We start from the raw sequence: 452,059 nt of genomic DNA on the forward strand, positions 1-452,059 counted from the left end.
AGACCCGTTTCGACTCGCTCCGCTCGCTCAACGAACGAAAGGAAAACCACCCGCACCACCGAGCCCTCCCTCCCGTTCGTTGAGCGCGGACGGCGCAGCCGACCAAGTCGAAACGCAGCCCGTCACAAAGACCCGTTTCGACTCGCTCCGCTCGCTCAACGAACGAAAGGAAAACCACCCGCACCACCGAGCCCTCCCTCCCGTTCGTTGAGCGCGGACGGCGCAGCCGACCAAGTCGAAACGCAGCCCGTCACAAGACCCGTTTCGACTCGCTCCGCTCGCTCAACGAACGGAAGGGGGCTCCGCAAGCCGGACGAACGCGAGGGGCTCCGCTCGGCGCCCGATCCGGCGGGGTCAGATGACGGAGGCGCTCCAGGGATCCGGATGACCGAAACGATGCGCGGTGATCGAGATGGACTGCTCGTGCACGAAGGGCAGCAGCTCGATACGGCCCGCCGAGGTCACCTCGCCGTCGTGGATCGCGACGTCCGGATCGCCGCCCAGAGCCTCAGCGAGGGCGCGGTGCGCGGATCCGACCGCATCGCGTGATCCGACGAGACGGACACGCGACGGCCTGGCCGGCGCATCGAGAGCATCCTCGGCGGGACTGAACCGCTCGAGCCATTCGTCATCGCTCTCCACCGCCACCGGCACCCCGAGCTCGCCCAGCGTCCGACGAACATCCGCCGGCAGACCGGCGGCCGTGCTCAGGAACAGGTCCGATCCGGCGCGGAGAGCGGCGACGACGACGCGCAGCATCTCGTGCACGCCGGCGTCATCGGTCGCGCGGATCGACACCGGGACCGGCCGATACCGGAACAGGTTCCGCTCCACCTCGAGACGAGACACGTCCCGCACCTGGCCGAACTCGCGATCCCAGGCGATCGCGTCCGAGAGGGCCGCGCGGCGGAGCCACTCGAACCGCTCGTAGTCGAGCGAGGGCTGCGCGGACTCGATGAGGTCGGTGATCCGCGAGTCGAGACCGCGCAGATGCAGAGTGCTCGACATCGGTCCCCCGCCGCTCGCGCGCCACGTCCCCAGGCCGATGAGATGATTCGGACCGCCCGCCTTCGTCCCCGTTCCGACCGAGGATCGCTTCCAGCCGCCGAACGGCTGCCGCTGGACGATCGCGCCGGTGATGCCGCGGTTCACATACAGGTTGCCCGCCTCGACCCTGTCGAGCCAGTACGCGAGCTCATCCGGATCCTGCGTGTGCAGACCGGCGGTGAGGCCGTACGGGACGCCGTTCTGCAGCTCGATCGCTCGCGCGAGGGTCGGCGCGTGCATGACGCCGAGCACGGGACCGAAGAACTCCTCGGTATGGAACCGGGATCCGGGCAGGACGCCGACGCGGATGCCGGGGGTCCACAGCCGGCCCGTCTCATCGCCCTCGACCGCCGCGGGCTCGACGAGCCATTCCTCGTCCGCGTCCAGCTCGCCGAGGGCCCAGGCGAGCTTTCCCTGCGGCCGCTCGATCAGCGGCCCGACGTCGACGCGAGGATCAGAGGGCCATCCGACCCTGAGCGACCTGGTCGCATCGACGAGCTGCCTCGCGAAGCGCTTCGATCGTCCGACCGGACCGACGAGGATCGCCAGGGAGGCGGCCGAGCACTTCTGCCCTGCATGTGAGAACGCGCTGCGGACCAGGTCCGCGACGGCCTGGTCGAGATCGGCGGACGACGTGACGACGATCGCGTTCTTCCCGCTCGTCTCGGCCTGCAGGGGCAGATCGGGGCGCCAGGAGCGGAACAGGGCAGCGGTGTCCCAGGATCCGGTGAGGATCACCCTGTCGACATCGGGGTGCGCGATGAGCGCACGTCCGAGCTCGCCCTCGTCCAGGCCGACGAGGGACAGCACGTCTCGGGGGATCCCCGCCTGCCACAGCGTCTCCGCGATGACGGCCGCCGTGCGCCTCGCCTGCGGAGCAGGCTTCAGGATGACGCCCGACCCTGCGGCGAGCGCGGCCAGCGCACCTCCCGTCGGGATCGCGAGCGGGAAGTTCCACGGGGGAGCGACGACCGTGACGCGGGAGGGGACGAACGCGGCTCCGCCGACCGCATCCAGCTCTCGCGCCTTCGCGCTGTAGTAGCGCGCGAAGTCGACCGCCTCGCTGACCTCGACGTCGCCCTCGGCGAGCACCTTGCCGGTCTCCGCCGCGGCGACCTCGATGAGCTCCGCGCGACGCGACTCCAGCGCGACGGCGACGCGCAGCAGGATGTCGGCGCGCTCCGCGGCGGGGCGCGATCCCCACCCCGGCGCCGCGGCGCGGACGCGCGCGACGACGCTCTCCACCCCGTCGGCATCCGTGATCCGTGCAGCGCGCGCCTCCTCGACCCCGAGCGACGACGTCGCGATCCCGGAGCGGATGTCATGCGCCCACGCCCTGTTCGCCGGCAGGGACAGATCGGTGTCCGGCGTGTTCTCGAAGCCGGGGGCTCCGCCGCTCTCCGGCTCGGATTCCAGGCGGGAGTACACGGCGGTCTCGACGAACGGCTCGTCCTCCGAACCTCGCGAGATCCCCAGCACGATGCTCGTCAGATCCGTGTCCGCCGCAGGCACGGTCACCGCAGGGCGAACGGACTCGTGCACCGGGGCCCGACGGTCCTGAGTGCGCAGCGGGAAGGCGTCAGGGTCCCGTTCCCCCGCGCGGTCCAGGGCGTCGAGGAAGCGATCCTGCTCGCGGTGGAAGAGGCGCTCGTCCTCGGCGAGGTGGAATGCGGCGGAAAGGAAGTTCGCCGGCGACGCGTTCTCCTCGAGACGGCGGGCGAGGTAGCCGATCGCGACGTCGAACTCCCCGGGCTCGACGACCGGCACGTACAGCCGGATCGGACCGACGTCCTCGGACACCCGCCGCATCTGCGCCTCGGCCATGCCGAGCAGCATCTCGAACTCGACGCCCTCCGTCACCTGCCGATCCTCCGCGAGCAGCCAGGCGTAGGCGATGTCGAACAGGTTGTGCCCCGCGACGCCGATCCGGACGGCGGCGACGCGCTCGGGGCGCAGTGCCTCGTCGAGCAGCCTCAGATGGTTCGCATCCGTGTCGAGCTTGGTCGCATAGGTCGCCGCGGGCCATCCGTGCATCACGGCGTCCACCCGCTCCATCGCGAGGTTCGCGCCCTTGACGATGCGCACCTTGATCCTCGCGCCGCCGTGCTGCACGCGCTCGGTCGCCCAGGCCGTGAGCTCACGCAGCGCGGCGAGCGCATCCGGCAGGTACGCCTGCAGGACGATGCCGGCTTCGAGTCCCGCGAGCCTCGGATCCTCCAGGATGCGCGTGAACACCGCGATCGTGAGGTCCAGGTCGCGATACTCCTCCATGTCGAGATTGATGAAGGTCGCGTCGCCGGCCGCGGTGACGTACAGCGGGAGCAGGCGCTCGACCACGGCATCGACGACCTCGTCGAAGGACCAGGGGTCCGGATGGCTGATGATCGAGGAGACCTTCACCGACACGTCGTCGACATCGGATCGCCGGATCAGTTCATGGATGCCGTCGAGTCTCCGCTTCGCCTCGGCCTCGCCCAGCACCGCCTCGCCCAGCAGGTTCAGGTTGATCTTCGCGCCGGTGTCGCGGATGCGGGCGATCTCGGCCCCCAGCCTCGCCGGTCGCGCGTCGACGACGAGGTGGCCCACCATCTCGCGCAGCACGCGCCGCGCGATCGGCACGGTGGGGGCGGGGAGAGCGGGCGCGATGCCCCCTCCGAGGCGGACGGCCCCGCGGAGGTACCACGGGAGGAAGTCCGGCACCAGCGGTGCGATGCGCTGCAGGCGGGAGGCGGCGGCCGTGAGACTCTCCGGGCGCATCACCCCGTCGACGAAGCCCAGGGCGAACGGCAGACCGTTCTCATCGCGCAGCAGGTCGGCGAGCCGCTGGGCAGCGGGATCGACCTCGACGATCGCGGCCTCGGCGACCCAGCGCCGCACCCGCTCGATCGCTCGATCGGCGATCGGGTTCGTCGGCGTCGTGACCTGCTCGGGCATGCCCTCAGCCTAGGTATGCCTCGCCCCGGATCCGTTGAGGCGCAACGAGGGCGCGGCGTACTGCTGCTCGGGGATCACCGCCATTGCCAGGTGTCGAGCACCTGCTGGATGAGCTCGTCGCCGTTCTCGTAGGGGGTGACGATCGAGATGATGAACAGCTGCACCTGCTCGCCCTCCACGTCGTAAGGGGCGGGAGCGTAGGCGGTGATGAACGCCTTGGTCTCGGTGAGCTCCGCGTCGCTGTCGATGCGGGTGACGTCCGCCGGCACACCGCCGAGGGTCGCCTCCTCGTGCAGGCTCTCGATCTCGCCCTGCGGCGCGAAGTACGACTCCTCCAGGGCGTCGACCACGGCGACCGGGTCGGTGCCGGGGGCGTAGCCCTCCGCGGTGCTCACCCGGATCGGCTCGACGCCGATCTGCCCGAAGATCGCCCCGACGCCGGTCGGGGTCACGTTGCCCTCGGCGTCCGACTCGCCCCACAGCTCGAGCTTGCCGTTGCACGCGGCGACGGCGTCGGCGGAGATGTTGTCCGTGAAGTGCTGCGGGCCGTCGTACGACCAGCACGGGGTCTCGATCAGCTGACCGGAGACGACCGAGAACTCCGTCTCGTCGAAGGCCGCGTCGCCGGCGTCCTCGTCGACCGGAGCGCTGGACTCGATCTCGTCGCTCCACTGCTCGATCTGCTCGGCCGTGCTCTGCGCCGCGAAGGGGAGGACGAGGAACCAGAAGACCGCGACGACGATGCCCGTGAGCAGGGCGATCCCCGAGAGCACCAGCCCCGTGATCGACAGCCCGCGGCCGCGAGCGCGACGGACGGCGAGAATGCCGACGACGATGCCCGCCACGGCGAGCACGAGCCCGAGCACCGGGATGAGGGAGGTGAGGAACGCCGCGATCCCGACGATGAGCGCGGCGATCGCGAGCCCGCCGGCTCCGGTGGAGGGGGTGGGCGGGCCGGCGAACGCCGATGGCGCGCCGTAGCCCGCGTACTGCTGCGCATGGGCGACCGCCTGCTGCTCGCCGGGCACGGGAGAGGAGGGATAGGCCGCCGCCAGGCTCGGGTCGGGGAAGCCGCCCGGCTGCCCGTGCCCCGTCGCGCCGTAGAGATCGCCGGGATTCGGGTTCTGCGGCGTGCCGTCGCCGTTGCCATCGGACATGTGCGTTCCTCCGTGTCGTCCGGTCGTCGCTTCTCCCCCGCGACCGTATGCTCAGAGCCTAATCCGTGCGCGAAGGAGGCTCCACCGGATGCGCGCGGGTCACGCCCAGGTGCTGGGCGCCGCGTCCCTCGTCGACGGCAGCGCGGACGCCGTCGCCCATTCGTGCATCCACGGCTCGACGTCCGGAACGCCCTCCGGGCGCCCGACGGCGGCGAAGAGCTCCTCGTGGGAGAGCGTGCCGCCGGAGCGCTTCAGCATCCTGGCCCGCACGATGACACGGGTGTAGATCTCGCCGCGGACGACCGCGCGGTGCTCCAGGTAGATCGCCTTGTCGTCGTGGCCGAGCAGCCGGGACTCGACGTCGAAGCGCTGCCACAGCTGCAGCGACTTGCGGAAGGTCACCGTCTCGCTGGCGACGACCGCGTACCAGCCGTTGCGCCTCATCGCCTCGAGCATGCCTGTGCGCACCAACAGATCCCATCGCCCGAGGTCGAAGAGCGACAGGTAGCGGCCGTTGTTCATGTGGCCGAGGACGTCGATGTCGGTGGGCAGCGTCGTCAGCCGGATGCGGCCGACGGCTGCCGGATCGAGCGGTCCCTCCCTGCGCAGGAGGCGGCGCGCGCGGCGCATGACCAGGAGGGTTCGCCAGATCACGTTCACGAGGAGAAACGGTATCCAAGGACGCACGATCCGCGAATTCCTTTGTGCGAAGACGACAAGCATCAGCGCACGCCTTCGATGTCCCGTCCTTCTACACGAGGTAGATTTCCGGTTCCGGATGCCCACGCGTAGAGTCACGGCATGAGCGCCGAAGCCCAGCCAGAAGTCATTGTCCGTCCGGTCCGTGATGTGGACGCGGAGGCTCTGGGTCGTGTGCACGCGCAGTGCTGGCACGAGACCTACGACCACCTGATCAGCAAGGCCGCTCTCGAGAAGATCTCCCCTCGCCGCATGGCGGAGCTGTGGACGCACTGGGCGGCTCAGGGCCCCGAGTTCCGGATGAGCGCCGCCCTCGTCGACGGAGAGATCGTCGGCTTCGTGGGCTCCGGCCCCGCCCGCGACCGGGATGCTCCTTCGCTCCGCGAGCTGTACTTCATCTACCTGCTCGACGCCTGGCACGGCACCGGCATCGGGCAGCGCCTCTTCGACGCCGCCGTCGAGAAGGACGAGCCGCTGTACCTGTGGGTCGCCGAGGACAACCCGCGCGCGCACCGCTTCTACACGCGCAACGGCTTCGCCCTCGACGGCGCGGCGCACACCGAGCCGTTCCTCGGCGAGACGCTGACCGAGGTCCGCTTCGTCCGCTGAGTCGTCCGACTTCAAGACGCCGAGACCCCTCCCAGAGCGACCTCGTCGCATCACCGTCGCTGCGACGAGGTCCCACTGTCGTGGAGGGGTCTCGGTGATGGTCAGCGCCCGGAGACGTTCCCGAAGATCTTCGCCATCGGGGCGATGATCAGAGGGCGGACGGCCAGCCACGCCGCACCGACCACGGCGAGCGAGGCGAGGAACACCCAGAATCCGGTCCAGCTCACGAGGTCCTGACCGGCGTACATGTGGTTGAGGTTGCGCAGCGCGCCCGTCGCCATCACGAGGATCACGTGCACGACGATGAACACCACGAAGTACAGCATCACGGGGAAGTGCACGGCACGCGCCCACTCGACCGGATACAGCCTGTTCAGCCTCGCGGCGCCCTTGGGCCAGAAGCCGGACATCCGCACCCCGGTGATCGTGGCCAGGGGAGCGGCGATGAAGATGGTCGTGAAGTAGGCGAGCTGCTGGAGGCTGTTGTAGTTCGACCAGCCGTTCTCGTCGGTGGGCCAGTCCAGGGAGACGTACTGCAGCGCGGCCGAGAGGGCGTTGGGGAACACCTCCCAGCTCGTCGGGACGACGCGCACCCAGTGCCCTGTGCTGAACAGGAGCACGACGAAGACCGCGCCGTTGACGAGCCAGAGCACATCGAGGGCCTGATGCAGCCAGAGGGTGAGGCTGATCTTGTGCTTGCGATTGCGCCGGGACGTCCAGAACGCGGTCGGACGCTTCTCCCGGCGCACGGTGAGTCCGGTGCGGATGATCAGCACCATGAGGAACATGTTGAAGAAGTGCTGCCAGCCGACCCAGCCGGGGATGCCGGGCTTCGTCCCCTCTGGCAGCTCGTACTGCCCGGGGAACGCCGCGAGGAAGTCCTGGACGAACGGGGTGGGCATGATCGTGCGCACGAGCGCGACCGCCGCCACGGCCAGGATGCCCAGGCCCGCGAGTCCGAACAGGCCGGCGACCGTCTGCAGGCCGGTGGGGCGCTTCCGCCTCTGCTCCGCCGGGGCGGCGATCCGGCGCGGCGCCGTGCCGTGCCAGACCGTGCGGGCGGAGGGCAGCGGTCCGCTCGGAACGGCGACGGTCGCGGCGGAGCCTGCGGAGGATCCCGTCTCGACTCGCTCCGCTCGCTCGAGGACCGGGGAAGACGCGACCGGGACGGATCCCGCCCCCTCTTCCTGCTCGGCGAGTGAGGACGGCGCAGCCTCCTCCTCCCGCTCGTTGAGCGAGGACGACACAGCACTTTCCCCCCGCTCGTTGGGCGAGGACGGCGCAGCACTTTCCCCCCGCTCGTTGGGCGAGGACGACACAGCCCCTTCCCTCCGCTCGTTGAGCGAGGACGACACAGCCGACCGAGTCGAAACGGAGCTCCTGACCACGACAGTGGACGCCGGCGGCCACGCCTCACCACCCACCACACGCGGAAGACCACGACGAACACCGGAGCCCGCGGGGAACCCCGTTTCGACTCGCTCCGCTCGCTCAACGACCGGAGTGGGAGCCGCACCCTCAACGACCGGAGTGAGTCCCGCGCCCTCAACGACCGGGGAGAACCCCTCCGCCGCAGCGGTCGGAGCCGCCCCTTCCCCCCGCTCGTTGAGCGAGGACGGCGCAGCCGACCGAGTCGAAACGGAGCTCCTGACCACAACAGTGGACGCCGGCGGCCACGCCTCCCCACCCACCACACGCGGCAGACCACGACGCACACCCGAGCCCACGGCGAACCCCGTTTCGACTCGCTCCGCTCGCTCAACGACCGGGATCGGTGCTGCGACCGGGGTGGATGCTGATCCCTCAACGACCGGGGTGGATGCTGCGACCGGGGTCGGCGCCGCCGGCGCAGAGGTCGGCGCCGCCCCTTCCCCCCGCTCGTTGAGCGAGGACGACGCAGGCGACCGAGTCGAAACGGAGTCACCCGCAAGGACGGCCGACGCCGGTGGCCACGCCTCCCCACCCGCCACACGCGGAAGACCACGACGCAGCATCCGACTACTTCTTCCGAGCTTCGAGGGCCTCGATCACCTGCGGGACCACCGTGAACAGATCGCCGACGATGCCGAAGTCCGCGATGTCGAAGATCGGCGCCTCGCCGTCCTTGTTGATCGCGACGATCGTCTTCGCCGTCTGCATGCCTGCACGGTGCTGGATCGCGCCGGAGATGCCGAGCGCGACATACAGCTGCGGCGACACAGAGACGCCGGTCTGGCCGACCTGATGCGCATAGGGGATGTAACCGGCATCCACCGCCGCTCGGGAGGCGCCGATCGCTGCGCCGAGGGCATCCGCGAGCTTCTCCACGAGGGCGAACTGCTCCTTCGATCCGAGGCCGCGTCCGCCGGAGACGACCTTGGCGGCTCCGCGAAGCTCAGGGCGCGAGGACGCCTGCTCGACGATCTCGACCGGGCCGGCCGTCGCCGCGGGAGCCCCGGATGGCGTCACCGCCAGCTCCTCGACGACCGGAGCGGCGACGGCTTCGGCCCGCACTTCCACCGCGCCCTGCCGGACGGTGATGATCGGCGTGCCGAAGGTGGGCGCGGAGTCGACGAGATAGGCGCCGCCGTACACCGAGTGATGCGCGACGACTCCCTCCTCGTCTCGCGAGACGCCGATCGCGTCGACGGACAGCGCGGCCCTGATCCGCACGGCGAGCCGGCCTGCGACGTCCCGGCCGATGATCGAGTTCGACACCAGCACGGCGTCCGGCCGCACCTGGGCGTATGCCGCCTGCAGCGCATCGACGACCGGCACGACGAGCATCGCGTCGTCGGCCGGCGCGGTCAGGACGACCGATGCGCCGGCAGCGGCCGCCGCGTCGACCGCGATCTGAGAACCGCCGGGGACGAGCGCGATCGGCGCGCCGATCGTCGACGCCGCCCCGATGAGCGCGGCCGTGCTGCTGGCCGCCTCTCCCTCCGGCGTGACGTCCACGAGGACGAGGACGGGGTTCTCCGGGTACGCCATGTCACACCAGCCTGTTCTGCACGAGGTACTCCGCCAGCTGCGTGCCGGCATCCCCCTCATCGACGATCTTGACGCCCGCGGCGCGCGGCGGCTTCGCCGCGACGGCGGTCATGATGGTCTGCGGCGCGGCGCCGGGGTCGGCCGAGACGCCGAGGTCGGCGAGCGAGAGCACCTCGAGGGGCTTCCGCTTGGCGGCCATGATGCCTTTGAAGTTCGGGAACCTCGCGTCCGGCAGCGCTTCAGTGATCGAGATGACCGCGGGCAGCGGCGCCGAGACGGCCTGCGCTCCGGCATCCGCCGCACGAACGCCGGAGACGCCGTCGGCCGTGATCTCGACGGCGCTCAGGGCGGTGGCCTGGGCGTAGCCGAGATGTTCGGCGAGCATCGCGGGGATCACCCCGGCCGAGCCGTCGGTGGAGAGGTTCCCGGTGATGACGAGATCGGGCGAGGCCCGGCGGATGGCCGCGGCCAGCGCCTCGGCGGTGAGGCCCAGATCGGCCCCGGCGAGCTGCTCGTCCACGATGTGGACGGCGGACTCCGCGCCGATCGCCAGAGCGCGGCGGACGGACGCGGTCGCTCCCTCCGGAGCCATCGCAAGAGCGACGACCTCGGTGCCGTCGTTCTTGTCCGCGTAGGAGAGCGCGACCTCGAGGGCGCGTTCCGTGATCTCGTCCAGGACCACATCACCGGCTCCGCGATCGGCCAGGCCGGTCTCCGGATCCAGCTTCCGATCGCCGTAGGTGTCCGGAACCTCTTTCACCAGGACGAAGATCTTCATCGACTGCTCCTCACGCCAGTTTCGAGCTTATCCGCATCACCGTCAATGTAGCCACAGTGGAGGTGCGACAGCGTTCACGGACGACTCTGGCCCGGCTTTTGTATACATTGTCAGCCTCTTCCGCCGAGCTGGACGTCCTCGCGACGCCGACGCGGACGAGACGGCCGGGGCGGGGCGTCGCGCGCCGTCCCCGTCCGACCGGCCCCGCCGCTACCGTAGAACCGTGCCGGCTCATCGACCCCTGCCGATCGATCCGCTCGCCGAGGCGAAGCGGCAGTGGATCGCGCACGGGTGGACGGATGCCGCGGACGGCATGACGCTCGTCATCTCGGTCATGCGGGCGCAGCAGCTCCTCCTCGCGAAGGTGGAGGGCGCACTCAAGCCGTTCGGCCTCTCCTTCGCCCGCTACGAGGTCCTCCGGCTGCTCGCCTTCAGCCGCGGCGGACGGCTGCCCCTGTCGAGCGTCGTCTCGCGTCTCCAGGTGCACGCGACGACGCTCACGAGCACCGCGGAGCGCCTGGTCCGCGACGGGCTCGTCGTGCGCGAACCGCATCCGCACGATGGCCGCGCCGCCCTGCTCGCGCTGACGGACGCCGGCCGCGCCCTGGCGGACCAGACCACAGCGGCGCTGAACGAAGGGGTCTTCTCCGCCCCGGGTCTCGACGCCGCGGACACCGCGGATCTCGTCGCGATCGTCGCGCGGCTCCGCAAGGACGCCGGCGACTTCACCGACCCTCGGCCGCAGCCGGATCCGCTCTGATGGCGCGTTTCGTGCTCGAGCGGGTGATCCGCGCGTCGCCGGAGCGGACGTATGCGGCATCCCTCGACCCCGGACTGCACGTCCGGTCGATGGCGCGGCACGGCGAGACGATGGTCGAGAGCCCGGAGGGCGGCGTCTTCGCAGAGGGATCGACGGTGACCTGGCGCGCCTGGCACTTCGGCATCCCGTTCCGGCTCCGATCGGTGGTCTTCGATCTCGATCCCCCGCACGGCTTCCGCGATCGGCAGATCGCAGGACCCTTCGCCTCCTTCCTGCACGAGCACGTCTTCGAGCAGCATCCGGACGGCACCCTGATGCGCGACACCGTGACGTTCCGCTCGCCCTTCGGCCGCCTCGGCGCCCTCGTCGACCGCGTGTTCCTGGCTCGCTACATGCAACGCCTCATCGCGACCCGCAACATCGTGCTGGCCGCCGAGGTCGAGTAACCTCTCGGTTCGAGTCGCGCAAATGGTCCCATCGGAACAGGAAATGCGACCATCTGCGCGATTCGAACGGGGCCGCTCAGCGGTTCCGGAACTCCGGCGCGCGCTTCTCGCGGAAGGCGGCCATGCCCTCCTTCTGGTCGGCGGTGTCGAACAGGGCGGCGAAGGCCTGCTTCTCGTGCGCGAGCCCCTCGGCGAGCGTGGTCTCCATGGCGGCGTCCAGCGCTGCTTTGGCCGCATGGACGCTGGGCAGGCTCTTCGCCGCGATCCTCTCAGCGAGAGCCGAGGCCTCGGCCAGGAGCTCGGATGCCGGCACGACGCGCGACACGAGCCCGGCCCGCTCCGCCTCCTCGGCACCCATCATCCGACCGCTGAGGATCAGCTCCGCCGCCTTGTAGTACCCCACCGCTCGGAGGAGCCGCTGCGTGCCGCCCATGCCCGGGATGACCCCGAGATTGATCTCGGGCTGCCCGAACCTCGCGGTGTCGGCCGCCAGGATGATGTCGCACATCATCGCCAGCTCGCATCCCCCGCCGAGGGCGAAGCCGCTCACCGCCGCGATCACAGGCGTCCGGACGGCGGCGAAGCGGTTCCACGCGCTGAAGTGGTCGGTGGCGAGCATCTCGGATGCCGTCATCGACTCCATCTCCTTGATGTCCGCCCCTGCCGCGAACGCGTTCTCGGAGCCGGTGACGACGATCGCGCCGATGCCCTCGTCCTCGTCGAAGGCGGCGGCCGCCGCCGTGACCTCCTCCGACACCTGCGCGTTCAGGGCGTTCATCGCCTGAGGCCGGTTCAGGGTGATCCATCCGACGCGTCCGCGCTGCTCGACGAGGATGGTCTCGTACTCGGTCATGCCTGTCCTCTCCGTCGGGAATGCCTCCAGTCTGCCCCTTGTGCGCTCGTCGGGCGCCGTTTTCGCCCCGGCCGCCTGCAGCCTGCTCGCTCGACGGGCAGAAGGCGCGACCGCGCCCTCGCTCGACGGGCAGTGGCGCGAGTGCGGCCGACCTCGTCGCACCCGGGCGCTCCCGCTCCGCTCGTCGACCGAGCGGAGCGGATCGAGGCGTCGTGACCGCCTACCGCTCCCGGATGTCGGTGATGATGCCGGAGAAATCGCGCCCTGCGCCATCGCCGGCGGCGAAGGCCGCATAGATCTGCTGGGCGAGGCGCCCCATCCGCGCATCCGTCGCCGTCTGCTCCATCGCCTGCACCGCGAGGCCCAGGTCCTTCGCCATCAGGGCGCCCGCAAAGCCCGGCCGATAGTCGCGGTTCGCCGGACTCGTCGGCACCGGTCCCGGCACGGGGCAGTTCGTCGTGATCGACCAGCACTGCCCCGACGCCTGCGATACGACGTCGAACAGGGCCTGGTGCTCGAGTCCGAGGCGCTCGCCGAGCACGAACGCCTCGGCGACGGCGATCTGCGACGCCGCGAGGATCATGTTGTTGCAGACCTTCGCGGCCTGTCCGAGCCCCGGCCCTCCGCAGTGCACGATGCGCCTTCCCATGACCTCCAGCAGCGGGAGGGCCGCGGCGAAGTCCTCGTCGGATCCGCCGACCATGAACGCGAGCGACGCACTCTCCGCCCCGACCACGCCTCCGGACACCGGGGCATCGATGCTGCGATGTCCCGCGGCGAGCGCCAGCGCATGCGCCGCGCGAGCCTCGTCGACCGCGATCGTCGACGACTCGATGAACAGGGCGCCCGACCGCGCGGAGGCCAGGAGCTCCGCACGGTAGGCCGCCAGCACGTGCGCTCCGGTCGGGAACATCGTGATGACGACCTCCGCGTCGGCCACCGCATCCGCCCCGCTTCCCGCGAGAGGGATGCCTGCCGCCGCGGCGGCCTCGCGAGCCGCCGGGACCACGTCGAAGCAGCGCACCTCGTGACCGGCCTTCACGAGATTGCCCGCCATCGGCATGCCCATGTGGCCGAGTCCGAGGAACGCCACCACGGTCATGACGCCGCCCTCCGCTCGTCCACGACGTTCCGCGGATGCTCGCCCACGATATTCCGCGGATGCTCGCCCACGATATTCCGCGGATGCTCGTCCACGACGTTCCGCGGATGCTCGTCCACCGCGCCCCGCGCTTGCGCGCCCGCTGCGCTCCGCATCGACGCGGACCCCGCGGGACGCAGCATCTCCCTGCCGACGATGAGACGCATGATCTCGTTCGTGCCCTCCAGGATCTGATGCACGCGGAGATCGCGTACGACCTTCTCGATGCCGTAGTCCTGCAGATACCCGTATCCGCCGTGCAGCTGCAGCGCCCGGTTGGCGACGTCGAATCCGGCATCCGTCGCGAAGCGCTTGGCCATCGCGCAGCGCATCGTGGCATCCGGTGCGCGCTCGTCCACCGCCTGCGCGCCGTCGCGCACCATGAGCCGCGCGGCCTGGAGCTCGGTGCGCATGTCGGCGACGGCGAACAGGATCGACTGCTTCTCGGCGAGCGGCTCGCCGAAGGCCTCCCGTTCGTGCACATATCGCACGGCACGGTCGAGCGCCCACTGCGCGCCGCCGAGGGAGCACGCAGCGATGTTCAGCCGGCCGCCGTTGAGCGCGGACATCGCGATCGCGAAGCCCTGCCCCTCCGCGCCGAGCAGCGCTGACGCCGGCACGCGCACGCCATCGAGGACCACCTGCCTCGTGGGCTGCGCGTGCCAGCCCATCTTCTTCTCCGGCGCCCCGAAGCTCAGGCCGGCGGCCTCGCCGGGAACGAGGAAGGCGCTGATGCCGCGTGCGCCCGGCGCACCCGTGCGCGCCATCACGATGTACACCGCGGCCTCGCCCGCGCCGGAGATGAACTGCTTCACGCCCGTCAGCACGTAGTCCCCGCCGTCGCGCACGGCGCTCGTCGAGATGTTCGCGGCATCCGATCCCGCACCGGGTTCAGTCAGGCAGTAGCTGCCGAGATCGTCCATGGCGGTGAGCCGCGGCATCCACTCCGCACGCTGGGCGGGGTCGCCGTAGGCGTCGATCATCCCCGTGACCATGTTGTGAATGGAGATGTAGGCGGCGACGGCCGGATCGCCCTTGGCGAGCTCCTCGAAGATGGCCACGGTGTCCTCGCGGCTGAGCCCCGTGCCGCCGAACTCCTCGCGCACGGAGATGCCGCCGAGGCCCAGGGCGCCGGCGCGGCGCAGCGACTCCCGGGGGAACAGGTGCATCTCGTCCCGTTCAGCGGAGTACGGGGCGAGCTCCGTCTCGGCGAACTCGCGCACCGCCGAGAGGATCGCGGATCGCTCCTCGGCGGTCGTGGTGGTCAGGGTCATATCTCTCTGCTCCTGCATTCGTATCGGTCGGGGGCGGTGATCAATGCATGGTGGGGATGACGAAGCTGGCGCCCGCGTCGGCCGGCGCCGAGGCGTTGCGCAGCCCGCTCGAGGGCCATCGGCTCGTCACGGTCTTGGTCCTGGTGTAGAAGCGGAAGGCGTCGGCGCCGTGCTGGTTGAGGTCGCCGAAGCCCGATCTCTTCCAACCGCCGAACGTGTAGTACGCCAGGGGCACGGGGATCGGCACGTTCACGCCGACCATGCCGACCTCGACGCGGGCGGCGAAGTCCCTGGCGACGTCCCCGTCGCGGGTGAAGATCGCGACGCCGTTGCCGTACTCGTGATCGGAGGCCATCCGGAGCGCCTCCTCGTAGTCCGTCGCCCGCACGATCACGAGCACCGGGCCGAAGACCTCCTCCCGATAGATCGCCATCTCGACGGTGACATGATCGAAGAGGGTGGGACCGAGGTAAAATCCGCCCTCGTAGCCGTCCACGGTGAACCCGCGCCCGTCGGCGAGCAGCGTCGCCCCCTCGTCGACGCCCTGCTGGATGCGCCTCTCGACGCGCTCCACAGCAGCCCGGGTGATGAGCGGGCCGTAGTCCGCATCGGATGCGCGGGACGGGCCGACCCTCAGTCGCGCCACGCGCTCGGTGAGCTTCGCCGCCAGCGCATCCGCGGTCGCCTCTCCGACGGGGACGGCGACCGAGATCGCCATGCAGCGCTCTCCGGCGGATCCGTAGCCGGCGCCGACAAGCGCATCGACGGCCTGATCGAGATCGGCATCCGGCATGACGATCATGTGGTTCTTCGCCCCGCCGAAGCACTGCGCGCGCATGCCGTTGGCGGCCGCCGTGGCGTAGACGTGCTCGGCGACCGGCGTCGATCCGACGAATCCGACGGCCTTGATCCGCTCGTCGGAGAGCAGGGCGTCAACGGCCTCCTCGTCGCCGTGCACGACGTTGAGGATGCCGGCGGGCAGTCCCGCCTCGAGGAAGAGCTCTGCGATGCGCACGGGTACGGAGGGGTCGCGCTCGCTGGGCTTGAGGACGACGGCGTTCCCCGCCGCGAGCGCGGGACCCGCCTTCCACAGCGGGATCATGGCGGGGAAGTTGAAGGGGGTGATGGCGGCGACGACGCCGAGGGGCTGACGCATCGAGTACACGTCGGCGCCGGCGCCGGCGCCGGTGGAGTACTCGCCCTTCAGCAGGTGCGGTGCGCCTGCGGCGAACTCGATGACTTCGAGACCGCGCTGGACGTCCCCCCTCGCATCATCGACGGTCTTGCCGTGCTCGCTCGCGAGGAGCTCGGCGAGCGGGGTCGTCTCGCGCTGCGCGAGCTCGAGGAAGCGCAGCAGCACGCGTGCGCGCTTCTGAGGGTTGGTCGCCGCCCACTCGGGCTGGGCTGCCTGCGCGTTCGCGACCACGTCACGGACCTCGTCCGCAGATGCCAGCGGCACCTGCGCCTGCACAGAGCCGGTGCTGGGGTCGAAGACGTCACCGAAACGGCCGCCGCGCGGCATCAGGAGCGATCCGCCTACGAAATGAGGGACGATACGGGTCATTATGTCGTGCTCCTTCGTGTCTTCATTGGCACAAAAGCAGTCTACTTTGCTCTCCTGATATTTACTAGGTCATCCTAGTATCTGGAGTCGATGAGTGAATCACTCCCACTTCGGACTGCGCGACGGCGATGATGGAGGGATCGTCTGGCACGGCATGGATGCCGGCCGCAGACAGGAGCACACGATGACGGACGCATACATCTTCGACGCCGTGCGCACGCCGCGCGGGCGGAACAAAGGCGGAGCCCTGCACGGGATCAAGCCCGTGGATCTCGTCGTCACGGTGATCGACGCCCTCCTCGAGCGCAATCCCGGCGTCGACGCGAGGAGGATCGACGATCTCGTGCTCGGCGTCGTCTCGCCGGTCGGCGAGCAGGGCGGCGACATCGCCAGAGTCGCGGCCCTCGTCTCCGGCCTTCCGGAGAGCGTTCCCGGCGTGCAGATCAACCGGTTCTGCGCCTCGGGACTGGAAGCGGTGAACCTCGCGGCGCAGAAGGTCGCCTCGGGCTTCGAGGAGCTGGTACTCGCCGGCGGCGTCGAGTCGATGTCCCGGGTGCCGATCGGCTCTGATGGCGGTGCATACGCACAGGATCCGACCACGGCATACGACAGCTACTTCGTGCCGCAGGGCATCGGCGCCGACCTCATCGCCACGCTCGAGGGCTTCAGCCGGCAGGACGTGGACGCCTTCGCTGCCCGCTCCCAGCAGCGTGCCGACACCGCGTGGCGAGAGGGCCGGTTCGCCCGGTCGATCGTGCCGGTGCACGACCTCAACGGGGTGCTCGTGCTCGACACCGACGAGCACCGCCGGCCGGGATCGACAGTGGAATCCCTCGGCCTGCTGCCGGCCAGCTTCGCCACGATCGGGGAGGAGAGCGGATTCGACGCCGTCGCGCTGCAGAAGTACCACAGGGTCGAGCGCATCGCGCATGTGCACGGTCCTGGCAACTCCTCCGGCATCGTCGACGGCGCAGCCCTGCTGATGATCGGCTCGGCCGCTGCGGGGGCGACCGCCGGTCTCACGCCGCGTGCGCGCATCGTCTCCACGGCCGTGGTGGGATCCGAGCCGACCATCATGCTCACCGGCCCCGCCCCGGCGACCAGGAAGGCCCTCGATCGCGCCGGTCTGGGTGTGGCCGATATCGACCTGTTCGAGCTGAACGAGGCGTTCGCCGCCGTGGTGCTGAAGTGGCAGCGGGATCTCGGCATCCCGGATGACAAGGTCAACGTCAACGGCGGTGCGATCGCGCTCGGGCATCCGCTCGGCGCCACCGGCGCGATGATCCTCGGGACTCTGCTCGACGAGCTGGAGCGCCGAGAGCTCAGGCGCGGCCTCGCGACGCTGTGCGTCGGCGGCGGCATGGGCATCGCGACCATTATCGAACGGGTGTGAGGGGGACCATGAGCGCGACGGAGTACACGGGATACGCCTGGACGAAGGACGCCGACGGCGTCGTCACGGTGACGATGGACGATCCGACCTCTGCCGTCAACACCATGAACGCGCACTTCGAGCACGCGTTCGAGGCCACGATCGACCGTCTCGAGGCCGAGCGCGAGGAGATCGCGGGAGTGATCCTGACCTCCGCGAAGAGGAGCTGGTTCGCCGGCGGCGACCTCGCCCTGCTGCGAGCGGCCGATCCCGCGAAGGCTGCAGCCGAGACCGCCCACATCGAGCACGGCAAGTCCGTGCTGCGCCGCCTGGAACGGCTCGGGAGACCCGTGGTCGCGACCCTCAACGGCACGGCTCTGGGCGGAGGGCTCGAGATCGCCCTCACCGCCCACCACCGCATCGCCGCCGGCGATGCGGTGGACGCCCGTTTCGGGCTGCCGGAGGTGTCGCTGGGACTGCTGCCCGGAGGCGGAGGCGTCACCCGGACCGTGCGGATGCTGGGGCTCCAGAAGGCGCTGCAGGAGGTCATCCTGCCGGCGAGGCGCTTCGACGCCGCCGATGCGCTGGCTGTGGGAATCATCGACGAGATCGTGCCCTTCGCCGAGCTCGATGCCGCCGCACGCGCCTGGATCGCTGCGAACCCGCATCCGGTCAAACCCTGGGATGAGAAGGGATTCCGCCTGCCGGGCGGCTCGCCCTCGTCCCCCGCGATCGCCGGGATGCTTCCGATGCTGCCCGCCCTGCTGCGCAAGCAGCTCAGAGGCGCCCCGATGCCCGCTCCCCGCGCCGCGCTGGCCGCCGCCGTCGAGGGCGCATACCTCGACTTCGACTCGGCCTCCACCGTGGAGACGCGGTACTTCGTGAGTCTGACCCACACGCAGGTGGCGAAGAACATGATCAAGGCGTTCTTCTTCGATCCCCAAGAGCTGGGCCATACGGCCGCGCGCGCCGTTGAACCCGCGATCGGGGCATACGTCGCCGAGGCGATCACCGCCGTGGGCGAAGGCGTCGAACCGGCGTCCGTCGAGCAGGCCGCCCTGCAGGCGGGCTTCGCGACGAGCGCCCTGAGACTGCTCGACGACCGCGGCCTGTCGGCGCTGGGCGCCACCGGGCATCCGGCCGAGGCGGTCGTCCGCTGGATGATCGCCTCGGCCGGGCGTCACGGCCGCGCCGCGGGCGGCGGCTTCTACGAATACGAGGACGGCGAGAGGATCAGGATCTGGCCCGGCCTGCGCGAGAGGTTCGGCTCCGGGCGAACGGTGCTGCCGCTGATCCAGCTGCAGGAGCGGATGCTGTTCGCGGATGCGCTCGCGGCGATCAGACGCCGGGAGAGCGGCACGCCCTCCTCGGTCGCCGAGGCGAACCTCGACTCGATCCGCGGCATCGGCTTCCCTCCGTGGACCGGCGGAGCGCTCCAGTATGCGAACCAGTACACGGGCGGCCTGGCGGGTTTCACGGCACGTGCCCAGGAGCTGACCGCCGCCTACGGGGAGCGATTCCAGCCGTCGCCCGCGCTCATCGCCCGAGCCGCGAGCGGCGAGGAGTATCGGTGAGCGGGAGCGCGACAGCGTCAGCTCAGAGGAAGTCATCGGGGTGCAGCTGACGCACGCCGCGGTTGTGCACGATGAACTGCGCGCGCACAGGGACGGCGAGCATGCCGGACTCCTCCATGACCGCTCGCGCCCACTTGCGGTCCTCCGCGCTCACCGCGCTGGAGCCGAGGCGCTCCCAGGCGAGCACGATGGCCTGATTGCCCGTCGCCTCCCGGAGCAGCTCGGCACGGTGCACGAGCACGCGAGCATGACGGGCTTCGCCGAGGCCCTCGACGTCGAGGACCTCGTCCGGGTCCTCCGGGAAATCGGCCATCGGCATGAGGGGCTGGCCGAGGCATCCGCGCTCGTCGATGAACAGGAACCAGAGCTGTCGCCTGTTCGCACGTTCCAGCAGCAGCTCCAGCACGTCGCGCAGGTCGTCGTCGCGATCGAGAACACGGTCTTTCAGGGCGGGGGTCGTATCTGTCATGCCCCCGATGATGCCCCTGTCCGCGAAGTCGCTCCCGCGGAATTCCGCGGGCTGTGCACAAGTGGCTCGCACCGCCGAGCCTGTGCAGGGGGAGTCTCTCCGTCCGGCATCCGGATATCCCCCCGCGAGATTCTCCCGCCGTTCACCATCCGGTCACCTTCGCGGGTTACAACTGCTCTTGCGCGGAAGAACTCAGACCGGATCGGGTAGTCAGAAGTTTCCGCGCCCCGTGAGCCGCTCAGGCTCCGATCGCGGTTCCCACACCGCGAGACCCCCGCCGAATCGGGTCGGCGGGGGTCTTCTCGTTTCGAATCGCGCATTTGGTTGCATCCGGCGGCCGGATGCAACCAAATGCGCGATCTCAGCGCCTGGGCTGTGGACAAGTCGCTCTCAGCACGAGCGGAATCTGCCAACCTGTGCCGATGGGAAGAAGAGAAGAGCTGCCCGCGGACCTGGGAGACGAAGGATTCGCCGTGCGCCTCGCGCGGCTGCACGGTGTCGGACGCATGCGCCTGCGCGGCCGGGATCTGTCGAGGCCGTTCCACGGCCTGCGGCAGAGAGCACAGGCCGATCCCATCCCCACCAGCGACGATCCCTACGAGCAGCAGCGCCTGTCCAGAGTCGCGAGGGCCCGTGAGTACGCGCCGATCCTCCACACCGGTCACGTCTTCAGTCATGAGACCGCCGCGTCGATCTGGGGAGCTCCTCTCCCGCTCGCCTTCACACCGGAAGGTGCCATCGCGGACGCTTCGCAGCTTGACCTGCATGTGTGCGCCATCGGGCACATCCCCTTCCCCCGTGCGGCGGGAGTCCTCGGTCACCGCACCCTCCTGAGCATGACCGCGACGACCGAGCACGACGGACTGCGCGTCACCTCCCCGGCCGCAACCTGGGTGTCGCTGGGCGCGCTGCCGCTGACCGACCTCATCGTGCTGGGCGATTTCTTCTGCCGTCGCTGGCGGTCCGGCTATGGACGACGGGACATCGGTCGGCCGCCGCTCACGACGGTCGACGAGCTCCGAGCCCTGCTGGAGACAGGGCGCCGGCGCGGGGCCGCCCGATTGCGGACCGCGCTGAGCGCCATCCGCGAGGACTCCTGGTCACCGCGGGAGACCGCAGTGAGACTCGTCCTGGTCTCCGCCGGCCTGCCCGAACCGGAGCTCAACGTGGACGTCTTCGACGACCACGGCCGATTCCTGGGATGCGTCGACATGGCCTATCCCGACCGTCGGGTGATCGTCGAGTACCACGGGATGCTGCACGGCGAGCGCTGGGCGGCGGACGTCGAGAGGATCGCCGCGCTCCGGGCCGCCGGCTGGACGGTGATCGAGGTGACAGCTCCGCTGCTGAGACGCCCCGACGAGCTCGTCGCACGGGTGTCGGCAGCGCTCGGGCTGTGAATCGAATCGCGCATCTGGCTGCTTCTGGGGACCAGATGCAACCAGATGCGCGATTCGAACGGGAGAGGTCAGTGCCCGCTCAGGGTCCAGAGCCGGGCATAGGCGCCGCCGGCGGAGAGCAGCTCGGCGTGCGTGCCCTGCTCGACGATGCGCCCGGCATCCATCACGATGATCCGATCGGCGCTGCGGGCCTGTTCGAGACGGTGCGCGATCGTCACCGCGGTCCGACCGCGGGCGAGGGACAGCGCCGCACGATCGAGCAGATCGCCGTCGAGGCTCCCCGCCTCCGATGCCGCCTCGTCCAGCACGAGCACCCTCGGGTCGAACAGCGCGACCCTCGCGAGCGCGAGCTGCTGGCGCTGGACGTCCGTCAGCGCCACCCCTCCTGCGCCGATCGTCGCAGCGATTCCGTCCTCCAGTCGCGACACCCACCCCTCGGCCCCCACCCCGGCGAGCGCCGCCCGCAGCTGCTCGTCCGTCGCCGCGGGGTCGGCGAGCCGGAGGTCCTCGGCGAGGGTCCCCGCGAAGACATGGTTCTCCTGCGTGACGAGGGCGACGCGCGGATCGGCCGACCCGCGCAGCTCGACGTTCCCCTCCTGGACGGCCAACCGCCCGCACAGCAGCGACGCGAGCGTCGACTTGCCCGCTCCGCTGGCTCCGACGACGGCGAGATGCTCCCCCGGCGCCACGCGAAGGGTCACATCCGCCAGGACCGGGACGTCTCCGTACGCATAGGAGACGCCCTCGACCACGATCTCGACGGGAGCCTCGTCCTCCACACCGACCGGATCCGCAGCAGGATCGGCGGCCTCGGCCGGCTCGTCGAGCACACCGACGAGCCGGGACAGGCTCGCCGAGGCGCGCTGCAGATCGTCGAAGCCGTCCAGCACCTGCCCCATCGGCCCGAACAGATTGAGGAACATCAGCGCCGCGGCGGTGGCGGCGCCGACGGTGGCCTCGCCGCCACCCACGAGCAGGAACCCGACGACGAGCACCGCGGCGACGCCGACGAGCTCTGCGGTGTTCAGCCACCGGGAGAACCGGGTCCCGAGACCCACCGCCTTCATCCCAAGGCTGGCGGCCTCCTTCGCCGCGGCATCCACCTGCACCTCGACCCGCCCGGTGATGCCGAAGGCGGTGAGCGTCTCCTGCGCGTCGAGGCCCTCGAGCATCCGCTGCGACCGCTCGCCGGCGGCGGCACGGGAGGCGCGGTACACCGGCATGGAGCGACGCAGATGACTCCGCAGCGCGAGCCATTGCACGGGAACGGCGAGACATGCCGCGAGCGTCAGCCGGAGATCGATCGCACCGAGCCCGACGGCCGCCGCGGCGATCGCGAAGGACGCGCCGGCGACGCGCGGCACGACGGCCGACACCGTCTCGCCGACCACGGCGACGTCGCCGGAGACGCGGGCGACGAGCTCGCCGCGCCCCGCGGCCTCGACCCTGCGCTCCGGCAGGCGCAGGACATGGGCGACGATCTGCTCGCGCAGCGCCGCAAGGATCCGTTCGCCGACCCGCGCGACGGCGACATGCGAAGCGGCCGCCAGCGCCGCCTGCACCACGACCGCCGCGAGCAGGAGGACCAGGAGCATCCGGACCCCGGCTCCGTCCCTCGCGACCGCGGCGTCGATCATGCCGCCCAGGACGAGCGGCGAAGCGACCCCGGCCGCGGCCCCCAGGGCGAGGACGAGCACGGCGAGCGCAAAGCCGCCGCGATGCCTGCCGATCAGGCTGCCCAGCATCCGGACCGTGCGGCGGCCGTCCGCCGTCTGCAGAGGAGTCGTCATGCGATCACCGCCTCGACGTCATCGAGGGAGGGGTCCAGGACGATCACCCGATCGCAGGCCGCGAGCAGCGTCCTGCTCCGCGTCAGCAGGATCGTCGTCCTGCCGCGGCGGCGCTCCCGGATGCCGGCCGCGACCCGCACCTCCGTCGCCGCGTCGATCGCCGTGGTCGGCTCCCGCAGCACGAGCACCCTCGCGTCGGAGGCGAGCGCACGGGCGAGAGCCACGCGCTGGCGCTGCCCTCCGGACAGCAGTCGCCCCCGCTCGCCGACGGGACGGTCCCATCCGCCGACGGCGAGCACGTCGACGAGGGCCGCCGCCGTGGCGATGTCCTCCCGATCGCGCACGCCGACGTTGTCGGCGACGGAGCCGGTGAGCAGGGTCGCCTGGTGCGGAGCGGAGATCACCCCGGCCCCACCGGCGAGCGGCGGCCGGACGAGAGGCTCCCCGTCGATGAGCACCGTGACGGCATCCGGCGTCCTCGAACCCGCGAACAGCTCGCTCAGCGCGATCGCCCGCTCCTCGCTCGCTGCGATGCCGACGAGCTCGCCCGGTTCGATCTCCAGCACCGCTCCGGCTGTTCCTCCGACGGGCAGTCCTTCGATCCGCACGCGTCCATGCGGCGCCGCCACCGGATCGCGCGGCCCGTCCGCCACGGGCCCCGCGAGCTCCAGGATGCGTCGCCGCGAGGCGCGCACCTTCGCCAGCTCGGGTCCGACGAAGGCCAGCGAGGCGAGCGGCCACTGCAGGAACTGCGCGAGGCCCACCACGGTCACGAGCTGTCCGGGGGTGATCATGCCGTCCAGGGCCGCCTGCGACGACATCCCGGCGAGCACGACGAGGAAGAGGCCGGACAGCAGCGCGGTCGCTCCCGCGAACACTCCCTCGGCGCGGGCCGTGCGCAGCGCCGCCCGCAGCGTCTCCGCGTTCGCCCGCCGGAAGCGCCGACCCGCCTCCTCCTCAGCGCTCAGGCCCTTCACGGTGCGCAGCCCGCTCAGCAGATCCTCGGCGATCGCGGAGGAGTCCGCGAGCGCGGCCTGCTCGACGCCGGCGCGCCGCTCGAGCGGTCCCGTGACGAAGTGCACCACGATGACGAGCACCGGAGCGATGACGAGCACGGCGACGCCCAGCGACACGGAGATCAGCAGGAGCCCCGCTGCCGCGACGAGGATCGCCACGGCGAAGGCCACCCCTCGCCCGAGGATCCATGCCACGGAGGCGACCTCTCCCACATCGCTCGTGAGGATCGACAGCACCTGCCCGCCGCGCCTCCTGGCATGACCGAGCGGATCGAGCACGCGCGAGAGCAGATCCCGGCGCAGCGAGTAGTCCATCTCGGTGTAGAGGCCCATCGCCGCCATCTCCCCGGCGCGCCAGGCGTTCATGAGCACGAGGAAGACGACGAGCAGCAGGCCGAGCCCCAGGACGAGACCCAGGACGTCCGACCCGACGATCGCGATGTCGATGACGATCCCCACCGTGATGGGGACCGCGGCCTCGCACGCCTGATGCAGCGAGAAGCCCAGGGAGGCGAGCGCGAGGCGGCCACGACGACCGCGGATCCAGGGGGAGACGGGGAGAGACACGAGATGGTAGCTTAGGGTCACCTAACATTGACCGCAAGACGATAGGCAGACACATCATGTCGCTCATCGGACAGGATGAGGAGCCGGACTGGCGCATCGGCACCCAGACCTTCGAGCTCGAGGACCATGTCGAGTGGGAGGCGCACGCGCACCCAGAGCTCCACGAGCTGCTGTGGGGGACCCGCGGCGCGCTCACGGCCGAGACCGACGACGGCTACTTCGCGATCCCCGGGACCCTGGGGCTCTGGATCCCGGCGGGGACGACGCACCGGGTGGTCGCCGCCGCGGGCACGTCGTTCCGCTGCACGTACGTCGACATCACGGCGACGACGACAGGACGCACCACCGCGGTCGCCATGCCGGAGGTCCTCCGAGCCGTGCTCGACCGGCTCGAGGCCCCGCCCTACCTGCGCCCTGAGCCCCGGATGCACGCCGAGGAGCTCGCCCTCAGTCTGCTGGAGCCCGTCGAATCGGCCACCGTAGACCTGCCCCTCCCCCAGGACGGCCGCACACGCCGGATCGCGGAGGCGCTCCTCGCCGACCCCGCCGACGACAGCTCGATCGAGGAGTGGGGGCGCCGCGTCGGCGCGAGCGGGCGCAATCTCTCCCGCCTCTTCACCGCCGAGACGGGGATGAGCTTCTCCACCTGGCGGACGAGGGCGAGGATGCGGCGCGCCATCGAGTGGCTGGCCGCCGATCACACCGTCTCGAGCGTGAGCCGCCGGTCCGGATACGCGACGCCCAGCGCCTTCGTGCAGGCCTTCCGCCGCGAGCTGGGCAGGACTCCCGGCGAGTTCGCCTCCACGCACAGCCGGATGGAGCGGGATTCGGCCTGAGCGCGACATGGTTCGTCCGGATCGCGATATCCGGACGTCTCATAATAGGTAAGCCATGCCTAATCTCGGCTCTCGGCACCTCCCGACCCCCTTCCCGGAAGGCATCCCCTTGCGCTCCACACCCGTCGCCCTCGCGGCCCTCCTCGCGTCCGTCGTCCTCCTCACCTCCTGCGCCGGCTCCCCGGACGCGGACGCCGGGACGGCATCCGACACCATCGCGATGACCACCCCGGCAGGCGCCGACATCGAGATCCCCGCCGAGCCGAAGGCGGCCCTGGGCTTCTACACGACCGATCTCGACATCCTCATCACCCTCGGCTTCGACCTCGCAGGCTCGCAGCCGATCCGCGACGACTTCACCGCCTTCCCGGACTTCTTCCCCCAGGAGGAGCTCGAGGGGCTGGAGACCTTCGGCAACTACCCGGAGTTCAACCTCGAGGCCGTCCTCGACGCGGAACCGGACTTCATCCTCAACGGCCTCGGATACGAGAAGGACCTCGACGGGCAGCTGCAGAAGATCGCACCGACCTACACCTACAACGCCTTCGACGGCGGGGACTGGCGCGACGTCGTCGCCCAGGCCGCGAAGGATCTCGGCCGCGAGGAGCAGTGGCAGGCCTGGGTCGACCAGTACGAGGCCCGCATCGCCGACATCCGCGCGCGTCTGGACGCGGCGGACGTCCACCCTGTCGTCGCGGACATCGGCTACTGGGACGGCCAGGTGCAGACCTCCTGCTACGGCGTGCCCTGCCTGGTCTTCGCCGACCTCGGCCTGGAGATCGCCCCGCAGATGAACGCCACCGAGGAAGGTCTGCCGGCCAGCGAGGAGTACACCTCGCTGAGCCCGGAGCAGGTCGGCCAGCTGGAGGGCATCGACGTCGTCTTCACGAGCGCGGAGGAGGACGGCACGGTGTGGGTCGAGGAGGACGAGGCGCTGCAGCAGAACGAGCTCTGGCAGGGCCTCTCGTTCGTCCAGAACGGCGAGTACTACGGATACAACTACGAGATGTCCTACGGCTCGCCCAGCGGCCAGGACGCCTTCCTCACTGTCGTCGAGAAGGCGCTGCTCGGATGACCGTCAACCTCGTCCACCGCGTCGTCGCCCAGCGCGTCGAGCGCCTCAGCCCCGGCATGGTCCGCGTCATCTTCGGCGGCGAGGGGCTGGCGGGCTTCGTCTCGACCGGCGTCGGCGACGAGTACTTCCGGGTCTTCTTCCCACAGGAAGGGCAGACCGAGCCGAACCTGCCGTTCCCGACCGAGGACGGCTACTGGGACTATCCGGAGGACGTCGAGCCCGCGCCGATGCGCACCTACACGGTGCGCGGTTGGGATGCCGCAGCACAGGAGCTGTCGATCGACTTCGTCGTGCACGACGGAGGCGTCGCGGCGGCCTGGGCACTGCGCGCGCAGCCGGGCGACGTGGTCGGCGTCAACACCCCGAAAGGGCTGTACGCCCCGGAGGACGGCATCGAGTGGCAGCTCCTGATCGCGGACGCGACCGGACTGCCGGCCGCCGCCCGCCTCGCCGAGACCGCCCCCGCCGGGGTGCGGACCCGGGTGGTCGTCGAGGTGGCCTCGCCGGACGACGAGCTGGAGATCTCCCCCGCCCCCGGCGTCGAACTGCACTGGGTGCACGGCGGCAACGGTCACGGCCCGACCCGCATCGAGGAGATCCTGCGCGCCTCCGAGCTGCCGTCCGGGCCCGGCTACGTCTGGGTCGCCGGGGAGACGAAGGCCACCCGCGGCGTGCGCAAGCACCTCCGCCACGAGCTCAAGCTGCCCGCAAGCGGCTACAAGGTGGTCGGCTACTGGACCGAGAACGCCGAGGCCTGGCGGGAGAGGTACGACTCTCTCGACGAGGACACCCGTGCCCGCCTGATCGCGATGTGGGACGACGGCTCCCGCGCCGAGGAGGACATCGAGGACGAGTACGAGGCGGAGCTGGAGAAGCTCGGTCTGTGACCGGCATCCCCGCATGACCGCCGTTCTCATGGAGGAGCCCGCCGTCCGGGACACGGCCGCGCGCCGCGGCCTGATCGTCGTCGCCCTCGCCGCAGCCCTCGTCATCGCGTGCGTCGCGAGCCTCGTGTTCGGCTCGCAGCGGATCACCCCCGCCGAGGTGTGGCAGGGGCTCGTGACCGGGGTGGGTGAACCCGGCTCGATCGTGCGGGGGATGCGCATCCCCCGCACGATCGTCGGCCTCGCCGTCGGCGCGGCCCTGGGCATCGCCGGCGCCCTCATCCAGGGCTTCACCCGCAACCCCCTGGCCGACCCGGGCATCCTGGGCGTCAACGCCGGAGCCAGCCTCGGCGTCGTCATCGGCGTCGCCTTCCTCGGCGTGCAGGCGGCCAGCGGCTACATCTGGTTCTCCTTCGCCGGCGCGATCACCGCGACCGTGCTGGTCTACCTGATCGGATCCGCAGGCCGCACGGCGCCGGATCCGATGCGGATGACCCTGTCCGGAGTCGCCCTCGGCGCCGTGATGGGCGGTGTCGTCGCCGCGATCGGATTGCTCAACCCGAGGATCTTCGACGCGATGCGGACGTGGAACGCGGGCTCGCTGACCTCTCTCACCCCGGACGTCTACACCGTCCTGCCGTTCCTCATCGCCGGTCTCCTGCTCGCCTTCGCCCTCGCACCGTCCCTGAACGCGCTCGCGCTCGGCGACGACCTGGCGACCGCGCTCGGGTCGCGCGTCGTCCTGACCCGCGTCCTCTCCATCGTGGCCGTCACGCTGCTGTGCGGAGCGGCGACCGCAGCCGCAGGCCCGATCGCCTTCGTCGGGCTCATGGTGCCGCACGCGGTGCGCTGGTTCGTCGGGCCCCACCAGGGCTGGATCCTCCTCGGAACGCTGTTCGCCGCACCTCTGCTGCTGCTCACCTCGGATGTCGTCGGACGTCTCGTGCTGCGCAGCGGCGAGCTGCCGGTGTCGATCGTCACCGCGCTGGTCGGCGCCCCCGTGCTCATCCTGCTCGTGCGCCGGCGGAAGGCGAGCGGACTGTGACGGCCCTGCTGCCCGAGGTCGACGCCGGACGCCGGATCCTCGCTCCCCGGCATGCGCTGTTCTCCCGCCGCATCGGCGTCCGCGCGACGATCGTGACGCTGGCCGCCGCCGTCCTCGCGGCGTCGATCGGCGTCATCGCGCTCACGCTCGGAGACGCGTACTTCTCGCCGGGCGAGGTCGTGATGGCCCTCCTCGGCCTCGGCGAGCCGAAGGCGCAGCTGGTCATCCTGGACTGGCGCCTTCCGCGCGTGCTCGCCGCGCTCGTGTTCGGCGCGGCCCTGGGCATGGGGGGAGCGGTCTTCCAGTCCCTCACCCGCAACCCGCTCGGCAGCCCCGACGTGATCGGCTTCGACGCCGGCGCGTACACCGGGGCGCTCCTGGTCATCACGACGTTCGGGGCCAGCACGGCGTCCACGGCGCTCGCGGCGCTCGCGGGCGGCGCGGCCACGGCCGTGCTCGTGTACCTCCTCGCATTCCGGAAGGGCTTCCAGGGATTCCGGCTCATCATCGTCGGCATCGGCGTGGCCTCGATGCTGGCGTCGGTGAACACCTGGATCATTCTGAACGCCGACCTCAACATCGCGCTCCTCGCGAGCGCGTGGGGCGCGGGCTCCCTCAACCTCATCACCATCGAGCAGGTCGCCGTCGCCGGCGCGATCATCCTGCCGCTGAGCGTCGCGATCGCCGCGCTCGCGGACCGGATGCACCTGCTCGAGCTCGGCGACGACACCGCATCCGCCCTCGGGGTCCGCACGGGAGGCGTGCGCCTGACGCTCGTCGTCCTCGGCGTCGGGCTGACCGCCGCGGTCACCGCGATGGCGGGGCCGATCGCGTTCATCGCACTCGCCGCCCCGCAGATCGCCCGGCGGCTGACGGGATCGGCGGGCGTCACGATCACCGCCTCCGCCGCCATGGGCGCCCTGCTGCTCGTCTCCAGCGACCTGGTCGCCCAGCGACTGTTCGCCCCCACCCAGATCCCGGTCGGCATCGTCACGGTCTGCCTCGGCGGCGTGTACCTGGTCTGGCTGCTCATCCAGGAAGCGAGAAGGCGTTGACCTCTTCCGACCCCACGACCGCACGGCCGTCTCCTCCACGGCTGCATGCCGAGGACGTCACGATCGGCTACGACGGGCGCGTCGTGTCCGAGCATCTGGACGTCGAGATCCCCGCCGGCTCCTTCACCGTGATCGTCGGGCCCAACGCGTGCGGCAAGTCCACGCTGCTGCGGGCCTTCGCACGCCTGCTCCGGCCGAAGGAGGGGCGGATGCTGCTCGACGGCCGCGCGATCACCGAAATGCCGACCAAGAGGCTCGCGCAGGAGCTCGGCCTGCTGCCGCAGACCTCGATCGCGCCCGACGGCATCCGGGTCTCCGATCTCGTCGCCCGCGGACGGCATCCGCACCAGACGATCCTGCGGCAGTGGTCGCGCGACGACCAGCTCGCCGTGGCGCACGCGCTCGAGTCCACCGGCACCACGGAGCTGGCCGGACGCCTCGTCGACGAGCTGTCCGGCGGGCAGCGCCAGCGGGTGTGGGTGGCGATGCTGCTCGCGCAGGAGTCTCCGACGATGCTCCTGGACGAGCCGACGACCTTCCTCGACATCGCGCACCAGTACGACCTGCTGAAGCTGTTCCGCCGGCTGCACGGCGAAGGCAGGACGATCGTCGCCGTGCTGCACGATCTGAACCAGGCCGCGCGCTTCGCCGATCACATGGTGATGATGCGCGGCGGACGGATCGTGGCGACCGGCAGTCCCTCGGAGATCGTCACGGCCGAACGGGTCGAGGAGGTCTTCGGCCTGCCGTGCTCGGTGATCCCCGACCCGCACACCGGAACGCCGCTCGTCGTTCCGGTGTAAGCCCTCGTTCGAATCGCGCAAATGGTTGCATCTCCGGCTCCGATGGAACCAATTGCGCGATTCGAACCCGGCGAACCTACACTCGGAGACGCCACAAGCATCCGAGAATCCGAGGACCCACCATGTCCGGCCAGCCCATCACCGTCTCCATCCGCCGCGAAGTCGATCCCGCGCGCATCCCCGAGGCGACCGCCTGGGTGCAGACCGGCGTGAACCTGGCGAACAGGTATCCGGGATTCCTCGGCTCGGGCTGGATCCGCGCCGGGGAGAGCTCGCACGTGTGGCACATGCTCTACCGGTTCGCGAGCGCCGAGACCCTGGACGCCTGGGAGAACTCGTCGGAGCGCGGGTGGTGGCTGTCGATGGGCGAGGGCTTCGTCCGCAGCGAGCGCTCCCATCGCCGCACCGGCATCGAGGGGTGGTTCGGCGAGCCGGCCACGGGCGCGGTCCCGGTCGTCGCGGAAGACGCTCCCCCGCCGACGCCCGCCCGCTGGAAGCAGGCCGTGACGATCTAGCTGGGCTTCTTCCCCGTCAACCTCGTCTTCACCTGGCTCATGACGCCCGTTCCGGGCTGGGGCGAGCTTCCCGTCTGGCTGCGCGTGCTCGCCACGACGCTCGTGCTCACCCCGGTGATGACCTACTGGGTGCTGCCGTGGGTCACGCGGATGCTGCGCCGCTGGCTCGCGCGCTGACCGCACGCACCTCGGCTGTCATTCCGGCCTCCGGCCCCGGGTCTTCAGGTCGCACCTTCCGCGCCTCCGCTGCGGCATCCGAGTTCCGGATGCCGCAGGCGGTTCACTCCCAGGTGAGGGTCGGGGTCTCGGTCCCGAAGTCCACGACCGGGGAGCCGAGGTATCCGCCCCACCAGACCTCGTAGGTGCCGCGCTTGCCACCGGACTCGCCTTCCAGAGTCATGTCGACGTCCACGGAGTCGTAGGTGGTGACCGTGGTCCCGCTGTAGTACTCGGGGGTCAGGTTCTCCAGGGCCGACTTGCCGTCGGCGGTGAGCGTGCGGGTCACCGTCCCCTCGATGGGCGTGGCGCCGGACAGGTCGATGTCAGAGATGTCCCACCCGCAGGGGGTGCTCAGGGTCTTCATGGCGACGCACTCGTTGATCGCGTCCTTCACGAGGGTCTGGAACGTCGTGATGCCGCTCTCGCTGAGAACCGGGGTGAGCTCCCAGAGCTCCTCGGTGTCCTCGTCGTCGGCGATCGTGAACACCGAGGCGCCGCCCTCGAAGGCGAACGCCTCGTTGTCGACCGCGAACTCGTAGGTGCCGGGGAACACGTAGGCACTCTCCGGAGCCTCGACGCCGTTGATCGTCAGTCCGAGGCCCTCGAACCCGCTGGGGAGATAGACGGACGTAACGCCGTCCGAGATCTGCCAGTCGTCGTCGTAGTTGTAGACGTCGAACTCCCGCTCGACCGTCGTCTCGCCGATCGAGAAGGTGACCGGCACAGTGGAGTCGTACCGGTCCTCGTCGTACTCGCCGATCTCGATGCCGGAGATCGGCGCGAGCTCGAGGGACGCCTTCAGCACCTCGTCGGTGAGCAGGTCCTCATCGCCGTAGGGATCGATGTACTCCATCGCGGCCTCGGCGTCGCCCTCGGAGATCGCGGTGAGGTAGTTCTCCACGACGTCCCCGGCGGTGAGCTGCGGACCGCGGAGCGCGATCGGGACGATGATCGCCGCCGCGATGATGAGCACGAGCGCCACGCCGCCGCCGACGAGGCCCCAGAGCAGCCCCTTGGACATCGGCTTCTTCGGCGCGGGCGCCGGAAGGGGGTAGGCGGCGGTGGCGTACTGCGGCGCGTTCGGGTCGTAGCCGCCGGCCGGGTAGGCCGCTGTGGCCGCCCCGGGATACGCCTGGGTCTGGTCGGGAGCCGGATAGGCCTGGGTCGGGTAGGCCTGGCCCTGGTCCGGGGCGGGATATGCCGGAGCTGCCGCACCGGGGTACGGCTGCGGCTCACCGGGCGCGGTCTGCCCGGGATCCTGCGCGGCGGCGTACGGCGGAGCCTGCTCGGCGCCGGGCACGGGGAAGGAGGCCGGAACGCCCGGAGCGGGGAACGCAGTCGCGGCATCGGGGGCGGGCGGAGTCGCCTCTGCCGCCGGCGGAATCACCTCGGGCGCGGGCGGGACGACGATCTCGGGAGCCGCGACCTCCGGCTGGGACGGGGCCGGTGCGACCGGATCCGCCGCCGACCCGACGACGGGCTCGGCCGGAACGTCCGCAGCGGCAGGCGCTGCCGGTTCGGCTGGCGCCGAGGAGGTGAACGCGTCGAAGCCGTGCTGGCCTCCCGACGCGGGGGACTGGTTCTCCGGTGTCTCGTTCGTCACGCTCTCATCGTAGAGGGGACCGACGCCCGCGCGGAGGACGGATACCCGGATCCGCACGGGGAGTTCTCCCCATCGGCGACGTCCCGGGCCGTCGCCGACTACAGTGCGCGGATCCGCCACGCCGCGGCGTGCTCGGCGCCGGGCTCCAGGACGATCAGGTCGGTGCCGGAGTTGAAGGCGTCGGGCGGGCAGGTCATCGGCTCGACCGCCAGCCCGATCCGATCCGATCCTTCCTGCCCGGGGGTGTCGGCGGTGTGCACCTGCACCCAGGGGCAGCGCTCGTCCCACGTCATCGCGACGCCGGTTCCGGCATCCGTCGTGAGCCGGACCTCCGCGATCCCGTCCGCGCGGGAGAGCCCGGTGAAGGCGTGATCGATGAAGACACCGCCGATCCTGCGCGCGGTGCGGAAGTCCCATTCGCCGTGGTTCTCGATCGGCTCCACGGCGACCGGGCTGAGCCGGTCCTCTGTGACGGTGAGGACCTCGGATGCCGGGAGCCGGAGCGTCCAGTCGTCCACTCGTCCCGCGCCGGCGACGAGATAGGGATGCGGACCGGTGCCCCAGGGCGCGGCATCCGCTCCGAGGTTGCGAGCGGTGACGGTCTGCCGGAGACCCTCGGCATCGAGCCGGTACTCGGTCTCCACCTCCACGCGGAACGGATAGCCGGACTGCGGCTCGACGACGGCCGCGAGCACGATCCTGTCGGATGCGACGACGCGGTCCGCGAACTCCAGCCAGGACACCAGGCCGTGCAGCGCGTGTCCGCGTGCGGGCTCGCTCAGCGCGAGCTGATGCTCCAGCCCGCCGAAGGAGTACCGTCCGTCGACGACGCGGTTCGGCCAGGGCGCGAGCGTGGCGCCACGGTAGCCGGGGCGCACCTCGTCGGCGTCGAAGGGGACGACGAGGTCGCGCCCGGCGTGCTGCAGCACGCGCAGCGACGCTCCGACGCTCGCGATGACGGCGCGGTAGCCGTGCGACTCGATCGTCAGCTGGCGTCCGGATTCCCTGCCGTTTGAATCGCGCAAATGGTTCATGTTTCCCCTCGTATGCGACCATTCACGCGATTCGAACGCGGGGCGATCGACGCTCACAGTCCCTGCGCCAAACGATAGTAGGCCTGGTTCCAGCGGACCTGCCTCTGGAACTCCGGGAGGGTCGTCGCCCCGTCGATGACCAGCAGCTCGACGCCGGCCATCTCCGCGAAGTCGCGGAACGCCTCGACGCCCAGGGCGGTCGACATGACCGTGTGATGCGCGGCGCCGGCGGTCAGCCAGGCGGCGGCGCTCGTGGTGAAGTCGGGGGCGGGCTTCCAGACGGCCCGTCCGACCGGGAGCTTGGGGAGCGCCGCGCGCGGCGCGACGTTCTCGACGACGTTCGCGGTCAGGCGGAACCGGTCGCGCATGTCGCTCAGGGCCACGACGACGGCGGGGCCGGGATCGGCGGTGAAGACCAGGCGCACGGGGTCGTCCTTGCCGCCGATGCCGAGCGGGTGGATCTCCAGCGTCGGCTTCGCCGTCGTCAGCGAGGGCGAGACCTCCAGCATGTGCGCACCGAGGATGAGCTCCGCCCCGGGGGTCATGTCGTAGGTGTAGTCCTCCATGAGGCTCGCCCCGCCGGGGAGACCGGCGCCCATCACGTGGGCGATGCGCACGAGGACGGCGGTCTTCCAGTCGCCCTCCGCGCCGAAGCCGTAGCCCTCGGCCATGAGGCGCTGCACGGCGAGGCCGGGGAGCTGCTTCAGAGCGCCGAGATCCTCGAAGCTGGTCGTGAAGGCGCCGAAGCCGGCCTCCTCGAGGAACGATCGGAGCCCGAGCTCGATCGCCGCGCCGTCGCGCAGCGAACCGTGCCGTTCCCCTCCTCTGCGCAGCTCGGGCGCGACGTCGTAGAGCTCCTCGTACTCGGCCACCAACGCGTCCACCTCCGACGACGATGCCGCGGCGACCGCGGCGGCCAGCTCGTTGACGCCCCAGGTGTTGACCTGCACGCCGAAGCGCAGCTCTGCCTCGGTCTTGTCCCCCTCGGTCACGGCGACGAAGCGCATGTTGTCGCCGAAGCGCGCGAGCTTGAGGTCGCGGGATGCGGCCAGCCCCGCGGCCGCACGCTGCCAGACGCCGAGCTCGCGTTGCACGCGCGGGTCCGAGGCGTGCCCGACGATCGTCTTGCGCGGCACGCCGAGCCTGGTCTGGATGTACCCGAACTCGCGGTCGCCGTGCGCGGCCTGGTTGAGGTTCATGAAGTCGAAGTCGATGTCCGCCCACGGCAGCGCGACGTTCGCCTGCGTGTGCAGGTGGGCGAGCGGCTTCTGCAGCGCGTCGAGCCCGGCGATCCACATCTTCGCCGGGCTGAAGGTGTGCATCCAGGCGATGAGGCCGATGACCCGGTCGTCGGCGTTCGCCTCGAGCGCGGTGCGCTTGATGCTGGCCGCGTCCGTGAGCACCGGCTTCCAGACGATCCGCACCGGGACGTCGCCGGCCTCGTCGAGCAGTCGCGCGATCTCCTGGGACTGCGCGGCGACCTGTGCGAGGGTCTCCGGCCCGTACAGGTGCTGGCTGCCGGTGAGGAACCAGACCTCGTAAGCGTCGAGGGAGGTGGTGAGTTTCGGCATGGAGTGATCCTTTCGTGCCCCCTGAGACTGCGACACCACGCCGAGACCACGACGGCTCGCCGCGGTCTCGGCGTGGTGTCGCAGTCTCAGGGGGCTGAGGGGAGGGCGGTGACCGCGGCGGCCTCGATGGCGAGGCCTGCGCGGTAGCGGGCGAGGTAGGAGGCGAAGCCGGCGACGTCCGCCGGATCGGGGTCGGCGGTGGAGAGGGATGCCGCGGCGAAGACCTGCTCTGTGAGGTAGTCGCCGAGCGGCTCTGCCCGCCCGAGGTAGGACGCGAGCACGGCGATGCCCCAGGCGCCGCCCTCGCTCGCGAGCTCTCCGACGGCGACCGGCGCGTTCAGGGCTCCCGCGAGGAAGCGCTGCGCGACGCCGGCGGTGCGGAACATCCCGCCGTGCGCGAACATGCGGTCGAGCTCCACGCCCTCGGCGGCGAGCACCTGCATCCCGAGCGCGAGCGTGCCGAACACGCCATAGAGCTGCGCGCGCATGAAGTTCGCGAGCGTGAAAGAGCTGTCGGGAGTGCGGACGAACAGCGGCCGCCCCTCGTCGAGTCCCGCGACCGGCTCTCCGGCGAGGTGGTTGTATGCGAGCAGGCCGCCGGCATCCGCCTCACCGGCGAGGGCTTCACGGAACAGCACCTCGAAGACCTCATCGTCGCCCAGCGGCCGCCCCGCAGCCGCTGAGAAGCGCGCGAAGAGCCCGGCCCAGGCGGCGAGCTCCGACGCGCCGTTGTTGGAGTGCACCATGGCGACGGCGTCCCCCGCAGGGGTCGTGATCAGATCGAGCTCATGGTGCACCCCGGTGAGCGGGCGCTCCAGCACGACCATCGCGAAGATGCTCGTCCCCGCGCTCACGTTGCCGGTGCGCGGTGCCACGGAGTTCGTGGCGACCATGCCCGTTCCGGCGTCTCCTTCGGGAGGGCAGAACGGGATGCCTGCGGAGATCGCACCGGTCGGGTCCAGCAGCGCCGCCCCCTCGGCGGTCAGGGCGCCCGCCGCGGCGCCGGCCGGCAGCACCGCGGGGAGCAGCTGCACGAGCGGCGCCGGCAGCCGGTCCCCTACGAGGGCGTCATAGGCCGCGAGCATCCGCTCGTCGTATCCGCCGGTGGCGGAGTCGATCGGGAAGATGCCGGAGGCGTCGCCGACCCCGACCACTCGCTCACCGGTGAGCCGCCCGTGCACGTAGCCGGCGAGACTCGTGACGACGTCGATCCGGGGGACGTGCTCCTCGGCCTCGACGACCGCCTGGTGCAGGTGCGCGATCGACCAGCGCAACGGGATGTTCACGCCGAAGAGCCTGGTGAGCTCGGCGGCTGCCGCGCCCGTGTTCGTGTTGCGCCACGTACGGAACGGAACGAGCAGCTCGCCCTCCGCGTCGAAGGCGAGGTAGCCGTGCATCATCGCCGAGACGCCGATCGCGCCGAAGGTCGTCGGCCGCGCGCCGTGCCGCTTCTCGGCATCCTCGACGAGCGCGGCGAACGCCGCCTGAAGGCCTTCCCAGACCGCGTCGAGACCGTAGGTCCAGAGGCCTCCCTCGAGCCGGTTCTCCCAGGAGGACGATCCGGTGGCGAGCACATCGGCGGGATCCGGGCCGATCAGGCACGCCTTGATGCGCGTCGATCCGAGCTCGATGCCGAGGCTCGTGGCGCCGACGAGGATGTCCTCACGGGCGCTCACCGGCGGGCGTCCGAACTCTGGCCGTACACGTTCTGGTACCGGTGGTAGAGGCTGTCGATCGCCTCCTGCGGGATCGGGATGACCGGTCCCGCCTGCCGGGCGATGTGCACGGTCCTGGCGACGTCCTCGACCATGACGGCGGCCTTCACGGCGTCCGCGGCGTCGACGCCGATCGTGAACGGACCGTGGTTCTGCATCAGCACGGCGCGGCTGCGGTGCCCGCGCAGGGTCTCGACGATGCCGCGGCCGATCGAGTCGTCTCCGATGATCGCGAAGGGGCCGACCGGGATCGGGCCGCCGAACTCGTCCGCCATCGCCGTGATGACGCAGGGGATCTCCTCGCCGCGCGCCGCCCACGCCACCGCGTAGTCGGAGTGGGTGTGCACGACGCCGCCGACCTCGGGCATGTGACGGTACACGTATGCGTGCGCCGCGGTGTCGCTGGAGGGCGAGCGCTCGCTGCCCGCGGTGCCAGGCACGGCGTTGCCGTCCAGATCGCAGAGGATCATGTCGGCGGCGGTCAGATCGTCATAGCTCACGCCGGACGGCTTGATGACGAAGAGGTCGGCGCCCGGAACGCGGCCGGAGACGTTGCCCCCGGTCCAGACGACCAGGTTGTAGCGGACCAGCTCGCCGTGCAGGCGCGCGACGTCCTCGCGCACGGCCTGGACGGCGACCTCCAGATCAGGGGGGAAGACAGGGGCTTCTTTGCTCACGGATACCTACTCGACGAAGACTGTGACCGGTCACATCAGTGTAGAAGGGTCGCGCGACATCGTCAACAACGCCTCCCGCCCGCTCATGCCGGCCGCGAGTGCTGAAAATGCCGATGATCAGCCGTTTCCCCCCTGCCTCTGTCGGTGGCCCTCGGCAGAATGGGAGCATGGACAGCCCAGCCGACCTCCTCGAGCGGGTCACTTCCGACCTTCGGGAGCTGCTGCGCGACGACACCCTCGCCGGACTGTCCGATGCCGACCGGATGGCCGTGCTCCGGGCGGCCGGCGAGGCATCCCGGCTCACGGATGCCGTGGTCGTCGAGACCGTCGCCGGCGCAGACCTCGGCTTCGTGCACGATGCGGGATGCCGGATGCGGGATGCCGGATGCCGGATGCCGGATGCCGGATGCCGGATGCCGGATGCCGGAGCATGAACGAGCTGCTGCAGCGGATGCTGCTCACCGACGCGCGCACCGCCGTGGCGCTCGACCGCGGTTCAGAGGGTGCTGTTCGACGAAGGTCGGATCGTGGGGATCACGATCGTCTGCCGCCCGGGCGTAGTCCGACCGTGCGGGCGTCCGGGCATCCGGGCGTCCGGGCACCGTGCGGGCGTGCGGCGGACGATCGGCGCGCAGCGCAGCGCCCGGAAGACTACGCCCGTGGCGGCGCGACGGATGCGCGCGGCACCAGCACGGGTGCGACGGGCGCAAGAACCGAGGCCTCGGCATCGCCCACCACCGCGCGCACGGCGCGGCGGGCCAGTTCGTCGAAGTCCTGCCGCACGGTCGTCAGACGCGGCCAGTAGTACGCGGCATCCGGGACGTCGTCGAAGCCGACGACGCTGATCTCGCCCGGCACCGCCACCCCTGCCTCGTGGAGGCCGCCGAGCAGTCCGAGCGCCATCTGATCGTTGGCGGCGAACACCGCAGTCACGCCTGCCGCACGGACCTCCTCGACGGCGGCGTAGCCGGAGCCGGCCGACCAGTCCCCCGCGATCACCGGGCCGGGCGTCAGCCCCCTGGCGGCGAGCTCGGCGGCGAAGCCGTCGGCACGGGACTCGGCTTCGAGCCAATCCGCGGGGCCGGCCAGATGCGCGATGCGGACATGCCCGGCATCCGCCAGCGCTGCGACGGCGAGCCGCGCCCCGGCGACCTGGTCGACCGAGAAACCGCGCCGGCCGCGACCGGCGGAGTGCAGCGTCGCGACGGGGATGCCGGCCTTCACGGCATCCAGCGCCTCGAGCGTGCGCGCATGCGGGGCCACCACCACGATGCCCTCGACCCCCTGGGCGACGAGATGGTCCACGGCGGAGACGACGGCGGCGGCGTCCCCGGCATCGGCGAACGCCGCGCTCACCCAGTAGCCGGCATCGCGTGCCGATGCCTCGATCGCGGCGATCGACCGCGACGGCCCGTACTGCAGCGCATCGGAGGCCAGCACGCCGATCGTGCGCGAACGGCGTGTCCCGAGAGCGCGGGCGGCGTTGTTCATCCGGTAGCCGAGCTCGTCCATCGCCCGCAGGACGCGCTCGCGCGTCTCCGGCGCGACATCGGGATGATCGTTCAGCACCCGTGACACCGTCTGGCGGGAGACGGCCGCGAGCGAGGCGACATCGCGCACGCCGATGGCGCGTCGCGGTGCGGGACTCGTCTGACTCACGCGGTCGAGTGTACGACCACCGTGCGGGATCCGTGCCAGTCTGGAATCATGCGCATCGCTCTGACAGGTTCTTCGGGAAAGCTCGGCCGGGTCGTCGCACGGGAACTCCGGGCGAACGGGTACGAGGTCGTCGGTCTGGACATCTCGGGCCAGCGCGGGCCCGGCTTCGTCCAGGTCGATCTCACCGACTACGGGCAGGTCGTGGACGCCCTCGGCGGCGTGGACCGCAGCGCCCCCTTCGATGCGGTCGTGCACCTGGGGGCCATCCCCGCACCCGGCATCCGCACCGACGTGGCGACCTTCCACAACAACATGCCCGCCACGTTCAACGTGTTCTGGGCCGCCGTGCGCCTCGGCATCCAGCGCATCGTCTACGCGTCGAGCGAGACGGTGCTCGGGCTTCCCTTCGATGTGCCGCCGCCCTACATCCCGGTCGACGAGGACTATCCCGCCCGCCCGGAATCCGTGTACTCCATCGTCAAGACGCTCGAGGAGCAGCTCGCCGGCGAACTCGTCCGCTGGCACCCCGAGGTGTCCATCACCGCGCTGCGCTTCTCGAACGTGATGGTGCCGGAGGACTACGCGGCCTTCCCGTCCTTCGACGCGGATGCCCTGCGCCGCAAGTGGAATCTCTGGGGATACATCGACGCCCGCGACGGAGCGCAGGCCGTCCAGCGCGCGCTCGAAGTTGCCGAGCCGGGATTCGATCGCTTCATCATCGCCGCGGCCGACACCGTGATGTCCCGGCCCAACGCCGAGCTGATCGCCGAGGTGTTCCCCGACGTGACGGTCACGCGCGAGGTCGGACCGAACGAGACGCTGCTGTCGATCGACAAGGCGCGGCGCGTCCTCGGATACGATCCGCAGCATTCCTGGCGCGACGAGGTCTGAGTCGTGGGGAGCGTGGTGCCGCGCTCGTAGCGCGAGAGGGGGCGGGAGGACGCCACGGCTATCCTGATCGGATGACTGCGACCCTGAGGCCGACGATGAAGGACGTCGCCGCCCTCGCCGGCGTCTCGCCGAAGACGGTCTCGAACGTCGTCACCGGCACGGCTGCGGTGCGGGAGGAGACCAGGGCGCGGGTCGAAGCGGCGATGGCCGAGCTCGACTTCGTCCCCAACCTCAGCGCACGCGGGCTGCGGCAGGGGCGCAGCGGGATCATCGCGCTCGCGCTCCCCGACCTCGGCACCGCCTACTCCGCCGAGCTGGTGCAGCGCATCGTGGAGTCCGCCCACGCGCGCGGGCTGGCCGTGCAGATCGAGGAGACCGCCGCGGAGCCTGCCCGCGAGCATGCCCTGCTGTCGCGCGCCAGGGCGAACCTCGTCGACGGGCTCATCCTCAACCCCATCCGGCTGGAGGACAGCGTCGTCCGAGATGCAGGCCGGCTCCCGCCGATCGTCGTGCTCGGCGAGGTCGAGCAGGATCGCGCCGATCAGGTGCGCATCGACAGCCGCAGGGCGGGTGCGGATGCCGCGCGGCACGTCATCGCGCGCGGGGCGCGGCGGATCGCCGTCCTCGGCGGGGACGACGATCCCACCGCCACCGCCACGAGCCGCCTGCGCCTGGCGGGTGTGCACGACGCGCTGGGCGAGGCGGAGATGCCGCGCGACCCGGCGAGGGAGGTCAATCGTCGGCCATGGTCGATGGCGGCCGGCGCCGACGGCATCCGCGAGCTGCTCGACCGCCGCGTCCCCTTCGACGCCGTCGTCGCCTTCACCGACTCGCTCGCGGCCGGTGCGCTGCACGCGCTGCACGCGTACGGCATCGTCGTCCCCGATCAGGTGATCGTGACCGGTTTCGACGACGTGGAGTTCTCGCAGTTCACCTCGCCTTCCCTGACGACGGTGGGCTTCGACCGCCACGCCCTCGCCGAGGCCGTGCTCGATCTGCTGCAGTCCCGGATGGACGACCGCTCCATCGCGCCGCGCGCGCTCACCGTCGCGCACCGGATCCTGGAACGCGGGAGCACGTCCAGGGCGCCGGCCCATCGTCCCTGACCGTGCCGTGCGGTCGTGCGGGTCCGTGCGGGTCCGTGCGGCCCGTGCGGGTCCGTGCGGCCCGTGCGGCCCGTGCGGGACGGATGGCGGGGGAAAGGACGGATGTCGGTCGGATCCGCGGCATCCCGCCCGACATCCGTCCTTTCGCCCTGCCGCTGTACCGCCTGACCGGCGACCGAGGATGAGCGAGACTTGCCACAACCGATTACAACGATGTAAAACTGTGGGGAACCGATCATATGAGGAGCGCCATGTCCCAGGCCCGCATCACTGTCGACCGCGACTTCACGATCGCCGACGTCCCCCGGCGGCTCTTCGGATCGTTCGTCGAGCACATGGGACGCTGCGTCTACACCGGCATCTACGAGCCGGGGCATCCGCAGGCCGACGAACGCGGATTCCGGCAGGACGTCCTGGCGCTCGTGCGGGAGATGGGACCGACCGTGATCCGCTACCCCGGCGGCAACTTCGTGTCCGGATACCGCTGGGAGGACGGCGTCGGCCCCGTGGCCGATCGCCCCGTCCGCATCGACGGCGCCTGGCACACGATCGAGACGAACGCCTTCGGCCTGCACGAGTTCGTGGATTGGGCGCGCGAGGCCGACGTCGAGATCATGCAGGCGATCAACCTCGGCACGCGGGGGGTGGAGGAGGCCCGCGCGCTGGTCGAGTACGCCAACCATCCCAGCGGCACGTACTGGTCGGATCTTCGCCGCCGCAACGGCGCCGCGGAGCCCTTCGACATCAAGCTCTGGTGCCTGGGCAACGAGCTCGACGGACCCTGGCAGATCGGCGGCAAGACGGCGCACGAGTACGGCCGTCTCGCGCAGGAGGCGGCCAAGGCGATGAAGCTCGTCGACGACTCGATCGAGCTCGTGGCGGTCGGCTCGTCGAACCGCCAGATGCCCACGTTCGGCACCTGGGAGCACACGGTGCTCACGCACGCCTATGACGAGGTCGACTACATCTCGATGCACGCCTACTACCGGGAGCACGACGGCGACACGGCGTCGTTCCTCGCGGATGCCGTCGACATGGACGCCTTCATCGAGGGGGTCATCGCCACGATCGACGCGGTCAAGGCATCGGGCAAGCACACCAAGCAGGTCGACATCTCCTTCGACGAGTGGAACGTCTGGGACCAGCAGAGGTACAACGACGAGGAGGCGCCCGCGATCGCGGCGGCCGGCTGGCGCGAGCATCCCCGGCTCATCGAGGACACCTACTCGGTGACGGATGCCGTCGTCGTCGGCACCCTGCTGAACAGCCTGCTTCGCCATGGGGATCGCGTGCGGATCGCCAACCAGGCCCAGCTCGTGAACGTGATCGCGCCGATCCGTTCGGAAGAGGGCGGCCCCGCCTGGCGGCAGACGAGCTTCTGGCCCTTCGAGCGGGTCGCGCGCTTGGCGAGGGGACGCATCCTCCGCCTCGCCGTGTCGGCCCCGCAGATCAGTACGAAGCGCTACGGCGACGTGGATGCCGTGGACGCCGCCGCGACCTGGGACGAGGAGACCGGACGCGTCGTCCTCTTCGTCGCGAACCGCTCGCTCGAGGAGGACAGCGACCTCACCGTCGACCTCCGCGGCTTCGACGCCGGCCTGCGCGTGGTGAGCGCCGAGACGCTGACGATCCCGGAGGGAGGCGACCGGCGGACCGCGAACCTCGAGGCGACCCCGGATGCCGTGCACATGGTGCCGCTGACGGCGGAGGTCGTCGACGGCCAGGTTCGTGCGACCCTGCCGGCCGTCTCGTGGTCGGTGATCGAGCTCGCCTGAGTGCTTCGAATCGCGCGAATGGCTGCATCCGTGGTCGATCTGCAGCCATTCGCGCGACTCGAACCCGACCCTAGACGGCGACGTGCCGCTCGGGGACGCCGTTGTACGACGACAGCGGACGGATCAGGGCGTTCGAGGACTGCTGCTCCATCACGTGCGCGGTCCAGCCCGTCACCCGCGCCGCGACGAAGAGCGGCGTGAAGGTCAGCGTGTCGAAGCCGATCAGGTTGTACGCCGGACCCGAGGGGTAGTCCAGGTTCGGGTGGATGCCCTTGCGCGCGACGAACTCGCTCTCCAGCGCCGCATACAGCTCTGCGACATCGGCGCGCCCGTAGTGCTCGACGAGCGTGTCGAGCGCGCTCTTCATCGTGGGCACGCGAGAGTCGCCGTTCTTGTAGACGCGGTGCCCGAAGCCCATGATCTTGCGCTTCTCCGCGAGGGCCCGATCCAGCCAGGGCTTCACGTTCGCGGCATCCCCGATCTCGTCGAAGATGTGCAGCACCGCCTCGTTCGCCCCGCCGTGCAGCGGCCCCTTGAGCGCGCCGATCGCGCCGACGACGGCCGAGTACAGGTCGCTGAGCGTCGAGGTGATGACGCGCGCGGTGAAGGTCGAGGCATTGAACGAATGCTCCGCGTACAGGATCATCGAACGGTTGAACGCGTCGACGACCACCGGATCGGGGAGCTCCCCGAAGGTCATCCACAGGAAGTTCGCCGCATAGTCCAGGTCATCGCGCGGCGCGACGGGCTCCTGCCCTCGGCGGCGACGCTGCCCGTAGGCGACGATCGCCGGGAGCGCGGCGAAGAGACGGATGCTCCGGGCGAGGTTGTCCTCCGCGCTTCCGCCCGCGTCGAGCACCGATCCACCGGCTCCCGGATCCGAAGCTCCGATGACGCTGACCGCCGTGCGCACCTCGTCCATCGGATGCGCCGCGAGGGGGATCAGGTCGATCGCCGCCTTGACGCGGTCTTCGAGCGCGCGGTGCGCACGCTCGGTCTCACGGAGCGCGGCCAGCTGCGCGGCGTCGGGCAGCTCGCCGTTCCAGAGCAGGTGCGCCACGGCCTCGAAGGGCTGCGTCGCCGCCAGCTCCTGCACGGGATAGCCGCGGTACAGCAGGCTGTTCGTCTCGGGATTGACTTTGGAGATCGCCGTCGTGTCGACGACCACGCCCACGAGGCCCTTCTTGATGTCTGGGTCGGACATGCCTGCTCCTTCGCATTCGCCGGCCCGCGCATGTGCCGCGCGGGCCTTCACGCAGGATGCTCGCACACCCCGGGCCCCGGCGCCAATCCCGTCCGCGCCTGCTCGACATACAACTCGGCATCCCACTCGGCGGGACGGTCCGCGCAGGCCGGTCCGCCTCACCCCGCCGCGAACTCGCGCGCGCCCACCTCCGCCAGAACGCCGTCCGCCCATTCCCGAGCCGCGTCGACCGCGTCGATCGGGCCGCCGGCATCGTGCCTGCCGTACTCGCCGACGCGGGTCGCGCCCGCGGCGACCAAGGCCTCGTCGAGCACCTCGCTCCCCCGCGAGTACGTCTTGGCGTAGCTCCGGTCGCCGAGTCCGAAGATCGCGAACCCGAGGCCGGACAGATCGACGCCCTCCCGCCTGAGCCGTTCCGGCAGGGGACGGATCGACGTCGGAAGCTCCCCGTCGCCGTAGGTCGAGCAGACGACGAGGTGCAGCCGGGAGCGATCGAGCGCAGCCGGATCCAGCTCCCGGAGATCGACCACGCGGACGTCCGCCTGCGTCGCGAGGTGCACGGCGAGATCCTCCGCCACCAGCTCGGCGTTGCCGGACTCGGTTCCGTAGAGGATCGTCAGCGGGAGGCCGCCGTGCTCGCCTCCGGCGACCGCCCTCTCCGGCGGCGGCAGGGCGATGCTGCGATCACGGGCGGCGGCGAGCAGCTCGGACATCGTGCGCAGCTTCGCCCGCACCCGGCCGGGGGCCGCGGCGATCGTCTCCCGCCTGTCGATGCGGCGCCAGCCGTCGAAGTCGGTCTCGTCGCCGAGCCCCGCGAGCCCCGACGCGCCCGGGGCTCCGCTGCGAACGGCTCCGGTGGCGAGATCGTCGACGATCGCATGGGCCAGCGCTCTGGCGTCCGCACGCTGATCGGGGATCGCGCCACGCGGTCCCCGACGCAGCCACCCCGCCGCATAGAGCCCCGGCTCGACGCGGCCGTCGGGATGCGCACCGGGCCGGACGGGCAGGGAGTCCTCGCCCTGGACGAACCCCACCGCGGTCACCACGGCGTCGACCTCGAGCGTCAGGAGGGCCGCGGCGTCGTCCTGCGGATGCGCGGCGAGCCGGCGGAACACCGCGGTGCGGACGCGGTCCTCTCCGTCGAGACGCGAAGGCGACCATCCGAACCACCAGTGCACCTCCACGCGGGCGCCGGGACGGTCGGACACGGCGAGCAGGCGCACGGCATCCGCCCGCGCGTCCTTGCCCGGCGCGATGGAAGAGAGATCCGCGCCGTGCACGAAGTGGGAGACCCCGTCGAGGCCTGCGAGCTCGCGCACCATGACGGGATCGAACTTCGCCCCGGTCGGCTGCGAGCGGCCGACGACGTGGACGACCCGCACCTCGCCCGCGAGATCGGAGCGCACGACGTCATCGATGTCGCTGCCGTGGAAGTCGTCCTGTGCGCGGGCGATCAGCCGCACGACGTCGAGGGCGACGTTGCCGTGGCCGATCACGGCCACCCGGCTTCCCAGCGCGGGGACGGCATCCTGCTCCGGATGCGCGTTGAGATGCCGGATGACCGCACCGGCTCCGACGACGCCCGGCAGATCCGCCCCCGGCACGACGAGACGTGCGTCGACGGCAAGCCCGGTCGCGAGCACGACGACATCGAAACGCTCGCGGAGCGCGACGAGGGGGATGTCCCCTCCGATCTCGACCCCGCCGTGGAAGCGCACGCCGTCCTGCAGGAAGAGCTTGTCGAACTGACGCGCCACGGACTTCGTCCCCTGGTGGTCGGCGGCGACCCCGTACCGGACGAGCCCGTAGGGGACCGGCATCCGATCGAAGACGTCGATCTCCGCCAACGGGAGCGTTCGGCGCAGCGCCTGCGCGGTGAAGCAGCCGGCCGGACCGGAGCCGACGATCGCGACCCGCGGCACGATCCCGCCCCGCACCTGGACCGGGGACGCCGTGGCGGCCTCCGGATCGGCCGCATCCTGCGCCGCCGCGGCGCCGTCCCATCGGACCGGCAGCCCGAGCATGCCCCGGAACACCCATCCGCCGATCGTGGCAGGCCGCCCGGGATCGAGGTCGAGGCTCTTCAGCCGGTCGAACAGCATCGGCAGCCCGACGGTGGCGACCTCCGCGCGCGCGACCCAGCTGCCGAGGCAGACGTGCACGCCCTTGCTGAAGGCGAGATGCGGCTTGGCCTCCCGGCGGATGTCGAAGGAGTCGGGATCCTCCCAGACGGCTTCGTCCCGGTTGGCCGACAGGACGCAGATGCCCAGTCGCGCACCGGCGGGGAGCGCGACTCCGGCGAGATCCGTGTCCCTCGTCACCTGCCGGGAGTACAGGCCGATCGGGGCGATCCAGCGGAGGCTCTCGTCGAAGACGGTCTGCCACAGCGCCGGGTCCGCCTCCACAGCGCGCCTCTGCTCGGGGTGGGTCAGCAGCGCCCATGCCGCGACGCCGAGCGCGTCTCGCGGCTCGTTCAGCCCGCCGCCGATCGTCATCTTGATGTTGGCGCGGATCTTCTCCAACGGCATCTCGTAGTCGGGGATGCGCAGGAGCATGGAGAGGAGCGACTCATCCGGATGCGCCGCATGCCACCGCAGCATCTCGTCCAGGGCGTCGTCGACCTCGTCGAAGGACCTCTTGCCCTTCGCCCAGACCTCCGGGTCGTCGGCATAGTTCCCGGTGGCGTCGATCAGCGTCTGGGACCAGCGCTGCAGGTCCTCCTGCCGCACGTTGTGCATGCCAAGGATCTGGCGGAGGTTCTCGGCCGCGTAGGGAGCGGCGAAATCCCAGATCACATCGGCTTCGGAGCCCTTCTCGATCATCTCGTCGAGGTAGCGCGCGGCGTTGCGCTCGAACATCCCGGTCCAGGTGCGCTTGACCACGCCCGGCCGCAGCACGGGCTGCCACGCCTTCCGCTCCAGGTAGTGCTCCGGATCGTCCCTGCGGAGCATGGAATGCCCCATCGCGCGGATCTGCAGAGAGCCCTGCTCGTCGGCGGAGAAGGTCTCCTGGTCGAACTCCGTGGCGTGCACGGCGTCATAGCTGGTGATCAGGTAGCGGCCCACACTCGGCACCCAGTGGACGCCGCCCTCGGCCCTGAGACGGTCGTAGATCGGGAACGGATCACGGTAGAGATCGGAGATGGCGACCCAGTCCGCCGTCGGCGCCGGTCTGCTCATGCGGGCACATCCTTCGGTCTTCGGCCCCTCAGCCGTTGAGAGGGCTGGTCCCAGTGTGCGCGTTCCCATACAATGACAAAAGCGGTTTTATCAGTTGATCTAATTCGGAAGAATCTGAGTATGCTCGCTCCCATCCCCGAGTTCACGCTGCGGCAGCTCGCCTATCTCGTCGCCGTGGCGGATGCCGGGACGATCGCCGCGGCCGCCGACCTCCTGCACATCTCGGCATCCGCGCTGTCCGACGCGCTCACCGAGCTGGACCGCGCCTTCGGAGAGCCCCTCACCGTCCGCCGCCGCGCCAGGGGCGCGACGCTCACCTCCGCCGGCGCGACCGTCGTGCAGCACGCCCGCCCGCTGCTGGCCGACGGGCGCGCCCTCGCCGGCATCCTGGACGGCGAGCCCGGCGAGCTCGTCGGACCGATCACGATCGGGTGCTATCCGACGCTCGCGCCGACGATCCTGCCTCCGCTGCTCCACGAGTTCGGCGAGGCCCATCCGCGGATCGACCTCCACTTCATGGAGTCGACGCACGACCAGCTCGGCGACCGCATCGACTCCGGCGAGGTCGACGTGGCCTTCGTCTACGACACGCTCGTGCCCGGCCAGCCCCGTCGCGAACGCCTCCACGCCCTCGCCGCACACGTCCTCGTCGCCGCCGACGATCCGCTCGCCGGACGGGATGCCGTGACCCTGGAGGAGGTCGTGGACCGGGATCTCATCCTCCTCGATGCGCCTCCGTCGAGCGCGCACACCCTGTCGCTCTTCGCGGCGCGCGGGCTCACGCCCCGCATCCGTCACCGCACCAGCAGCTACGAGGCGGTGCGCACCCTGGTCGGCCGCGGGCTCGGCTACGGCATCCTCGTGCAGCGACCGGCGAATCCGGCGACCTATGAGGGCTACCCCGTCGTCATGAAGGAGATCGCACCGGCCGTGGAGCCCGTCGGGATCGACGTGATCTGGTCCTCGACCATCGAGCCGCCTCAGCGCGTGCAGGCGCTCATCGCCTTCGCGCATTCCATCGCCTGGGCGGGGGCGCGTTCGTGAGCACGCTCGTCTGGGGCGTCAAGGAATCCCTCCTCTCCTACGTGCGCCGGATGCCGGACGGCGCGATCACGGCGGACGACGGCGCGCGGATCGACGGGAACGCGGTGTCCTTCCCCGGCGACGGCCTGCGGTTCTCCGGGTCGGTCACGCTCACCGGGCACGGCGGGATGATGCACGTCGTCCTCTCCGCGCCACAGCTCGTCCGCGAGGAGGAGACCTGGTCGCTGTCGATCGAGGATCCGGACGCGCCGGAAGGCCGGCTCCGGTTCGCGACCGTCGGCTCCTTCGACGGCGCCCGCGGGAGCGACGTGCGTCTGACCGAGGACGGCGCCGACCTGTTCTTCGGCCCGTACACCCGCGGCACCCCGCTCGACGATCTCCGCGTGGTCGAGTAGAGGCTCCCGGTGTCCGCTCGAACGGGAGGACTTCGTCCGAACGGGAGGATCGCGCGATCCGGAGGAGAACGCACGCTCCGTAGGACGCTTCAGCGGGATGTCTCTCCGAAACGGGCGTTCTCCTCCCGAACGGCTCCATGCCCGATGCCCGGCACGGCTCCAGGCCCGGAGGGCGTCCCGAAGCCGGGCTCAGGCGCGCACAGCCGGCGCGGGCATCCGGGCGAGCACGCCGACGACGAGGGCGAACGACGTCGCACCCGGGTCGGGCGTGCCGACCGAGCGCTCCCCGTGGGTCCGCGAGCGGCCGCGGCGCGAGGAGAGCTGCGCCGTCGCGACGGCGGCACGGCTCGACGAGACGGCGGCGGATCGCCAGGCCGTCTGCAGGGTGACGCCCGCATGGACGTGCTCGCTCAGCGCGGAGGCGAACGGCACGATGGCATCCACCATCGTCTTGTCGCCGACCTCCGCCGCACCGCGCGCCATGACGGCCTCGGCGAACGCCTCGACCGCCGCGCAGACGATCTCGCCCTCCACCGCGCGCTCGTCGCCGATCACCGCGCCCGCCGCCTTGAGCCCTGCGCCCCAGAGGGCGCCGGACGTACCGCCGGCCGTCGCGGACCAGAGCTCTCCCGCGACGCGGAGGACCGTGCCCGCACCGGCGCCGAGGGCGTGCGCCTCCCGCGCAGCGACCCGCGCGGCTCGCGCTCCGACGACCATCCCGGCGCCATGGTCTCCGTCGCCGGCCACGGCGTCGAGTCGGCCGAGCTCGTCCTGCTCCGCCTCCAGACCGGCGATGACGGCATCCAGCGCCCGGACGAGCCGGCCGGCGGCCGCCTGCGACTCCTCCGATCCGGGCAGCACCGCCCGCTGCGGGGTCTCCTCCGGCCGTGCGGGAGCGCCGGTCCCGGCCTCGGCCGGTGCAGGATGGATCCGCGGCCGCGTGAGCGCCGCCGACTCGACGGGATCGCACCACAGCGCCTCGAGCTCGTCGTCGAGAGGGCAGATGCTCACGGAGAGCCCCGCCATGTCCAGGCTCGTCATGTACTCGCCGACGAGCGGCGCGACGACGGGCATCCCCTCCGCCGCGAGGCGCTCGGTGACGCGCGCGTGCACGAGGTGGAGCTCGTCGTACTTCGTCGCGCCCAGACCGTTGACCACGAGGGCGACGCGCTGTCCCGCCCGCGCCGGCCGCTCCTCGAGCAGCCCGTCCACGAGCACGTCCGCCATCTCCCGCGCGGTGCCGAAGGCGATCTCCGAGATCCCCGGCTCGCCGTGGATGCCCATGCCGACGGCCGCGCGGCCCTCCGGCACCTCGAAGAGCGGATGCTCCGCGCCGGGCAGCGTGCAGCCCGAGAACGCGACCCCGAAGGAGCGCGTCGCCTCGTTGGCCGCGACCGCGATGCGCTCGACCTCGTCGAGCGGCCATCCCCGGGCGGCGGCGGCGCCGGCGACCTTCATGACGATGAGGCTCCCGGCGATCCCTCGCCTGTCCTGCGACGACGCCGGAGTCCCCGAGGCGATGTCGTCGGTGACCGCGACGAGCCGGGCGTCCTTGCCCTCGCCGCGCAGCACCTGCATCGCCGCGCCGAAGTGCAGGATGTCGCCGGAGTAGTTGATCGGGACGAAGAGGATCCCCCCGCCCTGATCCGCCGCGCGGGCGACGCCGAGGATCTGATGCTCGGACGGGGAGGAGAAGACGTTGCCGCACACCGCGGCGTCGCCGAGACCCTGGCCGACCCAGCCCGCGAAGGCGGGGTGATGCCCTGAACCTCCTCCCATCACGACGGTGACCCTGCCGGGCGCGGAGCCGCGCCGGACGGCGCCGCCGGGGACGTGCGCGACCAGGTGCGCGTTCGCCTCGCAGAACGCGGCGAGCGACTCCGCGGCGAAGTCCTCTGGGGTGTTGACGAGTGTCGTCATGGGGTTCCTTCCCTGACCGGCCGCGCCCCGGAGCGCGGCCGCGACGGATTCAGATGGCGGGGATGTCCGTCGGGGCTTCCCGGCGCTGGAAGCGCCAGACGCCGCGCTCACGGACGTACCGATCGACGTAGTGCCCGATCTTCTCCAGTCGCGGAGAGCCGTCGGCGGCGACGGTGAAGTAGAGCCAGGTCAGGCTCCCGTCCGCCGTGTCGCCGTCGAGATCGATCAGATGGTTCGCGATCGCGTGGAAGTCGGTGCCGACGACCTCGGTGAGCAGGCCGCCGCTCATGGAGTCGACGAGCGCCCTGATCCCCGGCCGGCCGGTGGCCTGGAGCTCGGGCGTGCACCACAGCGTGCCGTCCTCGGCGAACAGCTCCGCATAGGCGGCCGTGTCCTTGCCGTCCAGCGCCTCCTTGTAGGCGATCGCCAGCCTCTTGATCTCCTCGAGGTCCTCGAGGCGTGCGAGACGCTCGTCCAGCGGACCCTCCTCTGCGCTCATGGCCGCGCTCCTCCTCTCCTCAGGCGGGGACGTCGACATGGGCGATCCTGCTGGCGAACTTCCAGACGCCGTCCTCGCGGACGTAGGAGTCCTCGTAATGACCGAGGAGGACGATCTCGGGCACGTCGCCGTCTCCCCGCCCGAGCAGCGACCACAGGCAGGATCCCGTCGCGGTGTCCCCATCGACGACGATCGACGGCTCCGTGACGAAGTGCCTCGTCGTGGGCCCCGGCGCGGGCGGATTGGGCGCGAGCCTCTCCTCGAGCATCGACTGGATGCCGGCGGGCGTCCGAGCCGTGCCGGTGCGACCCGACCACTGGCCGTCCGCGGCGAACAGGCTCGCGTAGGCCGCCAGGTCGCGGCGGTCGAGGTGCTCGCGGTACCGGTAGACGAGCGCCCGGATCTCCTGGATGTCCTCCAGCACCTGGACCCGGAGGGCGAGATCGTCCGTGCCGCTCATGCGTTCCCCCGATCCGTGCGATGGTACGGCAGCGGGCAGGACCGCACCTTGGTCTCGATGCGGACGAGCTTGGTCGTCATGGTGATGAAGAGCGTGCGCAGCTCCGGCCCGCCCCACACGATGTTGCCCGACACCTCCGGAGTGGGGACGATCCCGAGCAGCTCGCCCTCCGGGGCGAAGACCCAGATGCCGTCCCGCGCCGTGCACCAGACGTTGCCGAGCTCGTCGGTCTTCATGCCGTCGGGGTTGCCCGTCCCGGGGATCTCGGTGCTGCCCATGTCCTCCCGGATCAGACGTCCGTTCACGAGCGAGCCGTCCTCCGCGACGTCGAAGGCCTTCAGGTTCGTACGGTCGTTGATGTACATGACCTTCTCGTCCGGCGAGAAGCACAGGCCGTTCGGCTGCTCGAACTCGCCCTTCTCGACGACGAGCTGCACGGGCCCGCCGCCCGGCGGCACCCGGAACACGCCCTGGAAGTCCAGCTCGCAGTCCCGGCCGACGCCGACCGCGACCGGCCAGCGACCGTAGTTGGGGTCGGTGAAGTAGATGCTGCCGTCCGAATGGGTGACGACGTCGTTCGGGCTGTTGAGGTACTTGCCCTCGTAGTGGAACGCCGGGATCTCACGAGCGCCGTCCGGGCGGATCCGCACGAGCGAGCTGGTGACCTGCTCGCAGACGAGGAGGCTCCCGTCGGGCTCGAACACCGCGCCGTTGCCCTTGAAGTCCGGGGACTCGACGAGCTGCGCGCCGTCCTGCTCCGTCCAGCGCCATCGCGCGTCGCCGGGGATGTCGTGGAAGATCAGCTCCTGCGTGGCCGCGTTCCACGCGGGCCCCTCGGTGAAGAGGAATCCGGAGGCCAGCTCCTCGAGCTCGGCCGCGGGATCGATCAGGTGGTGCAGGCTCTCTGGCAGCGGCAATGCGGTCATTCTTCTCTGTGTCCTTCGCTGGGATGTCTGGATGGGGTGCGGCGGGGCCGCGGGGGCTCCGGTGTGGGATGTCATCCCAGACCGGAGCCCCCGTCGCGCTACTCGACGAGGTCGGCCCCCGGCCCGCCGGGCGTGGTGAAGAACTGGTCGAGGTACGACTGCGGCGCGAAGTCGTTCGGCGAGCCGAGCGGGTCGCCGAGGTCGTTGAGCGTCGCGCCCTCCGGTACGAGCGATTTGACGTTGTCCTTCGTGACCACGGGAACCTGGATCGGGATGTCCGTCACCTTCGGCCCGTTGCCGGCGAGCGTGTTCAGGAGGATGCGCATCGCGGACCACGCCTGCTGGTTGCCGTTGTAGGCGCTGCCGCCGGTGACGTACCCCTCGTCGACATGCTCGGCGAAGTACCCCAGGTCGCCGGCCTGGCCGCCGACCATGCTCACCGTCGGGACGTCGCGCCCGACCTGCTCGAACGCCTGGATGACGCCCTGCGCCATGATGCCGTTCTGCAGCACGCCGTCGATCTGACCGGGGTGGGAGACGAGGAACTGCTGCATCGCCGTCTTCGTGGTCGCGTTGTTCCAGTTGCCGTTGATCTCGCCGACGACGTTCAGGTCGGGGCAGGCTTCGACCATCGTCATGATCTGGTCATAGCCGTAGGTCTCCGCCGCCGCGCCCTGCATGCCGCGGACGATGACGATGTTGCCCTTGCCGCCGAGCGCCTTGATCGTCTCGGCCGTGCCGCCGGCGATGTTGAGCGGGTTCGCGGAGATCGCGTACTCGGACGGGCTGGTGTTGCCCATGATGACGGTCGGCACGCCCGCCTCGCCCGCCTCGGTCTGCGCCGGAGCCAGCGGGTCGGCCGCGATCGGGAGCATGATGACGCCGTCGACGCCGTCCCGCACGAGCGACTGGAAGCCCGCGATCTGATCCGCGGGGGTCTGCGTCGACGCGTCAGGAAGGATGTTCGTCTCCAGCTCGCCCGTCACGAGTCCGAGCTCCTTCGCCTTGGCGAAGGCGTCCTCCATGCCCTGGAAGAGGTTCGTGACCCAGGCGGAATTCGGTGCGAAGGAGCTGAAGCCGATGCGCCAGGGCCCCGGCTTCGCCTCCATGTCGGCATACGCGCTCGGCCGCACGGGGCCGGGGTACCCGCTGAACAGCTCCTTGGTCTCGTCGGAGAGTCCCTCGTCCGCGCCGTCGACGAAGTCCGCGGGGATGTAGGGCAGCTCGCCGCAGACCGCGCTCGCCTCCCCGTCCGAGGATCCGCCGGTGTTCGTCCCGCCGTTGCCGACGGTGGCCCCGCCCGACCCGCAGGCGGCGAGGAGGGCGGCGACGCCCACCATCGCTGCGACGGCGGCAGGACGCTTCGCGCGCAGGAGTCTGCGCGAGCTGACATTCAGATTCGACAACGTTGTCTCACTTTCTCGTGTGGTGCTGTGGGTGCGCGACGGCCGCGGCTCGCAGCCGTCGCCTGGTGAAGGGATCGTCGAGCGGGTTCATACGAGATCCCGGATCCTTCGCTGGCGGCCGTAGAGGGTCACCGCGAGGAGGATGATGACGCCGTAGAGAAGCTGCTGGTCCGCGGTGTCGGCCCCGTGACCGATCAGCACGATCATGAGGACCGAGAGGAACAGCGTGCCGATGACGGTCCGCGTGTAGTCGCCAGGGCCGCCGAAGACGGTGCCGCCGACAACGACGGTCGCGACGGACTGGAACAGGTAGGGGTTGCCGAGGGTCGAGTCCACGCTCCCCGAGAACCCGGCGAGCAGGACGCCGACGAGCACGGACATGACGGCGCTGAACGCGAAGACGAGCGTCCACACCGTCCTGGTCCTCACGAGGGAGTTCTCCGCCGCCGTCGGGTTGGCGCCGGTCGCGAGGATGTGCCGGCCCCAGACGGTCCGGTGCAGGAAGAGGGCGGCGGCGATGATGACGACGACCCAGATCACGACCACGGGCGGGAACGGGATGCCGAACGTCGACTGGATCGGCGAGGACAGCATCGAGAGCCACGCGGGGGCGCTGCCGGCGAGGGCGCCGCCGGTCTGGATCTGCATCGCGCCGAGCGCGATCGCGCCGGTGCCGAGCGTCACCACGAGCGGCGGGATGTCGAGCCGGTGGCAGATCTGCCCCGCCGCACCGCCGAGGAGGGCCGCGGCGATCACGGTGATGCCGAGCGCCACGCCCACATCCACGTTGTAGATCGACGTGAGGCTCGTGACGGCGAGGGCGCCGGCGACGATGAACCCGGAGACGGACATGTCGAAGCCGCCCATGATGATGAGCATCGTCTGCCCGAGGGAGGCGAGACCGGCGAGCGCGGCGAGGACGAGGATCGACTGCAGCGCCGGGAAGCTGAAGAATCCGGGAAGGGTGAGAGCGCCGAACGCGTAGATGACCACGACGGCGGCGACCTGCAGGACCGGGAACCGGCGCTGCGCCTCCGCCGCCCTCCGGAGGATCGCGGAGAATCCGGCCGAGCCGTCCCGGTCGGGAGCAGCGGGCGCGGGAGCGGGTGCGGTGGTGGTGCTCATGCGGATTCCTTCTTCTTGCGGGTGAGTTGGGCACCGACGACGACGGCGAGGACGAGGACGACGCCGTTGATCAGCTGCAGCCAGGTCGGGTTCACATCGAGCCCGCGCAGCAGGCTCTGCAGCAGGTAGATGACCGCCGCGCCGAGCATGGAGCCGAGCAGGCCGCCCCTGCCGCCGACGAGCGAGGTGCCGCCCAGCGCCAGCGCGGCGACCGCCACGAGGGTGTACGACGACGACTGCCCGGCATCCGCCGAGCTCACCAGGCCCACCAGGGCGAAGGAGCCGACCGCCGCGAAGAGGCCGCCGAGCACGTAGGCCATGGTCCGGACGAAGGCGACGTTCACGCCGCTGGAGAACGCGGCCGCGTCATCGCTGCCGACCGCGTACAGCAGCCGCTTGTAGGGGATGAGGCCGATCAGGCCCCAGATGATCAGGGGCGCGGCGATCGTGATCAGGCCGCCGGGGATCGGGCCGACCATCCCCGCCAGGCTCGAGACCCAGCTGCCGGTCATGCTCACCGGGTTCGGGATGAACTTGAGATTGATCCCGATGAGCACGAAGTACATCGCGAGCGTCACGACCATCGCCGGCACGCGCAGCAGCACGATCAGCAGGCCGTTGATCGCCCCCATCGCCGCGCCCACGAGCAGGACGATGGGGACCGCCTCGATGCCGCCGAGACCGCTCGGGACGAGGACGATGATGAACACCGCGGAGCAGAAGGTCATGAGGGGCGAGATCGAGAGGTCGAAACCGCCCCGGCCGCTGATGATCGAAGGCGTGCTCGCCATCGCGGCGATCGCCAGCGGCGCGAAGGTCGCCAGCTGCTGCGTCCAGCCGAAGTTGGGCTGCGTGAGGAGGTTCGCGACGAGGAGGATCGCCGCGAGGAGCGCGGCGATGGCATAGCTGTTGCGGCGGAGGAAGTCGCGGACGCCGATCCGGCGGCGGACGGCGGGCGCCGCGGCGATGATCGTGCCGGTCATGGTCGTGCTCCTCGCTGCGGGTCCTGCGGATCGGCGAAGTACGCCGAGACGAGCGCCGTCCTGGAGAGCTCGTCGGCGGGCATCTCCCGGGAGAGCTCGCCCTCGCGGAACACGAGCACCCGGTCCATCAGGCCGATGTGCTCGTCGACCTCGGTCGACAGCATGACGATCGCCATGCCGTCGTCGGCGAGCTCCTTGAGCACTGCGTAGAGGTCGCGCTTCGCATTGACGTCGATGCCGCGTGTCGGATCGTTGAGCAGCAGCACCTTCGGATGGGAGGCGAGCCAGCGCGCGATGACCACCTTCTGCGCGTTGCCGCCGCTCAGCGTGGTGATCCTGTCCTCCGGGCTGCCGAGCACGATGCCCAGTCGCTTCACGTACTCCGTCAGACGGCGGGCGGTCGCCGCGGGTCGCAGCCATCCGCCCCTCGCATCCTCGGCGAGGGTGGGCATCCCGAAGTTCTCCCTGATCGACATCCAGCCGAACATCGACTCGCGACCGCGTTCCCTCGGCACGTAGGCGATGTCGTTCTTCGCCGCGTCGGTGAAGCTGCGGATCGCCGCCGTGCCGCCGTCGGTCACCCGCTCGACCACGCCCACCGCGGGGCCGGAGCCGCGCAGCGCCTCCAGGAAGTCGTGCTGGCCATGACCCTCCAGCCCGGCGAGCCCGATGAGCTCCCCCGATCGGATCTCGACGTCCAGGGGCCGGCCCTGCGCGTGCAGCCTCAGGTCGCGTGCACGCAGCACGACGGGCCCGGGCTGGACAGACTCGCGTCTCCGGTGCTCGCCGGCGTCCTCGCGCTCGTCGGTCCCCGACATCAGCGCGACGACCTGGCTGGGCCGCCACTCCCCCTTCGCCAGCGTCGCTACCGTCCGGCCGGAGCGCATCACCGTGATGCGGTCGCCGATGGCCTCGACCTCGTCCATGCGGTGCGTGATCAACGCCACGCCCGCGCCCTTGCTGCCGAGCTCCGCGACGACGTCGAAGAGACGGTCCCTGGTCTCCACGTCCAGCGCGGAGGTGGCCTCGTCGAGGATCAGCACGCGGGGATCGCGGATGAGCGCCCTGGCGATGCAGCAGGCCTGACGGTCGCTGAGCGACAGATCCTCCATCGGAGTCGACAGGTCGAGGGAGGAGCCGAGCAGGCGCTCCAGCCACATCGACGCCGTGGCCTTCTTCTCCTTGACCGAGGCCGAACGCCGGAGCGCGGTCTCGCCGCCGAGCCAGACGTTGTCGAGCACCGAGCGCGCCGGGGCGACCAGGATCTCCTGGAAGACCGTGACGACGCCGTTCTCCTGCGCGATCCTCGGGGTGGCGAAGCCTCGCACCGTCCGCCCGCCGATCCGGATCCCGCCGGTGTCCGGCACGTGCACGCCGCTGAGGATCTTCACCAGCGTGCTCTTGCCGGATCCGTTCTCCCCCGCTATCGCGTGCACCTCGCCGGGGAGCAGCTCGAAGCTGCAGTCGGACAGCGCCTGCGTCTGCCCGAAAGCCTTCCGGAGCGAGGTCGTGCGCACCAGCGCGTCGTCCTCCAGCGCCGGAGGCGCCGGCATGACCGCATCGGCGCTCAGCATGCTGCTGCGCCCGTGCGGACGATCGGGTCAGGCTCGGGTTGCCGTGACGTTCTCATGGTCATTCCACGCATTCCGCGACCGTGGGGCTCCCTCGGGGGAGTCGGGATCGCCGTTGATTCCAGAGAGCCCGGCGCGGGGCGTTCCCGCGGAGCTCGTGTGCAATACCTCGAAGTCAACAACAGGGAGGCGTCTGGGCATATGAGGTAATGCTCAAGTTCCACATCAGGTTTCCCTATCGCGGACGGACCGCCGTCAGCCGTCGGCGAGCTCGTCGGCCTTGCGGCGCTCGCGGATCTCCTCCGACACGAACTCGATGAACCGCAGCGCGCGGGGGGACAGGCGCGAGCCCTTCACGTATGCCAGCACGATCGTCGTCGTCGGCATCCGCTCCCTGATCCTCTTCGCGACGACCCTGGTCCCCTCGTAGGTCACATCCGACACCGGGCGCTGCATCAGGAAGCTGTATCCGAGACCTCGCCCGACGAGACAGCGCACGAACTCGAAGTTGCGGGACGCGTGGCCGATCCGCGGCTCGATCCCCAGCGCCGCCATCGTCTGCGCCCAGTTCTCGCGGCTCGGGGAGTTGTCGACGAGGATCATCGGCTCACTGGCGAGATCGGCCAGGCTGACGTCCGCCGCCTCCGCGAAGCGATGCCCTGCGGGCAGGAGCACATACGGGGTGACGACGTCGATCACGACACCGGTGAGCCCCGGCGAGAGGTGGTCGTCGTACACGAGGGCGAGCTCGGTGGTGCCATCCCGCAGACCCTGCTCGAGCTCGGGCTGAGGACCCTCCTGGAACTCGACGGCGACATTCGGACTGTCCTTGTGGAAGCCGGCGAGCAACGGAGAGAGCATGACCGGTTCGAGCGCCGGATTGCATCCGATGGAGAGCCGCCCGCTGAGGCTGCCGCGCTCGGAGTCCATGTGCGCCTGCAGCGTCTCCGCGGTGGTGAGGAGCCCTCGGGCGTGCTCCAGGAACTCCTTCCCGGCGCGGGTGAGGGTCACCCCCTTGGCGCGCTGACGGATGAGCAGCTTCACGCCGATGCCGCGTTCGAGCTCCGAGATCGAGAGGGATATCCCGGGCTGCGAGGTGTAGGTGCGCTCGACAGCGCGGCTGATCGATCCCGTCTCCGCGACGGCGACGAAGTGCTGCAACTGCCGTATGGTGTAGTGGATTTCTTGCATGAGGCCAGTCTGGCGGGTCCGCAGACCGGGGGTCTGCACGCGAAGGAGGAGCAGCGCATGCCGAAGATCACCGAGGCCGGCCGGCCGCTCCCCGTCCCGGAGTGGGTGCGCAGGGCGGCGGAGGACCGCCATCACGCCGCCGATCTCCGCGGCACGCTCAACCGCATCGATGAGGCGGCGGCGGCCAGAGCCGCCGCCGAGATCCGGCTCGGCCGCTCGGTGAGCCTGTCCCGCCCGCTCAGCGACGACGACTTCACCGCCGCCGAGAGCGCCGTCGTCCTCCGGCACGAACGGGAGCTCCTCGACGGCGGGGACGGCATCGGCTGGAGCCTCTCGCACCTCCGGCTCGATCCGCATGGACTGCAGAACACGCATCTCGACGCTCTGAACCACGTCGCCGTGGGCGGGACCTACTACGGCGGGAGATCCGTCGACGACCCCCGGCAGGGTTCGATCGACGTGCTCGCGGGATCGGGCGTGATCACGCGAGCCGTCTACGTCGACATCCCGGCTCTGCGCGAGACGGAATGGGCCGACCGCCCGGTCGAGGGCGACGACATCCAGGCGGCTCTGCAGGCGTCCGGCGTGGAGTTCCTGCCCGGCGACGCGCTGTGCCTGGACATGGGCAGGGATCGCTTCGAGGCCTCAGCGGGGCGGATGCTGGGCGGCCCGGAATCTCCCGAGGACGCCGGCGGCGGACTCGCGGAGTCCGGGGCGCGGTGGGTCGCCGACAACGGCGTCTCGGTGCTGGCCTGGGACATGCTCGACTCCCGGGAGGCGAAGGCCGCGCACGCCACCGCGCACATCCTCGGATGGGCGATCGGCCTGCCCCTCGTCGACAACTGCGACTCGCGGCCCTGCGCGCCGAGATCGGCCGGGGCACCAGGGTCGCCGGGGCGCTCGTGCTCGCCCCTCTCGCGGTGCCGGGGGCGGATGGGATGAACCTCAATCCGCTGATCCTGCGCTGACCCGCGGGACGGCGCGACGCCGGCCGCCTACATAGGCACGGCAAACGAAGCACCACAGTTTTTCCGCGTTGCCCGCCGGGAACGCCCGTACCACTCTTGCCAGAGACGGCGGCCCTGAGCCGCGAACGCCCGCTGTGCGTGTGCGACGTCGGAGATGACGCCGCCGGATGCGGCGCCGGCCGACCCCGCAGAGAGGAACACGCATGATCCACGACCGGCTGTACGAGGAGGGCCTGGAGCTGCGCCGCCGCATGTTCGGCAGTGCGGGAGCCGAGGGCCAGACCGAGAGCACGACGGAGCTCGACGACAAGCTCCAGGAGATCGTGACCCGCTGGTGCTTCGGCGACCTCTGGCAGCGCGAGGATCTCGGCACCCGCGACCGGAGCCTCATCACCGTCGCGATGCTGCTCGCACTCGGGCGGTCCCCCGAGGCCAACACCCACATGCGGGGCGCCCTCGCCAACGGCGTCACCCCCGCCGAGCTGCGCGAGGTGTGCCTGCACGCGCTGCTCTACGCCGGCATCCCCGCCGCGGTGGACGGCCTGCGCATCCTGCAGCCGATCCTCGCGGAACGCGGCGAGACCGACCTGCTGACCCCGATCGCCGACCCGTCCTGAACGACGGCATCACCCATCCGAATCGAAGGAGATCTGATGACGAGTACGACCAATCCGCTGCGCGCGGTGTTCTCCCTGCCGCCGGCGGACCTGGACCGCGCCGAGTTCGAGACCTGGTACCCGGGCCACATCCGTGACATCCTCGGCCTGCCGGGAGTGCTCTCGGCGCGGCTCTATCGCACGAAGGCCGGCGTCGGGAAGGGCTCGCCGACCGCCTACGACTACGTGGCGTTCTACGAGGTCGAGTCCGAGGGCGCCGCCGAGACCCTTGCGGGGATCGACACCGCGCTCGGGACCGACCGGGTCCCGCTCCCGGAGTTCTTCGGCCGCTCGCGCTGGGCGGTGTACGACCTCGCCGCCATCGACGAGATCCGTCCCGCCCATACTCTCGACGCCGAGAGCCTCTACCTCGTCTTCAGCGCCCCGCCCGCGGGCAGGACCACGACGGAGTACGAGGACTGGTATCACCGGCACGTCCGCGAGAACGTGGAGATCGGGCAGCTCGCCGCCGCGCACCGCTGGAACGTCGCGGCGACCCTCGTCGACCCCGAGCTGCCCCCGCACGCCACGCATCTCGCCTCCTACGAGCTCACCGCAGGACCCGCGGAGATGAACCGGCTGCTCGACGGCGCCATCGCCGAGGGGCGGATCGTGCTCCCGGACTGGTTCCCCGGCATCGACTTCGCCTCCACGACCGCGACCGCGGTCACCGACCGCATCGCCTCGGCCTGAACCCGGAATCCGGAGGACACACCATGTCTGAGAACACACTCCTCGCCGCCGTCTCCGTCTCCGCGGACGAAGGCCGCCCGATCCCCGACGCGGCCACCGGAGAGACCATCGGCCACGCTCCGATCCACACCGTGACCGACCTCGACGCGGCGGTCGCGCGAGCCCGCGCGGCGCAGCCGGCCTGGGCGGCGCTCGGCCACGCCGAGCGGGCCAGGATCCTCAACGAGATCGCCGACGACATCGAGGCGAACGCCGAGGAGCTGGCCGTGCTCCTGTCCCGCGAGCAGGGCAAGCCCCTCGACGGCCCGAACGCCCGCTTCGAGGTGGGGGCGGCGGCCGTGTGGACCCGCAACGCGGCCGACACCGTCCTCGGGCCGGAGGTCGTCTTCGAGGACGGCCCCGCACGCGCCGAGCTGCACTACGACCCGCTCGGCGTCGTCGGAGCGATCGGTCCCTGGAACTGGCCGGTCATGATCGCGATCTGGCAGGTCGCCCCCGCGCTGCGGATGGGCAACACCGTGGTGGTCAAGCCGTCCGAGTTCACCCCGCTGTCCGTCCTCGCGCTCGTGGAGATCTTCAACCGCCGGCTTCCGGACGGCGTGATGACGGCCGTCTCCGGCGACCGCGAGGTCGGCGCGGCGATCGCGGCGCACCCCGACCTGGACAAGATCACCTTCACCGGGTCGACCGCGACCGGACGCAAGATCGTGGCGGCCTCCGCGGCGAACCTCGCACGCCTCACGCTCGAGCTCGGCGGCAACGACCCGGGGATCATCCTCCCCGGCGCCGACATCGCCGCCATCGCGCAGGATCTGTTCTGGGGCATCTTCATCAACACCGGCCAGACGTGCGCAGCGCTCAAGCGCCTGTACGTGCACGAGTCGCAGTACGACGAGGTGGTCGACGCCCTCGCCGAGCTCGCCAGGGTCATGCCGATGGGCAACGGCCTCGAAGAGGGGAACGTGCTCGGCCCGCTGCAGAACAGGAAGCAGTTCGACATCGTCGCAGGACTCGTCGAGGACGCCAGGGCGCACGGCGCCCGCATCGTGGTCGGCGGCGAGCCGGCCCCCGAGCTGGGTCCGCTGTTCTACCGCACCACGATCGTCGCGGACATCGAGGACGGCATCGCCCTCGTCGATGAGGAGCAGTTCGGACCCGCCGTGCCGGTGATCCGCTACAGCGACGTCGACGACGCGATCGCGCGCGCCAACGACTCCACACAGGGGCTCGGGGCGTCGGTCTGGGGTGATCCGGAGCAGGCGCACGAGGTCGCGCTGCGGATCCAGGCGGGGAGCGTGTGGATCAACCAGCACGGCGCGCTGAACCCGCTCGTGCCGTTCGGCGGGATGAAGGGCTCCGGGTACGGGCTGGAGTTCGGGGCGGAGGGGCTCAAGGAGTTCGCCGCCCCCAAGATCATCAGCCGCTGATCAGGTTCTCCGGTCGACGAGGGGGCTCACGGCATGCCGTGAGCCCCCTCGTCCGATCCTGTCCGCGATCAGGCCGTCAGCACGGCTCGGGAGCGCAGCCCGCCGTCCGCGAGCCGTCCGAGCACGGCGGGCGCATCGGCCAGCGCGAAGGCATCCACCACGGTGCGGATCCTGCCCTCCGCGGCGAGCGAGAGCACCTGCTCCATGTCCGCGCGCGAGCCGAGGATCGATTCCTTGATCGTCTTGCCCTCGGCGAAGGTGATCGTGCCGAAGGAGGCGATCACGCCGAGCACCACGGTGCCGCCGCGCTTGACCGAGCCGAGGGCCCGCCGAGCGACGGCGTCCGACGGGGCGAACACGATCGCGGCGTCCATCGTGCCCTCCAGCGCCTGCACGGCCTCGGGATCGGTGGCGTCGACGGTCTGCGCGGCGCCGAGCTCGCGAGCGACGTCGAGGTGGTCGCGGCCGCGCGCGACCGCGGTGACCTCGGCACCGGTCAGCCGGGCGAACTGCACCGCCATGTGGCCGACGCCGCCGAGGCCGAAGACCGCGACCCTGCTGCCCTCGCCGAGGTCGAGCTTGGCCACGGCGCCGAAGGCGGTGATCCCCGGGCAGAACAACGGCGCCGACGCCACGAGATCCAGTCCGTCGGGGATCCGATAGGTGTGCGCGGCGACGGAGATCATGTACTCGGCGTATCCTCCGTCGACCATCTCGCCGGTGATGAGGCGCTCCTGGCAGAGCTGCTCGCGGCCGCTGAGACAGTGCTCGCAGCGCTCGCAGGTGGACCACAGCGGCTGCACGCCGACCCGGTCGCCCGGGTGGAAGCCGGACACGCCATCGCCGATCGACTCGACGATGCCGGTGACCTCATGACCGGGGACGATCGGCGAGATCGCGGGCAGGCCGCCGCCGAGCCAGTCGCCCTCGATCATGTGGAGGTTGGAACGGCACACCCCGCATGCCACGACCTTGATGAGCAGCTGTCCCGGACCGGGCCGCGGAGTGTCGACCTCCCGCCAGGCGAGCGGATCCTCGGCGAGGGGAGCAGGGGCGTCCAGCTGGATTGCGTGATGCACGGAGAGTCCTTCCCACGTCGGGCCCGGCGGGCGCGACGCATGCGTGGTGACGACGGTGTCGGATCGCGCACGACGACGCGCGCGTCGCGCGATCTGTCATGAACCTACGTTCCTCGCACGGGTCGGCAAAGAAGCGATTGCGCATGTTCCTTATAGGCGGTCCCAATGTCGGAACGCTTGCGCCGGAGTCGCCGAATCACTCGAATGAGAGAGGGCCGAATTCCTGGTGCCCGCAGCGCGGCGGCGATGTCATCCTCCTCGACGCCCGCTGCTTTTTCTGAGAGAGCGAGACAGGCGTGAGCGACAACGGCATGGTGGGATTCATCGGACTCGGACGGATGGGCTGGCCGATGGCCGCCAACCTCGCCGCGGCCGGATTCGACCTCATCGTCCACGACGCGGACGGGGCGCTCGCCCGGCGCTTCGCCGTCGAGCACGGGGCGACCGCCGCGACCGGTCCCGCCGACTTCGCACCGGCCGGCGTGCTGATCACGATGCTGCCCAACGGCGCGATCGTGCAGGACAGCCTGCTGGGCTGGGGCGACGGCATCGCCCCCGCGATCCGCGACGGCGCGGTGGTCGTCGACATGAGCTCCTCGAGCCCCGAGGACACGCTCGCCCTGGCCGCGCTCCTCGAGCCGCACGGGCTGCGTCTCGTCGACGCACCGGTGTCCGGCGGCGTGCCCCGCGCGGTGAGCGGGGAGCTCTCGCTGATGGTGGGCGGCGAGGACGAGGACGTCGCGGCCGTCATCCCCGTGCTCGACGTCCTCGGCGACCCGCAGCGCCGCTTCCGCACCGGACGCCTGGGCACGGGACACGCCATGAAGGCGATGAACAACTATGTCGCCGCGGCGACGTACGTGGCCACGGCGGAGGCCCTCGTGGTCGGCAAGGAGTACGGGCTGGCCCCCGCCACGGCGATCGACGTGATCAACACCTCCACCGGGCGCAGCTTCGTCAGCGAGGTCGTCTTCGGCGAGGTCGTCTCCGGCCGCTACTCGACCGGCTTCCTCCTCGGGCTCCTCGCCAAGGACGTGCGGATCGCGCGCGAGCTGGCGGTCTCGGCGGCCGTCGACGCACCGATGAGCGCGCTCGTCGACGCACGGTGGAGCCAGGCGCTGGACGCCGTCGGCGGCGGGCAGGACCACTCCGCTGCACACCGGGCATGGTGGAGCGAGACCCTCAGCGAATGACCCCGTCCGGAGCGGGTCTCAGCGCTCCACCCGGAAGTCGAAGACGCCGGAGTCGAAGCGGCTGTACGACTCGTAGTCGATGAGGTCGTAGAGGTCCGCGCGGTGCTGCATCTCCCCCAGCCTGCCCGTGAGATGCCCCTCGTCGGACAGCGTGTCCAGCGCGCGGTCCGCCGCGCCCATCGCGAGGCGCAGCAGGGAGACCGGCCAGATGACGATGCGCACGCCGGCATCCTGCAGCTGCGCGGTCGAGAACAGCTCCGACTTCCCGAACTCGGTCATGTTGGCGAGGATCGGCACGTCCAGCGCCTTCGCCATCGTCTCGAACTCGGCGAGGTCGCGCATCGCCTCGGGGAAGATCGCGTCGGCGCCGGCATCCACCAGCGCCTTCGCGCGATCGACCGCGGCGTCCAGACCCTCGATCGCGCGGATGTCGGTGCGGGCCATGATGAGGAAGTTCTCGTCCCGGCGCGCGTCGACCGCGGCGCGGATGCGCTTGACCGCGGTGTCCTCGTCCACGACGCTCTTGCCGTCGAGGTGGCCGCAGCGCTTCGGGTTCACCTGATCCTCGATGTGCGCGCCGGCGAGGCCGGCGTCCTCGAGCGTCTGGATCGTGCGCGCGACGTTCATGGGCTCGCCGAAGCCGGTGTCCGCATCGATGATCGCGGGGAGCTCCGTCATCCGCGCGATCTGCTGACCACGACCGGCGACCTCGGTGAGCGTCGTCAATCCGATGTCCGGCAGGCCGAGATCCGCGGACAGCACGGCGCCGGAGATGTACACGCCCTCGAAGCCCTTCCGCTCGATGAGACGGGCGCTGAGCGGGTTGAACGCGCCGGGGAAGCGCAGCAGCTCCCCCGAGGCGAGGCGTTCGCGGAGCAGCCGCCGCTTCTCGGCCGGTGTCGTCGTGGAGTACAGCATCAGCGGTTCCCTCCCTCTATGGAGATGCTCTCTATGGGGATGCTCCCCGAGCGGGCCCTGTCGTCCTCGGGGACGACGGCGAGCACGGCCCGTCCGGGTTGTTGCGGGTGTCGTCCGCCCGCATTCGCATCTTCCCGGACATCCCTGCGGAGCGCGTCCGGGAAGCTGCGGGATGCCCCCTCCCGCACCCGCGTCTTCCCGGACACGGCCGGCAGGGGGCCGACCTGGAGTCGACGGGTGGACGCCCGAGCACGGCTGATGGGTCGGGCAGACGACAGGGTGAGCCGGATGGAGCGGGTGGTCTGAGCCCGGCGGCTGGACGACAGCATGGGCATCAGAACAGCCCCCTCGGCGCCGAGACGGACTCGAGGACGCCCGGCTTCGCCACGATGGACAGCTCGCCGACCTCGGCGGCGGTCAGCTCGGGCAGGCGCTGGACGAGCCCCAGGAACCGCTCGATCTCGACCGGCTCGAGCACGGGCCCGGCCAGCAGCCGGAACTTCGCGATGTAGTCCGCACGGACGAAGGGACGCGCGCCGAGCGGGTGGGCGTCGGCCACGGCGATCTCCGCCACGACGGTCGAGCCGTCGGCGAGAGTGATCTCCGCGCGCCCTCCGAAGGCCTTCTCGTCCGGATCCTCCGAGTGATAGCGGCGGGTCCACTCGGCATCCTCCGCCGTGGTCACCTTGCGCCAGAGCTCGACGGTGTCGGGACGTGCGGCGCGCTCCGGCGCGTAGGAGTCGACGTGGTGCCAGCCGCCGTCCTGCAGCGCGACGGCGAAGATGTACGGGATGGAGTGGTCGAGCGTCTCGCGGGAGGCGGTCGGATCGTACTTCTGCGGATCGTTGGCACCCGAGCCGATCACATAGTGCGTGTGGTGGCTGGTGTGCAGCACGATCGATGCGATCCTCGCCGGGTCCCGCAGCTCCGGGCGCTCGTTGTGCAGCCGGCGGGCGAGGTCGATCCACGCCTGCGCCTGATACTCCGCCGAGTGCTCCTTCGTGTAGGAGTCCAGGATCGCCCGCTTGGGCTCGCCGGGTGCGGGCAGCGGAACCTCGTACGAGGCATTCTTGCCGTCCAGCATCCAGGCGATGACGCCGTCCTCGCCCTCGTAGATCGGCGCTGGACTGGTCTGTCCGCGCATCGCCCTGTCCACCGCCTCGACGGCCATCTTGCCCGCGAAGGCGGGGGCGTGCGCCTTCCAGGTGGAGATCTCGCCCTTGCGGCTCTGCCGCGTGGCGGTCGTGGTGTGCAGCGCCTGTCCGACCGCCTGGTGGATCGTCGCGATGTCGAGACCGAGAAGCGTGCCGATGCCCGCGGCCGCCGACGGGCCGAGGTGCGCGACGTGGTCGATCTTGTGCCTGTGCAGGCTGATGGCGCGGACGAGATCCATCTGGATCTCGTACCCCGTCGCGATGCCGCGCACGAGCGCGCGCCCGTCGCAGCCGGCGTGCTGGGCGACGGCGAGGATCGGCGGGATGTTGTCCCCGGGGTGGGAGTACTCCGCCGCCAGGAAGGTGTCGTGGTAGTCGAGCTCGCGCACGGCGACGCCGTTGGCCCACGCCGCCCACTCGGGGCTGGTGCGCTCGTCGAGCGGCGCGCCGAACAGGTTCGCGCCCGCACCGCCGCGGGAGACGGGGTGGCTGAGCGCCTGCGCCCGCGCCGCCGCGATCGGGGCGCGAGTGAGGGATGCCGCCGCCACTGCCGCGTTGTCGATGATGCGGTTCACGATCATGTCGACGACGGCAGGCTCGACCTCGACCTCGTCGGCCGCGACCTCGGCGATCTTCCACGCCAGCTGTTCCTCGCGGGGCAGCTGCTCTTCGCTGCGGTGGACGCGGACGTGGTGGATGACGGTCATCTCTCTCCTTCGCTTGCTTCATCGGTGGGACGGGAGCGGTCCGTCATTGCGCCGGTCGTCGCGCGCGGCCCGTCGGTCCGCCTCGGAACGCCGCCTTCGAGCGACTCGAGGATGCCAGTGAGCGCGTTGCGCAGATGCACGTGGGTCGCGTGCGCCGCGAGATCGCCGTCGCCCTCGGCGAGCGCCTCGGCGATCAGGCGATGCTCCGCCACGGAGGCCGCCAGACGCTCCGGCCGGTCCCTCGCCATCCTCCGCACACGGACCAGATGAGTGCGGACCGTGCGCAGGGCGGAGGCGATGTAGTCGTTCGCGACCGCGTCATCGATCGCGCGGTCGAAGCGTGCGATGAGCGCATCATAGGCATCCCTGCCGCCGCGGACCGAGAGGTCGACCTCGGCGAACTCCGCGGCGAGCGCGGCGAACAGCGCGGTGTCGCCCCGCCCGGCGGCCAGGCGCGCCGCGGACTCCTCGAGGGCACGGCGGATCTCGAACAGCGCGCGGATGTCGTCGGCGTCCACGTCGGAGACGACCGTGACCCTGGGCGACTGCTGCACGACGAGACCGTCCGCGGCGAGGAGCTGGAGCGCTTCGCGCAGGGGCGTGCGGCTCACACCGAGACGGGCGGCCTGCTCGACCTCGGCGAGCACGGTTCCCGGCGCGAGCACGCCCCCCTGGATCTCCTCGAGCAGGATCGCATAGGCGCGATCGCTGGCACGGGGCGCGACGATGCTCATGCCATTAGTGTATGCACAAAACGCCTCTCACGCGTAGCTATCCCCCCAACTGCCCTCATTGGTATACAAACGCACCGGTGCGGGATGGAAAGGGGACCCCCACGCGCCTCGGGAAGCACCTTTTCCATCCCGCACCGCACCGGGGGTCGGGGTCAGCCTCCGATGACGCCCTCGAAGAGCCCGATGCGATTGCCGTCGGGATCGATGATCACGGCCCAGGCGCTCGTCTCCGTGATCGGCTGCCTCGGCGCGGCGACGCGTCCGCCCGCCGCCTCGGCCGCGGCGATCGTGTCGTCGATCGAGTCGACCTCGACATAGGAGCGCGGCTGCGTGAATCCGTCGTCCCGTGGCGCCAGCCCTCCACCGGAGATGCCGTTCGGCGCCTGCCACATCGGGTACCCCTCGAAGCCGGGCATCTCCGCGATGCTCCAGCCGAACAGTCCCGAGTAGAACGCCGTCGCCCGCGCCATGTCCGCGACCGGGATGTCGATGTGCGTGATGTCTCCGTGTGCCACGTCGCCGCCTTCCGCCGAGTCCCCCGACGCCAGTCTCGCCCTCCTGCCCCGTCGAGACAAGAGGCGTTCGCGGCCGAGGCGAGAGGGATCCGCAGGACGGCGTTGTCCCCCACCTGTCATTACAGGTAGACTGCTTGTTATTACAGGCAGGGGCGCGCGGAGGCGTCCTCTGCCCTTCATCGCCGAGGAGACCCGATGCCCGAGTTCCACATCCCGCCGATCTCCCCGATGGCGATCGCCTTCGACGCCGAGCGGCTGACGCTCTCCCCCGAAGGGCCGACGCTCACGCGTCGCATGTCGGATCTGGAGGGCCTGTTCCTGGACGCGGACGCCTGGTCCGCAGCCTCGACGGGCGACGACCCCGTCGTCTACACCGTGACCAGCTCGCCGGTTCCCGAGATCGAGCGCGAGCTCCCCCAGTCGATCACCACGATCATGCCCGGCGACACCGGCGGCGAGCTGTGGATGACCAAGGGGCATCAGCATCCGAACCATCAGGGCGAGATCTACCTGGCGCTGAAGGGCGCGGGCGGGCTGCTCCTGTTCGACGGCGAGCGCACCGAGTGGCTCGACATGCTCCCCGGCACGATCGGCTACATCCCGCCCGGGTGGGCGCACCGGTCCGTGAACGCCGGCGACGAGCCCTATGCCTTCCTCGCCGTCTACCCCGGCGGCGCAGGGCACGACTACGGCTGGGTGCTCGAGCACGGCATGGGCTCGCGCGCCTACCGCGCCGCAGAAGGCGTCGAGCTGCGCCCCTACTCGGCCTAGGCTTCGCCCGTGATCATCGCGCACGACCTCGGCACGACCGGGAACAAGGCCTCCCTCCATCACGACGACGGGCGCCTCGTCGCCGCGGTGACCGTCGGATACCCCGCGCACTTCGCCGCCGGCGGCGTCGCGGAGCAGGATCCGCAGGACTGGTGGGATGCCGTGGTCGCGGCCACCCGCGGACTCCTGGCCCGCACGGGCACGGCGGCGTCCGCCGTCACCGGGCTCGTGGTCAGCGGGCAGATGATGGGCGCGGTGCTGCTGGACGGTGACGGCATCCCCGTGCGGCCGGCGATCATCTGGGCCGACACGCGTTCCGGAGCGCAGCAGCGCGAGCTCGAGTCTGCGCTCGGCGCCGAGCACGCCTACGGGCTGCTCGGGCATCGGCTGAACTCGACCTATTCGATCGAGAAGGTCATGTGGGTCCGAGACAACGAGCCGGATGCGTGGTCGCGCGTCCGCCGGTTCTGCGTCGCCAAGGACTACATCGTGCTCGGTCTGACCGGCCGGCTCGCGACGGACCGCTCCGACGCCTCCGGCACGAACGCCTACGACCAGCGGACGGGAGACTGGTCGGACGAGGTGCTGCAGGCGGCGCGCCTCGACCGCGCGCTGTTCCCCGAGATCCTCGACGCGACCGCGATCGCGGGAGGGCTGACGGATGCCGCGGCGTCCGCGCTCGGCCTGCATACCGGGGTCCGCGTGGTGATGGGCGGCGGCGACGGGCCGATGGCGGCTGTCGGATCGGGTGTCGTCGCGCCCGAGGACGGCGCCTATGTGAGCCTCGGCACCTCGTCCTGGATCTCCTTCGCGAGCCCCGCCCCGCTGCGCGACCCTGGACTGCGGACCTTCACCTTCGATCACGTCGTGCCCCAGACCTATGTGCCGACGGCGACGATGCAGGCCGGCGGCGCCTCGATCCAGTGGATCTCCGAGGCGCTCTCCCCGGATCCGGAGCATCCGGAGACCGCGCGCCTGACAGCCGAGGCCGGCGGCGACCTCGACAACGAGGACCTCTTCTTCCTGCCCTATCTCCTCGGCGAGCGCTCGCCCCTCTGGGACCCGGACGCGCGCGGCGCCTTCCTCGGCATCGGACGCCACCACACCCGTGCGCATCTGGTGCGCGCCGTCCTGGAGGGGATCGGCTACAACCTGCTGACCAGCATCCGCGCCTTCCGGGAGTCCGGCGCCGCGATCGATCGCATCGACGCCGTCGGCGGAGGCGCCCAGAGCGACGCGCTGCTGCAGATCCTCGCGGATGCCTGGGGCATTCCCGTACGCCGGCGCACGATCGTCGAGGAGGCGAACAGCCTGGGCGCGGCCGTGACGGGCGCCGTCGGCCTCGGGCTCGCGGACTTCTCCGCAGCACGGGCGCTGAGCGAGGTGACCGCCGAGTTCGCCCCTGACGCGGGCCGGCACGCGGTGTACGCCCAACGGCACGGCCGCTTCACCGCCGCCTACGACGCTCTGGCGCCCTGGTTCGCGGCGGCGCCCGGCGCCGCCGGCGGCGGGCCGTCCGGGCGCGGACAGTCCGGGGGCCGTTCGGACGAACGCCGGCGGGATTCGCCGGAGGCGTCCGGCATCCGTGCATCCGGCCCCCGAAGCGTCACGGGTCCCGACGAGGAAGGAGCGCACTGATGGGCACCATCCTCGTCACCAGCCGGTCCTTCTCGGACGGCGACCTCGACCTCGTCGCCCGCGCGGAAGAGGCAGGGCACACGATCGTCCGCGGACCGGCGCATCACGCCCTGGACGCGCTCGCGCCTCTTCTCGCGACGGCGGATGCCTGGATCGCCGGCACCGGCCCCGTGACGGCCGCGCATCTCTCCGCGGCTCCCCGCCTCAGGATCGTCGCCCGCTACGGCGTCGGCACGGAGGCCGTGGATCTCGATGCCGCCGCGGCGCGCGGCATCCCCGTCGCCAACACCCCCGGTGCGAACGCCGATGCCGTTGCGGATCATGCGGTCGGGCTCATGCTCGCGGCCCTCCGCTTCACCGCCGACGGCGACCGGCGCGTTCGCCAGGGCGACTGGAGCGTCCGGCGCGGCAGGGAGCTGGGCGCGACGACCGTCGGGATCGTCGGCTTCGGACGGATCGGCCAGGGCGTCGCCCGGCGTCTGAGCGGGTTCGGCGCACGCATCCTGGCAGCAGATCCCTACCTCCCCGCCGAGCGGGTCTCCGAGCTCGGCGCCGAACCCGCAGCGCTCGACGAGCTGCTCACGACCGCGGACATCCTCACCCTGCACGCCCCCGGCGGCCAGCGACTCATCGACGCGGCGAGACTCCGCTCGATCCGGCCGGGCGCCGTCATCGTGAACACGGCGCGCCCCGATCTCGTCGACGAGGAGGCCGTCGCCACCGCCCTGCGGGAGGGACGGCTCGCCGGATACGCCGCCGACACCCTGGACGGCGACACCGCGGCGTCAGTCGGCCCGCTGCTGGCCGCCGACCTCGCGGACCGCGTCGTCATCACCCCGCATCTGGGCGCGCAGACCACGCAGGCGGTCGACAACATGGGCGCGTCCTCCCTCGCCGACGTCCTCGCCGTGCTCGCCGGCACCCCGGTTCGAGTGGCGCACCTGGTTGCAAATCGGCCGGTTTAGCGACCATTCACGCGATTCGAACGAAACTCCCGAAAGGCAGCGCAATGACCGACTCCGACTACATGGGCTTCGTCGGCGTGAGCACCGGATCGTCGTCGATCATGACCGTGTTCCCGCTGTGGGCAGACATCCTCGGACTCCCCACCCGCACGCTCGTCGGCCACGACCTCCCGCTGGATGCGACGCCGGCGCAGTACCGGGAGCTCGTCGAGCGGATCCGAGACGATCCGCACCACCGCGGCGCGCTCGTGACGACCCACAAGATGAACGTGTACGCCGCAGCCTCGGACCTGTTCGACGAGCTCGACCCCTTTGCGGTCTCCTGCGCGGAGATCTCCAGCATCGCCAAGCGCGGCGCACGCCTTTCGGGCCGGGCGAAGGACCCGATCACCGTCGACCTCGCCCTGAACGACTTCCTGCCCGCCGACCACTTCTCGCGGACGGGTGCGGAGGTCGTCATCCTCGGCGCCGGCGGATCGGGCACGGCGTTGAGCTGGGCGCTGTCCGAGCGCGCCGACGCCCCGGCGAGGATCACCGTCACCGCGCGCGACGACGACAAGCTCGAGCACCTGCGCGAGGTGCACAGGGCGCACGGCACCCGCGAGGGGCTGATCGCATACGCGCGGACCGACGCGGTCGAGGATGCCGCGGAACTCGTCGCCGCCGCCGCGCCTGGATCTCTCATCGTGAACGCCACCGGTCTCGGCAAGGACGCACCGGGCTCCCCCCTGCCGGACGACGTCGTGTTCCCGCGCGACGCCTACGCCTGGGAGTTCAACTACCGCGGCTCCCTGGAATTCCTGCATCAGGCGGAGGCGCGAAGGACAGAGCGCGGGCTGCACGTCGTCGACGGCTGGCGCTACTTCATCCACGGCTGGTCGCAGGTGGTCGCGGACGTCTTCGAGATCGATCTGACGGCGGAGGCGGTCGAGCGGCTCGCCGAGGCGGCCGAGGTCGCACGCCGATGATCCGGACGGTCCTCGGCGACATCGCCCCCGAGCTTCTGGGGGCGACGGACTATCACGAGCACCTCTTCCAGGTCTCACCGCTCCTGCCGGGGGACGAGCTGGACGACGAGGCCGCCTCCGGAGCGGAGGCTCGCTTCCTCGGCAGGAGCGGCTTCGCCGCCATGGTCGACGCCACCCCCTCCGACCTCGGACGCGATCCCGAGGCGGTCGCGCGCATCAGCGCTTCGACCGGGCTGCGGATCGTCGCCACGGCGGGCCGGCACCGCGAGGAGCACTACGCCGTCGACCATCCGACCCGCCGCCGGGGGACGAACGAGCTGGCGGGGCTGTTCACGGCGGAGATCCTCGAGGGGATGCCGCGCTCCGACGCCGATCCCCTCGGGGCGCGCGCGGCGGATCCGGCGGGAGAGCACGTGCGCGCCGGCATCCTCAAGGGCGGGATCGGCTACTGGCGGATCAGCCCCTTCGAGCGGATCACCCTGGACGCCCTGGCCGCGGCCCACGCGGCGACCGGCGCGGCGATCATGGTGCACCTGGAGTTCTGCACGGCCGCGCACGAGGTGCTCGACGTGCTCCGCTCCCAGGGCGTGGCCGAGGAAAGGGTCGTGCTGGCGCACGCCGACCGCGACCCCGATCCGGGGCTGCACGCGTCGCTGGCGGAGCGCGGCGCCTATCTCGGATACGACGGCTTCGCCCGTCCGCGCACCCGCAGCGACGCCGAGCTGCTGGCCCTGACGACCGCAGTCGTCGAACGGGGCGGCGGCGAGCGCATCCTGCTCGGCGGCGATGTCGCCCGGCGCGCCCGGTACATCGCCTACGGCGGGATGCCGGGACTCGCCTACCTCGGCGACCGCTATCTGCCCCGGCTGCGCGCGGAGGTCGACGGTGCGGCGGTGGAACGGATGCTCGTCGACAACCCCGCGCGCCTGCTCGACCTTCCCTGATCGCCCGTCCCCGGAGGAACCATGTCCGATCCCACCATCCTGCACGCCGTCTTCACCGCACGCCCCGGCAACGGGGACCGGGTCGCCGCTCTCCTGCGCGACTTCGCCGAGGAGGTCGGCGCCGAGGAGGGGAACATCGTCTTCGACGCGACCCGCCTGGTCGAGGATCCCGACCGCTTCTTCGTCTACGAGGTGTACCGCGATGAGGAGGCGTTCCAGGCGCATCTCGCCGCCCCCGCCGGCATCCCGTTCAACGCCGCTCTCCGGGAGCTGATCGTCGAGCCGTCCTCGCAGCTCACCTTCCTCCGCCGGATCTGATCCCCGCCGCTCTGGCGCCGGAGCCTCCGGATCCGGGGACCGGAAGCCGGACATGAGGATGCCCCTGCGCCGAAGCGCAGGGGCATCCTCATGATCCGTCTTTACTCGTAGAGGACCGCGGCGATGTCCGGGTCGTCGATGTTCGTGGCGTCGTACCAGTACGAGCCGGTGTCGTAGAACTCGTCGATGGACTCGCCGTTGGCGGCGGCCACGGCCGACTCCACGGTGCGGGCGCCGATGCCGATCGGGTCCTGCGTGATGGCACCGGCCATGGTGCCGTCCTTGATCGCGTTGATCTGGGCGGCGCCGGAGTCGAAGCCGATGATGGTGATCTTGCCCTTCTCCAGGTTGAGCTCGTTCACCGCGTTCACGACGCCGATGGCCGAGCCCTCGTTGGTGCCGTAGATGCCGCTGAGATCGGGGTGCGCGGCGATCATCGCCTTGGCGATGTCGGCGGACTTCAGGTGGTCACCGTCGCCGTACTGGATGTCGACGATCTCGATGTCCGGGTACTCGGCCTCGATCTGGTTGACGAAGCCGTCACGGCGCTCGACGCCGGTCGAGTTGATCTGGGAGTGACCGACGATGGCCACCTTGCCCGATCCGCCGATCAGCTCGGCCATGTGGTCGGCTGCCAGGGCTCCGGCGACCTCGCTGTCGGTCGCGGCGAGGCTCAGGCCCACGTCGCCGTTGCAGGGGGCGTCGAAGTAGACGACGGGGATGTCCTTGGACTTCGCCTGCTCGAGCGGGGCGACGCACGCCTCGGGGTCGAGCGCGGCGTAGCCGATCGCGTCGGGGTTGCGGTCGATCGCCGTGGTGAGCATCTCGAGCTGCTGGGCGATCTCGGTCTCGGCGGCTGGGCCCTCGAACGTGATGTCCACGCCGAGCTCGTCCGCTTTGTCCTTCGCGCCCTTCTGGACGGCCTGCCAGAACTGGTGCTGGAAGCCCTTCGAGACGAGAGCGATGCTCAGCCTGCCGTCGCCGGTGCCGTCGTCGGTGCCTGCGCCCTCGTCGATGACGTCGCCGCCGCCCGCGCAGCCCGCGAAGACGAGCGCGGAGGCGGCGACGAGTGCCGCGAATGCGGTCTTCTTGCCAAATCGCATGGAAACTCCATTGTTCTGTGATGCCGGTCTCGCGGCCGGCGAGGTGGACATTCCTCTGGGATGTGCCGGTGCGGATCGCTCCGCGGGTTTCGGCCGGGGCCGATCGGGATGGCGGCGGGCACGGGTATCGCCGCCACCCGAGGACTCAGGTTCGCTGCCGGTTGCGCAGCGAATCGAAGAAGACGGCCAGGAGCACGACGACGCCGACGACGATGTTGCGCCACTCCGGCTGGATCGACAGGATGCCCAGGCCGTTGACGAGCACGCTCATGATGAGCGCGCCGATCACGGTGCCGAGGATCGATCCGCGTCCGCCGAGCAGCGAGGTGCCGCCGATGATGACGGCGGCGATCGCCTGCAGCTCGTAGCCGGTGCCGATCTGCGGCTGGGCCGAGTCGAGGCGCGAGGCGATGATGATCCCGGCCGCACCGGTGAAGGCCCCGGCGAACATGTAGATGAAGATCGTCCAGCGGCGGGTGTTCACGCCGGAGAGGCGGGTGGCCTCCTCGTTCGATCCGATCGCGAAGGTGTAGCGGCCGAGCAGCGTCTTCGACAGCACGAGGAAGGCGATGACCGCGAGCACGGCGGTGATGAGGACCGCGTTCGGGATGCCGGGGATGAGCGTGCCGAGCGCGATCCGCTTGAAGTCCGGCGCCGAGGTCGAGAAATAGATCGGCGCGACGTTGGAGACGACCAGCGCGAGACCGCCGGCGATCATCATCATCGCGAGGGTCGCGATGAAGGGGGGCAGGTGCAGGAACGTCACGTTCAGGCCGTTGACGAGCCCCATCAGGACGCCGGTCGCGATGCCGCCGAGGACGCCGACCCAGACCGGCAGCCCCCAGTTCGTGATGAAGACGCCCGTCATCACGGCGCACAGCGCCATCCCGGTGCCGATGGACAGATCGATGCCCCCGGTGATGATGACGAAGGTCGTACCCAGGGCGAGGATGCCGATGACCGCCGTGGACAGCAGCACCGAGGCGATGTTGCTGAACGTGAAGAAGTTCGGGCTCGCGATCGAGAAGAAGATCAGCAGCACGACGAGCGTGCCGAAGGCGAGCGACTGCTGGACCTGTCGTTTGAGGAAGCCGACGACGTCGCGCCTGTCCGTGTTCTCGTTCACGGCCTGCTGGATCACGGTCGTCGTCGATCCGGGCTGTTCCGGGGTGCTCATCGTTCTTCCTCCCCATGGGCTGCGAGGTGCATGATCTTCTCCTGAGTGGCTTCCTCGTTGCGGAGCGTGCCGGTGATCCGCCCGTTCGCGAACACGGCGATGCGGTTCGCGACGCGCAGGATCTCCGGCAGCTCGGACGAGATGACGATGATGGACTTGCCCGATGCGGCGAGCTGCTGCATGAGGCGGTAGATCTCCTCCTTCGCGCCGACGTCGATGCCTCGGGTCGGCTCGTCGAAGATGAGGATGTCGCAGTCGCGCATGAGCCAGCGGGCGATGACGACCTTCTGCTGGTTGCCTCCGGAGAGGAGCTTGACGATCTGCCCCACGGACGGGGTCTTCACGCGCAGCTGCTGCACGTACTGCTTGGTCTGGTTCTTGGCCTTGCCGTCGCCCATCCAGCCGAGCGCGCCGGCGTAGCTGCCGAGGGAGGCGAGGACGGTGTTGAAGGTGACGTCCTGCTCGAGCATGAGACCGAGGAGCTTGCGATCCTCGGAGAGATAGCCGACGCCGTGCTTCACGGCATCCGCTGGCTGGCGGATCCTGATCTCGCGGCCGCCGACGACGACGCGTCCGGCGTCCTTCCGGTCCGCGCCGATGATCGCCCTGGCGGTCTCGGTGCGCCCCGCGCCCATGAGGCCGGCGAAGCCGAGGATCTCACCTTTGTGGAGCTGGAAGGAGACGTCCTTCAGGAGGCTCCTGGTCGAGAGCCCCTGCACGTCGAGGACGACCGGTTCGCCCTGGTGCTCACGCGCCGTCGGACGCGTCCCCTCGTCGATCGCACGGCCGACCATCATCTCGATGATCCTCGGGACGTCGATCTCACTCTTCTCCAGTGATCCGATGTATGTGCCGTCACGGAGGACGGTGACCCGGTCCGCGAGACGCCTCAGCTCGTCCATCCGATGCGAGATGTAGACGATGCCCGTGCCCCGCGCCTTGAGCTGCTCGATCAGCGTGAAGAGCGTCTCGACCTCGCTGTCCGTCAGCGCCGAGGTCGGCTCGTCCATGATGAGGACCTTCGCGTTGAATGAGAGCGCCTTGGCGATCTCGACCATCTGCTGCTTGGCGACGGTGAGCTCGCCCACGTTCTGGCGGGGGTCCAGGTCGATCTCGAGCCGGCTCAGCAGCTCCGCAGTCCTGCGGTTAAGCGCCCGTTCGGAGAGGAAGCCGCCCGTCGTCGGCTCCCGCCCGATGTAGATGTTCTGCGCGACGGTGAGGTCGGGCATGAGGTTCATCTCCTGGTGGATGATGGTGATGCCCAGCTGCTGCGCCTGGAGGGGGCCGGTCAGCTCCACGGGCTCGCCCTCGAAGAGGATGGTCCCCTCGTCGCGGGTGTAGATCCCGGAGAGGATCTTCATGAGCGTCGACTTGCCCGCGCCGTTCTCTCCGACGAGCACGAGCACCTGGCCCGCGTGCACCTCGAGGTGCACGTCCTTGAGCGCCTGCACCCCGGGGAACCCCTTGCTGATGCCTTCCACCCTGAGGATGGGATCGCCCATGCTCCACCTGCTCCCTTGAAGGTCTGTCACCGCTGTCGTCCGGCATCCGCTGCCGCCTTAAACATCGGATCAATTGTCACCCGACATCGTCTCCGATGCAAGTTGTACCTAAATGTATCTAACGATGTCCCGAAGCGGAAGACCTGTAATAACATCTTCATCACGAGGCGCACGAGGGACGTGCGCGGAGAAGAGAGATCATGCTCATCGGCGCGCATGCCCTGGTGTTCAGCGGCACCTTCGACGAGGCGGGGCTCCGCCGTTCGATCGAGGGGACCGCGAAGGCCGGCTTCGACCTCATCGAGATCCCCCTGATGGACGTCGACGGCTTCGATCCGGTGCTCGCCGCGAGGATGCTGGCCGACAACGGCCTGGCCGTCACCGCATCCCTCGGCCTCACCGCCGCCACCGATCTCAGCAGCGAGGATCCCGCCGTCGTCCGCGCCGGCGAGGACCTGCTGGAACGCTGCCTCGACCACGTCGCCGCGATGGGCGGAGGCGTCCTGTGCGGCGTCATCTACTCCGCGATGCGCAAGTACCTGCAGCCGGCCACCGAGCGCGGCATCGCGCACAGCCAGGCCGCGATCTCGCGGCTCGCCGAGAAGGCCGCGGCGCGCGGCATCCGACTCTCCCTCGAGGTCGTGAACCGCTACGAGTCCAACATCTTCAACACCGGCCGCGGCGGCCTGCGATTCATCGACGGGATCGGCTCGGGCGAGGTGTCCCTGCATCTGGACACCTATCACATGAACATCGAGGAGTCGGACCTGTTCCAGCCCGTGCTGGATGCCGCCGACCGGCTGGGCTATGTCCACATCGGCGAGAGCCATCGCGGGTATCTCGGAACGGGCAGCGTGGACTTCCCGGCGTTCTTCCGGGCGCTCGAGCGGATCGGCTACGACGGCCCCGTCGTCTTCGAGTCGTTCTCCTCCGCCGTGGTCAGCGCGGAGCTGAGCAACACCCTCGGCATCTGGCGGAACCTCTGGCAGGACTCCGACGACCTCGCCGCCCACGCGAATCGCTTCATCCGCGACGGCCTGCACGCGGTGCGCACGATCGCGCTGCACTGAGCGGGCCACACCGGCTCGCGGGCTTCCTCCGCTCGTCGAGCGGCTTCCCCTCGGTTGGTCGAGCGGGTTCCGTGCCCCCGTTCGTCGAGCGAGGCTCCTCCGTTCGTTGCGCGAATTCCCCGGCTCGTCGAGCGAGGTTCCCCGTTCATTGCGCGAGGCTCCTCCGTTCGTTGAGCGAGGTTCCCCGTTCATTGCGCGAGGCTCCTCTCGTTGCGCGAATTCCCCGGCTCGTCGAGCGAGGCTCCCGGCTCGTCGAGCGTTCCCCCCGTTCGTTGAGCGAGCGCAGCGAGTCGAAACGCGTCCGCTGAAGCCCCGTTTCGACTCGTCGCTGCGCTCCTCGCTCAACGAGCGGGGGAACGCTCAACGAACGGAGGAGGAACAGAAGGGAGGATCGCAGTCTCAGACCGCGGTCACCACTCCCTTGCGCAGCAGCGCATTGCCATAGGCACGGGTCTCCCCGGTGCGCACGATCAGATACGCGTCCCGCGCGACGTCGTAGTACGCGAACCGCTCGACGAACCTCGTCGTCCCCGGCTCGGTCCCGGCGGCGACCATGAGCTCGCGCTGCACGGCCAGGACCTCGGCGTCCGCGGACTCCATGAGATCGAGCGCCGGCGCGTCGTCCAGCGGCAGAACCGTGCGGATCGCCGAGACGACCGCCGGCGTCGTCGTCCCGGGGAGGTCGACGACCCGCTCGCCCAGCGCCCACGCCGGGAAGTGCGCGTCGGCGATCACGATGGCGTCGGAATGGCCCATCCTGTCCAGATGGAGCAGCAGCTCGCCGGTCAGCAGCGGGTGGATCCCCTCGAGCATCCGATCCTCCTTCTCTCCCCCTCAGGCGGGGATGAGCCCCTCGGCTGCGAGCTCGTCCCACAGCCCGTCCGGGATCGGCAGCGCCGCGTACTCGGCGTTCTGCCGCAGCTGCGCCGGCCGGCTGCCGCCGACGACGACGGCGCGGACCGCGTCCGCACGCAGCGGGAACCGGATCGCCGCGGCCGGCAGCGGCACGTCATGCGCACGGCACACGTCGGCGATCCGCACCAGACGGTCCCAGAGCTCGTCCGGAAGCTGCCCGTACTCGTACCGGCCGTCGCGCCGCGGCTCGCTCTGCGCGAGCAGTCCGGAGTTGAAGACGGATGCGGCGACGATCCGCGTCCCGGTCTCCGCGCATGCCGGCAGCACGTCGGCCGCGGCAGGCTGCTCGAGCAGCGTGTAGCGGCCCGCCACCATGATCGTGTCGAGGTCGGCCGCGCGGACGGCCCGGGCGAGAGCATCCGACGTCATCGAGCCGATCCCGATCTGCGCCACCTCGCCCTCGGAACGCAGCCGCTCGAGCGCGGGGAACGCCTCCGCGAGAGCGAGGTCGAGGTCGTGCCGCTCCGGATCGTGCAGGTAGAGGAGGTCGATCCGCTCGATGCCGAGCCGTTCGCGCGACTCGTCGAGGCTCGTGCGGATCCCGGCATCCGAGAAGTCCCACACCCGGCGGAGGTCGTCAGGCACGTGGAAGTCGTTCGCGGTGTCGAGTCCGCCGTCGTAGTCGGGGTTGGGTCGCAGGAGCCGTCCCGCCTTGGTGGAGAGCACGTACTCGTCGCGCGGCTTGGTCCGAAGGAACGCGCCGAGCCGGCGCTCGCTGAGCCCGAGACCATAGTGCGGGGCGGTGTCGTAGGAGCGGATGCCGGCGTCCCAGGCCGCCTCGAGCACCGCCCATGCCTCGTCGTCGGTGAGCGCGCGGAAAAGGTTGCCGACGTTCGCGGCGCCGTAGCCGAGCGCGGGGAGCGGCACTTCGGGGGCCGAGGCTCCGGATGCCGGATCGAGGGCCGGGTTTCGTCCGGCATCTGGCGTGTCGGCCCCCGTTCCGACCCCGGCTGCAGCGTCAGGCGACGACATGCGCGCCGGTCCAGGTGTAGGCGGCGATGCTGTCCGCCTTCATCTCCATGCTCGTGCCGGGAGCGGTCGGCGCCACATAGGAGCCGCTCCGGATCTCTGTGGGCACGACGAAGTGCTCGTGCAGATGGTCGACGTACTCGATGAGCCGCCCCTCGCGCGAGGCGCTGACGGCGACGAAATCGAACATCGACAGGTGCTGCACCGCCTCGCACAGGCCCACGCCGCCCGCGTGCGGGCAGACCGGCACCCCGAACTTCGCCGCCAGCAGCAGGTTGGCGATGTTCTCGTTGACGCCGGCGACGCGCACGGCGTCGATCTGCATCACGCTGATCGCGTCGGCCTGGAGGAGCTGCTTGAAGATCATGCGGTTCTGCGCGTGCTCCCCGGTGGCGACCCTGATGGGCGCGACGCCCCGGGCGATCTCGGCGTGACCGAGGATGTCGTCCGGACTCGTGGGCTCCTCGATCCAGGCCGGATGGAACTCGGCGAGCGCGTTCACCCAGGCGATCGCCTCGGACACCTCCCAGCGCTGGTTGGCGTCGATCGCGATGGGGAAGTCCGCCCCGACGACCTCGCGGGCCTTGCGGAACCGGCGGATGTCGTCGTCGAGATCGGCGCCGACCTTGAGCTTGATCTGCGTGAAGCCGTCGGCGAGCGCCTCACGGGCGAGGCGCTCGAGCTTCTCGTCGGAGTAGCCGAGCCAGCCCGGACTCGTGGTGTAGCCGGGATATCCGGTGGCGAGCAGCTCCTGCTCGCGCTCGGCGCGCCCCGGCACGGCCGCGCGGAGGATCTCCAGGGCGTCCTCCGGCGTGAGCGCGTTGGTGAGGTAGCGGAAGTCGACGAGGGCGACGATCTCCTCGGGCGTCATCCGGGCGAGCAGCTGCCAGAGGGGAAGACCCGCGCGCTTCGCCTTGATGTCCCACAGGGCGTTGACGACGGCGCCGATCGCCATGTGCATGACGCCCTTCTCCGGGCCCAGCCAGCGCAGCTGAGAGTCCGAGACGAGCTCGCGGAATGTCCCGCCCATGTCCTCGAGCAGCGGCTCCAGCTCCCGTCCGACGAGGTGCCCGGCGAGCGCGTCGATCCCCGCGACCTGGACGTCGTTCCCCCGGCCGATCGTGAACACGAAGGCATGGCCGTCGATGCCGTCCTCGGCATCCGTGCGAACGATGACGTAGGCGGCCGAGTAGTCGGGGTCCGGGTTCATGGCGTCCGAGCCGTCCAGGCTCAACGACGTCGGGAAACGGATGTCGGTGGTGTCGAGTGCGGTGATGCGGCTCACGGATTCCTCTCCTCGTGCAGCGCGGAACGATCTGCACGGATCTCTTGGAGTGTAAACATCCGATGTCTATACTGTCAATGACACCTGCCGCCCAGCGGCGGCTCCCCAAGGAAGCAGGAGAATCATGAAGTTCGCGCGACTTGGCGCCCCCGGGGCCGAGATCCCCGTCCTCATCGAGGGCGACCGTCATCTCGACCTCCGCCCCGTGACATCCGATGTCGACGGGGATTTCCTCTCCGGAGACTTCCGTGCGCGCGTGGCCGCCGCACGCGACGCCGGCGAGCTGCCCGAACTCGCCGGGGCAGCGGACCTGCGCATCGGAGCGCCCATCGCCCGCCCGAGCGCGGTGATCTGCATCGGCCAGAACTACGCCGCCCACGCCCGCGAATCCGGAGCGGAGCCGCCCACGATCCCGATCATGTTCCTGAAGACCCCGAACACCGTGATCGGCCCCGACGACGCCGTCACGATCCCGCGCGGCAGCGAGAAGACCGACTGGGAGGTCGAGCTCGGCGTCGTCATCGGCCGTCGCGCCGCCTACCTGGACTCCCCGGAGGAGGCCGACGCCCACATCGCCGGCTTCGTCACGGCGAACGACGTCTCCGAGCGCGCCTTCCAGATGGAGGTGTCCGGCGGGCAGTGGTCCAAGGGCAAGATCGCGTTCGGCTTCAATCCGACCGGGCCGTGGCTCGTGACTCCCGACGAGGTCGACCCCGGCGCCCTCCGCCTGCGCAGCTGGGTCAACGGCGAGCCGCGGCAGGACTCGAACACGGACGACATGATCTTCGACGTGCGCGCCATCGTGCATCACCTGTCGCAGTACGTCACCCTCGAGCCGGGCGACCTCATCCTCACCGGCACTCCGCAGGGCGTCGCGTTCGGCGGCAGGTTCCCCTATCTGAGGCCGGGCGACGTCGTCGAGATCGAGATCGACGGCCTGGGGCATCAGCGCCAGGAGTTCGTGGCATGGGAGGCGACGAAGTGAGCGGGGCGACGGATGCCGGCCTGCTGGGGGGACTCGTGGCCATCGTCACCGGTGGCGCCTCCGGCATCGGCGCGGCGATCGCACGGCGGCTGCACGCCGACGGTGCGCGGATCGCGGTGCTCGACCGCGATCCCGCCGGCGCCGATCCCGCCTTCGCGGCGTTCACCGCCGACGTCTCCGACCGCGCGAGCGTCGATGCGGCGGTCGCGGCGGTCGCGGAGCGCTTCGGCCGCATCGACATCGTGGTGAACAACGCCGGCATCGGCGCGGTGGGGGACATCGCGGCGAACGACGACGCCGAATGGGCGCGCGTGCTGTCCATCAACGTCACGGGCATCGCCCGCGTGACGGGCGCGGCGCTGCCCTGGCTACGGAAGTCGCCCTCGGCGGCGGTCTGCAACACGGCATCCATCGCGTCCACGACGGGTCTTCCCCAGCGCGCCCTGTACAGCGCGTCGAAGGGCGCCGTCTCGGCGCTCACGCGCGCGATGGCGGCGGATCACCTCCGCGAGGGCATCCGCGTCAACGCCGTCAACCCCGGCACCGCCGACACGCCCTGGGTGGGCCGCCTGCTCGATCAGGCGGACGATCCGGCCGCGGAGCGCGCGGCGCTCGAGGCGCGGCAGCCGCACGGACGACTGGTCTCCCCGGACGAGGTCGCCGCCGCGGTGGCCTATCTCGTCGGCCCCGACGCGGGTTCCACCACCGGCACGTTCATCGAGGTCGACGGCGGGATGGCGCAGCTGCGCCTCCGCCCCGAGTGAGGCGCAGCCAGCCGACGCCGGCATCCGGGAGATGCCTCCGTCCCTCATGAGGTGCCTCCTATGGTCGCCTCGACGCATCCAAGGCGACCACACGGGACCCCCGCGCGAAGGCCAACCACCGGAGGTTCGCCAACTTGCCGCCTCCTTCGCACCGAGGCGACCACACGGAGCACCCGCCCGGGGCACCACTCAAGAGAGGGTTCCCGGGAAGTCGGTTCAGGCCTTCCCCAGCGGCCACACGAGACACCTCGCCAGAGAGGCGCGCACGGCGCGGAGGACTCGCGCGGACCGTCACGGACGCCGGTAGAACCGCTCGGCGTTGCGCCACAGGATCGCATCGACATCGTGACCGCGCCGGCCGGCCCACTCCGCCACCGCCGTCGCCCAGCGGGTGCGCCCCGAGTACTGGTAGGTCGGCGAGCCGTCGGACGGGGCATGCGGATCGTCCGCCTCCGCCGGACCGATGACCGAGACCGGCCAGTCGCTGCCCCACATCAGCCGATCCGATCCGAACGCATCCGCCGCCGCATCCAGGAAGGGCTCGATCTGCGCCGCCGTCCAGTCCCCGCCCGCCTCGGCGGGGAGACCGGACAGCTTGCAGTGCACCTGCGGCGAGCGCGCGAGCACCGCGATCGCGGACACCCACTCCTCCGCGGGCAGGAGCGGCTCGGACGCCGTGCCGATCGCGGGTTTGCCGAGGTGGTCGAGCACGATCCGCAGCTCGGGGACCGCGGCGGCGAGACCGGCCACGTCCGCGAGCTGGCGAGCGCCGCGCACGCAGGCGTCGAAGCTCCAGCCCCGGGCGGCGAGCTCGCGCGCGCCGGAGAGGAAGGCCGGTGAGACGGCCAGGCCGTCCGGCTCGCTCTGCAGGAGATGCCTGACGCCCACCACCAGCTCGTGCTCGCCGAGCGACTCCAGCTGCGCCGAGGTCGCGCCGCCGCGATCGAGTCGCGCCCCGGCCACGATCGCGCCGACGCCCGTCCTCGGCGCGAGCGCCGTGACCCAGCGGACCTCGTCGAGGTACTGGTCCTCCGCGCAGTCGGCCTGGACGAAGACGGCGCGCTCCTCGTCCGCGCCCTCGATCCGGGCGTGATCCAGCTCGAGGTCCGCGAAGGCGTACGCGAGCGGCCCTTCGAGCCAGGAGTAGTCGAGGATCTCGGGATCCCACAGGTGCAGATGTGAATCGAGAACGCGCATCCTCACATCCTGCCCCAGACATCCGATCATTGGCTATACGATGTCGCCATGGCTGTCACGGATGAGGCGATCGAGAAGATCAAGGCGATGATCGTTTCCGGCGAGCTCTCGCCCGGCGACCGCCTGCCGCCCGAGAAGGAGCTCGCCGAACGCCTCGGTCTCTCCCGCAACTCGATGCGCGAGGCCGTGAAGGCGCTCGAGGTCATCCGGGTGCTCGACGTCCGGCGCGGCGACGGCACCTACGTCACGAGCCTGGAACCCCACCTGCTGCTCGAGGCGATCTCATTCGTCGTCGACATGCACGACGACGACTCGATGCTGGAGATCTTCGCGGTGCGCCGGATGCTGGAGTCGCAGGCGACCGGGCTCGCGGCGACGCTCGGCGACGACGACGCGGTCCAGGCGCTGCAGGACGAGCTCGACGGCATCGATGCCACGGTCTCGATCGACGACCTCGTCGATCACGACATCCGGTTCCACCGCGACATCGTCCACATGGCGGGCAACGCCTACCTCGCCAGCCTCATCGAGAGCCTGAGCAGCCAGACCGTCCGCGCCCGCATCTGGCGAGGGCTCACCGAGCAGGGCGCCGTCGAGCGCACGCTGTCCGAGCATCGGGCCATCGCGGATGCGATCGGCCAGCACGACCCGCAGCTGGCCGTCTCGCTCGCGACCGCGCACATCGCCGGCGTCGAGCGCTGGCTGCGTCAAGCGGCGCGGGGCTGATCGCCCGCGCGGATCGCGAAGAAGCGACGCCATCGCCTCGGACAGCGACACCTTCCACGCCGGGAACAGACCCTTCCGCGACCGGGAGGGGCGAGATCTGATCAGGATGCGCCGAGGCGCACCATCGCGGCGTCGAACTCCGCGGCGGAGGAATCGCTCACCTCGTGGAACAGCGCCTCGTCGAGCACGTCGGGGGCTGCCGTGAAGTACGGCACCCCGGCCAGGCGGAGCGAGACGATGTCGGATGCCGAGCGCAGGCTCGCCGCCAGGACGTTCGTCGGACCGCCCGCGCAGACCGCCTGCATCTCGGGGATGAGCGCGTCGCCATCGACGCCGGCGTCCCTGAGCCTTCCCAGGTACGGGGCGATGTAGTCCACGCCGATGCTCGCGGCGGCGATCGCCTGGGCGACGGAATAGACGGCGGTCACGAGGACGGACGCGCCGTCGCGCACGAGCGCGGAGGCCGCGGCGAACCCCGCCGCCGTCGCCGGCACCTTCACCGCGACCCTGTCTCCGAGCGCCCTGATGCCGTCGGCGTTGCGCAGCAGGGCGGCGGCGTCGCCGCCCCAGGTCTGGAAGAAGATCTCCGCCGCCCCCTCCTGCGCCCAGCGGGCGTAGAGATCGGGGATCTCCTCGGCGCGTCGGCCGCCGCGTTCGAGGATGGTCGGATTCGTCGTCACGCCGCGCACGACACCGGCGGCGAGAAGTCGGGAGACCCGGTCGACGTCGGCGCTGTCCACATAGAGACGAGGGGCGACAGGGGCGGACGACGGCATCGGATCTCCTCGCTCTCAACCTGTCGTTACAGGTTTGGATTCGGCTAATGTTAGGGCAGCAGACGACGAAGTCCAAGACGAACAGGAGCCCCATGACAGCCGCACCTCCCGCAGGACGCGACGGCGTCGCGATCGTCGGAAGCGTCACCGCGGACGTGACGACCTTCTCCCAGCGGCTCCCCGCGAGGGGCGAGACGATCCTCGGCGATCAGTTCACGCTGTTCCTCGGCGGCAAGGGGGCGAACCAGGCGGTCGCCGCGGGCCTGGCCGGCGCCAGGGCGAGCTTCATCGGATGCGTCGGCGACGACCTGTTCCACGACCTCGTCGTCGGCGGACTGCGCGATGCGGGCGTCGATCTCACGCATCTGCGCACCGTGCCGGGCCCGACCGGGATCGCCCACATCCGCGTGGACGCCTCCGCGCAGAACGACATCGTCATGGTCCCGCTCGCCAACGCGCAGCTGAGCACCGCGCAGATCGACGCCGCGCTCGAGGCCCTCGCGCCGACCGCCTCCGTGCTGCTCACCCAGCTGGAGACGCCCTCGGCGCTGACGGCGCACATCACCGCGCGCGGACGCGAGCTCGGCTTCACGGTCATCCTCGATCCCGCGCCCGCGGCCGCGCTGCCTCCCGAGGTCTGGCGGAGCATCGACATCGTCACGCCGAACGAGACCGAGGCGTCGCTGCTCAGTGGCATCACGGTGCAGGATGCCGCGACCGCCGAGCAGGCGGGGCGCTGGTTCCTCGCACAGGGCGTCGGCGCCGCGGTCATCACGCTCGCGGACCAGGGATCCTGCGTCGTCACGGCCGAAGGGGCGTCGTTCGTCCCGCCCCTGCCCGTCGAGGCCGTGGACACGACCGCCGCCGGCGACGCCTACGCCGGCTATCTCGGCGCCTCGCTCGCCTCCGGGGCGTCGCTGACGGATGCGGTCCGTCTCGCCACGGCGGCCGGCGCCCTCACCGTCACGAAGCAGGGCGCGTCCCCCAGCCTCCCCCGCCGTGCGGACGTGGACGCCCTCCTCGCATCGCGCACGGCGGACCGAGCGGTCTGATCCAGGAGCACCCATGCGCAGGACAGCGACCACCATCAACCCGGCTCTCTCCCGGGTCATCAGCGAGACGGGGCACACCGACCTCATCGTCGTCACCGATGCCGGACTCCCCATCCCGCCCGGAGCCGAGCGCATCGACCTCGCCTACCGGCCGGGGGCGCCGGCCTTCTTCGACGTGCTGGACACCGTCCTCGCCGAGATGATCGTGGAAGGGGCGACGGTCTCATCCGAGGTGGCGGAGCGGAGTCCGGAGGTGCTCGCGGGCCTGCGGGACCGCCTTCCGGGCATCGACATCGAACTCGTCCCCCATGTGGAGTTCAAGCGGCGCACGCACGCGGCCCGCGCCTTCGTCCGCTCCGGGGAGTTCACCCCCTATGCGAACGTCATCCTGCATGCCGGAGTGGCGTACTGAGATGACGAAGGCCTCACCGGTCGATGCGATCGACCGCCACTCCGCCGCTCCGATGTACGACCAGCTGCGCCAGCTGATCATCGACGGCATCGCCCGCGACGGACTCCAGCCCGGCGACCCGCTGCCGGGCGAGCACCGGCTCTGCGAGCGGTACGGGATCTCCAGGACGGTCGTGCGGCAGGCGCTCGCCCAGCTGGAGCACGAGGGCCTGGTCGAGCGGGTGAAGGGGAAGGGGACGTTCGTCTCGCGCCCGCGGACGAGCGAGAGTCTCGTGCACACCCTGGTCGGCCTCTACGACGATGTCGCCCGGCGCGGCGGCCACGTCCACAGCGACGTCCTCCGGCATGAGCGCGAGGAGGCCGACGAGGAGGCCGCAGCGGCGCTGGAGATCCCGGCCGGCTCCTCCGTCGTCGTCCTCGAGCGCCTGCGCCACGTCGACGGCGAGCCGTGGTCGCTGTCGACGACCTGGATGCCGGAGGAGGTCGGCGCGGTCACCCTGGATGCCGACCTGTCCGAGGCGTCCCTCTACCGCCTGCTCGCCGAGCACGGCATCCGCGCCGCCGACGGCGTCCGCTCCGCGGAGGCCACGGTCGCCACGCACGAGCAGGCGCAGCTGCTCGGAGTGAGCGCAGGATCCGCCCTGCTGCGGCTGCGCAGCATCAGCCGCGCGGAGGACGGCCGCCCCATCGAGTACTTCGTCGCCCACCACCGCGGGGATCGTTCGAGGTTCGAGTTCCAGCTGCGGCAGGAGCAGTCGCAGGCGGCCCTGCTGCACATCGATGGCAACGGCGGCACGTCGCCCGCCGGTTCGGTGTCGATCTGAGGGTCCCTCCGTCGAGCGGCCCGCCCTCCCGTTCGTTGAGCGAGCGTCCCACCCCCGTTCGTTGAGCGAGCGTCCCACCCCCGTTCGTTGAGCGAGCGGAGCGAGTCGAAACGGAGCTCGACGGAAATGCGTTTCGACTCGGTCGCCTCCAGCATCCTCACTCAACGAACGGAGAAACCCGCCTCCAGCATCCTCGTCCGACGAACGGACGAACGGACGAACCGCCTCCAGCGTCCTCGCTCAACGAACGGAGAAGCCACGCGCGAGGCGGGCGTGACGGACGGCGCGGCAGTCAGACCAGGCGTGTCTTCGGCGACACCGAGTACGTCGCCTCGGGGTCGCCGTTGACGACGTCTCCGAGAGCGGCGTCGATCGCGGCGAGCGTGTCGGCGTCGAGCGTCACGCCCGAGGCCTTGACCGTGTCCGCCAGCTGCTCCGGACGCGAAGCGCCGACCAGCGCGGCCGCGACGTTCCTGTTCTGCAGCACCCACGCGATCGCGAGCTGCGGCATCGTGAGTCCCGCCTCCTCCGCGATGGGCTTCAGACGCTGGACGGCCTCGAGGATGTCGTCCTGGAGCAGGCGCTTGATGAAGTCGGCGCCCGAGTGCGGGTCGGTCGCGCGCGAGCCGTCCGGCACGGGCTGACCGGGCAGGTACTTGCCGCTGAGCACGCCCTGCGCCATCGGCGACCAGACGATCTGGGAGATCCCCAGCTCCTCGGATGCCGGGACGACCTTGCCCTCGATGACGCGGTGCAGCATCGAGTACTGCGGCTGGTTGGAGATGAGCTGCACGCCCACCTGCTTCGCCAGCGCGTGGCCCTCGCGCAGCTGCTCCGCCGTCCACTCGCTGACGCCGATGTACAGCGCTTTGCCCTGCCGGACGACATCGGCGAACGCCTGGAAGGTCTCCTCCAGCGGCGTCTCGTGGTCGAAGCGGTGCGCCTGATAGAGATCGACGTAGTCCGTGCCCAGACGCTTCAGCGAGCCGTTGATGGATTCGAGGATGTGCTTGCGGCTGAGGCCGGTGTCGTTCGGGCCCTTCGGGCCGGTGGGGAAGTAGACCTTCGTGAAGATCTCCAGTCCTTCGCGGCGCTGGCCCTCCAGCGCCTTGCCGAGGATCGCCTCTGCAGCTGTGTTGGCGTACGTGTCCGCGGTGTCGAAGGTCGTGATCCCCACGTCGAGGGCGGCGTGCACCGTCTTCACCGCCGCGTCGTCACCGACCTGCGAGGCGTGGGTGACCCAGTTGCCGTAGGTGATCTCCGAGACCTTGAGACCGCTGTTGCCGAGGAAGCGATAGTTGACCATGGGTTAACGCTAGAGCCTCCGCGGGCCCGCGAGGACCGGGACGCCGGGATCGCAGCAGCCCCGCCGCCTCTCAGAGCAGCTCCCGATACTCCCGCCATGCCTCCCCGAGACGACGCACGCCCTCCCGCAGGGCATCCGTTCCCGCCGTGTAGGGGATCCGGATGTGATCGTCCGGCGAGGAGGAGGCCGCGAACTCGGTGCTGCCCGCCACGGCCACGCCGTGCATCGCCGCGGTGCGGATGAACACGTCCGCCGAGCCGCCGGGCAGCTCCAGCCAGAGCGACAGCCCTCCGCGCGGCGCGATGAACCGCCACTGCGGGAGGTGCTCGGCGATCATCGCCTGCAGCCGGTCGAGGGCGACCGCGTGCACCGCGCTCTGCTCCTTGCGCAGCGCCGGCGCATGGTCGAGGAGCTCGAGCGCGAGCAGCTGCGCGGGAACGCTGGTGGACTGGTCGACGAGCTGACGCGTGCCTCGCAGGCGCCGGACGAGCACGGGATCGGCGCGCATCCAGCCGATCCGGAGCCCTGCCCACGCCCACTTCGACACCGACTCGACGACGATGATCGGGGCGTCGGGACGGATCCCCGCGAGCGAGGGCGGCACGACGCCGTCGAAGGCGACCGGCGCGAGGACGCGGTCCTCCAGCACCGGCACGCCGTACTGCGCCGCGAGCTCGGCGACGCGCAGGCGGGAAGCTGGAGGCATCCGCGTCCCGGTCGGGTTGTGGTGGTGGGGATTCACGCCGATCAGCACGGGCCGCATCCGCACGATGGCCGCTTCGAGAGCCGTGACGTCGAGGCCGTCCTGCCCCATCGGCAGTCCGTAGACGATGCCCCCGCGCCGGCGGACCGTGTCGCTGAACCCCGGCCAGGTGACCTCCTCGGTGAGCACGACGTCACCCGGTCCGACGAGCTCGCTCACCACGAGGTTGATGGCCTGCTGAGCGCCGTGCGTGACGAGGATCTGCTCGGGCGTGGTCGGTGTGCCCTCCCCCGACAGCAGGTCGGCGATGCGGGCTCTGAGGTCGCTGAGGCCGGCCGGATCCGTCTCCGTCAGCAGCAGCGGGTCGAGCGGGGAGGAGTGCTCGCGGATGATGCGAGCGGCGACGGGAGGGATCTCCGGCACACTGCGCAGCAGGTCGATCGCCGAGGGCAGCGCCGAGAACAGCGCCTCTCCCCTTCCGGCGCGGGCGGTGGGCGCCGGCACGGCGGTTCCGGCGACACGCGTTCCGCTGCCCTGGCGGCGCTCCACGACGCCGCGCTCGGCGAGATCGGCGTAGGCGGCGACCACGGTGCCGCGGGACACGGTTGCCGCGGACGCCAGCGCACGCTCGGCGGGGAGGCGATCTCCCGGCCGGAGCTCGCCGCTGGAGGCGAGCGCCGCGATCGCGACGGCGAGCCGTCCGGAGAGCGTGCCGTCGCCGTGCGCCCATCGTCCGAGGCGTGCGACGAGCCGGTCCGAGGCCACCGTGGCCGATCGCTGATCCACCAGCGGGAGATTGGCCCTGTCATCCCTGGTCATATCATCCGATTCTGGTCCAATGACGGACATCTTCACGACTCGAAGCGAGATTCTTGGTCCAATATCATCGGATTGGACCCTGGAGGAACTTCTCGACTGGATCGCGGCGGACGACGCCCTGCTGAGCGATCCGCTCCTGCGGCGCCCGCTGCGGGCCGTGGAGGAGGCGTTGACCGGCACCCGCTGGACCGTCGAGCTCGATGCCTCCCTGCACGGCACGCGCGCGGTCAGAGAACCCGCGATCGTCTCCCTGGTCCGCTCGATCGCGCTGCGCACGAACCGCCGGCCCGCGCTGCGCGCCAGGACGGTCGCCGAGGTCCTGACGGGGCATCCCTCGGCTCCGAGTCGCGAATCCGGTCCCTCCGGGGCCATCAGAGCCGCAGATCTCGCGACCTAGACGATCGCCGCAGGCCGACCTACTCCGTCACGACCGCGGCACGATCGCGGAAGCCCTCCGCCGTCACACGATCCAGGGCGACCTGCTTGCGGATCGCCGCCGCCTTCTCGTAGAGACTCGGATCGCCGTAGCTCGTCAGCACCTTCACGAGCACCGGCAGCAGCTCGATCATGAAGAACAGCGCGGCGATCAGCCAGTGCGCCCAGAAGATCGTCGGCTCCTTCTCGGCGAGGCGGTTGAGCCCGCTGATCTGACTGAGCAGTCCGATCGCGCCGGCGTTGCCCTGCGCCACGGCCTCGGCGCGCGCGTTGTAGGCGGCGAGCGCCGAGTCGTAGGTCGTCTGCGCCGCGGGGAGCTGCGCCTCGGCCGAGGACCGGTTCTGGGCCTCGGATGCCGCGGTGCTCTCCTTCGCCGCAGTGCCGGCCGTCGCCAGCTCCCCGTTGGCGACACGGAGCTGCTCGGCGAGTCCGTCGTAGGTCTGCTGAGCCTGCGCGAGCTGCGCCCTCGCGGCGTCGGAGCTCGCACCGGAGCCGGACACGCCCGTGCACCCCGGCACCTCGCCCGCTCCCTCCCCGGTCAGCTCGCACTGGTACAGAGCTCGCGCCGAATCGATCACGGCCTGCTGCTCGGCCATCTTCGCGGTCAGGTCGTCCACGGTCGCCTGGGCGGCGGACTCGCTGGCGGACGTCGCGTCGGTCCCCGCGACGATCCCGGTCGCCGCCTGGTTCTCGAGCTCGGCAAGACGCGCGGACGCCTCGTCCAGCGCCTGCTTCTCGGGACCGCTGTCGAGCGCCTCCTGGTCGGACTGCGCCTGGACGATGTTCGTCGCGGCCACCTCGCGCGCGATGTCGTTGTGGAAGATCTGCAGCACGAGCGGCTCCGCCACGACGAAGCCGATGATCGCCGCCATGATCACGCGCGGGATCGCCAGGGCGATCAGCTTCAGCACGTTGCGCGTCGACGACATGGTCGAGGTCAGGAACCGGTCGAGATTGAAGATGATGAGCGCCCACACGAGGGCGAGGGGGACGGCGAGCCAGATCGCCGCCTGCACGCCGGTGGTCAGCGCCAACAGCATCGAGATCGCCGAGACCAGCGCGGTGCCCGCCAGCACGAAGAACATCTGGACGAAGCGCGGCGTCTCGCCGGGAACGCGATCGAGCACCTCGCCGTCCGCCCCGCCGAGGATCGCCAGCGTGCGCAGCCGCGAGCCGGGGGTGCGAGGCCTGCGCACCCGGGGCGCGCGGGGCGGCTTCGTGGTGCGCACGCGCGCCTGATCGCCGGGGACGTCGGCCGCCGGCCCGTCGACGGCCGCGGGCTCCTCGACGGCGGCGGGCTCGTCGACGCCGTCGGGCGCGAACTCGCGCAGGAGGTCGAGCTCTTCGGTCTCGGCATCCGTGTCGCCGTCGAGGACGATCCGCCCCTGCGAATCGAGACGGCCGGGCCGGTGAGCGGAATAGGGCATCCCGACAATCTACGAAACGCCGCCTGTGCGTCCCGTGGATGAACCCTGTGCGCCGGCCCGATGCCCTGACGCCCCCGACGCGGCCGCGGGCGGGCGCACCCTCTCCGGAGGACTCATGTGGTCTATAGCAAGGTCTTAGAGGTATTGTTCTCTGGAAGCAACCGATCCGAGGAGAGCCCCGTGAGCCACCCCCTGCCCGAATACACCGTCGATGCGCTCGCCGCGGAGCCCCGCGCGCAGTTCGACGCGTTCACCCGCGATGACGCGGCCTCCCTCGGCGAGGAGGCCGCGCGCATCATCCGCGAGTGGGGGCTGAACCTGATGGCCGACGTCCATATCGGCGAAGAGCTCGCCTTCCGCGTGCAGTTCGGGCGCACGGGCGAGGACAGCCTGTTCTGGGTTGCGGGCAAGCGCCGCGTGGTGGAGAGGTTCGCGCAGAGCTCGCTGCTCGTGCGCTTCCGGTCGGCACAGGATCCGGAGCTGGTCGCAGACCTCGGCGAGGAGTACGCGGTCTGGGGAGGATGCGTGCCGATCTTCGTCGGCGATCGGCTCGTCGCGACCCTCACGACCTCGGGCGAGGAGGACGTCGTCGACCACGAGGTCGCCGTCGAGGCGCTGCGCCGGTTCGCCGCACGCGCCTGACCGCACGCCGGCGACCGCAGGGGGTCCGCGTCAGACGACGGCTGCTGCGGCGGCGGCGTCCTCCGTCGTCGCGACGAGCTGACCGCAGGCGCCGTCGATCTCCTTGCCGCGGGTGTCGCGGAGGGTCGTCGGGATGCCCGCGTCGTTGAGCCTGCGGACGAACTCGTCCTGGACCGCGGGCTCCGACGAGGTCCAGACGGAGCCGGGCGTCGGGTTCAGGGGGATGGGGTTCACGTGCACCCAGCCGCGGCCTCGGGCGTTGAGCTTCTCCGCGAGGAGGTCGGCGCGCCAGGCGTGGTCGTTCATGTCCTTGATGAGCGCGTACTCGATGGAGACGCGGCGCCCGGTCCTGTCGAAGTACTCCCGCGCGGCGTCGAGCGCCTCGTCGACCTTCCAGCGCGAGTTCACCGGGATCAGCTCGTCGCGCAGCTGGTCGTCGGGAGCGTGCAGCGACAGCGCGAAGGTGACCGGGATCTCCTCGGTTGCCAGCTTCTTGATCGCCGGCACCAGCCCGACGGTCGAGACCGTGATGCCGCGGGCGCTCATGCCCAGGCCCTCCGGCTGCGGCGCGACCATCGTGCGCACCGCGTGCATGACGCGGCTGTAGTTGGCCATCGGCTCGCCCATCCCCATGAAGACGATGTTGCTGACGCGCTCCAGGGAGTGATCGTCCTTCTTCTTTCCGCCGAGCCGGCCCTCGGCGATGACGCGGTTGGCCCTGACGACCTGCTCGATGATCTCCGCCGCGGACATGTTGCGGGTGAGCCCGGCCTGGCCCGTGGCGCAGAACGGGCAGTTCATGCCGCAGCCCGCCTGGCTCGACACGCACAGCGTGATCCGGCCCGGGTAGCGCATGAGCACCGACTCGACGAGAGCGCCGTCGTGCAGGCGCCAGAGGAACTTGATCGTGTCCCCGCGATCGGTCTCCAGGCGCCTGACCTCGGTCAGCAGCGGGGGCAGGAGCCCCCCGGCCAGCTCGTCGCGGAGGGACGCCGGCAGATCCGTCATCTCGGCGGGGTTGGAGGTGTAGTGGGTGAAGTAGTGCGTGGCCAGCTGCGTGGCCCGGAACCCTGGCAGCCCCAGCTCCTTCACCTTCGCGATGCGCTCCTCGACGGTGAGGTCGGCCAGGTGCACGGGGGGCTTGCCCCGCTTGGGGCTCGCGAACTGCAGGAGCGGACGCCCCTCGGCGTCCTTCTGCTGGGTCCATCCTTCGGTCTTCGGCCGCACCTGGGGCGCGCCGATGGTGACGGCCTTGCGGGGCGCGCGGGAGGTCTCGGTCATGCTTCCAGGGTACGGGGTGCCCGCTGGGAGGAGGCAGGGCCGCGGATCCACCCGCCCGGAGCATCCGCGCCGCCGTAGGCTGGCCCCATGGAATGGATATGGATCGCGCTCGGAGTCGTCGCCGCCATCGGGCTGTTCGCAGCGCTGGGCCGTTCCATGCGTCCGCAGGTGCCGAAGGCGCCGCAGCCGATGCCGGCGGCGTCCCCGGCATCGGCACGCCCCGCCGGGCCCGCCGCCCTGCCGGCGCACGCCACCGCCGAGATCGACCGCCTGGTGCGAGAGGGGCAGAAGATCGCTGCGATCAAGGTGTACAAGGACACGACCGGTGTCGGACTGAAGGAGGCCAAGGACCGCATCGACCGCTGGCAGCTGGGTGCTGTCCCTAGCGCTGCCACTCATGCCGCGCCCACGACCAACCACTCGCTGTCCGACCCCGCTCGGAGAGAGCTCGACCGCCTGGTCGCCGGGAATCAGAGAATCGCCGCGATCAAGGTCCTCCGCGAGCAGACCGGTCTGGGGCTTAAGGAGTCCAAGGACATCATCGACCGGTGGGTCCCCGGTCAGAGCCGCCTCTGAGGCGCACGACTCCGCGGGCGAGGCCCCGGGTGAGAGAATCGAAGCATCCGTGCGTCCGAAGGAGCCCCCATGACAGACCGTCTCGATCGCGCCCGCGCCACCGGCGTCCTCGCCGTGCTGCGCGCCCCGTCCCCTGAGCTGGCGCTGGAGGCCTCCGAGGCGATCATCCGCGGCGGCGTGACGGGCATCGAGGTGACGTATTCCACGCCGGACGCTCCGGCCGTGATCCGCGAGCTCATCGCCAGGCACGGCGATGCCGCCTACATCGGCGCCGGCACCGTCACCACCGAGGCGCAGGCGAGCGCGGCCGCCGAAGCCGGCGCCGCGTTCCTGGTCAGCCCCGGAACCCTCCCCGACCTCACCCGCGCGATGCTCGATACCGGCGCCGTGGTCATGACCGGAGCGATGACGCCGACCGAGGTCATGGGGGCTCTGCGCCTCGGCGTCGACGTGGTCAAGATCTTCCCCGCCTCCCTCGGCGGACCCTCCTACCTCGGCGCGCTGCGCGGGCCGTTCCCCGATGCCCCGCTCATGCCCACCGGCGGTGTGACCCCCGACAACCTGAGCGACTGGCTCGCAGCCGGCGCGGTGGCCGTCGGGGCGGGCGGGGACCTCGCGAACGGCGCATCGATCAAGGCGTCGGACTGGACGGACCTCACCGCCCGCGCGGAGCGCTTCACCGCAGCGCTCGCGACCGCGCGCCGGTGATCGCCGCGCACGGCTCCAGGCCGCAAGGGATGCTGCGCCGTCGAGCGTCGCCGCCCCGCCGTGCGCGCGTCCGGACGGGGGAATCCCGGGATGCCTGAGCTGATGCCCCTGGCCTGGGCGCTCCTCGGCATCGCCGCCGTCACGATCGGCATCTCGAAGACGGCCCTCCCCGGCGGCAGCACCCTCGCCATCGTGCTGTTCACCAGCATCCTGCCCGCGCGCACCTCGACCGCGGCGATGCTCCTCCTGCTCATCGTCGGCGACGTCTTCGCGCTCGTCGCGTACCGCAGGCACGCCCACTGGCCGACGCTGCTGCGGCTCGCGCCGGCCGTGATCGCCGGCCTCCTCGTCGGATTCCTCTTCCTCGCCGTCGCGGGGGACGGCATCGTCCGTCGCGTCATCGGCGTCATCCTGCTGCTCATGATCGCGGTCACCCTGTGGCGGCGCGCGCGGCAGTCGAAGGCGGACGCCTCCGGCATCCTGCTGGCATCCGCCTACGGGAGCCTCGGAGGATTCACGACGATGGTGGCGAACGCCGGCGGACCGGTGATGTCGATGTACTTCCTCGCCACCCGCACCCCGGTGCAGGTGTTCCTCGGCACCTCGGCATGGTTCTTCGCGATCATCAACCTCGTCAAGGTGCCGTTCCTCGCGGGGATCGGGCTCATCGACGCGCACGTGCTGCTGATGGACGCGGCGCTCGCTCCGCTCGTCGTCGTGGGCGCGCTCATCGGGCTGCGCCTCGCGAAGCGTCTGGATCAGCGCCTGTTCGATCGCATCGTCATCACCCTCACCGTCCTCGGTGCGGTGTACCTGCTGTTCTGAGGCTCGCTGCTCTCTTCCCTCCCCTCACCGCTCGCCCGCTCACCCGCTCACCCGCAGGCATCGCCTCGGAAAGAGGGGGGCAGCGCCCCGAGGAGGGCCGGGCGCGCCGAACTCCTGCACATGAGTGACCTCAGATATCGGATAGGCCGAATAGTGCGATTCGTGGCGACCACGGGTCTCGATCCGCAGGAGTTCCGAACACCACCGCCCGGTAACACCGGAAGCCAGGCCTTTGTCCTGTCGACTCTGCGAGTCAGTCCAGGAAGATGTCCGGGAAGAGCGCGCTGTCCGGCGTCCCCGGAACGGCCGCGTACCCGGAGAGGTCGGTGATGCCCTCGGCCTCCAGCACGTCCTCGACGATGAGCGTCTGCCCGGTGAGCTCCCGCGCCGGCTTCGTGAGCACGGCGTAGGCCGCGTCGGCGTAGATGTCCGCCGTGCGGCTGGCGGCCATGATCCGGTCGCCGCCGAGGATGTTCTGCACTGCGGCGGTCGCGATCGTCGTCCGCGGCCAGAGCGTGTTGGCGGCGATGCCGTCCTCGGCGAACTCCGCGGCGATGCCGAGCGTCGCCATGGTCATGCCGAACTTCGCGAGCGAGTATCCGGTGTGAGCGCCCAGCCACCTCGGCGTCGGGTTCAGCGGCGGCGAGAGCGAGAGGATGTGCGGGTTCTCGGCGTCCTTCAGCTGCGGGATCGCCGCACGAGAGAGCATGAACGTCCCGCGGACGTTGACGTCCTGCATCAGGTCGTACTTCTTGGCCGCGAGATCGAGGGAGCCGGACAGGTCGATGACGCTGGCGTTGTTGACGACGATGTCGATGCCGCCGAACTCGCCGACCGTCGTGATCACCGCCTCCGTGATGTCGTCGTCCTCGCGCACGTCGCCGACGATCGCAAGAGCCCGGCCGCCTGCGGCGCGGATCTGATCCGCCGCGGTGTGGATCGTGCCCTCGAGCTTCGGATGCGGGGTGGCGGTCTTCGCCAGCATCGCGATGTTCGCCCCGTCCGCCGCCGCGCGCAGGGCGATCGCGAGGCCGATGCCGCGGCTGCCGCCGGACATCAGGATGGTCTTGCCTGCCAGAGTCACGTGGTCTCCTTCGAATCGCGCGAATGGTTCGATCTCGGCCGAGGATCGAACCATTCGCGCGATTCGAACCCCAGCTGCGTTTACCTCGGTGCCATGCGGATGGCGCCGTCGAGACGGATCGTCTCGCCGTTGAGGTAGCCGTTCTCGACGATGTGCTGGACGAGAGCGGCATACTCCCCCGGCGTCCCGAGGCGCGCGGGGTACGGCACCTGCTCGCCGAGAGAGGCCTGCGCCGCCGCCGGAAGGCCTGCGAGCATCGGCGTCTCCATGATGCCCGGCGCGATCGTGCAGACGCGGATGCCGTAACGGGCGAGCTCGCGGGCGACCGGCAGCGTCAGCGCGTGCACGCCGCCCTTCGACGCCGCATACGCCGGCTGACCGATCTGCCCGTCGAACGCCGCGACGCTGGCCGTGTTCACGATGACGCCGCGGTCGCCGGATGCCGTGGGCTCCTGCCGCGCGATGACGGCGGCCGCCTGCGAGAGCACGTTGTAGGTCCCGATGAGGTTGATGCGGATGAGCCGCTCGAAGTCGGCGAGCGAGCTGGGTTCGCCGTCCCGGTCGAGGACCTTGGCCGGAGGGGCGATGCCCGCGCAGTTCACGACGATGCGCAATGGCGCCTCGGTGTTCGCCACGACGACCGCGTCCGCGGCATCCGCAGGGCTCGTGACGTCACCGGGCGCGAAGGACCCGCCGAGCTCCGCGGCCAGCGCCGCACCCGCGGAACCGGGGAGGTCGAGCAGTGTGACGTGGGCTCCTGCCGCGACGAGTGCGCGTGCCGTGGCGAGCCCGAGTCCGGAGGCGCCGCCGGTGATGAGGGCGCCCGCTCCCTGGATCCGCATGCTGTTCTCCCTCGAACGTTCGTGCAACTCAGTCCCAGCTTACGCGGTTCCCAGTTCCACCCTGGCGTCCTGCGGCGGCACGGTGTTGGGTGGAGGGATGGAACTGCGTCGCAAGCGAGCCTACGACACCGCCTCCGTCGACGACGGCTTCCGGATCCTCGTGGACCGCCTCTGGCCGCGCGGCGTCTCGAAGGAGCGGGCCGCGATCGACCTCTGGTCCGAGGACACCGCCCCGAGCGCGGAGCTGCGCAAGGCCTGGCACGCCGCTCCCGATGCCGAATGGGGCGAGTTCGCGGACAGGTACCGCGCCGAGCTCGACCACGAGAGCGCGCCCGCGCTGCGCGCGCTCGCCGACGCCGTGCGCCGGCATCCGATCGTCACCCTCGTCTACGCCGCGCGCGATCCGGAGCACAATCACGCCCTCGTGCTGGAGGACGCGCTGCGGGAACTGCTGTGAGCATTCCCGGCGCGGATCTGACGGTTCCGGGACGCGTCCGCGACCTCGCCCGCGGCGCCGCGCTGAAGCCGGTCTGGGAGAACGGGATCGGCGGTCTCACGTTCCGCACGGACGACGGACGCTTCATCAAATGGGGCCCGCACGACCCCGAGGCGAACATGCGCGACGAGGCCGAGCGGATGCGGTGGGCGGGTCGCTGGATCTGCGTGCCCGAGGTGATCGAACAGGGCGAGGACGCCGGGCACGAATGGCTCGTCACCGTGGCCATCGATGCGATGAGCGCCGTGGACCCGCGCTGGCGGGAGGATCCGGCGACGGCCGTCCGCGGCGTCGGCGAAGGGCTGCGGATGCTGCACGACGCTCTTCCGGTCGCGGACTGCCCATGGGAGTGGGGAGTGGAGACCAGGCTCGCCGGCGCCCGTGAGCGCGGAGCCGACGTGCCGGCGCATCTCGAGCATCCGCCGCCCGTCGATCGCCTCGTCGTCTGTCACGGCGACCCCTGCATGCCGAACACCCTGCTCTCCGCCTCCGGGGCCGTGGCCGGGCACGTCGATCTCGCCGCCCTCGGCGTCGCCGACCGCTGGGCGGACATCGCGGTCGCGGCGATGAGCACGGGGTGGAACGCCGGCCCCGGCTGGGAGGATGCGCTCATCGCGGCCTACGGCGTCGAGCCGGATCGTGAGCGGCTCGCCTACTACCGGGAGCTGTGGAACGCCGGCTGACCTCAGCTCCAGATGAAGCGGAACGTCCCGGCCACGACGGCCGCGGCGAGCGCCAGTGCCATGATGAGGACTCCGCCGGCCACGGCGATCGCGTCTCTCCCGCTCAGCCGGGAGGGACGAGCCCAGGTGCGCGGGATGCCGGAGCCGAAGCCGCGCGCCTCCATCGCCATCGCCAGCTTCGTCCCGCGGCGCACCGCGAACACGAGCAGGACGAACGCCATCGAGAAGAACCGCCGGATGGTCCCGCGATCGCCGACGCCGCGGGCGCGGCGGGCGAGCCCCATGGTCCGCCAGTCGTCCAGGAACAGCCCCAGCATCCTGGCTCCTGCGAGGGTGCCGAGCACGAACCGGCTGGGCAGCTTCGCGACCTGCGCCAGGCCGTCGGCCAGCTCGGTCGGGTCCGTCCTCGCGAACAGGAGGATCGTGGGCAGGGCGAGGGCGAGCACGCGCAGCCCGACCGCGATGGCGAGGCCCACCGAGTCCTCGCTGATCGTCGCGAACCCGAGGCTCCAGTAGATCTCGCCGCCCGGCTCGGCGTAGAGCAGCATGCTGACGCCGGCGATCGGGGCGAAGAACAGCACGGGGAGCATCCGCATCAGCACGGTTCCGAGTCGCAGCCCCGTGAGCGGGACGCACAGCAGCTCGAGCCCGATCGCGACGACCGCGCTCGTGACGTCGATCGACGCGAACAGGGGGATCGAGAGCACCAGGGCGAGCAGCACCTTCGTGACGGGGTTCACGCCGTCCAGCCACCGCCCGTTCGAATCGCGCAACTGTACGCTTTTCGGGCCCGGATCCGCATAGTTGCGCGATTCGAACGCACTGCCCTCGCGCCTCACGAAGCGGCCGCCAGCTCGAGACGGCGCCCGCCGAGATGCCGGACAACGCCCTCGTCGTGGGTGACCGCGACCACCGTGCGCCCCCGGGCGATCTCCTCCTGGAGCAGGGCGACGAGGGAGATCCAGCCGCGCCGGTCCTGCCCGAAGGTGGGCTCGTCCAGCACGATCACCTCCGGGGAGGCCGCGAGCACGGTCGCGACCGACAGCCGTCGCTTCTGACCGCCGGAGAGGGTGAAGGGATTGGCGAGGGCGAGCGGTGCGAGCCCCAGTCGTTCCAGCAGGGCGTCGACGACCTCGTCCACTCGGGCGGACGGCCATCCCAGTGCGCGCGGGCCGACGGCGAGCTCATCCCTCAGCGTCCTGGCGAGGAACTGATGCTCCGGCTCCTGGAAGACCATCCCGACGCGCGTGAGCAGCTCCTGGGATGTCCACCGGAACGGCCGGCGGCCGGAACGTCCCGCGAGATCGGGAGCGGCCTCGAGCTCGCCGACGAGCTCGGGGACGAGTCCGGCCAGCGTCAGGGCGAGGGTCGACTTGCCCGCGCCGTTGGGGCCGGTGACGACCGTCGCCGCGCCCCGCGGCAGGCGTACGTCGAGCCCGGTCCGCACCTCGGTCCGCCCGCGGCCGATCGACAGTCCCTCCGCCGACAGCACGCCTTCGCCGTCCGCGGATGCCGGGGGCAGCACGGCCAGGTCGATCCGCTGCTCCGGCACCCATACCCCGGCATCGGCCAGGGCGTCGCCGTGCTCGGCGAACACCTGCGCCGGCGGGCCGTCCGCGAGCAGCCCGCCGTCCGCGGCGAGCACGATCACGCGGGTCATGAGCTCCACCCAGACCGGCGTCCGATGCTCGACGACGATCAGGGTCGCGCCGGTGGCCTCCACGACGCGCTCGACGCTCGCCCGCACCTCGCGGACGCCTTCCGGATCGAGGTTCGCCGTCGGCTCGTCCAACAGGAGCAGACCGGGGCGCATCGCGAGGACGCCGGCCAGCACGAGCCGCTGCTTCTGCCCGCCGGAGAGCTCCTTCGTCGGGCGGCGCAACGGCACGTCGAGGCCCACGTCCTCGAGCGCCTCGGCGACCCGCGAGGGAATCTCGGATGCCGGGACGCCGAGGTTCTCGCAGCCGAACGCGACGTCGTCGCCGACCTTGGACAGCACGATCCCGGCATCCGGGTCCTGCAGCACCAGGCCGACCTGGCCACGACGGGATTCGGGAGCCGCGCCGTCGACGAGCAGACTGCCGGTGCGCTCGCCCTCCTCCGCATCGCCGAGGACCCCTGCGAGACCCGCCAGCAGCGTAGACTTCCCCGCCCCGGAGGCGCCGAGCAGAAGAACGCGCTCGCCCGGCTCGATCGTGAAGCTCACCTCGCTGACCGCCGGCAGGCGCCGCCCTGCGTAGCGCCAGCCCCAGCCCGCGCACTGCACGCGGGCCGGGGCGGCACCGGGCACGCTCAGACCTCGCGGACGAGCTCGCGACCGGCGGCGAAGCGGCTCAGCGCGCCGGTCGCGGCGAGAGCGCGCACCAGCAGCCAGCCGACGACACCGGCGAGGATCGCCCCGGAGACGATGAGGCTCACGAGGTAGATGGTGTTGAACTCGAGCGACTTCAGGATGTTCGGGGAGCTGCCGTAGAACAGCTCGAAGACCCAGGCGGCGACGCCCGCTCCGATGCCGGAGAGCGCGGCGGCGACGACGCCGAAGCGGCGGTAGAGGAACAGGGCGAAGACGATCTCCGCGCCCAGTCCCTGGACGATGCCGCTGAAGACGGTGGAGATGCCCCACTGGTTGCCGATCAGCGCGGAGACGATCGCGGCGACGAGCTCGACGACGAGCGCCGCACCCGGCTTGCGGATGATCAGCCCGCCGACGACGCCGCCGAGCAGCCAGATGCCGACGGCGATCCCGCCGAGGCCGGGGGTGACGGCGTCGGCCAGGCCGAACCAGGTGCCGCCGACGGTGTTCCAGCCCCAGAAGACGAGGCCGATCGCGACGCCGAGCACGGCGGCGACGACGATGTCGACGACGCGCCAGCGCCAGGGGTTCGCGGCGGTGGTGGCCTGGGTGGATGCGGACGTGGACGTACTCATCTGATCTCCTCCCTGCGCCGGCATGATCCGGATCAGGTTCGACGGTCGAAGCGCGGTTCGCTTCCTCTCAGCCCGGCTCGCCGGACTCCCGTGGTTGTGCTGACGATCATACTCCGGGGCGGGATACCGGCCTGCCATGCCCGGATTCGGTAGCGTATGCGGGGTGACCCCCCATCAGAGCGACGACGCGAGCGCCCTCACGCGCCGGGAACGCCGTCGGCTCAGGGCGCCGGCGCCGTCGTTCGGCGAGGTGGCCGGCGGGGGGCGCGGATCGGGCAGGACCGCGGATGCCGGCGACGGGAGCTCCCCTGCCGAACCCGCCGGGACGGATGCGATCCCGGCCGACGCCGACAGGACCGCGTCCGGCGTGCCGGCCGCGAGCGAGACCACGTCCGTCGCGACCGCCGTCGAGGACGCCGCCGACGACGCGACGGCCGGTTCGCCGATCCCCGAGACGGCCGCGGACGACTCCGCCGACGCGGGGAGCGCGGGAGCGGCTGTCGCCCTCGCGCCCGCTCTCGCGGCACCCGTGACCATCGGGACCGCATCGCCCGTCGTCCGGACGGAGACCCCGACCGGTGGACTCGCCGAGACCGAGGTTTCCGACGACGACGGAGTCGTCGCCCCCGAGCCCCTCGAGGTCCTTCGCACGGAGGCCGCTCCGGCCGAGTGGGCCGACGAGGACTCGCCGGCCACTGCCCTTCTCTGGGTGGATCCGGGATCCGTCGCGGAGACCGCTTCGCCGAACGACGACTCCGATGCCGCGACGACGGTCGACATCCTCGCGGACGCCGCGACGCGCGGGCCCCGCGCCGGCTGGCTGGTGCCGCTCGGAACCCTGGTCGCCCTGGGCATCGCCTACTCCGCCACGGCCCTGCTGTGGCCGCTGCACGAGCTTCCCGCCTCGGTGGACGGCGTCGAGGTCACCGTCGCACCGGCGGATCCGGCCGTCCTGACCTGGCCCGCGCAGGGCAGTGCGGCGGTCGGCGTCGGAGGCGTGGACGCCGTCGCATCCGCGAGCTCGGCCGTCCCTCTCGCGAGCGTCACGAAGGTCGTCTCGGTCATGCTCGTGCTCGACCGGATGCCGCTGCAGGTCGGCGAGCAGGGGCCGGAGTTCTCGTTCAGCTGGTCCGACTCCAGCGAGTACTGGAGCTATCTGAGCGACAACCAGTCCGCGCTGGACGTGCCCGTGGGCGGCACGCTGACCGAGCACCAGATGCTGCAGGGCATCCTGCTGGGATCCGCGAACAACTACATCGACCGGCTCGCGGACGAGATCTGGGGCTCCGAGGACTCGTTCGTCGCGGCAGCGCAGGCGTGGCTGGACTCCCGCGGGCTCAGCGACATCACGATCGTCACTCCGGCCGGCCGCGACGCCGGCAACGTGGCGACGCCGGAGGCTCTGATCCGCCTGGCCGAGATCGCCATGGCCAATCCGGTGTTCGCGGAGATCGTCGGAACGGCATCCGTCGATCTCCCCGGCGCGGGAACGGTGAAGAACTCCAACGGACTGCTCGGCGATCCGGGCATCGTCGGGATCAAGACCGGCACGCTCGACGGCGCATACAACCTGCTCAGCGCCAAGGACGTCGTCATCGGCGACACGACCGTTCACCTGTACGCCGCCGTGCTCGGCCAGAAGGACGACGACGCACGCCTGGCGGCCAGTCGGGCGCTGTACGCCGAGGCCGAGGCCGCCCTGCTCGCTCAGGGGCCGGCCGTCGAGGCCGGCACCGTCGTCGGCGAGGTGAGCACCCCCTGGGGAACCCGCGTGGACGTGGTCACGGATGCCGACGCCACGGTGGTCCTCTGGAACGCAGGGACCGCGACGACGGGTGCGACCTTCGATCTGGGCGACAGCACCGCGGAAGGCGACGAGGTGGGCACGCTCACGGTGACGGGGCCGATCGACGGCGTGGAGGTGCCCGTCTCACTGGCCGAGGAGCTCCAGGGGCCGACAGCATGGTGGCGGCTCACTCACCCTCTCGAGCTCTTCGGCATCGTCGACTGATCCTCGAGGGCTGCACCTCCCTCGATCCGGACTCCCCCGCGGGAGGGGGCCGGTCTGGCCGCCTCGGCATGCGGGACGTGCCTCGTCTGGCCGCCTCAGGCAGCATGAGGCGACCAGACGGGAGACCTCAGCTCGCGAGCGACGAGAAACCTCGCCCCGAGCACGAGCAGCCCGCGCTGCGCATGTGAGACGAGGACGCCCCGGCACCCGAGAGGGTGGCGGGGCGTCCTCGTCTCACGCGGGCGATCAGGCGGTGCCGGACTCCGGTGCGGACTCGGCCGTCACCGACTCGTCCGGACCGTTCTCCGAGGCCTCGCCCGTGACGATGACCGGGGTCGAAGCGGTGAGCGCCTCCTCGGCGTCGATGTCCGCAGCGGCCTGCTCGAACTGGGACTGGTACAGCCGCCAGTACGCTCCCTGCGCGGCGATGAGCTCGTCGTGCGTGCCCTTCTCCACGATGTCGCCGTGCTCCATCACGAGGATGAGGTCGGCGTCGCGGATCGTCGAGAGACGGTGCGCGATCACGAAGGAGGTGCGTCCCTCGCGCAGGGCGGCCATCGCGTGCTGCAGCAACAGCTCCGTGCGGGTGTCGACGGCGCTCGTGGCCTCGTCGAGGATCAGGATCGACGGCTGGGCCACGAAGGCGCGGGCGATCGTGATCAGCTGGCGCTCGCCGGCCGACACGTTCGCCGCGTCCTCCTCCAGAACCGTCTCGTAGCCCTCGGGCAGCGCATGCACGAAACGCTCCACGTACGTCGCCCTCGCCGCCGCGAGAACCTCCTCATCGGTCGCGCTCGCGCGTCCGTAGCGGATGTTCTCGAGGATGGATCCCGCGAACAGCCACGGATCCTGCAGCACCATGCCGGTGCGCGAACGCAGATCGGCACGGGTCAGCTCCGCGATGTCCTGACCGTCCAGCAGGATGCGTCCGGAGCTCAGCTCGTAGAAGCGCATGATCAGGTTGACCAGGGTCGTCTTGCCCGCGCCGGTCGGTCCGACGATCGCCACCGTCTGGCCCGGCTCCACGCGGAACGAGAGATCCTCGATGAGCGGGCGCTCCGGCGTGTACGAGAACGAGACGTGCTCGAACTCGATGACGCCGTCGCCGTCGCCGACGGACGGCGCGTCCGCGGCATCCGCGCCCTGCTCCTCGGCGTCCAGGAGGTCGAACACGCGCTCCGCCGATGCGGTGCCCGACTGCACGACAGCCGCCATGCCGCCCAGCTCGCTCAGCGGCTGGGTGAACTGCTGCGAGTACTGGATGAACGCCTGCACGTCGCCCAGCCGCAGCTGACCGCTGGCGACCATCAGTCCGCCGAGGACGGCGATGCCCACATAGGTGAGGCTCCCGACGAAGGTCATGGCCGGCATGATGATGCCGGACAGGAACTGCGCCTTGAAGCTCGCGCGGTACAGCTCCTCGTTCTCGGCCTGGAAGCGGTCGAGCGCATCCTGCTCCCGACCGAAGACCTTGACCAGCGCGTGCCCGGAGAAGGCCTCCTCGACGCGGGCGTTCAGGCGGCCGACCTTGCGCCACTGCGTTCCGAACGCCTTCTGGGAGCGGGGGCCGATGACGCCGAAGATGACGCCCATCAACGGCAGGGCGACCAGGGCGACGAGCGCCAGCTGCCAGGAGATCGAGAACATCATGAACAGCACGCCGATCACGGTCAGCACCGATGTCAGCGCACCGGACAGCGACTGCTGCATGGTCTGCGTGATGTTGTCGATGTCGTTCGTGACCCGCGAGATCAGCTCGCCGCGCTGGACCTTGTCGAAGTACGACAGGGGCAGCCGGTTGATCTTCGCCTCGACGTCCTCGCGCAGCCGCCACATCGTGCGGACCATGATGACGTTGATGACGTACCCCTGGACCCAGCTGAGCAGGGCGGAGCCGACGTAGATCGACAGCACGGCGATGATGATCCACCGCAGCGCCGAGAAGTCCAGTCCATCGCCGACGGTGAAGGCGCCCAGCGCTGCGACCTGGTTGGCGAAGTCGTCCTGGCCGAACCCGCGCAGCGCCTCCACGACGTCGGCCTGCGGGGTGCCGGCCGGGAAGCCGGGGAAGTCCCCGTTCGGCTGCGCCAGCTGCTGGGAGATGAAACCCTTGTAGATGAGATCGGTCGCACCGGCCAGCACCTTCGGCGCCGCGACCGCGAGGATGACGCCGACCGCACCGAGGACCGAGACGAACACGAACCACAGCGCCGAGGGCTTGAGCAGGCCGATCATACGACCGAAGCTCTTGCCGAAGTTGTCGGCCTTGCCGGGGGCTACGGCGTCCCAGTCGCCGGAGTTCTGACGCGCCTGCTCGGCGAGCTCCGCCTCGTACTTCTCGTCGGCGGTCAGCTCGGGCTCGGCGGTCTCACGCGGGCTCATGCGTCCACCCCCAGCTGCGACTCGACGATCTCGCGGTAGGTGTCGTTGGACGCGAGCAGCTCCTCGTGCGTCCCGACGCCGACCATCGTGCCCCCTTCGAGGACGACGATGCGGTCTGCGTCCGTGATGGTGGACACGCGCTGCGCGACGACGATCTTCGTCACCTCCGGCAGCTCTCGCCACAGGGCCTGTCTCAGCCGCGCGTCCGTCGTGAGGTCCAGGGCCGAGAAGGAGTCGTCGAAGACGAGGATCTGCGGCCGGTGCACGATGGCACGGGCGATCGCGAGACGCTGACGCTGACCGCCGGATACGTTCGTCCCGCCCTGCGCGATGCGCGCGTCGAGCCCTTCGGGCATCTCCTCGACGAAGTCACGGCCCTGCGCGATCTCGAGCGCGTGCCAGAGATCCTCGTCCGTGGCGTCCTCACGTCCGTAGCGGAGGTTGGAGGCGATCGTCCCGGTGAAGAGGAACGGTCGCTGCGGGACGAGCCCGATGCCCTTCCAGAGCGCGTCGACGTCCGCCTCGCGCACGTCGACGCCGCCGACGCTGACCGCGCCGCCCGTCACGTCGAACAGACGCGGGATCAGGTTGATCAGCGTAGTCTTGCCTGCGCCGGTGGATCCGACGATGGCGACCGTCTCGCCCGGCTCCGCGTGGAAGCCGATGCCGCTGAGCACCGGAGACTCCGCACCGGGGTAGGTGAACTCGACGTCCTCGAAGCGCACCGAGCCCGGGCTCGGGAAGACGGCGGCGCCGTCCGCCGGGCGCGACATGGACGACTCCGCGTCCAGCACCTCGGCCACGCGCTCCGCCGAGACGGCGGCGCGCGGGATCATCATGGCCATGAAGCTCGACATGATGACGCCCATCATGATCTGGCCGATGTACTGCATGAACGCGAAGAGAGTGCCGACCTCGACGTTCCCCGCGTCGATCTCGATCCCGCCGAACCAGATGACCGCGACCACGGTGACGTTGAGGATCAGCATGAACAGCGGGAACAGCGTGACGAACAGGGTGCCGATCTTGCGCCCGAGGACCATGATGTCCGTGTTCGCCCCGCGGAAGCGCTCCTCCTCGATCCGCTCGCGGACGAAGGCGCGCACCACGCGGACGCCGGTGAGCTGCTCGCGCATGATGCGGTTCACGGCGTCCAGCTTCTGCTGATTGCGCCGGAAGAGGGGAACCATCCGGCCGATGACCACGACCGCGACGAGGAGCAGGACCGGCACGGAGACGGCGATGATCCAGCTGAGGCCGACATCCTGTCGGACGGCCTGGATGATGCCGCCGATGGCGAGCAGCGGGGCGGTGACGAACATCGTCGCGCCCATCATCGCGAGCATCTGCACCTGCTGCACGTCGTTCGTGTTGCGTGTGATGAGGGAGCCGGCGCCGAACTGCGACACCTCCCGCTCGGAGAAGCCGCTCACCCTGGCGAAGACATCGGCGCGGATGTCGCGGCCGAGGCTCATCGCCGCACGCGCGGCGAAGTAGGTGGCGACGACAGAGGCGACGATCTGGCCGAGCGACACGACGAGCATGAACGCCCCCGTGCTCCAGATGTAGCCGGTGTCGGCCTGGGCGACGCCCTTGTTGATGATGTCGGCGTTGAGCGAGGGCAGGTACAGCGTCGCCATGGCGCTCGCGAACTGGAAGACGAGGACGGCGACGAGATACGGCCAGTACTTCTTGAGGTAGCGGACGAGGAGTTTACCGAGCATGGGCATCCTTTTGGGCTCAGGCCTGGTTCAGGCCAAGAGCTAGCGTGCCATGACCCGCCGACATTGCCCATAGCCGGAGGGCGATATCCGCTCAGGGCGAACGATCCGCAGATCGCAGCGGATTTCTGGACCCGACCCAGCTAAGGGTGCCCTCACCCGAAGAGCGGATGCCACGGCGCGTACGCGCGGGCGTCGGCGGAGGCGTCGGGCGAAAGCTCTGCGATGGTCGCCGGCGTCCATCGCGGGCTCCTGTCCTTGTCCACCAGCTGCGCGCGGATGCCCTCGACGAGATCGGGGTGATGATGCGCGAACCAGAGCACGCGGCGGTACTCCCCCGCCAGCGCTTCGCGCAGGTTCCCCTCGCGCGCCTCGCGGACGGCGTCCAGCGTCACGGCGAGCCCCGTCGGCGCGAGCTGCGAGAGCGTCGCCAGCGTCTCGGTCGCCGCGGGCTCGGCCCGCGCCTCGAGGCACCGGACGATCTCGCCGAGCGTGCCGGCGGCGAAGACCTCGTCGATCCAGGCGCGCTCCTCGACGAGCGCCGACGGCTCCGGCGTCTCGTCGAAGAGCAGCACGATCTCCGCCGGGGTACCCGGATCCGCCCGGTTGGCCAGCGCCTCGCGCAGCGAGTCGAGGCGGTCGGACGGCACGAGATGGTCGGCGAATCCGGAGTACAGCGCGTCCGAGGCGCTCATCGTGCCGCCGGTCAGCCCCAGATACTCGCCGAGCCGTCCCGGCGCCCTGCCCAGCAGATAGGTCCCTCCCACGTCGGGGGTGAAGCCGATCCGGGTCTCGGGCATGGCGAGCCGGGAGCGCTCGGTCACGATCCGGATCGCCGCGTGGCCGGCGAGGCCGATGCCCCCGCCCATCGTGATGCCGTCTGCGAAGGCGACGACCGGTTTCGGGTATTCCGCGATCAGCGCGTTCAGCGCGTACTCGGCCCGGAAGAAGACGCCCGTCTCGTCGGCACGGCCCGCGACGATGAGGTCGTAGAGGACGCGCACGTCGCCACCGGCGCACAGCCCCCTGCCCTCGCCGTCCAGCAGCACCGTCTGGATGTCGGTGTCCTCCCTCCAGGCCAGAAGCGCTGCGGTGATGTCCTCGATCATGTCCAGGTCGAGGGCGTTGATGGCCTCCGGACGGTTCAGCGTGATTCGGCCGAGCGACCCCTCTGCACGGACGAGGACACGGGATGCTGCGGCGGAGTCGGTCACGCCTCACACGTTACCGCTGGCGGTTTCCACCCAGGTAACGCGCGATTTCCTCCGTTTTCCGACAAGATAGAGAGAACCGCCGCCGTAAGAGAGGTCCCGGATGCCCGAAGGACAGGTGCTCGAGTTCGATCGAGTCACGAAGAGGTTCGGCGACGTCACCGCCGTCGCAGACTTCTCCGGACGCGTCGAGCCCGGCGTCGTCACGGGGTTCCTCGGCCCCAACGGAGCGGGCAAGACCACGACGCTGCGGATGCTGCTCGGAATGCTCAGGCCCTCATCCGGCTCGGCGACCATCGGCGGAGCGCACTACGCCGAGCTCAAGCACGCCGCCCGCGTCATCGGCGCGATGCCGGAGGACCCCGGCTTCCGCCCTCGTCGTTCGGTCGAACGGCATCTCATCACGACGGCGAAGGCGAACGGCATCCCGCTCGCCCGCGTCGGCGAGGTGATCCGCTTCGTCGGACTGGACTCCGAGGCCGAGTCGCGCATCGCCACCCTGTCGCTCGGCATGCGCCAGCGTCTGAGCGCCGCGACGGCCCTGCTCGGCGATCCCGGCGCGCTCGTGCTCGACGAGCCGGCCAACGGTCTGGACCCGGAGGGCATCCGCTGGATGAGGCTGCTGATCCGCGGCCTCGCCGACGAGGGTCGCACTGTGCTGGTCTCCTCGCACGTGCTGTCCGAGGTCGAGCAGGTCGCCGACGAGATCCTCGTCATCGCGCGGGGGCAGCGCAAGTTCGCCGGTTCTCTCGCGACCCTCGCCGATCCGACGGCCGGTCCCGTCGTCGTCGACGCGCTCGACCGCGATGCGCTCGAGGCGGCCCTCACCGCCGCCGGATTCGATTTCGAGGTGCTCCGCTCCGGACTCACCGTCCGCGGCAGCGATGCGGCGACGATCGGCTCGCTCGCCGCGAGCGCAGGAGTCGCGCTCACCACGCTCCAGCAGCGCGGTCCGACGCTCGAGGACGTCTTCCTCGATCTCGTCAACGACCGCCCTGTGCAGTTCCGCAGGCCCGACCCGGTTCCCGACGCGACCGTCGCGCTGCCTGTCGTGCCGGAGGCCGAGCCCTCCGCAGAGGAGCCGGCGACCGAGGAGGCGACGGAGGAGGACGCGCCGATCGCCGATGCGCCGATCGAGGCGACGGAGGAGGACGCGTCCCCCGCAGAGGAACCGGCCGAAGGCCCCGCAGAGGCGGCTGCCGAGGCGTCGGCGCCCCTGCGGACCTCTGTGATCGAGATCCCCTCGCTCGTCGAGGACGCCGCGGAGGATGCCGCGGACGAGACGTTCGTGGTCGACGAGATCCCTGCGGCGTTCGCGCCCGTGTCCGTCTCCGGTTCCACGTCCGTCGCAGCGGATGCGGAACCGCCCGCCGACGTCGTCGTCGAGGCCGCCACGGAAGAGGCCGCTGCTCCCGTCCACGACGGCGAGGCGGACCGGGCTCCCGGGGAGTCGCAGGGCGCGGCCCCCGCGGAGCGCTCGCTTCCCGGACTCGCCGGTCTCGCCGCGGCTGCGGCCGGGATCACGGCCCCCGCGTCCGCGGATGGATCCACGACCCCGCACGGGACGGCGGCGGACAGCGAGGAAGGCGACCTCGAGAATCCGATCGTCGAAGAGGAGACCTCCGAGCCCGTCGCCGAAGCCGGTCGGAGCGACGAGCCCGCCACCGGCGAGGGCGAGAGCCTCGCGGTGGACGCCCCCGCCGAGCAGGCCGTCCCCTCCTGGTCGCCCGTCCCCGACTGGATGCCGGCGGCGCGGCAGGCCGGCGAGGGGCCTTCCGATGAGAGCCCTTCGGCAGAGGATTCCTCCGAAGAGCCCTCGGCCGTCGAAGCATCCGACGACCAGGGGTCAGAGAGCGCTGAGCCGGTGACGGACGAGGAGTCGGCGGAGGCGCCGTCCGAAGACGAGTCGGGGATCGAGTCGTCGGAGGCATCCGACGAGAACCCGGCGGACGAGGCCGATGCGTTCTTCTCGACGTTCCAGGAGAACGGCGAGCAGGCCCGGCCGCACGGCGGGCAGGAGTGACCGGAGTCAGACCGGTCGCGGCCGGATCACCGGCCGAGAGGCGCCCTTCACCACAGGGGTCGGTGCGGTGGCGACGATCTCCGCGACATCGGCCGGCTCCTCGGAGACGTCCAGTCTCAGCGCCTGGGTGAGGGCGAGGCCGTGCCTGGTCGTGAAGATCAGTCGCTGGAAGGGTCCGTCGCCCTCGAGATCGATGACCACGCTCGGACGCCGACGGCGGATCAGGACGAAGTCCGTCGTCCCCGCCGCCTTCCAGGTCCCGGCGGCCAGCACGCCGGGGATGTGGGTCCCAGGGCCCGGCACGCCGCGCAGCCAGGTCCAGGCGTCGTCGGTGAGCTGCACCTTGGTGATGGCCTCGCGCGCGATCCGCAGGTTCTCGCGATGGAACGTCGCCGCACGCTCGATCGGCGACAGCACGACTTCGAGCTGCGTCTGATCCAGCAGCAACGTCACCATGCCACCAGTCTGCCAGCGTCGCCCTGCAAGATGCCTGCGACTTGTTCACAGGACGACAACGATCCGCTTGTGGGTTCCGTCCAGCTGCGGCGCTGTGCGCCTGTCCGCCTCCGCGCTCACGAGTCGCCGTCCGCGTTCGGGAGCAGGTGTCTCCCGCGGCCGCCTCCCCCTTCGAGAGGTGCCCCGGATCGCCGCCTCATCCGCCCGAAGACGACCACACGAGGCCCCCGCCGCGCGCGGGGGGGGGGCAGGGGCGAGGGCTCAGGACGAAAGTGAGAGCGGACGGGCGGATGCGGCCGCGGCCGCAGCGGACGGCAGCGCCTGCTCGATCGCGGCGAGCTCGGCGTCGCCGTGCGCCGCCGTGAGGAACCACGCCTCGAACACGCTCGGCGGAAGGGCGACGCCCTGCTCGCGCATGCTGTGGAAGAACGGCGCGTACCGGAAGGCCTCCTGCGCCTGCGCCTGCGCGTAGTCCTTCGGCGCGACGGGCGCGAACACGAGGCCGAAGAGGCTTCCCGCACGCGGCACGGCGTGCACGACCCCGGCATCGGTGAGCGCGGCCGCGAGCGCATCCGCCAGCCGGACCGCGGCGGCGTCCACGACGCGGTACACCTCCGGCGTCGCCAGCTGGAGCGTGCGGATGCCGGCGGCGACCGACAGCGGGTTCCCGGACAGGGTGCCCGCCTGATAGACGGGCCCGACCGGAGCAAGCTGATCCATGACCTCGGCACGTCCGCCGAGAGCGGCGAGCGGCATCCCGCCCCCGACGACCTTGCCGAATGTGATGATGTCGGGGAGATACCGCTCGCCGGCGGCCGCCTGCAGCCCCCAGTAGCCGGCGGGATGCACGCGGAATCCGGTCAGGACCTCGTCGAGGATGAGCAGCGCGCCATGCGCGTGCGCGGTGTCGGCGAGGAACGCGTTGAACCCGGGCTCGGGTGCGACGACCCCCATGTTGGCCGCCGCGGCCTCGACGATGATCGCGGCGATCCGGTCGCCGTGCTCGGCGAGCACGGCCTCGATCGCCGCACGGTCGTTGTAGGGGACGACGAGCGTCTGCGCGGCGATCGGTGCAGGCACCCCGGCGGAGCCGGGCAGGGCCAGCGTCGCGACGCCGGAGCCGGCGGCGGCCAGCAGCCCGTCGGAATGACCATGGTAGTGACCGGCGAACTTCACGAGCAGGTCGCGGCCCGTCACCCCGCGGGCGAGGCGGATGGCCGTCATCGTGGCCTCGGTGCCGGTGGAGACCAGGCGCACGCGCTCCACGGGCGCCAGCTCGCCCGCGCGCACGCGCTCGACGATGAGCTGCGCGAGCTCGACCTCTCCCGCGGTCGGCGCGCCGAAGGAGAGCCCCCGGGCGGCGGCCTCCTGGACGGCGGCGACGACCTCGGGGTGCGCGTGACCGAGCAGGGCGGGCCCCCAGGAGGCCACCAGATCCAGATAGGCGCCGCCCGCGGCATCCGTCACCGTCGCGCCCTGCGCGGAGGCGAGGAAGCGCGGCGTCCCGCCGACGGAGCCGTAGGCGCGCACGGGGGAGTTCACCCCGCCGGGGGTCACCGCTCGCGCGGCGTCGAAGAGCTCGTCGTTGCGGTCGGTCATGATGATGCCTTTCGTCCCTGTCCCGGTCTGCTGACGTCGTTCCGATCCGCCGGCTCTCCGACCGGATCCGCCCGCTGATCGGGACGGGACCGGCGGATCGGATCAGCCGATCCAGGCACCGGCCGTCCGGTCAGCGTCCGCCGTCCAGCCATCCGGCGGCCTCGGTCGCCCAGTAGGTCAGGACGGCGTCGGCACCGGCGCGGCGGATCGAGAGAAGCGATTCCAGGACGGAGGCTCGACGGTCGATCCAGCCGTTCGCGGCGGCCGCCTCGATCATCGCGTATTCGCCGGAGATCTGATATGCCCAAATCGGAATATGCACGGAATCGCGCACCTCGCGGAGGACGTCGAGGAAGGACATCGCCGGCTTCACCATGACGATGTCCGCGCCCTCCGCCTCGTCGATGAGCGCCTCGCGCAGCCCTTCGCGACGATTGCCCGGATCGAGCTGATAGGTGCGGCGGTCTCCCCTGAGCTGCGAATCGACCGCTTCGCGGAACGGACCGTAGAACGCGCTCGCGTACTTCGCGGCGTATCCCAGGAGCAGGACGCCGGTGAACCCCTCCGCATCCAGAGCGCGCCGGATCGCCGCGACCTGGCCGTCCATCATGCCGCTGAGACCGAGCAGCTGCGATCCCGCGCGGGCCTGCGCCAGGGCCATAGCGGTGTAGCGCTCGAGCGTGGCGTCGTTGTCGACGGATCCGTCTGCGGCGAGCACGCCGCAGTGGCCGTGATCCGTGAACTCGTCCAGGCAGAGATCCGTCTGCACGACCAGGGCGTCGCCGACCTCGTCGGCGACAGCCGTCGTCGCGAGGTTCAGGATGCCGTTCTCATCGTCCGCCCCTGAGCCGATCGCATCCCGCACGGCTGGAACTCCGAACAGCATCACTCCGCCCACTCCGGCCTCCGCGGCTTCGACGGCGGCGCGACGGAGGGTGTCGAGCGAGTGCTGGACGACACCGGGCATCGATCCGATCGGCACGGCCTCGTCGATGCCCTCGCGGACGAACATCGGCAGCACGAGCTGGCGCGGTCGGACGTCCGTCTCGCGGACGAGATCGCGGACGGCCGCCGACTGCCGGAGCCGGCGAGGGCGGATGTCGGGAAAGCTCACGGTGCGAGCTCGTCCGCCGCATGCGGGAGTGTGTAGTGCGAGACGGCGTCGATGAGCGCCTCTACGGTCTGCTTGTCGGCGATCACCTGAATGGGAAGGCCCGCCTTGCGGGCGTCCGTCGCCGTGCGGGGGCCGATCGCGGCGAGGAGCGTCTCGTCGGGTATCTCGGGGAACTGCTCCCGCACCTGCTGCGCGACGGAGCCGCTCGTGATGAGGATCGCGTTGATGCGCCCGCTGTCGACGTCGCGGCGGATGCGCTCGGTCACCGGCACCCCGACCGTTCGGTAGGCGACGACGCTGTGCACGTCGTGCCCCGCCCCGGTGAGCAGCTTCGAGAGCACGGGCTTGGCGATCTCGCTGCGCAGCGCGAGGATGCGTCGCGCCTCCGGCTCGAGCGCGATCAGCTGCGCGGCCATGCCCTCGGCGGAGTTGTCCTCCTCAGGGACCAGGGCAACCTCGTAGCCGGCGGCCTGGAGAGCAGCCGCCGTCGTCTCGCCGACCGCCGCGATCCTCGTCTTCCTGGGCACGACGGCGCGGTGTGCGAACAGCACGTCCACGGTCGTGGCGCTGGTGATGGTCAGCCAGTCGAAGTAGCCGTCCGCGAGCCGCTCGAGAGCGGCGTCGAGAGTCGCCTGATCGTTCGTCGGGCCGAAGTTGATCAGGGGCGCGACGACGGGGACGGCGCCCTGTGCGCGCAGAGACGCGGCGACGCCGTCGCCCCAGGGGCCGCCGCGCGGTACGAGGACGCGCCAGCCGGCCAACGGCTTCTCATGCTTTTCGGGTGTGCTCATCAGGATGATTGCTCTCGGGAGACGAGTTCAGCCGCCCCTTGCTCGAGCAGCCGACGGGCGACAGACAACCCGAGCTGAAGTGCTGCGTGCTTCGGGTCCGCACCATCGGCAGCATCCGCTCCGTTGCCACTGCCGTTCACACGAATATACCCCCCGCTCAGGACTTCCGTGACGTCGGCTCCGATGCGAGCGCTCCCATCGGAGGCGTAGACGACCGCGCGCACGCGCGCTTCGCCGCCGGTCACGACGGCGTGCGCGGCCATCGGCGCCTGGCATCCGGCGTCCAGTCCCGCGAGGACGCCGCGCTCGATCGTGACGGCCAGGCGGGTCGGCTCGTCGTCGAGCTCGCCGAGGGCAGCGAGCAGCTCCGCCGGGGCGTCCGCGCGGGTCTCGACGGCGAGCGAGCCCTGACCCGGGGCGGTCGGCCACTCGGCGAGACCGAGCTCCTCGCGGCGCAGCTCGGTCTCGCTGCCCAGCCGGGAGAGCCCGGCGGCCGCGAGGATCACGGCGTCCAGCTCCCCCGAGGCGACGCGGGCGAGGCGCGAGTCGACGTTGCCCCGCAGATCGACGACCGACGCCTTCGGCGCGCGCCTGCGCACCTGGGCTATCCGACGGGGCGAGCCGGTGCCGATCGAGCTTCCGGACGGCAGCTCGTGGAGCAGCCGTCCATCGCGGGTGATCGCCACGTCGCGCGCATCCTCTCGCGCGGGTGTCGCGGCGATGACGAGCCCATCGGGGATCACCGTCGGCAGATCCTTGAGGGAATGGACGAGGATGTCGCACTCGCCGGCGAACAGCGCCTCGCGCAGGCGGGTGGCGAAGACGCCCTGGCCGCCGATCACGGAGAGGGATGCGCGGTTCGTGTCGCCCTCGGAGACGATCGGCACCAGCTCGACGCGGCGTCCGGAGATCTTCTCCAGCGCGGCGGCGACCTGACCGGACTGCGCCTGCGCGAGGGCGCTGCGGCGGGTGCCGAGGCGGATGGGGGTGCTCATGCCGGCCTACTGCAGGACGTCCGCGATCTCATCGAAGCGCAGACGGCGCCCCGTGTAGAAGGGCACCTCCTCCTTCACATAGCGACGGGCCTCGGTGTAGCGGAGGTCGCGCATCAGGTCGACGAGGTCGGTGAGCTCGTCCGCCTCGAGCGGCAGGATCCACTCGTAGTCGCCCAGGGCGAAGGCGGCGACGGTGTTCGCGATGACGCCCGTGAACGCGGCGCCCTTGCGGCCGTGATCCGCCAGCATCGCGCGGCGATCCTCCTCCGGGGCGAGGTACCACTCCGGGGTCCGGACGAACGGGTACAGGCACAGCCAGTCCTTCGCGTCGACGCCGCGCAGGAATCCCGGAACATGGGAGCGGTTGAACTCGGCATCCCGATGCACGCCCAGCACGTTCCAGACCGGGAGCAGGGTGCGAAGCAGCTCGGTGCGACGCAGGCGCCGCAGGGCCTTCTGCAGCTCCTCCGCGGTGTCGCCGTGCAGCCAGACCATGAGGTCTGCGTCCGCCTTCAGGCCCGAGACGTCGTAGAAGCCGCGGATCGTGACGCCGGAATCCTCGACGTAGCCGGCGATCGTCTCGAGCTCGGTGGAATCGCTCTCGACGACCGGAGCATCCGGGTTGCGTCGCCACACCGCCCAGAGGGTGTAGCCGGAAGGGTTCTCTGCGCTCGTGTCGGACATGCCCCCAGTCTGCCCCTTTCCGCGAGCCGCCGCGAATGCGTGACGGCCGAGGGGCCGGCCGCCGAGCAGGGGGTCTCCCGGCCCGGAAGCGGGATCAGCGCGAGGCGGCGCGGGCGATGACCCACACGAGGGAGCCGGCGACCGCCGCCGCGCCCACGACGATCGCGATCGCGCCGACGGGATTGCGGTCCGCGTAACGGCGCACCTTCTTCGCCGCGCGGTCTGACGCTCTCCCGATTCTGCGGGGCAGGTTCCCCTTGACCTCGATCGCGAGGAGCGCGGCCTTCAGCTCCGCGCGGGCGGATTGCACCGGATCGCTGATCCCCGCGGGGACCGCGGTCCTGGGCAGCTGGTCAGAGTTCGTCATCGGCGTCTTCCTTCCCGAGGCGGAGGTCCTTCGCGACGGCCTGTCCCGGATTCTCCCGGCGCATCACGGTGCGGAACTTCAGGATGCCGAGCAGCGCGAACGCCAGGACGGCGAGCAGCAGGATGCCGATCACGGCCAGCGCCGAGAGCCACACCGGCCACCAGGACGAGAGTCCTGCGACGGCGAAGACGAGGATCATCGGCACGAGCCAGAACAGGAAGAACAGCGCGACCAGGAACCAGACGCTCCCGATGCCGGCGTCCTTGGCGGTGCGCGACACCCAGGCCTTGGCGGCGTCGACCTCGGCCTTGACGAGGTTGGTGACGAGCTCCGGCAGATCGCCGATGAGCGTCAGCAGGCTGTCGTCCGCGCGGTCACGATATCCGCGAGCCATGTCACTTCCCGTTCTGTGCGGTCTTCTTCGCGGTGGACGTCTTCGCGGTCGCCTTCTTCTCGACGTCGTCCGCGGCCTCCTCGGCCGCATCGGCGACATCCTCGACGGCCTCCTTGCCCGCGGCGATGGTGGCGTCGAGCTTCTCGCCGGGAGTTCCGCCGCTCGTGGCGGACTTCGCGACCTTCACCACGCCCGTCCAGACGGCGCCGGGAATCGCAGCGGCCTTGTCCCCGACGAAGCCCTTCACCTTGGCGACCTGCTCCTGCACGGGATCGAGGTTCCAGACCTTCAGCCACTGCGTCTTGATCTGCTCGTAGCGCTCGCGCCCGGCTCGCGTGCCGAGAACGTACCCCACGCCGAGTCCGACGACGAGTCCGATCTTCCCCTTCATGGGGTCTCCTCACCTTGTTCCGGTCGAGCCGCAGGCTTCGATCCCCGTCGGCCAGGTTCCCAGCGTAGCCCCATATTCCGATTTCGGCATCTAAACCTCAGGGGGTTGACAGGAACGCGGGGACCAGTCTGGCAGACGGGTGTTTCCGGACGATTTCAGATCGGAGGAGCATCTCGGCGACGGCTCAGGCCCAGAGGAGCTCGTGCCGCAGCCGATCCGCCTCGGCGGCTGCATCGGGCACGACCTGGGCGAGCCCCGTGCCGGCCAGCCAGGCTCCGACCACGGCGAGACCGGGCACAGTGCGCGCGGCGGCGCGCGCACGGACACGTCGCTCGGCCGCGCCGATCAGGGACGCCGGCTGCGACTGCGCGAAGCGAGCACGGTGCGCGCCGAGCAGCTGCGCGGGCGCCAGGGGGATGCCCAGCAGCGCGGACGCCTCGGCGAGCGCGAGCCGCGCTGCGGCCTCGTCGTCGAGGGACGCCGTCGCCGGCTCCTCGTCCTGAGCGCCGAAGGAGACGCGCACCACGTGCCGCCCTCCGGCGGATTCGCGCAGCCACGACCACTTGGCCGTGGCGTGGGTCAGAGCTTTGGCCGTGTGGCTGTGCGGAACGGTGAGCACGCCGGTCCCCCGCGGCGCCGCGTCGAGCTCCGGCGCATCCAGGAGCAGGGTGACGATCTCGATGCGCGGCGAGGCGCCCGCAGAGCCGAGATCCGGGAGGCGTCCGGCGAGCAGCGCGCGCGCCGCATCCTCCGTGGTCGCGACGATCACGGCATCGGCCGACACGCTCTCCGCCTCCTCTCCGTCACGTTCCATCTGGTCCGGATCGAGGACGGCGGACCAGCGCCCATCCGCGTCGTCGAGCGCCTGCACCCGAGCGCCCGTGCGCACGACGCCGCCGAGCTTCTCCAGGTCGGCGGCGAGGGCCTCGACGAGCGTGCTCATGCCGCCGGCGAGTCCCTCGACGGCCGAGCCGGGCGCCTTGCCCGCCCTGGCGGACGCCTGCTCGCCGAGGAGCGCTTGGACCGCTCCGCTCAGCGACCCGACGCGGGTGAGCGCCGCGCTGAGCCCCGGAGCGGCGATCTCGACGTCCACGTCGTCGGGATGCGCCGAGTAGACCCCCGAGGTGACGGGGGCGACGAGCCGCTCGAGCACGCGCGTCCCCATCCGCGAGGCGACCAGGCGTCCGAGGCTCTGCTCGTGCCCGATCGTCAGCGGCGGGCGCAGCCGGTCCAGATAGGCGCGCCAGGACCCGCGCCAGCCGATGATCCGGCGCACGCCGTCGTCGAAGGGGCTGCCCGGGATCCCGAGCAGCCCGCCCTTCGGAAGCGGGGCCGGCTGCTGGCCGGGGACTCCGGCGAGCCATGCGCCGCCCGCCGCGGGCGTCTGCACGCCGGCGCCGAGACCGAGCTCGTCCACGAGCGCGCGGACGTGGCCGCCGCGGGTGGCGTAGCTCTCGGCCCCGGCGTCCACGGTCACGCCGTCGATCTCCGCCGCCTGCAGCGCGCCGCCGAGGCGACCCTCCGCCTCCAGCACGGTGACCCGCATCCCGACCTTGGCGCACTCGCGCGCCGCGACGAGTCCTGCGACGCCGCCGCCGATCACGACCACGTGGAGTTCGGCTGCGCGATCGGCGAGCTCGGACGGGTGCTCTGTCATGCCTCCATCTTTTCAGGGCTTCGCGCTGGGCCGCGCCTGCGGATCTCGCGCAGCACGATCTGCTCGGGGCAGACCGTGGAGAGGAAGTCCCCGACGGACAGCGCCAGCCGCTCGCCGACCAGCGAGTAGAGGATGCGGTTCGCATCGCGGCGCTCGGTGACGAGCCCGGCCTGCCGGAGGACGCCGAGGTGGCGGGAGATGGTCGGACCGCTCGCCGAGAAGCGGGAGGCGATCTCGCCTGCCGCGAGCTCGCCGTCCTTGAGGTCCTGGAGGATCTGCCGGCGGGTCGGATGAGCCAACGCCGCGAAGATGTCGGATGCGCTGTCTGCCATATTTGCAATATAGCACCCTTGCTAGATACTATTTCGCCAGATAGCTCACAAGCGAAGGAGCGGAAGATGAGAGTCGCCATCACCGGAGGCACGGGGTTCGTCGGGCGGCACCTGGCCGAGCGGCTGGACGACGCCATGCCGGTGTCTCGCCGCAGCGGCGTCGACCTCGACGACGTGGACGCGCTCATCGCGGCCTTCGCCGGCTGCGACGCCGTCGCCCACTGCGCCGGCATCAATCGCGAGATCGGCGAGCAGACCTTCCAGCGCGTGCACGTCGAGGGGACGAGGAACGTCGTCGAGGCGGCCAGGCGTGCAGGGGTGAAGCGCATCGTCATGGTGAGCTTCCTCCGCGCGAGGCCCGACTGCGGCTCGGGCTACCACGAGTCGAAATGGCAGGCCGAGGAGATCGTCCGGGCGTCGGGGCTGGAGCACACCGTCCTGAAGTCGGGGATGATCTACGGGGCCGGAGACCACATGGTCGACCACGTGACAAAGGCGGTGCGCACCCTGCCCGTCTTCGGTACCGTCGGGTTCCGCGAGCGCACGGCCAGGCCCGTACCTGTCGAGGACGCCGTCGACGTGCTCGTCGCCGCCCTCGAGGGGCGCATCCCCGACCCGACGATCGCCGTCATGGGCGTCGACGAGATCACCCTCGGCGAGGCGATCCGGCGCATCGCCCGGGTCGCCGGCCGCCGCCCCGCCTTCCTCCCGCTGCCGGTCTGGGCGATCAAGGCGCTCGGCCACATCACGGAATGGACGATGGTCGTGCCGCTGGTCGCCAAGGCGCAGGCCCGGATGCTCGCGGAGGGCGTCAGCGAGCCGCTCCCTCCGGCACCGGAGGCGCCGGAGGGCATCCGGCCGGCGAGGCCGTTCACCGACGAGCGCATCCGCGCCGCGCTGCCCGCAGGACGCTTCGGGCCCGACGACCTGCGGATCGTGCGCTGGTGGCGCAGGCGCCGGGCGTCCTGAGCGTCAGCCGGCGTGGGCCAGCTCGACGATGCGGGTGAGCTGGTCCGGATCCGTCTCCGGCGGGACGCCGTGGCCGAGGTTGAGGATGTGCGCGCGGGCGGCGCGCCCCCTCGCCAGGACGTCTCGTACGTGCGCCTCGAGCACCGCCCACGGTGCGCTCAGGAGCGCAGGGTCGATGTTGCCCTGGACCGTGACATCCGGGCCGAGGACGCTCGCTGCCTCGTCGAGCGGCTGCCGCCAGTCGACGCCCACGGCCGAAGCCGCTCCGTCCAGCCGCATGTCGGACAGGAACGGCCCCGTGCCCACGCCGAAGTGGATGACGGGGACGCCGAGATCCGCCACCGCCGCGCGGGAGTGCCGAGCGACGAAGGCCCGATAGTCGGCGGGGCTCAGTGACCCGGCCCAGGAGTCGAACAGCTGGACGGTCGCCGCGCCCGCGTCGCGCTGCGCCTCGAGGAAGCGGCGGGAGATCCGGGAGAGCCAGTCCGCGAGGCGGTTCCACGCGGCGGGGTCCGTGTGCATGAGGGCGCGGGCGCGGAGGTGCTCCTTCGAAGGGCCGCCCTCGACGAGGTACGCGGCGAGCGTGAAGGGCGCACCGGCGAAGCCGATCAGCGGGGTGTCGCCGAGCTCGGCGGTGACGATCCGCACGGCCTCCGCGATCGCGGTCGTGTCGAGGTCCTGCGGATCGATGGCCGTGACACGATCGACGTCCTGCGCGGTGCGGACGGGCTCGGCGAACACCGGCCCCCGCCCCGGCTCGATGACGACGTCCACACCCGCGAGCCGCAGTGGGATCACGATGTCGCTGAAGAAGACGGCGGCATCGACCCCATGCCTGCGCACCGGCTGCAGGGTGATCTCGGCGGCGAGGTCCGGAGTGAGGCAGGCATCCAGCATCCGGGTGCCGACGCGCAGCTCCCGGTACTCGGGCAGGGAGCGTCCCGCCTGGCGCATGAACCAGACGGGAGCCTGCTCTGGTCGGTCTCCGGCGAGCGCGCGCAGCAGAGGTGCGGTGGGGGAAGGCATGCGCTCATCCTGCCATCCGGATGCTCTGGGGACGCTGGGACGACCACCTTTCGACACGGCGTAGAATGAACGGGTGCTGCTGTGTGTGACGGCGAGTCACAAGACCGCCTCTTTCGACATGCTCGAACGTCTGAGCCGCACGCCCGATGAGATCGCGCCGAATCTTCTGCGCCTCGCGCCGTGCGTGCAGGGTGCCGTCGTCCTCTCGACGTGCAACCGCTTCGAGGCGTACGTCGAGATCGATGAGCCCGTGACCGCCGCCGGGGCCGTGGGCGTCGAGGCCGTGCTGGAGGCCATCGAGCAGTCGGCCGGCATCCCGGCGTCCGAGCTCGAAGGGTCCTACGCGGTGCACTCCGGTCGTCGCGTCCCCGAGCACCTGTTCGCCGTGGCGTCCGGGCTCGAGTCCGTCGTCCCCGGCGAGGGAGAGATCGCCGGTCAGGTCCGTCGCGCGCTGAAGAACGCTCGCAAGGAGGGCACGACCTCCCCCGAGCTCGAGCGCCTGTTCCAGCGCGCCAGCCAGGCGCAGCGCAAGGTCAAGAACGTCACCGCCCTCGGACGCGCAGGACGCTCGCTCGTCCGTCTCGCACTGGAGCTCGCCGACAGCCGCATCGCGGACTGGTCGGCCGAGCGCGTGCTGCTCGTCGGCACCGGCGCCTACGCGGCCGTCACCCTCGCAACCCTCCGCGAGCGCGGCGCCACCGACATCTCCGTGCACTCCCCGTCCGGCAGGGCCGCGCAGTTCGCGAAGAAGCACGGCATCACCGCGATCGACGCGGACGACTACGCCCGCGTCGCGTCGCGCTCGAGCCTGCTCATCACCTGCACCAGCGCGGCAGAGCCCGTTCTCGGACCCGCTCAGCTGCAGGCGCCCACCGGTCCCGCACCGATCGGCTGCCCGGCAGGGCCCCATTCGCAGCTCGTGATCGACCTGGGGATGCCGCGAAACGTCGACCCCGAGGTCGCCCGCCTCGAGGGGGTCGCACTGCTCGACCTCGAGACGATCCGCCTGCACGCCCCGCTCGAGGAGCTGCAGGCCACAGATGCCGCCCGCAGCGTCGTCCGGGAGGCGGCGGACACCTTCCACGTCGTCGGGCGCCGGCAGAGCGTCGCCCCGTCGGTCGTGGCCATGCGCTCGCACGTCTTCGGCCTGATGGAGGCGGAGATCGACCGTGCCCGCGCCCGCGGTGATGAGGACGGCCGCGTCGAGCAGGCGCTGCGGCACCTTGCCGGCGTCCTGCTGCACGCGCCCACCACCCGTGCGCACCAGCTGGCCGACGAGGGCAGAGCTGCCGAGTTCGCCGGCGCCCTGGAGACCCTCTACGGCATCCCGGCGCCCGCATCCGACGCCGCGACGGCCTGACCGGCTGCCGGTCGTCACGGCCGTCGTCCGGTCGTCACGGCGGCTGTTCGGTCGTCGCGGCGGCTGTTCTGCAGGAGCACCGTGCCGTTCTGCAGGATCCTCAGTCAGGAGCGCCTGTCCTCTGTCCGGAACGACGGGGCTTGCAGCCGGCCTCTCCCGATCTCATCCTGCAGAACGGACAGCCCGTCCTGCAGAACGGACGCGAACCGCGTCAGTCCTCGAAGATCTGCCCCACCGGCTCGCGCTTCTCGGCCTGGAAGCGATCCTCCGTCCGGCCGAGCGCCCAGTAGGCCGACAGCGACAGCGCGCGGCGGTCGATGCCCCACTCACCGTGCAGGATGCCGCGCAGCGCCTTCATCGCACCGCGCTCGCCGTGCGCGAAGACGTCGACCTCCCCGCCCGGACAGGACAGCGCGCTGACCGCGTCCACGAGCGGCGCACCGTATCCGGCTCCGCCGCGATGCAGCCAGCGCAGCTCCACACCGGAGGGGACCGGCAGGGCGATCTCGTCGCCGCTGCCGCCCACCTCGATGATCACGAGCCCGCGGGCGGAGGCTTCCAGAGCGTCGACGGCCGCCGCGATCGCGGGGATCGCGGACTCGTCGCCGAGCAGCAGGTGGAAAGCGTCGCCTCCCGCCGGAGCGTACTGCCCGCCGGGCCCGGAGAGCGTGAGGAGGTCTCCGGGCACCGCGTTCGCGGCCCAGGGGCCGGCGATCCCCTCGTCGCCGTGCACGACGAAGTCGATCGCCAGCGTCTGCGCGGACTCGTCGATCGAGCGGATCGTATATGTGCGCATGACCGGCAGATCCTCGGGTCGGAGCGTCTCGCGCAGCGTCACCAGATCGTAGGGCTGCTCAAGCCCGAGCTCCGGTCTGGCGAACAGCAGCTTCGCGTAGGTGTCGGTCTTCTCCAGCCGCTCGGGGTCGGCGTTCGCGACCCACGAGTCGAAGGAGTCGCCGCCCAGGTGCACGCGCACGAGGTGCTCGGCGATCCGCTCCGTGCGGACGACCTCCAGTGCCTGGGGTGCCGGGCCCCGCCTGGCTGCGGGAGGCTGCGGAGGGACGCTCTGTGAAGTCATGTCCTCCATCCTGTCCGAGATCGGCCGACGCCGGAGCGCCTCGGCGATGCAGAATGGGAATCATGGCATTGCACATCACCGGTGAGACCGCCGCCGACGCGCTGCTCACGGACAATCCGCTCGCCCTCCTGGTCGGGATGCTCCTGGACCAGCAGAGGCGCTAACCATGGGGCTGACCAAGATCCGGTTCCGCCTCGAGGCGGATGAAGACGGCTGGCCGCCCGCAGAATCTGAAGGCATGTGGGCAGAACCACTGGGTGATGACCGCTTCCGTGTGGACAACACACCCTGGTTCGTGCGAGGCACCTCAGCCGACGACATCGTCAAAGCTGTGCCCGACGCCAGCGGCGTGCTCTGGTACTCGGGGACCATCGCGCGCAGCGGACACCAGACGGTCAGAATCATCCCGCGCACCGACGGGCCTCTCAACGGCGACCAGCAACTCGTCATCGATGCATTCGCGCCGCTGGGCGTCACGGGCGAGGGTTTCAACAGGAACCTTCTCATCGTCGCTCTCGATATCGGTCCCGGCGCGAACTTGGCGATGGTGAAGAACCTGTGCGTCGATGGAGAGAACGACGGACGGTGGTTCTACGAAGAGGGCAGTGTAACGCCCGAGTGGCTTGCCATCTGACCGCGCGAGAGGAGACCCCATGCACATCACGATCACATCCGACCCCGAGGCAGACCGACTGCTGAGCGACAACCCGCTCGCCCTCCTCATCGGGATGCTCCTGGACCAGCAGGTCGCGATGGAGACCGCGTTCGCCGGCCCGCTGAAGATCCAGCAGCGAACGGGATCGGTGGATGCCGCCGCCATCGCCGGCTACGACCCCGATGCGCTGCTCGCCACCTTCCGCGAGACGCCGTCCGTGCACCGGTACCCGGGATCCATGGCCGCCCGTACGCAGGCCCTCTGCCAGGCGCTCGTGGACTCCTGGGGCGGCGACGCCGCGAGCCTGTGGACCGAAGGCGAGCCCTCGGGCGCCGAGGTGCTGAAGCGGCTCAAGGCGCTGCCGGGATTCGGCGAGCAGAAGGCCAGGATCTTCCTCGCGCTGCTGGGCAAGCAGTACGGCTTCACCGGCGATGGCTGGCGCGAGGCATCCGCTCCCTACGGCGAGGACGGCTCGTTCCGCAGCGTGGCCGACATCGTCTCGCCAGAGTCGCTCGCGAAGGTCCGCGAGCACAAGAAGACCGCCAAGGCCGCGGCGCGGGCGACGAGCTGATGCCCGCCTCGCTGCGGATCGAGCTGTTCCCGACCGATCTGGAGCGGGCGCTGACCTTCTACACCGCCGTCCTCGGCTTCGCGCTGGAGCAGGACGACCGCACACTGCCTGCGCCATACGCCGCCGTGCGTCGCGACGCCGTGCGCATCGGGATGCTCGCCTCCCCCGGAGCCGCCGGGGCGCGCGTCCCTCCGCTGGGCGTCGAGATCGTCATCGAGGTCGACGACATCACCGCGGAGCGCGACCGCGTGATCGCCGCGGGCGGCGTGCTGCAGGACGACCTGCAGCGGCGGCCGTGGGGTCTGACCGACTTCCGGATGCTCGATCCGGACGGACACTTCCTGCGCCTGACGGAGCGCGCGGATGCGGAGGCCGCATGAAGCCCACGGGAGGCAGCGTCGGTGCCTTCATCGCGGCCGTCACCCCCGAGCGTCGACGGCGGGATGCCGAGACGCTCACCGCTCTCATGCAGGAGGTCTCCGGCCGCGAGCCCGTGCTGTGGGGCACGATCATCGGCTTCGGCTCCTGCCATTACCGCTACCCCTCCGGCACCGAGGGCGATGCGGGCGTACTGGGCTTCGCACCCCGCAAGGCGGCGTCCACGATCTACCTCTTCGAGGGAGTGGACGCGCATGCGACGTCCCTTGAACGATTGGGCCCGCATACGACGGGGAAGGGATGCCTGTACATCACCGACCTCGAGAAGGTCGACCTGGACGCCCTCCGCGCCATCCTGGAGCGCTCCCTCGCCTGGGTCGAGTCCGGCGGCACCGAGCAGATGCGGCTGACCGTCACGGGCTGAGGCGGGCACGGCGTTCGCAAGGGGACAGGATGAGGAAGCCGGATCAGAACGATCTTCGAAGAGCGTCCTGATCTCCCCGCATCCCCTGGCCCTGTCCGCAGGCGCCGCGGTTCTCAGGCGCCGCGGAGGCGCTCCGCGAGATAGGCGTGCAGCTCGTCGAGCGCGATGCGCTCCTGCGCCATGGTGTCGCGGTCGCGCACCGTCACCGCGCGGTCGTCCAGCGAGTCGAAGTCGACCGTGACGCAGAACGGCGTCCCGATCTCGTCCTGGCGACGGTAGCGGCGCCCGATGGCGCCGGCATCGTCGAAGTCGATGGCCCAGCGCCCGCGCAGCCCGTCGGCGACCTCGCGAGCCAGCGGCGAAAGCCTCTCGTTGCGCGAGAGCGGCAGCACGGCCACCTTCACGGGAGCCAGGCGCGGGTCGAGCTTGAGCACCGTGCGGACGTCGGTGCCGCCCTTCGCGTTCGGCACCTCCTCCTCGCGGTAGGCGTCGACGAGGAAGGCCATCATCGAGCGCGTGAGGCCGAAGGACGGCTCGATCACGTAGGGCGTGTAGCGCTCGCCCGACGCCTGGTCGAAGTACGTCAGGCTCTGCCCGGATGCCGTCGTGTGGCTGGACAGGTCGTAGTCGGTGCGGTTGGCGATGCCCATGAGCTCGCCCCACTCCTTGCCGGGGAACCCGAAGCGGTACTCCACATCGATCGTGCCGGCAGAATAGTGCGCGCGGTCGCCCTCGGGGACGTCGAAGCGGCGCATGTTGTCGGCGTCGATGCCGAGGTCGATGAACCAGTCCCAGCAGTCCTCGACCCACTTCTCGAACCACTCCTGCGCCTCGGCGGGCGGCGTGAAGAACTCGATCTCCATCTGCTCGAACTCGCGCGTGCGGAAGATGAAGTTGCCCGGCGTGATCTCATTGCGGAAGGCCTTGCCGACCTGGCCGATGCCGAACGGCGGCTTCTTGCGGCTCGCGGTGAGGACGTTCGCGAAGTTCACGAAGATGCCCTGCGCGGTCTCCGGCCGCAGGAAGTACAGGCCGGACTCGTCGTCGACGACGCCGAGGTAGGTCTTGACGAGGCCCGAGAACGCCTTGGGCTCGGTGTACTGCCCCTTCGTGCCGCAGTTCGGGCAGGGCACGTCGGCCAGCCCGTTCTCGGCCTTGCGGCCCTTGCGCGCCTCGAAGTCCTCGATGAGGTTGTCGGCGCGGAAGCGCTTGTGACAGCTCAGGCACTCGACCAGGGGGTCGGTGAACGTCTCGACGTGGCCAGACGCCTCCCAGACGCGCTTGGGGAGGATGATGCTGGAGTCCAGGCCCACCATGTCGCCGCGACCGCGGACGAAGGTCTGCCACCACTGGCGGCGGATGTTCTCCTTCAGCTCGGTGCCGAGGGGTCCGTAGTCCCAGGCGGACCGGGAACCGCCGTAGATCTCACCCGCCTGGAAGACGAACCCGCGATGGCGGGCGAGGGCGATGACCTTGTCGAGGCGGGACTGCTCGGCCACGGTGGCTCCAATGGTCGCAAAAAGGGTGAATACGGGGCGCGGCGATGCCGCAGCATCCCTCATTCTATCCGCGTGCCCTCACTGTCCTTCTGCACCCGCCACGGCCGATGCGACGCGCGCGGCCTCGGAAGCGCGCACCAGCCATGCGGGCGCCTTCCCCGGGCGGGCGAAGGGCACGAGGCGCCCTGCCGAGCTGTCGGCCACGAGCTGCTCGGCACGGCGGATGCGCGTCTGCGGCTGCCTGGCCGAGGCGATCCAGTGGCGCACCGCCTTGCGGTAGCCGGGTGCGGCCGCGTCCAGGAACGCGCGCGTCGCCGCGGAAGCGTCGATGATCGCCTCGACGCCGGAGTCGAGCTCCGCCGCGTCGCTCTCGTGCGAGTAGACGCCGGTGCGCTCGACGCTGCGCGCCTCGTACGCCGCGATGCCCGCGGGCGTCATCCTCCCCTCGGCGAGGAGCCGTTCCACGTGAGCGACGTTGACCTTCGACCAGGTGCTGCCCGGTCTGCGGGGTGTCCACCGCTGGCGGCGCCGATCGTCGTCGATCGGCTGCGACACCGAGTCGATCCAGCCGAAGCTGAGCGCTTCGGGGACCGCATCCGCCCAGGTCAGCCCGCGATCGGGCACGTGGGCCCTGCGCACCTCCATCCACAGCTCGGCCGCACTCGCGTGGTGCTCCTCGAGCCAGGCGCGGAACGTCGCGGCATCCGGGAAGAACACGGCCGGCTTCTCGACCGGCTCCGCTACGCGCCCCGGCGTCGTCATCGCGCTCTCGTCCATGCCGACCAGGATGCCGCACCCATCCGACATCGGTGCCCGCGTGGATGTTCTCAGGGGGACGTCTCGTCGGACGCCCGAGCACGCGACCGGACAGGCGGCGCCGCGGCTACTCCCTCGCGAGGAGCCGCTCGACCCGCGGCTTCACCTCCGTCGCGAGGAGCGTGATCGACTCCAGGTAGTGCTCCTGAGGGAGGCTGAAGAGGTCCATCTGGAGGAAGTGGCGCATGTGCCCCATGTGCCGGTGCAGGTCGACGATGCGCTCGGCGACATCGTCCGGGTCCCCGTAGTAGTAGGCGCCCGGTCCGTGCGCCTGGGCGTAGAACGCGTCGATCGGCGGAACGGCGTCCCATCCCCGGCGCTCGCTCATGACCGCGTTCATCCGCTTCCAGCCGGGGAGGGCGCGATCGAGCGCCTCCTGCTTCGTCGGCGCGACGAGGCCGAGGGCGGCGACGGACACCCGGATGCTCTCGGAGGGATGCCCCGCCTGAGCGGCCGTGCGGCGGTACAGCTCCGCCAGCGGCGCGAAGCGCGCCGGCGCGCCGCCGATGATCCCGTAGGAGAGCGGCAGCCCGAGCCGGCCGGCCCGCACGCTGGACGGCGCGCTCCCTCCCGTGCCGATCCAGATCGGCAGCCTCCCCCGGAAGGGACGGGGCACGACCTCGAGGCCGTCGATGGCGGGACGCACGGTTCCCCGCCAGGTGACGCGGGCGTCGTCGCCGGCGTCGTTCGCGGCGAGCAGCAGCTCGATCTTCTCCTCGTAGAGGCGCTCGTAGTCGGCGAGGCTGTAGCCGAAAAGGGGGAACGACTCGGTCGAGGAGCCGCGGCCGGCGGTGATCTCCACCCGGCCGCCGGAGATGGCGTCCGCGGTGGCGAACTGCTGGAAGACGCGGATCGGATCGTCCGTGCTGAGCACCGAGACGGCGCTGCCGAGCCGGATCCGCTTCGTCGCCCCGGCCGCGGCGGCGATCATCGCGCCGGGCGACGACGCGGGCATGTCGATCGTGTGATGCTCCCCGACGCCGAAGAAGTCCAGGCCGAGCCCGTCTGCGAGCAGGATCGCGTCGAAGAGGTTGCGAATCCCCTCCGCCGTGCTGCCGAGAGATCCGTCTTCGTCCATCGGGGTGTCGCCGAAGCTGTAGACACCGAGTTCCATGCTGAGTCCTTCTGTCGTCTGTCGTTCTGTCATCCGGCCTGCGGCGCCGATGCTCGAGGGTGCGTTCCCGGCTGCCTCAGCAGCCCGAGATCGCGAGGTCGGCCTGCTCGGCGACGAGCGTCTTCGCCTCGGTCAGCGCGCGCCGCATCCCCGCTGCGTCGAGGGCGCCGGCGAAGATCGGGGTGCCCGGCTCGAAGGCGATGCCGGATGCCAGGGTCCCGGCGTGCACGGGATCGAAGCCGAACCGGTCGAGGAGCTCGTGGACGGCGGCGGCCGCATCGTCGTGATCCGTCGCGTAGGCGAGGGCGCGGCGTCCTCCACGGGCGTCGCGACGGGCGTCGTCCTCGAGCTCGTGGTAGCCGATGTGATTCAGCGCCTTCACGACGCGGGCGCCGGCGAGGCGCTCCGCGACGATCTCGCTCGTGCCGCGCGGATCGTCGTCGAACTCGCCGAGGACGCCGTCGATCGGCGCCCAGTGGTTCATGACGTCGACGACGATCCTCCCGTCGAGGGTCGCGGGGCCGACGGTGCGGAACCTGTGCAGCGGCACGGCGAGCACCACCAGATCGGAGCCGCGGACGGCGTCCGCCGCCGTCATCGGCACGGCCCCGGGGATCACGATCTCGGCCAGCAGGGCGATGTCCTCGGCCGCCCCTGAGCCTGCGACATGCACCTCCAGCCCGGCCGCCAGGGCGGTCCGGGCGACGGCGGCTCCCACTCGCCCCACGCCGAGCACGGCGATCGTCGTCAGCATCCGCGAACTCCTTTTGTTGACACATCAACCAGAATAGCGACATTCGATGACATGTCAACTAAACTGGCGGCATGGAGAACGTGACGGCGGCGAGCGACCAGCGCGCCTGGGAGTCGTACCAGCGCATGCGGGTCCTGCTCTCCGGGCGCATCGCCCGCGAGGTCACCGCCGCGGCGGGGCTCTCCGAGGCGGACTACGACGTGCTCTCGGTCCTGGCGAGGCAGAGCGAGCCGATCCGGCCGACCGCGCTCGGCTGCGGGCTCGACTGGGAGAAGAGCCGCCTCTCCCACCAGCTGCGCCGCATGGAGCAGCGCGGCCTGATCCTGCGCGACTCCTGCATCGACGACGGCCGCGGCCAGGTGGTCTCGATCACCGCGGCGGGGCGCGAGGTCCACGAGAAGGCGAAGATCGCCCACGACGCGGCCGTCTGCCGCTACGTCACGGACGTGCTCACCGCAGAGCAGCTGGATCGGCTCCAGGAGATCGCCGAGACCGTGCTCCCGCACCTCGAGGAGCCGCACGGCGCCCGCGCCTGACGCCCCCGTCGTCCGACTGCGCGATGTCGGATGCCGGTGCGACACTGCCGTCATGGAACAACGCGTGAGCTTCATCACCCTCGCCGTCGCCGACGTCGCGCGCAGTCGCGCGTTCTACGTGGACGGTCTCGGGTGGGAGCCGATCTACTCCGGTGACGACGTGCTGATGCTCCCTGTCGCCGACCGGCTCATCCTCTCGCTGTGGTCGATCGACGGGTTCGCCGAAGAGATCGGCGAGCCGCCGGCATCCGGCATCGCGCCGCTCACTCTGTCGCACAATCTCGCCACGCCCGCAGAGGTCGACGACGTCCTCGCCGAGGCGGCGCTGCTCGGTGCGCCGGTGAGCGCCGGCCGGCAGCGCGAATGGGGCGGATACTCCGGCTACTTCGCCGATCCGGACGGATTCCGGTGGGAGATCGCCGTGAACCCCGGTGAGACCGGCGAGTTCGTACTGCCGCGCTGATCGGGCGACGTCCTCCGGGCGCCGCCCGATCGCCGGAGCGTCGCGGCGATCGACGATATGGGCGGACCGATTCGCCCCGATCCGACCCTGACCCTGTGCGTATGCCGATAGCCTTGGCCGGTGGGTGCGAACGAGGACAGAGCCAGGAAACGTCTCTCCCGGACCCCGCCCCGATGGGCGACCATCGCCGTCCTGGCCTTCGCCGGTCTGTGCTCCTCGTTCATGTTCACGCTGGTCGTGCCGCTGCAGGCCGACCTTCCCGCTCTGCTGGACGCCTCCCGCGAGGACACCACCTGGGTCGTCACGATCACGCTGCTCGTCGCCGCGATCGCCACTCCGATCTCCGGCCGCCTCGGGGACATGTACGGCAAGCGACGCGTCGTGGTCGTCCTGCTGGCGCTGCTCATCCTCGGATCCGTCATCGCGGCCGTGTCCGGATCGATCGTCGGCGTGATCATCGGCCGCGGCCTGCAGGGCGGCGTCACCGGTGTGATCCCGCTCGGGATCGCGATCATGCGCGACATCCTCCCGCCTCAGCGACTGGGGACCGCCGTCGCGCTCATGAGCGCGACCATGGGCGTCGGAGGAGCGGTCGGGATGCCGCTGGCGGCCTATCTCGCCCTGAACGCCGACTGGCACGCGCTGTTCTGGCTGGCCGCCGGCCTGGGGCTCGCCGGACTCGTGCTGGTCTGGATCTTCGTCCCGGAAGACGTCCTCCGCTCCCCCGGGCGTCTCGACGTTCTCGGCGCGATCGGGTTGGCGATCGGCCTCACCGGCATCCTGCTGTTCGTCTCCCGAGGCGCCGAATGGGGCTGGACAGCGCCGCTGACCCTGCTGTGCATCATCGGCGGCATCCTGGTGCTGCTCGTGTGGGGCTGGTACCAGCTGAGGACCAAGGACCCGCTGCTGGATCTGCGCGTCGCCGCGCGACCGGCCGTGCTCTTCACGAACATCGCCGCGATCGGCATGGGCTTCGCCCTCTTCTCCTCCAACGTGACGTTCCCGCAGATGCTGGAGCTGCCGGTCGAGACCGGATCGGGCTTCGGCCTGGACATGGTGGCCGCCGCCTTCGTCGTGATGCCGGCGGGACTCGTCATGATGGTGATCTCCCCGCTGTCGGGCTGGCTGGAGCGCACGATCGGCCCTCGGCCTCTCTTCACCGGCGGCGCCTTCGCCATCGTGCTCGCCTATGTGTTCGTCCTGCTGTGGTCGACGGAGGTCTGGCACATCCTGGTGGCGAACGCGCTCATCGGCGTCGGCATCGGGTTCACCTTCGCCGCGATGCCGATGATCATCATGCGCTCGGTCCCGGCGAACGAGACCGGCGCCTCGAACGGCCTGAACGCCCTGTTCCGCTCGGTGGGGACCTCCAGCGCCTCCGCCGTCATGGGCGGGGTGCTCGCGGCGATGAGCATCGAGGTCGACGGGGTCGCCGTCCCGACCCGCGATGCGTTCGAGGTGTGCTTCTGGCTCGCGATCGCCGCGGGCATCGTGGCCGTGGTGCTGTCGCTGTTCATCCCTCGGCAGCGGGCCGTCGAGCAGCATCCCTCCTTGCCCTGAGATGCCGCCCGCCTGCTCGCTGCTTCCCCGACACTGCTGAGCCCCGCGTCGCGCTGCCCTTTCCAAGTGGCGCTGCCCATCCCCGAGTCACGCTGCCCTTCTCCGAGCGGCGCTGCCCATCCCCGAGCCGCGCTGCCCTCATCCCTGAGCCGCGCCGCCCACCCCGGAGTCACGCCGCCCATCCCCGAGCCGCGCTGCCCTCATCCCTGAGCCGCGCTGCCCATCCCCGAGCCACGCCGCCCTTCTCCGAGCGGCGCTGCTGATATCCGAGCGGCGCTGCTGATCTTCGCAGGCGCTGTCGCGATACCCGCCGCGGCGGCGCAGAGCAGCAGCGCGACCGGTGTTCGGCCGACCGGTGTTCGGGCGCACGGACGACGGACAGCGGGCGGCTCGGGTCAGAACACGCGGGGATCCGGATCCGAAGGACGCGGAGGACGCAGATGCTCCGGCAACGGCCAGGGCAGCACGAGCGGTTCGGATGCCGGGCGGCTCATGTCTCCGAAGTCGTCGGCCTTCACGACGATGCGGCCGATGCGGCCGGCATCCGTCGGTGTGACCTCGACGATGCGGACGCTCAGCGGACGCTCCGACTCGCCTTCCAGCATCCAGGGGTCTGCGAGCCAGGCGAGTCCGTGCTGCTCGAGCGCCGCCTCGGCGTCCAGCCAGTCGACGGCGTCGGTGATCCGGCGACCGAGAACGTCCACGGCGACCCAGCCGTCGTCGGAGGGGCGGATCCAGCCGAGCAGCTCACCATCCTCGCGGCGATGCGGCGTCCCGTCGTGAATGGTCATGACCCGACACTACCGGGGCGCATCCGGATGCCGGCCGTCGACGGTTCGGGGGCCGGCACACCAGATGCAGGACGGAACGGCCGAAACGGCCCGTCAGATGACGTCTCGGCCCCCGAACTGTGCGAAACCGGCGGCGCTTGCACCCGAACCGTGCGGAACCGGCGGCGCTTGCCCGGGGCAGCCGCACAGACCCCGAGGCGGGACAGAATAGGGGCATGACCGGAAAGCTCACCCGGATGACGGCTGAGGAGTCCCGTGCGTGGATCTCGCTCATCACGACGGCCGAGCTCCTGCCCGCCGCCCTTGATGCGCAGCTGCAGCGGGACGCGCATCTCACCCACTACGAGTACATGCTCCTGTCCGCCCTGATGCGCGGCGGCGCGATGCGTCTGAGCGATGCAGCCGCGGCGACGAACGCGACGCTGCCGCGCGCGTCGAAAGTCGTGAGCCGGCTGGGGGAGCGCGGGCTCGTCGAGCGTGAGGAGGATGTCGCCGACCGGCGCAGCGTACGGATCCGCCTCACCGGCGAGGGCCGTCGGCAGACCGTGCTGGCGACGCCCGGCCACTTCGACGTCGTACGCCGCCTGGTGCTCAACCGGTTGAGCGAGGAACAGCTGCAAGCGCTGGGCGACGCCCTCGCCCCGATCATCGACGGACTCGATCCGCAGCGCCGCTTCGGGCCCCCGCAGGACTGACCCGCCCCGGACTCAGTGCGTGTACTCCATCAGCTCCATGCCCAGCACCCGGAACGCATCATGGGCGCGCAGCCGGTGGGCGATGGAGAGGTCGTCGAAGCACGCGATCAGAGCGTAGGAGATCCCCGCCCTCGGTCCCGCCAGCACACCGGCCTCGGCACGGACGCCGCGGTCGCGTCCGGTCTTGTTGATGAACAGCAGCCCGTGCTGATCGTGATCGTGAGCGAAGGGATCGAGCCCCGTCGGCGCTGCGACCAGGCTCAGGTCGTGGTTGAGACTCAGCCACTCCGACACCTGCGCGCTGACGGCGGCGTCCACCACCTCGGAATTCACCAGCGCCGAGAACAGCCCGGCCAGCTCGCGCGTCGATCCGACAGCGACCTGCGGAGCATCGTCCGGCCCGCGACGGTCGCGGAAGCGATCGAGCATCGCGGTGCGCGTCAGGCCGAGTCCCTCGATGCGCTCCCGCACCCTCTCATGCCCCACGCGCTGCAGCAGGGCGTTGACGGCGATCGGATCTCCGGCGGTGGCCGCCAGCACGGCCAGGTCGACCAGCGGAAGCGCCGGAGCCCGCAGGTTCCGCCAGAGACCGGAGGTCAGCACCTGCTCGACGCTGGAGCGCTCGACGATCTCGAGCGGATCCAGCGTTCCGTCCTCGAAGCCCGCGGCCACCTCGATGAGCAGTGGAACGACGCCGAGGCCTGCGATGGGCATCGTGACGTGGTCGTCGCCGGACAGCACGTGCTCGCCGCTGTCGAGGTCGACCACGTGCACCGAGACCTGCGCCCCGGCATCCACGAGCTCTTCGAGAGCGCGCAAGGTCGACGTGAAGGAGCGGCGCCCGACAGCGGCGCGGCGCGGCAGGCGCCGCGTGCTGCGCTGCGAGCGGCGCAACGTCGTCGAAGGCGGGCCTTCGACGGGTTCAGGAACCGAGGGGAGGGGGGAGCCCACGGATTTTCCTTCCCAGAAGGATAAGGATGCGGAGGGGCGCTACCGGGGGGCATGCTCCCCAGCAGCACGGCTATCGTAACCCCCGCCCGGTGTCACGATCACCCGATCGGGCGATTGCTCACCAGATCGTCACCCGATCCTCAGCCGGGAGGTGCAGCGCGTCCTGCTCGCCGACCTCGAAGGCCTCGTAGAAGGCGTCGATATTGCGCACGATCTGGTTGCAGCGGAACTCGTTCGGCGAGTGCGGGTCGATCGTCAGCAGACGGATCGTCTCGGCATCCCGGCTCTTCTGCTGCCAGACCTGCGCCCAGGAGAGGAAGAGCCTCTGCACGCCGGTGTAGCCGTCGATGACCGGCGCCTCTACCCCGCCGAGAGAGAGCTCATAGGCCTTCAGCGCGATGCCGAGGCCGCCGAGGTCACCGATGTTCTCACCGATCGTGAGCGCTCCGTTGACGTGATTCTCCGCGTCGAGGCCCAGGGGTACGAGAGCGTCGTACTGCGCGATCAGGGACTTCGTGCGCTCCTCGAAGGCCGTCCGGTCGGCATCCGTCCACCAGTCCTCGAGCTTGCCGTCTCCGCCGTAGCGGCTGCCCTGGTCGTCGAAGCCATGGCCGATCTCGTGGCCGATGACCGCTCCGATGCCGCCGTAGTTCGCGGCCGCGTCGCGCGAGGCGTCGAAGAAGGGATACTGCAGGATGGCCGCGGGGAACACGATCTCGTTCATCGAGGGGTTGTAGTAGGCGTTGACCATCTGCGGGGGCATGTGCCACTCGTCGCGGTCGATGGGCCCGCCGATCTTCGCGAGGTTGCGGTCGTGCTCGAAGATGTTCGCCCTGCGGATGTTGCCGAAGAGATCGTCGGCGACGATCTCCAGGCTCGAGTAGTCGCGCCACACCTCGGGATGCCCGACCTTCGGCGTGAAGGCGTCGAGCTTGGCGAGCGCCTTCTCGCGGGTCTCGGGGCTCATCCACTCCAGCTCCGCGATGCTCTGCCGGTACGCCTCGATGAGGTTCGCGACGAGCTCGTCCATCGCGGCCTTGGCCTCGGCGGGGTAGTGCCGCTCGACGTAGACCTTGCCGATCGCTTCGCTGAGCGCGCCCTCGGTGACGGAGACGCCGCGCTTCCAGCGCTCTCGGATCGTCGGGATGCCGCTGAGCTCGGTGCCGTAGAAGGAGAAGTTCTCCTGCACGATGTCGTCGGTGAGGTACGGGGCCGCCGCATGGACCACCTGGGCGCGCAGCCAGGCCTTCCAGTCGTCCAGGCGTTCGGCGTCGAGCAGCGAGCCGAGGCCTTCGAAGGCGCTGGGCTGGGCGACGACGACCTCCGAGAGGACGCCCGGGTCGGTCGCCACGGCATCGCGCCAGGGCGAGAGGTCGACGCCTGCGAGGGCGATCAGGTCTTCCCAGGTCTTCAGGTTGTAGGTGGCGACGGCGTCGCGGCTGCGGACGTTGTCCCAGTGATGCGAGGCGAGCTCGGTCTCGAGGGCGAGGACGCGCTCGGCATCCCCCGCGGCATCCGCGACCCCCGCGAGGCCGAGAAGGCGCTCGAGGTGCGCACGGAAGGCGACGCGCGTGGACGCGAAGCTCTCCAGGCGGTAGTAGCTCTCGTCCGGCAGGGACAGGCCGGACTGCACGAGGAACGGCACGTAGCGCTCAGGATCGCCGGGATCCCCGTCGACGTACAGGCCGATCAGGTGGGCGCGGCCGTCGCGCTCGTAGACGCCGGCGATGCGGAGGAACGAGGAGACGGAGTCGATCGCGTCCACCTCGGCGAGCGTCCCGGCGAGGGGCTCGACGCCCGCGGCCGCGATGCGCTCGGTGGCCATGAAGCTCGCGAACAGGTCGCCGATCTTGCGGGCGAGGGTGCCGGCCTCGGCATCCTGCGACTCCTCGATGATCGCTCGGACGTCCTTCTCGGCCTGCTCGGCGAGGAGGTGGAACGATCCCCAGCGGGCCTTGTCCCCTGGGATCTCGGTCCGATCGATCCAGCTGCCGTTGACATGGCGGTAGAGGTCGTCCTGCGGGCGGATCTCGGAGCTGAGGTCATCGGTGGCCAGGCCTGCGGGAAGAGCGTCAGTCATGACAGACAGCCTACGTCGCGGCGCCGACGGGGAGGACGCCCCACTCCACGGGTCGCGTGGCGGCGTGCGGAGCTCCTGCAGGTCGGGTCGTTGCGGTTCATCCGTCGCGTGGCGACGTGCGGAACTCCTGCATATCGGCATCCGAGGTCGCGGCGAATCGCTTCATCCCGGCCTTCCCGACATCTGACGCTGCGGGAACGCAGGAGTTCGGCACGCCCCTCACGCGGATTCACGTCGCGCGGCAGTCCCACGAGCCGAGCCGAGCCGCGCACGCCGGTCCCTGCCGATCAGGCGAACCAGCGGCGCCGGCGGCGCGGTCTCTCGGGCTCCGGCGCGGGGGCGGGATGCGAGGCGCGACGCTGCTGCCACGCGGTGACCTCGGCATCCACATCCCGGGTTCGCGTGACGACGGGAGGTCCGCCCTGGAGCTGCCGCCTGGCCTCGATCACGCGTCGGTTGAAGTCCTCGAGGACCGCACGGACGTCGTCCTCCCGGGAGAGGCCGTCGATCTGCTCGTCGAGCTCGCGATCCTCGACGCGGAGCATGAGAGCCGGCGGGCCGAGTCCCGTGAGGTTCTCGTTCTCGATCTTGCGGCGGATCCACCAGTCCGGATCATGATGCGCGCCCAGGCCTTCGATGGGCTTGCCCGCACCGGGGAGATCGTCGAAGTCACCGCGGCGGATGGCGACCTGGATCGCGCTCTCCACGAACTCGTGCTTGTTCTCGGCGGTGAGCGTTACCGGCGCCGGCTTCGGCTCCGCATCGGGCTCACCGGTCTGCCTCGCCCCGTATCGGGCCGCATTCCCACGGGGATCGCTCATCGTCCGCCTCCGGTGCCTGTCCTTCCACCCTATGACGTCTCGTGCTGTGCCGTCTCGTGACGGCGGGGACAGGAGACCCCGGCGCGTCATCGCACCGAGCGCCGCGGATAGGCTCGAAGCGTGAACGCGAGCCTCAACCGGGAGATCCTGCGCCTCGCCGTCCCCGCACTGGGCGCCCTCGTCGCCGAGCCCGCGTTCCTCATGGTGGACGCCGCGCTCGTCGGACACCTCGGCACGACTCCCCTGGCGGGCCTGGGCATCGCGAGCGCCGTGCTGCAGACCATCGTCGGGCTCATGGTGTTCCTCGCCTACTCCACGACCCCTGCCGTCGCACGCCGCTTCGGCTCCGGCGATCACAAGGACGCCGTCTCGATCGGCATCGACGGCATGTGGCTCGCGCTCGGCCTCGGCGCCGTGCTGGCCGCCGCCGGGGCGATGTCGTCGTCCTGGCTGGTCTCCCTCTTCGGAGCGCCGGAGGCCGTCGCGGCGCAGGCGGAGACGTACCTGTCGATCTCGATGTGGGGCCTTCCGGCGATGCTCATCGTGTTCGCCGCCACCGGGCTGCTGCGCGGCATGCAGGACACCCTGACGCCGCTGTGGATCGCCGGTCTCGGCTTCGGCGCGAACGCCGTGCTCAACTGGCTGTTCATCTACCCGCTGGGATGGGGGATCGCCGGTTCCGCGGCGGGCACCGTGACCGCCCAATGGGGCATGGTCGGCGCGTACGTTCTCGTCGTCGGACGCCTGGCGCGCAGGCACCAGGCGTCCGTACGTCCCCACCGGGACGGCGTCCAAGGATCCGCGCGCTCGGGCGGCTGGCTGTTCCTGCGCACCGTGAGCCTGCGGGTGGCGCTGCTCGCGACCGTCGGCGTCGCCACCGGCATCGGCACGGGCGAGCTCGCCGGCTGGCAGGTGGTCTTCACGATCTTCTCGGCGGCGGCCTTCGCCCTGGATGCTCTCGCCATCGCCGCACAGGCGCTCATCGGCCGGGGCCTGGGCGAGGGCGATGAACGCCTGGTCCGGCGCGTGCTCGCCCGCACGGTGGCGTGGGGAGCCTGGTTCGGCGTGATCGTCGGCATCGTCATCGGCGGACTGTCGGGGCTGATCGGGCTGGCCTTCACCGGCGATGCGGCGATGGCCGCGCTCATCCAGCCCGCGTTGATCGTGCTCGCCGTCGCGCAGCCGATCGCCGGTGTCGTGTTCGTGCTCGACGGCGTGCTCATGGGCGCCGGGGACGCGAAGTACCTGGCGATCGCCGGAGGGCTCAACCTCGTGCCGTTCCTCCCGGCGTTGTGGATCGTCTCGCTCACCGGCGTCGACGGCACGGCGGGGCTCGTCTGGCTCGCCGTCGCCTTCTTCGGCGTCTATCTGCTGGCGCGGCTGGTCACCCTCGGCTGGCGGGTGCGGACGGGCGGATGGCTGACGGCGGACGTCTGACGCGGAGTACGCCAGGATGGACCTGTGACCGGAGGACAGAGCTGGCCGGCCGATGCCGACGACGTCGTGCGCTGGGCGCGCGCGATGCTGCAGAGCAGCGATCCGGAGGTCTCCGTGACGGGACTGGATCGCGTCCGCGTCCGCGCCGAGCTCGACGGCTCCGATCTGACCTCGTTCCTCTGGGACGCGACGGACGTATCGCTGGAGCTGCAGGCGGGCGACGGAGCCGGGCATCCGGCCTCCTCCCTCCCGCGTCCGGAGCCGACCGTCGTCCGGCGTCGGCCCGGGAAGGCCCGTTCCGTGCGCTTCACGGCGCAGCCGCTGCGGCTCCAGGAGGTGGCGATCTCCTTCGACGCACAGCTGACGCACCTGCCGATCGCATGGCTCGTGCATGAGGCGCCCACCGATCCCGATGTCCCGGAGAGCGTCCATGGCCTCGAGGCGGACGGCGACGGATCCGGCCGCCTCGAGCTCTGGATGCGTGCGGACGACGTCGGGACGCTGGCGGCGGCCCTGATGCGACCTGCCCTCGCGGCATCGGGCGTCTCGCTTTCGCGTCTCATCCTCCGCGTGGCACAGGACGGGGAGGACGGCATCCGGATCTCCGGGCGCGCCGGCGTCCGATGGAAGCTGCTGCGCGCCTCCGCACGGGGCGAGGCGCGTCTCGGCGTGTCGCCCGACGGCGTGGTCGCCGTGCGGGATCTGCGCATCTCGAGCGTCAATCCGCTGATCGCCGTCGGGTTGCGGATAGCCCGCAAGGCGATCCGCACGGCCATCGGCCGCAGCCACGACCTGAACGGGGAGCTCCCGGGCGACGGTTCACGCCTGCACGACGTCCGCGTCACCGTGCGTGAGGAGCTGCGCATCTCGGCGCAGTGGGGTTAGCCGCTGCGCCGGCGTGCGGACGAACCGGATCAGTAGCCCTGGCAGCTGATCGGCGCCTGCGCGAGCGAGCAGACCCTGCCGACGGATCCGCGGCCGAGATAGAGGCGCACTTCGGAATCGCCCGCCGCCGCGAGCACTCCGATCCGGAGCGCCGCGACGTCATATCGGCCAGGCGGCAGTGCGGCCCAGTCCCCGGGTTCGGCCGATCCGGCGAGCGGATCGTTCTGCGCGTTGACGGTCAGTGAGACGACACCGTCGAGATACAGGGTGCTGTAGACGAGGGTGACGACGTCGGCGACCGCGGCGACCGGCGCATTCAGCGTTTGAGTCAACGAAGCGACGGTGGGCAGAGCGCCGTGGATGAGATCGGAGACGAGGCCGCCCACCCCGGAGGTGAGCGCGCTCAGCACATTGTTGAGCAGAGATGTGCTGATGATGCCGAGCACTGTCGCGTCCACGGTCGCGTCGACGTTCTCGAGATCCGCCAGCGGCGCGGCGAGCCCGACGGCGATCCTCGCGAGCGGCAGGCCGAGCGGCCCCAGGATGATCGTCGCATCGAGCTGCACCTGGATGTCGTCGATGGCCGCCTGCAGCGCGCTCTGGACGTCCAGCACCCAGTCCGCGAGCGCATCGGTCGCCGCCGAGGTGAGCGTGGTGAGGATGTCGGGGTCGGAGAACAGGTTCGTGTTCGGGGCGAGCCCGTTCAGGTCGGCTCGCCCGGTCTCCCCGTATGCCTTGCCGAGCAGCGCCGCCGTGTCGATCGTGATCGCACCCGCCGGCAGGTCGATGCTCACAATGGCGTCCTCGTCCGCGATCGTCGTCGTCAGAAGCGCAGAGACATCGGAGAGGTCGATCGTGAGGGCGAGCGTGTCCACCGTCACGCTGCTGCTGATGAGGCCGAGCAGAGGCGTGATGAGCGCGTCGATCGAGCTTGCGATGGTCGTCTTCAATGTGGTCTGCAGGCCGTTCACGGTCGTCTGCAACGAGGAGACGGTCCCGCTCAGCGTGGTCGCCAGGGTCCCGACCGTCGGTGAGGTGACAACGGTCTCCGCCGAGGAGACGAGATACTCGCGGGTGAGCGACTCTGCGAGTGCCGACGTCCCGGACCAGGCCGTCTCGCATCCCTCGAGCGTCGCCCGTCCGGCGACGGCGCCGACCTCGAGCGACACGTCCGTCACGTCGGCCAGCAGGCCGGCGACGGCGGGATTGATCGAGGAGAGCAGCCTCGAGAGCTCGAGCGTCGCGAGTTCCGGATAGCCGTTCTCCTGCGCGAGTCCCATACCGCCGGAGTCCGTGACGTATCCGCCGGCGCCGGCGGATACGCCCGAGTCCTGCGCCTGCCCGAACTGGCCGAGCACACCGGTGCTGCTGTCCAGCGGCAGCTGCAGGAGGCCGTTGCCGAGATCGAGGTTCACGGCGCTGAGCGCGGTGACGTTCAGCGAGTTCGCATAGGCGTCGTCCCCTGTCGCCGGGTTCGCGCCTGTCGGAGCGACCTGCGCACGGCTGCCGTCGTTCGTGACCTCGACGCCGGACGCCTCCGCCAACGTGTCCAGGTCGACGCCGAGCAGCGATCCGCTCAGCGCCCGTCCTTCGCCGCGTGTCGCGAAGGCGCCCTGCGGCGCATCGCAGTCCACCGCGGCGAAGGCCGCGCTCGTCCACTCCGCATCGTTCCAGGATGCGTTCGTGGCTCCGATCTGGACGACGAGCGCCGTCGCGATCGGAACGGCCACGGCCGAGAGGGCGCGGCGGAGCCGGACGCTCCGGCGGTCACGCGTGCTCACGGTCGCTCCTCCGTGGGACACGGCGCCAGAGCGCGGCGCTGAGTCCTAGGCCCAGCATCCCCGTCGCCAGCATGATCACCGGCACGAGGTCGCCCATGTCGGCGCCGGTTGAGGCGAGGCCCGGCTCGTCGGGCGCCTCTCCTTCCGCGTGGAGTCCGACGCCGATGCGGGCGGATGCTCCGGCCATGGCATCCGGAGACGCCGAGGCCGCCACCCCCAACGTCACCAGGACGTATCGCGGCGCACCGCGGCGCAGATCGGCGAGCGGGTACGTCTGGACGTCCTCACCCGCGGCGACTGCCGCGAGCGAGGTCTCCGGGAGAACGGCCTCGGCCTGCGCCTCGCAGTGCGGCGCGGCGGCGCCGATGACGAACTCCGACGAGCATCCGGTCACACTGACCGTCATGCCGCCCGCTCCGATCAGCTCCCCGGCGGCATGCAGCTCGATACGGAGCGTCGCATCGTCGGCGTCGTCCAGCGATACCTCGATCAGCCAGTGCTCCGTGTCCCCTGGTCGCAGATCGCTCCAGGCAGGGAGACCAGGATCGCTCCGCAGCGACAGATAACCCGCGCGGCCGGTCTCGGCGACCTCGGTCCAGGCTGCGGACGCCTTCGCGACGATCAGAGCGGAACCGGCCGCCACGAGCAGCGCGAAGACCACGGCCAGCACAATCACCGCGCTCCTCCCGCCTGCGGCGCGCTCGCCGCCGCCCGCCCTCCGGATCATGCCCTGGCCCCCGCCTCTCTCCGCTCCCGCCGCGTCTGCGGTGGCGGGACGGCGGTTGCTTCATCGCGCACAGGCATCCCGGCGACCGGTCCGGCATCCTCGTCGGCGTCCGTCTCCGCGTCCGCGTCGTCTCGGCGTCGCCTCGGCCAGAACGCCCACGTCGCGAGCGCACCGGCGAGGACGGTCAGCGTCCCCATCCCCAACGGGGACTGGATCAACATCAGCGCCGCTCCGATCCCGGGAATCGCGAAGAGCACCCGCCGCGCCTCATCCACCACATACGGCTTCAGATCGACGGACTCGTTGTCGTCGCCCTTGAGGATGAGCTCTCTCGCATCCGCGGGGATGCCCTGGCTACTCGCCTGCGCAGGATCCCGGGCTTCCACGACACGATGCGTCACCGGGAGCTCCTCGCCCTCGCGCAGCACCGTGACCACGTCGCCGACCTCGATCTCGTCCGCTCTCACGGGCAAGGAGACCGCGACGGAGCCCTGCGGCATCGTCGGGCTCATCGAGCCCGTGCGGAAGGTGATGAGCGTCGCCCCGGTGAGCGCCGAGAACACGAACCACCCGGCCATCACGAGCACCGCCACGACGAGAAATGCCGTGACGGTGCTCGTGATGAGCCGGTGGACGACGCGCACGGCCGTACCCGCCATCATCCGATGCTCAGCCCCGCTTCGCCGGACGTCAGGACACCGACTCCGACGCGAACTCCCAGGCCGGTGCGATCGTCCTGCCCTGAAGCGTGTCGGGGGAACCCGTCGGAAGCGTGATGGCGAAGCAGTAGTGCTGGGTCGAGCCGGCATCGGCGGCGAGCGACTGGGTCGCCGACGCGACGGTGCCGAGAGCCGCGTCGGTCACGATCTGCGTCCAGCCTGTCGCGACGAAATCGGCTTCGCAAGCGGTCGGAGCGGCCGCACCGGCAGCGGTGTAGACGGAGACACGCACGGCTGCGAACAGATCGCCGTCCTCGTCGTCGATCGTCGCGTCTGCGGCCGCGACAGCACCCTGCAGTTCGACGGTCGCACCGAGCGAGACCTCGTCCGTCTGGAGCGCGACGGGCGCATAGACCGTGTCACCGGGCGTCAGTGCCAGGGCGCCGGGCGAGAAGAGCAGCTCGCCGCCGGGGTTCGCCTCCTCGTTGACCCATGCGGCCTCGTCCACATCCGGATCCGTGTTCTGCAGGACCTCGAACGCGCTGGTGCCGAGGCCGGGGTCACCGTCCACGCCGCCCCACACCCATTCCGAATCGTTCCAGCTCGCCAGCGTGTAGGTCGCTCCGACCCCCACGACCAGCAGGCCAACCGCAACAGCGGCGATCTTCCTCTTGCGGCCCCAGGGCGCGCTCGACTGTGCCTTCATGTAATAACCCCTTCATCATGGGGAGCGCTCCTATGGTGCTCGGCCCCTCAGCCTTTGCTCCCGCTGAGATCAGAATGGCGCACCTCGGAAAGCAGGACAATAGGCAATATTCCGGGCCTGAGGTCCGCACCGCTCAGGCGTGCCGCCGACACCACTCGTACATGATCACGGCCCCGGCCGCGCTCGCGTTGATCGAACGGGTCGACCCGTACTGCGTGATCTCGATGTGCGCGGATGCCGCGGCGAGCGCCTCGGGAGAGAGCCCGGGGCCCTCCTGGCCGAACAGCAGCACGCACCTCTCCGGCAGTTCGGCCCTGTCGACGGGGATCGCGCCCTCGACGTTGTCGACGGCGACGATCGGTATGCCAGCCTCCGCCGCCCAGGCCGCGAACGCGGCGACGTCCTCATGGTGCACGATGTGCTGATAGCGGTCGGTCACCATCGCACCGCGCCTGTTCCAGCGGCGCCGGCCGATGATGTGGACGGTGTCGGCGAGGAAGGCGTTGGCGCTGCGCACGATCGAGCCGATGTTCATGTCGTGCTGCCAGTTCTCGATCGCGACGTGGAACGGATGCCGTCGGGTGTCGAGGTCGGCGACGATCGCCTCCATCCGCCAATACCGGTAGCGGTCGATCACATTGCGGGTGTCTCCGTGCTCGAGCAGCTCGGGATCGAACTGCTCGCCGGCCGGCCGCTCCCCCTCCCAGGGACCGAGGCCATGCGTACTGCGTTCCGGGGTCTCGCTCACCTCGCAAGGGTATCCGGCCGCGCGTCGTCGCCGTCTCGCCGCGCGCCCCTCCGCACCGCCCGCACGTCGCCCATGCCGAGCTTCGCACCGGCTGGAGAACGTCCCCCGCGGACCTCGTGGGACGCCTTCGAGCCGGCTCCCCGCTTGGCGCCGGACGACTCGCCGGGACGGAGGCCTCTGTCCCGGCGGGAGAGCCGGAGGACGGGTCCGCACGAGGACTGCCCGAGCGACGCCGGATCACGAGGTCAGACCGCCCCCTTTAGGCGGCCCGAACCCGCGGTAGTGTTTCGGTGTGCCTAAAACTCCTCGAATCGACGGCGCGCAGCCCACCGGGTCCAGCGTCCGACGCGGCATCCTGCTGCTCGGCCCGGCACTCGTCGCCGGCGTCGCCTACCTCGATCCGGGGAACGTCGCGAGCAACATGACCGCCGGCGCCCAGTACGGCTACCTGCTCGTCTGGGTGGTCCTCGCGGGCAATGTCATGGCCTGGCTGATCCAGTACCTCTCCGCGAAGCTGGGCGTCGTCACCGGCCAGAGCCTCCCCGAGATCCTCGGCCGGCGCCTGCGGCGCCCCCTGGCCCGCCGGGCGTACTGGCTGCAGGCGGAACTCGTCGCGATGGCCACCGACCTCGCCGAGGTCATCGGAGGCGCGGTCGCCCTCAACCTGCTGTTCGGCATCCCGCTCCTCGCGGGCGGCATCATCACCGGCGCCGTCTCGATGGCCCTGCTCGCCGTGCAGAGCAGGCGCGGCCCCCGGCCCTTCGAGTTCGTGATCATCGGCCTGATGGCCATCATCACGGTCGGCTTCGTCGCCGGCGTCTTCATCGCACCGCCCGACCCGGCCGCCGTCGCCGGCGGCATCGTGCCCCGCTTCGAGGACACCGGATCGGTGCTGCTGGCCGCCTCCGTCCTCGGCGCCACGATCATGCCGCACGCCATCTACGCGCACTCGGCGCTGAGCCGCGACCGGTTCGCCGCAGGGAGCCGCGACGCGGGACGCATCCGCACCCTGCTGACGGCCACGCGCTGGGACGTGTCGATCGCGATGGTCATCGCCGGCTCGGTGAACCTCGGGATCCTGCTGCTCGCCGCCGCGAACCTCGCAGGCATCGAGGGCACGGACTCGCTCGAGGGCGCGCACGCGGCGCTCGCGACAGGCCTCGGCCCCGTCGTCGCCGCCTTCTTCGCGGTGGGCCTGCTCGCCTCCGGGCTCGCCTCGACCTCCGTCGGCGCCTACGCCGGAGCGGAGATCATGCACGGGCTGCTGCACGTCCGCGTCCCGCTGCTCGCGCGGCGACTGGTCACCCTCATCCCCGCACTCGTGATCCTCGGGCTGAACGTCGACCCGACGATCGCCCTGGTGCTCAGCCAGGTGGTGCTGTCCTTCGGCATCCCGTTCGCGCTGATCCCGCTCGTGGCGCTCACGGCCCAGAGGCGCACGCTCGGCGCCTGGACGAACCGGGTCTGGACGACGGCGGCGGGGATCATCGCATCCGTGCTCCTGATCGCCCTGAACGCCGCCCTGCTCTTCCTCGTCCTGACGGGGGCCTGAGTAGTCTGGGAGCGTGGCATCCCCCGCAGCTGACGACTACCTGAAGACGGTGTACGCGCACACCGAGTGGCAGGACGCCCCGATCACCCCCTCGGTGCTCGCCGCGAAACTCGGCATCGCGCCGTCGAGCGTGACCGAGATGGTCAAGAAGCTCGCCGCCGCGGGCCTCGTCTCGCATGTGCCGTACGGGGCCGTGCGGCTGACGGATGCCGGAACCGCGCGCGCTCTCGCGATGGTCCGCCGGCACCGCCTCATCGAGACCTGGCTGGTGCAGGAGTTCGGCTATGCCTGGGACGAGGTGCACGACGAGGCGGAGGTGCTCGAGCACACCATCAGCGATCGACTGCTGGAGGGCATCGACGCCCGCCTCGGCCGGCCGCGCTTCGATCCGCACGGCGACGCCATTCCTGACGCTGACGGCACCGTCGCCCGCGAGCCCTTCGTGCTGCTCGGCGACGCTCCGGCGGATCACGAGGGCCGCGTCCTGCGAGTCGACGACCGCGAGCCCGCGGTGCTGCGCGCCCTCGAGGCGTGCGGCATCGGGGTGGGCTCCGTGATCCGGATCGCAGACCCCGGCGTCCTCCTCGAGGGCGCTCTCATCGAACTCCCCGACGGAGCGGACGAAGTCGTCTGGCTCAGCGCCTAGCAGTCCGTCTGCCGCGCCTCGCGCGTCCGTTCTGCAGGACCGCCTCTCCGTTCTGCAGGACCGTTGGCGAGCACACCGCCGTATCGGCGGCGTGTCACGCCGCCGGCGGGCCGCTCGTCCTGCATAACGCGAGCTCGTCCTGCAGAACAGACGCGTGTGGCCTGCGCAGGATGCCTCAGCCGGGAATGCCGATCCGGCGCTCGCCGGAACGCAGCTGCTGGATCACCACGGCCACGACGAGCAGGGTGCCCTGGGCGACGTTCTGCCAGAAGGTGTTCACGCCGAGCAGCGTCATCCCGTTGGTCAGCACACCGAGGAGGATCACGGCGAGGATGGTGCCGGTGACCGCTCCCTTGCCGCCCTTGAGCGCTGCACCGCCGAGAGCTGCAGCCGTGATCGCCTGCAGTTCCAGCCCCTCCGACCCCGAGATGGGCTGTCCGGAGCCGGTGCGCGCCGTGATCAGGACGCCGGCGATCGCGGCGACGGCGCCCGTGACCATGTAGACGCCGATGATGTAGCGGTTGATGTTGATGCCCCCGAGACGCGACGCGATGTTGTTTCCGCCGACCGCGTAGATGTTGCGCCCGATCGTCGTGTAGCGCAGCACGACGTGGGCGAGGGCTGCGACGAGCACGAGCACCCAGATGAGGGTCGGGATGCCGAGGATCGCGCCACGGGCCAGGAAGACGAAGAACGGGTCGGCCCCGGTGTAGCCCTGAGCCCGGCCGTCGGAGATCAGCTGCGCCACGCCCTTGAACGCGGCGAGCGTCGCGAGCGTCGCGATCACGGGGTTCACCCGGCCGAACACGATGATGCATCCATTCACCAGGCCGCAGACGACGCCGATCGCGATCGCGCCGAGGACGCCGAGCGCAGCCGATCCCGTGGCGGTGAACACCATCGCGGAGACCACGGATGTCAGGCCGGCCAACGACCCGACCGAGATGTCCAGGGCGCCGAGGATGATGACGATCGTCTGCACGACCGCCAGCAGGCCGACGATCGCGATGGCGGTGCCGATCACGCGCAGGTTCGCGGCCGTGAAGAACAGCGGGTTCTGCAGACCGATGATCGCCACGACCAGCGCGATCGCGATCAGCAGCGAGATGTTCTGCACGCCGACGACGCTCACGAGGGAGCGCAGGGACGAGCGTCCCGTCCGGTCGGCCGCGTTCTCGACGACGGTCCGTTCAGCGGTGGTCACGGTGGCTTTCCTTTCGTTTGCGGCGCTCATGCCGCGACTTCCTCGTCCATGGCAAGCGCCAGGATGCGCTCTTCGGTCGCCTCGGCCCGCGGTAGCTCCGCGACGATGCGACCGCCGTTCATGACATAGATGCGGTCGGAGACGCCGAGCACCTCCGGCAGCTCGCTGGAGACGACGATGACGCCGACGCCCTGATGCGCGAGCTCGTCGATGATCCCGTAGATCTCCGACTTCGCCCCGACGTCGATGCCGCGGGTCGGCTCGTCCAGGAGCAGCAGCGTGGGCTCCGTGGCGAGCCAGCGCGCCAGCACGACCTTCTGCTGGTTGCCGCCGGACAGGTTGCCGACCAGCTGCTCCGCCGAAGGCGTGCGGATGCGGAGCCGCTCGATGTACCGCTGGGCGAGCGCGCGCTCGGCGCGCGCCTTCACGAAGGTGAGGCGCGACAGGGTGCGCAGGACGACGAGCGCGGCGTTGTCGCGCACGGAGCGCTGCAGCAGCAACGCCTCCGCCTTGCGCTCCTCGGGGGCGAAGCCGATCCCGGCTCGGATGCTGTCGGCCGGCTGGCGGATGCGCCGTACGTCCCCCGCCACCCTGATCTCGCCCGAGGAGATGGGGAAGTCCCCGGCGATCGTCTTCATCAGCTCGCTGCGCCCCGCGCCGACGAGACCGGCGATGCCGACGACCTCGCCGGCGCGGAGGGTCAGATCGATGTCGTGGACGAGGTCGTTGGTCACGCCGCGCAGCTCCAGCACGACGTCGCCGAGCGGAGCCGGGTCGCGGCGGAAGAACTGGCTGAGGTCCCGGCCCACCATGAGGCGGACGAGCTCGTCGTTGTCCGTCTCTCCGACGAGCTTGGTGCCCACGAAGCCGCCGTCGCGGAGCACGGTGATGCGGTCCGCGAGCTGGAAGATCTCTCCCATGCGGTGCGAGACATACGCGATCGCCACGCGGTCCGCCTTCAGCCGCCGGATGAGCTGGAACAGGATGTCGACCTCCTCATCGCCGAGCGACGAGGTGGGCTCGTCGAAGCAGATGATGCGCGGGCCGCTCACGACCGCGCGCATGATCTCCACGATCTGGCGCTGCGCGGGTGCGAGCTCGGATCCGAGGGCGTCCGCGCGGATGGCGCGGTCGAATCCCCATCTCTTCAGCTCCGCCCTCGCTCTGGCGACGACCGCGCGCCGGTTGAAGGCGAACGTGCCGAGGGCGCCGACGAAGATGTTCTCCGCGACGGACACCGCCTCGATGATCTCGGGCTCCTGCGCGATCACGCGCAGACCCGCGGCGCGCGCATCGGCGGGATCGGAGAACACGACCGGCTCGCCGTCGATGATCAGGGCGCCGTCGTCGGGGCGGAAGTCCCCGTTGAGGATCTTCAGCAGCGTGGACTTGCCCGCGCCGTTCTCGCCCATGAGGGCGGTCACCTCTCCGGCCCGCAGCTCGAGCTCGACTCCGCGCAGCGCGCGCACCGCGCCGAAGCTCTTCGTCACACCTGTCGCGCGCAGCGCGATCTTCTCCTCAGACACGTCTCTCCTCTCGTGGGCGGGCTCGCGAACGCATCGGGGCGAGGAGGGGCCTGCCCTCCTCGCCCCGGCATCCGATCAGGTGCAGACGACCCCGGCCTCTTCCCAGTTGCTCGCGTCGACGATCTGCGTGTCGGCGATCGTCTGGGGCGGAAGCGGCGTGCCGTCGCGCAGCAGCGCGACCATCGAGTTCACGGCGGCCTTGCCGACCTCGATGCCCGAGATGTACAGCGCCGCCTTGTTGCCGGTGTCCTGCCCGGCGTTCCAGTCCTTGCACGTGAGGTAGGCGCCGAGCCCGACGCCGATGATGTCGGCAGGTGCCACGCCGGAGTTCTGCAGCGCCGTCACGACGCCCGTCTCGCTCTCGTCGTTGCAGCCCCACACGATCCAGTGCTGCACACCGGAGTTCGCGGTGATGACGGCGCCCGCCTTGTCCTGAGCGTCGGTGACCGAGTTGTCGGTGCCGACGTCGATGATCTCGGGCGCGTCGTCGATCGCCTCGGTGAAGGCGGTCTGCGCACCCTCGACGCGCTGCTGGCAGACCGAGAGGTCCTCCTTGTAGGCGGAGAGGATGCGGGTGTCGGCCGCCGTCCAGCCGGCCTCCTGGTACTGACGGGCAGCCTCTTCGCCGACCTGCTCGCCCATGGAGATGCCGTCGAACCCGGTGAAGGGCACCGGGTTCCCGGCGCCATCCTCGATCGTGTCGTCGGCGGCCATGATCGGGATGCCGGCGTCATCGGCGAGCTGGATCACCTGCGGGCCGATCTGCTGGTCGGGCACGACGATGATGATCGCGTCGACCTGCTGCGCGATCGCGGCCTCCACCTCGGAGATCGCCTTGTTCGAGTCCGTTCCGAGGTCGACCGCATTGATGGTGACGCCGCCCAGGGCGTCCGCGGCATCCCGCGCACCCGTGACCTCATCGATGAAGTACTGCTGATCGCCCTGCTTCTGCAGGAAGGCGATGGTCAGGTCTCCGTCCTTGGGTGCGGACGACGCCGCTCCGGGCGGCGGCGTCTCCATGCCCGAGGAGCATGCGCTCAGCACCGCGAGCGAGAGCGCTGCCGCTCCCACCGCGCTCGCAGCGCGAATCCATCGTGACCGCTGTGTCGTCATCTTCATCCGCTTTCCTTATCTTCGTTGATCTCACGGCGCCGTGGCCGGAGGAGGATGTCCAGGTCTCGCACTATGACGTTACGCGTGCCCCGAGCGAATACCGCAGGACGATCGGACTGTCCATATGGACGATCCTCCTCTACCGAGGGCCGCCCCGACTTTCCGGACCGCTTGTTTCCGGACCACAATCACCACCATGCATGGACGCATGGCGGATTCCTACCGCGCCGAGGCCTCGGATCGTCCAGGCGACGCTCGCGGACCCGCCCGGCGGGATCGCGATGAGGTCGATCCCGGAGTTGAGCGCATCGGGCGGGCACGTCATCGGCTCGATGGCGACGGCGCCGCGATACTCGGGCCCCTCCGCCTCATCGGCCGTGTACACCTGGACCCACGGGCAGCGGTCGTCCCACTCGACCTCGGCACCCGTGCCGTTCTCGTCCGTGAGACGCACCGCCGTGAGACCGTCGGGGCGACGATCCAGATCGGTGAAGGCATGGTTGAGCACGGCGCCTCCGATGACGCGGCTCCGGCGGAAGTCGAGCCCGCCCGCCCCGTGGTCCCGCACCCGGGCCTCCCCCGTCGGCAGCATCCGGTCCGCCGAGCTCAGCAGCACCCGATCCGCGGGCACCTCGAGCCGCCAGGCGTCGATCGCCGAGGCGCCGCCCGGCCCCGCGAGCAGGTACGGGTGCCCGCCCACGCCGTAGGGGGCAGGCGTGCCGCTCTCGTTCACGGCGGTGATCCCCTGGATGAGACCGGACTCCGTGAGGACGAAGGAGACGAGCATCCGCACCCGCCACGGGTAGCCGGGCTGTGGCTCGATCACGCCGCGCAGGACCACCCGATCCGGCTCCTGCACGACCGGTGCGAAGGCGAGCCAGGCGACCAGCCCGTGGATGGCGTTCCGCGTCGCCGGCTCGCTGATGGCGAGCTGGTGGTGCACCCCGTCGAACGCATACCGTCCGTCGGCGGTGCGGTTCGGCCACGGCGCGAGCAGCGCACCGCGCATGGCCGGTCGCAGCTCATCCTCGTCGAAGGGCAGGATCAGATCGCGCTCGCCGTGACGCAGCGCGCGCAGAGTGGCTCCCACTCCCGCGATCGAAGCCCGGTACTCCCCCGCGCGCAGCTCGAACGGCGCCCCCGAGACCGGGAGCATCGCCGGCTCAGTCGTCACCGGCGATCCGGGAGAACAGCAGCAGCTCCGGCAGACTGGTCGCGAAGTAGTCCGTCTTCCCATCGTCATGGCGGGCGACCGGCGGAACGTACTGCGCGCGCGTCTCTCCCAGCGTCCCCGGCGGTTCGGCGAGGGGGAGGCCGTTCGCCGCGAGCGTGGCATCCCACGCCGCGAGAGCGCGTCCCTCGCCTCCCTCCCACGGATGGAAGGAGCGCGTCGTCAGGATCTCGAAAGCCCGGCCGGCGTCGCCGCAGGCGACCAGCAGCGTGACGTATTGGATGGTGAGGTCGTCGCGCGTGAGGACGAGCTCCTCCACCGGCGCCAGGCGCGCCAGGCGCTCGGCCGCAGGGTGGCCGAGCTGGACGGCCAGCTGATCCTGCTCGTACCGGAGCCTGGCATCGTCCGGCGCCTGCGCGATCGCCTGCTCGTACCGCTCCCACGCCCGCGCGTCGTCATGCGCGACGTTGAAGGCGGCGAGCGCTGCATTGCGCAGCACGACCGGGTCGGCCAGCCCGAGGGCGATCGCGCTCTCCCAGTGCTCGGCCGCGTCGCGACGACGGCCAAGACCGTAGAGCAGCATCCCGATCAGTGCGCGCGCCACCGCGTCCTCGGGATCGGCCGCGAGTGCCGCATCCAGCGCGTCCAGTGCGTCCAGCCCTGCGGGGAAGGCCCAGGTGCGATCGGCGCTCACGGCTAGAGACCGGCGTGCTGCCGCCGCCCCCGCCGCCCCCCTGCCGTCCTCGATGGCCGCCGCGAGGTAGTGCGCGACGGGCCCAAGATTCCCGCCCCCCGTGGCGGGCAGGGATGCGACCTCATCGAGCAGGCCGAGGGCCTGATCGAGCTCCCCCGCGTCGCGCAGGTCGAGCGCCACGTCGACGAGCAGACCGGCGTCGTCCGAGACCTCGACGCCGGCGAGCACGCGCAGCGTCGCATCGAGCGGGTCCGCGACCAGCGCCGCCAGGATCAGCTCCTGCGCCTCTGCGCTGCGGCCGAGACGGCGCAGCAGGATCGCCCGCAGCGCGATGCGCCTCGTGTCGTGCCCGACGACGCCGTCGAGGGTGTCGAGCACGCGCAGGGCCGCGCGGTTCTCACCGCGCCCTGCCAGCGACTGCGCCAGCGCGAAGCCTGCGGCGCCGGCCCAGGAGGCATCCCATCCGGCCTTGCCGAAGGCCCGCTCCGCCTCGGCCGGCCGGCCGAGACGGGCCAGGGCGAGGCCGCGCAGATAGTACGCCTCGGCGTCCTGCGGATTCGCATTGCGGCGCGTCAGCCGCTCGAGAGCGAGGTCGATGCGGTCGAGCGCCTGCGCGTAGCGGCCCGCCCGGTAGTCGCGGTCGGCCACGGCGAGGTTCGTGCGCACATCGCCGGGATCCTTGCGCAGCGCCGCCTGCCAGTACGGCAGCGGAGAACGCGTGGGATGCCGGTACTGGCTCAGATGCAGGCCTGTGAGATAGAGCTCCTCGACGGATTCGATCGCCTCCGGCGCCGGCGGCTCCTCCGCGACCCAGGGCTCCTCGTCGTCCGCCTCGGTGCGGCTCCAGCCGACCAGCAGACGGCCCGCGCTGTCGCGGAGCTCGGCGGCGACGGTGCCGTCGTCCTCGACGTCGGCGTGCAGGGCGACGGGCGCGCCGGGGACGAGGTCGGCGGTACGGGAGACGATCTCCTCCCCCGCCCGCAGGATGCGCAGCTCTGCGCCCCGCTGCGGCGACGTCACGGCGAAGCGGGCCGTGACGCCCGCCGCGCGGTCGACGCCCACGGCGGCATCCGGCGTGGCCTGATGGGCGGGCCCGATCTCGGGGATCGGGTACCAGTACTGGGTGAACACCTTCGTCTCGCCAGGGAGGATCCAGGTGAAGTCGGGCTGGTTGTCGGTGTAGACCCCGGCCATGAGCTCTACATACGGACCGTCACCGTCGGTGAGCTGGGCGTCCCAGGCGTGGCCGAAGGGCGCGTTCCCCCAGGTCCACTGCTTCTTTCCGGGGGAGAGCCGCCGCTCCGCCCAGTGCACGAACCCGGCGCCGGCGGCGTGATCGTATCCGCCGAAGAAGTCCTGCTGCGAATCGACGATCATGTACGAGGTCGGCACGGGGATGTTGCGGTAGAAGTCGATCCGGTCGGCGCCCGGATGCTCGGCGGCGAGCTCCGGGTAGTCCACGCCGTAGTACGGGCGATCCGCGGCCGGGAACGCGGTGAGCGCACGCCGCGCGTGATCGGCCACATAGCGCACGTCCTCCGGGAAGAAGGACTGGTAGTCGTCGTGCACGCGGGCGGCGACGTTCGCCCACCACAGGAAGGTCTGCCGCTCGTTCGTGCGGTTGTGCAGCCGCACGGCCAGCTCGACCACGGAGCTGTCCGGACGCAGGCGGATCCCGTGCTGAGCCGACATGCGCGCGAACGGGTCGTGGTCGTGGCACCACACCGTGACCGTCCCGTCCGGCTCGGTCTCGATGGCCGTCTCGACGGGGAGATAGGTCGCAGGGCGGTGATGCTGCGGCCAGTTGAACTCCACGCCGCCGCTGATCCAGGGACCGGCGAGGCCGACGAGAGCGGGCTTGATGACGTTGTTGCGGTAGAAGAAGTCGTACCCGGTGGTCTTGTCGTAGCCGATGTGGATGCGACCGCCCAGTTCGGGAAGGATCACCAGACGGACATAGGCGTTCTCCAGATGGATCGCGTCCCAGTCGTGGAGGGCGGACTCCTCGTCGACGCTCTCCGTGAACGGGATCGGATACACCCGCCCGCTGGAGCCCTGGTACACGCGGTGGTCCAGGTACATGGGATAGCGGCTCGGCTCCTCCGCTGCGTACGTGCGGATGGTCAGCGGCTCACGCCAGGCGATCGCCGCACCGTCGTCGAGCCTGCCCTGCAGGTCAGCCGGTGCGCTGGGCAGTTCGATCGCGTCGGTGCGGGGGGCGTCTGCGGCGATCGTCGCCTCCTGCCCGTCCACCACGACCTCATTGCGTTCAGCGGCCATCGCCGTCCTCCTTGTCGCTCGGGCGCGCCGATGCGCGCCGCGGTGCTGCCGATCATGCTCAACGCTAGAAGCTGCACCCTCCGCCGGGTATGGTGAGAACGAGGGTCAATATGGACAAAACAGTGATCAGAGACATCCCGCACTATCGCTGGGACGGATTCCCCAACCAGCGGCTGTGCGTCGTGCCGCGCCCGCAGGTCGACGCCGCGCTCAGCCGTGAGGGGACCAGGCGGCTCACCGTCACGGATGCGGGATACTTCCCCCAGGCCAGCGGACACCGGCGGGAGAGATCGAAGGGCGCGCCCGAGACGATCGTGATCCTGTGCACGGCGGGGACGGGGGCCGTGCGCATCGGCGAAGAGCGCTTCATCCTGACGCCCTCGGCGTGCGTGACCGTCCCCGCGGGGATGCCGCATGAGTACGAGTCCTCGATGGACGATCCGTGGACGATCTGGTGGATGCACGTTCGAGGCACCGACGTCGCCGAGCTGACCGGCCCCGCCCTCGGCTCGCACCGGTACGTGACCCGGCTGAGGGCCCTCGACCGGGCGGTGCTGCTCTTCGACGAGCTCGTGTCGCTGCTGGAGCGGCGCCTCTCTCCCGCGCACCTGCTCACGGCATCCGGCATCGCCTGGCACCTGCTCACCCGGATCACCGCCGACAGCATCCTGCCCGCGGAGGGGTCACCGCTGGAGCGGGCCATGCGCTATCTGGAGACCCGGCTCGACGGCAGCATCCACGTCTCCGAGCTCGCCGCGATCGTCGGCATGTCGCCGTCGCACCTCAGCGCGCTCTTCCGCAAGGCCACCGGCGGGGGCCCCGCCGCCTTCCACGCCTCCCTCAAGATGGCGCGGGCACGGGCCCTGCTCGACGGCACCACACTGAGCATCGGCGAGGTGGCGTCCGCCGTCGGATACGGCGACCCGCTGTACTTCTCCCGGCACTTCCGTCGCGTGCACGGGGTGAACCCGACGGAGTACCGCGCCCAGCACAAGGGCTGACCGGCCGCCGGGGCTCGTCTTCTCGCCTCGGGTGTCGTTCTGCAGGACGACGTGTCCGTTCTGCAGGACCGCGTGTCCGTTCCGCAGGACCATTCAGCAGCGCGAGACCGCAGTGACGGCGTGTCGGCGGCTCGACACCCTCGTCGTCCTGCATAACGCGAGGATCGTCCTGCAGAACGGACAAACGTGCTGCACGCCGGACGCACGTGGCCTCCGCATGGCCTCGCCCCATAGGCTGAGCACATGGTTGAACGCACCGGGATCGAATGCTGGCTCACCGACATGGACGGCGTTCTCGTGCACGAGAACGACGCCATCCCCGGCGCCTCCGAGCTGCTCGCGGGCTGGGAGGCGTCCGGCACCGAGTACCTCGTTCTGACGAACAACTCCATCTTCACCGCCCGCGACCTCTCCGCCCGCCTCCGCGCGAGCGGCCTGCACGTGCCGGAGGAGCGCATCTGGACCTCCGCCCTCGCGACGGCGGACTTCCTCGCGCAGCAGGTCCCGGGCGGCACCGCCTTCGTGATCGGCGAGGCCGGCATCCTCACCGCCCTGCACGAGGCCGGTTTCGTGATGACCGAGACGGCGCCCGACTTCGTCGTCGTCGGCGAGACCCGCAACTACTCGTTCGAGGCGATCACCAAGGCGATCCGGCTCATCAACGGCGGCGCCCGCTTCATCGTCACCAATCCCGACGCCACCGGTCCGAGCGCCGACGGGCCGCTGCCTGCGACGGGAGCGATCGCCGCTCTCATCACGAAGGCGACCGGCAAGGAGCCCTACGTCGTCGGCAAGCCGAACCCGATGATGTTCCGCTCGGCGCTGAACAAGATCGGCGCGCACTCGAAGCGCACCGGGATGATCGGCGACCGGATGGACACCGATGTCGTCGCGGGCATCGAGGCGGGTCTGCACACCGTGCTCGTGCTCACCGGCATCAGCGATCAGGCGGAGATCGAGAGGTATCCGTTCCGCCCGGACGAGATCGTGGACTCGGTCGCGGATCTGCTCCCGGAGGTCTGAGATGGGCTCTCTTCGCGACGGCGGACGGATCCCTGCGGCCGGCGCAGGAGGCGGGCGCTCGTGAACCAGAGCGATCTGCTGTTCCTCGTCCTGATCCTCATCGGGCTGACGGGCCTGACGGTGACCATCGTGCAGCTCGTGCGGTCACGACGGCGCGGTCCGGACGACCAGGGGCCGGGGAACTGGTGGGAGGGGCCGTGGGACGAGGACCGGAAGTGACCGCCTGAGCCCTGGGCTCAGCCCAGTCTCAGGCCGCGCACCGCATCGACGGGCTCCGGCATCCGCAGCGGTCCCGCCCCCGGCGTGATCGTCCCGAGGATGCGGGGTTCGTGCGCACCGGTCCCGCCGGGGACGACCGCGGGCACGCCGTGCATCGTGCACCAGCCGATCAGGGCGAACAGGATCGCCTCCTTGGCGTCGGCCGATGCTCCCAGCTCGTCGGCGAGGACGACCTCGACTTCCGGAAGCGCGGCGCGCAGGCCGGCCATGATCAGCGGGTTGCGGCATCCTCCGCCGGAGACGGCGAGGAAGCCGACGCCCGCGGCGTGGACGTCGCGCGCGACGGTCTGCACCGTGAGCTCGGCGAGGGTGCGGACGAGATCCGGAGCGGCGATGCCGCGGCCCGAGAGGTGGGAGCGCACGTAGTCGAGATGGAAATGCTCCTTGCCCGTGCTCTTGGGGGCGGGAAGCGCGTAGTAGGGGTCGGCGAGCAGTGCGGCCAGCAGCGGTTCGTCGACCCGTCCCGTGCGCGCGATCGCGGCATCCGCGTCGTAGCCGAGGTCGTTCAGCCCCCACGCGGTGACGACGGCGTCCACGAGCGCGTTCGCCGGGCCGATGTCGTATGCGGCGATCGCCTCCCGGCCGACCACCGTGATGTTCGCGATGCCGCCGAGGTTCAGCGCTGCGGAGATGCCAGGCCTTCCCCTCAGCAGGAGCTCGTCGAGGAAGGACACCAGCGGAGCGCCCTGGCCTCCGGCCGTGATGTCGCGGATGCGGACGTCCGAGACCACCGGTGCGCCGACGCGCTCCGCGATCCATGCGGGCTGCCCGATCTGGAGGGTGCCGCGGGCGCGATCGCCGTCGATCCAGTGGAAGACCGTCTGGCCGTGGGTGCAGACGGCATCCACGCCGCCGACCGCCGCGGCGGCGTCCGCCGCCACCTCCGCGAACGCCTGGCCGATCAGCGTGTCGAGCTCGCAGACCTCGGCGAGCGTCGTCTGCGACGGCGGCAGCGCGGCGATGAGCCTGGCGCGGAGCGCGGGGTCGTACGGCACGCTGTCCTCGTGCAGCACTTCCCCCTGGAGCATCCCCCCGTCCTCGGCGAAGTCGACGACGGTCACGTCGATGCCGTCGTGAGAGGTGCCCGAGAGCAGTCCGAGTACGCGCATCCGCAGTCCCTTCCGTCGTCCTCCCAGAGTACGACGGATTTGTTAGGGGTGCTGACGGATGCACGCGACAATCCGCGGGCCCGCTGCACAGATGTCGGACCATACGGCCGACGGCGTCCGGCATCCGGCGTGTCGGCCCCCGGAATGCACCGCCGCAGGAGCGCCTCAGAGCATCGAGAGCGGCACGAGCGCCGGACGCTCGCATGTGCTGCCGATGCGGATCGCGCCGCCCTCGTCCGCCGCGCGCAGCACAGACAGCATGATGTCCAGAGCGTGGAAGCCGACGGAGCCGGAAGCCCGGGCTGCGTCGGGACCCGCGATCGCACGATCGTGGATCCCGACGCCCCGCCCGGCGCCGCCGTACCCCGCGGAGACGGGAAGCGCGCTCCATCCGTCTCCGCCGAGGGCATGCAGCTGCACCCGCCCGTCGAAGCGGTTCGGATCGGGCACGCTGAGCGAACCCGCCTCGCCGTGCACCTCGATGCTCGAGGCCTTCGTCGCCACGGCGTCGAACGACATCACGATCGTCGACATCGCCCCGGAGACATGTGCGAGCACACCGCTGATGTGCGTCGGCGTCTCGACCGGGATGCGCTCGCCCGCACGCGGCCCCGATCCGATCACGCGCTCGGCCCTCGTGCGACTCGCCGCGCCGACGACGCTCGCCACCGGGCCCAGCAGCTGGATGAGCGCGGAGACGTAGTACGGCCCCATGTCCAGCAGCGGGCCTCCGCCGGGCAGATAGTAGAAGTCGGGGTTCGGATGCCACCGCTCATGACCGGGCGTCATCATCGTGGCGGTCGCCGAGAGAGGCCGTCCGATGAGACCGTCGTCCACGGCCTTCCGCGCGGTCTGGATGCCGGTGCCGAGCACCGTGTCCGGGGCGCAGCCGACCCAGAGGCCGGCCGCCGACGCGGCGTCGATCACCGCCGCTGCCGACGCGGCATCCGCCGTCAGCGGCTTCTCGGTGTAGACCTCCTTGCCCGCGGCGATCGCCGCGAGCGCGACCTCGGCGTGCGCAGCGGGGATCGTGAGGTTGACGACGAGCTGCACGGCCGGATCGGCGAGGAGCTCGTCGATCCCGAGCGCGCGGACGCCGGGGGTGCGGGATGCGACCTCTGCGGCGCGCTCCGGCACGAGATCGGCGACGGCGACGAGCGCGACGCCGTCCACCCGCGCGAAGGTGTCGAGGTACTGCGCGATGATGTTCCCGCATCCGATGATCCCGACGCGCAGCGGCGTCATCGACTCGCCCACAGCATCCCCCGCTCGATGATCGTCCTGACGTTCGCGTCCTGCAGCACGTCGAGGGAATGGCCGGGCGTCGCGACGAAGACGCGCCCTGCGCCCCAGAGCCTCGTCCACACGACGGGCGAGACGATCGGGCGATGCCACGGGTGATACGGCTGCACGGGGTGCGTCGTCGTGGCGAGCACGTCGATGAGATCGTCGTGCAGCACCCAGTACTGCTCGGTCTCCAGCTCGAAGTCCCCGAGCCCCGCCATGATCTCGTGCTCGCGTCCGAGCGGCGTGACCTCGACGGTGTAGCGCAGGTAGTTGTCGCGTTCGTCGCCTGGACGCTCCTCGGGGTGGCGTCCTGGATGCGTCGCGAACTGCCCGCCGATCAGCTGCAGGTAGTCCGAGCTGCTGCGGTAGGAGTCCGCGATGCCGCCGTGCCATCCCGCCAGCCCGGCACCGGCCTCGACAGCCGCTCTGAGGCCGGCGAGCTCGTCCCGCTCGATGGTGCTCATCGTGCTGCTCTGCACGATGAGGTCGACTCCTGCCATCGTCTCGGCGTCTGCGTAGACGGCCGGACCCTCCTCGATCCTGACGTCGTACCCCTGCTCGCGCAGGAACGGGATGAACAGCTCCGTCGCCTCGAGGGGATGATGCCCCTCCCAACCTCCGCGCACGACGAGAGCTGAATGCGCTCCGCTCACTGGTCCTCCTCCTGATCGACGCCGATCTGGACATCGCGCCGTCCCCGATATATGTTGCCAGAACCAACTTTTAAAGGGAACCCGTCGAAGGAGACAGTCAGCCATGCGCGTCGCGATGATCGGACACGGATTCATGGGCAGCGCCCACTCCCAGGGCTGGCGGGTGGCCCCGCGGTTCTTCGACCTGCCGGTGCGGCCCGAGATGCATCTGCTCGTGGGCCGGGATGCCGCGAAGGCTGCGGCCGCGGCCGATCGGTGGGGCTGGGCTCGCACGACGACCGACTGGCGCGAGGCCGTTCAGCGTGACGACGTCGACGTCGTCGACATCGTCACGCCCGGCGACACCCACGCCGAGATCGCGATCGCCGCGCTGGAGGCGGGAAAGCACGTCATCTGCGAGAAGCCGCTCGCCAACGGCGTGGCGGAGGCGGAGGAGATGACCCGGGCGGCCGAAGACGCCGCCGCGCGCGGCGTCCGCTCCATGGTCGGGTTCACCTACCGGAGGGTGCCCGCGGCGACCTTCGCCCGGCGGCTCGTCGCGGACGGACGCCTCGGCGAGATCCGCCAGATCAGGGCGGAGTATCTGCAGGACTGGCTGACCGACCCGGCGGCCCCGCTGACCTGGCGGCTGCAGAAGGACAGAGCGGGCTCCGGATCGCTCGGCGACATCGGCGCCCATGCCGTCGACATGGTGGAGTACGTGACCGGCGCCCGGCTCACGAGCGTCTCCGGCGTTCTCGAGACGCTCGTGCCCGAGCGGCCATTGCTGTCGGAGGGCGTCGGCCTGACCGGCACGGCCTCCGCGGAGCGAGGACCCGTCACGGTCGACGATGTGGCGCTCTTCCATGGCAGGTTCGAGAACGGGGCGCTGGGATCCTTCGAGGCCACGCGCTTCCGCACCGGCCGGAAGAACGCGTTCCGCTTCGAGATCTCCGGCTCACGGGGCGCGCTGGCCTTCGACATGGAGCGCATGAACGAACTGGAGCTCTACGATGCCACGGCTCCCGAGCTCGAGCGCGGCTTCCGCCGGATCCTCGTCACCGAGCACGATCACCCCTATGCGGGATCGTGGTGGCCGACGGGGCACATGCTCGGCTACGAGCACGGCTTCTCGCACCAGGTGGCGGACTTCGTGCGCGCGGTGGTCGAGGGAACGCAGCCGCGACCGTCGTTCGCGGATGCCCTGCACGTGCAGCGGGTGCTGGATGCCGTGGAGCGCAGCTCCGCCGCATCCAGCGTCTGGACCGCGATCGACGACTGACCCGCCCTACACAGCGCACCCTCCTTTTCCCTTGTCCACAGACACCGGAGAGCCGACGGAGCGACGAGTATCGTCCCTGGTGCATCGCCCTCACCCCGGAGAGAATGGAGGCATGTTCGTGTCCGCCGAGATCATCACCATCGTGCTCAGCGCGATGGGAATCGTGCTGACGCTCGGCATAGGCGGATTCACCGGTCTCACCTGGGTCGTGCGACGCATCGACGCCGTCGAGGCGAGGCTCACAGTCCGGATGGACAAGGGAGATGCGGAGCTCGGCACCCGCATCGACAAGGTCGATGCGGGACTCGGCGAACGCATCGAGAGGACCCACACCGAACTCAGCGAACGCATCGACAAGACCCGCACAGAGCTCATCGAACGCATCGACACCCTCGACGCCAGGCTCAGCACCCGCATCGACGTCCTCGCCACGGAGATGACCGAGGTGAAGATCGCCGTGGCGCGACTCGAGGGCCCACCGCGAAGACTCTACGTCTCGGGAACCTAGCGCAGAACGAACGCGGCCGCGCCGATGAGCGGACCCTCGTCTCCGAGTCCGGAGCGGACCACCCGGGTCCGCCGCGAGTAGTCGTGCGCCGCGCTCGCGCTGAGGGCCGCCTGCACCAGGTCGATGTAGTCCTCCGAGACGCGCGAGAAGCCGCCGCCGATGGCGACCGTATCGAGGTCGACGAGGGTTGCGGCATCCGCCAGCGCCTCGCCGACGGCCTTCGCGGAGCGCTCGATGGCGGCGCGTGCGACCGCGACGCCTGCCGCGGCGTCCCTGGCGAGATCCTCGCCGGTCGTCCCGGTCCAGCCCTGCGTCCGCGCCCAGGCGGCACTGGCGGGGCCGGACGCGATCTCCTCGAGAGTGAGACCGCCCTCGCGGCGTACCTGACCGAGGTGCCCTGCATTTCCGGTCGCGCCGGGGATGTAGGTGCCGTTCGCGACGAATCCGCCGCCCACACCCGTCGAGACGACGATCGACAGCGATGCGCGCGCTTCGCGCGTGGCGCCCCGCCATGCCTCGGCGAGCGCGAGCGCTCCACCATCGTGTCCGAAGACCGTCGGCACCTCGCGGCCGAGCATCGCGGACGCGGCGTTCCGCACCGCCTCCGCCAGACCGTAGCCCCGGGCGTCGGGCATGTTCACCGGGAAGATCCGCCCCGTGCCGCGATCGACGGGACCGGCACTGCCGATGCCTGCACCGGAGAGCTCGCCGCCTTCGGGGAGCACGGCGAGCGCATGTCCGATGATCGCCGCGACCGCCGCATCGAGCGACTCGGGCGTCGCGGAGCGACCGGTCGCCTGACGGCTGCGGCTCCCCTCGACGAGCACCCCGTCGTCGCCGACGAGCGCGGCTTCCATCTTCGTGCCGCCGACGTCGACGGCCAGGGCGTACCGGGTCACTGCGGGTCGAGCCCGAGGTCATCGAGATCGAAGGCGGCGCGCCATTCGAGCCCGGCCGCCTCGATCGCCGTCTGGGCACCGGTCTTCCGGTCGACGATCACGGCGACGGCCACCACCTCCGCGCCCTCGCGGCGCAGCGCCTCGACGGCCTTGAGCGCCGACTGACCGGTGGTGGAGGTGTCCTCCAGGACGACGACGCGCCTGCCCGCGACCTCCGCACCCTCGATCTGACGGCCGCGGCCGTGATCCTTGGGCTCCTTGCGGACGACGAAGGCGTCCAGCGGGTGAGCTGTATCGACCGAAGCGTGCATGACGGAGTTCGCGATCGGGTCGGCCCCGAGGGTCAGTCCGCCGACCGCGACGACGTCCAGGTCGGCGACGAGATCGAGCATGATGCGTCCGATCGCCGGGGCCGCACGATGATCGAGCGTGAGCTTGCGCATGTCGACGTAGTACGTCGCCTGCTTGCCGCTGGAGAGGGTGAAATCGCCATGGAACACCGCTTCGTCCTTGATGAGGGCGAGCAGGGAGGCGCGGTCTGCGTCGAGTGCGGTCACGGCATCCAGTCTAGAAGGTGACCGGCGCACGCCTGTCGGTGATCCCGCGGATGTGCGCCGCGGATGTGCGCCGCCATGGGTGGACTCGCCGACGGGGAGGCCATATCGTGACCGGAGGCCTCACCGAAGGAGCAACCATGTTCGCTTTCGATCCGTACGCTGCGCTCGCCGAGCTGCGGCCCGTGCCTCCGCTGGCGCTCACCAGCCCTGATTTCACCGCGGGCTCGTCGCTGCCGCTGTTCGCGTGGTCATCCGACCGTGGCGGGGAGGACCGCCATCCCGCCCTGGAGTGGTCGCAGCCCCCGGCCGGGACGAAGAGCTTCGCGATCAGCTGCTTCGACCCGGACGCCCCGACCGGGTCGGGCTTCTGGCACTGGGCGGCCTTCGACCTGCCTGCCGGCACGAGGACGCTGGCCGCCGGCGACGGCGATCTCGCCTCTCTGCCCGACGGAGCGAAGCTCATGCCGAACGAGGCGCGGCTGGAGCGCTACATCGGCGCAGCGCCGCCGGCCGGAACCGGCATCCACCGCTACTTCTTCGTCGTCGACGCGCTCGACGTCGACCGCCTCGACCTGAAAGGCGACGAGACGCCTGCGACGCTCGGCTTCCACCGTCACTTCCACACGCTCGCACGCGGGGTGCTCGTGGGCACCGCGGATCCCGCGGAGCGCTGACCCAGGCTTACGCTTCGGGGGCCGAGTGTCCAGATGGCGGACGCAAGCGGTCCTTCCGTCCGCCATTCTGACGCGTCGACCCCCGAAGTGCCCGTGCCACCGGGGTACGCCCGATCCCCCCGACGCCCGGCGTCGGAGGCCGCAACTAGGCTGGAATCATGCGCCTGGCCACCTGGAACATCAACTCCATCCGCACCCGCGTCGCCCGCGCGGTGGACTTCGCCGTCCGCGAGGACATCGACGTCCTCGCGCTGCAGGAGATCAAGTGCAAGCCGGAGCAGTTCCCCTACGCGCCGTTCGAAGAGGCCGGCTACCACGTCGAGGTGCACGGCCTGAACCAGTGGAACGGCGTCGCCATCGCCAGCCGCGAGCCCGCCACGGATGTCTCGACGGCGTTCGCCGGCATGCCCGGCTTCGCGAAGGGGCACAACGGCCCCGACGCGCCGCTCGAGGCTCGAGCGCTCGGCGCGACGATCGGAGGCGTCCGCGTCTGGAGCCTGTACGTTCCGAACGGCCGCTCGCTCGACGACCCGCACTACGCCTACAAGCTGCACTGGCTGGATGCGCTGCGCACCGCGACCGCGACCGAGCTCGCCGCGAGCCCCAATCTGCCGCTCGCGCTGGTCGGCGACTTCAATATCATCCCGTTCGACTCCGACAACGGCGATCCCGACATCGTCGAAGGGGTCTCGACGCATGTCTCCCCGCCCGAGCGGGAGGCCTTCTTCGCCTTCCAGGAGGCGGGGGTCACCGACGTGGTCCGCCCTCTGCTCCCCGAGGGATACACATACTGGGACTACCAGCGGCTGAAGTTCCCCCGCAATGAGGGCATCCGCATCGACTTCATCCTCGGCTCGCGCGCGCTCTCGGACGCCGTCAGCGGCGCATCCATCCACCGCGAGGAGCGCAAGGGGGATCAGCCGAGCGATCACGTCCCCGTCGTCGTCGACCTCGACCTCGGCGCGGCGAACGAGGACGACGATCTGCCCATGATCTTCGCCTGATGCCGCTTCCGCGCCTCATCGCCAGCGACCTCGACGGCACGCTCCTCGGCGAGGACTCCGCCGTCTCGCCGCGCACGCGCGCCGCGCTCGACGCGGCCAGAGCCCGCGGGATCCACGTCGTCCCGGTGACGGCCAGGCAGCCCATCGGCATCCGCGCCGTCGCCACGGGCGCGGGGTTCGAGGGCTGGGCGCTCTGCGGCAACGGGGCGTTCGCCATCCACCTGACGAGCGATGAGCTGCTGTTCCGGCGCGAGGTCGCCGTCCCCGTGCAGCGCACGCTCGCCGCCGCGCTCTCGCCGCGGATTCCCGGACTGCGCTACGCGAGCGTCCGGGATGCCGGGGAGTCGTTCATCGCCGAGGCGGGCTATGCCGCGCTCGCATCGCCGGCGGACCACAAGCGCGACCCCGCGACGATGGGCGGCGTACCCCTGACCGATGTGCTGGCGGCGCCGAGCCTGAAGCTCGTCATCCGTCACCCGGACGTCTCCCCGGCGACGATCTACGAGGTCATCGCCGGTCTCGGCCTCGAAGGATTCGAGGCGACCACGTCCGGTGCGCCGTTCGTCGAGATCATGGCGGCCGGGGTCACGAAGGCATCGGGGCTCGAGCGGCTCTGCGCGCACCTCGGCATTTCGGCATCCGAGGTGCTGGCCTTCGGCGACGCCCCGAACGACGTGCAGATGCTGCAGTGGGCGGGCCGCGGCATCGCGATGGCGAACGCCGACAGGCTCGTGAAGGATGCCGCGGACGAGGTCGCCCCCGGCACGAACGCCGAGGACGGCGTCGCCGAAGTGCTGGAGGACGTGCTCGGCTGAGCGCCTCACTCCCCCGCAACGCCCACCGCGGGGACGTCGCCGATGCGCGCGTACCGCAGCTGCACGACGCCGGACCCGTCCGGGGCCGGCGTCCCGAGGAGACGCAGTGTCGTCGGCAGGGCGCCGTCGTCGAACACCTTCTTCCCCCGTCCGAGCAGGATCGGGTACACCCAGAGCGTGAGCTCGTCGAACAGTCCCCCGGCGAGGAGGGTGTGCACGAAGTCGAGGCTGCCGATCACGTGCACGTCGCGATGGTCGGCCCGCATCCGGGCGATCTCCGTCACGAGGTCGTCCCCGACCCTGCGGCTGTTCTCCCAGTCCAGGCGGATGCCGGCGTCCCGCGAAGCGACGTACTTCGGGACCCGGTTGAACAGCACGCCGATCCCGCCCGCGGGTCCATCGGTGTGCTGCGGCCAGTACCCCGCGAAGATGTCGTAGGTGCGACGGCCGAGCAGGAGCGCATCGAGGTCCTTCATCCCCGCGATCACCTGCTCGCCGACCGCCTCGCTCTCGACACCTGCCTGCCAGCCGCCGAAGCGGAAGCCTCCGCTGGTGTCCTCCTCCGGCGCGCCGGGCCCCTGCGCCACCCCGTCGAGGGTGGTGAAGAGGTCGATGACGATGCGGCCGGCCATCATCCCTCCTCGGAGAGGAACGCCTCCGGCCCCTGCTCGGCCGCCGCCGGGTCCATGAAGAGGAACTCCAGGACGTTCCCATCGGGATCCTCCAGGTCGCGGGAGTACATGAATCCCAGATCCTGGGGCTCCCTCGGCTCGGTGCCGCCGGCAGCGAGACCTGCCGCGACGATCGCGTCCACGTCATCGCGCGACTCGCGGCTCAGCGCGATGAGCACCTGCGCGGCGTCCTTGGCGTCGACCACGGGCTTGTCGGTGAACGTGCCGAAGTACTCCCGCGTGAGCACCATGAAGAACACGTCCTCGCTCCACACCACACAGGCGGCATTCTCGTCCGTGAACAGCGGATTGATGGCGCATCCGAGAGCCGTGTAGAACGCCTTGCTGCGTTCGAGGTCGCCCGTGGCGAGATTCACGAAGATCTGCGTGGTCATGCGAACTCCTTCGTCATCGCAGCCGTGCCGCGGTCGCAGTCGGACCTGCAGGAACGATCTTCGCAAGAACCGGCGGCGATGTCAGCACCTCTCGCCGGGGGCCGGGGCACCGCAGAGAGACGTCCATCCGTCGCAGGAGGGATGCCGCGGCTCCTCGCGCCCCGTAGCGTGGGGGCATGTCCGCATCCGTCAGGCCGCTGACGGCACGCGAACGGCGAGCCGATCTCCTGCTCGCCGTCGTCGTGTTCGTCGCCGGCGTCGTCAGCGCCGCTCTCTCCGCGATCGCGGAGGTCTACGGCGAGGAGCAGGGCGAGCTGTGGCTCGCGCTCGTCTATCTCGTCTTCGCCGCGGCCCCGCTCGCCGTCCGGCGCATCTGGCCCGCACCGGTCGCGGTCCTCGTCTCGGTCGCCTACTTCTTCGCGGTGACCTTCCGCGTGCCGGAGCTCTACGCCGGCAACATCGCCATGTTCATCGCGATCTACACGGTGGGCGCCTGGATGACGAACCGGCGCGCGGCCATGATCGTGCGCGCGGCGATCATCGCGGGGATGTTCGCCTGGCTCCTCATCACCATGTACCGCGACGCGATCGACACCGCCAGGGAGGAGGACATGGTCGCCGGGACCATGTCGCCGTACATCGCGTTCATGATGCTCCAGGTGCTGCTGAACGTCCTCTACTTCGGCGGCGCGTACTACTTCGGCGAGCGAGCGTGGACGGCCGCCCTGCAGCGCGCAGCCCTCGAGCAGCGCACCGTCGACCTGGAGCACGAGCGGGAGGTCACCGCTGCGCAGGCCGTGGCGCTCGACCGCGTGCGCATCGCCCGCGAGCTGCATGACGTCGTCGCACACCATGTCTCGGTGATGGGCGTCCAGGCCGGGGCGGCACGCGTCGTCATCGATGCGGATCCGACGCAGGCCAGGCAGCTGCTGACCGGCATCGAGACCTCGGCACGCGAGGCGATCAGCGAGCTGCATCATCTCCTGGAGACGTTGCGCTCCCCCGAGCAGGAGGCCGCGGACCCGGCGTCCACCCTGACGCTCGCGGACATCGCCGAGCTGACGGCAGCGGCGACGGATGCCGGAGTCGAGACCACCTTCGAGATCGTCGGCGAGCCGCACGCCGTGCCCTCGGTCGTGGCGGTCAACCTCTATCGGATCGCCCAGGAGTCTCTCACGAACGCCCGCAGGCACGCCGGCCGCGGAGCGACCGCCGATGTCCGCCTGCGCTACACATCCGACGCCGTCGAGCTGGAGGTCGTCAACACCGGGCGCACCGTGCTCGCCCCCCGGCAGGGGCTCGGACAGCTCGGCATGCGCGAGCGGGCGACAGCATCGGGCGGGACGCTGGAGTCCGGTCCGCGCGAGCGCGGAGGATGGCGCGTGCGCGTGCAGGTCCCTCTCACCCCCGCCCTGACGGAGGTTCCGGCGTGATCCGGGTCCTCCTCGTCGACGATCACGCGATGCTCCGCGCCGGCTTCCGCACCATCCTCGATGCGCAGCCGGACATCACCGTGGTCGGCGAGGCGTCGACGGGGACGGAGGCCGTGGCCGCCGCATCCGCGCTCCAGCCCGACGTGATCAGCATGGACGTGCAGATGCCGGGCATGGACGGCATCGAGGCCACCCGACGCATCGTCGCGAGCCCCGAGGTGCAGGCGGCGGTCGCCATCGTGACGACCTTCGACCGCGACGACTACCTCTTCTCCGCGCTGGACGCGGGCGCGAGCGGATTCCTGCTCAAGAACGCCGGCCCGGAGGATCTCGTCGCCGCGGTCCGGGTGCTCGCCGCCGGCGACGGGATGCTCGCACCGGAGGTCACGCGGCGGGTCCTCGACCGGTTCTCCACGCCGACGCCGGGAGCCGTGTCCTCCGCGCTCGTGCTCCCCGAGCCGTTCACGGAGCGCGAGGCCGAGGTGCTCGCCCTCATGGCGGAGGCTCTGAGCAACGCCGAGATCGGCGCGCGGCTGTACATCGGCGAGGCGACGGTGAAGACGCACGTGTCCCGCATCCTGCAGAAGCTCGGCGCGAGGGACCGGGTGCAGGCCGTGGTGCTCGCGCTGCGGAACGGCCTGGCCTGACGCCGATCACGACCGTTCTGCAGGACGCCCTGACCGTTCTGCAGGGCGTAAGGACGGATGCCGTGTGCCGCTGCCCTGTTTACCCGCGTCCGGCGCCGATTCTCCTGCAGAACGACCGGTCCGTCCTGCAGAACGGACACCGAATCAGGCCGCCCGGCGATCGAGGAAGTCCCTGATCAGCACCCGCAGCAGCTCCGGCCGCTCGTTGATGAGGAAGTGCGTGGCGCCGGGGACGATCGCGAGCTCCGCACCGGGGATGGACGCCGCGATGAGCAGGCTGTGGTCGACGCGGATCTGGTCGCGATCGGCGCCGACGATGAGCGTGGGAGCGGTGATCCTCGCGAGCTCCGAAGCCGGGATGTTCGGCTCCGCGGTCCACATCCGGATGAGCTTCTCGATGATCTTCTCGGCGTGCTCTGGCCCGTCGGGCGAGAGACGCTCGTAGTGCGCCAGCTCGAGGTCCTCGCGTTCGCCGTCCGGGAGAGCGGAGAGCATCGGGAGACGAGCGCCCTCGGGCGAGTGCGCGAACCCGGTCGGGTCGATGTTGCCGCTGATCGCGATGAGCGAGCGGACGCGCTCCGGATGGTCGAGGGCGAGCATGAGCCCGAGGATCGCGCCGTCACTGTAGCCGATGACGTGCACGGGACCGGCATCCACCGCATCCAGATAGGCGAGCGTGTCGCTCACTCCCCGTGCGTAGCCGAACTCCTCGTCGATGTCGGGGGAGCGTCCGTGCCCCGGTCGCTCGAAGGCGAGCACGCGGTGGGCGTCGGTCAGGGCGTCGCCCTGGGAGCGCAGCGACTCCAGCGAGCAGAATCCGCCGTGCAGGAGCAGCACGGGGTCTCCCTCGCCGGTCTCCTCGGAGTACAGGTCAACGCCGTCGATGCGGTGGGTGCTCATCCTTCGACCATAGCCATGCGGCGGCCGGCCGCGGATGTCGGGATCCTCCCGCTCCGCCGCCTTCGGATGGGGTCCGGGAACGGCGGATGCCCCGGAGCGCGCGGCATCCGGGGCATCCGCCGGGCAATCAGGCGCGCGAGCGCTCGACCCGGTTGATGAGCTCGTTGAAGGCGCCGAGGAAGCCGGCGAGGAACTCCGCGGTGCTGTCCACGGTGACCGTGCCGTCCTCCGCGATCAGGCCGGGCGTGATCTGGATGAAGCCCTCGGGCTGACCGAGCGTGATCGCGTTGAAGTGACCGAGGATCGCACGGAGGTGCTGCTGTGCGGCGGCCGTCGCGATGCCGCCGCCCGAACCGCCGATGACGGCGACCGGCTTGCCGTTGAAGGAGCCCTGCCCGTAGGGGCGCGTCGACCAGTCCAGGGCGTTCTTCAGCACGCCGGGGATGGAACGGCTGTACTCGGGGGTGACGATGATGACGCCGTCCGCATCGGCGATGGCCTGCTTGAAGTCGCGGGCCACCTGCGGGAAGTCCGCGTCGTAGTCGGGGGAGTAGAAGGGCAGATCCTTGATCGGGATCTCGACGAGCTCGACCCCCTCCGGCGCGAGCTTCGCGAGCGCGGTGGCGAGCTGGCGGTTGATGGAGGTGCTGGAGATGCTGCCGACGATGTAGCCGATGGTTCGGGTCACTGTTCTTCCTTCTGTTCGGGCTCTGCGAGCCGGGTGTCCATGGCATCACAACCCGCTCGGCGCCGACTGCATTCCCATGCATGGAGTATCGGCACACGCCCGAGCAGCCGCGTCGGCCGCGCCGGGTGAGCCCGGGCGGCTCGGCGCGGCCTGAGAGGCTCCCCGAACGGTCGCGTCCCGGGCCGCGAGGCGACCGGGCGAGGAGCTTCCGGCGCCCATCGGGTCCGCCCTGCGGAGTCCGCCTCAGGGGGGATGCCGCGGAGGACGGCGCTTCGTAACGTGGAGACATGCGACGTACTGAGCGAGCGGAGTGAGCAACGTGACCACCGGAACGCTGCAATTGAGCGGTATCACCAAGAGCTATGGAACCCGCCGGGTGCTCGACGACATCACCTTCCCCGTCGCGAGCGGCCACCTCACGGGCTTCGTCGGCGGCAACGGCGCGGGCAAGACCACGACGATGCGGATCATCCTCGGGCTCCTCTCCTCGGACGGCGGATCCGTGACGCTCGGCGGCACCGATCTGACTCCCGAGATCCGCCGGAACTTCGGATACATGCCCGAGGAGCGCGGCCTGTATCCGAAGATGAAGGTGCTCGAGCAGGTCTCCTACTTCGCCCGGCTGCACGGCTTCTCCAAGACGGATGCGGCGGCGCGCGCCACTGCCCTGCTGGAGGAGCTCGGCCTCGGCGAGCGGTTGAACGACAACATCGAGGCGCTGTCCCTGGGCAACCAGCAGCGGGCGCAGATCGCGGCCTCCCTCGTGCACGACCCCGAGGTGCTCATCCTGGACGAGCCGTTCTCCGGACTCGACCCGATCGCGGTCGACACGGTCGCCGCCGTCCTCCAGGAGCGCGCCGCGCGCGGCGTCTCCGTGCTGTTCTCCTCGCATCAGCTCGATGTCGTCGAGCGTCTCTGCGATGACCTCGTGATCATCGCGGGCGGCGTCATCCGCGCATCAGGGGCGCGGGAGGAGCTGCGCCGGCAGTACTCCGCGCCGCGGTGGGAGCTCGAGACGAGCGGCGACGCCGGATGGCTGCGCGAGGAGCCCGGCGTCGCCGTCATCGACTTCGAGGGCGGCAGCGCCGTCTTCGACGTGGATGCGGCGGAGACCGCCCAGCGCGTGCTCCGCCGGGCGCTGGAGACCGGCGACGTCTCGCGCTTCGCCCCGCAGCAGCCCACTCTCGCCCAGATCTTCAAGGAGGTCATCCAGTGAACGCCTCGACAAGCACCCGTCCCACGCTGTCCGCCGGCCAGGGGGTCTGGCTCGTCGCCGAGCGGGAGCTGTCGACCCGCCTGCGCAGCAAGGCGTTCCTCATCTCCACCGGCATCCTGCTCCTGGTCGCCCTCGTCGGGGTGATCTGGATGGGCATGTCCTCCGGCACGACGAGCACGACGTCCATCGCCGCGACGAGCGAGGCGGCGGCGCTCCTGCCGGACGGCGGGCCGTTCGAGGTGACCGAGGTCGCCGACGAGGATGCCGCGACGGCGATCGTCGAGTCCGGAGACGTCGAGGCGGCGATCGTCGCCGACGCCTCCGCTCCGACCGGCGTCGTCATCATCGCCGACCAGTCCCCGCCGGACGCGCTCGTCGCGGTCTTCTCCGTGACGCCCGCCGTCGAGCTGCTCGACCCGAACGCCCCGACCTTCGGGATGCGGTACATCCTCGGCCTGATCTTCGGGCTCGTCTTCATGATGGCCGCGCTCAGCTTCGGCTCCCCGATCGCGACGAGCGTCGTCGAGGAGAAGCAGACGCGCATCATCGAGATCCTGCTGTCGGCGATCCCCGCGCGCGTCCTGCTGGCCGGCAAGGTCATCGGCAACACCCTGCTGGCGGTCACCCAGATCCTGCTCCTGGTCGTGGTCGCCGTGATCGGCCTCATCGTCACGGGGCAGACCGAGATGCTGCAGGGGTTCGGAGCACCCCTCGTCTGGTTCGCGGTGTTCTTCCTCTTCGGGTTCGTGCTGATCGCGACGATGTTCGCCGCCGCAGGCTCGCTCGTCTCCCGCCAGGAGGACGTCGGCAGCGTCTACACGCCGATGATGCTGCTGATCATGGTGCCGTTCTACCTCGTGATCTTCCTCGGGCAGAACCCGCTGGTGATGACGATCCTGTCGTACGTGCCGTTCTCGGCGCCGGTGGCGATGCCGATCCGGCTGTTCTTCGACGAGGCGTCGTGGTGGGAGCCGCTGGCAGCGCTGGTGATCCTGCTCGCGACCTGCGCCGTCGTGATCCTGCTGGGCGCGAAGATCTACGAGAACTCGCTGCTGAAGATGGGCGGACGCGTGAAGCTCGGCGACGCCCTGCGCCGCTAGATCTTTCCGCAGCTCGTCTCCCCAGTCCTCGTGCCGGGGGGACGGGCCCTTCGGCGTGTCGTTCTGTGACGCACGGAATATGCGCGCGTATGCACAGGTTTAGCCTGAGTGGAATCGCGGACGACGGAGTCGGCAGCAACGCAAGAACCTCGAAAGGCCGGACATGTCCACTCCTCTCATCGATCGCACCGCTCCCACCGAGCATCCCGTCCTCGACGTCCTCGCCGGACGCTGGAGCCCGCGCGCCTTCGACGCGCAGAACGCGATCGACGAGTCGAAGCTGTCCGCCGCCCTGGAGGCGGCGCGCTGGAGCCCGTCCGCCAACAACTCGCAGCCGTGGCGCTTCATCGTCGCCCGGCGCGGCACCGCCCTTCATGCGCAGATCGTCGACGCGCTGATCGGCTTCAACCAGACCTGGGCGGCCAACGCCGCCGTTCTCGTGGTCGCCGTCGCCGAGACGGCGACGGCGGACGGCACGCCCATCACGCACGCCGTCTACGACCTCGGCCAGGCCGTCGCCCACTTCTCCGTCCAGGCGCACCATGAGGGCCTGTACGTGCACCAGATGAGCGGCTTCGACGCGGAGACCGTGCGCGGGTTCGCCGACCTTGACCCTCGTTTCACCGCGATCACCGTGGCCGCCGTCGGCGAGTTCGGCGACGTGGAGGCCCTTCCCGAGGTGCTGCAGCAGCGTGAGGTGGCTCCGCGCGTGCGCCGTCCGATCACCGAGACGGTCATCCTCAGCGCCTGACCGTTACCCGGTCGGCCGTTGGAGAACGCAGACCGTATGACGACGCCCTCGGCGTGCCGCCCTCGGGAGAGGGACGACACGCCGAGGGCATCTGGGTTTTCCCACCACGCCGGACGAAGCCTCAGCCCGCGCTGGTGAGCACCAGACCCGAGCCGTCCGCCGCCACGTCCACGCGGACGGTGTCGCCGTCGCGCACGCCGCCGGAAAGCAGCGCGGTCGCGAGCTTGTTCTGCACCTCGGTCTGGATCAGCCGGCGCAGCGGGCGCGCTCCGAAGATCGGGTCGTAGCCCCGCTCGGCCAGCCACGACCGCGCATCCGGGGTGACCGCGAGCGTGAGCCGCCGGTCGCGCAGCCGCAGCTGCAGCTGATCGATCGACAGCTCGACGATCTGCGCGAGGTCGTCCTCGGTGAGCGCCTGGAACATCACGATGTCGTCGAGGCGGTTGAGGAACTCCGGACGGAAGGCCTGACGGACCAGCGCCATCACCTGCTCGCGCTTGACCTCCGTCGACACGGTCGGGTCGATGAGGATCGGCGAGCCGATGTTGCTCGTGAGGATGAGGATGACGTTCGAGAAGTCGACCGTGCGCCCCTGTCCGTCCGTCAGACGGCCGTCATCGAGCACCTGCAGCAGCACGTCGAACACCTCCGGATGCGCCTTCTCGACCTCGTCGAGGAGCACGACGCTGTACGGACGCCGCCGCACGAGCTCGGTGAGCTGTCCGCCCTGCTCGTAGCCGACGTATCCGGGAGGGGCGCCGACGAGGCGCGACACCGAATGCTTCTCGCCGTACTCGGACATGTCGATCCGCACCATGGCGTGCTCGTCGTCGAAGAGGAACTCCGCCAGGGCCTTCGCCAGCTCGGTCTTGCCGACGCCGGTCGGGCCGAGGAACAGGAAGGAGCCGGTCGGGCGACCGGGATCGCTGATCCCGGCGCGGGAGCGGCGGACGGCATCCGACACGGCCGCGACGGCATCCTTCTGCCCGATCAGGCGCTTGCCGAGCTCGGACTCCAGATGCAGGAGCTTCTCGGTCTCGCCCTGCAGGAGGCGTCCGACCGGGATGCCCGTCCAGGCCGCGATGACACCGGCGATGTCCTCGTCGGTGACCTGCTCGTTGACCATGCGCCGACCGTCTCCCTCGTCAGCCCCCTCGGTGCGCTCGGCCTCCATGAGCTCGCGCTCGAGGCCGGGGATCTCGGCGTACAGCAGCCGCGACGCCTTCTCGAGGTTGCCCTCGCGCTGCGCGCGCTCGGCGTCGCTGCGGGCCGCGTCGAGGCGCGTCTTCAGATCGCCGACGCGGTTGAGGGAGGCGCGCTCCTTCTCCCAGCGGGCCTGCAGCTCCTTCAGCCGGGATTCCTCGGCCGCGAGGTCGGTGCGGAGGGCCGCGAGCCGCTCCTTCGACGCCGCATCCTTCTCGCGCTTGAGCGCGAGCTCCTCGAGCTTCAGCCGGTCGACATGGCGACGCAGCTCGTCGATCTCGACCGGGGCGGAGTCGATCTCCATGCGCAGGCGCGAGGCCGCCTCGTCGATGAGGTCGATCGCCTTGTCCGGCAGCTGGCGGGCCGGCAGATACCGGTTCGAGAGGGATGCCGCCGCGACGAGGGCGCCGTCGGAGATGGCGACCTTGTGGTGCGCCTCGTAGCGCTCCTTGAGCCCGCGGAGGATCGCGATGGTGTCCTCGACCGAGGGCTCGCCGACGTAGACCTGCTGGAAGCGACGTTCCAGCGCGGCATCCTTCTCGATGTACTCGCGGTACTCGTTCAGCGTGGTGGCGCCGATCAGGCGCAGTTCCCCGCGTGCCAGCATGGGCTTGAGCATGTTGGACGCCGCGACGGAGCCCTCGCCGCCGCCGGCCCCCATCAGGGTGTGCAGCTCGTCGATGAAGGTGATGACCTTGCCGTCGGACTCGGTGATCTCCTTGAGCACCTGCTTCAGACGCTCCTCGAACTGGCCGCGGTACATGGCGCCGGCCACGAGGGCGGAGATGTCGAGGGTGATGAGCTCCTTGTCCTTGAGGGACTCCGCGACGTCGCCGGCGACGATGCGCTGGGCGAGCCCCTCGACGACGGCGGTCTTGCCGACGCCGGGCTCACCGATGAGCACCGGATTGTTCTTGGTGCGGCGGGTGAGCACCTGGCTGACCCGCCGGATCTCGCTGTCACGCCCGATCACGGGGTCGAGCTTGCCCTGGCGCGCACGGTCGGTCAGGTTGATGCCGAACTGCTCGAGCGCGGACTGCTGGTCTTCTGTCTGGGGCGTGGCCATCCGGTTCCTCCTGGGACTCCTTTTCAAACTTGAGTTGTATTGACTCAACTTTATCAGAAGCCGGGGCGCGCCGCCATCCGGATATCATGGCCGCGTGGTGTCGAGAAGGTCGTACGCGAAGGGGATCGCGAAGCGCGACGAGATCCTTCGCGCCGGTCTCGCGGTCTTCGCCGAGAAGGGATACCTGCACACCTCGATCCGGGAGCTGGCCGAGGCCGCGAATCTCAGCCAGGCGGGGCTGCTGCACTACTTCGGCTCGAAGGAGGAGCTGCTGGTGGCGATCCTCCGCCGCCGCGAGGAGGAGAACGCCGCCAAGGACAGCACCGTCGAGCCGCTGGACAACTTCATCAACGTCATCCACGGCAACGTCACCGTGCCGGGCCTCGCGCAGCTGTTCGCCGTGATGTCGACCGCAGCGACCGACGAATCGCACCCGGCGCACGAGTTCTTCCTCGAGCGCAATGCGCACCTGCGGTCCCTGTTCAGCGCATCCATCCGTCACCGGCAGGCCGCAGGGGAGCTCGATGCGGCGATCGATCCCGAACGGGTCGCGACGATCCTCATCGCCGTCGCCGACGGCCTCCAGACGCAGTGGCTGACGGACGAGCGCGTCGACATGGCCGGAGCCCTCGACTATCTGTGGGAGCTCCTGCATTCCGTCTCGCCGCGCGGCGAGTGAGCCGGCGTCACGCCGGGCGCGCTCCTTCGGGTTCTTCACCGGTCGCCGCCCGCCGCCGCTCCGCACGCCGCCTCGCCTGCTGCACGGGGTCGGGCACCGGGGCGGACAGCAGGAGGCGCCGCGTGTACGGATCCGTCGGATCCGAGGTCACCGTCGCGGCATCGCCCTCCTCGACGATCCTGCCGGCGTTCATGACCGCGACGCGATGGCTTATCGCGCGCACCACGGCCAGGTCATGCGAGATGAACAGGTAGGCGACGCCGGTCCGCTCCTGGATCTCCTGCAGCAGCGCGAGCACGCGCGCCTGCGTCGAGAGATCCAGGGCGCTCACGGGCTCGTCGCACACGATCAGCCGGGGCGAGATCGCGAGGGCGCGTGCGATGGCGATGCGCTGCCGCTGACCGCCGGAGAACTCGCGCGGCAGCCGCTCCGCAGCATCCCGGGGAAGCCCCACCTGCGCGAGCAGATCGGCGATCTCGGCGTCGGCGCGCGAGCGCGGAACGCCCTGGGCGCGCAGGGGCTCGGAGAGGATGGCGCCCACCGGCATCACCGGGTTCAACGACGTGTACGGATCCTGGAACACGACCTGCCGCTGGGCCGCCAGGCTCCGACGCGTCCCCTTGTCCGCAGGGCCGAGAGCGCGCCCGTCGAGCACGATGCTCCCCGATGTGATCGGGGCGAGCCCGAGCACCGCGCGGCCGAGCGTCGTCTTCCCCGATCCCGATTCCCCGACGAGACCGAGCGTCTCACCGCTGCGGATCCGGATGCTCACGCCGTGCAGCGCCCGGAACGGCGGCTTGCGGAACCCGCGGGACGGATACTCCACGACGAGGTCCTCGACGGAGAGCAGCGCCCCCGAGCTCATGAGACCAGAGGGCTTCGCAACGGCGCCCCCTCGACCGTCGATGACAGCAGCATGGTCGTGTACTCGTCCTCCGGGTCCGTGAAGATCGCGCCGACCTCGCGGTCTTCGACGATCCGTCCTGATCTCATGACGGCGACCCGATCGCAGATGTCCGCGACGACGCCGAAGTTGTGCGTGACGAGCAGGACGCCGAGCTGCCGTTCGCGCTGCAGGTCGCGGATCAGATCGAGGATCTCCGCCTGCACGGTGACGTCGAGCGCGGTGGTCGGCTCGTCCGCGATCAGCAGCGCGGGATCGCACGAGATGGCGCCGGCGATCAGCACGCGCTGCGCCATCCCGCCGGATATCTGGTGCGGGTAGGAGCGCATGACGCGCGGCGGATCGGCGATGCCCACGCGCGCGAGCAGGGCGATCGCGCGTCGATGCGCCTCTCGCCGCGAGACGCCCAGCGCGGCGCGCATCGGCCGCATGAGCTGGGTCGAGATCCTGAAGGAGGGATCGAGATTGCTCATGGGCTCCTGGGGGATGTACCCGATCGTCGATCCGAGCACTCCGCGCATCGCCCGCATCGGCAGGGAGAGCAGATCGACGCCGTGCAGCCACACGTGCCCCTCGGCCTCTCCGCCGTGAGGGAGCAGTCCGAGCGCGCTCAGGGCGATCTGGGTCTTGCCGGACCCCGATTCGCCGACCAGGCCGACGATCTCTCCCCGATCCACCGACAGGTCCACACCGTGGACCACGCGCCGGACACCGCCGGCACCGTCCGGATACCCGACGACGAGGTCGCGGACGCGCAGCAGAGCACCGTTGTCGGCGGCATCGGGCGGCGGCGGCGCGGCGGTCGGGCGTTTCCGTCGCGCGCGAGCGCCGCTGGCTCGACGCGCACGGGACTCATCGCCTTCGAGAGCGTCGCGCACACCGTTGGCGAGCAGGATGAACGAGGCGACGGTGATGCCGATGGCGAGGCCGGGCGGCAGCAGCAGGTGACGCCCGTTGAACAGGTTGGCGAAGGCGTCCTGCAGCATGCCGCCCCAGGTGGGCGTCGCCGGATCGCCGAGCCCGATGAACTCCAGACCGGCCTGCACCACGATCGCGGCGCCGGAGATGGTCGCCGCGAGGATGATGATGGGCGCCCTGACGACGAAGAGGATGTGCCGCGCGATGATGCGCGCATCCCCCAGGCCGGAGACCCGGGCGGCGTCCACGTACAGCTCGTTCTTCACCGAGATCACCTGGTTGCGCACGAGCCGGAAGAAGTTCGGGGCGAACATGATGCCCAGGACCACCATGGACAGCAGGATGTTCGGCCCGATCGCCGCGAAGAGCGACACGAGGACGATCGTGCCGGGGAGCACGATGACGAGGTTCGCCGCCCATCCCGCGACGTTGTCGAACCAGCCGCCGAAATAGCCGGCGACGAGCCCGGACGCCACACCGATCACGAGCGAGACGACGACGGTGATGAGCGCGCCGAGGAGGGTGAGACGGCCGGCGAAGAGGAGCCGGCTGAGCACGTCGCGGCCGGCGCCGTCGCCGCCGAGGACGTACTCGCCCCCCGGCGGGGCGTTGACGAGGTCGAGGCGGGCGTACGTCGGGCTCCCCGGAGCGATCAGCGGGGCGAAGACGCTGACCAGGACGATGGCCGCGAGCACGACGACCGCCGCCATCGCGAGAGGGTTGCGGACGAAGCGGGCGACGACGCCCCGCCGGGAGGCGGTCGCGCCGACCTCCACGCCGCCGATCAGGAGATCGCTCACTGCACCCTCGCTTTCGGGTTGATCCACGTGATCGCCATGTCGACGATCAGATTGACGATGATGACGATGATCGCCGTCACCACGAGCACGCCCATGATCACGGGGATGTCGCCGAGGATCGCGGCGTTGACGGCGAGACTGCCCAGTCCTGGCAGCGCGAAGACGCGCTCGATCAGGACGGCTCCGCTGAGCATCCCGATGAACTGGAGGGAGACGACGGTCACCGCGGGAGGGGCGGCGTTCCTGAGCACGTTCCGGAACAGGATGCTGCGCTCGGGAAGGCCGCGGGCACGGAGCGTGCGCACATAGTCCTTCTTGAGCACGTCGATCACCGCGCTGCGGATCTGCTGGGCCCCCGATGCGATGCTTCCGATCACGAGAGCGGTGACGGGCAGGGCGATGGTGCTGAGCCAGCCGAGGAAGGACTCGTCGATCGGCACATAGCCCGTGGCGGGGAAGAGCTGGAGGCCGATCGCGAACACCGAGACGAGGGCGAGGCCGACCCAGAAGTTGGGCAGCGATTCTGCGGCGACCGAGAAGATCTGGATCGCCCTGTCGATCCAGCCGCGGCGGACGGCGGCGACGACGCCGAGGAGCACGCCGATCGTCGTGGCGATGAGGATCGAGACGACGACCAGGGACAGCGTCACAGGCAGCCGGGTCGCTATCGAATCGAGCACCGGAGTCGCGGTGAAGAAGGAGACGCCGAGGTCGCCCTGGACCGCGTGGACGAGCCATTCCAGATACTGGACGGGGAGCGGGCGGTCGAGACCGAGCTCGTGCGTGAGTCCGTCGAGCTGGTCCTGCGTGGCGAGCTCGCCCAGGATGTTCCTCGCGATGTTCCCGCCGCTGGAGTAGATGAGCGCGAACGCCAGCGCGGTGATCGTCACCAGCAGGACGAGGGCGGCGACGAGCCGCCGGAGGAGGAGGGAGGTCACATGTTCTCCAGGGATGTCGGGGTGGCCGGGACCGCGGGGTCCCGGCCACCGCGCCGGATCAGTCCGCCGAAGGACGGAAGTCCTTGATGTACGGCACGACGTTCATCGGATGGATGTCGACGTCCACCTCCGCGGAGGCGATGTAGACGACGTCCTCGAGGTACCAGATGTCGAACCAGGCGTTCTCGACGACATAGGTGTTGATCGCCGTCATCGCCTCGGCGTACTCGTCTCCCGCGGCGCCCTGCGCCTGATCGATCAGGCCGTCCAGCTCGGGCGTCCGCGTGTCGAAGGGGTTCCAGGGCGCATCGGCCGGGATCTGCTTGCTCATGTCCCACCAGGCCTCTGCCGTGCTGTTGGACATCCAGAACAGGCCGTACTTGCCGGATTGGACCTCGGAGACGTAGTTCGTCGAGTCCACCTTCTGCCAGGTCACGCGGATGCCCACATCCGCGAGCTGCTGTTCGACGATCGGGTTGGACTTCTCCGTGGGGTTCTCGGGCATGACGACGTCGAACCCGTCCGCATAGCCCGCCTCCGCCAGCAGCTCCCTGGCCTTGTCCGGGTCGTAGGGATAGCGGTCGTTGAGCTCGGGGACGTAGTTGACCGAAGTGGGATTGAACACCTGGGTCGAGCGGGTCCCGTAGCCGAGCTGGATGCCGTCGAGGATGCCCTGGCCGTCGATCGCGTAGTTGATGGCCTGTCGCACGCGCACGTCGCCGAGCGCGGGCACGACGGTCCCGTCCCGGTCGGCGATGTACAGCCCGCGGCGGTTGAGCGGCCACTGGTAGACGTCGAGGCCGGCGTTCTCCGCTTCCGAGACCGTCGTGCCGTCGGCCGCGATCCCCTGCACCTGCCCGGAGCGGAGGGCGTTGAGCCGCGCCGTGAGCTCTCCGATGACGACGAGCTCGACCGAGTCGTACGGATAGGACTCGGGATCCCAGTAGTCCGGGTTCCTCGTGAACTCGTAGCGCACCCCCGGCTCGGATCCCGCCGCGTCGAGGACGTACGGCCCCGATCCGACCGGCGTCGTGGTGATGGCGTCGGTGCCCAGGGCGTCGGGGCTGCCCATGACGCCGCCGGCGAGCGTGAGGTAGGTGAGCAGGGCCGGATCGGGTGCTCCGAGATGCAGCTCGGCCGTCAGCTCGTCGACCACGACGACCTCGTCCACGGACGCGACCATGATCGCGTTCTGGCCGTTGCCGTTCTTGAGGTTCTCGACGTTCGCGCGCACGGCGTCGGCGGTGAACGGCGCGCCGTCCGAGAACGTGATCCCCTCGCGCAGGTGCAGCGTGAGCACGGTGTTGTCGTCGTTGTACTCCCAGCTCTCCGCCATGCCGGGCACGATCGTCGTATCGGGCTCCATGTGCAGGAGCGTGTCGTACACGGCATTCCAGTACTGGGCCTGATGCCCGTTCTGCAGCAGTGCCGGTTCCCACGGGCCGCTGTCGAGGGTGACCGCCAGCGTGAGCTTCTCGGCGCTCCCGCCCTCCGGGGGCGCCTCGCCTCCACCGGTGCACGCCGTGATGAGCGCCGCGACGACGACCGCCGCCGCAGCGGCGCTGATCGCTCGTCGAATCGTCGACCTTCGCATGGTTCTGACTCCTTTGTCTTCTCGGGTGTTGCAGGGCGGCTGCCGGGGGCGCTCGCAGGAGCGCCCCCGGCAGGATCAGTCGAGTCCGAGGTCCAGCGACTTGATCAGCTCGACCATGTCGATGAGCGAGTCGAAGTCGTGGGCCCCGAGCGCGTTCGCGCCGTTCATACGACTGATGGGCGTGATGTCCAGCTCGCCGGTGGCCGCGAGCAGCTGCTTGGCGGAGCTGGGATAGGCGAGGTTGATCATGCGCTCGAAGATGCTCATGATGCGCTGCACGGTGCGAACGGTCTCGTCGTCGCGATGCGCGTTCGCGCACAGCCAGACCATCAGACGCGGGTTCAGGCTCGACGCGTATCCGGAGTGACCGTGGGCCCCGGCGATGATGGACTGGTATGTCGACGTGATCTCGCCGTTGTAGATCCGGAGGTCCGTCCCCCTGGCCGCCTCGATCTTCGCGCGCATGTCGTCGGGATCGAACGTGAGGTCCTTGTGGAACACGAACCGGCCGGTCTCGGCCGCCCATTCGAACACGTTCGCCGGCACCAGACGCTTCCACGGCGTGGGGCATTCGTAGAACCCGAGCTTGATATCGCCCGTGCCCTCGACGATCCGCTCGAGCTTCCCGGTCCAGGTGGCCTCGGAAGCCGCCTGGTTGCCCAGGTGGTTGGTGAGGATGATCGCCGCATCGGCTCCGACGTCGGCGATGCGCTTGATCGATTCGATCTCCTCCTCGGCGGTCGCGCCGAACGTGCCGGTGGCGACGACGGCGGCGCGTCCGTTGGCGCGCTTGACGACGCGCTCGGCCAGCAGCACGCGCTCCTCGGCGGAGAGGAACTCGACCTCGCTCGAGCGCGAGTTCGTGAACAGGCCGGTGATGCCCGCGTCGATGTACCAGTCCGTGATGCGGTCCACGCCGTCCCAGTCGATCGTGCGGTCCCACTTCATCGGGGTGAGCATGACCGGCCACACCTGATTGGTGCCCAGCATGTCTGCGGTGCTCGTCATCGAGTTCTTCTCCTTCTCGGCCGCGCCGCATCGCAATTAGCGTGCAACGCACGGTTTCTGGCTCGGGTGACAACCATCTCACCGCATGCAGGCGCCGTCAATGCGGAGAATCGCTCTCCGACAGGCGGCTGTCCCTTGATTACACGGCGTTCTGAAGCAGAGACCGCAGGGTTCCCGCGGTTCACTATTCGCATCGCGATCGCCCGCTCACCACCGTCCGCGAGCCATCCGAATACCTATTCTTCGCTGATCCTGAATTGATAGCTCATATACTTTGACTATGGCGATGGATATGAAGGAGCCACGGCTCCCGCTCGGAAGCCTCATAACATTTCTGCAACTCGCCCGATCGGGAAGTTTCACGACGGCCGCGGAGCGGTGCGGGGTGAGCCCGTCCACCGTGAGCGGCCAGATCGCCGCCCTCGAGGACGACGTCGGAGAGGCGCTGGTGATCCGGGCCCGAGGGCCGCACGCGAGCGCCGCGCTCACCCCGGCGGGCGAGGAGCTCGCGCGCCTCGCGCACCAGATCGTCGCCGCGCACGCCGACGCCGTGGACCACTTCCGCGCGCGGACGGATTCCGGGCGTGTGCGCCTGGCGGTCGCGGATGACATCGCGGCGAGTCCGCAGCTCGGCGACGCGCTCCGCCGATTCCGCCTCCGCAACCCTCGCGTCGTCCTCGAGGTCACCATCGGTCAGAGCGGCTCCCTGCGCAGGCGGCTTCGTGCGGGGCAGTTCGAGCTGGCGCTGGTCAAGACCATGCCGGGAGAGGGAGGGGACGTCCTCCGCGAGGAGCGGATCGTCTGGGTCGCGCACCCCGAGGCGAGGATCGTCCCGGATCCGGTGCCGCTCGTCGCGTACCCGCGCTCCAGCTTCCTCCGCAACCACTCCGTCGCCGAGCTCGACCGCGCCGGCCGCGCCTGGACGATCGCGAACACGGTTCGCGGTGTGAACGGCGCGCTGACCGCGATGCGCGCGGGGATCGGCATCGGCGTGCTGGGATCGCGGATGGTCCCCGACGACCTCGCGGAGGCGCCCCCCTCCTGGGACCTGCCCGCCCTCGGCCGCGTGCGGACGGTTCTGCTGCATGCGCCGCAGGCGCCCGAGCCCGCTCTGCGGCTTCACGCGGCGATGCGCGTGCTCGGTGCCGACCTGCTCCCCTCGTGAGCATCCGACCCCGACATGCTCAGTCCTCCGAAGCCGCGCGCCCGACGCGCGTCGCCGTCACGGCATCCCAGATCGCCGCGGCGACCTCGCGCTTGGAACCGGCCGCGTCCGCGACGACGGCTCCGCGCTCGCCGATGACCTCGACGGCGTTGTCGGCCCGCTCGAACCCGTGCTCGGCATCGGCCAGGTTCACGACGAGCAGATCGGCGCCCTTGCGCTCGCGCTTGCGGCGGGCGCGCTCCCTGCGCTGCTCGGGGTCGGTCAGGGTCTCGGCGGCGAACGCCACGATCGTCTGATGCGCCGGCCGCGAGGCCGCGAGCGCCGCGACGACGTCCTCGTTCTCGACGAGTTCGATGCGCGCGAGGATGCCGTCCTCCTTGGTGAGCTTCTGATCGGATGCCGCGGCCGGCCGGTAGTCGGCCACGGCGGCGGCCATGACGACGACATCGGAGGAGGCCGCGGCGTCCTTCATCGCGAGGGAGAGCTCGGCCGCCGTTCCCACCGGTCGCACGCGGACGCCGCGGGCCTCGGCGAGCACATCGGAGGCGATGTTCGCCGACACCAGCACGACCTCGGCGCCGCGGGCGACGGCCTCCGCGGCGAGCGCCGCGCCCTGGCGTCCGCTGGACCGGTTGCCGAGGTAGCGCACCGGATCGATCGGCTCGCGCGTGCCGCCGGCGGAGACCACGACGCGGAGGCCGGCGAGGTCGCGCGGCGCCAGCAGGGCGAGCGCCGCATCAGCGATGGCCTCCGGCGCCCACATGCGCCCGGGGCCGGCGTCCCCGCCGGTGAGCTCGCCGTCGTCCGGTCCGAGGATGTGCACGCCGCGCTCGCGGAGCGTCGCGACGTTGGCGGTCGTCGCAGGATGCCGCCACATCTCGGTGTGCATCGCCGGGGCGACGGCGACCGGCGCCGCGGTGGAGAGGAGCGTCGTGCCGAGCAGGTCGTCGGCGATGCCCGCGGCCATCCTGGCGAGCGTGTTCGCGGTCGCCGGAGCCACGATGACGAGGTCCGCGGCCTGCCCGAGGGCGACATGACGGACCTTCGCGACGTCCTCGTGCACGCTCGTCGTCACGGGGTTGCGGCTGATCGCCTCCCAGGTCGGGAGGCCGACGAAGCGCAGGGCGTCCTCGGTCGGGATCACCGTGACCTCGTGGCCGCCCTTGACGAGGAGCCGGACGAGGTGGACCGTCTTGTACGCGGCGATGCCGCCCGTGACTCCGACGACGATGTTCATGTCTCGATTCTGCCCGCTGCCGTGGGTCGCCGGCTCGGTTTCGCACCTCCCGCTGCCCGGCCGGCTCGGTTTCGTGCCTCCGCCCGGCTTGGAAGGTACCGTACTGAGCCGGCCGGCATTCCCACGGATGCCGGTGCGGTGGCGGAAGTCGGAAGGTGCGACGGCAACGGGTCGCCGGAAGGCGCGGTGGCCGCAGGGGATGCCGACGGAGCCGCCGCGACAGCCGACGGATAGGCTGAGTCGCGTGTGCACGGTGATGATCGACGTCGAGAGCGGCGGATCATCCCGTCTGCTGGCCGTCCGCGACGAGGATCCCGAACGCGCCTGGGATCACCTCGGCCCCTGGTGGCCGGACGACTACCCCGGCGTCATCGGCATCCGTGATCGACGTGCCGGCGGGGCCTGGCTCGCGGCGGATCCCGCCGAGCGCCGGCTCGCGGTGCTGCTCAACCGTGCGGACGTCCTCGACCTCTCGCCCGAGGACGCCGTCTCGCGCGGCTCGCTCGCGCTGGAGTCCGTCGCCGGCCGGTCTCCGCAGGGCTCTCCGCTGATGCACGGCTTCAACCTCGTCGAGGTGACGCCCGAATCCGCACGCGTGATCTCCTGGGACGGCGAGCGGCTGCGCGAGACGCCGATCGATCCCGGCATCCACATGATCGCGCACGACGACCTGGACGACGAGGGCACCCAGAGGATCATGACGTGGCTGCCGCGATTCCGCGCGACGGATCCGGATGCCTGGGTCGACCTCCTCGCCGAGACCGCCGGTCTTCCCGCCGAGGACGACCGGGCGATCATCCGCGACAACCGTCCGCACGGCTACCCGACGCAGTCGCTGCTGTACTGCACGGCGTCGGTGACGCGGAACGGCGTGACCGTGCAGGACGCCGCGCTCCCGCGGCCGGGCCACTGGACCTGAGCCGCGGCCCGGACGGATCGCGGATGCCGTGACGATTCACGGACGATTCGGACCGTTGCGTCCGTGAATCGTCCGGACCTCCGCGGATCGTCGTCCCCGACCCCTCAGGCGGCCGACTCGTCCCGGCACGAGAACGCCGAACGGTACGCCGTCGGCGTCGTGCCCAGGACCCGGGTGAAGTTCTGCCGCAGCACGGCTGCGGACCCGAAGCCGCATTCCGCCGCGACGCGGTCGAGGCCGAAGTCGGTGCGCTCCAGCATCCGCTGCGCCTGGATGATGCGCTGCCTCGCCAGCCATGCAGCCGGCGTCGCCCCGTGCTCGGCCTTGAACCGGCGGGCGAACGTCCGCGGCGACATGTGCGCGCGGTGCGCGAGCTGCTCGACGGAGAGGTCCTCGCGCAGATTCTCCATCGCCCAGTCGGTCACGAGGGCGAGCGAGTCGCTCTGGACCGCCGGCAGAGGCCGGTCGATGAACTGGGCCTGGCCGCCGTCGCGCTGCGGCGGCACGACCATCCGGCGCGCGACGCGGTTGGTGAGCTCCGCCCCGATCTCCTGACGCAGCAGGTGCAGGCAGGCGTCCAGTCCCGCCGCGGTGCCCGCACTGGTGATGATGCGCCCGTCCTGCACGAACAGGACGTCCGGGTCGACGTCGATCCGCGGATACATGTCCGCCATCGTGTCGGCGTACATCCAGTGCGTCGTCGCGCGGCGGCCGTCGAGGACGCCCGCCGCCGCGAGGATGAACGATCCGCTGCAGACGCTCAGCAGCCACGCGCCGCGCTCCTCCGCCGCGCGCACGGCGTCGAGGACGAGCGGATCGATGTCGCCCCAGCGCTCACGCGGGAGGGGGCACACGACGACGAGATCGGCCTCGTACGCGAAGGAGAGGTCGTCGTCGACGTTGAGCGAGAACCCGAGCTTGGACGCCACAACGCCAGGATGCGGGGCGACGACGCGGAAGTCGAAGTTCGGCACCCCGTCGTCCGAGCGATCCAAGCCGAACGCCTCGCACGCCACACCGAACTCGAACGGCGCGAATCCGTCCTGCACCACGCACGCGACGGTCTTCATGGACAGCCTCCCTCTCGATCTCGCTGGCAGTTTTCCTGCGAACCATGACCAGTCTGCCACTCGTGACGGGAATCCGTCGAGAATAGTGTTTCTGCCATGCTCTTCGTCCTCCTTCTCGCAGCCCTCTCCCTCTGGGCCGTCATCGCCACGCTCATCGAAGTGCGCCGCGACGGGTACCGCGCCCGCGAGACCGACTGGAGCCGCGTCGCCGAGAACGACCGCGGTGCAGGGTCAGGACCGCGCATCTTCTCCTAGGACACCCACGCGTCCCCGAGGGCCGCTATGCTCAGCGGCATGAGCGACCCGCAGCAGCCCCACGTCCCTCCGTACGCCACGGGGGCGCAGCCGCCCGCGCCGCAGACCTACCCTGGCCAGCCCGGCTATGGGGCCCCGCAGGCGCAGCCTGCGTATCCGACGCAGCAGCCCGCATACCAGGCACCGGCGCAGCCCGCCTATCCGGCAGCCACGCAGCCCGCCTATCCGACCGCAGCGTCGCAGCCTGCCTATCCGACCGCAGCGTCGCAGCCCGCATACAGCGCCGCCCAGCCCGCGGCGTCCGCAGCGCCCGGCTACGGCGCCCCACAGGGCTACCCGGCGGCGGCCGCTCCCGCCGGCCCCGGAAACCCTCCCGGACGCATCGGGTTCATCATCGGTCTCGCCGGCCTGGTCGTCGGCCTGCTCTTCAGCATCGTCTCCCAGGTGACGCTCTACAGCGGCGCCTATGAGAGCGTCGGCATCATCAGCGGCATCGGCGGCATCCTCACCCTGCTCACGGCCATCGCTGCCCTCGTGCTCGGCATCATCGGCCTCCGCCGTCGGGGCGCGCCCCTCGCGCAGGCCGGGATCGCCACGGGTCTCGGCATCGCCGGCGTCGCCAGCGGCGTGTTCAGCTTCCTGATCTCCTCGATGAGCGCGATCTTCTACGCCTTCTGATCGGACCGGCCGCTCGGATCACCCCTGCGCGTCGAGAACCCTCTCGTACACCGCGATCATCGCCGCGGTGCGCGACGACTGGCGGAACTCCTCGGCGACCGCGGGCGACGGCTCGGGCGCCGTGCCCGCGGCGATGTCGGACGCCGCGGAGATGAGGGTCTCGGAGAGCGCGGCGATGCGCTCCGGCTCGCCGCCGTCCGCCGCGGGCACGCGCCACAGACCGCTCCCCAGCTCTGCGGCGATGTCCGGGTCGCTGACAACTGAAGGCGTGCCGAGGGTCGCCGCCTCGAACGGCGTCATGCCCTGGGTCTCGAAGCCGATCGAGGTCTGCACGAGCGCATCGGCAGCCGCGATCCGCGCGAGCGTCTCTTCGTAGGTCAGCCGCCCGGCGAAGCGGATGCCGGAGTGCCCTCGCGCGATGCGCTCGGCGGCCGCTCGCTGACCTCCGCCGCCGATCACCTCGATGTCGGCGTCCACCTGCGAGGCGACCACGGCCTCCAGGAACGGGAGCAGCCTCTTCTCCGGGCTCATCCGTCCGAGCCAGACGAATCGCGGGCGCCCTGGCCCTCGGGCAGCGCGCCCGGCCAGGGTGGCCTCTCGGACGTCGTCGTCGATGCCGTTCCAGATCACGTCCACCGGCTCGAACACGCCGTTCCGCTCCAGACGGGCGGCGAAATGGGCGGAAGGCGCTGTCACGGCGGAGGATCCCTGCGCGATCCCGCGCAGATAGGCCCAGCCGTCCAGGCCGGGGACGGAGGAGCCGATCCCGCGCATCGCGAACCGGCGCCACAGGTTCAGCACGGCCAGCGCCGGTCCGTGCAGCGGCGTCACGGCGGCGATGCCGACGTCGACGCGATTGTGCATGGTGTGCACGACCGGGATGCCGTGCCGCTCGGCGAAGCGGTGCCCGGAGAACGCTCCCCAGAAGTCCGCCTGCACGTGCACGATGTCCACGGGAGGGCGCCCGGCGAAGGCACGGTCGAGGAGGCGATCGGTCCTCCGCCCCGGCCAGGTCATCGAGTACTCGCGGTCGAGGGTGATCGGGATCGACGGCATGTCGATATGCCCCCGGTCCCGCTGCGTCCGCTCGGGGGTGCGCCCGGCATCCGCTCCCCCGCGCTCGACGTGCATGCGCGGGGCGACGACCGTCACCGTGTGGCCGGCGTGCTCGAGGAATCGCCGCTGCAGCCGCATCGACACCTGGGCGCCGCCGAGCGACTCCAGATGCTGATCGCCGAACAGGACGATGTGCATGGCCAGGCCTACTCCGGCAGCGGGGCGTCGCGGTACAGGGCCTCGAAGGTGTCCAGTGTGCGGTTGATGTCATGCACGGCCACGCCGTCCAACGACGCGCGCTGCATGCGCTCGTACTCCGCGGGAGACGCCGTCAGGACGTCCGTGAGCCGCGCGGCGAGCTCGTCGGCGTCCCCCGGTGTGAACAGGTGGCCGTTCTCCCCGTCGTGCACGAGGTGGGGCAGGGCGACGGCGTCCGCTGCGACGATGGGCAGCGCGGAGGCCATCGCCTCCATCGTCGCGATCGACTGCAGCTCGGCGATGGACGCGATCACGAACAGGCTGGCCCGCGAGAGCAGGGCCCGCAGGTCCTCGTCCGTGGTCCGCCCGTGGAACGTGACGCGGTCGCCGAGCCCGAGCTGGCCGGCGAGGTTCTCGAGCTGCTTGCGCTGGTCGCCGCCTCCGACGATGTCGAAGTGCACGTCGAGGGCGGGGTCGAGGCGGGTCATGGCCTGCAGGATCACCTCGACCTGCTTCTCGGCGGTGAGGCGGCCGACGAAGATGATGCGGTTCTTCTCCCGCGGCGCGATGACGGGGGTGTACTGCGTGCGGTCGATGCCGCAGCTGACGGGGATGACGCCGGAGACCTCGACCGTGCGCTCCAGGAAGTCGGCGGCACGACGCGTCGGCGTCGTGACGGCGCGCGTGAGGTCGAAGGTGCGCTTCGCATCCGCCCAGGCGAACTTCAGCACCAGATCGTCGATGAACTTCGGCATCGTGGTGTGGTCGAGGATGTTCTCGGCCATGACGTGGTTCGTCGCGATGACCGGGATGCCGCGTTCGTGCGCGACGCGGGAGAGCCCGCGCCCGATGACGATGTGGGACTGGATGTGCACGACGTCGGGACGGACCGCGTCGAGCACCTTCCTGGCGTAGTGCTTCGCGCGCCACGGCCAGACGAAGCGCAGCCAGTCGTGCGGCGCCCAGCGGATGGACGGGAGCCGGTGCAGCGTCATCGGCTCCCCCTCGATGACCTCGGTGCGGGGCTTCGCCGTGCGGTACGCCTGGTTGGGGGCGACGACGTGCACATCGTGGCCCCGCTGCACGAGACCCGCGGCCAGGCGCTCCGCGAAGCGCGCGGCGCCGTTGATGTCGGGGGAGAACGTGTCGCACCCGATGAGGATCTTCAGCGGACGGGGAGGGTTCGACGCATCGGTCGGATCGTCTGATGAGGTCACGGGATGCTGCCTTACGGTCTGGCGGCCATGGGAGAGCCTGGGTCGGGCGGACGCCACTCTACCGGAGCGCCCTGGCCGCCCACCGGAGGCGGGCCGGGCACCGCCCACGCGGCCTCTCCCGAGCGTCGCGACCCCTTCCCGCTCGCCGGGACTCTCCCGCTCCAGGAGACCCCCTCGCACCGACGTCGAGGGCAGGAGCCCCGGCGACGGGGAGGGTCTCGGCGAACCCGAAGGGGGCTGCCCTACCGTGGAGGCATGCGCCTGACAGCATCCGCAGATCCGAAGCAGTGGGTTCCGGTCGCCTGGCCGGCGGCCCGAGGCGGCGGCCGGCATCGACGCGCGGCCATCCGGCTGCTCCAGAGGCAGGGCGATCAGGCCTGGTCGCAGGCCATCGGTCCCGGCCGGCGGGCCGTTGGATGGCTCATCCGGCGCCTCCTGCCGCGAGCGATCCATGCGATGGACGGGCGGATGCTGGTCTGGGCGTGGAAGGACGCCCCCGAACGACTGGTGGTGACCGCGAGCGTCCAGGAGCTCACGACCCAGCTGCGCACGGCCCGCGCGATGATGCCGATGGAGTACGACGACACCGAGGCCTTCCCGAGTCCGCTCGGTCTCGGCGAGCGGCTCGTCCTTCCGCATCCGCCGGAGCCGAACGCCTCGCCCCTGGCCCTCTACACCTGGGACACGGGCACACTCCTCGTGACCGCCACGGCGCTCTGCACCGACCCCGCGATGCTGGGCGAGGTGCTCCCGGCGCTCGACGAGCTCGCCCGCGGCATCCGCCTCGACGAAGGCGACGACATCGCGCCGGAGGTGATCCGGCTGCCCCAGGCATGATCGCTCGCCTCTTCGGGCTGATCCTCACTCGAGGCCGCGCTCGGCGAGCCACTCCCGCGCGAGCCGCGCGGGAGCCCGTGCCAGCCAGGCGTCGGAGAGGATCTCCGCGAGTCGTCCGCTGTCCACGGCGTCGAGAATCACGAGGACCGCCGGGTACCCGTCGAAGTGCGGGATCGTGAAGAGCCGTTCCGGCTCGGCGGCCAGAAGCGCCTCCTTCTCGGCGATGCTCGTCACCCGCACCCCGAGCACGGGGCCCCTGGGCCAGGAGCGTCCGAGCTCGGCGAGCTGTCCGAGGTCCGTCGTGCTCGGGCCCCGGATCCAGGCGATCTGTCCGCTCCCCAGCCGCCACGACGGCTCCCCGGTATGGCCGCCGGCACGCTCCTCGACGCCTGGCAGCGCCAGCGCGATCTCGCGTGCGTCCTCGACGGTCGCCATCACCCCATCGTCCCGCACCTGCGCACTGCCGGCAACGAGCACTTCCCGGGCCGCGACCGCCCTGCCAGGATGGGCGGATGAGCACAGCATGGTCGCGCCCGGCCTCCCGCGCAGAGCTCCTTGAGCGCGGACGGCTGATCCGGGCTCAGCTCCCCCGTGAGGAGCTCGCGATCCTCTCCGTCGGCGAACGCGATCCGCTCGGCATCCTCGCCCAGCAGGATGCCGAGCGCGTCCCGGAGCTCGTGCCGCTGCGCACCGAACGGATGTCGGCGAGCCCGTTCGCGTTCTACCGCGGTACGGCGGCGCTGATGGCCGCCGACCTCGCCGATGCCCCGCATTCCGGCATCCTGGTCGCCTCCAGCGGCGACGCGCACGTCTCGAACTTCGGGTTCTACGCCTCGGCGTCGCGCGATCTGATGTTCGATCTGAACGACTTCGACGAGGCGGCGTGGGCGCCCTGGGAGTGGGACCTCAAGCGTCTCGTCGGGAGCGTGGTCGTCGGCGGGCAGGCTTCCGGACGCGACGATGCGGTGATCCAGAACGCCATCGGGGCGGCCGTCATGGGATACGTCCGCGGCATCCGCAGCGTCAGCGAGCTGAGTCCGACGGCGCGGTACTTCACGCATTTCGACGTCGCGTCGACGCGCACCCTGCTGGACCGCGAGGCGCGGCACGCCATCCGCACCTCTGTGAAGCGGGCGCGGAAGCGCACCGGCGAGCGCGCCGCGCGCCGACTGACCGAAGTCGACCCCGACGGCCGACGGCGAATCGTGCGCGTGCCTCCGACGACCGTCGACGTCGAACCGGAGGCGCTCGAGAGCGTCCACCGGCTCATCGACGAGTACCGTCGCACGGCCGGCGCCGACATCGCCCTGCTGCTCGAGCACTACACGCTCTCCGATGTCGCCAGGCGAGTCGTCGGCGTGGGCAGCGTCGGCACGCGCTGCTACCTCGTCCTGTTCCAGGACGGAGAGGACAACACGCTGCTCATGCAGCCCAAGCAGGCCTCTCGCAGCGTGCTCGTCGAGTACGGCCGGATGCCGCAGCCGAAGGCTCTCCAGAACCTCATCGAGGCAGAGGGCGAAGGTGCGCGGGTGGTGTCGATGCAGCGGATCCTGCAGGCGCTGTCCGATCCGTTCCTCGGTCACTTCCGCGGACCGCACGGCGACTACTACGCCAGGCAGTTCCATGACATGAAGGGCGGCATCGACGTCGAGGAGCTCGACGACGGCCCTTTCGAGACCTACGCGCGGGCGTGCGGAGCGACGCTCGCCCGCGCGCACGGGCAGTCCGAGACGGCCACCATCGTCGCCGGATACATCGGCGGCGGCCGTACGGTCACCGCCGCCCTGCGGGAATGGGCGTACGCGTACGCCAGGATCTCGCTGAGCGATCACGAGAGGTTCCGGGCGACTCGCGTCTGAAGCGGATCAGACCGCCACGTCCCCCACGAGGTTCACCTTGATGCCCATCCCCGCGAACATCGCAGCCTTGGCGATGAGCGCCCTGTCCGCCGTCTCGGCGTCCGGCGCGTAGACGAGCTGGGCGTGGTTCGCCTTGTGGCGGGCCATGAACTGGTCGCGCGAGACGCCGTGCAGCACGACGTGGGCGATCGGCCACTCCGGGTTCGTGGCGTCCTTGCGGCGCTGGGTCTCCTCCGCGGGGAGCTCGACGACGGATGCCCGGAAGATGTCGGCCTGCAGGACGCCGTCGGCGATGAACACACGGCTCAGCACGATCTCGCCGGGCTGGGAGACGCCGTTGATCGTCGCGCCGCCCGCAGGGAAGAACACGTGCCCCTGACGCCATCCCTCGGCCTTGTCCCAGCCGCCGAGATGGGATGCCGGCACCGAGCCCGAGATCTCGTACACCCAGACGAACTCTCCGTCGTAGTCCTCGCCCCAGCGCACGTCGTGCAGGGTGTTGTCCGGCACGAGTCCCATCGCACGCCACACCCGGTCGGTGACGAGCGCATCGACGGCGACCCCCTCGTCCGCCTCGTTGAAGTGCGGGAAGGCACGGCCCTCGTGCAGCACGCGCGAGCCGTCGCGCGAGGTCACCGGCGGACGCTCGGTGGAGTTCAGGATGCCCTCGGCGAGGTCGGAGGCCGGAACCAGATCCTTCAGGCCCTGCTGGTACTGGATGCCGACCGCGTCGAGGCCGAAGTCGTCGGCGATGCGGAGCGCGGCGATGTACATCTTCAGCTGCCACTGCACCTGGTCGCGGGTGAGCTCGGTCGCGGCATCCGCGCCGTAGCGGAAGGTCATCCCCCTGTCGATGAGCCACTCGTAGGCGGAATCCGCCTCCGCATCCGTCACGGTCAGCATCTCCGCGTACAGGGCGGACTGCGACAGGCGCTCCTTGTAGATGCCGGTCTGGTTGAGCAGCTCGTCGTCGAAGATCGCGTTGTACATGCCCATGCAGCCCTCGTCGAAGACGCCGATGATGGCCTTCTCGTCGCGCAGCTGCACGGCCAGCGCCTCGCCCAGCCGCTTCTCCGGCGAGTCTGGCAGCTCGGGCAGCGCACGCACGTGCGAGACGTCGTGCGTGATCGTCCCGGTCTCGGTCCACTCCCGGATGCCTGCGATGAACCAGTCGTCGGCGAAGTCCACCGACCAGGTCGTCGCGTAGGGCTTGCCCATCTTCGTCAGACCCGCGTTGAGCCCGAGGAGGCCGACGAGCCCCGGCCAGTCCCCGGCGAAGTTCGCCACCGTGAGGATCGGGCCCTGATGGGTGCGGAGCCCGGCGAGCACGTGGTGCGAGTACTGCCAGTTGGCCGTGGCCACGATGAGCGGCGCATCCACCGGGATCTTCGTGAAGACCTCCATGCCCATGCGCTGACTGGAGATGAAGCCGTGGCCGGTCTCCGGGTCGACGCCGAACGGCCGGACGACGCTCCAGCCGAGCCCTTCGAGCACGCCGGTCACGCCGGCCTCCAGCTCGACCTGCGTCGGCCAGCCCGCGACGTTCGCCGACTCGCGGAGGTCTCCGGAGGTGATGAGGTACGCGGTCCTCGGGGCGAGGGCGGGGCGGGACGAGAGAACGGGGAGGGTGTAGCTCATGATGTGTCTCCGATGTGTGTTGCGGTCTGGGGGCCTGCGGTCAGGCGGTGCGCCGGTCGGCGGCGAGTTCGTGGACGACGTCCTTAGTCGCCTCGTACAGCCGCGCATAGCGATCGAAGAGGGCGTCGTAGAGATCGCCGAGCGCGGGGTCGGGGGTGATCACCTGGGCTATGGGGTTCCAGTCGGCGATGTGGGGCTCCTCCCCCTCGCCGGCGACGGCGGATGCCGCGAGGAACGCCGCCCCGTAGCTCGCGCCGATGGTCGTCTCGGGGACCTCCTGGACGAGACCGGTGACATCCGAGACGATCTGCAGCCAGAGCCGTCCCTGCGTACCGCCGCCGACGGCGACGATGCGGCGGATGTCCGCACCGGCCGCGCGCATGGTCTCGACGTTGTGCCGCACGCCGAGCGCCGTGGCCTCGAGCGCCGCACGGTAGAGATCCCCCCGGCCGTGTTCCAGGGTGAGCCCGGCGACCACGCCGCGCGCGTCAGGGTCCTGGATCGGCGTGCGCTCGCCCGCGAAGTACGGCAGCATCAGCAGGCCGCGGGCGCCGGGCCCGGACTCCTCGGCCTCGGCGAGCAGCTGCGGATAGTCCGCATCCGTGAGATCCCTGAGCCAGGCGGTCAGCGCACCGGACGTCGACAGTCCGCCCGCCAGGTTGCGGGTTCCGGGGAAGGCTCCGACCGTCGTCCACATCGAGGGCGTGCGCAGCGTCCGCGTGCCGGTGGCGACGAGGAACATGGTCGTGCCGTACATGAGCATGAGGTCGCCGGCGCCGTGCGCGCCCACGCTGACGGCCTCGGTCCAGGCATCGATCGTGCCGATGATCACCGGCGTCCCCGCGGGGATCCCCGTGATCCCGGCCGCCGCGTCCGTGACCGTGCCGGCGATCTCACCCGCCCAGCCGAGCGCCGGCTGTGCGATCGTCGCCGCGTACCGCTCCCACCACGGGTCGTGCCACCTCTCGCCCTCGATCTCGTAGAGCGGGGACGTCTGGCTGGCGGACTGGTGATCGAGCGCATAGGCGCCGGTGAGGCGACGGGCCAGCCACGAGGCGGGCATGAACAGGCGGCGGGCGCGGGCGAAGGCGTCCGGCTCCTCGTCGGCCACCCAGGCGATCTTCGCTCCGGCCGCCTGGGAGGTGAGCGCGGATCCGCCGATCCTGGTGATCTCCTGCGCGCCGAGCTCCGCGGTCATGCGATCGATCTGCGCCACGGCCCGCGTATCGACCCCGTAGAGGATCGCCGGCCGCACGGGGACGTCTTCCTCGTCCGCCAGCAGGACGCAGGGTCCCATGCCGCTGACGCCTACGCCGGCGATCCCGGCCTCCGGCATCGCGGCACGCAGCTCCCGGGCGATCGAGACGAACTCGTCCCACCAGATCCCGGCGTCCATCTCCACCCAGCCGGTGCGGGGGCGGCTGACATCGTGCGCACGCGAGGCGGATGCGACGATCGAGCCGTCCTCGGCGACGAGCACGCCCTTGGTGCTCGACGTGCCGACGTCGACGCCGATGGTGCAGCGCATGGGCGTCCTCCTCGATCCCGGATGCTTCCCCCCAGGGTACGCGAAATCGATTTCACGTTGCAAGCCGAGAACGGACGCGACCGGTCAGCGCCCGGCAGGCGCCGGACGATCGTCAGCGCTGCGCGCTGGCGGCCTGGAGCTCGCCCCCGAGCACGACCGTACGCGCGGGCTGCGCATCTCCGCGGATGCGCTCGAGGAGCATCCGAGCGGCGGTGACGCCCATCTGCCGCGCGGGAAGCCGCACGACGGTGACAGCGGTCGGGGACAGCGTCGTGAAGGGGAGCGAGCCGATCACGGCGACGCCCACGCGGGGCGGGGTGAGACCGTGCTCCGTCAGCACCTGGATCGCGCCGACGCCGATGAGGTTGTTCCCCGCCACCACGGCGTCCGGCGGCTCGGGGAGCGCGAGGAGCTCCTCCATCGCCGCACGCCCGCCGTCCACGCGGAAGGTCGAGAAGCGCAGCAGGCGATCGTCCGCATCCCGATCCGTCGCCGCGAGCGCCTCGCGCCACCCCGCGGCCCGCTCCGCGGCCGTGTCGATGTCCCCCGGACCGCCGATGTACGCGATGCGGGTGTAACCCGCATCGATGAGGCTCCGCGTCGCCGTGTCGCCGGCCGCACGGTTGGCCATCACCACGCCGTCGACATCCTCCGGGACACGGCGGTCGACGGCGACCACCGGCCGCCCCGTGGCGAGGATGCCCGCGAGCTCGGAGCGCTCGGACGCCGTGGCGATGACCACCCCCGACATGTGCTCCGCGACCGCGATGCCGAGATAGGCGGCCTCCTTCTCGAGGACGGAGTCCGAGTTGCAGAGCACGACCGAGTAGCCGGCCTCGGAGGCGATGTCCTCGACGCCGCGCGCCATCTCCGTGAAGTAGGGGTTCTCGATGTCGGGGATGATGAGCCCGATCACCTCGGAGCTCTGACGCCGCAGCGTCCGCGCCGTGCGATTCGGCACGAACTTCAGCTGGGCGGCGGCGGCCCGCACCGCGTCGACCTTCTCCTCCGACACGTTCGTCCCGTTGAACACGCGCGACACCGTCGCCGGCGAGACGCCGGCCAGCGTCGCGACGTCGTAGATCGTGGCCATGATGCGCTTCACTGTAATCGATCCGCTCCTGCCTCCCCGCTCCGCACGGTTCCCGCACTACGCTGATCTGCATGCCGGAGTGGTCGCAAGCAGTCCCTGCGACGATCCGGCGCGAGCAGATCGTCTCCATCGTGGAGCGCCAGGGGTTCGCCCGCGTGCTGGAGCTCAGCCGCGTCCTCAGCGTCTCCGAGGTGACGATCCGCAGCGATCTCGATCTGCTCGCCAGCGAGAACGTGATCCAGCGCGTGCACGGCGGCGCGATCTCCGGGATCAAGTCCACCGCGCATGCGCCCGACTACGAGCGGGCTCTGACGCGCGCCGTGACCGAGAAGCGACGGATCGGGAACGCCGCGGCCGCGATGGTCGAGAGCGAGATGGCGATCCTCATCGACGCAGGCACGACGACGCTGGCGCTCGCCCGCGCCCTCCGCGCCAGGGACGATCTGCGCGGCGTGATGGTGTTCACGAACTCGCTCACGATCGCCCTCGAGCTGGGCGTGGCGGAGCCCCATCAGATCACCGTCGTCGTCACGGGCGGCACGGTGAGCTACAAGCAGCGCTCGCTCACCGATCCGCTCGGCGACATGTTCATCGGCTCGGTGCACAGCGATCTGTGCTTCATCGGCTGCAACGGCGTCTCCGAGCGCGGTTTCACCAACTCGAGCCTGCCCGAGGTGACGATCAAGCGACGCTATCTCGACGCGGCGGAGCGGCGGATCGTGCTCGCGGACAGCTCGAAGATCGGCAAGAGCCAGGTCATTCAGGTCGCACCCCTCGACCGCATCGATCTGCTGATCACCGGTTCCGAGGCGCCGGAGGACGGACTTCAGTCCTTGCGCGAGGCGGGACTGACGATCGAGCTCGTCTGACGGCGCCCGGTCCGCGCCCGCCGCGCGTCATGCCCTGCCGGCGGAGCCGAACTCCCGCATCCTCCTGCGCACCATCGCCTCGAATCCCGCGATCGCCGGCCGCAGCAGCTCGCTCGGCTCGACCACCGACGGATTCTCGTCGAGGAACGTGCGCAGCGCCGCGGTCCACGCCAGGTGCGAATCCGTGCCCTGGTTCACCTTCCGGATACCCGCCTGGATCCCCGCCGCCTTCTGCTCCGGGGAGATGCCGTAGGAGGGCGTGACCCGGCCGCCGTGCGCATTGATCGCCGCGACGGCGTCCTCCGGAACCGAGGAGGAGCCGTGCAGCACGAGGAAGGTTCCGGGCAGGCGGCTCCTGATCTCCGCGATCAGCTCGAGCCGCAGCCTTTCCCCGCCCGCCGCGTCGGTGAACTTGACCGAGCCGTGGCTGGTCCCCACGGCGACGGCGAGCGCGTCGACATCGGTCGCGGCGACGAAGTCCACCGCCTGCTGGGGATCGGCGAACACGATCTCCTCGAGGACGCCGGCGACGCCCGCCTCCGCCCCGCCGATCGTGCCCAGCTCGCCCTCCACGCTCACCCCGGCGGGGTGCGCGCGATCCACCACCCTGCGCGTGAGCGCGACGTTGGCGTCGAACGACGAGGGCTGATCCGTTCCGGGATCGCGACTGGCGTCGATCATGACGCTCGTGAAGCCGTGCGCGATCGCGCGCGCGCAGTCCTCGTACGTGCGTCCGTGATCGAGGTGCAGAACCGCGTCGACATCCGGATAGTCGTCGATCAGACGGCGCAGGCGCATCCACCATCGCGACTCGTCGTCATAGGCCGACATCCCGGCGATCGACTGGACGATCACGGGGGAGCGCTCGGCCGAGGCGGCGTCGAGCACGGCGATCGCCTGGTCCAGGCTCGAGACGTTGAAGGCGCCGACCGCGTAGCCGCCGGCCTCCGCGTCCGCGAGCACCTCTCGGAGGGTGCGAAGAGACATCCGCCGCCCCTCAGAGCGACTCGGTGATGCCGAGCGTGGCGTAGTCGAGCACGATCGGATCGTCGGTGAGGGCGCCGGCGTAGGCCTGCACCTTGGCGGCGGACTCGACGGCCACGCTCGTCTTGAAGGCGTCCCGGAGATTCGTCCCGACGGTGAGAAGACCGTGGTTGGCCCACACGACCGCGTTGAGGTCGCCCATCACATCGCACATGTGCTCGCCGAACTCGGTGTTGTTGCTGAGCTCGAAGGGCATGATCGGGACGTCGCCCTTCGTGTAGATGACCATGTTGACGAGGGTCCCGCGGATCGGCGATCCGACGACGCCCCAGACGTTGGAGAAGACGGGCTCGGAGTGCACGATCGCGTTCACGTCCGGGCGGCGCCTGTAGATCGCCATGTGGACCGTGACCTCGCTCGACGGTCCGAGACGGCCCTCGACGAGCTCGCTGTCGCCGTTGACGAGCACGATGTCCTCCGGGGTCATGCGGTCGTACTCCAGGTCCGTCGGGGTGATGAGGAATCGGTCCTCCACCCCCGGCACGCGCAGGGAGATGTTGCCCTGGGTGTTGAAGTTCAGCCCGTACTCCATCGATCGCAGGCAGTAGTCGAGGATCTCCTTGCGGGCGGCGTCCAGGTCGAAGCCGATGTTCGGCGCGGTGGCGGTCATGACATGTTCTCTTTCTGGTGGGTGGCTGACGATGAGGACAGGTGCGCGGCGATCGGCCGGGTGAGGTCGTAGAGATCGGCATAGGCCCGCTGCTGGCGCGCGTACCAGTCGCTCAATGCGGCGTCGGGGGATGCGGGCTCCGAGATCGGGTCCGGCCGCAGACCGTCCGGGTCCTCGCCCAGGGCGCGCAGGGCGAGCATCGCCGCTCCACGCGCGGAGGCGTCGGAGGGGACCGGGACGAGCGGCACGCCCGCGGCGTCGGCCCGGGCGTGCAGCGCCGCACGGTTCTCGGCGCCGGCGCCGCTCACGCGGATCTCGCCCACCGGGATCCCCCGATCGGCGAACGCGTCGATGATCTTGCGGAACTCGTAGCCCGCGCCCTCCACCACGGCGCGCGCCAGTTCGGCGGCGGTCGTCTCCAGTGTGAGGCCGTGCACGGCGCCGCGGGCCCGCGGGTCGTTGTCGAGCGTCCCTGAGCCGGCGAGATAGGGGAGGAAGAGCAGGGCCGGCGGCTCCCCCGCCATGTGCCCGAAGACATCGGCGACGTCCCGGTCGAGGAGGCCGGCCAGCCACTCCAGGGCCCAGCCGCCGGCCGCCGTGCCGGCCAGCGTCACCCAGAGCCCGTCATGGACCCGGTAGCTCGCGAATCCCGTCCCCTCCAGTCCGTCGGGCCGTGCGGCCGTGCCGACCGTCAGGCAGTCGCTCGATCCGAAGGCGATGACGGAGCGCACCCCCGCGGCGCCGCCGGCGCCGAGGAAGGCGGCCGCCTGATCGTGCGTCCCGGCGACGAGCGGCGTCCCCTCCGCCAGACCGGTCGCGTCCGCCGCGGCCCCCGTGATCCTCCCGATCACCTCACCCGCCGCGTGGACGGCGGAGAGGCGCTCGGCGCGGACCCAGGGGGCGATCGACGCAGCGGCCGCGAGCAGCTCTTCGCTCCATCGCCCTGCGTCGACGTCGAGAAGGCCGAAGCGCGCCGCCTGCCCGAGATCGATGCCGGCCACGCCCGTCCAGCGCTGCGCGAGGAGGTCGCCGACGCAGCGGAACCCGGCGGCGCTCCGCCAGCCCTCCTCTCCCGCCATGACCTTGAAGACCGAGAACATGCCGTGCAGCGGCTGACCGGTGACCCGGGCGAAGCGCCGCGCCCCGACGACGCGCCCCAGCGCCTCCGCCGGCCCCGCACCTCTCGTGTCCATGCTGACCGCGATGCGCGCGAGCGGCGCGCCGGCCACGTCGACCGGGACGACGGCCTCGCCGAGCACCGAGAGCCCCACAGCGCGGACGGGATCGCCCTCCCGCTCCGCAGCGGCTGCGGCCTCCCGCAGCATGTCCTCCGCTGCCGAGATCAGCTCGACGGGATCGAGTTCCACGCGCCCGCGCCCGTCCCGGAGGAGCGTGAGTCGCCGAGCGGACGAGGCCAGCGCCCGGCGGTCGATGCCGAAGGCCATCGCGCGGATGCCGCTGGTGCCGAGGTCGAGTCCGATCACGCTCATTTGATCGCCCCCGACAGGCCGTTCACGAGGTACTTCTGGATGAACAGGAACAGCACGACGACGGGCACGGAGATCAGCACGAGGATCGCGAAGAGCGCACCGGGCTGGGAGAGGTACATGCCCCGATAGGCGAGGGGAACGAGCGTCAGCGGCTTCAGCGCGTTGTCGCCCAGCGTCACCAGCGGCAGCAGGAAGTCGTTCCAGCTCATCATCGTCTGCCAGACCGCCACCACGGCGAGCGCGGGCTTTCCCAGCGGCAGGTAGATCCGCCGGAAGATCTGCCAGGAGCTCGCTCCGTCCAGACGCGCGGCCTCATAGGTCTCCAGGGGGATCGCGAGATAGGACGTCCGGATGATGATGACGGCGAAGGGGAGACCCAGCGCGGTGTAGACGAGCACGAGGCCGGCGAGGTTGTTGTAGAGCTGCATCGACTGCAGGATCCGGAAGGTCGCCACGACGATGCTCGACATGGGCAGGATCAGCGCGAGGATGAGCACGCCGAAGATCACGGCCTTGAGCGGCACGCGCAGACGCGCGAGGGCGAAGGCGGCCATCGAGCCGAGGAGGCAGACGAGCAGCACCGACGGCACGGTGATGAGCAGACTGTTCAGCAGGTGGAGCAGGATCGGGTTCTGGTCCCAGATGGCGAGATAGTTCTTCACGCTGAACTCGGCGGGGAGCATGCCGAAGAACTGCGTCGTCGGATTGTCCGAGGGCATCATCGACAGGCCGACGACCATGATGATCGGCACGAGCCACAGCAGCGCCAGCGGCACGAGGACGAAGTGGAGCCACCCGACCCGACGGCCGGGCGCGCCATGGCGATGCCGTTCGCGACGCCCCTCGGGGACGATCAGGGTCCTGGTCTCGCTCATGGCGCTCATCTCTCGTCTCCCGTGATGAATCCGGCGCCGAAGACCCGCACCATCGACAGCGAGCTCACGACCGCGACGACGAGGAGGACGACGCTGATGGCCGAGGCGTAGCCGACGTCCTGCAGCTGGAAGGCCTGGAGGAACGCGAAGGTGGGCAGCATCTCGGAGGCGTGGTTCGGTCCGCCCTGGGTGAGCACGTACACGAGCTCGAAGGTCTTGAGCGATCCGATGATCCCGAGGAGGACGAGGGAGAGCGTCGTCGACTTCAGCAGCGGGAAGGTGATCCGGACCATCGTCTGGAATCCGTTGGCTCCGTCGATCCGGGCGGCCTCCATGAGACTGGGATCGATGAGCTGGAGGCCGGCGAGGTAGAAGAGCATCGAGAAGCCCGTCCACATCCACACGTTCACGAAGATCACGGCGAAGATCGCCGTGGACGGATTGGTCAGATAGTCGCCGCCGAGGAAGCCGATCCCGGTGGCCTTGCCGATGCTCGCGAGGACGCCGCCCCAGGGGTCGAGGATCCGCTGCCAGACGATGCCGACGACCACCGGGGAGAGGATGGCGGGGATGAAGAAGATCGCGCGGTAGACCGTGCTCCCGCGCAGTCCCTGGTTCAGGGCGACGGCCAGGAGGAAGCCGATGACCCCCTGCGGGATGATCGTGAGGACGATCCAGAACGCCGAGTTGCGCAGCGTGATGAGGAAGGTCGGGTCCTGGAACAGCCGGACGTAGTTGTCGAGCCCCACGGGCGTCCCGACGTTCACGCCGTCCCAGTCCAGCCCGCTCGCCTGGACGTTGTAGAAGATGGGGTAGACGACGAACACCGCGAACAGGATCAGGGCGGGGGCCAGGAAGGCGAATCCCACCAGGCGTTCTCTGGTCAGCATCCTCATGCATGCGCTCCTCTCCGGTGGGGCCCGGCGTTCGCCGGGCCCCACGAGAACGGGATGTCAGTCCAGCGAGTCCTGGACGGACTGCACCGACTCCGCGGCCTCCTGCGGCGTGGAGTCGCCCGTCGCGATCGCGGCGAGCGCATCGGCCACCGCCTGGTCGAGGGCGGGGGACTCGAAGTACCGCGAGTACTGCACGCTCGGCAGCCACTCGTCGACGAAGAGGTTCCAGATCTCCTCCTGCTTCTCGCTCGTGAACTCCTCGGGGGCGAGCCCCGTGACGGCCGGCACGTCGTTCATGGTGTTGACCAGCTTCTGCGCGCCGGCGCCCGCGATGAAGTCGGTCAGCACCTTGCAGGCCAGTTCGGGGTTCGCGGTGTCCTTGGCGATGCCCAGGCTCACGTCGATCCCGCCGACGAACTGCGCCTCGGACGCCCCGCCGGGGATCGTCGGGAAGAGGAAGGGCTCGTATCCCGACATGCCCTCGGACAGCGGCGGGATGTCGGTCTTCGTCGGATCCGACTGCTGGATCCACCAGGCGCCGAGCGGGATCATCGCCGCGTTCCCCGCCTCGAACTGGTTCACCGCGGAAGGATAGGCGTCCAGGCCGATCGCACCGCTCTGGGCGATGCCCTCGGAGAAGAGCCTCCCCCAGTAGTCGAAGGCCTCGACGATCTCGGGGTCGGTCCACGAGGCCGAGCCGTCCTCCGCCTCGTACACCCTTCCGGGGGCGATGTTGTTCGCGATCTGCAGGAAGACGACGTTGCGCAGCCAGGAGTCCTTGGCCGGGAGGAGGAACGGGGCGTAGTCCTCGCCCTTCATCGCCTCCGTCACCTGGACCAGCTCGTCCCAGGTCTCGGGGATGCTCAGCCCCTCCGACGCGAAGATCTCGGAGTTCGCCCAGAGGTTGACCGTCTGGGTCAGGATGGGCAGCGAGTAGAAGTTCTCATCGCCGTCCGGGTTTCCCATCCTCGCCTGCTCGATGCCGATCGGATAGAACCGGCTCTGCCAGTCCTCGCCCCAGGTCTCGGCGGCGCAGTCCTGCAGCGGCATGAGGTGGTCCCGGTACTGCTGGGTCAGCGCCCCGGGCTGCAGCCCCAGCACGTCGGGCATCGTGTTCGAGCTGGCTCGGCTCTGGAGATCGACGAGATACTCCGGATAGTTGAAGATCGTCGCATCGATCTTCGCCCCCTCGTTCTCCGCCTGGAAGGCGTCGATCATCTGCTGAGTCGTCTGCTCGATCGGGCTCCAGGAACGGAACGTCACCGTGTCGTCTGACCCGTTCCCGGATGCCTGTGGCGCAGCGCCTCCCGCGCACGCGGTCATGCCCAGGGCGGCCACGACGGCCACCGCGCTCGCAGTGCTCCTCTTGAGCTTCATCTGCAAACCCCTTACGTCGCTGTAAAAGTCTCCGGCGGGCGCCGGCGGCTATCAGCTTAGGTTTGCTTGCGTATTGAGCGCGATGACTTCGGGATAGTTCCTCGAAAGTCTTGTCTATTTTGTGTTTTCGTATCGCCTGATCTTCGATTTCGAAAGTGCACGCGAACGCATCAAACGAGAAGGGTGGGGCCGCCGCAATCCACGACGACCCCACCCTTCTCACCGCGTCACAGACGCGGGGCGACCCCCGTCAGGGCACCAGGGAAGTACAACCCTGTGATCTTCCCTTCCGACAGCGCCTTCTCATTGGCCGCCGCAGCAGCCGCCTGCTCGCGCTCCACCTTCTCCGGATCGCGGCGGAGCGACGCCTTCTGCTCCAGCAGGACGCGCTCCACCGCCGAGTAGGGCACCTTGCGAGGACGTTCATCCCGCAGCGCAGCCTGGCTCGCCAGCGCACCGGCCGCGTGCCCGATCCCCATCGCACCGCCCTGCGTGCGCAGCGATCCGTGCGCCTCATGCGTGGCGGAAATCGCGCGGCCCGCCATCACCAGCCCGTCGAGACGAATCGGGATAAGCGTGCGCATCGGGATGTCGTAGGAGTCCTCGGGATCCGTCCACACCCCGCCACCCGCGTAGCCTTCCTTGCCTTTGAGGTTGTGGATGTCGATGGGGAAGTACCCGCGAGCGACGACATCGTCGAACTTCCGCCCGTGCAGAACGTCCTCGCCGGTGATCACGTACTCCCCCGTGATGTGCCGTGATTCTCGGATGCCGACCTGAGTTCCCGTGCCCGCCAGGTACGCGTTCTCAAACCCGGGCACATGCTTGACGATATATGCTGCCAGGCTCATCACCTGCTTGCGCCCGTCGATCTCCCCTTCGGTGAGGGATTCCGCCGAACGTCCGTCGATACCGGCTATGCGCGTGGAGTTGAAGTGGATGAGACCGGGGTGAGTGGTGGTGAGGAACAGGATCGAATCGCGTCCGAGATACAACTCGCCGCTCTCCAAGCCCTCGCCGACGAGGTCCAGGAAACCCTGTCCGACGAAGTGCTCCTGTTGGAGTTCCTCAGCGAAGGGCTGCAGTGCGACCATCTCCGAAGCCCACTCGAAGTTGTCGAGATGACTGTCCATGTACTCCTTGAGCCGACGGGTATCCACGTTGGCCATGTCGAACATGAGTGTGGACGGCTGCGAGACCCCGTGCTCGTTCCCCACGGTGTGCTCGGCGCCGGCGAGGGCGGCCACGTCCCCGTCACCGGTCGCATCGACCACGACTTTCGCCGTGTAGAGGCGCTTGCCGGACTTGTTCGTCACTTCGACGCCGCACACGGTATTCCCCTCGACCACGACGTCCGAGACGAAGGAGTGGAACAGGATGTCGACCCCGGCCTCCTGGAGCATCTGGATCGCAGTCCACTTGTAGTGCTCGCGGTCGTAGAAGCCGAGATACGCACCGCTGCCGTGCGGATTCGTGCAGCGCAGATGACCTGTGGATCCTCCGGCCCGGCGCATACGTTCCACGAACTCCTCTGGGATCCCCGCGATCACCCGCTCATCACCGAAGTGCATCGGTGAGATCGGGCCGAGCCAGGCCGAGGTGGCCATTCCTCCAATAAACCCGTACTTCTCGATGATGAGCGTCTTCGCACCTGCGCGCCCGGCTGCGATGGCCGCCATGTTTCCGGACGGCCCCCCGCCGCAGACGATGACGTCGTAGTCGTTCGTGTCAGTCACTGGATTCCTTCTTTCTCTGGGAGTGGGCTGCGAGAACAGAGCGGGTCCGAGCCGGTCACTTGGCGTTGTAGTCATCCGCCACACGCTGGAGGATCGTCGCCGCGTCGCCGTCCTGGAAGACGATCTCCTGGGCGCCGGTGACGAGACTGTCGGACAACTCGGAGAAGTTCTCCGAAACGGGATTGGGACGCCCGTATTCACGCACATAGTCAAGCCAGGAGCTCAACTCGTCTGCGTTGGGCAGCGCCTGCACGGCATCCGATTCATAGACGCTGGAAAGCACAGGGAGCACGCCCGCGGCGGCGAACTTCTCCTGTGAGGCCGCTGAGGTGTAGAACTCGATGAAGTCCCAGGCCGCCTGCGGGTTGGAGGCGTTCGCTCCGATGGTCATCGTCTGCCCGGCGATCGGGGTCTGCATCGGCTTCGACGGGTCATCAGACGGCAGCGGCGCAGTCTTCAGGTTGTCTCCGATGCCGTCGCCGGAGCGGGCGGCGGCCACACGGTAGGACCCCTCGATCGCCATTGCGATCGTCCCGGCCTTGACGCCGTTGACGACCTCGTCGGCACCCATGCTGAGGACCTCTTCGCCGAAAGCACCCGCGTCCTTCCAATCGATGAAGGTCTGCATGCTCGCCGCGCCGGCCGCGTCCGCGAAGACAGCCTCGTCCCCGTCGAGGATCTCGCCGCCATTGTTCCACGTGAAGGGGATGAACTTCTCCACGAAGTCCGCTCCGAGCCCGGCGTTCGAGAATCCCACCCCGAGTCCGGTGACCCCGGTCTTCTGCAGCGCCGCCGCAGTCTGGCCGATCTCGTCGAGAGTCGTCGGAACCTCGAGGCCGGCATCGTTCAGCAGGTCTTCGCGGTACCAGAGGAGCCAGGCGCGGATCTCCCAGGGCATCGCCATGATCTCGCCATCGAAGGTCACGCCGTCGACAGGGAAGAGGAAGTCGTCGCCGAGGGCTTCGATCGCGGGCTCAGCGAACTCGGTGATCGGCTGGACCGTCCCGGCCGCCACATGCATCGGCAGCTGATTCGAGTAGACGTTCAGCAGGTCCGGGCCCTGTCCGCTCGCGGTGGCTTTGATGACCTCGGCGTCGATCTTCGCGTAGTTGATCGAGCGGACCGTGACTTCCGGGCCGTCCGTCTGGGCGTTGTAATCGGAGACGATCTCCTTCAGCGCGGCGCCACGCGGGTCGTCTGCACTGCTGGGGTCCAGGAAGATCCACAGCTCGAGCGGATCGTCTGCCCCGGCGTTCGGCGTGCTGGACGAGCAGGCGACGGCGGAGAGGGCGAGTGCGGAGGCGAGCGCAACAGCCGCTGCGCTGCGGAAGGTGCTTCTACTCATCGGGAAAACCTTTCTTGGGGAAGAGCCGACCGCAGTCAGCCTTTGGTGGCGCCAGCGGAAAGGCCGGCGACGATGCGACGCTCCATGAGAATGAAGACGAGGACGAGGGGGATGATCGATACCACGACGGCGGCGGTCAGCTGACCCCAGACAATGCCGTACTGCGAGAGGTAGTTGTAGAGCCCGACGGCGACGAGCCGCTTGTCGTCGGAGGAGATCATCGTGGAGGCGATGAGGAAGTCGTTCCAGACGTAGACGAACGAGATCACCGCCGCCGCCGCGATCCCGGGCACCGCCAAGGGGAAGATCAGCTGGACCATCACGCGAAAGTGCGAGGCGCCATCCACCCGGCCCGCCTCCTCGATCGAGTCCGGGATGGACTCGAAGAAGCCCTTCAGCATCCAGATCACGGTGGGGATCTGCCATGCCGTGTAGATGACGATCATGACGGCATAGGTGTCGTAGAGCCCGAGGTTCACGGCGAGGAAGTAGAGCGGGACGAGGATCGCGATGCCGGGAATCATGCTCGTCACGAGGATGAGCAGGAGGCTCGTCGTCTTCCCACGGAACCGGAAGCGCGCTGCGGCGTACGCCCCGAAGATCGCGACGACGATCGTGGCGACGACGGTGAGCCCGGCGACGAGAAGGGTGTTTCCGAGGTATAGGGGCACCTTCGATTCGAAAAGGACGAGTCGGTAGTTCTCCAGCGTGAACGCCGCCGGAATCCACCCCTGGTCGGAGAGCGTTGCGCTCTCCGACTTGAACGAGGTGCTCAGCCCCCAGAGGATCGGGATGATCGCGAAGGCGGATGCCGCGACGAGCGCGACATAGATCAGCGGGTTCGTCCGCCGACGACTGTGCCCCTTCCGGGGTGTGCCGGGGACGGTGACGGCATAGGTGTCAGTCATTGCGCTCGCTCCTCAGCAGACGGATGTACGCGGCGCCGAACAGGATGTTGAAGGCGAACAGCACCACGCTGTACGCGGCTCCCAGGCCCAGGTTGAAGAATTCGAAGCTCTGCTTGAACGCCGCCAGCGAAAGGAGGTTGGTGCCGTCCAACGGACCACCGCCGGTGAGGGTGTAGACGAGGGTCACCATGTTGAAGTAAAGGAGAGTGAGCTGGATGGCGACGACGAACAGCGTCGGCTTCATCAACGGCAATGTCACCTGGGTGAACCGCCGGAACGGACCCGCGCCATCCACCTCCGCCGCTTCCTTGAGCTCTTCCGGGATGGTCTGCAGAGAGGCCAGGCAGAGGATCGTCGCCAGAGGATAGCTGATCCACACGTTGACGACGATGAGCAGGATCATCGCCAGGACCGGGTTGGCGAGGAAGTCCACCCGACCGAACGGCAGGTCTCCTAGGCCGAGCGCACCGTAGTCCGGGTTCACGAGCCACTTCCACAGCAATGCCGCGACCGTCTGCGACACCACCCAGGGCATGAGGATCATCACCCGGAAGATGCGGCGTCCGTGAACTTGCTGATTGAGGAGGTTCGCCAGCCCGAGGCTGAGTGGGACGGCGATCACGAGGGAGCCGATGACGTAGATGCATGAACGCGCGATCTGTCCCAGCCCCTCGGGTGAGGTGAAGATCCGCAGGAAGTGGGCGAAGCCGTTCACATCCCCCACGTTCATGTAGGAGGTGTCGTGCATGCTGAGGTTCACCGCATACACGATCGGGAAGATCGAGACGATAGCCACGATCACGATCGACGGCAGGATCAAGCCCCAGGAGAGGCCGATCGGCGAGCGGTCCCCGACACCGCGCCCGCGACGTCGGGGCGTCACCCCCCGGCCCGACCCCGACCCGCGGTCGGCGCTGGTGGGCTCCACGACCTCTGGATGGACAACGATGGCCATCTTCTTCTCCTCGACTCAGGTGGCGTTGACGGGTGTATCCGGGGAGAGCAGCGCCAGAACCTTCCGGATCTGCTCGCGATGCTGAGCGTCGACAGGGTCGATCGCCATGCGACAGCCTGACGATCGAATCAGCCCCTGCTCGAGCTGCGAGAGCTTCAGCCCCGCGATGCTCGTCCCGAGGATGGGAACGACCGCATCGACCTGGGCCGAAGCCCGTCCTATCGCTTCCTGATCGTCTCGTTGGATCGCATCGGCCAGGGCGACGAAAGGCGCTGGCGTGGATGAGGAGACCCCGGAGACGATTCCGGCCCCGCCTGCTGCGAGCACCTCTCTCAGGAGACCGTCGTTGCCCGACAGGATGACACGACCCGGTGCGGCGAAGGCGAGCTCGGCGAGATAATCTGTACCGGCGATCGAGATCTTCGCGCCCGCCAGATCGAACTCCTCGATGATGCGCACGGCATCCACCGCGGGCAGATGCACGCCGGTCCGGTCCGGAAACAGGTAGAGGAAGAACTCGCTTCCCGGAGCGGCGTCCTGCGCCGACCGCACCTGAGCCCGCACACCGTCGACGCTGGCGGGCATATAGAACGGCGTCAGGATGGACAGCTTCGAGATCCCGAGCGAGGCCGCGTCCGCCGTGAGTCGCGCCGTCTCCCATGGGGAGGCCGCGCCCACATGGGCGACGACCCGATCCGCGCCGGCCACAGCCACGGCCTCGGCGAGCAATTGCCTGCGTTCCGAAGGCGTGAGAGCAGCGAACTCCCCCGTGGTGCCGTTCACGAAGACGGCATCCACCCCGCCATTCAGCGCGTGCTGGAAAACGCGCACGGTGGATGCGATGTCGAGCGCGCCGTCTGGGTGGAACGCGGTGGTCACCGCACTGTAGATGATCGGCCGCATTATCGGCCTCCCTCCAGGTCGCTCTGTTGGGACATGCGCGCAACGGCGGTGAGCAGGCGGGACCGCGACCCAAGGAGGTGTTCCTGCAGGGTAACGAGGGCCTTGTCGAGTTGCCCAGCGCGCATCTGATCGTGGATCTCGAGGTGGGATTGGTACGAGGGACCGAGGTCCACGTCCTCCGCGGTGGTGAGTTCGAGAAGAACTTCGAAAGTGGGCGAGTACTGGCCCCAGACCTGGCGAAGACGGCGGTAGCCGCCGATCTCGTAGAACGTGTCGTGGAACGCCATGTCCGCATGTGCGAAGCCGAGATGGTCTCCGGACTCTGCAGCAGCATGCATCCGGACAAGCGGGTCGCGAGCGAGGTCCCATGCCGACTCCGGAGCGGTCGCGGCGACGCGCAGCGCCATCAGCTCGACGGCCTCGCGCACGGCGTAGAGCTCTTCGATGTCACGCGTGGTCAATCCGCGCACGAACACGCCGCGCCGACGGCTCTCGACGAGCCCCTCGGCCTCGAGCTGCGCGAGCGCATCGCGGATAGGCCCCCGGCTCACTTGGAAATTCGCCGAGAGCTGCGATTCCACCAGATGCGCCCCCGCGGGAATCTTCCCGGTGATGATCAGCACACGCAGCTGTGCGACCACTTGGTCGCCCAACCCGTGCTGTTGCGCGGCGAGCACGTTTCCCGCGAGTCCGAGCTTGTCCACATTGACCTCCGCCGTTCACCGTTGTCCGTAAACGGTTAACCAAAACCGAGTATGGACCTAGGATGAAATCGATGTCAAGGATGAATCTCAGCGCAGCCCTCCCTCCGTCTATCCCGCTCACCATCCTCACCGTGCTGATCGTCTCGTTCAGCCTGCGGATTCCGACGATCGCCGTCGGCCCGCTGATGCCCTGGATCACGACCGACACAGCGCACGCCCGAACTCAGGGCACTTCCGTAGACTCGCCGGGTGGGATGCGGCCCGCAGGAGGGGAGTCGACGGAACGGTGACGGCACGGACGACCTTCGGTCTGCTTCGCCTCGCCACCGCCGCCGTGTGCCTGTCCGCGCTCGTCCATCGCCTGCTCTGGGGGCTGAGCTCGCAGACCATCGCCGGGGAGAACTTCTTCGCATACCTGACCGTCGAGTCCAACTGCGCCCTCGTCGTGCTGCTCCTGATCGGGACGGTCCTGGCCTTCCGGCGGGCGGCCGATCCCCGCTGGTTCAGCGTCGCCCTCGCGCTCGTCCTGACCTGGACGACGACGGCGGGGCTCGCCTTCGCCCTCATCGTGTGGCAGGCGGGGCTCCGCGGCATCCGCGTGGACGTGCCGTGGTCTGATCAGGTGCTGCACTTCTGGCTGCCCGCCTTCACGGCGATCGCCTGGACGCTCACGCCGGGGCATCGCGCGGTGCCCTGGTGGATCGTCCCGGCATCCCTGGCCTTCCCCCTCGTCTGGGGCGGTGTGACGATGTGGCGCGGACCGCTGATCGGCTGGTACCCGTACTACTTCCTCGACCCCCGGCAGGTGAGCGGGATCGGCGAGTTCCTGGTGACGAGCGGCGCGGCGCTGGCGATCTTCGCGCTCGTCGCAGCCGTGCTCGCGGTGATCAGCCGGATCAGCCCGTCGCGGCGGAAGGCAGGAACACCTCGAGGGAGCTGAGCGCGAGAGCCAGCGCCGCCTCATCGTCGAGCGCCGCGAAGTCCTCCGCGGCATCCGCCCCGATGAGGCCGACCAGCACGTTCGCACCGGTGGCGGGGAGCAGGTTGACCCAGCTGCGGATGGGCGCCTCGCCTCCGACGACGTGCCAGAGCGCGGCGTCCGTCTGCCAGAACGGCTCCTCGTACCGCAGCCAGATCGTCTCGACATGCCCCATCCCGAGGGCGGAGATCGCGCCGCGCTGCGGGAACGGCAGTGCGGGGGAGAACTCGATGGCGTTCTGCTGGAGGACGCCGAGGGGGACGGTGAGCACGACGCGGTCGAAGGACGCCGACTCACCCGTCCCCAGTCGCAGGCTCACCCCCGCGTCGTCGTATGCGACCCGCGTCACGGGCGAGGACAGGGTCACCTGCACCTCGCCGAGGATCTCCTGCACGAAGGCGCCGAGGTCGCCCACGACGCCACGGGGCGCCGAAACGGGCAGCGCAGGCGGATACCAGGCCGAGAGCAGTTCGGCATCGGCGCCGGAGGTCGCCGCGAGGTAGGCCAGCAGCGCGACGAGCGACGGGTCGTCGACGTCCGCACCGGAATCCGCGAGCGCCTCGGCGAGCGAGACATCGGTGGGCAGCGCCTGCGCCGCAGCGATCGCCGTCTCGAGAGGCGCGTTGGCGACGGGGGCCTCTTCGGCATCCGCCGAACGCCACAGCGCAGGCCCCAGATCGACGGCGTCGGGGAGATCCGCCTCGCCATCCGTCCCGGTCAGCCAGCCGCCCAGCTGGATGGGCACGGGCCAGTCGTCGTCCATCCGGGAGTGGACCCGTCCGCCGATCCGATCACGCGCCTCGAAGACGGTGACGTCGGCGCCGGCATCCACGAGGGCCGCGGCAGCGACGGCACCGGCCAGCCCTGCGCCGACCACGGCGATCCGCTCCCCCTCGGACATCTCGAGGCGCACCCGGGCGGCGACGTCCTCGCCCGATCGGATCGCACCGCGCATCGTGCCGGGAGCGTCGACATCCGTGGCCTCGCCGGCGAGGAAGAGCCGGGAGCCGACCGGCTCCGCCAGGGTCTCACGCGTGCTCTGCGGGACGCCGATCCTCGTGAAGCTGACGGATCCGTAGGAGAACGGATCGCTCGCCCAGGCGCTGCGGACGGCGGAGACCGGCGCGGGGACAGGGCCGGTGGGACGCGGCGACGGCGAGCGGGACGACGTGGGCGACGGCTGCGGCTCCGGCGTGCAGGACGCGAGCAGGATGCCGAGGGCGCCCGCCCCGGCGCCGATCAGCAGAGTGCGGCGCGTGATCTCCATCGTGACGAACCTTACCGCCCCCGGCCTCAGGCGTCCCGTTCCGCGGCGCTTGTCCCGATATGCGGGCGGATTCCCGCTGACCGCTTCGCTGATCGGGACAGACTCGGCCGATCGGGACTCGCCGGCCCGACGGGATCAGTCGGGCTGCTCGTCGTGCCGCATCGGCTGCCAGAGCACGACCTCTGTGGACCGGCGGATCCGGCGGCCGGCCGGGACCGTGACGATCGAGCCCGTCGTTCCGGCGGCGAACACCCGAACGCCTGGGCGGCTCTGCCGCTCGGCACGGAGCGCGCCCTCCAGGTCGAGGATGCGACGGCGCAGCATCCGCACCTCGTCCTCGAGGTCGAGCAGGCGCGCGATCGCCGGAAGGCTCATGCCCTCCCCGGAGAGACGCGCCACCTCCCGCAGCTGCTCCACGTCGCGCGCCGAGTAGCGCCGTGACCCCCCGCGGGTGCGGCCGGGCACGACGAGACCGATCCGGTCGTACTGCCGCAGGGTCTGCGGGTGCATCCCCGCGAGCTCGGCGGCGACCGCGATCGCGAAGACCGGGGCGTCCTCGTCGTCCGGGGTCATGTCTCTCCGCCCTTCATGCCGTCATGCGTTTCGACTCGCCTGCGGCTCGCTCAACGAGCGGGACAGGATGCGCACCCACGACTCGCTCAACGAGCGGGACAGGATGCGCGCCCACGACTCGACCAAGGCGCGCCTCCCGACCGCTCGTTGAGCGAGGACGCGGAGCGACCGAGTCGAAACGCTCATCAGCCACGCGCCTTCGCGATGAGATCCGCGCGCGGATTCTCCTTGGGCTCCGCAGCCTGGAACGCCAGCAGAGCCTCGCGGGCGGCGTCGTCGAGGTGCGAGGGCACGGCCACCTGGAGCTCGGCGAGCAGATCGCCGGTCCCCTTCGAGCTCGCGACGCCTCGTCCCTTGACACGCAGCACGCGGCCGGAGGGCGTGCCAGGCGCCACGCGCAGCTTCACGACGTCGCCACCGAGCGTCGGCACCTCGATCGTCGCGCCGAGCGCAGCCTCCGTGAACGTCACCGGCACGGTGACCCGCAGGTTCAGCCCGTCACGGGTGAACACCGGATGCGGACGCACGGTGATGCTCACGACGATGTCGCCGCTCTCCCCGCCGTCCGGCGACGGACGGCCGCGGCCGCGCAGGCGGATCTTCTGCCCGTCCGCGACACCGGCCGGGATCTTCACCTTGAACGGCTTGCCGTCCTCGCCCTGCAGGGTGATGGTCTCACCCTGCACCGCGGTGGTGAAGTCGATCGTCGTACGGGCGGTGACGTCCGCGCCGCGCTGGGGTCCGCCGAAGCCGCGGAACCCGCCGCTCGTCTGACCGAACCGGCCGGAGCCGAACGATCCGCCCTGCCCCTGGTTGAACATCGCGAAGATGTCCTCGAAGTCCGCGGTCGACTGACCGCGCTGCCCGAACCGGCTGAAGACGTCCTCGAAGCCGCCCGCTCCCCCGCCGCCGGCGGTGAAGCGCGCCCCGGAGCCCATGGCCCTGATCTCGTCGTACTCCTTGCGCTGCTCGGCGTCGGAGAGCACGGCGTACGCCTCGCTGATCTCCTTGAACCTCGCCTCGGCGGCGGCATCCCCCTGATTGGAGTCCGGGTGATAGGTGCGCGCGAGCTTGCGATACGTCTTCTTCAGATCCGCATCGCTGACGTCCTTGGAGACGCCCAGCGTCTTGTAGAAGTCCTTGTCGAACCAGTCCTGGCTTGCCATCGGTCTCCTATTCCGCCGGGACGGCGACGACGACCTTCGCGGGGCGCAGTTCGATGTCGTCCAGGCGGTAGCCCACCTCGACGACCTCCAGGATCGTGGTGCTCGAGGCGCCGGGGGTCGGCTGCTGGAAGATCGCCTCGTGCTTCTGCGGGTCGAACTCCTCGCCGGCCCGCCCGTACGAGACGACGCCCAGCCTCTCGACGACAGAGCGCACCTTCTCGGCGATCACGGCGAAGGGCGTGCCCTCCACGAGATCGCCGTGCTGGGCCGCACGGTCGAGGTCGTCCAGCACGGGGATGAGGCCCTTGGCCGCCTCGCCCTTGGCGCGCGCGATCTCGATGTGACGCTGCTCCTCCGTGCGACGACGGTAGTTGGCGTACTCGGCCTGCAGGCGCTTGAGGTCGTTCAGCAGTGCGGACTCCGCGTCGGCGATCGCCGCATCGGAGTTCGCCGCGTCCTCGGTCTGGGTCGCGTTCAGGATGTCGTCGACCGTGAGGTCGTCGTCCCCGCCCTCGGCCGCTGCGGCCTCGGCGGAGTCGGGGTTGGCATCCGTCCCGGAATCCGGCTGAGGGCCGGATGCCTGAGCATCCGACCCCTCCGGAACTCCGGCTGCTCCCTGACCCTCGTCAGGAACGTCGTCGAAGTTCTTGTCCGTCATGGTTACTTCTTCTCTTCATCCTCGTCGATGACCTCGGCGTCGACGACGTCCTCCTCGGAGGAGGCGTCCGCCGGGGCATCCTGCGCCTGCTCACCGGCCGCGGCGTCAGCCTGCGACTGCGCGTAGATCGCCTCGCCGAGCTTGCCCTGCGACTCGTTCAGCTTGTCGAACGCCGCCTTGACCGCGTCGTCGTCCTCGCCGGCGAGCGCCGTCTTCAGAGCGTCGACATCGGCCTGGACCGAGTCCTTCACGTCGGCGGGGAGCTTGTCCTCGTTCTCCTTGATGAGCTTCTCGATCGAGTACGACAGGGTCTCGGCCTGGTTGCGCTGCTCGAGCGCCTCGGCACGGCGCTTGTCCTCGGCGGCGTTCTCCTCTGCCTCGCGCACCATGCGCTCGATGTCGTCCTTGGACAGCGAGGAGCCGCCCGTGATCGTCATCGACTGCTCCTTGCCGGTGCCCTTGTCCTTGGCGGACACGTGCACGATGCCGTTCGCGTCGATGTCGAAGGTGACCTCGATCTGCGGGATGCCCCGCGGCGCGGGCGCGATGCCGGTGAGCTCGAAGGTGCCCAGCGGCTTGTTGTCGCGGGTGAACTCGCGCTCGCCCTGGAAGACCTGGATCGCGACGGACGGCTGGTTGTCATCGGCCGTGGTGAAGGTCTCGCTGCGCTTGGTCGGGATCGCGGTGTTGCGGTCGATGAGCTTGGTCATCCGGCCGCCCTTGGTCTCGATGCCCAGTGACAGCGGGGTCACGTCGATGAGGAGGACGTCCTTGCGCTCGCCCTTGAGGACGCCGGCCTGGAGGGCAGCGCCGACGGCGACGACCTCATCCGGGTTCACGCCCTTGTTGGCGTCCTTGCCGGTCTCGCGCTTGACGAGCTCGGCGACCGCCGGCATACGGGTCGATCCGCCGACGAGCACGATGTGGTCGATGTCGGCGACCTTGACGCCGGCCTCACGGATGACGTCGTCGAAGGGCTTCTTCGTGCGGTCGAGGAGGTCCTTGGTGAGGTCCTCGAACTTCGCGCGGGTGATCGTCTCGGACAGCGACACCGGACCGGACTCCGTCAGCGACAGGTACGGCAGGTTGACGCTCGTCGACGTCGAGGAGGACAGCTCCTTCTTCGCCTGCTCGGCGGCCTCCTTGAGGCGCTGCAGGGCGATCTTGTCGCCGGAGACATCGACGCCGCTGGTCGCCTTGAACTGCGCGATCAGGTGGTCGACGAGGCGCTGGTCCCAGTCGTCGCCGCCGAGGCGGTTGTCGCCGGCGGTCGCGCGCACCTGGATGGTGGAGAAGTCGTCGTCCTTGCCCACCTCGAGGAGGGAGACGTCGAACGTTCCGCCGCCGAGGTCGAAGACGAGGATGAGCTCGTCCTCCTTGCCCTTGTCGAGACCGTAGGCGAGGGCCGCGGCGGTGGGCTCGTTGATGATGCGCAGGACGTTCAGGCCCGCGATCTCACCGGCCTCCTTGGTGGCCTGGCGCTCGGCGTCGTTGAAGTACGCGGGCACGGTGATGACGGCATCCGTGACCGTGTCTCCCAGGTACGACTCGGCATCGCGCTTGAGCTTCTGGAGGATGCGCGCGGAGATCTCCTGCGGCGTCCACTTCTTCCCGTCGACGTCGAACGTCCAGCCGGTGCCGATGTGGCGCTTGACGGATGCCACGGTGCGGTCGACGTTCGTGACGGCCTGGCGCTTGGCGGTCTCGCCGACGAGCACCTCGCCGTCCTTCGTGAACGCGACCACCGAGGGGGTGGTGCGGAAGCCCTCGGCGTTGGCGATGACCTTCGGCTCGCCACCCTCGAGGACGCTGACGACGGAGTTCGTCGTACCGAGGTCGATTCCAACAGCACGTGCCATGTGTTTCTCCTTGTTCCTTGCGAAGCCTGGATACGGTCAGCAAACCTGAGCCGCGATGGCTCAACTATACTCCCCCCGCGCTCCGCTGTCAAAACAAACTTGACACAAGTTCGCTCAACTTTCCCCCTCTATCCCCGCCCTCCTCCACTCCCTCCTTCTACGCGTGCGGGAGGTGTCTCCTGTGGCCGCCTCCCGCGCCCCGAGGCGGCCACAGGGGGCACCCCTCGCGCCCCGAGGCGGCCACAGGGGACACCCGCCGCACCAGGCATCCCGCAGACGACTGAGACGACGCGCGAAGGAATTCGCCCAGGCGGAGAGGTGTTGCACCGCGTGACGCCCGGTTTCCGCGTCATCCCCACCCCTCCTACGATTGAGCAGTCATGCCTGCATCCGAAGACCACGCCGCCTGGCGCGCCGCGCGCCGCACCTCCGTCACCGCGCCCACCGGCAACCTCGCCCTCGTCGAGACCCGCTGGACCGGCCGGGAGCGCCCGGACGTCGACGCGGAGCAGGCGAAGGCTGCGGCGGGCGTCGCCGTGACGCCGATCGAGCGCACCGACATCGCCACCGGCGCCGCCGAGTACGGCCTGCGCGTCTGGGACGCGGATGCTCCCGCGATCCGCGCCTTCGACCGCATCGACGCCTACGAGTACGACCCCGCCTGGGTCGTCGAGGCGCAGTTCGCCCCCGTGGACGCCTCCCGCACCGTGCCGTTCGAGCACATCCGCGACAACGGCGGGACGCGCGAGCTCGTCGTGCCCGGCGACATCGCCTTCACGCTGAACGGCGTCGAGCACCGCCTCGCCGCCTTCGACGACGGCGGCGAGCTGCTGCTGGTCTTCGGCGACGCCACCAACGGCTCCGAGACCTACGGCTCCGGACGCTTCCTCTTCGTCCGCCGCGACGACGACAGCGCCTTCGGAACCCCCGGCACCGTGGTCCTCGACTTCAACCGCGCCTTCGTGCCGCCCTGCGGCTTCTCCGCGCAGTACAACTGCCCGCTGCCGCCCGCGCAGAACCGGTTCGCCGAAGCCATCAGGGCCGGAGAGAAGAACGTCGTCTTCACCGGCGGCTTCGACATCTACACCGCCTGAGCACAGCATCCCACCCGCACCCGAAACACCAGGAGACCCCTGTGAAGAAACCCCTCGCGCTCGGCGCGACCCTCCTCGCCTCGGCGCTCGTTCTCGCCGGATGCTCCTCGCCCGGCGGCGACAGCGCCGCCGACAGCGCGGACGCCACGGTCTACATCGGCTCCCTCTACGAGCCCGTCAACCTCTCCAACGTCGCCGGCGGCGGCCAGGGCGTCACCGAGGCGCTGACCGGGAACGTCTACGAGGGGCTCTACAAGCTCACCGACGACGGCGAGGTCGAGCCGCTGCTCGCCGAGAGCTCCGAGGTGAGCGAAGACGGCCTGACCTACACGATCACGCTGAAGGACGGCGTCGCCTTCCACTCCGGCAAGGAGCTGACCTCCGCCGACGTGAAGGCGAGCATCGAGGCCGTCACCGCCGAGGACTCGCAGTCGGCTCGCAAGTCCGCCTTCGCGGTGATCTCGAGCATCGAGACGCCGGACGACGCCACGGTCGTCTTCACGCTGTCGCAGCGCTCCATCTCCTTCCTCTACAACCTCAGCTACGTGTGGATCGTGAACGCGGACGCCACCGACCTCACCACCAGCGAGGACGGCACCGGCCCTTACACTCTCGACGAGTGGAAGAAGGGCAGCACGCTGACCCTCGACCGGTGGGACGACTACTGGGGCGAGGCCGCGAAGAACGCCGAGGTCGTCTACACCTACTTCACCGACGCGACCGCGGAGAACAACGCTCTGCTCACCGGTGAGATCGACCTCATCACGAGCGTGCAGAGTCCGGACGCCCTCGAGCAGTTCACCGGCGACGACTACGTCATCTCGAACGGCACCTCCACGACCAAGGAGCTGCTCGCCTTCAACGACCGCATCGCGCCCTTCGACGACGCGCTCGTGCGCAAGGCGGTCTACTCGGCGATCGACACCCAGAAGCTGCTGAGCGCGATCTGGGGCGACTACGGCACGCTCATCGGCTCGATGGTCCCGCCGACCGACCCCTGGTACGAGGACCTCACGGACGTGAACCCCTACGACGTCGACCTCGCGAAGCAGCAGCTGGCCGAGGCCGGCTACCCGGACGGCTTCGCCTTCACCCTCGACACCCCGAGCTACGACCCGCACCCGGCCGTCGCCGAGTTCCTGCAGTCGCAGCTCGCCGAGGTCGGCATCACGGTGAACATCAACACGATCAGCGCCGACGAGTGGTACACGAAGGTCTACCAGGAGCAGGACTTCGAGGCGACGCTCCAGGAGCACGTGAACGACCGCGACGTGGTCTGGTACGGCAACCCCGACTTCTACTGGGGCTACGACAGCGCGGACGTCCAGCAGTGGGTCGCCGAGGCCGAGCAGGCCGCGACGACCGACGAGCAGACCGAGCTGCTGAAGAAGGTCAACGAGCAGATCGCCGAGGACGCCGCGAGCGTCTGGCTGTACCTGTACCCGCAGATCGTCGTCGCATCCAGCGACGTCACCGGATACCCTGTCAACGGCCTGAACTCGCAGTTCTTCGCCTACGACATCGTCACCTCCTGACCTTCTCGACGCCTCGTGGATGCCGTGCCCTCACCGGGCGCCGTCCACGAGGCGTCGTCCTTTCCTCCCGCTGGATCCCATGCTCGCCTACCTCGCCCGCCGCTTCGCGTTCCTCGTGGTGTCGCTCATCGTCGCCATGATCGTGATCTTCGTGCTGCTGCGACTCCTCCCCGGCGATCCGGCGAACGCCCTGCTCTCGGTGAACGCCACCCCGGAGCAGATCGCGGCCGCCCGCGCGCAGGTCGGCTCCGATCAGCCGCTGCTGCAGCAGTTCCTCACCTGGGCGGGACGGCTGCTGCGCTTCGACCTGGGCAGCAGCTACATCTCCACCCTTCCGGTGGGACCTGCGATCGCCTCCCGGCTCGTCGTCACGCTCCCGCTGACGCTGCTCGCGTTCCTCCTGGCCCTCCTCCTCTCGCTCGTCATCGGCATCACCGCCGCGGTCAAGGCCGATCGCTGGTACGGCGCCCTGCTCTCCGGCTTCGCCCAGCTGGGGATCGCCGTGCCGGTGTTCTGGGTCGGCATCATCCTGGTGTGGATCTTCGCCCTGGGTCTCGGCGTCCTGCCCTCCGGCGGCTTCCCCCGCGACGACTGGGAGGATCCGGCCGACGCCCTCCGCTCGCTGACGCTCCCCGTCATCACCGTCGCCCTGGTGATGAGCGCGTCGCTGAGCCGCTACGTGCGCGCCGCGACCCTCGACGTCCTCGGCAGCGACTACCTGCGCACCGCCCGCGCCGGCGGCGCAGGCCTCGGCGAGGCCCTGCTGCGCCATGGCCTCCGCAACGGCGCCGTCCCCGTCATCGCCGTGCTCGGGATCGAGCTGTCCACCACCCTGCTCGGAGCGGTCGTCGTCGAGAGCGTCTTCTCCCTCCCCGGCCTCGGGAGCATGCTGCTGGACGGCATCGAGCAGCACGACTTCGCGAACATCCAGGGCGTCCTCGTGGTCAGCACCCTGTTCGTGCTCCTCGTCGGCTTCCTCGCCGACATCGTCCAGCGCCTCGTCGACCCGCGACTGCGCACGTCCGTGGCGGGCAACCGATGAGCGCCGTCGTCGAACAGCGGATCGCGGATGCCGCGCCACGGCGGCGCCGGCGACGCACCGCCCTCGTGCTCGGCCTGTGTCTCACCGGCGCCGTCGTCGTCCTCGCGCTCGTCTCGCTGCTCTGGCTCCCCTTCGCCCCCTCCGACATCAGCGGCGGACGACTCGAGGGGCCGAGCGGCGAACACCTGCTCGGCACGGACAAGCTCGGCCGCGACCTGCTCACCCAGCTCATGATCGGTGCGAGGATCGCACTGGTCGTGGGCACGGCGTCCGTCGCGCTCTCCGCAGCGCTGGGCATCGCGATCGGCCTCGTCGCGGCGTTCGCCCGCCCGTGGGTGGACGACTCGCTCTCGGCGACGCTGGACGTGATCATCGCCTTCCCCGTGCTGCTGCTGGCGATGCTCGTCGTCGCGGTGCAGGGCGCGTCGCTGTGGTCGGCGATCCTGGCGATCGGGCTCGCGATGTCCGCCGTCGTCGCCCGGCTCACCCGCATCCTCGCCCGCCGCGTCCTGCACGAGCAGTACATCACCGCCGCCCGCACGAGCGGGACGCGCCTGCCGGGGATCATCGCCTTCCACGTCCTGCCGAACATCGCCCCGACCCTCGGCGTGAACCTCGCGCTGCAGTTCGGCGCCGCCGTCCTCGCCGAGGCGAGCCTGTCGTATCTGGGCCTCGGCGCGCCGCCGCCGAACGCCTCGTGGGGGCGTCTGCTGCAGGAGGCCCAGGGCACGGTGCTCGCCGCCCCCGTCGGGGCGATCGCGCCGGGCGTCGCCCTCGTCGTGCTCGTCCTCGGCGTGAACTTCATCGCCGACGGCCTGCGCGACTTCGCCGACCCGACCCGCAGGAGGGCGCGATGAGTCTTCTCGAGGTCGAGGGCCTCACCGTCACGGCGGACGGCAGGCGGCTGGTCGACGACGTCTCCCTCAGCGTCTCGGCGGGCGAACGGCTCGGCGTGATCGGCGAGTCCGGATCGGGCAAATCGGTCACCGCTCTCGCGATCACAGGGCTCCTCGGCGGCGGGCTGACAGCGCACGGATCGGTGCTGCTGAACGGCACGCAGGTGGTCGGCGCCTCCGACCGCGCCCTGCGGCCGCTGCGAGGACCGATCGCCTCGGTGCTGTTCCAGGAGCCGCTCACGGCGCTCGATCCGCTCATGCGCGTCGAGCGTCAGATCGCGGAGCCGATCCGCCGTCACCTCGGCCTCCGCGGCGTCGCGCTGAAGGATGCCGTCCGCACCGCCCTGGAGGACGTCGCGCTGCCCGATCCGCGCATCGCCCGCGCGTATCCGCACCAGCTGTCCGGAGGGCAGCGCCAGCGCGTCGCGACCGCCATCGCCCTCGCCGCCGACCCGCAGCTGCTCATCGCCGACGAGCCGACGACGGCCCTGGACGTGACGGTCCAGGACGGGATCCTCGCACTGCTCGACAGGCTCGTCGCCGAGCGCGGCATGGGGCTGCTGTTCATCAGCCACGACCTCGCCGTGGTCGCCCGCATGACCGACCGCGTCGTGGTGATGCGGCACGGCGAGGCCGTCGAGCGGGGACCTGTCGCCCGGATCGTGAGCGCGCCGCAGCACCCGTACACGCAGGGCCTCGTCGCGAGCGCGCGAACGCTGGATGCGGCCCTCGACGGGGAGGCGACGCGATGACCCGCATCCTCGAACTGCGCAAGGCCCGCTTCGGCTACGACCGACGCACCGTCGTCGACGGCGTCTCGCTCGGCGTCTCCGCCGGGGAGGCCGTCGGCCTGGTCGGCGAGTCCGGCGCGGGCAAGTCGACGATCTTCGCGCTGCTCCTCGGGCTGATCTCCCCCGGGGAGGGCAGCGTGCTCTTCGACGGTCAGCCGATCGCGCGGCGCGACCGGCGGATGATGAGGAGGTTCCGCGCCGATGTGCAGACGGTCTTCCAGGATCCGTACTCCTCGCTCGACCCCCGGCAGCGCATCGACAGGATCGTCGGGGAGCCGCTGCGGTCGCTGGGCATCGCACGGGGCGCCGAGGCGCAGAGGGCCGTGACGGATGCCGTGCAGTCGGTCGGCCTGGACGTGGACGTCCTGCGGCGCCACCCGCACGAGTTCTCCGGCGGCCAGCGGCAGCGCATCGCGATCGCCCGTGCGATCGTCTCGAGGCCGCGGGTGCTGCTGGCCGACGAGCCGGTCAGCGCGCTCGACGTGACCACCCGCATCCAGGTGATCGAGCTGCTCTCCCGCCTGCGCGCCGAGACCGGGATGGCGCTCGTGATGGTCTCGCACGACCTGAGCGCCGTCGCGGCGCTCTGCGAGCGGACGATCGTGCTGCAGAACGGCCGCGTCGTCGAGGAGGGAGCGACCCGCGGCATCCTCGACGCCCCCTCGACCCCGTATGCGCGCTCGCTGGTGTCGGCGATCCCGCGCCTGCCTCCCGCCGCCTGACCGCGACCGCGCGGGCCCGCTCCTCAAGATGCTGCTCCTCGCCTCGTCCAGACCGACCACCTGTTGACCAGGTGCCTTATGCGGTCGCTTCCTGCCCTTTCACACGGCCCTTTGAGACACCTCCCGGAGTACATACGACCACTTGAGGCACCTCCCGAGGGCGCACGCGACCGGAATAGCCCCGCACGCACGGTCGTTGACCCTCACATGAGCTCGATCGATCCCGCCCTGCTCGAGGAGGCGCTGGCCTCTGTCGACATGCGCCTCGGATTCGCCGAGCGGACGGCCCTGGACGCCGGCGGGATGCTTCCGCTCCCCGCCGGCGTCGCGACCCTCGCCTATGTGGTGGAGGGCGAGATCACCGGCGAGGCGCTCGAGATCGGATGCGCGCTGGACATCCCCGCGGGGGAGGCCTCCCGCACCGCCGGCCCGCGCACGCTCCTGGCCGGCGACGCCTTCCTCTCGCTCGGCCACCGCCCGCTCGCACTCGCGTCCGCCTCCGGCGCCCGCCTGATGACCGCAGAGCTCGATCTGCAGCCCTCCGGCGCCGTGGCCGAACTGCCCGGGTTCGTCTTCGTGACGGGGTTCGCCGCCCTCGAGCCGGCCGCGGCGGCCCTCGCGGCCAATCTGGGCCCGACGGCGCCGGGCCCGCGCTCCGGAGACCCCGTGATCTGCCGGATGATGGTGACGACCGTGCTGCTGTCCGTGATCCGCGCGTGGGCGCAGAACGGCTGCGCGCCGCAGGGATGGCTGTCGCGCGGCGGCGATCCCTTCCTCGACCGCGTGCTGACGGCGATCCATGCGGAGCCGGGGCGGGAGTGGACCGTCGACATGCTCGCCGGCATCGGCGCGATGTCTCGATCGGTGTTCGCCGAGCGGTTCCGCGCCGTCGTCGGCCGGTCCCCCGCGAGCTACGTGACCGAGGTCCGCATGCGCGCGGCCAAGGAGCTGCTGGATGCCGGACGATCGGTGTCCGAGACGTCCCGAGAGCTCGGCTACGCCTCCGATGAGGGCTTCAGCCGTGCGTTCCGGCGCCATACCGGCATGATCCCGTCGCTGTGGCGGGTGCGCACCCGGGTCGCCATCCCCGCCTGAGCCCTCGCCGCTCCCGCTCCCGCTCCCGCTCCCAGGGTAGCCCCGAGCAAGGTGCCCCGTGTGGTCGCTTCCTTGCCGTCGAGGTGCCCCGTGTGGCCGCCTCAAGGGTGTGGAGGCGACCACACGGGACACCTCCCTCATCGGAGCGGTCACACGAGACCCCTCCCGAGGTCGCCACCGGAGGTGTCGCCTCACGCCGCCTCCGCGCTCGCGAGGCGGCTCGTGCTGCCGTCTCCTCCCGCACGAGACGGCCATACAAGCCACTTCACCCTGCGGAGGCGAGCGGACGGGCAGCGAGGACTATCGCCGGTTCGACGCTCCGAACAGCACCGCCCCGAGAAGCAGGAGCACCGTCCCCGACACGTAGTTGAACTCGACGCCGAGCGCGTCGACGAGCACGCCGCCGACCCCGGCCGCGAGCATGATCGCCCCCTGGAACCCCACGACGACGAGACTGCCGCCCGCTTCCAGACGGTCAGGCATCCGATGCCCGACCCAGGTGTTCACGACGATCAGCCAGGACGCGAAGAAGAATCCCCACACGAAGACGGCGGCGCCGACCGCGACGATCGAGCCGGGCAGGAGCAGGATCCCGGCGACGGCGACCGCGATCACCACGGGGCCGAGAACGGCGAAGAACCGGAAGGAGCGGTCGACGACGAACCCGATGACGAGGTTGCCGATCAGTCCGCCCGCGCCGAACAGCGCGAGGAGGACGACGATGGCGCCGGCATCGACGTCTGGAATCCGCTCCAGGGCCAGCCGGATGTAGGTGTAGGCGAGGAAGTGCCCGAGCACCACGAGCACGTGTCCGGTGAGACCGAGGCCGACGCCCGGACGCCGCACGGTGTCGACGAGGATCCGGATGCTCGAGGCCTGCGCCGCCGGCACGGAGGGCAGCAGCGTCCGCAGCCCCACCGCCAGCAGCGCCGTGACGGCCGCGGCGAGTGCGAACACCGCCCGCCAGTCCAGCAGCTCGCCGAGCATGACCCCGAGCGGGACTCCGGCCACGGTGGCCAGGGATGTGCCGGCCGTGGTGAACATGACGGCGCGGCCGATGCGCGCGCCTCCCGCGATCCGCGCGGCCACGGTGATGGACATCGACCAGAACGCGCTGATCGCCGCGCCGAGCAGGAACCGGGCGAGCAGCACGAGGACGAGGTTCGGCGCGACCGCGACGATGAGGTTGGACGCCGCGGCGGCGATCGCCATCCAGACGAGCAGGCTGCGGCGGTCCAGCCGGGGCAGCATGAGGCCGACCGTGGGCGCGACGAGGAAGCCGACCAGCGCGGTGACCGTCACGGTCTGCCCTGCCTGGCCGGGGGTGACCCCGAGGCCGGCTGCCATCTCCGTGAGCATGCCGTTGGGCAGGAACTCCGCCGTGACGAGCAGGAAGCTCATCAGCATCATGACGATCAGGCCGCCGTACCGCATCCGATCGGCGGGCGGAGCGGTCGTCGGCACGGGTGCGGTCGTCGTCATGGTTCCACTCTCGCGGAGTCCGGACGCCGTCGCCCGACCGGCCGTCCGCGGCATCCGACCGTTCGTCCGGCGTTCGCGACCTCCTTCCGGGGCCCCGATCGCCTTCTGGGTCGCAGAAGCGGTCGCTCTGACCACGGAATGGGAGCAGAATCTGCGACCGCGACGCTCTTGCCCTCCGCAGGAGAGCCAAGAGTGCGACCTGGACGAGCGGCGCGCCGCTACCCGCCGTTCACCCGACGAGGCCAGACTTCGAGCATGAGCATGCCCGAGCAGGAGCCGACGCCGACCCCGCATCCCGAGGCCACCGCGAACAGCGGCGCCGTGGCCGTGATCGGGCTCGACCTCCGCGGCGACGAGCCGGCCCCGAGGAAGCAGGTCTACTCGTGGGCGCTGTGGGACTGGGCGACGCAGCCGTTCAACACCGTCATCCTGACCTTCGTGTTCACGGCGCTGTATCTGGTGGGCACCGGGTTCCTCCCGCCGGAGATCGCCGCGCTGGACGAGACCGACCCCGTCCGGACCGCAGCGGAGGCCGAGCTGACCTCGGGCCTGGGACTCGGCTCGACGATCGCGGCCTTCGGCATCCTGCTCCTCGCCCCGGTGCTCGGGCAGCGAGCGGACGCCGCCGGGCGCCAGAAGCTCTGGCTGGGCATCGGCACTGGCGCGCTCATCCTCTGCATGCTCGGGCTGTGGTTCGTCGAGCCCGCTCCGAGCCTGTTCTGGCTCGGGGTCGCGCTCGTCTCGGCGGCGACCGTGTTCCAGGAGATCGCCGCGGTGAACTCCAACGCCATGCTCATCGGGATCGCCAACGCCAAGAACGTCGGGCGGATCTCCGGCCTCGGCTGGGGCTTCGGGTATCTCGGCGGCATCATCGCGCTCGTGATCGTCGTGGCCCTGAACACTGTGGAGTGGTTCGGGATGCCGACGGACGACGGCCTCGTCTACCGCCTGATCGCGGTCGGGTGCGCCGTGTGGGCGATCGTGTTCAGCATCCCGATCTTCCTCAACGTCCCCGAGCCCTCGCTCGGACGCCCGGAGCGCAAGGTCGGCTTCTTCGCGTCCTACGCGCTGCTCGTGAAGGACGTCGCCGGCCTCTACCGCGACTCCGAGACCCGCCCCACGTTCTGGTATCTCCTCGCCAGCGCGGTGTTCCGCGACGGGCTCGGCGGCGTCTTCGCCTTCGGCGCGATCATCGGGACGAGCGTGTTCGGATTCGAGACGCAGGGCATCATCGTGTTCGGGATCGCGGCGAACCTCATCGCCGGCATCTCCACGATCGCCGCGGGGCGGCTCGACGACCGCCTCGGGCCGAAGCGGATCATCCTCCTCTCGATCGGATCGATGGTCGTCGCCGGGCTCGCGGTCTTCCTGCTGCGGGACGCCGGATCCGTGGTCTTCTGGACCGGCGGACTCGTCCTGTGCGCCTTCGTCGGCCCGGCCCAGGCGGCCGCGCGATCCTTCCTCGCCCGGGTCACCCCTGCCGGGCGCGAAGGGGAGATCTTCGGCCTGTACGCCACGACCGGCCGGGCGGCGAGCTGGATGGCCTCCGGCGCCTGGACGCTGCTGATCGTGCTGACCGGCGCGACCGCGTTCGGCATCCTCGGCATCGTGCTCGTGCTGCTCATCGGCTTCCTGCTGCTGCTCCCTGTGCGGGAACGACGCGCGGCCTGACGCCGTCCCCATCCGCGCCCGGGCCGTCGGGAGGGCCCCGAACCGGAGGGGATCACCCGATCGGGAGGAGCGGATCCCGAACTCCGCTCCTCCCGACCGTGCTTTCTCCTCCCCGCCGAACGCCGCGCCCCTCCGACACGCTGCAGCGACCGACGCCCGAGCATCGCGCCTCAGCGCACGGCGACCGCCTCCGCCGCGTACCGATTGACGGGCGTCTCGAGCCCGAGGTTCCCGCGCAGCGTGTCCGCCTCGTACTCGGTGCGGAAGACGCCGCGGTCCTGCAGGATCGGCACCACCTCGTCGATGAACCGGTCCAGCTGGGCAGGATGCCCGGCGTGGATGTTGTAGCCGTCCACACCGCGGGCCTCGAACCACTCCTGCAGCCGGTCGGCGACCGCCTGCGCCGTGCCGGTGAACGGACCTCGCTCGCGCCGCAGGCTCTGCTGCACGGTCTCACGCAGCGTCCACCCCTCCTCCTTCGCACGGCCGGCGATGCGCTCGGCCTGCGTGCGAAAGCTCGTCTGGGCGTACTGCAGCGTCTCCTGGGGGAACGGCGCGTCGAGGTCGTACTGCCGGAAGTCGTGCCAGCCGAACGATCGGCCGAACTCGCCCAGGGCCTGGGCGAAGGAGTGATCGCTCGAACGGTAGTGCTGCTCGAGCTCGGCCGCCTCCTCGTCGGTGTCGCCGATGACGACGCCCACGCCGGGGAGGATGACGAGCTCCTCCGGACGGCGACCGAACTTCGACACCGCCCGCCCTTTGATGTCGTCGTAGAACGCCTTCGCCTGCGCGAGCGACGCCGCGTGCGTGAAGATGCCCTCGCCGAGCTCCGCCCCCAGATCGCGCCCCTGCTCGGAGTCGCCGGCCTGGAAGATCACCGGCCGCCCCTGCGGAGGACGCTCCAGGTTCAGCGGGCCCTTGACCGAGAAGTACTGGCCGCGGTGGTTGAGCTCGTGCAGCTTCGACGGATCCAGGAAGCGTCCCGTCGCCTTGTCACGCGGCAGAGCGTCAGGCTCGTAGGAGTCCCACAGCGCCTGCACCACCTTTACATGCTCGCTCGCCCTGCCGTAGCGGGTGTCGTAGTCGTAGTGCTCGTCGAGGCCGTAGTTGCCCGCCGTGCCGGCATCTCCGCTCGTCACGACGTTCCAGCCGGCGCGCCCGCGGCTGATGTGATCGAGCGAGGCGAACCGGCGCGCGACGTTGAACGGCGCGTTGTACGAGGTCGTGAGCGTGCCCACCAGGCCGATCCGGCTCGTGTGGGTCGCCACGCCGGAGAGCAGCGTGAGCGGCTCGAGCCTGCTCAGGTAGTGCGGTGGCGAATCAGGGGTGATGTACTGGCTGTCCACGATGAAGACGAGATCGAACTTCGCCTCCTCCGCCTTCTTCGCGTGCCGGATGTACCCGTCGATGTCGACGCTGGCGTCCGCGGGGATGTCCGGGTCGAGCCAGAGGTTGTGGTTGCCCGGGCCTCCTGAGCCGGTGAGCACCAGGCCGAGCTTGAGCTGTCGCTTCGTCATGATCGACCTCAGGCCTCCACGAGGGCGGACGCGTCGACGCCGGCCGTGTATCGGTTCTCCGGCGTCTTCAGCCCGAGGTTCCCGCGCAGGGTCTCCGCCTCGTACTCCGTGCGGAACAGCCCGCGCTTCTGCAGGATCGGCAGCACCTCGCCCGTGAAGGCGTCGATGTCCTCCGGCGTGCGGGTGCGCAGGTTGAGCCCGTCGGCCGCGCGCTCCAGGAACCAGGTCTCGATCGTGTCGGCGACCGTCTCGGGGCTGCCGATGAACGGAGACGGCTTGTACTGCGTGAACTCCTCGACGGTCTGCCGGAGCGTCAGTCCCTCCTCGCGCACGCGCTCGAGGATCTTCTGCGAGCGCGTGCGGCCGCCCTTCTCGGCGAGCGCCGCGACGTCGGGGAACGGCGCATCGAGGTCGTGCTGCGAGAAGTCGTAGGCTCCGAACGCCCGCCCGAAGGCCGCGAGCTTTCGGTCGAAGTCGTTGTCGGACTCGTAGATCTCCCTGGCGAGGCGGTGCGCCTCGGCATCCGTCGATGCGATCACCGGGGTCGCCCCGACGAGGATGACGAGGTCGTCCCACTCCCGGCCGTGCTGGGCCAGCCGGCCCTTCACATCGGCGTAGTACGCGGTCGCGGTCTCGAAGTCCTCCCCCGGCGCGTAGATGCCCTCGGCGACCTGGCCCGCCAGCGTCTTGCCCTCCTCGGAGATGCCGGCCTGGAAGATCACCGGCTGCCCCTGCGGCGAGCGCGAGAGGTTCAGCGGTCCGTCCACGCGGAAGTGCTCGCCGCGGTGGTTCAGCGCATGCAGCTTGGTGGGATCGAGGAACAGGTCGTTCTCGACGTCGGCGACGAAGGCGTCGTCCTCGTAGGAGTCCCAGAGACCTCGGACGACCTCGACGGCCTCGAGCGCGCGCCCGTACCGGGTCGCGTAGTCGAGGTGCTCCTCGAGCCCGTAGTTGCGGGAGGTGCCGGTGTCGAAGCTGGTGACGACGTTCCAGCCGGCGCGGCCGTGGCTGATCTGGTCGAGCGAGCCGAACCGGCGCGCCAGGTTGAACGGCGAGTTGTAGGTGGAGCTCGCCGTTCCGATCAGGCCGAGGTGCTTCGTGTGCGTCGCCACCGCCGAGAGCAGGGTGAGCGGCTCCAGCCGGTTCAGGTAGTGCGCGGGATAGGTCGCGTTGATGAACTGGCTGTCCACGATGAACAGCGCATCGAACAGCGCGGCCTCCGCCTGCTTGGCGCGGGCGATGTACCAGTCGATGTCGATGGAGGCGTTCTTCGGGATGCGGGGGTCCTTCCACAGGCTGTGCTGTCCTGGCCCTCCCACTCCGTAGACGCTGAGGGCGATCTTGAGCTTGCGGTCGGTCATGATGTTCTCCTTGGGTGTGCGCCCGATGGGCGAAATGATGTCTCAGGATGCTTCGCTCAGGCTCGCCGAGGCTCGCTCCGTACGAGCGAGCAGGCGCCGCAGCTCGGCGCGCTCCTCGCGGGCGATGGCGCCGGTGTGCAGGCTGGGCGCGGACCCGACCAGCAGCCGGGTGTAGGGATGCTGCGGATCGTTCACGACGTCCGCCGTGCGACCGGTCTCGACCAGCTCCCCGCGGTACAGCACGAGCACCCGGTCGGTGACGCCGGCGACAGAGCCGAGATCGTGCGAGATGAACACGAGCGAGGTGCCGGCGGCGCGCAGATCGTTGAGAATCTCCAGGACCGAGACCCGGTTCGCGGCGTCGAGGGCGCTCACGGGTTCGTCCAGGATCAGCACACGCGGCTCCGTCGCGAGCGCCCTCGCGAGCAGGATGCGCTGCCGCTGGCCTCCGGAGAGCTCGCCGGGGAAGCGCTCCAGCAGGTCGGGGCTCAGCCGCACCTGCTCGAGCCGGTAGGCGATGCGGTCGCGGATCTGGGCCTTGGACAGCCGCCGCGCGAGCCGCAGCGGCTCGGCGAGGGACTCCCCGATCGTGAGGTCCGGATCCAGGGCGCGCAGCGGATCCTGGAACACGTACTGCACCACCCCTCGACGACGGAACTCCCGCCACCCCGAGGAGCGGAACGAGGTGACGTCCTCGCCGCCGACGCGGATGCTCCCCGCCTCGGAGGGGACGAGGCCGACCACGGCCCTCGCGAGGGTCGACTTGCCGGATCCGGTCTCGCCGATCACCCCGACGGACTCGCCGGCCCCCACCTCGAACGATGCCCCGTGGATGATCCTCCTGCGGTGGCGGCCGGCGCCGTAGGAGACGTCGAGACCGCTGACGGAGATGACGCCCTCAGCCATGCCGCACCTCCGCCGCGACCTCTTCGTCGACGAGGTCGCCCGCGCCTTCGCCGGCCTCGAGAGCGGAGCGCGTCGCCTCTGCTGAGCGAGCGTCGGCGAGTCGACGCGAGACGCCCTCCTGCCCGGAAGCATCCTTCGCCGTGCGGAACCGGTCCAGCCCGTAGATGTTGTGCTCATCGATCAGCAGCCGGGTGTACTCGTGCTCCGGCGCGAACAGGATGCGCTTGGCGTAGCCCTGCTCCACGACCTCTCCGTCTCGCAGCACGAGCACCTCGTCGCAGGTCTGGGCGACCACGGCGAGGTCGTGCGAGACGACGATGAGCGCGAGACCGTGCGATTCCTTGAGATCGAGCAGGAGGTCGAGCACCTCGGCCTGCACGGTCACGTCCAGGGCCGTCGTGACCTCGTCGGCGATGAGCACCTTCGGCTCCAGCGAGATCGCCGAGGCGATCAGCACGCGCTGCAGCATCCCGCCCGAGAGCTCATGCGGATAGCTGCGGTAGACGAGCTCGGGATCGCGCAGCCGGACGTCCTCGAAGAGGGCGAGCACACGGCGCTTCGCCTCGCGGCGCTTCAGGCCGCCGCGCACCCGCAGACCCTCGGCGAGCTGCGGGCCCACGCGGAGCGAGGGGTTCAGGTAGGAGCCGGGATCCTGGAACACGGCGGTGATGCCGACGCCGCGCACCTGCTCCCAGTCGCGCTTGCCGAACGTGGAGATGTCCCGGCCGAACAGCTCCACGCTGCCGCCGGCGATCTCGAAGAGCTTCGGCAGGATGCCGAGGACCGCACGGCAGGTCAGCGTCTTGCCGCTGCCGGACTCCCCGACGATGCCGACCACTCTTCCAGGGTGCAGCTCGAAGGACACTCCGCGGACGATCTCCTCTCCCGTGTGACGATGGGCGATGCGGACGTCGGACAGCTTCAGGATGCTGTCGGTCATGACGAACTCCTTCCGGGGAGCGTTGGGCTCTTCTCGCCGTCCTCCGAAGGACGGCGCTTGCTGCGACGGAGGGTGCGCACGGCATCCCGCTCGGCGAGAAGAGTGCGCCCCGATTCCCCCGCGACGTCGCGGATGACGTCGGCGAGGAGGTTGAACGCCCACACGGTGAGCATGATGAGCACGGTCGTGAAGACCGGCGCGTAGGGGCGGTAGTTGAGATAGCCGAGGTCGCTCGCGAGCACGCCGCCCCACGAGGGTGCGGGAGGCTGGATGCCGATCCCGAGGAAGGTCAGGCTGGACACGACGACGAACCCGACGCCCAGCGTGTTCGCCGTCGCGATCGCGATCGGGGGGAGCACCTTGCTGACCACGTGCGCTCGCACGATCCAGTCGGTGCGCGCACCGGCGAGGATCGCCGCCTCCACGTACTGCGACCTCGCGACGGTCAGCGTCGCGGCGCGGGACACCCGGTAGAACAGCGGGGAGACGAGGATGCCGACGGTGAACATCGCCTGCGGGATCCCGTTGCCGAGCAGCGCCGTCGCGGCGACGGCGAAGACGAGGAAGGGCAGCGCGATGAGCGTGTCGACGAACCGCAGCGTGAGCCACTCGAAGACCCGTCCGAGGTAGACCGAGAGGATGCCGGGCACGGCGCCGACGAAGAGCGCGATGACGGCGACCTGCACGGCGCCGAACACGCTGATCGTCGAACCCGCGAGGATCCTGCTGAGCACGTCGCGACCGAGGTAGTCGGTGCCGAGCCAGTGCGCGAACGAGGGATGGGCGAGGACCTCGTCCGTGCCGGTGAGCGGGTCGTAGGGCGCGAGCGACGGGCCCGCCACCGCCAGGAAGGTGATGAAGACCAGGAAGGCGGCGGCGAACCGGCCCGCGGGCAGCGCGAGGATGCGGCGGATCATCTCAGACTCCTCTCGCCGAGGCGGGGTTGAGCCGCACGAGCAGCAGGTTGACAATGAGGTTGAAGACGACGACGAGGACGATCGCGACGACCAGGACGCCCTGGACGGACGGGACATCCCCCCGGTTCGCGGAGTCCGCGGCGAACTTGCCGAAGCCGGCGAGGCCGAAGATCGCCTCCGTCACGACCGCGCCGCCCAGCAGTGCGGGGAACTTCATCCCGAGCACGGTGAGCGCCGGCCCCGAGCCGTTGCGAAGGACGTGCCCGAAGAAGATGCGGCGCGAGCCGAGGCCGCGCATCTGCGCGCCGACGACGTAGTTCTCCCGGCCGGCCTGGATGAGCCCCACGCGCATCTGGCGCGCGAGGTCCGCTACCGTGTCGAAGCTCAGGGCGATGGCCGGCAGCCACAGATGCCACAGCCAGAGCCCGACGCCGCCCCGTTCGATCGGCACGTAGCCGGCGGAGGGGAACCACCCGAGGGTCACGGCGAAGATCGCGACGAGCGCGATGCCGACCACGAAGGAGGGCATCACCGAGATGACGGTGGTGAACCCCGTGATCGAACGGTCGAGCAGGCTCGTGGGGTAGGCGGCGGCGAGCACGCCGAGAGCGAAGCCGAGGACGATCCCGATGACGAGGGCGAGCCCCGCGACGGAGAGGCTGATCGCCGCCCGGGAGGCGAGCAGCTCGCTCACCCCGGCGCCGTTGTACCAGCTGTGGCCGAGGTCGCCCCGCAGGATCCCGCCGAACCAGTCGAGGTACTGCACGAGGAACGGGCGGTCGAGCCCCCACTCGTGCTCGAGGGCCGCGACCTGCTCCGGCGTCGCGGACTCGCCGAGCTGCAGATGCGCGGGGCTGAGTCCGCTCAGGCCCTGCAGGCCGAAGGTGATGAAGGTCGCGAACAGGAAGACGGTCGCGAAGACGATCACCGTGTGCGCGATGAGGCGCCCCGCGGTCGCGAGATGCGCACGCGCACGCGGCTGTGCGATGGCGGATGCCGTGGCGGTGGCTGTGGCGGTCATGCGGTGCTCCTTTCGGTGTGTTTCCCTCCCTCCCCGCTCGTTGAGCGAGCGGTCTCTCCCCTCCCTCCCGCTCGTTGAGCGAGGAGCCCCTCCCCGCCCGTTCGTTGGGCGAAGAGCCCCTCCCCGCCCGCTCGTTGAGCGAGGAGCGGAGCGACGAGTCGAAACGTGTCTTGCGAGGAACCGCGTTTCGACTCGCTGCGCTCGCTCAACGAACGGGGGAAGGAAGCCCACTCAGCGAACGGGGGAAGGAAGCCCACTCAGCGAACGGGGGGAGAGAGAAGGACGGGGGAAGGACGTCCGCTCGACGAGCGGAGTGGTTCGGCGATCACTCGTCGATCGTGACGCCCGTCAGGTTGATCTGCCCCGGGATCTGGAGCAGGTCGGAGACCTTCGGGGACTTCACGACGAGCGTGGGTGTGCCCACCGTGAAGATCAGCGCCTCGCTCTGCAGTCCTGCACGTGTCGCGGCCTGCAGGTTCGCTGCGTAGTCCGGCGAGTCCAGCGGCGTCTCACGGGCGGTCTTGATCGCCTCGGCGAAGCCGTCCGGTTCGTACGGGCTGGACAGGTTGAGGGGTCCGTCCGGGCCGAAGTGCGCCGTCAGCGTCTGCACCGGCGACTCCCGGCCCGTCGTGCCGTAGGTCGACAGCGTGAGGTCCTTCGCGAAGAAGGGCGTCGCCCAGTCCGGTGCGACCGTGATGTTCGCGGTGATGCCGATCGCCGCGAGCTGCGACTGCACGATCTCGTTGGAGACGGCATCCGCACTGACGACGAAGTCGACCACGATCTCGCCGGGCTCGTAGCCGGCATCCTTCAGGATCTGCTTCGACAGCTCGGGGTCGTACGGCCAGAGGTCCGCGGACTCGGGGTCGTAGGCGATGTATCCCTCGGGGAACGGCTGGGTGGTGGCGTACCCGAGGCCGAACGTGGCCTTCTCCAGGAACTCGTCGCGGTTGATCGCGTGACGGACGGCCTCGACGACGGCCGGGTCGTCGAACGGAGCCTTGTTGACATTCAGGCTGATGTTCGAGGCCGAGTAGACCGGATGCTGTGAGACGTCGAGCCCCGCGTCGATGGCCGTCTGATACTGCGCGGGGGCCAGGCCGTAGGCGAAGTCGTACACGCCCGTCTCGATCGAGGCGACCAGGGTCGACGGGTCCGGAGCCGTCGAGAGCTCGAGGCGGTCGATGTGGATGTTGTCGGCGTCCCAGTAATCCGGGTTCTTCTCGAAGTAGATGTGCGACTCCGGCACGTACTCCGTGACGGTGAACGGGCCGGCGCCGACGGGCCACTGGTCGAGCTTCTCCGGATCCTCGGCCGCCTTGGGGCTGGTGATCTGCGCGACGCGCTTGCCCAGCAGCAGCGGGATCTGGTGATCGACCTGGTTGAGGTGCACGGTGACGTCCAGCTCGCTGTCGGCGGTGACCGACTCGATCGAGGTGAGATCGCCGAACAGCGCGGAGTTCTCCTGCGTCTTGGCGCGCTCGATGTAGAGCTTGATCGCCTCGGCGTTCACCGGCTCGTCGTCCTGGAACACGAGCCCCTCCCGGAGGTGGAAGGTGACGGCGGTGCCCTCGTCGTTGTAGTCCCAGCTCTCGGCGAGGCCGGGGGCCGCTTCGCCGTTCTCATCGATCTCGGTGAGGGATGCGTAGGCGAGCGCGGTGAGGTTGAAGCTGAAGCCCGAGCCCTGCACGACCGGATCCCAGTGCGCGGGGAGCGTGGCGGCCCAGCGCAGCACGCTCTCCTGGCCGTCGTCGCCTGCAGTGCCGTCGGAGGGGGTGGCCGCGCAGGCCGTGAGCGCGAGCGCGCTCACCAGCACGGCCGCGGCGGCCGTTCGAAGTCGGGGGAATCTGAAAGCCATGAGGTGTCCGTTCTGCTGTGCGGGTCGGGTGTTCGGGATCTCGCCCAGATTGGTCCCCTTCCCGCGCGAGCGGGATCGCCGCCGTCACAAAGCTTCCGCTGACGTCACACACGGTCACATGCGGTCCGCGTCCGCGCGTCTGCCGCTGCGACGACAGTGGGGAAAGGTACCTCCGCAGCCCCGCAGAGGTACCTTTCCCCCTTCTCAACGATGAGCAGGCTCCGCGCGGGTGCTCGTCACGAGACCGGGCGCAGCGTGATCGCGTGACGAGCAGGGGACGCCGAAGGATGCGGCATCACTCCTCGACGGTGACGCCCTTCCAGCTCAACTGCCCTTGGATCGTCGGCAGGTCCGACACGGCATCGGTCTTGGCGTAGAACGCCGGCACCGTGTAGAGGTGCACCGTCGGCGACGTCGAGACACCGGCGCGCGTCGCCGCCTGGAGCAGCTCCTGGTAGTCCGGCGAATCGATCGGCGTCTCGCGGATCGTCTTCAACGCCGAGGTGAACTCGTCGGAGACGTACGGCGAGCTGAGGTTCAGGACCCCGTCCGCGTCGTAGTTCGCCGTCAGCGCCTGGACGTGCGAATCACGGCCGAAGTATCCGTACAGCGCCAGCGCCGTCTCCTTGCCGAAGTAGCCGACCCGCCAGTTCGGATCGATCGAGATCGTGACGTCGATGCCGATCTCGCCGAGCTGCTCCTGCAGGATCTCGGCGGTGGGGTTCTCCGCGGAGAGCGAGAGGGTGACCGCGAGGTCGCCGTCCGCATAGCCGGCATCCGCCAGGATCCGCCTCGCCCGCTCCGGATCGTACGGCCAGACGTCCTCGGACGCCTCGTCGTAGGCGATGTAGCCGGGCGGGAACGGCTGATCGACGACCTTGCCGTAGCCGAGGGTCACCTTGTCGACGATCTCTTCCCTGTCGACGGCGTACTTGATCGCCTCCACGACGGCCGGGTCGTCGAAGGGCTCCTTGTTGATGTTGATGCTCAGGAAGTTGACGAACCAGGCGTACTCGTCGCCGAACCACACGTCCAGCCCGGCGTCCTCGGCCTCCTTGACCGCGGGGGCGTCGATGATCGCGAAGTTGTACACGCCGGTCTGCACGGCCTTGACGATGGTCGAGCCGTCGATACCGAACTCGATCTCGATGCGATCGATGTGGATGCTGTCGGCATCCCAGTAGTCGTCGAACTTCTCCAGGACGACGCGACTCTCCGGGACGAGCTCGACGACCTTGAACGGACCCGCGCCGATCGGCAGGGAGACGTTCAGCTTCTCCGGGTCCTCCTCGGCGGCGACCGCGCTGGTGATGAGCGCTCCCCGCACGCTCAGCAGATACGGGATCTGATAGTCGACCTGGGTCAGATGGACGGTGAGGGTGAGCTCGTCATCGACGGTGACGTGATCGATCGTGGCGTAGTCGCCGATGAGCGCGGAGTTCGTCTGCGTCTTGGCGCGGACGATGAACGACTCCACGGCCTCCGCGTCGACCGGCGTCCCATCGTGGAAGGTCGCCCCCTCCCGCAGGTGGAACGTGACCGCGGTGCCGTCGTCGGCGTACTCCCACGACTCGGCGAGGCCAGGGGCGAGCTCGCCGTTCTCGTCGATCGACGTGAGGGATTCGTAGATCGGGGTCAGGTAGCGGGTGCTCGCGGTGCTGCCCGTGACGATCGGATCCCAGTTGGCGAACGGCTGAGAGACCGCCCAGCGCAGCACGCTCTCTCCCTCCGTCGAGGATCCTGAGGTGTCGGTGGGGGCAGCGCAGGCGGTCAGCAGGAGAGCGACGGCGGCGAGGACCGCTCCGGCTCGGGGGACGAGCCGTGCGCGACGGCGGGGAAGGGACATGATGCTCCGGTTCTCTTCAGGTGCGGCCGTGTGCCGCTGGGTGGCGAGTGTCCCGAGGCGCTCGCATCGCAGGACAGGACTCCCGTCATCGCGCGTCACATTGATTCACCCGATGACTCAGAGGATGCGCAGCCCCACCAGCGCCCATACGGTCGGTCGTCAACGCCCCGCCGACCGGCGTGGGCGTATGAGAGGAGCCCCATGACCACGGCCGGACTTTTCCTGATACCGCCGGTGAGCGCGGACCCGGTATCCGGGTACCGGGCGGCTCTCGATGCCTCGGTGGAGGCGGAGCGACGTGGATTCGACTCGGTGTGGCTCGCCGAAGGCCATGTGCGCGGGAACGGTCTGCCGTCGGCGCTGACATTCCTCTCGGCGCTCAGCCAGCGCACGGCACGGATCCGGCTGGGCACGGCCGTGATCACACCCGCGTTCGAGAATCCGATCCGTCTGGCCGAGATCATCGGCGTGGTGGACGCGCTCAGCGGAGGGCGACTCGAGATCGGACTCGGCAAGAGCAACGGCGGCGGATGGTCATCGCCGGCGTTCACGGCCTTCGCCCTCGATGAGGCCGATCGCGATGCGCTGTTCACGTCCGCCGTCGCCGCGGTGCGGGATGCGCTCGGCGGTGTCGTCGATGGCCGCGAGCTGCCCCTCTACCCGCCCGCGGCCGACGTGCGCACGCGACTGTGGCAGGCGACGAGCAGCGCAGAGACCGCTCGGCGCATCGGCGCCGCCGGCGACGGGCTCCAACTGCACCGCAAGTCCGCTTCCGGCGACACAGGAGAGGTGCAGTCCGCCCTGATCGACGTCTACCTGGCGGCCTTGCCCGCCGGAGCCGATCCGCGCATCGCGACATCCCGTGTCGTGCTGCCTGCGGCCGATCGCGCAGACGCCGTCGCGCTGTTCCGCCGCTACGCCCACGAGCGGCCGGAGTTCGCTGCGCGCTTCGACCCCTCCTCCGACGTCGAGACGCATCTGACCACGGCGAACATCGCCTTCGGATCGACGGAGGACATCGTCGACAAGCTCCGATCCGATGCCGCGGCCGCGCGCTCCACGACGCTGCTCTACAGCGTCCCGCTGCCCTTCGACGCGCCCGAATACCGACACGCCCTGGCGTCGATCGTGACAGAGATCCACCCTCTGGCCACCGTATCCTCCGGGGCTTCCATAGACGCCGTCCCGTGATCCGAGCCCGCCCAGCGTCTCAGCGGGCTCGATGTCGCCGTCGTGGTGAGAGCGGAGACGCGCCTTCACCGCCCTGCCGGGCTCAGAGAGGCACCTCCGGAAAGCCGCAGACGTACCTTCCGAGCCCGCAGTCGCGGGGGCGGAGCTCAGCGGACGACGGACGCCTCGGTCGCGGACCGAGCGGCGTCATCGACCGAGGACGGAGACGTCTCCGACGGCCGGCCGGCGGGCAGCCGGCCGTACACCCGGTCGAGGACGGCGCCGGCATCCGCGGCGTCCGTGCCTCGCCAGGCCACGTGATGGTCGGGGCGCACGAGCACGAACGGGGCCCCGTACAGCTCCCGCGCGCCGGCATCGTCGAGATGGAGTACCTCCAGGTCGATCGCGCGCTCGGCCGCGGCGTCCACGAACCCGGCGACGGCGGAGGTGTCGGACGACAGTACGAGCAGCCCGGCATCCGAGCCGAGGCGGTCGTAGAGCGTGACGCCGTAGGGGTCGATCACGCCGTCGGGCGCCCGATGCCCCGGCCGGCCGCTCGGCTCGTAGGTCTCGGCGTCCCAGGGCCGCTCGGTCGAAGCCTGGTCCGGCTCGTAGGCGATCACGGGCGAGTCGTCATAGCGCTCGTCGAAGTACACGCCGATGTGCGGACCGCCGGACCGGGCGAGGATCCCGCGGATCCGCTCACGCCGCTCCTCGGCCTCCGCGCTCGTGTCGTCATCGGCGGGGAAGCCCACCGCCCTGGCCTCTGCGACGTTGCGGGCCGAGCGGTCGGATCGTTCCTTCGCAGCGGCGCCGACCCTGGCGTTGTGCGGGCGGCGCTCCCGGTCGTAGGACTCCAGCAGCTCCTCGCCCCCGGTGCCGCGCAGCACCGCGGCGAGCTTCCATCCCAGGTTGAAGACGTCGCCAAATCCCTCCCCGAGATTGCCGCCGGGCGTGCGCACATGCGCCGCGTCGCCGACGAGCAGGATCCGTCCCTGCCGGAAGCGCTTCGCCAGCCGGGTGCTCTTGAAGTACGGGGTGACGTCCGCGACCTCCAGTTCCACGTCCGAGCCGAAGGCGGCGTGCGCCAGGCGCAGCAGCTCGGCGTCCGTCGGCGTGCGGTCGATCGGGAACGGCCCCGTGTAGACGCGCCAGTGGTTCTCGTCGAGGGCGGCGAGGAATCCGTCGTGCACGCCGTTCACGATCACGTTCACGGCGCTCGGGAACGGATGCCTCCCGCGATACTCGCCCGAGGTGCGCACGACGAAGCGGAAGTGCCGCTCGGTCGCGTACGCGCCCTCGCGCTCGATCCCGGCCAGCGTGCGCACGGTGCTGCGCGCGCCGTCCGCCCCGACGACGTACTTCGCCCTGACACTGCGCACGGCGCGGGTCTCGACGTGCTCCAGCGTCGCCGTCACGGCCTCATCCCGCTCGTCGAGGGCGGTCAGGCGCCATCCTCCTGCGACGGGGACGTCCAGCTCGGCGAGCTGATCGAGGAAGGCCTGCTGCAGTGCGGTCTGCGGACGCCGCAGCGGCGCGGCGAGCGAGTACGGGTTCGACGGCCGTGCGCCGAAGGCGGGACGTCCGGTCGGAGAGCCGGCCGGCTTGAGATCGTGGCCGACGAGCGAGGTGCGAAGGGTCGTGCCCAGGTTCCATTCCGGCGGGAACGTCCATCCGCGGCGGATGCGGTCCTCCACCCGCCATTGCTGGAAGAGCTCGACGGTGCGCGCGCTGTGCCCCATGGCGCCCACGCGGACGAGGCGGAACGAAGCGGCTGCGTCCACGACGGCGGCGTCCACGCCGTGCCGGTTCAGGTCGAGAGCCGTGGCGAGGCCGGAGGGTCCGGCGCCCACGATGAGCACCTCCACTTCACGGGGCGGCGTGCTGCGGGCGAGCAGGACGGCGTCGACGTGACGCTCTCCGCGGGTGATCTCGTTCTCGGCGACCATGGGGAACCTCCTGTGCTGGTGGAAACCCGGTCATCCTTCGCCTCTCCGCGCACCTCCGCTCGGGTGCGCGTCACAATCCGTTCGCCACCGTCACACGGCGACACAGGCCGCTCCGCGCATCCGCCGCTGACTACCGTGACCGCAGACGCACCCGTCGGGTGCCATCGAAAGGAGTCGCCATGAGCTCGTTCCGTCTCGGGTTCCTCACCCACGTGGAGGGCGGCGCGGACATCCGCGAGTCCTACCGCAACGCGCAGGAGCTCTTCGTCGCGGCCGACGAGCTCGGCTTCGACTCCGGCTGGGTGGCGCAGCACCACTTCGGCGACGATCCGGCCGGCGGTCTCGGCTCGCCGTGGGTGTTCCTCGCGGACGTCGCCGCCCGAACGCGACGCATCCATGTCGGAACCGCCGTGACGCTCATCCCTCTCTACGAGCCGATCCAGCTCGCGCAGGACGTCGGACTGCTGGACGCGCTGTCCGGAGGACGCGTCGAGCTCGGCGTCGGCACCGGCTTCGACCCTGTGGCGTACGGCGTGTACGGCCGCGACTTCGACCGCCGGCGCGCGGCGACGACGGAGAGCTTCGCCCAGGTGCGCGCAGCCCTGCGCGGTGAGCCGCTCGATGACCGGGGGACGGTGCTGAAGACGGCATCCCCCTCGCTCGCGGACGAGCGCAGCTGGCATGCCGTGTTCAGCGCGGAGGGCGCGGCGCACGTCGCCGGGGAGGGGGCGAACCTGCTGCTGAACCGCGCGACCTACGGATACGAGGAGCGCACGGACCTCGTGCAGCGCGCCTGGGCGGAGCGCTATCTGGCGGAATGGGCGCAGCCCCGCGCACCGCGGATCGGCCTCTCCCGGCTGATCTTCCCCGCGGCGGATCGGAACACGGCGCTCGGCCACATCGGCGAGGCGCTCGTCGACAGCATCCGGCGCTCGAACACCGGCGGACGCGGGCTCGGCGAGGAGACGCTGGAGAACGCCCTGTTCCGCTATCACGCCCACTACGGCCATCCCGACGAGGTGATCGCGCAGCTGCAGGGCGAGCAGGTGCTCCCCCTCGCGACCGATCTGCTGGCCCAGTTCAACCCGGCCCGTCCTTCGCTGGACGCCTCGCTCAAGGCGCTGGAGCTGCTCGCGACCGAGATCGCCCCCGCGCTCGGATGGCAGCCGGCCCGCGAGACGGTGGCGGCATGAGCGCGACCACCGAGACGGCCTTCGAAGCCGAATGGCGGCTGTGGCACGATGCCGTCGAGCAGCGGCGGCGCGAACCGCACGGCTTCCTCGCCTACACGAGCTTCAACCTCCTGAGCGAGCATCCGCAGCGCTTCGCGGACGTGCCGGGCGCCTGGACCACGGGACCGGACGGCGTGGTCGTCGAGCTGGACGCCGGCCAGGTGCTCGACGTCGATGGCGTCGCCGTGCGGAGCCGGCACGCCTGGGGCGTCATCGGCGAGCGGACGTTCCACCGCGCCCGGTTCGAGGATGCGGTGATCGAGGTGTCCAAGCGAGGAGGCCGCGACATCGTGCGTCCGCTGCATCCGGAGCACGCGCTGCGCACCGGCTACCGAGGGACGCCGGCCTTCGCGCCGGACGAGCGCTGGGTCGTGGAGGGCGTGTTCGAGCCCGTCGAGGCCCACGACATCCCGATCGCCGCCGCGATCGAGGCCATCGAGCACACCCATACGACACCGGGCAGGGTCCGCTTCGCCGTGGATGGCGTCGAAGCGCAGGTCACCCTGATCTCGCGCGGCGGGGATGCTGCGACGCTGCTCTTCCGCGATGCCACGAGCGGCGTGACGACCTATGGCGCGAGCAGGACGCTCGCCGTGACGCTGCCGAGCGGCGGCGACCGGCGAGTGGTGCTCGACTTCAACCGCGCCACCAATCTGCAGTGCGCGTACACCGACTTCTCGCCGTGCCCGCTGGCGCCGGTGGAGAACTGGCTGCCGTTCGCCGTGGAGGCCGGTGAGAAGACTCCGCTGGATCGGACCTCATAACCGCGGCTCTCTCACCCGCCCGAGATGTGACCTGCCCCCGTATCCGGTCACGCGATCGGCGACCCCCTCACCCGGCCACCCACCCGGAGCGTGACCCAGCCCCGCATCCGGTCACTCCACCGGCGACCACCTCACCCCGTACCCCGCCCGAGATGTGCCCTGATTCCGCACCTCGCCCGAAGCGTGACCCGACCCCGCACCGCGTCACCGGCCGGCCCAGCTCCGCCGGGCGGTCTTGCCGGCGTCGTTGCGCACCGGCTCACGGACGATCCTGATGGTCGAGGGTGAGCGCGGCCCGAGGCGCTCCCGCGCCCATGCCCGCAGCTCGTCCGCCGAGACGGTCGCCGCGCCGATGTCGGCGACCGCCACCACCCGCTGCCCGTACTCCTCATCCTTCTCACCGAAGACGACGGCGCTGCGCACGGCCGGATGCTGTTCGAGGACCGCCTCGACGCTCGCCGGGTAGATCTTCTCCCCGCCGCGGTTGATGACGTCGTCCGCCCGGTCCCTGAGGTACAGGTAGCCCTCCGCGTCGACGCTGCCGAGATCGCCGAGGGTGTCCCATCCGTCGCGGTCCCTGCGCGTGCGCGCGCCCAGGTACTCATAGGCCGGCCGCTCCCCGCGGTGCATCCAGACCTGGCCGACCCGTCCGGTCTCGCACGGCGCCCCGCTCTCGTCCCTGATCTCGATCCGCGTGCCGCCGATGGGCCTGCCCACACTGCCCGGCCGGCGCAGCCATTCCTCGCCGTCGATCATCGTGAGGCCGTTGGACTCCGATCCCGCGTAGACCTCCACAACGCGGGACGGGCCGATCCATTCCAGGAACGCGCGCTTCAGCTCTGCGCCGCAGGGGGCGCCCATGTGCAGCACGGACTCGACGGTGCGCAGCAGCCCGGCATCCCGCTGCGCCGCGGGGAGCCGCAGGAGCCGGTGCATCATGGTCGGCACGACGAGTGCCCAGGTCACCCCGTTCGCGGCCACCGCTTCCAGCCAGTCGCGCTCGTCGAACCGGGGGCGGATGATGAGCCGGTGCCCGGTGAAGAGCCCGCGGAACGCATAGGTGAACGTCGCGGAGTGCGTCATCGGCCCCGCGACGAGCTGGACGGCCCGCAACGGGAGGAAGGGGGCGACCTGCCGCGTCGGGTCCAGGAGAGCCGGCCCGGACGCCTTGACGACCTTGGGCGCGCCGGTCGAACCCGATGTCGTCGGCGCCTTCCAAGAGGCGGCGGCGAGATCCGGCAACGGCGCACCCGACCGGTCCGCGGTCACGGAGGGCAGCCACGCGATCCCGTCCGAGACCGGCGGTGCGCCGATGGCCGCGGCGGGATGCGATACCGCCTCGATCGCCGCGCGCTCCTGCCGGGTCAGGGCCGGGCTCACCGGCTCAGGCGTAGCTCCCGCCTTCCAGATCGCCACCGCGGCGATCACGAACTCGCGACCGTTCGGCAGGGACAGCATCACCAGATCGTCCGGGGCGACCCCACGGGAGCGGAGCGCATGGGCGAGATCCACCGCTGCGGATTCCAACTCCGCCGCGGTGAGCGTTCCCTCGTCATCGACGACCACGACCTCGTCCGGCGTCGCGCGGGCACGATCGGCGATGATCGACGAGATCGACTGCCTCATCCCGCATCCCGAGCGCTCTGCAGGCCGGCGTAGAACCGCTCATGGGCTCTGGCGGCCGCCTCCCAGGTGAAGGAGTCCGCCAGTGCACGCCCCGGCGCGGCATCGTGCTCGGAGGCGAGGACGCCCTCCAGCGCCGCGGCGATGCCCGGCACGTCGGCGGCATACGTCACGGTCGTGCCGAAGACCTCGCGCAGCACCGGCAGGTCGCGCGCCACCACCGGGACGCCTGCCGCGAGCGCCTCCATCGCGGCGAGGCCGAATCCCTCCTTCGTGGAGACGAAGCCCAGGGAGCTCGCGGCCGCCACGAGAGAGGGCACCTCGTCGTCCTGGAGCGTTCCGAGGATCTCCGGGCGCACGTCGAGCTCCTCGGCCCGCCGGTCGAACTCCTCGCGGTACGGCCGATAGTCGAACAGCGTCTCGCCGCCGCCGAACACCAGCCGCAGCCCTGGGCGCGTCCGCCGGAGGATCGCGAACGCCTCGAGCAGATCGATCGATCCCTTCCGCGGCTCGATCCCGCCGAGCGCGAGGACGTACTCGCCGAGGCGCGAGCGCCATCCTTCCCGCGCCCTCTCGCCCGCAGGACCCGCCGCGGCCGCGAAGCGGCTCGCGGCGACGCCGTTGGGGATGACGGTCGGCGTGTACCCGTACTCCGACTCGACCTCCTCGGCGACCGCCCTCGACACGCAGATCCGTGCGATCGGCTCGTCGATCGCACGCTGATGGCACTCGATGAGGCGCGGCGTGGTGAAGGCGTCCAGGTGATGGATCGTCCGCACGCAGTCGCGGCCGGCGGCGATGACCGCGTTCGCGGAGATGCAGTCCTGGGCGTGCACGATCTCGGCGTCGGTGGAGAACGCCTCGGCCATGATCCGGATCGACCGTTCGATCCGCGCGCCGACATCCTCGCCGTCGCGGGCTGCGAACGGGACGACGCGCACGGTCACGGCGGGGTCGACGTCCCGGAAGAACACGGTGTCGCCCGCGCGTCCGAGCGTCCAGACCTCGACGTCGTGGCCGAGGGCGGCGAGCGCCTCGGAGAGCGCCAGCGTGTGGACCACGCCGCCGCGCGGCTTCGTCGAGTAGGTGATCTGCGCGATTCTCACGAGAGGACTCCTGTTCCGAGGACCGCGCTGTGCTCAGGAGCCGCTCAGGCGGTAGGCGTGCTCGGCGCGCTGACCGAGATGGTTGAGGGAGCGCCGGGCGCGGGAGACGGATGCCGAGACGTCGGCCGATGCGATGGCGAGTCCGCCCTTCGCCCAGGTCTTCGCCACGATCTCCCCGGCGGGATCGACGACCTTCGCCTGGCCGAGGAACCGCAGGCCTCCGAGCACTCCGGTCTGGTTCGACGAGACGAGATAGACCTGGTTCTCCGCGGCCCGCGCGCAGTCGTACAGGTCGAAGAGGTGCGCCTGCCGGTCGTTGCGGATCCGATCGGAGCGGTCGGTCACGCTGGCCGGCCACGCGCTCAGGCAGGCGAGGATCTCCGCGCCGTCCAGGGCCAGCGAGCGCGCCGACTCGGGGAAGGTCTTGTCGAAGTCGATGAGCATGCCCAGCCGCCCCACCGGCGAGTCGAACGCCTGGAACTCGGCGCCGGCGCGGTACACCTCCGACTCGCCGAGGGGGAGGTGCACCTTCCGGTGCGTCCCGAGGATGCCGTCGCCGGTCACGCAGACCGCCGTGTTGTACCGCACCTCCGCCCCGTCGGCGAAGGCGCGCTCCGCGATGCCGAAGCAGACGGTCATGTCCTCCGCCAGGGCGACGACCGCGGCGACCTCCGGTCCGTCGAGGTCGACCGCCGCCGGCGGGCCGTCGACCTCGACGGGATGCTGCAGATCGGAGAGATAGCCGCCCACCGTCGCATCGGGGAAGACGAGGAGGTCGACGTCGCGTTCACGGGCCTGCGCGATGATGCCGGGAAGTTTAGCCATGGTGCGATCGACGTCGCGGCCGAAATGCGCAGCGACCCCCGCCATCGTGACTGTGCCCATTCGTTCAGCGTATATCTCCGCGTCCGCGGGGCTCAGGCGACCCCGGCGCGCTCGCGCACGGCGGACTCGACGAGGGCTGCCACGTGCTCGGCATCCCGGGCGATGGCGTGGAACCGTCCGGATCCCCAGGTGTGCATCCAGGGCAGCCCGAGGAACTGGAAGCCCGCGACGGCCGTCGCCCCTCGTACGTGCGCCGGATGCCCCTCGTGGTCGAGGACGTCGAGATCCCCCAGCCACGACCAGTCGGCGCGGAACCCGATCGACCAGACGATCGATCCGATCTCCTCGGCCGGAAGGGAGGCGACGGGCTCCCCCGGCTCCCAGACCGGCCGGTAGCGCTCCTCGACGGGGGCGCTGATGCCCTCCCGCTCGATATAGCGGTCGATGTCGTTCTTGATCGACTCGGCCACGGAGTCCGCATAGTCGAGATTCGCCGCGAGCGAGTCGTCGAAGCGGAACGCGCCCTCCTCGAAGCCGGTCGCCCTGCCGTGCAGCACCGCTCCTCGCAGCGCGAACTCCCGCAGGTCGACGTCACGCCCGCCGTCGCGACCCGTCACGTAGTGGTTCGTCGACTCGCGCTTGGCGAGACCGCGCGTCGACACCGGGACGTCGTACACGCCCATCTCCGCGAGCCAGGTCATGCAGTCCTTCCCGCGGTAGAAGCGGGCCACACGCGGCGCCCGCCCGAGGGCGAGATGCACCTCGCGGCCCTCGATCATGAGGTCCTCCGCGATCTGCGTGCCGGACTGCCCGGAGCCCACCACGAGGACGGGGCCCTCGGGGAGCTGGGCGGCGGTGAAGTACTCGTGCGAGTGCACCTGGAGCACGGAGTCCGGGATGCCCGACGCCCACGCCGGGGTGACCGGCCGGTGGTACCCGCCCGTGGCGGAGGTCACGGTGTCGGCGGTGATCGTCCCGGCGCTGGTGCGGACGACGAACCCGCCGCCCTCACGCTGATCGATCCTCGTGACCGAGACGCCCTCCGCGACCGGGGCGTCGAAGGTGTCCGCGTAGCCGCGCACCCAGGCGTGCACCTCGTCGCGCGTCATGAATCCGTCCGGGTCGTTCCCCTCATAGGGATACCAGGGAAGACGGCAGTGCCAGTTCGGCGTCACCAGGGTGAAGTTGTCCCAGCGGCCGTCCTTCCACTCGTGCGCGACCGTGCCGCGCTCGAGGACGACGTGGCGGATGCCGGACTCCACGAGGTGCCGGCTGAGGCTGAGCCCCGCCTGGCCGCCGCCGACGACGACGGCCTCGAAGTGGTCGCCGTCCTGCACATCGACGGGGATCATGCTGCTCGTCCTTCCAGAGGGGGTTCCATGGCGAGGACCTCGACGTGCCCGTCCGGGCAGGCCGCCGCCTCTGCGGCGATGCTCTCCTCGGAGTGCATCGCCGAGGTGCAGGCGAAGCCGTACTTCGCTCGGACCCGCTCGCTGGCGAGATGAAGCGCCTCGCTCGTCCTGCCGACGAAATCGGGGACGTCGTAGCGCCCGCCCACCTCGAGGAAGTCGTGCATCACGAGGCTCGGGGAGTAGTGCGATGTCGCGTGCCCGTCGGGCCAGCGCACCTCGAACGTCATCTCAGGCATGGGCGAGCTCCCGCCAGCGGTTGGTGTGCACGGCATCCGCCTCTGCGACGGGACCGTAGACGTCTGGACGTCGGTCACGCAGGTGGAACATGCCGCCGCGCATCGTCCGGAACGTCTCGTCGATGTCGATCTCGGCGACGGCGAGGCCGGCGCCGAGGAGGGTGGTGGCGACGATGTTCCCGCCGGGGTCGACGACCTTCGCGTTGCCGACGTAGCGCAGCGAGCCGAACGTCCCGGACTGGTTCGACGCCATCCAGAACACCTGATTGTCCAGCGCCCTGGCGATGTCGAACTGGTTGAAGCGGTAGGTCCAGCGGTCGTCCTGCAGGTTCTCCGCCGTCGCCGTCCGCGCGGCGGGCCACGCCGACATGCTCACGACGATCTCCGCGCCGTCGAGGGCGAGCATCCTGGCCGCCTCGGGGAAGGCCTTGTCGTAGCAGATCTGCATGCCGACGCGGGCGAGCGGGGTGTCGAAGGCCGTGTACCGGTCGCCCGCCGAGTATGACATGTTCTCGCCGAGGGGCTGGTGGACCTTCCGGTAGGAGCCGTAGATGTTCCCGCCGTCCAGGCAGACCGCGGCGTTATACCTGGTCTCCCCGTCGTCGGCGAGCTCGCAGAACCCGATCGTGAGGATCGTGTCGCCGGCGAGCTCCTGGACCCGCTTGATCTCCGGCCCGTCCAGGCGGATGGCCGGCGGGAGCGAGCGCTTCGTGTTCTGCACGGTGTCGCCGTGGTTGCCGAGCGAGGACAGGTAGCCGCCGATCGCCGCCTCCGGGAAGGCGACCAGCTGGACGTCCTGCTCGCGGGCGTCCTCCAGCAGCTGCGCGATGAGCGCGTAGTTCTGCTCCAGATCCCGGGTGAAGTTCGCCGAGACGGAAGCGACGGTGATGGACATCGGGGTCTTCCTCAGAGGTTGTAGGTGGAGTTGATGATCGCGCCCTTGCGCGCGTAGTAGATCAGAGCGTCCTGGACGTCGAGCGGATGAGCGGGGATCACGCCCTCGATGAGGTCTTCCTCGCGCATGCCGTGCAGCGCCATGCCGAAGCGGCAGCAGTAGACCGTTCCGCCCTCCTTGATGAACGTCTCCAGCGAGCCGTTCATATTGAGCTCGCCGGGGAAGCCGGCATCGCCGGTGGTGGGGAAGCCGCGGTTCGCGGTGCAGGCGAGGGTGCCCGGTCCGTAGAAGTAGATCGCCGACTCGAAGCCCTTGCGCAGGGCGCGGGTGGCCTGGAGGATCGCGACGAAGCTCACGGACGACTCGTGCGGGATGCCGTGGATCAGGGTGAAGTAGGTCTCGCCGTCCTCCGCCTGGAAGTCGGGGAACAGCTTGGTGGAGCCGTAGATATTCGTGCCTTTGGGGAGCGAGGGGTGCGGGATCTCGCCGAGCGACTTGGCGATGTTCTCGGCGATCAGGGCGTCGATGTCTTCAGGCATGTTCGTCTCTTTCTTGTGGGTGGTGAGGGTGGGGAAGTCGTGTCAGCGGGTGGGGCCGAGTCCGGTCGCCGGTGTCCGGCTCACGGGCGTCTCGACGCCATCCGGCCAGACCAGGCGGACGTCCGATCCGCCCGTGAGCCGGCCGATGACCGAGGTCTCGGCGAGCTCAGAGGCCATCCGGGACCGTCCGGGACGGTCGGCGGTGAGCATCCCGAATCCGGGGAAGCAGGTGAGCCAGTCCCCGAAAGCGGCGTCGGCGGGCGCGGGGACCGCCGAGACGTCGATCGCGAGGCCCGTGCCCGACGCCTCCGCCAGCATCGCGGCGGTGCCGACGATCCCGCCCATGCTGACGTCCTTGGCCGCCTTCGGACGGGCTCTGCGGACCAGGCCGGCGAGCTCGCGGAGCTCGGCGCCGGAGCGGGCGGAGGTCGTGTCCCACTGCCGGCCCTCGAATCCGCGACGCCAGGATCCGCGGAGGTCGACGGTCAGGCTCAGCTCGTCGCCGAGACGACCGCCCCCGCCGGGGACCGGGTGCTTCGTGCGTCCGAGCGCGGTGACGGAGAGCGCGGCGGCGGGGCCGATCTGGGTGTGCCCGCCGAGGAGCGGGACGCCCCAGGCATCCGCGCCGCTGCGCAGGCCGCCGAGGATGCGCCGAGCGAACGAGGTCGTGGGGGCGGCGACGGCGTCCAGCAGCCCTATCGGCCGCGCGCCCATCGCGGAGAGGTCGTTGACGTTGACGAGGACGGCGCACCATCCGGCCCATTCCGGATCGCGCTCGATCATGGCGGGGAGGATGGCGTCGCACGCCGCGATGACATCGCTGCCGGGAACTGGGGCGCCATCGTCGCCGACGAAGGCCGATCCGCCCAGCGCACGAGGGTCGTCATCGCGGAAGGCGCCGACGAGCGCCCCGAGCGGAGCCTTGGTCGCGGCGAGGAGCTTCTCGATCCGATCGATCGGCCAGCGCATCCGGACATGCTCGACCTGCCCGATCATGGTCCGCCCCCACGCCTCCCAGCCGAGGTGGCGGAACAGCGGCGCGTTGCGCTCCTGCACCGTGGCCTCGAAGCGGAGGACGCCCAGCGAGAGCGCAAGGGCACAGGCCTCCCGCACGAGCGCGGATCCGATGCCGCCGGCACCGCGCGCGTCGCGTCGCACGACGAGCCGGCTTCCCGTCCACCAGCCGATGTCCCGCCCCTCGGAAGCCGGAGCCAGGCGGACGCCGCCGAGCACCTGCCCCTCCTCGTCGAGGCAGACGAGGAGGACGGTGCGGGGGTCGTCGTCGATGCGGTCCGCGTCGTCCGCGTCGAAGATCCCCTGCTCGGCGACGAAGACGTCGCGGCGGATGCTCCGATAGGCGTCCGCCTGCGCCGGCGTCGCCCTGTCGACGCGCCAGCCTCGGGGGTCGACGGCGGGCGGGCGGGCGGAGCCGGTGAGGACGGGGACCTCGAACATCTCAGGCTCCAGCCGTCTTCAGCACGCTGCACGCGCCGCAGGCCGCGCATCCCGCCCGCTGATCCTCGCCGCGCATTCCGGCGGCCTGGAGCAGAGCGGCCACGCGGCTGGTCACGGAGTTCAGCACCTTCCGATGCGGCGCGGGAACTCTGTCGACGTCGGTCGCGAGGGTGCCTTTGAGCGGGCGGAACGGGACGACGAACGGGTACACGCCCATCTCGATGAGCTCGCGGGCGCCCTCGACGAGCTCGTCCGGGTCCTCGCCCATGCCGACGAGGAGATAGGTGGAGACCTGGTTCCATCCGAAGACCCGCACGGCCTCCCGCCATGCGGCTCGGTACTCGTCCATCGTGACCCGCGACTTCCCCGGCATCCAGCGGCGGCGGACCTCGTCGTCCATCGACTCCACGTGGATGCCGATGGAGCGCGCCCCGGCCTCGTAGAGGTCCGTGATGGCCCTGAGGTCGGCCGGGGGCTCGCACTGCACCTGGATCTCGAGGTCGGGGACGGCTGCCTTCACCGCTCGCACGCAGCGGGCAAGGTGCTTCGCGCCGCGATCCCAGCCGTTGGAGGTGCCGGTCGTCATGACCATGCTCGTGATCCCGTCCAGGCGGACGGCCGCCTCGGCGACCTCGGCGAGCATCGCGGGCGTCTTCACGGCGACCGTGAGCCCCGCGTCGAGCGACGCCTCGATCGCGCAGAAGCGGCAGCGCTCGCTCTCGTCGTAGCGGACGCAGGTCTGCACGACGGTGGTGGCCAGCACGTTCTTGCCGTGCAGCTTCGCGATCTTCTCGTAGTTGACGCCCTCGGCGGTCTCGAGGTCGTAGAACCTCGGACGGACGACCGGGGCGACGTCGAAGCCGAGGTCGGCCCCGTCGAGCGTGAGCCGCCCCTGGGAGGTGACGACATAGGGGCTGTCGGGATTGAGCGGGATGGCGGCCCCGTCGCCGTTGACGAGGAAGTGCCCGTCGTCGCTGGGGCCGGCGCCGCCGGCCCTCCGCACGGGTGCGTCGCTGCGCACGCCGAGCAGGGCGATGTTCACACGGGTCGAGACGTGAGCCGGAGTGTCCGTGACGGTGGTCATGAATCCAGTAGACGGACGCCGTGTTTCGGATTGGCTACGAACAGAAGACGACTGTGTTTCCGCCCGAGAAGATCATGTTTCACGATGCGCGGCGGCGCGGACGCGCGCGATGCGGAACGGCGAGGACGCACGATCCGGAGGACTTCGCGCGATCCGGAGGAGCCGAACGCCGATCAGGGCCTCCCGATCCGGCGTTCTCCTCCGGATCGGTCGTGGTATCCGGATCGACGCCTGCGTGATCACTCCCCCCAGTTGTCCGCGAGCTTGTTCAGCAGTCGCGCGAGCTCGGCGCGCTCCTCCTCCGTGAACGCCTCGAGAGCGGTGGAGAGGGCCTCGCGGCGCGCTCCGCGTGCACCGGTGGCGATGCGTCTGCCGTCGTCCGTGAGGGCGATGCGGGTGCGCCGCGCGTCGTCCGGATCGGCTTCGCGACGGACGAGTCCGCGATCCACGCCCTGCTGGACGAGACGCGAGGCGCGCGGCTGATCGACGCCGATCGCCTCGCCCAGCTCGCTCACGCTGAGGGGACAGGATGCCGCGGCGAGCGCCTCCAGCATCCGCATCCAGGCCGGTCCGCCGAATCGGCCGCCCGGCCCTCCGGCCCAGGGCGGTCCGCCGTGGCGGCCGTGCTCCGCGCGGTGGCCGAAGGGACCGTGCATGGCGGTGTGCGGGCCCGCGCCGTGCGGGCCGGGGTGCGGGCCGTCGAACCCGCGCGGAGGCTGCCGGCGTCCGCGCAGGCGCGCCAGCGCCCCGGCGATGGCGTCGGCGGGATCGGGGGTGCTCACGCGTTGATTTTACATGCGACTTGACATGTTTCACTATTGCATGTCACACTACATATACATGCAGTATGACAAGCAAAGGATCTCACCCATGAACACGCAGAACACGGATTCCACGAACCGTCCACTCGGATACTGGCTCAAGGCCGCCGACCGGCTCATGGCGGCGGAGTTCGCCGCCGCCTTCCAGGACGAAGGGCTCACCCGCCGCGACTGGAGGCTCCTCAACGCCGTCGACGACGGGGCGGACCGCGAGCGCCGCCTGCCCGAGCACAAGCTCGAGCGCCTCATCGAGCGTGATTGGATCGCGCGGACCGACGGGGGCTGGGCGCTCACCGACGAGGGGCGCGCCGCCAAGGAGCGACTCGGCGCCGTCGTCGACGGCATCCGCCGGAAGGTCGCCGATGCCGTCTCGCCGGAGGACTACGCCACCACACTCGCCGCACTCGAGCAGATCGCTCGCGCCTACGGCTGGGAGGAGGGCATGGGGCTGCCCCGAGGACGAGGCCACGGCTTCGGGCCTGGACGCCGCGCCTTCGGACGCGGACGTCGGCATGGTCTCGGGCACGGTTTCGCCCCGCGTGAGGATGCCGAGCACGGCCGCCCGTTCGGGCCGCGGCACGGATTCGGGCCGCGCGAGGGCCACGCATCCCACGGCGGGTCGCAGGGCTTCGGGCAGCCCTGCGACCCGCGCGACGGCTTCGGCCCGCACGGACGCCACGGACACCCCGGCGCGGTGCGGCTGCACGCGGCACGCGCCGCACAGCACGCCTACGAGCACGCCTACGAGCGCGGCTTCGACGCCGGGTTCGACCGCGGCTCGCACGTCCGCTGAGCGCGAGACACCACATTCACGACGAGAAACGCCTTCCGCAGTGGTTTGTCACCACGGAAGGCGTTTCTCGTGCGCTACGGCCTCGGCCGTTCAGCCGCCGAGGGAGCCGACATCGGTGACGCCGACATCGGTGCGGTGGAAGTTCTGGAAGGATCGCGACGCCGTCGGCCCGCGCTGCCCCTGGTAGCGGTTGCCGTAGGGGCCGGAGCCGTAGGGGTTCTCGGCCGGGGAAGTGAGGCGGAAGAAGCACAGCTGCCCGATCTTCATCCCGGGCCAGAGCTTGATCGGGAGGGTGGCGACGTTGGCGAGCTCGAGGGTGACGTGACCGGTGAAACCGGGATCGATGAAACCGGCCGTCGAGTGGGTGATGAGGCCGAGCCGCCCGAGCGAGGACTTGCCCTCCAGGCGGGCTGCGACGTCGTCGGGCAGCGTGACCTGCTCGAACGTGGCGCCGAGGGCGAACTCTCCGGGGTGCAGGATGAACGGCTCGTCCGGCTTGACCTCGATCAGCCGGGTGAGCTCGGGCTGGTCCTCGGAGGGGTCGATGAACGGGTACTTGTGGTTGTCGAAGAGACGGAAGTACCTGTCCAGGCGCACGTCCACGCTGGACGGCTGCACCATCGCGGCATCGTGCGGCTCGAGGCCGATACGGCCGGAGGCGAGTTCTGCGTTGATGTCGCGGTCGCTGAGAAGCACGGGAACAGCCTACTGGGCGCGCGAGGGGCGGCGGGGCGCCTCACCACTGCTGGGCTGCATGACGGGGAGGGCCGCGGACCGCGCCATCAGACGGTCGACGAGCTCCCGGCACCCGCACGTCGGCCCGGCGCGAGAGCGGGGAAGGCCTGCAGAACCATATCCGCCAGTGCTGTGAGCGGCCGCGTGAGCGGATCGGTCGCCGGGATGCCCAGCTCGAGCTCGATCTCGTCGATCGACGAGCCGATCTCAGCGTCGGACAGGTTCTCGTGATTCACGGTGACGCCGATCACCCTCGTGTCCGCGAACGCCTCGATCAGAGCGACCTCGCTGGCCACCGTCGGCATCGCCACCATCGGGAAGTCGCCGAGCACCCGCCGCCCAGGGGCGTGCTGCACGATCACGCCTTCGGGGCGGCTGCCGCGCAGGATGTGCGCGGAGGTCAGGTAGGCGGGATGGCTGAGGGCGCCCTGGCCCTCGACGATGATGACGTCGGGATCTTCGCCCTCGAACGCCGCGACCACCTGGTTCTCGACCTCCCCGGAGCAGAACTGCGGCACGAGTGCATCGAGGGCGACGCCGTAGCGACCTCCCTGGATGATCGTCGTCTGGCCCGTTCCGACCAGGACGGCGCGGACCCCCTGTGCGGTGAGCGCCTGCACGAGCAGGGTCGCGGTCGTGCGCTTGCCGATCGAGCCGTCGGTGCCGAGAACCGCGATCCGAGGGCAGGTCACGTCGAAGATCCGGCCGGAGAAGAGATGGAGATCCTTCTTCTCGCGGGGCTTGCGGACGTCGGTGATGGTGACGCCGGCGACCAGGCTCGCCGCGGCGAACTCCGCATCGTCGTTGAGGAACTCGTGCAGGCCGTTGATGATGTGCATGCCGCGGGAGATCCCGTCGAGCAGGACGATGCGCTGCTCGGGCGACAGCAGGCCGTCGGCGGGCGCCAGTCCGCAGATCAGATAGTCGGGAACGCGGTCCGCATGCGCGACGGCCAGCGCGAGACTCCCCAGGACGGGGATCCCGTTGGCGACGCCGTCCAGCAGCGTCCCGGCATCCTCACCCTGATGCGTGCTGTCGATCACGCTGAGGATCTCGTACTTCTCGGAGTGCCGGACGAGGCCGTTCGCGGTCTTCCCGTCCTGTTCGCCGAACTGGCCCTCGCAGTACACGACGGCGCTGCTGCCGGCGGGAAGGGCGAGCGGCTCCGCCCAGGGCGCGGGGGACGGCACGGAGGATGGGGTGGGCATGAGGGTCTCCTCGGACTCGCACAGAGGAGGCGACGGAGAACGTGATGGCCGATGCGGCCCGTCGGTGGACGAGAAGTCTTCCCTGACACCGGCGCGGTGCCGGCCCGCCTACCGTAGCAGGGGCGGCTGGACGTTGCCCGATTCCGCGGGATCGGTCGACGGCGGAAAGGGCGAACCCGTCGGGGCCAGCGCGCGGGGATACCGCAGGATCAGTCGCGGTCTCGCGCCTATGGATGGCCGAGCGGCGTTCTCCTCTCGAGCAGGCCGCCTAGCTTCGGACGGCGCCGCCTTCTTCGACCCAGTCCTCGATGCGGGCGTCGTCGTCGGATGCGGCGCTCGCATCGCGACGAGTGAAGGACACCGATGCGGCCAGGGCCGCGACGGATGCCGCGCGGGCCTGTTCACGGTCGGAGGCATCCTGGAAGAGATGCGCAGCGATCTCGCGCTCCAGCATGAGGGCGGCACTGATCTCGGCGAGCCGATCCGCGAGGACGGCGGCGAGGCCGTCGCGGAGCTCTTCCAAGTTGGTGTTCGCGATCTCCAGGCGACGATCGGCGACGTGCAGCTCGATGGTCGGATATCCGTTCGCGGACAGGTGGGCGCGCATCTCGCCGCCCTGGATCGCGTTCACCTCGTCACGATCCGTCTTGCGTGTGAACACCGCTTCCACGGTGTAGCGGTCCGGGGCTTCATCCGTGCCCAGCGTCGCCGGAAGCGACCCGACGAGGATGTTCTCCAGGCCCAGCAGGTCGGGGCTCTGCCCCGCGATCTTCAATTGTGCACTCATGCTCGGACGTTACGCCCTCAACCTGTGCGCGCTCACAGCCCCGCTCGGATGCCCCCCCCCCCCCCCCGACAGCTCCCGCTGCCGTGGTGAATCGTCCATGCCGCGCAGTCGGATCGGGCGAGCGACGACGCCGGCGAGCCGCGGACTATGCGCCGGGGAAGCGACCACGTGACCGCAGCATCGACATGTCGGCTCCCAGCGCCTCCGACATCTGCGCGGCATGGGCGAGCACGATACGGCCGAAGCGTTCCAGATCCTCGTACGAGGTGCGGTAGCGGGGGGCGGTGATGCTCAGCACCCCCAGGACCGTGCCGCGGTGGCCGAAGACGGGAGCCGCCACGGCATCGATCTCATTCTCTTCCCGACTGGAGATGGCGTAGCCGGCATCCGTCAGCTCATCGGACAGCGCACGGCCCATCGCCGTGTCGGCACGAGGAATCGTCCGCCCGGTCCACGTGCCCGCCTGCACGAGTTGTGCCGAGGGCGAGACCTGCCGCAGGTACAGCACCTCATCGTCACCGAGCGAGCAGCCGAGCGCGGCCATCTCCTGGGTCACCTCGGCGAGAGTCTCCAGATGCGGACCCGCCAGTTCGTAGAGAGGATCGTCTCGCAGAGCCTCGGCGGCGAGCTGCTTCATCCGCGGTCCTGCCGCATAACGACCGTCGTCGCCGCGCGTGACCAGGCCATGCCCCGCCAGCGTCGCGAGCAGACGCGATGCCGTGGCCGGCGAGAGCTCGACGCCACGCGACAGCTCGGCCAATGTGGATCCCCCGCGCGCTTCCAGCACGCGCTCGAACAGCTGCAGTGCGCGGTCGACGGTTCGTGTCGACGGCTTCGCTTCGTCCACAGCACTCCTATTGATCATTCAACGAATGTAGCTTTCATTCTATGATCATTTATTTCGACGATGTAACCACTCAATGAAATCTATTTGCATTGGGTGATCAACTACTCGTCCGCGAACTATCGTCGCTGCTGCGGCGCATATGCGTCGGCCTAACGGACCGCTCGGAATGCCGGAGCGGAGGAAGGGGTGTCGACCACCGTGGTTGCACAAGCTGAGGTACGCAAGGAAGTCGGAAGCGTTCAGGAGGTCATCGCCCATATCGATGCAGCGCGCGAGGAGATCTGGGAGGCACCACCGCAGGAGGTGCTCGACCTTGCCGCAGGCAAGGTGCCACTGGGCACCGGCGCGAAGAACAACTACCTCTCGACGATGATCTTCGCCGAGAACGAGCTGCGCACGCTCACCGACGAGATCCTCTGGTTCGCATGGGCCACCGCGACGCGGAGCCCGGAACTCGACCTGACCACCCTCGTGGCCTACATGGACGAGATGGGCCAGTACAAGGCGAACATGAACATCTACGTCGGGCTGCCCGAGGCTGGCGAGATCATGAAGCTCTATGTCGGCGGCATCCGCAAGGCCTCCTCGATGCAGGAGTTCGCCGACCTCACCCAGTCGATCATGACCTACATGAACCGCCTGCACGGCTGGGTCGACATCGCCTTCCCCTGGGGGCTGGTGGACGGCTTCAAGCGCGTCAACCCGATCCAGCGCATCGCCGACGCGGCCCGATCCTGATCACGAGACGAGGAACAACACAATGAAGATCAACTTCAACCTCGACGGCAAGGACGTCGCGATCATCGAAATCTGGGAGGACAAGGTCCCCGACCTCGCCGAGACGATCCGCGACGCCCTGCCGTTCTCGACATACCTCCAGCACGGCAAGCTGACAGGAGACCTGCTCCTCATGCAGACGAAGTTCCTGGCCGACTGGGAGAACATCTTCTACCCGGAGGACCTCGCAGCCGAAGTCGCCGCCACCGGCACCGAGATCCGCGGCGCGGTCTCCTACTACGGGCCGCGCCAGCAGATCTCGATCATGTACGGCAACGACATCCCGGCCGAACCGCTCCCCGTCTCGGCGATCGGATGGGTCATCGAAGGCGCAGACCAGCTCGAGACGATCGGGATGAAGACCTGGCTCGAACCGGGAATGCGCGTCTGGCTGACGCTGGTCGACGAAACGGCTCCCGCCGCGTCATGACCCTCGGGTCGGGGGAACCCGCCCCCGGCCCCTCCATCACAGAGCACCACCGAGATCATCGGAGACGAGAATCCATGTTTGGTCACCCTCTCGGCGATCGGGCACGCGGCCCGATCGCCCTCACCGCACTGGTGGCGACGACCGTCGTCCTCGCCGGCTGTTCCAGCACCTCCGCAGACGACGAGACGGACGTCCTCCGCGTCGGCGTCGCATCCCTGTCCGACGCCGACGCGATCGACCCTGCGCAGGCGACCACGACCGGCGGCTACATCATCGCCCGGCAGATGTACGACACCCTCGCCGAGTACGGCACCGACGGCGCGTGGCAGCCGAGGCTGGCGGAGTCGATCGAAGCCGGGGACACTGCCGATGCCTGGACCGTGACGCTGACGGACGCGACGTGGAGCGACGGCACGGCCGTGACGGCCGATGACGTCGTCGCCACCGTCCAGCGCTGGTTCGACGAAGAGCTGCCGCCCAGCGGGGCCATGCCGTTCATCGACCCGGATCAGGTGGTCGCGGTCGATGAGAAGACCATCGAGTTCACGCTGCTGTATCCGACCGTGACGTTCCCCGAGGCTCTGGCGAGCCCCACGAGCGCGATCGTCCCCGCGACCTTCGATCCCGAGGAGCCGATCGGTTCCGGCCCGTTTGTCCTGGAGGAGAACGATCCGGGGGTTCAGCTCACCTTCACGGCGAACGAAGACTACTTCCGCTCCGCCCCCGGCGTCGACGAGCTGGAGATCGTGAGCTTCGCCGACGCCACAAGCGCCGCTTCCGCGCTGACAGCCGGGCAGATTGATGTCGATGCGAGCATCGACCCGACCATCGTCGACACGATCGACGGCGTCGACGGCTACTCGATCTACGACTACGCGAGCAGCGGCACGCTCACCTGGGTCATGAACACGGAGCAGGAGCCGTTGGATGATCCGGTCGTGCGGCAGGCGTTGCGCCTGGCCGTCGACCGCCAGCAGCTGATCGATCAGGTCTACAACGGCTACGGCGAGGTCGGCAACGACTATTTCAGCCCGTTCGACCCTCTGTACAACAGCGCGCTCCCACAGCGCGAATACGACCCGGCTGCCGCCAGGGCGATGCTCGAGGACGCCGGCTACACCCTCCCCGTGGAGATCCACCTCGTCGGCACCGACAACCAGCCCACCAGCGAGCGCCAGAACGAGGTGCTCGTGCAGCAGGCCGCTGAGGCCGGATTCGACATCACCTACGAGTTCGTCGACAGCGCGACGTTCTACGGGGACGCGTACGGCACCTACCCACTGTCGCTCAGCTACTGGGGATTCAGCGGCATCTTCGATCAGGCCGCCTTCACGATCACCGATGATGCGCCGTACAACTCGTCGCACTGGATCGATGACGAGTACGACGCGCTGTTCGACGAGGCCATCAGCACCGTCGACGAGACGGAGCGTGAGGCGCTGGTCGCGCAGATGCAGGAGATCGAGTACGACCGCGGCTCCTACATCGTCCCCCTGTTCCTGCACACCCTCGTCGGCCTCTCCGACGAAGTCACGGGCGCTGCCGCATACCCCAACTCCGACGGCGCCTTCGGATACAACTTCTGGATCCTCTCGCTCGAGGACTGAGGAACAGGTACCGAAACCATGGTCACGATGACGGAGACGTCCACCTCTGGCGATGCCGCGCAGATGGCGCGGATGATCCTTCACAGGACAGCGGTCGGCTTCGGGATGCTGGCGGTCGTCTCCGTCATCGTGTTCTTCGCCACCCAGGCGCTGCCGGGCGACATCGCCCGGCAGCTGCTCGGGCAGACCGCCACGCCCGAGCAGCTCGCCCGCATCCGAGAGCAGCTCGGCTTGGACCGACCCATCATCGTCCAGTACCTGGACTGGCTGGGCGGCCTGTTCGTCGGAGACTTCGGTGTGTCGCTGTCCTCGGGCACCCCCGTGACGGAAGCGCTCGCCACGCGCGCGGGCAACACCGCGATCGTGGTTCTCCTCGCCGCCGCGATCACGTTGCCGCTGGGGGTCGTGCTGGGCACGATGGCCGCCCGGCGCGCCGGAAGCGTCGCGGACCGCTCGATCTCCTCGATCATGCATGCCGTTCTGGCACTGCCGGAGTTCGTCGTCGCGATCGCACTCGTATGGGTCGTGTCCGGTGTGCTGAGGCTGCTGCCGCCGACCTCACCGCTGGACCCACGGCATACCGCCTGGGAGCAGCCCGATCTCTTGGTCCTCCCGGTGACCACGATGGTGATCATCGCGACACCGCACCTCACCGAGGCGGTCAAGACGCTCGTGCGCGACGAGCTCGGCAGCGATCACGTGCGATGGGCTCGTCTGAGCGGGATCAGCGAGCGCAGGGTGCTCGGCACTCACGCCCTGCGCAACGTCGCCGGTCCGAGCGCGCAGGTCGGGGGCGTCACTATCAATTACCTGCTCGGCGGTATGGTCGCCGTCGACGCCGTCTTCTCGTTCCCCGGTATCGGCAGAGCACTCGTCGATGCCGTCGCGGCGCGCGACATCGTTGTCGTGCAGGCGATCGCGATGGGGGTGGCGGCCATGCTCACCGTCACATTCCTGATAGCCGACGTGATCGGCATGCTGACCGACCCCAAGCTGAGGAGCCGCCGACGATGATGACCGTCGAGATCCTTGCCCCCCTCCACAACCGACGCGATACATCGCTGTGGCTGATGCTCGTCCGCGATCCGCTCGCGTGGATCGGCGGGCTGGCGGTCGCTGCGATCGTCGCGATCACCGTGATCGGCCCTCTGACGACTCCGGCCTCTCCCGACGAGTTCGTCGCGCAGGTGTTCGCCGCCCCTTCGGAGCGGCTGCCGCTCGGGGCCGATGTCCTCGGCCGCGACGTCTTGGCACGCCTGCTCGTCGGCGGCGGAGCGTTTCTCCTCGAGGGACTCCTGGCGGCGATCATCGGCGTCGGCACCGGCGTGATCCTGGGCATGCTGATCGGTGTGCTCGGACGCCGATGGTCGGGAGTCCTGCTCTTCCTCAGCGACTCGATCATGGTCATCCCGCAGATCCTCCTCGTGCTCCTCGTACTCGCCGCATTCGGAGCGACGCCGGTGACGCTCACTCTCTCTGTCGCATTGGCCCAGATCGCCTATACCGCCCGGGTCGTGCATGCCGCCACAGCGCGTGTCACGACAGAGGACTACTACGCGTCAGCGCGCGCCATCGGCCTGCCTGTGCCAGCGCTCCTACTGCGAGAGGTGCTGCCCAACATCGCCGGCGTCGTGCTGGTGGAGTTCGGCGTACGACTGTCCGTGAGCTTCGTCGCACTCGCCTCGTTGAGCTATCTCGGATTCGGATCCGCAGCGGCCTCGTGGGGTGCGATGATCCACGAGAACCAGGGCGGCATCACGTTGCAGCCTTTGGCGGTGCTCGCACCGGTCGCGACGATCGCGATCTTCCTGCTCGGCATGAACCTGCTTCGAGATGCGCTCGCACGCGCTGTCGCGAAGCGGAGCGCACGATGAGCGGCTCCGGCGGTTTCGTCCGAGACCTGTCGATCGTCACGGGGCATGGCGGCGTCCCCATCCTCGACGGCGTCGACGTCGAGATCGCTCCCGGGACGATCGTTGGCCTTGCCGGCGAGACCGGCAGCGGCAAGAGCACCGTCGGCCTGTCCCTGCTGGGGCATCTGGGACCAGGCCTCGTGCTCCAGGAGGGCGTGGCGATGGTCGCGGCTGAGCCGGTCCTCGATGCGAGCGCCGGCCAGCTCTCTGCCGGACGCCTGCGCTCGTTGCGGGGGAGACTGGTGAGCTACGTCCCGCAGGACCCGGGTACCGCGCTCAACCCGGGCATGCGGGTGGGCGTAGCCTTCGCCGAAGTGCTGCGCGCTCACGGCCATCCCAACTCCCAGGAGCGGCGCGAGAGCCTGTTCGAGACGGTCGGCCTGCCCACGGGACGCTCCTTCGCACGGCGGTATCCGCATGAGTTGTCGGGTGGGCAGCAGCAGCGCGTCGCGATCGCGATCGCCTTCGCTCTGAACCCAGCGCTCGTCGTGATGGACGAACCGACCACAGGACTCGATGTGGCGACCAAGCAGCGCGTCGTCGGGCTGGTGCGACGACTGGCGGTCGAGCGGGACGCCGGCATCCTGTTCATCAGCCACGATCTGCCTTTGCTGACCGAGCTCGCCGATCGGATCGTCGTGATGCGAGCAGGCCGCGTTCTCGAAGAGGTCGCCGCTTCCGCGATGGATGCTGAAGCCGCCGCCCCTTACACCCGCCGCCTGCTGGCGGCGTTGCCCGCCGCGCGTCCGCCTCGACGGGATCAGCCGAGCGGATCGCCCGTGCTGCGGGTGCGCGGAGTATCGGCCTCACACGGGAAGGTCGAGGTCACCCATGAGGTCGACTTCGAGGTCGCTCCCGGGCAGTGCGTAGCAGTGGTGGGCGAATCGGGCAGCGGCAAGACGACCACGGCACAATCGATCGCCGGTCTGCACCGCGACTTCCGCGGCGAGATCGTCCTGGGCGGCGTATCTCTCGCGCACGGTGTCGCCGCTCGCACACAGGACCAGCGCCGACAGCTGCAGTACGTCTTCCAGAACCCCTGGGGAGCACTCAACCCGCGGCGCACGATCGGCGCCTCGATCGCCCTTTCTGCGCGCCGCCTGCTCGGTGCGAGCTCGGGTGAGGCGAAGGAGATGACCCTGCGCTCGCTCGCCGCGGTCGGGCTGCGGGATGATCATGCCGATTCCCTGCCTCAGCGACTCAGCGGCGGCCAACGACAGCGTGCCGCGCTGGCCCGGGCGCTGGTCGTCGAGCCCACTGTGCTCGTTTGCGACGAGGTGACCAGTTCACTCGATCTGTCCGTGCAGGCGGAGGTCGTCGACCTGCTGGTCAGGCTGCAGGAGGAACGGAAGATGGCGATGGTCTTCATCACCCACGATCTCGCGCTGGCCACCGCCATCGCCCACGAGACGCTCGTCCTCAAGGACGGCGTCGTGGTGGAGTGCGGGCCGACGCCTGAGGTGCTCGCCCGCCCCGCGCATCCGTACACTCGGCAACTGGTGAACGCCGGGCATGCCGTGTTCCGGGTTCCGGAGCAGGGCTCTGACCCAGGACGCTTGCACGAACGACCTGCTGATCCCGTCGCCTCCTCCTGAACCGCGGGGATGCACGTCGCTCGGCGGCGCGCCCGCGTTTGCCCCTCCATCACCCCGCCTGTAGGCTTGCCATGCTCGACTGAACTCGGAATTCCGTGGCCAGATCGACGCGGGGCTGTAGTTCAATGGCAGAACTTCTGCTTCCCAAGCAGACAGCGCGGGTTCGATTCCCGTCAGCCCCTCCACTTTCGGTCCGTCCCGCACCGCCGCCTCGGCGGTGCGGGACACGGATCAGTCCTGCATGCCGAACGCCGAGCGCCGCCGCCGCACGACCAGCAGAGCGCCGGCCGCGAGGAGGAGAACGCCCACGGCGAGCGACCAGCCGAGCACGACGCCCGTGTTCGCAAGACCGTCGTCCGATCCGGAATCGCCGCCGGAACCATCAGCGTCGTCCGATCCCCCGGAGCCGCCGTCCGAACCCGAGTCCGGATCCTCGCCCGGATCCGTGGGCACCGCGGCGACCTCCCCGGAGAACGCGCGGGTCGACGCGTCCCCGATGCCGTTGGAGGCCGAGACCGTGAAGGCGTAGCGACCCACCGCCGTCGGAGCGCCGCCGAACACGCCGGTGTCGGGGTCCAGCGTGACGCCGTCGGGCAGCGCACCCTCGGTCACGGCGTATGCCGGCGCGGGGGATCCTGTCGCCTGCAGCGTGCCGGTCGCCGCCCGCCCGCTGACGAGCGCCGAGAGATCGCCCTCGATCGCACCGGGGGCCGTGTCGTCGACGGCGCCCGGAGCCAGCACGCGCAGCGCGCTCAGACCGGGGTCGCCCTCGGACCACCTCGTCGTCAGCGCCACGTAGCGCGCGCTCGCGTCGACGACGACCGCGCCCTGGATCGTGCCCGCATCGATCGTTCCGACGTCGCGGAACGCGATGCCGTCGTCGCTGACCGAGACCGTCGCGGCCGGTGCGCCCTCGCCGCTCCACAGCGTCGTGACCGTGCCGATCTCGGAGGCGGCGCCGAGATCCGTCACCATGCGGCCATCCGGCCCAGGGATCCACGCCGTGCGGGCGTCTCCGTCGATGGCGCCCTGCGGCGAGCTCATGCCCTCCGGCAGCACGGATGCCGGGAACGTCAGCGTGCTCAGCGCCAGGTCCGGCACCGGGAACGGCGTCGCACCGGGGAAGCTCGCGGCGGCCGCCACCTTGGGCGCACCGATGGGCAGCGCACGGGTCTCCCCCGTCTCGGCGTTGGTCACCTCCAGCGTCGCGGCGAGCGCCTGAGCGGATGCTCCAGCGCGAGCAGCCATCCCCGCGGCGGCGATGCGCACGGTCCGCCCGTCGACCACGGTGACGACGGCGTCCGCCGTCTTCGCGACCTCGGTCGGGATCGAAGCCCGCGGCGCGAGGACCGTCGCCTGTCCCGCCGGCACCGTCACGGTGAGGACCGAGGCATCCGCCCCGAGCTCCTGCTCGCCCTCGAACAGCGACACGGCGTCACCGGCGTAGGGGATCGTGACTGCGGTCGTGACGTCTGCGCCGCTGAGGTTGAAGGCGGTGAGGTATCCGTCGAGCGAGCTCACGAGCAGGCCGTCGGCCGAGGGCTGCGCCGCCGCCTCCTGCGCGGCAGTCGCGGCCGCATCGCCGGGCACCATCTCGACGAGGAAAGGACGGTCGCCCCCGCCGAGCCGCAACGTGTTGACACCGGCCTTCTCGGCCGACACCGTGATCGGGGCCTGGGCGTCGCGCACCACGTACCCCGCCACACCCTCGACGTTGACCCACGAGCCGTCGGTCGACGTCACCTGATCGCCCGTGTAGCGGAAGCTCGCGGCGTCATGCCACGTCTCACCATCGGCGGAGACCTGGATGCGGTACTCCCGCCCCGCTGCGGATTCCCATCCCAGCTGCACCTGTGCGATCTCCGTCGGAGCGCCGAGGTCGACCTGGATCCACGAGTCGGACCGTGTGCGGTCGGTCTTGGAGACGGCCCAGCGCGAGGCCGGATCGCTGTCGGTCACGCTCGACGGCGCACGCCCGGCGTCGGCGCTCGACGCCGTCGCCGGCCTGCCGGCCGCCGCATCGACGCCCGCCGGGGTCAGCGCTCGCATCGTGTAGAGGGAGTAGCCGTAGGCGGGATCGCCCTGCACGCCCTGCATCCGCACGAACCGCGCCTCGACGGGGGCCGGCGCGCCGGCATCCTGCGGCGTGAGGTCGACGGTGTCGAGGCGCGCGACGTTCGCGTCGGCGGAGCCGGTGTACGCACTCTGCGTGGTCCACGTCTCGCCGTCGGACGACGTCTGCACCAGGTAGCGCTCGCCGGCGCTGGCCTCCCAGGCGAGCCGCACAGAGCCGACCGTCCTCTCCGATCCCAGGTCGACCTGGATCCAGGAGTCTGCCCGCGTGCGCTCGGCGACGGAGACGGCCCAGCGGGTCGTGGGGCTGGCGTCGGTGACGGTCGACGCGGGCTTGGTCGGATCCTCGCTCGAGGCGGTCGCGGTGCGGCCTGCCGCGAGGTCGGTGGTCGCCTCGGCATCCGCCCCGTAGGCGTGCAGCGAGTACAGCGAGTATCCGTAGCGGGCGTTGCCCTGCTGCCCCTGGATGCGCACGAAGCGCGCCGGGACCGGGGCGAACGCGATGTCATCGATGCGCGCGGCGTTCGCGTCGACCGGATCCGGCGGCGTCACGACGGGGAGCGTGTCCGTCGCCGATCCCTCGGCCGTGTAGTAGGTGCGAGACCCGTCGAGGCCGTTGTAGCCGCCGAGGTCGAGGTTGCGGACCGAGACGGTCCCATCCTGCCAGCCGGCGCCGGTCGAGGCGTACAGCGCCGCCCCCGTGGGCAGCGTGACCTGGCCGGCGTACTCCTCCCCGATGCGGAAGACGGATGCCGTGCCCTCGAAGCCGTCGCGCGGCCCGGTGTATGTCGACGTGCGACGGTCGTCCACGGTCGCCGCAGAGTTGGGATAGAGGTACGGCGTCGCCCCCGACAGGGCGAACAGCCAGGAGTCGTGCTGCGGGACCCACGGGAACTTCAGGAATCCCTTCTTGCTGGATGCCGCGGCCCAGGCGTTCGCGGACTGCTGCACCGACAGACCGGGGCCCGCACCGAAGTCGCGCACGCCGGAGAGCCGCTCGAAGAACTCGTCCTCCGGCGTCGGCTGCACGATGCCCTCGTCCGAGGCCGCGGCCTCGACGTGCAGGAGATACGAGATGGCGATCTCGGCACGCGCCTCGGGCTCGTACTTGGGCTCGCCCGAGAACTTCGCGAGGCGGTCGACGGGTGCGTAGGCCTGGTAGGCCTCCAACGAGGCCGCCATGCTCGCCTCGGCTCGCACGGCGTCGGGATCGCGCAGCACCTGACCGAGGAAGGCCATCGGGATCACGTCGCGCCCGTAGAGGTACTCGCGGTCGTTCACCATCGGCATGAACGGCTCGCCCTGGCCCGACATGACGAGCTTGATCGACTCCCAGAGCTCCGCCGAGTTCGGCTGGTGCTTCAGGTACTCGGGGATCGGCTGGTCGTTCAGGATGAACTGGATCGCGTTGCGCCCTCCGGAGCGCCAGATGTCGGACTGGTAGTGCGGGCCGAACGAGCCGTGGTTCTCGACGAGATAGGTGTCGTAGATCGTCTGCATCGTGTTGGTCGACACCGGCTTGCCCGCGACGATCGCCGGGTTGTTGAGGTCGGCGGCGGGCTGGCCCGCGGCGTTGCGCGCCCAGTCTCCGAGCTGCGTGTTCCATCGCGAGGCGTCCGCGTGGTCCGGCGCCCAGGCCAGACCGGGCGCGAGCGCCTGGGTGTAGACGCCCGCCTCCTCCTGCGCCGTGTCGCCCTCGTGCTTGCCCGTGGGCCAGTCGGCCGTCCACGAGCCGGAGAGCGGATCGTCGCCGTGGTTCAGGTCGGAGGTGTACTCCGACTGTCCGACCGCGATCGTCTCGAGGTTCCTCCTGGTCTCGTCATCGAGCTCGTCCCACAGCAGGCGTCCTGCGTCGAGGAAGTAGGACTGGAACGTCGAGTCCCAGAAGAGCCGCTTGCCCCAGGTGCCGTTCGGGTCGACGAACCGGTTCTCCGCGGCATAGTGGCGGATCGTGTCGACGGTGCGCTGCCGCAGCTGCTCCTTCGAGATGCCCGCGACCTCGGCGTCGTACTCGCCGTGCGTGAGCAGCACGGCGTTGCCGAGCACGACGGCGAAGTTGAAGTCCTTGAACTGATAGGCGCCGATCGCCGGATCCCACACCGTGTTCACCCAGCGTGTGTGGCGCAGCAGCGCCGCGTAGTAGTCGGCCGCGATCTCGTCGGGCGCGCCGAACGCGGCAGTGCGAACCGCTGGGCCCGCCGCGGTCGCCTGCTGCGCCGGCACGAGGGCCGCGAGCGGCGTCACGACCGCGGCCGCGACGACGAGGGTGAGCGCACGCCGCCATAGGGCGGCAGGGCGGATGCGGGCGAGGCCGGAGCGGGCCATGGGCGTCTCCTGGAATCGGCGGGCCGTCATGGCGCCGCGGTCGGGTCGACAGGAGCCATGGCGGTCGATTCTGGCATGACAACGCTGTCAGAGCGGGTGCAGCCACACTATCGCCCCGCGGGATGGGACGTCAAGAAGTGCTCCGCGCGCCCCGATCGGCTCCGCATCCGCACCAGCGCGGTCGGCTCCGCCCGTCCGCATGCGGATGCCGGATGCCGGATGCGCCGAACGGACGTCACACCATCGATTCGGAGAACACCTCGCCGATCAGGGGGACGCCGGGCCGGTAGGCCAGATGGATGTAGCTCGGCGCGTTCAACACCACGAGATCGGCACGCGCACCGATGCGCAGCACCCCCACGTCGTCACGGCGCAGGGCCGCCGCTCCCCCGGCCGTCGCCGCCCACAGCGCCTGCGCGCACGAGAGGCCCATGTCCCGCACTGCGACGGCGATGCAGAACGGCATCGAGGAGGTGAAGCTCGATCCGGGGTTGCAGTCGGTCGCCAGGGCGATTCTCGCCCCCGCGTCCCAGAGCCGACGGGCATCGGGATAGGGCTGGCGCGTGGAGAACTCCACGCCGGGAAGCAGCGTCGCGACGGTGTCCCCGGAGCCCAGCGCCTCGACGTCGGCATCCGACAGGAAGGTGCAGTGGTCGACGGCGGCCGCGCCGAGCTCCACGGCGAGGCGCACACCGCCCGACTCCGCCAGCTGCCCGGCGTGCATCCGCATCCCGAGTCCTCGTGCCGCGCCTGCGCGCAGGATCGTCCGCGCCTGATCCTCGTCGAAGGCACCGGCCTCGCAGAAGACATCGATCCAGCGCGCATGGGGGGCTGCCAGCCTGAGCATGTCACCCGTGACGAGCTCGACGTAGCCCGCGGGATCGTCCGCATACTCCTCAGGCACAACATGTGCGCCGAGAAAAGTGGTCTCCGAGGTGACCTCTCGCGCGATGCGGAGGGAGCGCTCCTCGTCGGCGACGGTCAACCCGTATCCGCTCTTGACCTCGAGCGTCGTCGTGCCCTGCGCCCGCATCTCCGCGACGAGACCGGCGAGGCGCTCCCGCAGGAAGCCGTCGTCGGCCTCGCGGGTCTGCGAGACGGTGCGACGGATGCCCCCCGCCGCATAGGGGCGACCGGTCATCCTGTGCTCGAACTCCTCAGACCGATCCCCCGCGAAGACGAGGTGGCTGTGGCTGTCGACGAAACCGGGGATCACGCAGCGGCCCTGCGCGTCGAAGCGTTCGTCCGCTGCGGGGGCGGACGCCGCATCTCCGATCCATGCGATACGACCGCGGTCGACCACGATCGCCGCGTCCCTGCGCTCCGCGGTGAGCTCTCCGGCCTCGGGGTCGTTCGTGACCAGGAGCCCGATGCCGTCGATGAGGAGCGTCATGAGCGCACCGCCTCGATCGCGTCGGCGAGGAGCCGTCCGACATCCCCGAGCAGGTGCACCCCGTCTTTCACGATCGCCCTCCCGTCCACGACGACGTCGGTGACGTCAGCACCCGTCGCGGCGAGCCACAGCTGCTCGGCCGCGACCCCCGCCGTGCGCGGCGACCGAGGGGAGACGGCGACCAGGTCGCACACGGAACCCACGTCGATGCTCCCGCCGTCCCAGCCGAGCGAGCGGTAGCCCGCGCTCGTGGCGGCGGCGAGCAGTTCCGCCGGCGAGAATCGGCCGCGTTCCCCCGAAGCGAGCCGTTCATCCATCTCCAGTCCGCGGATCTCCTCGAAGGGGTCCACCACCGCATGCTGGTCGCTGCCCAGACAGAGTCGCGCCCCTGCGCCGTGCAATGCGCGGCCCGGTCCGATGCCGTCCGCGAGGTCCCGCTCCGTCGTCGGACAGAAGCACGCTCCCGCACGCGCGGCGCCGAGCAGCGCGACGTCGGCGTCGCTCAGATGCGTGGCATGCACCGCGGTGAAGCCCTCGTCTAGGAGCCCCGCGTCCGCCAGGCACCGCGTCGGCGTTCTTCCGGTTGCGGCGTGCACCTGCTCGTTCTCCGCCGGCTGCTCGGAGACGTGCGCATGCAACGGCACGCCGCGCGTGGAGCGCGCGACGTGCGCCAGGTCCTCGGCATCCACCGCGCGCACGGAATGGACCGCCGCTCCGATGAGCGCGGTCCTGGAACCGCTCAGCCGCTCCCTGCGGGCCTCCCAGGCAGTGACGGATCCGTCGCTGAAGCGCCGCTGCTCCGGCGAGAGGGGTACGGTCTCGCCCCGCCCCGTGAGACCTCCGCGCAGGTACAGCGCATCCAGGAGCGTGATGCGGATGCCCGCCTCGCGCGCAGCCGCCAGCAACGACCGCTCCATGTCGGCATCGTCGTACGGCGACCCGTCTGGCCGACCGTGCACGTAGTGGAACTCTCCGACCAGGGTGAATCCCGCGCTGACCATCTCGGCGAAGACGGCGCGCGCGAGCGTCCGATAGTTCTCGGGCGTGAGCGCGGCAGAGACGGCGTACATCCGCTCGCGCCAGTTCCAGAAGGTGCCGCCATCGGCGTGCGTCGTCCCGCGCAGGGCACGGTGGAAGGCGTGGGAGTGGACGTTCGCGAGTCCTGGCAGCACGACACCGCGCAGGACGGCATCGCCCACGACGGCCTCCACTCCGCGTTGGACGGACACGATCACCCCCTCCTCCTGCCGGATGCGCACGTCGGCCACGATCGTTCCGTCGATCACGGCCTGCTCGCACCAGAAGGCCTTCATCGATCCGCCCGCTCTCGGATCGTGGTGATGAGAGCGGCGACGCCCTGCTCGCAATCGCCATCCTCCGCGTGCTCTTCAGGGGAGTGCGAGACGCCGGTGGGATTTCGCACCAGGACCATAGTCGTCGGGACGCCGGCGAGCGCGAGCACCCCGGCGTCGTGCCCCGCCCCGCTCGGCAGCACCGGGACTCCTCCGAGCGCAGCGGCGACCTCGTCCGTGAGGCTCGGATGGAAAGCCGTCTCCGCCGTCCACGACTCCTCGGACGGGATGAGACCCGTGGATCCGCGAACGGCGGCCAGCACCCGGCGCACCGTGCCTTCCTCCGCGGCACGCGCGTCGATCCACAGCGACGCACTGCCCGCGATGGCGTTGACCGCTCCGGGATCCACCTGCACCTTGCCGACGGTGGCGAGCGCGCCCTCCGCGAGCGCGGCCTCCCTGACGGCGAGAACGACCCTGGCCAGGTCGATCATCGGATCGCGCCGAGCCCGCATCGGCGTCGTGCCGGCGTGGTCCTGCCGTCCCGCGATGTCGACGCGCCAGCGCCCGTGCGGCCAGATCCGGTCGGCAACGCCGATCGGAGCGTCCGCCGCAGCGAGTCCGAGCTGTCCGCCGCGGGAGGGAAGGTGCCCCTGCTCGATGTGAAGCTCGATGAACTCGCCGATGCGCCCCACCCGCTCAGGATCCGCACCGACGTGTGCCGGATCATGACCCGCCGACGTCATCGCCTCCGCCAGCGTCGTGCCCTCGGCGTCGGCGAGCCCCAGGGCGCGATCGCGTTCGAGTGCTCCGGTCATGAGGCGGGATCCTCCGCAGGCGACGCCGAACCGCGCCCCCTCCTCGTCGGCGAAGGCGACGACCGCGACGGGGCGCGACGGCACGAAGCCGTCCCGGCGAAGCGCCTCGACCGCGGCGAAGGCGCTGGCGACGCCCAGCGGACCGTCGAATCCGCCCCCGTTCGGCACGCTGTCCAGATGCGACCCGACCACCAGTGCGGGGCCGGGCGCCTGCGGGCTCCACCAGGCCCACAGGTTGCCGTTGCGATCCGTCTCGGCTTCGAGATCGAGGGCGTCCGCGCATTGGAGGAACCACTGCCGGCACTCCAGGTCGGCGGGCGACCACGCGAAACGCTCGTATCCGCCGGCCGCGCTGCGTCCGACATCCGCGATCTCCCCGAGGAGGCCAGTGACGCGCGCCATCAGCTCTCCGTCATCGGGACGCGGACGCCGAGGCGCTCCGCGACGGCAGTCGCCTGGTCGTATCCGGCGTCGACGTGGCGGATGACGCCCATGCCCGGGTCGTTCGACAGCACGCGAGCGAGCTTCTCCGCGGCGAGCGGGGTCCCGTCCGCGACAGACACCTGCCCCGCATGGATCGACCGGCCGATGCCGACACCGCCACCGTGGTGGATCGACACCCACGACGCCCCGGACGCCGTGTTCACGAGAGCGTTCAGCAGCGGCCAGTCGGCGATCGCGTCTGAACCGTCCTTCATCGCCTCCGTCTCGCGGTAGGGGGAGGCCACCGACCCGGCGTCGAGATGATCGCGGCCGATCGCGAGCGGGGCGGAGATCTCCCCGGAGGCGACGAGTTCGTTGAAGCGGAGCCCCGCCCTGTCGCGCTCGCCGTAGCCGAGCCAGCAGATCCGCGCGGGGAGTCCCTGGTACTGCACCCGCTCGCCAGCCATCCGGATCCACTTCGCCAGCGGCTCGTTCTCGGGGAACAGCTCGAGGATCGCCCGGTCGGTCACCGCGATGTCCGCGGGGTCTCCGCTGAGCGCCGCCCACCGGAACGGGCCCCTGCCCTCGGCGAAGAGCGGACGGATGTAGGCGGGCACGAAGCCGGGGAAGGCGAAGGCGTCCGCGTAGCCGGCGCTGAGCGCCTCGGTACGGATGTTGTTGCCATAGTCGAAGACCTCCGCACCGCCCTTCTGGAAGCCGACCATCGCCTCGACCTGGGCGGCCATCGACTGGCGTGCCGCTGTCGCGAACCCGATCGGGTCGGCTGTGCGCGTCGCGTCCCGCTCTTCGAAGGAGTACTCCACCGGGAGATACGCGAGCGGGTCGTGCGCGCTGGTCTGGTCGGTGACGACATCGATCTCGGCTCCCATGCCCAGCAGCGCCGGGAACACGGATGCCGCGTTGCCGCGCAGGCCGATCGACAGCGGCGTGCGCGAATCGCGCGCACGGTAGGCCAGCTCGAGCGCGTGCTCGGGATTGCGCGCCTCGATGTCGAGGTAACGGTGCTCGATGCGGCGGGCGATGCGCGAGGGGTCGACGTCGACGCAGATCGCGACGCCGCCGTTCATCGTGACGGCCAGCGGCTGGGCGCCGCCCATGCCGCCGAGCCCGCCGGTCAGCGTGACGGTCCCCGCCAGGCTCCCCCCGAAACGCTTGGCCGCAACGGCGGCGAAGGTCTCGTAGGTGCCCTGGAGGATCCCCTGCGTGCCGATGTAGATCCAGGACCCCGCGGTCATCTGACCGTACATCGTCAGGCCCAGGTGCTCGAGCCTCCGGAACTCGTCCCAGTTCGCCCAGTCGCCGACGAGGTTGGAGTTCGCGATGAGCACGCGCGGCGCCCACTCGTGCGTCTGCATGACCCCGACCGGACGCCCCGACTGGACGAGCAGGGTCTCATCGCCTCGCAGGGTGGTCAGGGTGCGGGTGATCGCATCGAAGCTCGCCCAATCCCGCGCCGCCTTCCCCGTTCCGCCGTAGACGACGAGTTCGTCCGGGTGCTCGGCGACCTCGGGGTCGAGGTTGTTCTGCAGCATGCGAAGCGCGGCCTCCTGGGGCCAGCCGAGCGTGTGCAGCGCTGCCCCACGGTGAGCGCGGACGGGGCGGGGTCCGGATGTCATACGAGTTCTCCTCCTGCGACAAGGGCGGCCTCTCGGGCGGCCGCGAGCAACGATCCGTCCACGACCAGCTCGTGGGCGGCTGCGATCTCCGGCGCGAGATGACGGTCGGTGCCGGGTCCGGCGACCGCCTGACGGAGCCGAGCGACCACCGCGGCGCTGACCGGCGACGGGTCCAGCGGCGCGCGCATGTCCATCGCGCGCGCCGCGGTGAGCAGTTCGATCGCGACCACGCGCGAGAGCCCGTCGACCGCACGGCGCAGTTTGCGGGCGGCCGCCCATCCCATCGAGACGTGGTCCTCCTGCATCGCGCTGGAGGGGATCGAGTCGACGGATGCCGGGACGGCGAGCCTCTTCAGCTCGCTGACGATCCCTGCCTGCGTGTACTGAGCGATCATGTGACCGGAGTCCACGCCAGGGTCGTCGGCGAGGAACGCGTTGAGGCCGTGGTTGCGCGCGACGTCGAGGAAGCGGTCGGTGCGCCGCTCGCTCATCGAGGCGAGATCGGCGGTCACGATGGCGAGGAAGTCCAGGACGTAGGCCACCGGGGCGCCGTGGAAGTTCCCGTTGGACTCCACTCGTCCGTCGAAGGTCACCGCCGGGTTGTCGACCGCAGAAGCCAGCTCGCGCGAGGCGACCTGCTCGGCGTGCGCGATCGAATCGCGTACCCCGCCGTGCACCTGGGGTGCGCAGCGCAGGGAGTAGGCGTCCTGCACCCGGGTGAAGCCGGTGGGCTGGGCGAGCATCCCCGACCCGGCCAGGACGGCGCGGATGTTCGCTGCGGACGTGCGCTGTCCGGGGTGCGGTCGCAGCTCCTGAAGATCGGCGGCGAAGACGGCAGCCGTCCCCCGCAGCGCTTCGACGCTCATGGCCGCGGCGACGTCGGCGGTGGTGATGAGGGCCTTCAGGTCCGCGAGCGCGAGGACGAGCATCCCGAGCATCCCGTCGGTGCCGTTGATGAGCGAGAGCCCCTCCTTCTCACGCAGCTCGACCGGCGTGAGACCTGCGGCGGCGAGGGCCTCGGCGGCCGGCATCCGCACCCCCTCCGCATCACGCACCTCGCCCTCGCCCATCACGGCGAGCGCGCAATGGGCAAGCGGGGCCAGGTCCCCGGAGCAGCCGAGGCTGCCGTACTCCCCGACGATCGGCGCGATCCCGGCGTTGAGCACGGCCGCATACGCCTCGGCCACCGAGGAACGCACGCCTGTGCGCCCGGTGGCCAGCGTCGACAGCCGCAGCAGCATGAGCGCACGGACCACCTCGCGCTCGACCTCCGGACCGGACCCCGCAGCATGGCTGCGCACGAGTGAGCGCTGCAGCTGAGCGCGCAGCTCACGAGGCACGGACTTGCTCGCCAGTGCGCCGAATCCGGTGGAGACGCCGTAGTGCGGCCGGGTGTCGGAGGCGAGCCCGGCGACCACCGCCGCGCTCTCGTCCATCGCAGCGACGGCTTGGTCGGCGAGGACGACCGGCGCATCACGGCGGGCGACGGCGACGACCTCGTCGAAGGCGAGAGCGCCGGTGCCGATGACGACCGTGGTCGCGGGGAGGAGGGTCATTGCGGTGTCCATGTCTTCATCAAAGCCGTCCGGGCCCTGCATCGGAGGGGCCAGGAGCAAGAAAGTGTCCCGTATCCTGGACATGCAACACAGTGGACACGAAGGGACGCCCGATGCCCGTTCCCGCCCCTGCCGCCGCCGCCGTGCTGCGGATCCTTCAATATCTCTCGCGGCAACGTGGGCCCGTTCCGGCTTCCACGATCGTCGAGGCGCTGGGCATGGCACGCTCCCGCGTCTATCAGCTGCTGACCGTGATGGAGGAGTTCGGCTTCGTGATCCACTTCCCTGCCGAGCGACGCTGGGGTCTGGGCTATTCGGCATCAGAGCTCGGCAGCGGCTTCACCCGCAGCACGCCCATCGTCTATCTCGGCGTCCCGCTGCTGGCACGACTCGTCGCCCGCGTCGGCGAGACCGCGCATCTCACCGTGCTCACCGGCAACGAGGTCGTGTACCTCGCCGAGCATCGCGCACCCCGCCGCCCTTCGCTCGTCACCGATGTCGGCGTGCGCCTTCCCAGCCATCTCACCGCCAGCGGTCGCGCGATCCTCAGCAGGCTCCCCCGTCGCCAGGTGATCGCCTTGTACCCGGACGCCGCATCGTTCACCTCGCGCACGAGCAGGGCACAGCCGCGATCCGTCCGGGAGCTCGCCAACGCCCTCGCGGAGGTGCGCGCACGAGGATGGGCCGAGGAGGACGGCGAGGTCACCGAGGGATTCGCCTCGGTCGCCGTGCCCGTCGTCGATCACGCCGGATGGCCCATCGCGGCGATCGCGGTGACCTATCCCTCGGACAGCGGCATCGACCGCTCGGCGGTCGTCGAAGAGGAGCGCCGAGCGGCCGCCGCACTGTCCCGCGCTCTCGGCGGGACAGCATCACAGAGCTGAGGCCTGCTCGCTCTGGAAGATGCGATGCGGACCGTACGTCGTCGTGGGACACGCGAACGGCCGCCCCGTGGGGCGGCCGCAGCGAGTCTCCCGGCGGCGCGCGCCGGGATCGGGGCTCACTCGGACAGGACCTCGAGCGAGACGATCTGCCCCTGCTGGAGCCAGTTCCGGTGGCCGACGAGGGCGAGCTCGAGCTCGCCCTCGATGACCTCGCCGATGTAGCTGATCTTCAGCGGCTCCTCGGCGAGGTCGTCCCCGTACACGACGCAGAACTGCTGGCGGGGGCTGTACCAGCACACCGAGCCGCGCGCATACCCCTTCTCCTTACGACGCATCGCCCCGACCTCCTCGGTGAGATAGACGTTCTCCCAGGGGGCGACGATCGGCATGGTCCAGAAGACCATGTCCCCGATGATCTTGCCGTGCTGGAGGATGCCCTTCTGGGGCAGCTGCTCGGCGAGCGCGGCCGCGATCCCCGGCACCAGCTCGTCGAAGACCTGGATGGTGCAGACCTTGACGTCGTCGACCGACATGATGAGCTTCATGACGTGATTCTCCTTCTCTTTCTCGTGCCGCTCAGGCGCTCACGCGCTTGAAGCCGTTGGCGACGCCCCAGGGGAAGACGGCGTCCACCCACATGTGGACCTTGTTGACGTAGCTGATCGCCGCGCGTGTGAGGTCGAGGAACTCCTCCAGCGTCTCGGCGGCGTTCACGCCCTCGACGTAGCGCGCGACGTGCGCCCCCGCCTCCGGCATCCCCACGAAGTCGAAGAAGGCCGCCTTGTAGCCGACGATCTGCGTGATCAGCAGCTGCAGCGTCTCCAGGTCCATCGTCCTGGTCTCGCTGACCTCGATGATCCCCCACAGGATCTCGTCGGAGAGGGTGCGCGCCTCCCCCTCGGCGAAGATCAGCGTGGAGAGGTACTGGCCGTGCGCTCCCGTGTTGCGGGGGATGATGCCCTTGCCCATGTTCCTGATCTCCTGGGGGCACTCCAGCCAGATCTTCTCTCGCTCGGCATCAAGCTCTGCGATGACGTCTGTGACGATGCTCATACTGCTTCCTTACTCTGTGGTCCGGTTGTGGTTCGGGGTCAGGCTTCTTCGCGGATGCGGAGCTCGACGAACTTGTCCTGCTTGCGCCAGGTCTCCTCGCCGACGAGCTTGAGCGCGGTGAGCCCGTCGATCACCTCGCCGATGTAGCCGTTCGCGAGCGGTTCGATCGCGAGGTCGTCGCTGTAGGTGACGCCGAAGACCTGACGGGGGCTGTAGAAGACGACCGTCCCTGCGACGGTGCCCTTCTCCTTGCGCCGCAGCTCGGCGAGGTCCTCCGTCATGATGAGGTTCTCCATCGGGATGACGAAGGGGAGGACGGCGAACAGCTGGTCGCCGACGAGGGTCGCGTGCTGGAGCTTGGTGGTGATCGGCAGACGCCGGCGGAACTCGGCGACGGTGTTGGGCACCATGTCCTCGAAGATGCGGATGCCGCAGACGTACTCGCCGTCGACGATGAAATCGATGATCATTGGGGTCTCTTTCTGAGTCGGAGGGGGGTCAGAGGGTCTGCTTGGCGTCGGCGCGGGGGAAGGCGCTGGCAATGCCCCACGGGAACACGCTCTGGATCCACATGTGCACTCGATTCGTGTACGACAGCGCCGCCCCGGTGACCGCGGCGAACTCCTCCAGCGTCTCCGCGGCGCGAGCGCCCTCCGCGTAGCGGTGGATCCACTTGCAGGTCAGCGGCAGGCCCACGAAGTCGAAGAAGTCCGCCTTGTAGTCCACGATCTGGCTGACGAGCTTCTTCATCGTGCCCAGATCGGTCTCCGGGTCGTGCGCGACCTCGATGAATCCCCAGAGGATCTCGTCGGCGAGGGTGCGCGCCTCGCCCTCGGCGTAGAGCAGCGAGGTGAAGTACTGCTTCTTCGGTCCGGTCAGGCGCGGGATGATCCCGTTGCCCAGATCCCGGACGTCCTCGGGGAGGGTGAGCCAGATGCGCTCGCGCTCCGCATCCAACTCGGCGATGACAGTGTCGACGACAGACATGGGTGTCCTTTCGTTGTGTGGGGAATCGGTCGATGCCAGGCGCTAGATGTGCACGCGCCCGCCATCGAGACGGAGGGTGACGCCGGTGATCGATGCGGGCGCCTCGATGAGGAAGATCAGCGCATCGAGGACGTCCCCCGGCGAGGTCTCGCGCACCGGGATCCCTTTGATGACGGTGATGTCGGCGGCGGCCGGAGACTCGCCCCGTGCGAGGCGCAGGGCGTCATTGACCCCGTCGTCCGAGCGGTGGAACTGCGTCGGGGCGATGCTGTTGCACTGCACATGCGGGCTGAGCGCCACCGCCAGCTGCTCCATGAGCCGGGCGAGGCCCGTCTTGGCCACGACGTGCGGCACGAGCTCCGGCCATGCCTCCGTGAGCGAGTTCCCGATGATGGCGAGGATCCGGCCGCGGCCCTGGGCGATCATCCGCCGCGCAGCTGCCCTCGACAGGAACAGCGGGCCGCGCAGGTTCACGCCGAAGGAGGAATCGACGTCCTCGGCCTCGAGGTCGAGGAAGGGTTTCGGGCGGAAGGTGCTCGCGTTGTGCACGAGGACGTCCAGCCTGCCCTCCTCCGCGACGATCAGGTCGATCATCGCGGTCGAGCGCGTCTCATCGGTGATGTCGGCCTCGACCGCCCTGATCCGCCCTGCGAGCCCCGCCGCTTCGGCCTCCGCGACGACGGCGGCCGCCTGACCCGCCTGTCCGGTGTGGTTGATGTAGACGGTGGCGCCCTGTGCGGCAAGACCACGGGCGATCGCCGCCCCTGCACGCTCCGCCGCCCCGGTGACCAGCACCACCGTGTCCGCGATCCGGGTCATACCCGCTCACCTCCGGCAAGCGACACGGTCTGCCCTGTGATCGCGGATGCCGCGGGCGAGAGCAGCCACAGCGCGGTCCGGGCGATGTCGCCGGGCGTCGGCATCGGGAGGACCCTCCGCAGCTCCCCGATCCGGTCGAGGTCGCGGAACTCGTCGATCTCGTCGGCGAGGTCATTCGCCGCCACCGCGACGCGTCCCGGGCTGATCACGTTGGCCCTGACGCCGGCGGGCCCCTCCTCCAGGGCGAGCACATGGGTGAGGGCGGTCGCCGCCGCCTTGCCCGCCGCGAAGAGCCCCAGCCCGGGGTGCAGCCGGGTCGAGAGCGCTCCGCCGAGGAAGACGACGGATCCCCGCGCACGCCGGATTCCCGGCAGGGCGGCGCGGACGAGGTGCGCATGGCAGCGCACGCCGAGCAGGCCGGCGGCCAGCGCCTCCTCTGTCATGGCATCGTGACGTTCCGCCGGGACGGCCGGCCAGGCCGCGTTGACCAGATCCTGCGGGGAGCCCCACTGCTCGGCCAGGGCTTCGAAGGCGTCGACCACCGCCTCCGCATCGGCGAGATCGGCCTCCACCACGGCGTGCGCACCAGGGTCCTTGAGGCTCTGACGCAGACGCTCGGCGACATCGCGCCGGCTCCTGGTGTGGACGGCCACGCGGTATCCGGCATCCGCGAAGACCGCGACCATGCTGCGTCCCAGCTCCCCGGTCGCGCCGGCGATGAACACCCGCCGGCCGTTCAATGCAGCCCTCGCGAGAGGAAGGCCTGCATCCGCTCGGTGCGGTTGTCCTCGAGCACCTCCGCCGGCGTGCCGATCGCGTCGATGAGACCGTCGACCATGAACACCACCTGGTCCGACACCTCCCTGGCGAAGGGGATCTCGTGCGTGACGACGATCATGGTCGTCGTCGAGTCGTCGGCAAGGCGCCTCATGACGTCGAGGACCTCTCCGACGAGTTCGGGATCCAGGGCGCTCGTGGGCTCGTCGAACAGGATGAGCTCCGGCTTCATCGCGAGCGCCCTGGCGATCGCGACCCGCTGCTGCTGCCCGCCCGAGAGCTGGCCGGGGTACTGATCCGCCTTCGCCGACAGACCGACGAGCGCGAGGAGATCGCGAGCATCGGCCTCGACCTCTCTCCTCGGGCGCCGCTGGACCACGACCGGCCCCTCGATGAGGTTCTCCAGCACCGTCTTGTGCGGGAAGAGATTGAAGTTCTGGAACACCATTCCGATGCGCTGCCGCTGGCGGCAAAGCTCGCGGTCGGTGAGCTCGTGGTATCGGTCGCCGCGCTTCTGATAGCCGATGATGTCCTCGCCGACGCTGATCGTTCCGGAATCGATCGGGATGAGCCGGTTGATCGACCGCAGGAGCGTGGATTTCCCGGAACCGCTCGGGCCGAGGATGGACGTCACCGTGTTGGCCGCGGCGTGGAAGGAGACGCCCTTGAGCACCTCGTGGTGCTGGAACGACTTGCGGACGTCTCGGACGTCGACCGACTGGCTGGTCGTGGTCATCTCAGGCCGCCTTTCCGGTGCGGATGAGTCGGGTGAGGAGGCTGCTCTGCCGGGCGGCGCCCGCGGATGCGGCGACTCCTCGACCGAAATGCGCTTCGATGTGGGACTGCCCGTAGCTGAGCACCGTGGTCAGCACGAGGTACCAGATCGATGCCGTCAGCAGCAGCGGAATGACCTCGAAGGTTCGGGAGTAGATGCTCTGGGCGCTGTACATCAGATCGGCCAGCGCGATGACGGATACGAGAGATGTCGACTTGAGCATCCCGATCGTCTCGTTGCCCGTCGGCGGGATGATGACGCGCATGGCCTGCGGGAGGACGATGCGGCGGAACGACTGCGCGCGCGTCATCCCGATGGAGGTCGCGGCCTCGCGTTGCCCCTCCGAGACGGACAGGATGCCGGCGCGGATGATCTCCGCGAGGTAGGCCCCCTCGTTGAGACCGAGCCCGAGGATCGCGGCGAGGAGCGGAGTGATGATGTCGTTGGTCTTCGCCTCGAACCACGGCTCCATGAAGGGCAGTCCGATCGAGATGTCGGGGAAGAGGTAGCCGAGGTTGTACCAGAACACCAGCTGCACCAGCACGGGAGTGCCTCGGAAGAACCACACGTAGAAGCCGCTGGCCAACCGGAGCGTCCTGCTCTCGGAGACCCGCATGACGGCGATGACGACGCCGAGGGCGAGCCCGACCACCATCGCCACCGCGGTGAGCTCGACCGTCATCAGCAGCCCGGCGAGGATCTTGGGGTCGAACAGGTACCCCGCGACGACCGGCCATTCGAAGCGCTCGTTCGTGATGACGATGTACGCGGCGCCGAGCGCGATCAGCACGACGATCACGACCCCGGCGATCCGCCAGGGGTGCTTGAGGGCGATGAAGTGCACGGCCTCTTCGGTCGGCGACTCTGTCTCGGATGTCATGGTGCTCCGGCTTCGTCCGATGCGGATGGGAGGTGGGGCCGGGAGGCCGCCGCGGCGGCCTCCCGGCGCTGCGGCTCAGTCGAGCGGACGGGTGGTGGCGAGGTTGTTCCCTGGCTCCTCGAGCGCGAGGATCTCCATGCCCCAGTCTGCGAGGATCTTGTCGTAGGTGCCATCGGCGATGACCGCCTCGAGACCGGCGAGCCAGGCATCCTGCAGTTCCGCGTCATCCGGCGCGATCGCGGCGCCGAGATACTTCTGCGGGAAGGACTCGATCGCCCAGTACGTCACGGGGGATGCGGCGGTCTGCGCCATGTAGGCGGCACCGGCCGTGCCGAGCACGAGGAAGTCGATGCGCTCGGAGTTGAGGGCGCTGTACGTGTCGGCCGCGTTCGGGTACTCCTGGATGACGACGGGGTCCCGTCCGTCGGCCTCGCACTCGGGGTTGAGGATGTCGGCGACCTTGTCGATCGTGTCGAAGCCGGTCTGAGCGCCCATCGTCTGACCGCACAGGCTCAGCGGGTCGCCCTCCGTGATCGGGCCTTCATAGGATTCGAGCGTGACGGCGGCGGTCTTGTCGTAGATGTAATTGACGAAGCTGACCTGCTCCTCGCGCTCGGCACTGTCGCTGATGCACTCCATGGCGAGGTCGTAACGGCCCGACTGCACGCCGGGGATGAGGCTGGCGAACTGCGTGTTCTCGATCTCGAGAGTGACCCCGAGCTTCTCCGCGATGGCGTCCCAGAGCTCGACCTCGTAGCCGATCATCTCGTCCGATCCCTCCTCGAAGAACTGACACGGGGGATAGTTCGCGTCCGTCGCGAGAGTGAGGGTCTCGCCGGCGAAAGAGGAGGCGACTTCCGCCTCACCGTTCTCCGGCTCGGACTCGGTGGGGGCGTCGGGCGTGCCGCAGGCGGTGAGCGCGAATGCGACAGCCACCGCCATGCCGGCGATCACGCCGACACGGGAGTTCCTGGTTCTCATGTGTGCCTTCTCCTGATACGTCGATGAGGTCGGGTAGAGCTCTGCTTCCGCCTGTCGGAGGCCCGGAAGTAGTCGCAATGCTAGGAGCCGGGCCGGCGCGCCGACGGGGCCGATCCCGCAAGGGTGTCTGAGATACCGGACTTCACCGTCATCCGTTTCGGCCATGTTTCTGCGGTGTTTACTTCTTTACCGGGCCCGTAGAGGTTGATATGACTTGTCCGGGCAACGCACCGGCATCCAGTAATGTGCCCAACGGCGCACGAGTGACGCCGTCCGGTATCCCAGACGCAGGAGGCGAAACGTGAGCGACATCCCTGCGGCACGCCACGCACTGCGCGTCGTGAAGTACCTCGCGGCCCAGACGAGTCCCGTCCGCGCCTCCGCCCTGGCCCGTGACCTCTGCATCCCACGTTCCACGACGTATCAGCTGATCAAGGTGCTGCAGGACGAAGGATTCCTCGTCCACTATCCCGAGGAGCGCACCTACGGGCTCTCCCCCCTTCTCGCCGAGATCGGCTCCAGCTACCTGCGCGCCGCCAAGCTGAGCCTGCTGGCGAAACCGCTGCTCGAGAAGCTGGTCCGGCGCACGGGCCTGCCCGTCGTCTCGCATCTGGGCGTTCTGCACGGCAACGACATAGAGTATGTGGTCAGACACGCGGCGCCCCGCGCGCCGACGCTCGTCACGGAGCACGGCGTGCACCTGCCCGCACACCTCACCGCGACGGGGCGCGCGGTCCTCTCCCTGCTCGGCAAGGATCAGCTGCGCGCCCTCTATCCCGACCCGTCGAACCTCACGACGCGGAACGGACGGGGTCCGGCGAGCCTGCGCGAGCTCGACGACATCCTCGCCGAGACGCGCTCACGGGGCTATGCGATAGAGAACGGCGAGATCGGCGACGACCTCGCCTCGGTCGCGGTCGCCGCGCTGGACCACAACGGCCAGCCGGCCGCGGCCGTGGGGATCACCTTCCGGAAGATCGCCGTGGATCTGAATCTCTGGCCTCAGCTCGGCGCCGCGGCGAGCATCTCCGCCGGCGCCCTCTCGATGCGGCTGCGCGGGAAGATCTGAGCTTCGGAGAAGGCCCCGCCTTCATGAGGAGCACCGCGGAGAGGCATCCGTCGGCCCTCCCCGCCGGCGCGATCACGGCGCAGTGCGCCGGAACAGCTCCTCCGGGGCGGAGAGAACGGGCTCGCCCTCCGCCGGCGTGAGCACGATCTCGAACGCGATCCCGCCCTCCACGGTCAGGTCTTCCCCCTCGGGGTCGAAGAGCTGCCGCACGGTGACGTCGTACTCGCCGTCCGGCACGTCGACGAACCAGTCGGCGCCCTGTGCGCTCGGCAGGTCGCCCCCTTCCTCCTCCGTCACGATCGTGAGATCGGTGTAGTTCACGACGTGCAGCCGCCCTGCGGTGACGGTGAGACGACCGCGCAGCTCCCTGCGGCTCTCGACCGCCGAGGGCGCGTCCGTCAGCAGGATGCCGTAGTCCGCGCCGCCGAGCGGAGAGGCCTGCCAGACCAGCGCGCGACCGGCGACGAGCTCCGCCGTGAAGTGATCGACGAGATCGGGGTCGAAGGCGACCCACTCGACCTCCTGCCGGTAGGCCGCGACGTCGACGAGCCCGAGGATCCCGTCGTAGTCGTAGACATCGAGCGTCACCGGAAGCGGCATCTTTCCCCCTGAGTTCGAAGCGGTGCACGGCAACGGTACACCGCCTGACTCCACGGACGCGCGCGACGCGGATGCCGGGGCGCGGCACCGTCGGCATCCCCGACGCCGGATCAGCTCACGTCGCCCTGATCGCCATCGGGCTCATGATGCAGGACGGTGATCCCCGCGATCCTGCGCCGGTCCAGTGCGGCGGCCCGGAGCGTCGCCCCGGGGACCTCGACCGCGTCACCGACGACGGCGAAGCGGCCGAGCCGCTCCGTGACGAACCCCGCGATGGTGTCCGAGGAGCCGCGCGGGAGCTCGAGCCCGGTCACGGGAGTTCCCTCTGGGTGTCGGATTCGGAGTGGTCCGGGATGGCCCGGCGGGTCTTGAGGAGGCTGGCCGCCGTGGCGACGGCGATCGTCACGCCGATGAAGAGCAGCGAGAACCAGATCGGGATCTCCGGGGCCCACAGCATCGGCTCGCCGCCGTTGATGAACGGCAGCTCGTTCACGTGCATCGCGTGCAGAACCAGCTTGACTCCGATGAACGCGAGGATCACCGCGAGGCCCTGAGCGAGGTACACGAGACGCTCGAGCAGCCCGCCGATGAGGAAGTACAGCTGCCGCAGGCCCATCAGCGCGAAGGCGTTGGCCGTGAAGACGATGTACGCCTGCTCGGTCAGCCCGTAGATCGCCGGGATGGAGTCGACGGCGAAGACGAGGTCGATGAAGCCGATCGCGATGATCGTGAGCAGCATCGGCGTGACATAGCGGCGTCCGTCCTTGACGACGGTCAGCCGATCGCGGTCGTACTCCTCGCTGACGGGGAGGATGCGGCGCACGAAGCGCATGAACCGGCCGTTCGCGGGATCCCCGTCGTGATCGGCGAACGCCTGACGGTAGGCGAGCACGAGAAGCAGCGCGCCGAAGAGGTAGAAGACCCAGGAGAAGTTCTCGATGAGGGTCGCCCCCACCGCGATGAAGGCGCCGCGGAGGATGAGCGCGATCACGATGCCGACCATCAGCACCTTCTGCTGGTAGATCCTCGGCACGGCGAAGCCGGTCATCACGATGAGGAACACGAAGAGGTTGTCGATCGACAGCGCCTTCTCCGTGAGGTAGCCGGCGAAGTACTCGCCCCCGTAGGTCCATCCGGAGACGAGGCCGATGCCCACGCCGAAGAGCAGGGCGAGGCTGATGTAGAAGACCGACCAGCGGGCGGACTCGCCGATCGTCGGCGCATGCGGCCGGCGCACGTGCGCGAAGAACTCGTAGACGAAGAACGCGATCGTGACGGCGATCGTGATGCCCCAGACGAGAGGGGTGATGTTCACAGGGTGCTCCAGACGTTGGCGTGATGACTCGACGCCAAGGTCTTCTCCATCCCGGGATCGGGACCGAGGGCCCGGGATGCCTGCGCATCCGTAGTGACGAGCCGTTCGTGCCGGAGTACTCCCCTTGGACCTCCCACTCTACGAGCAGGAAGCGGCGTCTTCACTGGGAAGCAGCCGAGTCCTCCTCGCCCAGGGCGCGTCGCTGTGCGAGCGCGGCTTGCGGCCCGCATCGTTTCGGACCGAGGGCGAGCACGTCGGAGGCGAAGAAGTTCGTGAGCGCCGGTCTCCGGAGTCAGGATCCCGCGGGCGTCCGGTTCTCGGCGCTGACCATCCAGGCGAACTGCTCGAGCCTCTCGATGATCGCGTGCAGGATGTCGGCGCTCGTGGGGTCTTCTTCATCGACCGCGTCGTGCACGTCGCGCATCGTCCCCACGGTCGCCTCGATGCGCATGGTGATGAGGTCGACCGTCTCGGAGGTGTCGATCTCACCCTGCGGATACTCGGGAAGCGTGGTCGTCTCGGCGACCGTGTCGCTGCGCCCGTCCGGGATCGCATGCAGGGCGCGCATCCGCTCGGCGACCGTGTCGCTGAACTCCCGCGCAGCCTCGATGATCTCGTCGAGCTGCCGATGCGTATCGCGGAAGTTGCGACCCACCACGTTCCAATGCGCCTGCTTGCCCTGCATGGCGAGCTCGAGCAGATCGACCAGCACGGCCTGAAGGCTGTGACCGAGTCCCGCAGACGCGACGAACCCCTTCTCCGCGTTCTGCCTGCGGGCGCGCTTCTCACCGCTGCCTCCGCGTGCGGTGCGTTTCGTGGTCGGAGCCTTCGTCGTCGCCATCATGTGCCTGACGGTAACGACGCCGCGGATGCGCCGGCAGGGGGTTGACGACAACAACGGCGGCGGCCGTACGCCCTCAGCTCAGACGCGCGGCCACGATCCGTGCGGTGGCCTCCGGATCCATCCGGTGGCCGATCGACTCGGGGACCTCGATGAACTCCGCCGCCGGCATCGCCTCCGCGAGCCGCGCCGCCGCGGTGACGAGGATCGGCATGGTCTCGGAGCCGCGGAGGATCGTGACCGGCATCCCGACGCCGAGCATCTCGGGCGTCGGCGTGGAGGTCCGCTGCGTCACGAGGACGTCGTAGACGGTCGACTGCCCGAGGGGTGCGAGGGCGGCGAACGCCGGGGAGGAGCGGAACTGCTCGATGAACGCCTCGGGGAGTCCCACGCCCTCGCGCTGGAAGAGGACGACGGCCTCGTCCGACTGCCCCGCATCGACCAGGGCCTGGAGCCGTGCGGCGAGGTCCGGCGCCGGGTCGTCGACGCCGAAGCGGAACGGCGGCTCGGAGAGGAACAGCCGCGCGACCGGAAGGCCCCGACCGGCGGCGTACAGCGCGAGGACGGCGCCGGAGGAGTGCCCGATGACCGAGACGTCCGGCCCTGCTGCGGCGATCACCTCGGCCAGGTCCTCCGCTTCGCGCTCAGGCTCGCGCGGCGGGGTGTCGCCGCTGTCGCCTCTGGCGCGCCGGTCGTAGGTGATCGCTCGGAGCCCCGCGTCCGCGAAGGCGCTCGCGACCTCTGCGGCATCTCGCGCGGCCGACAGCGCCCCGTTGACGATCACGACCGCAGGTCCGGCTCCCACGGCGTGCATGGCGATGGGCGTTCCGTCTGCGGAGGTGACGTGTTCCATCGCTCCAGGCAACACCCCGCGCCGATGCGGCGTCAAGCGGTCTCGAGCGCTGCGGCGATCCGCTCGATCGCCGCGCGCAGGATCGGTCTCGGCGTCGCGAACACGAACCGCGTGTACCCGACCGCCGCCTCGCCGCAGGCAGCGCCATCCGTCATCGCGACTCCGGCGTGCTCGCGGAACCACGCACCGAGATCGCCGGCGAGCCCGGTCCCCCGGAAGTCGAGCAGGGCGATGTACGTCCCCTCCGGAACGGTCATGCGCACATCCGGCAGGAGCTCAGCGACGAGCTCCGCGAGCAGGCGCCGATTGCCGTCCAGATAGTCGCGCACCTCGTCGAGCCACTCCACGCCGGCGGTGTACGCGGCGACGTTCGCGACCGCGCCGATCGTCGCCGTGCCGTGCCCTGCCCACCCCTGGTCGGCCTCCCACGCCCGCACCGACTTCTCGTTGGAGAGGATGAGCTGCGCGCACTTGAGCCCTGCGAGGTTCCACGCCTTCGAGGCGGACGCCGCCGTGAGCGTGTGCGATGCGGCGGCCTCCGACACGGAGGCGTACGGGATGTGGGTCGCCGGAGCGTAGACCAGCGGGGCGTGGATCTCGTCCGAGAAGACATGGCCACCGGCATCCGACACGGTGTCGGCGACGCGCAGCAGCTCCTCGCGCGTCGCGACCGTCCCCAGGGGATTGTGCGGGTTGCAGAGCACGAGCAGCTCGCCGCCGTCGGCGAACGCCCTGGCGACGCCGTCGTGATCCATCACCCAGCGCCCGTCGAGCTCGATGCTCGGCACCTCGATCACCCGGCGCCCATGCCGTGGGGGAACCGTGAGGAACGGCATGTACGCCGGCGTCGGCACGATCACGGCCGCTCCCGGGGAGGTGAAGGCCTCGATGGCGAACTCGTACGCGGTGATGACGTCCGGCACGGCGCGCACCTGCGCCGGCGATACGGCCCAGCCGTAGTGCTCCGCGTACCAGGACGCCGTCGCCTCGGCGAGCGCATCGCGCAGATGCGCGGGCAGATAGCCGGTCAGGCCCGCCTCCAGCGAGGCGTCGATCGCCGCTGTGATGGCCGGTGCGATACCGAGATCCATCTCGGCGACGAAGGCGCCGATCGCATCGGGATACGCGGTCCACTTCAGGCTTCCGGCGGAACGGAGATCCGCCTCGGTGATCAGGTCGAAGGATGCTGGCGCCATCCCTCCATTCTCGCCGGTCCGCTGGGGCCGGAGGACCTCCGCGAGGCATCCCGAGCCGTGTCCGTGCGCGTCGTCGCGCGTCCGATCCGGAGGAGAACGCACGATCCGGAGGAGCGGAGGCGCCCGCCGGCTCCTCCCGTTCGGGCGAACTCCTCCGGTTCGGCGACGCGGCGTGGAGGGGAAGGCCGCAGTCCGTCGGCGGACGGACGAGAATGGATGCCGTGACCGCACCCGCCCCCGATGCCCGAGCCGCCCGCGCCGAGGCGCTCAAGGAGCGCATCTACCTCACCTTCACCGCCCTCGCGGTGCTCATCACGATGGGCTCGCACGGCCGCCCCACGGCCGGCGAGGTCGCGCTCACGCTCTTCATCACCGCCGCCGGGATGCTCCTCGCGATCCTCGTCGCCGACATCGTGTCCCACCTGGTCGTCCATGAGACCTTCATGACCCGGACCGAGCTGCGGCACGCCGTCTCGGTCTCCCTCGGCGCCTTCACCGCCCTCGTGACGCCGTTCCTGTTCCTCGGACTCGCCGGCCTGCGGGTGTGGTCGGTCGAGACGGCCGTGCGGGCCGGAGTCATCGCCCTCGTCGCGACCCTCGTCCTCATCGGCTGGATCGCGATCCGCCGCGTTCCTCTGACCTGGTGGCAGCGGATCGTCGCGCTCGCCGGCGAAGCCGCGCTCGGACTCGCCGTCGTCGGATTGGAGCTCCTCGCCCACGGATGAGCCCGGCACCCGAACCGGAGGACAACGCCCGAAGGGGAGGATGGATGCGCCGAGAAGATCCTCCGGTCCGGGTGAACTCCTCCCATTCCACGGATTCCTCCCGTCCGGGCGCGGAGGTCCGCTCGGACGGCCGGACCTCCGGCAGACGGTACTGCAGGACGACGGGGACGGTACTTCAGGAGGACGCGCCGTCGTCCCCGTGATCCCTAGCGTCGAAGCATGATCACTGCAGAAGGCCTCACGAAGAGGTTCGGAGACAAGACGGCCGTCCAGGACGTGTCGTTCACCATCCGCCCGGGAAGCGTCACCGGCTTCGTCGGCCCGAACGGAGCCGGCAAGTCCACGACGATGCGCATGATCGCCGGGCTCGACCGCCCGAGCGAGGGACGCGCGACCGTCAACGGCACCGAGTACCGGCATCTGCGCGCACCCCTGACCGAGGTCGGCCTGCTCCTGGACGCCAAGGCCGTGCACACCGGGCGCTCCGCCCGCAACCACCTGCGGGCCATGGCCGCGACGCACGGCATCCCCTCCGCACGCGTCGACGAGGTCATCGACCTGGCGGGGATCACCTCCGTCGCCCGCAAGCGCGCAGGGAAGTTCTCGCTCGGGATGGGGCAGCGCCTCGGCATCGCCTCCGCCCTCCTCGGCGATCCGCATACGCTGATCCTCGACGAGCCGGTCAACGGCCTCGACCCGGAGGGCGTCCGCTGGGTGCGTCAGTTCGTCCGGCAGGCGGCCTCCGAGGGCCGCACCGTGCTGCTCTCCAGCCACCTGATGAGCGAGATGGCCCAGACCGCCGATCACGTCATCGTCATGGGACGGGGGCGGGTGCTGGCGGACGCTCCGCTCGACGATCTCGTCCGGCAGTGGACCCGTACGACCGTGCGGGTGCGCAGCCCCCGCACCGCAGAGCTCGCCGAGGCCGTTGCCGCCGCCCAGGTGGAGATCGTCCGCACCGGGCCCGACACCCTCGACGTCGTCGGAGCCGACGCGCCCCGCATCGGCGACACCGCGGCCGCGCACGGCATCCCCCTGCACGAGCTGACCCCGATGACCGGGTCCCTGGAGGACGCCTATCTCGCCCTCACCGGGGATGCGGTCGAATACCGCGCATCCCTCGCCGACACCGCCCAGGAGATCTCATGAGCACCCTCACCGCCGAGCCCCGGCGCGCCACGCACACGTCACCGCACCGCCTGACCTTCGTGCGCGCGCTGCGCAGCGAGGCGATCAAGCTCGCCACGCTGCGCAGCACCTGGTGGGCGATCGGGATCACCGCCGTCCTCACCATCGGCATCGCGGCGCTCATCGCGCAGGCCATGAACGCTCCCGGATTCGGCGGCATCCAGGCCGTCGTCTCGCCGATCCAGTTCACGATGCTCCTCGCCGGCGTCCTCGGCGCGATCGCCGTGACGGGCGAGTACTCGACGGGGATGATCCGGTCCACACTGGCCGCCGTGCCCGTGCGAGGTCTCGTGCTCGCGGCGAAGGCCGTCGTCGTGGCGGCGCTGCTCTTCCTCTCCTCGCTCGTGATCTTCCTGGCCGCAGCCCTCGCGGTCTCGCCGATCCTCGAGGCGAAGGACGCCGGCCTGGACTGGTCGGACCCGGAGCAGACGGTGCTGCCGATCCTCGGCGCCGCCGTCGCGATGGCCGTGTTCGCCCTCATCGGCGTGGCGTTCGGCTTCATGATCCGCTCCGGGGCCGGTGCGATCGCCGCCACCGTCGGGCTGCTGTTCGTCCTGCCGATCGTCATGAGCATGTTCGCGATGCCCGGCGAGGGCTGGGAGTGGATCCCGGAGATCACCGAGCACCTGCCGATGATCTCCGCGCAGTCGGCGATCCTGCCCCAGGTCGGCGGGATGGAGGCGGGCGAGGCCTACCTCACGCTCGCCTGCTGGGTCGCGGGAGGGATGCTGGGCGCCTGGGCGGTGCTGCGCACCCGTGACGCGTGACGACGGTCCGTGACGCGTAGAGTCGAGCGCGTGTCCCGCACGCCCAGCCGCAGCTCCCCCCTCCTCGCGGAGGAGGAGCTGCGGCTGCCGCGCGCCCCCGGCGTCATCCGGCGCTTCTGGGCCAGGCATCCGGTCCTCGCCGACGTCCTGATCGTCGTGATCTGCCTGTTCCTCTCCGCGGCGCCGGCGACGGTCTTCCGCACCACGTACACGAACGGCGTGACCGTCAGCGAGACGACGCTGATCACGAGCAATATCGCGCTCACCGTCGCCCTGCTCATCGCCTGCGGCCTTCTGCTGCGACGACGCAGCTGGCCGGTGACCGCATTCATCGCGTCCTCGGCGGTCTCCGCCGCCTACCTGCTCACCGGCGTCCCGACAGGCCCCCCGCTCGGGCTCGTGACGAGCTACTCGCTGGCCGTCTACCGCTCCACCCGCGCCGCATGGATCGGCTTCGCGGCGAGCACGGCCGCCTTCTCGCTCTTGGCAGCGCTCCTCGCCGCGGCCGGCATCGTCCCGTTCCAGACCGCCCTGAACTTCGTGCTGAGCGAACTGATCGGCACGCTGATCGGCACGCTCGTCGGTGCGAACGTCGGTGGGCGCAAACGGTATCTGGAGGCGATCATCGATCGCTCGAGACAGCTGCTCGTGGAACGGGATCAGCAGGGGCAGATCGCCGCCGCCGCCGAGCGGTCCCGGATCGCCCGCGAGATGCACGACATCGTCTCGCACTCCCTCACCGTGGTCGTCGCCCTCTCCGAGGGCGCAGCCGCGACCCCCGATCCGGACCGCGCCAGGGCGGCGTCCACCGCGGCCGCCGCGACGGCCCGAGACGCGCTGACCGAGATGCGATCGATGCTCGGCGTGCTGCGCGAGGGGGACGCCGATGCTCCGCTGGCGCCGGCGGAGCCGGTCTCCCCGGATGCGACGGTGCTCGCCGCGCAGCGCGCCGGGTTCCCCGTCGTGCTGACCACTCGCGGGGACGCCGCCTCGGCGCCCGCCGTCGACTACGCCATCGGGCGGATCGTGCAGGAGGGCGTCACCAACGCGATGCGCCATGCGCCCGGCGCGACGGCGATCTCCGTGCGGATCGACCGGGCCGCCGACGGCGTCGTCGTCGAGATCGGCAACGACGGCGCCGTCCCGTCGTCGGACGCCGGCGGCTTCGGGCTGCGCGGATTGGCCGAGCGCGCCGCGCACGTCGGCGGGTCGCTGACGGCCGGCCCCGACGGTCCGGGGCGCTGGAGGCTGAGGGCGCGGCTCCCCATGAGCCCCGGTGACGCCGGGGCATCTGCCGATGAGAGGAGCGATGCGCCATGAGCGATCCGATCCGCGTGCTGCTCGTCGACGATCAGGAGCTGATCCGCGTCGGCTTCCGGCTCGTCCTGGAGGCGGAGGATGACATGGTCGTCGTCGGCGAGGCGGGCGATGGCGAGGCGGCGATCTCGCTCGCGGCGGAGCAGCGCCCGGACGTCGTGCTGATGGACGTCCGGATGCCAGGCACAGACGGCATCACGGCGACCGGCAGGATCACGCGGGAGCATCCGGAGACGCGGGTCCTCGTGCTCACGACCTTCGATCTGGACGAGTACGCCTTCGGGGCCATCCAGGCGGGAGCCGGCGGCTTCCTGCTCAAAGACGCTCAGCGGCACGAGCTGACATCCGCTGTGCGGGCCGTGCACCGCGGCGACGCAGCCCTGTCGCCGCGGGTGACCAAGCGCATGCTCGAGCACCTCGGATCCCGAAGCCCGCTGACGGCGGCCGACCCGGCGACGACGGCCTCCCTCACCGGGCGCGAGCACGAGGTCTTCCTCACGATCGCGCGCGGACTCACGAACGCCGAGATCGCCGATGCGCTCTTCCTCAGCGAGTCCACCGTGAAGACCCATGTCAGCCGGGTGCTGATGAAACTGGGCGCGCGCGACCGCATCCACGCGGTGATCCTCGCGCACCGTCTCGGCCTCGCCGATCTGGACGCGCCCCTGCCGGAGTGAGGCTCAGGAGGCGGGTGCCTCGCAGATCGCGTGGTCGGAGATGGCCTTCTCATACTGTTCAGCGGTGAAGGGCAGGCCGAACTCCGGCGCGGTCTGGCCTTCGGCGGCGGGAGCCTTCGACGCGATCGCCGCCAGCTGGCGCGACAGATAGGCTGCGATCTGCGCACCGGACGAGGAGTTGTTGAGCGTCACCGCGACGGTGAAGCCCGTGGTGGGATCCGAGTATGCCGCCGTGGCGTATCCCGGGGTCCAGCCGTGCTCGCCGATCATCGTTCCGACGAGGTAGGCGCCACCGGTCGCCTGGTACCAGGTGGGGGACGACGAGGATACCGGGAGCGGGTTCGCGAAGCGGTCCGGCTCGGCGTCGTCGGCGCGCAGCGCCTGAGCCGCTTCGGCCTGGATATACAGCCCGAGGTCCTCGATGGTCGAGACGACGCCGGAGTCCGTGAACCCCATGCTCGACGAGGCGACGGTGATGTCGATGAGCGCCGTGCACTCGTATCCGCCCTTGATCGCGGGCGAGTAGTTGCCCTGGAGCACGGCGCCATCCGAGGGCGCGGCCGCCTTGGGGCCGGGGAGCGCGGTGTTCTCGAGCCCGAGCGGGGCGGTCACGTACTTCTCGATGAGCTCGGCGGCACTGAGCCCCGACGCGCGCTGCAGGGCGAGACCGAGGAGAAGATATCCGGCGTCGGAGTTGCGCCATGCGGTGTGCGGGGTGCTGCTCTCGCTGCCGAGGCCGAAACCGGCCAGCTCCAGGGGAGCCCATACGCGGTCCGGCGTGTTCAGCCAGGCCCTCTTCACCTTGGACTCGGACGAGCCGATCCCGCCTGTCCCGTTGCACAGGTCGAGCAGGGTGATGTCCCGGAGATCGGCGACGCCGGAGACGTAGTCGGGGACGGACGCATCCAGCTCGACGATCCCGTCGTCCGCCAGGCCGTAGAGGACGTCGCAGGTCATGAGCCGCGTGGCGTCGGCGATGCGGAACGACATGTCGGTCGTCACCGGGGTGTCGTCGTCCGGCGCCTGGGTGCCGAGGCCCGTGACCCATTCGCCGCTCCAGGGCACCCAGACGCCGACGATCGCACCGCTGGAGCCGGACGCGATCATGGCGTTCTCGACGGCGGCCTGGAGCTGGGCGACCGTGTCATCCGGAAGCGCGCCTTCCGCCTGAGGCGGCGGCGTGTACGTGACGGTCGGTTCGGAGGTGCACCCCGTGAGCAGGAGGGCGAGAGCCGCAGCGCCGGCGGCTGCTGCGCGCAGGCTGCGCGACGACAGAAGGTGCATGGAGGATCTCCCGAGGACGTATCCTCAAGAGTCTAGAGTGCGGATCCTGAAAGACGGCATCGGATGCCGTCCGGCGTCCCGGCCCATACAGTTGAGGCATGCCTTACTCGTTCGACGCCGACGTGGTCGCAGCCGTGCTGCGTCATATGAACGGCGATCACACCGATGACAACGTCCTCATCGCGCGCGCCTTCGCGGAAGCATCCGATGCAGAGATCACGGAGGCGGTGATGACCGGCTTCGACGGCGACGGCGGCGCGTGGGAGATCACCCGCGGCGGCTCGATCGAGAAGTTGAGGGTGCCGTGGCCCGGCGGGCCCATCGATGAGCGCCCCGCCGTCCGCCGGGAGGTCGTCGCCCTCTACGACGCCGCCTGCGAGCGTCTCGGCATCGAACCGCGACCGCACGCCTGAGTCACGGGCGGCGGTCGGCGCCCTCGCAGGGAACTCGTACTTCTGAGGAACTTAGGATGCCCTTACACTAGGTGCATGGCTGAACTCCTCTCCTTCTCCGCCGCTCTGCGCGAGCGCTCCTCCGGATCCCACTCGCGCAGCGAGCACGCCGGCTTCATGGCCGACCTGCTCAAGGGCGAGGGCTCGCGCGAGGACTACATCGCCCTGGTCACCCAGCACTACTTCATCTACGAGGCGCTGGAGGCCGCCGGCGACCGGATGCGCAACGACCCCGTCGCGTCGGTCTTCATCAGCGACAAGCTCACGCGGCTGCCCGCACTGGAGGCCGATCTCGCGTTCCTCCTCGGCGCCGACTGGCGGGAGACGATCCGCCCGCTGTCGACCACCCAGCGCTACGTCGACCGGATCAACCAGGTCGGAGCGACCTGGGCCGGCGGCTTCGTCGCGCACCACTACACGCGGTACCTCGGCGACCTGTCCGGAGGCATCTTCATCGGGCGGGTCATGCAGCGCCGGTTCGGCTTCGAGACGAACGGCATCGGCTTCTACCTCTTCGACGACATCGCGGACCCGAAGGCGTTCAAGGACGTCTACCGCGATCAGCTGGACGCCGCGCCCTGGGACGAGGCGGAACGCGAGCGCGTCATCGACGAGGTGCTGCTGGCCTACCGCTTCAACACCGAGCTGTTCGAGGATCTCGACCGGGCCCGCGCCGCGGCCTGAGCATCGCTCGTCGGCTCGCCGCGCCTCGGCTCCCGCGCCCTCCGCTCGTTGAGCGAGCACGCGCGGAGCGCGAGCGAGTCGAAACGCCCCCGGAACGAACTCCGTTTCGACTCGCCTCCGGCTCGCTCAACGAACGGGAGGCGCCGCTCGCTCAACGAACGGGAGGGGGTGCCGCCCGCTCAAGGAACGAGCGGGGCGTCCCTAGAGCTGCGGGGTCGAGTTCCGCTCCCATGCCGCGCGCATGAAGCGGCGCACATCCTCGTCGACCTTGATATCGCTGGGCCGCAGCGGCCGCGAAAGATACAGGCCGTCCAAGGAGGTCAGCCGGCTGAGCGCCACGTACGTCTGCCCGGGCGCGAACGCTCCGGAGCCGAGGTCGATGAGCGCCCTGTCGTAGGTCTTCCCCTGCGACTTGTGGATCGTCACCGCCCACGCCAGCCGCAGCGGGAACTGCGTGAACTCCGCCACCACGTCGCGGGAGAGCGTCTTGGTCAGCGGGTTGTAGGAGTAGCGGAACCTCTCCCAGACAGCGGGCTCGACATCCACCTCCTCGCCGTCGATCTCGACCCGCACGCTCTCGCCCATGATCCGCTTCACGGTGCCGATCGTGCCGTTGACCCAGCGCGGCGGCTCGCCCGCCATCCCGGTGTCGTTGCGCAGGAACATCACCTGCGCGCCGACCTTGAGCCTCAGTTCCGACTCGGCCGGGAAGTTCGCCTCTCCGCGTCCGAAGTCCCCATTGATGTCCGCCTTCGCCGTCTGCTCCCGTCCGGGGAGGGCGGCGAGGTGGCGGCCGTTGATCCCGTTCACGATGTCGTTGCGCGTCGCGAGCGTGATCATCGGCACCTCGCCGGGCTCCGGCTCCGGCTGCGCACGCGCGCCCTGGGCGTTGAGCACGTTCGCGATCTCCGCCGTGACCCGACCGTAGCGCACGGCGTTCAGCATCGACTTGAAGCCGTCGTCGGACTGCCGGTGGATCTCCACCAGCTCCCGCACGTGCAGCTCCGCACCGTGACGACCGAGATCGAGAAGACCGTCGCTCGCGGCATCCCCCGCCCAGACCTTGGCATCGAAGAACCAGAAGGACCGGTAGTGGTCCTCGACGTAACGCGCCTCGTCCCCGCGCGTAGGGACAGGGGCGAGCTGGTACGGGTCGCCGAACATGACGACCTGGACGCCTCCGAACGGCTGCCCCCGACGTCCTCTGGCCTGCCGAAGCGCTCGATCCATGGCGTCCATGAGATCCGCGTTCACCATCGAGATCTCGTCGATCACGAGCGTCTCGATCGCGTTCAGGATGCGGCGGGTCGCGTCGTTCTGATCGATATCGCCGTCGGCGATGAGCCCGATCGGCAGCCGGAACAGCGAGTGGATCGTCTGCCCCTCCACGTTGAGGGCCGCGACGCCGGTCGGGGCGCAGATCGCGATCTGCTTCTTCGTGTTCCAGGCGAAATACTGCAGCAGCGTCGACTTCCCCGTGCCGGCGCGACCCGTGACGAAGACGTGCTCGTTCGTGTCCTCGATCAGCCGGAAGAGGGCTTCCTGCTCGGCGGAGAGAGGAGGAAAGGACACGGCTTCCATCGTACGTCTCCGCCTTCGACATCTGCGGCAACGCTCGGCTCCGGCTCAGGACGCCCTCCTAGACTGACGCCATGAAGCGGCCTGCGACGACGACACCCCGGCGGATCCGCCTCGGTGCCGACCTGTCGATGCTCGCGCTGATCGGAGTCCTGCTGATCGCGGCCCTCGGGGCGGCCGGGACGACGCTGTACCAGCAGTTCTACAGTCCCGCCTCGTTCGTGGAGCGCTATCTCTCCCTGCTGTCGGCGGGGAGCGCCGCCGACGCCCTGCAGGTTCCCGGCGTCGCGGTCGACAGAGCGGCCCTCGAGGCGGCCGGCATCGACCCCGCGGCATCCGAGGCGCTGCTGCGCAGCACCGCGCTCGCGCCGCTCACGGACGTGGAGGTCCAGTCGGAGGAGACTTCCGACGGCGTCACCGCCGTGACGGTGTCCTACCGGGCGAACGGCCATGAGGGCACCAGCACCTTCCAGGTGGAGCAGGACGGCTGGATCGGCGTCGCCCCCCGCTGGCGCTTCAGCAAGAGCCCGCTGGCCGCGGTCCAGCTGACGCTCCACGGAGCGGACGAGTTCTCCGTGAACGGCTTCAGGGTCGAGCGGGGACAGGTCTCCGCCGCAGGAGGCTCGGCAGACCCCCTCGACGCGCTGCCCCTGCTGGTCTTCACCCCTGGGGTGTACTCCCTCACCGTCGACACCGCCATCTCGGAGTCCCCCGGCGTCAGCGTCCTCGCGGACTCCCCCCTGACGTCGACGCCGGTGGAGGTCCAGGCGACCGCGACGGCGGAGTTCGTCGGCGTCGTGCAGCAGCGCGTCGAGGAGTTCCTCGCGCAGTGCACGACCCAGCAGGTGCTGCAGCCGACCGCGTGCCCCTTCGGCTTCGAGGTGAGCAACCGCATCGACGGTGTGCCCACCTGGAGCATCTCCCAGCAGCCGAAGGTCACGGTCGAGCCGGACGGCGCCTCGTGGCGCATCCCGGCGACGGATGCCACGGCGCACGTCGAGGTCGACATCGTCTCGCTCTTCGACGGCTCGATCGAGCACGTCTCGGAGGACGTGCCCTTCCAGGTGGACGGCACGATCACGATCCTCGCCGACGGGTCCGCGTCGATCAGGGTCGGGTCGCCCTCGCAGTCCGATCCGGATTGATCTCTCCTCGCCCATCCCCGGCAGGACACCGTCTCAGTGCGCGGTGGCGGCCGGATCAGCGGCTCGCGCGTTCCTCGGCCCGTCTGTCCCGCTCCGCCATCGCAGCGAGGCGGGCGTTGTACTCCTCGAGCTCGGCTTCGCCGGTGCGGTCGGCATGCCGGTCGCGGCGGCGCTGCACCTTCGTGTCGTCGCGACTCCACTGGATCGCCACGGTGATCGCCAGGATGAGCGTCGGGATCTCCCCGATCGACCACGCGATGCCGCCGCCGATGTACTGATCCTCCAAGGGCGTCGGACCCCATGTGCGCCCCATCGCGCCGAACCACTCCGCGACCATCAGCCCGGACTGCATCATGATCGCGATTCCGAAGAACGCGTGCATGGCCATCACCGCGATCAGGGTGATCAGACGTCCGGGATAGGGCAGGCGGTAGGGCACCGGATCGACGCCGATCAGGCTCATGACGAAGAGGTACCCGGAGATGAGGAAGTGGGCGACCATCCACTCGTGTCCGAGGTGCTCGTACATGGACCAGCGGAACAGATCGGTGTAGTAGAAGCCCCAGAGCGAGGCGACGAAGATCGCCGCGGCGACGAAGGGATGCGTCACGATCCGCGCGAACGGGGAGTGCACCGCCCACATGATCCATTCCCGGCCTCCGCGCGTCCCGTCGTCGCGCCTGTCGATCGCGCGCAGCGCCAGGGTGATCGGGCTGCCGGAGACGAGCAGCAGCGGGATCGCCATCGTCAGCAGCATGTGGCCCAGCATGTGCACGCTGAAGAGATAGTCCTGGTAGGCGTTGAGCGGTCCGCCGGTGACCCAGACGAGCAGCAGCATCCCCAGCACCCAGAACACCGTGCGATGGATCGGCCAGCGATCGCCGCGACGCGTGAGGCGCCGGACCCCGGCCAGGTAGAAGACGAGGCCGAATCCGGCGGCCACGAGCCAGAGGATGTCGATGTCCCACTCGGTGAACCAGCGGTCGATGGTGAATTCCGGCGGCAGCGAGGAGTCGGTGAGATACTCGGCGGGAGTCCGGACGATCGCGGCGGTGTCCCCTGCGGGCGGCTCCGTCCGGGCGAGCGCGGCCGCGGCGCCGGAGGCGAGGCCCATCAGCGCGACCTCGCAGAGCACCAGCATCCAGAACCACCGCGCGGCGCGCTCACCCTCGAGCTTCGGGATGAGTCGCGTGCGGTACCAGGCGCCGAGGCCGCCCATCGCCACGAGGAGGACGACCTTCGCGAGGAGGATGCCGCCGTAGGGCGTGGCCAGGGCGCTCCAGGACCCGAGCGCGACCACGGAGCGCGCGAGGCCCGAGACCGCCACGACCGCGAAGGCGGCGAGCGCGACCGAGGAGTAGCGCCGGACGAGCACCGTCGTGTCGAGGCCGGGAGTGCGGCTCAGCAGCACGACGAGGAGGAGGCCGCCGAGCCAGACCGCCGCGCCGATCATGTGGAGCAGGATCGAGTTGACCGCGACGTTGTGCCCAGCGAGATCTCCGGAGTGCCCCTGCGTCGCCAGCGGGAGGAAGGAGGCGGCGGCGAGGGCTGCCGTGAGGAGCGCGGGCGTCCACGTCCGCCAGGCGAAGGCGAGGATCGTGACGACGGCGCCCATCAGCGTCGTGATCAACCACGCCTGGCCGAGCGGGATGTTCAGCAGGAAGTTGCCCAGCTGCTCGCCGAACAGCGGGTCGGCACTGAGCGTCGGGTTGAACACGAGCATGAAGTTCAGGAACGCCCCGGCGCCGGAGGCGATCGTGAAGACCGCGGCGCCGACGGACGCGATGTCGAGGGCGCGCTCGAAGGGCTTCCCGCCGGCTCCCAGCGCGAACAGCGCGAGCACGAGGGATCCCAGCATCACCGAGCCCGCGACGTTGCTCAGCACCTTGACGATGGGCAGACCCCAGCGGACGATCGGTCCGGAGTCGCTCAGCTGCAGAGGGTCGGCGGCGCCGCCGTAGATCAGTGCCGCGACGACGGAGATGCCGGCGGCTGCGAGGAGGATCGTGACACCGGCGACGCGGTACGCGGTGGTCCTCTGCGCGCTCATCCCTCCAGCCTACGCGTCGGATGCTTCACGGAATGCGCGAAGGCCGCCCCCTCACGGGAACGGCCTTCGGCGAAGGAAGCGGTCTTACTTGACGGCGGCCTTGAGCTTGGAGCCGGCGGTCACCTTGACGCGCTTGCCGGCCGGGATCTTGATCTCGGCGCCGGTCTGCGGGTTGCGACCCGTGCGGGCGGCCGTGGCGACCTGCTCGAACGAGATCCAGCCCGGGATCGAGACCTTGCTGCCCTTGGCGACGGCGTCGGAGACGGTGCCGAAGAGCGCGTCCAGGACACCCGAGACGGTGGCCTGGCTCTGGCCGGTGGCGGAAGCGATGCTCGCGACGAGCTCGGTCTTGGTGATGGACTTGTCAGCCATGTCATCCTCCAGCGACGAGGATCCCGTCGCGTTGTTGTGGGACGGAGGGGCAACTGCCCCCCGTTGGTCGGTCGACCGCCTCGAATGTATCAACGTTGGCCGACATTTCCGCGTCATTTCGCGGGTTTTGGGTGTTTCCCTGGCGTGTCGCGCCACTTTCGTCACTCCAGTAACAGCTCCGACGCTCGCAGCGCCTCGCCCGGACGGGAGGACTTCACGCGAACGGGAGGATCGAACGCGGACTTCGCCTCCTCCGGATCGTGCGTTCTCCTCCGGATCCGCCGCGCGCGGGCGCGGTTCGGGAGGGCGCGGGCGTGCGCGTGCGCGGGTGGGCGCGGTTCGGGTGGGCGCGGGCGGCGGACGCTCGGGGCTCGGGGCTCGGGGCTCGGGGCTCGGGGCTCGGGGCTCGGGGCGACGCTCAGCCAGGGCGATGCGCGTCGATGATGGTGCGCGCACTGCGCGCGAAGGACGGCGTCGGCCCGTCGAGATAGCCGCCCACGAGGGCGGCGTCCCGGAGCAGCACGAGGGATGACGCCACATCCGCCGCATCCTCGAGTCCTGCCGCCTCCGCAAGCGCCTGGAGGGTCGAGCGGAACCACTCCCGGTGCTCGGCGATGAGCGTGCGGACGGGGCCGGACGCGTCCGGATACTCGGCGGCGGCGTTGATGAAGGGACAGCCACGGGTGTGGCGCTCGGTGACATCAGCGGTGATGCCGTCGACGACGGCCGAGAGCAGCAGCTCAGGATCGGAGGTCGTGGCGGTCGCCGCATCGAACAGGCCTCGCAGCTGCTGATCCTCGCCCCGGAGATACGCCAACACCAGATTCTCCTTGCCCGCGAACTGCTTGTAGAGGGTCGCGCGGGTCACGCCGGCCTCCTCGATGATGCGGTCGATGCCCACCGAGTGGATGCCCTCCTCGTAGAAGAGGCGCGTCGCGGCGTCCAGCAGACGAGCGCGCGCCGCGCTGGGCCTGGTGCTGCCGTACGGGGTGCTCATGAGTGTCCCTCCCTGAATCATCGTGGCACGTTCTCGAACGATCTCCGTTCCGGGGAATACATTGCATTAGATAGAACGTTCGGTCTACTATCAGCATATCGCAGCTCCCGCCCGGGGGCTCGGACAAGGAGAAGATGCAATGAGCACCAAGGCCCCCATCGTCCTCATCCACGGCCTGTGGATGACCCCCGCCAGCTGGCACACCTGGGCGGAGCGATTCCGCGCCCGTGGCCACGAGGTGATCATCCCCGGCTGGCCCGGGATCGACGACCGCAGCGTCGAGGACATCCGCCGCGACCCGTCCGCGCTGAAGGGCATCGGCCTGAAGCAGATCGTCGACCACTACGAGCGCATCATCCGCGCCCTCCCCGAGAAGCCGATCATCATGGGACACTCCTTCGGCGGCGTGATCACCCAGATGCTCGCCGACCGCGGGGTCGGAGCGGCTTATGTCGCCGTCGCGCCCGGACAGACCGCAGGCATCACGACGCTTCCGCTGTCGACGCTGTGGACCGGCACGCCGATCCTCTCCAACCCCTTCGGACGCAATGGCGCCAAGCCGCTTTCGAAGCGGCACTTCCACTTCACCTTCGGCAACGACCTCCCCCGCGAAGCATCCGATCATCTCTGGGAGGAGTTCGCCGTGAACTCCTACAATCGGGTCTTCTTCGAGGGGGTGGCTTCGGCGTTCAACGAGAAGGGCGGCGTGACCCATGTGGACTACGGCCGGACGGACCGCGCCCCGCTCCTCGTCCTCACCGGTGAGATCGATCATGTGGTCCCGCCGGCCATCGGCGAGGCCATCGTCGCGAAGTACCGGGGGACGGGCAGCCCGTCGATCGTGGACTACAAGGAGTACCCCGGCCGCACCCACCGCCTGGTCAGCCAGGACGGCTGGGAGGAGATCGCAGACGATGCCCTCGACTGGGCGGAAGGACACGTCACGGCACCCGTGGAGTGGTGAGCGGATGCGGGCGGGACTGCTCCGTGGTCTCGACGCCCGTCGATACCCCCGGTCGCCTCTCTCGCTCACGCCACCCCGCCGTCTCTCTCGCTCACGCCAACTCGCCGTCTCTCTCGCTCACGCCAACACCCGAAGCGGAGGAGTTCGCCCGAAGGGGAGGACCGATTCACGGCATTCGCTCCTCCCCTTCGGGTGATCCCCTCCCCTTCCGATGTCCCCTTCCGGGCAATCGCGACCGCGTGCTTCCGGGCAATCGCGGCCGAGTGCCCACCGACTCATGCCAGGTGCAGACCCTGCGCGACAGCCGCCATGATCATCGCCTGGACTTCGGTCCAGTGATTCATGATCTGGTCGTAGCCGATCCGGATGACGTGATATCCCTGCAGCGTGAGCAGCGCATCATGGGCGATGTCCTCGGAACGCTGAGCGCCGACATGATGCCCGCCGTCGATCTGGATCACGAGGCGCTCTCCGACGACGACATCGACCCAGTGCCCATACAGCCAGACCTGCTGCGTGATCGGCAGCTTCAGCCAGCCGAGACGATGCACCACGATCGACTCCAAGCCCGAGTCGGACCATGGTCGGGCGTCTGCCAGCATCCGCCGAGCCGATGCCGGCAGGGGGAGCCTGCGCATCTGCTCCGCGTGCACCGCGCCCTTGCGCAGTGCGGATTCCCACAGCGTCAGTGCATCCTCATGTCCGAGGCACGAAGAGGCGATCACCAGCGCATCGACGAGGGAGTCCTCGACCGCGCCGGGTCTCCGGGGTATCAGAGGACGGTTCCAGTGCACGATCGCGTCGCCGGGGCGGGCATGCCCCGCGTGGGCGGAGGCGCCGACGTGCACCGTCACAGCGTCGCGCACCCAAAGTCCTCGCCGGGCGGCCAGCGTGGCGCAGGTGAGGACCACACCCCGGCGCGCGGCGGTCACCAGCATGGGATCGGCGCCGGGAAGAGCGACCCATCCGTTTCGGACCTTGTACACAGCCCCCTCGCTCTTCGCCCGCCGCAGGTCATACGGCGTCGCTCCCGCCTCAAGCAACGCGCTGACCTGCGCCACGCCACCGAGGTTCCCCAGCTTCGAAATCACGTCCATCGGCCGAGCATCGCCCACCCGGCATGCTCGGCGCAGGACAAGACTCCCGGAATCCACGGTCCTTCCGGATAACGCACGTCGGCGTGCTCACGGTGCAGGGCAGGTGACGCGGCGACGCGGACAGCGCTCACGGATAAGCACTTAACCAACACCCGAACCGGAGGACTTCGCCCGAAACGGAGGACCCAATCCAGCATCCGCTCCTCCGGTTCGCGCGTTCTCCTCCGGTTCGCGCACCAAAGAGACAACCACGCTCCTGACGGCGTCGAGGGGCCACATGCTCGCCATGATTAGGTGAAAGATTGTGCATTTCGGGCCTAGTCCGCAATCTATTTTCGCAAATGTATCAGGCAGGTTAATTCGCGCAATTTCTGTTCGCATTTGTTGGCATAACATTGCTTTCCACATCGAGCGAAAGAGCCAGAAATGACCCTCATCTCCCCGCACCTGACACCAACGGCCCGTCAGACTCCTGAGCAGTTCTGGGATACGGCTCGGCGCCACGTGATCCAGTACGGCCCGGGCGGTTTCGTGCCGACGATCATCGAGCGTGCGGCAGGGTCGGTCCTCTGGGACGAGACCGGGCGCGAGATCCTCGACTTCACCTCGGGTCAGATGAGCTCGCTGCTCGGCCACTCGCACCCCGCCGTCGTAGAGACGGTGTCGCGGTCGATCGGGGAGCTCGACCACCTTTTCAGCGGGATGCTGAGCCGACCGGTCGTCGATCTCGCCGCGGCACTCGCCGAGACCCTCCCCGCATCCCTGAGCAAGTCAATGGTGCTCAGCACCGGCGGGGAGTCCAACGAGGCCGCCATCAAGATGGCGAAGCTGTACACGGGCAAGCACGAGATCGTGACGTTCGACCAGTCCTACCACGGGTCGACGCACGCAGCGGGCGCGGCGACCTACAGCGTCTCGCGCGTGGGGTATGGCCCGATCGCACCCGGCAACCTCATCATCCCCACGCCGAACTCCTACCGGTCGGTCTTCCGGGACGCCGACGGCGGGCACGACTGGAAGACCGAGCTCGACTTCGGGTTCGCGATGGTCGACCGGCAGTCGGTGGGGAGTCTCGCCGCCTTCATCGCCGAGCCGATCCTCGGCACGGGTGGACTCATCGCACCCCCGGAAGGGTACTTCGCCGAGCTTCGGCGGAAGTGCGACGAGCGTGGGATGCTGCTCATCATCGATGAGGCGCAGACCGGGTTGTGCCGCACGGGCGACTGGTACGCGTTCGAGTACGGCGACATCGTTCCGGACATCCTCACCCTGTCCAAGACGCTCGGAGCCGGTCTTCCGGTGGCCGCCGTCGTGACGACGGAGGAGATCGATGCCGTCTGCCACGACCGCGGGTTCCTGTTCACGACCACGCACACGTCCGACCCGCTCGCGGCGGCGGTGGCGCTGACGGTGATCCGAACGCTGCAGGAAGAGGAGCTCGATGCGGTGTCGCGTCAGCTCGGTGCGCGCCTGCACGCCGGGCTGCTCGAGCTGCAGACGCGCCACGAGCGCATCGGCGACGTGCGGGGCCGCGGCTTCTTCCAGGGTGTGGAACTCGTGCTCGATCGAGAGACGAAGCAGCCGGCCGACGCGTATGGCACCGCCGTCACCGCGGCATGTCTCCAGGGCGGGCTTCATCTGAACATCGCGCAGGTTCCCGGTGTCAACAGCATCCTCCGCATCGCGCCGCCGCTGACGACGACGGAGCAGCAGATCGATCACGCGCTCGCGATCCTCGACGAAGCGCTCACCACGGCAGGCGAGCGGATCCACCCGTGACCGCGGTGGCCCTCAGTCTCCGGAGTTCACAGCGAGCGGGCTCGCGACGGAGTGTAGTGCGACTTGAGAGTCGCCATCGGGAACCGCGAGCGGATCGTTCCGATCCCGGGAAGCGTCAGCAGCTTCGTGCTGAGGAACTTCTCGTACGTCTCGACGTCCTTGGTCGCGACGACGAGCTCGAAATCGGGAGAGCCGAACATCCGCCGCACCTCGATCACTTCATCGCACGCGATCAGCGCGGCCTCGAAGCTCCGCGTCGTCGGCGGCGACTGGTCGGCGAGCTTCACGGCCACGAGCACCTCGAACCCGCGATCGATCGCTGCAGGAGCGAACGATGCGTGGTAACCCACGATCACCTTCTCCGCTTCGAGTCGCTTCACACGTCGCATGCACGGCGACGGAGTGAGCCCGACCGTATTCGCCAGCTCGAGGTTGGACTGTCGCCCATCGAGTCGAAGTTGGTCGATTATTGCGCGATCGATGTCATCCATGAACCAAGTATGCCTTCCTGTCTCCATTCACCGTCGCTGAGCGAGCGGGAAGCGACGTGCTCATGAGCATCTATCCGAACCTCGATCCGGAACTGGCCACGATCCTCGAGGGCGTCCCGACGATCGATCTCAAGGATGTGGAGGCGGCCCGCGCTCTGACCGGGGGGATCGGGACCGCTCCGATCGCCGCTGTGGCGCCGGGCGTCGAGATCACCACCATCATGGCGCCCGGGCTCGACGGCGCTCCCGATGTGCCGATCCGCTTCATCCGGCCCGCCGATGCCTCCGGTCCGCTCGCTGTGCTCGTCGCCATGCACGGTGGCGGATTCGTCTTGAGCCGTGCGCAGGACTTCGACTACTTCTGCGTGGAGGCCGTACGCACCCTCGGGATAGCGGTGGCGGGCGTCGAATACCGTCTCGCCCCCGAGACGCCGTATCCCGGTCCGCTCGACGACTGCATCGCCGTCCTGCGCCATCTCCACGAGCACAGCGATGCCCTGAACGTCGATCCGCACCGCATCGCCGTTGGCGGCTCGAGCGCGGGCGGCGGCCTGGCGGCGGGACTGGCCCTCCGCGTCCGCGACGAGGGAGGACCGGCGATCGCCTTCCAGCTCCTGCTGAGCCCCGCCGTCGACGATCGCCTTCTCTCCCACTCGATGAATCACTTCGTCGACTCTCCGGTGGTGACGCGCGAGACCGCGCTCAACAGCTGGCGTCACTATCTCGGCGAGGGATATCCCGGGCCCGATGCGGTCGACGTGCCGCCTTACGCCGTGCCACGACGAGCGAGAGACCTCTCCGGCCTCCCCCCGGCGTACATCGCCGTCATGGAGATCGATCCGCTGCGCGACGACAACCTCCACTACGCGCGCGATCTCCTCCACGCGGGGGTCGGCGTCGAACTGCACCTCCACCGCGGCGCCGTGCACGGAACGGCAGAGTTCGCTCCGCACTCCGCGATCGGAGAACGCATCGTCGACGGCCTGATCGACGCGCTCGCGCGAGGCCTCGGCGTCCCGCGTCTGGCTTGAGTTGACGCCTTCGCATCACCACCGATCCCGACAGAAAGCAACACCCACCGCGCACCACCGAACTCAGGAGTCCGATCTGCTATGACATCCATGCCCGTCACCGACCGCGAGACATCCGCCGGCTCTCCCCCGCAGCGCGATGCGCCGCCCGCCCCGTCCCCCCTGATCTTCAGGATCGGTCCGCTCGGCGCCCTCATCGCGCCGCTCGTCTTCGTCCTCGGCGTCGTGATCTATTTCCTCATCCTGCAGGTCATCGACTTGAACGCGCTGACGCTGTCGGGACTGGTCGGGCTGCTCGTCGCGGCGCTGTTCGCGAAGTCATACCCCCGCTTCTGGGAGTGGGTCGTCACCGGAGTCTCCTCGCGAGGCTCCGTGACGCTCATCGTCATCCTCCTCGCCGTCACGGTCGTGGCCGCGATGATCGGACGGGCCGATGTCGCCGGAGGCTTCATCTGGCTCGCCGAGGGGACGGGGCTTCCCGTCGAGCTGTTCGCGCTGATCACGTTCATCGTCACGTGCATCATCTCGATGGCGACGGGCACCTCCTTGGGCACGATGTTCACCGCCTTCCCGATCTTCTATCCGGCGGGTGTGCTGCTCGGGGCCGATCCGCTCCTCCTCGCCGGAGCAGTCCTCTCGGGCGCGCTCTTCGGCGACAACCTCGCGCCGATCTCCGACACGACGATCGTCTCCGCCTCCACGCAGCAGTATCGCCGACGCGATGGTGTGGCGGAGGTCGGCGGCGTCGTGCGCTCGCGCGCTCCCTACGCACTCGTCGCTGCGGCTATCAGCGCCGCACTGTTCGCCGTCATCGGAATCATGACGTCCGGCGGGCGTGCCGCGTCGGGCGGCATGGAAGCCGGGAACCCGCTCAGCCTGATCATGATCCTGCCCATCGCGCTGCTCCTGATCGTCGCCGTCTGGAAGAAGGACATCTTCCTCGCGGTCACCGTGGGCGTATCAGGCGGCGTCATCACCGGCCTGCTCTCCGGCGTCCTCACGCCGGCCGACGTGATCTCGGTCGAAGACGGCGCCGCAGGCGGATTCTTGATCGACGGAGTGACCACCGCACTGCCGCTCGTGGGCCTCTGCGTGGTCGTCTTCGGAATGATCGGCGTGCTGCAGGGGGCGGGCACGTTCGACAAGCTCGTCGCTCTTCTGGGGAGGCTGCCCCTCACGCGCACGCCGATGGGCGCGGAGCTCACGATCGGAGCGGGAGCGGTCGTGACGACGGCGCTCTTCGCCGGTGCGAACAGCCCGGCGCTTCTGATGTTCGGCCCCGTGGCGGACCGGATCGGTGCGCAGGTTCAGCTTCATCCTTATCGGCGGGCGAACATCGTCGACTGCTTCACGATGGGCCTCGGCGTCATCGTGCCGCTGGGCAGCATCTTCCTGCTCATCTCCAGCCAGCTGACGCAGGGGTACGGCGATACGGTTCCGGCGCTCTCACCCCTTTCGATCTTCGGAGTGGCCATCTACCCGCTGGTACTCACCGCGGTCATGCTGATCGCGATCTTCAGCGGGTGGGGGAGACGCTTCGAAGGCGAGACCGGCGCTGCCGTGCGCGAGCGACTGCAGCGATCCGAGTCAGAGGCCACGGCCGGCCTCACCGTCGGCGATCAGCGCTCCTGATTCCGATGCGCAACGATCGTCGTGCGGCAGGGGCCGAGGGCGAGACACCGCAGACATGAAGAAGGCGGGGTTCCGAGGAACCCCGCCTTCTTCATTAAGCGTGCTTTACCAGCTGGACTTGGTCACGCCGGGCAGCTCGCCACGGTGCGCCATGTCGCGGAAGCGGACGCGCGAGATGCCGAACTTCGTCAGCACGCCACGGGGGCGGCCGTCGATGGCATCGCGCGAACGGACACGGGCCGGCGACGCGTTGCGCGGCAGCTTCTGCAGGCCGACGCGAGCAGCCTCACGGGCCTCGTCGGTCGCGTTCGGGTCGACGAGCGTCTTCTTCAGCTCTGCGCGACGCTCGGCGTAGCGCTCGACGATGACCTTGCGCTGCTCGTTGCGCGCGATCTTGCTCTTCTTAGCCATGGATCAACGCTCCTCTCGGAATTCGACGTGCTTGCGGACCACCGGGTCGTACTTCTTCAGCACGAGACGGTCGGGGGTGTTGCGACGATTCTTCTTGGTCACGTAGGTGTACCCCGTGCCCGCCGTCGAACGCAGCTTGATGATCGGACGGATGTCCTGAGCCTTCTTGGCCATTAGAGCTTCACACCCTTCGCCTTCAGATCCGCGACGACCTTCTCGATGCCGCGGGCGTCGATCACCTTGATGCCCTTGGCGGACACGTTGAGCGTGATCTTACGACCGAGCGAGGGGACGTAGTAGGTCTTCTTCTGCACGTTCGGGTCGAAGCGGCGCTTCGTCCGGCGGTGCGAGTGCGAGACATTGTGACCGAAGCCGGGAACAGCTCCAGTCACCTGGCACACTGCTGCCATGATGAGTACTCCTTCAGTACCGTGAGGCCGGACGGCCCCACCCAAGATCCCTTGTCTGCGCGCCAGCCGATCCCGCAGGGCCGGACGGCACGCGAACTGCGCACAGGAGCGTGCACAGACAAGGAGTCAGTCTAGCATCCTTCGTCTCGCTCCGCTCGCCCGGGACGACGCGGATGCCTCCTGGGCTCCGCGTCCCCACCGGAACGCGGACACGGTGGGGTCTCCGGGAATCCAGAAGCGCCACGGGAAGGCCTCCGTCCCGGCGACTCCGGCGACGCCGACGCGCGGACCGGCGGCCACCGCGGCGAGCGGATCGCCGAGCCACAGCTCGGCGATCGCGCCGGCGAAGGCGTGCCCCATGACCGCGTCGATCCCGTCGTGGACCGGATGCCGCAGCCCCGACACCTGCCCAAAGCGGCCGGGGCCCCTCGCCAGGTCGCGGCCGCTCCTGCCCGAGCGCATCGTCGCCGTGTCCTCCCCTTCGACGATCTCACCGGCGCGCAGCAGCACACCGCCCGCGATGCCGTCAGGACCGCACACGATGTTGACGCAGGAGTGGATGCCGTGGCTGAGGTAGATGTACAGGTGCCCCGGCTCGCCCCACATCGTGGCGTTGCGGGCGGTGCGGCCCATCCGGGCATGGGAGCCGGGGTCGGGGACGTCGCCGGTGCCGTGCCCGTGATAGGCCTCCGCCTCCGTGATGCGCAGCGCGACGGAGAGGCCGCCGACCTCCGTGCGGAGCACCCCGCCGAGCAGGAGCGGCGCGACCTGGACGGGCAGACCGGACAGCTCCGTCCGCGTGGCGCGGTGCAGCGCCGGGTCCGTCAGCACGCCCCGCCCCTCAGTAGACCGGCCCGTACGGGCACCAGGAGATGTCGAAGCCGGTGAGCGCGACGAGCTCGTCCCCGGTCTCCAGGTCGATGAGGTGGGTGTGCAGGGTCTGCGGCAGGGGCGCCAGCAGGTCGTCGTAGGGATTGTCCGTCAGATCGGGGGCGACGACGACGGCCGCGTACTGCCCGCTCGGCGATGCGCAGGTCTGCAGGATCGAATCGGTGCTCGGCACCTCGACGAGCGGCGTCGCCTCGCCGTCGTCGGTCACCCTGACCACGGCCTGGCCGGTCGGGAAGCCGTTCTCGTCGCGGGCCACGACATGGCGAAGCGTCCCCCCGGGATAGGGCGTGATCGTCGTCGCCGTGCCGTAGTCGGGGTCGGATGCCGCGAGCGGGGTCTCGGAGCCGTCGGCCAGATTCAGCTCCACCACCGACCCGTCGGTGCGCTCGATGATCGCGGTGTACGTGCCACGGCTGACGCCCTGGATCGTCATCGCGGTGCCGAGCGCCTGGATCCCGGCATCCCCGGAGAGGTCCTCCAGAGCGAGGGCGCCGGCGAAGTCGATGAACAGGACGGCCGCGGAATCGGGGACGAAGTGCCATTCGGCGACGCTCGCCTCTTCTCCCGCGACCTCCACGATGCGCGGCTCGCCCGTGCCGTCGAGGCGCTGCGTGACGAGGACGCTCGCCCGGCCGCTCGTGTCGCTGAGCTCTTTGTCCGAGTAGCTGTATCCCACCAGTCCCCCACGATCGGAGACCTGCACGCCGGTCACGAAGCCGTCGCCGGGGAGCTCGAGCTCGCGCTCATCGCTGCCGTCGCGATTCATCACGAGCACCTGGGAGACCTCGTCGTCCTCGACGGCGACGACCAGCTGCGTCGACGTCGCCCGGAAGTCGTCGATCCGCTCGTGCGCGTAGACGAGGGTCGGATGCTCGCCGCTCAGGTCCGTGCGGAAGATCTTGTCGTCCCGCTCCGCATCGCGCGTCAGGAGGAAGACCTCGGACGCCGGCGTCGTGAAGGCCGTCTGCAGGTCGGCGACGGGCCCTCCGCCGGTCCCTGTGACTCCTGCGACCTTGACGGTGTACTCGGTGGCGTCGTCCAGAGGGACGGTGAAGCGGACCCCGATGCTCCGGCCGGCGGCGTCGACGGTGAAGGGGACGTCGGGGGTGACGGTGACCTGGGCCGGATCGATCTCGGAGAGCGCCTCGTTGCTGGTGAGGATCACTCTGCTCCCGGAGACCTCGATCGCCTGCACGGCATCCACCTGGACCCCGCTCAGGCGCGGTCCCTGGAACAGGCTGATGCCGGCGAGCACCCCTCCGACGAGGGCGAGGATGCCGAGGACGGCGACGAGCGGGATGCCGAACCTGCGCCTTGTCTGCTCACCCGTGCGGACGCCGCTCCCGGCGGGCGATGCCTTCCGCACGCCGCTCTCCGCCTGCGGCCCCCTCGCGTCCCGCGGTCGCGGATCCCCCTCCGGCGCCTCCTCAGGAGGAGCGCCTACGGCGCCGAAGGACTCGGATGCTCCGACGGTCTCGGCGTTCCCCCGCCTCGAAGGCGAGGTCTCCGATCCGGTGCCGTCGTCCGACGCCTCGGATGCCTCCCCGGAGGAAGGCGAGGGGGAATCCTCCTCCTCGCCTTCCGGAGATGTCTCGGGAGCGGACGGGCGGGATACGGGACCGGGCGGCGCCGCCTCGGAGCCCGAGGTCACCGCCTCCGACCCGACCGGCGCCTCGGCATCCGCATCGACCTGCTCGACATGGGTGGGCGCAGCACCCCCGGCGGCGGCGCGCTCGGCCGCCCCGCGCTCCACCGCCGCATGCGCGGCCGCCTCCGCGGCGTCGCGCAGCGCGCGGGCCTCCGCCCTGGTCCGCGGCGCGGGGGAGTCAGTACTCATAGGGATCCCCCGGCTCGTCGATCGCGACGATGTCCGTCGGCTCGACGCGCAGGGTGCCGTCGGCCTCGGCGCGCACCGTCCCTGTGACCTCGACCCACTGCCCGACGCCGAAGTCGGACGCCGTCGCGACGATCGGCACGGATGCCGGCTGCGCGTCGATCACGCAGTGCGTGATGACCATCCGGGTGAGGTCCAGGCCGCCGTCGGCCGCCGGCGTGACGAAGCCGGTCAGGGCGACGGAGGACCCGTCATAGCTCTCCGGCCTGGTCGCGGTCGTGAAGACGCTCGCCCAGTCCCCCACACCGAAGGTCGAGGTGTCGGCGACGCCGAGGGTGATCGAGTCCGCGCCGGCGAAGAGCGTCGCGGCGGTGTCCGCGCGGGACATCGCCAGTTCCACGGAGAGCGACGCGGGCGGCAGCACGAGAGCTGCAGCGACGACGCCGGTCGCGACGACGCCGGCTGCGACCGCGCCGACGGTCGCGGCGGTGCGCCTCGTCGACGAGGCGGCGTCCGCGGTGCCGTGGTCATGGTCGTGGTCCAGCTCCTCGCCGAGCGGGAGGGTGCACGCCCAGACCGCGCCCGCGAGGACGACGACCGCTCCGGCGCCGGCGAACCACACCGACTCCGGGGCGATGTAGAGGGTGAGCCGACCCGTGACCGCGAGGCCGAGGGTCACGACCGCGATCACCGCGGCGAGCCCGACGCCCAGCCATCGGGCGCCGAGGGCGCGAGCGCGCTCAGACAAGGACGTTCACCCCGATCCCGATCACGAAGGCCGACAGCAGCACGATGCCGACGAGCCCTGCGAGGGTGCGCGCGGTGAAGGTCGTGCGCAGCAGCGCGAGCATCTTCAGGTCGACGAGGGGACCGACCAGCAGGAACGCGATGAGCGCTCCGGAGGAGAACGTCGAGGCGAACGACAGCGCGAGGAAGGCGTCGACGTTCGAGCAGATCGCGACCGTGATCGCCAGCGCCATCATCGCGAGGATGGAGAGCACCGGGTTCGCCCCGATCGCGAGGAGCACCTCGCGCGGGATCAGCACCTGCACCGCTCCGGCGAGCGCGGAGCCGATCACGAGGGCTGGCATGACCGCGCGCAGCTCGATGAGGAACTGCGTGAGGCTGCGCCTGGTGGGCGTGCCGTGCTCATGGGTCACTCGGTCGCATGTCGCGATGAAGCGCTCGGTGAGGAGGGCGTCCGGCGAAGGATGCCTGCTGTAGATCCACCCGATGAGATTCGCGATGAGGTAGCCGCCGACGAGGCGGGCGACGAGGATGCCGCCGTCCCACCCGAACGCGGCATGCGTGGTGAGGATGACGATCGGGTTGACGATCGGCGCCGCCATGAGGAACGTCATGGCCTCGGCGGGCGCGAGGCCGCGCATCATGAGCCCGCGGGCGAACGGGACGTTGCCGCACTCGCACACCGGGATCAGCATCCCGAGGAGGGAGAGCACGGCACGGCGCGCCCACGCGCGGCGCGGCAGCCAGCGCTGGACCGCATCGGCGGGCAGCCACACCTGCACGACGATCGACAGGACGACGCCGAGCACGACGAACGGCAGAGCTTCGAAGAGGACGCTGAGCGAGAGGGTCAGCCCGTCCTGGAGGCGGTCCGGCAGGGCATCCGCGAACAGTGCGGGCGCGAAGCGGTCGATGAGGATCAGCACCGCGAGGATGCCGACGCCGACGGCCGCTCCGATCAGCGGGGAGCGACGAGGGCGATGCCCCCCGCCGGGCCCCCTGCCCGTCGGCGTTCCGTTCGCTGAGCCTTTCGATGCGCGGACGGTCGTCGGCGAGCTCACGCCGTCTCCTGCGCCTGCTTCTTCTTGGCGCAGGGGGTGCACAGGCCGAAGATGTCGACCACGTGCGCAGCTTCCGAGAAGCCGTGCAGCGCCGCCGTCCGGTGCGCCCACGCCTCGACGTCCTTGGCCTCGATCTCGACGGTCAGCCCGCAGGACCGGCAGATCAGGTGGTGGTGATGGCCCTGCGTGGAGCAGGCACGGTACAGCGCCTCCCCCTCGGGACTCTGCAGCGAGTCCGCGTCTCCGGACGCGGCGAGGCCGGCGAGCGCCCGGTAGACGGTGGCCAGTCCGATGCCGGTGTTCTCGTCCCGCAGCGTCGCGTGAAGGGCCTGGGCGCTGACGAACCCGCGCGCGTCGGAGAGCGCGTCGCGCACGCGCTCCCGCTGCCAGGTGTTCCGCTGAACCATACCGTCGATTCTAGGCCGCGGGGCTTGCCGCGGGCTGAGAGCCGGCGATCCCGTCATGAGGATCCGCGAAATGCGGCGTTCAGGCGCCGCGCGTGACCCGGTCCCGCCGGGCGCTGACCACCCGGCACACCAGGTAGATCACGAACGAGATCGTCGTGATGTAGGGGCTCACCGGCAGCGTTCCCGCCACGGCGAGCAGGATGCCGCCGACGGCCGAGACCACGCCGAACAGCGCCGCCAGCAGCGGCACGGACAGCGGTCCGCTCGCCACTCTCATCGCCGCCGCGGCCGGGGTCACGAGCAGCGCGAGCACGAGGAGCGCCCCGATGATGTGCACGGCGACGGCGACGGTGAGTCCGAGCAGCAGCATGAACGCCAGCGACACCCAGCGCACCGAGACGCCCCTCGCGGCGGCGGACTGCGGATCGAGCGAGTCGAATCGCAGCGGACGCCAGATGAGCAGAAGCGCGACGAGCACCACGGCCCCGATGACGAGCAGCCAGGTCAGCTGCGCGGTCTGCACCGAGACGATCTGACCGGTGAGGAGGCTGAACCGGTTGGCGCTGCGGCCGCTGTAGAGCGAGAGGAAGAGGATGCCGAGGCCGAGGCCGAAGGGCATGAGCACGCCGATGATCGAGTTGCGGTCGCGCGCCCTCGCGCCGAGCCAGCCGATGAGGACGGCGGCGATCATCGCGCCGACGATCGACCCGGTCACGACGTCGAAGCCGATCAGGAGAGCGGCGGCCGCTCCCGCGAAGGAGAGCTCGCTGATGCCGTGCACGGCGAAGGCCATGTCGCGCTGCATCACGAACACCCCGATCAGCCCGCCGACGATCCCGAGCACCGCGCCGGCCCAGACCGAGTTGCCCACCAGCGCGAGGATCTCTGCGTAATCGGCGACGCCGCCGAACATCGCGTCCCCGATGTCGGACCAGCTCACGCCTTCTCGCCTTCGTGATGGTGGTGGGCCTGCTCCTCGGCGTCAGGGGCTCCGACGACGACGAGGCGGTCGCCGGCGCGCAGCACGAAGACCGGGGCGCCGTAGAGCTCGGTGAGCACGCGGGAGGTGAGCACCTCGTCCGGGGTGCCGAGGGTGAAACGCCCGTTCGCCAGGTAGAGGATGCGGTCGACGGCGCCGAGCACGGGGTTGATGTCGTGCGTCACGAACAGCACCGCGGCATCCTTCTCCCGGCGGTGCCGGTCGATGAGCCCGACGACGGCGCGCTGGTTGGCGAGATCGAGGCTCGTGAGCGGTTCGTCGCAGAGCAGCAGCCGCGGATCCCCGGCGAGCGCCTGGCCGACGCGCAGCCGCTGCTGCTCCCCTCCGGAGAGGAGCCCGACGGGGCGGTCGGCGAAGCCCCTGGCGCCGACCGCATCGATGAGCTCGTCGACGCGCTCCCGCTCGCCGCGGCGCGGGAAAGGGAAGCCGTAGCGGTGCCCGTCGACGCCGAGGCGGACGAGATCCCGGCCGCGGAGGGCCGTGTCGCGGGGGAGGGGCCGCTGCTGGGGGACGTAGCCGATCCTGCGGTTCCCCGGCCGGCGGACCTCCTCGCCCAGCGCGGTGACGCTGCCGGACGAGAGCCGCTCCAGCCCCAGGATGGACCGGAGCAGCGTGGTCTTGCCCGAGCCGCTCGGCCCGAGGACGGCGACGAGCTCGCCGGGCTCGACGGTGAGGTCGAGCCCGGCCCACAGCTCTCGTCCTCCACGGCGCAGAGCGGCGTCGCGGATGCGGAGCGGAACGGTCTCCTGCGCGAGAGAGGGGGGACGACTCACTCGCTCACCCTAGCGCGGCTTCGGCGACGCCCCTCCCTGCGTTCAGGAGAAGGCGCCGGCGAGGGCGTCTGCATTGTCCTGCATCCACTGCAGGTAGGTCTTGCCGTCCGGAAGCGTCTCGCTGAAGGAGAGCACGGGGATGCCTGCCGACTCGGCCGCCTCGGTGACCTGATCGGTCTCGGCGCCGCCGGTCTGCGCGTTGACGATGACGACGTCCGTCGTGCCGGGGGTCAGGAGGTCCAGCGATTCGAGCATCGTCGCCGGGGGGACGTCCTGCCCCTCCTCGACGGACTCGCTGAACTCCTCGGGGGTGACGTTCTCAAGGCCTGCGGCGGCGGTGAAGTACAGCGGCACGGGCTCGGTCACGAAGACGGTCGCGCCGCCGTGCGCCTCCGCGATCGCGGTGAGGGAGCCGCGGACGTCCTCGACGCCGGACGTGAACGCGTCCAGGTTCGACTGGATGGCGTCCGCCTCGTCGGGCAGCGCATCCGAGAGCTCGTCGGCGATCGCCGAGGCGACCTGCTCGACGGCGTCGGGGTCGTACCAGACGTGCTCGTTGAAGCCCTCGATGTGGTCGTGCTCCTCACCTTCGGCGTGCTCGCCCTCTTCCTCGGCGTGATCCTCGTCCGCGTGGTCCTCATCGGCGTGATCGTGGTCGCCGTCCTCCTCGTCGCCCGGCCATTCGGCGGAGAACTCCGCGGCGGTGATGATCGGGGCCTCGACGCCGCTCGTCTCGATGGCCGAGTCGATGAACGGATCGTAGCCGCCGCCGTTGCGGATGATGAGGTCGGCCTTGCTCACCTGCAGCTGATCCTGGGCGGTGAGCTCGTACTCGTGCGGATCCTTCGTCGGCGAGTCGATGATCGCCGTGATCTCGACCGCGTCGCCGCCGATCTCCTGGGCGATCTGCCCGTACACGTCGGTGGAGGCCACGATCTGGAACGCGTCGCCCCCGCCCCCGCCGTCGCCGGTCGCGGGGTTCTGCGCGCATCCGGCCAGGACGAGTGCGGATGCGGATGCGAGAGCCAGGGCGGCGACGGTCTTCTTCATACCGTCAGGATATCGCGCATGAGAATCATTCTCAAAATTGCTCCGCGAGCTCCCACGGATGGGCGAGGATCGCGATGCCCCGAACGCTCCAGCCCCTAGACGCGCATCGAGCGGGCGACGTCGCCGGAGAGCCGCTCATCCGGGCCCATCCGCCCGGGAGCGGCACCCGAGGCGCGGACTCGATCCACCGCGGCGATCACGGTGGCCCCGATGAGGAAGACGCTGACCGCCCAAAGCGCCCACATCGCGCCGGAGGCCGGTCGTCCGGCGAAGCTCATCTCGGAGTAGAGGGCGTAGTAGATGATGAGCGCGAGAGCCATTCCGATGGCCGACCCCGTGCGCTGCGCGAACTGGATCAGCGACCCGGCGACGCTGGAGCGGTGACCCGGCGCATGGAGCAGAGTCCGCGCCTGATTCGCCGGCGCGGACAAGCCCGATCCGAACGCGCTGATGCAGAGCAGGCCGCAGATCAGCGGAGGAACGGCGGACGCCGGAGCGACACCGAACACCAGCCCGCTCGCGGCCAGCGCGAGCGCGCCCGCCGCCGTCCCGACCGCGACGACATGCCCGTTCGTCGAGGACACCCGCGTAGCGATCCAGGAGCCGAGAAGGCTCGCGGCGGCCGCCGGCAGCATCCACATCGCCGTCTCGAAGGCCGACAGCTGAGTGAGCTGCTGCAGGGCGATCGTGACGATCAGCGTCCCCGCTGTGGCGGCGGCGTGCATGCAGCCCGAGATGAGCACTCCGGCGGGGAGGTGCGGAAGCCGGAACAGCGCAGGGTCGACGAGCGCCTCCCCGCCCCGTGCGCCGATGCGACGCTCGTACGCCAGGAACACGGCGATGACGAGGACTCCGAGACCGGCGCCTGCGAAGACCCACGGAGAGGGCAGTCCGCCTCCTGAGATCGTGCTGAGCGGACCGATCGTGAGGATGACGCCGACCACGAGCAGCACGGTGCCGATCGTGTCGTATCCGCGGCGCCGTACGCCGGGAGGCTCGTACACGACCGCGAACGCGAACGGAAGGATGACGACTCCCGCGATCACGCTGACGAGGAAGAGCAGCCGCCAGCCCAGTTCATCGCCGGCGACATCCATGATGAACCCTGCCAGCACCGGGGCCGCGAGCGATGTGAGGGATGTGATCGCGGCGAGCGCAGCGAGGGGTTTCGCTCTCTCTCCGGCGGGGAAGACCCGCTGGACGAGACCGAGCACCTGCGGCATGAGCAGACCTGCGCCCAGCCCCTCGACCACGCGCGCGGCGACCAGCCATTCGATGGTCGGCGCGAAGGTGCAGGCGATGCTCGATGCGACGAAGACGATCATGCCGGTCAGGAACACCAGGCGGCGGGATAGGACGTCGCCGACACGACCGGCCGGCAGCAGCATCGCCGCGTAGGCGAGGGTGTAGCCCACGAGCATGAGCTGAACGGTCGCGGGGTCGCCTCCCATATCGGTCTGGATCGCGGGCAGGGCGATGCCGAGCTTCGACACGTCGAGGATCGTCAGTGCAGCGGCTCCGGCCAGGACAGCGAAGATCGCCCATTTCCTGCGAGGGCTCGTGCCGTCGATGGTCATCGCATCCGACACGTTGATCCTCCTGGAAGTAATACCGACGTAACCTAAAGGACTATATAACAGTATTGGACTATTGAGCCACACTACGAGATTGGGTTTGAGATGAGTTCGAGAACAGCGCTGATCATGATCGACATGCAGAACATGTACCTGCAGCAGGAGCGACGGAGCGCTCTGGGCTGGCCTCCGATCTGGAACTTCGACGAGGTCGTCGCCGAGTGCGCCGCGCTGCTTGCGGCGGCGCGAGCACAGAACACCCCCGTGATCTACACCCGCCAGACCTCACGGGCCGACGGAGCGGACATGACGCCGAGCATGCGTCGCCTGCTGGCGTCTTCCGCAGGGAGCGACGAGGGGTCCCCGATCGGGGAGGACGCGGACTGGGGGGCGCAGGTGCTCGACGCCGTGCGCCCCGAACCCGGCGACATCGTGATCGAGAAGCATCGGTGGGATGCCTTCTTCAACACCGACCTCGACCCGATCCTGCGCAATCTCGATGTGAACCGGCTCATCATCGCCGGACTGCAGACCAACGTCTGCGTGGAGACCACGTCGCGCACCGGCATGATGAAGAACTTCGACATCGCGGTGCCGGAGGATGCGGTCTCAACCGATGGCGAGGCACTGCACCACGCCGCCCTGAACTCGTTGCGGGTGCTGTATGTCGAGGTAGCGCCCTGGCGCGAACTGCTCGCCGACGGAGCCGAATGGACCCGGCGCTACACGACACCGGGCTATGGCCGGACAGCAGAGGATCTGAGCACGATCAACGCGTGAGCCATGTCATTCGATGGGGTCGTCTCCGTGCGTGTCACGCACGCCGGGGCACGGCCTCTTCGAGCGCATCGGGCACAGAGATCTCCGGGTGCTCGAGCACGACGCGCAGTTCATCGAGCCATTCGAGGGTCAACGTCGTCTGCCTCAGCCACAGCGTGTACAGAGCGCGCCGGCTGCGCCATACCGGGCTGTCATAGTCTTCACGCTCCTCCTCCCAGTTCGACAGGAGGTGCGTCAGGCTGAACTGCCGTTGACGCTGGACGGTGACCTCGGCGTCGAGCAGGTACCTCGCGTCTGCTCGATCGAGGGTCCAGAGGTTCAGCAGTCGCAGCATCGCATCGTCGCGCACTCCGTGGTCGGGCTGGTCATGCAGCAGCCAACGACGCAGTTCTTCGAAGCCTTCCTCATTGATGATGTAGCTCGTGCGACCGCGCTCATTGCGTTCGCTGATGTCGATGAGCCCGAGCTTCTCCATCTTCGTCAGCTCCGAGTAGACCTGCGAAGGACTCGCGTGCCATGCACGGTCGTTGACGTCATTGAAGCTGGAGTTCAGGTCGTAGCCGGTTCTGGGCTTGCCTCGCGAGAGGGCTGCCAGGATCGCGTGCCGGAGGGCCATAGGGGTCCTTTCTCTGACGGACGGTGTGCAGATTCATCGGGCTGCGACGCGATCCGCGCGCCTCCGATGCCCGGAAAAACGGGGCCGGTCTGCCTGCGAACAACACTGTCATCAATACGAAACAGTATCGAAACAGTACATCAGTGCATAATTCCAATTATGGACTACAAAGCCATCGCACAGAATCGGTTAGTGCGCCTCGTGAGCGGTCGTGTCGTCATGACCATCCTGACGGCGCTCTTCATCGCCGTGGTCGTGTTCTTCGCCATTCGCGCCATCCCGGGCGACCCTGCCCTGACGATCCTCGGAACCGATAGCAGCCCGGCCGAGCGCGAGAAGCTGCGCGAGGTGATGGGCCTGGACCAGCCCCTGATGTCTCAGTTCGCGATCTGGCTCGGCCAGACGCTCAGCGGCGACCTCGGCTACTCCTACAGCCAGGGCCGCCCCGTGACCGACATCATCGGGCCCGCGCTCACGAACACGCTCCTCCTCGGCGGAATGGCCAGCATCCTGGCGATCGTGCTCGCGCTCGCCATGGGGAACCTGGCCACGACGCGGTTCCGTCGGGTCCGCCGCGCGACCGACTGGGTCGAGTCCCTCTTCCTGTCGGCTCCGCAATACACGGTCGCCCTCGTCCTGCTCATCCTGCTCGCCGTCATCTGGCCCATTTTCCCGGCCGGGGGCGTCTCCACGCGCGGGGACGGCTCGATCGGTGACATCGGCGCGCACCTCCTCCTCCCCGCAACCGCTCTCGCCCTCGCGCCGGGCGCGCAGATGGCGCGGTCGCTGAAGACGTCGATCTCCACGCTGCAGTCGACCGACCTCCTGCCCACCCTGCAGGCGCGCGGGCTCTCCCCCTGGCGAATGGCCGTGCACGCGCACCACAACGCGCTCCCACCGATGATCACGGTGCTCGGCATCCAGGTCGGCACGATGCTGGGCGGCGCACTGTTCGTCGAGCAGATCTTCAGCATCCCCGGCCTCGGCGCACTCATCGTGCAATCGGTGAGCCTGCGCGACTACACCCTCGTCCAAGCCGTCGCTCTGATCATCGCGATGATCTTCGTGTTCGTCCTTCTCATCGCCGACGTCGTCAACGCCCTCCTCGACCCGCGAATCAGAAAGGGACGCGCATGACCGCACTCGCCGCACCCCCGATCCCCACCGCACCCGGCGCCTCGCTGGCTCCCGCCCCACGATTCCGTCGCCGGTCCGTGCTCAGCCGCATGCCGCTGCGGTCGCTCGTCTCGCTCGCCATCGTCGCCCTGCTCGCCCTGATCCTCCTCGCCGCTCCCCTGCTGCCGGTCCCCGATCCGCTCACCGGATCGCTGTCGGAACGACTGCTCCCCTTCTTCACGGACGGCCATGTGCTCGGCACCGACACCCAAGGTCGAGACCTGCTCAGTCGTCTCGTCTATGGCACCCGCACATCGCTGATCGTGAGCGTCGTCCCCATCGTCATCGCCACCGTTCTCGGTCTCGCTATCGGGACGATCGCCGGTCTGACGGGCAAGATCACCAACACGATCATGATGCGCGGAGTCGATCTGCTCTTCGCGTTCCCCGGCGTGCTCCTGGCACTGCTGCTCGCGATCTCCCTGGGCGTCGGCCTCGGCACGCTGATCCTCGCGCTCACCCTCGTATGGATCGCACCGATAGCGCGCATCGCTGAGACCGAGGTCGCCCGCATCCGCGAACTCGACTTCGTGACGGCGGCGCGTTCGAGCGGGGCGACCGGCGGGACGATACTGCTCCAGCAGATCGTCCCGGTGACGCTGCCAGCCGTTCTCGCCTACTCGACCTCATTGGTCGGTGCCAACGTCGCCATCTCTGGCGGCCTCGGGTTCATCGGCCTCGGCGTGCCCTCGCCCCAACCCGAGCTCGGATCGATCCTCTACGAGATGCAGGCGGCCGTCTACAGCGACCCGACGTTGGCACTCGCCCCCGTAGCCATGATCCTCCTGCTGTCGATGCTCTTCCCGCTCATCGGCGACGGCATCCGCGACGCGATCTCCGGAAAGGGACAGCAGTCATGAACGAACCTCTCCTCGCACCACCTGCCGGCGGGCTGGACGACTCGGCGGCCCTCGTGCTCGACGCCACCTCGGTCAGCGTGTCATTCCCCCGGTCGGGCGGCGGCGCCAGCACCGTGGTGGACTCTCTCGGGCTCGGTCTCGAAAAGCGCCAGGTGACTGTGCTGCTCGGCGAGTCGGGAAGCGGCAAGTCAGTGTTCGCCCGTGCTGTGACAGGCCTCGCGGCCCGGACGGCGACGGTGAGCGGGACATCGTACTTCGACGGCGTCGACCTCATCAGCGCACCGGCATCCCGGCTGCGGAAGCTGCACGGAGCCCGCATCAGCATGGTCCCCCAGGATCCCAATTCCTCACTGGATCCGATGCGCCGGATCGGATCTCAGATCATCGAGACCCTTCTGCAGCATCGGCAGCACTCGGAGCGCTCGGCGGCCGAGTCCCGCGCCCTGGAACTGCTCGAACAGGTGCAGATCCGCGATGCCGAACGCGTGATGCGCTGCTACCCCCACGAAGTCTCGGGCGGGATGCGCCAGCGGATCGCGATCGCTATCGCGATCAGCTGCGGGCCCGAGCTGATCGTGGCCGATGAGCCGTCGAGCGCGCTTGACGCGGCCGTGGGAGCGCACGTCGTGCGCCTGCTCGACGACCTGCGCAACCGGCTGCACACCGCGATCCTGTTCATCACGCACGATATCGGTGTCGCGACGCTCATCGCCTCTCAGTCGCAGGACCGCGTCGCGGTGATGCTGGGCGGCCAGATCGTCGAGCTCGGGTACGCCCCCGACGTGCTGCGCGATCCGCGCCACGAGTACACCCGTGCACTGCTCGCCGCCGAGCCCTCGGCCGGTGTCGCACGCGGACGGCTGGCCGTCGTGCCCGACTCCGTGCGAATGCGGCGCGACTGGGGCGCGCTTCACGAGGTCGCGCCGGGACACGCCGTCGCAGACGGAGCAGAGGAAGAGGTCGCATGAGCGCCATACTGGAAGGCTCCGGGATCGTGAAGCGCTTCGGCGACTTCACCGCGCTGCACGACGTCAGCTTCTCGATCGGTCCCGGGCGCACGCTCGGGGTCGTCGGCGAGTCCGGCAGCGGCAAGTCCACGCTCGGTCGCATCGTGATGCGTCTGATGAGTCCCGACGCCGGCTCGGTGCGCCTGGACGGTCGCGATCTGTTCGCTCTGACCCCACGACAACTGCGGCTGGCACGCCGGGACTTCCAGCTCGTGCCGCAGGATCCTCGCAATGCGCTGAACCCGACGATGACGATCGGCGGCAGCCTGGCGTTCCAGTTGCGTGCGCAGGGCGTCGCACGCCGGGAGTGGTCGTCGCGCTCCGCCGACCTCCTCGCAGCGGTCGCACTCGCCCCCGACTACATTCACGCCTTCCCCCACGAGCTGTCCGGCGGACAGGCGCAGCGCGTGGCGATCGCCCGCGCGATCGCCACGCGGCCGAAGCTCCTGATCTGCGACGAAGCGGTGTCGGCCCTCGACAAGTCCGTCCAGGCTCAGGTGCTGAACACGTTCGCCGACCTCCAAGCGAGCCTCGGCGTGGCGATGTTCTTCATCACGCACGATCTGGCGGTCGTCGAGCACATCGCGGACGACGTCCTCGTCCTCAACCGCGGCCATGCGGTGGAATCCGGCAAGACCGCCGCAGTGCTGGCCGACCCGGCCGACCCCTACACCCGAGAGCTTCTGGCGGCGCGCACCCTGATGCACGCCTGATGACCGCACCACCCCCTTACCACCACAGCGAATACGAGGAGAGAGATGAACACCCCATCCCCACGCCGCAGACGAGCGGCCGCAGTCGCGAGCGTCCTCCTGACGGCCAGTCTTGCACTCTCGGCCTGCGCCTCCGGCGGATCGCCATCGACCGGCGCATCCGACGGAGAACAGGAGCTGGTCGTCGGTTCCCAGATGGCCTCCTTCCCCAGCCTCGACACCGGCGCGATCACGACCGCCGGATACGAAGGCCAGCGATTGATCGGCAACCTCGTCTACGAAGGACTCACCAAGCGCGATGTCTCCGACCCGAACGCGCCCGCAGGTGTGGCGCCGGCGCTCGCGGAGTCGTGGGATGTCTCAGAGGACGGCCTGCAGTACACCTTCCATCTTCAGGAGGGCGTCACGTTCCATGACGGCACCGCCTGGGATGCGGATGCCCTGATCTACAACATCACCCGCTACACCGATGAGACCGACCCCAACTTCGATCCGGTGCTGATCACGTATTACACCGTCCTCACCTTTGTCGATTCGGTCGAGAAGGTCGACGACATGACCGTGACCTTTGTCTTGAACCAACCGTTCGCCTTCTTCCTGGCGGACCTCTACAACGTCTACTTCGCCAGCCCGACCTCGCTGGACGAGTCCGGAGCCGCTGGTCAGGCGACGCATCCCGTAGGCACGGGACCGTTCGTCTTCGACTCGCTCGCGCAGAATCAGTCGATCTCATTCACTCGCAATGAGGACTACTGGGGGGACGTGGCCAAGCTCGACCGGCTGACGGTCGAGCTGATCCCCGACGCGTCCGCGCGCACGGCCGCGCTGCGCTCCGGACGGGTCGATTGGATCGAGGCCGCGCTGCCCGATGACCTGGCGGGCCTTGAGGATGCCGGCTTCGTCACGACAGGAAACGCCTTCGACTGGGAGTGGTCGTGGCAGCTGATGACCACCGAGGCCCCGTTCGACGACATCCGCGTGCGCCAGGCCATGAACTACGCGATCGATCGAGAGGCGATCGCCAACGACCTGCTGCACGGCACGGCTGCCCCTGCTGCTCAGATGTTCGCCGAGGCGAGCCTGTACTACACCGCGGAGGACGACCTCTACTCGTACGATCCGGACAAGGCCGAGGCGCTCCTCTCGGAGGCTGGATACCCCGACGGGCTTGACGTCACCGTGGGCTACATCACGGCGGGGTCCGGATCGATGCAGGCCAAGGCCATGAACGAGGCGCTGCAGGCCCAGCTGGCAGAGGTGGGCATCAACGTGTCGCTGGAACCCGTCGACTTCTCAGGCATGTACGCGCAGCTCGGCGAGGGCAACACCGGCTGGCAGGCGGCCAACCAGGCCTTCAGCCTGGAACAGCCCTCCAGCTGGAAGGGATTCTGGTTCGGCTGCGACGGCAACTTCTTCAACTACTGCAATGAGGAAGCCGAAGCGCTCTACGACCAAGCGCTGGTGACCGTGGACGACGCTGAACGCGCTGCCCTGCTCACGCAGGTGGGACATCTGGTGACCGAGGATGCCGCGTGGCTGTTCGTGGCGAACGACACCGCGCCGCGTGCCATGTCGTCAGCCGTGCAGGGATTCCAGCAGCCCAAGAGCTGGTGGCTCGACTTCACGTCGGTGTCGATGGCCGATTGAGGCTGGGGAAGGCGGGGAGGGCGATCGTTCGCACCTCCCCGCCTTCGCTTCGTCCTGGACGCGTCAGTCGACGAGCAGCGCAGGCTCCTCGAGGATCGCGGCGACGTCCGCGACGAAGCGGCTCATGCTATCGCCGTCGATCACGCGGTGATCGAACGATCCGGCGACCGTGGTGACGTAGCGGGGCCGCACCTCGCCGTCCACCACCCATGGCTTCTGACTGATCGTGCCCATCGCGATGATCCCCGCCTCGCCGGGGTTGATGATCGGCGTGCCGCCGTCCATCCCGAAGACGCCGATGTTGGTGATCGTGATCGTGCCGCCCTGCTGGTCGGCCGGCGGGGTCTTGTTCTCGCGCGCGGTGACGGTGAGGCGGTTCAGGGCGCGGGCGAGATCCTTCATGCTGAGATCCTGGGCGTCCTTGATGTTCGGCACGAGCAGTCCGCGCGGCGTCGCCGCGGCGATGCCGAGGTTGACGTAATGGCGCACCAGGATCTCGGCGCCGTTCTCGCCCTCGACCCAGGCCGCATTGACCATCGGGGTCCGACGGACCGCCCAGATCACGGCGCGGGCGACGATGAGCAGCGGCGACACCTTGATGTCGGCGTAGTCCGGCGAGGCCTTGAGCCGCCGGACGAGCTCCATCGTGCGCGTGGCGTCGACGTCCCTCCACACCGTCACGTGCGGGGCGCTGTACGCGCTCTGCACCATCGCCGAGGCGCTCGCCTTGCGCACGCCCTTGACGGGGATCGCCTCGCTGCCCGCCTCGTTGACGCCGCCGGGGGCGGATGCCGGAGCGACACCGCGGGCGAGCCCGATCGGCGCGTTCTGCGGGGCGGGGACGGTCTCCTCGCGCACCGTGCCCCATTCCGGGGTCTCGATGTTGCGGAACACGCTGGCCTGCGAGGCGTGCTGGACGACGTCCTCGCGCGTGACCTCCCCGTCCACGCCGGTGGGAGTCACTGCGGCGAGATCGACGCCGAGGTCGCGGGCGAGCTTGCGGATCGGAGGCTTGGCGATCACGCCCACCGAAGAGCGCACCGGGCGCTGGGCGGGCTTACGACGACGGGAGGTTGCCCCCGAGCCGCTGCCGTAGCCCACGAGGACCGATCCGCCGCCCTCGCCCGCCGCGGGGACGGTGGGGGCAGCCGGAGTGGGCGCGGCATCGGACACGAAGCTGATGATCGGCGTCCCGACCTCCACGGTCGTCCCCTCCGGGACGAGGATCTCGCCGACGACGCCCGCGCTCGGCGACGGCAGCTCCACGAGGGACTTGGCGGTCTCGATCTCGCAGATGACGTCGTTGATCGCGACCTCGTCACCGGGGGCGACCTTCCATGTCACGATCTCGGCCTCGGTGAGACCTTCGCCGACGTCCGGCAGATGGAAGTTCTGAGTGCTCATCGTGTGCCTTTCGCGTTGCTGCGTTTCGACTCGCTTCGCTCGCTCAACGAGCGGGAGGAGGTCAGCCGCTCAACGAGCGGGATGAAGTTTGGCCGCTCAACGAGCGGGAGGAGGTCGGCCGCTCGACGAGCGGGAGGACGGATGGCGGGTCAGTAGGAGAGGGATCGATCGACGGCCTCGAGGATGCGGTCGGCATCCGGCAGGTACACCCCCTCGAGCTTGGCGGGCGGGAAGGGGACGTCGAAGCCGGACACCCGGATCACGGGCGCCTCGAGCGCGTAGAACGCCTGCTCCATGACGGTCGCGGCGATCTCGCTGCCGACGCTCGCCTGGCCCTGCGCCTCTTGCGCGTATATCATCCGACCGGTCTTGCGCGCCGAGTCGAGGATCGGCGCATAGTCGATCGGCGACAGCGAGCGCACGTCGACGACCTCGCAGCTGGTGCCCTCCGCCTCGGCGAGCGCCGCGGCCTGGAGCAGCGTCGTCACGATCGCCCCGTGCCCGACGAGGGTGACGTCGGATCCCTGGCGCACGACGCGCGAGGAGTGCAGCGGGACAGCGGGCTCCGAGAGCTCGACCTCCCCCTTGTGCCAGTAGCGGCTCTTCGGCTCCATGAAGATCACCGGATCCTTCGAGCGGATCGCCTCCTGGATCATCCAGTACGCGTCATTCGGCGTCGACGGGCTCACCACGCGCAGGCCGGGGGTGTGCGCGAAGTACGCCTCCGGGCTCTCCTGATGGTGCTCGACCGCTCCGATGTGACCGCCGTACGGGATCCGGATCACGATCGGCAGGCTGAGCACGCCCTCGTGCCGGTTGGTGAGCTTGGCCAGCTGCGTGGTGATCTGGTCGAAGGCGGGGAACACGAAGCCGTCGAACTGGATCTCGACCACCGGGCGGAAGCCCGCCATCGCCAGTCCGATCGCCGTGCCGACGATGCCGGACTCCGCCAGGGGCGTGTCCAGCACGCGCTGGACGCCGAAGTCGCGCTGCAGATGCTCGGTGATCCGGAACACCCCGCCGAGCCTGCCGATGTCCTCGCCCATGAGCAGGACCTTCTCGCCGTCCTCCATCGCCTTGCGCAGTCCGGCGTTCAGAGCCTTGCTGAACGGCATGGTCTCGATGCTCATGCCCGTCCCTCCTCGAAAGACGCCTCGTACCGGGCCAGCCACTCCCGCTGCTGGTCCATCAGCGGGTGCGGCTCGCTGTAGACGTGCCCGAACATGCTGTCCGCGGTCGGCACGGGGAGCTCCAGCGTGCGCACGCGCAGATCCTCTGCGGCATCCGCGGCCTCGGCATCCACGTCGGCGAAGAAGGACGCCGAGGCGCCCTTTCCCTCCAGGAAGGCGCGCATCCGGGGGATCGGGTCGCGCCGCGCCCACGACTCCTCCTCGGAGCTCTCGCGGTACTTCGTCGGATCGTCGCTCGTGGTGTGCGCGCCGAGGCGATAGGTCACCGCCTCGATCGCGCGCGGTCCCTTTCCGCTGCGCGCCTCCTCCAGGGCCACGCGCGAGACGGCGTAGCTGGCGAGGACGTCGTTGCCATCGACACGGACGCTCGGGATGCCGTAGCCGGCGCTGCGCTCGACGAGCGGGACGCGCGACTGCGTCGTCACCGGCACGGAGATCGCCCAGTGGTTGTTCTGCAGGAAGAACACGGTCGGCGCCTGGTAGCTCGCGGCGAACACCATCGCCTCGTGCACGTCGCCCTGGCTGGAGGCCCCGTCGCCGTAGTACACGACGACGGCCTCGTCCCGCTCCGGATCGCCGGTGCCCGTCCTGCCGTCGAAGACGAGGCCCATCGCGTAGCCGGCGGCGTGCAGCGTCTGCGAGCCGAGCACGAGCGTGTAGATGCGCGTGTTGCCGTTCTTGGGGTCGGTCGGATCCCAGCCGCCGTGCGACAGACCGCGCATCACCTTGATGATGTCGATCGGGTCGACGCCGCGGATGCGCGTCACCACGTGCTCACGGTACGAGGGGAAGATGGCGTCCTGCGGGCGGGCGGCGTGCGCGGAGCCGACCTGGGCCGCCTCCTGCCCCCTGCTCGGCGGCCAGAGCGCGAGCTGGCCCTGCCGCTGCAGGTTGGTCGCCTGACCGTCGATGGCCCGGATCACCACCATGTCGCGGTAGAACTGCTCCAGCTCCGAATCACCGATCGCATCGATCAGCGGCAGGTAGGGCTCGGCGGCAGCGCTCGGGGCGAAACGGCCGTCTGCTTCCAGAACGCGGACGAGTTCGGTCTCTGACGAGGTCACCGTTCCACGCTATCCGAGGAAGTCCTCCTAGGGCTGGAGACTCCGCACAACGGATTCGGAAACCTGTAGGACCTTCTCCACGGATTCATGCTCCCCCACGGATATACGGATGCCGTCGCCGGCGAAGGGGCGCACGATCAGGTCGGCCTCGACGAACGCCTGCGCGATCTCCTCGGTCCGCTCGCCCGCGGGGAGCCAGACGAAGTTCCCCTGGGCGTCGGGCACCTCCCAGCCCTGCGCGCGCAGTCCGTCCCGCAGGGCTGCCCGACGCTCCACGATCACCGCGACCCTCTCGCGCAGCTCCTCCTCCGCGTCCAGGCTGGCGATCGCCGCGCGCTCGGCCGCCGAGGTGACCGACAGCGGGATGCCGGTGCTGCGCGCCGCATCCAGCACACGCGGGTGGCCGATCGCATAGCCGATGCGCAGCCCGGCCAGCCCGAAGGCCTTGGAGAACGTGCGGAGCACGACGACGTTCGGATGCGTCTCGAAGAGGCGCTCCCGCAGGCCGTCGACCGCGCCGTCGGCCGTCACGAACTCGGCATATGCCTCATCGAGAATGATCAGGACATCGGAGGGGACGCGTTCGGCGAAGGCTGCGAACTCGGCGCTCGTGACGATCGGACCCGTGGGGTTGTTGGGCGTGCAGACGATGATGACGCGCGTGCGTTCGGTCACCGCTTCAGCCATCGCGTCGAGATCGTGACCGGCATCCGCGCGGAGCGGAACCGGAACCCCGGTGGCTCCCGCAATGAGCGGGATGCCCGGATAGGCCTCGAAGGATCGCCACGCGAACACGACCTCATCGCCCGTCGACGCGGCGGCGAGCACGAGCTGGTACAGGATGGACACCGAGCCCGCGGCGACGTGCACTGCGTCGGCGGAGACTCCGTAGCGCTCGCCCAGCCGCGTGCGCAGAGCTCCGGCCGTGGCGTCGGGGTAGCGGTTCATCGGGACCGTGTCCTGCAGCGCCTCGAGCACCGAGGGCAGCGGGTCGAAGGGATTCTCGTTGCTGGAGAGCTTGAAGGCATCCGCTCCTGCCTGCCTGCCCTGGCGATACGGCGGCAGGGCGGCGATCTCGGGACGGATGCGGGGAAGGATCGGATCGGTCACGAGGATGAGTCTACGAGCGCGGGTGGGTGATGGAGAGGTGAAGAGCCTCGCCGGGTCTGTGCACCGGGTTGGTATCATTCTGGTATGGCTATGACAGTGCGCCTCCCCGAGGAACTCGACGCGCGGATCGAGACGATCGCTCGAGAGCGGCATGTCTCGAAGCACGCGGTCCTGATCGAGGCCGCGACGCGTTTCGCCGACACGGAGTCCAAGACTGCTCGCGTCCTCGCCGCCGTCGACGAGGTCGGCCAGCAGTATGCGGATGCGATTGCGCGACTCGAAGACGCCTGAACCAGGGATGACCGAGTACATCGAACCGGAACAGGCCCTGGCGGTCGTTGAGCACCTCGGACTTCAGGTGCGGGATCGAGGTCTGCTGTTCTCGGCGCTCGCTCGTCCGTCCGCAAGCATGTTCGGCATCGATGCCTACGAGACGATCGACCTCAAGGCCGCAGCACTCGTGAGCTCGCTCGCCCAGAACCACCCTTTGTTCGACGGCAACAAGCGGCTCTCGCTGTACCTCAGCTTCGCTTTCCTGCGCATCAACGGGATTGTGCCCACCTTCACGAACGACGACGCCTTCGATCTCGTTGTCGCCGCCGCGCAGAGCCGGCTCGCGCTCGAGGAGATCGCCGAGCGGTTCCGCACCCATACCCGTCCGGCGTGAGCGCCTTCGCCGGAGGAGACGGTGCGTGCATGCGAGAGTGGATGCCGTGACGCGCACCTGGATCCGAGAACTCGCCGGCTGGATCGGCGCCGCCGCGATCGCCGTGATCGTGACGGCACAGGTCGCCTCCACAGCCCGCGGCGGTTTGCTCCTGCGAGACGGCGACTCGCTGATCGTCGCCCTGTTCACCCGGTCGATCCTGGAGGGCGACGGGCTGGACTGGTCGATGTCCACCGTGCTGTTCGTCCCCGAGACCCTCGTCTTCAGCGCACTGCGGCTGGCTCTTCCGCTGGGGATCGACGCCCTCCTGCTCGTGAACGCGGTTGTGAACATGGTCGCCCTGTACGGCGCGGTGCGGCTCGTCGCAGGGCGTCGGGCACCGGGACGGGCACCGGTCGCCTGGTCGCTCGTCGCGGTCGCTGCCTTCGGCCTCCTCGCCGTCACCGAGACGTCCGGCTCCCGCGACGCCCTCGAGCTCGCATCCCTCCTGCTCACCACGACGTACTACTCCGCCACGGTCGTCGCCGTGGTGCTCGCGATCGGCATCGCCCGCCGCGTGAGCGACCGGGAGGGGCGGATCGCCGGATCGCTCGCCCTCCTGGCCGCGGTCAGCGCCGTCTCGACCCTCTCCAATCCGCTCTTCGCCGCATGGGCGACCGTTCCCCTCGGCGTCGTGCTCGGCCTCGCGGCCCTGCGCGCTGCCGGCCGCTCGCAGATGCTCGCACTGCTCACCTGGCTCGCGGCCGGCACCGCCGTCGGCCTTCTCGGACGTATTCCGCTGGCAGCATGGATCGAGAACTCCGGCATCGGCTACGCCAGACCGGAGCTCTGGCCGCAGTCCCTCGCGTACTACGCCGGACTCGCCGCCGACCGTCTGGCGACGCCGGCGGGCTGGCTCGCGGCAGTCCTGCTCGTCGGGCTCCTGGTCCTCGCCGTGCGAGGCACGCTCCGGGCTAGGTCGCGGGGGGAGCGGATCGTCGCAGCATCCGCCTGGGTGCTGCCGCTCGTCGTCGTCACCGGCGCGATCGCTCTGGGGACGAACGCCGCCCGCTATCTGGAGCCCGCCGCCTTCGCGCCGATTCTCGCTCTCGTCGCATCCGCGCGGGTCCCGGGACCCGCGCGCCGGATGTCGCGTCGAGCCGCCGGCGCGGTGACCGCCGCCGTCTCGGTCGTCCTGCTCGTCGGCACCGGGCTCGGCATCCCGCGGGTCGTCGCACAGGCGAGCACGCAGGACGCCGATCTGGTCTGCGTCACGGACTGGATCGACGCCTCGGACCAGACGGGGGCCGGGCAGTTCTGGACCGTCCGCCTGCCCAAGCTGCATCTCGAGGATCCGTCTCGGCTCGTGCAGGTCGACCATCAGCTGAACGGATATTCGTGGCTGGTGAACCGTGCCGACTTCGCGGCGACGGAGGTGACGTTCCTCATCGAGGACGAGCAGACCCAGAACTGGTCGCTGACGTCCTCCGCCGTGCCCACGGATGTGATCCCATGCGGCCGGTACACGATCTACGACTTCTCCCCCGAATCGCTCCCGCTCGGCTTCCCGCACCCCTGACCGCGCCGCGCGGTCCCCGCTTGCGCTCCCCATCCCCGCTCGCGCTCCCCATCCTGACCTCGCGCTGCGCCTCTCCGTGTCGCGCTGCCCACCCCCGTTCGCGCTCCCCATCCCCGCTCTCGCGCTGCTCACTCCGATGCCACGCTGCTCGTCCCTACGCGCGCTGTCGCGAAACGCGCAGCATGCGCAGGATTCAGCAGCGCGAGGAGAATCGCCGACCCCGGGCCCGACCGATGCAGGCGGGATCAGCGCGGGGCAGGGGAAGCCGTCGTCGTCCCGGCCCGGAAGCGGCAGGTCAGGTGCAGGGACGCCGCCGGCTCGCCGCGCAGCATCCGAGCGACCTGCTCCCCCGCCGCACGTCCCTTCTGCGTCGCCGGCTGCACCGTCGTCGTGAGGATGTGCCTGCCGATGCCGTCCACGTTGACGCCGTCGAAGCCGGAGACGCTGAGGTCCTGCGGCACGCGCAATCCGCGCTCCTCCGCCGCACGGATGACTCCCGCGGCGAGCAGATCGCTCTGCGCGAGCACCGCGGTGGGCCGTGTCGCCGGATCCGCGAGCAATGCGCGCCCTGCGATGACCCCCTCGTCGATCGAGCTGTTCGCGGCGGACACGGCCAGTGCGTCGGGGAACACGGCGCGCACACCGGCGAGGCGCTCCCTCGTCACGTCGACGGTCGCCGCGGCCAGACGCTCCCGGGTCACGGGGCCGCGTTCGCGTGAACTGTCCAGGGGCAGGGTCAGCACGGCGACATCCCGATGCCCGAGCCCGTGCACGTGCGCGGCGACCTCGCGCGCGGCATCCTCGCTGTTCAGTGTGATCTGGGGGATGCCCTCCCCGGCGTCCCCCTCGATGACCACGACGGGGATGCCCCGCCCTCGCACGGTCTCCAGGGAGGCGCGGGTGCGCCCAGAGCATCCGATCAGCACAGCCGCGTCCACCGGGGCGTTCGCGAGATTGGCGGCGTCCTCCCCGGCGTCCTCGCGCAGCAGCAGCACGCCGGCGCCGACCTCGGAGAGCCCGTCCGTGATGCCGTCCATCATGGCGATCGTCACCGGATCGAGGAAGACCGTGCGCAACGGGCCGTCCAGGACGACCGCGACGATGCCGCTCCGGCCGGTGCGCAGCGACGCCGCGCGGGGATCGGGCCCCGCGTAGCCGAGCGATGCCGCCGCGGCGAGCACGCGTTCCCGCGTGGCGTCGGCGACCTTCGCCTTCCCGCTGAAGACGACGGATGCCGTCGACGTCGCGACGCCTGCCGCGCGGGCGACGTCGGCGATGGTCGCACGACGGGGAGCGGTGTCCATGCGATCAGGATACGCGCCTGGTTTCCCGGAATCGAATCGATTCGATTACGCTGGCTCCCATGGACATCGAGCTGACCCGTTCGCAGTACGTGCGCTGGCGCACCGCGATCTTCGCCGTCTTCCTCGCCAGTGGCGTGTCCATCGCGACCTGGGCCGCGCGAGTGCCGGACATCAAGCTGGCCCTCGGCATCGACAACGCCCAGATCGGGCTGCTTCTGCTGGGCATGGGCATCGCCTCGATCCTCGGCATCTCGACGAGCCCCGCCGTGATGGCGCGCACGGGCGCGCGCCGAGGCATGCTGACGCTCCTGATCGCCCTGTCCGCCGGTCTCGTGCTCATCGGCCTCGGGACGACGGTTCTGGCGTCCTTCCCCGTCGTCATCGTCGGGCTGGCGCTGTTCGGCTACGGCAACGGATGCCTCGACGTCATGATGAACGTCGAGGCGACCGCGATCGAGCAGCAGGCGGGCAAGACGATCCTGCCGCTGTTCCACGCCTTCTTCAGCTTCGGCACCGTGATCGGCGCCGGCATCAGCTGGCTCGCGGCGACCGTCCAGGTGGCGGTCGCCCCGCACGCGATCGCGGTCGCTGTGCTCATCGTCGTCACGGCCTTCGTCAGCATCGCGAACGTCCCGAAGCGCGAAGCCGCGCTGGATCCGGCGACACCGCACGAGAAGCCGCACTGGCGCGAGCGCATGCACACCGCGCTCTCCGCGTGGCGCGAGCCGCGCACCTATGTCCTCGGCGTCGTGATGCTGGGCATGGCCTTCGCCGAGGGCGGGGCGAACGACTGGCTGGCGCTCGGCGTCAGCGAGGATCACGGCGCGGGGCCCGGGGTCGGCGCCGCCGCGCTCACGGCGTTCTCCGTCGCGATGACGGCGGTGCGCATCGTCGGCGGACCGCTCGTCGACCGCTTCGGACGAGTCCTGGTGCTGAGGGTTCTCGCCGTCTCCGCTGCAGGTGGGATCCTGCTGTTCATCCTGGCTCCGAACCTGCCGCTGGTCTTCCTCGGTGCGCTGCTCTGGGGCATCGGCGCCTCGCTCGGCTTCCCCCTCGGAATGTCCGCTGCGGCGGATGATCCCGCGAAAGCGGCGGCCCGTGTGAGCGCGGCGGCCACCATCGGCTATGCGGCCTTCCTCTGCGGCCCTCCGCTTCTCGGGCTCATCAGCGAGCACATCGGCCTGCTCAATACGCTGTTCATCCTCGTCGTCCTGGTCGCCGCGTCCGGAGCGGCATCCGGTGCGGCGCGTCCGCTGCGCGAGGATGAGAAGACGCCTGCACCCTGACCGACCGGACTCACCGGCTAGGAGAGCGTCACCGACGGACCGAAGGCGCATGACGGGCCGGCGGAAGCGTCACGGGAGTCTCTCGAGCCGCCGAGGCGGACCCTCGAGGCGGGCGATCGAGACCTCCACCCTGGCGATCTCCGCCTTGACACCGGCGATCTCACGATCGATCTCGCGGAAACGCTGATCGACCTCGGCAAAGCGCGCATCCACCTGGGCGAAACGCTGATCCACCTGGGCGAAACGCTGATCCACCTGCGCAAAACGCGCGTCCATCCGGTTGATCATCCAGCCGAAGCCACCGGCCAGCGCGACGAGGAGCGTCGCCACTCCGACGATCGTCGTCACCACTTCGATCGACACGGTCATGCCTCCATTCTGCTGCCGAATTCCGCTGATGTCACGAGAATACGAGTGCTTCTCGACCTGACCATTCCCGAGCACCAGCGACTGTGGACAACTCATGAAATAGCCGATTCGTGCAGGACGACTCAGCGCGAACGTTAGGCTCGACAGGTGCGTCTCGTCATCGCCCGCTGCTCGGTCGACTACACCGGCCGGCTCAATGCCCATCTGCCCCTCGCCACCCGCCTGCTCGTCCACAAGGGGGACGGGAGCCTGCTCGTGCACTCCGACGGCGGCAGCTACAAGCCGCTGAACTGGATGAGCCCGCCATGCACCCTCACCACCGAGGAGCCGGGAGAGGAGGAGGCCAGCGCCGGGGTCATCGACGTCTGGCGCGTGGCGCACAAGAAGACCGGCGACGCGCTGCGGGTGCAGATCTACGAGATCATCCACGACTCGAGCCACGACCTCGGCATCGACCCCGGCCTGCAGAAGGACGGCGTCGAGGCCGATCTGCAGCGTCTGCTCGCCGAGCAGGTCGAGCGAATCAGCGAGGGCGCCACGCTGGTTCGCCGTGAGTACCCGACCGCGATCGGGCCGGTCGACCTGCTGGTGCGGGATGCCGAGGGCGCCGCGATCGCGGTCGAGATCAAGCGCCGCGGCGACATCGACGGCGTGGAGCAGCTCACCCGCTACCTCGAGCTGCTCGGCCGCGATCCCCACCTCTCACCCGTGCAGGGCGTGTTCGCCGCCCAGGAGATCAAGCCGCAGGCGCGCGTGCTCGCCGAGGACCGCGGCATCCGCTGCCTCGTCCTCGACTACGACGACATGAAGGGCGTCGAGTCCGGGATTCCCCGCCTGTTCTGATCCAGCCGGGGCCGCGACCGGGTCAGAACAGGCGGATCAGGACGCGGGAGTCAGATCCCCCGCGCCAGGCGATGATAGGCCGAGCCCCAGCGCAGCTGCCTGCGGAAGTCCGGAACGGTCGTCCGCTCGTCGATCACCAGCACCTCCGAGCGTGTCATCTCGCCGAACTCCTCCCACACCGCTGCTCCCAGCTGAGTGCTCAGCACGGTGTGGTGAGCACCGCCCGAATGCAGCCATGCCGTCGTCGCCGTGCGGAAATCGGGTCGAGGCCGCCACACGGCGCGCGCCACGGGCAGGTTCGGAAGCGCCTCAGGGGGGTCGACCACATCGATCGCGTTCACGGTGAACCGGAACCGATCGCGCATGTCGGTCAGCGCGACGACGACGCCCTGCCCGGGCTCGGCGTCGAACACCATCCGCACCGGGTCCTCCCTGGAGCCGATCCCGAGGGGATGGATCTCGACCTTCGGCCTCATGGTCGTGAGCGTGGAGCAGATCTCCAGCATGTGCGAGCCGAGGATCCGCTCCTCGCCCGGGGTGAGGTCGTAGGTGTAGTCCTCCATGAGCGACGCGCCGCCGGGGAGCCCCGCCCCCATGACCTTGGCCACGTGGACGAGGATCGATGTCTTCCAGTCGCCCTCGGGTCCGAACCCGAATCCATCCGCCATGAGGCGCTGCACCGCGAAGCCGGGGAGCTGACGCAGACCGCCGAGATCCTCGAAGGTCGTCGTGAACGCCCTCGCCCCCTGCTGCGCCAGCAGATGCCGGAGCGCCGCCTCCTGCCGCGCGGCGTAGCGGAGCGACTCGTGCCGTTCCCCTCCGCGCCGAAGCTCAGGGACGAGCTCGTAGAGGTCCGCGTACTCGGCGACCAGCGCATCGGCCTCCGCATCGGCGACCTCTGCGACCGCCGCCGTGAGGTCCTCGACGCCCCAGGTGTTGACCTGGGCGCCGAAGCGCACCTGCGCCTCCGTCTTGTCCCCCTCCGTGACCGCGACATCGCGCATGTTGTCCCCGAAGCGCATGACGCGCAGCGATCGAGCGGCCGAACGCCCGGCTGCGGCACGGGTCCAGGTCGCGACCTCCCCCGTCACAACGGGATCGGACACATGGCCGACCACGACGGTTCGGGAGGTGTCGAGTCTGGCCGCGATGTACGCGAACTCCCGGTCGCCGTGCGCCGACTGGTTGAGGTTCATGAAGTCGAAGTCGATCGTGGCCCAGGGCAGCTCGATGTTCGCCTGCGTGTGCAGGTGCAGCAGCGGCTTGTCCAGGGCATCCAGTCCGGCGATCCACATCTTCGCCGGGCTGAACGTGTGCATCCACACGATCACCCCGATGACGCGGTCGTCGGAGTTGGCCTCCAGGGCGGCCCGGCGGATGCCTTCGCTGCCGGTGAGGACCGGCTTCCAGACGATCCGGACCGGGATGTCGTCCGCGTCGCCGAGGCGCTCGGCGACCACCTGCGATTGAGCAGCCACCTGGGCGAGCGTCTCCGGTCCGTACAGCTGCACGCTGCCGGTGAGGAACCACACCTCGCGGTCTGCGTAGATCTTCTCTCCGGTCATCGCGGGTCCGCCACCTTCAGCGGCTGACGGACGACCTTCCAGGTCGCCGGCTGCGACACCGGCTTCACCGTGACGAGGTCGATGTTCACGTGCGCGGGCAGCTCGACGGCATGCACGATCTCCCTGGCGATGTCCTCGGCGACCAGCGGATCGGGCACCCCGTCGTAGATCGCGTCGCGGCGGCCGGCGTCCCCCTGGAATCGCGTGAGCAGGAACTCGTCGGTCTTCACCATCCCGGGCGCGACCTCGATCACGCGGAGCGGCTCGCCGGCGAGTTCGAGACGCAGAGCGGCCACCAGGGCGTGCTCGGCGAACTTCGCGGCGTTGTACCCGCCGCCGTTCTCGGACACCACATGACCGGCGATCGACGTGACCGTGAGCAGGTCCGCGCCGCCCGTCTCCCGCGCCGCCTGGCGCAGCAGCGGCAGCGTCGCCGAGATCATCCGCTTGGTGCCGAGCACGTTGATGTCGTACATCCGCTGCCAGTCCTCGACGGCGCTCTCCTCCACCGAGGCCATGCCGAAGGCGCCGCCGGCGTTGTTGACCACGGCGTGCAACGGTCCCGTCGCGGCCAGATGATCGCGCAGCGCGTCGACGCTCGCCTGGTCGGTGAGGTCCGCCGCGAACACGTCCGCCCCGGTCTCCGCGGCCAGGTCGGCCAGCCGCTCCGCACGGCGCGCGACGGCGACCACAGCCCATCCGTGCTCCCGGAAGAGCCGCACCGTGGCCGCACCGATCCCCGAGCTCGCTCCTGTGACGACGACTCTCCTGCTGGTCATTTCTCTTCTCCTGTTCCTGAGATGCTTCCTGGGATGCTGATGGCGGCGGATGCGGAAGCCGCGCCGCCGCGCTCGTTGCGGACGCCCGCGGGCGGCGACGATCCGAAGGCTCCGGCGCGGACGGCGACGGCGAGCCGGTCGAGATCCTCGTCGTCCGGCGGGTCGACGGCGATCCGGAGAGGTCCAGCGGGGAGACCGCGGAGGCCGACCCCGGCCTTGAGCATCGCGAAGTCGCCGCCGCCGACCAGGGCGACCGCCTCGTCGATGTCGCGCTGCGTCGCCGCGAGATCCCCTTCGTGGGCGGTGAGTTCGCCGATCGCGCGGAGGAAGGGCTCGGGGAAGACGGCGCTCACGCCCGAGACGATGCCCGCCGCCCCTGCCTGCACGGCGCGGATCACGTCGCGATCCGCGCCGGAGAAGACGGGGAAGCCGGCGGGAACCGCGGCGAGATACTCCGCGACGGCCGCCGCATCCCTTCCACTGATCTTCGCCCCCGCGACTCCGGGGATGCTCGCGAGCTCCGCGAGCTCTGCCGGGGTCACATCGGTCGACGCGAACGCACGGTAGATGTACGCGTACACCTCGCCGCCGGGCACCTCTCTCGTGATCGCCTCGTAGTACTCCCGCACCGATCTCCTGCCCGCGGTGACGAAGTAGGGGGTGATGGCGGCGAACCGCCGGGCTCCCGCGTCCCATGCGGCACGGGCGTGCCGCACCGCCTGCGCGGTGGTCGCCGCGCCGACATGGGCGTAGACGCCTTCCGCCCCGAACCTCTCCACCGCGCGGGCGATCACGGTGCGCCGTTCGGCGTCGTCGAGCGCGGTGAACTCCCCCGTGGTGCCCGGGGTGAAGACCTCGCGGATCCCGGAGGCGTAGAGGCCGTCGAACAGGACCTCGAGCCCCGGTTCGTCGAGACCGCCGTCGACGCGGAGCGGGACGATCGTCGCGCAGATCAGCCGCAGCCCGCTCACTTCACGCTCCCCGAGGCGAGACCGGTGACGAGGTTGCGCTGCACCAGCATGAAGATGATCACGATGGGCGCGCTCACCACGAGGGATGCCGCCATGATCTGGTTCCAGTACACGTCGAGCTGCGTGGAGTACTGCTGCAGGCCGATCGCGATCGTCGCCGTGTCGGCGTTCGTCATCACCGACGAGAACAGGATCTCGCCCCAGGACGTCATGAAGCAGTACACGGCCACCGCGATGATCCCCGGACGAGCCACGGGGACGACGATGCGCAGCAGCGCGCCCATGCTCGTCGTGCCGTCCACCTTCGCCGACTCGTCGAGCTCCTTCGGCACGCCGTCGAGGTATCCGACGAGCATCCAGATCGCGAACGGCAGCTTGAACGTGAGGAACGTGATGATCAGCCCGAGGCGCGTCTGATAGAGCGCGTCCACGCCGATGAGCTCGTCGATGTTGACGAACAGCAGGAACAGCGGCATCAGGAACAGCACGCCGGGGAACATCTGCGTGGCCAGCACCGTCCGCAGGAACGCCGTCCGGCCGTGGAACCGGTAGCGGGAGATCCCGTAGGCGGCGAAGAGGGCGATGACCACGGCGAGCAGGGTGGCGATCGAGCAGACCACCACGCTGTTCACGAAGTAGCGGCCGAGCGGAACGGTCTCCCACATCTCGAAGAACGCCTCGAAGGTGAGATTCCTCGGCCACCACTCGAAGCTGTTCTTCACCTCTGCGAGCGGCTTCAGCGACGAGGTGACCATCACGTAGATCGGTATGAGGCTGAAGATCGTCAGGACGACCACGGTCGTCCAGCGGAAGATACGGAAGGACAGCTGGTCCTTATTCATCGCGTTCCCCTCTCCTATTCCACGCGAACCACACGGCGGTGACGATGAGCAGGAAGATCAGCATCAGGACGGACATCGCGGACCCCAGCCCGAAGTTCCAGTTGCTGAACGAGGCTCCGTAGATGTGGATGGTTATGAGGTCGGCGCTCTCCGGAGGCGTGGGCCCGAAGAGGACGAACGGGGTGTTGAAGTCGTTGAACGACCAGAGGAAGAGCATGAGGATCAGCACCGTGTTCACCGGGCGGAGCATGCGCAGCGTGATGTGCCGCATCTGCTTCCACTGATCTGCGCCGTCCAGTGCCGACGCCTCGTAGAGCTCGTCGGGGATCGACTGCATCCCCGCCATCAGCGTGAGGAAGGCGAACGGCCAGGTGCGCCAGACGTCCACGACGACCATGGCCCCGAAGGCCTTGTCGCCCAGCAGCCAGAACTGCGGGTCGTCGTAGACATGGAGGACGTCGACCAGCAGGTGGTTCACCAGACCGCTGTCGCGCTGGAACATGAAGCTCCAGACGATGACGCCGGCGAAGACGGGCATCGCGTAAGGGATGAGGAAGACCGTGCGCAGCAGGCCGCGGCCCTTGAAGGCGTTCTGCAGGGCGACGGCCGCCGCGAAGCCGAAGGCCCAGGAGATTCCCACGACGAGCACGGCGTACAGGATCGTGATGCCGAAGGAGTGCAGCATCCCCGCGCCGATCGAGGAGTTGAAGTCGAGGGCGACGCGGAAGTTCTCCAGCCCGACGAACGGCGCCTCGAGCCATTCCCTGATGTGGTACTGGTTCAGCTGGAACAGGCTGGTCAGCATCCCCGCGATCATCGGGAAGATGTGCACCAGCAGCTCCATCAGTACGGCGATGCCGATGAGGAGATACGGGGTCGCCCGGAAGACCCGTCGCCGCCGGCTCGGCGGACGATCGGGCGAGGATCCCCTCGGGCGGGTGGAGGTCAATGGGTTCGCAGACATGCGCTGTCCTGTCCTGGAGAGGCTGACGGCATCCGGGCGCCGGAACGCGCGGAGGGGGATCCGGGTCGACGCCGACGGACGCCGTCGACCCGGATGGTGGGATGGGGCGCGATCACTGGACCGGCATCTGGTCCTGCGCGTCGCTCAGCGCGGTCCTGATGTCGTCGATCGTCACGGTCTCCCCCGTCGAGACCCGGCCGAAGATCTGCGTCATCGCGCCTCCGGCGTTGGTCTGGAAGGAGTTGTTGTCACCGGTGACCGGCAGCGGCTGAGCGCCGTCCTCGAGGATGTCCACGAAGGTCTGCGCCGCATCCTCGTACTCCATGAAGTCCAGCGGGGAGTCCTTGAGCACCGGCAGCACCTGGTAGGCCTTGTCCAGGATCTCGAGCTCCTCCGGGCTGGTCATGAACTTCACCAGCTCGAGAGCCGCGTCCTTGTGATCGGTGGAGTCGAACACGGCGATGTTCGTCCCCGCGATCATGCTGGTGACGGGGTCGCCGCCGGAGGGCAGCGGGTCGAGCACGGGGAGCGGGACGACGCCGAAGTCGTCGGTGGTCATCCCTCCGGCGAGGATCGTCGCGATGCTGCCGCTCTGCAGGAACACCATCGCCGCGCGCCCCTGCGCGAAGTCGTTCGCGGAGTCTCCGCCGTTGATGTACTGCACGGCGGCCGGGTTGACCACGCCGCTGCGGAACACGTCGACGAGCTGGTCCGCACCCGCGACCATCCCCTCGGTGGTGAAGGTCGGGGCGGAGTCGTCGTCGAAGGGCGTGCCGCCGTTCTGCCGGCCGTAGACGTAGAGCATGTGCATCGTGGTGCTGATGCTCGCGCCGGGGAAGGTGAACCCGTAGGTGTCCGTGGCAGGGTCGGTGAGCGCCTCGGCCGCGTCGCGGAACTCCTGCCAGGTCGTCGGCGGCTCGAGGCCGGCGTCGGCGAACATCTTCTTGTTGTAGAAGAGGCCGTACACCTGGGAGTACAGCGGAACGGACGTGATCGGGTCGAGATCGCTCGTGCCGAAGACCGCCGGAATGTACCGGTCACGGCCCCCGATCGCGTCCAGGGCCGCTTCGTCCAGCTCCATGAGGGCTCCGGTCGAGCCGAACATGTACGCGTTCGTGTTGCCGAAGTTCAGCACGTCCGGGCCTCGACCCGTGCTGGCCGCCGCCAGGATCCGGTTGTTGATGTCCGGCCAGCCGATCACCTCGAGATCGACCTCGATCCCGGTCTGCTCGGTGAACTTGTCCAGCTCCGCGGTGAGGATCTCCTCGTCCGCGGGGATGCTCGGGCCCTGGTTCGTCGCCCAGTAGGTCAGGGTGACGTCCTCGTCGGACTCCGCCGATCCGGCGCATCCCGACATCGCGAGTCCCATCGCCAGCGTGCCCGCCAGCGCCATTGCTGCCCTCTTCTTCATCTTTCCTCCGTTGGTTGGTGGTGCGTTCTGCGGTTCAGGTCGTTCAGTACGCGGTGGGGGTCCTGGCGTACTGGAAGGCGTGCTCTGGGCCGACCCGCCAGCGGCGGGCGCGCTCCTCGTCGAGATCGGCTCCGAGACCGGGGCGCCCGTTGGGGCGCATCCGGCCGTCGCGCCAGTCCAGCGGCGGGTCGATGAGCTCGGCGTAGGTGCCCTCGTACCGCCCGTTACCCTCCATCACCACGAGGTTGGGGACCGAGAGCGCGAAGTGCAGGGACGCAGCGGCCACCAGCGGCCCGCCGAAGACGTGCGGCGTCACCTGCCGGTTGTTCGCCTCGGCGAGGGCAGCGATCTTCTTGGACTCCAGCAGCCCGCCGACCTGGGTGACGTCGAGGTTGAAGATCGACGCGGCGTCGTGACGGATGAGGCGGGCGAACTCCGCCTTGCTCGTGAGCCGCTCGCCCGCCGCGATCGGTGTGCGGGTGCCGCGCGCGACGACCGCCATCTCCTCCGCGAGCTGCGGCGGAACCGGCTCCTCGAACCAGAGCAGGTCGAACCGTTCGATCCGCTTCGCCACCCGCAGGGCGCCGGATGCGGTGAACTGGCCGTGGGTGCCGAGCATGACATCGGCCCGCGAGCCCACGGCCGCGCGGACGGCGGCCACGAGCGACTCGGTCTTGTCGAGCAGCTCCAGCGTCGGCTGGACGGGGACGAACTGGCCCGCGAGCGAGTCACCGCTGGTCAGCAGCGGGAAGGGGTCCAGCTTGAGACCGGTGAACCCCTCGTCGACGAGCTCGGCGGCTCTCCGTCCCACAGCCTCGGGGTCGGCCCAGAAGGCGTCGGACGACGCGGCATCCGAAGGCGGGTTCAGATAGGTGTACATCCGCACCGACTCGCGCATCCTGCCGCCGAGCAGGTCGTGCACCGGGACGCCCAGGCTCTTCCCCCGGATGTCCCAGAGGGCGATCTCGAGGGCGCTGAGGATCGCGGCCTTGGTCAGGTCGCCGGTGTGCGAGTAATGGCTGTTGTGCACGCGGTGGAAGAAGGACTCGATGTCCTGCGCGGGCCGCCCGACCAAGAAGTCCGCGACCATCGCCTCGATCTGCTTCTCGAGGACGAGGGGCGGCGAGAACACCGACGAGGGGAAGACCTCGCCGTACCCCGAGATCCCCTCGTCCGTGTCCAGGCGGACGAAGACCCAGACGGGGCCGCCCACCTCCGGCGTCGGGTTCGCCACCGGGAAGACCTCGCACCCTGTTACCCGCATGTCCCTGCCTCTCCATTGTGGGATGACCACTCATTTATGAGCTGTGCCGATCTCACCACATCTCTCATATGTCACGCAAGTCCGAGTATCCGATTCGATCATCTCGATACAAGAAATCCCTGTTTTTCCGCGATTTTCTCGAGATTTCGCCGTGACGGCGAGGCTCTCATATGCGAGATCTCATGTTGACATGTGTGACGCTTTCATGCTTGTGTGACTTCACACGCATCCCGCCTGCGACGGCGACGAGAGGAGCATCCGCAATGACCTTCCTGGTGAACGAGCCGGCCCGGTTCGCCGCACAGGCCGTGGACGGCCTCGTCGCCGCGCATCCCGGACGGATCGTCCGCACGCCAGGAGGCGTCATGCGCGCAGGAGCCGGCGTCCGGGGCGAGGTCGCGATCGTCACAGGGGGCGGGGCGGGGCACTACCCCGCCTTCGGCGGCCTCGTCGGGCGCGGGCTCGCCCACGCGGCTGCCCTCGGCGACGTCTTCGCCTCCCCGTCAGCGCGGCAGATCCTCGACGTGGCACGGGCGGCGCACCGGGGCGGCGGCGTGCTTCTCGTCTTCGGCAACTACGCCGGCGACGTGCTGAACTTCGAGCGCGCGGCCGAGCTGCTCCGCGCCGACGGCATCGCGTGCGCGACGATCGCCGTCGCCGACGACGTCGCGAGCGCGCCGGTCGAGCATCGCGACCGCCGCCGCGGCATCGCCGGCGACGTCGTCGTCCTCAAGGTCGCGGCTGCCGTCGCCGAGTCAGGCGCTCCTCTCGCCGCGGTCCTCTCCGCCACGCAGCGCATGAACCGGTGCACCCGATCGCTCGGAGTCGCCTTCAGCGGATGCACCCTTCCCGGCGCATCCGCACCGCTGTTCACGGTGCCAGCCGGGTCGACCGCCGTGGGGATGGGCATCCACGGCGAACCCGGACTCGAGCTGATCCCCACGCCGTCGGCGGACGACCTCGCCGACCTCCTCGTGAGTCGCGTCCTGGACGATCTGGGCTCGGACGAGGACGTGCGGAATGCGCGCGTCGCCGTACTGCTCAACGGCCTCGGCGCCGTCGCGGGGGAGGAGCTGCACCTGCTGTACGGCCGCGTGCGGACGCTGCTCGACCGGCGCGGCATCACCGTCGTCGCGCCGGAGGTCGGCGAGCTGGTGACGAGCTTCGAGATGGCCGGCGCCTCGCTCACCATCGCCCTCCTCGACGAGGAGACGGAGCCGGCGTGGCTCGCGCCTGCGGATGCCGCGGCCTTCCGCAGGATGCCCGCCGCCTCGGAGACGCACGCCCAGGACGACATCGCGCCGAGCACGTCGGCCGCGCCGCAGGACCCTGCGTCCCGCGCCCGCGTCCCCGAGGCGTCCGCGGAGTCGCGCAGCGCGGCGTCCGTCGCCGTCACCGTCCTGCGCGCCGTCGAGGCGGAGCTCGAGGACGCGGCGGAGAGGCTCGGCGCGCTCGACGCCGTCGCCGGCGATGGCGATCACGGGATCGGGATGCTGCGCGGCGCACGATCGGCACGCCGCGCCTGCGAGCGCGCCGCCGCGGACGGCGCAGGACTCGGCACCGCCCTCGCGCAGGCCGGCGACGCATGGGCGGATGACGCCGGGGGCACGTCGGGGATGCTCTGGGGCCTGCTCCTGGACCGCATCGCGCGAGCCTGCGGCGACGCCGCGATCCCGCGCACCGCCGACATCGCCGCCGCGGTCTCCGACGCCGCGGACGAGATCGCTCGCCGGGGCGGGGCGCGCATCGGCGACAAGACGCTCCTGGACGTCCTCGCCCCCTTCGGCCGCGCACTCGCAGGATCGGACGGCCCGCTGCCCCTGGCCTGGTCCTTGGCGGCAGACGTCGCCGAGGCGGCGGCCGCCGCCACTGCGGACCTGCTTCCAGGGGCCGGACGGGCGCGGACCCACGCCGAACGGAGCATCGGCACGCCCGACCCGGGAGCGGTCTCGCTCGCGCTCGTCCTGCGCGTCGTCGACCGGGTCATCGATCAGACCGACGAGAAGGAGTAGGACATGGAGGACGGCCTGCACATCGTCATCGGTTCCGATGACGCAGGATACGAGTACAAGGAGGCGCTGAAAGCGGATCTCCTCGCGGACGAGCGCGTCGCGGACGTCATCGACGTGGGCGTCGATGCGGAAGGCCGAACGCCCTATCCGAGAGTCGCCGTGGAAGCCGCCGGGATGGTGCGGCGCGGCGCGGCCGACCGCGCGCTCCTGATCTGCGGAACCGGCCTCGGGATGGCGATCTCCGCCAACAAGGTGGCCGGGATCCGCGCGGTGACCGCCCATGACTCGTACTCCGTCGAACGGTCCGTGCTGAGCAACGACGCCCAGGTGCTGTGCCTCGGCCAGCGGGTGATCGGACTGCAGCTGGCCAGGCGCCTCGCCGGCGAGTGGATCGGCTACCGTTTCGACGATGCGTCGCCCTCCGGGGAGAAGGTGCGCATCCTGACGGAGCTGGAGCGCGAGAACCTCGCGCGCGACCGCGCATGAGCAGAGTGCGCCGTCCGCTGATCGGCGTGAGCCTGAAGATGTACCTGGACCACGAGCAGACGCTGGCCTGGGCGCGCAAGGCCGCAGCCGTCGCCGAGGGGCATCCCGCACTGCTCACCGGCCGGGTCTCTCTCGTCGTCTTCCCCGCGTACACCGATCTGCACGCCGTCGTGGACGTCGTCGACGGCACGCCCATCGAGGTGGGAGCTCAGGATCTGTTCTGGGAGGACTCCGGTCCCTACACCGGTGCGGTCGGCGGGCCCAGCCTGACGCAGATCGGATGCCGGTGGGTCGAGATCGGGCACGCGGAGCGCCGGCGCCTCTTCGGCGACACCGATCGGAGCGTCGCCCGCCGCGTCACCGCCGCGGTGCGCAACCGCCTCACCCCGCTGCTCTGCATCGGCGAGGAGGAGCGCGGTCGCCCGGAGGACGCGGTCACGGCGTGCATCCGTCAGCTCGATGCGGCGCTGGCGGAGACCGTGCCGGATCGCCTCGTGGTCGCCTACGAGCCGCAATGGGCGATCGGCGCCGATCGCCCGGCCCCGCCCGACCATGTGCGAGCCGTCGCGACCGCGCTCCGCGACCGACTCGACGTCCGCGGTCTCACAGACTCCCGGGTGATCTACGGCGGCACAGCCGGGCCCGGCTCGCTGGAGCGGCTCGGCGCAGAGGTGGACGGTCTCTTCCTCGGACGCCGCGCCCATGACGTCGCAGGCCTCCGCGCGGTGCTCGACGAGCTCATCGCGCGACCTCAAGCTGTAGCGTGAGCGGATACGGGCATGAATGCATGAGCCGTCATGACGAGGACTGGCGACGATGACGGCCGTGACGGTTCCCGCAGAGGACGCGACGGAAGGGGTCGATGTGGATCAGGCGCTGGATCCCCGGCAGTCTCGGCAGGCGGCGCGTCAGCGCGCCATCTCGCAGGCGGTCATGGACGAGGGCGCGATACGCATCGACGACCTCGCCGAGCGCTTCGGCATCTCGAAGATGACGGTGCACCGCGACCTCGACGACCTCCAGGAGCAGGGACTGCTCCGCAAGGCGCGAGGGATGGCGACCGTGCTCTCCACGAGCCTGGTCGAATCCAGCGATGTCTACCGGGCAGGGCTGCAGAGCGCGGAGAAGGAGGCGCTCGCCCGCGCCGTCCTCCAGCACATCGATCCCGGCGAGGCGATCTTCCTCGACGACTCCACCACCGTGATGCATCTCGCGCATCTCCTCGGTGCGCGGACGCCGCTGACCGTCATCACCAACGTGCTCACCCTCATGAACGTCCTGCATTCGGTCCGGGGGATCTCCCTGATATCCCTCGGCGGGAGCTACTACAACTGGTGCAGCGCGTTCATGGGCCGGATGACGATCGAGACCATCGCCGGCCTGCGCGCGGACACCTTCATCATGTCGACCTCGGCCGTCACCGACGACATCTGCTACCACCAGAGCGTCGACACGGTCGACACGAAGCGGGCGATGTTCGAGGCGTCGGCGCGCCGGATCCTCCTGGTGGATCACACGAAGTTCGGCAGGCGGGCGCTGCACCGGCTCGCCGCCCTCGACGAGTTCGATCTCGTGATCGTCGACTCGAAGACGGGCGCCGAGCACATCGAGCGACTGCGATCGTCAGGGATCAGGGTCGAGGTCGCCGGTGTGCCTCAGGCCGACGGCGTCCCCGATGGTTCACGCCACGCCGCGTCATAGGGTCCGCGGCCCGCTGCTCACGGCGGCTCGGGCCGCAGACGCGCCCTAGGCTGGAGTCATGCCCCGCTCCCCTTACTCCTGCGTGCTGTGGGACGTCGACGGCACGATCGTCGACGCATCCGTCGGAATCCTCCGTCGCCTCACGATCGCGCTCACCCACTTCGGCAGGCAGCCGCCCGTCCGTGAGGAGCTGACGCACTGGATAGGCCCGCCGATGTTCCAGTCGTTCCAGGACCAGGCCGGCATGACGCCCGCGGAGTCGACCGAGGCGGTCGCGTTCTACCGCACGCTCGGCAAGGCCGACGGGTACACGACGGATGCCGTCACCTACCCGGGGATCACCGATCTCATCCACGATCTGCACGCCGGCGGCGTGCCCCAGGCGACGGCCAGCTCGAAGCCGGAGGCCCAGGTCGACGCCCTCGTCGACCACTTCGGCCTGCGGCCGGACTTCCTCGCCACGGTCGGCTCGACCCCCGACGAGGCCACACTGGCGGCGAAGACCGACATCGTCGCCGAGGCGCTGCGCCGGCTGAGCGCACGGGGGGCCGACGTCTCCCGCCCTGTGCTCGTCGGCGACCGGCACCACGATGTCGAGGGCGCGATCGCGAACGGCATCCCCGTGATCTTCGTCGGATGGGGCTTCAGCGACCCGCGCGAGGGCGACGAGGCGACCTTCCGGGTCTCGTCCGTCGACGAGTTGCGATCGCTCCTGCTCCCCGCGTGATCGCGAGGGCTCGACGCCGCCATGGCGGCAGTCGGCCTGATGGCGCACCCGGCCACGGCACACGTCGCCGGCTCAATAAGGCACCTGCAGGACAGCGCGGAGGTGCCGAACTGAGCCGGCGTGAGCCTGGAGGCACGAAACTGAGCCCGTACGGGCTCGAAGGCTTACCCGTCCGAGCCGGCCGAGGCAGTGGCGGCGGATGCGGCCTGACGTGTCAGAGGCGACTTTCACCGGCCGCAAGCACAGGACTCCCCGCCGGATGCGCGGTCCTGCGCCTCCGGTCGGGGAGTCCTGTGAAGAATCGCCCTCAGAGGGGGCGGATGTTCTCGGCCTGCAGGCCCTTGGGGCCCTGCGCCACATCGAACTCGACGCGCTGGTTCTCGTCGAGCGAGCGGTAGCCGTTGGACTGGATGGCGGAGTAGTGCGCGAACACGTCGGCGCCTCCGTCGTCAGGGGAGATGAAGCCGAAGCCCTTCTCCGAGTTGAACCACTTGACCGTGCCCTGGGTGCTCATGTACTGCCTGTTCTGCTGGAAAAGAAGCCGACGCAGGAGATGCACCGACGTTGCTAACGGTAGTGGAGCAGGACCTGCGGGCAAGAGCAGGGGCAAGAAGGTAATCCAAATGTTGCATGGACGTCATACGCGCACCCGTGCGACAGGACGACGGCGCGCCTCCGGGACAAAGAGGTGGCCCCCATCGCGGGGGGAGCGATGAGGGCCAGAAGACGACCGGAGGGTGCGTCCCGTACAGCCTAACCCCAAACGAAGATTCTTGTCCCCCATTTGGGGGACATTTTTCGAAATTCGTGGGATGATGACAAGAGAGCGGCCCCCTCGAGTAGCCCATTGGGGACTGAACTACTCGAGAGGGCCCAATCGCATGCGCGGATCGTCCGGCTCTGGGGAGAACCATCGTCTTCTGGGGTAAGACGAGGACGATCGAAACCCCTTGCGCATGCACCTTCACCATAGGGGAGGATGAGCGGCCGCGTCCATGGGGGAAGACCCCGGGCCGGCCCGTGAAGGCAGGGAAAGAGGATCCTTCGGGATCGCAGGTTTCGGGAGGAGATGAGGCGCACAGCACGGATGCAGCATCCGTCGCCCCATCTCCCCCGTCACCGCGAGGCGTCGGCTCGTTCGAGGCGCCCGCGTCCTAACCGCTGCGCCGGGCCCCGTCAACCCCTTCGCGCAATCCGCGCCGGCATCCGAGAGTGGATTCACGGATCACGGATCCGCGACGAAGGGAACGGACGAATGGGAATCGCAGACAAGGCGAAGCACGCCGCAGAAGACGCCGTCGGCCACATCAAGGAGGGCGTCGGCAAGGCGACCGACAACGAGGACCTCGAGCGCGAAGGCCGGATCGATCAGGCCAAGGCCGATCTGAAGAAGGCCGGCGACGACGTCAAGGACGCGTTCGAGAAGTGACGCGATTCGGGGTCGAGGAGGAGTTCGTCCTCCTCGACCGTGCCACGCTGGCGGCTGCCCCCTGGGGGTGGCCGCCAGCGACGCGATGCGCGCGGAGCAGCTGCCCGGCACCGTCACGACGGAGTTCCTGACGTGCCAGGTGGAGCATGCGACCTCGCCCGTGGGGAGCGCCGACGAGGCGCGCGCCGAGCTCGACGGGTTCCGCAGCGCGCTCGGCAGGTTCGCGGCGGAGCACGGAGCGATCGCCGCCGGAACCGGGACGCCGTTCGGCACAGGAGAGGCCACGACCGTCTCGCCCTCCGCGCGCTACGCGCGCATCGCCGAATGGCTGGGAGACATCTCGGGCGGGCACCAGGTCAACGGCCTGCACGTGCACACCGAGATCGCGGATGAGGAGGAGCGCATCCGCGCGCTCAACCGGTTGCGCCCCTGGCTTCCCGTCCTCCTGGCGCTGAGCGGGAACGCACCCTTCTGGCACGGCCGTGAGACCGGCTACCAGAGCTGGCGGAGCGTCCTGCTGAGACGGCTGCCGACGATGGGCTGCCCACCGGTCTTCGCCGACGCGACCCACTACCGGGAGAGCGTCGACCGGCTCGTCCGACTGGGCGCGGCGCCGGACATCGCCTCCCTCGCATGGGCGGCACGGGCGTCCGACCGCTACCCGACCGTGGAGGTCCGGGTCTTCGACGCACAGCTCACCACGGACGACACGCTCCTCGTCGCGACGCTGACCCGCGCGCTGCTGGTCTCCGCGCCCGCACCGGCGCCCATCGACACGGACGCGATCGACGCGGCGCTGTGGATGGCGGCGCGCGAGGGCCTCGAGGCCGATCTGCTGAATCCCCGCACGGGAGGGGTCGAGCCCGCGACCGGCATCCTCCCCCTCCTGATGGAGACGGTGTCCGACGCGCTGCAGGATGCCGGCGACCAGGCCTTCGTCGAGGATCGTCTGCGCCGCGTGCGCACGGACGGCACCGGCGCGCAGCGCCAGCTGCGTGCGCACGCAGCTGGCGGCACGGAGGGCCTTCGCGCCCTGTTCGGCGCCGACGAGGTGATCCCGGCCTGAGCGAGGAGCTCAGCGCACCGCGCTGATGACACCGGTGACGATCAGGGTGAGCAGGGTCGTCCAGCCGACGATCGCCACCGCCTGCCAGACGAGGATGCGGACCTTGCCGACCCCTGAGGCGGCGAGCATGGTCGCGGTGAAGTGCGTCGGCAGCAGGAGCGGTCCGAGCAGGCTCACGCCGGGAACGCCGTAGCGCTCGAAGGCCCGCTGGAACTTGGCGCTGCGCGCCGCCTTGCGCTCGTTCTCGATCGGGACCTCGGCGGAGACCGGCTCGAGCGAGACGGCCGACGCGCCGCCGAACGCGGCGGCGGCCTGCGCGCGGGCCCTGCGGCGTGCGACCACGGCATCCCTCGCCCCCGCGCTCACCATGACGAGGATCGCCACGCACAGGAAGTTGCCGACGATGGCGGCGATCGCCGCGACGAGAGGATGGATGCCGCCGATGATGCCGATGGAGGCGGCGCCCTCCCCCTCGATGAAGGGCACGGCGCCGGCGAGCGCGACGATCAACGGCTGGATCAGCTCGGGAACCTGCGCCACCAGGTTCTGGAAGGTCTCGATGAGGTTCATGGTGCACTCCCGTCGGTGACCGAGACGGGCGTTCCGCTCGGTATGCCACTAGTCCACCGGCAGACGCGGGTGCGGGTAAGTGCCCCGCTGTCACCGCTTCCCGTGGAGTCGTCACGCCCCTCGGGTGACATCTGTCATGGTCCTATGGTGGATGCCATGATCCGTCCCCTCGCGTCCGGTGCCGGCGATGCGGCGCCCGTGCCTGACGGAGACCGGCGCCTCGCCCGCAGCATCACGGCGACCTGGTGGTACACGGCATCCGCCGTCGTCTTCTTCGAGCTCGCCGTCGTGGCCGCCCTGGTGGGGGTGCTGGCCGAGGGGGACGGAGACCGCCTGACGATCGCCGTCGCCGGCCTCGGCGGACTCGCATGGGTCGCCGCGACCCTCGTGCCGCTCGCCCGGTACCGTCATCGCGAGGATGCCGCAGGCCTGGGCGGCTGGCGCGTGCTCGTGCCGCCCCTGCTCCTCTGCGCCGCCTACGGAGTCACCGCCGGTCTGCTGAGCGGTCTCTGGCTCGTCCTCGCCTTCGCGATCCTCCAGCCGCTCGCCCTGCTCAACTGGCCCCGCGGCGTCCGGCTGCGTCTGGTGCTGGCGGCGACCGTGCTCCTGATCGTCGTCTGGGTCGTCGACCAGCGTTCCGCCCTGCATCCCGGCGACGCCACGGAACCCGCGACGTGGTGGGTCCTCGGATTCTTCGCCGTGACCCTGCCCGTGATCACGGTGGTCTCGCTGTGGTGGTGGGACGTCCTGATAACGCTGGACAGGGCGCGCGCCGCCGAGGCGCGTCTGGGCGCCACGCAGGAGCGGCTGCGCGTCGCCACGGACGTGCACGATCTGCAGGGGCACCACCTTCAGGTCGTCGCGCTGCAGCTCGAGCTCGCCGAGCGGCTGATGGAGAAGGACCCCGCCGCCGCGATGGAGCAGCTGCGGCTCGCGCGGAGCAGCGTCGACGAGGCCCGGCAGGGGACGCGCGACCTCGCACTGCGGTTTCGGACGGTGCCGCTCGTCGACGAGATCGCGAACGCCGTCGACCTGCTCCGGGCGGCGGGAACGGCGGCGGAGTCGACGGTGGATGCCGGGGCGGTGGATGCCCCGGCATCCGCCCTCGGCCCGGTGATCCGCGAGACGACGACCAACGCGCTGCGTCATGGCGGCGGCCGCTGGGCGCGCCTGTCGCTCCTGCGCACCGGCACGGGATGGCGCTACGAGATCGCGAACGACGCGGGCGGCGACGACCCGGCCGAGGACGGCGCGGGTCTCGAAGGGATCGCGCGGCGCGTGGCGGAGGCGGGCGGCGAGGTGCGGTTCCAGCGCGGCAGGCAGGAGTTCGCCGTCACGGTGGACGTTCCGGAGGAGAAGCCGTGATCCGGGTCCTGCTGGCGGACGACGAGGCGATGATCCGCTCCGCCCTCGCGGCGCTGCTGCGCCTGGAGGACGACATCGACGTGGTCGCCGAATGCGCCGACGGCATCGAGGCGGTGGCCGAAGCCATGCGGCTGACGCCGGACGTCTGCCTGCTCGACCTGGAGATGCCCGGCCTGGACGGCGCCGAGGTCGCGGAACGGCTGCGGCAGGCCGTGGACACGCGATGCATCGTGGTGACCAGGCACGCCCGTCCCGGCGTGCTGCGGCGAGCGCTGGCCTCCGGCGTCGCCGGGTTCCTGCCGAAGTCGCGCGGTGCGCACGAGGTGGCCGAGGTGATCCGGCGCGTCGCCGGCGGCGCCCGCTACGTCGATCCGGAGGTCGCCGCCGACGCGCTGAGCGATGAGCGCAGTCCCCTCACCGATCGTGAGCTGGACGTGCTGCGCGCCGGACGCCGCGGGGAGACGACGGGACAGATCGCCCGCGCTCTGTCCCTCGCGCCTGGCACGGTGCGCAATCACGTCTCCGCCGTGCTCGCCAAGCTCCACGTCGCGACCCGCCAGCAGGCGGTGCTGATGGCGGAGGAGCGCGGCTGGATCTGAGGGAATCCGCGTCCCACCGGACCTGCGAGTTCACCGCCGGTTGTGATCGGGAGCGCAGGAGGTCGATACCCTAGGGCCATGAACGCACGCCGAGTCCTGTCCCGTGGTTCCGCCCGTCGCCTCGCCGGCCCGATCGCCGTCGCCGCCGCGGCAGCGCTCCTGCTGTCGGGCTGCACCCCCGGCGACGAGGTCTCGACCGACGGCGGCGAGTCGGGCTTCACGGACGACGGCTGCACGCACATCACCATCGCCACCTCCTCGGAGAAGGTGAACATGCTCGACGAGCTGGCCGCGGCGTTCAAGGAGTCGCCCGAGCACGACGGACTGGACGTCTGCGCGACGGTCCGGCCGATCAACGTGTCCTCGGGGAACGCGGCGCGCTATCTGACGAGCGGGGAGGACTGGCCGAGCGACGACACCGAGCTCTGGCCGACGCTGTGGTCCCCGGCATCCACCGTCTGGACCGACCGCGTGGCGGCCGCCGCCTCCCCGAATCTGGTGGGAGAGCCGGCCTCGTTCACGCAAACCCCCGTCGTGTTCGGGATGCCGCAGCCGATGGCCGAGGCCCTCGGCTGGCCGGACGACCCCATCAGCATCACCGACCTGGAGCAGCTGTGCCAGGACCCGGAGGGCTGGGGCAGCGTCGGCAAGGACATCTGGGGCGCGTTCAAGATCTCCAAGACGAACCCGAACACCTCGACGACCGGGCTCTCGACGATCCTCATGCAGGCCTACGAGGCCTCGGGGAAGTCGGCCGATCTCACCTCCGCCGACGTCGACGCCGCCGAGGACTTCTCCCGCGTCTTCGAGGAGTGCGTCATCCACTACGGCGACACCACCGGCAACGTGCTGTCGACCCTCTACGACGAGACGCAGAACGGTGCGAGCGGATCCTCGTACGTGTCGGCCGTGGCCCTCGAGGAGACCTCGCTGCTCAACTACAACATGGGCAACCCCGACTCGCACACCGTCCAGCCCGGCGAGACGCTGACGCCGCCGAAGACGAAGCTCGTCGCGGTGTACCCCGAGGGCGGCTCGATGTGGTCGGACAACCCCGTCACGGTTCTCGGCGCCGACTGGATCACCGCCGAGCAGCGCACCGCCGGCGAGGCCTTCGCCGTGTTCCTGCAGACGAACGCCGCGCAGAGGATCCTGCCGGAGTACGGCTTCCGGCCGCTGGACGAGTCGGTGGATCTCGGCGAGCTGTTCACCGCGGAGTACGGTGTGGACCCGGCCCAGCCGGCGGTCACCCTGCCGAAGCCGGGCGTCGACGTGATCTCGACCGCGATCGACCAGTGGACCCAGGTCCGCAAGCCCTCCTCGGTGCTGGAGCTGATCGACATCTCCGGCTCCATGGACGAGCCGATCGGCGACGGCCGATCGCGACTGGACGGCGCCATCGAGGGCGCGCAGACGACGCTCGACCACTTCCGCTCCACCGATCAGATCGGCGTCTGGGCGTTCACGACCGGGGTGTCCTCGAACGCCGGGGAGGGGATCGAGGTGCTCCGGGACGTCAGCGCCCTGGGCGCCGACGGCGAGAACCTCAACTCCTCGCTCGACGACCTGCGCTACGCGCAGCGCAACGGCACCCCGCTCTACGACGCGATCCTCACCGCCTACGAGGAGATGAGCGAGCGAGCCGAACCGGGGCGGATCAACGCGATCGTCGTGCTCTCGGACGGCGAGGACACCGACTCGCGCACCTCGCTGGACTCGCTGGTCGCGCGGATCGGCACGGCCGACGGCGAGAGCGGCGACGACGCGCAGGTGCGCATCTTCCCGATCGCCTACGGCGAGGGCGCGGACTCGACGGCGCTGCAGCGGATCGCCGACGCCACCGGCGGACAGCTGTTCGACGCCTCGGACGCCGAGCGCATCGACCTGGTCTTCGCCTCCGTCATCAACAACTTCTGAGGTGGGTGCGCACATGTCCACGGCATCGGGTTCCAGCTGGGTCGACGATGCCGTCGCGGGTCTGGACGGCGAGAACGTGTACGTGTCGCCGAAGGCGGGCGTGTCCGGCGACCTCGCGGACGCGCTGAACGCCGTCGTGCCCTCGGACGGGTCGATCGCCGTGGTGGTGCTGCCGGAGGATGCGGAGCTCGCGAACTCCTATGACCTCTATCTCGTCAAAAGCATCGCCGCGAAGGCGGACCAGGACACGGTGATCCTCGCGATCGGCGACAACCTGATGGCGGACTCGGATGCCCTCGGCGACAGGGCGCTCGAGATCGCCAATGAGCACGATTCGGTGGCGGCGGGGAATCTGCAGCAGGGGCTCACGGAGACGGTCGCGCAGATCGTGGAAGAGACGCCGGATGCTCCGGTCACCGCTCCGGGCGGCGGATTCGGGATGATGCCGCTGGTGATCGGCGGTGTGGTGGTCGTCGCCGCCGCCGTCACAACCGTGGGAGTGCTGGCACGCCGCCGTCGCCGCAAGCCGGCGGAGGCAGCAGCCGGCGGGATGCCGGAGAGCATCCGGACCCGCGTGCAGCGGCTGCGCGAGCTGCGCCTCGACTACGCCGCCCTGCCTGCGCATCCCGTGGCGGTGGAGACGACCGCGGGGATCGACGCCCTCGTCTCGCACGTCGAGCAGCTGTTCGCCCGGCTGGGCGCGCGGGCCGGCGAGGATCAGACGACGCTCGCCGAGGCGGAGTACGCCGACAAGCTCGCCCGGCTCGTCGCCGCCCTCGACCGCGACTATCTGCTCGACCTGCTGACGCACCCTGAGCTGTGGGACGACCCGGACGAGCGCGTCGACGAGGTCCGCGAGGCGCTCGCCGCGCTGAGCGGGCAGATCCTCGACAACATCAAGCAGGTCAACGCCCGCAAGGCCCTGCTGTTCCAGGTCTCGATGGACTCACTCATCGGCCGCAGCGAGCTGCGCGACTGGGAGCGCGAGTTCAAGCGCAGCTCCGGCGAGTAGGCCGCTCCGGCCGTTCCGCAGGACCGTCCGGTCATTCTGCAGGACCGGCCGGTCATTCTGCAGGAGCAGCGGCCGACGGCGTGCAGCGCTCCCGGCGGATCCCCGGGTGGCTTCGCCGACCGATCCTGCACAACGGCACAGTGGTCCTGCACAACGGCACAGTGGTCCTGCACAACGGCGGCCGACGCCTCCCGCCGCCGCACGTCGGATCCGCGATCGGCGGGGCAGCCGGCCGACGACCGGTCCTGCTCAGGCCACCGTCGTCCCGAACAGCGTGCCGACGAGGTAGGTCGCGGCGAGCGCGAGCGCTCCGCCGACCACCGTGCGCAGGATCGCGCGTCCTCGGTTCGCTCCGCCGATCCACGCCGCCACATAGCCGGTGACGGCCAGGGCGATGAGGACCGTCGCGAAGGTGAGGAGGATGCGCAGCGGATGCGGCGCGAGCAGCATCGTCGCCATCGGCAGCAGGGCGCCGAGGACGAAGGCGATCGCCGACGCGAAGGCGGCGTGCCACGGGCTCACGACGTCATCCTGGTCGATGTTGAGCTCGACGGCGAGGTGGGCGGAGAGAGCGTCCTCGGCTGTGAGCTCGGTGGCCACCCGTATCGCCGTCTCGCGGGTGAGGCCCTTCGCCTCGTAGAGCCCGACGAGCTCTGCGAACTCCTCCTCCGGCTCCTCGGCGAGCTCGCGTCGCTCCTTCGCGATGAGCGCCCGCTCGGAGTCGCTCTGGCTCGACACCGACACGTACTCCCCCAGCGCCATGGAGATCGCGCCTCCGACGAGAGCGGCGGCTCCGGCGATGAGGACCGGGCCGGTCTGCGCCGTCGCGCCGGCGACGCCGACGACGACCGCGGCCGTCGAGACGATCCCGTCGTTCGCGCCGAGGACGCCGGCGCGAAGCCAGTTCAGACGCTGGGCGAGTCCCTGGCGGTGCGGCTCGTCGGGGTGCGCTCCGGGGATGGTCATGCTCGGAGTCTAGGGCCGTGATCCCCTTCGAGCCGATGCGGCACGGGAACCCCGGGGGCTCAGCGGATCCCCGGGTGAACCCCGGAGGCCATGGGCACGTTGTACCTTTCAGAGGGGGTGAACCGGATGCCGTCCTGGGATACCGAACGACTGACCGCGCTGTACGACGCCCATGCGAAGTCCGTGTGGCGCTACGTCTTCTATCTCGTGGGCGACGGCGCCGTCGCGGACGACATCATCCAGGAGACCCTCATCCGGGCCTGGCGCACCCGCCGGATCCTGGAGCAGGACCCGGAGAAGGTCCGTGCGTGGCTGTTCACCGTGGCCCGCAACCTCGTCATCGACGACGTGCGCAGCGCGCGGAGGCGGCGTGAGATCACGGTCGCCGACGTCCCCGAGCGCATGCTCACCGATCGCACCGACGCCATCCTGGACGCGCTGCTGATCCAGGAGTCGCTCGCCGACCTCACCGCGGATCACCGCGCCGTCATCGAGCTCACCTACTTCGGGGGCCGCAGCATCGTCCAGGCCGCCGCGGAGCTGGACATCGCCGAGGGCACGGTGAAGTCGCGGCTGCACTACGGACTGCGCGCGCTGCGACTCGCGCTGCAGGAGAGGGGAGTGACGCGATGATCGCCGACCACGAGCGCTTCGCGCTGTGGGACGCCGCCTACGCGGTCGGCGCCCTGTCCGCCCAGGAGCGACGCGAATACGAGGACCATCTGGCGACGTGCGAGGAGTGCCGCGGCATGATCGCGGAGATCATGCCGACCGTCGCACTGCTGTCCCGCGTCGCGCCGCATACGGGGACCGTCACGGACGTCGACGGACCCGACGCCTCGAACCGGCAGGCGATCGTCCGCCTCGCCGATCGGCGACGCCGTCGCCACCGTGCGCGGATCTGGTACTCGGGCGCAGCGGCCGGACTGCTCCTCGTCGCGGGGATCGGGATCGCCTCGGCGCTGTCCCCTGGCACCGAGGCGCCGACGCCGATGGCGAACGTGGCACAGGTCCCCCTGGAGGCGTCCGTGGTCACGGATCAGGTCGCGTGGGGGACGAGGATCGACCTCACCTGCTCGTATCCGGATGGGACCGACGGCTCCGCGCCCGCTGAGACCTGGACGTACGTGCTCGCCGTCGTGGACAAGAAGGGCGAGGCGACGACGGTCTCGTCCTGGAAGGCGAAGCCCGGCTCGACGGCGCGGCTGACGGCGGGCACCGCGCTGGATGAAAGCGAGATCCGGGCCATCGAGATCCGCAGCGCCGACGGCACCGTGCTGATGAGCGCGGCGATCGCCGACGGGGAGGGGCCTTCGACCTGAGCCGTTCCGGGGCGGCGAGGAGAGCTCCGCGCCGCCCCGAGATCCTTCAGCGACTCGCTGCTCCCGGCTGCAGCCGCGCGACGCAGAGGGCGGTCGCCACGACGCCGAGCGCCTCGACGACGAGCGACGCCACGACGAAGGGATTGCTCCACGTCTCGGTGATCCCGAACAGCCCGACCGTCAACGAGAGCAGGAGCGCCACGATGCTCGCGACGAGGAACAGCACGCTCAGAACGGCGGCCAGGCGCAGCAGCCCGCCGCGCAGCCAGACGAGCGCGACCGCGAGCACGACGCCTGCGACGCCGTTCAGGACGAACAGGGTGCCGAGGAGGCCGCCCGTGCCGGTGAGCACGAGATAGAGGTGGATGATCCCCGTCGCCGCGAGCAGGACGGCCGCGACGATGCGGAGAGGGAGGATGCTGCCGGTACGGTTCTCGTTCACGGGAGTGCCGCCTTTCGGTTCTGTTTCGGTGGGGTTATCGGGGCCAGGGGACGTGCTTCGACCACCCGGTGCGTCATCTCAGCACCGCCTGCGCGACGGCGGCGAGCGCGTCCTCACGAGCGCACCGCTCCGACAGCGCGTAGCGCAGCAGCACGACATCGCCGACCGGTCGGGCCTCGAGGAGCGCGGCCCGCCGGTGCTCGTCCCACGCGAAGCGTCCGTCCTGGACGAAGCGCGGTGCGCGCCCGTCGCCGACGAACAACGGGGCCATGACGAGCTGGAGCTCGTCGACGAGCTCACCGGCGAGGAACTGCGTGTGGATCGTGCTGCCGCCCTCGACGAGCACGCGCCGCGCGCCGCGCCGGCCGAGGTCGTCCAGCACGGCCGCCATGCTCACCTCCTCGCCGAGCGCGACGACGGTGGCGACGTGGCCGAGCGTGCGCCGGACCGCCTCTGCGACGCCGCGCGGACAGTAGACGAGCGTCGTGACGTCGTCCTTGAACATCGCGGCTCGCGGGTCGAGATCGCCCGAGGACGTGATCGTCGCCTTCCACGGAGACGCAGACGACGACCGGGCGACCCGCTCGCGACGCCGCGCCGCACTGCGCACACGAAGGCGGGGGTCGTCGCGGCGGACGGTGCGGGCGCCGACGAGGATCACGTCGCTCGCGGCGCGGAGCTCATCCACGCGGTCGAAGTCCGCCGGGTTGGAGAGCAGGAGCCGCGGCGGGGTCGCGGTGTCGATGTAGCCGTCCAGCGACAGCGCGCAGCTCAGGACCACGTAGGGACGTTCGGACAAGGTGCCTCCTTCGGACGACCGGCGCGATGCCGGCCATGACGGCGCCGGGGACGAGGGCGATGAGCGAGAGGACGCCGAAGAGGGTGGCCGTGGCTACCCCGGCGGCCGCGCCGTAGCCCGAGGCCGCGAACGCCCATGCCGCCGCCCCTTCGCGCGGCCCCCAGCCGCCCGCGTTCAGCGGAAGGGCCGCGGCGGCCAGGACGATGAGCGCCAGCGAGACCATCCGCGAGACGGGGACGTCCGCACCCACCGCCGACGCGGCGACCGCCAGCAGAGTCGCGTGGCAGGCGAGCACGACGAGCGAGGCCACGACGACGGGGACGGCCACCGCCGGCGAGCGCAGCACGGCCCGGAGTGCGCGCCCCTCGCGTGCGAGAGCATGGCGGACCGCGGGATGCAGGCAGGCCAGGGCGACGAGCGCCAGGAAGACGAGCACGCATACGGCGATGGCGGCGGCGACCGTAATCCCCGCCTCGGGGATGCCGAGCACCATCAGCACCAGCGCGATCCCGACGAGCTGGACGCTCTGACCCGCTGTGCGTTCGACGGCCACGGTGCGCGCCGCCTCCACGAGGCGGTCCGTCCGACGCCCCTCGTCGATCGCCCGGTGGACGTCGCCGAGCACGCCGCCGGGCAGCACGGAGTTCAGGAACTGCGAGCGGTAGTAGAGTCCGACCGCGGCCGGCCAGCTCAGGCCGACCCCGAATCCGCGGGAGACCGCCACCCAGCGCCAGGCGGATGCCGCGGTCGCGATCGCGCACAGGAGGACGGCGATCACGACGTCGCGCGGCGTCAGCGCGAGCAGCCCCTGCAGGAACGGCGCGGTGCCGAGGTGCAGAGCGGTCGCGAAGAGCACGGCGACGCCGATCGCCGCAGCGGTCCACCTCGACCGGAGGACCGCCGGGACGACGGTGCGGAGACCCACTCGGGACGTCATGACGGCCACGCCAGGAGATCGGTGTGCGCGACGGCGACGGTCAGCTCGCCTTCGCGCAGCTGTCGCTCGCGCAGCGGACGGTAGGCTCCCGGTCCGCGGCGCAGCGCCGGGTTCTGCTCCTCGGCCGCGTCGGCCCATCCTTCGAACCACTCGGCGAGCAGGGCGGGGTTCTCAGAGCCCAGCATCCAGACGGTGCGCGCGGTCCGCACGCTCCAGCCGGCCGGGCCGAACAGCCGGCTCGCGGCGCCGGCGCCGGACGGGCCGAGCAGGCTCCGCCCGTCGACCTCCCTGCGCTGGTGGGCGTTGAAGCCCTCCCGGTAGACCGCATCACGCGCATCGCGCGGACTCAGCCGGACCTCGCCGGTGACACTGAGCGAGAAGAACGCCGGAGCTCGCGCGCCGATGCACGCCTCGACGATCGCCGTCACCTCCGCGAGGGTGAGCACGTCGAGCAGCGCGGATGCCGTCACCAGAGACGCGCCGCGGAGCGCATCGGCGTCGAGGCGGGCGAGCTCGCCGATGCGCGTGCCGATCTCGACCGGGCGGCCATCGGCGTCGACGGGCGCCACCCCTGCGCGGGCGATCTCGGGGAGCGAGATGTTCCAGTCGTGCAGGACCCAGTGCTGCGGACCGGGGAGGCGCGGAGCGAGCCAGCGCATCATCGAGCCGGTGCCGCTGCCCAGATCGTGCACCGTCAGAGGACCGCCGGGGAGCATCCCGGCCGCCCGCTCGACGAGCTCCTGCGATCGCGCACGGGCGTCCTCCGCCTCGCGCAGCGCCAGCCAGTCGCTGCTGACCGGGATCACCTCGCTCATACCGCGACCGCCCTCCCCGCGGCGAGCGCGGCACCGCGACCCGCCTCGTCCAGGACCGCGGCGATGACCGACACCGCGCCGTCCCATCCACGGACCTCCTCGCGCGCGCGGCGCGCGCCGTCCCGCATCCGCCGGCGCAGCGACGGATCCTGCAGCCACCCGCGCAGGGCGTCGCGCAGCGCAGCGCCGTCCCCGGCGGGGATCAGGCACACGGCCTCCGAGTGCGACACGGCCTCCGGGATCCCGCCCACCCGTGTCGCGAGGACCGGTACGCCATGGGCCAGCGCCTCGGCGACGACCATGCCATAGCTCTCGGCGAGGGACGGATGCACGAGGAGATCGGCCCGCCCGTACTCCGCCTCGAGCTCTTCGCGCCGGAGCACCCCCGTGAGACGGATCCGTCCGGGGAGACCTGCCCGATCGATCGCGCGACGCACGGAGCGGACGTACTCGGGTGCGGCGGTCAGCGACCCGACGATGGTGCAGGTCCATCCCTCGACCCCGGCGAGCTCCGCGAGCGCGTCGACGAGCAGATCCTGCCCCTTGTGCGGTGCCACCACCCCCGAGCACAGCAGCCGCCCGCCGGAAGCGGAGTCCGACGTGACGGCGCCGCCTTCGGCACCCGGGCGGGCGACGAAGACGCGTTCGGGAGCGATGCCGCCGGAGGAGACGAGCATCCCGCGCGTCCACTCGCTGGTCGCGACGATGCGCTCGGCGCCGCTGAAGGCCAGGAGTTCCTCGTCTTCCTCGTCGGAACCGTCCGAGAGAGGTCCGTGCGCGAGGACGAGGAGGCGCAGACGCCTGCTCTCCGCGGCGAACGCGCGAGGCTCGGCGGACACGAGGAGCCCGTCGACGAGAACGACCGCTTCGGAGGGCATCCCTGCGAGCTCGGCGGCGAGCGCCCCTGCACGCTGCCGGAGCCGCACCGTGCGCAGCGGCACCCCGATCCGGCGCAGGCCGTCGGCGACCTGCGCGTCGTACACGTTCCCCCCGCTCACGCGGAGAGGATCGTCCATCATCTCGGGGACGAGGAAGAAGACCGGGTCCGTCATGGCGTCCTCGAATAGCTCGCCCAGGCGATGTGCGACTCGCGGAGCGTGACCGTGATGGCGTTCACGTTCTCCGCGGCGCCGAGCTCCCCTCGAGCGCGCGCATCGGCGAGACGATCCGCGATCACCCGGCAGAGGACCTCGGTCGTCGTGTTCACACCGGCGAAGGCCGGCTCCTCATCGAGGTTGCGGTAGGTCAGCCCGGCGAGGATGCCGGCCAGAGCCGCACCGGCGGCTCCGATGTCGACGACGACGCCGTCGGCATCCAGATCATCGGCCCCGAAGGCGGCGTCCACCACGAAGGTCGCGCCGTGCAGCCGCTGCGCGGGGCCGAACACCTCCCCGGTGAAGCTGTGCGCGATCATCATGTGATCGCGCACCGTCACGGTGTAGGGCATGGCTCCTCGCTCCAATCGATCGTGTGGCAGATCTCCTTCGACGTCCCGGCCGCCAGCCGCCGCGCTACTTCCGGCAGCTCCTGCCACGGAGACGATCCCGTGAGCAGCGCGTCGAAGGCCTCGTCGCGGAGGAGGTCGAGGGCGAGCGCGAGTCGCGCGTGCGTCGTACGTCGGTGCCTGCGACGCAGCGAGACCTGTCCGACCTGGCTGGATCTCAGGGAGAGACGGCGGGAATGGAAGTCGCCCCCCAGGGGCAGGGCGACGGCTCGGTCCCCGAACCAGCTCGCCACGATCACCTCGCCGTCGTCCACCGCGCTCCGGAGGGCGAACGAGAGCCCTTCCTCCGAACCGCTCGCCTCGATGACGAGATCCTGGTCCGCGAGCGTCGCATCGGGAGTCGCGAACGGAACCCCGAGCGACCGGGCGATCGTCGAACGGCCGGCATCGACGTCGACGAGAGTGACGCGGACGCCGGGGATCCGCCCGGCGAGGCGGGCGACGCAGCAGCCGATCATCCCGGCGCCGATCACGGTCACCCTGTCGCCGAGCAGGGGCGCAGCATCCCACAGGATGTTGACCGCCGTCTCGACCGCGCCGGCGAGCACCGCACGCCGCGGGGGGACGCCGTCCGGGAGGACGTGCACGGCGTCCGCCGGCACGACGAAGGCGGACTGATGGGGGAAGAGAGTGAAGACGGACGTTCCGAGGAGCTCCTGCGGCCCCTGCTCGACCACGCCGACGTTCAGATAGCCGTACTTCACCGGCGCCGGGAAGTCGCCCTCCTGGAACGGCGCCCGCATCCGCGCGTGCTCGGCGGCCGGAACACGCCCCTGGAACACCGTCGCCTCCGTCCCCCGGCTCACGGCGGTGTGGCTGGTGCGCACCAGCACCTCGCCCTGGCCGGGTTCGGCGAGCACTGCGGAGCGGAATCCGCCCTGTCCAGGACGCTCGATCCAGAACGCCGTCGCCTTCGTCATCCGTCCTGCACCCCTCCGTGAATGGATTCCGTGAATGAACCTCGATCGCGCGCGCCGCGTGTTAACAGCACGGTCGGCGTGCACGACGCGGCCGATGAGAACACGAGGTGCGGATGGGAAAGGTTCAGATCGCCGGGATCGGATGGGCGCTGGCGGGCGCACTGCCGGGCGTCGGAGCCGTCCTGCTCTGGCCGGGGGATCCGCGATTCGAGATGCCCTTCTGGGGATGGGCGGCGACCCTGTGCTACCTCGTGTGCTCGACGGCCTTCGTGCTCTTCGGCCTGCGACGTCGCGGCGCCACGACCTTCGGGGCTGCGAATGCCGTCACCGCCGTCCGCTCCGCCCTGGTCGGGGTCGTCACGGGCCTGATCGCCGCATCCTTCGCCGCCGACGTCCCGGCCGGGCTGCTGGTGGCCCTGGTGATCCCCGCGCTGGCGCTGGACGGCGTGGACGGCTGGGTGGCGCGTCGCACGGGGTCGGCGAGCGAGCTCGGCGCGCAGTTCGACATGGAGGTGGATGCCTTCCTTCTTCTCGTCTTGAGCATCCAGGTCGCGCGCGGGATGGGGGCGTGGGCGCTCGTGATCGGCCTGCTGCGCTACGCCTTCGTCGTGGCCGGGTGGCTGTGGCCGCGGCTGGACCGCCGGCTTCCGTACCGGTACTGGCGCAAGGTCGTCACCGCCTTCGCGGGGATATCCCTGGCTCTGGCGGTGTCTGAGCTGGCTCCCGTCCTCGCCGTCTTCCTCGTCGCCCTGGCCCTCGCGCTGCTGATCGAGTCCTTCGGCCGCGACGTGATCTGGCTCCTGCGCACCCCCGCGTGAGCCGCGGGGATCTCAGCGGGGCGACAGGACCGTGACCGTGGCGAGGTGATCGCTGACACCGGCCGCCCTGGTCGTGGCCGAGCTCACATCGAATCCGCGCTGGAAGACGTGATCGATCTTCACCAGCGGGAAGCGGGCCGGCCAGCTGAAGCCGAGCGAGCCGTCCGTCGGACGGACCAGTGCGAGCTCCGCGCCGATGGCGTGCAGGGCGGGGTCGGTGGTGGCGGCGTTGAAGTCGCCGAGGGCGATGAGGCGGGGGGCGTCGTCGGCGCGCACCGCATCCGCCAGCTCGCTGAGCATCCCGTCGCGCGCGGACTGCGCGCCGGGGCGGACGGAGGCGGCGTGGACGAGGTAGAGACGGATGTCGCCGGCCGGCGCCTGCACGGTGACGCGGAGCGCGCGATTCCAGCCGAGGCCGAGCCCGAGCGGCTCTCCGGAGGTCAGCGGATAGCGGCTCCAGACGCCCACCGTGCCGACGGCGTAGGAGTGCGGGTACTGCTCGGAGAGCGCCTGACCGGCGGCGTCCCTGCTCGCGGCGTCCAGCTCGGTGAGGGTGATGACGTCTGGGCCTCCGGCCATGAGATCGTTCGCCGACGCCTCGCCGCCGGACTGGGCCCGCACGTTCTGGCTGACGATCGTGAGGGCGGAATCGCCCGAGGATCCGGGGAACGCGGGGAAGGCCGGCGCCACCGCGACGAGGAAGAGGACGACGGCGAGCGCGGTCGCGATCGCCGCGCGGGGGAGGACGACGAGCGTCACCAGGGCGATCAGGATCGCGAGGACCCCGAGCAGCGGGAGCACGACGGACACGCCGGTGCCGAGCGGACCGGGCGTCCAGCCGATCACGATGACGAGGGCGAGGAGGATGCTGAGGACGACGAGCACCCCCGCCGTCCGGCGGCGCGTCCTGCTGGTCCGTCGAGTCACTGCTGTCCGTTCATGCGACTCCCATCCTGGCGGACTCCGGCTGTGGACTCGCCGATACGGCGGGAACGGATCAGGCCCCCCTGAGGAGGGGATTCTGAGATCCTGCCCGCGTTCACGCTGCTCATTCCGGAGTTACGCGGCCCTTATCCGCACACGCTGCCGAAAACCACGCAGCGCGGGCACAGAACAGCAGCGCAACGCGCGAGACAGCAGCGCAACGCACTCAGGCGAGCATGTCGAGCGACTCGGAGAGCACGAGACCGGCCGCGCCGAGGAGGACGATGTCGTCCTGAGGCCCGGCGAAGATGACGCGCGGCTCCCCTCCTGGATGATGCGCGACCCCGTTCACGACGTGCTGCTCGATCGAGGCGCGCAGTCGCTCCCCGCCGTGCACGATCTCGCCGTGGACGATGAAGAGCCCTGGCGCGAGCGTCTGCTGCAGGTTGATGATGCCGATCGCGACGTTGCGCGCATACCGCTCGAGCAGGGCGGATGCCTCGGTGAGCCCCTCCTCTGCCATGTTCGTCAGCCGCGCCACGGTGAGGGTCGTGGGACTCGGCAGGCCGGCGACGGCGGCCTGCACGCGGAGCCACTTCTGCGAGGCGATGGTCTCCCAGCATCCCCGGCGGCCGCACTGGCACACGGCCCCGCCGAGGTCGACGACGGTGTGTCCGACCTCTCCGCCGGAGCCTGCTCTGCCGCGATGGATCTCGCCGTCGATGACGATGCCGACGCCGATCGCCTCCGCGCAGTAGAGGGAGGCGAACGAGGAGATGCGCCTGCCGGATCCGAACCAGCGGTCCCCCAGCGCCTGGACGCGCGGGTGGAGGTCGAGATGCACGGGGAGCCCGAGGCGCTCGGAGAGGATCGGCCCCAGCGCGACGCCCGCGAGGCGAGGGGCGAGGTTCATCTCCACGATCGCCCCCTCGTCGGTGTTGACGATCCCGCCCACGGCGACCCCGACGCCGAGCACCTCGGCCGGCCGCGCGGGGAGCACGTCCTCGATGCACGCCAGGATCCGCTCGGTGATCGTCGAGGCGACGTTCCGCGTGCCGGAGTAGCTGCGGGTCGCCCGCGTGAGGATCTCGCCCGTCGGGCTGACGAGCGCCGCCCAGACGTCTGAGGGGAGCACGTGGACCGCGACGATCGGGCGCCCGTGCGGCGAGAACCAGATGGGCCGGGCCGGCTTGCCGCCCTGAGCGCTGCTGCGCTGCGGCGGCCCTTCGAGCAGGATCCCCTCGTCCAGCATCGGCTGGACGATCGATCCGATCGTCGTCTTCGTCACCCCCGAGATGCGGGCGAGCTCCGCCCGCGACAGCGGCCCGACGTCGTAGAGGATCTGCAGCAGCCGCGTGCGGTTCAGGCGTCCCGTCTCGGTCTGCGAGATGAGCCGCGGCGCCGACTCCGCACGCGCGGGCATCCGATACGCCCCTGCTCCGGGCAGGGCCGACGGACCCGTGACGACGTCTTCCAGTACCACCGAGCCCCCGTTAAATCCGCGTTACGAGTTCGAAGAAAGTACTTGACATCCTATCTGTTTAGTCAGGAAAGTGTACATACCTCGTCGGTTAGTCAGGAAAGAGATCAAACCTTCGAGGAACGGGCGGCCCCTCCGCTCGGGCGGACATCCCTTACAACGCTTGGAGCTCTGCAATGAAGAGAACGACACCCAAGGTCGGCCTGGCCTTCGCGCTCGTCGCGGCGACCTCCGCCGCCCTCGCGGGCTGCGCGGCCACCGGCTCAGGAACCACCCTCGATGAGGCGTCCTGCGACGCCCTCCTCTCGGACAGCCCCGCCGCCGCGGCAGCGGCAGCGCCCTCGCAGCCGCAGGCGGCCACAGCATCCGCCTCCGCTCCGACGTCGCCGACGGTGCGGACCGCAGCCGTCGACACCGCCGTCCCCGCGGCGGCGGAGTCGACGAAGACGATCACCTTCGTCGGCGGCGCATACACCTCCACGACCCAGGACTACTGGGAGGATCTGGCCGCCTCCTTCGAGGCTGCCAATCCCGGCTACACGGTCAACGTCCAGATCATCGACTGGAACAACATCGATCAGCAGGTCGCCACGATGATCCAGACGAAGCAGTATCCGGACATCCTCAACCAGAACAAGTTCTCCGGCTGGGCCGAGAACGGCCTCCTGCAGCCGGCCGAGGATCTCGTCTCCGCGGATGTGCAGGACGACTTCATCCCCGCGTTCCGCGACGCCAGCGTCTACGACGGGACGCAGTACGCCCTGCCGTTCATCACGAGCACGCGGGCCCTGTTCTACAACAAGGACGCCTTCGCGGACGCCGGCATCGACGAGCCGCCGACGACGTGGCGCGAGCTGGTCGACGACGCCAAGAAGCTCAAGGAGGCCGGCTACATCGGCTTCGGGCTCCCGCTGGGGTCGGAGGAGAGCCAGGCCGAGTGGTCCATGTGGATGTGGGGCAACGGCGGGGACTGGCAGACCGAGCCCGGCGAGTTCACGGTCAACAGCTCGCAGAACGTCGATACCCTCAACGTGCTCAACTGCCTGACCAACGTGTACGAGGTCACCGAGCCGAACCCCGGCCAGACCAACCGCACCGACGGCGTGTTCCACCCCTTCGCGGACGGCGAGGTCGGCATGATGTTCGGCGCCAGCTTCGCGCCCAGCCTGTTCAGCGGCTGGGACTCGACCGTCGACTACGGCGTCGCCGCCGTGCCGGTGAACGGCGACATCGCCCCCGTCACCCTCGGCGTGCAGGACTACCTGATGTCCTTCAACAACCCGGGCAACACGGAGGCGGTCTCCAAGTTCCTGGACTTCTTCTACCAGGAGGACAACTACACCCGGTTCCTGACCGACCAGGGCTTCCTGCCCGCCACGGCGAGCGCATCCTCCGCGCTGGCGAGCAACCCGGACTTCGGGCCGTTCCTCGACCTGCTGCCCAGCGCGAAGTTCTACCCGTCCACCGATCCCGCCTTCCCGGCGGTCCAAGGTGCCGTGCAGAACCAGATCGGCACCGGGGTCGCCCCCGGAGCCGATGCGAAGTCCATCCTCGACGGGATCAACGCCGCAGCGACGAAGTAGCCCGATCGCATCCGCCGTGCTGCCGGGGCCGCCCGAGGCCCCGGCAGCACCCACCCGAGAGGAACGACTCGCATGACCGACCTGGCTTCGCGCACCACCACCGTCGCCGTGACGACCGGTGGAGGACATCGCCCCGCCCGCCGCCGCGAGACCGGGCTGCGCTCCCTGGTGCGCGCCTTCCCGTGGACCCTGCCGTCGATCATCCTCATCGCCGCCGTCATCGTCGTGCCGATCGCGATCATGGTGCAGAACTCGTTCACGGCGATCGACGCCTCGGGCGTCCAGCACGGGTTCGCCGGCTTCGACAACTACCTCCGGCTGTTCCGCGAGCCCTCGTTCCTCCAGGTCGCCGTCAACACCATCGTCTGGGTCGTGCTCGTCGTCGGCGGCTCCATGGCCATCGCCCTCGGGCTCGCGCAGTTCCTCAACAAGCGCTTCGCCGGTCGCCGGCTCGTGCGCTGGGCGCTCATCGTGCCGTGGGCGGCCGCGCTGGTGATGAGCGCCACCGTCTGGCGGTTCATCCTGCAGGGCTCCAACGGCCTCCTCAACCGCATCCTCATGGATCTGCACATCATCCCGGCGCCGATCGGCTGGTACCAGGACCCCCGCTTCTCCTTCGCCTCCGTGATCGTCGTCGGCATCATCGTCACGATCCCCTTCACCACCTATGTGATCCTCGCGGGCCTGCAGACCATCCCCGAGGAGGTCTACGAGGCGGCGAAGGTCGACGGCGCCGGAGCCTGGCGCACCTACTGGAGCATGACCTTCCCGCTGCTGCGCCCCTCGCTCGTCATCGCGACGATCCTCGTCGTCGTGTCGGTGTTCAACTCGTTCCCGGTCATCTGGGTGATCACCGGCAGCAACACCGGCAACACCTCGGACACGACGATCACCTGGGCGTACAAGATCGCCTTCCGGCAGCAGCTCGACATCGGGGAGGCCGCTGCGCTCTCCGTGATCAACATCCTCTTCCTCTGCGTCGTGATCTTCTTCTACTTCCGCGCCGTCGAAGGACGCGGACGCGGGACAGGGCGGCTCGGCCGGCTGCTCTCCCCGCTCACCTCCCGCTGGGAGCAACGCGCGCGGCGCCCCCGCCGCGAGCGCTCGGGGCCCACCGCCGGCGCCCGCCTGTGGGCCAGGGTCCGACCGGTCGCGATGCCGCTGTTCGGCCTGCTGATCGCGCTGTTCTTCCTCTTCCCCTACCTCGTGATGCTCGTCTCGTCGTTCATGGACGACACCGATCTCTTCTCGTCGCCGGCCGTCTACCTCCCGACCGAATGGCAGTGGCAGAACTGGACGGAGATCTGGACGAGGATCGACCTCGCGGGGTTCCTCAAGAACAGCCTCATCATCGCGGTCGTGTCCACCGCCCTCGTGCTCGCCGTGTCGATTCCCGCCGCGTACTTCAGCGCGCGCCACCGCTTCGCCGGGCGCTCCGCGTTCATGCGCCTCGTGCTCGTCACCCAGGTGATCGCACCCGTCGCCGTCGTGGTCGGCCTGTACCAGGAGTTCGTCGTCGTGGGCGGCGTGAACCAGTACTGGTCGATCATCCTGACCAACGCCGCCTTCAACCTCGCCTTCTCCATCTGGATCCTGAGCGGCCAGTTCGAATCCGTGCCGCTGGACATCGAGGAGGCCGCGAAGCTCGACGGGCTCGGGACGTTCCGCACCATGGTGCGGATCGCGCTCCCGCTGGTCCGGCCCGGCCTCGTCACCGCCCTGATCTTCTCCTTCATCCAGGTGTGGAACGAGTTCCCCGTCTCGCTGACGCTCTTCAACAACTCCACGCTGGGTCTGCAGACCCTCCCGGTCGGGATCCAGCAGTTCGTCGGCCTGCAGCAGACCGAGTACCAGTACCTGTTCGTGGCGTCGCTGATCGCCATCGTCCCCGTGGTGATCCTCTTCGCGTCGATCGAGAAGCACCTCGTCGGCGGTCTCACGGCGGGAGCGGTGAAGTGAGCGCGCCCGCGGGCCTCTCGCTCGGCTCCGACGGGCTCCTCCGGGCGGAGCGCGGCCCGGCATCCATCGTCGTGGACCCGACAGACGGCGGACGGCTGACCTCCCTCGTCCTCGGCGGTGACGAGGTCCTCGGACGGAGCACGCCGCCTCCCGGCAGGCCGCCGGAGATCTTCCACGGCTCCTTCGTGATGGCGCCCTTCGTCGGGCGCACGGCCAAGGGCGAGTTCGACTACGACGGCAGGACCTGGTCGATGCCGCGGAACTTCGGCGAGCACGCCATGCACGGCTTCGTGTTCGACCGGCCATGGCGGATCGACGAGGAGGGGATCTCGATCGACCTCGACGAGCGCTGGCCGTTCGGCGGAACGGTCTCGCAGCGCTTCGACCTCGCCGCCGACCGCCTCACGATCACCGCCGAGGTCCGCAACGAGCAGAGGGAGATGCCGGCGATCATCGGCTTCCACCCCTGGTTCGCCGAGCGGCTCGCCGACGGCAGGACGGCCTCCTTCGAATTCGAACCCGGCACGCACATCGTCTGCGACGACGAGGGCATTCCGATCGGCGATGCACCTGGGGGCGGGCGCCGCCCCTGGGACGACTCCTTCACGGACGTCGTCCGCGATCCCGTCGTCGCCTGGGAGGACGGGCCGCGCATCGTGCTCTCCGCCGAGGCGAGCCACTGGATCGTCTGCGAGACCATGCCGGGCGCGTTCTGCATCGAGCCCCTCACCGGACCGGTCAACGGCCTCGCCGCCGGAGGCGCCGCGATCGTCGGGCCCGGCCGCCCGCTCACCCTCCGCTTCACCCTCACCTGGACCCTCCCGTCCGAACCCCACCGCGGAAAGGCATCATGAACGCACTGCAGAAGTTCTCCCTCGACGGCAAGACCGTCCTGCTCACCGGGGGAAGCCGCGGCCTCGGCCGCGCCATGGCTCAGGGGCTCGGCGAGGCCGGCGCCTCCGTCGCCGTCACGGCGCGCACGCTCTCCGCGGCGCAGGCCGCGGCGGCGGAGCTCGAGGAGCTCGGCATCCGCGCCTACGGCGTCCAGCTGGAGGTGTCCGACTCCGACGACGTCGAGCGCGCCGTCGCGGAGGTGAGCTCGGAGTTCGGCGAGATCGACGTGCTCGTGAACAATGCGGGCATCGGCATCGGCGGCGCCGCCTTCGAGACGCCCGACAGCTCCTGGCACGAGGTCATGGCGACCAACGTCGACGGCGTCTGGTACTGCAGCCGCGCGGTCGCCAAGCGGATGGCCGAGCGCGGCGGCGGCACGATCGTGAACGTCGGCTCGATGTCCGCGCAGATCGTCAACCAGCCGCGCTGGCAGATCTCCTACCTCACCTCCAAGGCCGCGGTCCATCAGCTCACGAAGGGGCTCGCCGCCGAGTGGGCGCCCTACGGCATCCGGGTGAACGCGATGGCGCCCGGCTACTTCCTCACCGAGATGTCCCCTGTGGACCAGCCGGAGTTCAAGCCCTGGTGCGTGGACCCTGCCGCGATGAAGCGCTGGGGGGAGCCGCACGAGCTCGGCCCCGTGGCCATCTTCCTCGCCAGCGAGGCGTCGAGCTTCATGACCGGATCGATCGTCACGGTCGACGGCGGCTTCACGCTGTTCTGAGCCGGCCGCGCTCTCCGAACCGAAATCCCAGAAGAAGAGGTATCACCATGCTCACCATCGGCATCGTCGGCGCAGGGCTGCGCGGCAGACTGTTCGCGGACGCGCTCTCCGACAGCCCCGGCGTCGAGGTCGTCGGCTTCGCCGAGCCCTCGCCGAGAGTGGCTGCGGAGGCCGCGGAGGCGACCGGCCTGCCCGTCGCTCCCGACCATCGGGCCCTGCTCTCCGAGCACGCCCCCGACGCGGTCATCGTCGCCACTCCGGACTTCGCGCATCGCGAGGTCGCCGTCGACATCGCCCGGACCGGCGCGCATCTGCTCATCGAGAAGCCCCTCGCGACCACGATCGAGGATGCCTACGCCATCGCCGAGGCCGTCGAGAAGGGCGGCGGCCGGTGCCTCGTCGGATTCGAGAACCGGTGGAACCCGCACGTGCTCACCGCGCACGCCGCGGTCGCCGCCGGCGACATCGGCACGCCCATCACCTCGAGCGCCGTGCTCAGCAATTCTTACCATGTGCCGACGAGGATGCTCTCCTGGGCGGGTCTCTCCTCGCCCGCCTGGTTCCTCATGCCGCACACGATCGACCTGCTGACCTGGCTGACCGCACGCACGCCGGTCACCGTGAGCGCCGTCGGCTCCCGCGGCGTGCTGGCGGCCAGGGGCGTGGACACCTGGGACGTCATCCACGCCCTCGTGACCTTCGACGACGGCACCACGGCGACGCTCAGCTCGGCGTGGGTCCTCCCGGACGCCGGGGAGGGCATCGTGGACTTCCGCTTCGGCGTCGTCGGGACCGAGGGGGCGGTCTCCGCGGATCTCGGTCACCAGGGGCTCACCACGATCACGGATCGCCAGAAGTCGCTGTGGCCCCTGTCCGGGCGGATCGGCCGATCCGCGGTCGGTCCCGCGGCCTGGATGGTGCAGGACTTCGCCGCCGGACTCCTCGACGGCGCTCCGCTCGGCCCCGGGATCGAGCAGGGGGTCCTCGTCACCGAGACGATCTGCGCGATCGAGCGCTCCCTCGAGACGGGCTCGCCCGTCTCCCTCCAGGATCTGCGCGCCGTCGGGTCGACCCTCTCGTGACCGCGAATCCCTCGGACGCCGCTGGACGCCCGCGCTTCCTCGGACGTGTCGCGGTCGTCTGCGGCGGCGCCCAGGGGATCGGACGCGCCGTCTCGGAACGGCTCGCCGCGGAAGGGGCGCACGTCGTCATCGCCGACCAGGCCGAGGATGCGGCCGCAGAGCTCGCCGACTCGATCCGCGCGTCCGGGGGCACGGCGAAGGCCCGGATGCTCGACGCCGCAGACGCCTCGTCCGTCGGCCGCTTCTTCTACGGGCTCGGCGAGGACTCCGGCGCGATGGACGTGCTCGTCAACTGTCCGGCGCACGCCAGCGACACGCACTTCGAGCGCATCACGGAGAGCGAGTTCGACTTCGACGTCGCCGTCACCCTCAAGGCGCCGTTCCTCTGCATCCAGGCGGCGGTCCCGCATCTGCTGCGCTCCGCGCACGGCGGGAACGTCGTCACGATCGGCTCCGTGAACGGCATCGAGGCCTTCGGCAACGAGGTCTACGCGGCCGCGAAGGCCGGACTGGCGAGCCTGACGAAGAACCTCGCGCTGCGGTACGGCCCGCTCGGGCTGCGGTTCAACCTCGTCGCTCCCGGCACGGTCGGAACGCGCAGCTGGGACGCGCGCCGCGCCTCGGAGCCGGGCATCCTGAACGGGATCGGCGATCTGTACCCGCTCCGCAGGATCGGCACGCCGGAGGACGTCGCCGCGGCGTGCGCCTTCCTCGCCTCCGACGACGCCTCCTGGATCACCGGTGTCACGCTGCCCGTCGATGGGGGGATCACTGCCGGGCAGCAGGGATTCATCCAGGAGACGTTCGGACCGGAGTTCTTCCAGAGCATGGTCGAGCGGAGGCCGTCGTCTTGACCGGCGGCGTGCGCGTCGTGTCGGCGCGCTGGACCGTCGGCATGGACATCGGAGGGACCAAGACGCACGCGGTGGCGCTCGACCGCGGCGGACAGGTCAGTGCGTCCAGCATCCGCCCCACGGGATTCGGCGCCTCGGAGGTGACGGCCGCCGCCCGGCACGCGCTCGTCGCGCTGGCCCGCGAGCTCGACGTCCCCGTGCACGAGCTGGGATCCGTCGGGATCGGCGTGCCCGGCGCCGTCGACATCGCGAACGGGATCGTGACGCATGCGGTGAACCTGGGGATCACCGCGCTCGACCTCCGCGGCGCGCTGCAGGGCGAGACCGGCGGAGAGGTCGTCGTCGACAACGACGTGAACGCCGCAGCCCTCGGAGCCGCGAGATCCATGGACGTCGACGGCTCGATCGCATATCTGAACGTGGGCACCGGTCTCGCCGCCGGGTTCGTCGACCGCCGAGGCGATCTCGAACGGGGTGCGACAGGCGTCCGCGGCGAGATCGGGCACCTGCCCGTCGTTCCTGACGGTCGCCTCTGCTCCTGCGGGCAGAGGGGATGCCTCGAGACCGTCGCCTCCGGCTCGGCGGTCGCCGCCGCGTGGCCGTCGCCGGGAGGCTCAGCGGTCGCATCGATGCTCGAAGCCGCTGATCACGGGCAGCCCGAGGCGCTCGTCGTGCGCGACCGTCTCGTCGACGGCGTGGTCACGGCGGCGCAGATGCTCCTGCTCTCCGCCGATCCCGACCTCGTCGTCCTCGGCGGCGGCGTCCTGAACTCCGGCGACGGGCTGCGGGTTCTCATCCAGGAGAGGATGAGGGCCCGCGAGGCGTCATCCGCGTTCGTCACCTCGATCGAGCTGAGCGCACGGGTGCGCTTCATGCCCGCGGGGTCCGACCACGCCGCGATCGGCGCGGGGCTGCTGGTGCTCGCTCGCTGAGCGTCAGCGCCCTTCGCCGTATGCCCGTCCTGCCGGGAGGAAGAGACCGACCCGACAGCCCGATCGACGCTGCGGAGGCGAGGATATCCGGCGCCTATACCCCGATACACGGGCCCGCCCGTCCGTGGAATCGAGGGAACGGCAGCGATAGCCTGGGCGCATGCCAACCATCCCCGCACAGCCGTTCACCCACCTCGCACGCACCGGCGTGGAGGTGTCGCGGCTGTGCCTGGGCACCATGATGTTCGGCGGGTGGGGGAACAGGGATCACGATGAGTCCATCCGGATCATCCATGCCGCCCTCGACGCGGGGATCAACTTCGTGGACACGGCGGACATCTACGCGAAGGGCGAATCCGAGGAGATCGTCGGCAAGGCTCTCAAGGACCGTCGTGACGAGGTCGTGCTCGCCACCAAGTTCTACAACCAGCTCGAGGACGGCCCCAATCACCGCGGCGGGTCGCGGCGATGGATCATGCGCGCCGTGGAGGACTCGCTGCGCCGGCTCGGCACCGACTACATCGACCTCTTCCAGATGCATCGACCCGACAGGTACACGGACATCGAGGAGAGCCTCTCCGCCCTCACCGATCTGGTGCAGCAGGGTAAGGTCCGCTACATCGGCTCCTCGACGTTCCAGCCCTCTCAGGTCGTCGAGGCGCAGACGGTCTCGCGTGAACGGCACCTCGCACGCTTCGTCACGGAGCAGCCGCCGTACTCGATCCTCGCCCGCGGCATCGAAGCGGACCTCCTGCCGACCGCGCGACGCCACGACATCGGCGTGGTCGTCTGGAGCCCCCTCGCCGGAGGATGGCTCAGCGGCCGCTTCCGCAAGGGACGCCCCTTCCCGACCACGCATCGCGACAACCACGATCACAAGCGCTTCGACCTCGACGATCCCCATGTCTCGGCGAAGTTCGACGCGGCCGACCGCCTCGGCGCCCTGGCCGACGAGCTCGGCGTGCCGCTGGTGACGCTGGCGATCGCATGGACTCTCGTGCACCCCGCCGTGACGAGCGCGATCATCGGTCCCCGCACGATGGAGCAGCTCGAGGATCAGCTGAAGGCGGTCGACTACGAGATCCCCGTCGAGGCGCTCGACCGCATCGACGAGATCGTCGCGCCCGGAACGACCGTGAATCCGATCGACCAGGGCTTCATCAACTGGTGGCTCGACACCGACCAGCGCCGGAGCTGAGGCTTCCGCCGGTGGGGCTGCGCACCCCGCCGCGGCGATCGACCGCACATCAGCCGCGACCGTAGAAGGCCGGGTCCGGCACCGGCACCGCGGAGATCAGTCTCCGCGTGTATTCTGCCTCCGGATCCACGAGCAACCGGGACGTCTCGCCCTGCTCGACGATCTCTCCGGCGCGCATCACGACCACCCGATCCGCGAGCCGGCCGACGACGGCGAGGTCGTGACTGATGAACAGGCAGCCGAAGCCGAGCTCCTCCTGGAGCTCTTCGAGAAGATCCAGGATGGTCGCCTGCACGGAGACGTCGAGCGCGCTGGTGGGCTCATCGGCGATCAACAGCTTCGGACGGAGGATGAGCGCCCTGGCGATGCCGACACGCTGACGCTGGCCCCCGGAGAGTTGATGGGGGTAGCGATCGAACCACTCACGAGGAAGACGCACCCTCTCCAGCATCTCCTCTCCACGACGGCGCAGTTCGGCGCGCCCCGACGCGAGCCGCTGCCATCTCAGCGGAGCGGTGATGCTCTGACCGATGGTCGCCCGCGGATTGAGGGAGGACGACGGGTCCTGGAAGACGATCGCCACCGAGGTCGCCGCCCGATCCCGACCGCCCGCTTTGGCGCCGTTGCGAACGACGGTGCCGTCGATGACGATCCGCCCCGACGTGATGGGGGCGAGTCCGACGAGCGCCTTGCCCAGCGAGGACTTGCCCGATCCGGACTCGCCGACCACGGCGACCGTCTCGCGCTCGTGCACGACGAGCGAGGCGGCGGAGACCGCGGAGACCCGCTGGAGCGGACCCGTCCGGTAGGTGACGGTGAGATCGCCGACGTCGAGGACGGGATCCTGCTCCGCGGGACCGCCGGGGCGGAAGCGGCCGATCCGCGGAACCGCGTCGAGCAGCTCGCGGGTGTAAGCGTCCTGCGGCTCGGCGAAGAGGGCGCGAGCCCCGCCCGACTCGACGTTGACGCCGTTGCGCACGACGGTCACACGGTGCGCCATCCTGGCGACCACCCCCATGTCATGGGTGATGAGCAGCAGCCCCATGTCCCGCTCGGAGACCAGGCGGTCGAGCAGATCGAGGATGCCGGCCTGCACCGTGACGTCGAGAGCGGTCGTCGGCTCGTCCGCGATCAGGAGCCGGGGAGACCCGGCGAGCGCCATCGCGATCATCGCCCGCTGCCGCTGTCCGCCGGAGAGCTCGTGGGGATAGGCGCGAAGCCGTTCCTCCGGCTGCGGCAGCCCGACGCTCTCGAGCAGCTCGACGCTCCGCCGATGGACCTCCTCGGCCGGCCCATGGGCCCGCAGGGCCTGTTCCAGGTGCTGGCCGATCGTGTAGACGGGGTTGAGCGAGGTCATGGGGTCCTGGAACACCATCGCGATCTCGGCGCCGCGCATCCTGCGGATATCGCCGGGGCCGAGCGCAGTGAGCTCGCGACCCTCGAATCGGATGCTCCCGCCCACGGTCGCGCCGCGGGGGAGGAGCTGCAGGACGGCGGAGGCCGTGATCGACTTCCCCGACCCCGACTCGCCCACGAGCGCCACGATCTCCCCTCTGCCGACCTCGAGCGACACGTCGCGCACGGCGTGGACGGTCGTGCCATGCGCGATCAGATCGACCGAGAGACCGGCGATCTCGAGGAGGGGTGCACCGGCTGCTGCGGCGTCTGCGGGGGTCGACACGTCATCGCTCCTTCGGGTCGAATGCGTCGCGCAGGGCGTCGCCGAGGACGCTGAAGCACAGGATGGTGACCACCACGGCGATCGCGGGCACGCCGACGGGGACGAAGGTGGTGCCGAGATAGCGCGTGCCCTCCGCGATCATCTGCCCCCAGCTCGGATTGGGCGCCGGGACGCCGAGACCGAGATAGCTCAGACCCGATTCGAGGAGGACCGCCGCGGCCATGGTGAGTGAGAACTGCGCCGTCACCGGGCCGATCATGTTCGGGACGATGGTCTTCGCGAGGATCGTGCCGGAGCCCGCGCCGAACACCTTCGCCGCGTCGACGTACTCGAGCCTGCTCGTCACCCGGACCTGGGCGAAGGTGAGCCGCGCGAACTGCGGCACGAAGAGCACCCCCATGACGACGATCAACGTCATCGAGCTCGGACCGGTGAAGGTCGTGATGAGCAGAGCGACGACGATCGCGGGGAATGCGAGGATGACGTCCACGGTCCGCATCGTGAGCATCTCGGCGAGCCAGCCGAAATAGCCCCCGATCAGGCCGAGCAGCACACCGATCAGAAGGGCCAGCAGGGTCGCGCTCACGGCGACGAAGAGCTCCTCTCGACCGCCGTGCAGGAGTCTCGACAGCACATCGCGGCCGAGGTAGTCGGTGCCGAGCGGATGCCCGGGCGCGCCGATCTCGGCGAATCGGGCTCCCCTGTCCTGGGCCAACGGCCCGACCGGGGCGATGACGTCCGCGAGGAGGCAGAGGAGGACGATCAGCGCCAGCAGAGCGGCCGCGGCGATGCGGGCCGGGGAGAGGAGGGATCGGAGGCGGCGCATCGGTCAGCTCCTCGCGCGCGGGTCGAGAACACCCTGCAGGATGTCGACGACGATGTTGATGACGATGAACACGATCGAGATCACGGTGATGATGCCGATGACCACCGGATAGTCCCGGTCGTTGACCCCCTTGACGAGCATCGAGCCGACGCCCGGCCAGGTGAAGACCTGCTCGATGACGACGCTCGATCCGATCAGGGCGCCCAGCTCGATCGCGATGACCGAGGTCACGGGACCCAGCGAGTTGCGCACCACATGGCGCCGGAAGACGGTCGGATCGGAGAGGCCCCAGGACCGCGCCGTACGCACCCAGTCGCTTCTGCTCGTCTCGAGGATGGTGGCGCGGGTGATGCGGGCGACGGTGCTCGTGAGCATCACGGACAGCACCACGACGGGGAGGATCAGCCGGCTGAGATGTCCGGCGGGATCGTCCCATCCGACGTATCCCCCCGAGGGCAGCAGCCGCAGCTGCGTCGCGAACAGGACGACGAGGAAGGTGCCGAGCACGTAGCCCGGGATCGCGACGCCGAACGCGGTGAAGCCGGAGAGCACGGAGTCGCGCCATCCGCCCAGCCGTGCAGCCGAGGAGCCGAGCAGGATGCCGCAGGGGATGGAGATCAGAGCGGCGCCGAGCATCAGCTCGAGGCTGTTCGGCAGCCGGAAGGCGATCAGCTGGGACACCGGCGCCTGCTGGGTGAAGGACGTGCCGAAGTCCCCCACCGCAGCGCCTCCGAGGAAGTCCAGGTACTGCTCGGCGATCGGGCGGTCCAGGCCGAGCCCGGCCCGGATCGCCGCCACCGTGGCCGGATCGGCCGCCGCCGTCCCGCTTCCCGAAGCGAGGATCTCCGCCGGGTCCCCCGGGATCGCATGGATCGCCGCGAAGATGAGCGTGAGCACGACCCAGACGAGCGCGAGCCCGATACCGAGTCGCTTCAGGATGAAGAGCAGCATGGAGGTCCGATCCGGCCTAGGCGATCACTCGGTGAGGACGACGTCCTGGATGGCGATCCCCGAGTACAGGTTGAGGAACCCGGGGAAGGCGGCGAACCCGGTGACGTCGTCGGTGTAGGCGTACGCCTGGTTGCGACGGCCGATCATCGTGAAGGGCACGTCCTCGTTGATGATCGTGAACGCCTCCGTGAAGCCCTCCGTCTGCTCCTCGGGGGTCGCGCCCCGCAGGCCCGCATCCAGGGCCGCGTTCAGGGCCTCGTTGTTGTAGCCGAAGCTGCGCACGTACGAATCCGGCCCCGTCACGTAGTTCTTGATCCAGAACGGGTTCAGCACCGCTCCGGCGCCGCCGACGGTCGTGATGTCGTACTCGCCGTTGACCCCGAGCTCCTGGTAGGCCGCGTAGTCGACGTCGACGATGTTGACGGTGATGCCGATCGCCTCGAGATCCGCCTGGATCGAGAGGGCGGAGTCCAGCAGGAACGCGTACTGCGAGCTCGTGGTGAAGTCGAGGGTGAGGTCGCCGTCGGCGTATCCGGCGTCCAGGAGCATCTGATGCGCGGCGTCGGGATCGTACTCGAAGGGATCCTTCGCCTCCGGCACGTCCGCGACGGAGCCCGCCGCGACCGGGATCGAACTGGAGGCGGTGCCGTATCCGAAGAAGGCGGAGTCGATCACGGACTGCCGATCGATCGCGGTGGACACGGCCCTCCGGACGACGGGATCGCTGAGAGGACTGCCCTCGACGACGTTGAAGTAGACGTACATGAACTGGGCTTCCTGCTGATCCAGCACGATGCCCTCCGTGGTGTCCAGCCGCTCGAAGTCCGCCCAGGGCACGAAGTCCATGAAGTCGATCTCACCGGCGAGGAGCGCGTTCACCCGCGCCGTGGCGTCCGGATAGTAGGTGATCTCGATCGTGTCGAGCGTGACGTCTTCCGCGTTCCAGAAGCCGTCGAACCTGCTGAGGGTCATCCCGACGCCCGCGGTCTTCTCCTCGATCTGGAACGGTCCGGCCCCGATCTCCGCGACCGCGCCGAACTCGAGCGCCTCCGCGGGGTAGATCGCCGACGTCGGGTCGGCGAGGTACTCGAGGAAGGCGGAGTTCGGCGCCGAGAGCGAGATCACCGCGGTCAGCTCGTCCGGCGTGTCGACGGACTCGATGTCCGAGAGGCCGGTGACGGACTTGGCCCCGTTCTCCGGCTCCGCGAGATAGAGCAGCGACGCCGCGACGTCCTCACTCGTCAAGGGTTCGCCGTCCTGGAAGGTGAGGCCCTCCCGCAGCGTGAACGTGTATGTGGTGGCATCATCCTGCTCGTAGCTCTCCGCGAGGTACGGGACGAGCTCCTCGTCCTTGTTCCAGGTCACCAGCCCCGCGTGCACCAGAGTATCCATGGTCACGCCGACATTTCCCTGGTCGAGCCCCGCCTGGATGGGCTGCGGCTCGCCGGAGTTCCCGTAGCGAAGCACCTGTTCGGCCGCCGGGGCGGCGTCTTCCGCGTCGTCGGACGGTCCCGCGCAGCCGGCGAGGACGACCGCCGCGGCGGCCAGACCCGCGAGTCCCGCCATGCGCGCTCTGCGCATGAAAGTGGTGTTCATATCTGACTTGCCTTCCTGTCACTGTGATGGGGTGATGCAGCTTCGGAGAGCACCGGCGGAGAGCCAGGATGCGGATGCCCGATCGGGGGATCAGGCGGAGTAGGGTCCGTAGACGTCTCTGGCGATGTCGGCGGAGATCCGACCCTCGCGCACATCGGTGGCGACGGCCGCGCGGTCCCGCTCGTGCGGGTCCCCGTATCCGCCTCCGCCGGCGATGATGCAGGCGAGCGACTCACCCGTCGACAGCGTGGTCCAGGTGTCGGTCACGACCGTCCCGTCGCCCTTCTGGACGCGCAGGCGCTGGCCGTCCGTGCCCCCGAAGAGTCCCCACGGCGAGGTCGTGACACGGGTGACGCTGGTCTCGCACCGGCACTCGTCGTGCTCCGCGCGGATCTCCCGCCAGATGCCCATGCCCCCGCGGTGACGCCCGTGACCCGATGAGTCGTCGACGAGACCGTAGCGGACGACCGTGAGCGGGTACTCCGCCTCGAGGCTCTCCACGGGCAGGTTCGAGGTGTTGGTGAGATGCGCCTGCGCGCCGTCCATCCCGTCGACGTCGATACCGGCGCCATGACCACCGCCGATCGACTCGATGTAGATGTAGTACTCGCCGGTCCGCGGGTCGACGCCGGAGAAGCACATCGTCGGGCAGCCGCTGTAGCTCGCGGCGGGCACACGCGCAGGGACCGCCTGGGCGAGAGCGCCCAGGATCAGGTCGACGACGCGCTGCCCGAGCTGGATGCGTCCGTAGACGGCGGCGGGGACCACGCAGTTGAGGATCGAGGCCCGGGGAGCGGTCACGTGGATCGGACGATAGAGACCGGCGTTGGCGAACACCTCCATCCCGATCACCGCCTTGACGGCGTAGTACACCGTCGCCAGCAGCGCCGTCCAGACGTTGTTGATGCCGGCGCGGATCTGCGGGGGCGCCTGGAACTCGAGGAACATCTCATCGCCGCGGACGGTCAAGGACAGCGAGATGGGCAGCTCGCCCTCGAACTCGTCCGAGTCGAAGAGGTCGTCGAACTCATAGGTGCCGTCGGGGATCTCCGCGATCCCGAGCCGGATCTTGCGCTCCGTATAGTCCATGAGGTCGCGTCCGGCCTGCTCGACGATATCGGCGCCGTACCGCGAGCAGATCTCCCGGTAGCGCTGGATGCCGAGGCGGTTCGCCGCCATCTGCGCACGCAGGTCCGCCCGGCGCTCGGCGGGCACCTGCATGTTGGTGAGGATCAGATGCCAGATGTCCTCGTCCATCTCGCCGGCCGTGAACAGCCGCACGGCGGGGATGCGCAGCCCCTCCTGGAAGATGTGCTCGTGCGTGCGCTCGGCATAGTCGGCGTGGTGGGCGAGGTTCGTCGCCCACGCCCGCAGTCTGCCCTCGACGAAGATCGGGGAGAGCAGGACGATGTCGGGCAGGTGGGTGCCGCCGCCGGTGTGCGGGTCATTGCCGATGAAGACATCTCCGTCGCGAAGGGTCTCGACCGGATAGCGGTCGAGCACGGACGCCACGACGCCCATGAGGCTTCCGAAGTGGATCGGGATGTGCTCCGCCTGAGCGAGCGTCGTGCCCTCGGCGTCGAACAGCGCGGTCGTCGAGTCCCGGCGCTCCTTGATGTTGGGCGAGTAGCTCGCCTTGACGAGCGCCTCGCCCATCTCCTCGCAGATGGATGCGAGTGCGGAACCGATGACCTCGACGAGCACCGGATTGAGGGCCGGTGCCGGGTCTGCCGCGAGCGCCGGGCGGTCGATCGTGCCGGTCATGCGTTCTCCTCTGTTCTCGTGGCGCCTGATCCTGGTGCACCGAGCTCGGTGACGATGAGCAGGCGCTCGTCGACGCGCGCCGACTCTCCCGGTACGAGGAAGGTCGTGGTGTCGTACTGCTCGATGACGGCCGGGCCGTCGATGATCGCGCCCGCCGGCAGCAGCTCGCGCTGATACACGGGCGAGGTGCGCCGCTGTCCGAACTCCGGCAGGTAGATGTCCCTTTCGCCGATGACGGCCGGCGACGGATCCGTGCCGACGATCGGGCGGGCGGGGAACTCCGCATGGGGCACGGCCCCCGTCCCGCCCACACGCAGGGTGACGACCTCGATCGCGGCGTCGTCCATGTGATAGCCGTAGCGCTGCTCGTGCAGCGCGTCGAACTGCGCGCGCACGGACCCGAGCCACAGCTGGGGATCGTCCGCATCCGGCACCTCGACCGCCATCTCATAGTTCTGGCCCACATAGCGCACCTCGAGGATGCGCGAGACCGATCGATCCGCGAGCGCCACGTTCTCCTCCTCGAACCAGCCGACGACGCTCGCCTCCAGGTCGCGGAGCAGCTCGCGCACCACCGGGATCGCCTCAATGGTGAGCCGGACCACGCGGGTCACGGAGCTCTCCGTCTTCAGGTCCGCCATGAGCATCCCCATCGCGCTGGTGGCCCCGGGGCTGTGCGGGATGACCGTGCGACGCATGTTGAGCTCTTGGGCGAGACGCGCCGAATGCAGCGGGCCAGCACCGCCGAAGGAGACCAGGGCGTAGTCGCTGGGATCGTATCCGCGCTGCACGGAGATCACGCGGATGGCTCTGGCCATGTTCGCGGTGACCACGCTGATGATCCCCTGCGCGGTGTCCTCCGGCGAGAGGCCGAGCCGTTCTCCGAGAGCCGCCACGGCCTGGTACGAGAGCGACGCGTCGATCGGCATGGTGCCACCGAGCAGATGGCTCTGGTTGAGCACGCCGAGGACGACGTTCGCGTCCGTGACCGTCGGCGCGGTGTTCCCCAGTCCGTAACAGGCGGGGCCAGGCACGGCACCGGCGGACTGCGGGCCGACCTTGAGGTGGCCGCCCTCGTCGATCCAGGCGATCGAACCGCCTCCGGCGCCGACCGTGTTGATGTCGAGCATCGGCGCCTGGACCGGGCGGCCGTCCAGCTCCATGCCGTTGGTCTCCACCGGACGCCCTCCGGCGACGAGTGCGACATCCGAGGAGGTGCCCCCCATGTCGAAGGTGATGATGTCCTCGATCCCGGACGCGCGGCAGACCTCCGCCGAGCCGACGACGCCCGTGCTCGGCCCCGAGAGGACGGTTCGGACAGGCAGTCCGGCGGCCGCCGTGAAGGACATGATCCCGCCGTTGGACTGCGTGACGTGGGCCTTGGGCCGGAGTCCCTCCTCACGCAGGCGCGACTCGAGGCGGGTGAGATAGCCGTGCATCGTGGGACCGATGAAGGCGTTGATCACCACGGTCGACAGCCGCTCGTACTCGCGGAACTGCGGGAGCACCTCATGGGAGACGGAGAGAAACGCGTCCGGCAGCTCCTCGGCGAGGATCTCCTTCACCTTCCGCTCGTGGTCAGGCACCAGGTAGCTGTAGAGGAAGCACACCGCGACGGCCGTGACGCCCGCCGCCTTGAGGGCGCGCGCCTGGAGGCGGACGTCCTCAGCGTCGAGCTCGGTCTCGATCGACCCGTCGAAGCGGACGCGCTCATCGACCTCCAGGCGGAGATCACGGCTCACCAGCGGAGTGGGCTTGACTCCGAAGAGGTCGTAGAGACCGGGCCGCTTCTGCCGCGCGATCTCGAGAAGGTCCTTGAAGCCGCGGGTCGTGATCAGGCCGGTCCTGGCGCCCTTCTCCTGGAGCAGTGCGTTCGTGGCGACGGTGGTGCCGTGGGCGAAGTAGGAGACGCTGCCGAACGCCGTCTCATCCAAGGCGCCGTCGGCGGAGAGGAGGATCTTCTTCACGCCCTCGACGACGGCGGCGCCGGGGTCCGCCGGCGTGCTCGAGACCTTCGTGACGGCCACTGTGCGCGTCGCCTCGTCGTAGAGGCACACATCTGTGAAGGTGCCGCCGGTGTCCACCGCGATTCTGTAACCCATACCCGTTTCCTGTTGCTCGTCTCGTGGTCCGTGTTCCCCGGTGCGTGCGATCGCATCGGGTCTGCGAGCCGTGTCTCCCCGGCGTCCGCAGATCCGACCGCGCAGGTCGGTGAGATCGGGTGCCGACCCGGCGATGATTGACGGCAATCGTTGCAGAGCCCGATTCGGCTGACCAATACCGCATGCGAATGGCTGCGGATTCGGTCGGTATGGCATACCCCGCGGAGTACCGGACGCTCTCAGAATGCGTCGGACGCATTGCCGGAATGTGTCCACCGCGTGACCGTCGCGCACGCACGCACGAGGGGTACGTTACCGAGGAGTTGCATGTCAAGAGACATACCCACACGGTACGCCGCGAGACGCGACACGGTCACTATCGGGCCCGTAGCACACGCTGCTAGAACGAACTCGCGGCCCGCTCAGGCGCCGCGCCAAGCGAATCGGAAGGGAAGAACACCGTGATGGACGCGGATGTGGCAATCGTCGGGCTCGGCACGATGGGCTCGATGGCGGCCTGGCAGCTCACACGGCGCGAGGGCGTTCGCGTGCTCGGCTTCGACCAGTACGGGCTGGGGCATGCCCGCGGCGCAGGCGCCGGCGAGTCCCGACTCTTCCGCACCGCGTACCATGAAGGCCCGAGCTACGTGCCGCTGCTGCTGGAGGCCCGCAAGCTGTGGCTCGAGCTGGAGCGCGAGACCGGATGGCCGCTCTATCGCCAGATCGGCGCGCTGTCGATCGGAAGCACGGAGCTGCCGCAGATGTCGCGGGTCGTCGAGTCGATCAGGACCTATGACCTCCCCGCCGAGCTGCTCGACGGCGACGAGCTGGCACGGCGCTTCCCGCAGCACAGGGCCGTCGACGGCGAGATGGGCATCCTCGACCTGCTGGGCGGTGCGCTGCGGCCCGAATCGGCCATCAAGGCAGCCCTCCTGACGGCGGAGAGGGCCGGAGCCGAGCTGCACGGCAGGGAGCCGGTCATCGGCATAGAGCCGGAATCCGACCATGTCAGGGTGATCACGTCCGCCGGCTCGTATCGCGCGGGTCATGTCATCGTCACGGTCGGCCCCTGGTCCCGGGAGTTCCTCCCGGATGTCAGCCCGGCACTCGTCGTCCAGCGCCAGGCGCTGACCTGGTTCGTCCCCTCGCGACCCGAGCTCTTCGTCGCCGAGCGCTTCCCCGCGTTCATCCGTGACACCGAGGGGGTGCACATCTTCGGCGTCCCCTCGCTCGACGGCAGCACCGTCAAGGCGGGCATCACGCCGTTCTGGGACCACGAGGCGCGCGTGGAGGACGTCGACCGCTGGCTCGATCCCGCCGACGTCGCATCCATCGGGGATGCGGTGCACGCCTACATCCCCGATCTCGGGCCGGAGCCAGCCCGGTTCGACGTCTACATCGAGAGCTACGTCGACGACAAGACCCCGCGCATACTCCGGTGGCAGGACTCCCCCCGCACGACGGTCCTCACGGGCTTCAGCGGACACGGGTTCAAGCTCTCTCCCATCTTCGGCCGCATCGCCGCGCAGTACGCGCTCGACGGCTCCACCCCCTACCGGGTCGACCCCTTCCTCGAGCCGCTGCCGTCCGCATAGTGTCCGCAGCCGTCGATCCGGGAGGCGCACGTTGCGACGCCGCCCGATGACCGTTCCCGGTGCATCCCGGACGATCCGGTCCTCATCATGAGCTCACCGCCGACGGGGTCGAATAGGCTGAGGGACGTGGACCGACTGGAGTTGCGGGAGCTTCGGTACTTCGTCGCGGTCGCCGAGGCGCGCAGCTTCACCGCCGCCGCGAAGCAGCTCCACATGGCGCAGCCTCCGCTGAGCAGTGCGATCAAGAAGCTGGAGAACGAGCTCGACGTCACTCTGTTCAACCGCACGCGCAACGGTGTGCTGCTCACGGCCGCCGGGGCGCGCCTCCTCCGTGAGGCGAACGACATCCTGCGCAGGGTCGGCGAGATCGGGGGAGTGCTGCACGAGCAGCAGACGGACGTCCCCCGGATCCGGCTGGGAAGCGTCACGAGTGCGCTCACCGGTCTCCTTCCGCTCGTCCTGCCCTCCGTCGGAGACCTCATGGAACCGGTCGTGTACGCCATGCAGGAGAAGGCCCAGCGACAGGCTCTGCGCGACAACGCGATCGAGCTGGGCATCTACCGCGTACGCCGGCCGGAGGGTCTGCACCACGTCCCGCTCTTCGACGAGCCGCTGTACGTCGCACTGCCCGTCGAGCACCCCCAGGCGTCCCACCCGAAGGTGGAGCTGTCCACGTTGGCCGACGAGCCCTTCATCATGTTCTCCCGCGATCGCGCACCCGTAGCGTTCGACGCCGTGACCGCCGCCTGCAACCGCGCGGGCTTCAGCCCCCGCGTCGTGCACACCACGGACAGCGACCAGATGACCTTCGGCCTGGTCGGGTGCGGCATCGGCATCTCCATCGTCCCCGAGCTGAGCACACGGATGCGCCTGCCAGGCGTGGTGTGCCTGCCGCTCTCCGACACCGCAGCGATCACGCCGCTGGCGGTCATGGTCAACCACGACGGACCGATCGCGATCGCGGAGGAGTTCACGGTGCGCTGCCGAGCGGCCTGGCGACGCGCGCGAGCGAACCGCCACTTCGAGGCGTAGCACGCTGCCGAGTCCCACCCGGAGCGCAGGGCACCGCCCTTCGCCGGGAGGATCCTCTCGGCGAAGGGCGGCTCCGGTCAGCTCCGCACGCGGCGGCGGATGATCAGCAGCACCGCGCCGAGGGCGAGGAGCAGCGCTCCGAGGCCGCCGACGGTCCACCAGACCGCGCCGTCCGCGCCGGTCACGGCGAGGTCGTCGCTCCCGCCGGAGGACGCCGCGATCGTGATCTCGGTCCAGCCGACGAGCTCGCCGTCGGCGTCCAGCATCGCGAGCCGGTGCGTCCCCGGGGCGAGGCCGTCCGGCAGCGCCAGCGTGGCGACGCCCGAGGCGTCGGTCTGCGCCCAGCCCAGCGCCGTGGGCTCCGAGTAGACGTAGCCGAAGTGCCAGACCGAGGCGCCGAGCCCCGTCACCGTGACCCACCGGCCCGACACCGTCGCGGAGATGAGGTCGCGGAGCCCCTCCGGCAGTTCGGCGCCGTCTTCGACAGGGGCGTCGGGCGTGCCGGACGGCTGCTCTGCGCCGGGCTCTCCGGTACCAGGCTCTCCCGTACCCGGCTCGCCCGTCCCCGGTTCTCCGGTACCCGGCTCCCCCGTACCCGGTTCCTCGCCCGGCTCGGCGAGCCCGTCGAGCGCCTTCTCGAGACCGGCCACCGCAGCGGCGTACTCCTCGTAGGAGGCGCCGTCCTGCACGGCCGTCGCGACCTCGACCGCGGCATCCAGCGCGGCCACCGTCTCGGGGGTGTAGGCGTCGCGGTCGACGGCCGCCGCCCGATCGAGCAGCACCGGCAGCAGGCGCACGGCCTTCCACTCCAGCTGATCCGCGGCGAGCGTGAGGATCCGCAGCGCCTCGTCCACCTCGTCCTGCGTCGCGCCGGACGCCTCCGCGACCCGCGCCGCGCGGTCCAGCGCCGCACGGAACACCGCGAAGTCCACCGCGAGATAGCGGTCCTCGTGGGCGGCGAGCGCCTGAGCATCCGCCACGGCGGCCTGCAGCGCGCCGAGGTCGACCGGCGGCTGCTCCACGGCGACCGGCGCGAACTCGAACCAGTCGAGGTTGGAGACGTAGTTGAACTCCTGACCGGCGACGGCGTCCACGCGCATGACGACGATGAGCGTGTGCGTCCCCGTCACCGGGCGGTCGAGATCCGCCGTGGTCACGACGTAGTTGCCCCATCCGCCGGTCTTCGGGAGCTGCACCGTGCCGACCCTGTTCTCCTCGCTCTTCTCGTCGAGGTAGAACTCCAGTCGCGGATCGGCGCCGACTCTCTCATCGCGGGTCGAGGAGCGCACCGTGATGGTCGCGAGCTCCCCGGCTCCGAAGTCGACGTCCTGGTAGGTCAGCTCGCCGCCGTCGTACGTCCCGCCGATGTTGCCGGAGGGGCTCGTGCCCTCCTTGATGAGCGATCCGCCGCTGGTCGTGCTGGCGTCCTCCGCCTGCACCCGCACCGGATCCACCACGACCTCGTCCTCGGTCGTCTTCAGGAACTGCGCCCAGTCGAGGTTCACGACCCAGGAGTTCGCCGCCGCCGGGTCCGGCGTGCCGCCGAACACGAAGTAGATCGTGTTCGATCCGGCGAGCAGCTCCGGATGCTCGATCACGGCCTCCGCGGTCGCGAAGCTGTTCCAGCCGTCGGTGGTCTGCACGTCGATCTTCGCCGCCACAGGGCCGTCGACGGCTCCGACGCGGACCTCGACGTACTCGTCCTTCGCCGTGTCGGCCGGGTGGTTGGCGTAGCGCAGCTTCACGCGGACCGGGAGCGCCCCCGCGAAGTCGATCCCTTCGTAGGAGATCCACGAGCCCACCGTGACGCCGCCGATGTTCCCCACGGTCCCTCCCGCGGAGTCCGCGGTCGTCTCGGGGTTGAGCCGTCCACCGGAGGAGGCGTCGAAGTCCTCCGCCTCCAGCACCCGGTAAGGCGTCTCGGCGATCGCGAGCGCCGCGCCGGCCTTGGTGAGCGCCTTGAGCGCGGACTCGAGCTGCTCGTCCGTCGACCCGGTGTCCGCCAGGACCGCCCTCGCCTCGTCGCGCGCCGCGCTGAACGCGGCGAAGGACGATGCGGTGTAGGCACCCTTGACCACCAGCTCGGCCTCCGCGAGGAGCGCCTCCAGCTGCGCGCGCCGCTGACGGTCCACGACGAGCTCGAGCGTCCCCAGGCCGGAGACGCCGTCCCCGCGGATGCTCGACGCCGGGGCGCCCGTGATCGCGGAATCCGTGAACGCGAGGGAGAACGAGGCCCTCTGGGCCTCGCCGAGCGATCCGGTGAGGTGCACCTCGACGGTCGCGTCGTCGCGCTTGACCCCGGTCGCGGCGACCCCGTCGGGAAGCCCGGGCAGGGTCAGCGCCCCGTCGGCGACGAGGTCGCGTCCCGACGTGCCGGCGAACGCGGCGCCGCTGAGGGTGAGTGCGACGGTCGCGTCGATCGTGCCGTCCGGCGCGGAGACGACGCGGGTGCGATCCGCGCGCAGCGTGACGCCGTCGAAGACGACCTGGAGCGCGAAAGTCCGCGTGCCCGTCGACGGCTTCTTGCGGAAGGCGTCGTCGGCGATGGCGAGCTGCAGGTCGTCGATGCTGTCCATCGTCCCCGACCGCTCGGCCCTGCCCTCGAGGGTCAGCAGCACGCTGCGGTCGCCGGTGCGCTCGGCGACCAGGGTGAGGCCCGCGGGCACGTTCTCCGCGGAGATGGCGCCGGATGCGGCGAGGTCATCGCCGTTCCTGCCCGCGAACGTGCCGTTGGCGAGCGTCAGCGGGATGCCGTTGCCGATCGACCCGTCACCGGCATCCGACTCGGCGAACACCTTCGAGCCGATCGAGATCGCGCTGGTCGGCTCGTAGATCGAGCTCGGGACCTCGTCGCTCAGCGACGAGGAGGCGACGCCCTCCTCGGCCCAGTCGGAGGCGGTCCCGCCCATGTCGAAGGACAGCCGCCCTCCGGCGGTGAGCTGGTCGTAGGTGATCCAGGTGCGGTCGAAGTCCTGGCCGTTCAGCGTCGCGGACTGGATGTAGAAGTCGTCAGCGGAGACGCCGTTCGCCGTGATGTCGAAGGTGCGACCGGACTCGTAGCTGATCCGCACGTTCTCGAAGAACGGCGTGCCGATCTGATACTCGTCCGACCCTGCGAGGACGGGGAACAGGCCGAGCGCCGCGGCGACGAACGTCGAGGACATCGTGCCGGTGTCGTTGTCCATCGTCGGCAGGAAGCCCTGCGGGGAGTTCTTGAAGACCTTCGTCTTCACCGGCGGGGAGAACTCGCCGCCGCGCGAGGGGACCTCGTTCGTGGATCCGGTGGCGATGTAGCGGTTCCAGGTCTCCTTGGTGTAGATGCTCCGCACCCAGTACTGCGTCTTCGACGGAGCGCCGACGTAGTTGAACAGATACGGCGCCTGCAGGTCGATCTCGTTCGCATTGGCATGGAGCATCCGCGATCCGTCGTCCGGGGCGTGCTCGCCGAACATGAAGCTCAGCGCCGAGAGGGTCTTCTCCTCGCCGCCCATGAGCTGGATCATGCCGCCCATGTCGTCCGCGGCGTACCAGTTGTACTGCCAGAGGGTGCCCTGGTAGACGTTGCCCGCCTCGAAGGACTCCGGGTCCACGTTCGCCCACGCGCCGTCGGCGTTCTTCGGGAACACGAGACCGGACGTGCTGCCGTCGGCCAGCGTGACCGCGTCCTCACGGTAGAGGTTCGTCCAGTTCGCCGCGCGCAGGCGGTACGCCTCCGCCTCGGCGGTCTTGCCCAGAGCTTCGGCGATCGTGGCCATCGCCCAGTCGTCGTAGGCGGTGCCGAGCGTGTCGTCCACCTCGTTCGCGATGTATCCGCGCTTGACGTTGTCCGCGTTCGCATAGCCGCCCTGCGCCTGCGACACGAGGGCCGGCCAGGCGTCCGCGAGGCCGCGCAGCTCCGCTCCCTTGGCGACGGCGTCCGCGACGACGACCGCTGCACGCTCGAAGCGCACGGTCGGCACCGAGTGCACGACGTTCGACAGCGATCCCTTGCCGGTCGACGCGAAGGTCGCATACAGGTCGACGATGGACTGCGCGATGTCGCGGAAGACCTCCGGATAGCCGATCGCGAGGATCTCGTACTTGCGGAAGTCGTCCCAGAAGCCCCATCCGTCGTAGTGGGTGTAGCCGTCCGCCTCGTGGACCTCGCCGTCCAGCCCGCGATAGGTGCCGCTCGTGCTCGTCGCGTTCGCCGGCATGCCGAACATCCGGTAGAGGTGCGTGTAGAAGAGCGTCTGCAGCTCCCCGTCCGGGTCGCTCGTCGCCGATGCCGTCACGGCCAGGCGTCCGAGGATCTCGTTCCACGCGTCCGAGGTGTCCTGACGAACCTGCTCGAAGCCGCGGTCGCCCATCTCGGCGGCGAGGTCGGTCTTCGCCTGCGCGGCGCTGATCGGCGACACGGCGACACGGAGGCCCACCTCCTGGTCCGCTTCCACGTCGAACTCCAGGACCGCTCCGATGTCGGCGCCGTCCTGATGCGCGGTCGTGCCGAGCGCTCCGGAGCCTCCCCAGGTGCGCACGCTCGCCACCGGGGCCGTCGTCTCGACGTAGTAGTGCATCGTGTAGTCGTAGCCGTTGAAGTGACCGGTGAAGCCGCCGGAGAGCGATACGCGTCCATCGGGGAGCTTCTGGTAGTCGAGCGTGGCGCCCTTGCGCTGGGTGAAGTTGTTGCGCAGGTCCACGACGAGCGAGGCGGTGCCCGCCTCGGGGAAGGTGAACCGGTCCTGACCGGTGCGGACGTCGGTGGTCGCCTCGGCGAGGATCGCACCCCGGTCGGTCCCCAGCTCGACGCCGTAGTAGCCGGGCTCGGCCTCCTCGGCGTCGTGGCTGTAGTCCTTCGCGTAGGTGTCCGTCGACGGACGGCTCGTGTACGCGGTGTAGGTGGGGACGACGAGGAGGTCGCCGCCGCCGCCGGAGCCGCCGACGCCGTCGAGGTTGGTGTGCGTGAAGCCCGCGATCTGGTCCTCGGCGTAGTCGTAGCCGCTGTGGGAGCGCCCAGACACGGTCATCGGGTTGATCTTGACGAGCGAGTTGGGCGCCTCGGCCCCCGGGAGGTCCTGGCCGAAGTCGTCCTCGGTCGAGACGAAGCTGTTCACGTAGTCGGTGAAGTCGGTGGTCGCCGCGGGCGCGGCGGGGGCTGCGGCCATCGCCGCGGTCGGGACCAGGGCGGAGCCGAGGACGGCGGCGAGCACGCCGGCGGTGATGAGCCGGCGGGGGCGGGGCGGGAAGGACATGCGCGGCGGATTCTCCAAGAGGAAGGGTCAGGGTCGGGATGCTGCGAGGGGACCGGTGCGTATCCGATCCCCTCGCAGCATGCGATCAGTGCTGGATCGCGCGGCGACGGCGAGCGACGAGGAGCGCGCCGCCGGCGAGGAACAGCAGGGATCCGATCGCGGCGAAGCCCCAGGCGGCATCCGATCCGGTGGTGGCCAGCACCTCGCCGCCGGACACCGTGATCTCGACCCAGCCGACCAGGTCGCCTGCGGCGTCCAGCACGGCGAGGCGGTGCGTCCCGTCCGCCAGGTCGGCCGGGAGCGTCATGGTCGCGGCGCCGTTCCCATCGGCCTGGGCCCAGCCCAGGGCGGTCGGGGTCGAGTACACGTAGCCGTAGTACCACTCGTCGGCGGTGAGGCCGGTGATCGTCGCCGTGCGACCGTCGACCGTGATCTGCACGGCATCGCGCAGATCGGCTGGGAGGTCCCCCCCGTCCGCCACCGGAGCGGCAGGGCTGGACGACGGCGCACCGCCTGTGCCGGGCTCACCCGTACCAGGCTCACCCGTACCAGGCTCACCCGTACCAGGCTCTCCGGTTCCGGGCTCTCCGGTTCCGGGCTCTCCGGTTCCGGGCTCTCCGGTTCCGGGCTCTCCGGTTCCAGGCTCGCCAGTTCCGGGCTCACCCGTACCAGGCTCCTCGCCCTCGGCGAGGACCGTGACGGTGCGCTCCGCGGTGCTCACGTTGCCGCGGGCGTCCTGCACACGGTAGACGAGCTCGTACGCGCCGGCCTCAGCGGTGTCGACGGCTCCCTCGACCTCGATCTCCGAGGTGAGGTCCCCGTCGACGTTGTCCTCCGCCGAGACGCCGTCGAGCGGGTCGAACGCCGAGCCGAGGGCGATCTCGCCGTCGGCGGGCACCGTCAGCTCCGGCGCGGTGTCCTTCACGAGCGTGACCTCGTCCACGACGCTGTTCACCGGGTTGGCCGCGCCGTTCGCCTCGCTGCGCAGCGTGCGCATCGTGATCGCGTCGTCGCTCACCTCGAGGACCGAGTAGTTGCGCACCTTCTCCTGGTTGCGGACGGATGCCCACCAGCGGTCCTCGTCCGTCTGCGCGCCGTTGAGGTCGTAGTACTTCGATCCGCTCGCGGAGTTGGCCGTGAGATAGAGCACCTCGCCGTCCTTCGCCTCGACGACGCCCTGCGCCTCCTGCTCGGACGGGTCGGCGAGCTCGCCGTCCTTGATGAGGTAGCTGCGCGTGTAGTGGTGGTCGTGACCCATCAGCACCACGTCGAAGCCAAGCTTCGAGATCTCCTGCGGCATGGTGCTGCGCCGCTCGATGATGTCGCCGTCCGTCGCGTGGTTGGCCACCGAGTAGATCGAGTGGTGGAAGGCGAGCACCTTCCACTTCGCCTCGTCGCCGTGCTCGGCGATGACCTGCTCCATCCACTCGTAGTGCGACGCGTAGTCGCGGCTGTTCGAGTTCAGGTTGAGGAACAGCACGTCCTTGTAGATGAACCAGTAGTCGCCGCCGGAGGAGGTCGAGGTGCCGGCGCCGGCCGTCAGGTCCTCATTGGGCAGGTTGAAGTGCTGCTCATAGGCCTTGGAGCCGACGTCGTGGTTGCCGTTGGTCGCCACGAGCGGGATGCTGCGCAGCTGCTCCGGCTTGAGGAACGTCGTGTACTGGTCCTCGTTGGGGGCGTTCTCGACCTGGTCGCCGGCCGAGAACAGCAGCTCCGCATCCGGGTAGCTCTGCGTCGCGACGTTCACGGTGTCGATCCATCCCGCCTCGTCCCTGGCGAGGTTGCCGGAGGCGCCGACCTGCGGGTCGCCGAAGAACAGGAAGGAGAAGTCGCCCGAGAAGTCCTGCGTGCGGAACGTGTACAGGTCCGACCAGCCGGCGTCGTCGCTGCCGACGCGGTAGGCGTACTCGGTGTTCTCCTCCAGGCCGTCCAGCGTGACGTCGCGGAAGAACTCGCCACTGGTCGTGCCGCCGGTGTTCGTGGTCTCGATCGTGCGCGCCGAGGCGGGGAAGGAGTCCCCGGTGACCTCGGAGGCCTTCGCGAGCTGCGCGACCTGCGTCACGTCCTTGTCCGAGTACCAGGCCAGGGAGCGCTCGGCCTCGGTGGCGCCGACGCCGAGCACCACATCGGAGATGTTCGCCTGCACGGGTCCGGTGGGCTGCTCGACGGGGACGAGCGAGGTCAGATCGAGGTAGATGTCGCTGCTGCTCTCGCGGTCCTGGTACAGCGCGACGGCGATCGTGTTCTCCCCGGCCTGCAGCGCATCGGCCGGGATCGTGAAGGTGCTGGTCTGCGGATCGCCCTTGCTGTCGCCGGCGTAGGCGAGGTTCTGGTTCGCCGCCCCGTCGACGCGGTCGTCCACGAAGCCGGCGACCTTCTCGCCGTTCACGTAGATGCGCACCGCGTCGTCGTAGACGATCCGGCCCTGCAGCGACTGCAGCTGCGCGAGCTGGCCGGCCGAGACCTCGAACTCGTTGCGGAAGTGGTAGGTCGGGACGTCGTTCTCCGAGCCGTCCAGCTTGTACTGGACGACGGTGTTCGCGACGAACCCGTTGCCGAGGTCCGCGCCCCCGTTCTTCGTGCCGAAGGAGCCGACGCCCTCCTTCCAGGCCGCGTCGTCGAAGTCGGCCTCGGTCCAGCTCAGCGTGCCGTCGCCGGAGGGATCCGTGCCGTCGTCGGAGTACTTCCAGGCATCCGCGGTGCCGAGGAAGCTCTCCGGCAGGGAGGCGGGACCGAACTCGAACCAGTCGATGTTCGCGACGTAGTGCACGGGCTGCGCGGGGTCGTCCTCGGTGAGGAGCACGGCGATGAGCGTGTGATCCCCCGAGACCTCGGTGTCGAGATCCGCTGTCGCCGTCTGGTAGTCGCCCCAGCCGTTCGTCAGCGGGAGCGAGACCTCGCCGACCTTGTTGGCCTCGGTCTTCTCGTCGAGGTAGAACGCCACACGGCGGTTGTTCCCCGTGCCGTCGACGCGCGTCGAGTAGCGCACCGTCACGGTGGACAGCGGATCCGTTCCGAGGTCGGCGGCGTCGAAGTACAGCTCCGCGCCGTTCCAGGTGCCTCCGACGTTGCCGGAGGGGCTCGTGCCCTCCTTCTTGGTGCCGCCGCCGTTGTTGGACGTGTAGTCCTCGGCCTGGATGCGGACCGGCGCGACGGATGCCACGGCGGCCGTGGGGACGGATTCCACGCCGAATGCGGCGCCGGGGAGGACGGCGGCGCTGAGGGAGGCCGCGCTGAGCGAGAGGAGCACCGCGGTGGCGACGCCGGTGCGTCCGATCCGGTGTCTGCGCGTCCCGGCCGGAGCCGGTGTCGCTTCGTTGGTCAACAAGATGTCACACGCCAATCTGGATTTTTCTCAAGGGGGAGAGGGCTTCGGGAGAGCCTCGACCAGGATCCTGAGCGCAGATGACGAACAGCCCGCGGGGAGCTGAACGATGGGTGGCGCGCAGGGAAACCACTGGTGACAGCGATGTCAGAAAGAGTGGTCGCCGAGATGCAGCACCACGCCGGTGACGCCCTCGCGCACGCTGGCGACCCCTGCGGCGAGCGCGTCGGCGCCGCGCTGCGCCGTCACGCTCGCCGGGTCCAGCGGTCCGTCCGGCCCGACCTCGGAGCCGCGCGACGTTGCACCTTCCCAGATCACCGCGGTCACGTTCGCCGTCGGCTCGAAGAGCTGGGCGCCGACGATCAGGATCTGCTGGGACAGGAGCTTCGGCGTCTCGTAGTTGAAGACGTCCGCGACGCCCTCGCCGAGGCCGACGAGCAGATCCGGCTCCTCATCGACCGCCGCTTCGAAGGCGGCGCCGACCGGATCGTCGCCCTCCACGGCGGGGAACTCCTCGAGATCGGCGCCAGAGCTCGCGGCGAAGGCGCGGATGCCCTCCAGCAGGGCGCGCGATCCGGCAGAGCCGTCGGGGACGACGACCGCGATCCGGTAGCCGCTCAGCTCGTCCGCCGGGGGCGGCGTCGCCTCGATGGTGCGACCGGGCGCGGGCATCGGGGTGCTCTCGGGGGAGACGATGCCAGCGGAAGGGCCGGCCGCGGAGGGGAGAGCGGGATCCTCGACCGTCGCGGCGCATCCGGTGAGCACCGTCATCGCGAGGAGGACCGCCCCGATCAGTGGACGGGGACGTCGGGACGTGAGCACCGCAGCAGTGAAGTCGCCCGAGGTGTCCTCGAGGTGACGGCGGGGTGGCCGTGCCGTGAACCCGGCAGCCCGCTCACACCAGAGGAAGCACGTCCACGACGACATGTCCACGCTGCTGTCGGGGAGGTGATCCGCGTCTCGCCCTGCGCGACGGAACCTCACGCGATCTCCGTCAGCGGACCAGCCGGCAGACCGTGTCGACCCCGGCTCGAATCGACGTGGCCGTGCCCTTCCGGCGCGATGGCCTGGCCTATCCTGAAGCGGTCCGCTGCCCCGGCCGAAGAGATGCGACTCAGAGCGCGACGGTCCGGAAGCCGGCGTTGCCCATCGACGAATCCGGGGTGTTCCGCGACCGCGCGGAGTTCCGGTAGCGATTGCAGTACGAGATGTGGCACAAGTAGCTTCCGCCCCGCAGCACCCTCGCCCGTCCTCCCTCCGGCCCGACGGGGTTGGAGCGCGGCGAGACGCCGTAGTAGGCCGGGTCGAACCAGTCGGCGCACCATTCCCACACGTTTCCGACCGGCTGCCACAGGCCGAAGCCGTTCGGGGCGAACGAACGCACCGGAGCGGTGGTCAGCCATCCGTCGTCGAGAGTGTTCTCCTGCGGGAAGCGACCCTGCCAGATGTTGGCGCGCCAGCCGCCGTCATCGCCCTCCTCATCGCCCCAGGGGTACTTCGCGCCTTCGATGCCGCCGCGCGCAGCGCGCTCCCACTCCGCCTCCGTGGGAAGACGCCGGCCGGCCCATTCGCAGTACGCCACGGCATCGTTCCAGCTCACGTGCACGACGGGGTGATCGCCCAGCTTCTCGATCGACGAGTCCCGTCCGCCCGGATGGGACCAGTCGGCGCCGCGGACGCCGAACCACCACGGCGTCCCCGCAGCAGGACCCATGACATCCTCCGCCGGCGCGGCGAGAGCGAGGTGGAACACGGCGGAGAACCCGAACGCCTCGGCTTCGGTCCGGTACCCGGTCTCGCCGACGAATCGCGCGAAATCGTCGTTGGTGACGCTGGTCGCGTCGATGGAGAACGGGTCCACCTCGACCTCGTGCAGCGGGACCTCGCCGTCCTGCGGATTGCGGTCCCCGGAGGCATCCCCCATCACGAATGTCCCCCGCGGGATCGACGCCTGCTCGACGGCATGCTCACCGCCTCGGGCCGATGCAGGGGTCGCATCGACGCCCAGGGAGGAGAAGGACCCACGCCCCGGCGCCCCACAGCCGCACGTCGGTCCGCACGAGCCCCATTCAGCGGATGCGCTCACTTCCCCTTCTTCCTCCCCCATCATGCTCTCATCCCGTCGGCGCTGCACCGCGCTGAGAGGGTGCGGCTGTGAGAGCATGGCCGTGCACTCCCGCTGATGCCCGACCACCGCATCCGAACAGGGTGCAGGGATCAGGAGAGACATCATCATGCGCGTGCTGGTCATCGGTGCGACAGGACACATCGGCGCGGTCGTCGCGGACACGTTGGAGCAACGCGGTCACACCATCATCCGCGCCTCCCGGAATTCGCAGCCGAGCATCGACATCTCCGATCCCGAGAGCATCGAGAGCTGCTTCGACCGCCTCGAGACCGTGGACGCCGTCATCGTCGCGGCTGGATCGGTGCCCTTCAAACCCCTCGCAGACCTCACCCGCGACGACTACCTCGCCGGATTGAACTCGAAGACTCTCGGCCAGCTCGAAGTCGTGCGCCATTCTCTGCGGAGAATCGGCGACCGCGGATCGATCGTCCTGACCACCGGGATCCTGGCGCGGGAGCCCATCGCGACCGCAGCCGCGGCGGCGCTCGCCAACGGCGCGCTGGAGTCGTTCGTCCGCACCGCAGCCGCCGAGGCCCCGCGCGGTATCCGGATCAATGCGGTTTCGCCCGGTGTTCTCGAGAACTCCCCCGGCTATCACGCCCTCTTCCCCGGCCATCGCCCCGTCACCGACGTCGAGATCGGAGACGCCTATGTTCGCGCAGTGGAGGGCATCATCACCGGTCGGGTGCTGACCGTCTAGGCCCTCCGTCTGGCCCCTCCGTCCGTGCGATCCGCGTGCGGTGCCGCACATCCGTGCGCCGGTCACCTCGTGAGGCGGCCGGCGCACGGATGCTGTCAGCAGAGCCCGCTCACTTCCTGCGGATCTCCAGCACATACGGCGCGACGTCGGTCGAGAACGCGTTGAACGTCGGCCATTCGACGGTGCTCGCGAGGGCGACGTTGATGTTTCCCGCGTAGAGCGGAACATAGGGGACGTCATCGGCGACGATGCCCAGCAGCTCCGAGTACGCGGCGAAGCGCTCCCCGGGATCCGTCGTCGCGTCGCCCTGCTCGATGAGCGCGTCCATCTCGGGGTTGATGTAGTCCGCAAGATTGTTCTGACCGATCTCCGCCGCAGAACTCCACAACGCGTTCTTCGGCATCCCCCCGGGATCGGGCGTGCGGTTGTTGAAGAACGTGTACTGCACCGGCACCTGCGTGTGCGGCTGAGAGAAGGTGTTCGTGTACTCCGCCTCCGAGAGCACCCGCACGTTCAGCGTGATGCCGAGCTCGCTCAGCTGTCCCGCGATCGCCTGTGCCGCCTCGACGTAGCCGCCGTACGAGGGCGTCTGCAGCTCGGCCTCGAACCCGTCGGGCACCGACGACTTCGCCATCTCGGCCTTCGCGGCGTCGAGGTCGAAGTCATACGTCTCGAGCGAATCCAGCAGCGAGTCCACCTCGTCCTGGCTCGCGATCGAGAGCAGCTGCGACGGCGGGATGATGGTCCCGTCCGGCTCTGCGTTGCCGCCGATCACGTTGACGATGTCCGCCTTGTTGATCGCATAGGCCACCGCGCGACGGACGTGAACGTCGTTCCACGGCTCCACCTGCGTGTTCATCACGAACAGACCCTGGCGCGTGCCGGGAACGGTCGTCACCTCGGTGCCCGACGTGGACGCGAAGGCGCGGGGGTCGGCGGGGAAGGCGACGTCGAGGGCGCCCGTTCGGAATGCCAATGCCTCGCTGTTCTCGTCGGCGAAGCCGGTGAGGGTGACGGAGTCGAACTCGAGGTCGCCGCCCCAGTAGTCCTCGTTCGCCGAGTACGTGGCCTTGCCATTAGAGGTGTTGAGCTCGTCGAGCACGTAAGGACCGGTGCCGACAAGCCCCTCTCCGGCTTTGCCGAAGTCCTCTCCAGCGCTCTCCTGCTCCGAGACGTCGAAGATGTATCCGTTCATGGCGAGCACGTACTGGAAGCTGGCGGTCGGCGCGTTGAGAGTGACGACGACCGTCTTGTCGCCCTCCGCGACGACATCGGCGATGTCGGCGTAGCGGAACGACTCCGAGAACTCGGGGTCACGGGCGTAGTTGATCGAACCGACCACGTCATCGGCGGTGAGCTCCTCACCGTTGGAGAACACGACGTCGTCACGCAGGGTGTAGACGTAGGTGACGTCGTCACGCAGCTCAACCGACTCCGCCAGGTTCGGCTCGACTTCGCCGGTCGGGCTGAGCTTCATCAGATATTCGAGCATGAACGCGTCCACCTGGCGTGCGAAGCCCTGGCCGGGGTCGATGTTGGAGAAGTCGAGGCCGACGATGCCGACACGGAGCTCGCCGCCGTCCTGACCTCCTTGGTCTCCTTGACCGCCGGCGCAGCCGGCCAGGACCAGAGCTGAGGAGGCGGCGGCGACCGCCGCCCATCGTGCTCGTCTCATGAGTCGTGTGCGCATCGTTGAAGTCCACCTTTGCTGTCGGGTGCAGGACGTTGACCACACACTGTCACGCCGCCACCGTGCGAGGTAGTCGGTCCTGGTTTGTGCAGCCTCAAGCCGTTCTTTGGTCTTCACGAGGCGCACTGCGGTCAGCCGCGGGGGGCCTGCGGCGCGTCGTCGCGGAGCCAGGCGCCGGAAGCCTGCGGGATCGACGCCATGAGCTTCTTCGTGTAGTCGTGCTGCGGCGCGTCGAGCACGTCGACCACGGCGCCGGACTCGACGGCCTGCCCCCGATGCATGACGTAGACGCGTTCGACGACCTGGCGCACGATGGACAGGTCGTGGGTGATGAAGAGGTAGCCGATGCCGTGCTCGTCGCGGATGCGGGAGAACAGGTTCAGCACCTGCGCCTGCACGGAGACGTCGAGCGCGGCGACGGGCTCATCGCAGACCAGGATCTTCGGTCGCGCCGCGAGCGCACGGGCGATCGCGACGCGCTGATGCTGTCCCCCGGACAGGGCCACCGGCTTCCGCTGCGCGAACTCCGCATCCAGACCGACCGAGGCCAGCAGCTCGACCACGCGTCGATCGACGTGTCGTGCGTTCGGGTCGTTGATCGAGATCGCCTCGGACAGCGTCGATCCGATGGAGTGCGACGGATTGAGCGACGAGTATGCATCCTGGAAGATCATCTGCACGGTGCTGCGCAGCATCCGCCGATCGCGGGCCGACAGCTTCGCACGGTTCGAGGCATCGATCCCACCGATCTCGATACGGCCGGAGGTCAACGTCTCGAGACCCGCGATCGCGCGTCCGAGCGTCGTCTTGCCCGACCCGGATTCTCCCACGAGTCCGACGCCCTCTCCGGCATCGAGATCGATCGACACCGAGTCCAGCGCGACCACCGTGCCTCGCGCACCGGGGAACTCCTTGCGCGCAGATGTCACGGCGACGAGGGACCCCGCGCGGGCGGGCGGCGGCGGTACGGGAACCGCCTCCTGGGCGACGGCGCGCTCGCGACGCATGTCATCGCGGATCTGCTCCACCCGGATGCAGCGCGTCGAGTGTCCGGATTCGACTTCGCGCAACGCGGGTCTCTCCGTGGTGCATTCCGGAGCCGCCCACGCACAGCGCGTCGAGAACGGACAGACATGCGCGACCTCCGCCGCCGCCGGCACCGAGCCGGGGATGGTGATGAGCTCGGCCACGCGCCGATCAGACGGTGACTCCGAGAGCAGCAGCCCGAGAGTGTAGGGATGCAGCGGCTCGGTCTCGAGCCGCTCGGCGGCGGCCGTCTCGACCATGACGCCCGCGTACATCACGTAGGCGCGATCGCACATCGAGAACGCGATGCGCAGATCATGGGTGATGAGGATCAGACTCATCCCGCGGGCGACCTGGAGCCGCTTGATCAGCGCGAGGATCTCGCGCTGCGTGGTCACGTCGAGTGCGGTCGACGGCTCATCGGCGATGAGCAGGTCGGGTTCCCTGGCGAGCGCAGCTGCGATGGCGATCCGCTGCCGCATCCCGCCCGAGAGCTGGAACGGGTAGCGCTCCAGCACGCTCTCGTCCGTGATGCCGACCTCGGCCAGACGCCGCAGCACCTCTCGACGCCGTTCGGCGCCGTTCATGCGCTTACGGTCCTCACGACGCAACGACTCCTCGATGATGCGCCCGCAGCGGAAGACCGGATTCAGCATGGTGAACGGGTTCTGCATGATGAGACCGATGCGGTGGCCGCGCACCGACTGCCAGATCTTCTCGGGGAGGCCGATGAGCTCGGTGCCCTCGAACGACGCCGACCCCTCGGCCACGACGCCGCGCGGCAGCAGGCCGATGAGCGACTTCGCGGTCATCGACTTGCCGCTGCCGGACTCCCCCACGATGGCGATCGACTCTCCCGGTGCGAGGGTGAGGTCGACTTCGGAGACGATCATGCGATCTTTCGCGCCTCCGTGCACCCCCAGTCCCTCCACCCGGAGGCCGGCCTCGGCCACGGTCTGTGGAGTGCTCATCTGGTCGCTCCTCTGCTGGACAGGCGTTCGTATCCCCAGTCGCCCAGGACACTCACGATCGTCGCGGTGACGACGATCATGAGTGCAGGGGCGAGCACCGCCACCGGATTCACGAAGAGCAGGCTCCTGCCCTCGCTGACCATGAGGCCCCAGTCGGCGGTGCCGGGCGGCACCCCGAGTCCGAGGAAGGACAATCCGGCGAGAGCCACGAGCGCTCCGGCGAACTGGATGCTCAGGTTTGCGATCGCGACGGGAGCGACGTTCGGTCCGATGTGCCACAGCATGATGCGGAGGTCGGGCACTCCGATCGACTTCGCCGCCTCGACGTAGGGACGCGGCACCTGCTCCAGGACCGCACCGCGCACCAGACGGATGTCGGAGGGGACGGTGAGGACGATGAGCAGCGAGACGGCCAGCCAGTAGCCCCCGCCGAAGGCGCCGGCCACCACGATGATCACAAGCGTTCCGGGCAGGGAGAAGACGAGATCGGCCGTGCGCATGATGATCGCGTCGACGACTCCGCCACGGTATCCGGCCACGAGACCGAGGAGGCTGCCGATGATGAGCGAGCCGGCGGCGATCGTGAGCGGACCGACGATCGCGCTCGCCGTGCCGGCCAGCAGCCGCGACAGCACGTCCCGTCCGAGTGCATCGGTCCCCAGCACGTGTTCACCGGTCGGGCCCGACAGACCGAGCGACAGATCCTGCTGCGTGGGGTCGAAGGGGCTGACGAACCGTCCGAAGAAGGCGAGGAACACCACTGCGGCGAGCAGGACGAAGCAGAGCGAGATGAACCAGCTGGGCCGTCGTCGCGGCCGGCGCGGAGTGACGGCGATGTCGATGGTCATGCCAGCGCCTGCTTCCTGATGCGCGGATCAGCGGCCATGTAGGCGAGGTCGGCGAGCAGGGTGAATCCCATGACGATCACGGCGATGACCAGGGCGGTTCCCTGGATCATCGGCATGTCCTGCGCGTTCGCGGCCTGGACGATCAGCTGCCCGAGGCCGGAGACGGAGAACGTCACCTCGACGAAGACCGCGCCGATGAGCAGGTAGACGAGAGTCATGGCCGTCACGCCGAGGATGGGGATCATCGCGTTCCGCAGGATGTAGCGGAAGAGCACGTCGGCCCGGGTGAGCCCGCGCGCGCGGGCGAAGGCGACGAAGTCCTGATCGACCACCGCGAGGACGGCGGCGCGGGTGTGTTTCACGATGAACGCGGAGCCGACGATCGCCAGAGACAGCGCCGGGAGAGTCAGATGCCAGAGCCGGTCGAAGAAGTCCGCCTCGCCCGCGCCGAACGCGGGGAACCATCCCAACGTGATCGAGAAGATGTAGAGCACGAAGATACCGCTGACGAACGCCGGCGTGCTCACTCCGACGATCGTCAGCGTGACGAGACCGCGATCGAGCGCGCTCTGCTGACGAAGAGCGGTGAGCACCCCGATCGTGATGCCGAAGGACATCTCGAGGACGAACGCGAACACGGCGAGGAAGATCGTCACCGGGAACCGGCTCAGGATCTCATCCGCCACAGGCAGCGTCGATTGGATGGATGTGCCGAAGTCGCCCTGCAGCGCGCCCTGCAGCCAGATCCCGTACTGCGTGAAGAAGGGCTGGTCGAGGTGGAACTTCGCCTCGAGCGCCGCCACCGTCTCGGGCGTGCGCGGCTGATTGCCGAGGAGGATGTCCACCGCCGATCCCGGCGCGAGGTACAGCAGCGAGAAGACGAGGAACGAGATGAACAGCAGGAGCACCAGCACCGTGATCACACGACGCCCGATGTACCGTGCGAGCGGGGAGATCGTCATCGACGCAGCTCGACGCCGGGCCAAGTCACGACCATGCTCTCCCCGCGCACCGGCGCGGCATCGCCGGCGCGCATCGACACGTGCTCCAGCGCGGGGCCCGTCGTGAACGAATTCACGCGCCCGTCGGCGGTGAGGACGATCGTGTTCATGATCGCCGAGTCGGGGAAGTCGAGAGCGATCGGCAGCAAGTCCTCGATCGCAGCACGGGCTGCGTCTTCGACATCCCGGCCCATCGCGATCCGGGAGATGATGTCACGGACGAGTCCCCCGCGGATCGACACCTCTCCGAGGCCGGTGCATCCGGCGGCTCCGTAGCGATTGTCGGCGTAGATGCCCGCGCCGATGACGGGCGAGTCACCGATGCGGCCAGGGTGCTTCCAGGCCCAGCCGCTCGTGCTGACGGCGACCGCGAGGCTGCCGTCAGCATCGCGCGCCACCACGTTCACGGTGCCCTTGACGTGCTCGGGATCCGCGGCGAGCGCTGTCAGCTGTGCAAGCGGGCCCCGGAACATCTCGAGCTTGCCGGGAAGATGCCCCGCGATGCCTGACCGCCAGATCTCGCGCGTCTCGTCGGTGAGCAGATCTTCGGCCGTCTCGCCGATCTCGGCGGCGAAGCGGGCTGCTCCTTCGCCGACGAGGAAGACGTGCGGGAGCTTGTCCATGACCGCGCGGGCGACCGTGATCGGGTGACGGTAGCCTTCGAGCGCTCCGACCGCTCCGACCCGGCGTGCGGCTCCGTCCATGATGGCCGCGTCGAGCTGCACGTCGCCGATCAGGTTGGGGAAGCCCGTGTACCCGACGGAATGATCGAGCTCGTTGTCCTCGATCACCCTGGTGGCCGCTTCGACGGCATCCAGGGCGGACCCTCCCGCCGCCAGGACCTCCCAGCCGGCCGGCAGTCCGATCTCCGCGTTATGGCTGCCGGCGATGACGACGCCGTCCAACTGATCCGTTCGCATGTCTCTCCACCATCGAGGCGTCTGTAGGGACTTTCTTCTGCACGATTCTGTGAGTCTGGCAGAAGCCGAGCTACCGAGGTACGTTTAGTTTCCTTCGCAAAACCCAAGGAGAGCTTTTGGCCCGTCGGCGTGCCGCTGAGTTCAGCAGAGGTCGACGACGACGCGCCGAACGACACCGTCGAAGGGTCGATCGGCGCCGCGATCACCCCCGGCGGCGACATCGCCCCGCCCCACGTAGAGCTGCTCGACAGGGGGTGCTGCGAGGTCGGCGTACTCGGCGCGCGCCTGCTCCACCCCGTCGACGAGCACCCGGACGACGACGCCGGTCGTCACGCGTCTATAGGAGACCCGAAGCGTGTGCGGGCCCGGCGACATCTGTCCGGCGCGCAGCGTGTGCGCACCGGACAGACCGAAGGTCACCACCGGGCGCCCGTCGACCAGGTGGCCGGCCCAGACGGGGCTCATCGAGTGCGTGTACGGACTGGGATGATGCGCCCACAGCACTCCGGACGAGCGATCGCCGGCGACGAGCTCGACCGTCAGGTCGAAGGACGAGGCGAGCAGGTCCACGGTCGGCACCGGGACGTCGCCCGCGAAATAGACCGAATGCGCGGGGCCACGATCACCGTGCGAGGGCCGGATCGAGTCGGGCCGATCGGGAGAGTCAGAGAACGGCAGCACCTGGTTGCGCGCAGCCTCCGCTTCCCAGAGCGCGATCATGCTCGCAAGCCGCTCTGGTTCGACGGCGGCGAGATCGGTGGCCTCCGAGAAGTCCGACGAGAGATCGAACAGCGCCCAGTGATCCACCGCGAAGTCGACGCTGCCCTCCATCGGCGGCTCCCACATCTCCGGGAACGGAAGGTGATCCGTGGTCGCTCTCCACCCGTCGTGGTAGATCGACCGCGAACCGAGCATCTCGAAGTATTGCGTGCGTCGGGGGGCCGGGGCGTCGCCGTCGTCGATCGTCGCCATCATGCTGGCCCCGTCGATCGGCTGCTGCGCCGCGCCGTCGACGACGAGCGCCGGAGTGATGCCCGCGGCATCCAGGATCGTCGGCATCACGTCGATCACATGGGCGAACTGCGAGCGGGCGGTATCGGCAGCGGCGATGTGCGCTGGCCAGTGCAGGATGAGGGGGGTGCGTACGCCCCCGAGCCAGGAATACCCCTTCCAGTACTGGAAGGGAGTCGTCCCCGCCCACGTCCACCCGCGCGCGTAGTGGTTGTGGGTTCCCACTCCGCCGAACTCATCGAGGTGCTCGAGCATCGTCGCGACGTCGTTGGGAGCGAACTTGGCCCACGTGCCGGCCCGGGAGGGGTGGTGGGCCGCGCCGTTGTCCGAGGTGACCCAGATGATCGTGTCGTCGAGCGCACCGCTGAGCTCGAGGTAGTCGACGAGCCGACCGATCTGCTGATCGGTGTGCTCGAGGAAGCCGGCGTATACCTCCATCTGCCGCGCGAAGACGCGGCGCTCGTCGTCATCGAGGTCATCCCACGCGGGGACGGACGCCGGGCGCGGGGTGTTCACCGTGCCGGGCGGCACGACACCGGTCGCGAGCTGCCGCTGGAACCGGCGCTCCCGCTCCTCGTCCCATCCGTGATCGAACGCTCCACGGTACCGCTCGATGAAGTCCGCGGGCGCCTGATGGGGCGAGTGCATGGCTCCCGGCGCGTAATAGAGGAAGAAGGGGTCATCGGGTCGCCCGGCGCGATGCGTCTGCATCATCCCGAGCGCCTGCGTCGTGAGGTCTTCGGTGAGGTGGTATCCCTCGGCGGGGGTGCTCGGCTGGACGACGGTGGAGTTGTCGCGCACGAGATGCGGGAACCACTGGTCGGTGAGACCGCGCATGAAGCCGTAGAACCGGTCGAAGCCCATCTGCAGCGGCCAGCGGTCGAACGGTCCCGCGGGTCCCGAGTCGTCACGCGGTGCGATGTGCCACTTGCCGATGGCGAACGTGCCGTACCCGGAGTCGCGCAGATGGTGCGCCAGAGTCGCAGCGGACCGCGGGATGCGCCCGGTGTACCCCGGTGCCTGCGCGGGCAGGTCGGACAGCATCCCCATGCCGATCGCGTGGTGATTGCGGCCGGTCAGCAGGCTGGCACGCGTGGGTGAGCACAGCGGCGTCGCGTGGAAGTTCGTGTAGCGGAGCCCGCCGCGCGCGAGCGCATCGATGACGGGAGTCGCGATGCCGGATCCGAAGCACCCGAGCTCGGCGAACCCGAGGTCGTCGAGCACGACCATGACGACGTTCGGCCGGCCTGGCGACCCGTCCGTGCCCATAGGCCTCTTCGCAATCACGACCGATCCGTTCAGCGGAGCGCGATACGGGCGGTGCGGATGGCGAGATCGCTGACGCGGGATCCGTCATAGCCGCGCACGCCGCTCGCGATCCGATCCTCGAGCGGATCGGTCCAGTGCGCGGGGATGCCGGCCGTCCCCGCCAGCACGCCCATGACGGAGCCGACGGTCGCGCCGTTCGAGTCGGTGTCCATCCCCGCCTGGACGGTGAGTCCTATCGCCGAGGTGAAGTCGCCCTTCGACCACAGCAGCCCCGCCGTCACCGCGGCCGCATTGTTCACCGCGTGCACCCAGTGGTAGTGGCCGAAGCGCTCGTCGACCCGATCCATCGCGGCATCCCACTCCAGCCTCTCGTCGTAGGACGCGAGCACCGAGCTCACCGCCTCGGCGAGACGGGACTTCGGCGGCACGTGCCTCAGGGACTCGACGACGATCTCGCGCGGCTCCCGCCCCAGGAACGCCGCGGCGACCAGCGCCGCCGCCCACATCTCGCCGTACACCCCGTTGCCCCGGTGCGAGAGCGTCGCGTCCTCGATCACCTGGAGCGCCGCCGCGCGGGGGTCGCCAGGATTGGTCCACCCGTGGATGTCAGCGCGGATCTGCGCACCGATCCACTCGCGATGCGGGTTGCGATAGGCGCCGGTCTCGGGCGGCCGCACCCCCTCGAGGAGGTTGGCGATCGCGATGATCTCGGCCGTGAACGTCAGCAGGACCGGGAGCCTGCTGAGCCATTCGGTCGCGACGTCCTCCCCCGTGTACCGCCGCCCGTAAGTCTCGAGCACGTGGAGTCCGATGATCGAGTAGTCGATGTCGTCGTCGCGCGCCGAGCCGCTGATACGGCCGAGGGTGGTCTCCGGCCAATTGTCACGGAACATGTAGACGGGATCGTCGTCATCCGCCTTGGGCACATAGTCGCGCAGTGGATATGCGCCGACCGACTCCAGGTAGGCCCGGATATGCGCGCGGGTCCAGTGGTTGCCGCCCTCGACGGGCTTGCCGAGGTTGCACCCCGCGAGTCGGCCCAGCCAGCCGCCGTGCACGCGATCCTCGACCTCGGATGCGACCACCGGCGACGACGCCCCGGCCGGCGGCAGGACGGAGAGGATGCCATCCCGGGTGTCGGGTTCCTCGTAGGGCCAGGAAGGGTCGCGGGGAAGATCGTCGAGGGCGTCGAAGAGGGCCCACACCTCGCCATCGGGCGCGGAGTCCGGCAGCTCGGCGAAGGCCGACTCGACGGCGGCCGGGTCGTACCCCGTCTCGCGCCGCTGCACGAACTCGTACTTCAGTCGTGCGCGGGCCGAAAGCTGCGGCTCCAGCGGCTCGAGGCCCTGATACTCCACCACGATATGTCTCTCCCAATCCGTCGCGCGTCGACCGTTCCCTGTCGAGGCTGTCATGCCTGCCGCGGGTGAGGTATCAGTCTTTGCCTTGACCACCCAGAAGGCGAAGTTGCAGCTCGAGCGTCCCGCGGAACTCGATGGTACCTTTAGTCTTCTCATCAAGACCCAAGGACGGCTTTTGACTCTTCGACAGCTCCTGTACTTCCTGGGCGCGGCTGATCTCGGATCCTTCACGGCCGTCGCAGCCCGCATGCAGGTGACCCAACCCGCCGTCGCCGAGCAGATCCGCCAGCTCGAGCGCTTCCTCGAGATCGATCTGTTCATCCGCCTGGGTCGCGGCCTGCGTCTGACATCCGCCGGCGAGGAGTTCCTGCTGCAGGCTCGGCGCGTCGTGGCCGCCGCGGAAGAGGCGCAGAACAGCGTTGCCGAGATGCGCGGCCTGCTCGGCGGCACGGTCACGCTGGGCGTGTTCGGCGCTCCCGCGCACTACGGGTTCGCTGAGCTGATCCGCGACTTCGCCACCGCTCATCCCGGCGTGCGGATGCGCTTGAAGGGCCGCAATTCCTCGGAGATCGCCGACGCGGTGCGGGAGGGTGAGGTCGAGGCCGCCCTCGTGGTGCTCCCGGTCGACGACAAGGGCATCGACGTCGAGCCGATCGCGCGCGACGAAGTGCTCTTCACCTCGTCGGATCCCGCGTCCGCCGCACTGCCGAAGACGGTGGCCGACTTCGCCTCCGCGCCCCTCGTGCTCTACGAGGCGCAGTACGCCGACCACGACCCGACGCGGCGCCAGCTCGCCGCACGGGCGCAGTCCGCCGGCATCCGCCTCGAGAACCACTTCGAGGTCGAGCATCTCGACACCGCGGTGCAACTCGCCGCCAGCGGCCTGGCGAACACCTACGTGCCGCGCGCGGTCACGCTGTCGCCGGGCTTCCCGGCGAACCTCGTCACGTGCTCGTTCGACCCGCCCATGTACGACACGTTCGCGATCATCACACGACGGGGAGTTCGGGTCTCTCCCGCGACGAGCGAGCTGTTGAAGCGGATCGTGCGGCACATGCGATCGGTGACCACCCCGGTGCGCACCCCACGGCACACCCGGGTCGAGCCCTGATCGCGATCATCCGCGCGCGGGCATGAGGGGCAGGGTCACGCTCGATGCGCGTCCCGCACCCCAGTGCACGGTGTTGCGAGCGATCGCGGCGTCCGTCTCGTCGTAGTTCGCCCCTCCGGTGTTGAGGTTCCTCTCGTACACGGGGAAGCTGCTCGAAGCGATCTCGATGCGGATGCGGTGCCCTGCTGCGAACCGATTGCCGGTCACCATGTTCGGCAGCCTGATGCGGTACACCTCCCCCTCCTCGGCGAGCGCCGGTGCGTCGAAGCCATCGCGGTAGCGCAGCCGCAGACCGTCATCGGCGAGATTGATCGCCTTGCCGTCGGGGTGGACGTCGATGAGCCGCACGATGAAGTCGGTGTCCTTTGCCGAGGTCGACACATGCAACTCGACCTCGATCGGTCCGACCACCGTGACCGCCTCCGTCAGCGGGGACGTGCTGAAGACCAGCACATCCCGCCGCGCCGACACCGCACGCTGGTCGAGCGCCGCGTGGAAGCCCAGATCTCCCCCGACGCTCGGCGTCGGGTTCATCGGGTCGTATACCCAGCTCTCGCTGGATTCGCCGGTCGGCGGAACGGGCGACAGCCCGCCGGCCTCGTTCCGACGCCACGCATCGGCATCGTCGGTCAGGTAATACCTGGTCGGCTCGACCTCGGGCGGCCAGGACTCGGCTGCGATCCACCCGTGGTTCATGACGAACAGCTGCACCTTGGGCATATCGGTCACGGCGTTGTCGTTGCCGCGCACGAAGCGATCGAACCAGGCGAGATAGAGCTTGGGGAAGCCGTGGTCGACGCCGCGATACCGCACGTCGCCGAGCTCGACGTCGCCGAACGCGAAATCGCGCATGTCAGGGGCGGGCATCGCGTCGATCTCGCTCGTCGTGAGCCCCGTGAACATGGCCTTGGCCGACTTCTTGGTCAGCTCGTAGGGAAGCTCCTGCCAGATCGCGCAGTGCGGTCCGCCGCCGATGATGAGGTACTGGTCGGGGGTTCCGAGCGCCTGCAGATGCGAGAACAGACGCGTCGTCTCACCGATGGCGATGTCATGCCAGCTGTTGATGTGGATGGCGGGCACCCGCGGCTGGTCGGCCTCGCCGACGAGCTCGACCTCTCCCCAGGCGGGGTCGGCGGGAGTGCGGGTCATATAGGCATCGAACGGCGACGCCGGGGCTCCGGCGTGACGCAGCACATCGGAACTCGGCAGGTGCCGCAGGTTCTCGGGCGTGATCGGGCGCCACGTGCGGCGCCCGGCGAACGTGGCGTAGTTTCGCAGCCGCTGTCGCTCGTCCTGCGTCGCATCAGGCGGGAGGAGCGGCTTGTCGGTCGGGGCCAGCGTCCCGTACCAGTGCGCCCAGTTCGCCAGCATCGGGATGCCGCCGCGGTAGAACGCCCCCTGGGTGTCGTTGCCCGGCACGCTTCCGACTGCGGTGCCCGAGGCGCCGGGGACCATCGCGGCGTGAGCGGGGTTGTTGCCCGCCGCGAGAGGCCATTGATGCTCTCCCGAGCTCGAGCAGCCGATCGTGCCCACGCGTCCGTTCGACCAAGGCTGCGAGACGATCCAGTCGATCGTGTCGGAGCCGTCATGACGCGCTCCTGCCAGGTAGTCGACGAAGCGGCCCTCGGAGAACAGGAACCCGCGCTCGTTCTGCACGACGACGGCGTAGCCCTGACGCACGAAGTAGTCCACCCACTTCGTGCGCACCGCGCCCTCGCCGACATCCTTGTCATAGGGGGTCTTCACCAGAACGGTGGGCAGCACACCGTCGGCCCCCCTCGGCAGGTAGAGATCGGTCGAGAGACGGATGCCGTCGCGCATGGGCACGAGGATCTCCTTCTCGACCTCGAACTCGTCGAACGCATCCGCCGGCAGCGGTCCGCTCCAGTACGCGTCATTCGTCTGCATGACTCTCCCCTCTCCCGATGTCCAGCGCCGCCACGATCGCACCATCAGCGCGCTCGCGCTCCATCACGATGCTGCGCAGGTCGCGCATCCGCACCGGCGGCGGCGGGGTGCCGCCGAACAGATGCGTGACGAAGTAGTCGAGCCGTCGACGGGTGCCGTACCCGGTGACCTCGTGACCGGTCGTCGGGAGCGCGATGAGGTCCACGTTCTTGTTCTCATCGATCAGCGCCTGCACCAGCTGGAAGAGACCCGCGGGATGCACGCCGAAGTCGAGGAGCCCGTGAATGAGCAGCAGCCTGCCGGTCGCCTGCGAGGCGTAGGTCTTGACCGCCTGGCGCTCGTAACGCTCGGCGTCGAAAGGCCCGTGATAGCGCTCGCCGTAGCCGTGGCCGAACAGGCGCAGGTCGTAGTTGCCGGATGCGGCCACCGCCACCGGGAACACATCGCTGCGCAGCATCGCCGCCCGCGCGGCCAGGGTGCCGCCGCCCGAGAAGCCGGTGATGCCGACGTGGGAGCGATCGATCGGGTACTCGCTGGCGAGCGCCTCGACGGCGGCGACATGATCGTCGAGGTCCGATGCCGTCTCGACCGCCTGATACGACGCCAGGCGGAAGCTCCGCTCACGGTTCGCCGTGCCCCGGCCGTCGAGCACCAGGCAGTAGGCGCCCAGGGCGGCGTAGCCGGCGGCCTCGACGAACGTCGTGGTGGTCGGGAAGTCGACGAAGGCGCTCGTGGGCACGAGCGCCTCCTGCGGCGCCCCGTAGACCAGATCGATGAGCGGACGAGGTGCGCGCGCGTCTGCCCCGGCCGGCTCGAACAGCAGTCCGTACAGGTCGGTCTCACCGTCCGCCGCGGTGATGCGCACCGGCCGCGGCCAGCGCCAGTCGGCGGGGAGTCCGACGTCGGCCGCCTCCTCGACGACGCACACCGCGGAGCCGTCGCGTCGGCGCAGCACCGAGCGGGGCAGACGGTCGACCGCGCCGACCGTCTCGACGAAGTACTCCCCGTCGGGCGCGTACCCGCTGATGCGCCCGATGTCGGCGCCGCGAGTGCGGGAGAGCACGGCGATGTCCCACGAGCCCGGCCGCCACACGCGGTGGTCGCCGGGCTCGCCCGAGACGACGCGCACGACGCCGTCGTCGAGTCCCGCGACGCACACCTTCCGGATGTAGGGGTTCTCGTCGGGCGCGATTCCGCCGGCCAGGAACGCGACCTCACGACGCACCGGGTCGACGTGCAGCAGCTCGCGGACCTGCCAGTCGCCCGAGGTCACGGACCGCACCGGCGCCGCGCCGGCGAGGTCGTAGAGGTAGAGGTGCCCACGGCCGCTGCGCTCGGAATACCAGATGAGCTCATCCGTGTCGAGGAGAGGGACGACGAGGGCGGGATCATAGACGCTCACGCTCAGCTCGAGCGGTTCGGGGGCCTCTTCGCGGAGCACGGTCGAGGTGCTGCGAGTGGCGATCTCGAAGGAGATCAGCTCGGCGGAGCGCTCGCCGCGCGCGATGTCGACGAAATAGACCGTGCCGCCGTCGGCAGACCACCAGGCCAGTTCGGCGGCGAAGGGGGTGTCGCCCATCCGGGTCGCCGCCGTCGGCGGACGATCAGGGACGAGCTGAGTCCCATCGACCGTGTCGAGCACGAACAGCCGGAAACGGGCGATGTGCTCGTCTCCGGGCGTACTCGTCTTGTTCCGGTGGACGACGGGGCGGACGCCGTCGTCGGGAACGAAGGTCATCGCGGGAAGGTCGGCGACGAGACGCTCATCGGTCTGCAGCGTGAAGAAGTACCGCGAGTCCGGCGACCAGAGCCCGTCGGGAGTCGCACGCAGGCCGTACTTCTGGTACACCTGACGCATCGAGCCGATCCCCATCCCGTAGGCGTCGTCCTCAGCGCCGTCGGTCGTGGCGCGCCACTCCGTGCCGGCGGCGAGATCGTGCACCCAGAGATCATGACCGCGCACCGAGACCGCGCGACGGCCGTCGGGCGACACCGATCGATCGATCGGCGCGTTCGCGCCCGCACGTTCGTCGAGACCCGTTGCCGGATCCCAGACCCAGTCGCGGCCCGCATACGAGAAGGTCACGCGGTCGACGGGGTCGATCTCGAGGCTCCTCAGGATCACGTCCGAGGCGGGCAGAGACCGGGAGAGGCGGCGCGCGAGGGCGGCGACGAGGTCGCGATGCGCGATGACGAGACGGTTGCCGCCGGTCGTCGCGTCCACGACCCGGTATTCGACGCCCGCGCCGGTCTGCCGCTCGTACCAGAACGCCGGCGAGGCGGCGATCCATCGCGGATGGACGGACGCGTTGTGCACCAGGGCGTCCACGTCGAAGATCGTCTGGATCGCGGCGTAGCGCCCCGACCAATCACGTTGCAGGCGCGAGTCGTCCCCGATCGCGTCGGCATCCTGGCGCCGGGTCACACCAGCTCCGGCGACCAGATGTCGCCGACGGTGAAGCCCGCGGGGAACAGGTCGGTATCGTCGAGCGTCCAGTTGGCACGACCGGTGACCCACGCCCTTCCGGTCACCGTCGGCAGGACCGCCGCGCGACCCGCGACCTCCGTGGTGCCCGTGAGCCGTCCGGTGAACTCGCTGCCGATAATGCTGCGGTGCACGAAGTCCTCGCCGAGGGCGAGCGCGCCGCGGGAGTGCAGCGCCGCCATGCGAGCACTCGTGCCGGTACCGCAGGGCGAACGATCAAGGGCTCCGGTCCACGTCGCAGGGCGGTCGGCGAGAAGCAGGCCGTTCGTCATGATGACAGTGTTGCGGTTTTCGCGACCCGGCGCAGGATCGCCGCTGTGCAGCATCACGAGGGACACACGGTCGATCTCGGGATTGAGCGGATGCGCGACGTCGACCTGCTCCCACGCGGCGAGCTTGACCAGCGCCCCCAAGCGCGCGAGTTCGCGACCGTTCTCGGGGCGCAGCTCGACTCCGAGGTCGGTGGCCTTCACCTGGGCGAAGAACTGTCCGCCGAACACGATATCGGCGGCGACGGTGCCGACCTCAGGGACATCGAGCGGCACGTCCAGCCCGACGACGTAGGCGGGCACGTTGACGACGGTGACCGAGGTCACCTTGTCGCCCGAGACATGGGCGATGGCACGGATGACACCGACGGCGGTGTCGATCGTGAGCTCGGTGACCGGCTCCTGCATCGGGATGCGGCCGCTCTCGAGGACAGCGGTGACGGCGCACATCGTGTTGCTCCCCGACATGGGCGTGAATCCGCCATGCTCGAGCACGATGATGCCGAAGTCGGAGCCGGGGTTCACCGGGCTCAGCACGAAGACGGCGCACAGACCGGGATAGCCGCGGGGTTCGCGCAGGAGGAGGCGACGGACCGCGTCGAGGTTGTCGCGGCAGTAGGCGAAGCGTTCGGCCATCGTGTCACCGTGCACGAGTGCATCGGCGTTCATCACCACACGACCGGGCTCTCCCTCGGCGTGCACCTCGACGGTCTCCAGAGCGATCCCGGTCATGGGGTGCACTGCTTGTCGGCGGGGCCGGCGGTCGGGGCGGGACTCATCTTCGCATCCTTCGGTCTGGTGCTCGGGCTTGACGAGTCTTCCAGCCGCATGGCGCCGCAGGTAGGGGCGTTTGCCTTCGCGGTTCCCAATCGGAGCTTGGGTCACCGCATCGGCCTCCCGGGGCGGCGGCCGGGTCAGCGCCCTCCGCGGAACCGTGCCGGTGAGAACGGCGCCAGCACGGGATTCTCCCGGCTGTGCACGATCAGGTCGGTCATCACGCGCGCCGTCCCCGGCGCCAGGGTGACGCCCATCATCCCGTGACCGGTGGCGACGTACCCGTTGCGGAGCCGCCGCAGTCGACCCAGCACGGCCATACCGTCGGGCGCCATCGGTCGCATGCCCGCCCGCGGGTGGATCTCGCTCGCTGCGGGCGGTTCCCAGTCACGCAGCCAGCCCGACGGGGCGCGCAGGATCGCCTGCACGCGCACGGGGTTGATCGTCTCGTCCAGCGGGCCGAACTCCATCGTGCCGGCAAGGCGCAGCCGTCCGTCGAAGGGAGTGATGGCGACCTTCGAGTCGTAGAGATTGGTCGCGCTGCGCAGGCCGTACGGCTGCATCTCGATGCAGTAGCCCTTGCCCGGGCGGATGGGGATGTCGGCGCCGAACAGCCGCGAGACGCGACCGCTCCACGCACCCGAGGCCACGAGGAACGCGTCGCCCGTGAAAGTACGTTCGCCCGAGGAGACGCTCCGCACTCTTCCGTCCGATACGTCCGCCCCGTCGATCGGGGCGTTCTCGACGATCTCGGCGCCGAGCTCGCGCAGCCGCGTGGTCAAAGCGCGGGTGAACGCGCCGGGGTCGAGGTGGAGGTCCTTCGGGTAATACAGGCCGCCGCGCACGCTGTCATTCAGCAGCGGCTCATGGGCGCGCACGTCGTCACCGAGGAGCACGGTGGGCTCGAGGCCGAAGCGGCTGGTCAGATCGACGTATCCCAGGTGGTGCCCCATGAGCTCCTGGTCCTGGAACGCCATCAGCATCCCCTCGTGGTGCAGCTCGTATTCCATGCCATCAGCGCGGTAGTCGTCGAACAGGTGCACGGAGTCCTCCGCGAGCTTCAGGCTCGCCTCGAGGCCGGCCCGCTGAGCGCGGGCGTTGGATGCACGGAACATGCCGAACATGAAGGAGAGGAAGTCGGGCCTCACCGAAGGCCTGATGTACAGCGGACTGTCGGAGCGCGTCATCCATTTGATCGCGTTGGCGACCGCACCGGGTCCGGGCAACGGCATCGCATCGCCGGGGACGACCCACCCGGCGTTGACGTCCGCCGCACCGAGCCCGGTGGCGCGCGCGTCGACGATCGTCACCGTCGAGCCTTCGCGGACGAGATGATACGCAGTCGTCAGCCCGATGATGCCGCCACCGATCACGACAGTATGCATGCGCCCTCACTTCACTCGAGCGGTCTCCGGGACGCGCTCACCGTTGTCAAACAATCTGACCATATGGGAACCATGCCCGACTCACAACTCCGACACGGACGCATTCCCCGTGGCCTCGGCGAGAGCATCGAGCACCGCGCTGATGGCCGGAGTGCGTTCCGATCCGGAACGATGGGCCGTGAAGACCGAGCGCGCAGGACGCCCGGGCAGGTCAGCGCGTTCGACCTCCGCGCGCTCGCTGTCGAGCAGAAGCTTCGGAAGGATGGCGACCGCATGACCCGTCTCGACGAGTCGCAGCTGCACGAGCAGGTCATCGGACTCGTACCGCACCTCCGGCTCGATCCCGAGACGACGGCACATCGCGAGGCACCAGGATCGGGCATGGCTGCCGAGCGGCTCCATGGTCCATGGCAGCGCCCCCGTCGCTTCGGACGTCGAGGCGGACACCCCTCTCACCGCGGGCGAGACCATGACGAGCGGGTCTTCGAGCAGAGGTCGGCGCTCGACGCCCGACACCGACGGGAGCACGAGGCCGGGATACTCCTCGCCGATCACGATGTCGAACTCCCGAGCAGCCAGGGCGCCCAGTGCGCGCGCGGGTTCGATGCGGCTGACGAACATGCGCGGATGCGGCGATCGGCGCTCGAGCACCTCGATCGCGCGGGGCAGGAGCGCGAGAGAGGCCGTCTGCAGCGCGGCGACGCGGACGTCTCCTTCCGCGACCGCGCGCACGGATGCGACGGCCGCCTCGGCCCGCTCGATCTCACCGAAGATGCGCACCGCGTGCTCGGCCAGGAGCCCTCCCTCGCGAGTGAGGCGCACACCGCGTCCGACGCGCTCCACGAGGACAGCGCCCACCTCGCGCTCGAGCACCTTCAGCTGGTGCGACACGGTCGACGGACTGTACGACAGCGCGGCTGCGACGGCGGTCACCGATCCCCGTCGATGGAGTTCCTGCAGAAGGAGCAGGCGGTCGAGGTTCAACATGCATTCAGACTAACCGTTCGACGGAATCGAATATTTTCTGGCGAATTCTCCTGCTTGTGTCGAACTGACCATTGACCGCAGGCTGAGGATGCCCCGTCCCCACGCCCCGCCCTGAGGTCCCATGTCCCCGCACTCGCCATTCCTCTTCCTGTCCGAAGCCGACATGATCGCCGCCGGCGTCGACGATGCGGCACGCAGCGTGCAGGTGGCCTACGAGGTCTTCCGTCTGCTCCACAAGGGCGACTATGTGATGGGCGGATCCACGCACAACAGCCACGGGCTCGTCCTCTCGTTCCCCACCTGGTCGCCGTTCCCCAACATGCCGTTGGCCGGACCGGACCGTCGTTTCTCGGCGATGCCCGCATACCTGGGCGGGCGCTTCGACATGTGCGGGGTGAAGTGGTATGGCTCGAACGCCGCGAACCGTGAGAAGGGGCTCCCCCGATCGGTGCTGACCGTCATGCTCAACGACAAGGAGACCGGCGAACCCGTCGCGCTCCTGTCCGCCGGGCGCCTCAGCTCCTCGCGCACCGCTGCCGTGCCCGCCGTCGCCAGTCGTTACCTTCCCTCGCGCCCGCCCCGGCGACTCGCCGTCGTCGGCTGCGGCGAGGTGAACCGCCAGGTCGTTCGGGCCCTGCTCTCGCAGCATCCGGGTATTGGGCAGATCGCCTGCCACAACCGCTCACGCGAGAAGGCGGTCGCTTTCGCGCAGAGTGTCGCAGCGGAGGGCTACCGCGGCGTGCTTCACGTGGCGGACACGCCGCAGGACTGCGTCCGGGACGCCGACCTCGTCACCGTCGCCGCCTCTCGCACGGCCCCGCTCCGCATCGATGCCGCTGCGTTCGCCCACGACGCGTGCATCCTCCTCAGCGGGCCGATGCTATCGGATGAGGCACTGTGGACGACGAGCTCCATCGTCTGGGATCACGTGCCGCTGCACGAGTCGTACGTCGCCGACGCTCGGGCGAGCCGCGACGTGCACGCGGGCTACGCGGCGCAGATCGGCGGCCCGCTCTACGCGCTCGCCGATGCCGGCAGAGTCGCGCCCGTCGAACGGGGCATCGATCTCGGCACGGTCATCGCCGAAGGCCGTCAGCCCGCGAGAGGCCGCACGGTCTTCATCGCCAGCGGAATGGCCGTGTTCGATGTGGCGTGGGGTACCGATCTGCTGCGCGGTGCCCGGAAGCAGGGCATCGGCACCGCGCTCGAGCTCTGGGGCGCCCACGACGCCTTGGGCGCGCTCACGACGGCGGAGACGATTCGATGAAGATCAGGAACAGCGCAGAGCTCACCGCCCGCGGCGATGCGACAGGGCGCGCCCTGGTGCTGGAGATCGTCGAGGACGCGCTCGCGCGCGTCGACGCCTATCCGCGCATCCGTGACCTCGTGCGGGTCGAGGAGGACGTCCTGCACGTGGGCGACCGCGAGTGGGCCTTGCGCCCCCGGCGGCGCATCTATCTCATCGGCGCGGGCAAGGCCGCCAACGCCATGGCGTTGGCGGTCGAGCACGCTCTCGGCGACCGGCTGACCCGCGGTATCGCCATCGTCAAGATCGCCGAGCCGGATGACGGCTTCACCTGCACCGAGGTCCACGTCGGCGGCCACCCCCTCCCCGACCGCGCAAGCTACGACGCCACCCGGAAGATCCTCGATCTCGTGGACTCCTCCGGTCCGGGCGACCTCTTCATCGTCGTGGTCAGCGGAGGCAGCTCGGCGCTCATGTCAGCGCCGATCGAGCCGATCACCGTCGACGACGAGGCCCGGGCCACCGAGGTTCTGCTGACCTCCGGACTCGGCATCGCCGAGATCAACGCGGTGCGACGCCACATCTCCCGCACGAACGGCGGCAGGCTCGCACAGCGCATCCTCGCTCGCGGGGCGGAGCTGATCGGCCTCGGCATCTCGGATGCCGTCGGCAGGCCCGCCACCGGACGCATCTCCGAGCCCGCGGTTTCTTACACCGGCACGCCGATCGGCCCAGACCCCACGACGCTCTCGGATGCGCGTGCCGTCATCGACGAGCACGCCCTGCGCGACCGGATGCCGCGACGGGTGGTCGATTTCCTCGACGGAGCGGGGCCCGAGTGGGAGACGCCCGACTCGCTTCCCGGGGCGACGTACTTCCTCGTCAACACGCTTCCCGATCTCTCGCTGGCGGCGGTCGAGGCGGCACGGGCGCTCGGTGTCGAGGCTCATGTGCTGACGACGTTCCTCGAGGGCGAGAGCCGCGACGCCGGCACGTTCCTCGCGGCGTTGGCCCGCGAGATCCAGGCCAATGCGCGCCCCTTCTCACCGCCCTGCCTGGTGATCAGCGGTGGCGAGACCGTCACGCACATCCGAGAGGATGCCGTCATCACCGGTCACGGCGGACCCTCGCAGGAGCTCGCCCTCGGGTTCGCGATGTCGATCCGCGCCGTCCCGGGCGCGTGCCTGTACGCGATGGACTCGGAGGGGACCGATGGCACCTCGCCGGCCGCCGGCGGCCTCACCGATTCGACCTCGGCGGCGCGTGCTGCCGAGCTCGGTGTGGACATCCGTGCGCACCTGCGCGGCCATGCCGCGTACGAGGCGCTCACCGCGATGGGCGATGTCGTCCTCACCGGAAACACCGGCACCAATCTCTGCGACCTGAACGTGATGTACGTTCCCGCCCTGGAGCCGACGCGATGACCGTCGTCACCAGCATCCGGGCCCGCCAGATCCTCGACAGCAAGGCCCGCCCGATGGTCGAGGTCGAGATCGAGACCGCGTCCGGTGCGGTGGGCCGCGCAGCTGCTCCCACCGGGTCGTCCGTCGGAGCGCACGAGGCAGCGATCCTGCGCGACGACGACGCGACGACCTATCGCGGCCAGAGCGTGAAGCAGGCCGTCGCCAACGTGACCGGGCGGATCGCGGACGGCGTGGTGCAGCAGCGGTTCACGGACCAGGCGGATTTCGACTCGGCGCTGCTCGCCCTCGACGGCACGGTCGACAAGCATCTCCTCGGCGGAAACGCGATCTACCCCGCATCCGTCGCCTTCCTGCGCGCCCAGGCCGTCGAGCATGGGCGCAGCGTCTACGAGCAGGTGGCGCGCGGACCGCTGACCACCCTGCCCGTACCCTGCTTCAACGTGCTGAACGGCGGACGCAATCGCGACGCCGTGCAGGCGTTCAACGAGTTCCTCGTCGTGCCGATCGGCGCGGACTCGCTCGAAGAGGCCATCGAGATGGGGGTGCTCGTCTTCCAGGAGCTGCCGAAGCTGATCGAGCGGGTCACGCAGCGCCCGGCGGTGATGGCGAACTCGTTCGGATACGCCGCGCCGTTCGGCGACCCGGGCGACGTGCTCTCCCTGCTGCAGGACGCGGTCGACGCGGCCGGGTTCGAGGGACGCATGGCCTTCGCGCTGGACTGCGCGTCGAGCGAGATGTATGACCCCGAGACCCGGACGTACGAGCTCGCCGGAGATCGCGTCGACGCGGTCGACCTCATAGCGCGCCTGCGCTCGCTCACCGAGGAGCTGCCGCTGCTCTTCGTCGAGGACCCGCTCGACGAGGACGACTGGGCCGGATTCACCCTCGCCGTGCGCGAGCTGCCGCGCACCTGGGTGCTCGGAGACGACCTGATCGTGACCAACCGGTCGCGACTGGAGCGAGCCATCTCGGAGCATGCCGTCGATGGATTCGTGCTGAAGCCGAATCAGGTCGGCACCATCACCGAATCGCTTCAGACCTTCGACCTGGCCCGCTCGCACGGCATGCTCGCACTCCCGTCGGGCAGGTCGGGCGGCGTGATCGACGACATCGTCATGGACCTGTCGCTCGGGCTGCAGGTGCCGTTCCAGAAGAACGGCGCCCCGCGCTCGGGCGAGCGCATCGAGAAGCTCAACTTCCTCCTGAGGGCGGCTGAGCGGCTCCCCTCCGCGAAGCTGACGGATCTGAGCGGGATCGCCCGATTCTGACGGGATGCGCGGCGCTCACCCGGTCCGGCGCCCAGGACGGACGCACCGGACCGGGTGGGAGGATCACTCGGCGACGAACGAGAAGCGCCTGTTGACGAACTCGTCCATCCCGAGTGGTCCCATCTCGCGTCCGAACCCGGAACGCTTGACCCCGCCGAACGGAAGCTCGGCCGCTTCGGCCGCGATGACGTTCACATGGGTCATGCCGACGTCGAGGCGTGCCGCGAGCCGCTTCGCGCGTGCCTCATCGGACGAGAACACGGACCCGCCGAGACCGAACGCCGAGTCGTTCGCGACATCGAGCGCCTCCTCATCGCTCGAGACGCGCACCACCAGCGCGACGGGGCCGAAGATCTCCTCCTGGAAGACGGAGGATTCGCGGCTGACGCCGGTGAGGACGGCCGGAGAGTAATACGCGCTGCCATCGTCGGAGAGCACGCCTCCGACGACGAGCGTCGCGCCCTCGGCCACTGCTCGCTGCACCTGCTCGTGCACTTTCTCCGCAGCACCGCGTGACGACAGGGGGCCGAAGCCGCGCTCGGGCATGTCGAGCGGATCGCCGGGAATCAGACCCTCGGCCTGAGCCTTGAGCTCGGCGACGAACGCGTCGTGCAGGTCGTCCATCACGATCATGCGCTTGTTGCCGTTGCAGACCTGCCCTCCGTTGTACACGCGGAAGTCCCACGCGTCGCGCGCGACCTGCGCGATGTCGTCAGATGACAGCACCACCATCGGATCGATGCCGCCGAGCTCGAGCACCGCCTTCTTCAGGTGCCTGCCCGCCTGCTCTCCGATGATGGAGCCGGCGCGCTCCGACCCGGTCAGCGAGACTCCCTGCACGCGCGGGTCGGCGATGATCGTCGCGATCTGTTCATGGGTCGCATACAGATTGACATATGCGCCGGCGGGGACACCGGCGTCGCGCATGATGTCCTCGATCGCCTGGGACGACCGCGGGCAGATCTCGGCGTGCTTGAGCAGCACAGTGTTGCCGAGCACGAGGTTCGGCGCAGCGAACCGAGCGACCTGATAGTACGGGAAGTTCCACGGCATCACGCCCAGCAGGGCGCCGATCGGGCGACGCTCGACGATCGCCTTCCCCGGGATGGTGCTGGGGATCTCGACGTCGGTGGCGAGACTCGGACCGTGCACCGCGTAATAGTCGATGATCGAGGCCGCGAACTCGACCTCCTCGATGCCCTCCCGCCGTGGCTTGCCCATCTCCTGCGCGATGATCTCGGCGAGTTCCGTCTTGCGCTCCTCGAACAGCGCAGCGACGCGGTGCATGATCCCGGCCCTCTCCTGGATGCTGCGCTCGCGCCACTCGCGGAAGGCGGCGTGCGCCGCTGCGATCGCGTCGTCGACCTCGTGGTCGCCGGCCGCGGGAACGGTCTCGATCACCTCACCGGTGGCCGGATTCTGAACGCGGTACTGAGACATGGCTCCTCCATCGATCCGTTCTGGTCGGCGATTCGACGCCGGGGCCAGGTTCTCTGACACTTTCTCCATAATGACAGATAGACAGATTGTCTGGCAATCTGTCATTATGGTTTGGTCGGCGGCCAGCCGGCCCGTGCCCAAGAAAAGGAAGAGCGCCCATGAAGAAACTCGAACTCGAAGGCATCCTGGCGGCGGTCGTGACGCCCTTCGACGGCGACGGGAGTCTCGACATCGCAGGGATCGATCGCCAGGTCGACTTCATCCTCGGTGGCGGTGCCCACGGCGTCGTCTCGACTGGCAGCACCGGTGAGTTCACCTCGCTGTCGATGGAGGAGCAGAAGACCGTCAACGCCGCCTACGCCCGCGCGGCAAAGGGACGCGGATTCGCGGTGGCCGGCGCCGGCGCGCTCACGACGGATGCGTCGATCGAGCTGACCGAGGCCGCAGCCGAAGCCGGCGCCGACGCCGTGATGATCGTGCCGCCGTTCTACGACGCCCTCAGCTTCGATGAGCTCCTCGCCCACTACGGCGCGATCTCCGAGGCCGTCGACATCCCGATCATGTACTACAACCTGCCCAGTGCCACCGGAGTCGATCTCACTCCCGCGCAGTTCGCGCAGCTCGGCCGCGAGACGAACGTGACGTGCTTCAAGGACACCGGTGGCGACATCACGAAGCTCGCGACGATCCTCCTCGAGCACTCCGATGACATCGACGCGCTCAACGGATGGGACACTCTGACGTTCGAAGGTCTCGCTCTCGGCGCGAAGGCGGGCGTCTGGGGCGGTGCGAGCTTCATGCCCGGTCTCGCCGGCCAGTTGTATCAGGCCGTCGCCATCGAGGGCGACCTCGCGCGCGGGCGCGAGCTGTGGAAGCTCATCAACCCGATCTGCGTATTCCTCGAGAGCCACAACTACGCGGCCGCCATCAAGGCCGGCGTCTCGCTGGTCGGCAACGACGCAGGTTCGACCCGCCGTCCGATCCAGCCCCTCGCCCAGGAGCACCGCGACGAGCTCGCGGCGCTGCTGCGTGCTGCCGGCGTGGACGTCGCAGCCCGTTGAGGTGCGGCTGCATCCGCCCCGGCAGCAACAGGGGCGGATGCAGCGCTGATACTCTTACAACCAGATTGTCGGACGCTTTCGAGTCCGGCTTCCCTTCGAACAAGATGCAGGCGCTACCGACGATGTCGCTCGAACAGGTTGCTGGGCTGTCCCGCCGCGACGGCGCGATCCAGGAGATCCGGCGGGCGATCGTGAAGGGTACGCTGCGACCCGGCGCGAAGATCACCGAGATCGGCATCTCGGCTCAGCTCGGTGTCAGCCGGCCCACCCTCCGCGAAGCGCTGAACCAGCTCGCGCGCGAAGGTCTTCTCGTTCAAGAGCCCTATCGGGGGATGCGCGTCGCGGAGCTGAGCCTTTCCGCTCACATGGACCTGGCCCGCACCCGCCAGTCGCTCGACCTTCTCGCCGTCGACGCGATACTCGCCGACAGCGACGGGCGCCGCATGGCGATCCTGGACGAGCACTGGCAGCGCTTCGCGGCGGTCGAACGCCATCCCGATCCGCTGTTGCGCCACGAGGCGCATGTGACTTTCCATCGCGCCGTGTGGGAGGCTTCCGAGAACGAAGTGCTCCTCCGAGTGTGGCCCGTGATCGAGGCGCACATAACCGTTGCTCTGGCGCAGGACCAGGCGATCCGCTCGGACCCCGGCCGAGCGTCCACTCAGCATCAGGCACTGGTGGCCGCCCTCCATTCCCGCGATCGCACGGCCATCGAAGCGGCCTTCCACGAACACACCATCGTGAGCGCTGAGGAGCTCGTCGCCATCATGGCGAGCAAGCCCGGGCCAGGGGCCTGACGCCGCTTCCGACGGCGGGCTCGGCGAAGTGCGCGGGACCCAACACCTCGAGGTGCTGCGTGGACTGTCACGACCGGGCTGAGCGCGACCCGGCGTTAGAGGAGGATGTCAGTCGTCGCCTTTCGCAGGACGAAGCCGCGCGAGCAGGGCGAGATGGAGTGCTGCCAATGTCTCGCCGTCGTCGAGGTCCGCGTCGAGCAGGTCGCCGATGAGAGCCAGTCGCTGGTAGAAGACAGAGCGGGAGAAGTGGCTGGCCGCCGCCGCAGCCGAGCGGTTCCCCGGATGCGCGACGAGTGCGCCGAGAACGTCGAGCAGATCGCCCCTCCGCTCCCGGTCGTGAAGGATGAGCGGGGCCAGCATCCGATCGCTGTGATCATGCAGGCGTCGGTCGTCGCGCAGGGAGGCGACCAGACGCCCCAGCGGACGATCGTCGGCCCGGCGCAGCAACGGCGCGTCGCCATCGAACGGACCACGGGCCAGGTCGATGGCGGCGCGCACCGAGGACAGGAGTTCGACGACGCCGTCGGCGGCAGGACCGACGGCGGCGGGGATTCCGGCACCTGCAATGCGCCGGACAATGCGGTCCGACAGGGGGGACGAAGCGGGCGAGAGCAGCAGCACGATGTCGCCGCCTCGACGAGCAGCGATCACGGCCGCGCCCTCAGCTCTGGCGCGATCAATCAGATCGGCGACCGCTTCGGGCGTGCGCACGAGCACACCGTGACAGACACGACCGGCGACCTCGAATCCGAGGCGCCCGAGCCGCGCCGTCACATCTTCGATGCGCACGAACCGGGCGCCGAGCAGGTCTTCCACCAGAGCACGCTGCGCGAGGAGCGACCACTCCGCGTCGCCGTCGGCAAGACACCCGAAAGCGAGAGCGGTCGCGCCCAGCTCCAGCACGGTCTGGCGCCCAGCCGTATGGGCGGGACCCTCCATCGCGACCAGCGTCCCCCACCGCACACCGCGCGCCTGCACCGGAACTCGATCCGCGCCCGCGTCTCCGGACGGGCCATCACCCCGCTGCTGCAACACCTCGGCGACCGGGATGCGCAACCCTTCGACGGCGACGACCTCATGGGCCAGGTTCTCAAGCAACACGGGCGCCCCGAGAGCACGCGCGGTCTCAGCGACGATCACGTCGGCCGGCGCCCCACGCAGGCTGAGGGCGGTGAAAACCTCGTGCAACCGCTGCCGTTCGCGCAGCGCCGCCGTCTGCGCGTCGATCAACGCCCGGTGCACCGCCTCCGTCACCGCGACGAACTTCACCTCGCTGGCCAGAGCGACCAGGGCGAGCCCGGCGGCGGCGCAGGCGACGATCACCGCTTCAGGCACCCGGGGAAACCGCGATCCCAGCTCGATCACGATCCCGGCCACGCCCGCCGCCGCCAGCTCGGCGACGAACGACGAGAGGGCGGCGTCGTCGTCCGGCCAGGCGGCACCCGTCGTGAGCAGAAGCTCACCGCCGTCGAGCAGCCGGGCGACACCAGCGCTGTCCGAAGCGTGCACCCAGCGCACCGCCGCGTCGAGGGTCGTCCCCCCGACGATCACCTGCGGCCGACCCCGCTGCAGCGCCGCCAGGGCGACCACGTCGGCGACCGAAAGCAACGCTGTCCCCGATCGTTCCGGACAATCTGTCCGATCGGCGTCGAACTTGCGACGTTCTGACATCCAGATCTCCTTCGACGCTTTGCAAACATGGAAGAACACCCAGCGTAGCGAACGCCGGTCAGAGTGTTCGGGAGCGCCATCAGCACGTGAAGGAGCATCAGTGGACACCGTCCCTCACATCATCAACGGTCTCGACATCGGCGACACGGGGCGTACCGGCCCGGTCTTCGACCCGGCCACCGGCCGGGTCACGAAGCACGTCGCGTTCGCCTCGCCTGCCGAGGTCGCCGCAGCGGTCGCCGCAGCGACCTCGGCTCTCCCCGCCTGGCGCGAGACGAGCCTCACCAGACGTGCGGATCTGTTCTTCCGGCTGCGTCAGCTTCTCAAGGAACGCACCCCGGAGCTGGCCGCCATCGTCGCTTCCGAACACGGCAAGGTGCTCTCGGATGCGGCGGGTGAGGTTTCACGCGGCATCGAGAACGTCGAGTTCGCGGCCGGTCTCGTGCACCTGCTGAAAGGCGAGCGCAGCGAGCAGGTCTCCCGGGGCGTCGATGTGCACTCCGTCAAGCAGCCGGTGGGCGTCGTCGCGGCGATCACACCGTTCAATTTCCCGGTCATGGTGCCGCTGTGGATGGTCGCCTCGGCGATCGCCTGCGGCAACACGGTCGTCCTCAAGCCGAGCGAGAAGGACCCGTCCGCCGCAGTATGGATCGCGAAGCTCTTCGCCGAGGCCGGTCTGCCCAACGGCGTGCTGAACGTCGTCAACGGCGACAAGGAGGCCGTCGACGCGCTCCTCGAGTCGCCGGACGTCTCAGCGGTGAGCTTCGTCGGCTCCACCCCGATCGCCCGCTCGATATACCAGCGCGCCTCGACCGCGGGCAAGCGCGTGCAAGCCCTCGGCGGCGCGAAGAACCACATGGTCGTGATGCCGGATGCCGACATCGACAGCGCCGCCGACGCCGCGGTCTCCGCCGCCTACGGCTCCGCCGGCGAGCGCTGCATGGCCGTCTCGGTGCTGGTGACCGTCGGGGACATCGCCGACGACTTGGTCTCCGCGATCGCCTCGCGCATCGATGGGCTGAAGATCGGCCCGGCCACCGAGGCCGACAGCGAGATGGGCCCCCTCATCACGCGCGAGCACCGAAACCGCGTCGCCTCCTACGTCACCGGCGCCGAAGCCGAGGGCGCGAAGGTCGTCGTCGATGGCACGCAGAAGCAGTTCGACTCCGACGGCTTCTTCCTCGGCGTCAGCCTGATCGACCAGGTCGCCCCGGGTATGAAGGTGTACGACGACGAGATCTTCGGCCCGGTGCTCGCAGTCGTCCGCGTACAGACGTACGACGAAGCCGTCGCCCTCGTGAACGCGAATGCCTACGGCAACGGCACCGCGATCTTCACCCGCGACGGCGGCACGGCACGACGATACGAGTTCGATATCGAGGTGGGCATGGTCGGGGTCAACGTACCGATCCCGGTGCCGATCGGCGCCTACTCCTTCGGCGGCTGGAAGGATTCGCTGTTCGGCGACTCGCACATCTACGGCCCCGAGTCGGTGCACTTCTACACACGCTCCAAGGTCGTCACCACCCGCTGGCCCGACCACACGCCTTCCCAGATCGATCTGGGCTTCCCGAGCAATCACTGAGAGGGCCGCCGGCATGAAGAGCTTCACCGACCGCCACGGCATGTCCTACCCGTTCCCCGCCCCCGAGACGGAGGCGCAGGTGCGTGCCGACGACCGCGGCCACGTGTTCCACTCGTGGAGTGCGCAGGCCCTGATCGATCCACTGCCCGTCGCCACGGGAGAGGGATCGACGTTCTGGGACTACCAGGGCAACGCCTATCTCGACTTCTCGAGCCAGCTGGTCAACCTGAATCTCGGGCATCAGCATCCCGACCTGGTCGCCGCGATCCAGCGGCAGAGCGGGCGTCTCGCGACGATTCAGCCGTCGATCGCGAACGACGTACGGGGCGAGCTCGCGCGCCTGATCGCCGAGGTCGCCCCCGAGGGACTCGAGAAGGTCTTCTTCACCAACGGCGGCGCCGAGGCGAACGAGTACGCAGTGCGCATGGCCAGGCAGTTCACCGGCCGCCGCAAGGTGCTGTCGATGTACCGCAGCTACCACGGATCCACCGCGACGGCGATCTCGCTGACCGGCGACCCCCGCCGCTGGGCGAACGACGCCGTCGATTCCGGCACCGTGCGCTTCTTCGGGCCGTACCTGTACCGCTCGTCCTTCCACGCCGAGACCCCGGAGCAGGAGTCCGAACGCGCGCTCGCGCACCTCGAGCAGACCATCCAGCTCGAAGGCCCGCAGACCATCGCGGCGGTCATCATCGAGACGGTCGTCGGCACGAACGGCGTGCTCATACCGCCGCCCGGGTATCTGCAGGGCGTCCGCGACCTCTGCGACCGCTACGGCATCGTGTACATCGCCGACGAGGTCATGGTCGGCTTCGGGCGGCTGGGGGAGTGGTTCGGCATCGACGCCTTCGACGCCCATCCCGACCTGATCACCTTCGCGAAGGGAATCAACTCCGGATACGTGCCGCTCGGGGGCGTGGTGATCTCCGACCGCATCGCAAGCGCCTTCGACACGATGGCGTTCGCGGGCGGACTGACCTACTCGGGACACCCCCTCGGCTGCGCCGCGGGCATCGCCACGTTCGAGGTGTTCCGTCGCGACGGCATCCTGGAAAGGGTGCGCGACCTCGGCGAGCGCGTCGTCGAGCCGACGCTGCGCTCGTGGGTTGAAGACCACCCGAGCGTCGGCGAGGTGCGCGGCCGCGGATTGTTCTGGGCGGTCGAGCTCGTGCGCGATTCGAGGACCCGGACGCCGCTGGTGCCGTTCAACGCCTCCGGCACGGATGCGGCGCCGATGGCGGCGTTCGCCGCGGCAGCCAGGAAGATGGGGGTCTGGACGTTCACGCACTTCAACCGGGTGCACATCGCCCCGCCATTGGTGATCGAGGAAGAGGAGCTCGCACGTGGACTGGCGACGATAAGCGCGGCTCTCGCCGTCACCGACGAGGCGGCGGAGCGCTGACCCGCCGCCGTTCCTCCCGGCGGGGTCGTCACGTCGAGCCGCAGCCAGCCCCTGCCGACGACGACGGAGCGCCTGATCCGACCTCGCCATCGTCGTGCGACGTCGAACCGAAGCCAGTGAAGAGAACCCTGTTGGTTCCCGTGCCGCGGCATTTCGGGACCGCACACCGCCCAGGCGCTCACCGACGCGTATCGCGCCACGGCGGTGCAGGCCATCGACCGATGGTCCCCTGAGGCCCGACTACAGGAGTGAGACGCCGCTGATCACGCAGCAGCGACGCCGAAGCGGTCCTGAAGGGTGATCCCGGGGTGCTTGGCGCGGAGAACGCCACGGTGCCACAGTCCCGGTTTCCCCTCGCCAGGAACCTAGAATCCCTGGCGAGGGGCTACCTTCATCCGGTGCGCGAGGGGGGACTTGAACCCCCACGTCCTTGCGAACACTGGCACCTGAAGCCAGCGCGTCTACCTATTCCGCCACTCGCGCGAGCGTCTCGTTCCGGAGAACTCAACTTCCCGAGGATATCACGCGGCACACGACGCAAGAAATCACTCTGCGAGCGAGACATCACCGGTGCGGTGGTTTCTCGCGGCGGGAGCGGTTTCTCGCCATCGACGGCCCGGAACTCGCCGATGACGGCCCGCCGGCACCGCGGAATCTCGCGGGTCGACGCCCTCGAAGGGGCGTATTTCCAGGACACCTGGCTACGATGTACCCACCGGTCGGCATGCCAGAGGAGCCCAGTGGGACTACTTGACAGCTTTGAGAAGGGTCTCGAGCGCGCTGTGAACAGCGCCTTCGCGAAGACCTTCCGCAGCGGCATCCAGCCGGTGGAGATCGCCTCCGCGCTCCGTCGCGAGGCCGACACGAAGGCCGCGATCGTCAGTCGCGACCGCATCATCGCGCCCAACAGCTACATCGTCCGGCTCAGCGCGGACGATGCGGAGCGGATGCAGTCGCTGGGCGGCGCCCTCATCGACGAGCTGCACGCGCTGCTCACCACGCACGCGAAGACCCAGGGCTACAGCTTCGCAGGCCCGCTCACGATCGCCCTCGAGGCCGACGAACGCGTCGCGACCGGGACGGTGCGGGTCGGATCGGGCACGATCGAGGGCCGCGTCAGCTGGACGGCCGTCGTCGACGTCGACGGCCGCAGGCACACGATCACCCGCTCCCGCACGGTGATCGGGCGCGGCAGCGACGCGGACATCACCATCGCGGACGCCGGCTCCAGCCGCCGCCATGCGGAGATCCTCTGGGACGGCGAGCGTGCCATGATGCGCGACCTCGGCTCGACGAACGGCACGAAGGTCGACGGAGAGAAGGTCCGCGAAGCGCGCCTGGCCTCCGACTCGACGATCACGATCGGACGCACCGACCTGGTCTTCCGCATCGTCCCGGTCGCCGCTCCCCGGCGGGGCGACGACGCCACCCGCGCCTTCGGGGTGACGCCGTGAGCGAACTCGTCCTGCTCCTGCTGCGCATCGGCTTCCTCGTCCTGCTGTGGCTCTTCGTCTTCGGCGTGATCTACTCGCTGCGCGCCGACCTGTTCGGTGTCCGCGCCCGCAAGCTCCCCGCCGAGGCCGCCGCCGGCGCTCCCGCGGCGGCCGCGACTCCGGCGGCATCTGGAACCACGGCCAAGCCGGCATCCCGACCGGCCGCCTCCGGCCCCGCGACGGCGAACAGCGTGACCCGGCTCGTCATCACCTCCGGGCCGAAGGCGGGCATGGAGATCCCCCTCGCCGCCGAGGCGATGACCATCGGCCGCTCCAGCGAATCCGGCCTCGTCATCCGCGACGACTACACCTCCAGCCACCATGCGCGCCTCATGCTGCGCGGCGGCACCTGGACCATCCAGGACCTCGACTCCACCAACGGCACCTTCCTCGCCGGCAAGCGCCTCGCAGGCGTGCCCGTCGCGGTCTCCATCGGCACTCCCATCAAGGTGGGCGCCACGACCTTCGAACTGCGGGCCTGAGCGCGGCATGGTCTTCGAGGGCTCGAGCGCCGCGATCTCCCACACCGGGAAGGTCCGCTCCAACAACCAGGACTCCGGGTACTCCGGCGCCAACCTCTTCGCCGTCGCCGACGGCATGGGAGGCCACGCCGGCGGCGATGTCGCCTCCAGCATCGCGATCCAGCGTCTCGAGCCGTTGGACAAGGCCTACGGCTCCACCGACGACGCCCAGGCGTCCCTGCAGGCGGCCGTCACCACCGCGGCCGGCGACCTCATCCGCGCCGCGAAGGAGCGCCCGGAGCTCGCCGGTCTCGGCACCACGGTCAGCGCGATCATCATGGTCGACGAGTACGCCGTCATCGGACACATCGGCGACTCCCGGATCTACCTCTTCCGCGACGACGAGCTGACCCAGATCACCACGGACCACACCTTCGTGCAGCGCCTCGTCGACTCCGGCCGCATCACGCCGGAGGAGGCCCGCTACCACCCGCGGCGCTCGGTCCTCATGCGCGTGCTCAGCGATATGGACAACGATCCAGAGCTGGACATGTTCGTCATGCACACCCAGCCCGGCGACCGCTGGCTACTCTGCTCGGACGGCCTCTCCGGCGTCGTGGACGAGCTCCACATCGCCAAGGTCATGCGCCAGGGACTCGCGCCGGGACGCACGGCGGACACCCTGCTGAAGCAGGCCCTCGACGGCGGCGCCCCCGACAACGTGACCATCGTGCTCGTGGACGTCGGCGGACAGCATCCGGTCTCCTCCGGCACCGCGACCGTCGTCGGGTCCGCCTCCAACCCGTCCGGCGTGCTCATCCCCGCCGCCCGACCTGGGCGCTCCAGCTGGCTGCACCCGGTGCGTCAGGCCGCGAACGATCCGACGCACTACGAGCCGGCCGCGGATTACATCGAGGAGCTCATCGAGGAGGACCGCCGCCGCGCACGCCGCCGACGCGTGGGCTGGATCGCCGCTCTCCTCGTCGCCCTCCTCGCCCTCGCCGGCGCCGGCGTCCTCGCCTACAACTGGACGCAGACCCGCTACTACATCGGCGCGGACGAGGACAGCGTCGTGATCTTCCAGGGCGTGCAGCAGAACATCGGCCCGATCACGCTGTCGACGGCGATCGAGGACACCGACGTCCTCCTCGCCGATCTGCCGCCCTACCAGCGGGCGTCCGTCGAGCGCACGATCAACGCGCGCTCCCTCTCCGACGCCATGGCGATCGTCGAGCGCCTGCGCGCGGGGGCGGATGCCGTCACCGGCGAGACCTCGACGCCGACCCCGGCCCCCACCCCGACCGAGGGGGACGGATGAGCACCGACGTCACGGCGGACACCGCCGTCCTCAAAGCCCTCAAGCGGATGCGGATGCCGCAGACGCAGCGCAACCGGGAGTTCTGGCTGCTCCTGTTCGCCTGCGCGCTCAGCGGTGCCGCGCTGACGCTCGTGCAGCTCGGCGCGCTCGGCCTCATCGACCCGATGATCCTCTTCATCGGCGGCGGCCTCGCCGTCCTCGCCTTCGCGCTGCACGTCGTGCTGCGGATCGTGGCCCGCGACGCCGACCCCTTCGTCCTGCCGATCGCGACCATGCTCACCGGCCTCGGCATCGCGATGATCTACCGCATCGACATCGCCGAACGCCTCACCGGGTGGAACGCCTACTCCTCGAAGCAGCTCGCGTGGACGGCGATCTCGCTCGCGGGAGCGATCGCCCTCGTCATCGCGCTGCGCAACTACCGCATCCTCTTCCGGTACACGTACCTCTTCGGTCTCGCCGGCATCCTTCTCCTCCTGCTGCCGTTCGTCCCCGGCCTGCGCGTCGACGAGGCCAACGCCGACGTCTGGGTGTCGCTGGGCGGCTTCATCTCCTTCCAGCCGGGAGAGCTCGCGAAGATCTGCCTGGCGATCTTCTTCGCCGGCTACCTCGTGCGCACGCGCGAGAGCCTGACCTCGGTGGGCACGCGCTTCCTCTGGATGACCTGGCCGCGGATGCGCGAGCTGGGCCCGGTGATCGTCGTCTGGCTGGTCTCGCTCGGCATCATCGTCAGCCAGCGGGATCTCGGCACCGGCGTGCTGATCTTCGGCATGTTCATCGCGATGCTCTACGTCGCCACGGGCAAGACGAGCTGGGTGCTCATCGGCCTCGCCCTCGTCGTGGCCGGCGTGCTCGCCGCGACCCAGATCCTCAGCTACGTCCGCGGGCGCTTCACGAACTGGCTGGACGCCTTCAACCCCGAGATCATCGAGGCCCAGGGCGGCAGCTACCAGCTCGTGCAGGGCATCTTCGGCCTCGCGCACGGGGGCCTCCTCGGCACAGGGCTCGGCCAGGGGCGGCCGCAGACGACCCCGCTCGCGCACAGCGACTTCATCATCCCCAGCCTCGGCGAGGAGCTGGGACTGATCGGCCTGTTCGCGATCCTCTGCCTCTACATGGTCTTCATCAGCCGGGGCATGCGCATCGGCATGGCGGGCCAGGACGACTTCGGCAAGCTCCTCGCCACCGGGCTGTCGTTCACGATCGCCCTGCAGGTCTTCATCATGGTCGGCGGCGTCACGAGGGTCATCCCCCTGACCGGCCTCACCACGCCCTTCCTCGCGGCCGGAGGCTCTTCGCTCGTGGCCAACTGGCTCATCGTGGCCGTCCTGCTGCGCATCTCCGACGGCGTGCGCAGCCAGCCGAGGGTGGTGATCGGATGAGCGTTTCGACCCCTCGCCTCGCCTCGCTCGCTCGGGACGGCGCTCGCTTCGCCCGCTCGACGAGCGGGCGCCGGGTGGTGATCGGATGACCAAGGAGCTCAGAAGGCTCAGCCTCGTGATGCTGGCGATGTTCCTGTCGCTGTTCATCGCGACGAGCTGGATCCAGGTGGTCGAGGCCGACAGCCTGGCCCAGAACAAGGAGAACACCCGCACCCGGCTGGACAGCTACGAGATCCAGCGCGGCTCGATCATCGTCGACGGGACCCCGATCGCCTACTCGGTGCCGAGCGACGACCGCTACGCCTACCAGCGCGCCTACACCGACCCCGCGATGTGGGCGCCCGTCACCGGCTACTTCAACCCCGTCCTGGACTCGCGCACGGGCATCGAGCGCGCCCTGAACGAGGAGCTCTCCGGCACCGGCGCCGGCGCCTTCCTCGCGGAGATCGAGCGGATCGTCTCCGGCCAGGACCAGACCGGGTTCAGCGTCGAGCTGAGCCTGGACGCCGACGCCCAGCGTGCGGCCTACGAGGCCCTCGAGGGGCTCGAGGGGGCCGTGGTCGCGATCGAGCCGTCCACCGGACGCATCCTCGCGATGGCCTCCACGCCCGGCTACGACACGAACCTCCTCGCCGCGCACGACGCGGATGCCGTGAACAGCACCTACGAGGAGCTCAGGGACAGCGCCTCGAACCCGCTCTACAACCGCGCCATCGCCGGCTCCCTCAACCCGCCGGGATCCACCTTCAAGGTGGTGGTGGCCTCCGCCGCCCTCGCGACCGGGGACTGGACGATGCAGTCGACGGTGCCGAACCCGGCCAGGTACACGCTGCCCGGCACCACCACCCAGATCTCGAACGCGGGCGGCGGCACCTGCGGTCCAGGCGCGACGGTGACCCTCGCCGACGCGATCCGGCTCAGCTGCAACATCCCGATGGCGCAGATCGCCGTGTCGATCGGCGACGGCGCGATCCTGGAGATGGCGGAGAAGCTCGGCTTCAACACGTCGTTCGACACGCCGATGTCCTCCACCGCGTCGACCTACCCCGAGGGCGGGCTCAGCGACGACAAGACGGCCCTGACCGGCTTCGGCCAGGGCGACGTGCGTGCGACGCCGCTGCAGATGGCGATGGTCTCGGCGGCGCTCGCGAACGGCGGCGTGGTCATGAATCCGCGGATGGTGGATGCCGTGATCGGCAACGACCTCTCGGTCGTCACCGCCTCCGAGGACACCGAGTTCGGACGAGCGATGTCGGCGGAGGTCGCCGACGCCGTGACGGCCGCCATGGTCGCGAGCGTCTCATCCGGAGCCGCGTCTAATGCGAGAATGGACGGGGTCGACGTGGCCGGCAAGACGGGTACGGCGGAGAACGGCGACACGCAGCCGTACACGCTGTGGTTCACAGGCTTCGCGCCGGCGGATGATCCGCAGGTCGCGGTGGCGGTCGTCGTCGAAGACGGCGGTGGTAGGGGTCAGTCCGGAACCGGCAATTCGCTTGCCGCTCCGATTGCGAAAAAGGTCATTGAGGCGGTGCTGAACTAATGAGGCCGACGCAGGGTGTGTCGTTCGGTGGGCGCTACGAGCTGCTGTCGCGGATCGCGATCGGCGGCATGGGCGAGGTCTGGGAGGCGACGGATCACGTCATCGGACGTACCGTCGCGATCAAGATCCTCAAGGACGAGTACATGGGCGATCCGGGCTTCCTGGAGCGCTTCCGCGCCGAGGCCCGCCACGCCGCGCTGGTCAATCACGAGGGCATCGCCAGCGTCTTCGACTACGGCGAGGAGAACGGCAGCGCCTACCTCGTGATGGAGCTCGTGCCCGGCGAGGCGCTCTCCACGATCCTCGAGCGCGACGGCGCGCTCAGCGCCGACAAGACCCTCGACATCGTCGCCCAGACGGCCTCGGCGCTGCAGGCCGCGCACGCCGCGGGTCTCGTGCATCGCGACATCAAGCCGGGCAACCTCCTGATCACGCCCGACGGGCGCGTCAAGATCACCGACTTCGGCATCGCCCGCATCGCCGACCAGGTGCCGCTCACCGCGACCGGGCAGGTCATGGGCACCGTGCAGTACCTCTCGCCGGAGCAGGCATCGGGCCACCCGGCGTCCCCCGCGACCGACACGTACTCGCTCGGCATCGTCGCCTACGAGTGCCTGGCGGGCAAGCGTCCCTTCACCGGGGAGTCGCAGGTCGCGATCGCCATGGCGCAGATCAACGAGCAGCCGCCGCCGCTGCCGCCCACCGTGCCGATCCCGGTGCAGAACCTCGTCATGGCGATGATCGCGAAGAAGCCGGCCGACCGGCCGTCGTCCTCCGCGACCGTCGCCCGCGCCGCGCAGGCGCTGCGCCGCGGCGACCTCAACTCCGCGGCCATCGCCGTCCCCGCGATCGCCTCCGGCGGTGTCGCGGGAGCGGACGACGACGCGACCCGCCTCCTCACCGCGACGAGCGACGACGGGGCGACGCGCATCCTTCCCACCACCGCGCAGCTGCCGACAGACGAGGCCGCCGCAGAGGGCGAGAAGAAGAAGCGCAGCCCCTGGACGTGGCCGCTCATCGCGCTGATCGTGATCCTCGTGATCGCCGTGGCCGGGACGGTCTGGGCGCTGCTCTCCAACCAGGACGGAGAGCCGGCTCCGATCGAGACCACCACGTCGTCCGGTCCTCCCACGCCGGTGAACACGCCCACCGAGGAGCCGACGGACGATCGCATCAACGTCGACTCGCTGGGACTCGGCGGCATGACGTGCCAGGAGGCGGAGGATGCGGCAGCGGCCGTCGACCTCGAAGTGAACTGCGTCACCGGCAACGTCGCGGCCGAGAACGCCGATCAGGTCGGCAAGGTCCAGAAGGTCGAGCCGGCGGGCATGGTCGAGCCCGGCTCGCTGCTGACCCTGACGCTCTACGGCGAGCAGGTCTCGATCCCCGCTCCGACCAACGCGCCCACCTTCAGCGGTACGCCCGTCGAAGGCGAGACCATCACGCTCAACTGGACGAACTACACCTGCCCGTCGGGCGCGTCCTCGCTGAGCAGCTACGAGGTGACGCTCACCAACGCGACCTTCTCGGACGGCTCCGCCAGCATCGGTTTCGCGGCGAACGTCCGCACCACCGAGATCACGGTGGACGAGGGAACCGCTGGTCAGGTCGTCACGGCCACGTACCGCGCGTTCTGCGGAGGAGATCGTCCGTCCGGGAACTCGCCCCAGGGGCAGTCGCAGCAGATCACGGCGCCGGATGCCGGCGACGACAGCAGCGGCGACAGCAGCGGTGAGGATGCCGGTGCCGAAGGCGCCGAAGGGTAGCCTTGGGTCGAGCATCAAAGCAGTAATCGCAGGGGGTTTCAGGTGTCCACAGAGCCACGCATCCTCGCGGGCAGGTACCGCGTGGACGAGCTCATCGGCCATGGCGGCATGGCCAGGGTCTACCGCGGCTACGACCTGACCCTCGGGCGCGACGTCGCCATCAAGATCCTCGACCCCGAGCTCGCGCGCGACACCGCCTTCCGCACGCGTTTCCGCCTCGAGGCGCAGGCGGCGTCGCGCATGTCGCATCCCTCGATCGTGCGCGTCTTCGACGCCGGCGAGGACACGACGGGCACGAACGAGCAGCCCGTGCCGTACATCGTCATGGAGCTCGTCGAGGGGGTGCTGCTCAAGGACATCATCGCCCAGGGACCCGTTCCGGTCGCCGACGCGGTGAGGTACGTCGACGGCATCCTCGAGGCCCTGGAGTACTCGCACAAGGCGGGCGTCATCCACCGCGACATCAAGCCGGGCAACGTCATGGTGACCCCCAAGGGCACCGCGAAGGTGATGGACTTCGGCATCGCCCGCGCGGTCTCGGACTCGTCGTCCACGGTCGCCGAGACGACGCAGATCATCGGCACCGCCGCGTACTTCTCCCCCGAGCAGGCCAAGGGCGAGCCTGTCGACGGCCGCACCGACCTCTACTCCACGGGCATCGTGCTGTACGAGCTGCTCACCGGACGTCAGCCCTTCCGCGGCGACTCCCCTGTCGCGGTCGCCTATCAGCACGTCAGCGAGACGCCCGTCCCGCCGACCGAGGTGAACGAGCTCTCTCCCGGAGCGCTCGACCCGATCGTGCTGCGCGCCCTCGCCAAGGATCCCTACCAGCGGTATCCGGATGCCGCGAGCTTCCGTGCCGCGCTGGACGCCGCGGCCGGAGGAGGGAAGGCGCCGAGCAAGAAGCAGATCGGCGCGCTGACCAGCGAGCTGTACGGTCCGAACCCGCGTGCTGCGCAGGAGACCGCCCGGTCGCTGCGCCAGCTCTCCACGGACACCACCATGACGCGCACGCAGTCGGGTCCGCCGGTCGCGTGGATCTGGGCCGGCGTCGCGCTCATGGCGGTCCTGCTGGCCTCCGTGCTGTTCTGGGTCGTGACCGTGCAGGCGCCTCCCGTCGAGACCTCCTCGCGCACCGTGACGGACGTCAGCGGTATGACCTACGAACGCGCTGAGGAGATCCTGGAGGACCTCGATCTCACCGCGACGCCCATGCAGGAGGCGAACTCCGACGTGGCCGAGGGCAACGTCATCCGCACGGATCCGAAGAGCGGGACCACGGTCGAGAAGGGGACCGAGATCACGGTCTACGTCTCCAGCGGCGAGGAGAAGGTCGAGGTCCCGATGCTGGTGACCCTCTCGCAGAAGGACGCCGAGACGGCGTTGGAGAAGGCGGGGCTGGAGCTCGGCACCGTGCGCCAGCAGAACGACAAGGACCAGGAGGCCGGCCGCGTCCTCGAGGCGAGCGTCGAGGACGGCACGGAGGTGTCCCCGGGAACGGTCGTCGACCTCGTGGTCGCGAGCGGCAGGGTGACCCTGCGGGACCTGACCGGGTTCTCGGTGGACGCCGCGACGCAGGAGCTGGACAGCCTGGGCCTCAGCGCGGATCCGAAGGAGAACCCGGACTGCTCCGCCGCGGAGTCGCCCGGCGTGGTCTCGATGTCCCTGGCCCCCGGTGACGTGCCGGTGCATTCCACGGTCGAGCTGCGCTACTGCACCGGGGAGTGAGCTCCCCCGCACCCGCTCGTCGAGCGAGCCGCTTCCGCCCGCTCGTTGAGCGGCGCAGCCTCCTTCCACCCGCACGTCGAGCGAGGACGGCGCAGCCTCCTTCACCCCGCACGTCGAGCGACGACGGCGCAGCCTCTTTCACCTCGCTCGTTGAGCGACGACGGCGCAGCCGACCGAGTCGAAACGCAGTCCGCGACAAGACCCGTTTCGACTCGCCTCCGGCTCGCTCAACGAACGGAAGGGAAAAGCGGCCCGCTCAACGAACGGGAGGGGACCCGGCCCCGCACACAATCCCTCACGTTGAGCGAGGACGGTGCAGCCTCTTTCGTCCCGCTCGTCGAGCAAGGACGGCGCAGCCGACCGAGTCGAAACGCAGTCCGCGACAAGACCCGTTTCGACTCGCCTCCGGCTCGCTCAACGAACGGAAGGGAAAAGCGGCCCGCTCAACGAACGGGAGGGGACCCGGCCCCGCACACAATCCCTCACGTCGAGCGAGGACGGTGCAGCCTCCTTCCCCCGCTCGTTGAGCGAGGACGGCGCAGCCGACCGAGTCGAAACGCAGTCCGCGACAAGACCCGTTTCGACTCGCCTCCGGCTCGCTCAACGAACGGAAGGGAAAAGCGGCTACTCAACGAACGGGAGGGGACGCGGGCCGCTCAACGAACGGGAGGGGACGCGGGCCGCTCAACGAACGGGAGGGGACGCGGGCTCAGCGCGCGAGCGGGCTCAATCCTGCCGAGCGGGCGACGGCGTCCGCGTCGCCCGCCAGGGCGAGCCAGTTCGCCAGCAGGCGGTATCCGCCCTCCGTCAGCACGCTCTCCGGATGGAACTGCACGCCGAGGATCGGCAGCTCCCGATGCGCGATCGCCATCACCGTTCCCCCCTCCGCACGCGCCGTGACGACGAGCTCGGGCGGCAGCTCCGCCTCGGCGAGCGCCAGCGAGTGATAGCGGCCGGCGGCGAACGGCGAGGGGATGCCGTCGAACAGCGCTGACGAGTCGTGCTCGACCTGCGACACCATGCCGTGCAGCAGCTCTGACGCCTCCGACACCTCGACGCCGAACGCCGCGCCGATCGCCTGATGCCCGAGGCACACCCCGAGCAGAGGCATCCGCCGCCCTGCGGCGAGCCCCGCGATCGCGACGGAGGCCCCGGCCTCCCGCGGTCGGCCAGGACCGGGCGAGAGCAGCACGGCGTCCTGCGCGGAGAGCATCCCCTCGAACGCCGCCTCGTCCGCGGCATCCGCCTCGACGACCGTGACCTCGGCGCCCAGCTCGCGGAGATAGCCGACCAGGGTGTGCACGAAGCTGTCGTGGTTGTCCACGACGAGCACGCGCACGGTCATTCCAGATCGACCTCGCCGGGGGTGATGTACGGGCTCACCCAGGGGAACACGTAGAAGAACAGCCCGTACAGGATCGCGGCCACGACGACGAGCAGGATGAGCAGCCGCAGCCACCACGGGCCGGGGAGGAGACGCCAGATCGCTGCGTACATCGGATGCTCCTAGAGGGACGGGGAGGCGACTTCGTCGACGGGCGCCAGGGAGTCGGGCGCGCCTTCGGCACGGGGCTGGAAGCCCTCGAACACACCGTAGGCGACGATGCGCTCGGCGAGCGAGTAGAGGGGGGAGCAGGCGGTCAGCGTGATGTAGCGCTCACCGGTGGAGACCGACGGCATCTGCGGGACGTCCAGCAGCACGTCGACCTCGCTGGGCTTCACGTACTCCAGGGTGCGGAACCGGTAGGTGTACCAGCCTTCGGGCGTCTCCACGACGATCGCATCGTCGAGCTTGAGCTTGTCGAGCTGGTTGAAGGGCTTGCCCCAGGTGGTGCGGTGGCCGGCGAGGGCGAAGTTGCCCACCTCGCCGGGCATCTTCGACTGGGTGTAGAGACCGATGCCGATCTTGTCGAGGGTCACCGAGCGGCTCGTCCCCCCGGCGATCTTGACGCTGTAGTCGTCACCGAACCGGGGGATGTGCATCAGTGCGAACTCCTCGCCGTCGCCCGGATGCTCGAGGATCGGCGGCTCGTACCAGGTCGTGCCGGACTCCTCGTCGGTGATGAGCGGCGGCAGCTCAGGAGTGGGCATCTCCGCCCACTCCTGGGAGACCTCCGCCCCCTCGGCGTTGTGCTGAGCGCTGATGATGAAGTCGCCGATCCACATCTGCCAGGCGACGAACAGCAGCACGACGACGCCGGCGGTGAGCAGGAGCTCCCCGAGCACGCTCGTGACCGTCGCCCTCGAGCGCCGGCGATTCTTGCGCGAGCGTCGCGAGTCGGGCACGGCGGTTGCAGTCACAGGCGTGATCCTATCCCGTCAGGATGTGCGCACGCCGCCGGGAGCGCACGCGGATCCGGACTCTGGAGAACACAGCCCGCATGGGTAGAATGTCGGCATGGCACGAGACCGCAAGAGCGAAGAGCCCGTCGTCGAGCGCACCGAGGGTGAGCAGGCGCCCAACGCCGTGTGGTTCAAGCCCGTCATGGTCGGCTTCATGCTGCTCGGCCTCGCCTGGATCCTGGTGTTCTACATCTCGAACATGCAGTGGCCGATCCCCGGCATCCAGTCCTGGAACCTCGCCATCGGCCTCGGTATCGCCCTCATCGGCTTCCTCATGACGACGCGCTGGCGCTGACGCCCGCACCTCGTTCGACGAAGAGCCCCCGCCGATCGGCGGGGGCTCTTCGTCTTCCGGAGTTATCCACAGTTCCATCCACAGGCTGGGGAGAATTACACCGGTGTTATTCACACCCCCATGACGAGGGGCGGGACGAAGGCGACGAGCAGCACCAGGACGACAGCGACACCGACGAGCCAGAGGATCTGAGCCCAGCGCCGGTCGCGACGGCGGGTGCGGGTGAGGATGAACGCGATGACGATGCCGACGACCGCCCCGCCGATGTGCGCCTGCCAGGCGATGTTGAATACGGGGATGAAGCCGATCACGAGGTTGATGCCCAGCAGCACCAGGATGCCGGTGACGTTCGCGCCCAGATGCCGGCCGATGATCAGCAGGGCGCCGAAGAGCGCGAAGATCGCACCGGAGGCGCCGACCGTCGAGACGCTGGGGGCGAGGCACGCGACGGCGACCGAGCCGCCGATCGCGCCGAGCACATAGAGCGTGAGGAAGCGCCAGCGTCCGAGCATCGGCTCGAGGGTGCGCCCGATCACCCACAGCGAGAGCATGTTGAAGCCGACGTGGAAGATGCTGCTGTGCACGAGCGCAGCGGTCAGAAGACGCCATGGCTCGAAGATGCCGCCGTTGTATGCGGGGTAGAGGTAGCCGGCGTTGAAGAGCAGCTCGCTCCGCAGCGCAGGGCCGAGCCCCGGGATCAGGCCCAGCAGCCAGAAGAACGCCGTGACGCCGACGATGGCGTAGGTCACGACCGGCGTGCCCGTGGCCGGCGCGAGCACGGCGCCTCTGCCCCAGCGACGCTGCGCGCGCTTCTGCGCAGGAGTGCGGTTCTTGCGCTCCTCCTTCATGCACTCCGGGCAGATGACGCCGACAGCCGCCTGCGTCTGGCACTCGGGGCAGATGGTGCGCATGCACCGCTGGCAGAGCACGAAGCTCTGCCGATCCGGATGCCGATAGCAGTAGTTGTCGCGATTGCTCGTGAACTCAGGGCTCGTCATCCGGATCGGCTCGCGTCGTCAGGCCGCGACGATGTCGATCGACTGCAGCACGACCGGCTCGACAGGACGGTCGCCGGCGGCGGTGGGAACCGCGGAGATGGCGTCCACGACGGCCTTGGAGGCGTCGTCGGCGACCTCGCCGAAGATCGTGTGCTTGCCCTGCAGCCACGGGGTCGGGTCGGTGGTGATGAAGAACTGCGATCCGTTGGTCCCCTCGGCCTTGCCGGTGATGGCGTTGCGGCGGAGGCCGGCGTTGGCCATCGCGAGGATGTAGGGCTCGTTGAAGTTCAGCTCCCCGTGGATCTCGTCGTCGAAGTTGTACCCGGGACCGCCGACGCCCTGGCCGAGCGGGTCGCCGCCCTGGATCATGAAGTTCGGGATGATGCGGTGGAAGACGACGTCCTTGTAGAGCGGGCCCTCGCCCGGCTTGCCGGTGGCGGGGTGCGTCCAGTCCTGGGAACCGTCCGCGAGACCGACGAAGTTCGCGACGGTCTTCGGGGCGTGGTCGCCGAAGAGATTGATGACGATGTCACCGTGGTTGGTGTGCAGGGTTGCGACGTGAGAGGCGTGAGGCATGCATACATTCTCGCAGAGCCTGACGCGGGATGACCTGGACGCGGGCAGGATCTCTTAGCGCGAACGCGGCACGCTGGCAAGGGGAGCCGCAATCACTGCCCGTATTCAGCCGCGTCTGGCAAGATGGGGTACCCGTACTGCAATGGACAGGAGAGCATCGTGAGCCTCAGCCGAAAGCGGAAGAAGGAACTGCGTCGTCTTCAGAACGACGCCACCGATCTCTGGGAGTCGCAGCAGGTGCTCGTCGGTCACGCGGCCGACGTCGCGCGCGAGGCGAGCCGCCAGCTCGGGAACCTCGGTCGCGAGCAGGTCCTCCCCGCCGTGCAGGACACCTACAACCGCAAGGTCGCACCGGTGGTCGACCGGGGTGTGAAGCTGGGCCGGCACGTGGTGGACGACAAGGTCGTCCCGATCGTCGGCGGTGTGGTGGGCTCCGCCCTCAGTGCGTGGGACATCGCCAACGCCAAGCGTCACGGCGTCGTCGTGCAGCAGGCCCCGGCGAAGAAGGGTGCGGGACTCGGCTCCGTCGTCGCGATCGTCCTCGGCATCGCCGCGGCGGCCGGAGTGCTGTATGCCGCCTGGCAGGCCCTGCGCGCGGACGACGAGCTCTGGGTCGCCGACGATCCGCTCTCCGCGCCGAACGCGTGACCGACCCGCACGCCCGCGTCCGCGAGGCCGCGGCGGCCCGCGGCCTGGACATCGAGATCCGGGAGCGTCCTCAGGCTGGCAGCCTCGCCGAGGCGGCGGCGCTTCTCGGCATCCCGCCGTCCGGGATCGTGAAGACCCTCGTCGTGAAGCGGTCCGACGACACGTATCTGTTCGCGCTCATCCCCGGCGGCCGCTCGATCGCCTGGCCCAAGCTGCGGGCGGTCGTCGGCGTGAACAAGCTGCGGCTCCCCGAGGCGGAGCTCGCCCTCGCCGCCACCGGATACGAACGCGGCACGATCGTGCCGATCGGCAGCACGACGGACTGGCCCGTGTACGCCGACGCGTCCATCGTCGGACAGCGGGTGGCGATGGGCGCCGGGGCGCACGGCTACAGCCTGTTCGTGGACGCGGACGATCTCATCGCGGCCTATGGCGCGACGGTCGCCGACATCTCCGAGCCCGAGCCCGTCGCGAACCCGTCGCGCGACTGAGCCTCGCCCCTCTGTCCGCGTTCAGGCCGCTCCGCGCCGGCCGAGCCCTTCGCCCGCTCCATCCGGCTTCGATCCGGAGGAGATCGCACGATCCGGAGGAGGGACGCGGGGAACCACTCTTCCGGATCGGGGGAAGTCCTCCCCTTCGGACGCACTCCTCCCGTTCGGGCGAGCGCGCCCGCGGGACCGCAGGCCCGGGCGCGCGGGCACGGCGCCGGAGTCAGAGGATCCCGGCCATCCGCAGCGCGATGTCGACGAGCTTCACCCGCTGGAGGCCGGCGATCGCGGGGACGGCGAACCATCCGGCCATGTCGGTCGAGCCGTCCTTCTCGAAGCGGAGCCTGCCCCCGCCGACCTTCGCGCGGTAGACGATCCGCAGGGTGTGCAGCGGTTCGGACGCCTTCTGCACCCTGCGTCCTGCCGGGATCACCCGCGAATGGATGCCGAGCAGCTCCTGCACGTGGACGGAGTAGCCGGTCTCCTCGCGCAGCTCGCGACGGACAGCCTCCTCCGGGTCCTCCCCTGCCTCGAGGCCTCCCCCGGGCATGGTCCAGGCGATGCGCCGTCCCTCGGTCCACCGGGCGAGCAGCACGCGGTCGTCGTCGTCGGTGACGACCGCGTAGGCGGCGACGCGCAGGTCCATGGATTCACAGTACCGGGCGCGACGCCGCCGGCCCGCCGTATGTCGCGGCCCGGGTCCCGCCTGCCCCGACCCCCGCGGAGGGTGCCTCGAAAGGCCGCCTCACCGGCGACGATGCGGCCGGACGGCGCACCCGCCGGGTCGGCGACGAAGGGTCAGACCCCGAGCACGGCCGTGACGATCAGCGCGAACGAGACGGCTCCGGGATCAGGCGTGCCCCGCGAACGATCGCCGTGCGTGTGCGAGCGTCCGCGCCTGGCCACGAGATCCGCCGTGTCCTGCGCGGCGCGCACCGCGACCTCGCTCGCAGCCGCCCACGCGGCGGACGGCTTCTCGCCGGCGCCGCCTTCGAGCGCAGCCGCGAAGGGCAGGATCGCATCGACCATCGTCTTGTCGCCGGGCTCGGCGCGTCCGCGCGACACGACGGCGTCCGCGAAAGCGCGCACCGCCGCCCGGATGCCGGCAGCGTCGGGGCCGTCCTCGTCGCCGAGCGCGTCCCCCGCGGCACGCAGGCCGCTGCCCCAGAGAGCCCCGGAGGTGCCGCCGCCCACATCCGACCACGCGTCGCCCGCGAGCCGCAGCACGGTCCCGGCGCCCGCGCCCGCCCTCGCGGCGAGCTGGGCGGCGTGATGGGCGGCACGGATCCCGCGCTGCATCCCGATGCCGTGATCGCCGTCCCCCGCCACGGCATCCAGATCGCCGAGCCGCTGCTGCTCGCGATCGATCGCCGCGGACGCCCTCCCGAGCGCCTCGACGATCTCCTGGGCCGCGGCCGCCGAGGCGGCGCTCGACGCGGGCACCACGACCACGGGCTCGTCCTCGAGCACCGGCGACGCGTGTCCTGCGTCGACCGGAGCGGACTCGACGGCGCCGCGGGCGAAGGAGGCGCTGTACGCAGGCGCACGCCAGAGCTCCTCCAGCTCTTCGTCGAGATAGGCGATCGACAGCGAGACGCCCGCCATGTCGAGACTCGTGACCTGCTCTCCGACGACCGGGGCGACGATCGTCATCCCCGCCTCCCCCAGCCGTTCGCGCACGCGACCGAAGACGAGGAAGAGCTCGTCGTACTTCGTCCCTCCGAGGCCGTTCACCACCACGGCGACCCGGCGCCCGGACTCGGGCCCGCGCTCCTGGAAGAGCCCGTCCACGAGAAGATCCGCCACGTCATCGGCCGTCCCCGCCGGCACGTCGTACAGACCGGGTTCGCCGTGGATGCCCAGTCCGACGGCCATCCTCCCATCCGGGATCTCGAAAAGCGGATGCGGCGCACCCGGCAGCGTGCAGCCGGAGAAGGCGACGCCGAGGGTGCGGGTCGCGTCGTTCGCGGCGGTCGCGATCCGCGCCACTTCGTCCAGCCCGTCGCCCCGCTCCGCGGCGGCGCCGACGACCTTGACGACGAACAGGCTTCCGGCGATGCCGCGTCTGCCCTGCTCGGCGTCGATCGGGCCCGAGGCGATGTCATCGGTGACGGCCACGAGCCTCGTGGGGATGCCCTCGGCGGCCAGGCGCTCCGCAGCGGCGCTGAAATGCAGGATGTCCCCCGCATAGTTGATGGGGACGAAGATGACCCCGCCGCCGTTCTCCGCCGCGCGTGCGGCGCGCAGGACCTGCGATTCCGAGGGGGAGGCGAAGATGTTCCCCGCTGCCGCGGCCGAGCCGAAGCCCGCCCCGATCCACCCGGCGAAGGCGGGGAAATGGCCGGATCCGCCGCCGAGCACGACGGCGACCTGGCCGCGCGGAGTGCCCGATGCGCGCACCAGTCCGCCGTCCAGGAGCGTCACGATGTCCGGATGACTCGCCGCGAAACCGCGCAGCGCCTCGGCGGCGAACTCCTCGGGCTCGTTCACGAGCGGTGTCATGTCATTCCTCCTCGGTGGCTCCCCGCAACCGATGCACGAGAGTGCGGACGGTGCGCGGCTGCTCGAGCGCGTTCACGATGGCCGCCGCGACATCCTCCGCCCGGAGCATATCCGCGAGCTGCGGGGACTC

General features: G+C 70.0%; 417 protein-coding genes, 2 tRNA genes, 2 pseudogenes and 1 riboswitch (1 of these 422 running past the window's edge). Of the genes and pseudogenes, 171 read left to right on the forward strand and 250 right to left on the reverse strand.

Translation table 11 applies throughout. The features are described 5' to 3' along the window. Positions 1-354: 354 nt before the first annotated feature. The 3 genes from ACYVGQ_RS01710 to ACYVGQ_RS01720 form a co-directional block, all read right to left on the reverse strand. The gene (locus ACYVGQ_RS01710) at positions 355-3,981 is read right to left on the reverse strand and encodes a proline dehydrogenase family protein (RefSeq protein WP_460782768.1); all 3,627 of its coding nucleotides are present in this window, start codon (positions 3,979-3,981) and stop codon (positions 355-357) included. Between the two features lie 74 nt (positions 3,982-4,055). Further along, entirely contained in the window at positions 4,056-5,138 is a 1,083-nt protein-coding gene (locus ACYVGQ_RS01715) for a DUF4190 domain-containing protein (protein WP_460782769.1), read from the reverse strand. A 99-nt stretch (positions 5,139-5,237) separates the two neighbouring features. Beyond that, a complete protein-coding gene (locus ACYVGQ_RS01720; RefSeq protein WP_460782770.1) occupies positions 5,238-5,798 on the reverse strand; it encodes a thioesterase family protein in 561 nt (186 codons plus the stop codon). 141 nt (positions 5,799-5,939) lie between these two features. Between ACYVGQ_RS01720 and ACYVGQ_RS01725 the strand changes: the two genes are divergently transcribed. Then, positions 5,940-6,446, forward strand: a complete 507-nt coding sequence (locus ACYVGQ_RS01725) for a GNAT family N-acetyltransferase (RefSeq protein WP_460782772.1) — start codon at positions 5,940-5,942, stop codon at positions 6,444-6,446. 101 nt (positions 6,447-6,547) lie between these two features. Here the strand turns inward: ACYVGQ_RS01725 and ACYVGQ_RS01730 are convergent, their stop codons facing one another. The 3 genes from ACYVGQ_RS01730 to ACYVGQ_RS01740 all read right to left on the reverse strand — a co-directional run bounded on the left by ACYVGQ_RS01730 (position 6,548) and on the right by ACYVGQ_RS01740 (position 10,194). Beyond that, positions 6,548-7,693, reverse strand: coding sequence for a cytochrome b/b6 domain-containing protein (locus tag ACYVGQ_RS01730; protein WP_460782773.1), 1,146 nt, complete (start codon positions 7,691-7,693; stop codon positions 6,548-6,550). 751 nt (positions 7,694-8,444) lie between these two features. Then, positions 8,445-9,416, reverse strand: coding sequence for an electron transfer flavoprotein subunit alpha/FixB family protein (locus ACYVGQ_RS01735; RefSeq protein ID WP_460782774.1), 972 nt, complete (start codon positions 9,414-9,416; stop codon positions 8,445-8,447). A 1-nt stretch (position 9,417) separates the two neighbouring features. After that, positions 9,418-10,194 carry an electron transfer flavoprotein subunit beta/FixA family protein gene (locus tag ACYVGQ_RS01740; RefSeq protein ID WP_460782775.1) on the reverse strand — a complete coding sequence of 259 codons (777 nt, stop codon included), beginning with the start codon at positions 10,192-10,194 and terminating at the stop codon, positions 9,418-9,420. A 223-nt stretch (positions 10,195-10,417) separates the two neighbouring features. Here ACYVGQ_RS01740 and ACYVGQ_RS01745 point away from each other — a divergent pair, with 223 nt between their 5' ends. Both ACYVGQ_RS01745 and ACYVGQ_RS01750 read left to right on the forward strand, forming a co-directional pair. Next, positions 10,418-10,954 carry a MarR family winged helix-turn-helix transcriptional regulator gene (locus ACYVGQ_RS01745; protein WP_460782776.1) on the forward strand — a complete coding sequence of 179 codons (537 nt, stop codon included), beginning with the start codon at positions 10,418-10,420 and terminating at the stop codon, positions 10,952-10,954. Next, a complete protein-coding gene (locus tag ACYVGQ_RS01750) occupies positions 10,954-11,400 on the forward strand; it encodes an SRPBCC family protein (RefSeq protein ID WP_460782778.1) in 447 nt (148 codons plus the stop codon). Before ACYVGQ_RS01745 ends, ACYVGQ_RS01750 begins: the two co-directional genes overlap by 1 nt. A gap of 76 nt (positions 11,401-11,476) precedes the next feature. Here the strand turns inward: ACYVGQ_RS01750 and ACYVGQ_RS01755 are convergent, their stop codons facing one another. The 4 genes from ACYVGQ_RS01755 to ACYVGQ_RS01770 form a co-directional block, all read right to left on the reverse strand. Further along, positions 11,477-12,253, reverse strand: coding sequence for an enoyl-CoA hydratase (locus ACYVGQ_RS01755; protein WP_460782780.1), 777 nt, complete (start codon positions 12,251-12,253; stop codon positions 11,477-11,479). Between the two features lie 220 nt (positions 12,254-12,473). Further along, on the reverse strand, positions 12,474-13,355 hold the full coding sequence (gene mmsB / locus ACYVGQ_RS01760; RefSeq protein WP_460782781.1) for a 3-hydroxyisobutyrate dehydrogenase: 882 nt from the start codon (positions 13,353-13,355) through the stop codon (positions 12,474-12,476). After that, complete coding sequence (locus tag ACYVGQ_RS01765) at positions 13,352-14,668, reverse strand: acyl-CoA dehydrogenase family protein (RefSeq protein ID WP_460782782.1); 1,317 nt, start codon at positions 14,666-14,668, stop codon at positions 13,352-13,354. Before ACYVGQ_RS01765 ends, mmsB begins: the two co-directional genes overlap by 4 nt. A 40-nt stretch (positions 14,669-14,708) precedes the next feature. Beyond that, positions 14,709-16,232 carry a CoA-acylating methylmalonate-semialdehyde dehydrogenase gene (locus ACYVGQ_RS01770; RefSeq protein WP_460782783.1) on the reverse strand — a complete coding sequence of 508 codons (1,524 nt, stop codon included), beginning with the start codon at positions 16,230-16,232 and terminating at the stop codon, positions 14,709-14,711. A 184-nt stretch (positions 16,233-16,416) separates the two neighbouring features. Between ACYVGQ_RS01770 and ACYVGQ_RS01775 the strand changes: the two genes are divergently transcribed. Both ACYVGQ_RS01775 and ACYVGQ_RS01780 read left to right on the forward strand, forming a co-directional pair. After that, the gene (locus tag ACYVGQ_RS01775; protein WP_460783910.1) at positions 16,417-17,625 is read left to right on the forward strand and encodes an acetyl-CoA C-acetyltransferase; all 1,209 of its coding nucleotides are present in this window, start codon (positions 16,417-16,419) and stop codon (positions 17,623-17,625) included. 8 nt (positions 17,626-17,633) lie between these two features. Then, the gene (locus ACYVGQ_RS01780; RefSeq protein ID WP_460782784.1) at positions 17,634-19,178 is read left to right on the forward strand and encodes an enoyl-CoA hydratase/isomerase family protein; all 1,545 of its coding nucleotides are present in this window, start codon (positions 17,634-17,636) and stop codon (positions 19,176-19,178) included. A 22-nt stretch (positions 19,179-19,200) separates the two neighbouring features. Here the strand turns inward: ACYVGQ_RS01780 and ACYVGQ_RS01785 are convergent, their stop codons facing one another. After that, complete coding sequence (locus tag ACYVGQ_RS01785; protein ID WP_460782785.1) at positions 19,201-19,647, reverse strand: hypothetical protein; 447 nt, start codon at positions 19,645-19,647, stop codon at positions 19,201-19,203. A gap of 422 nt (positions 19,648-20,069) precedes the next feature. Between ACYVGQ_RS01785 and ACYVGQ_RS01790 the strand changes: the two genes are divergently transcribed. Further along, positions 20,070-21,047, forward strand: a complete 978-nt coding sequence (locus ACYVGQ_RS01790) for a DUF559 domain-containing protein (protein ID WP_460782786.1) — start codon at positions 20,070-20,072, stop codon at positions 21,045-21,047. A 68-nt stretch (positions 21,048-21,115) separates the two neighbouring features. Here ACYVGQ_RS01790 and ACYVGQ_RS01795 read toward each other — a convergent pair whose 3' ends face one another. Together ACYVGQ_RS01795 and ACYVGQ_RS01800 are read right to left on the reverse strand one after the other, a co-directional pair. Continuing rightward, on the reverse strand, positions 21,116-22,837 hold the full coding sequence (locus ACYVGQ_RS01795; protein WP_460782787.1) for an ABC transporter ATP-binding protein: 1,722 nt from the start codon (positions 22,835-22,837) through the stop codon (positions 21,116-21,118). Continuing rightward, complete coding sequence (locus tag ACYVGQ_RS01800; protein ID WP_460782789.1) at positions 22,834-24,420, reverse strand: ABC transporter transmembrane domain-containing protein; 1,587 nt, start codon at positions 24,418-24,420, stop codon at positions 22,834-22,836. The genes ACYVGQ_RS01795 and ACYVGQ_RS01800 overlap by 4 nt, the downstream gene beginning before the upstream one ends. A 56-nt stretch (positions 24,421-24,476) precedes the next feature. On the opposite strand from ACYVGQ_RS01800, the gene ACYVGQ_RS01805 reads away from it, so the two are divergent. From ACYVGQ_RS01805 to ACYVGQ_RS01840, 8 genes are all read left to right on the forward strand, one after another. Beyond that, positions 24,477-25,256, forward strand: a complete 780-nt coding sequence (locus ACYVGQ_RS01805) for a helix-turn-helix domain-containing protein (RefSeq protein WP_460782790.1) — start codon at positions 24,477-24,479, stop codon at positions 25,254-25,256. Positions 25,257-25,365: 109 nt separating this feature from the next. Continuing rightward, positions 25,366-26,331, forward strand: coding sequence for an ABC transporter substrate-binding protein (locus ACYVGQ_RS01810; protein WP_460782791.1), 966 nt, complete (start codon positions 25,366-25,368; stop codon positions 26,329-26,331). Continuing rightward, positions 26,328-27,218, forward strand: a complete 891-nt coding sequence (locus ACYVGQ_RS01815) for a siderophore-interacting protein (protein WP_460782792.1) — start codon at positions 26,328-26,330, stop codon at positions 27,216-27,218. The genes ACYVGQ_RS01810 and ACYVGQ_RS01815 overlap by 4 nt, the downstream gene beginning before the upstream one ends. A 13-nt stretch (positions 27,219-27,231) precedes the next feature. Further along, positions 27,232-28,260: an iron chelate uptake ABC transporter family permease subunit gene (locus ACYVGQ_RS01820; protein WP_460782793.1), complete on the forward strand. Its 1,029-nt coding sequence runs from the start codon at positions 27,232-27,234 to the stop codon at positions 28,258-28,260. Continuing rightward, positions 28,257-29,315, forward strand: a complete 1,059-nt coding sequence (locus ACYVGQ_RS01825) for a FecCD family ABC transporter permease (RefSeq protein WP_460782794.1) — start codon at positions 28,257-28,259, stop codon at positions 29,313-29,315. The genes ACYVGQ_RS01820 and ACYVGQ_RS01825 overlap by 4 nt, the downstream gene beginning before the upstream one ends. Beyond that, on the forward strand, positions 29,312-30,118 hold the full coding sequence (locus ACYVGQ_RS01830) for an ABC transporter ATP-binding protein (protein ID WP_460782795.1): 807 nt from the start codon (positions 29,312-29,314) through the stop codon (positions 30,116-30,118). Before ACYVGQ_RS01825 ends, ACYVGQ_RS01830 begins: the two co-directional genes overlap by 4 nt. 122 nt (positions 30,119-30,240) lie before the next feature. After that, positions 30,241-30,633 (forward strand): antibiotic biosynthesis monooxygenase, encoded by a 393-nt coding sequence (locus ACYVGQ_RS01835; protein WP_460782796.1) that lies wholly within the window; start codon positions 30,241-30,243, stop codon positions 30,631-30,633. Positions 30,634-30,672: 39 nt separating this feature from the next. After that, complete coding sequence (locus ACYVGQ_RS01840; RefSeq protein ID WP_460782797.1) at positions 30,673-30,810, forward strand: hypothetical protein; 138 nt, start codon at positions 30,673-30,675, stop codon at positions 30,808-30,810. Between the two features lie 103 nt (positions 30,811-30,913). Here ACYVGQ_RS01840 and ACYVGQ_RS01845 read toward each other — a convergent pair whose 3' ends face one another. The 5 genes from ACYVGQ_RS01845 to ACYVGQ_RS01865 all read right to left on the reverse strand — a co-directional run bounded on the left by ACYVGQ_RS01845 (position 30,914) and on the right by ACYVGQ_RS01865 (position 37,452). Next, on the reverse strand, positions 30,914-32,455 hold the full coding sequence (locus ACYVGQ_RS01845; RefSeq protein WP_460782798.1) for a nuclear transport factor 2 family protein: 1,542 nt from the start codon (positions 32,453-32,455) through the stop codon (positions 30,914-30,916). 98 nt (positions 32,456-32,553) lie between these two features. Continuing rightward, positions 32,554-33,489, reverse strand: a complete 936-nt coding sequence (locus ACYVGQ_RS01850; RefSeq protein WP_460782799.1) for an aldose 1-epimerase family protein — start codon at positions 33,487-33,489, stop codon at positions 32,554-32,556. A gap of 53 nt (positions 33,490-33,542) precedes the next feature. Then, the gene (gene araA, locus ACYVGQ_RS01855) at positions 33,543-35,060 is read right to left on the reverse strand and encodes an L-arabinose isomerase (RefSeq protein WP_460782800.1); all 1,518 of its coding nucleotides are present in this window, start codon (positions 35,058-35,060) and stop codon (positions 33,543-33,545) included. Positions 35,061-35,146: 86 nt separating this feature from the next. Next, positions 35,147-36,736: a xylulokinase gene (locus ACYVGQ_RS01860; RefSeq protein ID WP_460782801.1), complete on the reverse strand. Its 1,590-nt coding sequence runs from the start codon at positions 36,734-36,736 to the stop codon at positions 35,147-35,149. Then, a complete protein-coding gene (locus ACYVGQ_RS01865) occupies positions 36,733-37,452 on the reverse strand; it encodes an L-ribulose-5-phosphate 4-epimerase (protein ID WP_460782802.1) in 720 nt (239 codons plus the stop codon). The genes ACYVGQ_RS01860 and ACYVGQ_RS01865 overlap by 4 nt, the downstream gene beginning before the upstream one ends. A gap of 167 nt (positions 37,453-37,619) precedes the next feature. Between ACYVGQ_RS01865 and ACYVGQ_RS01870 the strand changes: the two genes are divergently transcribed. Next, positions 37,620-37,886 (forward strand): hypothetical protein, encoded by a 267-nt coding sequence (locus tag ACYVGQ_RS01870; protein ID WP_460782803.1) that lies wholly within the window; start codon positions 37,620-37,622, stop codon positions 37,884-37,886. A 217-nt stretch (positions 37,887-38,103) separates the two neighbouring features. Here the strand turns inward: ACYVGQ_RS01870 and ACYVGQ_RS01875 are convergent, their stop codons facing one another. Next, positions 38,104-39,111: a LacI family DNA-binding transcriptional regulator gene (locus ACYVGQ_RS01875; protein WP_460782804.1), complete on the reverse strand. Its 1,008-nt coding sequence runs from the start codon at positions 39,109-39,111 to the stop codon at positions 38,104-38,106. A 48-nt stretch (positions 39,112-39,159) separates the two neighbouring features. On the opposite strand from ACYVGQ_RS01875, the gene ACYVGQ_RS01880 reads away from it, so the two are divergent. The 3 genes from ACYVGQ_RS01880 (at position 39,160) to arfA (ending at position 42,883) form a co-directional block, all read left to right on the forward strand. Next, entirely contained in the window at positions 39,160-40,002 is an 843-nt protein-coding gene (locus tag ACYVGQ_RS01880) for an NAD-dependent epimerase/dehydratase family protein (RefSeq protein ID WP_460782805.1), read from the forward strand. Positions 40,003-40,073: 71 nt separating this feature from the next. After that, a complete protein-coding gene (locus tag ACYVGQ_RS01885; RefSeq protein WP_460782806.1) occupies positions 40,074-41,108 on the forward strand; it encodes a LacI family DNA-binding transcriptional regulator in 1,035 nt (344 codons plus the stop codon). Between the two features lie 251 nt (positions 41,109-41,359). Continuing rightward, positions 41,360-42,883, forward strand: a complete 1,524-nt coding sequence (arfA, locus tag ACYVGQ_RS01890; protein WP_460782807.1) for an arabinosylfuranosidase ArfA — start codon at positions 41,360-41,362, stop codon at positions 42,881-42,883. Positions 42,884-42,953: 70 nt separating this feature from the next. Here arfA and ACYVGQ_RS01895 read toward each other — a convergent pair whose 3' ends face one another. Then, complete coding sequence (locus ACYVGQ_RS01895) at positions 42,954-44,087, reverse strand: bifunctional 2-methylcitrate synthase/citrate synthase (RefSeq protein ID WP_460782808.1); 1,134 nt, start codon at positions 44,085-44,087, stop codon at positions 42,954-42,956. Between the two features lie 158 nt (positions 44,088-44,245). Beyond that, positions 44,246-47,266 carry a cytochrome P450 gene (locus ACYVGQ_RS01900; protein ID WP_460782809.1) on the reverse strand — a complete coding sequence of 1,007 codons (3,021 nt, stop codon included), beginning with the start codon at positions 47,264-47,266 and terminating at the stop codon, positions 44,246-44,248. Positions 47,267-47,386: 120 nt separating this feature from the next. On the opposite strand from ACYVGQ_RS01900, the gene ACYVGQ_RS01905 reads away from it, so the two are divergent. Beyond that, the gene (locus tag ACYVGQ_RS01905) at positions 47,387-48,310 is read left to right on the forward strand and encodes a LysR substrate-binding domain-containing protein (protein ID WP_460782810.1); all 924 of its coding nucleotides are present in this window, start codon (positions 47,387-47,389) and stop codon (positions 48,308-48,310) included. Further along, positions 48,307-48,705, forward strand: coding sequence for an HtaA domain-containing protein (locus ACYVGQ_RS01910; protein ID WP_460782811.1), 399 nt, complete (start codon positions 48,307-48,309; stop codon positions 48,703-48,705). Before ACYVGQ_RS01905 ends, ACYVGQ_RS01910 begins: the two co-directional genes overlap by 4 nt. Positions 48,706-48,894: 189 nt before the next feature. Here ACYVGQ_RS01910 and ACYVGQ_RS01915 read toward each other — a convergent pair whose 3' ends face one another. The 9 genes from ACYVGQ_RS01915 to ACYVGQ_RS01955 all read right to left on the reverse strand — a co-directional run bounded on the left by ACYVGQ_RS01915 (position 48,895) and on the right by ACYVGQ_RS01955 (position 58,786). Then, complete coding sequence (locus ACYVGQ_RS01915; protein ID WP_460782812.1) at positions 48,895-50,625, reverse strand: dihydroxyacetone kinase family protein; 1,731 nt, start codon at positions 50,623-50,625, stop codon at positions 48,895-48,897. A 49-nt stretch (positions 50,626-50,674) separates the two neighbouring features. Continuing rightward, on the reverse strand, positions 50,675-51,124 hold the full coding sequence (locus tag ACYVGQ_RS01920) for a nuclear transport factor 2 family protein (protein ID WP_460782813.1): 450 nt from the start codon (positions 51,122-51,124) through the stop codon (positions 50,675-50,677). Between the two features lie 19 nt (positions 51,125-51,143). Further along, positions 51,144-51,584 carry a nuclear transport factor 2 family protein gene (locus ACYVGQ_RS01925; RefSeq protein ID WP_460782814.1) on the reverse strand — a complete coding sequence of 147 codons (441 nt, stop codon included), beginning with the start codon at positions 51,582-51,584 and terminating at the stop codon, positions 51,144-51,146. Then, positions 51,581-52,510, reverse strand: a complete 930-nt coding sequence (locus ACYVGQ_RS01930) for an SMP-30/gluconolactonase/LRE family protein (protein ID WP_460782815.1) — start codon at positions 52,508-52,510, stop codon at positions 51,581-51,583. The genes ACYVGQ_RS01925 and ACYVGQ_RS01930 overlap by 4 nt, the downstream gene beginning before the upstream one ends. A 98-nt stretch (positions 52,511-52,608) precedes the next feature. Then, positions 52,609-53,916, reverse strand: a complete 1,308-nt coding sequence (locus ACYVGQ_RS01935; protein WP_460782816.1) for a substrate-binding domain-containing protein — start codon at positions 53,914-53,916, stop codon at positions 52,609-52,611. A gap of 87 nt (positions 53,917-54,003) precedes the next feature. Beyond that, positions 54,004-55,041, reverse strand: coding sequence for an ABC transporter permease (locus tag ACYVGQ_RS01940; protein ID WP_460782817.1), 1,038 nt, complete (start codon positions 55,039-55,041; stop codon positions 54,004-54,006). After that, entirely contained in the window at positions 55,038-56,024 is a 987-nt protein-coding gene (locus tag ACYVGQ_RS01945; protein ID WP_460782818.1) for an ABC transporter permease, read from the reverse strand. The genes ACYVGQ_RS01940 and ACYVGQ_RS01945 overlap by 4 nt, the downstream gene beginning before the upstream one ends. After that, positions 56,021-57,598: a sugar ABC transporter ATP-binding protein gene (locus ACYVGQ_RS01950; protein WP_460782819.1), complete on the reverse strand. Its 1,578-nt coding sequence runs from the start codon at positions 57,596-57,598 to the stop codon at positions 56,021-56,023. Before ACYVGQ_RS01950 ends, ACYVGQ_RS01945 begins: the two co-directional genes overlap by 4 nt. A 252-nt stretch (positions 57,599-57,850) precedes the next feature. Beyond that, positions 57,851-58,786, reverse strand: a complete 936-nt coding sequence (locus tag ACYVGQ_RS01955; RefSeq protein WP_460782820.1) for a LysR family transcriptional regulator — start codon at positions 58,784-58,786, stop codon at positions 57,851-57,853. 57 nt (positions 58,787-58,843) lie between these two features. Between ACYVGQ_RS01955 and ACYVGQ_RS01960 the strand changes: the two genes are divergently transcribed. The 4 genes from ACYVGQ_RS01960 to ACYVGQ_RS01975 all read left to right on the forward strand — a co-directional run bounded on the left by ACYVGQ_RS01960 (position 58,844) and on the right by ACYVGQ_RS01975 (position 62,530). After that, positions 58,844-59,728: a cyclase family protein gene (locus tag ACYVGQ_RS01960; protein WP_460782821.1), complete on the forward strand. Its 885-nt coding sequence runs from the start codon at positions 58,844-58,846 to the stop codon at positions 59,726-59,728. 229 nt (positions 59,729-59,957) lie between these two features. Beyond that, positions 59,958-60,371 (forward strand): carboxymuconolactone decarboxylase family protein, encoded by a 414-nt coding sequence (locus ACYVGQ_RS01965; RefSeq protein ID WP_460782822.1) that lies wholly within the window; start codon positions 59,958-59,960, stop codon positions 60,369-60,371. Positions 60,372-60,407: 36 nt separating this feature from the next. Further along, positions 60,408-61,103, forward strand: coding sequence for a hypothetical protein (locus ACYVGQ_RS01970; RefSeq protein ID WP_460782823.1), 696 nt, complete (start codon positions 60,408-60,410; stop codon positions 61,101-61,103). A gap of 23 nt (positions 61,104-61,126) precedes the next feature. Continuing rightward, on the forward strand, positions 61,127-62,530 hold the full coding sequence (locus ACYVGQ_RS01975) for an aldehyde dehydrogenase family protein (protein ID WP_460782824.1): 1,404 nt from the start codon (positions 61,127-61,129) through the stop codon (positions 62,528-62,530). Between the two features lie 68 nt (positions 62,531-62,598). Here the strand turns inward: ACYVGQ_RS01975 and ACYVGQ_RS01980 are convergent, their stop codons facing one another. Beyond that, positions 62,599-63,609, reverse strand: coding sequence for an alcohol dehydrogenase catalytic domain-containing protein (locus ACYVGQ_RS01980; protein WP_460782825.1), 1,011 nt, complete (start codon positions 63,607-63,609; stop codon positions 62,599-62,601). Between the two features lie 296 nt (positions 63,610-63,905). Between ACYVGQ_RS01980 and ACYVGQ_RS01985 the strand changes: the two genes are divergently transcribed. Further along, on the forward strand, positions 63,906-64,802 hold the full coding sequence (locus ACYVGQ_RS01985) for an NAD(P)-dependent oxidoreductase (protein ID WP_460782826.1): 897 nt from the start codon (positions 63,906-63,908) through the stop codon (positions 64,800-64,802). Between the two features lie 18 nt (positions 64,803-64,820). On the opposite strand, the gene prpB is transcribed toward ACYVGQ_RS01985, so the two are convergent. The 4 genes from prpB to ACYVGQ_RS02005 all read right to left on the reverse strand — a co-directional run bounded on the left by prpB (position 64,821) and on the right by ACYVGQ_RS02005 (position 68,830). Then, positions 64,821-65,720, reverse strand: a complete 900-nt coding sequence (prpB, locus tag ACYVGQ_RS01990; protein WP_460782827.1) for a methylisocitrate lyase — start codon at positions 65,718-65,720, stop codon at positions 64,821-64,823. 334 nt (positions 65,721-66,054) lie between these two features. Beyond that, on the reverse strand, positions 66,055-67,581 hold the full coding sequence (locus ACYVGQ_RS01995) for an MmgE/PrpD family protein (protein ID WP_460782828.1): 1,527 nt from the start codon (positions 67,579-67,581) through the stop codon (positions 66,055-66,057). Next, on the reverse strand, positions 67,578-68,315 hold the full coding sequence (locus ACYVGQ_RS02000) for a GntR family transcriptional regulator (protein WP_460782829.1): 738 nt from the start codon (positions 68,313-68,315) through the stop codon (positions 67,578-67,580). Before ACYVGQ_RS02000 ends, ACYVGQ_RS01995 begins: the two co-directional genes overlap by 4 nt. Positions 68,316-68,467: 152 nt before the next feature. Beyond that, positions 68,468-68,830, reverse strand: a complete 363-nt coding sequence (locus ACYVGQ_RS02005) for a VOC family protein (RefSeq protein WP_460782830.1) — start codon at positions 68,828-68,830, stop codon at positions 68,468-68,470. Between the two features lie 195 nt (positions 68,831-69,025). On the opposite strand from ACYVGQ_RS02005, the gene ACYVGQ_RS02010 reads away from it, so the two are divergent. From ACYVGQ_RS02010 to ACYVGQ_RS02035, 6 genes are read left to right on the forward strand one after another with little or no spacing between them, the layout of a single operon-like run. After that, entirely contained in the window at positions 69,026-69,601 is a 576-nt protein-coding gene (locus ACYVGQ_RS02010) for a glucose-6-phosphate isomerase family protein (protein ID WP_460782831.1), read from the forward strand. Positions 69,602-69,610: 9 nt separating this feature from the next. Continuing rightward, positions 69,611-71,239 carry a xylulokinase gene (xylB, locus tag ACYVGQ_RS02015; protein WP_460782832.1) on the forward strand — a complete coding sequence of 543 codons (1,629 nt, stop codon included), beginning with the start codon at positions 69,611-69,613 and terminating at the stop codon, positions 71,237-71,239. After that, positions 71,239-72,204: an NAD(P)-dependent oxidoreductase gene (locus tag ACYVGQ_RS02020; RefSeq protein WP_460782833.1), complete on the forward strand. Its 966-nt coding sequence runs from the start codon at positions 71,239-71,241 to the stop codon at positions 72,202-72,204. The genes xylB and ACYVGQ_RS02020 overlap by 1 nt, the downstream gene beginning before the upstream one ends. Positions 72,205-72,248: 44 nt before the next feature. Then, entirely contained in the window at positions 72,249-73,172 is a 924-nt protein-coding gene (locus ACYVGQ_RS02025; protein ID WP_460782834.1) for a shikimate dehydrogenase family protein, read from the forward strand. Beyond that, complete coding sequence (locus tag ACYVGQ_RS02030; RefSeq protein ID WP_460782835.1) at positions 73,169-74,116, forward strand: phosphotriesterase family protein; 948 nt, start codon at positions 73,169-73,171, stop codon at positions 74,114-74,116. Before ACYVGQ_RS02025 ends, ACYVGQ_RS02030 begins: the two co-directional genes overlap by 4 nt. A gap of 21 nt (positions 74,117-74,137) precedes the next feature. Then, positions 74,138-74,434 carry a putative quinol monooxygenase gene (locus ACYVGQ_RS02035; protein ID WP_460782836.1) on the forward strand — a complete coding sequence of 99 codons (297 nt, stop codon included), beginning with the start codon at positions 74,138-74,140 and terminating at the stop codon, positions 74,432-74,434. 101 nt (positions 74,435-74,535) lie between these two features. Here the strand turns inward: ACYVGQ_RS02035 and ACYVGQ_RS02040 are convergent, their stop codons facing one another. The 3 genes from ACYVGQ_RS02040 to ACYVGQ_RS02050 all read right to left on the reverse strand — a co-directional run bounded on the left by ACYVGQ_RS02040 (position 74,536) and on the right by ACYVGQ_RS02050 (position 78,216). Continuing rightward, on the reverse strand, positions 74,536-75,537 hold the full coding sequence (locus ACYVGQ_RS02040) for a substrate-binding domain-containing protein (RefSeq protein ID WP_460782837.1): 1,002 nt from the start codon (positions 75,535-75,537) through the stop codon (positions 74,536-74,538). Between the two features lie 145 nt (positions 75,538-75,682). After that, the gene (locus tag ACYVGQ_RS02045; protein WP_460782838.1) at positions 75,683-76,714 is read right to left on the reverse strand and encodes an ABC transporter permease; all 1,032 of its coding nucleotides are present in this window, start codon (positions 76,712-76,714) and stop codon (positions 75,683-75,685) included. Then, complete coding sequence (locus tag ACYVGQ_RS02050) at positions 76,711-78,216, reverse strand: sugar ABC transporter ATP-binding protein (protein WP_460782839.1); 1,506 nt, start codon at positions 78,214-78,216, stop codon at positions 76,711-76,713. The genes ACYVGQ_RS02045 and ACYVGQ_RS02050 overlap by 4 nt, the downstream gene beginning before the upstream one ends. Positions 78,217-78,416: 200 nt before the next feature. Here ACYVGQ_RS02050 and ACYVGQ_RS02055 point away from each other — a divergent pair, with 200 nt between their 5' ends. Beyond that, the gene (locus tag ACYVGQ_RS02055; protein WP_460782840.1) at positions 78,417-79,286 is read left to right on the forward strand and encodes a sugar phosphate isomerase/epimerase family protein; all 870 of its coding nucleotides are present in this window, start codon (positions 78,417-78,419) and stop codon (positions 79,284-79,286) included. Between the two features lie 399 nt (positions 79,287-79,685). Here the strand turns inward: ACYVGQ_RS02055 and ACYVGQ_RS02060 are convergent, their stop codons facing one another. The 3 genes from ACYVGQ_RS02060 to ACYVGQ_RS02070 are packed head-to-tail and all read right to left on the reverse strand — an operon-like array spanning position 79,686 to position 82,455. Beyond that, on the reverse strand, positions 79,686-80,099 hold the full coding sequence (locus ACYVGQ_RS02060; RefSeq protein WP_460782841.1) for an RbsD/FucU family protein: 414 nt from the start codon (positions 80,097-80,099) through the stop codon (positions 79,686-79,688). 21 nt (positions 80,100-80,120) lie between these two features. Beyond that, positions 80,121-81,173, reverse strand: coding sequence for an aldo/keto reductase (locus ACYVGQ_RS02065; protein WP_460782842.1), 1,053 nt, complete (start codon positions 81,171-81,173; stop codon positions 80,121-80,123). Beyond that, positions 81,160-82,455 carry an L-fuconate dehydratase gene (locus ACYVGQ_RS02070; RefSeq protein ID WP_460782843.1) on the reverse strand — a complete coding sequence of 432 codons (1,296 nt, stop codon included), beginning with the start codon at positions 82,453-82,455 and terminating at the stop codon, positions 81,160-81,162. Before ACYVGQ_RS02070 ends, ACYVGQ_RS02065 begins: the two co-directional genes overlap by 14 nt. Positions 82,456-82,579: 124 nt before the next feature. On the opposite strand from ACYVGQ_RS02070, the gene ACYVGQ_RS02075 reads away from it, so the two are divergent. Together ACYVGQ_RS02075 and ACYVGQ_RS02080 are read left to right on the forward strand one after the other, a co-directional pair. Continuing rightward, positions 82,580-83,440 (forward strand): fumarylacetoacetate hydrolase family protein, encoded by an 861-nt coding sequence (locus ACYVGQ_RS02075; RefSeq protein ID WP_460782844.1) that lies wholly within the window; start codon positions 82,580-82,582, stop codon positions 83,438-83,440. Further along, positions 83,422-84,204 carry an SDR family NAD(P)-dependent oxidoreductase gene (locus ACYVGQ_RS02080; RefSeq protein ID WP_460782845.1) on the forward strand — a complete coding sequence of 261 codons (783 nt, stop codon included), beginning with the start codon at positions 83,422-83,424 and terminating at the stop codon, positions 84,202-84,204. The genes ACYVGQ_RS02075 and ACYVGQ_RS02080 overlap by 19 nt, the downstream gene beginning before the upstream one ends. Before the next feature lie 291 nt (positions 84,205-84,495). On the opposite strand, the gene ACYVGQ_RS02085 is transcribed toward ACYVGQ_RS02080, so the two are convergent. After that, positions 84,496-85,401: an amidohydrolase family protein gene (locus tag ACYVGQ_RS02085; RefSeq protein ID WP_460782846.1), complete on the reverse strand. Its 906-nt coding sequence runs from the start codon at positions 85,399-85,401 to the stop codon at positions 84,496-84,498. A 48-nt stretch (positions 85,402-85,449) separates the two neighbouring features. On the opposite strand from ACYVGQ_RS02085, the gene ACYVGQ_RS02090 reads away from it, so the two are divergent. Continuing rightward, the gene (locus ACYVGQ_RS02090; RefSeq protein WP_460782847.1) at positions 85,450-86,127 is read left to right on the forward strand and encodes a FadR/GntR family transcriptional regulator; all 678 of its coding nucleotides are present in this window, start codon (positions 85,450-85,452) and stop codon (positions 86,125-86,127) included. Between the two features lie 101 nt (positions 86,128-86,228). Here the strand turns inward: ACYVGQ_RS02090 and ACYVGQ_RS02095 are convergent, their stop codons facing one another. Then, complete coding sequence (locus ACYVGQ_RS02095; protein WP_460782848.1) at positions 86,229-86,903, reverse strand: transaldolase family protein; 675 nt, start codon at positions 86,901-86,903, stop codon at positions 86,229-86,231. 92 nt (positions 86,904-86,995) lie between these two features. Here ACYVGQ_RS02095 and ACYVGQ_RS02100 point away from each other — a divergent pair, with 92 nt between their 5' ends. Genes ACYVGQ_RS02100 through ACYVGQ_RS02110 form a run of 3 tightly spaced genes read left to right on the forward strand, consistent with a single transcriptional unit; the run spans position 86,996 to position 89,190 of the window. After that, positions 86,996-87,955 (forward strand): ribokinase, encoded by a 960-nt coding sequence (locus ACYVGQ_RS02100; RefSeq protein ID WP_460782849.1) that lies wholly within the window; start codon positions 86,996-86,998, stop codon positions 87,953-87,955. Between the two features lie 13 nt (positions 87,956-87,968). Next, positions 87,969-88,367, forward strand: a complete 399-nt coding sequence (gene rbsD / locus ACYVGQ_RS02105) for a D-ribose pyranase (RefSeq protein ID WP_460782850.1) — start codon at positions 87,969-87,971, stop codon at positions 88,365-88,367. Position 88,368: 1 nt separating this feature from the next. Continuing rightward, complete coding sequence (locus ACYVGQ_RS02110) at positions 88,369-89,190, forward strand: GntR family transcriptional regulator (protein ID WP_460782851.1); 822 nt, start codon at positions 88,369-88,371, stop codon at positions 89,188-89,190. Between the two features lie 292 nt (positions 89,191-89,482). On the opposite strand, the gene ACYVGQ_RS02115 is transcribed toward ACYVGQ_RS02110, so the two are convergent. Both ACYVGQ_RS02115 and ACYVGQ_RS02120 read right to left on the reverse strand, forming a co-directional pair. Beyond that, positions 89,483-90,496 (reverse strand): aldo/keto reductase family protein, encoded by a 1,014-nt coding sequence (locus tag ACYVGQ_RS02115; RefSeq protein ID WP_460782852.1) that lies wholly within the window; start codon positions 90,494-90,496, stop codon positions 89,483-89,485. A gap of 70 nt (positions 90,497-90,566) precedes the next feature. Next, the gene (locus tag ACYVGQ_RS02120) at positions 90,567-92,018 is read right to left on the reverse strand and encodes an aminotransferase-like domain-containing protein (protein WP_460782853.1); all 1,452 of its coding nucleotides are present in this window, start codon (positions 92,016-92,018) and stop codon (positions 90,567-90,569) included. A 19-nt stretch (positions 92,019-92,037) separates the two neighbouring features. Between ACYVGQ_RS02120 and ACYVGQ_RS02125 the strand changes: the two genes are divergently transcribed. Continuing rightward, the gene (locus tag ACYVGQ_RS02125) at positions 92,038-92,415 is read left to right on the forward strand and encodes a hypothetical protein (protein ID WP_460782854.1); all 378 of its coding nucleotides are present in this window, start codon (positions 92,038-92,040) and stop codon (positions 92,413-92,415) included. Between the two features lie 19 nt (positions 92,416-92,434). On the opposite strand, the gene ACYVGQ_RS02130 is transcribed toward ACYVGQ_RS02125, so the two are convergent. Next, positions 92,435-93,880 carry a DUF4407 domain-containing protein gene (locus ACYVGQ_RS02130; protein ID WP_460782855.1) on the reverse strand — a complete coding sequence of 482 codons (1,446 nt, stop codon included), beginning with the start codon at positions 93,878-93,880 and terminating at the stop codon, positions 92,435-92,437. Positions 93,881-94,060: 180 nt separating this feature from the next. Here ACYVGQ_RS02130 and ACYVGQ_RS02135 point away from each other — a divergent pair, with 180 nt between their 5' ends. After that, a complete protein-coding gene (locus ACYVGQ_RS02135; protein ID WP_460782856.1) occupies positions 94,061-94,522 on the forward strand; it encodes a heme-binding protein in 462 nt (153 codons plus the stop codon). 30 nt (positions 94,523-94,552) lie between these two features. Here the strand turns inward: ACYVGQ_RS02135 and rlmN are convergent, their stop codons facing one another. Further along, positions 94,553-95,803 (reverse strand): dual-specificity RNA methyltransferase RlmN, encoded by a 1,251-nt coding sequence (gene rlmN / locus ACYVGQ_RS02140; protein ID WP_460782857.1) that lies wholly within the window; start codon positions 95,801-95,803, stop codon positions 94,553-94,555. Positions 95,804-95,890: 87 nt separating this feature from the next. On the opposite strand from rlmN, the gene ACYVGQ_RS02145 reads away from it, so the two are divergent. From ACYVGQ_RS02145 to ACYVGQ_RS02155, 3 genes are all read left to right on the forward strand, one after another. Next, complete coding sequence (locus ACYVGQ_RS02145; protein ID WP_460782858.1) at positions 95,891-96,379, forward strand: ribosomal protein L7/L12; 489 nt, start codon at positions 95,891-95,893, stop codon at positions 96,377-96,379. A gap of 69 nt (positions 96,380-96,448) precedes the next feature. Further along, the gene (locus ACYVGQ_RS02150; protein WP_460782859.1) at positions 96,449-97,087 is read left to right on the forward strand and encodes a bifunctional 4-hydroxy-2-oxoglutarate aldolase/2-dehydro-3-deoxy-phosphogluconate aldolase; all 639 of its coding nucleotides are present in this window, start codon (positions 96,449-96,451) and stop codon (positions 97,085-97,087) included. 90 nt (positions 97,088-97,177) lie between these two features. Further along, entirely contained in the window at positions 97,178-97,912 is a 735-nt protein-coding gene (locus tag ACYVGQ_RS02155) for a sulfite exporter TauE/SafE family protein (RefSeq protein WP_460782860.1), read from the forward strand. A 253-nt stretch (positions 97,913-98,165) separates the two neighbouring features. Here ACYVGQ_RS02155 and ACYVGQ_RS02160 read toward each other — a convergent pair whose 3' ends face one another. Further along, the gene (locus tag ACYVGQ_RS02160; protein ID WP_460782861.1) at positions 98,166-98,996 is read right to left on the reverse strand and encodes an SDR family oxidoreductase; all 831 of its coding nucleotides are present in this window, start codon (positions 98,994-98,996) and stop codon (positions 98,166-98,168) included. An 80-nt stretch (positions 98,997-99,076) separates the two neighbouring features. Beyond that, positions 99,077-99,838 carry an SDR family NAD(P)-dependent oxidoreductase gene (locus tag ACYVGQ_RS02165; protein ID WP_460782862.1) on the reverse strand — a complete coding sequence of 254 codons (762 nt, stop codon included), beginning with the start codon at positions 99,836-99,838 and terminating at the stop codon, positions 99,077-99,079. Positions 99,839-99,935: 97 nt separating this feature from the next. Between ACYVGQ_RS02165 and ACYVGQ_RS02170 the strand changes: the two genes are divergently transcribed. Both ACYVGQ_RS02170 and ACYVGQ_RS02175 read left to right on the forward strand, forming a co-directional pair. Continuing rightward, positions 99,936-100,295 (forward strand): DUF488 domain-containing protein, encoded by a 360-nt coding sequence (locus ACYVGQ_RS02170; RefSeq protein WP_460782863.1) that lies wholly within the window; start codon positions 99,936-99,938, stop codon positions 100,293-100,295. Then, a complete protein-coding gene (locus ACYVGQ_RS02175; RefSeq protein ID WP_460782864.1) occupies positions 100,292-101,017 on the forward strand; it encodes a phosphotransferase in 726 nt (241 codons plus the stop codon). Before ACYVGQ_RS02170 ends, ACYVGQ_RS02175 begins: the two co-directional genes overlap by 4 nt. Positions 101,018-101,019: 2 nt before the next feature. Here the strand turns inward: ACYVGQ_RS02175 and ACYVGQ_RS02180 are convergent, their stop codons facing one another. The 3 genes from ACYVGQ_RS02180 to ACYVGQ_RS02190 form a co-directional block, all read right to left on the reverse strand. Further along, positions 101,020-101,790: an energy-coupling factor transporter transmembrane component T family protein gene (locus ACYVGQ_RS02180; protein WP_460782865.1), complete on the reverse strand. Its 771-nt coding sequence runs from the start codon at positions 101,788-101,790 to the stop codon at positions 101,020-101,022. A 62-nt stretch (positions 101,791-101,852) separates the two neighbouring features. Then, the gene (locus ACYVGQ_RS02185) at positions 101,853-103,313 is read right to left on the reverse strand and encodes an ABC transporter ATP-binding protein (protein WP_460783911.1); all 1,461 of its coding nucleotides are present in this window, start codon (positions 103,311-103,313) and stop codon (positions 101,853-101,855) included. Beyond that, positions 103,310-103,945 (reverse strand): ECF transporter S component, encoded by a 636-nt coding sequence (locus tag ACYVGQ_RS02190; RefSeq protein WP_460782866.1) that lies wholly within the window; start codon positions 103,943-103,945, stop codon positions 103,310-103,312. Before ACYVGQ_RS02190 ends, ACYVGQ_RS02185 begins: the two co-directional genes overlap by 4 nt. Further along, positions 103,938-104,047, reverse strand: a riboswitch (TPP riboswitch). (Overlaps the previous gene by 8 nt.) 61 nt (positions 104,048-104,108) lie before the next feature. Here ACYVGQ_RS02190 and ACYVGQ_RS02195 point away from each other — a divergent pair. Continuing rightward, positions 104,109-105,956, forward strand: a complete 1,848-nt coding sequence (locus ACYVGQ_RS02195; RefSeq protein WP_460782867.1) for a D-alanyl-D-alanine carboxypeptidase family protein — start codon at positions 104,109-104,111, stop codon at positions 105,954-105,956. Positions 105,957-106,202: 246 nt separating this feature from the next. Here the strand turns inward: ACYVGQ_RS02195 and ACYVGQ_RS02200 are convergent, their stop codons facing one another. From ACYVGQ_RS02200 to ACYVGQ_RS02210, 3 genes are all read right to left on the reverse strand, one after another. Next, entirely contained in the window at positions 106,203-108,338 is a 2,136-nt protein-coding gene (locus ACYVGQ_RS02200; protein ID WP_460782868.1) for an ABC transporter ATP-binding protein, read from the reverse strand. Then, positions 108,335-110,062: an ABC transporter ATP-binding protein gene (locus tag ACYVGQ_RS02205; RefSeq protein ID WP_460782869.1), complete on the reverse strand. Its 1,728-nt coding sequence runs from the start codon at positions 110,060-110,062 to the stop codon at positions 108,335-108,337. Before ACYVGQ_RS02205 ends, ACYVGQ_RS02200 begins: the two co-directional genes overlap by 4 nt. A 152-nt stretch (positions 110,063-110,214) precedes the next feature. Then, entirely contained in the window at positions 110,215-111,273 is a 1,059-nt protein-coding gene (locus ACYVGQ_RS02210; protein ID WP_460782870.1) for an enoyl-CoA hydratase/isomerase family protein, read from the reverse strand. Between the two features lie 100 nt (positions 111,274-111,373). Between ACYVGQ_RS02210 and ACYVGQ_RS02215 the strand changes: the two genes are divergently transcribed. Continuing rightward, positions 111,374-113,293 carry an ABC transporter ATP-binding protein gene (locus ACYVGQ_RS02215; protein ID WP_460782871.1) on the forward strand — a complete coding sequence of 640 codons (1,920 nt, stop codon included), beginning with the start codon at positions 111,374-111,376 and terminating at the stop codon, positions 113,291-113,293. A gap of 6 nt (positions 113,294-113,299) precedes the next feature. On the opposite strand, the gene ACYVGQ_RS02220 is transcribed toward ACYVGQ_RS02215, so the two are convergent. The 11 genes from ACYVGQ_RS02220 to ACYVGQ_RS02270 all read right to left on the reverse strand — a co-directional run bounded on the left by ACYVGQ_RS02220 (position 113,300) and on the right by ACYVGQ_RS02270 (position 122,073). Further along, on the reverse strand, positions 113,300-113,749 hold the full coding sequence (locus ACYVGQ_RS02220) for a hypothetical protein (RefSeq protein ID WP_460782872.1): 450 nt from the start codon (positions 113,747-113,749) through the stop codon (positions 113,300-113,302). Positions 113,750-114,010: 261 nt separating this feature from the next. Beyond that, on the reverse strand, positions 114,011-115,348 hold the full coding sequence (locus tag ACYVGQ_RS02225; RefSeq protein ID WP_460782873.1) for a glutamate-1-semialdehyde 2,1-aminomutase: 1,338 nt from the start codon (positions 115,346-115,348) through the stop codon (positions 114,011-114,013). A 130-nt stretch (positions 115,349-115,478) separates the two neighbouring features. After that, on the reverse strand, positions 115,479-116,462 hold the full coding sequence (gene hemB, locus ACYVGQ_RS02230) for a porphobilinogen synthase (protein ID WP_460782875.1): 984 nt from the start codon (positions 116,460-116,462) through the stop codon (positions 115,479-115,481). Further along, positions 116,459-117,253: a uroporphyrinogen-III synthase gene (locus ACYVGQ_RS02235; RefSeq protein ID WP_460782876.1), complete on the reverse strand. Its 795-nt coding sequence runs from the start codon at positions 117,251-117,253 to the stop codon at positions 116,459-116,461. The genes hemB and ACYVGQ_RS02235 overlap by 4 nt, the downstream gene beginning before the upstream one ends. Beyond that, positions 117,253-118,248 (reverse strand): hydroxymethylbilane synthase, encoded by a 996-nt coding sequence (hemC, locus tag ACYVGQ_RS02240; RefSeq protein ID WP_460782877.1) that lies wholly within the window; start codon positions 118,246-118,248, stop codon positions 117,253-117,255. Before hemC ends, ACYVGQ_RS02235 begins: the two co-directional genes overlap by 1 nt. A gap of 6 nt (positions 118,249-118,254) precedes the next feature. Beyond that, on the reverse strand, positions 118,255-118,932 hold the full coding sequence (gene hemQ / locus ACYVGQ_RS02245; protein WP_460782878.1) for a hydrogen peroxide-dependent heme synthase: 678 nt from the start codon (positions 118,930-118,932) through the stop codon (positions 118,255-118,257). A gap of 94 nt (positions 118,933-119,026) precedes the next feature. Further along, positions 119,027-119,299: a hypothetical protein gene (locus ACYVGQ_RS02250; RefSeq protein WP_460782879.1), complete on the reverse strand. Its 273-nt coding sequence runs from the start codon at positions 119,297-119,299 to the stop codon at positions 119,027-119,029. Further along, the gene (locus ACYVGQ_RS02255) at positions 119,286-119,693 is read right to left on the reverse strand and encodes a phage holin family protein (protein WP_460782880.1); all 408 of its coding nucleotides are present in this window, start codon (positions 119,691-119,693) and stop codon (positions 119,286-119,288) included. The genes ACYVGQ_RS02250 and ACYVGQ_RS02255 overlap by 14 nt, the downstream gene beginning before the upstream one ends. A gap of 1 nt (position 119,694) precedes the next feature. Further along, positions 119,695-120,084, reverse strand: coding sequence for a hypothetical protein (locus tag ACYVGQ_RS02260; protein WP_460782881.1), 390 nt, complete (start codon positions 120,082-120,084; stop codon positions 119,695-119,697). Positions 120,085-120,268: 184 nt separating this feature from the next. Next, positions 120,269-121,741, reverse strand: coding sequence for a protoporphyrinogen oxidase (hemG, locus tag ACYVGQ_RS02265; protein ID WP_460782882.1), 1,473 nt, complete (start codon positions 121,739-121,741; stop codon positions 120,269-120,271). After that, the gene (locus tag ACYVGQ_RS02270) at positions 121,738-122,073 is read right to left on the reverse strand and encodes a metalloregulator ArsR/SmtB family transcription factor (RefSeq protein WP_460782883.1); all 336 of its coding nucleotides are present in this window, start codon (positions 122,071-122,073) and stop codon (positions 121,738-121,740) included. The genes hemG and ACYVGQ_RS02270 overlap by 4 nt, the downstream gene beginning before the upstream one ends. 66 nt (positions 122,074-122,139) lie before the next feature. Between ACYVGQ_RS02270 and ACYVGQ_RS02275 the strand changes: the two genes are divergently transcribed. Beyond that, positions 122,140-123,042 carry an NAD(P)H-binding protein gene (locus tag ACYVGQ_RS02275; protein WP_460782884.1) on the forward strand — a complete coding sequence of 301 codons (903 nt, stop codon included), beginning with the start codon at positions 122,140-122,142 and terminating at the stop codon, positions 123,040-123,042. 3 nt (positions 123,043-123,045) lie between these two features. On the opposite strand, the gene hemE is transcribed toward ACYVGQ_RS02275, so the two are convergent. Further along, complete coding sequence (hemE, locus tag ACYVGQ_RS02280; protein ID WP_460782885.1) at positions 123,046-124,068, reverse strand: uroporphyrinogen decarboxylase; 1,023 nt, start codon at positions 124,066-124,068, stop codon at positions 123,046-123,048. Between the two features lie 73 nt (positions 124,069-124,141). Between hemE and ACYVGQ_RS02285 the strand changes: the two genes are divergently transcribed. Then, on the forward strand, positions 124,142-125,428 hold the full coding sequence (locus ACYVGQ_RS02285) for a glutamyl-tRNA reductase (RefSeq protein WP_460782887.1): 1,287 nt from the start codon (positions 124,142-124,144) through the stop codon (positions 125,426-125,428). A 211-nt stretch (positions 125,429-125,639) separates the two neighbouring features. Here ACYVGQ_RS02285 and ACYVGQ_RS02290 read toward each other — a convergent pair whose 3' ends face one another. Further along, entirely contained in the window at positions 125,640-126,506 is an 867-nt protein-coding gene (locus tag ACYVGQ_RS02290; RefSeq protein WP_460782888.1) for a siderophore-interacting protein, read from the reverse strand. A gap of 62 nt (positions 126,507-126,568) precedes the next feature. On the opposite strand from ACYVGQ_RS02290, the pseudogene ACYVGQ_RS02295 reads away from it, so the two are divergent. The 5 genes and pseudogenes from ACYVGQ_RS02295 to ACYVGQ_RS02315 all read left to right on the forward strand — a co-directional run. After that, positions 126,569-126,661, forward strand: a pseudogene (locus ACYVGQ_RS02295) (HhH-GPD-type base excision DNA repair protein); the annotation flags it as partial. 11 nt (positions 126,662-126,672) lie between these two features. Then, positions 126,673-127,140 carry a DUF4265 domain-containing protein gene (locus ACYVGQ_RS02300; protein WP_460782890.1) on the forward strand — a complete coding sequence of 156 codons (468 nt, stop codon included), beginning with the start codon at positions 126,673-126,675 and terminating at the stop codon, positions 127,138-127,140. Between the two features lie 19 nt (positions 127,141-127,159). Continuing rightward, entirely contained in the window at positions 127,160-127,732 is a 573-nt protein-coding gene (locus tag ACYVGQ_RS02305) for an HhH-GPD-type base excision DNA repair protein (RefSeq protein ID WP_460782891.1), read from the forward strand. Continuing rightward, a complete protein-coding gene (locus ACYVGQ_RS02310; protein WP_460782892.1) occupies positions 127,732-128,112 on the forward strand; it encodes a VOC family protein in 381 nt (126 codons plus the stop codon). The genes ACYVGQ_RS02305 and ACYVGQ_RS02310 overlap by 1 nt, the downstream gene beginning before the upstream one ends. Next, positions 128,109-128,534, forward strand: a complete 426-nt coding sequence (locus tag ACYVGQ_RS02315) for a DUF1801 domain-containing protein (protein WP_460782893.1) — start codon at positions 128,109-128,111, stop codon at positions 128,532-128,534. Before ACYVGQ_RS02310 ends, ACYVGQ_RS02315 begins: the two co-directional genes overlap by 4 nt. 113 nt (positions 128,535-128,647) lie before the next feature. On the opposite strand, the gene ACYVGQ_RS02320 is transcribed toward ACYVGQ_RS02315, so the two are convergent. From ACYVGQ_RS02320 to ACYVGQ_RS02335, 4 genes are all read right to left on the reverse strand, one after another. Then, entirely contained in the window at positions 128,648-130,033 is a 1,386-nt protein-coding gene (locus ACYVGQ_RS02320) for a glycine--tRNA ligase (protein WP_460782894.1), read from the reverse strand. 78 nt (positions 130,034-130,111) lie between these two features. Then, entirely contained in the window at positions 130,112-130,810 is a 699-nt protein-coding gene (locus ACYVGQ_RS02325; RefSeq protein ID WP_460782895.1) for a YdeI/OmpD-associated family protein, read from the reverse strand. 106 nt (positions 130,811-130,916) lie between these two features. Further along, positions 130,917-131,963 (reverse strand): LLM class flavin-dependent oxidoreductase, encoded by a 1,047-nt coding sequence (locus ACYVGQ_RS02330; RefSeq protein ID WP_460782896.1) that lies wholly within the window; start codon positions 131,961-131,963, stop codon positions 130,917-130,919. Between the two features lie 76 nt (positions 131,964-132,039). Beyond that, a complete protein-coding gene (locus ACYVGQ_RS02335) occupies positions 132,040-132,717 on the reverse strand; it encodes an NADPH-dependent F420 reductase (RefSeq protein WP_460782897.1) in 678 nt (225 codons plus the stop codon). Positions 132,718-132,788: 71 nt separating this feature from the next. Here ACYVGQ_RS02335 and ACYVGQ_RS02340 point away from each other — a divergent pair, with 71 nt between their 5' ends. The 3 genes from ACYVGQ_RS02340 (at position 132,789) to ACYVGQ_RS02350 (ending at position 135,276) form a co-directional block, all read left to right on the forward strand. Beyond that, entirely contained in the window at positions 132,789-133,253 is a 465-nt protein-coding gene (locus ACYVGQ_RS02340) for a MarR family winged helix-turn-helix transcriptional regulator (RefSeq protein WP_460782899.1), read from the forward strand. 52 nt (positions 133,254-133,305) lie between these two features. Next, positions 133,306-133,716 carry a VOC family protein gene (locus ACYVGQ_RS02345; RefSeq protein ID WP_460782900.1) on the forward strand — a complete coding sequence of 137 codons (411 nt, stop codon included), beginning with the start codon at positions 133,306-133,308 and terminating at the stop codon, positions 133,714-133,716. Positions 133,717-133,836: 120 nt separating this feature from the next. Then, positions 133,837-135,276, forward strand: coding sequence for an MFS transporter (locus tag ACYVGQ_RS02350; protein ID WP_460782901.1), 1,440 nt, complete (start codon positions 133,837-133,839; stop codon positions 135,274-135,276). Positions 135,277-135,671: 395 nt separating this feature from the next. Here ACYVGQ_RS02350 and ACYVGQ_RS02355 read toward each other — a convergent pair whose 3' ends face one another. Next, the gene (locus ACYVGQ_RS02355; RefSeq protein ID WP_460782902.1) at positions 135,672-136,067 is read right to left on the reverse strand and encodes a hypothetical protein; all 396 of its coding nucleotides are present in this window, start codon (positions 136,065-136,067) and stop codon (positions 135,672-135,674) included. A 215-nt stretch (positions 136,068-136,282) separates the two neighbouring features. Between ACYVGQ_RS02355 and ACYVGQ_RS02360 the strand changes: the two genes are divergently transcribed. Further along, positions 136,283-136,762, forward strand: a complete 480-nt coding sequence (locus tag ACYVGQ_RS02360; RefSeq protein ID WP_460782903.1) for a MarR family winged helix-turn-helix transcriptional regulator — start codon at positions 136,283-136,285, stop codon at positions 136,760-136,762. Positions 136,763-136,774: 12 nt separating this feature from the next. On the opposite strand, the gene ACYVGQ_RS02365 is transcribed toward ACYVGQ_RS02360, so the two are convergent. The 3 genes from ACYVGQ_RS02365 to ACYVGQ_RS02375 all read right to left on the reverse strand — a co-directional run bounded on the left by ACYVGQ_RS02365 (position 136,775) and on the right by ACYVGQ_RS02375 (position 140,614). Continuing rightward, the gene (locus ACYVGQ_RS02365) at positions 136,775-137,713 is read right to left on the reverse strand and encodes a serine hydrolase (protein WP_460782904.1); all 939 of its coding nucleotides are present in this window, start codon (positions 137,711-137,713) and stop codon (positions 136,775-136,777) included. A 118-nt stretch (positions 137,714-137,831) separates the two neighbouring features. Continuing rightward, complete coding sequence (locus tag ACYVGQ_RS02370; protein ID WP_460782905.1) at positions 137,832-139,793, reverse strand: M13 family metallopeptidase; 1,962 nt, start codon at positions 139,791-139,793, stop codon at positions 137,832-137,834. Between the two features lie 287 nt (positions 139,794-140,080). Further along, entirely contained in the window at positions 140,081-140,614 is a 534-nt protein-coding gene (locus ACYVGQ_RS02375; protein WP_460782906.1) for a DnaJ family domain-containing protein, read from the reverse strand. A gap of 120 nt (positions 140,615-140,734) precedes the next feature. Here ACYVGQ_RS02375 and ACYVGQ_RS02380 point away from each other — a divergent pair, with 120 nt between their 5' ends. Both ACYVGQ_RS02380 and ACYVGQ_RS02385 read left to right on the forward strand, forming a co-directional pair. Beyond that, complete coding sequence (locus tag ACYVGQ_RS02380) at positions 140,735-142,051, forward strand: MATE family efflux transporter (RefSeq protein WP_460782907.1); 1,317 nt, start codon at positions 140,735-140,737, stop codon at positions 142,049-142,051. Positions 142,052-142,075: 24 nt separating this feature from the next. Further along, positions 142,076-142,936 (forward strand): hypothetical protein, encoded by an 861-nt coding sequence (locus ACYVGQ_RS02385; RefSeq protein WP_460782908.1) that lies wholly within the window; start codon positions 142,076-142,078, stop codon positions 142,934-142,936. Positions 142,937-142,965: 29 nt separating this feature from the next. Here ACYVGQ_RS02385 and ACYVGQ_RS02390 read toward each other — a convergent pair whose 3' ends face one another. The 5 genes from ACYVGQ_RS02390 to ACYVGQ_RS02410 all read right to left on the reverse strand — a co-directional run bounded on the left by ACYVGQ_RS02390 (position 142,966) and on the right by ACYVGQ_RS02410 (position 147,557). Then, positions 142,966-144,717 (reverse strand): choice-of-anchor G family protein, encoded by a 1,752-nt coding sequence (locus ACYVGQ_RS02390; RefSeq protein ID WP_460782909.1) that lies wholly within the window; start codon positions 144,715-144,717, stop codon positions 142,966-142,968. Then, a complete protein-coding gene (locus ACYVGQ_RS02395; RefSeq protein ID WP_460782910.1) occupies positions 144,704-145,393 on the reverse strand; it encodes a hypothetical protein in 690 nt (229 codons plus the stop codon). Before ACYVGQ_RS02395 ends, ACYVGQ_RS02390 begins: the two co-directional genes overlap by 14 nt. A gap of 47 nt (positions 145,394-145,440) precedes the next feature. Next, entirely contained in the window at positions 145,441-146,106 is a 666-nt protein-coding gene (locus ACYVGQ_RS02400; RefSeq protein WP_460782911.1) for a signal peptidase I, read from the reverse strand. A gap of 28 nt (positions 146,107-146,134) precedes the next feature. Continuing rightward, positions 146,135-146,809 (reverse strand): SipW-dependent-type signal peptide-containing protein, encoded by a 675-nt coding sequence (locus ACYVGQ_RS02405; RefSeq protein WP_460782912.1) that lies wholly within the window; start codon positions 146,807-146,809, stop codon positions 146,135-146,137. A gap of 133 nt (positions 146,810-146,942) precedes the next feature. After that, on the reverse strand, positions 146,943-147,557 hold the full coding sequence (locus ACYVGQ_RS02410; protein WP_460782913.1) for a TrmH family RNA methyltransferase: 615 nt from the start codon (positions 147,555-147,557) through the stop codon (positions 146,943-146,945). A gap of 292 nt (positions 147,558-147,849) precedes the next feature. Between ACYVGQ_RS02410 and ACYVGQ_RS02415 the strand changes: the two genes are divergently transcribed. Both ACYVGQ_RS02415 and ACYVGQ_RS02420 read left to right on the forward strand, forming a co-directional pair. Beyond that, entirely contained in the window at positions 147,850-149,109 is a 1,260-nt protein-coding gene (locus tag ACYVGQ_RS02415; RefSeq protein ID WP_460782914.1) for an Nramp family divalent metal transporter, read from the forward strand. Between the two features lie 13 nt (positions 149,110-149,122). Further along, entirely contained in the window at positions 149,123-149,755 is a 633-nt protein-coding gene (locus tag ACYVGQ_RS02420; protein WP_460782915.1) for a metal-dependent transcriptional regulator, read from the forward strand. A 175-nt stretch (positions 149,756-149,930) separates the two neighbouring features. Here the strand turns inward: ACYVGQ_RS02420 and ACYVGQ_RS02425 are convergent, their stop codons facing one another. The 5 genes from ACYVGQ_RS02425 to ACYVGQ_RS02445 all read right to left on the reverse strand — a co-directional run bounded on the left by ACYVGQ_RS02425 (position 149,931) and on the right by ACYVGQ_RS02445 (position 157,743). Further along, complete coding sequence (locus tag ACYVGQ_RS02425) at positions 149,931-150,959, reverse strand: ABC transporter permease (protein ID WP_460782916.1); 1,029 nt, start codon at positions 150,957-150,959, stop codon at positions 149,931-149,933. A gap of 26 nt (positions 150,960-150,985) precedes the next feature. Continuing rightward, positions 150,986-152,485: a sugar ABC transporter ATP-binding protein gene (locus tag ACYVGQ_RS02430; RefSeq protein ID WP_460782917.1), complete on the reverse strand. Its 1,500-nt coding sequence runs from the start codon at positions 152,483-152,485 to the stop codon at positions 150,986-150,988. A gap of 75 nt (positions 152,486-152,560) precedes the next feature. Next, positions 152,561-153,604, reverse strand: coding sequence for a substrate-binding domain-containing protein (locus ACYVGQ_RS02435; RefSeq protein WP_460782918.1), 1,044 nt, complete (start codon positions 153,602-153,604; stop codon positions 152,561-152,563). 133 nt (positions 153,605-153,737) lie between these two features. After that, positions 153,738-154,772, reverse strand: a complete 1,035-nt coding sequence (locus ACYVGQ_RS02440; protein ID WP_460782919.1) for an aldose 1-epimerase family protein — start codon at positions 154,770-154,772, stop codon at positions 153,738-153,740. Further along, positions 154,762-157,743: a DUF5107 domain-containing protein gene (locus tag ACYVGQ_RS02445; RefSeq protein ID WP_460782920.1), complete on the reverse strand. Its 2,982-nt coding sequence runs from the start codon at positions 157,741-157,743 to the stop codon at positions 154,762-154,764. Before ACYVGQ_RS02445 ends, ACYVGQ_RS02440 begins: the two co-directional genes overlap by 11 nt. A 122-nt stretch (positions 157,744-157,865) precedes the next feature. Between ACYVGQ_RS02445 and ACYVGQ_RS02450 the strand changes: the two genes are divergently transcribed. The 3 genes from ACYVGQ_RS02450 to ACYVGQ_RS02460 all read left to right on the forward strand — a co-directional run bounded on the left by ACYVGQ_RS02450 (position 157,866) and on the right by ACYVGQ_RS02460 (position 159,986). Beyond that, a complete protein-coding gene (locus ACYVGQ_RS02450) occupies positions 157,866-158,744 on the forward strand; it encodes an AraC family transcriptional regulator (RefSeq protein ID WP_460782921.1) in 879 nt (292 codons plus the stop codon). Between the two features lie 243 nt (positions 158,745-158,987). Next, on the forward strand, positions 158,988-159,767 hold the full coding sequence (locus tag ACYVGQ_RS02455; protein WP_460782922.1) for an HAD-IIA family hydrolase: 780 nt from the start codon (positions 158,988-158,990) through the stop codon (positions 159,765-159,767). Positions 159,768-159,827: 60 nt separating this feature from the next. Further along, entirely contained in the window at positions 159,828-159,986 is a 159-nt protein-coding gene (locus tag ACYVGQ_RS02460; protein WP_460782923.1) for a hypothetical protein, read from the forward strand. Between the two features lie 17 nt (positions 159,987-160,003). Here the strand turns inward: ACYVGQ_RS02460 and ACYVGQ_RS02465 are convergent, their stop codons facing one another. The 3 genes from ACYVGQ_RS02465 to ACYVGQ_RS02475 form a co-directional block, all read right to left on the reverse strand. After that, a complete protein-coding gene (locus ACYVGQ_RS02465) occupies positions 160,004-161,155 on the reverse strand; it encodes an anhydro-N-acetylmuramic acid kinase (RefSeq protein ID WP_460782924.1) in 1,152 nt (383 codons plus the stop codon). 165 nt (positions 161,156-161,320) lie between these two features. Continuing rightward, positions 161,321-162,400 (reverse strand): Gfo/Idh/MocA family protein, encoded by a 1,080-nt coding sequence (locus ACYVGQ_RS02470; RefSeq protein WP_460782925.1) that lies wholly within the window; start codon positions 162,398-162,400, stop codon positions 161,321-161,323. Next, positions 162,397-163,095 carry a ThuA domain-containing protein gene (locus ACYVGQ_RS02475; protein ID WP_460782926.1) on the reverse strand — a complete coding sequence of 233 codons (699 nt, stop codon included), beginning with the start codon at positions 163,093-163,095 and terminating at the stop codon, positions 162,397-162,399. The genes ACYVGQ_RS02470 and ACYVGQ_RS02475 overlap by 4 nt, the downstream gene beginning before the upstream one ends. Positions 163,096-163,210: 115 nt before the next feature. Here ACYVGQ_RS02475 and ACYVGQ_RS02480 point away from each other — a divergent pair, with 115 nt between their 5' ends. Continuing rightward, the gene (locus ACYVGQ_RS02480; protein ID WP_460783912.1) at positions 163,211-164,356 is read left to right on the forward strand and encodes a Gfo/Idh/MocA family protein; all 1,146 of its coding nucleotides are present in this window, start codon (positions 163,211-163,213) and stop codon (positions 164,354-164,356) included. A 112-nt stretch (positions 164,357-164,468) separates the two neighbouring features. Beyond that, the gene (locus tag ACYVGQ_RS02485) at positions 164,469-164,864 is read left to right on the forward strand and encodes a hypothetical protein (RefSeq protein ID WP_460782927.1); all 396 of its coding nucleotides are present in this window, start codon (positions 164,469-164,471) and stop codon (positions 164,862-164,864) included. On the opposite strand, the gene ACYVGQ_RS02490 is transcribed toward ACYVGQ_RS02485, so the two are convergent. Beyond that, positions 164,861-165,763: an ROK family protein gene (locus tag ACYVGQ_RS02490; protein ID WP_460782928.1), complete on the reverse strand. Its 903-nt coding sequence runs from the start codon at positions 165,761-165,763 to the stop codon at positions 164,861-164,863. The genes ACYVGQ_RS02485 and ACYVGQ_RS02490 overlap by 4 nt on opposite strands. Beyond that, positions 165,760-166,320 carry an orotate phosphoribosyltransferase gene (pyrE, locus tag ACYVGQ_RS02495; RefSeq protein ID WP_460782929.1) on the reverse strand — a complete coding sequence of 187 codons (561 nt, stop codon included), beginning with the start codon at positions 166,318-166,320 and terminating at the stop codon, positions 165,760-165,762. The genes ACYVGQ_RS02490 and pyrE overlap by 4 nt, the downstream gene beginning before the upstream one ends. Positions 166,321-166,457: 137 nt before the next feature. Here pyrE and ACYVGQ_RS02500 point away from each other — a divergent pair, with 137 nt between their 5' ends. The 3 genes from ACYVGQ_RS02500 (at position 166,458) to ACYVGQ_RS02510 (ending at position 168,813) form a co-directional block, all read left to right on the forward strand. Further along, positions 166,458-166,994 carry a YbhB/YbcL family Raf kinase inhibitor-like protein gene (locus ACYVGQ_RS02500; protein WP_460782930.1) on the forward strand — a complete coding sequence of 179 codons (537 nt, stop codon included), beginning with the start codon at positions 166,458-166,460 and terminating at the stop codon, positions 166,992-166,994. Positions 166,995-167,152: 158 nt separating this feature from the next. Next, positions 167,153-167,998, forward strand: coding sequence for an exodeoxyribonuclease III (locus tag ACYVGQ_RS02505; protein ID WP_460782931.1), 846 nt, complete (start codon positions 167,153-167,155; stop codon positions 167,996-167,998). Continuing rightward, positions 167,998-168,813 carry a Cof-type HAD-IIB family hydrolase gene (locus ACYVGQ_RS02510; protein ID WP_460782932.1) on the forward strand — a complete coding sequence of 272 codons (816 nt, stop codon included), beginning with the start codon at positions 167,998-168,000 and terminating at the stop codon, positions 168,811-168,813. Before ACYVGQ_RS02505 ends, ACYVGQ_RS02510 begins: the two co-directional genes overlap by 1 nt. Before the next feature lie 5 nt (positions 168,814-168,818). Here ACYVGQ_RS02510 and ACYVGQ_RS02515 read toward each other — a convergent pair whose 3' ends face one another. Further along, positions 168,819-169,448 carry a dihydrofolate reductase family protein gene (locus tag ACYVGQ_RS02515; protein WP_460782934.1) on the reverse strand — a complete coding sequence of 210 codons (630 nt, stop codon included), beginning with the start codon at positions 169,446-169,448 and terminating at the stop codon, positions 168,819-168,821. After that, positions 169,445-169,879: a VOC family protein gene (locus tag ACYVGQ_RS02520; protein ID WP_460782935.1), complete on the reverse strand. Its 435-nt coding sequence runs from the start codon at positions 169,877-169,879 to the stop codon at positions 169,445-169,447. The genes ACYVGQ_RS02515 and ACYVGQ_RS02520 overlap by 4 nt, the downstream gene beginning before the upstream one ends. A 176-nt stretch (positions 169,880-170,055) precedes the next feature. Here ACYVGQ_RS02520 and ACYVGQ_RS02525 point away from each other — a divergent pair, with 176 nt between their 5' ends. Then, positions 170,056-171,312 carry a sensor histidine kinase gene (locus tag ACYVGQ_RS02525; protein WP_460782936.1) on the forward strand — a complete coding sequence of 419 codons (1,257 nt, stop codon included), beginning with the start codon at positions 170,056-170,058 and terminating at the stop codon, positions 171,310-171,312. After that, the gene (locus ACYVGQ_RS02530) at positions 171,255-171,959 is read left to right on the forward strand and encodes a response regulator (RefSeq protein ID WP_460782937.1); all 705 of its coding nucleotides are present in this window, start codon (positions 171,255-171,257) and stop codon (positions 171,957-171,959) included. Before ACYVGQ_RS02525 ends, ACYVGQ_RS02530 begins: the two co-directional genes overlap by 58 nt. Positions 171,960-172,103: 144 nt before the next feature. Here ACYVGQ_RS02530 and ACYVGQ_RS02535 read toward each other — a convergent pair whose 3' ends face one another. After that, a complete protein-coding gene (locus tag ACYVGQ_RS02535) occupies positions 172,104-172,859 on the reverse strand; it encodes an alpha/beta fold hydrolase (RefSeq protein WP_460782938.1) in 756 nt (251 codons plus the stop codon). Between the two features lie 127 nt (positions 172,860-172,986). Beyond that, positions 172,987-173,547, reverse strand: coding sequence for an NADPH-dependent FMN reductase (locus tag ACYVGQ_RS02540; RefSeq protein WP_460782939.1), 561 nt, complete (start codon positions 173,545-173,547; stop codon positions 172,987-172,989). Between the two features lie 319 nt (positions 173,548-173,866). Between ACYVGQ_RS02540 and ACYVGQ_RS02545 the strand changes: the two genes are divergently transcribed. The 3 genes from ACYVGQ_RS02545 to ACYVGQ_RS02555 all read left to right on the forward strand — a co-directional run bounded on the left by ACYVGQ_RS02545 (position 173,867) and on the right by ACYVGQ_RS02555 (position 176,614). Then, positions 173,867-174,763 carry an ABC transporter ATP-binding protein gene (locus ACYVGQ_RS02545; protein WP_460782940.1) on the forward strand — a complete coding sequence of 299 codons (897 nt, stop codon included), beginning with the start codon at positions 173,867-173,869 and terminating at the stop codon, positions 174,761-174,763. Next, positions 174,760-175,863 carry an ABC transporter permease gene (locus ACYVGQ_RS02550; RefSeq protein ID WP_460782941.1) on the forward strand — a complete coding sequence of 368 codons (1,104 nt, stop codon included), beginning with the start codon at positions 174,760-174,762 and terminating at the stop codon, positions 175,861-175,863. Before ACYVGQ_RS02545 ends, ACYVGQ_RS02550 begins: the two co-directional genes overlap by 4 nt. Before the next feature lie 163 nt (positions 175,864-176,026). Continuing rightward, on the forward strand, positions 176,027-176,614 hold the full coding sequence (locus ACYVGQ_RS02555; RefSeq protein ID WP_460782942.1) for a nitroreductase family protein: 588 nt from the start codon (positions 176,027-176,029) through the stop codon (positions 176,612-176,614). 121 nt (positions 176,615-176,735) lie between these two features. Here the strand turns inward: ACYVGQ_RS02555 and ACYVGQ_RS02560 are convergent, their stop codons facing one another. Continuing rightward, positions 176,736-178,883: an ATP-dependent Clp protease ATP-binding subunit gene (locus ACYVGQ_RS02560; RefSeq protein ID WP_460782943.1), complete on the reverse strand. Its 2,148-nt coding sequence runs from the start codon at positions 178,881-178,883 to the stop codon at positions 176,736-176,738. Positions 178,884-178,977: 94 nt separating this feature from the next. Here ACYVGQ_RS02560 and ACYVGQ_RS02565 point away from each other — a divergent pair, with 94 nt between their 5' ends. Next, complete coding sequence (locus tag ACYVGQ_RS02565) at positions 178,978-179,562, forward strand: TetR/AcrR family transcriptional regulator (protein WP_460782944.1); 585 nt, start codon at positions 178,978-178,980, stop codon at positions 179,560-179,562. 7 nt (positions 179,563-179,569) lie between these two features. Here ACYVGQ_RS02565 and ACYVGQ_RS02570 read toward each other — a convergent pair whose 3' ends face one another. From ACYVGQ_RS02570 to ACYVGQ_RS02590, 5 genes are all read right to left on the reverse strand, one after another. Beyond that, a complete protein-coding gene (locus tag ACYVGQ_RS02570) occupies positions 179,570-180,427 on the reverse strand; it encodes an ATP-binding cassette domain-containing protein (RefSeq protein WP_460782945.1) in 858 nt (285 codons plus the stop codon). Continuing rightward, positions 180,424-182,184 (reverse strand): dipeptide/oligopeptide/nickel ABC transporter permease/ATP-binding protein, encoded by a 1,761-nt coding sequence (locus tag ACYVGQ_RS02575; protein WP_460782946.1) that lies wholly within the window; start codon positions 182,182-182,184, stop codon positions 180,424-180,426. The genes ACYVGQ_RS02570 and ACYVGQ_RS02575 overlap by 4 nt, the downstream gene beginning before the upstream one ends. Continuing rightward, the gene (locus ACYVGQ_RS02580) at positions 182,181-183,122 is read right to left on the reverse strand and encodes an ABC transporter permease (RefSeq protein WP_460782947.1); all 942 of its coding nucleotides are present in this window, start codon (positions 183,120-183,122) and stop codon (positions 182,181-182,183) included. The genes ACYVGQ_RS02575 and ACYVGQ_RS02580 overlap by 4 nt, the downstream gene beginning before the upstream one ends. Positions 183,123-183,180: 58 nt before the next feature. After that, a complete protein-coding gene (locus ACYVGQ_RS02585) occupies positions 183,181-184,716 on the reverse strand; it encodes an ABC transporter substrate-binding protein (RefSeq protein ID WP_460782948.1) in 1,536 nt (511 codons plus the stop codon). Between the two features lie 75 nt (positions 184,717-184,791). After that, on the reverse strand, positions 184,792-185,724 hold the full coding sequence (locus ACYVGQ_RS02590) for a dihydrodipicolinate synthase family protein (protein WP_460782949.1): 933 nt from the start codon (positions 185,722-185,724) through the stop codon (positions 184,792-184,794). Between the two features lie 292 nt (positions 185,725-186,016). Here ACYVGQ_RS02590 and ACYVGQ_RS02595 point away from each other — a divergent pair, with 292 nt between their 5' ends. Continuing rightward, entirely contained in the window at positions 186,017-186,889 is an 873-nt protein-coding gene (locus ACYVGQ_RS02595; protein WP_460783913.1) for a LysR family transcriptional regulator, read from the forward strand. A gap of 19 nt (positions 186,890-186,908) precedes the next feature. Here ACYVGQ_RS02595 and coaBC read toward each other — a convergent pair whose 3' ends face one another. Then, positions 186,909-188,126, reverse strand: coding sequence for a bifunctional phosphopantothenoylcysteine decarboxylase/phosphopantothenate--cysteine ligase CoaBC (gene coaBC, locus ACYVGQ_RS02600; RefSeq protein WP_460782950.1), 1,218 nt, complete (start codon positions 188,124-188,126; stop codon positions 186,909-186,911). 244 nt (positions 188,127-188,370) lie between these two features. On the opposite strand from coaBC, the gene ACYVGQ_RS02605 reads away from it, so the two are divergent. Continuing rightward, positions 188,371-189,045, forward strand: coding sequence for an NRDE family protein (locus tag ACYVGQ_RS02605; protein ID WP_460782951.1), 675 nt, complete (start codon positions 188,371-188,373; stop codon positions 189,043-189,045). A 104-nt stretch (positions 189,046-189,149) separates the two neighbouring features. Here ACYVGQ_RS02605 and ACYVGQ_RS02610 read toward each other — a convergent pair whose 3' ends face one another. Further along, positions 189,150-190,115: a GlxA family transcriptional regulator gene (locus ACYVGQ_RS02610; protein ID WP_460782952.1), complete on the reverse strand. Its 966-nt coding sequence runs from the start codon at positions 190,113-190,115 to the stop codon at positions 189,150-189,152. A 96-nt stretch (positions 190,116-190,211) separates the two neighbouring features. On the opposite strand from ACYVGQ_RS02610, the gene ACYVGQ_RS02615 reads away from it, so the two are divergent. Together ACYVGQ_RS02615 and ACYVGQ_RS02620 are read left to right on the forward strand one after the other, a co-directional pair. Next, positions 190,212-190,370, forward strand: a complete 159-nt coding sequence (locus ACYVGQ_RS02615) for a hypothetical protein (protein ID WP_460782953.1) — start codon at positions 190,212-190,214, stop codon at positions 190,368-190,370. Between the two features lie 39 nt (positions 190,371-190,409). Beyond that, positions 190,410-191,048 carry a hypothetical protein gene (locus ACYVGQ_RS02620; protein ID WP_460782954.1) on the forward strand — a complete coding sequence of 213 codons (639 nt, stop codon included), beginning with the start codon at positions 190,410-190,412 and terminating at the stop codon, positions 191,046-191,048. A gap of 18 nt (positions 191,049-191,066) precedes the next feature. Here the strand turns inward: ACYVGQ_RS02620 and ACYVGQ_RS02625 are convergent, their stop codons facing one another. Beyond that, a complete protein-coding gene (locus ACYVGQ_RS02625) occupies positions 191,067-192,302 on the reverse strand; it encodes a glycosyltransferase family 4 protein (protein WP_460782955.1) in 1,236 nt (411 codons plus the stop codon). Positions 192,303-192,310: 8 nt separating this feature from the next. Next, on the reverse strand, positions 192,311-193,519 hold the full coding sequence (locus ACYVGQ_RS02630; RefSeq protein WP_460782956.1) for a glycosyltransferase: 1,209 nt from the start codon (positions 193,517-193,519) through the stop codon (positions 192,311-192,313). Positions 193,520-193,774: 255 nt separating this feature from the next. Between ACYVGQ_RS02630 and ACYVGQ_RS02635 the strand changes: the two genes are divergently transcribed. Then, a complete protein-coding gene (locus ACYVGQ_RS02635) occupies positions 193,775-194,356 on the forward strand; it encodes a hypothetical protein (RefSeq protein WP_460782957.1) in 582 nt (193 codons plus the stop codon). Positions 194,357-194,380: 24 nt separating this feature from the next. Here ACYVGQ_RS02635 and ACYVGQ_RS02640 read toward each other — a convergent pair whose 3' ends face one another. Continuing rightward, complete coding sequence (locus ACYVGQ_RS02640; RefSeq protein WP_460782958.1) at positions 194,381-194,791, reverse strand: MmcQ/YjbR family DNA-binding protein; 411 nt, start codon at positions 194,789-194,791, stop codon at positions 194,381-194,383. Positions 194,792-194,868: 77 nt separating this feature from the next. Here ACYVGQ_RS02640 and ACYVGQ_RS02645 point away from each other — a divergent pair, with 77 nt between their 5' ends. Then, positions 194,869-196,215 carry a DUF2252 domain-containing protein gene (locus ACYVGQ_RS02645; protein ID WP_460782959.1) on the forward strand — a complete coding sequence of 449 codons (1,347 nt, stop codon included), beginning with the start codon at positions 194,869-194,871 and terminating at the stop codon, positions 196,213-196,215. 6 nt (positions 196,216-196,221) lie between these two features. Here the strand turns inward: ACYVGQ_RS02645 and ACYVGQ_RS02650 are convergent, their stop codons facing one another. The 3 genes from ACYVGQ_RS02650 to ACYVGQ_RS02660 form a co-directional block, all read right to left on the reverse strand. Beyond that, a complete protein-coding gene (locus ACYVGQ_RS02650) occupies positions 196,222-197,853 on the reverse strand; it encodes a fucose isomerase (protein WP_460782960.1) in 1,632 nt (543 codons plus the stop codon). 40 nt (positions 197,854-197,893) lie between these two features. Next, positions 197,894-199,381 (reverse strand): FGGY-family carbohydrate kinase, encoded by a 1,488-nt coding sequence (locus ACYVGQ_RS02655; protein ID WP_460782961.1) that lies wholly within the window; start codon positions 199,379-199,381, stop codon positions 197,894-197,896. A gap of 112 nt (positions 199,382-199,493) precedes the next feature. Next, a complete protein-coding gene (locus tag ACYVGQ_RS02660) occupies positions 199,494-200,474 on the reverse strand; it encodes a LacI family DNA-binding transcriptional regulator (protein WP_460782962.1) in 981 nt (326 codons plus the stop codon). A gap of 71 nt (positions 200,475-200,545) precedes the next feature. Between ACYVGQ_RS02660 and ACYVGQ_RS02665 the strand changes: the two genes are divergently transcribed. Further along, a complete protein-coding gene (locus ACYVGQ_RS02665; protein WP_460782963.1) occupies positions 200,546-201,343 on the forward strand; it encodes a DeoR/GlpR family DNA-binding transcription regulator in 798 nt (265 codons plus the stop codon). A 27-nt stretch (positions 201,344-201,370) separates the two neighbouring features. Here ACYVGQ_RS02665 and ACYVGQ_RS02670 read toward each other — a convergent pair whose 3' ends face one another. The 12 genes from ACYVGQ_RS02670 to ACYVGQ_RS02725 form a co-directional block, all read right to left on the reverse strand. Then, complete coding sequence (locus ACYVGQ_RS02670) at positions 201,371-202,330, reverse strand: ketose-bisphosphate aldolase (RefSeq protein ID WP_460782964.1); 960 nt, start codon at positions 202,328-202,330, stop codon at positions 201,371-201,373. 10 nt (positions 202,331-202,340) lie between these two features. Beyond that, positions 202,341-202,997 carry a class II aldolase/adducin family protein gene (locus ACYVGQ_RS02675; RefSeq protein WP_460782965.1) on the reverse strand — a complete coding sequence of 219 codons (657 nt, stop codon included), beginning with the start codon at positions 202,995-202,997 and terminating at the stop codon, positions 202,341-202,343. Further along, the gene (locus ACYVGQ_RS02680; protein WP_460782966.1) at positions 202,994-204,487 is read right to left on the reverse strand and encodes an FGGY-family carbohydrate kinase; all 1,494 of its coding nucleotides are present in this window, start codon (positions 204,485-204,487) and stop codon (positions 202,994-202,996) included. Before ACYVGQ_RS02680 ends, ACYVGQ_RS02675 begins: the two co-directional genes overlap by 4 nt. Then, the gene (locus ACYVGQ_RS02685) at positions 204,484-205,362 is read right to left on the reverse strand and encodes a carbohydrate ABC transporter permease (protein ID WP_460782967.1); all 879 of its coding nucleotides are present in this window, start codon (positions 205,360-205,362) and stop codon (positions 204,484-204,486) included. Before ACYVGQ_RS02685 ends, ACYVGQ_RS02680 begins: the two co-directional genes overlap by 4 nt. A 5-nt stretch (positions 205,363-205,367) precedes the next feature. Then, positions 205,368-206,258 carry a carbohydrate ABC transporter permease gene (locus tag ACYVGQ_RS02690; RefSeq protein WP_460782968.1) on the reverse strand — a complete coding sequence of 297 codons (891 nt, stop codon included), beginning with the start codon at positions 206,256-206,258 and terminating at the stop codon, positions 205,368-205,370. A 57-nt stretch (positions 206,259-206,315) separates the two neighbouring features. Further along, on the reverse strand, positions 206,316-207,635 hold the full coding sequence (locus ACYVGQ_RS02695) for an ABC transporter substrate-binding protein (RefSeq protein WP_460782969.1): 1,320 nt from the start codon (positions 207,633-207,635) through the stop codon (positions 206,316-206,318). A gap of 227 nt (positions 207,636-207,862) precedes the next feature. Then, complete coding sequence (locus tag ACYVGQ_RS02700; protein ID WP_460782970.1) at positions 207,863-209,371, reverse strand: FAD-dependent oxidoreductase; 1,509 nt, start codon at positions 209,369-209,371, stop codon at positions 207,863-207,865. 55 nt (positions 209,372-209,426) lie between these two features. Beyond that, positions 209,427-210,716, reverse strand: a complete 1,290-nt coding sequence (locus tag ACYVGQ_RS02705) for an ABC transporter substrate-binding protein (protein WP_460782971.1) — start codon at positions 210,714-210,716, stop codon at positions 209,427-209,429. Positions 210,717-210,751: 35 nt separating this feature from the next. Further along, positions 210,752-211,624, reverse strand: coding sequence for a carbohydrate ABC transporter permease (locus ACYVGQ_RS02710; protein WP_460782972.1), 873 nt, complete (start codon positions 211,622-211,624; stop codon positions 210,752-210,754). After that, the gene (locus ACYVGQ_RS02715) at positions 211,617-212,579 is read right to left on the reverse strand and encodes a carbohydrate ABC transporter permease (RefSeq protein ID WP_460782973.1); all 963 of its coding nucleotides are present in this window, start codon (positions 212,577-212,579) and stop codon (positions 211,617-211,619) included. Before ACYVGQ_RS02715 ends, ACYVGQ_RS02710 begins: the two co-directional genes overlap by 8 nt. A 15-nt stretch (positions 212,580-212,594) precedes the next feature. Continuing rightward, on the reverse strand, positions 212,595-213,458 hold the full coding sequence (locus ACYVGQ_RS02720) for a dihydrodipicolinate synthase family protein (RefSeq protein ID WP_460782974.1): 864 nt from the start codon (positions 213,456-213,458) through the stop codon (positions 212,595-212,597). A gap of 23 nt (positions 213,459-213,481) precedes the next feature. Continuing rightward, on the reverse strand, positions 213,482-214,186 hold the full coding sequence (locus ACYVGQ_RS02725; protein ID WP_460782975.1) for a GntR family transcriptional regulator: 705 nt from the start codon (positions 214,184-214,186) through the stop codon (positions 213,482-213,484). 286 nt (positions 214,187-214,472) lie between these two features. Between ACYVGQ_RS02725 and ACYVGQ_RS02730 the strand changes: the two genes are divergently transcribed. Further along, the gene (locus ACYVGQ_RS02730) at positions 214,473-215,126 is read left to right on the forward strand and encodes a Pr6Pr family membrane protein (RefSeq protein ID WP_460782976.1); all 654 of its coding nucleotides are present in this window, start codon (positions 214,473-214,475) and stop codon (positions 215,124-215,126) included. Here ACYVGQ_RS02730 and ACYVGQ_RS02735 read toward each other — a convergent pair. From ACYVGQ_RS02735 to dnaK, 5 genes are all read right to left on the reverse strand, one after another. Continuing rightward, positions 215,083-216,432: a flavin monoamine oxidase family protein gene (locus tag ACYVGQ_RS02735; RefSeq protein WP_460782978.1), complete on the reverse strand. Its 1,350-nt coding sequence runs from the start codon at positions 216,430-216,432 to the stop codon at positions 215,083-215,085. The two genes, ACYVGQ_RS02730 and ACYVGQ_RS02735, sit on opposite strands and share 44 nt — an antisense overlap. Before the next feature lie 135 nt (positions 216,433-216,567). Next, positions 216,568-217,005 (reverse strand): heat shock protein transcriptional repressor HspR, encoded by a 438-nt coding sequence (locus ACYVGQ_RS02740; RefSeq protein ID WP_460782979.1) that lies wholly within the window; start codon positions 217,003-217,005, stop codon positions 216,568-216,570. A gap of 185 nt (positions 217,006-217,190) precedes the next feature. Next, positions 217,191-218,171 carry a DnaJ C-terminal domain-containing protein gene (locus tag ACYVGQ_RS02745; protein ID WP_460782980.1) on the reverse strand — a complete coding sequence of 327 codons (981 nt, stop codon included), beginning with the start codon at positions 218,169-218,171 and terminating at the stop codon, positions 217,191-217,193. 7 nt (positions 218,172-218,178) lie between these two features. After that, positions 218,179-218,829, reverse strand: a complete 651-nt coding sequence (locus ACYVGQ_RS02750) for a nucleotide exchange factor GrpE (RefSeq protein ID WP_460782981.1) — start codon at positions 218,827-218,829, stop codon at positions 218,179-218,181. A 2-nt stretch (positions 218,830-218,831) separates the two neighbouring features. Next, positions 218,832-220,688 (reverse strand): molecular chaperone DnaK, encoded by a 1,857-nt coding sequence (dnaK, locus tag ACYVGQ_RS02755; protein WP_460782982.1) that lies wholly within the window; start codon positions 220,686-220,688, stop codon positions 218,832-218,834. 380 nt (positions 220,689-221,068) lie between these two features. Between dnaK and ACYVGQ_RS02760 the strand changes: the two genes are divergently transcribed. From ACYVGQ_RS02760 to ACYVGQ_RS02790, 7 genes are all read left to right on the forward strand, one after another. After that, the gene (locus ACYVGQ_RS02760) at positions 221,069-221,782 is read left to right on the forward strand and encodes a DUF1684 domain-containing protein (protein ID WP_460782983.1); all 714 of its coding nucleotides are present in this window, start codon (positions 221,069-221,071) and stop codon (positions 221,780-221,782) included. A 41-nt stretch (positions 221,783-221,823) separates the two neighbouring features. Then, entirely contained in the window at positions 221,824-223,317 is a 1,494-nt protein-coding gene (locus ACYVGQ_RS02765; RefSeq protein ID WP_460782984.1) for an ABC transporter substrate-binding protein, read from the forward strand. 79 nt (positions 223,318-223,396) lie between these two features. Next, positions 223,397-224,359, forward strand: coding sequence for an ABC transporter permease (locus tag ACYVGQ_RS02770; RefSeq protein ID WP_460782985.1), 963 nt, complete (start codon positions 223,397-223,399; stop codon positions 224,357-224,359). Further along, positions 224,356-225,216 carry an ABC transporter permease gene (locus tag ACYVGQ_RS02775; RefSeq protein WP_460782986.1) on the forward strand — a complete coding sequence of 287 codons (861 nt, stop codon included), beginning with the start codon at positions 224,356-224,358 and terminating at the stop codon, positions 225,214-225,216. The genes ACYVGQ_RS02770 and ACYVGQ_RS02775 overlap by 4 nt, the downstream gene beginning before the upstream one ends. Further along, positions 225,213-226,007 (forward strand): ATP-binding cassette domain-containing protein, encoded by a 795-nt coding sequence (locus ACYVGQ_RS02780; RefSeq protein WP_460782987.1) that lies wholly within the window; start codon positions 225,213-225,215, stop codon positions 226,005-226,007. Before ACYVGQ_RS02775 ends, ACYVGQ_RS02780 begins: the two co-directional genes overlap by 4 nt. Then, the gene (locus ACYVGQ_RS02785) at positions 226,004-226,768 is read left to right on the forward strand and encodes an ABC transporter ATP-binding protein (protein WP_460782988.1); all 765 of its coding nucleotides are present in this window, start codon (positions 226,004-226,006) and stop codon (positions 226,766-226,768) included. The genes ACYVGQ_RS02780 and ACYVGQ_RS02785 overlap by 4 nt, the downstream gene beginning before the upstream one ends. Positions 226,769-226,975: 207 nt before the next feature. Further along, positions 226,976-227,863: a helix-turn-helix transcriptional regulator gene (locus ACYVGQ_RS02790; RefSeq protein ID WP_460782989.1), complete on the forward strand. Its 888-nt coding sequence runs from the start codon at positions 226,976-226,978 to the stop codon at positions 227,861-227,863. A gap of 300 nt (positions 227,864-228,163) precedes the next feature. Here ACYVGQ_RS02790 and ACYVGQ_RS02795 read toward each other — a convergent pair whose 3' ends face one another. Continuing rightward, the gene (locus ACYVGQ_RS02795) at positions 228,164-229,345 is read right to left on the reverse strand and encodes an MFS transporter (RefSeq protein WP_460782990.1); all 1,182 of its coding nucleotides are present in this window, start codon (positions 229,343-229,345) and stop codon (positions 228,164-228,166) included. Positions 229,346-229,600: 255 nt separating this feature from the next. Between ACYVGQ_RS02795 and ACYVGQ_RS02800 the strand changes: the two genes are divergently transcribed. Next, entirely contained in the window at positions 229,601-231,016 is a 1,416-nt protein-coding gene (locus ACYVGQ_RS02800; protein WP_460782991.1) for an MFS transporter, read from the forward strand. A 170-nt stretch (positions 231,017-231,186) separates the two neighbouring features. Here the strand turns inward: ACYVGQ_RS02800 and ACYVGQ_RS02805 are convergent, their stop codons facing one another. The 8 genes from ACYVGQ_RS02805 to ACYVGQ_RS02840 form a co-directional block, all read right to left on the reverse strand. Then, positions 231,187-232,533 carry an LLM class flavin-dependent oxidoreductase gene (locus ACYVGQ_RS02805; RefSeq protein WP_460782992.1) on the reverse strand — a complete coding sequence of 449 codons (1,347 nt, stop codon included), beginning with the start codon at positions 232,531-232,533 and terminating at the stop codon, positions 231,187-231,189. A gap of 8 nt (positions 232,534-232,541) precedes the next feature. After that, the gene (locus ACYVGQ_RS02810; RefSeq protein ID WP_460782993.1) at positions 232,542-233,894 is read right to left on the reverse strand and encodes an NtaA/DmoA family FMN-dependent monooxygenase; all 1,353 of its coding nucleotides are present in this window, start codon (positions 233,892-233,894) and stop codon (positions 232,542-232,544) included. Positions 233,895-233,936: 42 nt separating this feature from the next. Beyond that, positions 233,937-234,800, reverse strand: a complete 864-nt coding sequence (locus ACYVGQ_RS02815) for an ABC transporter ATP-binding protein (protein WP_460782994.1) — start codon at positions 234,798-234,800, stop codon at positions 233,937-233,939. Further along, on the reverse strand, positions 234,793-235,740 hold the full coding sequence (locus ACYVGQ_RS02820) for an ABC transporter ATP-binding protein (protein WP_460782995.1): 948 nt from the start codon (positions 235,738-235,740) through the stop codon (positions 234,793-234,795). Before ACYVGQ_RS02820 ends, ACYVGQ_RS02815 begins: the two co-directional genes overlap by 8 nt. Beyond that, the gene (locus ACYVGQ_RS02825; protein ID WP_460782996.1) at positions 235,737-236,657 is read right to left on the reverse strand and encodes an ABC transporter permease; all 921 of its coding nucleotides are present in this window, start codon (positions 236,655-236,657) and stop codon (positions 235,737-235,739) included. Before ACYVGQ_RS02825 ends, ACYVGQ_RS02820 begins: the two co-directional genes overlap by 4 nt. Before the next feature lies 1 nt (position 236,658). Then, positions 236,659-237,678, reverse strand: a complete 1,020-nt coding sequence (locus tag ACYVGQ_RS02830; protein WP_460782997.1) for an ABC transporter permease — start codon at positions 237,676-237,678, stop codon at positions 236,659-236,661. Positions 237,679-238,003: 325 nt separating this feature from the next. Further along, positions 238,004-239,536 (reverse strand): ABC transporter substrate-binding protein, encoded by a 1,533-nt coding sequence (locus tag ACYVGQ_RS02835; protein WP_460782999.1) that lies wholly within the window; start codon positions 239,534-239,536, stop codon positions 238,004-238,006. 295 nt (positions 239,537-239,831) lie between these two features. Then, the gene (locus tag ACYVGQ_RS02840; protein ID WP_460783000.1) at positions 239,832-241,382 is read right to left on the reverse strand and encodes an ABC transporter substrate-binding protein; all 1,551 of its coding nucleotides are present in this window, start codon (positions 241,380-241,382) and stop codon (positions 239,832-239,834) included. Positions 241,383-241,583: 201 nt separating this feature from the next. Between ACYVGQ_RS02840 and ACYVGQ_RS02845 the strand changes: the two genes are divergently transcribed. Then, complete coding sequence (locus ACYVGQ_RS02845) at positions 241,584-242,573, forward strand: LLM class flavin-dependent oxidoreductase (RefSeq protein ID WP_460783001.1); 990 nt, start codon at positions 241,584-241,586, stop codon at positions 242,571-242,573. 146 nt (positions 242,574-242,719) lie between these two features. On the opposite strand, the gene ACYVGQ_RS02850 is transcribed toward ACYVGQ_RS02845, so the two are convergent. After that, a complete protein-coding gene (locus tag ACYVGQ_RS02850) occupies positions 242,720-244,501 on the reverse strand; it encodes an FAD-dependent monooxygenase (protein WP_460783002.1) in 1,782 nt (593 codons plus the stop codon). 179 nt (positions 244,502-244,680) lie between these two features. Between ACYVGQ_RS02850 and ACYVGQ_RS02855 the strand changes: the two genes are divergently transcribed. Beyond that, positions 244,681-245,694, forward strand: coding sequence for an LLM class flavin-dependent oxidoreductase (locus ACYVGQ_RS02855; protein WP_460783003.1), 1,014 nt, complete (start codon positions 244,681-244,683; stop codon positions 245,692-245,694). Continuing rightward, positions 245,691-246,497: a DUF1684 domain-containing protein gene (locus tag ACYVGQ_RS02860; RefSeq protein ID WP_460783005.1), complete on the forward strand. Its 807-nt coding sequence runs from the start codon at positions 245,691-245,693 to the stop codon at positions 246,495-246,497. The genes ACYVGQ_RS02855 and ACYVGQ_RS02860 overlap by 4 nt, the downstream gene beginning before the upstream one ends. Before the next feature lie 204 nt (positions 246,498-246,701). Here ACYVGQ_RS02860 and ACYVGQ_RS02865 read toward each other — a convergent pair whose 3' ends face one another. The 10 genes from ACYVGQ_RS02865 to ACYVGQ_RS02910 all read right to left on the reverse strand — a co-directional run bounded on the left by ACYVGQ_RS02865 (position 246,702) and on the right by ACYVGQ_RS02910 (position 256,454). Then, a complete protein-coding gene (locus ACYVGQ_RS02865; RefSeq protein ID WP_460783006.1) occupies positions 246,702-248,123 on the reverse strand; it encodes an AMP-binding protein in 1,422 nt (473 codons plus the stop codon). Then, a complete protein-coding gene (locus ACYVGQ_RS02870) occupies positions 248,120-249,226 on the reverse strand; it encodes an MSMEG_0565 family glycosyltransferase (RefSeq protein ID WP_460783007.1) in 1,107 nt (368 codons plus the stop codon). The genes ACYVGQ_RS02865 and ACYVGQ_RS02870 overlap by 4 nt, the downstream gene beginning before the upstream one ends. Positions 249,227-249,259: 33 nt before the next feature. Further along, on the reverse strand, positions 249,260-250,111 hold the full coding sequence (locus ACYVGQ_RS02875) for a carbon-nitrogen hydrolase family protein (protein ID WP_460783008.1): 852 nt from the start codon (positions 250,109-250,111) through the stop codon (positions 249,260-249,262). Positions 250,112-250,143: 32 nt separating this feature from the next. Then, positions 250,144-251,403, reverse strand: coding sequence for an MSMEG_0569 family flavin-dependent oxidoreductase (locus ACYVGQ_RS02880; protein ID WP_460783009.1), 1,260 nt, complete (start codon positions 251,401-251,403; stop codon positions 250,144-250,146). Then, on the reverse strand, positions 251,400-251,699 hold the full coding sequence (locus tag ACYVGQ_RS02885) for an MSMEG_0570 family nitrogen starvation response protein (RefSeq protein ID WP_460783010.1): 300 nt from the start codon (positions 251,697-251,699) through the stop codon (positions 251,400-251,402). The genes ACYVGQ_RS02880 and ACYVGQ_RS02885 overlap by 4 nt, the downstream gene beginning before the upstream one ends. Continuing rightward, on the reverse strand, positions 251,692-252,594 hold the full coding sequence (locus tag ACYVGQ_RS02890; RefSeq protein ID WP_460783011.1) for a carbon-nitrogen hydrolase family protein: 903 nt from the start codon (positions 252,592-252,594) through the stop codon (positions 251,692-251,694). The genes ACYVGQ_RS02885 and ACYVGQ_RS02890 overlap by 8 nt, the downstream gene beginning before the upstream one ends. Before the next feature lie 11 nt (positions 252,595-252,605). Beyond that, entirely contained in the window at positions 252,606-253,133 is a 528-nt protein-coding gene (locus ACYVGQ_RS02895; RefSeq protein ID WP_460783012.1) for an MSMEG_0572/Sll0783 family nitrogen starvation response protein, read from the reverse strand. A 42-nt stretch (positions 253,134-253,175) separates the two neighbouring features. After that, on the reverse strand, positions 253,176-254,588 hold the full coding sequence (locus ACYVGQ_RS02900; protein WP_460783013.1) for an MSMEG_0567/sll0787 family protein: 1,413 nt from the start codon (positions 254,586-254,588) through the stop codon (positions 253,176-253,178). A 1-nt stretch (position 254,589) separates the two neighbouring features. Beyond that, a complete protein-coding gene (locus ACYVGQ_RS02905; protein WP_460783015.1) occupies positions 254,590-255,672 on the reverse strand; it encodes an MSMEG_0568 family radical SAM protein in 1,083 nt (360 codons plus the stop codon). Between the two features lie 239 nt (positions 255,673-255,911). Next, the gene (locus ACYVGQ_RS02910; protein WP_460783016.1) at positions 255,912-256,454 is read right to left on the reverse strand and encodes a MarR family winged helix-turn-helix transcriptional regulator; all 543 of its coding nucleotides are present in this window, start codon (positions 256,452-256,454) and stop codon (positions 255,912-255,914) included. An 88-nt stretch (positions 256,455-256,542) separates the two neighbouring features. On the opposite strand from ACYVGQ_RS02910, the gene ACYVGQ_RS02915 reads away from it, so the two are divergent. Then, positions 256,543-257,286, forward strand: coding sequence for a MarR family winged helix-turn-helix transcriptional regulator (locus ACYVGQ_RS02915; protein ID WP_460783017.1), 744 nt, complete (start codon positions 256,543-256,545; stop codon positions 257,284-257,286). Positions 257,287-257,376: 90 nt separating this feature from the next. On the opposite strand, the gene dcd is transcribed toward ACYVGQ_RS02915, so the two are convergent. The 4 genes from dcd to ACYVGQ_RS02935 form a co-directional block, all read right to left on the reverse strand. After that, positions 257,377-257,982, reverse strand: a complete 606-nt coding sequence (gene dcd / locus ACYVGQ_RS02920; RefSeq protein ID WP_460783018.1) for a dCTP deaminase — start codon at positions 257,980-257,982, stop codon at positions 257,377-257,379. Between the two features lie 86 nt (positions 257,983-258,068). Next, on the reverse strand, positions 258,069-259,229 hold the full coding sequence (locus ACYVGQ_RS02925) for a DUF1611 domain-containing protein (RefSeq protein ID WP_460783019.1): 1,161 nt from the start codon (positions 259,227-259,229) through the stop codon (positions 258,069-258,071). A gap of 268 nt (positions 259,230-259,497) precedes the next feature. Further along, a complete protein-coding gene (locus ACYVGQ_RS02930) occupies positions 259,498-260,016 on the reverse strand; it encodes a hypothetical protein (RefSeq protein ID WP_460783020.1) in 519 nt (172 codons plus the stop codon). Between the two features lie 145 nt (positions 260,017-260,161). Then, a complete protein-coding gene (locus tag ACYVGQ_RS02935; RefSeq protein WP_460783021.1) occupies positions 260,162-260,863 on the reverse strand; it encodes an IclR family transcriptional regulator in 702 nt (233 codons plus the stop codon). A gap of 186 nt (positions 260,864-261,049) precedes the next feature. On the opposite strand from ACYVGQ_RS02935, the gene ACYVGQ_RS02940 reads away from it, so the two are divergent. From ACYVGQ_RS02940 to ACYVGQ_RS02970, 7 genes are all read left to right on the forward strand, one after another. Beyond that, positions 261,050-261,601 (forward strand): cucumopine synthase-related protein, encoded by a 552-nt coding sequence (locus ACYVGQ_RS02940; RefSeq protein WP_460783022.1) that lies wholly within the window; start codon positions 261,050-261,052, stop codon positions 261,599-261,601. Between the two features lie 22 nt (positions 261,602-261,623). Then, positions 261,624-262,070: a hypothetical protein gene (locus ACYVGQ_RS02945; RefSeq protein WP_460783023.1), complete on the forward strand. Its 447-nt coding sequence runs from the start codon at positions 261,624-261,626 to the stop codon at positions 262,068-262,070. A gap of 74 nt (positions 262,071-262,144) precedes the next feature. Beyond that, a complete protein-coding gene (locus tag ACYVGQ_RS02950; protein WP_460783025.1) occupies positions 262,145-263,677 on the forward strand; it encodes an ABC transporter substrate-binding protein in 1,533 nt (510 codons plus the stop codon). A gap of 27 nt (positions 263,678-263,704) precedes the next feature. Further along, positions 263,705-264,691, forward strand: coding sequence for an ABC transporter permease (locus tag ACYVGQ_RS02955; RefSeq protein WP_460783026.1), 987 nt, complete (start codon positions 263,705-263,707; stop codon positions 264,689-264,691). Next, positions 264,688-265,551: an ABC transporter permease gene (locus ACYVGQ_RS02960; RefSeq protein WP_460783027.1), complete on the forward strand. Its 864-nt coding sequence runs from the start codon at positions 264,688-264,690 to the stop codon at positions 265,549-265,551. Before ACYVGQ_RS02955 ends, ACYVGQ_RS02960 begins: the two co-directional genes overlap by 4 nt. Next, positions 265,548-267,185 (forward strand): ABC transporter ATP-binding protein, encoded by a 1,638-nt coding sequence (locus ACYVGQ_RS02965; protein ID WP_460783028.1) that lies wholly within the window; start codon positions 265,548-265,550, stop codon positions 267,183-267,185. The genes ACYVGQ_RS02960 and ACYVGQ_RS02965 overlap by 4 nt, the downstream gene beginning before the upstream one ends. A 111-nt stretch (positions 267,186-267,296) precedes the next feature. Beyond that, positions 267,297-267,370 (forward strand) — tRNA-Gly (locus tag ACYVGQ_RS02970). 46 nt (positions 267,371-267,416) lie between these two features. Here ACYVGQ_RS02970 and ACYVGQ_RS02975 read toward each other — a convergent pair. The 6 genes from ACYVGQ_RS02975 to hutH form a co-directional block, all read right to left on the reverse strand. Beyond that, positions 267,417-271,583, reverse strand: coding sequence for a discoidin domain-containing protein (locus ACYVGQ_RS02975; RefSeq protein ID WP_460783029.1), 4,167 nt, complete (start codon positions 271,581-271,583; stop codon positions 267,417-267,419). A 235-nt stretch (positions 271,584-271,818) separates the two neighbouring features. Beyond that, complete coding sequence (hutI, locus tag ACYVGQ_RS02980) at positions 271,819-272,976, reverse strand: imidazolonepropionase (RefSeq protein WP_460783030.1); 1,158 nt, start codon at positions 272,974-272,976, stop codon at positions 271,819-271,821. Continuing rightward, positions 272,973-274,289 (reverse strand): formimidoylglutamate deiminase, encoded by a 1,317-nt coding sequence (locus ACYVGQ_RS02985; protein WP_460783031.1) that lies wholly within the window; start codon positions 274,287-274,289, stop codon positions 272,973-272,975. The genes hutI and ACYVGQ_RS02985 overlap by 4 nt, the downstream gene beginning before the upstream one ends. After that, on the reverse strand, positions 274,286-275,488 hold the full coding sequence (locus ACYVGQ_RS02990) for an allantoate amidohydrolase (RefSeq protein ID WP_460783033.1): 1,203 nt from the start codon (positions 275,486-275,488) through the stop codon (positions 274,286-274,288). The genes ACYVGQ_RS02985 and ACYVGQ_RS02990 overlap by 4 nt, the downstream gene beginning before the upstream one ends. Continuing rightward, a complete protein-coding gene (gene hutU, locus ACYVGQ_RS02995; protein WP_460783034.1) occupies positions 275,488-277,146 on the reverse strand; it encodes a urocanate hydratase in 1,659 nt (552 codons plus the stop codon). The genes ACYVGQ_RS02990 and hutU overlap by 1 nt, the downstream gene beginning before the upstream one ends. Further along, positions 277,143-278,714: a histidine ammonia-lyase gene (gene hutH, locus ACYVGQ_RS03000; RefSeq protein ID WP_460783035.1), complete on the reverse strand. Its 1,572-nt coding sequence runs from the start codon at positions 278,712-278,714 to the stop codon at positions 277,143-277,145. The genes hutU and hutH overlap by 4 nt, the downstream gene beginning before the upstream one ends. 101 nt (positions 278,715-278,815) lie before the next feature. Between hutH and ACYVGQ_RS03005 the strand changes: the two genes are divergently transcribed. After that, positions 278,816-279,586 carry an IclR family transcriptional regulator gene (locus tag ACYVGQ_RS03005; protein WP_460783036.1) on the forward strand — a complete coding sequence of 257 codons (771 nt, stop codon included), beginning with the start codon at positions 278,816-278,818 and terminating at the stop codon, positions 279,584-279,586. Between the two features lie 116 nt (positions 279,587-279,702). On the opposite strand, the gene ACYVGQ_RS03010 is transcribed toward ACYVGQ_RS03005, so the two are convergent. The 9 genes from ACYVGQ_RS03010 to ACYVGQ_RS03050 all read right to left on the reverse strand — a co-directional run bounded on the left by ACYVGQ_RS03010 (position 279,703) and on the right by ACYVGQ_RS03050 (position 285,858). Then, entirely contained in the window at positions 279,703-280,131 is a 429-nt protein-coding gene (locus tag ACYVGQ_RS03010; protein ID WP_460783037.1) for a hypothetical protein, read from the reverse strand. Between the two features lie 31 nt (positions 280,132-280,162). After that, positions 280,163-280,639, reverse strand: a complete 477-nt coding sequence (locus tag ACYVGQ_RS03015; protein WP_460783038.1) for a cucumopine synthase-related protein — start codon at positions 280,637-280,639, stop codon at positions 280,163-280,165. Between the two features lie 38 nt (positions 280,640-280,677). Further along, positions 280,678-281,109: a hypothetical protein gene (locus ACYVGQ_RS03020; RefSeq protein WP_460783039.1), complete on the reverse strand. Its 432-nt coding sequence runs from the start codon at positions 281,107-281,109 to the stop codon at positions 280,678-280,680. 28 nt (positions 281,110-281,137) lie between these two features. Continuing rightward, on the reverse strand, positions 281,138-281,626 hold the full coding sequence (locus tag ACYVGQ_RS03025) for a cucumopine synthase-related protein (RefSeq protein ID WP_460783040.1): 489 nt from the start codon (positions 281,624-281,626) through the stop codon (positions 281,138-281,140). Between the two features lie 42 nt (positions 281,627-281,668). Then, a complete protein-coding gene (locus ACYVGQ_RS03030) occupies positions 281,669-282,445 on the reverse strand; it encodes an SDR family NAD(P)-dependent oxidoreductase (RefSeq protein WP_460783041.1) in 777 nt (258 codons plus the stop codon). Then, positions 282,442-283,170: an SDR family NAD(P)-dependent oxidoreductase gene (locus ACYVGQ_RS03035; RefSeq protein ID WP_460783042.1), complete on the reverse strand. Its 729-nt coding sequence runs from the start codon at positions 283,168-283,170 to the stop codon at positions 282,442-282,444. Before ACYVGQ_RS03035 ends, ACYVGQ_RS03030 begins: the two co-directional genes overlap by 4 nt. Before the next feature lie 11 nt (positions 283,171-283,181). Next, a complete protein-coding gene (locus tag ACYVGQ_RS03040) occupies positions 283,182-283,958 on the reverse strand; it encodes an amino acid ABC transporter ATP-binding protein (RefSeq protein WP_460783043.1) in 777 nt (258 codons plus the stop codon). A gap of 1 nt (position 283,959) precedes the next feature. Next, on the reverse strand, positions 283,960-284,877 hold the full coding sequence (locus ACYVGQ_RS03045) for an amino acid ABC transporter permease (protein WP_460783044.1): 918 nt from the start codon (positions 284,875-284,877) through the stop codon (positions 283,960-283,962). A gap of 75 nt (positions 284,878-284,952) precedes the next feature. Then, positions 284,953-285,858, reverse strand: a complete 906-nt coding sequence (locus ACYVGQ_RS03050; RefSeq protein ID WP_460783045.1) for an ABC transporter substrate-binding protein — start codon at positions 285,856-285,858, stop codon at positions 284,953-284,955. Between the two features lie 301 nt (positions 285,859-286,159). Between ACYVGQ_RS03050 and ACYVGQ_RS03055 the strand changes: the two genes are divergently transcribed. After that, positions 286,160-286,927, forward strand: coding sequence for an IclR family transcriptional regulator (locus ACYVGQ_RS03055; RefSeq protein ID WP_460783046.1), 768 nt, complete (start codon positions 286,160-286,162; stop codon positions 286,925-286,927). Between the two features lie 72 nt (positions 286,928-286,999). On the opposite strand, the gene ACYVGQ_RS03060 is transcribed toward ACYVGQ_RS03055, so the two are convergent. The 6 genes from ACYVGQ_RS03060 to ACYVGQ_RS03085 form a co-directional block, all read right to left on the reverse strand. Further along, positions 287,000-287,527 carry a hypothetical protein gene (locus tag ACYVGQ_RS03060; RefSeq protein WP_460783048.1) on the reverse strand — a complete coding sequence of 176 codons (528 nt, stop codon included), beginning with the start codon at positions 287,525-287,527 and terminating at the stop codon, positions 287,000-287,002. A gap of 110 nt (positions 287,528-287,637) precedes the next feature. Further along, complete coding sequence (locus ACYVGQ_RS03065) at positions 287,638-287,841, reverse strand: transporter associated domain-containing protein (protein ID WP_460783049.1); 204 nt, start codon at positions 287,839-287,841, stop codon at positions 287,638-287,640. Beyond that, positions 287,838-288,842: a TerC family protein gene (locus ACYVGQ_RS03070; RefSeq protein WP_460783050.1), complete on the reverse strand. Its 1,005-nt coding sequence runs from the start codon at positions 288,840-288,842 to the stop codon at positions 287,838-287,840. The genes ACYVGQ_RS03065 and ACYVGQ_RS03070 overlap by 4 nt, the downstream gene beginning before the upstream one ends. Before the next feature lie 292 nt (positions 288,843-289,134). Further along, positions 289,135-289,686 carry a Dps family protein gene (locus ACYVGQ_RS03075; RefSeq protein WP_460783051.1) on the reverse strand — a complete coding sequence of 184 codons (552 nt, stop codon included), beginning with the start codon at positions 289,684-289,686 and terminating at the stop codon, positions 289,135-289,137. Between the two features lie 73 nt (positions 289,687-289,759). Then, entirely contained in the window at positions 289,760-290,536 is a 777-nt protein-coding gene (locus ACYVGQ_RS03080; protein ID WP_460783052.1) for an alpha/beta fold hydrolase, read from the reverse strand. A gap of 32 nt (positions 290,537-290,568) precedes the next feature. Beyond that, complete coding sequence (locus ACYVGQ_RS03085; protein WP_460783053.1) at positions 290,569-291,732, reverse strand: MalY/PatB family protein; 1,164 nt, start codon at positions 291,730-291,732, stop codon at positions 290,569-290,571. Between the two features lie 221 nt (positions 291,733-291,953). On the opposite strand from ACYVGQ_RS03085, the gene ACYVGQ_RS03090 reads away from it, so the two are divergent. The 5 genes from ACYVGQ_RS03090 to ACYVGQ_RS03110 all read left to right on the forward strand — a co-directional run bounded on the left by ACYVGQ_RS03090 (position 291,954) and on the right by ACYVGQ_RS03110 (position 296,406). Beyond that, positions 291,954-292,457, forward strand: coding sequence for a hypothetical protein (locus ACYVGQ_RS03090; protein ID WP_460783054.1), 504 nt, complete (start codon positions 291,954-291,956; stop codon positions 292,455-292,457). A gap of 219 nt (positions 292,458-292,676) precedes the next feature. Continuing rightward, positions 292,677-293,606, forward strand: a complete 930-nt coding sequence (locus ACYVGQ_RS03095; protein WP_460783055.1) for an ABC transporter ATP-binding protein — start codon at positions 292,677-292,679, stop codon at positions 293,604-293,606. Continuing rightward, complete coding sequence (locus tag ACYVGQ_RS03100) at positions 293,603-294,412, forward strand: ABC transporter permease subunit (RefSeq protein ID WP_460783056.1); 810 nt, start codon at positions 293,603-293,605, stop codon at positions 294,410-294,412. The genes ACYVGQ_RS03095 and ACYVGQ_RS03100 overlap by 4 nt, the downstream gene beginning before the upstream one ends. Before the next feature lie 30 nt (positions 294,413-294,442). Then, positions 294,443-295,732: a sensor histidine kinase gene (locus ACYVGQ_RS03105; RefSeq protein ID WP_460783057.1), complete on the forward strand. Its 1,290-nt coding sequence runs from the start codon at positions 294,443-294,445 to the stop codon at positions 295,730-295,732. Next, positions 295,729-296,406, forward strand: coding sequence for a response regulator transcription factor (locus ACYVGQ_RS03110; RefSeq protein ID WP_460783058.1), 678 nt, complete (start codon positions 295,729-295,731; stop codon positions 296,404-296,406). Before ACYVGQ_RS03105 ends, ACYVGQ_RS03110 begins: the two co-directional genes overlap by 4 nt. A gap of 3 nt (positions 296,407-296,409) precedes the next feature. Here the strand turns inward: ACYVGQ_RS03110 and ACYVGQ_RS03115 are convergent, their stop codons facing one another. Further along, on the reverse strand, positions 296,410-297,690 hold the full coding sequence (locus ACYVGQ_RS03115) for a serine hydrolase domain-containing protein (RefSeq protein WP_460783059.1): 1,281 nt from the start codon (positions 297,688-297,690) through the stop codon (positions 296,410-296,412). A gap of 98 nt (positions 297,691-297,788) precedes the next feature. On the opposite strand from ACYVGQ_RS03115, the gene ACYVGQ_RS03120 reads away from it, so the two are divergent. Both ACYVGQ_RS03120 and ACYVGQ_RS03125 read left to right on the forward strand, forming a co-directional pair. Further along, entirely contained in the window at positions 297,789-298,103 is a 315-nt protein-coding gene (locus ACYVGQ_RS03120) for a DUF2470 domain-containing protein (protein ID WP_460783061.1), read from the forward strand. 75 nt (positions 298,104-298,178) lie between these two features. Then, positions 298,179-298,826 carry a biliverdin-producing heme oxygenase gene (locus ACYVGQ_RS03125; RefSeq protein WP_460783062.1) on the forward strand — a complete coding sequence of 216 codons (648 nt, stop codon included), beginning with the start codon at positions 298,179-298,181 and terminating at the stop codon, positions 298,824-298,826. Between the two features lie 201 nt (positions 298,827-299,027). Here the strand turns inward: ACYVGQ_RS03125 and ACYVGQ_RS03130 are convergent, their stop codons facing one another. Beyond that, positions 299,028-300,407: an ATP-dependent DNA helicase gene (locus ACYVGQ_RS03130; RefSeq protein ID WP_460783063.1), complete on the reverse strand. Its 1,380-nt coding sequence runs from the start codon at positions 300,405-300,407 to the stop codon at positions 299,028-299,030. Positions 300,408-300,478: 71 nt separating this feature from the next. On the opposite strand from ACYVGQ_RS03130, the gene ACYVGQ_RS03135 reads away from it, so the two are divergent. Beyond that, positions 300,479-301,549 carry a hypothetical protein gene (locus ACYVGQ_RS03135; protein WP_460783064.1) on the forward strand — a complete coding sequence of 357 codons (1,071 nt, stop codon included), beginning with the start codon at positions 300,479-300,481 and terminating at the stop codon, positions 301,547-301,549. Positions 301,550-301,604: 55 nt separating this feature from the next. Here the strand turns inward: ACYVGQ_RS03135 and ACYVGQ_RS03140 are convergent, their stop codons facing one another. The 3 genes from ACYVGQ_RS03140 to ACYVGQ_RS03150 all read right to left on the reverse strand — a co-directional run bounded on the left by ACYVGQ_RS03140 (position 301,605) and on the right by ACYVGQ_RS03150 (position 304,968). Continuing rightward, positions 301,605-303,599: a cytochrome c oxidase assembly protein gene (locus ACYVGQ_RS03140; RefSeq protein WP_460783065.1), complete on the reverse strand. Its 1,995-nt coding sequence runs from the start codon at positions 303,597-303,599 to the stop codon at positions 301,605-301,607. Positions 303,600-303,683: 84 nt separating this feature from the next. Continuing rightward, positions 303,684-303,971, reverse strand: coding sequence for an HU family DNA-binding protein (locus ACYVGQ_RS03145; protein ID WP_067348124.1), 288 nt, complete (start codon positions 303,969-303,971; stop codon positions 303,684-303,686). Between the two features lie 418 nt (positions 303,972-304,389). Then, the gene (locus tag ACYVGQ_RS03150; RefSeq protein ID WP_460783066.1) at positions 304,390-304,968 is read right to left on the reverse strand and encodes a TetR/AcrR family transcriptional regulator; all 579 of its coding nucleotides are present in this window, start codon (positions 304,966-304,968) and stop codon (positions 304,390-304,392) included. Between the two features lie 139 nt (positions 304,969-305,107). Here ACYVGQ_RS03150 and ACYVGQ_RS03155 point away from each other — a divergent pair, with 139 nt between their 5' ends. Beyond that, positions 305,108-305,932, forward strand: a complete 825-nt coding sequence (locus ACYVGQ_RS03155) for an alpha/beta hydrolase (RefSeq protein ID WP_460783067.1) — start codon at positions 305,108-305,110, stop codon at positions 305,930-305,932. 275 nt (positions 305,933-306,207) lie between these two features. Here the strand turns inward: ACYVGQ_RS03155 and ACYVGQ_RS03160 are convergent, their stop codons facing one another. Continuing rightward, entirely contained in the window at positions 306,208-307,029 is an 822-nt protein-coding gene (locus tag ACYVGQ_RS03160) for an endonuclease domain-containing protein (RefSeq protein ID WP_460783068.1), read from the reverse strand. 426 nt (positions 307,030-307,455) lie between these two features. Between ACYVGQ_RS03160 and ACYVGQ_RS03165 the strand changes: the two genes are divergently transcribed. Continuing rightward, the gene (locus ACYVGQ_RS03165; protein WP_460783069.1) at positions 307,456-308,808 is read left to right on the forward strand and encodes an aspartate aminotransferase family protein; all 1,353 of its coding nucleotides are present in this window, start codon (positions 307,456-307,458) and stop codon (positions 308,806-308,808) included. A 26-nt stretch (positions 308,809-308,834) separates the two neighbouring features. On the opposite strand, the gene ACYVGQ_RS03170 is transcribed toward ACYVGQ_RS03165, so the two are convergent. Beyond that, positions 308,835-309,158: an Lrp/AsnC family transcriptional regulator gene (locus ACYVGQ_RS03170; protein ID WP_460783914.1), complete on the reverse strand. Its 324-nt coding sequence runs from the start codon at positions 309,156-309,158 to the stop codon at positions 308,835-308,837. Positions 309,159-309,170: 12 nt separating this feature from the next. Next, positions 309,171-309,326: pseudogene (locus ACYVGQ_RS03175) on the reverse strand (Lrp/AsnC family transcriptional regulator); the annotation flags it as partial. 35 nt (positions 309,327-309,361) lie between these two features. Between ACYVGQ_RS03175 and ACYVGQ_RS03180 the strand changes: the two are divergent. Further along, positions 309,362-310,330, forward strand: coding sequence for an alpha/beta hydrolase (locus tag ACYVGQ_RS03180; RefSeq protein WP_460783070.1), 969 nt, complete (start codon positions 309,362-309,364; stop codon positions 310,328-310,330). Positions 310,331-310,411: 81 nt separating this feature from the next. Further along, a complete protein-coding gene (locus ACYVGQ_RS03185) occupies positions 310,412-311,962 on the forward strand; it encodes a Na+/H+ antiporter NhaC family protein (protein ID WP_460783072.1) in 1,551 nt (516 codons plus the stop codon). A gap of 105 nt (positions 311,963-312,067) precedes the next feature. Here the strand turns inward: ACYVGQ_RS03185 and rpsN are convergent, their stop codons facing one another. The 12 genes from rpsN to ACYVGQ_RS03245 form a co-directional block, all read right to left on the reverse strand. Continuing rightward, the gene (gene rpsN / locus ACYVGQ_RS03190; protein WP_264156413.1) at positions 312,068-312,373 is read right to left on the reverse strand and encodes a 30S ribosomal protein S14; all 306 of its coding nucleotides are present in this window, start codon (positions 312,371-312,373) and stop codon (positions 312,068-312,070) included. Between the two features lie 3 nt (positions 312,374-312,376). Next, entirely contained in the window at positions 312,377-312,547 is a 171-nt protein-coding gene (gene rpmG, locus ACYVGQ_RS03195) for a 50S ribosomal protein L33 (protein WP_045250846.1), read from the reverse strand. Continuing rightward, a complete protein-coding gene (rpmB, locus tag ACYVGQ_RS03200) occupies positions 312,547-312,783 on the reverse strand; it encodes a 50S ribosomal protein L28 (protein WP_120226966.1) in 237 nt (78 codons plus the stop codon). Before rpmB ends, rpmG begins: the two co-directional genes overlap by 1 nt. Positions 312,784-312,909: 126 nt before the next feature. Then, entirely contained in the window at positions 312,910-313,611 is a 702-nt protein-coding gene (locus ACYVGQ_RS03205; RefSeq protein WP_460783915.1) for a DNA-3-methyladenine glycosylase, read from the reverse strand. Between the two features lie 13 nt (positions 313,612-313,624). Further along, the gene (locus ACYVGQ_RS03210; RefSeq protein WP_460783073.1) at positions 313,625-315,511 is read right to left on the reverse strand and encodes a TolB-like translocation protein; all 1,887 of its coding nucleotides are present in this window, start codon (positions 315,509-315,511) and stop codon (positions 313,625-313,627) included. Beyond that, positions 315,501-316,256: a TIGR03943 family putative permease subunit gene (locus ACYVGQ_RS03215; protein WP_460783075.1), complete on the reverse strand. Its 756-nt coding sequence runs from the start codon at positions 316,254-316,256 to the stop codon at positions 315,501-315,503. The genes ACYVGQ_RS03210 and ACYVGQ_RS03215 overlap by 11 nt, the downstream gene beginning before the upstream one ends. Further along, positions 316,249-317,217, reverse strand: a complete 969-nt coding sequence (locus ACYVGQ_RS03220; RefSeq protein WP_460783916.1) for a permease — start codon at positions 317,215-317,217, stop codon at positions 316,249-316,251. Before ACYVGQ_RS03220 ends, ACYVGQ_RS03215 begins: the two co-directional genes overlap by 8 nt. 95 nt (positions 317,218-317,312) lie before the next feature. Then, positions 317,313-317,723: a Fur family transcriptional regulator gene (locus ACYVGQ_RS03225; RefSeq protein ID WP_460783076.1), complete on the reverse strand. Its 411-nt coding sequence runs from the start codon at positions 317,721-317,723 to the stop codon at positions 317,313-317,315. 79 nt (positions 317,724-317,802) lie between these two features. After that, positions 317,803-318,663, reverse strand: coding sequence for a metal ABC transporter permease (locus tag ACYVGQ_RS03230; protein ID WP_460783077.1), 861 nt, complete (start codon positions 318,661-318,663; stop codon positions 317,803-317,805). Then, positions 318,660-319,496 (reverse strand): metal ABC transporter ATP-binding protein, encoded by an 837-nt coding sequence (locus ACYVGQ_RS03235; RefSeq protein WP_460783079.1) that lies wholly within the window; start codon positions 319,494-319,496, stop codon positions 318,660-318,662. The genes ACYVGQ_RS03230 and ACYVGQ_RS03235 overlap by 4 nt, the downstream gene beginning before the upstream one ends. A 42-nt stretch (positions 319,497-319,538) precedes the next feature. Beyond that, positions 319,539-320,546, reverse strand: a complete 1,008-nt coding sequence (locus ACYVGQ_RS03240; protein ID WP_460783081.1) for a metal ABC transporter solute-binding protein, Zn/Mn family — start codon at positions 320,544-320,546, stop codon at positions 319,539-319,541. A 95-nt stretch (positions 320,547-320,641) separates the two neighbouring features. Next, complete coding sequence (locus tag ACYVGQ_RS03245) at positions 320,642-322,135, reverse strand: MFS transporter (RefSeq protein WP_460783082.1); 1,494 nt, start codon at positions 322,133-322,135, stop codon at positions 320,642-320,644. Positions 322,136-322,225: 90 nt separating this feature from the next. On the opposite strand from ACYVGQ_RS03245, the gene ACYVGQ_RS03250 reads away from it, so the two are divergent. Further along, on the forward strand, positions 322,226-322,900 hold the full coding sequence (locus ACYVGQ_RS03250; RefSeq protein WP_460783083.1) for a cysteine hydrolase family protein: 675 nt from the start codon (positions 322,226-322,228) through the stop codon (positions 322,898-322,900). A gap of 34 nt (positions 322,901-322,934) precedes the next feature. On the opposite strand, the gene ACYVGQ_RS03255 is transcribed toward ACYVGQ_RS03250, so the two are convergent. Beyond that, the gene (locus ACYVGQ_RS03255; protein WP_460783084.1) at positions 322,935-323,516 is read right to left on the reverse strand and encodes a PadR family transcriptional regulator; all 582 of its coding nucleotides are present in this window, start codon (positions 323,514-323,516) and stop codon (positions 322,935-322,937) included. Between the two features lie 192 nt (positions 323,517-323,708). Here ACYVGQ_RS03255 and ACYVGQ_RS03260 point away from each other — a divergent pair, with 192 nt between their 5' ends. Genes ACYVGQ_RS03260 through ACYVGQ_RS03280 form a run of 5 tightly spaced genes read left to right on the forward strand, consistent with a single transcriptional unit; the run spans position 323,709 to position 328,919 of the window. Beyond that, positions 323,709-324,653, forward strand: a complete 945-nt coding sequence (locus ACYVGQ_RS03260) for an ABC transporter permease (protein ID WP_460783085.1) — start codon at positions 323,709-323,711, stop codon at positions 324,651-324,653. Then, positions 324,650-325,552: an ABC transporter permease gene (locus tag ACYVGQ_RS03265; protein ID WP_460783086.1), complete on the forward strand. Its 903-nt coding sequence runs from the start codon at positions 324,650-324,652 to the stop codon at positions 325,550-325,552. Before ACYVGQ_RS03260 ends, ACYVGQ_RS03265 begins: the two co-directional genes overlap by 4 nt. Then, positions 325,549-326,520: an ABC transporter ATP-binding protein gene (locus ACYVGQ_RS03270; RefSeq protein WP_460783087.1), complete on the forward strand. Its 972-nt coding sequence runs from the start codon at positions 325,549-325,551 to the stop codon at positions 326,518-326,520. The genes ACYVGQ_RS03265 and ACYVGQ_RS03270 overlap by 4 nt, the downstream gene beginning before the upstream one ends. Then, a complete protein-coding gene (locus ACYVGQ_RS03275) occupies positions 326,517-327,272 on the forward strand; it encodes an ABC transporter ATP-binding protein (protein ID WP_460783089.1) in 756 nt (251 codons plus the stop codon). Before ACYVGQ_RS03270 ends, ACYVGQ_RS03275 begins: the two co-directional genes overlap by 4 nt. Positions 327,273-327,317: 45 nt before the next feature. Continuing rightward, complete coding sequence (locus tag ACYVGQ_RS03280) at positions 327,318-328,919, forward strand: ABC transporter substrate-binding protein (RefSeq protein ID WP_460783090.1); 1,602 nt, start codon at positions 327,318-327,320, stop codon at positions 328,917-328,919. A gap of 63 nt (positions 328,920-328,982) precedes the next feature. Here ACYVGQ_RS03280 and ACYVGQ_RS03285 read toward each other — a convergent pair whose 3' ends face one another. The 4 genes from ACYVGQ_RS03285 to ACYVGQ_RS03300 form a co-directional block, all read right to left on the reverse strand. Continuing rightward, complete coding sequence (locus ACYVGQ_RS03285; RefSeq protein ID WP_460783091.1) at positions 328,983-330,323, reverse strand: dihydrolipoamide acetyltransferase family protein; 1,341 nt, start codon at positions 330,321-330,323, stop codon at positions 328,983-328,985. A gap of 149 nt (positions 330,324-330,472) precedes the next feature. Beyond that, positions 330,473-331,453, reverse strand: coding sequence for an alpha-ketoacid dehydrogenase subunit beta (locus tag ACYVGQ_RS03290; protein ID WP_460783092.1), 981 nt, complete (start codon positions 331,451-331,453; stop codon positions 330,473-330,475). Further along, on the reverse strand, positions 331,450-332,577 hold the full coding sequence (locus ACYVGQ_RS03295; RefSeq protein WP_460783093.1) for a thiamine pyrophosphate-dependent dehydrogenase E1 component subunit alpha: 1,128 nt from the start codon (positions 332,575-332,577) through the stop codon (positions 331,450-331,452). The genes ACYVGQ_RS03290 and ACYVGQ_RS03295 overlap by 4 nt, the downstream gene beginning before the upstream one ends. Before the next feature lie 27 nt (positions 332,578-332,604). Further along, positions 332,605-333,687 carry a histidinol-phosphate transaminase gene (locus ACYVGQ_RS03300; RefSeq protein ID WP_460783094.1) on the reverse strand — a complete coding sequence of 361 codons (1,083 nt, stop codon included), beginning with the start codon at positions 333,685-333,687 and terminating at the stop codon, positions 332,605-332,607. Positions 333,688-333,771: 84 nt separating this feature from the next. On the opposite strand from ACYVGQ_RS03300, the gene ACYVGQ_RS03305 reads away from it, so the two are divergent. Genes ACYVGQ_RS03305 through ACYVGQ_RS03315 form a run of 3 tightly spaced genes read left to right on the forward strand, consistent with a single transcriptional unit; the run spans position 333,772 to position 335,912 of the window. Next, positions 333,772-333,978 carry a ribbon-helix-helix protein, CopG family gene (locus ACYVGQ_RS03305; RefSeq protein WP_460783095.1) on the forward strand — a complete coding sequence of 69 codons (207 nt, stop codon included), beginning with the start codon at positions 333,772-333,774 and terminating at the stop codon, positions 333,976-333,978. A 7-nt stretch (positions 333,979-333,985) separates the two neighbouring features. After that, on the forward strand, positions 333,986-334,354 hold the full coding sequence (locus tag ACYVGQ_RS03310) for a type II toxin-antitoxin system death-on-curing family toxin (protein WP_460783096.1): 369 nt from the start codon (positions 333,986-333,988) through the stop codon (positions 334,352-334,354). A 46-nt stretch (positions 334,355-334,400) separates the two neighbouring features. After that, the gene (locus tag ACYVGQ_RS03315) at positions 334,401-335,912 is read left to right on the forward strand and encodes a hypothetical protein (protein ID WP_460783097.1); all 1,512 of its coding nucleotides are present in this window, start codon (positions 334,401-334,403) and stop codon (positions 335,910-335,912) included. Between the two features lie 245 nt (positions 335,913-336,157). On the opposite strand, the gene ACYVGQ_RS03320 is transcribed toward ACYVGQ_RS03315, so the two are convergent. Then, positions 336,158-337,216 carry a LacI family DNA-binding transcriptional regulator gene (locus ACYVGQ_RS03320; RefSeq protein ID WP_460783098.1) on the reverse strand — a complete coding sequence of 353 codons (1,059 nt, stop codon included), beginning with the start codon at positions 337,214-337,216 and terminating at the stop codon, positions 336,158-336,160. A 59-nt stretch (positions 337,217-337,275) separates the two neighbouring features. On the opposite strand from ACYVGQ_RS03320, the gene ACYVGQ_RS03325 reads away from it, so the two are divergent. Further along, positions 337,276-338,502, forward strand: a complete 1,227-nt coding sequence (locus tag ACYVGQ_RS03325; protein WP_460783099.1) for an MFS transporter — start codon at positions 337,276-337,278, stop codon at positions 338,500-338,502. Between the two features lie 69 nt (positions 338,503-338,571). Here ACYVGQ_RS03325 and ACYVGQ_RS03330 read toward each other — a convergent pair whose 3' ends face one another. Next, complete coding sequence (locus tag ACYVGQ_RS03330) at positions 338,572-338,871, reverse strand: response regulator (protein WP_460783100.1); 300 nt, start codon at positions 338,869-338,871, stop codon at positions 338,572-338,574. Positions 338,872-339,018: 147 nt separating this feature from the next. Here ACYVGQ_RS03330 and nucS point away from each other — a divergent pair, with 147 nt between their 5' ends. Next, positions 339,019-339,714 carry an endonuclease NucS gene (nucS, locus tag ACYVGQ_RS03335; protein ID WP_460783101.1) on the forward strand — a complete coding sequence of 232 codons (696 nt, stop codon included), beginning with the start codon at positions 339,019-339,021 and terminating at the stop codon, positions 339,712-339,714. 50 nt (positions 339,715-339,764) lie between these two features. On the opposite strand, the gene araA (ACYVGQ_RS03340) is transcribed toward nucS, so the two are convergent. The 7 genes from araA (ACYVGQ_RS03340) to ACYVGQ_RS03370 all read right to left on the reverse strand — a co-directional run bounded on the left by araA (ACYVGQ_RS03340) (position 339,765) and on the right by ACYVGQ_RS03370 (position 347,480). Then, positions 339,765-341,279 (reverse strand): L-arabinose isomerase, encoded by a 1,515-nt coding sequence (gene araA, locus ACYVGQ_RS03340; RefSeq protein WP_460783103.1) that lies wholly within the window; start codon positions 341,277-341,279, stop codon positions 339,765-339,767. Next, a complete protein-coding gene (locus tag ACYVGQ_RS03345) occupies positions 341,276-342,058 on the reverse strand; it encodes an SDR family oxidoreductase (protein WP_460783104.1) in 783 nt (260 codons plus the stop codon). The genes araA (ACYVGQ_RS03340) and ACYVGQ_RS03345 overlap by 4 nt, the downstream gene beginning before the upstream one ends. Next, complete coding sequence (locus ACYVGQ_RS03350; RefSeq protein ID WP_460783105.1) at positions 342,055-343,029, reverse strand: dihydrodipicolinate synthase family protein; 975 nt, start codon at positions 343,027-343,029, stop codon at positions 342,055-342,057. Before ACYVGQ_RS03350 ends, ACYVGQ_RS03345 begins: the two co-directional genes overlap by 4 nt. Next, positions 343,026-343,871, reverse strand: coding sequence for a carbohydrate ABC transporter permease (locus ACYVGQ_RS03355; protein WP_460783106.1), 846 nt, complete (start codon positions 343,869-343,871; stop codon positions 343,026-343,028). The genes ACYVGQ_RS03350 and ACYVGQ_RS03355 overlap by 4 nt, the downstream gene beginning before the upstream one ends. Next, complete coding sequence (locus ACYVGQ_RS03360; protein ID WP_460783107.1) at positions 343,864-344,835, reverse strand: carbohydrate ABC transporter permease; 972 nt, start codon at positions 344,833-344,835, stop codon at positions 343,864-343,866. The genes ACYVGQ_RS03355 and ACYVGQ_RS03360 overlap by 8 nt, the downstream gene beginning before the upstream one ends. 112 nt (positions 344,836-344,947) lie before the next feature. After that, positions 344,948-346,246: an ABC transporter substrate-binding protein gene (locus ACYVGQ_RS03365; protein WP_460783108.1), complete on the reverse strand. Its 1,299-nt coding sequence runs from the start codon at positions 346,244-346,246 to the stop codon at positions 344,948-344,950. 43 nt (positions 346,247-346,289) lie between these two features. Further along, positions 346,290-347,480, reverse strand: a complete 1,191-nt coding sequence (locus ACYVGQ_RS03370; RefSeq protein ID WP_460783109.1) for a mandelate racemase/muconate lactonizing enzyme family protein — start codon at positions 347,478-347,480, stop codon at positions 346,290-346,292. Between the two features lie 293 nt (positions 347,481-347,773). On the opposite strand from ACYVGQ_RS03370, the gene ACYVGQ_RS03375 reads away from it, so the two are divergent. From ACYVGQ_RS03375 to ACYVGQ_RS03395, 5 genes are read left to right on the forward strand one after another with little or no spacing between them, the layout of a single operon-like run. Next, positions 347,774-349,522, forward strand: a complete 1,749-nt coding sequence (locus ACYVGQ_RS03375) for a dihydroxyacetone kinase family protein (protein ID WP_460783110.1) — start codon at positions 347,774-347,776, stop codon at positions 349,520-349,522. A gap of 3 nt (positions 349,523-349,525) precedes the next feature. Beyond that, on the forward strand, positions 349,526-350,008 hold the full coding sequence (locus ACYVGQ_RS03380; RefSeq protein WP_460783111.1) for a ribose-5-phosphate isomerase: 483 nt from the start codon (positions 349,526-349,528) through the stop codon (positions 350,006-350,008). Continuing rightward, positions 350,005-350,775 (forward strand): triose-phosphate isomerase family protein, encoded by a 771-nt coding sequence (locus ACYVGQ_RS03385; protein WP_460783112.1) that lies wholly within the window; start codon positions 350,005-350,007, stop codon positions 350,773-350,775. Before ACYVGQ_RS03380 ends, ACYVGQ_RS03385 begins: the two co-directional genes overlap by 4 nt. Before the next feature lie 58 nt (positions 350,776-350,833). Further along, positions 350,834-351,709: a DeoR/GlpR family DNA-binding transcription regulator gene (locus ACYVGQ_RS03390; RefSeq protein WP_460783113.1), complete on the forward strand. Its 876-nt coding sequence runs from the start codon at positions 350,834-350,836 to the stop codon at positions 351,707-351,709. Between the two features lie 58 nt (positions 351,710-351,767). Beyond that, on the forward strand, positions 351,768-352,436 hold the full coding sequence (locus tag ACYVGQ_RS03395) for an HAD hydrolase-like protein (protein ID WP_460783114.1): 669 nt from the start codon (positions 351,768-351,770) through the stop codon (positions 352,434-352,436). A gap of 307 nt (positions 352,437-352,743) precedes the next feature. Here the strand turns inward: ACYVGQ_RS03395 and ACYVGQ_RS03400 are convergent, their stop codons facing one another. After that, entirely contained in the window at positions 352,744-352,950 is a 207-nt protein-coding gene (locus ACYVGQ_RS03400) for a cold-shock protein (RefSeq protein WP_110555044.1), read from the reverse strand. Positions 352,951-353,691: 741 nt separating this feature from the next. Here ACYVGQ_RS03400 and ACYVGQ_RS03405 point away from each other — a divergent pair. Both ACYVGQ_RS03405 and ACYVGQ_RS03410 read left to right on the forward strand, forming a co-directional pair. Further along, positions 353,692-353,865 (forward strand): CsbD family protein, encoded by a 174-nt coding sequence (locus tag ACYVGQ_RS03405; RefSeq protein WP_460783115.1) that lies wholly within the window; start codon positions 353,692-353,694, stop codon positions 353,863-353,865. A gap of 67 nt (positions 353,866-353,932) precedes the next feature. Continuing rightward, positions 353,933-354,931, forward strand: coding sequence for a carboxylate-amine ligase (locus ACYVGQ_RS03410; RefSeq protein WP_460783116.1), 999 nt, complete (start codon positions 353,933-353,935; stop codon positions 354,929-354,931). 9 nt (positions 354,932-354,940) lie between these two features. On the opposite strand, the gene ACYVGQ_RS03415 is transcribed toward ACYVGQ_RS03410, so the two are convergent. After that, positions 354,941-355,501: a small multidrug efflux protein gene (locus ACYVGQ_RS03415; RefSeq protein WP_460783117.1), complete on the reverse strand. Its 561-nt coding sequence runs from the start codon at positions 355,499-355,501 to the stop codon at positions 354,941-354,943. A gap of 156 nt (positions 355,502-355,657) precedes the next feature. Here ACYVGQ_RS03415 and ACYVGQ_RS03420 point away from each other — a divergent pair, with 156 nt between their 5' ends. The 4 genes from ACYVGQ_RS03420 to ACYVGQ_RS03435 all read left to right on the forward strand — a co-directional run bounded on the left by ACYVGQ_RS03420 (position 355,658) and on the right by ACYVGQ_RS03435 (position 360,394). Beyond that, positions 355,658-356,866, forward strand: a complete 1,209-nt coding sequence (locus ACYVGQ_RS03420) for a sensor histidine kinase (RefSeq protein ID WP_460783118.1) — start codon at positions 355,658-355,660, stop codon at positions 356,864-356,866. Continuing rightward, positions 356,863-357,465, forward strand: coding sequence for a response regulator (locus ACYVGQ_RS03425; protein ID WP_460783119.1), 603 nt, complete (start codon positions 356,863-356,865; stop codon positions 357,463-357,465). The genes ACYVGQ_RS03420 and ACYVGQ_RS03425 overlap by 4 nt, the downstream gene beginning before the upstream one ends. 78 nt (positions 357,466-357,543) lie before the next feature. Continuing rightward, positions 357,544-359,382, forward strand: a complete 1,839-nt coding sequence (locus tag ACYVGQ_RS03430; protein ID WP_460783120.1) for a substrate-binding and vWA domain-containing protein — start codon at positions 357,544-357,546, stop codon at positions 359,380-359,382. A gap of 13 nt (positions 359,383-359,395) precedes the next feature. Further along, on the forward strand, positions 359,396-360,394 hold the full coding sequence (locus ACYVGQ_RS03435; RefSeq protein ID WP_460783121.1) for a hypothetical protein: 999 nt from the start codon (positions 359,396-359,398) through the stop codon (positions 360,392-360,394). A gap of 249 nt (positions 360,395-360,643) precedes the next feature. Here the strand turns inward: ACYVGQ_RS03435 and ACYVGQ_RS03440 are convergent, their stop codons facing one another. Beyond that, positions 360,644-361,360 carry a VIT1/CCC1 transporter family protein gene (locus tag ACYVGQ_RS03440; RefSeq protein WP_460783122.1) on the reverse strand — a complete coding sequence of 239 codons (717 nt, stop codon included), beginning with the start codon at positions 361,358-361,360 and terminating at the stop codon, positions 360,644-360,646. 126 nt (positions 361,361-361,486) lie between these two features. Here ACYVGQ_RS03440 and ACYVGQ_RS03445 point away from each other — a divergent pair, with 126 nt between their 5' ends. Both ACYVGQ_RS03445 and ACYVGQ_RS03450 read left to right on the forward strand, forming a co-directional pair. Further along, on the forward strand, positions 361,487-361,993 hold the full coding sequence (locus ACYVGQ_RS03445) for a sigma-70 family RNA polymerase sigma factor (protein WP_460783123.1): 507 nt from the start codon (positions 361,487-361,489) through the stop codon (positions 361,991-361,993). Then, positions 361,990-362,682, forward strand: a complete 693-nt coding sequence (locus ACYVGQ_RS03450; RefSeq protein WP_460783124.1) for an anti-sigma factor — start codon at positions 361,990-361,992, stop codon at positions 362,680-362,682. The genes ACYVGQ_RS03445 and ACYVGQ_RS03450 overlap by 4 nt, the downstream gene beginning before the upstream one ends. 46 nt (positions 362,683-362,728) lie before the next feature. Here the strand turns inward: ACYVGQ_RS03450 and ACYVGQ_RS03455 are convergent, their stop codons facing one another. The 7 genes from ACYVGQ_RS03455 to ACYVGQ_RS03485 all read right to left on the reverse strand — a co-directional run bounded on the left by ACYVGQ_RS03455 (position 362,729) and on the right by ACYVGQ_RS03485 (position 368,099). Continuing rightward, positions 362,729-363,124 carry a hypothetical protein gene (locus ACYVGQ_RS03455; RefSeq protein ID WP_460783125.1) on the reverse strand — a complete coding sequence of 132 codons (396 nt, stop codon included), beginning with the start codon at positions 363,122-363,124 and terminating at the stop codon, positions 362,729-362,731. A 73-nt stretch (positions 363,125-363,197) separates the two neighbouring features. Continuing rightward, positions 363,198-363,923, reverse strand: a complete 726-nt coding sequence (locus tag ACYVGQ_RS03460) for a RibD family protein (protein WP_460783126.1) — start codon at positions 363,921-363,923, stop codon at positions 363,198-363,200. Then, positions 363,805-364,860 (reverse strand): lysylphosphatidylglycerol synthase transmembrane domain-containing protein, encoded by a 1,056-nt coding sequence (locus ACYVGQ_RS03465; RefSeq protein ID WP_460783127.1) that lies wholly within the window; start codon positions 364,858-364,860, stop codon positions 363,805-363,807. Before ACYVGQ_RS03465 ends, ACYVGQ_RS03460 begins: the two co-directional genes overlap by 119 nt. Next, complete coding sequence (locus ACYVGQ_RS03470) at positions 364,857-365,675, reverse strand: SAM-dependent methyltransferase (protein WP_460783128.1); 819 nt, start codon at positions 365,673-365,675, stop codon at positions 364,857-364,859. Before ACYVGQ_RS03470 ends, ACYVGQ_RS03465 begins: the two co-directional genes overlap by 4 nt. Continuing rightward, a complete protein-coding gene (locus ACYVGQ_RS03475) occupies positions 365,672-366,727 on the reverse strand; it encodes a glycosyltransferase family 4 protein (protein WP_460783129.1) in 1,056 nt (351 codons plus the stop codon). The genes ACYVGQ_RS03470 and ACYVGQ_RS03475 overlap by 4 nt, the downstream gene beginning before the upstream one ends. Then, complete coding sequence (locus tag ACYVGQ_RS03480; RefSeq protein WP_460783130.1) at positions 366,724-367,122, reverse strand: 6-pyruvoyl trahydropterin synthase family protein; 399 nt, start codon at positions 367,120-367,122, stop codon at positions 366,724-366,726. Before ACYVGQ_RS03480 ends, ACYVGQ_RS03475 begins: the two co-directional genes overlap by 4 nt. Then, positions 367,107-368,099, reverse strand: coding sequence for a zinc-dependent alcohol dehydrogenase (locus ACYVGQ_RS03485; protein ID WP_460783131.1), 993 nt, complete (start codon positions 368,097-368,099; stop codon positions 367,107-367,109). Before ACYVGQ_RS03485 ends, ACYVGQ_RS03480 begins: the two co-directional genes overlap by 16 nt. A gap of 113 nt (positions 368,100-368,212) precedes the next feature. Between ACYVGQ_RS03485 and ACYVGQ_RS03490 the strand changes: the two genes are divergently transcribed. Further along, positions 368,213-368,917: a CDP-alcohol phosphatidyltransferase family protein gene (locus ACYVGQ_RS03490; RefSeq protein WP_460783132.1), complete on the forward strand. Its 705-nt coding sequence runs from the start codon at positions 368,213-368,215 to the stop codon at positions 368,915-368,917. Between the two features lie 12 nt (positions 368,918-368,929). On the opposite strand, the gene ACYVGQ_RS03495 is transcribed toward ACYVGQ_RS03490, so the two are convergent. After that, on the reverse strand, positions 368,930-369,844 hold the full coding sequence (locus ACYVGQ_RS03495) for an endonuclease/exonuclease/phosphatase family protein (RefSeq protein ID WP_460783133.1): 915 nt from the start codon (positions 369,842-369,844) through the stop codon (positions 368,930-368,932). Between the two features lie 223 nt (positions 369,845-370,067). After that, the gene (locus tag ACYVGQ_RS03500; RefSeq protein WP_460783134.1) at positions 370,068-371,324 is read right to left on the reverse strand and encodes an ROK family protein; all 1,257 of its coding nucleotides are present in this window, start codon (positions 371,322-371,324) and stop codon (positions 370,068-370,070) included. A 173-nt stretch (positions 371,325-371,497) separates the two neighbouring features. On the opposite strand from ACYVGQ_RS03500, the gene ACYVGQ_RS03505 reads away from it, so the two are divergent. The 8 genes from ACYVGQ_RS03505 (at position 371,498) to ACYVGQ_RS03540 (ending at position 380,547) form a co-directional block, all read left to right on the forward strand. Then, positions 371,498-372,904: an extracellular solute-binding protein gene (locus ACYVGQ_RS03505; protein WP_460783135.1), complete on the forward strand. Its 1,407-nt coding sequence runs from the start codon at positions 371,498-371,500 to the stop codon at positions 372,902-372,904. A 72-nt stretch (positions 372,905-372,976) separates the two neighbouring features. Continuing rightward, positions 372,977-374,863 (forward strand): ABC transporter permease, encoded by a 1,887-nt coding sequence (locus tag ACYVGQ_RS03510; protein ID WP_460783136.1) that lies wholly within the window; start codon positions 372,977-372,979, stop codon positions 374,861-374,863. Next, complete coding sequence (locus ACYVGQ_RS03515) at positions 374,860-375,717, forward strand: aldose epimerase family protein (RefSeq protein ID WP_460783137.1); 858 nt, start codon at positions 374,860-374,862, stop codon at positions 375,715-375,717. Before ACYVGQ_RS03510 ends, ACYVGQ_RS03515 begins: the two co-directional genes overlap by 4 nt. Beyond that, positions 375,714-376,481 (forward strand): SDR family NAD(P)-dependent oxidoreductase, encoded by a 768-nt coding sequence (locus tag ACYVGQ_RS03520; RefSeq protein WP_460783138.1) that lies wholly within the window; start codon positions 375,714-375,716, stop codon positions 376,479-376,481. The genes ACYVGQ_RS03515 and ACYVGQ_RS03520 overlap by 4 nt, the downstream gene beginning before the upstream one ends. Positions 376,482-376,528: 47 nt before the next feature. Then, positions 376,529-377,563 carry a Gfo/Idh/MocA family protein gene (locus ACYVGQ_RS03525; RefSeq protein ID WP_460783139.1) on the forward strand — a complete coding sequence of 345 codons (1,035 nt, stop codon included), beginning with the start codon at positions 376,529-376,531 and terminating at the stop codon, positions 377,561-377,563. After that, positions 377,560-378,417, forward strand: coding sequence for an SDR family NAD(P)-dependent oxidoreductase (locus ACYVGQ_RS03530; protein ID WP_460783140.1), 858 nt, complete (start codon positions 377,560-377,562; stop codon positions 378,415-378,417). The genes ACYVGQ_RS03525 and ACYVGQ_RS03530 overlap by 4 nt, the downstream gene beginning before the upstream one ends. Beyond that, positions 378,414-379,349, forward strand: coding sequence for an ROK family protein (locus ACYVGQ_RS03535; RefSeq protein WP_460783141.1), 936 nt, complete (start codon positions 378,414-378,416; stop codon positions 379,347-379,349). Before ACYVGQ_RS03530 ends, ACYVGQ_RS03535 begins: the two co-directional genes overlap by 4 nt. Before the next feature lie 160 nt (positions 379,350-379,509). Then, positions 379,510-380,547, forward strand: a complete 1,038-nt coding sequence (locus ACYVGQ_RS03540; RefSeq protein WP_460783142.1) for an aldo/keto reductase — start codon at positions 379,510-379,512, stop codon at positions 380,545-380,547. Positions 380,548-380,596: 49 nt separating this feature from the next. Here ACYVGQ_RS03540 and ACYVGQ_RS03545 read toward each other — a convergent pair whose 3' ends face one another. The 6 genes from ACYVGQ_RS03545 to ACYVGQ_RS03570 all read right to left on the reverse strand — a co-directional run bounded on the left by ACYVGQ_RS03545 (position 380,597) and on the right by ACYVGQ_RS03570 (position 389,467). Beyond that, complete coding sequence (locus tag ACYVGQ_RS03545; RefSeq protein WP_460783143.1) at positions 380,597-382,228, reverse strand: dipeptide ABC transporter ATP-binding protein; 1,632 nt, start codon at positions 382,226-382,228, stop codon at positions 380,597-380,599. A 1-nt stretch (position 382,229) separates the two neighbouring features. Then, the gene (locus tag ACYVGQ_RS03550; protein ID WP_460783144.1) at positions 382,230-383,054 is read right to left on the reverse strand and encodes an ABC transporter permease; all 825 of its coding nucleotides are present in this window, start codon (positions 383,052-383,054) and stop codon (positions 382,230-382,232) included. A gap of 3 nt (positions 383,055-383,057) precedes the next feature. Further along, positions 383,058-384,005: an ABC transporter permease gene (locus ACYVGQ_RS03555; protein ID WP_460783145.1), complete on the reverse strand. Its 948-nt coding sequence runs from the start codon at positions 384,003-384,005 to the stop codon at positions 383,058-383,060. Between the two features lie 24 nt (positions 384,006-384,029). After that, positions 384,030-385,601, reverse strand: coding sequence for an ABC transporter substrate-binding protein (locus tag ACYVGQ_RS03560; RefSeq protein WP_460783146.1), 1,572 nt, complete (start codon positions 385,599-385,601; stop codon positions 384,030-384,032). A gap of 90 nt (positions 385,602-385,691) precedes the next feature. Further along, positions 385,692-387,365, reverse strand: a complete 1,674-nt coding sequence (locus ACYVGQ_RS03565) for a hydantoinase B/oxoprolinase family protein (RefSeq protein WP_460783147.1) — start codon at positions 387,363-387,365, stop codon at positions 385,692-385,694. Beyond that, complete coding sequence (locus ACYVGQ_RS03570; protein ID WP_460783148.1) at positions 387,362-389,467, reverse strand: hydantoinase/oxoprolinase family protein; 2,106 nt, start codon at positions 389,465-389,467, stop codon at positions 387,362-387,364. The genes ACYVGQ_RS03565 and ACYVGQ_RS03570 overlap by 4 nt, the downstream gene beginning before the upstream one ends. 464 nt (positions 389,468-389,931) lie before the next feature. On the opposite strand from ACYVGQ_RS03570, the gene solA reads away from it, so the two are divergent. Next, positions 389,932-391,062, forward strand: coding sequence for an N-methyl-L-tryptophan oxidase (gene solA / locus ACYVGQ_RS03575; protein ID WP_460783149.1), 1,131 nt, complete (start codon positions 389,932-389,934; stop codon positions 391,060-391,062). A gap of 126 nt (positions 391,063-391,188) precedes the next feature. After that, positions 391,189-392,094 (forward strand): LysR substrate-binding domain-containing protein, encoded by a 906-nt coding sequence (locus ACYVGQ_RS03580; RefSeq protein ID WP_460783150.1) that lies wholly within the window; start codon positions 391,189-391,191, stop codon positions 392,092-392,094. Positions 392,095-392,171: 77 nt separating this feature from the next. Here ACYVGQ_RS03580 and ACYVGQ_RS03585 read toward each other — a convergent pair whose 3' ends face one another. From ACYVGQ_RS03585 to ACYVGQ_RS03600, 4 genes are all read right to left on the reverse strand, one after another. Next, positions 392,172-397,325 carry a glycoside hydrolase domain-containing protein gene (locus ACYVGQ_RS03585; protein WP_460783151.1) on the reverse strand — a complete coding sequence of 1,718 codons (5,154 nt, stop codon included), beginning with the start codon at positions 397,323-397,325 and terminating at the stop codon, positions 392,172-392,174. An 85-nt stretch (positions 397,326-397,410) separates the two neighbouring features. Continuing rightward, positions 397,411-400,653: an immunoglobulin-like domain-containing protein gene (locus ACYVGQ_RS03590; protein WP_460783152.1), complete on the reverse strand. Its 3,243-nt coding sequence runs from the start codon at positions 400,651-400,653 to the stop codon at positions 397,411-397,413. A 144-nt stretch (positions 400,654-400,797) separates the two neighbouring features. Further along, complete coding sequence (locus ACYVGQ_RS03595; protein ID WP_460783153.1) at positions 400,798-401,634, reverse strand: hypothetical protein; 837 nt, start codon at positions 401,632-401,634, stop codon at positions 400,798-400,800. 130 nt (positions 401,635-401,764) lie between these two features. Continuing rightward, positions 401,765-402,757 carry a formylglycine-generating enzyme family protein gene (locus tag ACYVGQ_RS03600; protein WP_460783917.1) on the reverse strand — a complete coding sequence of 331 codons (993 nt, stop codon included), beginning with the start codon at positions 402,755-402,757 and terminating at the stop codon, positions 401,765-401,767. Positions 402,758-402,884: 127 nt separating this feature from the next. Here ACYVGQ_RS03600 and ACYVGQ_RS03605 point away from each other — a divergent pair, with 127 nt between their 5' ends. After that, on the forward strand, positions 402,885-403,478 hold the full coding sequence (locus ACYVGQ_RS03605; RefSeq protein WP_460783154.1) for a short chain dehydrogenase: 594 nt from the start codon (positions 402,885-402,887) through the stop codon (positions 403,476-403,478). A gap of 109 nt (positions 403,479-403,587) precedes the next feature. Here the strand turns inward: ACYVGQ_RS03605 and ACYVGQ_RS03610 are convergent, their stop codons facing one another. From ACYVGQ_RS03610 to ACYVGQ_RS03640, 7 genes are all read right to left on the reverse strand, one after another. Beyond that, positions 403,588-405,168, reverse strand: coding sequence for an ABC transporter substrate-binding protein (locus ACYVGQ_RS03610; protein WP_460783155.1), 1,581 nt, complete (start codon positions 405,166-405,168; stop codon positions 403,588-403,590). A gap of 131 nt (positions 405,169-405,299) precedes the next feature. Beyond that, positions 405,300-407,165: a dipeptide ABC transporter ATP-binding protein gene (locus ACYVGQ_RS03615; protein WP_460783156.1), complete on the reverse strand. Its 1,866-nt coding sequence runs from the start codon at positions 407,163-407,165 to the stop codon at positions 405,300-405,302. Beyond that, positions 407,162-408,013 (reverse strand): ABC transporter permease, encoded by an 852-nt coding sequence (locus ACYVGQ_RS03620; RefSeq protein ID WP_460783157.1) that lies wholly within the window; start codon positions 408,011-408,013, stop codon positions 407,162-407,164. Before ACYVGQ_RS03620 ends, ACYVGQ_RS03615 begins: the two co-directional genes overlap by 4 nt. Then, positions 408,010-408,975 (reverse strand): ABC transporter permease, encoded by a 966-nt coding sequence (locus tag ACYVGQ_RS03625; RefSeq protein WP_460783158.1) that lies wholly within the window; start codon positions 408,973-408,975, stop codon positions 408,010-408,012. Before ACYVGQ_RS03625 ends, ACYVGQ_RS03620 begins: the two co-directional genes overlap by 4 nt. Continuing rightward, positions 408,972-409,934 carry an isoaspartyl peptidase/L-asparaginase gene (locus ACYVGQ_RS03630; RefSeq protein WP_460783159.1) on the reverse strand — a complete coding sequence of 321 codons (963 nt, stop codon included), beginning with the start codon at positions 409,932-409,934 and terminating at the stop codon, positions 408,972-408,974. The genes ACYVGQ_RS03625 and ACYVGQ_RS03630 overlap by 4 nt, the downstream gene beginning before the upstream one ends. 141 nt (positions 409,935-410,075) lie before the next feature. Continuing rightward, a complete protein-coding gene (locus tag ACYVGQ_RS03635; protein ID WP_460783160.1) occupies positions 410,076-412,232 on the reverse strand; it encodes an arylsulfatase in 2,157 nt (718 codons plus the stop codon). A gap of 11 nt (positions 412,233-412,243) precedes the next feature. Further along, on the reverse strand, positions 412,244-413,575 hold the full coding sequence (locus ACYVGQ_RS03640) for an ADP-ribosylglycohydrolase family protein (RefSeq protein ID WP_460783161.1): 1,332 nt from the start codon (positions 413,573-413,575) through the stop codon (positions 412,244-412,246). Between the two features lie 175 nt (positions 413,576-413,750). Between ACYVGQ_RS03640 and ACYVGQ_RS03645 the strand changes: the two genes are divergently transcribed. Further along, the gene (locus ACYVGQ_RS03645) at positions 413,751-414,686 is read left to right on the forward strand and encodes a LysR family transcriptional regulator (protein ID WP_460783162.1); all 936 of its coding nucleotides are present in this window, start codon (positions 413,751-413,753) and stop codon (positions 414,684-414,686) included. Positions 414,687-414,692: 6 nt separating this feature from the next. Here the strand turns inward: ACYVGQ_RS03645 and ACYVGQ_RS03650 are convergent, their stop codons facing one another. The 5 genes from ACYVGQ_RS03650 to ACYVGQ_RS03670 all read right to left on the reverse strand — a co-directional run bounded on the left by ACYVGQ_RS03650 (position 414,693) and on the right by ACYVGQ_RS03670 (position 422,494). Further along, complete coding sequence (locus ACYVGQ_RS03650; protein WP_460783163.1) at positions 414,693-416,594, reverse strand: CocE/NonD family hydrolase; 1,902 nt, start codon at positions 416,592-416,594, stop codon at positions 414,693-414,695. Beyond that, positions 416,581-419,019 carry a S9 family peptidase gene (locus ACYVGQ_RS03655; RefSeq protein WP_460783164.1) on the reverse strand — a complete coding sequence of 813 codons (2,439 nt, stop codon included), beginning with the start codon at positions 419,017-419,019 and terminating at the stop codon, positions 416,581-416,583. The genes ACYVGQ_RS03650 and ACYVGQ_RS03655 overlap by 14 nt, the downstream gene beginning before the upstream one ends. Beyond that, complete coding sequence (locus ACYVGQ_RS03660) at positions 419,016-420,080, reverse strand: proline racemase family protein (protein ID WP_460783166.1); 1,065 nt, start codon at positions 420,078-420,080, stop codon at positions 419,016-419,018. The genes ACYVGQ_RS03655 and ACYVGQ_RS03660 overlap by 4 nt, the downstream gene beginning before the upstream one ends. 182 nt (positions 420,081-420,262) lie before the next feature. Next, positions 420,263-421,507 (reverse strand): NAD(P)/FAD-dependent oxidoreductase, encoded by a 1,245-nt coding sequence (locus tag ACYVGQ_RS03665; protein WP_460783167.1) that lies wholly within the window; start codon positions 421,505-421,507, stop codon positions 420,263-420,265. 81 nt (positions 421,508-421,588) lie between these two features. After that, positions 421,589-422,494 carry a LysR family transcriptional regulator gene (locus ACYVGQ_RS03670; protein ID WP_460783168.1) on the reverse strand — a complete coding sequence of 302 codons (906 nt, stop codon included), beginning with the start codon at positions 422,492-422,494 and terminating at the stop codon, positions 421,589-421,591. A gap of 121 nt (positions 422,495-422,615) precedes the next feature. Here ACYVGQ_RS03670 and ACYVGQ_RS03675 point away from each other — a divergent pair, with 121 nt between their 5' ends. Genes ACYVGQ_RS03675 through eno form a run of 3 tightly spaced genes read left to right on the forward strand, consistent with a single transcriptional unit; the run spans position 422,616 to position 426,432 of the window. Then, on the forward strand, positions 422,616-423,761 hold the full coding sequence (locus ACYVGQ_RS03675; RefSeq protein WP_460783169.1) for a Rossmann-fold NAD(P)-binding domain-containing protein: 1,146 nt from the start codon (positions 422,616-422,618) through the stop codon (positions 423,759-423,761). Then, complete coding sequence (locus ACYVGQ_RS03680) at positions 423,758-425,164, forward strand: glycerate kinase type-2 family protein (protein ID WP_460783170.1); 1,407 nt, start codon at positions 423,758-423,760, stop codon at positions 425,162-425,164. Before ACYVGQ_RS03675 ends, ACYVGQ_RS03680 begins: the two co-directional genes overlap by 4 nt. After that, complete coding sequence (gene eno, locus ACYVGQ_RS03685; protein ID WP_460783171.1) at positions 425,161-426,432, forward strand: phosphopyruvate hydratase; 1,272 nt, start codon at positions 425,161-425,163, stop codon at positions 426,430-426,432. The genes ACYVGQ_RS03680 and eno overlap by 4 nt, the downstream gene beginning before the upstream one ends. 63 nt (positions 426,433-426,495) lie before the next feature. Here eno and ACYVGQ_RS03690 read toward each other — a convergent pair whose 3' ends face one another. Beyond that, on the reverse strand, positions 426,496-427,872 hold the full coding sequence (locus ACYVGQ_RS03690) for an NAD-dependent succinate-semialdehyde dehydrogenase (protein ID WP_460783172.1): 1,377 nt from the start codon (positions 427,870-427,872) through the stop codon (positions 426,496-426,498). A gap of 158 nt (positions 427,873-428,030) precedes the next feature. On the opposite strand from ACYVGQ_RS03690, the gene ACYVGQ_RS03695 reads away from it, so the two are divergent. Beyond that, positions 428,031-428,933, forward strand: coding sequence for a dihydrodipicolinate synthase family protein (locus ACYVGQ_RS03695; RefSeq protein WP_460783173.1), 903 nt, complete (start codon positions 428,031-428,033; stop codon positions 428,931-428,933). Positions 428,934-429,055: 122 nt separating this feature from the next. Further along, on the forward strand, positions 429,056-429,730 hold the full coding sequence (locus ACYVGQ_RS03700; RefSeq protein ID WP_460783174.1) for a GntR family transcriptional regulator: 675 nt from the start codon (positions 429,056-429,058) through the stop codon (positions 429,728-429,730). A gap of 108 nt (positions 429,731-429,838) precedes the next feature. Here ACYVGQ_RS03700 and ACYVGQ_RS03705 read toward each other — a convergent pair whose 3' ends face one another. Beyond that, complete coding sequence (locus ACYVGQ_RS03705) at positions 429,839-431,401, reverse strand: PucR family transcriptional regulator (protein WP_460783175.1); 1,563 nt, start codon at positions 431,399-431,401, stop codon at positions 429,839-429,841. Between the two features lie 100 nt (positions 431,402-431,501). On the opposite strand from ACYVGQ_RS03705, the gene ACYVGQ_RS03710 reads away from it, so the two are divergent. Both ACYVGQ_RS03710 and ACYVGQ_RS03715 read left to right on the forward strand, forming a co-directional pair. Next, the gene (locus tag ACYVGQ_RS03710; RefSeq protein WP_460783176.1) at positions 431,502-432,986 is read left to right on the forward strand and encodes a CoA-acylating methylmalonate-semialdehyde dehydrogenase; all 1,485 of its coding nucleotides are present in this window, start codon (positions 431,502-431,504) and stop codon (positions 432,984-432,986) included. 13 nt (positions 432,987-432,999) lie between these two features. Next, the gene (locus ACYVGQ_RS03715; protein ID WP_460783177.1) at positions 433,000-434,388 is read left to right on the forward strand and encodes an aminotransferase class III-fold pyridoxal phosphate-dependent enzyme; all 1,389 of its coding nucleotides are present in this window, start codon (positions 433,000-433,002) and stop codon (positions 434,386-434,388) included. 399 nt (positions 434,389-434,787) lie between these two features. Here the strand turns inward: ACYVGQ_RS03715 and ACYVGQ_RS03720 are convergent. Then, positions 434,788-434,871, reverse strand: a tRNA-Leu gene (locus ACYVGQ_RS03720). Between the two features lie 257 nt (positions 434,872-435,128). On the opposite strand from ACYVGQ_RS03720, the gene ACYVGQ_RS03725 reads away from it, so the two are divergent. The 7 genes from ACYVGQ_RS03725 to pknB all read left to right on the forward strand — a co-directional run bounded on the left by ACYVGQ_RS03725 (position 435,129) and on the right by pknB (position 444,079). Further along, entirely contained in the window at positions 435,129-435,842 is a 714-nt protein-coding gene (locus ACYVGQ_RS03725; RefSeq protein ID WP_460783178.1) for an FhaA domain-containing protein, read from the forward strand. Further along, entirely contained in the window at positions 435,839-436,363 is a 525-nt protein-coding gene (locus ACYVGQ_RS03730) for an FHA domain-containing protein FhaB/FipA (RefSeq protein ID WP_460783179.1), read from the forward strand. The genes ACYVGQ_RS03725 and ACYVGQ_RS03730 overlap by 4 nt, the downstream gene beginning before the upstream one ends. A 7-nt stretch (positions 436,364-436,370) precedes the next feature. After that, positions 436,371-437,660 carry a PP2C family protein-serine/threonine phosphatase gene (locus tag ACYVGQ_RS03735; protein ID WP_460783180.1) on the forward strand — a complete coding sequence of 430 codons (1,290 nt, stop codon included), beginning with the start codon at positions 436,371-436,373 and terminating at the stop codon, positions 437,658-437,660. Beyond that, positions 437,657-439,042, forward strand: a complete 1,386-nt coding sequence (locus ACYVGQ_RS03740; RefSeq protein WP_460783181.1) for an FtsW/RodA/SpoVE family cell cycle protein — start codon at positions 437,657-437,659, stop codon at positions 439,040-439,042. The genes ACYVGQ_RS03735 and ACYVGQ_RS03740 overlap by 4 nt, the downstream gene beginning before the upstream one ends. Positions 439,043-439,127: 85 nt before the next feature. Continuing rightward, a complete protein-coding gene (locus ACYVGQ_RS03745; RefSeq protein ID WP_460783182.1) occupies positions 439,128-440,585 on the forward strand; it encodes a peptidoglycan D,D-transpeptidase FtsI family protein in 1,458 nt (485 codons plus the stop codon). Continuing rightward, the gene (locus ACYVGQ_RS03750) at positions 440,585-442,351 is read left to right on the forward strand and encodes a protein kinase domain-containing protein (protein WP_460783183.1); all 1,767 of its coding nucleotides are present in this window, start codon (positions 440,585-440,587) and stop codon (positions 442,349-442,351) included. The genes ACYVGQ_RS03745 and ACYVGQ_RS03750 overlap by 1 nt, the downstream gene beginning before the upstream one ends. A gap of 42 nt (positions 442,352-442,393) precedes the next feature. After that, positions 442,394-444,079: a Stk1 family PASTA domain-containing Ser/Thr kinase gene (gene pknB / locus ACYVGQ_RS03755; protein ID WP_460783184.1), complete on the forward strand. Its 1,686-nt coding sequence runs from the start codon at positions 442,394-442,396 to the stop codon at positions 444,077-444,079. Positions 444,080-444,788: 709 nt separating this feature from the next. Here the strand turns inward: pknB and ACYVGQ_RS03760 are convergent. From ACYVGQ_RS03760 to ACYVGQ_RS03770, 3 genes are read right to left on the reverse strand one after another with little or no spacing between them, the layout of a single operon-like run. Further along, positions 444,789-445,424 carry an anthranilate synthase component II gene (locus ACYVGQ_RS03760; RefSeq protein ID WP_460783185.1) on the reverse strand — a complete coding sequence of 212 codons (636 nt, stop codon included), beginning with the start codon at positions 445,422-445,424 and terminating at the stop codon, positions 444,789-444,791. After that, positions 445,421-445,576 carry a hypothetical protein gene (locus ACYVGQ_RS03765; protein WP_460783186.1) on the reverse strand — a complete coding sequence of 52 codons (156 nt, stop codon included), beginning with the start codon at positions 445,574-445,576 and terminating at the stop codon, positions 445,421-445,423. Before ACYVGQ_RS03765 ends, ACYVGQ_RS03760 begins: the two co-directional genes overlap by 4 nt. Before the next feature lie 9 nt (positions 445,577-445,585). After that, the gene (locus ACYVGQ_RS03770; RefSeq protein ID WP_460783187.1) at positions 445,586-446,380 is read right to left on the reverse strand and encodes a class E sortase; all 795 of its coding nucleotides are present in this window, start codon (positions 446,378-446,380) and stop codon (positions 445,586-445,588) included. A gap of 97 nt (positions 446,381-446,477) precedes the next feature. Here ACYVGQ_RS03770 and ACYVGQ_RS03775 point away from each other — a divergent pair, with 97 nt between their 5' ends. After that, positions 446,478-446,717, forward strand: coding sequence for a cell division protein CrgA (locus tag ACYVGQ_RS03775; protein WP_460783188.1), 240 nt, complete (start codon positions 446,478-446,480; stop codon positions 446,715-446,717). Positions 446,718-446,827: 110 nt separating this feature from the next. On the opposite strand, the gene ACYVGQ_RS03780 is transcribed toward ACYVGQ_RS03775, so the two are convergent. Both ACYVGQ_RS03780 and ACYVGQ_RS03785 read right to left on the reverse strand, forming a co-directional pair. Next, positions 446,828-447,715 carry a rhomboid family intramembrane serine protease gene (locus ACYVGQ_RS03780; protein ID WP_460783189.1) on the reverse strand — a complete coding sequence of 296 codons (888 nt, stop codon included), beginning with the start codon at positions 447,713-447,715 and terminating at the stop codon, positions 446,828-446,830. Positions 447,716-447,733: 18 nt separating this feature from the next. After that, the gene (locus ACYVGQ_RS03785) at positions 447,734-448,291 is read right to left on the reverse strand and encodes a peptidylprolyl isomerase (protein WP_460783190.1); all 558 of its coding nucleotides are present in this window, start codon (positions 448,289-448,291) and stop codon (positions 447,734-447,736) included. A 159-nt stretch (positions 448,292-448,450) separates the two neighbouring features. Between ACYVGQ_RS03785 and ACYVGQ_RS03790 the strand changes: the two genes are divergently transcribed. Next, entirely contained in the window at positions 448,451-448,939 is a 489-nt protein-coding gene (locus tag ACYVGQ_RS03790; protein WP_460783191.1) for a DNA helicase, read from the forward strand. Next, entirely contained in the window at positions 448,936-449,430 is a 495-nt protein-coding gene (locus ACYVGQ_RS03795; RefSeq protein ID WP_460783192.1) for an aminoacyl-tRNA deacylase, read from the forward strand. Before ACYVGQ_RS03790 ends, ACYVGQ_RS03795 begins: the two co-directional genes overlap by 4 nt. Before the next feature lie 220 nt (positions 449,431-449,650). Here the strand turns inward: ACYVGQ_RS03795 and ACYVGQ_RS03800 are convergent, their stop codons facing one another. The 3 genes from ACYVGQ_RS03800 to ACYVGQ_RS03810 all read right to left on the reverse strand — a co-directional run. Next, positions 449,651-450,073, reverse strand: coding sequence for an NUDIX hydrolase (locus ACYVGQ_RS03800; RefSeq protein ID WP_460783193.1), 423 nt, complete (start codon positions 450,071-450,073; stop codon positions 449,651-449,653). Between the two features lie 152 nt (positions 450,074-450,225). Continuing rightward, a complete protein-coding gene (locus ACYVGQ_RS03805) occupies positions 450,226-451,929 on the reverse strand; it encodes a dihydroxyacetone kinase family protein (RefSeq protein ID WP_460783194.1) in 1,704 nt (567 codons plus the stop codon). Between the two features lies 1 nt (position 451,930). Then, positions 451,931-452,059: the final stretch of an SDR family oxidoreductase gene (locus ACYVGQ_RS03810; protein WP_460783195.1), read on the reverse strand. It continues 594 nt past the right edge of the window; the window shows 129 of its 723 coding nt (coding positions 595-723); the start codon falls outside the window, past its right edge; its stop codon occupies positions 451,931-451,933.

The organism is Microbacterium tumbae, from assembly GCF_054780175.1.

Coding starts and splice junctions, on each gene's coding strand:
- ACYVGQ_RS03330 (WP_460783100.1), bottom strand. CDS start 338,871: ATGACCGTGTCGATCGAAGTGGTGACGACGATCGTCGGAGTGGCGACG.
- ACYVGQ_RS02535 (WP_460782938.1), bottom strand. CDS start 172,859: ATGAGCACCCACCGCATCGACGGCGTTGACCTGTACTCCGAGGAGACC.
- ACYVGQ_RS03135 (WP_460783064.1), top strand. CDS start 300,479: ATGAAGCGGCCTGCGACGACGACACCCCGGCGGATCCGCCTCGGTGCC.
- ACYVGQ_RS03075 (WP_460783051.1), bottom strand. CDS start 289,686: ATGATGGCGACGACGAAGGCTCCGACCACGAAACGCACCGCACGCGGA.
- ACYVGQ_RS02085 (WP_460782846.1), bottom strand. CDS start 85,401: ATGCGCGTTCTCGATTCACATCTGCACCTGTGGGATCCCGAGATCCTC.
- ACYVGQ_RS02010 (WP_460782831.1), top strand. CDS start 69,026: ATGCCCGAGTTCCACATCCCGCCGATCTCCCCGATGGCGATCGCCTTC.
- ACYVGQ_RS03430 (WP_460783120.1), top strand. CDS start 357,544: ATGAACGCACGCCGAGTCCTGTCCCGTGGTTCCGCCCGTCGCCTCGCC.
- ACYVGQ_RS03325 (WP_460783099.1), top strand. CDS start 337,276: ATGGACATCGAGCTGACCCGTTCGCAGTACGTGCGCTGGCGCACCGCG.
- ACYVGQ_RS02310 (WP_460782892.1), top strand. CDS start 127,732: ATGCCCGCCTCGCTGCGGATCGAGCTGTTCCCGACCGATCTGGAGCGG.
- ACYVGQ_RS03255 (WP_460783084.1), bottom strand. CDS start 323,516: ATGGCCCTCCGGCACGCGATCCTGGCAGCCCTCTCGCGAGGCAAGCCC.
- ACYVGQ_RS02095 (WP_460782848.1), bottom strand. CDS start 86,903: ATGCCGTCGTCCGCCCCTGTCGCCCCTCGTCTCTATGTGGACAGCGCC.
- ACYVGQ_RS01915 (WP_460782812.1), bottom strand. CDS start 50,625: ATGACGACACTCGTCAACACCCCAGAGGACTTCGCCGCGGAGTCGCTC.
- ACYVGQ_RS01930 (WP_460782815.1), bottom strand. CDS start 52,510: ATGACCGCATTGCCGCTGCCAGAGAGCCTGCACCACCTGATCGATCCC.
- rpmG (WP_045250846.1), bottom strand. CDS start 312,547: ATGGCCAAGAAGGCTCAGGACATCCGTCCGATCATCAAGCTGCGTTCG.
- ACYVGQ_RS02235 (WP_460782876.1), bottom strand. CDS start 117,253: ATGAGCACACCCGAAAAGCATGAGAAGCCGTTGGCCGGCTGGCGCGTC.
- ACYVGQ_RS01960 (WP_460782821.1), top strand. CDS start 58,844: ATGCCGAAGATCACCGAGGCCGGCCGGCCGCTCCCCGTCCCGGAGTGG.
- ACYVGQ_RS02155 (WP_460782860.1), top strand. CDS start 97,178: ATGCCTGAGCTGATGCCCCTGGCCTGGGCGCTCCTCGGCATCGCCGCC.
- hemC (WP_460782877.1), bottom strand. CDS start 118,248: ATGAGCACCCCCATCCGCCTCGGCACCCGCCGCAGCGCCCTCGCGCAG.
- ACYVGQ_RS02125 (WP_460782854.1), top strand. CDS start 92,038: ATGACGGACATCTTCACGACTCGAAGCGAGATTCTTGGTCCAATATCA.
- ACYVGQ_RS02820 (WP_460782995.1), bottom strand. CDS start 235,740: ATGACCGACAGCATCCTGAAGCTGTCCGACGTCCGCATCGCCCATCGT.
- ACYVGQ_RS03030 (WP_460783041.1), bottom strand. CDS start 282,445: ATGACCCGGATCGCGGACACGGTGGTGCTGGTCACCGGGGCGGCGGAG.
- ACYVGQ_RS02795 (WP_460782990.1), bottom strand. CDS start 229,345: ATGACGACGACCGCACCCGTGCCGACGACCGCTCCGCCCGCCGATCGG.
- ACYVGQ_RS02025 (WP_460782834.1), top strand. CDS start 72,249: ATGACCGACTCCGACTACATGGGCTTCGTCGGCGTGAGCACCGGATCG.
- ACYVGQ_RS02610 (WP_460782952.1), bottom strand. CDS start 190,115: ATGAAGACCGTCGCGTGCGTGGTGCAGGACGGATTCGCGCCGTTCGAG.
- ACYVGQ_RS03290 (WP_460783092.1), bottom strand. CDS start 331,453: ATGAGCATCGAGACCATGCCGTTCAGCAAGGCTCTGAACGCCGGACTG.
- ACYVGQ_RS03250 (WP_460783083.1), top strand. CDS start 322,226: ATGAGTTCGAGAACAGCGCTGATCATGATCGACATGCAGAACATGTAC.
- ACYVGQ_RS02330 (WP_460782896.1), bottom strand. CDS start 131,963: ATGGAACTCGGTGTCTACAGCTTCGGCGACACCCCGATGGACGAAGAC.
- ACYVGQ_RS03630 (WP_460783159.1), bottom strand. CDS start 409,934: ATGCGAACGGATCAGTTGGACGGCGTCGTCATCGCCGGCAGCCATAAC.
- ACYVGQ_RS02520 (WP_460782935.1), bottom strand. CDS start 169,879: ATGACCACGCAGATCTTCGTGAATCTCGCCACGGGCGACCTCGAACGC.
- ACYVGQ_RS02850 (WP_460783002.1), bottom strand. CDS start 244,501: ATGGTCGCCGAGAACGAGATCACCCGCGGAGAGCGTCACGTCGACGCC.
- ACYVGQ_RS01965 (WP_460782822.1), top strand. CDS start 59,958: ATGATCCACGACCGGCTGTACGAGGAGGGCCTGGAGCTGCGCCGCCGC.
- ACYVGQ_RS03585 (WP_460783151.1), bottom strand. CDS start 397,325: ATGTCCTTCCCGCCCCGCCCCCGCCGGCTCATCACCGCCGGCGTGCTC.
- mmsB (WP_460782781.1), bottom strand. CDS start 13,355: ATGACCGTGGTGGCGTTCCTCGGACTCGGCCACATGGGCATGCCGATG.
- ACYVGQ_RS01790 (WP_460782786.1), top strand. CDS start 20,070: ATGGGAAGAAGAGAAGAGCTGCCCGCGGACCTGGGAGACGAAGGATTC.
- arfA (WP_460782807.1), top strand. CDS start 41,360: ATGTCCCAGGCCCGCATCACTGTCGACCGCGACTTCACGATCGCCGAC.
- ACYVGQ_RS03165 (WP_460783069.1), top strand. CDS start 307,456: ATGACCCTCATCTCCCCGCACCTGACACCAACGGCCCGTCAGACTCCT.
- ACYVGQ_RS02635 (WP_460782957.1), top strand. CDS start 193,775: ATGCGCCTGACAGCATCCGCAGATCCGAAGCAGTGGGTTCCGGTCGCC.
- ACYVGQ_RS02585 (WP_460782948.1), bottom strand. CDS start 184,716: ATGCGAAGGTCGACGATTCGACGAGCGATCAGCGCCGCTGCGGCGGCG.
- ACYVGQ_RS02800 (WP_460782991.1), top strand. CDS start 229,601: ATGAGCATGCCCGAGCAGGAGCCGACGCCGACCCCGCATCCCGAGGCC.
- ACYVGQ_RS03185 (WP_460783072.1), top strand. CDS start 310,412: ATGACATCCATGCCCGTCACCGACCGCGAGACATCCGCCGGCTCTCCC.
- ACYVGQ_RS01815 (WP_460782792.1), top strand. CDS start 26,328: ATGACCGTCAACCTCGTCCACCGCGTCGTCGCCCAGCGCGTCGAGCGC.
- ACYVGQ_RS02775 (WP_460782986.1), top strand. CDS start 224,356: ATGAGCGCCGTCGTCGAACAGCGGATCGCGGATGCCGCGCCACGGCGG.
- ACYVGQ_RS02745 (WP_460782980.1), bottom strand. CDS start 218,171: ATGGCAAGCCAGGACTGGTTCGACAAGGACTTCTACAAGACGCTGGGC.
- ACYVGQ_RS02855 (WP_460783003.1), top strand. CDS start 244,681: ATGAGCTCGTTCCGTCTCGGGTTCCTCACCCACGTGGAGGGCGGCGCG.
- ACYVGQ_RS02315 (WP_460782893.1), top strand. CDS start 128,109: ATGAAGCCCACGGGAGGCAGCGTCGGTGCCTTCATCGCGGCCGTCACC.
- ACYVGQ_RS01840 (WP_460782797.1), top strand. CDS start 30,673: ATGACGCCCGTTCCGGGCTGGGGCGAGCTTCCCGTCTGGCTGCGCGTG.
- ACYVGQ_RS02360 (WP_460782903.1), top strand. CDS start 136,283: ATGACCGGAAAGCTCACCCGGATGACGGCTGAGGAGTCCCGTGCGTGG.
- ACYVGQ_RS02045 (WP_460782838.1), bottom strand. CDS start 76,714: ATGAGCACCCCGGAACAGCCCGGATCGACGACGACCGTGATCCAGCAG.
- ACYVGQ_RS03680 (WP_460783170.1), top strand. CDS start 423,758: ATGAAGATCAGGAACAGCGCAGAGCTCACCGCCCGCGGCGATGCGACA.
- ACYVGQ_RS02815 (WP_460782994.1), bottom strand. CDS start 234,800: ATGGCTGAGGGCGTCATCTCCGTCAGCGGTCTCGACGTCTCCTACGGC.
- ACYVGQ_RS01715 (WP_460782769.1), bottom strand. CDS start 5,138: ATGTCCGATGGCAACGGCGACGGCACGCCGCAGAACCCGAATCCCGGC.
- ACYVGQ_RS01950 (WP_460782819.1), bottom strand. CDS start 57,598: ATGCTGAGCGCCGATGCGGTCATGCCGGCGCCTCCGGCGCTGGAGGAC.
- ACYVGQ_RS01885 (WP_460782806.1), top strand. CDS start 40,074: ATGACTGCGACCCTGAGGCCGACGATGAAGGACGTCGCCGCCCTCGCC.
- ACYVGQ_RS02020 (WP_460782833.1), top strand. CDS start 71,239: ATGGGCACCATCCTCGTCACCAGCCGGTCCTTCTCGGACGGCGACCTC.
- ACYVGQ_RS02200 (WP_460782868.1), bottom strand. CDS start 108,338: ATGAGCCCGCGTGAGACCGCCGAGCCCGAGCTGACCGCCGACGAGAAG.
- ACYVGQ_RS03280 (WP_460783090.1), top strand. CDS start 327,318: ATGAACACCCCATCCCCACGCCGCAGACGAGCGGCCGCAGTCGCGAGC.
- ACYVGQ_RS03560 (WP_460783146.1), bottom strand. CDS start 385,601: ATGAACACCACTTTCATGCGCAGAGCGCGCATGGCGGGACTCGCGGGT.
- ACYVGQ_RS03690 (WP_460783172.1), bottom strand. CDS start 427,872: ATGTCTCAGTACCGCGTTCAGAATCCGGCCACCGGTGAGGTGATCGAG.
- ACYVGQ_RS01955 (WP_460782820.1), bottom strand. CDS start 58,786: ATGCAAGAAATCCACTACACCATACGGCAGTTGCAGCACTTCGTCGCC.
- ACYVGQ_RS02110 (WP_460782851.1), top strand. CDS start 88,369: ATGACGAAGGCCTCACCGGTCGATGCGATCGACCGCCACTCCGCCGCT.
- ACYVGQ_RS02655 (WP_460782961.1), bottom strand. CDS start 199,381: ATGCGCTGCACCATCGGCGTCGACGTCGGCACGTCGAGCACCAAGGGC.
- ACYVGQ_RS03095 (WP_460783055.1), top strand. CDS start 292,677: ATGATCACTGCAGAAGGCCTCACGAAGAGGTTCGGAGACAAGACGGCC.
- ACYVGQ_RS03450 (WP_460783124.1), top strand. CDS start 361,990: ATGATCGCCGACCACGAGCGCTTCGCGCTGTGGGACGCCGCCTACGCG.
- ACYVGQ_RS01995 (WP_460782828.1), bottom strand. CDS start 67,581: ATGACCGTCATCCACCACGTCCGCGTCCACCGCAGCGAAGAGCAGCTG.
- ACYVGQ_RS02290 (WP_460782888.1), bottom strand. CDS start 126,506: ATGACTTCACAGAGCGTCCCTCCGCAGCCTCCCGCAGCCAGGCGGGGC.
- ACYVGQ_RS01895 (WP_460782808.1), bottom strand. CDS start 44,087: ATGTCCGACCCAGACATCAAGAAGGGCCTCGTGGGCGTGGTCGTCGAC.
- ACYVGQ_RS03465 (WP_460783127.1), bottom strand. CDS start 364,860: ATGACGTCCCGAGTGGGTCTCCGCACCGTCGTCCCGGCGGTCCTCCGG.
- ACYVGQ_RS02355 (WP_460782902.1), bottom strand. CDS start 136,067: ATGACCATTCACGACGGGACGCCGCATCGCCGCGAGGATGGTGAGCTG.
- ACYVGQ_RS02145 (WP_460782858.1), top strand. CDS start 95,891: ATGGAATGGATATGGATCGCGCTCGGAGTCGTCGCCGCCATCGGGCTG.
- dnaK (WP_460782982.1), bottom strand. CDS start 220,688: ATGGCACGTGCTGTTGGAATCGACCTCGGTACGACGAACTCCGTCGTC.
- ACYVGQ_RS03705 (WP_460783175.1), bottom strand. CDS start 431,401: ATGTCAGAACGTCGCAAGTTCGACGCCGATCGGACAGATTGTCCGGAA.
- ACYVGQ_RS03470 (WP_460783128.1), bottom strand. CDS start 365,675: ATGAGCGAGGTGATCCCGGTCAGCAGCGACTGGCTGGCGCTGCGCGAG.
- ACYVGQ_RS02480 (WP_460783912.1), top strand. CDS start 163,211: ATGATCGGACACGGATTCATGGGCAGCGCCCACTCCCAGGGCTGGCGG.
- ACYVGQ_RS03310 (WP_460783096.1), top strand. CDS start 333,986: ATGACCGAGTACATCGAACCGGAACAGGCCCTGGCGGTCGTTGAGCAC.
- ACYVGQ_RS03145 (WP_067348124.1), bottom strand. CDS start 303,971: ATGGCTGACAAGTCCATCACCAAGACCGAGCTCGTCGCGAGCATCGCT.
- ACYVGQ_RS02985 (WP_460783031.1), bottom strand. CDS start 274,289: ATGAAGGCCTTCTGGTGCGAGCAGGCCGTGATCGACGGAACGATCGTG.
- ACYVGQ_RS02275 (WP_460782884.1), top strand. CDS start 122,140: ATGAGAGTCGCCATCACCGGAGGCACGGGGTTCGTCGGGCGGCACCTG.
- ACYVGQ_RS03040 (WP_460783043.1), bottom strand. CDS start 283,958: ATGACCACGACCAGCCAGTCGGTCGACGTCCGAGACGTCCGCAAGTCG.
- ACYVGQ_RS02750 (WP_460782981.1), bottom strand. CDS start 218,829: ATGACGGACAAGAACTTCGACGACGTTCCTGACGAGGGTCAGGGAGCA.
- ACYVGQ_RS02735 (WP_460782978.1), bottom strand. CDS start 216,432: ATGGAGATCACGCGCCGCACTCTGCTGATCGGCGCCGGGGCGGGCGCC.
- ACYVGQ_RS02250 (WP_460782879.1), bottom strand. CDS start 119,299: ATGACGAACTCTGACCAGCTGCCCAGGACCGCGGTCCCCGCGGGGATC.
- ACYVGQ_RS02000 (WP_460782829.1), bottom strand. CDS start 68,315: ATGAGCATCGTCGCGCCCCGTGCCAGCGATCGCGCCTATGCGATCCTG.
- ACYVGQ_RS02990 (WP_460783033.1), bottom strand. CDS start 275,488: ATGGCGCGCGTCACTGGCCTCCTCGGGGAGATCGCGGATGTCGGACGC.
- ACYVGQ_RS02965 (WP_460783028.1), top strand. CDS start 265,548: ATGAGCGGCTCCGGCGGTTTCGTCCGAGACCTGTCGATCGTCACGGGG.
- ACYVGQ_RS03225 (WP_460783076.1), bottom strand. CDS start 317,723: ATGGTTCAGCGGAACACCTGGCAGCGGGAGCGCGTGCGCGACGCGCTC.
- ACYVGQ_RS03485 (WP_460783131.1), bottom strand. CDS start 368,099: ATGACGAAGGCGACGGCGTTCTGGATCGAGCGTCCTGGACAGGGCGGA.
- ACYVGQ_RS02150 (WP_460782859.1), top strand. CDS start 96,449: ATGACAGACCGTCTCGATCGCGCCCGCGCCACCGGCGTCCTCGCCGTG.
- ACYVGQ_RS03440 (WP_460783122.1), bottom strand. CDS start 361,360: ATGACCATCCCCGGAGCGCACCCCGACGAGCCGCACCGCCAGGGACTC.
- ACYVGQ_RS02785 (WP_460782988.1), top strand. CDS start 226,004: ATGACCCGCATCCTCGAACTGCGCAAGGCCCGCTTCGGCTACGACCGA.
- ACYVGQ_RS02500 (WP_460782930.1), top strand. CDS start 166,458: ATGTTCGCTTTCGATCCGTACGCTGCGCTCGCCGAGCTGCGGCCCGTG.
- ACYVGQ_RS02770 (WP_460782985.1), top strand. CDS start 223,397: ATGCTCGCCTACCTCGCCCGCCGCTTCGCGTTCCTCGTGGTGTCGCTC.
- ACYVGQ_RS03180 (WP_460783070.1), top strand. CDS start 309,362: ATGAGCATCTATCCGAACCTCGATCCGGAACTGGCCACGATCCTCGAG.
- ACYVGQ_RS02050 (WP_460782839.1), bottom strand. CDS start 78,216: ATGGGCGATCCCATCCTCAGGGTGGAAGGCATCAGCAAGGGGTTCCCC.
- ACYVGQ_RS03775 (WP_460783188.1), top strand. CDS start 446,478: ATGGCACGAGACCGCAAGAGCGAAGAGCCCGTCGTCGAGCGCACCGAG.
- ACYVGQ_RS03570 (WP_460783148.1), bottom strand. CDS start 389,467: ATGGGTTACAGAATCGCGGTGGACACCGGCGGCACCTTCACAGATGTG.
- ACYVGQ_RS03375 (WP_460783110.1), top strand. CDS start 347,774: ATGACCTTCCTGGTGAACGAGCCGGCCCGGTTCGCCGCACAGGCCGTG.
- ACYVGQ_RS03615 (WP_460783156.1), bottom strand. CDS start 407,165: ATGAGCACTCCACAGACCGTGGCCGAGGCCGGCCTCCGGGTGGAGGGA.
- ACYVGQ_RS02960 (WP_460783027.1), top strand. CDS start 264,688: ATGATGACCGTCGAGATCCTTGCCCCCCTCCACAACCGACGCGATACA.
- ACYVGQ_RS03565 (WP_460783147.1), bottom strand. CDS start 387,365: ATGACCGGCACGATCGACCGCCCGGCGCTCGCGGCAGACCCGGCACCG.
- hutH (WP_460783035.1), bottom strand. CDS start 278,714: ATGGACACCGCAATGACCCTCCTCCCCGCGACCACGGTCGTCATCGGC.
- rpsN (WP_264156413.1), bottom strand. CDS start 312,373: ATGGCTAAGAAGAGCAAGATCGCGCGCAACGAGCAGCGCAAGGTCATC.
- ACYVGQ_RS02760 (WP_460782983.1), top strand. CDS start 221,069: ATGCCTGCATCCGAAGACCACGCCGCCTGGCGCGCCGCGCGCCGCACC.
- ACYVGQ_RS03025 (WP_460783040.1), bottom strand. CDS start 281,626: ATGTCTGTCGTCGACACTGTCATCGCCGAGTTGGATGCGGAGCGCGAG.
- ACYVGQ_RS02130 (WP_460782855.1), bottom strand. CDS start 93,880: ATGCCCTATTCCGCTCACCGGCCCGGCCGTCTCGATTCGCAGGGGCGG.
- ACYVGQ_RS03275 (WP_460783089.1), top strand. CDS start 326,517: ATGAGCGCCATACTGGAAGGCTCCGGGATCGTGAAGCGCTTCGGCGAC.
- ACYVGQ_RS01900 (WP_460782809.1), bottom strand. CDS start 47,266: ATGAGCAGACCGGCGCCGACGGCGGACTGGGTCGCCATCTCCGATCTC.
- ACYVGQ_RS02715 (WP_460782973.1), bottom strand. CDS start 212,579: ATGGCCATCGTTGTCCATCCAGAGGTCGTGGAGCCCACCAGCGCCGAC.
- ACYVGQ_RS03745 (WP_460783182.1), top strand. CDS start 439,128: ATGACCAAGGAGCTCAGAAGGCTCAGCCTCGTGATGCTGGCGATGTTC.
- ACYVGQ_RS02170 (WP_460782863.1), top strand. CDS start 99,936: ATGGAACTGCGTCGCAAGCGAGCCTACGACACCGCCTCCGTCGACGAC.
- ACYVGQ_RS03045 (WP_460783044.1), bottom strand. CDS start 284,877: ATGACATCCGAGACAGAGTCGCCGACCGAAGAGGCCGTGCACTTCATC.
- ACYVGQ_RS02825 (WP_460782996.1), bottom strand. CDS start 236,657: ATGATCCGCCGCATCCTCGCGCTGCCCGCGGGCCGGTTCGCCGCCGCC.
- ACYVGQ_RS03785 (WP_460783190.1), bottom strand. CDS start 448,291: ATGCCTCACGCCTCTCACGTCGCAACCCTGCACACCAACCACGGTGAC.
- ACYVGQ_RS02650 (WP_460782960.1), bottom strand. CDS start 197,853: ATGAGCTACACCCTCCCCGTTCTCTCGTCCCGCCCCGCCCTCGCCCCG.
- ACYVGQ_RS01870 (WP_460782803.1), top strand. CDS start 37,620: ATGGACAGCCCAGCCGACCTCCTCGAGCGGGTCACTTCCGACCTTCGG.
- ACYVGQ_RS02090 (WP_460782847.1), top strand. CDS start 85,450: ATGGCTGTCACGGATGAGGCGATCGAGAAGATCAAGGCGATGATCGTT.
- ACYVGQ_RS03780 (WP_460783189.1), bottom strand. CDS start 447,715: ATGACGAGCCCTGAGTTCACGAGCAATCGCGACAACTACTGCTATCGG.
- ACYVGQ_RS02835 (WP_460782999.1), bottom strand. CDS start 239,536: ATGGCTTTCAGATTCCCCCGACTTCGAACGGCCGCCGCGGCCGTGCTG.
- ACYVGQ_RS03550 (WP_460783144.1), bottom strand. CDS start 383,054: ATGCGCCGCCTCCGATCCCTCCTCTCCCCGGCCCGCATCGCCGCGGCC.
- ACYVGQ_RS02900 (WP_460783013.1), bottom strand. CDS start 254,588: ATGTTCGAGGTCCCCGTCCTCACCGGCTCCGCCCGCCCGCCCGCCGTC.
- ACYVGQ_RS03380 (WP_460783111.1), top strand. CDS start 349,526: ATGGAGGACGGCCTGCACATCGTCATCGGTTCCGATGACGCAGGATAC.
- ACYVGQ_RS03080 (WP_460783052.1), bottom strand. CDS start 290,536: ATGGAACACGTCACCTCCGCAGACGGAACGCCCATCGCCATGCACGCC.
- ACYVGQ_RS02075 (WP_460782844.1), top strand. CDS start 82,580: ATGAAGTTCGCGCGACTTGGCGCCCCCGGGGCCGAGATCCCCGTCCTC.
- ACYVGQ_RS02845 (WP_460783001.1), top strand. CDS start 241,584: ATGACCACGGCCGGACTTTTCCTGATACCGCCGGTGAGCGCGGACCCG.
- ACYVGQ_RS02590 (WP_460782949.1), bottom strand. CDS start 185,724: ATGACGAGCACCGCAGACATGCTGGGCACCAATCAGGTGTGGCCGGTC.
- ACYVGQ_RS02625 (WP_460782955.1), bottom strand. CDS start 192,302: ATGCACATCGTCCTGTTCGGCGATCAGCATCTGGAGTCGCTCGGCGGC.
- ACYVGQ_RS03610 (WP_460783155.1), bottom strand. CDS start 405,168: ATGCGCACACGACTCATGAGACGAGCACGATGGGCGGCGGTCGCCGCC.
- ACYVGQ_RS02220 (WP_460782872.1), bottom strand. CDS start 113,749: ATGGTGACGTTGCTGCTGGATCAGACGCAGCTCGAAGTCGTGCTGTCG.
- ACYVGQ_RS03625 (WP_460783158.1), bottom strand. CDS start 408,975: ATGACGATCTCCCCGCTCGCACGGTACATCGGGCGTCGTGTGATCACG.
- ACYVGQ_RS02375 (WP_460782906.1), bottom strand. CDS start 140,614: ATGAGCGATCCCCGTGGGAATGCGGCCCGATACGGGGCGAGGCAGACC.
- ACYVGQ_RS03345 (WP_460783104.1), bottom strand. CDS start 342,058: ATGACCAGCAGGAGAGTCGTCGTCACAGGAGCGAGCTCGGGGATCGGT.
- ACYVGQ_RS03670 (WP_460783168.1), bottom strand. CDS start 422,494: ATGTTGAACCTCGACCGCCTGCTCCTTCTGCAGGAACTCCATCGACGG.
- rbsD (WP_460782850.1), top strand. CDS start 87,969: ATGCGCAGGACAGCGACCACCATCAACCCGGCTCTCTCCCGGGTCATC.
- ACYVGQ_RS02790 (WP_460782989.1), top strand. CDS start 226,976: ATGAGCTCGATCGATCCCGCCCTGCTCGAGGAGGCGCTGGCCTCTGTC.
- ACYVGQ_RS03600 (WP_460783917.1), bottom strand. CDS start 402,757: ATGGGGGAGGAAGAAGGGGAAGTGAGCGCATCCGCTGAATGGGGCTCG.
- ACYVGQ_RS02515 (WP_460782934.1), bottom strand. CDS start 169,448: ATGATGGCCGGCCGCATCGTCATCGACCTCTTCACCACCCTCGACGGG.
- ACYVGQ_RS03805 (WP_460783194.1), bottom strand. CDS start 451,929: ATGACACCGCTCGTGAACGAGCCCGAGGAGTTCGCCGCCGAGGCGCTG.
- ACYVGQ_RS02120 (WP_460782853.1), bottom strand. CDS start 92,018: ATGACCAGGGATGACAGGGCCAATCTCCCGCTGGTGGATCAGCGATCG.
- ACYVGQ_RS03540 (WP_460783142.1), top strand. CDS start 379,510: ATGCCAACCATCCCCGCACAGCCGTTCACCCACCTCGCACGCACCGGC.
- ACYVGQ_RS02060 (WP_460782841.1), bottom strand. CDS start 80,099: ATGCTCGAGGGGATCCACCCGCTGCTGACCGGCGAGCTGCTGCTCCAT.
- hemQ (WP_460782878.1), bottom strand. CDS start 118,932: ATGTCCGACACGAGCGCAGAGAACCCTTCCGGCTACACCCTCTGGGCG.
- ACYVGQ_RS03400 (WP_110555044.1), bottom strand. CDS start 352,950: ATGAGCACCCAGGGCACGGTCAAGTGGTTCAACTCGGAGAAGGGCTTC.
- ACYVGQ_RS02950 (WP_460783025.1), top strand. CDS start 262,145: ATGTTTGGTCACCCTCTCGGCGATCGGGCACGCGGCCCGATCGCCCTC.
- ACYVGQ_RS03675 (WP_460783169.1), top strand. CDS start 422,616: ATGTCCCCGCACTCGCCATTCCTCTTCCTGTCCGAAGCCGACATGATC.
- ACYVGQ_RS03760 (WP_460783185.1), bottom strand. CDS start 445,424: ATGACCGTGCGCGTGCTCGTCGTGGACAACCACGACAGCTTCGTGCAC.
- ACYVGQ_RS02525 (WP_460782936.1), top strand. CDS start 170,056: ATGTCCGCATCCGTCAGGCCGCTGACGGCACGCGAACGGCGAGCCGAT.
- ACYVGQ_RS03480 (WP_460783130.1), bottom strand. CDS start 367,122: ATGCCCTACACCGTGACGGTGCGCGATCACATGATGATCGCGCACAGC.
- ACYVGQ_RS01920 (WP_460782813.1), bottom strand. CDS start 51,124: ATGAGCGCAGAGGAGGGTCCGCTGGACGAGCGTCTCGCACGCCTCGAG.
- coaBC (WP_460782950.1), bottom strand. CDS start 188,126: ATGAACATCGTCGTCGGAGTCACGGGCGGCATCGCCGCGTACAAGACG.
- ACYVGQ_RS01940 (WP_460782817.1), bottom strand. CDS start 55,041: ATGAGCACCACCACCGCACCCGCTCCCGCGCCCGCTGCTCCCGACCGG.
- ACYVGQ_RS03520 (WP_460783138.1), top strand. CDS start 375,714: ATGAACGCACTGCAGAAGTTCTCCCTCGACGGCAAGACCGTCCTGCTC.
- ACYVGQ_RS03365 (WP_460783108.1), bottom strand. CDS start 346,246: ATGAAGAAGAGGGCAGCAATGGCGCTGGCGGGCACGCTGGCGATGGGA.
- ACYVGQ_RS03270 (WP_460783087.1), top strand. CDS start 325,549: ATGAACGAACCTCTCCTCGCACCACCTGCCGGCGGGCTGGACGACTCG.
- ACYVGQ_RS03360 (WP_460783107.1), bottom strand. CDS start 344,835: ATGTCTGCGAACCCATTGACCTCCACCCGCCCGAGGGGATCCTCGCCC.
- ACYVGQ_RS02115 (WP_460782852.1), bottom strand. CDS start 90,496: ATGGTCAACTATCGCTTCCTCGGCAACAGCGGTCTCAAGGTCTCGGAG.
- ACYVGQ_RS02205 (WP_460782869.1), bottom strand. CDS start 110,062: ATGCTCGGTAAACTCCTCGTCCGCTACCTCAAGAAGTACTGGCCGTAT.
- ACYVGQ_RS02270 (WP_460782883.1), bottom strand. CDS start 122,073: ATGGCAGACAGCGCATCCGACATCTTCGCGGCGTTGGCTCATCCGACC.
- ACYVGQ_RS02675 (WP_460782965.1), bottom strand. CDS start 202,997: ATGACCGCCACCGCGCCGAACATCGGCTTCGACCTGGACGCCGCCCGC.
- ACYVGQ_RS03510 (WP_460783136.1), top strand. CDS start 372,977: ATGACCGACCTGGCTTCGCGCACCACCACCGTCGCCGTGACGACCGGT.
- ACYVGQ_RS01805 (WP_460782790.1), top strand. CDS start 24,477: ATGTCGCTCATCGGACAGGATGAGGAGCCGGACTGGCGCATCGGCACC.
- araA (WP_460783103.1), bottom strand. CDS start 341,279: ATGACCGGAGAGAAGATCTACGCAGACCGCGAGGTGTGGTTCCTCACC.
- ACYVGQ_RS02665 (WP_460782963.1), top strand. CDS start 200,546: ATGCCGGAGTGGTCGCAAGCAGTCCCTGCGACGATCCGGCGCGAGCAG.
- ACYVGQ_RS02255 (WP_460782880.1), bottom strand. CDS start 119,693: ATGGCTCGCGGATATCGTGACCGCGCGGACGACAGCCTGCTGACGCTC.
- ACYVGQ_RS02890 (WP_460783011.1), bottom strand. CDS start 252,594: ATGTCCATCACCGTCGCTTCCGTCTCGGCGAACTTCACCCGGGATCTG.
- ACYVGQ_RS01785 (WP_460782785.1), bottom strand. CDS start 19,647: ATGACAGATACGACCCCCGCCCTGAAAGACCGTGTTCTCGATCGCGAC.
- hutI (WP_460783030.1), bottom strand. CDS start 272,976: ATGACGCTCCTCATCGACGGCATCGGGCTCCTGGTCACGAACGACCCC.
- ACYVGQ_RS02400 (WP_460782911.1), bottom strand. CDS start 146,106: ATGATGGCGGGTACGGCCGTGCGCGTCGTCCACCGGCTCATCACGAGC.
- araA (WP_460782800.1), bottom strand. CDS start 35,060: ATGCCGAAACTCACCACCTCCCTCGACGCTTACGAGGTCTGGTTCCTC.
- ACYVGQ_RS03765 (WP_460783186.1), bottom strand. CDS start 445,576: ATGTACGCAGCGATCTGGCGTCTCCTCCCCGGCCCGTGGTGGCTGCGG.
- ACYVGQ_RS03475 (WP_460783129.1), bottom strand. CDS start 366,727: ATGACGGACCCGGTCTTCTTCCTCGTCCCCGAGATGATGGACGATCCT.
- ACYVGQ_RS01775 (WP_460783910.1), top strand. CDS start 16,417: ATGACGGACGCATACATCTTCGACGCCGTGCGCACGCCGCGCGGGCGG.
- ACYVGQ_RS02595 (WP_460783913.1), top strand. CDS start 186,017: ATGAAGGAGCCACGGCTCCCGCTCGGAAGCCTCATAACATTTCTGCAA.
- ACYVGQ_RS02710 (WP_460782972.1), bottom strand. CDS start 211,624: ATGACTGACACCTATGCCGTCACCGTCCCCGGCACACCCCGGAAGGGG.
- rpmB (WP_120226966.1), bottom strand. CDS start 312,783: ATGGCAGCAGTGTGCCAGGTGACTGGAGCTGTTCCCGGCTTCGGTCAC.
- rlmN (WP_460782857.1), bottom strand. CDS start 95,803: ATGACCGAGACCTCCCGCGCGCCCCGCAAGGCCGTCACCATCGGCGCG.
- ACYVGQ_RS02445 (WP_460782920.1), bottom strand. CDS start 157,743: ATGGCCGCTGAACGCAATGAGGTCGTGGTGGACGGGCAGGAGGCGACG.
- ACYVGQ_RS02435 (WP_460782918.1), bottom strand. CDS start 153,604: ATGAAGATGACGACACAGCGGTCACGATGGATTCGCGCTGCGAGCGCG.
- ACYVGQ_RS02810 (WP_460782993.1), bottom strand. CDS start 233,894: ATGACCGACCGCAAGCTCAAGATCGCCCTCAGCGTCTACGGAGTGGGA.
- ACYVGQ_RS02560 (WP_460782943.1), bottom strand. CDS start 178,883: ATGGCCACGCCCCAGACAGAAGACCAGCAGTCCGCGCTCGAGCAGTTC.
- ACYVGQ_RS03800 (WP_460783193.1), bottom strand. CDS start 450,073: ATGGACCTGCGCGTCGCCGCCTACGCGGTCGTCACCGACGACGACGAC.
- ACYVGQ_RS03735 (WP_460783180.1), top strand. CDS start 436,371: ATGGTCTTCGAGGGCTCGAGCGCCGCGATCTCCCACACCGGGAAGGTC.
- ACYVGQ_RS02690 (WP_460782968.1), bottom strand. CDS start 206,258: ATGAGGATGCTGACCAGAGAACGCCTGGTGGGATTCGCCTTCCTGGCC.
- ACYVGQ_RS01975 (WP_460782824.1), top strand. CDS start 61,127: ATGTCTGAGAACACACTCCTCGCCGCCGTCTCCGTCTCCGCGGACGAA.
- ACYVGQ_RS01780 (WP_460782784.1), top strand. CDS start 17,634: ATGAGCGCGACGGAGTACACGGGATACGCCTGGACGAAGGACGCCGAC.
- ACYVGQ_RS02930 (WP_460783020.1), bottom strand. CDS start 260,016: ATGAGTGCACAATTGAAGATCGCGGGGCAGAGCCCCGACCTGCTGGGC.
- ACYVGQ_RS02685 (WP_460782967.1), bottom strand. CDS start 205,362: ATGAGCGAGACCAGGACCCTGATCGTCCCCGAGGGGCGTCGCGAACGG.
- ACYVGQ_RS02505 (WP_460782931.1), top strand. CDS start 167,153: ATGCGCCTGGCCACCTGGAACATCAACTCCATCCGCACCCGCGTCGCC.
- ACYVGQ_RS01765 (WP_460782782.1), bottom strand. CDS start 14,668: ATGACCCTGACCACCACGACCGCCGAGGAGCGATCCGCGATCCTCTCG.
- ACYVGQ_RS03405 (WP_460783115.1), top strand. CDS start 353,692: ATGGGAATCGCAGACAAGGCGAAGCACGCCGCAGAAGACGCCGTCGGC.
- ACYVGQ_RS03125 (WP_460783062.1), top strand. CDS start 298,179: ATGGCTGAACTCCTCTCCTTCTCCGCCGCTCTGCGCGAGCGCTCCTCC.
- ACYVGQ_RS02485 (WP_460782927.1), top strand. CDS start 164,469: ATGTTCGTGTCCGCCGAGATCATCACCATCGTGCTCAGCGCGATGGGA.
- ACYVGQ_RS02780 (WP_460782987.1), top strand. CDS start 225,213: ATGAGTCTTCTCGAGGTCGAGGGCCTCACCGTCACGGCGGACGGCAGG.
- ACYVGQ_RS03385 (WP_460783112.1), top strand. CDS start 350,005: ATGAGCAGAGTGCGCCGTCCGCTGATCGGCGTGAGCCTGAAGATGTAC.
- ACYVGQ_RS02680 (WP_460782966.1), bottom strand. CDS start 204,487: ATGAGCGTGATCGGACTCGACCTCGGCACCAGCGGCATCCGCGCGATG.
- ACYVGQ_RS02865 (WP_460783006.1), bottom strand. CDS start 248,123: ATGAGGCAGTCGATCTCGTCGATCATCGCCGATCGTGCCCGCGCGACG.
- ACYVGQ_RS02345 (WP_460782900.1), top strand. CDS start 133,306: ATGGAACAACGCGTGAGCTTCATCACCCTCGCCGTCGCCGACGTCGCG.
- ACYVGQ_RS02225 (WP_460782873.1), bottom strand. CDS start 115,348: ATGACCGACCGCAACGACGAGCTCTTCGACGCCGCGCGAGCGGTGACC.
- ACYVGQ_RS01925 (WP_460782814.1), bottom strand. CDS start 51,584: ATGAGCGGCACGGACGATCTCGCCCTCCGGGTCCAGGTGCTGGAGGAC.
- ACYVGQ_RS01945 (WP_460782818.1), bottom strand. CDS start 56,024: ATGACCGGCACGATCATCGCCGCGGCGCCCGCCGTCCGCCGCCGGATC.
- ACYVGQ_RS02925 (WP_460783019.1), bottom strand. CDS start 259,229: ATGCCCACCCCATCCTCCGTGCCGTCCCCCGCGCCCTGGGCGGAGCCG.
- ACYVGQ_RS02325 (WP_460782895.1), bottom strand. CDS start 130,810: ATGGACGAGAGCGCGATGACGACGCCGGGGCGCGTAGCGGAGCCGGTC.
- ACYVGQ_RS01820 (WP_460782793.1), top strand. CDS start 27,232: ATGACCGCCGTTCTCATGGAGGAGCCCGCCGTCCGGGACACGGCCGCG.
- ACYVGQ_RS02645 (WP_460782959.1), top strand. CDS start 194,869: ATGAGCACAGCATGGTCGCGCCCGGCCTCCCGCGCAGAGCTCCTTGAG.
- ACYVGQ_RS02830 (WP_460782997.1), bottom strand. CDS start 237,678: ATGACCGCCACAGCCACCGCCACGGCATCCGCCATCGCACAGCCGCGT.
- ACYVGQ_RS02215 (WP_460782871.1), top strand. CDS start 111,374: ATGCCCGAAGGACAGGTGCTCGAGTTCGATCGAGTCACGAAGAGGTTC.
- ACYVGQ_RS03115 (WP_460783059.1), bottom strand. CDS start 297,690: ATGCACCTTCTGTCGTCGCGCAGCCTGCGCGCAGCAGCCGCCGGCGCT.
- ACYVGQ_RS02370 (WP_460782905.1), bottom strand. CDS start 139,793: ATGACTGACGCTCTTCCCGCAGGCCTGGCCACCGATGACCTCAGCTCC.
- ACYVGQ_RS01710 (WP_460782768.1), bottom strand. CDS start 3,981: ATGCCCGAGCAGGTCACGACGCCGACGAACCCGATCGCCGATCGAGCG.
- ACYVGQ_RS03285 (WP_460783091.1), bottom strand. CDS start 330,323: ATGAGCACTCAGAACTTCCATCTGCCGGACGTCGGCGAAGGTCTCACC.
- hemE (WP_460782885.1), bottom strand. CDS start 124,068: ATGCCTTCCCCCACCGCACCTCTGCTGCGCGCGCTCGCCGGAGACCGA.
- ACYVGQ_RS01850 (WP_460782799.1), bottom strand. CDS start 33,489: ATGAACCATTTGCGCGATTCAAACGGCAGGGAATCCGGACGCCAGCTG.
- ACYVGQ_RS03320 (WP_460783098.1), bottom strand. CDS start 337,216: ATGGACACCGCTCCCCGTCGTGCGACCATCGCCGACGTCGCCCGCGCG.
- ACYVGQ_RS03650 (WP_460783163.1), bottom strand. CDS start 416,594: ATGCAGACGAATGACGCGTACTGGAGCGGACCGCTGCCGGCGGATGCG.
- ACYVGQ_RS02190 (WP_460782866.1), bottom strand. CDS start 103,945: ATGAGTACGTCCACGTCCGCATCCACCCAGGCCACCACCGCCGCGAAC.
- ACYVGQ_RS03060 (WP_460783048.1), bottom strand. CDS start 287,527: ATGCCGCTTCCGGTGACGCTCGATGTCTACGACTACGACGGGATCCTC.
- ACYVGQ_RS03120 (WP_460783061.1), top strand. CDS start 297,789: ATGCCTTACTCGTTCGACGCCGACGTGGTCGCAGCCGTGCTGCGTCAT.
- ACYVGQ_RS01740 (WP_460782775.1), bottom strand. CDS start 10,194: ATGAAGATCTTCGTCCTGGTGAAAGAGGTTCCGGACACCTACGGCGAT.
- ACYVGQ_RS03010 (WP_460783037.1), bottom strand. CDS start 280,131: ATGAAGCTCATCATGTCGGTCGACGACGTCAAGGTCTGCACCATCCAG.
- ACYVGQ_RS01795 (WP_460782787.1), bottom strand. CDS start 22,837: ATGACGACTCCTCTGCAGACGGCGGACGGCCGCCGCACGGTCCGGATG.
- ACYVGQ_RS02260 (WP_460782881.1), bottom strand. CDS start 120,084: ATGAAGGGGAAGATCGGACTCGTCGTCGGACTCGGCGTGGGGTACGTT.
- ACYVGQ_RS03005 (WP_460783036.1), top strand. CDS start 278,816: ATGCCCGTTCCCGCCCCTGCCGCCGCCGCCGTGCTGCGGATCCTTCAA.
- ACYVGQ_RS03085 (WP_460783053.1), bottom strand. CDS start 291,732: ATGGCGCCAGCATCCTTCGACCTGATCACCGAGGCGGATCTCCGTTCC.
- ACYVGQ_RS02860 (WP_460783005.1), top strand. CDS start 245,691: ATGAGCGCGACCACCGAGACGGCCTTCGAAGCCGAATGGCGGCTGTGG.
- ACYVGQ_RS02340 (WP_460782899.1), top strand. CDS start 132,789: ATGGAGAACGTGACGGCGGCGAGCGACCAGCGCGCCTGGGAGTCGTAC.
- ACYVGQ_RS02705 (WP_460782971.1), bottom strand. CDS start 210,716: ATGAGTAGAAGCACCTTCCGCAGCGCAGCGGCTGTTGCGCTCGCCTCC.
- ACYVGQ_RS03265 (WP_460783086.1), top strand. CDS start 324,650: ATGACCGCACTCGCCGCACCCCCGATCCCCACCGCACCCGGCGCCTCG.
- ACYVGQ_RS03155 (WP_460783067.1), top strand. CDS start 305,108: ATGAGCACCAAGGCCCCCATCGTCCTCATCCACGGCCTGTGGATGACC.
- ACYVGQ_RS01970 (WP_460782823.1), top strand. CDS start 60,408: ATGACGAGTACGACCAATCCGCTGCGCGCGGTGTTCTCCCTGCCGCCG.
- ACYVGQ_RS03750 (WP_460783183.1), top strand. CDS start 440,585: ATGAGGCCGACGCAGGGTGTGTCGTTCGGTGGGCGCTACGAGCTGCTG.
- ACYVGQ_RS02465 (WP_460782924.1), bottom strand. CDS start 161,155: ATGCGCGTACTCGGACTGCTCTCGGGCACCTCTCACGACGGCATCGAC.
- ACYVGQ_RS02805 (WP_460782992.1), bottom strand. CDS start 232,533: ATGACGAAGCGACAGCTCAAGCTCGGCCTGGTGCTCACCGGCTCAGGA.
- ACYVGQ_RS02080 (WP_460782845.1), top strand. CDS start 83,422: ATGGGAGGCGACGAAGTGAGCGGGGCGACGGATGCCGGCCTGCTGGGG.
- ACYVGQ_RS02305 (WP_460782891.1), top strand. CDS start 127,160: ATGCACATCACGATCACATCCGACCCCGAGGCAGACCGACTGCTGAGC.
- ACYVGQ_RS03700 (WP_460783174.1), top strand. CDS start 429,056: ATGTCGCTCGAACAGGTTGCTGGGCTGTCCCGCCGCGACGGCGCGATC.
- ACYVGQ_RS01770 (WP_460782783.1), bottom strand. CDS start 16,232: ATGACCCGTATCGTCCCTCATTTCGTAGGCGGATCGCTCCTGATGCCG.
- ACYVGQ_RS03435 (WP_460783121.1), top strand. CDS start 359,396: ATGTCCACGGCATCGGGTTCCAGCTGGGTCGACGATGCCGTCGCGGGT.
- ACYVGQ_RS02300 (WP_460782890.1), top strand. CDS start 126,673: ATGGGGCTGACCAAGATCCGGTTCCGCCTCGAGGCGGATGAAGACGGC.
- ACYVGQ_RS02740 (WP_460782979.1), bottom strand. CDS start 217,005: ATGACCCCGGACGACGAGGACGCCCCGGTCTTCGCGATCGCGGTCGCC.
- ACYVGQ_RS02880 (WP_460783009.1), bottom strand. CDS start 251,403: ATGATCCCCGTCGATGTGCAGGACGGCGACCACTTCGAGGCCGTCGTC.
- ACYVGQ_RS02615 (WP_460782953.1), top strand. CDS start 190,212: ATGCTCTTCGTCCTCCTTCTCGCAGCCCTCTCCCTCTGGGCCGTCATC.
- ACYVGQ_RS02570 (WP_460782945.1), bottom strand. CDS start 180,427: ATGAGCTCGGGGGCGCTGCTCTCCGTCGAGGACCTCGTCGTGGAGTAT.
- ACYVGQ_RS02055 (WP_460782840.1), top strand. CDS start 78,417: ATGCTCATCGGCGCGCATGCCCTGGTGTTCAGCGGCACCTTCGACGAG.
- ACYVGQ_RS03160 (WP_460783068.1), bottom strand. CDS start 307,029: ATGGACGTGATTTCGAAGCTGGGGAACCTCGGTGGCGTGGCGCAGGTC.
- ACYVGQ_RS03150 (WP_460783066.1), bottom strand. CDS start 304,968: ATGAGCACCCCGTACGGCAGCACCAGGCCCAGCGCGGCGCGCGCTCGT.
- ACYVGQ_RS01750 (WP_460782778.1), top strand. CDS start 10,954: ATGGCGCGTTTCGTGCTCGAGCGGGTGATCCGCGCGTCGCCGGAGCGG.
- ACYVGQ_RS02470 (WP_460782925.1), bottom strand. CDS start 162,400: ATGACGCCGCTGCGCGTCGGGATCATCGGATGCGGGAACATCATCGCG.
- ACYVGQ_RS03355 (WP_460783106.1), bottom strand. CDS start 343,871: ATGAATAAGGACCAGCTGTCCTTCCGTATCTTCCGCTGGACGACCGTG.
- ACYVGQ_RS02895 (WP_460783012.1), bottom strand. CDS start 253,133: ATGCCTGAAGACATCGACGCCCTGATCGCCGAGAACATCGCCAAGTCG.
- ACYVGQ_RS01725 (WP_460782772.1), top strand. CDS start 5,940: ATGAGCGCCGAAGCCCAGCCAGAAGTCATTGTCCGTCCGGTCCGTGAT.
- ACYVGQ_RS03015 (WP_460783038.1), bottom strand. CDS start 280,639: ATGAGCATCGTCACAGACGTCATCGCAGAGCTTGATGCCGAGCGAGAG.
- ACYVGQ_RS02510 (WP_460782932.1), top strand. CDS start 167,998: ATGCCGCTTCCGCGCCTCATCGCCAGCGACCTCGACGGCACGCTCCTC.
- ACYVGQ_RS02335 (WP_460782897.1), bottom strand. CDS start 132,717: ATGCTGACGACGATCGCCGTGCTCGGCGTGGGGCGAGTGGGAGCCGCC.
- ACYVGQ_RS02405 (WP_460782912.1), bottom strand. CDS start 146,809: ATGAAGGCACAGTCGAGCGCGCCCTGGGGCCGCAAGAGGAAGATCGCC.
- ACYVGQ_RS02555 (WP_460782942.1), top strand. CDS start 176,027: ATGTCCACTCCTCTCATCGATCGCACCGCTCCCACCGAGCATCCCGTC.
- ACYVGQ_RS03660 (WP_460783166.1), bottom strand. CDS start 420,080: ATGACCGGGATCGCTCTGGAGACCGTCGAGGTGCACGCCGAGGGAGAG.
- ACYVGQ_RS03420 (WP_460783118.1), top strand. CDS start 355,658: ATGATCCGTCCCCTCGCGTCCGGTGCCGGCGATGCGGCGCCCGTGCCT.
- ACYVGQ_RS03110 (WP_460783058.1), top strand. CDS start 295,729: ATGAGCGATCCGATCCGCGTGCTGCTCGTCGACGATCAGGAGCTGATC.
- hutU (WP_460783034.1), bottom strand. CDS start 277,146: ATGACATCCGGACCCCGCCCCGTCCGCGCTCACCGTGGGGCAGCGCTG.
- ACYVGQ_RS02840 (WP_460783000.1), bottom strand. CDS start 241,382: ATGTCCCTTCCCCGCCGTCGCGCACGGCTCGTCCCCCGAGCCGGAGCG.
- ACYVGQ_RS01735 (WP_460782774.1), bottom strand. CDS start 9,416: ATGGCGTACCCGGAGAACCCCGTCCTCGTCCTCGTGGACGTCACGCCG.
- ACYVGQ_RS03415 (WP_460783117.1), bottom strand. CDS start 355,501: ATGAACCTCATCGAGACCTTCCAGAACCTGGTGGCGCAGGTTCCCGAG.
- ACYVGQ_RS02455 (WP_460782922.1), top strand. CDS start 158,988: ATGGTTGAACGCACCGGGATCGAATGCTGGCTCACCGACATGGACGGC.
- ACYVGQ_RS01905 (WP_460782810.1), top strand. CDS start 47,387: ATGCTCGCTCCCATCCCCGAGTTCACGCTGCGGCAGCTCGCCTATCTC.
- ACYVGQ_RS03740 (WP_460783181.1), top strand. CDS start 437,657: ATGAGCACCGACGTCACGGCGGACACCGCCGTCCTCAAAGCCCTCAAG.
- ACYVGQ_RS03020 (WP_460783039.1), bottom strand. CDS start 281,109: ATGATCATCGATTTCATCGTCGACGGCGAGTACGTCTGCGGCATCCGC.
- ACYVGQ_RS01835 (WP_460782796.1), top strand. CDS start 30,241: ATGTCCGGCCAGCCCATCACCGTCTCCATCCGCCGCGAAGTCGATCCC.
- solA (WP_460783149.1), top strand. CDS start 389,932: ATGGACGCGGATGTGGCAATCGTCGGGCTCGGCACGATGGGCTCGATG.
- ACYVGQ_RS03490 (WP_460783132.1), top strand. CDS start 368,213: ATGGGAAAGGTTCAGATCGCCGGGATCGGATGGGCGCTGGCGGGCGCA.
- ACYVGQ_RS03715 (WP_460783177.1), top strand. CDS start 433,000: ATGAAGAGCTTCACCGACCGCCACGGCATGTCCTACCCGTTCCCCGCC.
- ACYVGQ_RS03130 (WP_460783063.1), bottom strand. CDS start 300,407: ATGGAAGCCGTGTCCTTTCCTCCTCTCTCCGCCGAGCAGGAAGCCCTC.
- ACYVGQ_RS03395 (WP_460783114.1), top strand. CDS start 351,768: ATGCCCCGCTCCCCTTACTCCTGCGTGCTGTGGGACGTCGACGGCACG.
- ACYVGQ_RS03620 (WP_460783157.1), bottom strand. CDS start 408,013: ATGACCATCGACATCGCCGTCACTCCGCGCCGGCCGCGACGACGGCCC.
- ACYVGQ_RS02035 (WP_460782836.1), top strand. CDS start 74,138: ATGTCCGATCCCACCATCCTGCACGCCGTCTTCACCGCACGCCCCGGC.
- ACYVGQ_RS02640 (WP_460782958.1), bottom strand. CDS start 194,791: ATGGCGACCGTCGAGGACGCACGCGAGATCGCGCTGGCGCTGCCAGGC.
- ACYVGQ_RS02945 (WP_460783023.1), top strand. CDS start 261,624: ATGAAGATCAACTTCAACCTCGACGGCAAGGACGTCGCGATCATCGAA.
- ACYVGQ_RS02620 (WP_460782954.1), top strand. CDS start 190,410: ATGAGCGACCCGCAGCAGCCCCACGTCCCTCCGTACGCCACGGGGGCG.
- ACYVGQ_RS02905 (WP_460783015.1), bottom strand. CDS start 255,672: ATGACCACCGTCACGGACACTCCGGCTCACGTCTCGACCCGTGTGAAC.
- ACYVGQ_RS02065 (WP_460782842.1), bottom strand. CDS start 81,173: ATGTCGTCGCCTGACGCTGCAGCCGGGGTCGGAACGGGGGCCGACACG.
- ACYVGQ_RS02165 (WP_460782862.1), bottom strand. CDS start 99,838: ATGCGGATCCAGGGAGCGGGCGCCCTCATCACCGGCGGCGCCTCCGGA.
- ACYVGQ_RS03050 (WP_460783045.1), bottom strand. CDS start 285,858: ATGAGAACCAGGAACTCCCGTGTCGGCGTGATCGCCGGCATGGCGGTG.
- ACYVGQ_RS01880 (WP_460782805.1), top strand. CDS start 39,160: ATGCGCATCGCTCTGACAGGTTCTTCGGGAAAGCTCGGCCGGGTCGTC.
- ACYVGQ_RS02695 (WP_460782969.1), bottom strand. CDS start 207,635: ATGAAGCTCAAGAGGAGCACTGCGAGCGCGGTGGCCGTCGTGGCCGCC.
- ACYVGQ_RS01755 (WP_460782780.1), bottom strand. CDS start 12,253: ATGACCGAGTACGAGACCATCCTCGTCGAGCAGCGCGGACGCGTCGGA.
- ACYVGQ_RS03695 (WP_460783173.1), top strand. CDS start 428,031: ATGAAGAAACTCGAACTCGAAGGCATCCTGGCGGCGGTCGTGACGCCC.
- ACYVGQ_RS02100 (WP_460782849.1), top strand. CDS start 86,996: ATGACAGCCGCACCTCCCGCAGGACGCGACGGCGTCGCGATCGTCGGA.
- ACYVGQ_RS03240 (WP_460783081.1), bottom strand. CDS start 320,546: ATGAAGAAGACCGTCGCCGCCCTGGCTCTCGCATCCGCATCCGCACTC.
- ACYVGQ_RS02030 (WP_460782835.1), top strand. CDS start 73,169: ATGATCCGGACGGTCCTCGGCGACATCGCCCCCGAGCTTCTGGGGGCG.
- ACYVGQ_RS03665 (WP_460783167.1), bottom strand. CDS start 421,507: ATGCATACTGTCGTGATCGGTGGCGGCATCATCGGGCTGACGACTGCG.
- ACYVGQ_RS03305 (WP_460783095.1), top strand. CDS start 333,772: ATGGCTATGACAGTGCGCCTCCCCGAGGAACTCGACGCGCGGATCGAG.
- ACYVGQ_RS02915 (WP_460783017.1), top strand. CDS start 256,543: ATGAACACGCAGAACACGGATTCCACGAACCGTCCACTCGGATACTGG.
- ACYVGQ_RS03555 (WP_460783145.1), bottom strand. CDS start 384,005: ATGCTGCTCTTCATCCTGAAGCGACTCGGTATCGGGCTCGCGCTCGTC.
- ACYVGQ_RS02885 (WP_460783010.1), bottom strand. CDS start 251,699: ATGCCTGAGATGACGTTCGAGGTGCGCTGGCCCGACGGGCACGCGACA.
- ACYVGQ_RS03505 (WP_460783135.1), top strand. CDS start 371,498: ATGAAGAGAACGACACCCAAGGTCGGCCTGGCCTTCGCGCTCGTCGCG.
- ACYVGQ_RS03525 (WP_460783139.1), top strand. CDS start 376,529: ATGCTCACCATCGGCATCGTCGGCGCAGGGCTGCGCGGCAGACTGTTC.
- ACYVGQ_RS03210 (WP_460783073.1), bottom strand. CDS start 315,511: ATGAGTACTGACTCCCCCGCGCCGCGGACCAGGGCGGAGGCCCGCGCG.
- ACYVGQ_RS03100 (WP_460783056.1), top strand. CDS start 293,603: ATGAGCACCCTCACCGCCGAGCCCCGGCGCGCCACGCACACGTCACCG.
- ACYVGQ_RS02955 (WP_460783026.1), top strand. CDS start 263,705: ATGACGGAGACGTCCACCTCTGGCGATGCCGCGCAGATGGCGCGGATG.
- eno (WP_460783171.1), top strand. CDS start 425,161: ATGACCGTCGTCACCAGCATCCGGGCCCGCCAGATCCTCGACAGCAAG.
- hemG (WP_460782882.1), bottom strand. CDS start 121,741: ATGACAGAGCACCCGTCCGAGCTCGCCGATCGCGCAGCCGAACTCCAC.
- ACYVGQ_RS03140 (WP_460783065.1), bottom strand. CDS start 303,599: ATGAGCGCGCAGAGGACCACCGCGTACCGCGTCGCCGGTGTCACGATC.
- prpB (WP_460782827.1), bottom strand. CDS start 65,720: ATGCTGTACTCCACGACGACACCGGCCGAGAAGCGGCGGCTGCTCCGC.
- ACYVGQ_RS02875 (WP_460783008.1), bottom strand. CDS start 250,111: ATGGGCACAGTCACGATGGCGGGGGTCGCTGCGCATTTCGGCCGCGAC.
- ACYVGQ_RS02660 (WP_460782962.1), bottom strand. CDS start 200,474: ATGGCCACGATCTACGACGTCGCGACGCTGGCCGGCGTCTCGCCGGCG.
- ACYVGQ_RS02530 (WP_460782937.1), top strand. CDS start 171,255: ATGGCGCGTGCGCGTGCAGGTCCCTCTCACCCCCGCCCTGACGGAGGT.
- ACYVGQ_RS02975 (WP_460783029.1), bottom strand. CDS start 271,583: ATGGCCCGCTCCGGCCTCGCCCGCATCCGCCCTGCCGCCCTATGGCGG.
- ACYVGQ_RS03605 (WP_460783154.1), top strand. CDS start 402,885: ATGCGCGTGCTGGTCATCGGTGCGACAGGACACATCGGCGCGGTCGTC.
- ACYVGQ_RS02040 (WP_460782837.1), bottom strand. CDS start 75,537: ATGCGATTTGGCAAGAAGACCGCATTCGCGGCACTCGTCGCCGCCTCC.
- ACYVGQ_RS02670 (WP_460782964.1), bottom strand. CDS start 202,330: ATGTCTCTTCGCACCCTCCGAGAGGTGCTCGCGGACGCGGAGGCCGGC.
- ACYVGQ_RS03445 (WP_460783123.1), top strand. CDS start 361,487: ATGCCGTCCTGGGATACCGAACGACTGACCGCGCTGTACGACGCCCAT.